Annotated in this window: 406 protein-coding genes, 8 tRNA genes and 9 pseudogenes (2 of these 423 only partly in view); 193 read left to right on the forward strand and 230 right to left on the reverse strand. The window is 67.4% G+C overall.

Features of this window, described 5'->3' with window-relative positions; translation table 11 throughout:
- The 5 genes from NSQ78_RS12025 to NSQ78_RS12045 all read right to left on the reverse strand — a co-directional run.
- Positions 1-566 carry the 5' end (the start) of a tryptophan halogenase family protein gene (locus tag NSQ78_RS12025; RefSeq protein WP_064238579.1) on the reverse strand. Its footprint begins 964 nt before the window's first position, so 566 of the gene's 1,530 nt are visible here — the first part of the coding sequence; its start codon is at positions 564-566; its stop codon lies off the left edge, out of view.
- Positions 567-580: 14 nt separating this feature from the next.
- The gene (locus tag NSQ78_RS12030; protein ID WP_064238580.1) at positions 581-1,603 is read right to left on the reverse strand and encodes a cupin-like domain-containing protein; all 1,023 of its coding nucleotides are present in this window, start codon (positions 1,601-1,603) and stop codon (positions 581-583) included.
- Positions 1,604-1,606: 3 nt separating this feature from the next.
- A complete protein-coding gene (locus NSQ78_RS12035; protein WP_064238581.1) occupies positions 1,607-2,365 on the reverse strand; it encodes a SapC family protein in 759 nt (252 codons plus the stop codon).
- A gap of 130 nt (positions 2,366-2,495) precedes the next feature.
- A complete protein-coding gene (locus NSQ78_RS12040; RefSeq protein WP_064238582.1) occupies positions 2,496-5,624 on the reverse strand; it encodes a TonB-dependent receptor in 3,129 nt (1,042 codons plus the stop codon).
- A gap of 361 nt (positions 5,625-5,985) precedes the next feature.
- On the reverse strand, positions 5,986-6,846 hold the full coding sequence (locus NSQ78_RS12045; RefSeq protein ID WP_064238583.1) for a LytTR family DNA-binding domain-containing protein: 861 nt from the start codon (positions 6,844-6,846) through the stop codon (positions 5,986-5,988).
- A gap of 170 nt (positions 6,847-7,016) precedes the next feature.
- On the opposite strand from NSQ78_RS12045, the gene NSQ78_RS12050 reads away from it, so the two are divergent.
- The gene (locus NSQ78_RS12050; protein WP_064238584.1) at positions 7,017-8,216 is read left to right on the forward strand and encodes an acyltransferase family protein; all 1,200 of its coding nucleotides are present in this window, start codon (positions 7,017-7,019) and stop codon (positions 8,214-8,216) included.
- A 21-nt stretch (positions 8,217-8,237) separates the two neighbouring features.
- Here the strand turns inward: NSQ78_RS12050 and NSQ78_RS12055 are convergent, their stop codons facing one another.
- Entirely contained in the window at positions 8,238-8,450 is a 213-nt protein-coding gene (locus NSQ78_RS12055) for a hypothetical protein (protein ID WP_049467263.1), read from the reverse strand.
- A 329-nt stretch (positions 8,451-8,779) separates the two neighbouring features.
- On the opposite strand from NSQ78_RS12055, the gene NSQ78_RS12060 reads away from it, so the two are divergent.
- Entirely contained in the window at positions 8,780-10,027 is a 1,248-nt protein-coding gene (locus tag NSQ78_RS12060) for an arsenic transporter (RefSeq protein ID WP_064238585.1), read from the forward strand.
- Positions 10,028-10,051: 24 nt separating this feature from the next.
- Here the strand turns inward: NSQ78_RS12060 and NSQ78_RS12065 are convergent, their stop codons facing one another.
- The 5 genes from NSQ78_RS12065 to NSQ78_RS12085 form a co-directional block, all read right to left on the reverse strand.
- Positions 10,052-11,485: a porin gene (locus NSQ78_RS12065; RefSeq protein ID WP_064238586.1), complete on the reverse strand. Its 1,434-nt coding sequence runs from the start codon at positions 11,483-11,485 to the stop codon at positions 10,052-10,054.
- 132 nt (positions 11,486-11,617) lie between these two features.
- On the reverse strand, positions 11,618-12,394 hold the full coding sequence (locus tag NSQ78_RS12070; protein ID WP_005409726.1) for an ABC transporter permease: 777 nt from the start codon (positions 12,392-12,394) through the stop codon (positions 11,618-11,620).
- Positions 12,378-13,211, reverse strand: coding sequence for an ABC transporter ATP-binding protein (locus tag NSQ78_RS12075; protein WP_064238587.1), 834 nt, complete (start codon positions 13,209-13,211; stop codon positions 12,378-12,380). The genes NSQ78_RS12070 and NSQ78_RS12075 overlap by 17 nt, the downstream gene beginning before the upstream one ends.
- A gap of 14 nt (positions 13,212-13,225) precedes the next feature.
- Positions 13,226-14,284, reverse strand: coding sequence for an ABC transporter substrate-binding protein (locus NSQ78_RS12080; RefSeq protein ID WP_064239651.1), 1,059 nt, complete (start codon positions 14,282-14,284; stop codon positions 13,226-13,228).
- Positions 14,285-14,359: 75 nt separating this feature from the next.
- Positions 14,360-15,481, reverse strand: coding sequence for a 4-oxalomesaconate tautomerase (locus NSQ78_RS12085; protein WP_064238588.1), 1,122 nt, complete (start codon positions 15,479-15,481; stop codon positions 14,360-14,362).
- Between the two features lie 109 nt (positions 15,482-15,590).
- On the opposite strand from NSQ78_RS12085, the gene NSQ78_RS12090 reads away from it, so the two are divergent.
- On the forward strand, positions 15,591-16,493 hold the full coding sequence (locus NSQ78_RS12090; RefSeq protein ID WP_339206219.1) for a LysR substrate-binding domain-containing protein: 903 nt from the start codon (positions 15,591-15,593) through the stop codon (positions 16,491-16,493).
- Positions 16,494-16,784: 291 nt separating this feature from the next.
- Here NSQ78_RS12090 and NSQ78_RS12095 read toward each other — a convergent pair whose 3' ends face one another.
- On the reverse strand, positions 16,785-17,255 hold the full coding sequence (locus tag NSQ78_RS12095; RefSeq protein WP_064238589.1) for a hypothetical protein: 471 nt from the start codon (positions 17,253-17,255) through the stop codon (positions 16,785-16,787).
- A 166-nt stretch (positions 17,256-17,421) separates the two neighbouring features.
- A complete protein-coding gene (locus NSQ78_RS12100; RefSeq protein ID WP_064238590.1) occupies positions 17,422-17,949 on the reverse strand; it encodes a DUF6622 family protein in 528 nt (175 codons plus the stop codon).
- A 219-nt stretch (positions 17,950-18,168) separates the two neighbouring features.
- Here NSQ78_RS12100 and NSQ78_RS12105 point away from each other — a divergent pair, with 219 nt between their 5' ends.
- Complete coding sequence (locus NSQ78_RS12105; RefSeq protein ID WP_064238591.1) at positions 18,169-18,447, forward strand: hypothetical protein; 279 nt, start codon at positions 18,169-18,171, stop codon at positions 18,445-18,447.
- Between the two features lie 6 nt (positions 18,448-18,453).
- Here the strand turns inward: NSQ78_RS12105 and NSQ78_RS12110 are convergent, their stop codons facing one another.
- Positions 18,454-19,323: a methylenetetrahydrofolate reductase gene (locus tag NSQ78_RS12110; protein ID WP_064238592.1), complete on the reverse strand. Its 870-nt coding sequence runs from the start codon at positions 19,321-19,323 to the stop codon at positions 18,454-18,456.
- A complete protein-coding gene (locus NSQ78_RS12115) occupies positions 19,323-20,237 on the reverse strand; it encodes a LysR family transcriptional regulator (RefSeq protein ID WP_049467244.1) in 915 nt (304 codons plus the stop codon). The genes NSQ78_RS12110 and NSQ78_RS12115 overlap by 1 nt, the downstream gene beginning before the upstream one ends.
- A gap of 75 nt (positions 20,238-20,312) precedes the next feature.
- On the opposite strand from NSQ78_RS12115, the gene msuE reads away from it, so the two are divergent.
- From msuE to NSQ78_RS12130, 3 genes are read left to right on the forward strand one after another with little or no spacing between them, the layout of a single operon-like run.
- Complete coding sequence (msuE, locus tag NSQ78_RS12120) at positions 20,313-20,906, forward strand: FMN reductase (protein WP_049467242.1); 594 nt, start codon at positions 20,313-20,315, stop codon at positions 20,904-20,906.
- Positions 20,907-20,962: 56 nt separating this feature from the next.
- Positions 20,963-21,940, forward strand: coding sequence for a DUF1852 domain-containing protein (locus NSQ78_RS12125; protein WP_049467240.1), 978 nt, complete (start codon positions 20,963-20,965; stop codon positions 21,938-21,940).
- A gap of 42 nt (positions 21,941-21,982) precedes the next feature.
- Positions 21,983-23,011 carry a methionine synthase gene (locus NSQ78_RS12130; RefSeq protein WP_064238594.1) on the forward strand — a complete coding sequence of 343 codons (1,029 nt, stop codon included), beginning with the start codon at positions 21,983-21,985 and terminating at the stop codon, positions 23,009-23,011.
- On the opposite strand, the gene NSQ78_RS12135 is transcribed toward NSQ78_RS12130, so the two are convergent.
- The 3 genes from NSQ78_RS12135 to NSQ78_RS12145 form a co-directional block, all read right to left on the reverse strand.
- Positions 22,968-23,513, reverse strand: coding sequence for a hypothetical protein (locus NSQ78_RS12135; RefSeq protein WP_188238329.1), 546 nt, complete (start codon positions 23,511-23,513; stop codon positions 22,968-22,970). The genes NSQ78_RS12130 and NSQ78_RS12135 overlap by 44 nt on opposite strands.
- Positions 23,514-23,730: 217 nt before the next feature.
- Positions 23,731-24,474, reverse strand: coding sequence for a FadR/GntR family transcriptional regulator (locus NSQ78_RS12140; RefSeq protein ID WP_057494826.1), 744 nt, complete (start codon positions 24,472-24,474; stop codon positions 23,731-23,733).
- A 102-nt stretch (positions 24,475-24,576) separates the two neighbouring features.
- On the reverse strand, positions 24,577-27,468 hold the full coding sequence (locus tag NSQ78_RS12145) for a TonB-dependent receptor (protein WP_064238595.1): 2,892 nt from the start codon (positions 27,466-27,468) through the stop codon (positions 24,577-24,579).
- A 62-nt stretch (positions 27,469-27,530) separates the two neighbouring features.
- On the opposite strand from NSQ78_RS12145, the gene NSQ78_RS12150 reads away from it, so the two are divergent.
- Genes NSQ78_RS12150 through NSQ78_RS12180 form a run of 7 tightly spaced genes read left to right on the forward strand, consistent with a single transcriptional unit; the run spans position 27,531 to position 35,698 of the window.
- Positions 27,531-27,818 (forward strand): hypothetical protein, encoded by a 288-nt coding sequence (locus NSQ78_RS12150; RefSeq protein ID WP_162272188.1) that lies wholly within the window; start codon positions 27,531-27,533, stop codon positions 27,816-27,818.
- Positions 27,811-29,136 (forward strand): polysaccharide lyase 6 family protein, encoded by a 1,326-nt coding sequence (locus NSQ78_RS12155; protein ID WP_223224783.1) that lies wholly within the window; start codon positions 27,811-27,813, stop codon positions 29,134-29,136. Before NSQ78_RS12150 ends, NSQ78_RS12155 begins: the two co-directional genes overlap by 8 nt.
- Positions 29,133-31,361 carry an oligoalginate lyase gene (locus tag NSQ78_RS12160; RefSeq protein WP_064238597.1) on the forward strand — a complete coding sequence of 743 codons (2,229 nt, stop codon included), beginning with the start codon at positions 29,133-29,135 and terminating at the stop codon, positions 31,359-31,361. Before NSQ78_RS12155 ends, NSQ78_RS12160 begins: the two co-directional genes overlap by 4 nt.
- Positions 31,358-32,662, forward strand: coding sequence for an MFS transporter (locus tag NSQ78_RS12165; RefSeq protein WP_064238598.1), 1,305 nt, complete (start codon positions 31,358-31,360; stop codon positions 32,660-32,662). Before NSQ78_RS12160 ends, NSQ78_RS12165 begins: the two co-directional genes overlap by 4 nt.
- 46 nt (positions 32,663-32,708) lie before the next feature.
- A complete protein-coding gene (locus NSQ78_RS12170) occupies positions 32,709-33,461 on the forward strand; it encodes a glucose 1-dehydrogenase (RefSeq protein ID WP_064238599.1) in 753 nt (250 codons plus the stop codon).
- 19 nt (positions 33,462-33,480) lie between these two features.
- Complete coding sequence (locus NSQ78_RS12175) at positions 33,481-34,668, forward strand: GDSL-type esterase/lipase family protein (RefSeq protein WP_064238600.1); 1,188 nt, start codon at positions 33,481-33,483, stop codon at positions 34,666-34,668.
- A 10-nt stretch (positions 34,669-34,678) separates the two neighbouring features.
- On the forward strand, positions 34,679-35,698 hold the full coding sequence (locus NSQ78_RS12180; protein WP_064238601.1) for a sugar kinase: 1,020 nt from the start codon (positions 34,679-34,681) through the stop codon (positions 35,696-35,698).
- A gap of 17 nt (positions 35,699-35,715) precedes the next feature.
- On the opposite strand, the gene NSQ78_RS12185 is transcribed toward NSQ78_RS12180, so the two are convergent.
- Both NSQ78_RS12185 and NSQ78_RS12190 read right to left on the reverse strand, forming a co-directional pair.
- The gene (locus NSQ78_RS12185; RefSeq protein WP_064238602.1) at positions 35,716-36,609 is read right to left on the reverse strand and encodes a retropepsin-like aspartic protease; all 894 of its coding nucleotides are present in this window, start codon (positions 36,607-36,609) and stop codon (positions 35,716-35,718) included.
- A gap of 278 nt (positions 36,610-36,887) precedes the next feature.
- Entirely contained in the window at positions 36,888-38,462 is a 1,575-nt protein-coding gene (locus NSQ78_RS12190) for an alpha/beta fold hydrolase (RefSeq protein WP_064238603.1), read from the reverse strand.
- Between the two features lie 799 nt (positions 38,463-39,261).
- Between NSQ78_RS12190 and NSQ78_RS12195 the strand changes: the two genes are divergently transcribed.
- Entirely contained in the window at positions 39,262-40,002 is a 741-nt protein-coding gene (locus NSQ78_RS12195; protein WP_064238604.1) for a DNA/RNA non-specific endonuclease, read from the forward strand.
- An 18-nt stretch (positions 40,003-40,020) separates the two neighbouring features.
- Here the strand turns inward: NSQ78_RS12195 and NSQ78_RS12200 are convergent, their stop codons facing one another.
- Positions 40,021-40,926, reverse strand: coding sequence for a hypothetical protein (locus tag NSQ78_RS12200; RefSeq protein WP_064238605.1), 906 nt, complete (start codon positions 40,924-40,926; stop codon positions 40,021-40,023).
- A 130-nt stretch (positions 40,927-41,056) separates the two neighbouring features.
- On the opposite strand from NSQ78_RS12200, the gene NSQ78_RS12205 reads away from it, so the two are divergent.
- Positions 41,057-41,752, forward strand: a complete 696-nt coding sequence (locus tag NSQ78_RS12205; RefSeq protein ID WP_049467213.1) for an HAD family phosphatase — start codon at positions 41,057-41,059, stop codon at positions 41,750-41,752.
- Positions 41,753-41,759: 7 nt separating this feature from the next.
- Here the strand turns inward: NSQ78_RS12205 and NSQ78_RS12210 are convergent, their stop codons facing one another.
- From NSQ78_RS12210 to NSQ78_RS12225, 4 genes are read right to left on the reverse strand one after another with little or no spacing between them, the layout of a single operon-like run.
- A complete protein-coding gene (locus NSQ78_RS12210) occupies positions 41,760-41,990 on the reverse strand; it encodes a hypothetical protein (protein ID WP_064238606.1) in 231 nt (76 codons plus the stop codon).
- Positions 41,987-42,412 (reverse strand): VOC family protein, encoded by a 426-nt coding sequence (locus tag NSQ78_RS12215; RefSeq protein WP_049467210.1) that lies wholly within the window; start codon positions 42,410-42,412, stop codon positions 41,987-41,989. Before NSQ78_RS12215 ends, NSQ78_RS12210 begins: the two co-directional genes overlap by 4 nt.
- Positions 42,413-42,422: 10 nt before the next feature.
- On the reverse strand, positions 42,423-42,884 hold the full coding sequence (locus tag NSQ78_RS12220) for an AraC family transcriptional regulator (protein WP_064238607.1): 462 nt from the start codon (positions 42,882-42,884) through the stop codon (positions 42,423-42,425).
- A complete protein-coding gene (locus NSQ78_RS12225; protein ID WP_064238608.1) occupies positions 42,881-43,807 on the reverse strand; it encodes a LysR substrate-binding domain-containing protein in 927 nt (308 codons plus the stop codon). Before NSQ78_RS12225 ends, NSQ78_RS12220 begins: the two co-directional genes overlap by 4 nt.
- A 91-nt stretch (positions 43,808-43,898) precedes the next feature.
- Between NSQ78_RS12225 and NSQ78_RS12230 the strand changes: the two genes are divergently transcribed.
- The 4 genes from NSQ78_RS12230 to NSQ78_RS12245 all read left to right on the forward strand — a co-directional run bounded on the left by NSQ78_RS12230 (position 43,899) and on the right by NSQ78_RS12245 (position 46,723).
- Positions 43,899-44,939 (forward strand): hypothetical protein, encoded by a 1,041-nt coding sequence (locus NSQ78_RS12230; protein ID WP_064238609.1) that lies wholly within the window; start codon positions 43,899-43,901, stop codon positions 44,937-44,939.
- On the forward strand, positions 44,936-45,817 hold the full coding sequence (locus tag NSQ78_RS12235; RefSeq protein ID WP_064238610.1) for a PD40 domain-containing protein: 882 nt from the start codon (positions 44,936-44,938) through the stop codon (positions 45,815-45,817). The genes NSQ78_RS12230 and NSQ78_RS12235 overlap by 4 nt, the downstream gene beginning before the upstream one ends.
- A 62-nt stretch (positions 45,818-45,879) precedes the next feature.
- Positions 45,880-46,422, forward strand: a complete 543-nt coding sequence (locus NSQ78_RS12240) for a hypothetical protein (RefSeq protein ID WP_064238611.1) — start codon at positions 45,880-45,882, stop codon at positions 46,420-46,422.
- On the forward strand, positions 46,415-46,723 hold the full coding sequence (locus NSQ78_RS12245) for a hypothetical protein (RefSeq protein WP_049467198.1): 309 nt from the start codon (positions 46,415-46,417) through the stop codon (positions 46,721-46,723). The genes NSQ78_RS12240 and NSQ78_RS12245 overlap by 8 nt, the downstream gene beginning before the upstream one ends.
- On the opposite strand, the gene NSQ78_RS12250 is transcribed toward NSQ78_RS12245, so the two are convergent.
- Positions 46,724-48,076 carry a sigma-54 dependent transcriptional regulator gene (locus tag NSQ78_RS12250; RefSeq protein ID WP_064238612.1) on the reverse strand — a complete coding sequence of 451 codons (1,353 nt, stop codon included), beginning with the start codon at positions 48,074-48,076 and terminating at the stop codon, positions 46,724-46,726. It abuts the gene before it with no gap.
- Positions 48,077-48,472: 396 nt separating this feature from the next.
- Between NSQ78_RS12250 and NSQ78_RS12255 the strand changes: the two genes are divergently transcribed.
- From NSQ78_RS12255 to NSQ78_RS12325, 15 genes are all read left to right on the forward strand, one after another.
- The gene (locus NSQ78_RS12255) at positions 48,473-49,003 is read left to right on the forward strand and encodes a hypothetical protein (RefSeq protein ID WP_049467194.1); all 531 of its coding nucleotides are present in this window, start codon (positions 48,473-48,475) and stop codon (positions 49,001-49,003) included.
- Entirely contained in the window at positions 49,000-49,617 is a 618-nt protein-coding gene (locus tag NSQ78_RS12260; RefSeq protein ID WP_064238613.1) for a hypothetical protein, read from the forward strand. Before NSQ78_RS12255 ends, NSQ78_RS12260 begins: the two co-directional genes overlap by 4 nt.
- A gap of 43 nt (positions 49,618-49,660) precedes the next feature.
- Positions 49,661-50,977, forward strand: coding sequence for a hypothetical protein (locus tag NSQ78_RS12265; protein ID WP_064238614.1), 1,317 nt, complete (start codon positions 49,661-49,663; stop codon positions 50,975-50,977).
- A 99-nt stretch (positions 50,978-51,076) separates the two neighbouring features.
- Positions 51,077-51,781 (forward strand): C39 family peptidase, encoded by a 705-nt coding sequence (locus tag NSQ78_RS12270; RefSeq protein ID WP_339206241.1) that lies wholly within the window; start codon positions 51,077-51,079, stop codon positions 51,779-51,781.
- A gap of 13 nt (positions 51,782-51,794) precedes the next feature.
- Positions 51,795-52,544 carry a hypothetical protein gene (locus NSQ78_RS12275; RefSeq protein ID WP_064238616.1) on the forward strand — a complete coding sequence of 250 codons (750 nt, stop codon included), beginning with the start codon at positions 51,795-51,797 and terminating at the stop codon, positions 52,542-52,544.
- 46 nt (positions 52,545-52,590) lie between these two features.
- The gene (locus tag NSQ78_RS12280; RefSeq protein WP_064238617.1) at positions 52,591-53,874 is read left to right on the forward strand and encodes a transporter; all 1,284 of its coding nucleotides are present in this window, start codon (positions 52,591-52,593) and stop codon (positions 53,872-53,874) included.
- A 51-nt stretch (positions 53,875-53,925) separates the two neighbouring features.
- Positions 53,926-54,810, forward strand: coding sequence for an NAD(P)-dependent oxidoreductase (locus NSQ78_RS12285; protein ID WP_080473136.1), 885 nt, complete (start codon positions 53,926-53,928; stop codon positions 54,808-54,810).
- Positions 54,811-54,911: 101 nt separating this feature from the next.
- Positions 54,912-56,051: an SPFH domain-containing protein gene (locus tag NSQ78_RS12290; RefSeq protein ID WP_049467182.1), complete on the forward strand. Its 1,140-nt coding sequence runs from the start codon at positions 54,912-54,914 to the stop codon at positions 56,049-56,051.
- Between the two features lie 20 nt (positions 56,052-56,071).
- Positions 56,072-57,421 carry a hypothetical protein gene (locus tag NSQ78_RS12295; RefSeq protein ID WP_064238618.1) on the forward strand — a complete coding sequence of 450 codons (1,350 nt, stop codon included), beginning with the start codon at positions 56,072-56,074 and terminating at the stop codon, positions 57,419-57,421.
- Positions 57,418-57,675 carry a hypothetical protein gene (locus tag NSQ78_RS12300; RefSeq protein ID WP_057494852.1) on the forward strand — a complete coding sequence of 86 codons (258 nt, stop codon included), beginning with the start codon at positions 57,418-57,420 and terminating at the stop codon, positions 57,673-57,675. The genes NSQ78_RS12295 and NSQ78_RS12300 overlap by 4 nt, the downstream gene beginning before the upstream one ends.
- Before the next feature lie 190 nt (positions 57,676-57,865).
- On the forward strand, positions 57,866-58,450 hold the full coding sequence (locus NSQ78_RS12305) for an AprI/Inh family metalloprotease inhibitor (RefSeq protein ID WP_064238619.1): 585 nt from the start codon (positions 57,866-57,868) through the stop codon (positions 58,448-58,450).
- Between the two features lie 69 nt (positions 58,451-58,519).
- The gene (locus NSQ78_RS12310; RefSeq protein ID WP_049467175.1) at positions 58,520-59,479 is read left to right on the forward strand and encodes a cation diffusion facilitator family transporter; all 960 of its coding nucleotides are present in this window, start codon (positions 58,520-58,522) and stop codon (positions 59,477-59,479) included.
- A 72-nt stretch (positions 59,480-59,551) separates the two neighbouring features.
- Complete coding sequence (locus tag NSQ78_RS12315; RefSeq protein WP_053463091.1) at positions 59,552-60,190, forward strand: DNA-3-methyladenine glycosylase; 639 nt, start codon at positions 59,552-59,554, stop codon at positions 60,188-60,190.
- On the forward strand, positions 60,187-60,381 hold the full coding sequence (locus NSQ78_RS12320) for a hypothetical protein (protein WP_049467172.1): 195 nt from the start codon (positions 60,187-60,189) through the stop codon (positions 60,379-60,381). The genes NSQ78_RS12315 and NSQ78_RS12320 overlap by 4 nt, the downstream gene beginning before the upstream one ends.
- Positions 60,382-60,501: 120 nt before the next feature.
- Positions 60,502-62,220, forward strand: a complete 1,719-nt coding sequence (locus tag NSQ78_RS12325) for a PAS domain S-box protein (RefSeq protein ID WP_064238620.1) — start codon at positions 60,502-60,504, stop codon at positions 62,218-62,220.
- Here the strand turns inward: NSQ78_RS12325 and xth are convergent, their stop codons facing one another.
- A complete protein-coding gene (gene xth / locus NSQ78_RS12330) occupies positions 62,221-63,012 on the reverse strand; it encodes an exodeoxyribonuclease III (protein ID WP_064238621.1) in 792 nt (263 codons plus the stop codon). It abuts the gene before it with no gap.
- A gap of 159 nt (positions 63,013-63,171) precedes the next feature.
- Between xth and NSQ78_RS12335 the strand changes: the two genes are divergently transcribed.
- Positions 63,172-64,758 carry an alpha-amylase family glycosyl hydrolase gene (locus NSQ78_RS12335; protein WP_064238622.1) on the forward strand — a complete coding sequence of 529 codons (1,587 nt, stop codon included), beginning with the start codon at positions 63,172-63,174 and terminating at the stop codon, positions 64,756-64,758.
- Here the strand turns inward: NSQ78_RS12335 and NSQ78_RS12340 are convergent.
- A complete protein-coding gene (locus NSQ78_RS12340) occupies positions 64,728-65,714 on the reverse strand; it encodes a TIGR03885 family FMN-dependent LLM class oxidoreductase (RefSeq protein ID WP_057494859.1) in 987 nt (328 codons plus the stop codon). The two genes, NSQ78_RS12335 and NSQ78_RS12340, sit on opposite strands and share 31 nt — an antisense overlap.
- A 59-nt stretch (positions 65,715-65,773) precedes the next feature.
- On the opposite strand from NSQ78_RS12340, the gene NSQ78_RS12345 reads away from it, so the two are divergent.
- From NSQ78_RS12345 to NSQ78_RS12355, 3 genes are all read left to right on the forward strand, one after another.
- Positions 65,774-66,157 (forward strand): sensory rhodopsin transducer, encoded by a 384-nt coding sequence (locus NSQ78_RS12345; protein WP_057494860.1) that lies wholly within the window; start codon positions 65,774-65,776, stop codon positions 66,155-66,157.
- A 100-nt stretch (positions 66,158-66,257) separates the two neighbouring features.
- Complete coding sequence (locus NSQ78_RS12350; protein WP_064238623.1) at positions 66,258-67,124, forward strand: glucose 1-dehydrogenase; 867 nt, start codon at positions 66,258-66,260, stop codon at positions 67,122-67,124.
- A gap of 6 nt (positions 67,125-67,130) precedes the next feature.
- Complete coding sequence (locus tag NSQ78_RS12355; protein WP_064238624.1) at positions 67,131-67,724, forward strand: mechanosensitive ion channel domain-containing protein; 594 nt, start codon at positions 67,131-67,133, stop codon at positions 67,722-67,724.
- 121 nt (positions 67,725-67,845) lie between these two features.
- Here NSQ78_RS12355 and NSQ78_RS12360 read toward each other — a convergent pair whose 3' ends face one another.
- Together NSQ78_RS12360 and NSQ78_RS12365 are read right to left on the reverse strand one after the other, a co-directional pair.
- Positions 67,846-69,789: a MacB family efflux pump subunit gene (locus tag NSQ78_RS12360; protein WP_064238625.1), complete on the reverse strand. Its 1,944-nt coding sequence runs from the start codon at positions 69,787-69,789 to the stop codon at positions 67,846-67,848.
- A gap of 2 nt (positions 69,790-69,791) precedes the next feature.
- On the reverse strand, positions 69,792-70,973 hold the full coding sequence (locus NSQ78_RS12365) for an efflux RND transporter periplasmic adaptor subunit (RefSeq protein ID WP_064238626.1): 1,182 nt from the start codon (positions 70,971-70,973) through the stop codon (positions 69,792-69,794).
- 266 nt (positions 70,974-71,239) lie between these two features.
- Between NSQ78_RS12365 and NSQ78_RS12370 the strand changes: the two genes are divergently transcribed.
- From NSQ78_RS12370 to NSQ78_RS12380, 3 genes are read left to right on the forward strand one after another with little or no spacing between them, the layout of a single operon-like run.
- The gene (locus NSQ78_RS12370) at positions 71,240-71,776 is read left to right on the forward strand and encodes a hypothetical protein (protein ID WP_223224781.1); all 537 of its coding nucleotides are present in this window, start codon (positions 71,240-71,242) and stop codon (positions 71,774-71,776) included.
- A 53-nt stretch (positions 71,777-71,829) separates the two neighbouring features.
- Entirely contained in the window at positions 71,830-72,546 is a 717-nt protein-coding gene (locus NSQ78_RS12375) for a response regulator (protein ID WP_223224780.1), read from the forward strand.
- A 3-nt stretch (positions 72,547-72,549) separates the two neighbouring features.
- The gene (locus NSQ78_RS12380; RefSeq protein WP_064239654.1) at positions 72,550-73,626 is read left to right on the forward strand and encodes an ATP-binding protein; all 1,077 of its coding nucleotides are present in this window, start codon (positions 72,550-72,552) and stop codon (positions 73,624-73,626) included.
- Positions 73,627-73,642: 16 nt separating this feature from the next.
- Here NSQ78_RS12380 and NSQ78_RS12385 read toward each other — a convergent pair whose 3' ends face one another.
- The 3 genes from NSQ78_RS12385 to NSQ78_RS12395 form a co-directional block, all read right to left on the reverse strand.
- Positions 73,643-74,731 carry a crosslink repair DNA glycosylase YcaQ family protein gene (locus NSQ78_RS12385; protein WP_064238628.1) on the reverse strand — a complete coding sequence of 363 codons (1,089 nt, stop codon included), beginning with the start codon at positions 74,729-74,731 and terminating at the stop codon, positions 73,643-73,645.
- A gap of 111 nt (positions 74,732-74,842) precedes the next feature.
- On the reverse strand, positions 74,843-75,199 hold the full coding sequence (locus NSQ78_RS12390; protein ID WP_339206259.1) for a hypothetical protein: 357 nt from the start codon (positions 75,197-75,199) through the stop codon (positions 74,843-74,845).
- A 463-nt stretch (positions 75,200-75,662) separates the two neighbouring features.
- Complete coding sequence (locus NSQ78_RS12395; protein WP_064238630.1) at positions 75,663-76,328, reverse strand: TraX family protein; 666 nt, start codon at positions 76,326-76,328, stop codon at positions 75,663-75,665.
- Positions 76,329-76,442: 114 nt separating this feature from the next.
- Between NSQ78_RS12395 and pip the strand changes: the two genes are divergently transcribed.
- Positions 76,443-77,402 (forward strand): prolyl aminopeptidase, encoded by a 960-nt coding sequence (pip, locus tag NSQ78_RS12400; RefSeq protein WP_064238631.1) that lies wholly within the window; start codon positions 76,443-76,445, stop codon positions 77,400-77,402.
- A gap of 9 nt (positions 77,403-77,411) precedes the next feature.
- On the opposite strand, the gene NSQ78_RS12405 is transcribed toward pip, so the two are convergent.
- From NSQ78_RS12405 to NSQ78_RS12420, 4 genes are read right to left on the reverse strand one after another with little or no spacing between them, the layout of a single operon-like run.
- Positions 77,412-78,773: a heavy metal sensor histidine kinase gene (locus NSQ78_RS12405; protein ID WP_064238632.1), complete on the reverse strand. Its 1,362-nt coding sequence runs from the start codon at positions 78,771-78,773 to the stop codon at positions 77,412-77,414.
- Positions 78,770-79,459: a heavy metal response regulator transcription factor gene (locus NSQ78_RS12410; RefSeq protein ID WP_005413570.1), complete on the reverse strand. Its 690-nt coding sequence runs from the start codon at positions 79,457-79,459 to the stop codon at positions 78,770-78,772. The genes NSQ78_RS12405 and NSQ78_RS12410 overlap by 4 nt, the downstream gene beginning before the upstream one ends.
- Complete coding sequence (locus tag NSQ78_RS12415; RefSeq protein ID WP_064238633.1) at positions 79,456-82,569, reverse strand: multidrug efflux RND transporter permease subunit; 3,114 nt, start codon at positions 82,567-82,569, stop codon at positions 79,456-79,458. The genes NSQ78_RS12410 and NSQ78_RS12415 overlap by 4 nt, the downstream gene beginning before the upstream one ends.
- Positions 82,566-83,735 (reverse strand): efflux RND transporter periplasmic adaptor subunit, encoded by a 1,170-nt coding sequence (locus NSQ78_RS12420; RefSeq protein ID WP_064238634.1) that lies wholly within the window; start codon positions 83,733-83,735, stop codon positions 82,566-82,568. Before NSQ78_RS12420 ends, NSQ78_RS12415 begins: the two co-directional genes overlap by 4 nt.
- A 261-nt stretch (positions 83,736-83,996) precedes the next feature.
- Between NSQ78_RS12420 and NSQ78_RS12425 the strand changes: the two genes are divergently transcribed.
- From NSQ78_RS12425 to NSQ78_RS12450, 6 genes are all read left to right on the forward strand, one after another.
- Positions 83,997-84,296: a hypothetical protein gene (locus NSQ78_RS12425; RefSeq protein ID WP_046430842.1), complete on the forward strand. Its 300-nt coding sequence runs from the start codon at positions 83,997-83,999 to the stop codon at positions 84,294-84,296.
- 293 nt (positions 84,297-84,589) lie between these two features.
- On the forward strand, positions 84,590-84,889 hold the full coding sequence (locus NSQ78_RS12430; RefSeq protein ID WP_049467132.1) for a hypothetical protein: 300 nt from the start codon (positions 84,590-84,592) through the stop codon (positions 84,887-84,889).
- 63 nt (positions 84,890-84,952) lie between these two features.
- A complete protein-coding gene (gene mgtA, locus NSQ78_RS12435) occupies positions 84,953-87,712 on the forward strand; it encodes a magnesium-translocating P-type ATPase (RefSeq protein ID WP_064238635.1) in 2,760 nt (919 codons plus the stop codon).
- 31 nt (positions 87,713-87,743) lie between these two features.
- Positions 87,744-88,484 carry an MgtC/SapB family protein gene (locus NSQ78_RS12440; RefSeq protein ID WP_064238636.1) on the forward strand — a complete coding sequence of 247 codons (741 nt, stop codon included), beginning with the start codon at positions 87,744-87,746 and terminating at the stop codon, positions 88,482-88,484.
- 432 nt (positions 88,485-88,916) lie between these two features.
- The gene (locus NSQ78_RS12445; protein ID WP_064238637.1) at positions 88,917-89,972 is read left to right on the forward strand and encodes an ATP-binding protein; all 1,056 of its coding nucleotides are present in this window, start codon (positions 88,917-88,919) and stop codon (positions 89,970-89,972) included.
- On the forward strand, positions 89,965-90,606 hold the full coding sequence (locus tag NSQ78_RS12450; protein WP_053506352.1) for a response regulator transcription factor: 642 nt from the start codon (positions 89,965-89,967) through the stop codon (positions 90,604-90,606). The genes NSQ78_RS12445 and NSQ78_RS12450 overlap by 8 nt, the downstream gene beginning before the upstream one ends.
- 12 nt (positions 90,607-90,618) lie before the next feature.
- Here the strand turns inward: NSQ78_RS12450 and NSQ78_RS12455 are convergent, their stop codons facing one another.
- A complete protein-coding gene (locus tag NSQ78_RS12455) occupies positions 90,619-91,011 on the reverse strand; it encodes a DUF3224 domain-containing protein (RefSeq protein WP_064238638.1) in 393 nt (130 codons plus the stop codon).
- A gap of 31 nt (positions 91,012-91,042) precedes the next feature.
- Positions 91,043-91,531: an EamA family transporter gene (locus tag NSQ78_RS12460; RefSeq protein WP_194434252.1), complete on the reverse strand. Its 489-nt coding sequence runs from the start codon at positions 91,529-91,531 to the stop codon at positions 91,043-91,045.
- A 245-nt stretch (positions 91,532-91,776) separates the two neighbouring features.
- Between NSQ78_RS12460 and NSQ78_RS12465 the strand changes: the two genes are divergently transcribed.
- Genes NSQ78_RS12465 through NSQ78_RS12475 form a run of 3 tightly spaced genes read left to right on the forward strand, consistent with a single transcriptional unit; the run spans position 91,777 to position 95,912 of the window.
- Entirely contained in the window at positions 91,777-92,973 is a 1,197-nt protein-coding gene (locus tag NSQ78_RS12465) for a hypothetical protein (protein WP_064238640.1), read from the forward strand.
- 13 nt (positions 92,974-92,986) lie between these two features.
- On the forward strand, positions 92,987-94,474 hold the full coding sequence (locus tag NSQ78_RS12470) for a DUF6384 family protein (protein ID WP_064238641.1): 1,488 nt from the start codon (positions 92,987-92,989) through the stop codon (positions 94,472-94,474).
- A 16-nt stretch (positions 94,475-94,490) separates the two neighbouring features.
- The gene (locus NSQ78_RS12475) at positions 94,491-95,912 is read left to right on the forward strand and encodes a hypothetical protein (protein WP_064238642.1); all 1,422 of its coding nucleotides are present in this window, start codon (positions 94,491-94,493) and stop codon (positions 95,910-95,912) included.
- Here the strand turns inward: NSQ78_RS12475 and NSQ78_RS12480 are convergent.
- A complete protein-coding gene (locus NSQ78_RS12480) occupies positions 95,909-97,087 on the reverse strand; it encodes a low temperature requirement protein A (RefSeq protein WP_064238643.1) in 1,179 nt (392 codons plus the stop codon). The two genes, NSQ78_RS12475 and NSQ78_RS12480, sit on opposite strands and share 4 nt — an antisense overlap.
- Positions 97,088-97,096: 9 nt before the next feature.
- On the reverse strand, positions 97,097-97,363 hold the full coding sequence (locus tag NSQ78_RS12485) for a hypothetical protein (protein ID WP_057493392.1): 267 nt from the start codon (positions 97,361-97,363) through the stop codon (positions 97,097-97,099).
- A 202-nt stretch (positions 97,364-97,565) separates the two neighbouring features.
- Here NSQ78_RS12485 and blaL1 point away from each other — a divergent pair, with 202 nt between their 5' ends.
- Positions 97,566-98,435 carry a L1 family subclass B3 metallo-beta-lactamase gene (gene blaL1 / locus NSQ78_RS12490; protein WP_064238644.1) on the forward strand — a complete coding sequence of 290 codons (870 nt, stop codon included), beginning with the start codon at positions 97,566-97,568 and terminating at the stop codon, positions 98,433-98,435.
- Positions 98,436-98,526: 91 nt separating this feature from the next.
- On the opposite strand, the gene NSQ78_RS12495 is transcribed toward blaL1, so the two are convergent.
- Both NSQ78_RS12495 and NSQ78_RS12500 read right to left on the reverse strand, forming a co-directional pair.
- Positions 98,527-99,063 (reverse strand): DUF411 domain-containing protein, encoded by a 537-nt coding sequence (locus NSQ78_RS12495; RefSeq protein WP_080473137.1) that lies wholly within the window; start codon positions 99,061-99,063, stop codon positions 98,527-98,529.
- Between the two features lie 482 nt (positions 99,064-99,545).
- Positions 99,546-101,831, reverse strand: coding sequence for an FdhF/YdeP family oxidoreductase (locus NSQ78_RS12500; RefSeq protein ID WP_064238646.1), 2,286 nt, complete (start codon positions 101,829-101,831; stop codon positions 99,546-99,548).
- Positions 101,832-102,075: 244 nt separating this feature from the next.
- Between NSQ78_RS12500 and fdhD the strand changes: the two genes are divergently transcribed.
- Positions 102,076-102,924 carry a formate dehydrogenase accessory sulfurtransferase FdhD gene (gene fdhD / locus NSQ78_RS12505; protein ID WP_064238647.1) on the forward strand — a complete coding sequence of 283 codons (849 nt, stop codon included), beginning with the start codon at positions 102,076-102,078 and terminating at the stop codon, positions 102,922-102,924.
- 36 nt (positions 102,925-102,960) lie between these two features.
- Here fdhD and NSQ78_RS12510 read toward each other — a convergent pair whose 3' ends face one another.
- The gene (locus NSQ78_RS12510) at positions 102,961-103,497 is read right to left on the reverse strand and encodes a peroxidase-related enzyme (RefSeq protein WP_057493388.1); all 537 of its coding nucleotides are present in this window, start codon (positions 103,495-103,497) and stop codon (positions 102,961-102,963) included.
- Between the two features lie 106 nt (positions 103,498-103,603).
- Between NSQ78_RS12510 and NSQ78_RS12515 the strand changes: the two genes are divergently transcribed.
- Positions 103,604-104,485, forward strand: a complete 882-nt coding sequence (locus NSQ78_RS12515; RefSeq protein ID WP_064238648.1) for an AraC family transcriptional regulator — start codon at positions 103,604-103,606, stop codon at positions 104,483-104,485.
- 373 nt (positions 104,486-104,858) lie between these two features.
- On the opposite strand, the gene NSQ78_RS12520 is transcribed toward NSQ78_RS12515, so the two are convergent.
- The 8 genes from NSQ78_RS12520 to NSQ78_RS12555 form a co-directional block, all read right to left on the reverse strand.
- The gene (locus NSQ78_RS12520) at positions 104,859-105,416 is read right to left on the reverse strand and encodes a TetR family transcriptional regulator (protein ID WP_064238649.1); all 558 of its coding nucleotides are present in this window, start codon (positions 105,414-105,416) and stop codon (positions 104,859-104,861) included.
- Between the two features lie 4 nt (positions 105,417-105,420).
- Positions 105,421-106,953: an MFS transporter gene (locus NSQ78_RS12525; protein ID WP_064238650.1), complete on the reverse strand. Its 1,533-nt coding sequence runs from the start codon at positions 106,951-106,953 to the stop codon at positions 105,421-105,423.
- A 182-nt stretch (positions 106,954-107,135) separates the two neighbouring features.
- Positions 107,136-107,882: a hypothetical protein gene (locus NSQ78_RS12530; RefSeq protein WP_064238651.1), complete on the reverse strand. Its 747-nt coding sequence runs from the start codon at positions 107,880-107,882 to the stop codon at positions 107,136-107,138.
- A complete protein-coding gene (locus tag NSQ78_RS12535; RefSeq protein WP_064238652.1) occupies positions 107,882-108,496 on the reverse strand; it encodes a DUF3299 domain-containing protein in 615 nt (204 codons plus the stop codon). The genes NSQ78_RS12530 and NSQ78_RS12535 overlap by 1 nt, the downstream gene beginning before the upstream one ends.
- A complete protein-coding gene (locus NSQ78_RS12540) occupies positions 108,486-109,037 on the reverse strand; it encodes a DUF3299 domain-containing protein (RefSeq protein WP_057493382.1) in 552 nt (183 codons plus the stop codon). The genes NSQ78_RS12535 and NSQ78_RS12540 overlap by 11 nt, the downstream gene beginning before the upstream one ends.
- 2 nt (positions 109,038-109,039) lie before the next feature.
- Complete coding sequence (locus tag NSQ78_RS12545) at positions 109,040-110,293, reverse strand: ABC transporter permease (RefSeq protein ID WP_064238653.1); 1,254 nt, start codon at positions 110,291-110,293, stop codon at positions 109,040-109,042.
- Positions 110,286-110,981: an ATP-binding cassette domain-containing protein gene (locus tag NSQ78_RS12550; RefSeq protein ID WP_064238654.1), complete on the reverse strand. Its 696-nt coding sequence runs from the start codon at positions 110,979-110,981 to the stop codon at positions 110,286-110,288. The genes NSQ78_RS12545 and NSQ78_RS12550 overlap by 8 nt, the downstream gene beginning before the upstream one ends.
- Positions 110,978-111,511: a DUF2796 domain-containing protein gene (locus tag NSQ78_RS12555; protein ID WP_064238655.1), complete on the reverse strand. Its 534-nt coding sequence runs from the start codon at positions 111,509-111,511 to the stop codon at positions 110,978-110,980. The genes NSQ78_RS12550 and NSQ78_RS12555 overlap by 4 nt, the downstream gene beginning before the upstream one ends.
- A gap of 32 nt (positions 111,512-111,543) precedes the next feature.
- Here NSQ78_RS12555 and NSQ78_RS12560 point away from each other — a divergent pair, with 32 nt between their 5' ends.
- Positions 111,544-112,017 (forward strand): MerC domain-containing protein, encoded by a 474-nt coding sequence (locus NSQ78_RS12560; protein ID WP_064238656.1) that lies wholly within the window; start codon positions 111,544-111,546, stop codon positions 112,015-112,017.
- A gap of 354 nt (positions 112,018-112,371) precedes the next feature.
- Here NSQ78_RS12560 and NSQ78_RS12565 read toward each other — a convergent pair whose 3' ends face one another.
- Positions 112,372-113,274, reverse strand: coding sequence for a LysR substrate-binding domain-containing protein (locus NSQ78_RS12565; protein ID WP_339206284.1), 903 nt, complete (start codon positions 113,272-113,274; stop codon positions 112,372-112,374).
- Between the two features lie 118 nt (positions 113,275-113,392).
- Between NSQ78_RS12565 and dkgB the strand changes: the two genes are divergently transcribed.
- The 8 genes from dkgB (at position 113,393) to NSQ78_RS12605 (ending at position 119,941) form a co-directional block, all read left to right on the forward strand.
- Positions 113,393-114,196: a 2,5-didehydrogluconate reductase DkgB gene (gene dkgB, locus NSQ78_RS12570; protein ID WP_339206287.1), complete on the forward strand. Its 804-nt coding sequence runs from the start codon at positions 113,393-113,395 to the stop codon at positions 114,194-114,196.
- 11 nt (positions 114,197-114,207) lie between these two features.
- Positions 114,208-115,155 carry a TIGR03571 family LLM class oxidoreductase gene (locus tag NSQ78_RS12575; protein WP_064238659.1) on the forward strand — a complete coding sequence of 316 codons (948 nt, stop codon included), beginning with the start codon at positions 114,208-114,210 and terminating at the stop codon, positions 115,153-115,155.
- A 19-nt stretch (positions 115,156-115,174) separates the two neighbouring features.
- Positions 115,175-116,113, forward strand: a complete 939-nt coding sequence (locus NSQ78_RS12580) for a cyclase family protein (RefSeq protein ID WP_143025127.1) — start codon at positions 115,175-115,177, stop codon at positions 116,111-116,113.
- Positions 116,110-116,433 carry a hypothetical protein gene (locus NSQ78_RS12585; protein ID WP_057493375.1) on the forward strand — a complete coding sequence of 108 codons (324 nt, stop codon included), beginning with the start codon at positions 116,110-116,112 and terminating at the stop codon, positions 116,431-116,433. Before NSQ78_RS12580 ends, NSQ78_RS12585 begins: the two co-directional genes overlap by 4 nt.
- A 127-nt stretch (positions 116,434-116,560) precedes the next feature.
- Positions 116,561-116,938 carry a copper homeostasis periplasmic binding protein CopC gene (gene copC, locus NSQ78_RS12590; RefSeq protein ID WP_064238660.1) on the forward strand — a complete coding sequence of 126 codons (378 nt, stop codon included), beginning with the start codon at positions 116,561-116,563 and terminating at the stop codon, positions 116,936-116,938.
- A 10-nt stretch (positions 116,939-116,948) separates the two neighbouring features.
- Entirely contained in the window at positions 116,949-117,833 is an 885-nt protein-coding gene (gene copD / locus NSQ78_RS12595) for a copper homeostasis membrane protein CopD (protein WP_064238661.1), read from the forward strand.
- A gap of 45 nt (positions 117,834-117,878) precedes the next feature.
- Complete coding sequence (locus tag NSQ78_RS12600; protein WP_149901803.1) at positions 117,879-118,577, forward strand: heavy metal response regulator transcription factor; 699 nt, start codon at positions 117,879-117,881, stop codon at positions 118,575-118,577.
- On the forward strand, positions 118,574-119,941 hold the full coding sequence (locus NSQ78_RS12605) for a heavy metal sensor histidine kinase (RefSeq protein ID WP_064238663.1): 1,368 nt from the start codon (positions 118,574-118,576) through the stop codon (positions 119,939-119,941). The genes NSQ78_RS12600 and NSQ78_RS12605 overlap by 4 nt, the downstream gene beginning before the upstream one ends.
- Before the next feature lie 58 nt (positions 119,942-119,999).
- Here NSQ78_RS12605 and NSQ78_RS12610 read toward each other — a convergent pair whose 3' ends face one another.
- Positions 120,000-120,929 (reverse strand): LysR family transcriptional regulator, encoded by a 930-nt coding sequence (locus tag NSQ78_RS12610; RefSeq protein ID WP_339206295.1) that lies wholly within the window; start codon positions 120,927-120,929, stop codon positions 120,000-120,002.
- A 106-nt stretch (positions 120,930-121,035) separates the two neighbouring features.
- On the opposite strand from NSQ78_RS12610, the gene NSQ78_RS12615 reads away from it, so the two are divergent.
- Positions 121,036-121,779 (forward strand): SDR family oxidoreductase, encoded by a 744-nt coding sequence (locus NSQ78_RS12615; protein ID WP_064239655.1) that lies wholly within the window; start codon positions 121,036-121,038, stop codon positions 121,777-121,779.
- Between the two features lie 121 nt (positions 121,780-121,900).
- On the opposite strand, the gene NSQ78_RS12620 is transcribed toward NSQ78_RS12615, so the two are convergent.
- The 3 genes from NSQ78_RS12620 to NSQ78_RS12630 are packed head-to-tail and all read right to left on the reverse strand — an operon-like array spanning position 121,901 to position 127,391.
- On the reverse strand, positions 121,901-124,978 hold the full coding sequence (locus tag NSQ78_RS12620) for a CusA/CzcA family heavy metal efflux RND transporter (protein WP_064238665.1): 3,078 nt from the start codon (positions 124,976-124,978) through the stop codon (positions 121,901-121,903).
- Complete coding sequence (locus NSQ78_RS12625; RefSeq protein ID WP_064238666.1) at positions 124,975-126,147, reverse strand: efflux RND transporter periplasmic adaptor subunit; 1,173 nt, start codon at positions 126,145-126,147, stop codon at positions 124,975-124,977. Before NSQ78_RS12625 ends, NSQ78_RS12620 begins: the two co-directional genes overlap by 4 nt.
- Positions 126,144-127,391 carry a TolC family protein gene (locus tag NSQ78_RS12630; protein WP_064238667.1) on the reverse strand — a complete coding sequence of 416 codons (1,248 nt, stop codon included), beginning with the start codon at positions 127,389-127,391 and terminating at the stop codon, positions 126,144-126,146. The genes NSQ78_RS12625 and NSQ78_RS12630 overlap by 4 nt, the downstream gene beginning before the upstream one ends.
- A 62-nt stretch (positions 127,392-127,453) precedes the next feature.
- Here NSQ78_RS12630 and NSQ78_RS12635 point away from each other — a divergent pair, with 62 nt between their 5' ends.
- Positions 127,454-128,128: a response regulator gene (locus NSQ78_RS12635; RefSeq protein WP_032962610.1), complete on the forward strand. Its 675-nt coding sequence runs from the start codon at positions 127,454-127,456 to the stop codon at positions 128,126-128,128.
- Entirely contained in the window at positions 128,121-129,500 is a 1,380-nt protein-coding gene (locus NSQ78_RS12640) for a sensor histidine kinase (RefSeq protein ID WP_064238668.1), read from the forward strand. The genes NSQ78_RS12635 and NSQ78_RS12640 overlap by 8 nt, the downstream gene beginning before the upstream one ends.
- A 75-nt stretch (positions 129,501-129,575) precedes the next feature.
- Here the strand turns inward: NSQ78_RS12640 and NSQ78_RS12645 are convergent, their stop codons facing one another.
- Positions 129,576-131,927, reverse strand: a complete 2,352-nt coding sequence (locus tag NSQ78_RS12645; protein ID WP_064238669.1) for a GH92 family glycosyl hydrolase — start codon at positions 131,925-131,927, stop codon at positions 129,576-129,578.
- Positions 131,928-132,387: 460 nt separating this feature from the next.
- Between NSQ78_RS12645 and NSQ78_RS12650 the strand changes: the two genes are divergently transcribed.
- The gene (locus NSQ78_RS12650) at positions 132,388-132,633 is read left to right on the forward strand and encodes a hypothetical protein (RefSeq protein ID WP_005416739.1); all 246 of its coding nucleotides are present in this window, start codon (positions 132,388-132,390) and stop codon (positions 132,631-132,633) included.
- A gap of 59 nt (positions 132,634-132,692) precedes the next feature.
- On the opposite strand, the gene NSQ78_RS12655 is transcribed toward NSQ78_RS12650, so the two are convergent.
- Positions 132,693-133,016 carry a thioredoxin family protein gene (locus NSQ78_RS12655; RefSeq protein WP_064238670.1) on the reverse strand — a complete coding sequence of 108 codons (324 nt, stop codon included), beginning with the start codon at positions 133,014-133,016 and terminating at the stop codon, positions 132,693-132,695.
- A 5-nt stretch (positions 133,017-133,021) separates the two neighbouring features.
- Positions 133,022-133,438 (reverse strand): host attachment family protein, encoded by a 417-nt coding sequence (locus NSQ78_RS12660; RefSeq protein WP_064238671.1) that lies wholly within the window; start codon positions 133,436-133,438, stop codon positions 133,022-133,024.
- Positions 133,439-133,618: 180 nt separating this feature from the next.
- On the opposite strand from NSQ78_RS12660, the gene NSQ78_RS12665 reads away from it, so the two are divergent.
- Positions 133,619-133,747 carry a hypothetical protein gene (locus tag NSQ78_RS12665; protein ID WP_259344776.1) on the forward strand — a complete coding sequence of 43 codons (129 nt, stop codon included), beginning with the start codon at positions 133,619-133,621 and terminating at the stop codon, positions 133,745-133,747.
- Between the two features lie 261 nt (positions 133,748-134,008).
- Entirely contained in the window at positions 134,009-135,496 is a 1,488-nt protein-coding gene (gene proP / locus NSQ78_RS12670; protein WP_049467055.1) for a glycine betaine/L-proline transporter ProP, read from the forward strand.
- Positions 135,497-135,592: 96 nt separating this feature from the next.
- Here the strand turns inward: proP and NSQ78_RS12675 are convergent, their stop codons facing one another.
- The 8 genes and pseudogenes from NSQ78_RS12675 to glgA form a co-directional block, all read right to left on the reverse strand.
- Positions 135,593-136,222, reverse strand: coding sequence for a hypothetical protein (locus NSQ78_RS12675; protein WP_064238673.1), 630 nt, complete (start codon positions 136,220-136,222; stop codon positions 135,593-135,595).
- 3 nt (positions 136,223-136,225) lie between these two features.
- Positions 136,226-136,567, reverse strand: coding sequence for a type II toxin-antitoxin system prevent-host-death family antitoxin (locus tag NSQ78_RS12680; RefSeq protein ID WP_064238674.1), 342 nt, complete (start codon positions 136,565-136,567; stop codon positions 136,226-136,228).
- Between the two features lie 70 nt (positions 136,568-136,637).
- Positions 136,638-137,369: pseudogene (locus tag NSQ78_RS12685) on the reverse strand (sensor histidine kinase); the annotation flags it as partial.
- A complete protein-coding gene (locus NSQ78_RS12690) occupies positions 137,333-138,100 on the reverse strand; it encodes an alpha-amylase family glycosyl hydrolase (protein WP_064238675.1) in 768 nt (255 codons plus the stop codon). The pseudogene NSQ78_RS12685 and the gene NSQ78_RS12690, both read right to left, overlap by 37 nt.
- Entirely contained in the window at positions 138,097-139,941 is a 1,845-nt protein-coding gene (locus NSQ78_RS12695; protein WP_064238676.1) for a 4-alpha-glucanotransferase, read from the reverse strand. The genes NSQ78_RS12690 and NSQ78_RS12695 overlap by 4 nt, the downstream gene beginning before the upstream one ends.
- Positions 139,938-141,656, reverse strand: a complete 1,719-nt coding sequence (gene treZ / locus NSQ78_RS12700; protein ID WP_064238677.1) for a malto-oligosyltrehalose trehalohydrolase — start codon at positions 141,654-141,656, stop codon at positions 139,938-139,940. The genes NSQ78_RS12695 and treZ overlap by 4 nt, the downstream gene beginning before the upstream one ends.
- Positions 141,653-143,887, reverse strand: coding sequence for a 1,4-alpha-glucan branching enzyme (locus NSQ78_RS12705; protein WP_064238678.1), 2,235 nt, complete (start codon positions 143,885-143,887; stop codon positions 141,653-141,655). The genes treZ and NSQ78_RS12705 overlap by 4 nt, the downstream gene beginning before the upstream one ends.
- Positions 143,884-145,410, reverse strand: a pseudogene (gene glgA, locus NSQ78_RS12710) (glycogen synthase GlgA). Before glgA ends, NSQ78_RS12705 begins: the two are co-directional and overlap by 4 nt.
- 439 nt (positions 145,411-145,849) lie before the next feature.
- Between glgA and NSQ78_RS12715 the strand changes: the two are divergent.
- A complete protein-coding gene (locus NSQ78_RS12715; protein WP_049469642.1) occupies positions 145,850-146,278 on the forward strand; it encodes a PAS domain-containing protein in 429 nt (142 codons plus the stop codon).
- Positions 146,275-147,804 carry a sulfite reductase flavoprotein subunit alpha gene (locus tag NSQ78_RS12720; RefSeq protein WP_064238679.1) on the forward strand — a complete coding sequence of 510 codons (1,530 nt, stop codon included), beginning with the start codon at positions 146,275-146,277 and terminating at the stop codon, positions 147,802-147,804. The genes NSQ78_RS12715 and NSQ78_RS12720 overlap by 4 nt, the downstream gene beginning before the upstream one ends.
- Before the next feature lie 432 nt (positions 147,805-148,236).
- On the opposite strand, the gene NSQ78_RS12725 is transcribed toward NSQ78_RS12720, so the two are convergent.
- The 11 genes from NSQ78_RS12725 to moaA all read right to left on the reverse strand — a co-directional run bounded on the left by NSQ78_RS12725 (position 148,237) and on the right by moaA (position 156,203).
- Entirely contained in the window at positions 148,237-148,905 is a 669-nt protein-coding gene (locus NSQ78_RS12725; protein WP_064238680.1) for an ATP-binding cassette domain-containing protein, read from the reverse strand.
- On the reverse strand, positions 148,895-149,578 hold the full coding sequence (gene modB, locus NSQ78_RS12730; RefSeq protein ID WP_057493289.1) for a molybdate ABC transporter permease subunit: 684 nt from the start codon (positions 149,576-149,578) through the stop codon (positions 148,895-148,897). Before modB ends, NSQ78_RS12725 begins: the two co-directional genes overlap by 11 nt.
- Before the next feature lie 3 nt (positions 149,579-149,581).
- A complete protein-coding gene (modA, locus tag NSQ78_RS12735; RefSeq protein ID WP_053463027.1) occupies positions 149,582-150,325 on the reverse strand; it encodes a molybdate ABC transporter substrate-binding protein in 744 nt (247 codons plus the stop codon).
- 19 nt (positions 150,326-150,344) lie between these two features.
- Positions 150,345-151,121 (reverse strand): helix-turn-helix domain-containing protein, encoded by a 777-nt coding sequence (locus NSQ78_RS12740; RefSeq protein WP_064238681.1) that lies wholly within the window; start codon positions 151,119-151,121, stop codon positions 150,345-150,347.
- A gap of 68 nt (positions 151,122-151,189) precedes the next feature.
- On the reverse strand, positions 151,190-151,555 hold the full coding sequence (locus NSQ78_RS12745; protein WP_064238682.1) for a hypothetical protein: 366 nt from the start codon (positions 151,553-151,555) through the stop codon (positions 151,190-151,192).
- Positions 151,552-152,094 (reverse strand): molybdenum cofactor guanylyltransferase, encoded by a 543-nt coding sequence (locus NSQ78_RS12750; RefSeq protein ID WP_064238683.1) that lies wholly within the window; start codon positions 152,092-152,094, stop codon positions 151,552-151,554. Before NSQ78_RS12750 ends, NSQ78_RS12745 begins: the two co-directional genes overlap by 4 nt.
- 107 nt (positions 152,095-152,201) lie before the next feature.
- A complete protein-coding gene (locus tag NSQ78_RS12755) occupies positions 152,202-152,702 on the reverse strand; it encodes a molybdenum cofactor biosynthesis protein MoaE (RefSeq protein WP_064238684.1) in 501 nt (166 codons plus the stop codon).
- Positions 152,703-152,705: 3 nt separating this feature from the next.
- Complete coding sequence (locus NSQ78_RS12760; protein ID WP_005413671.1) at positions 152,706-152,966, reverse strand: MoaD/ThiS family protein; 261 nt, start codon at positions 152,964-152,966, stop codon at positions 152,706-152,708.
- Positions 152,966-154,219: a gephyrin-like molybdotransferase Glp gene (gene glp, locus NSQ78_RS12765; protein WP_339206323.1), complete on the reverse strand. Its 1,254-nt coding sequence runs from the start codon at positions 154,217-154,219 to the stop codon at positions 152,966-152,968. The genes NSQ78_RS12760 and glp overlap by 1 nt, the downstream gene beginning before the upstream one ends.
- Positions 154,219-155,214, reverse strand: coding sequence for a bifunctional molybdenum cofactor biosynthesis protein MoaC/MoaB (gene moaCB, locus NSQ78_RS12770; RefSeq protein ID WP_064238686.1), 996 nt, complete (start codon positions 155,212-155,214; stop codon positions 154,219-154,221). Before moaCB ends, glp begins: the two co-directional genes overlap by 1 nt.
- An 8-nt stretch (positions 155,215-155,222) precedes the next feature.
- A complete protein-coding gene (gene moaA, locus NSQ78_RS12775) occupies positions 155,223-156,203 on the reverse strand; it encodes a GTP 3',8-cyclase MoaA (RefSeq protein ID WP_064238687.1) in 981 nt (326 codons plus the stop codon).
- A gap of 566 nt (positions 156,204-156,769) precedes the next feature.
- Between moaA and NSQ78_RS12780 the strand changes: the two genes are divergently transcribed.
- The gene (locus tag NSQ78_RS12780; protein WP_064238688.1) at positions 156,770-157,144 is read left to right on the forward strand and encodes a hypothetical protein; all 375 of its coding nucleotides are present in this window, start codon (positions 156,770-156,772) and stop codon (positions 157,142-157,144) included.
- Between the two features lie 49 nt (positions 157,145-157,193).
- On the opposite strand, the gene NSQ78_RS12785 is transcribed toward NSQ78_RS12780, so the two are convergent.
- Positions 157,194-157,679, reverse strand: coding sequence for a hypothetical protein (locus NSQ78_RS12785; RefSeq protein WP_223224778.1), 486 nt, complete (start codon positions 157,677-157,679; stop codon positions 157,194-157,196).
- A gap of 40 nt (positions 157,680-157,719) precedes the next feature.
- On the opposite strand from NSQ78_RS12785, the gene NSQ78_RS12790 reads away from it, so the two are divergent.
- A complete protein-coding gene (locus NSQ78_RS12790) occupies positions 157,720-158,118 on the forward strand; it encodes a hypothetical protein (RefSeq protein ID WP_064238689.1) in 399 nt (132 codons plus the stop codon).
- A gap of 44 nt (positions 158,119-158,162) precedes the next feature.
- On the opposite strand, the gene NSQ78_RS12795 is transcribed toward NSQ78_RS12790, so the two are convergent.
- The 3 genes from NSQ78_RS12795 to NSQ78_RS12805 form a co-directional block, all read right to left on the reverse strand.
- Positions 158,163-158,498, reverse strand: coding sequence for a hypothetical protein (locus tag NSQ78_RS12795; RefSeq protein WP_049469606.1), 336 nt, complete (start codon positions 158,496-158,498; stop codon positions 158,163-158,165).
- A gap of 10 nt (positions 158,499-158,508) precedes the next feature.
- Positions 158,509-158,898, reverse strand: coding sequence for a hypothetical protein (locus NSQ78_RS12800; protein WP_064238690.1), 390 nt, complete (start codon positions 158,896-158,898; stop codon positions 158,509-158,511).
- A 923-nt stretch (positions 158,899-159,821) separates the two neighbouring features.
- Positions 159,822-164,627 carry an RHS repeat-associated core domain-containing protein gene (locus NSQ78_RS12805; RefSeq protein ID WP_223224777.1) on the reverse strand — a complete coding sequence of 1,602 codons (4,806 nt, stop codon included), beginning with the start codon at positions 164,625-164,627 and terminating at the stop codon, positions 159,822-159,824.
- A gap of 353 nt (positions 164,628-164,980) precedes the next feature.
- Between NSQ78_RS12805 and NSQ78_RS12810 the strand changes: the two genes are divergently transcribed.
- On the forward strand, positions 164,981-165,802 hold the full coding sequence (locus NSQ78_RS12810) for an alpha/beta hydrolase (protein ID WP_064238691.1): 822 nt from the start codon (positions 164,981-164,983) through the stop codon (positions 165,800-165,802).
- Between the two features lie 34 nt (positions 165,803-165,836).
- On the opposite strand, the gene NSQ78_RS12815 is transcribed toward NSQ78_RS12810, so the two are convergent.
- A complete protein-coding gene (locus NSQ78_RS12815) occupies positions 165,837-166,631 on the reverse strand; it encodes a helix-turn-helix transcriptional regulator (RefSeq protein ID WP_064238692.1) in 795 nt (264 codons plus the stop codon).
- Positions 166,632-166,797: 166 nt separating this feature from the next.
- Here NSQ78_RS12815 and NSQ78_RS12820 point away from each other — a divergent pair, with 166 nt between their 5' ends.
- From NSQ78_RS12820 to NSQ78_RS12865, 10 genes are all read left to right on the forward strand, one after another.
- Positions 166,798-168,672 (forward strand): FUSC family protein, encoded by a 1,875-nt coding sequence (locus tag NSQ78_RS12820; protein WP_080473140.1) that lies wholly within the window; start codon positions 166,798-166,800, stop codon positions 168,670-168,672.
- Between the two features lie 4 nt (positions 168,673-168,676).
- Entirely contained in the window at positions 168,677-168,886 is a 210-nt protein-coding gene (locus NSQ78_RS12825) for a DUF1656 domain-containing protein (protein WP_049469594.1), read from the forward strand.
- Position 168,887: 1 nt separating this feature from the next.
- Positions 168,888-169,772: a biotin/lipoyl-binding protein gene (locus tag NSQ78_RS12830; protein WP_064238693.1), complete on the forward strand. Its 885-nt coding sequence runs from the start codon at positions 168,888-168,890 to the stop codon at positions 169,770-169,772.
- On the forward strand, positions 169,769-171,205 hold the full coding sequence (locus NSQ78_RS12835; protein WP_064238694.1) for an efflux transporter outer membrane subunit: 1,437 nt from the start codon (positions 169,769-169,771) through the stop codon (positions 171,203-171,205). Before NSQ78_RS12830 ends, NSQ78_RS12835 begins: the two co-directional genes overlap by 4 nt.
- Before the next feature lie 133 nt (positions 171,206-171,338).
- Positions 171,339-171,686, forward strand: coding sequence for an RcnB family protein (locus NSQ78_RS12840; protein WP_019659905.1), 348 nt, complete (start codon positions 171,339-171,341; stop codon positions 171,684-171,686).
- A gap of 68 nt (positions 171,687-171,754) precedes the next feature.
- Complete coding sequence (locus tag NSQ78_RS12845; protein WP_064238695.1) at positions 171,755-172,288, forward strand: nuclear transport factor 2 family protein; 534 nt, start codon at positions 171,755-171,757, stop codon at positions 172,286-172,288.
- 104 nt (positions 172,289-172,392) lie between these two features.
- Positions 172,393-173,067 (forward strand): response regulator transcription factor, encoded by a 675-nt coding sequence (locus NSQ78_RS12850; protein ID WP_064238696.1) that lies wholly within the window; start codon positions 172,393-172,395, stop codon positions 173,065-173,067.
- Complete coding sequence (locus NSQ78_RS12855) at positions 173,064-174,305, forward strand: HAMP domain-containing sensor histidine kinase (protein ID WP_064238697.1); 1,242 nt, start codon at positions 173,064-173,066, stop codon at positions 174,303-174,305. The genes NSQ78_RS12850 and NSQ78_RS12855 overlap by 4 nt, the downstream gene beginning before the upstream one ends.
- Positions 174,306-174,363: 58 nt before the next feature.
- The gene (locus NSQ78_RS12860) at positions 174,364-174,750 is read left to right on the forward strand and encodes a diacylglycerol kinase (protein WP_049469570.1); all 387 of its coding nucleotides are present in this window, start codon (positions 174,364-174,366) and stop codon (positions 174,748-174,750) included.
- A 73-nt stretch (positions 174,751-174,823) separates the two neighbouring features.
- Positions 174,824-176,632 (forward strand): phosphoethanolamine--lipid A transferase, encoded by a 1,809-nt coding sequence (locus tag NSQ78_RS12865; protein WP_064238698.1) that lies wholly within the window; start codon positions 174,824-174,826, stop codon positions 176,630-176,632.
- Here the strand turns inward: NSQ78_RS12865 and NSQ78_RS12870 are convergent.
- Positions 176,536-177,459: a M14 family metallocarboxypeptidase gene (locus tag NSQ78_RS12870; protein WP_064238699.1), complete on the reverse strand. Its 924-nt coding sequence runs from the start codon at positions 177,457-177,459 to the stop codon at positions 176,536-176,538. The genes NSQ78_RS12865 and NSQ78_RS12870 overlap by 97 nt on opposite strands.
- Before the next feature lie 145 nt (positions 177,460-177,604).
- Between NSQ78_RS12870 and NSQ78_RS12875 the strand changes: the two genes are divergently transcribed.
- From NSQ78_RS12875 to NSQ78_RS12890, 4 genes are read left to right on the forward strand one after another with little or no spacing between them, the layout of a single operon-like run.
- Positions 177,605-178,258 carry a DUF3348 family protein gene (locus NSQ78_RS12875; protein ID WP_049469560.1) on the forward strand — a complete coding sequence of 218 codons (654 nt, stop codon included), beginning with the start codon at positions 177,605-177,607 and terminating at the stop codon, positions 178,256-178,258.
- A 10-nt stretch (positions 178,259-178,268) separates the two neighbouring features.
- Positions 178,269-180,533, forward strand: a complete 2,265-nt coding sequence (locus NSQ78_RS12880; RefSeq protein WP_064238700.1) for a DUF802 domain-containing protein — start codon at positions 178,269-178,271, stop codon at positions 180,531-180,533.
- Positions 180,530-181,168 (forward strand): OmpA family protein, encoded by a 639-nt coding sequence (locus NSQ78_RS12885; protein ID WP_049469557.1) that lies wholly within the window; start codon positions 180,530-180,532, stop codon positions 181,166-181,168. Before NSQ78_RS12880 ends, NSQ78_RS12885 begins: the two co-directional genes overlap by 4 nt.
- Positions 181,158-181,526, forward strand: a complete 369-nt coding sequence (locus NSQ78_RS12890; RefSeq protein WP_049469554.1) for a DUF2894 domain-containing protein — start codon at positions 181,158-181,160, stop codon at positions 181,524-181,526. The genes NSQ78_RS12885 and NSQ78_RS12890 overlap by 11 nt, the downstream gene beginning before the upstream one ends.
- A gap of 161 nt (positions 181,527-181,687) precedes the next feature.
- Here NSQ78_RS12890 and NSQ78_RS12895 read toward each other — a convergent pair.
- From NSQ78_RS12895 to NSQ78_RS12940, 10 genes and pseudogenes are all read right to left on the reverse strand, one after another.
- A pseudogene (locus NSQ78_RS12895) lies at positions 181,688-182,134 on the reverse strand (transposase).
- Positions 182,135-182,282: 148 nt separating this feature from the next.
- Positions 182,283-183,041: a 2,3-dihydro-2,3-dihydroxybenzoate dehydrogenase gene (locus NSQ78_RS12900; RefSeq protein ID WP_064238701.1), complete on the reverse strand. Its 759-nt coding sequence runs from the start codon at positions 183,039-183,041 to the stop codon at positions 182,283-182,285.
- A complete protein-coding gene (locus NSQ78_RS12905) occupies positions 183,032-186,922 on the reverse strand; it encodes an enterobactin synthase subunit F (RefSeq protein WP_149901799.1) in 3,891 nt (1,296 codons plus the stop codon). Before NSQ78_RS12905 ends, NSQ78_RS12900 begins: the two co-directional genes overlap by 10 nt.
- Positions 186,919-187,176, reverse strand: a complete 258-nt coding sequence (locus NSQ78_RS12910; RefSeq protein ID WP_064238703.1) for a phosphopantetheine-binding protein — start codon at positions 187,174-187,176, stop codon at positions 186,919-186,921. Before NSQ78_RS12910 ends, NSQ78_RS12905 begins: the two co-directional genes overlap by 4 nt.
- Positions 187,176-187,808, reverse strand: a complete 633-nt coding sequence (locus NSQ78_RS12915) for an isochorismatase family protein (protein WP_064238704.1) — start codon at positions 187,806-187,808, stop codon at positions 187,176-187,178. Before NSQ78_RS12915 ends, NSQ78_RS12910 begins: the two co-directional genes overlap by 1 nt.
- Positions 187,808-189,460 carry an AMP-binding protein gene (locus tag NSQ78_RS12920; RefSeq protein ID WP_064238705.1) on the reverse strand — a complete coding sequence of 551 codons (1,653 nt, stop codon included), beginning with the start codon at positions 189,458-189,460 and terminating at the stop codon, positions 187,808-187,810. Before NSQ78_RS12920 ends, NSQ78_RS12915 begins: the two co-directional genes overlap by 1 nt.
- Positions 189,457-190,650: an isochorismate synthase gene (locus tag NSQ78_RS12925; RefSeq protein ID WP_308306472.1), complete on the reverse strand. Its 1,194-nt coding sequence runs from the start codon at positions 190,648-190,650 to the stop codon at positions 189,457-189,459. The genes NSQ78_RS12920 and NSQ78_RS12925 overlap by 4 nt, the downstream gene beginning before the upstream one ends.
- Entirely contained in the window at positions 190,647-191,843 is a 1,197-nt protein-coding gene (locus tag NSQ78_RS12930) for an MFS transporter (RefSeq protein ID WP_064238707.1), read from the reverse strand. Before NSQ78_RS12930 ends, NSQ78_RS12925 begins: the two co-directional genes overlap by 4 nt.
- 151 nt (positions 191,844-191,994) lie before the next feature.
- Positions 191,995-192,324 (reverse strand): DUF3817 domain-containing protein, encoded by a 330-nt coding sequence (locus NSQ78_RS12935; protein WP_064238708.1) that lies wholly within the window; start codon positions 192,322-192,324, stop codon positions 191,995-191,997.
- 107 nt (positions 192,325-192,431) lie between these two features.
- Positions 192,432-193,367 carry a TIGR03571 family LLM class oxidoreductase gene (locus NSQ78_RS12940; protein WP_064238709.1) on the reverse strand — a complete coding sequence of 312 codons (936 nt, stop codon included), beginning with the start codon at positions 193,365-193,367 and terminating at the stop codon, positions 192,432-192,434.
- Between the two features lie 66 nt (positions 193,368-193,433).
- On the opposite strand from NSQ78_RS12940, the gene NSQ78_RS12945 reads away from it, so the two are divergent.
- The 5 genes from NSQ78_RS12945 (at position 193,434) to NSQ78_RS12965 (ending at position 197,224) form a co-directional block, all read left to right on the forward strand.
- A complete protein-coding gene (locus NSQ78_RS12945) occupies positions 193,434-193,883 on the forward strand; it encodes a GNAT family N-acetyltransferase (protein ID WP_149901798.1) in 450 nt (149 codons plus the stop codon).
- Positions 193,884-193,980: 97 nt separating this feature from the next.
- Complete coding sequence (locus NSQ78_RS12950; protein ID WP_064239658.1) at positions 193,981-195,507, forward strand: thioredoxin family protein; 1,527 nt, start codon at positions 193,981-193,983, stop codon at positions 195,505-195,507.
- 180 nt (positions 195,508-195,687) lie between these two features.
- Positions 195,688-196,317 carry a superoxide dismutase gene (locus NSQ78_RS12955; RefSeq protein WP_064238711.1) on the forward strand — a complete coding sequence of 210 codons (630 nt, stop codon included), beginning with the start codon at positions 195,688-195,690 and terminating at the stop codon, positions 196,315-196,317.
- Positions 196,314-196,889 (forward strand): flavin reductase family protein, encoded by a 576-nt coding sequence (locus tag NSQ78_RS12960; RefSeq protein WP_064238712.1) that lies wholly within the window; start codon positions 196,314-196,316, stop codon positions 196,887-196,889. The genes NSQ78_RS12955 and NSQ78_RS12960 overlap by 4 nt, the downstream gene beginning before the upstream one ends.
- Complete coding sequence (locus NSQ78_RS12965) at positions 196,889-197,224, forward strand: hypothetical protein (protein WP_064238713.1); 336 nt, start codon at positions 196,889-196,891, stop codon at positions 197,222-197,224. Before NSQ78_RS12960 ends, NSQ78_RS12965 begins: the two co-directional genes overlap by 1 nt.
- A 5-nt stretch (positions 197,225-197,229) precedes the next feature.
- Here the strand turns inward: NSQ78_RS12965 and NSQ78_RS12970 are convergent, their stop codons facing one another.
- Both NSQ78_RS12970 and NSQ78_RS12975 read right to left on the reverse strand, forming a co-directional pair.
- Entirely contained in the window at positions 197,230-198,384 is a 1,155-nt protein-coding gene (locus NSQ78_RS12970; RefSeq protein WP_049465397.1) for an acyl-CoA desaturase, read from the reverse strand.
- A gap of 11 nt (positions 198,385-198,395) precedes the next feature.
- Positions 198,396-199,466 (reverse strand): ferredoxin reductase, encoded by a 1,071-nt coding sequence (locus NSQ78_RS12975; RefSeq protein WP_064238714.1) that lies wholly within the window; start codon positions 199,464-199,466, stop codon positions 198,396-198,398.
- A gap of 92 nt (positions 199,467-199,558) precedes the next feature.
- Between NSQ78_RS12975 and fabR the strand changes: the two genes are divergently transcribed.
- Positions 199,559-200,215 carry an HTH-type transcriptional repressor FabR gene (fabR, locus tag NSQ78_RS12980; RefSeq protein WP_049465393.1) on the forward strand — a complete coding sequence of 219 codons (657 nt, stop codon included), beginning with the start codon at positions 199,559-199,561 and terminating at the stop codon, positions 200,213-200,215.
- 115 nt (positions 200,216-200,330) lie between these two features.
- Here the strand turns inward: fabR and mntR are convergent, their stop codons facing one another.
- Complete coding sequence (gene mntR / locus NSQ78_RS12985) at positions 200,331-200,795, reverse strand: manganese-binding transcriptional regulator MntR (RefSeq protein ID WP_049465391.1); 465 nt, start codon at positions 200,793-200,795, stop codon at positions 200,331-200,333.
- A gap of 116 nt (positions 200,796-200,911) precedes the next feature.
- Between mntR and NSQ78_RS12990 the strand changes: the two genes are divergently transcribed.
- Entirely contained in the window at positions 200,912-202,243 is a 1,332-nt protein-coding gene (locus tag NSQ78_RS12990) for an Nramp family divalent metal transporter (RefSeq protein WP_064238715.1), read from the forward strand.
- Positions 202,244-202,347: 104 nt separating this feature from the next.
- Here the strand turns inward: NSQ78_RS12990 and NSQ78_RS12995 are convergent, their stop codons facing one another.
- From NSQ78_RS12995 to NSQ78_RS13010, 4 genes are all read right to left on the reverse strand, one after another.
- The gene (locus NSQ78_RS12995; protein WP_049465388.1) at positions 202,348-202,674 is read right to left on the reverse strand and encodes a thioredoxin family protein; all 327 of its coding nucleotides are present in this window, start codon (positions 202,672-202,674) and stop codon (positions 202,348-202,350) included.
- Positions 202,646-203,113 (reverse strand): flavodoxin, encoded by a 468-nt coding sequence (locus NSQ78_RS13000; RefSeq protein ID WP_064238716.1) that lies wholly within the window; start codon positions 203,111-203,113, stop codon positions 202,646-202,648. Before NSQ78_RS13000 ends, NSQ78_RS12995 begins: the two co-directional genes overlap by 29 nt.
- Before the next feature lie 25 nt (positions 203,114-203,138).
- Complete coding sequence (locus NSQ78_RS13005) at positions 203,139-204,179, reverse strand: ribonucleotide-diphosphate reductase subunit beta (RefSeq protein WP_049465385.1); 1,041 nt, start codon at positions 204,177-204,179, stop codon at positions 203,139-203,141.
- Between the two features lie 109 nt (positions 204,180-204,288).
- Complete coding sequence (locus NSQ78_RS13010; RefSeq protein WP_223224796.1) at positions 204,289-206,601, reverse strand: ribonucleoside-diphosphate reductase subunit alpha; 2,313 nt, start codon at positions 206,599-206,601, stop codon at positions 204,289-204,291.
- 482 nt (positions 206,602-207,083) lie between these two features.
- Here NSQ78_RS13010 and NSQ78_RS13015 point away from each other — a divergent pair, with 482 nt between their 5' ends.
- Both NSQ78_RS13015 and NSQ78_RS13020 read left to right on the forward strand, forming a co-directional pair.
- Positions 207,084-208,061 (forward strand): zinc-binding dehydrogenase, encoded by a 978-nt coding sequence (locus NSQ78_RS13015; RefSeq protein WP_064238718.1) that lies wholly within the window; start codon positions 207,084-207,086, stop codon positions 208,059-208,061.
- Positions 208,062-208,262: 201 nt separating this feature from the next.
- The gene (locus NSQ78_RS13020) at positions 208,263-210,890 is read left to right on the forward strand and encodes a TonB-dependent receptor (RefSeq protein ID WP_064238719.1); all 2,628 of its coding nucleotides are present in this window, start codon (positions 208,263-208,265) and stop codon (positions 210,888-210,890) included.
- Positions 210,891-210,966: 76 nt separating this feature from the next.
- Here the strand turns inward: NSQ78_RS13020 and betT are convergent, their stop codons facing one another.
- The 4 genes from betT to NSQ78_RS13040 form a co-directional block, all read right to left on the reverse strand.
- On the reverse strand, positions 210,967-212,946 hold the full coding sequence (gene betT / locus NSQ78_RS13025; RefSeq protein WP_064238720.1) for a choline BCCT transporter BetT: 1,980 nt from the start codon (positions 212,944-212,946) through the stop codon (positions 210,967-210,969).
- Between the two features lie 193 nt (positions 212,947-213,139).
- A complete protein-coding gene (locus NSQ78_RS13030) occupies positions 213,140-213,520 on the reverse strand; it encodes a VOC family protein (protein WP_064238721.1) in 381 nt (126 codons plus the stop codon).
- Positions 213,521-213,629: 109 nt separating this feature from the next.
- Positions 213,630-213,953 carry a multidrug efflux SMR transporter gene (locus NSQ78_RS13035; protein ID WP_053462985.1) on the reverse strand — a complete coding sequence of 108 codons (324 nt, stop codon included), beginning with the start codon at positions 213,951-213,953 and terminating at the stop codon, positions 213,630-213,632.
- Positions 213,953-214,306, reverse strand: coding sequence for an SMR family transporter (locus NSQ78_RS13040; RefSeq protein WP_064238722.1), 354 nt, complete (start codon positions 214,304-214,306; stop codon positions 213,953-213,955). The genes NSQ78_RS13035 and NSQ78_RS13040 overlap by 1 nt, the downstream gene beginning before the upstream one ends.
- A gap of 159 nt (positions 214,307-214,465) precedes the next feature.
- Between NSQ78_RS13040 and NSQ78_RS13045 the strand changes: the two genes are divergently transcribed.
- A complete protein-coding gene (locus tag NSQ78_RS13045; protein WP_064238723.1) occupies positions 214,466-215,317 on the forward strand; it encodes a LysR family transcriptional regulator in 852 nt (283 codons plus the stop codon).
- A gap of 436 nt (positions 215,318-215,753) precedes the next feature.
- Here the strand turns inward: NSQ78_RS13045 and NSQ78_RS13050 are convergent.
- Positions 215,754-216,674: pseudogene (locus tag NSQ78_RS13050) on the reverse strand (M14 family metallocarboxypeptidase).
- 131 nt (positions 216,675-216,805) lie between these two features.
- On the opposite strand from NSQ78_RS13050, the gene NSQ78_RS13055 reads away from it, so the two are divergent.
- From NSQ78_RS13055 to NSQ78_RS13065, 3 genes are all read left to right on the forward strand, one after another.
- Positions 216,806-218,887 (forward strand): TonB-dependent siderophore receptor, encoded by a 2,082-nt coding sequence (locus NSQ78_RS13055; protein ID WP_064238724.1) that lies wholly within the window; start codon positions 216,806-216,808, stop codon positions 218,885-218,887.
- A gap of 62 nt (positions 218,888-218,949) precedes the next feature.
- Complete coding sequence (locus tag NSQ78_RS13060; protein ID WP_053463223.1) at positions 218,950-220,722, forward strand: chloride channel protein; 1,773 nt, start codon at positions 218,950-218,952, stop codon at positions 220,720-220,722.
- 115 nt (positions 220,723-220,837) lie between these two features.
- On the forward strand, positions 220,838-221,554 hold the full coding sequence (locus NSQ78_RS13065; protein WP_049464505.1) for an MgtC/SapB family protein: 717 nt from the start codon (positions 220,838-220,840) through the stop codon (positions 221,552-221,554).
- Position 221,555: 1 nt separating this feature from the next.
- On the opposite strand, the gene NSQ78_RS13070 is transcribed toward NSQ78_RS13065, so the two are convergent.
- Positions 221,556-221,960, reverse strand: coding sequence for a MerR family transcriptional regulator (locus NSQ78_RS13070; protein ID WP_064238725.1), 405 nt, complete (start codon positions 221,958-221,960; stop codon positions 221,556-221,558).
- A gap of 63 nt (positions 221,961-222,023) precedes the next feature.
- Between NSQ78_RS13070 and NSQ78_RS13075 the strand changes: the two genes are divergently transcribed.
- A complete protein-coding gene (locus NSQ78_RS13075; protein WP_064238726.1) occupies positions 222,024-222,851 on the forward strand; it encodes a class I SAM-dependent methyltransferase in 828 nt (275 codons plus the stop codon).
- Positions 222,852-222,937: 86 nt separating this feature from the next.
- Here the strand turns inward: NSQ78_RS13075 and NSQ78_RS13080 are convergent, their stop codons facing one another.
- From NSQ78_RS13080 to NSQ78_RS13095, 4 genes and pseudogenes are all read right to left on the reverse strand, one after another.
- Complete coding sequence (locus NSQ78_RS13080; RefSeq protein WP_014037513.1) at positions 222,938-223,228, reverse strand: hypothetical protein; 291 nt, start codon at positions 223,226-223,228, stop codon at positions 222,938-222,940.
- A 121-nt stretch (positions 223,229-223,349) separates the two neighbouring features.
- Positions 223,350-224,192 carry an OmpA family protein gene (locus NSQ78_RS13085; RefSeq protein ID WP_064238727.1) on the reverse strand — a complete coding sequence of 281 codons (843 nt, stop codon included), beginning with the start codon at positions 224,190-224,192 and terminating at the stop codon, positions 223,350-223,352.
- A 61-nt stretch (positions 224,193-224,253) separates the two neighbouring features.
- The gene (locus NSQ78_RS13090; protein ID WP_064238728.1) at positions 224,254-229,770 is read right to left on the reverse strand and encodes an ESPR-type extended signal peptide-containing protein; all 5,517 of its coding nucleotides are present in this window, start codon (positions 229,768-229,770) and stop codon (positions 224,254-224,256) included.
- A 235-nt stretch (positions 229,771-230,005) separates the two neighbouring features.
- Positions 230,006-230,987 (reverse strand): annotated as a pseudogene (locus tag NSQ78_RS13095) (helix-turn-helix domain-containing protein).
- A 681-nt stretch (positions 230,988-231,668) separates the two neighbouring features.
- Here NSQ78_RS13095 and NSQ78_RS13100 point away from each other — a divergent pair.
- The 13 genes from NSQ78_RS13100 (at position 231,669) to NSQ78_RS13160 (ending at position 244,222) form a co-directional block, all read left to right on the forward strand.
- Positions 231,669-231,857 (forward strand): Flp family type IVb pilin, encoded by a 189-nt coding sequence (locus tag NSQ78_RS13100; protein WP_049467634.1) that lies wholly within the window; start codon positions 231,669-231,671, stop codon positions 231,855-231,857.
- A gap of 89 nt (positions 231,858-231,946) precedes the next feature.
- Positions 231,947-232,492 (forward strand): prepilin peptidase, encoded by a 546-nt coding sequence (locus NSQ78_RS13105; RefSeq protein WP_064238729.1) that lies wholly within the window; start codon positions 231,947-231,949, stop codon positions 232,490-232,492.
- Positions 232,489-232,965, forward strand: a complete 477-nt coding sequence (locus NSQ78_RS13110; RefSeq protein ID WP_049467638.1) for a TadE/TadG family type IV pilus assembly protein — start codon at positions 232,489-232,491, stop codon at positions 232,963-232,965. Before NSQ78_RS13105 ends, NSQ78_RS13110 begins: the two co-directional genes overlap by 4 nt.
- A 25-nt stretch (positions 232,966-232,990) precedes the next feature.
- The gene (cpaB, locus tag NSQ78_RS13115; RefSeq protein WP_308306443.1) at positions 232,991-233,992 is read left to right on the forward strand and encodes a Flp pilus assembly protein CpaB; all 1,002 of its coding nucleotides are present in this window, start codon (positions 232,991-232,993) and stop codon (positions 233,990-233,992) included.
- A gap of 18 nt (positions 233,993-234,010) precedes the next feature.
- Positions 234,011-235,369, forward strand: a complete 1,359-nt coding sequence (locus NSQ78_RS13120) for a type II and III secretion system protein family protein (RefSeq protein WP_053506728.1) — start codon at positions 234,011-234,013, stop codon at positions 235,367-235,369.
- Positions 235,370-235,397: 28 nt separating this feature from the next.
- Positions 235,398-236,654, forward strand: coding sequence for a fimbrial protein (locus NSQ78_RS13125; protein WP_064238731.1), 1,257 nt, complete (start codon positions 235,398-235,400; stop codon positions 236,652-236,654).
- Complete coding sequence (locus NSQ78_RS13130) at positions 236,639-237,988, forward strand: CpaF family protein (RefSeq protein ID WP_339206368.1); 1,350 nt, start codon at positions 236,639-236,641, stop codon at positions 237,986-237,988. Before NSQ78_RS13125 ends, NSQ78_RS13130 begins: the two co-directional genes overlap by 16 nt.
- Positions 237,989-237,990: 2 nt before the next feature.
- Positions 237,991-238,947 carry a type II secretion system F family protein gene (locus NSQ78_RS13135; protein WP_064238732.1) on the forward strand — a complete coding sequence of 319 codons (957 nt, stop codon included), beginning with the start codon at positions 237,991-237,993 and terminating at the stop codon, positions 238,945-238,947.
- Positions 238,948-238,975: 28 nt separating this feature from the next.
- Positions 238,976-239,911: a type II secretion system F family protein gene (locus tag NSQ78_RS13140; RefSeq protein ID WP_057493760.1), complete on the forward strand. Its 936-nt coding sequence runs from the start codon at positions 238,976-238,978 to the stop codon at positions 239,909-239,911.
- Positions 239,911-240,798 carry a Flp pilus assembly protein TadD gene (locus NSQ78_RS13145; protein WP_064238733.1) on the forward strand — a complete coding sequence of 296 codons (888 nt, stop codon included), beginning with the start codon at positions 239,911-239,913 and terminating at the stop codon, positions 240,796-240,798. Before NSQ78_RS13140 ends, NSQ78_RS13145 begins: the two co-directional genes overlap by 1 nt.
- Positions 240,795-241,250: a DUF3613 domain-containing protein gene (locus NSQ78_RS13150; protein ID WP_149901796.1), complete on the forward strand. Its 456-nt coding sequence runs from the start codon at positions 240,795-240,797 to the stop codon at positions 241,248-241,250. Before NSQ78_RS13145 ends, NSQ78_RS13150 begins: the two co-directional genes overlap by 4 nt.
- An 8-nt stretch (positions 241,251-241,258) precedes the next feature.
- Positions 241,259-243,412 carry a TadG family pilus assembly protein gene (locus tag NSQ78_RS13155; protein WP_057493757.1) on the forward strand — a complete coding sequence of 718 codons (2,154 nt, stop codon included), beginning with the start codon at positions 241,259-241,261 and terminating at the stop codon, positions 243,410-243,412.
- A 105-nt stretch (positions 243,413-243,517) separates the two neighbouring features.
- A complete protein-coding gene (locus tag NSQ78_RS13160; RefSeq protein WP_049470692.1) occupies positions 243,518-244,222 on the forward strand; it encodes a DUF2968 domain-containing protein in 705 nt (234 codons plus the stop codon).
- Between the two features lie 76 nt (positions 244,223-244,298).
- On the opposite strand, the gene NSQ78_RS13165 is transcribed toward NSQ78_RS13160, so the two are convergent.
- Positions 244,299-244,685, reverse strand: coding sequence for a hypothetical protein (locus NSQ78_RS13165; protein ID WP_064238735.1), 387 nt, complete (start codon positions 244,683-244,685; stop codon positions 244,299-244,301).
- Between the two features lie 185 nt (positions 244,686-244,870).
- Between NSQ78_RS13165 and NSQ78_RS13170 the strand changes: the two genes are divergently transcribed.
- Complete coding sequence (locus tag NSQ78_RS13170; RefSeq protein WP_057493755.1) at positions 244,871-245,695, forward strand: alpha/beta hydrolase; 825 nt, start codon at positions 244,871-244,873, stop codon at positions 245,693-245,695.
- Positions 245,696-245,832: 137 nt separating this feature from the next.
- A pseudogene (locus NSQ78_RS13175) lies at positions 245,833-246,015 on the forward strand (alpha/beta hydrolase); the annotation flags it as partial.
- 118 nt (positions 246,016-246,133) lie between these two features.
- On the opposite strand, the gene NSQ78_RS13180 reads toward NSQ78_RS13175, so the two are convergent.
- The 7 genes from NSQ78_RS13180 to NSQ78_RS13210 form a co-directional block, all read right to left on the reverse strand.
- Positions 246,134-247,777 (reverse strand): MFS transporter, encoded by a 1,644-nt coding sequence (locus NSQ78_RS13180; RefSeq protein ID WP_057493752.1) that lies wholly within the window; start codon positions 247,775-247,777, stop codon positions 246,134-246,136.
- Positions 247,771-249,054, reverse strand: coding sequence for an alginate export family protein (locus NSQ78_RS13185; RefSeq protein ID WP_064238736.1), 1,284 nt, complete (start codon positions 249,052-249,054; stop codon positions 247,771-247,773). The genes NSQ78_RS13180 and NSQ78_RS13185 overlap by 7 nt, the downstream gene beginning before the upstream one ends.
- Positions 249,033-250,880, reverse strand: coding sequence for an amidohydrolase (locus tag NSQ78_RS13190; RefSeq protein ID WP_188238353.1), 1,848 nt, complete (start codon positions 250,878-250,880; stop codon positions 249,033-249,035). The genes NSQ78_RS13185 and NSQ78_RS13190 overlap by 22 nt, the downstream gene beginning before the upstream one ends.
- A gap of 119 nt (positions 250,881-250,999) precedes the next feature.
- A complete protein-coding gene (locus tag NSQ78_RS13195; RefSeq protein ID WP_064238738.1) occupies positions 251,000-251,425 on the reverse strand; it encodes a DoxX family membrane protein in 426 nt (141 codons plus the stop codon).
- 2 nt (positions 251,426-251,427) lie between these two features.
- The gene (locus NSQ78_RS13200) at positions 251,428-252,084 is read right to left on the reverse strand and encodes a hydrolase (RefSeq protein ID WP_014647472.1); all 657 of its coding nucleotides are present in this window, start codon (positions 252,082-252,084) and stop codon (positions 251,428-251,430) included.
- Positions 252,081-252,497, reverse strand: a complete 417-nt coding sequence (locus NSQ78_RS13205) for an AraC family transcriptional regulator (protein ID WP_049465175.1) — start codon at positions 252,495-252,497, stop codon at positions 252,081-252,083. Before NSQ78_RS13205 ends, NSQ78_RS13200 begins: the two co-directional genes overlap by 4 nt.
- Before the next feature lie 77 nt (positions 252,498-252,574).
- A complete protein-coding gene (locus NSQ78_RS13210; RefSeq protein WP_049465174.1) occupies positions 252,575-252,904 on the reverse strand; it encodes a hypothetical protein in 330 nt (109 codons plus the stop codon).
- Positions 252,905-253,000: 96 nt separating this feature from the next.
- Here NSQ78_RS13210 and NSQ78_RS13215 point away from each other — a divergent pair, with 96 nt between their 5' ends.
- Together NSQ78_RS13215 and NSQ78_RS13220 are read left to right on the forward strand one after the other, a co-directional pair.
- A complete protein-coding gene (locus NSQ78_RS13215; RefSeq protein ID WP_149901793.1) occupies positions 253,001-256,030 on the forward strand; it encodes a sensor histidine kinase in 3,030 nt (1,009 codons plus the stop codon).
- Entirely contained in the window at positions 256,023-256,676 is a 654-nt protein-coding gene (locus NSQ78_RS13220; protein ID WP_049469363.1) for a response regulator transcription factor, read from the forward strand. The genes NSQ78_RS13215 and NSQ78_RS13220 overlap by 8 nt, the downstream gene beginning before the upstream one ends.
- Positions 256,677-256,954: 278 nt before the next feature.
- Here NSQ78_RS13220 and NSQ78_RS13225 read toward each other — a convergent pair whose 3' ends face one another.
- Complete coding sequence (locus tag NSQ78_RS13225; protein ID WP_064238740.1) at positions 256,955-258,148, reverse strand: MFS transporter; 1,194 nt, start codon at positions 258,146-258,148, stop codon at positions 256,955-256,957.
- Positions 258,149-258,241: 93 nt separating this feature from the next.
- Here NSQ78_RS13225 and NSQ78_RS13230 point away from each other — a divergent pair, with 93 nt between their 5' ends.
- A complete protein-coding gene (locus NSQ78_RS13230) occupies positions 258,242-259,171 on the forward strand; it encodes a LysR family transcriptional regulator (protein ID WP_064238741.1) in 930 nt (309 codons plus the stop codon).
- A gap of 242 nt (positions 259,172-259,413) precedes the next feature.
- On the forward strand, positions 259,414-260,328 hold the full coding sequence (locus tag NSQ78_RS13235; protein ID WP_064238742.1) for an IS110 family transposase: 915 nt from the start codon (positions 259,414-259,416) through the stop codon (positions 260,326-260,328).
- A 108-nt stretch (positions 260,329-260,436) separates the two neighbouring features.
- Here NSQ78_RS13235 and NSQ78_RS13240 read toward each other — a convergent pair whose 3' ends face one another.
- Positions 260,437-261,894 (reverse strand): amidohydrolase family protein, encoded by a 1,458-nt coding sequence (locus NSQ78_RS13240; protein ID WP_064239659.1) that lies wholly within the window; start codon positions 261,892-261,894, stop codon positions 260,437-260,439.
- Positions 261,895-261,945: 51 nt separating this feature from the next.
- On the reverse strand, positions 261,946-262,647 hold the full coding sequence (locus NSQ78_RS13245; RefSeq protein ID WP_064238743.1) for an ankyrin repeat domain-containing protein: 702 nt from the start codon (positions 262,645-262,647) through the stop codon (positions 261,946-261,948).
- Positions 262,648-262,767: 120 nt separating this feature from the next.
- On the opposite strand from NSQ78_RS13245, the gene NSQ78_RS13250 reads away from it, so the two are divergent.
- Positions 262,768-263,649: a LysR substrate-binding domain-containing protein gene (locus NSQ78_RS13250; RefSeq protein ID WP_064238744.1), complete on the forward strand. Its 882-nt coding sequence runs from the start codon at positions 262,768-262,770 to the stop codon at positions 263,647-263,649.
- Between the two features lie 115 nt (positions 263,650-263,764).
- Here the strand turns inward: NSQ78_RS13250 and NSQ78_RS13255 are convergent, their stop codons facing one another.
- Entirely contained in the window at positions 263,765-264,925 is a 1,161-nt protein-coding gene (locus tag NSQ78_RS13255; protein WP_064238745.1) for an amidohydrolase family protein, read from the reverse strand.
- A gap of 184 nt (positions 264,926-265,109) precedes the next feature.
- Here NSQ78_RS13255 and NSQ78_RS13260 point away from each other — a divergent pair, with 184 nt between their 5' ends.
- Positions 265,110-265,754: a hypothetical protein gene (locus NSQ78_RS13260; protein ID WP_053505899.1), complete on the forward strand. Its 645-nt coding sequence runs from the start codon at positions 265,110-265,112 to the stop codon at positions 265,752-265,754.
- A gap of 80 nt (positions 265,755-265,834) precedes the next feature.
- Here the strand turns inward: NSQ78_RS13260 and NSQ78_RS13265 are convergent, their stop codons facing one another.
- On the reverse strand, positions 265,835-268,561 hold the full coding sequence (locus NSQ78_RS13265; protein ID WP_064238746.1) for a TonB-dependent receptor: 2,727 nt from the start codon (positions 268,559-268,561) through the stop codon (positions 265,835-265,837).
- 213 nt (positions 268,562-268,774) lie between these two features.
- Here NSQ78_RS13265 and NSQ78_RS13270 point away from each other — a divergent pair, with 213 nt between their 5' ends.
- The gene (locus tag NSQ78_RS13270; protein WP_057493741.1) at positions 268,775-269,362 is read left to right on the forward strand and encodes a GNAT family protein; all 588 of its coding nucleotides are present in this window, start codon (positions 268,775-268,777) and stop codon (positions 269,360-269,362) included.
- Positions 269,363-269,370: 8 nt separating this feature from the next.
- Here the strand turns inward: NSQ78_RS13270 and NSQ78_RS13275 are convergent, their stop codons facing one another.
- Together NSQ78_RS13275 and NSQ78_RS13280 are read right to left on the reverse strand one after the other, a co-directional pair.
- Positions 269,371-270,150, reverse strand: coding sequence for a CDP-diacylglycerol diphosphatase (locus NSQ78_RS13275; RefSeq protein WP_064238747.1), 780 nt, complete (start codon positions 270,148-270,150; stop codon positions 269,371-269,373).
- 68 nt (positions 270,151-270,218) lie between these two features.
- Positions 270,219-270,875 (reverse strand): hypothetical protein, encoded by a 657-nt coding sequence (locus tag NSQ78_RS13280; RefSeq protein ID WP_064238748.1) that lies wholly within the window; start codon positions 270,873-270,875, stop codon positions 270,219-270,221.
- Between the two features lie 168 nt (positions 270,876-271,043).
- Here NSQ78_RS13280 and NSQ78_RS13285 point away from each other — a divergent pair, with 168 nt between their 5' ends.
- Complete coding sequence (locus NSQ78_RS13285; RefSeq protein WP_014037553.1) at positions 271,044-271,340, forward strand: hypothetical protein; 297 nt, start codon at positions 271,044-271,046, stop codon at positions 271,338-271,340.
- A 249-nt stretch (positions 271,341-271,589) separates the two neighbouring features.
- On the opposite strand, the gene dld is transcribed toward NSQ78_RS13285, so the two are convergent.
- The 6 genes from dld to NSQ78_RS13315 all read right to left on the reverse strand — a co-directional run bounded on the left by dld (position 271,590) and on the right by NSQ78_RS13315 (position 278,471).
- Positions 271,590-273,290, reverse strand: coding sequence for a D-lactate dehydrogenase (dld, locus tag NSQ78_RS13290; protein ID WP_064238749.1), 1,701 nt, complete (start codon positions 273,288-273,290; stop codon positions 271,590-271,592).
- A complete protein-coding gene (gene lldD, locus NSQ78_RS13295) occupies positions 273,287-274,426 on the reverse strand; it encodes an FMN-dependent L-lactate dehydrogenase LldD (protein WP_049465145.1) in 1,140 nt (379 codons plus the stop codon). Before lldD ends, dld begins: the two co-directional genes overlap by 4 nt.
- A 4-nt stretch (positions 274,427-274,430) precedes the next feature.
- The gene (lldR, locus tag NSQ78_RS13300) at positions 274,431-275,195 is read right to left on the reverse strand and encodes a transcriptional regulator LldR (RefSeq protein WP_064239660.1); all 765 of its coding nucleotides are present in this window, start codon (positions 275,193-275,195) and stop codon (positions 274,431-274,433) included.
- A gap of 53 nt (positions 275,196-275,248) precedes the next feature.
- Positions 275,249-276,907, reverse strand: a complete 1,659-nt coding sequence (gene lldP, locus NSQ78_RS13305) for an L-lactate permease (protein WP_064238750.1) — start codon at positions 276,905-276,907, stop codon at positions 275,249-275,251.
- A gap of 223 nt (positions 276,908-277,130) precedes the next feature.
- Positions 277,131-277,583: an MgtC/SapB family protein gene (locus NSQ78_RS13310; RefSeq protein WP_049445899.1), complete on the reverse strand. Its 453-nt coding sequence runs from the start codon at positions 277,581-277,583 to the stop codon at positions 277,131-277,133.
- Between the two features lie 129 nt (positions 277,584-277,712).
- Complete coding sequence (locus NSQ78_RS13315) at positions 277,713-278,471, reverse strand: SDR family NAD(P)-dependent oxidoreductase (protein WP_064238751.1); 759 nt, start codon at positions 278,469-278,471, stop codon at positions 277,713-277,715.
- Between the two features lie 172 nt (positions 278,472-278,643).
- On the opposite strand from NSQ78_RS13315, the gene NSQ78_RS13320 reads away from it, so the two are divergent.
- Complete coding sequence (locus NSQ78_RS13320; RefSeq protein WP_064238752.1) at positions 278,644-279,738, forward strand: alkene reductase; 1,095 nt, start codon at positions 278,644-278,646, stop codon at positions 279,736-279,738.
- Positions 279,739-279,918: 180 nt separating this feature from the next.
- Entirely contained in the window at positions 279,919-280,872 is a 954-nt protein-coding gene (locus tag NSQ78_RS13325; RefSeq protein WP_049465136.1) for an AraC family transcriptional regulator, read from the forward strand.
- A gap of 121 nt (positions 280,873-280,993) precedes the next feature.
- Here the strand turns inward: NSQ78_RS13325 and NSQ78_RS13330 are convergent, their stop codons facing one another.
- From NSQ78_RS13330 to NSQ78_RS13340, 3 genes are all read right to left on the reverse strand, one after another.
- Complete coding sequence (locus NSQ78_RS13330; RefSeq protein ID WP_064238753.1) at positions 280,994-282,904, reverse strand: CocE/NonD family hydrolase; 1,911 nt, start codon at positions 282,902-282,904, stop codon at positions 280,994-280,996.
- Positions 282,905-283,126: 222 nt separating this feature from the next.
- Positions 283,127-283,513: a DUF4440 domain-containing protein gene (locus NSQ78_RS13335; protein ID WP_049465133.1), complete on the reverse strand. Its 387-nt coding sequence runs from the start codon at positions 283,511-283,513 to the stop codon at positions 283,127-283,129.
- Positions 283,513-284,871, reverse strand: coding sequence for an MFS transporter (locus NSQ78_RS13340; RefSeq protein ID WP_064238754.1), 1,359 nt, complete (start codon positions 284,869-284,871; stop codon positions 283,513-283,515). The genes NSQ78_RS13335 and NSQ78_RS13340 overlap by 1 nt, the downstream gene beginning before the upstream one ends.
- Before the next feature lie 105 nt (positions 284,872-284,976).
- Between NSQ78_RS13340 and NSQ78_RS13345 the strand changes: the two genes are divergently transcribed.
- Positions 284,977-285,873, forward strand: coding sequence for a LysR family transcriptional regulator (locus NSQ78_RS13345; RefSeq protein ID WP_053462938.1), 897 nt, complete (start codon positions 284,977-284,979; stop codon positions 285,871-285,873).
- A 99-nt stretch (positions 285,874-285,972) separates the two neighbouring features.
- Here NSQ78_RS13345 and NSQ78_RS13350 read toward each other — a convergent pair whose 3' ends face one another.
- The gene (locus NSQ78_RS13350; protein WP_080473144.1) at positions 285,973-288,768 is read right to left on the reverse strand and encodes a glycoside hydrolase family 3 C-terminal domain-containing protein; all 2,796 of its coding nucleotides are present in this window, start codon (positions 288,766-288,768) and stop codon (positions 285,973-285,975) included.
- A gap of 337 nt (positions 288,769-289,105) precedes the next feature.
- On the opposite strand from NSQ78_RS13350, the gene NSQ78_RS13355 reads away from it, so the two are divergent.
- From NSQ78_RS13355 to NSQ78_RS13375, 5 genes and pseudogenes are all read left to right on the forward strand, one after another.
- Positions 289,106-289,540 carry a glyoxalase/bleomycin resistance/dioxygenase family protein gene (locus tag NSQ78_RS13355; protein WP_053462937.1) on the forward strand — a complete coding sequence of 145 codons (435 nt, stop codon included), beginning with the start codon at positions 289,106-289,108 and terminating at the stop codon, positions 289,538-289,540.
- Between the two features lie 225 nt (positions 289,541-289,765).
- Positions 289,766-290,382, forward strand: a pseudogene (gene imuA / locus NSQ78_RS13360) (translesion DNA synthesis-associated protein ImuA).
- 9 nt (positions 290,383-290,391) lie between these two features.
- Positions 290,392-291,801, forward strand: a complete 1,410-nt coding sequence (locus NSQ78_RS13365) for a DNA polymerase Y family protein (protein ID WP_064238755.1) — start codon at positions 290,392-290,394, stop codon at positions 291,799-291,801.
- A gap of 6 nt (positions 291,802-291,807) precedes the next feature.
- A complete protein-coding gene (locus NSQ78_RS13370; RefSeq protein ID WP_064238756.1) occupies positions 291,808-294,918 on the forward strand; it encodes an error-prone DNA polymerase in 3,111 nt (1,036 codons plus the stop codon).
- Between the two features lie 191 nt (positions 294,919-295,109).
- Positions 295,110-295,616, forward strand: coding sequence for a hypothetical protein (locus NSQ78_RS13375; RefSeq protein WP_064238757.1), 507 nt, complete (start codon positions 295,110-295,112; stop codon positions 295,614-295,616).
- Positions 295,617-295,646: 30 nt separating this feature from the next.
- Here NSQ78_RS13375 and ptsJ read toward each other — a convergent pair whose 3' ends face one another.
- Positions 295,647-296,933: a transcriptional regulator PtsJ gene (ptsJ, locus tag NSQ78_RS13380; RefSeq protein WP_064238758.1), complete on the reverse strand. Its 1,287-nt coding sequence runs from the start codon at positions 296,931-296,933 to the stop codon at positions 295,647-295,649.
- Between the two features lie 76 nt (positions 296,934-297,009).
- Here ptsJ and NSQ78_RS13385 point away from each other — a divergent pair, with 76 nt between their 5' ends.
- The 8 genes from NSQ78_RS13385 to NSQ78_RS13420 all read left to right on the forward strand — a co-directional run bounded on the left by NSQ78_RS13385 (position 297,010) and on the right by NSQ78_RS13420 (position 304,325).
- The gene (locus tag NSQ78_RS13385) at positions 297,010-297,783 is read left to right on the forward strand and encodes a YggS family pyridoxal phosphate-dependent enzyme (protein ID WP_064238759.1); all 774 of its coding nucleotides are present in this window, start codon (positions 297,010-297,012) and stop codon (positions 297,781-297,783) included.
- The gene (locus tag NSQ78_RS13390) at positions 297,780-298,481 is read left to right on the forward strand and encodes a glutamine amidotransferase (RefSeq protein WP_049469326.1); all 702 of its coding nucleotides are present in this window, start codon (positions 297,780-297,782) and stop codon (positions 298,479-298,481) included. Before NSQ78_RS13385 ends, NSQ78_RS13390 begins: the two co-directional genes overlap by 4 nt.
- Positions 298,478-298,702 carry a hypothetical protein gene (locus NSQ78_RS13395; RefSeq protein WP_049469329.1) on the forward strand — a complete coding sequence of 75 codons (225 nt, stop codon included), beginning with the start codon at positions 298,478-298,480 and terminating at the stop codon, positions 298,700-298,702. Before NSQ78_RS13390 ends, NSQ78_RS13395 begins: the two co-directional genes overlap by 4 nt.
- A gap of 161 nt (positions 298,703-298,863) precedes the next feature.
- The gene (locus NSQ78_RS13400) at positions 298,864-299,373 is read left to right on the forward strand and encodes an RNA polymerase sigma factor (RefSeq protein ID WP_057494642.1); all 510 of its coding nucleotides are present in this window, start codon (positions 298,864-298,866) and stop codon (positions 299,371-299,373) included.
- On the forward strand, positions 299,370-300,296 hold the full coding sequence (locus NSQ78_RS13405; RefSeq protein WP_064238760.1) for a FecR domain-containing protein: 927 nt from the start codon (positions 299,370-299,372) through the stop codon (positions 300,294-300,296). The genes NSQ78_RS13400 and NSQ78_RS13405 overlap by 4 nt, the downstream gene beginning before the upstream one ends.
- A gap of 64 nt (positions 300,297-300,360) precedes the next feature.
- Complete coding sequence (locus tag NSQ78_RS13410; protein WP_064238761.1) at positions 300,361-302,832, forward strand: TonB-dependent receptor; 2,472 nt, start codon at positions 300,361-300,363, stop codon at positions 302,830-302,832.
- A gap of 40 nt (positions 302,833-302,872) precedes the next feature.
- On the forward strand, positions 302,873-303,619 hold the full coding sequence (locus NSQ78_RS13415) for a ChaN family lipoprotein (protein ID WP_308304681.1): 747 nt from the start codon (positions 302,873-302,875) through the stop codon (positions 303,617-303,619).
- Positions 303,612-304,325, forward strand: coding sequence for an energy transducer TonB (locus NSQ78_RS13420; protein WP_064238762.1), 714 nt, complete (start codon positions 303,612-303,614; stop codon positions 304,323-304,325). Before NSQ78_RS13415 ends, NSQ78_RS13420 begins: the two co-directional genes overlap by 8 nt.
- 177 nt (positions 304,326-304,502) lie before the next feature.
- Here NSQ78_RS13420 and NSQ78_RS13425 read toward each other — a convergent pair whose 3' ends face one another.
- The 7 genes from NSQ78_RS13425 to NSQ78_RS13455 form a co-directional block, all read right to left on the reverse strand.
- On the reverse strand, positions 304,503-305,405 hold the full coding sequence (locus tag NSQ78_RS13425) for a cation diffusion facilitator family transporter (protein ID WP_064238763.1): 903 nt from the start codon (positions 305,403-305,405) through the stop codon (positions 304,503-304,505).
- Positions 305,406-305,433: 28 nt separating this feature from the next.
- Positions 305,434-307,722 (reverse strand): Orn/Lys/Arg decarboxylase N-terminal domain-containing protein, encoded by a 2,289-nt coding sequence (locus NSQ78_RS13430; RefSeq protein WP_339206417.1) that lies wholly within the window; start codon positions 307,720-307,722, stop codon positions 305,434-305,436.
- Between the two features lie 20 nt (positions 307,723-307,742).
- Complete coding sequence (adiC, locus tag NSQ78_RS13435; protein ID WP_014647526.1) at positions 307,743-309,095, reverse strand: arginine/agmatine antiporter; 1,353 nt, start codon at positions 309,093-309,095, stop codon at positions 307,743-307,745.
- 76 nt (positions 309,096-309,171) lie between these two features.
- A complete protein-coding gene (locus NSQ78_RS13440; RefSeq protein ID WP_064238765.1) occupies positions 309,172-310,605 on the reverse strand; it encodes a DcaP family trimeric outer membrane transporter in 1,434 nt (477 codons plus the stop codon).
- 509 nt (positions 310,606-311,114) lie between these two features.
- Complete coding sequence (gene dsbG, locus NSQ78_RS13445; protein ID WP_339206424.1) at positions 311,115-311,957, reverse strand: thiol:disulfide interchange protein DsbG; 843 nt, start codon at positions 311,955-311,957, stop codon at positions 311,115-311,117.
- A 30-nt stretch (positions 311,958-311,987) separates the two neighbouring features.
- Positions 311,988-312,791, reverse strand: a complete 804-nt coding sequence (locus NSQ78_RS13450; protein ID WP_064238766.1) for a TlpA disulfide reductase family protein — start codon at positions 312,789-312,791, stop codon at positions 311,988-311,990.
- Between the two features lie 81 nt (positions 312,792-312,872).
- Positions 312,873-313,940, reverse strand: coding sequence for a helix-turn-helix domain-containing protein (locus NSQ78_RS13455; RefSeq protein WP_049469351.1), 1,068 nt, complete (start codon positions 313,938-313,940; stop codon positions 312,873-312,875).
- Positions 313,941-314,127: 187 nt separating this feature from the next.
- Here NSQ78_RS13455 and NSQ78_RS13460 point away from each other — a divergent pair, with 187 nt between their 5' ends.
- The 7 genes from NSQ78_RS13460 (at position 314,128) to NSQ78_RS13490 (ending at position 315,465) form a co-directional block, all read left to right on the forward strand.
- Positions 314,128-314,526 carry a heavy metal-responsive transcriptional regulator gene (locus NSQ78_RS13460; RefSeq protein ID WP_064238767.1) on the forward strand — a complete coding sequence of 133 codons (399 nt, stop codon included), beginning with the start codon at positions 314,128-314,130 and terminating at the stop codon, positions 314,524-314,526.
- A gap of 103 nt (positions 314,527-314,629) precedes the next feature.
- Positions 314,630-314,705: transfer RNA gene (locus NSQ78_RS13465), tRNA-Ala, on the forward strand.
- Positions 314,706-314,759: 54 nt separating this feature from the next.
- Positions 314,760-314,835: transfer RNA gene (locus NSQ78_RS13470), tRNA-Glu, on the forward strand.
- Between the two features lie 184 nt (positions 314,836-315,019).
- Positions 315,020-315,095 (forward strand) — tRNA-Ala (locus NSQ78_RS13475).
- Between the two features lie 49 nt (positions 315,096-315,144).
- Positions 315,145-315,220 (forward strand) — tRNA-Glu (locus NSQ78_RS13480).
- A 46-nt stretch (positions 315,221-315,266) separates the two neighbouring features.
- A tRNA-Ala gene (locus tag NSQ78_RS13485) sits at positions 315,267-315,342 on the forward strand.
- A gap of 47 nt (positions 315,343-315,389) precedes the next feature.
- Positions 315,390-315,465 (forward strand) — tRNA-Glu (locus NSQ78_RS13490).
- Between the two features lie 101 nt (positions 315,466-315,566).
- Here the strand turns inward: NSQ78_RS13490 and NSQ78_RS13495 are convergent.
- Entirely contained in the window at positions 315,567-315,983 is a 417-nt protein-coding gene (locus tag NSQ78_RS13495; RefSeq protein ID WP_053462922.1) for a GNAT family N-acetyltransferase, read from the reverse strand.
- A gap of 76 nt (positions 315,984-316,059) precedes the next feature.
- Between NSQ78_RS13495 and NSQ78_RS13500 the strand changes: the two genes are divergently transcribed.
- Complete coding sequence (locus NSQ78_RS13500) at positions 316,060-317,016, forward strand: SOS response-associated peptidase family protein (protein WP_053462921.1); 957 nt, start codon at positions 316,060-316,062, stop codon at positions 317,014-317,016.
- 31 nt (positions 317,017-317,047) lie between these two features.
- On the opposite strand, the gene NSQ78_RS13505 is transcribed toward NSQ78_RS13500, so the two are convergent.
- Complete coding sequence (locus NSQ78_RS13505) at positions 317,048-317,428, reverse strand: response regulator (protein WP_049471469.1); 381 nt, start codon at positions 317,426-317,428, stop codon at positions 317,048-317,050.
- Positions 317,429-317,558: 130 nt separating this feature from the next.
- Here NSQ78_RS13505 and NSQ78_RS13510 point away from each other — a divergent pair.
- Positions 317,559-317,644 (forward strand) — tRNA-Leu (locus NSQ78_RS13510).
- A gap of 367 nt (positions 317,645-318,011) precedes the next feature.
- A complete protein-coding gene (locus NSQ78_RS13515) occupies positions 318,012-319,454 on the forward strand; it encodes a GGDEF domain-containing protein (protein WP_064238768.1) in 1,443 nt (480 codons plus the stop codon).
- On the opposite strand, the gene NSQ78_RS13520 is transcribed toward NSQ78_RS13515, so the two are convergent.
- Positions 319,451-321,274 carry a methyl-accepting chemotaxis protein gene (locus NSQ78_RS13520; RefSeq protein WP_064238769.1) on the reverse strand — a complete coding sequence of 608 codons (1,824 nt, stop codon included), beginning with the start codon at positions 321,272-321,274 and terminating at the stop codon, positions 319,451-319,453. The two genes, NSQ78_RS13515 and NSQ78_RS13520, sit on opposite strands and share 4 nt — an antisense overlap.
- Before the next feature lie 468 nt (positions 321,275-321,742).
- On the opposite strand from NSQ78_RS13520, the gene NSQ78_RS13525 reads away from it, so the two are divergent.
- Entirely contained in the window at positions 321,743-322,843 is a 1,101-nt protein-coding gene (locus tag NSQ78_RS13525; protein ID WP_064238770.1) for a DUF5694 domain-containing protein, read from the forward strand.
- Positions 322,844-322,929: 86 nt separating this feature from the next.
- Here the strand turns inward: NSQ78_RS13525 and NSQ78_RS13530 are convergent, their stop codons facing one another.
- From NSQ78_RS13530 to NSQ78_RS13600, 15 genes are all read right to left on the reverse strand, one after another.
- A complete protein-coding gene (locus tag NSQ78_RS13530; RefSeq protein WP_064238771.1) occupies positions 322,930-323,232 on the reverse strand; it encodes a hypothetical protein in 303 nt (100 codons plus the stop codon).
- Positions 323,233-323,294: 62 nt separating this feature from the next.
- Entirely contained in the window at positions 323,295-325,484 is a 2,190-nt protein-coding gene (locus tag NSQ78_RS13535; RefSeq protein WP_057494629.1) for a PAS domain S-box protein, read from the reverse strand.
- 208 nt (positions 325,485-325,692) lie between these two features.
- Positions 325,693-328,080, reverse strand: coding sequence for a Tex family protein (locus tag NSQ78_RS13540; protein WP_064238772.1), 2,388 nt, complete (start codon positions 328,078-328,080; stop codon positions 325,693-325,695).
- Between the two features lie 207 nt (positions 328,081-328,287).
- Entirely contained in the window at positions 328,288-328,503 is a 216-nt protein-coding gene (locus tag NSQ78_RS13545) for a hypothetical protein (RefSeq protein WP_064238773.1), read from the reverse strand.
- A gap of 718 nt (positions 328,504-329,221) precedes the next feature.
- The gene (locus NSQ78_RS13550) at positions 329,222-329,674 is read right to left on the reverse strand and encodes a hypothetical protein (RefSeq protein WP_064238774.1); all 453 of its coding nucleotides are present in this window, start codon (positions 329,672-329,674) and stop codon (positions 329,222-329,224) included.
- Positions 329,671-329,874 (reverse strand): PspC domain-containing protein, encoded by a 204-nt coding sequence (locus NSQ78_RS13555; RefSeq protein WP_057494651.1) that lies wholly within the window; start codon positions 329,872-329,874, stop codon positions 329,671-329,673. The genes NSQ78_RS13550 and NSQ78_RS13555 overlap by 4 nt, the downstream gene beginning before the upstream one ends.
- Positions 329,875-329,938: 64 nt before the next feature.
- Positions 329,939-330,310 carry a YfeK family protein gene (locus NSQ78_RS13560; protein WP_049466585.1) on the reverse strand — a complete coding sequence of 124 codons (372 nt, stop codon included), beginning with the start codon at positions 330,308-330,310 and terminating at the stop codon, positions 329,939-329,941.
- Between the two features lie 54 nt (positions 330,311-330,364).
- Complete coding sequence (gene phaC, locus NSQ78_RS13565; protein WP_053462691.1) at positions 330,365-331,432, reverse strand: class III poly(R)-hydroxyalkanoic acid synthase subunit PhaC; 1,068 nt, start codon at positions 331,430-331,432, stop codon at positions 330,365-330,367.
- Positions 331,429-332,493, reverse strand: coding sequence for a class III poly(R)-hydroxyalkanoic acid synthase subunit PhaE (gene phaE / locus NSQ78_RS13570; protein ID WP_064238775.1), 1,065 nt, complete (start codon positions 332,491-332,493; stop codon positions 331,429-331,431). Before phaE ends, phaC begins: the two co-directional genes overlap by 4 nt.
- Positions 332,494-332,515: 22 nt before the next feature.
- Entirely contained in the window at positions 332,516-333,130 is a 615-nt protein-coding gene (locus tag NSQ78_RS13575; RefSeq protein ID WP_049466577.1) for a phosphatidylcholine/phosphatidylserine synthase, read from the reverse strand.
- Positions 333,131-333,578: 448 nt separating this feature from the next.
- Complete coding sequence (locus tag NSQ78_RS13580; protein WP_064238776.1) at positions 333,579-334,940, reverse strand: MATE family efflux transporter; 1,362 nt, start codon at positions 334,938-334,940, stop codon at positions 333,579-333,581.
- Positions 334,941-335,057: 117 nt separating this feature from the next.
- The gene (locus NSQ78_RS13585; RefSeq protein ID WP_064238777.1) at positions 335,058-335,672 is read right to left on the reverse strand and encodes a DUF2239 family protein; all 615 of its coding nucleotides are present in this window, start codon (positions 335,670-335,672) and stop codon (positions 335,058-335,060) included.
- A gap of 125 nt (positions 335,673-335,797) precedes the next feature.
- The gene (locus NSQ78_RS13590) at positions 335,798-336,286 is read right to left on the reverse strand and encodes an 8-oxo-dGTP diphosphatase (RefSeq protein ID WP_049466582.1); all 489 of its coding nucleotides are present in this window, start codon (positions 336,284-336,286) and stop codon (positions 335,798-335,800) included.
- Between the two features lie 42 nt (positions 336,287-336,328).
- A complete protein-coding gene (locus tag NSQ78_RS13595) occupies positions 336,329-336,838 on the reverse strand; it encodes a DUF1249 domain-containing protein (RefSeq protein ID WP_033833151.1) in 510 nt (169 codons plus the stop codon).
- Positions 336,839-337,067: 229 nt separating this feature from the next.
- Positions 337,068-337,889, reverse strand: coding sequence for a pyruvate, water dikinase regulatory protein (locus NSQ78_RS13600; RefSeq protein ID WP_049464808.1), 822 nt, complete (start codon positions 337,887-337,889; stop codon positions 337,068-337,070).
- Between the two features lie 144 nt (positions 337,890-338,033).
- Here NSQ78_RS13600 and ppsA point away from each other — a divergent pair, with 144 nt between their 5' ends.
- Both ppsA and NSQ78_RS13610 read left to right on the forward strand, forming a co-directional pair.
- On the forward strand, positions 338,034-340,412 hold the full coding sequence (gene ppsA / locus NSQ78_RS13605) for a phosphoenolpyruvate synthase (protein ID WP_049464810.1): 2,379 nt from the start codon (positions 338,034-338,036) through the stop codon (positions 340,410-340,412).
- Between the two features lie 145 nt (positions 340,413-340,557).
- Positions 340,558-341,451, forward strand: a complete 894-nt coding sequence (locus tag NSQ78_RS13610) for a mechanosensitive ion channel domain-containing protein (protein ID WP_057494657.1) — start codon at positions 340,558-340,560, stop codon at positions 341,449-341,451.
- Between the two features lie 157 nt (positions 341,452-341,608).
- On the opposite strand, the gene NSQ78_RS13615 is transcribed toward NSQ78_RS13610, so the two are convergent.
- The 5 genes from NSQ78_RS13615 to NSQ78_RS13635 all read right to left on the reverse strand — a co-directional run bounded on the left by NSQ78_RS13615 (position 341,609) and on the right by NSQ78_RS13635 (position 345,534).
- Entirely contained in the window at positions 341,609-342,724 is a 1,116-nt protein-coding gene (locus NSQ78_RS13615; protein ID WP_064239663.1) for an alkene reductase, read from the reverse strand.
- 206 nt (positions 342,725-342,930) lie between these two features.
- Positions 342,931-343,803, reverse strand: coding sequence for an EcsC family protein (locus NSQ78_RS13620; protein WP_064238778.1), 873 nt, complete (start codon positions 343,801-343,803; stop codon positions 342,931-342,933).
- A gap of 124 nt (positions 343,804-343,927) precedes the next feature.
- Positions 343,928-344,500 (reverse strand): oligoribonuclease, encoded by a 573-nt coding sequence (gene orn, locus NSQ78_RS13625; protein ID WP_053462697.1) that lies wholly within the window; start codon positions 344,498-344,500, stop codon positions 343,928-343,930.
- 74 nt (positions 344,501-344,574) lie between these two features.
- Positions 344,575-345,099 carry a tRNA adenosine(34) deaminase TadA gene (gene tadA, locus NSQ78_RS13630; RefSeq protein ID WP_064238779.1) on the reverse strand — a complete coding sequence of 175 codons (525 nt, stop codon included), beginning with the start codon at positions 345,097-345,099 and terminating at the stop codon, positions 344,575-344,577.
- A 75-nt stretch (positions 345,100-345,174) separates the two neighbouring features.
- On the reverse strand, positions 345,175-345,534 hold the full coding sequence (locus NSQ78_RS13635) for a helix-turn-helix domain-containing protein (protein ID WP_057494659.1): 360 nt from the start codon (positions 345,532-345,534) through the stop codon (positions 345,175-345,177).
- Positions 345,535-345,612: 78 nt separating this feature from the next.
- Between NSQ78_RS13635 and NSQ78_RS13640 the strand changes: the two are divergent.
- Together NSQ78_RS13640 and NSQ78_RS13645 are read left to right on the forward strand one after the other, a co-directional pair.
- Positions 345,613-346,379, forward strand: a pseudogene (locus NSQ78_RS13640) (NAD(P)H-dependent oxidoreductase).
- 68 nt (positions 346,380-346,447) lie between these two features.
- Positions 346,448-346,885 carry an acetyltransferase gene (locus tag NSQ78_RS13645; protein ID WP_064238780.1) on the forward strand — a complete coding sequence of 146 codons (438 nt, stop codon included), beginning with the start codon at positions 346,448-346,450 and terminating at the stop codon, positions 346,883-346,885.
- 21 nt (positions 346,886-346,906) lie between these two features.
- Here the strand turns inward: NSQ78_RS13645 and NSQ78_RS13650 are convergent, their stop codons facing one another.
- Complete coding sequence (locus tag NSQ78_RS13650) at positions 346,907-347,425, reverse strand: N-acetyltransferase (RefSeq protein WP_064238781.1); 519 nt, start codon at positions 347,423-347,425, stop codon at positions 346,907-346,909.
- 239 nt (positions 347,426-347,664) lie between these two features.
- Between NSQ78_RS13650 and NSQ78_RS13655 the strand changes: the two genes are divergently transcribed.
- The 3 genes from NSQ78_RS13655 to NSQ78_RS13665 are packed head-to-tail and all read left to right on the forward strand — an operon-like array spanning position 347,665 to position 350,358.
- Positions 347,665-348,336 carry a hypothetical protein gene (locus NSQ78_RS13655; protein WP_150826835.1) on the forward strand — a complete coding sequence of 224 codons (672 nt, stop codon included), beginning with the start codon at positions 347,665-347,667 and terminating at the stop codon, positions 348,334-348,336.
- 43 nt (positions 348,337-348,379) lie between these two features.
- The gene (locus NSQ78_RS13660) at positions 348,380-349,033 is read left to right on the forward strand and encodes a hypothetical protein (RefSeq protein ID WP_064238782.1); all 654 of its coding nucleotides are present in this window, start codon (positions 348,380-348,382) and stop codon (positions 349,031-349,033) included.
- On the forward strand, positions 349,030-350,358 hold the full coding sequence (locus NSQ78_RS13665) for an XVIPCD domain-containing protein (protein ID WP_149902009.1): 1,329 nt from the start codon (positions 349,030-349,032) through the stop codon (positions 350,356-350,358). Before NSQ78_RS13660 ends, NSQ78_RS13665 begins: the two co-directional genes overlap by 4 nt.
- 52 nt (positions 350,359-350,410) lie before the next feature.
- On the opposite strand, the gene NSQ78_RS13670 is transcribed toward NSQ78_RS13665, so the two are convergent.
- From NSQ78_RS13670 to NSQ78_RS13750, 17 genes and pseudogenes are all read right to left on the reverse strand, one after another.
- Complete coding sequence (locus NSQ78_RS13670; protein ID WP_210240792.1) at positions 350,411-351,256, reverse strand: hypothetical protein; 846 nt, start codon at positions 351,254-351,256, stop codon at positions 350,411-350,413.
- 519 nt (positions 351,257-351,775) lie between these two features.
- Positions 351,776-352,783, reverse strand: a complete 1,008-nt coding sequence (locus NSQ78_RS13675) for an XVIPCD domain-containing protein (protein ID WP_064238785.1) — start codon at positions 352,781-352,783, stop codon at positions 351,776-351,778.
- A 57-nt stretch (positions 352,784-352,840) separates the two neighbouring features.
- The gene (locus NSQ78_RS13680) at positions 352,841-353,377 is read right to left on the reverse strand and encodes a hypothetical protein (protein ID WP_049408130.1); all 537 of its coding nucleotides are present in this window, start codon (positions 353,375-353,377) and stop codon (positions 352,841-352,843) included.
- A gap of 965 nt (positions 353,378-354,342) precedes the next feature.
- Positions 354,343-354,882 (reverse strand): DUF4189 domain-containing protein, encoded by a 540-nt coding sequence (locus tag NSQ78_RS13685; RefSeq protein WP_080376632.1) that lies wholly within the window; start codon positions 354,880-354,882, stop codon positions 354,343-354,345.
- Positions 354,883-354,906: 24 nt separating this feature from the next.
- Positions 354,907-356,067: a type IV secretion system protein gene (locus NSQ78_RS13690; protein ID WP_064238786.1), complete on the reverse strand. Its 1,161-nt coding sequence runs from the start codon at positions 356,065-356,067 to the stop codon at positions 354,907-354,909.
- A gap of 79 nt (positions 356,068-356,146) precedes the next feature.
- Entirely contained in the window at positions 356,147-356,944 is a 798-nt protein-coding gene (locus NSQ78_RS13695) for a hypothetical protein (RefSeq protein WP_223224833.1), read from the reverse strand.
- A 45-nt stretch (positions 356,945-356,989) separates the two neighbouring features.
- Positions 356,990-359,431, reverse strand: a complete 2,442-nt coding sequence (locus NSQ78_RS13700; protein ID WP_149902010.1) for a VirB4 family type IV secretion/conjugal transfer ATPase — start codon at positions 359,429-359,431, stop codon at positions 356,990-356,992.
- An 81-nt stretch (positions 359,432-359,512) separates the two neighbouring features.
- Positions 359,513-359,821 carry a VirB3 family type IV secretion system protein gene (locus NSQ78_RS13705; RefSeq protein WP_080473146.1) on the reverse strand — a complete coding sequence of 103 codons (309 nt, stop codon included), beginning with the start codon at positions 359,819-359,821 and terminating at the stop codon, positions 359,513-359,515.
- Positions 359,814-360,224: a TrbC/VirB2 family protein gene (locus tag NSQ78_RS13710; protein WP_019660290.1), complete on the reverse strand. Its 411-nt coding sequence runs from the start codon at positions 360,222-360,224 to the stop codon at positions 359,814-359,816. The genes NSQ78_RS13705 and NSQ78_RS13710 overlap by 8 nt, the downstream gene beginning before the upstream one ends.
- A gap of 517 nt (positions 360,225-360,741) precedes the next feature.
- A pseudogene (locus NSQ78_RS13715) lies at positions 360,742-361,269 on the reverse strand (lytic transglycosylase domain-containing protein); the annotation flags it as partial.
- A 15-nt stretch (positions 361,270-361,284) separates the two neighbouring features.
- A complete protein-coding gene (gene virB11, locus NSQ78_RS13720) occupies positions 361,285-362,328 on the reverse strand; it encodes a P-type DNA transfer ATPase VirB11 (RefSeq protein WP_049471359.1) in 1,044 nt (347 codons plus the stop codon).
- Between the two features lie 14 nt (positions 362,329-362,342).
- Positions 362,343-363,614: a TrbI/VirB10 family protein gene (locus NSQ78_RS13725; RefSeq protein WP_339206463.1), complete on the reverse strand. Its 1,272-nt coding sequence runs from the start codon at positions 363,612-363,614 to the stop codon at positions 362,343-362,345.
- Complete coding sequence (locus NSQ78_RS13730; protein ID WP_014037652.1) at positions 363,611-364,390, reverse strand: TrbG/VirB9 family P-type conjugative transfer protein; 780 nt, start codon at positions 364,388-364,390, stop codon at positions 363,611-363,613. The genes NSQ78_RS13725 and NSQ78_RS13730 overlap by 4 nt, the downstream gene beginning before the upstream one ends.
- Positions 364,387-365,442 (reverse strand): type IV secretion system protein, encoded by a 1,056-nt coding sequence (locus tag NSQ78_RS13735; RefSeq protein ID WP_064238791.1) that lies wholly within the window; start codon positions 365,440-365,442, stop codon positions 364,387-364,389. The genes NSQ78_RS13730 and NSQ78_RS13735 overlap by 4 nt, the downstream gene beginning before the upstream one ends.
- Before the next feature lie 89 nt (positions 365,443-365,531).
- On the reverse strand, positions 365,532-365,978 hold the full coding sequence (locus NSQ78_RS13740) for a hypothetical protein (protein ID WP_012480646.1): 447 nt from the start codon (positions 365,976-365,978) through the stop codon (positions 365,532-365,534).
- Between the two features lie 423 nt (positions 365,979-366,401).
- Complete coding sequence (locus tag NSQ78_RS13745; RefSeq protein WP_053462705.1) at positions 366,402-368,081, reverse strand: type IV secretory system conjugative DNA transfer family protein; 1,680 nt, start codon at positions 368,079-368,081, stop codon at positions 366,402-366,404.
- A 34-nt stretch (positions 368,082-368,115) separates the two neighbouring features.
- Positions 368,116-368,373, reverse strand: coding sequence for a hypothetical protein (locus NSQ78_RS13750; RefSeq protein ID WP_005417248.1), 258 nt, complete (start codon positions 368,371-368,373; stop codon positions 368,116-368,118).
- 129 nt (positions 368,374-368,502) lie between these two features.
- Between NSQ78_RS13750 and NSQ78_RS13755 the strand changes: the two genes are divergently transcribed.
- On the forward strand, positions 368,503-368,922 hold the full coding sequence (locus NSQ78_RS13755) for an HD domain-containing protein (RefSeq protein ID WP_064238792.1): 420 nt from the start codon (positions 368,503-368,505) through the stop codon (positions 368,920-368,922).
- Between the two features lie 126 nt (positions 368,923-369,048).
- Positions 369,049-370,260, forward strand: a complete 1,212-nt coding sequence (locus NSQ78_RS13760; RefSeq protein WP_053462707.1) for an MFS transporter — start codon at positions 369,049-369,051, stop codon at positions 370,258-370,260.
- 16 nt (positions 370,261-370,276) lie between these two features.
- Here NSQ78_RS13760 and NSQ78_RS13765 read toward each other — a convergent pair whose 3' ends face one another.
- On the reverse strand, positions 370,277-370,756 hold the full coding sequence (locus tag NSQ78_RS13765) for a MerR family transcriptional regulator (protein WP_064238793.1): 480 nt from the start codon (positions 370,754-370,756) through the stop codon (positions 370,277-370,279).
- 89 nt (positions 370,757-370,845) lie between these two features.
- On the opposite strand from NSQ78_RS13765, the gene NSQ78_RS13770 reads away from it, so the two are divergent.
- From NSQ78_RS13770 to NSQ78_RS13800, 7 genes are all read left to right on the forward strand, one after another.
- Positions 370,846-372,084 carry an NADH:flavin oxidoreductase/NADH oxidase family protein gene (locus NSQ78_RS13770; RefSeq protein WP_053506468.1) on the forward strand — a complete coding sequence of 413 codons (1,239 nt, stop codon included), beginning with the start codon at positions 370,846-370,848 and terminating at the stop codon, positions 372,082-372,084.
- Between the two features lie 90 nt (positions 372,085-372,174).
- Entirely contained in the window at positions 372,175-372,648 is a 474-nt protein-coding gene (locus NSQ78_RS13775) for a hypothetical protein (protein ID WP_223224834.1), read from the forward strand.
- A gap of 103 nt (positions 372,649-372,751) precedes the next feature.
- Positions 372,752-373,021 carry a hypothetical protein gene (locus NSQ78_RS13780; RefSeq protein ID WP_064238795.1) on the forward strand — a complete coding sequence of 90 codons (270 nt, stop codon included), beginning with the start codon at positions 372,752-372,754 and terminating at the stop codon, positions 373,019-373,021.
- Positions 373,022-373,145: 124 nt separating this feature from the next.
- Positions 373,146-373,391 carry a hypothetical protein gene (locus tag NSQ78_RS13785; RefSeq protein ID WP_064238796.1) on the forward strand — a complete coding sequence of 82 codons (246 nt, stop codon included), beginning with the start codon at positions 373,146-373,148 and terminating at the stop codon, positions 373,389-373,391.
- Positions 373,392-373,519: 128 nt separating this feature from the next.
- On the forward strand, positions 373,520-373,768 hold the full coding sequence (locus NSQ78_RS13790) for a hypothetical protein (protein ID WP_064238797.1): 249 nt from the start codon (positions 373,520-373,522) through the stop codon (positions 373,766-373,768).
- A 16-nt stretch (positions 373,769-373,784) separates the two neighbouring features.
- Positions 373,785-373,961: a hypothetical protein gene (locus NSQ78_RS13795; protein WP_223224835.1), complete on the forward strand. Its 177-nt coding sequence runs from the start codon at positions 373,785-373,787 to the stop codon at positions 373,959-373,961.
- Between the two features lie 215 nt (positions 373,962-374,176).
- The gene (locus tag NSQ78_RS13800; protein WP_049471415.1) at positions 374,177-375,880 is read left to right on the forward strand and encodes a PAS domain-containing sensor histidine kinase; all 1,704 of its coding nucleotides are present in this window, start codon (positions 374,177-374,179) and stop codon (positions 375,878-375,880) included.
- Here the strand turns inward: NSQ78_RS13800 and NSQ78_RS13805 are convergent.
- Positions 375,877-377,412: an FAD-dependent monooxygenase gene (locus NSQ78_RS13805; RefSeq protein WP_064238799.1), complete on the reverse strand. Its 1,536-nt coding sequence runs from the start codon at positions 377,410-377,412 to the stop codon at positions 375,877-375,879. The two genes, NSQ78_RS13800 and NSQ78_RS13805, sit on opposite strands and share 4 nt — an antisense overlap.
- A gap of 81 nt (positions 377,413-377,493) precedes the next feature.
- Here NSQ78_RS13805 and NSQ78_RS13810 point away from each other — a divergent pair, with 81 nt between their 5' ends.
- Positions 377,494-378,138: a TetR/AcrR family transcriptional regulator gene (locus NSQ78_RS13810; RefSeq protein WP_064238800.1), complete on the forward strand. Its 645-nt coding sequence runs from the start codon at positions 377,494-377,496 to the stop codon at positions 378,136-378,138.
- 73 nt (positions 378,139-378,211) lie between these two features.
- Positions 378,212-380,353: a TonB-dependent receptor gene (locus NSQ78_RS13815; RefSeq protein ID WP_064238801.1), complete on the forward strand. Its 2,142-nt coding sequence runs from the start codon at positions 378,212-378,214 to the stop codon at positions 380,351-380,353.
- 49 nt (positions 380,354-380,402) lie between these two features.
- Here NSQ78_RS13815 and NSQ78_RS13820 read toward each other — a convergent pair whose 3' ends face one another.
- The 4 genes from NSQ78_RS13820 to NSQ78_RS13835 form a co-directional block, all read right to left on the reverse strand.
- Positions 380,403-381,725: an XVIPCD domain-containing protein gene (locus tag NSQ78_RS13820; protein WP_064238802.1), complete on the reverse strand. Its 1,323-nt coding sequence runs from the start codon at positions 381,723-381,725 to the stop codon at positions 380,403-380,405.
- Positions 381,726-381,744: 19 nt separating this feature from the next.
- Positions 381,745-382,611 (reverse strand): hypothetical protein, encoded by an 867-nt coding sequence (locus NSQ78_RS13825; RefSeq protein ID WP_064238803.1) that lies wholly within the window; start codon positions 382,609-382,611, stop codon positions 381,745-381,747.
- Between the two features lie 76 nt (positions 382,612-382,687).
- Positions 382,688-383,095, reverse strand: a complete 408-nt coding sequence (locus NSQ78_RS13830; RefSeq protein WP_049471386.1) for a hypothetical protein — start codon at positions 383,093-383,095, stop codon at positions 382,688-382,690.
- 487 nt (positions 383,096-383,582) lie between these two features.
- Positions 383,583-383,930: a helix-turn-helix domain-containing protein gene (locus NSQ78_RS13835; RefSeq protein ID WP_049471387.1), complete on the reverse strand. Its 348-nt coding sequence runs from the start codon at positions 383,928-383,930 to the stop codon at positions 383,583-383,585.
- Between the two features lie 101 nt (positions 383,931-384,031).
- Here NSQ78_RS13835 and NSQ78_RS13840 point away from each other — a divergent pair, with 101 nt between their 5' ends.
- Together NSQ78_RS13840 and NSQ78_RS13845 are read left to right on the forward strand one after the other, a co-directional pair.
- Entirely contained in the window at positions 384,032-385,021 is a 990-nt protein-coding gene (locus tag NSQ78_RS13840; RefSeq protein WP_064238804.1) for an MDR family oxidoreductase, read from the forward strand.
- 150 nt (positions 385,022-385,171) lie between these two features.
- Positions 385,172-387,925 (forward strand): UvrD-helicase domain-containing protein, encoded by a 2,754-nt coding sequence (locus tag NSQ78_RS13845; protein ID WP_064238805.1) that lies wholly within the window; start codon positions 385,172-385,174, stop codon positions 387,923-387,925.
- A 150-nt stretch (positions 387,926-388,075) separates the two neighbouring features.
- On the opposite strand, the gene NSQ78_RS13850 is transcribed toward NSQ78_RS13845, so the two are convergent.
- Positions 388,076-389,275 (reverse strand): hypothetical protein, encoded by a 1,200-nt coding sequence (locus tag NSQ78_RS13850; protein ID WP_064238806.1) that lies wholly within the window; start codon positions 389,273-389,275, stop codon positions 388,076-388,078.
- A gap of 407 nt (positions 389,276-389,682) precedes the next feature.
- A tRNA-Ser gene (locus NSQ78_RS13855) sits at positions 389,683-389,772 on the reverse strand.
- Positions 389,773-389,896: 124 nt separating this feature from the next.
- Between NSQ78_RS13855 and NSQ78_RS13860 the strand changes: the two genes are divergently transcribed.
- A complete protein-coding gene (locus NSQ78_RS13860) occupies positions 389,897-390,970 on the forward strand; it encodes a DUF4241 domain-containing protein (protein WP_064238807.1) in 1,074 nt (357 codons plus the stop codon).
- Between the two features lie 53 nt (positions 390,971-391,023).
- On the opposite strand, the gene NSQ78_RS13865 is transcribed toward NSQ78_RS13860, so the two are convergent.
- Positions 391,024-392,016, reverse strand: coding sequence for a LysR family transcriptional regulator (locus tag NSQ78_RS13865; RefSeq protein ID WP_005410175.1), 993 nt, complete (start codon positions 392,014-392,016; stop codon positions 391,024-391,026).
- Between the two features lie 127 nt (positions 392,017-392,143).
- Here NSQ78_RS13865 and NSQ78_RS13870 point away from each other — a divergent pair, with 127 nt between their 5' ends.
- On the forward strand, positions 392,144-392,731 hold the full coding sequence (locus NSQ78_RS13870; RefSeq protein ID WP_049471397.1) for an NAD(P)H-dependent oxidoreductase: 588 nt from the start codon (positions 392,144-392,146) through the stop codon (positions 392,729-392,731).
- Between the two features lie 222 nt (positions 392,732-392,953).
- Positions 392,954-393,304 carry a ligand-binding protein SH3 gene (locus tag NSQ78_RS13875; protein ID WP_064238808.1) on the forward strand — a complete coding sequence of 117 codons (351 nt, stop codon included), beginning with the start codon at positions 392,954-392,956 and terminating at the stop codon, positions 393,302-393,304.
- 141 nt (positions 393,305-393,445) lie between these two features.
- Here the strand turns inward: NSQ78_RS13875 and serS are convergent, their stop codons facing one another.
- The gene (serS, locus tag NSQ78_RS13880) at positions 393,446-394,726 is read right to left on the reverse strand and encodes a serine--tRNA ligase (RefSeq protein ID WP_049471400.1); all 1,281 of its coding nucleotides are present in this window, start codon (positions 394,724-394,726) and stop codon (positions 393,446-393,448) included.
- Between the two features lie 113 nt (positions 394,727-394,839).
- Between serS and NSQ78_RS13885 the strand changes: the two genes are divergently transcribed.
- Together NSQ78_RS13885 and NSQ78_RS13890 are read left to right on the forward strand one after the other, a co-directional pair.
- Positions 394,840-395,478 carry an energy transducer TonB gene (locus NSQ78_RS13885; protein WP_064238809.1) on the forward strand — a complete coding sequence of 213 codons (639 nt, stop codon included), beginning with the start codon at positions 394,840-394,842 and terminating at the stop codon, positions 395,476-395,478.
- Between the two features lie 119 nt (positions 395,479-395,597).
- Complete coding sequence (locus NSQ78_RS13890; RefSeq protein ID WP_064238810.1) at positions 395,598-396,170, forward strand: energy transducer TonB; 573 nt, start codon at positions 395,598-395,600, stop codon at positions 396,168-396,170.
- Positions 396,171-396,344: 174 nt separating this feature from the next.
- Here the strand turns inward: NSQ78_RS13890 and aroA are convergent, their stop codons facing one another.
- The 4 genes from aroA to NSQ78_RS13910 form a co-directional block, all read right to left on the reverse strand.
- On the reverse strand, positions 396,345-397,652 hold the full coding sequence (gene aroA / locus NSQ78_RS13895; RefSeq protein WP_064238811.1) for a 3-phosphoshikimate 1-carboxyvinyltransferase: 1,308 nt from the start codon (positions 397,650-397,652) through the stop codon (positions 396,345-396,347).
- Positions 397,653-397,728: 76 nt separating this feature from the next.
- Positions 397,729-398,928 carry a prephenate dehydratase gene (pheA, locus tag NSQ78_RS13900; protein WP_049471406.1) on the reverse strand — a complete coding sequence of 400 codons (1,200 nt, stop codon included), beginning with the start codon at positions 398,926-398,928 and terminating at the stop codon, positions 397,729-397,731.
- A gap of 51 nt (positions 398,929-398,979) precedes the next feature.
- Positions 398,980-400,065: a 3-phosphoserine/phosphohydroxythreonine transaminase gene (gene serC / locus NSQ78_RS13905; protein WP_064238812.1), complete on the reverse strand. Its 1,086-nt coding sequence runs from the start codon at positions 400,063-400,065 to the stop codon at positions 398,980-398,982.
- A 253-nt stretch (positions 400,066-400,318) separates the two neighbouring features.
- A complete protein-coding gene (locus tag NSQ78_RS13910) occupies positions 400,319-401,125 on the reverse strand; it encodes an FHA domain-containing protein (protein WP_057493181.1) in 807 nt (268 codons plus the stop codon).
- A gap of 126 nt (positions 401,126-401,251) precedes the next feature.
- On the opposite strand from NSQ78_RS13910, the gene NSQ78_RS13915 reads away from it, so the two are divergent.
- The 3 genes from NSQ78_RS13915 (at position 401,252) to NSQ78_RS13925 (ending at position 403,367) form a co-directional block, all read left to right on the forward strand.
- On the forward strand, positions 401,252-401,527 hold the full coding sequence (locus tag NSQ78_RS13915; protein WP_005417302.1) for a polyhydroxyalkanoic acid system family protein: 276 nt from the start codon (positions 401,252-401,254) through the stop codon (positions 401,525-401,527).
- A gap of 80 nt (positions 401,528-401,607) precedes the next feature.
- The gene (locus NSQ78_RS13920) at positions 401,608-402,099 is read left to right on the forward strand and encodes a phasin family protein (protein WP_064238813.1); all 492 of its coding nucleotides are present in this window, start codon (positions 401,608-401,610) and stop codon (positions 402,097-402,099) included.
- Between the two features lie 236 nt (positions 402,100-402,335).
- Positions 402,336-403,367, forward strand: coding sequence for a restriction endonuclease (locus NSQ78_RS13925; RefSeq protein WP_064238814.1), 1,032 nt, complete (start codon positions 402,336-402,338; stop codon positions 403,365-403,367).
- A gap of 101 nt (positions 403,368-403,468) precedes the next feature.
- Here NSQ78_RS13925 and hutC read toward each other — a convergent pair whose 3' ends face one another.
- Positions 403,469-404,197, reverse strand: coding sequence for a histidine utilization repressor (gene hutC, locus NSQ78_RS13930; protein ID WP_049468988.1), 729 nt, complete (start codon positions 404,195-404,197; stop codon positions 403,469-403,471).
- Between the two features lie 28 nt (positions 404,198-404,225).
- A complete protein-coding gene (locus tag NSQ78_RS13935) occupies positions 404,226-405,596 on the reverse strand; it encodes a formimidoylglutamate deiminase (protein WP_064238815.1) in 1,371 nt (456 codons plus the stop codon).
- A gap of 67 nt (positions 405,597-405,663) precedes the next feature.
- On the opposite strand from NSQ78_RS13935, the gene hutI reads away from it, so the two are divergent.
- The 6 genes from hutI to NSQ78_RS13965 all read left to right on the forward strand — a co-directional run bounded on the left by hutI (position 405,664) and on the right by NSQ78_RS13965 (position 414,842).
- Entirely contained in the window at positions 405,664-406,887 is a 1,224-nt protein-coding gene (gene hutI, locus NSQ78_RS13940) for an imidazolonepropionase (RefSeq protein WP_064239665.1), read from the forward strand.
- The gene (hutH, locus tag NSQ78_RS13945) at positions 406,884-408,425 is read left to right on the forward strand and encodes a histidine ammonia-lyase (RefSeq protein ID WP_064238816.1); all 1,542 of its coding nucleotides are present in this window, start codon (positions 406,884-406,886) and stop codon (positions 408,423-408,425) included. The genes hutI and hutH overlap by 4 nt, the downstream gene beginning before the upstream one ends.
- The gene (gene hutG / locus NSQ78_RS13950; protein WP_064238817.1) at positions 408,422-409,276 is read left to right on the forward strand and encodes an N-formylglutamate deformylase; all 855 of its coding nucleotides are present in this window, start codon (positions 408,422-408,424) and stop codon (positions 409,274-409,276) included. The genes hutH and hutG overlap by 4 nt, the downstream gene beginning before the upstream one ends.
- Positions 409,273-410,940: a urocanate hydratase gene (gene hutU, locus NSQ78_RS13955; RefSeq protein ID WP_064238818.1), complete on the forward strand. Its 1,668-nt coding sequence runs from the start codon at positions 409,273-409,275 to the stop codon at positions 410,938-410,940. The genes hutG and hutU overlap by 4 nt, the downstream gene beginning before the upstream one ends.
- A 163-nt stretch (positions 410,941-411,103) precedes the next feature.
- Positions 411,104-412,540 (forward strand): serine hydrolase domain-containing protein, encoded by a 1,437-nt coding sequence (locus NSQ78_RS13960; protein ID WP_064238819.1) that lies wholly within the window; start codon positions 411,104-411,106, stop codon positions 412,538-412,540.
- Positions 412,541-412,733: 193 nt separating this feature from the next.
- Positions 412,734-414,842: a TonB-dependent receptor gene (locus NSQ78_RS13965; RefSeq protein WP_064238820.1), complete on the forward strand. Its 2,109-nt coding sequence runs from the start codon at positions 412,734-412,736 to the stop codon at positions 414,840-414,842.
- 48 nt (positions 414,843-414,890) lie between these two features.
- On the opposite strand, the gene NSQ78_RS13970 is transcribed toward NSQ78_RS13965, so the two are convergent.
- Positions 414,891-415,409 (reverse strand): hypothetical protein, encoded by a 519-nt coding sequence (locus NSQ78_RS13970; protein ID WP_064238821.1) that lies wholly within the window; start codon positions 415,407-415,409, stop codon positions 414,891-414,893.
- A gap of 425 nt (positions 415,410-415,834) precedes the next feature.
- Complete coding sequence (locus NSQ78_RS13975) at positions 415,835-416,410, reverse strand: TetR/AcrR family transcriptional regulator (protein ID WP_064238822.1); 576 nt, start codon at positions 416,408-416,410, stop codon at positions 415,835-415,837.
- A 69-nt stretch (positions 416,411-416,479) separates the two neighbouring features.
- Between NSQ78_RS13975 and NSQ78_RS13980 the strand changes: the two genes are divergently transcribed.
- Positions 416,480-417,025, forward strand: coding sequence for a thioesterase family protein (locus NSQ78_RS13980; protein ID WP_012511531.1), 546 nt, complete (start codon positions 416,480-416,482; stop codon positions 417,023-417,025).
- Positions 417,026-417,028: 3 nt separating this feature from the next.
- On the opposite strand, the gene NSQ78_RS13985 is transcribed toward NSQ78_RS13980, so the two are convergent.
- The 3 genes from NSQ78_RS13985 to NSQ78_RS13995 all read right to left on the reverse strand — a co-directional run bounded on the left by NSQ78_RS13985 (position 417,029) and on the right by NSQ78_RS13995 (position 419,649).
- A complete protein-coding gene (locus tag NSQ78_RS13985; RefSeq protein ID WP_223224837.1) occupies positions 417,029-417,751 on the reverse strand; it encodes a hypothetical protein in 723 nt (240 codons plus the stop codon).
- 96 nt (positions 417,752-417,847) lie between these two features.
- A complete protein-coding gene (locus tag NSQ78_RS13990) occupies positions 417,848-418,636 on the reverse strand; it encodes an SGNH/GDSL hydrolase family protein (RefSeq protein WP_064238824.1) in 789 nt (262 codons plus the stop codon).
- A gap of 47 nt (positions 418,637-418,683) precedes the next feature.
- Positions 418,684-419,649 (reverse strand): DUF2268 domain-containing putative Zn-dependent protease, encoded by a 966-nt coding sequence (locus tag NSQ78_RS13995; RefSeq protein ID WP_308306350.1) that lies wholly within the window; start codon positions 419,647-419,649, stop codon positions 418,684-418,686.
- A gap of 138 nt (positions 419,650-419,787) precedes the next feature.
- Between NSQ78_RS13995 and NSQ78_RS14000 the strand changes: the two genes are divergently transcribed.
- The gene (locus tag NSQ78_RS14000) at positions 419,788-420,771 is read left to right on the forward strand and encodes a hypothetical protein (protein ID WP_064239666.1); all 984 of its coding nucleotides are present in this window, start codon (positions 419,788-419,790) and stop codon (positions 420,769-420,771) included.
- 15 nt (positions 420,772-420,786) lie between these two features.
- Here NSQ78_RS14000 and NSQ78_RS14005 read toward each other — a convergent pair whose 3' ends face one another.
- From NSQ78_RS14005 to NSQ78_RS14060, 12 genes are all read right to left on the reverse strand, one after another.
- A complete protein-coding gene (locus tag NSQ78_RS14005; protein ID WP_064238826.1) occupies positions 420,787-421,107 on the reverse strand; it encodes a hypothetical protein in 321 nt (106 codons plus the stop codon).
- 126 nt (positions 421,108-421,233) lie between these two features.
- Positions 421,234-422,481 carry an FtsX-like permease family protein gene (locus tag NSQ78_RS14010; RefSeq protein WP_064238827.1) on the reverse strand — a complete coding sequence of 416 codons (1,248 nt, stop codon included), beginning with the start codon at positions 422,479-422,481 and terminating at the stop codon, positions 421,234-421,236.
- A complete protein-coding gene (locus NSQ78_RS14015) occupies positions 422,478-423,734 on the reverse strand; it encodes an ABC transporter permease (protein WP_339206496.1) in 1,257 nt (418 codons plus the stop codon). The genes NSQ78_RS14010 and NSQ78_RS14015 overlap by 4 nt, the downstream gene beginning before the upstream one ends.
- A 73-nt stretch (positions 423,735-423,807) precedes the next feature.
- The gene (locus NSQ78_RS14020; protein ID WP_162272196.1) at positions 423,808-424,584 is read right to left on the reverse strand and encodes a class I SAM-dependent methyltransferase; all 777 of its coding nucleotides are present in this window, start codon (positions 424,582-424,584) and stop codon (positions 423,808-423,810) included.
- Complete coding sequence (locus NSQ78_RS14025) at positions 424,568-425,440, reverse strand: hypothetical protein (RefSeq protein ID WP_064238829.1); 873 nt, start codon at positions 425,438-425,440, stop codon at positions 424,568-424,570. Before NSQ78_RS14025 ends, NSQ78_RS14020 begins: the two co-directional genes overlap by 17 nt.
- A complete protein-coding gene (locus NSQ78_RS14030; protein ID WP_064238830.1) occupies positions 425,437-426,681 on the reverse strand; it encodes a hypothetical protein in 1,245 nt (414 codons plus the stop codon). Before NSQ78_RS14030 ends, NSQ78_RS14025 begins: the two co-directional genes overlap by 4 nt.
- A 65-nt stretch (positions 426,682-426,746) precedes the next feature.
- Positions 426,747-427,049, reverse strand: a complete 303-nt coding sequence (locus tag NSQ78_RS14035; RefSeq protein WP_064238831.1) for a hypothetical protein — start codon at positions 427,047-427,049, stop codon at positions 426,747-426,749.
- A 22-nt stretch (positions 427,050-427,071) separates the two neighbouring features.
- A complete protein-coding gene (locus tag NSQ78_RS14040) occupies positions 427,072-427,362 on the reverse strand; it encodes a hypothetical protein (RefSeq protein ID WP_061480052.1) in 291 nt (96 codons plus the stop codon).
- Positions 427,363-427,567: 205 nt separating this feature from the next.
- Positions 427,568-427,912 carry a helix-turn-helix transcriptional regulator gene (locus tag NSQ78_RS14045; protein ID WP_064238832.1) on the reverse strand — a complete coding sequence of 115 codons (345 nt, stop codon included), beginning with the start codon at positions 427,910-427,912 and terminating at the stop codon, positions 427,568-427,570.
- Positions 427,913-428,044: 132 nt separating this feature from the next.
- On the reverse strand, positions 428,045-429,820 hold the full coding sequence (locus NSQ78_RS14050; RefSeq protein ID WP_223224839.1) for a M3 family metallopeptidase: 1,776 nt from the start codon (positions 429,818-429,820) through the stop codon (positions 428,045-428,047).
- Between the two features lie 221 nt (positions 429,821-430,041).
- On the reverse strand, positions 430,042-432,504 hold the full coding sequence (locus NSQ78_RS14055; protein ID WP_064239668.1) for a prolyl oligopeptidase family serine peptidase: 2,463 nt from the start codon (positions 432,502-432,504) through the stop codon (positions 430,042-430,044).
- 162 nt (positions 432,505-432,666) lie between these two features.
- Complete coding sequence (locus NSQ78_RS14060; RefSeq protein WP_049465874.1) at positions 432,667-432,996, reverse strand: hypothetical protein; 330 nt, start codon at positions 432,994-432,996, stop codon at positions 432,667-432,669.
- A gap of 238 nt (positions 432,997-433,234) precedes the next feature.
- On the opposite strand from NSQ78_RS14060, the gene NSQ78_RS14065 reads away from it, so the two are divergent.
- Both NSQ78_RS14065 and NSQ78_RS14070 read left to right on the forward strand, forming a co-directional pair.
- A complete protein-coding gene (locus NSQ78_RS14065; RefSeq protein WP_053460795.1) occupies positions 433,235-434,011 on the forward strand; it encodes a HipA family kinase in 777 nt (258 codons plus the stop codon).
- Positions 433,989-434,390: a DUF3037 domain-containing protein gene (locus NSQ78_RS14070; protein WP_064238834.1), complete on the forward strand. Its 402-nt coding sequence runs from the start codon at positions 433,989-433,991 to the stop codon at positions 434,388-434,390. Before NSQ78_RS14065 ends, NSQ78_RS14070 begins: the two co-directional genes overlap by 23 nt.
- A 125-nt stretch (positions 434,391-434,515) precedes the next feature.
- Here NSQ78_RS14070 and NSQ78_RS14075 read toward each other — a convergent pair whose 3' ends face one another.
- Together NSQ78_RS14075 and NSQ78_RS14080 are read right to left on the reverse strand one after the other, a co-directional pair.
- Positions 434,516-435,946 (reverse strand): serine hydrolase domain-containing protein, encoded by a 1,431-nt coding sequence (locus NSQ78_RS14075; RefSeq protein ID WP_064238835.1) that lies wholly within the window; start codon positions 435,944-435,946, stop codon positions 434,516-434,518.
- A gap of 131 nt (positions 435,947-436,077) precedes the next feature.
- Positions 436,078-436,983: a LysR family transcriptional regulator gene (locus NSQ78_RS14080; RefSeq protein ID WP_053460798.1), complete on the reverse strand. Its 906-nt coding sequence runs from the start codon at positions 436,981-436,983 to the stop codon at positions 436,078-436,080.
- Positions 436,984-437,101: 118 nt separating this feature from the next.
- On the opposite strand from NSQ78_RS14080, the gene NSQ78_RS14085 reads away from it, so the two are divergent.
- Entirely contained in the window at positions 437,102-438,091 is a 990-nt protein-coding gene (locus NSQ78_RS14085) for a zinc-dependent alcohol dehydrogenase family protein (protein WP_064238837.1), read from the forward strand.
- 51 nt (positions 438,092-438,142) lie between these two features.
- On the opposite strand, the gene NSQ78_RS14090 is transcribed toward NSQ78_RS14085, so the two are convergent.
- The 9 genes from NSQ78_RS14090 to ligA form a co-directional block, all read right to left on the reverse strand.
- Positions 438,143-439,774 carry a peptidoglycan-binding protein gene (locus tag NSQ78_RS14090; protein ID WP_064238838.1) on the reverse strand — a complete coding sequence of 544 codons (1,632 nt, stop codon included), beginning with the start codon at positions 439,772-439,774 and terminating at the stop codon, positions 438,143-438,145.
- Positions 439,775-439,821: 47 nt separating this feature from the next.
- The gene (locus NSQ78_RS14095; RefSeq protein ID WP_064238839.1) at positions 439,822-440,910 is read right to left on the reverse strand and encodes a lysozyme inhibitor LprI family protein; all 1,089 of its coding nucleotides are present in this window, start codon (positions 440,908-440,910) and stop codon (positions 439,822-439,824) included.
- Between the two features lie 125 nt (positions 440,911-441,035).
- A complete protein-coding gene (locus tag NSQ78_RS14100) occupies positions 441,036-443,564 on the reverse strand; it encodes a membrane-bound PQQ-dependent dehydrogenase, glucose/quinate/shikimate family (protein WP_064238840.1) in 2,529 nt (842 codons plus the stop codon).
- Positions 443,565-443,695: 131 nt separating this feature from the next.
- The gene (gyrA, locus tag NSQ78_RS14105) at positions 443,696-446,410 is read right to left on the reverse strand and encodes a DNA gyrase subunit A (protein ID WP_049465861.1); all 2,715 of its coding nucleotides are present in this window, start codon (positions 446,408-446,410) and stop codon (positions 443,696-443,698) included.
- A 215-nt stretch (positions 446,411-446,625) separates the two neighbouring features.
- Positions 446,626-447,690 (reverse strand): S-methyl-5-thioribose-1-phosphate isomerase, encoded by a 1,065-nt coding sequence (mtnA, locus tag NSQ78_RS14110; protein WP_064238841.1) that lies wholly within the window; start codon positions 447,688-447,690, stop codon positions 446,626-446,628.
- A gap of 47 nt (positions 447,691-447,737) precedes the next feature.
- Positions 447,738-448,469 carry a DUF3011 domain-containing protein gene (locus NSQ78_RS14115; RefSeq protein WP_049465856.1) on the reverse strand — a complete coding sequence of 244 codons (732 nt, stop codon included), beginning with the start codon at positions 448,467-448,469 and terminating at the stop codon, positions 447,738-447,740.
- 138 nt (positions 448,470-448,607) lie between these two features.
- A complete protein-coding gene (epmA, locus tag NSQ78_RS14120; RefSeq protein ID WP_064238842.1) occupies positions 448,608-449,564 on the reverse strand; it encodes an EF-P lysine aminoacylase EpmA in 957 nt (318 codons plus the stop codon).
- Positions 449,561-450,046: a GNAT family N-acetyltransferase gene (locus tag NSQ78_RS14125; RefSeq protein WP_040007425.1), complete on the reverse strand. Its 486-nt coding sequence runs from the start codon at positions 450,044-450,046 to the stop codon at positions 449,561-449,563. The genes epmA and NSQ78_RS14125 overlap by 4 nt, the downstream gene beginning before the upstream one ends.
- 50 nt (positions 450,047-450,096) lie before the next feature.
- On the reverse strand, positions 450,097-452,568 hold the full coding sequence (gene ligA, locus NSQ78_RS14130; protein ID WP_188348108.1) for an NAD-dependent DNA ligase LigA: 2,472 nt from the start codon (positions 452,566-452,568) through the stop codon (positions 450,097-450,099).
- A 132-nt stretch (positions 452,569-452,700) separates the two neighbouring features.
- On the opposite strand from ligA, the gene NSQ78_RS14135 reads away from it, so the two are divergent.
- A protein-coding gene (locus NSQ78_RS14135) for a pyridoxal phosphate-dependent aminotransferase (RefSeq protein ID WP_049465848.1) crosses the window boundary here: on the forward strand, positions 452,701-452,735 show its 5' portion. Its footprint extends 1,090 nt past the window's final position; the window shows 35 of its 1,125 coding nt (coding positions 1-35); it begins with the start codon at positions 452,701-452,703; its stop codon lies beyond the right edge, outside the window.

Consider the following 452,735-nt stretch of genomic DNA (forward strand, 5'->3'; position numbering starts at 1 on the left):
CGGACCTGGGCGATCCTGCCTTCGATCCGGCGCAGGCCGTGGCCCTCGGCCCTGCGGCGCAGGAACCGCGCATACAGCCCGGCATCGAAGTGGTAGGCGTAGCTGGCCTGCGGCTGGGTCTGCAACGAGAAACGGTCGCCCCGCGAGGCAATGCTCTCCAGGCAGAAGTCGCCCAGGTCCGAGGGCATGCCGCGGCGCAGGCTGTCCAGCCAGAAGTGATGGAACGGTGCCGCCCAGGTGCCGTGGCCGATGGTGCCGAACGGGTGGAAGAAGCGGTCGCCCGGCAGGCGCCAGTTCTCGAATGAAATCGACAGCTTGAAGGTGCCGGCCACCGCGCGCAGGAAGTCCTGCTCGTCGATCTGCAGGAAGCGGTGGAAGGTGCGGATGGGCGGCACGGTGGACTCGCCGACGCCGACGGTGCCGATCTGCTCGGACTCGACCAGGGTGATCTCCAGCTGGTCACGGAACTGGTGCGCCAGCGCACAGCCGGCCAGCCATCCCGCGGTGCCGCCGCCGGCAATGACCACCTTGCGGATGCGTCCTGCGGGGGTGCTCTCGGTATCCACTACGGCGCTCCTTCTCAACGGTTGAGCCTGCCCAGCAGCATCGCGCGCATGCGGCGCGCGCGCGGCTCGTCGAACGGTGCCAGATCCCCGCGCGCGGCGTCAGGCAGGTGCTGCCCGGCGCGCGCGCCGGGGCCGAATACGTAGTACTGGAAGAGCCCTTGCCAGGCCTGCTTTTCGCGCGCCGGCAGGTCGCGCACGGCCCACATCGCGTGGTGCAGCGCCGACAGTGGAGATCCCAGCCAGGCCGGCGAACGGCGCCACCAGTAGTTCACCAGCACGTTGAACGGCGCAAGGCTGCGCACATGGTGCCACCACATGCCCGGAATGAAGATCGCATCGCCGGGCCCAAGCACGGCGCTGCGCGCGTTCGCCAGCGCTTCCCGGAAACGCGGGTACCGCTCGAAGTCGGGGCGCTCGAAGTCCACCACGCTCACCACCTGGCCACCGGGCGTGGGGTCGAGCGGGCCCGGATACAGATTGTCGATCTGCTCGGGCGGGAACACGGTGAACTCGCGCTGCCCCACTGCACAGCAGGCGAGATTGTCGGGTGTGTCGAAGTGGCACGAGGCCGTCACCCGGTTGCCGATCCAGATGCTGGCCGTGGCATCGATGCCCTGCTTCGCCAGACCGGCGTCGTTGGCCTGCGCGAATGCCGGCCGCAGTGCCCGCTCGATCGGCAGCGAGGCCACGTAATAGGTCGGCGGCCGCGGGGACTGCAGCGTGGTGGCGATCTCCTCCAGCACCTGCGCCAGCGCGCCGCGCCGCACGTCGAAGTTCAGCCGGGTGTAGTCCGCGCTGTAGAACGGGCGGCCATCGATCTCGGCGCCGCCGAACGAATACTGGATGGGCCCGCCCGCGTCGACGCTGCGCAGGTAGGCCATCGCGTCCTGCGCCGAGCGCACGCCCGCCTGCACCAGTGGCCAACCGCTGGCGATGCCCCGCAGCACGACCGGTTCACCCGCCTCCGCCAGGGCAGCCAGCGGCAGCTCGGCAGGATCGACGCCTTCCAGAACCGGCAACGGCAGGTTCGCGCGCACCGGTCAGTTCCTGGCCGGTTGCGCCGCGCCGTCCTGGACGCGGAGGCGGCGCTGCTTCTCGGCAATCAGGCGGCGCATGTTGTGCAACGACGCAAGCATCAGGTACGCGCCTTCCAGGTAGCCGGCGCGGTTCAGTTCAGAAAGGCGTGCGCTGTCCAGCGTCGCCAGGCGCTCCCGGTCGATGCCATGCAGTCCGCTCACGCTCACCCGGTGATGCGGCGCGACCTGCACGTCGAGCGTGACCGGCTGGATCAGGCCGCTGTCGTCGAGCATCGCGAACATTGTGGCCGCGTACGCGCTGCCCTCGTGGATGCCGCGCAGTACCCCCGCGATGTGGTCCAGGTAAGGCGTGTTTCCACCCTGCGGCAGGAACACCGGCTCACCGCCGCCGGAGGTGACACGCGGATGGTCCAGGTCGACGTGCATCACCGCGTCCTGGGTGAGCAGGCCGTCCACGTAGTGCTCCTGGAAGCCGATCAGGAACGGCCCTTTTGCGGCCGCGCCGGGCAGGTAGGAGGCATTCCAGCGTCCGTCCTGCAGGTACAGGTTCTCGTGCTGCTCGAAACCCAGCAGGGCGACGGACTGCCACGCCCCGGTCCCGGTCTCCCGGCGCAGGAAGATCGGATACTCGCGCTGCAGTTCGGCAAACTCGCTGGGATAGGCGGGCACCATGCCCACCGCATCGCCGAACTGTGGCCCGAATCCGGTAGCGACCGTCAGGTCCCGATGCGCGATGTTGTTGAGCATTTCATAGCGGGCCATCAGGGTATCCAGTCCAGTGCGGGGTGGCTGGCCGGCAGAGTAGCGCAGGCGCGACAGGTGCGGCGACACCGTCCCGGCGCGGCACCGCTGGCGGGCAGCAGTGCCGTGCCGGACGCATCGGCAACCAGGCTCAGAACTTGTAGCGTACGCCCAGCATGTAGCGCGGGCTCTGGTCGGCCAGCTTGACGATCATCTGCGAGGTGCGCGAGCGCCACCGCACATCCTCGCCGGTCAGGTTGATCGCCTCCAGGCTGAAGGACCAGTGGTCATCCAGCGCATAGTTGACGCTGAGATCCCATTGCTCGTACGGCTCCACATAGTATGGATTGCGGCTGGAACCCTGGTTGGCCAGGATCAGGTACTGGTCGCGCCAGTTCCATGCCAGGCGCACCGACCACCCGTACTTCTCGTACATCAGCATCGCGTTGGCAGTGTCGCTCAGGCCGGTGAGCGAGAACTGGTCGATACCCGGATCGCCGCCATTGTTGTAGCCGACATCACCTTTGACCACGGTGTAGTTGGCCAGCACGCCGAAGCCGGTGTCACCGAAGAAGTACTGGCCGCCCAGCTCCCAGCCGTGCAGCTTGGACTTGTTCTGGTTGATCGGCCGATTGACGTTGAACTGGTAGAGCGGATCGTTGGCCTGCCCATGCAGGTCGTAAGCTGCCTCGGTGGCCAGCACCTGCGCATCGGTGCCGTTGTAGGCACCCAGGCCGGCGGGATTGTTGCGCAGCAACGCCAGTGCGGTGAACAGCGAGGTGTCGTTGGCCGAGCAGGCAGCGGCATTGGCCGGCCCGACCTGGGCGACGCAGGCGCCGCTGGTCAGGAAGTCCAGCGCCGCCCGCGCATCCGGCCCGGAGGTCGGATCGGTGAGGCCGTACAGGCTTTCCTGGACGACGGTGTTGCCGATGAAGTTGCTGACCGACTTGTTCCAATAGGTCAATGACACATAGCTGGCGTCGGCGAAGTACCACTCCAGCCCCAGGTCGAGGTTGTCCGATTCCAGCGGCTTCAGGCTCGGGTTCTGCGAGTTGCCCGAGGCGCGCGACGACGGATCGATCAGCACCGAACCGAACGGCTGCTGCGCCCCCGGCCCTGCATACAGGTTGCCGTAAGGCGCGCGGGCGATGCTCTTGCCGAACGAAACGCGGCCCTTCAGTTCCTCGGTGAGGTCGATGCTGAAATCGAGGTTGGGCAGGATGTAGCTGTAGCGCGCCTTCTCGGTAAAGGGCTGCTGCTCATCGGACAGCACGATGCGGAAATCGTTGTTGGCCTGCCACTCGATGGACTCGGGGACGGCAATGACCGAGGTCGACACCACATCGGTGGTTTCATAGCGCACGCCCAGGCGGGTGTTGGTGCGCATGCCACCCAGTTCCCCGTCCAGCTCCACCTGGAAGTACGCCGCCTTGGTCTTCTCTTCCACGAAGTTGTCGGCCGCGCGTTGCGGGTTCACGCCCAGGCCGACGCCGTACTCGCGCGATGCCCATTGCGCCAGCTCCCCGGCGTTGCCGCGCCAGGCCGGCCAGCTGTTTGCACTGTAGTCGTCGAACAGCCCGACGATGCTGACCGGCTGCAGCAGGTCCATCAGGCCGCCGGCGGTATCCCGGTCCACGTTGGCCACGCCCCAGTCGCCCAGGGTCGAATAGGCCTCGGCCGCCTGGATGCGGTGGGTGGTGGACTTGTTGGCATCCACGCCGAACTGGAAGCGCCCGTGATCGAAGTTCCATTCGCCGTCGACACGCGCCTGCTTGATCTCGCTGATCTGCGTCTGCGCGTTGACGCGCAGCACCTGGGTACCGATCTCGCCTTCCTGGAAGCCCGGGTTGACCACGCCATTGGTGCCGGCGATCGCATCGGCAGTACTGGGGTACCAGACCTGGGTGCCGACCGGCAGGCCATTGTTGAAGTTCAGCTCCTGCACCCAGGAGCCACCGCAATGCGGGCCACGGGTGCAGTTGTTGGTGCCGGCAATGCTCATGAAGATGGAGCCGCCGCCGGTCAGCGGGTCATTGGGGCGGCTTTCATTCTTCGAATTGTGCGCATCGAAGCTGAGCTTGAAGCGGTCGCTGACATTCCAGACCGCGTTGAAGCCCAGCGAGCCCAGCTTGTACTCCTGCATGCTGCGCTGCTGTTCCAGCCCGAAGTCCTTGGTGCCGGCGATCTCGCGGATGTAGACCGGGGTGGCGACCGCGCCGGAGGTGTCGAACTGGACATTGGTGTAGTTGCTGTTCTGCAGCCACATGCCCTGCTCGCCACGATTCTCGGTGATCTCGTTGGTCGAGTAGGTGTAGTCCATGGTCAGGGTCAGGCTGTCTGTCGGTGCGAACTGCAGCACCGCCTGGCCATTGACGCGTTCGCGCTCGAACTCGGAGAACGCATAACGCAGGTCGTTGGGACGTGCGTAGAGCTGGCCGATGGCCGGCGCATTCACCACGGCCGGGTTGCCAGGCATCGACCCCGTCCAAGGCTGCACGTTCCAGTAGTTCTCCGTGGCCTGCACCGAACCGCCCTTGCGCTTCTGCTGGCTGGCACTGAGGCTGACGCCGAAGGTCTTTTCGGGGTTGCTGTAACTGAAGATGCCCGACAGCTCCGGGGTCAGGTCATTGTCGAACGGCTGGCTGCGGTCGGACACCAGCTTCGCGCCGGCGTTGGCAACGATGCCAGCGTGATCGAGCGGACGGGCGGTCAGGATGTTGATCGTCGCGCCGATGCCGCCGCTGGGCACCTGTGCCTGGCTGGTCTTGTACACCTCGATGCCATTGATCGCTTCGGCGGCCAGCTGCGCGAAATTGAAGGCGCGGGTACCGCCGTCCACACCGCCGATGGCCACCTGCCCGGACGCACCGAAGGCATCGGCCCCCGGCATCTGCCGGCCATTGAGCGTGACCATGTTGAACTGGGGACCAAAGCCACGCGCGGTGACCTGTGCGCCCTCGCCATCACGGCGCTCGATCGAGATGCCGGTGATGCGCTGCAGCGACTCTGCAAGATTGGTGTCGGGGAACTTGCCGATGTCTTCGGCACTGATCGCGTCGACCACGCCGGCCGAGTCGCGCTTGATGTCCATGGCCTGGCTCAGGCTGTTGCGTATGCCCGTGACCTGCACGGCATCGAGCTGGGTGGGCTGCGACGGGCTCTGCGGCGGCTGGCCGGTTGCCGGTGCAGCGTCCTGCGCAAAGGCGGGGTTGATGACCAGGGCGCCGCCCACGAAGGTGAACATCGCCCTGGACCGGAGCTTCGCCAACGTGCGGCTCATGAACCGATCCTCGGGCCTTGGGTGCCACGGAAACTGCAAGTGCTCATGAAAGTCCCCTCTGACATACGATCGAATGGATGTACCGCCCCCTCCCAGGGGCACGCACGGGCGTGGCCCGCATTCCAAACCGAACAGCGCGGGTGCTGGAGCACGCCGCGACTTACACTTGCTTTTCAAGCCTGCCAGGACAAACACGCGGCAAAGAAGGCAGCCCCAGGACCTTGGATCCCCGTCCTACTGGTAGCGCTACCATCGCGTTGCAGCGGAGAGTAATCACCCAGGTTCACCGTTGTCACCATGCAGCGCAGCAAATCGACCGCGCACCGATGCAATCGATGCCAACGGTCCCGCGCCCTACCCGCTAGCCTGCCGCCAGCGCCTGCCGGAGCACGGGCAGCTGCCGCCTGCTGCACGGCACCCGTGCGCCATCGGCCATGTGCAGCACCGCGTCGCCGCCATCGGCAGGCTCGATCGAGCGCAGCTGGTGGCGGTTGACGAGCCAGCTGCGGTGGCAGCGCAGGAACACCGATGGATCCAACCGCAGCGCAAGCGCCGCCAACGTGGTACGCAACGGATAGTCATGCCCGCGCACGTGCAGGTTCACGTAATTGCCGGACGCCTGCGCATATTCCACATCGTCGGTGGCCACCAGGAATTCCTTGCCCAGCTTGCGCACCAGGAAATGCCGTGGCCGCTCAACCGGCTCCACCGGCGCCGTGTCTTCCGGCGCCGCGAGCAGATGCGCCTCACCCTGTTGGCGGCGTCCGAACCAGCTCATCAAGTGTTCGAGCAGCACGATGCTGAAGAACACGCGCACGTCCTTGAGGTACTCATAGCCCAGGCGCGAGACCCAGCCGGCACCGTCCACGTAGCTGGCACCAAGACCCAGGTAGACCAGCTTGCGCAGCGCCATCATGGCCAGTACGTGCAGTAGCGACCAGCCGATGCTGGCCAGCAGATAGAGCGGAAGGCGGCGCCGCCAGGTCTCTGCATGCAGGGGCCAGCGCCTGCACCCCCACCAGATCGCCGGCAGCGTGAGCAGGATCACGCCGACGCTGCTGAGCTCCCAGGTCAGCGGCTCCCAGAACGCCAGGGCGTCGCCGCGCCGCTGCGCGTCCATCACTTCCACGGCGCTGTTGGCCAGGGCCATGAACAGCAGCAGCGCCGCCCACACGGCCAGGCGGAACGTGAGCCGCCAGGGCGGGGTCGAAGCTACAGGCATGCGGTTTCCCTACCACGCGCGCAACGCGCGACGAAGGGGCCATTCTAGGGATGCCGCTGGTCCCTGATCGCCTGCCGTTGGTCACTACCGGGCCGCAGGCAGGCCCTTCCCACCCCATGGGACCATGTCGCGGCGGCACGCTGGCTGCCCCTGTCCGCTGCTGCCCTGCCATGAACCGACGCCACGACATCGACGCGCTCCGCGTCTTCGCCTTCGCACTGCTCATCCTGTATCACACCGGCATGGCGTACGTGGGTGACTGGGGCTTCCATCTGAAAGGCAGCTTCACCACCGACGCGCTGCAGTGGCCGATGCGGCTGCTGAACGGCTGGCGCATGTCGTTGCTGTTCCTGATCTCCGGCGTCGCCATCGCGCTGGTGCGGCCGCGCCTGCAACGGGGGCGGTTCATCCTCATCCGCAGTTGGCGCTTGTTGCTGCCGCTGCTGTTCGGCATGTTTGTGGTGGTGCCGATCCAACCCTACTGCGAGGGTGTCAGCCGGGGCATGGTCGCGCCAGGCTTCTGGGACTTCCTGCTGCGCTACTGGCAGGTGCGGCCGTGGCCGGACGGTAGCTTCGCGGGGGACCGCTTCGGCATCACCTGGAACCACCTGTGGTACCTGGCCTATCTGTGGGCCTATACGGTGGTGCTGGTGGCAGCCCTGCCGCTGCTGGATTCGGCGCCGCTGCGGCGGCTGAGTGCCGGGCTGGCCGGCGCACCCGCCGCTGTGCTGATCGGCACGCCCGCGCTGGTGCTGCTGCTCTGGCTGGCCTGGCTGGCGCCCGACCACCCGCCCACCAACACCTTCGTGGAGGACCTCTACCAGCACGCCAAGTACGGCACCGTGTTCCTGGCCGGCTATCTGCTGGGCCGCGAACCACGCTTCTGGCAACGCGTGCAGGCCCTTCGCCGGGTGTCGCTGTGCATCGCTGCGGGTGCGGCGGCCTGGTACCTGCTGCTGGAAGCGCTGGGGCACTGGCTGCCCGTCGATTCGGTGCTGCGGCGCTGGCCGCCGCGGTTCTGGGGCCTGCAGTCGCAGTACTGCGAAGTGCTGTACGCATGGGCCATGCTGCTGGCCGTGCTGGGCTGGGGCAAGCACTACCTGGACAGGCCGTTCCGCTGGTTGCCGTACTGCACCGAAGCCGTCTACCCGTGGTATGTGCTGCACCAGAGCCTGCTGATCGCACTGCTGTTCTGGCTCAAGCCGCTGCAGCTGGGGCCGTGGCTGGAGCCAACGCTGCTGCTCGCAGGCACCATCGCCGGTTGCCTGCTGCTGCATGAGGCGGTCATCCGCCGCTCCCCTTGGTTACGGCCCCTGTTCGGACTGAAGCGCGGGGCAGCACGTACCACCGCGCACGCGCGTGGCGATTGACGGCATCGCAGCGCGCAGGTGCTACCACTCCGGCCCCAGCAGCTTGTTGACTTCGGCCTCGAGCTTCTGCGCGGCTTCGTCCTGCGACGCAACCTTGATGCACAGGCCGGACTGCGCCGGCCCCGGCGTCACCTGGTAGCGGTTGATGATGCCGCCGCCGTCGCCGTCCAGTTCCACCCGCGCCACCACCGTGCGCCCGTTGGCATGGAAGGTCCAGTCCTGATAGTCAAACATCGTCGAAAAACGGCCTGCCTGGGAATGGCCCCACTCTAGGCAGGCCGGAGGTGAAGAACGCTCCAAGAAGACGTTCAGCGCGCGTGGGCACGCTGCGCTTCGCCCCGCGTCTGCCACGTCCTGCAGGCCCCCGGATGCCCGCGCGCCCGTCGCGGACCGTCGCTGTCACGGAACGTGCCGGGCAGCGGCGTTCGCTGCACCGGTCCGCACGGTATGATGCCGCGATCCCGGAACCTGCGATGACCGCAGCGGCCGTCCATCCGCTGATCGCGCGCGCCAGGCCCCCTCGCGCCGGGGTCGCTGCAGGCACCGCTGAAGCCCCCACCCCCATGCTCGCCTCCCATTCCTCCCTCGTCATCTGGGCAGCGGTCGCCGTTGCCACCGTCGGCCTGCTGTTCCGCCCCTTCCGCATCCCCGAGTACGTGTGGGCGCTGGCTGCTGCCGCGCTGTTGCCGTTGCTGGGCGCGGTATCGCTGGACACCGTCTGGGGCGCCGTCGCCGAAGGTCGCGACGTCTACCTGTTCCTGGTCGGCATGATGGTGCTGGCCGAACTGGCGCGCCGCGAAGGGCTGTTCGATTGGTTGGCGCTGTATGCGGTGCGGCATGCCGGCGGATCGGGGCGGCGCCTGTTCGACCTGGTGTTCCTGGTCGGCACGCTGGTGACGGTGTTCCTGTCCAACGATGCAACGGCCGTGGTGCTGACGCCGGCCGTCTACGCCGCCTGCAAGGCCGCCCGCGCCAATCCCCTGCCCTACCTGTTCGTCTGTGCGTTCATCGCCAATGCGGCCAGCTTCGTGCTGCCCATCTCCAACCCGGCCAACCTGGTGGTGTACGGCCAGCACATGCCGCCGCTGCTGCAGTGGCTGGCGCAGTTCGGATTGCCCTCCGCGGCGGCGATCGGTGCCACCTACCTGGTGCTGCGCTGGGTGCACCGGCGCGAGATCGCGCAGCCACTGGTCGCCGCACCGGAGCATCGCCCGCTGACGGCAGGCGGGCGGCTGAGCGCACTGGGCGTGCTGTTCACCGGCAGCGTGCTGCTGGTGACCTCCGCACTGAACGGACCGCTGGGCCTGGCGACCTTCTGTGCCGGTGCGCTGAGCGTGGCGATCGTGGTGATCCGCCAGCGCCATAGCCCGCTGCCGCTGCTGCGGCATGTCTCCTGGGGCGTGCTGCCGCTGGTGGCCGGTCTGTTCGTGCTGGTGGAAGCGGTCGCGCAGACCGGTGTCATCCAGAGTGCGGCCGGCGCGCTGCAGGCGATGGCCAAAGCGTCGCCCCACCAGGCCAGCTGGCTGGCAGGCGGTGCGGCGGCTCTGCTCAGCAACGTGGCCAACAATCTGCCGGTCGGCCTGGCCGCCGGTTCGCTGGGCCAGATGGCAGACCTGCCGGCGCAGACCCGTGCTGCACTGCTGGTCGGCGTGGACCTGGGCCCGAACCTGTCGGTGACCGGCTCGCTGGCCACGATGCTGTGGCTGGTGGCGCTGCGTCGCGAGGGCGAGCATGTCAGCGCGCTCGACTTCCTGCGCGTCGGCGCGCTGGTGATGCCGCCTGCCCTGATCGGGGCACTGTTGCTGCTGTGACCCGAAGGCAGGCGGCACCCGGCGCTAGAAGGCCAGCTGCAGGCGGGTGTTGAACGTCGTGCCCTCGTCCTTGCCCGCTGCACTGCCGTTGCGGTGGCGGGTCTGCCAGCGGACCGCCTCGAACATCACCCGGCTGAAGTCGTTGAGGTACCAGTTCGCGCCCAGTGTCCACGCGTGGCCGGTACCGCCACTGGGCAGCTCGGCATAGTCCACGTCCTCGTAGCGGCCCTTCAGCTCCCACGCGCCGCTGCCGCCGCGCGTCACCGGATCGGCAACCTTCACCTTTCCCCAGGTACCCGTCTTGCCCGCGTAGGACGGTTGGGCGCCCGCCACGAACCAGCCGGCCGAGATCGCCCACGCGTCGTGATCGCGGTCATAGCGACCGCTGGCATCGCTGCCCCGCAGGCTGCGCGTACCCCATTCACCGGTCGCCCATGCCGGGCCGAAGAAGCCGGCCAGTTCCGCACCGTAGGCGGTGCTGCGCTCGGCCCCCAGCAGTGTGCCCGGCGTGATCCTGACCAGATCATTGAAATGACCGGCGATGGCCGAACTGCGCACCACGCTGCTGGCGCCGGCGGGAATCTTCTCGTGGAAGGCCCATGCACCCAGATGCAGGGTGGCGCCCGCGGTGTCCAGCGGGTTCCAGTGGACGCGCGTGGCCCAGGTCTGGCTGTCGTTGTCGGTGCCGGCGTTGTTGAGATCGTTGCCGGCCACCGACAGGCTGGCATGCCAGCCCTTTCCATACACCCGCTCGGTGAGCCCGACACCAAACAGGCCGCGCTGTGGCAGCAGCAGCGTGCCGACCACGTTGCGTTCCTGGAACGGCGTGTTGGAGGTGCTGCTCGAACCGTCGATACCGCGATCATTCAAGCGGTTGCCGATCGTGAGGTCGGCCGGCACGCCGAACAGCGTGTGGTCCAGCGTGGCATAGACCGACTTCCACGCCACCGCGTTGTCGGCGAAGTCGCCCTCCACGACCCAGCCCAGGGTGCCGTAGCGCCCCTCGGCCCCCAGGCGCACCGAACGGATCTCGGTACCCGAAACGTTGCGGTCGGCGACCGCCGAACCGTCGGTGCTGGAGGCATCGACGAACAGGCGTCCACGGGGACGGAACACCGTCGTGCCGTCGGCGCTGCTGAACTCCGGTGCGCCCTTGCCCCAGGAGACCTTCGGCAGCCTGGACTGGCTGGATTCCAACGCGGCTACCCGCGTCTCCAGCGCAGGCGCGGGCGGCGTGGACGGTGCGGTCGCACTGCCCTGCCCGCCTTCGACAGCGCGAAGGCGGGCTTCCAGTTGCTGGATCTGCAGCGCCTGCTGCTGCACCAGGCGTGACAGCTCGGCCTGGCTCAACGGCGCGGGCAGCGAGGACGTGGACTGTGCGTCGGCCTGGCCACTGGCCAACAGCAGGCCGAGCGCGACCGACAGCGCTGCCAGCGGCAGCACGGTAGGAGGGTTCATGGGCTCTCTCCGGCCAGCCGGCCCCCTGGCCTGGCGCTGGCCTGTTGCGGTGGTGCGGGGGAAGATCGGGGAAGGAAGCACGCGCCGCCGGATCGGTCCGGCGGCGCGGCAGGCGGGCTCAGCCCGTCCGGGTCAGCTGGTGGCCTGTGCCTGCGCGTTGGGACGCCAGGTGATCAGTTTGTTCTCGACCACGTCCAGCAGCGCGTCGATGACCAGCACGAAGGCAGCCAGGATGATGATGCCGGCGAACACACCCACAGCGTTGAAGTTGCCTTCTGCCTGCGCGATCAGGTAGCCCAGGCCCGCCGAGGCGCCGAGGTACTCACCGATGATCGCGCCGACCACGGCAAAGCCGACCGAGGTACGCAGCGACGAGAGGATCCAGCTCGCGGCCGCCGGGAAATACACGTGGCGCAGCAGGTCGCTGCGGCTCGCCCCCAGGATGCGGGCATTGGCGAGCACCACCGGGTTCACCTCGCGCACGCCCTGCATGGCGTTGAAGAACGTGGTGAAGAACACCAGCGTGACCGCCAGCGCCACCTTCGACCACAGGCCCAGGCCCAGCCACAGCACGAAGATCGGCGCCAGCACCACGCGCGGAATCGCGTTGAAGCCCTTGATGAAGGGATCGAGGATGCGCGCCGAGCGCCGGCTCAGGCCCAGCCACACGCCGCCCGCCACGCCCAGGCCGGTGCCGATGATGTAGCCCAGCGCGGTTTCGGTCAGCGTGATGTACACGTGCTGGTAGAACGAGGTATCGGACAGCCAGGTCCAGGCCTGCTGCACGATCGCCGTCGGCGACGGGAAGAAGAACGGATCGATCACGCCCAGCGCGATACCGCCCTCCCAGCCCCCGAACACGGCGACCACCAGGGCCAGCTGGATGAACTTGTCAGTCTTGGCGTGCATAGCTCTTCTCCACTTCGCCGCGCAGGCAGGCCCAGATGTCGCGGTACAGGTCGGTGAAACGGTCATCCAGCTTGATTTCGGCCACGTTCCGCGGCCGTTCCAGATCCACGTCGAAACTGCGCACCACACGGCTGGCCGGGCCGGAGGACAGCACCACGACGCGGTCGCCCAGGGCGATTGCTTCTTCCAGATCGTGGGTGATCAGGATCACCGAGCGCCGGTCCTCCTGCCACAGGCGCAGCAGCTCGTTCTGCATCAGGTGCCGGGTGTGGATGTCCAGCGCCGAGAACGGTTCATCCATCAGTATCACCTTCGGTTCGACGATCAACGCCTGCGCCATCTGCACGCGCTTGCGCTGGCCACCGGACAGCTGGTGCGGGTAGCGATGCTCGAAGCCGGCCAGGCCGACCTTGGCCAGCCACGCGTTGGCCTTGGCCTTGCGTTCGGCCTCGGGCACGCCGCGGAAGCGCAGGCCGAGTTCAACGTTCTGGTACGCCGTCTTCCACGGCAACAGTGCGTCCTGCTGGAACAGGTAGCCGACCGACTCCTGCACGCCGCTGACGGCACGGCCATCGATGCTGACCTGGCCCGACGACGGCTTCAGCAGGCCCGCCACGGAATTGAGGATGGTGCTCTTGCCGCAGCCGGTGGGTCCGACGATGGCGAGGAATTCGCCGTCACCCACCTGGATGTCGACATCGCGAACGGCGGTGAAATCGCCGAAGGACATGGTCACCTTGTTGATGGCGACCATGGTCTGTGCAGGCTCCAGCTGCGGCGCGCCATTGAGCTGGCGCACGGTGGCATTGAGGGCCATGGGGTTACCTCCGCTTACGGTTGGGCAGCCGGCGCCGCAGCGTTGGCACGCTCGACGAAGGCATTGGTGTAGGTCCTGGACAGATCGATGTTGGCCTTGGCCACATCCGTGTTGAACTCGCGCAGCACCTTCAACGGCGTTTCCAGGTCGGCCGGCGTGAAGTGACCGTCGCGGGTGAAGATCGCGCGGGCGTTCTCCACCGCGCGCGCATAGGTGGCGCGGTCGCCAGAGACGTAGCTGTCCGGCAGCGCCGCCACGATGTCTTCGGCACTGTTGTCGGCGATGAACTTCAAGGCCATCTGCTCGGCGCGGGCGATCTTCTCGGCCGCTTCGGGACGCGTGTCCAGGAAGCTCTGGTTGGCATACATCACCGAGGTCGGGTACAGGCCGCCATAGACCTGGCGGGCGCCGTCGTCGCTGCGCGCGTCGAGCAGGATCCTGCCGACCTTGCGTTCGGTGATCAGGGTGGCGGCCGGATCGTAGTTGACCAGCAGGTCGATCTTGCCCTGCTCGAGCGCGGCCACCGCTGCGGCGCCCGAGCCGACGCCGATCAACGAGATGCTGTCAGCCGGAATATCGTGCTGGGCGAGGAAGTGACGGACGAAGAAATCCGACGATGAGCCCGGTGCGGTGATCCCGACCTTCTGGCCCTTGATGGTCTCCGGGCGGGCCGGATCGAAGGTGGCATCCTCGCGGCCGGCCATCACCAGGCCGGAGTTGCGCGAGAGCAGCACGAAGGCCACCACGTCCTTGCCCTTGGCCTGCATCTGGATGGTGTGGTCGTAGAAGCCGACGGCCACGTCGGTGGAATTGGCCACCAGCGCCTGCAATACCTTGGAGCCGCCCTGCGCGAAGTTCTCGGTCTTCACCTGCAGGCCGACGTCCTTGAAATAGCCCTTGGCGTCGGCAATGAAGAACGGCAGGTTGTTGAGATTGTAGGAGCCGACGCTGATGCGTACCGGTGCATTGTCACCACCGTCGGCGGACGCGCCTTCGGTGCGCCCGCTGTTGCTGCATCCGGCCGCGGCCAGGCCGGCCGCGCACAGCGCGGCCATCAGGAACTGCTTGTACATCATCCCTCCCAGGAGTGAAGCATCTACGTTGTGGTGGCGGGCAGGCACGCCTGTGCCGACCCGGCCGGTTTCAGATCATGCCGCTGACGTCCATTGGCGGTCTTGGGTGGTACTGGCCCGGGCGGGCGCGGGCGAGGTTGCATATACCCGGCCGTCGAACAGGCGGCGCGCGGTGCGGACCACGCTGGCAATCACCGGCGCATCGCCCGAACTGCGACTGAGGCCCACCTCCAGGGCCCCGCTCGGATGTTCGAGGGTAATGCGGCCGGGAACGGACAGGCATCCGACCAAAGTGTGGGCCAGCGTGCCCGGCGTGACGGCGGCGGTGGCCAGGCCGACGGCGCCGGTGATCGCCAGTGCGGTATGGCATTGGTGCGGCATGAAGTAGCGCACCTGCAGATCGCCGCCGTGTTGCGGCGCCGACAGCAGCACCGGCTTGGGGATGACCTTGTTGCCGGCGTCGGCGATGCCCATGCGGGCGCCCGCCTCGATGCGCAGCGCTTCCAGCCGGCGCATGAACACGGCGTCCGCGTTCAGTTCGGCGGGCGAGGCATCACCACGCACGCCCAGGTCTTCGGCACGCACCAGCATCATCGGCATGGCACAGTCCACCAGGCTGACCGGCACGCCATTGATGGTTTCCTGCGCGAGGCCACTGGGCAGCAGCTTGCCGGTGCGGGCACCTGCGGCATCAAGGAAGGAGAGCCTGACCGGCGCTGCCGAGCCCGGCGCGCCGGCAATGCGCGTATCACCGCGGTAGACCACATGGCCGCCCGGCGTTTCCACCGTGGCGATGATCAGCTTGCCGGTGTTGACGTTGTGGATGCGCACTTCAGTCTGCGGATCCTGCGCCTGCACCAGCCCACGCTCGATGGCATACGGGCCCACGGCCGCCAGCATGTTGCCGCAGTTGGGCGAGGTATCCACCACCTGCTGCTCCACCCGTACCTGGGCGAACAGGTAATCCACGTCGGCGTCCGCCCGGCTCGAGCGGTCGATGATCGCCACCTTGCTGGTCAGCGCGTTGCCACCGCCGATGCCGTCGATCTGCAACGGATGGCCCGAGCCCATCACTTCCAGCAGCAGGCGATCGCGTTCGGCGGTGTCGGCCGGCAGGTCGCTGGCCAGGAAGAACGGGCCCTTGGAGGTGCCGCCGCGCATGAGCACGCAGGGAATGCTGAGCAGATCGTTGGTCATACGTGTGCTAGATTGATGCGTATAGGGGATGAATGACCCCTCTGTGATTCGATACTGGCATGACCTCAATTGATCTGTGAATTGCTGATTTTTGGATGATTGATACCCAATGAGCATCAATTGCGAAATCCTGGACCTGCGCGCATTCCTGCTGGTGTCGGAGACACGCAGCTTCCACCGCGCCGCTGAAATCCTGCACGTCTCCCAGCCGGCGCTCAGCCGGCGGATACAGAAGCTGGAGCAGGCCGTGGGTTCGCCGCTGCTGGAGCGCACCACGCGCAGCGTCAATACCACCGCTGTCGGCGAGAACCTGCTGCCGCTGGTACGCCGCATGCTGGAGGAATTCGATGGCTCACTGTTCTCGCTGCGCGGCCGCGAAGACACCCGCGGCGCCACCGTCACCATCGCGTGCCTGCCGACCGCGGCGTTCTACTTCCTGCCCAGCGTGATGGCGCGTTTCCACGAAGCGCACCCGAACGTGCGCTTCCGCATTCTGGATATCCCGGCCACGGAGGGTCTGCAGGCCGTGGAACGTGGCGAAGTCGAGTTCGGGATCAACTTCATGGGCGCCAATGACCCGAATCTCGATTTCGACGTACTGGCGGAGGACCCCTTCGTGCTCGCCTGCCGGCGTGACCATCCGCTGGCCCGAAAGCGAAAGGTGGAGTGGGCCGACCTGGCCGAGCACCAGCTGATCACCGTGCATCGCACGAGCGGCAACCGCACGCTGCTGGACGGTGCACTGGCGCGCGAGAACCTCAAGTTGAGCTGGCACTACGAAGTGACGCACCTGTCCACGTCACTGGGCATGGTCGAGGCCGGCATCGGCGTGTCGGTGCTGCCGAAGATGGCCACGCCGGACGGGGATCATCCCACCCTGGTGACACGCGCGATCGGCAACCCGGTGGTGTCGCGCACGATCGGCATCGTCCGCCGACGCGGCGCCCTGCTCTCGCCCACGGCGGAGCGATTCCTTCAGATGCTGATGAGCCAGTGGCGTGGGAACGTCTAAGGCGCTGGACGTCTGACTGGGCTGCTGCGCAGGCTGGGCTTCCGCGATGCACCCTGCCTGGTCACCGAAGCGTCGGACAGCGATCTGTCCGACGTGCTGTTGCCCGCGGCGGTCAAACAGGACGCGGATTGCTGGCGCCGCGCTGTTGCTGCAGAGCCACCGCCAGTGGCGACCAATCGGTGGCATCGACGTCGGGCACGCCCACCTGGTCGATCAGGCGGCGTGCATAAGGTGCGACGGATTCGAAGTCAGGAGATCAATACGTTTGACGCACTTCAATCGCCCCTGGATTCAATGGCACTGCTGCGCGACATCGATGCCGTCTCGATGCTTCATGATGAGCGCCTCCAGTCCCGAGGGCTCTCCAGAAATCGGGCCGGGCTTGCCGGGCTGACCCTCCGGGATCAGTCTCGATGTCATCTGATCTTGAAGCTTGGCAATGCCTCGCGCACGTCGGTCTGCGTATCCAAAGATATCGAGGGTGAGCAGGTCATGCCCGTTCTCGACCAGGAGCAATGGAACCTTTCTGCACCGCAGTTCGAACACGCTCGACTGCGGGGGGCCGGCTTCGATGGCAATGCCATTCGATGCGTTCGCCCGAGCGAAGGCGATCGCATCGTCGCGAAGCATCTTGAATGCTTCTGGTGGAAGTGAGCGGAATGTTCTGAGCTCAGATTCGAGAGAGGTCGGATACGTTATCCAAACGATTCCTGCCGCAACCACCAAGCCCAGGAACATGAGGGAAGAGGTCAGCATCTTCATTTTGGAGCCTTCATTTGACCTGTCTGAACCTTGGCGGTACCCACTACGCTGACGTGCCAAGCTGCGAAGTACAACCCGCCCACCGCATGGTTCAACGTGACGACTGCGCAGGCCCCACACAACCCTGCATGGGGAGGCCGGCCAGCGGCCGGCACTACCAGGTCAATCAGCCTGCGGTTTCCAGTCCCTTGCCCGCCGCATCCACCCGCAGCGAGGCCAGGTACCGGGCGTACTTGCCGATGAAGATGCCAGTGAACCCGCCCGTCAGCAGCAGGTAGGCGGCACTGAAGCCGGCATGGGCGGTCAGCGACGGCGACACCGCAAATGCGACTTCGAAGCCGTACTTCACCAGGAAGGTGACCAGCAGCAGCGGCAGCAGGCTGAAGTCGGCGCTGCGCCAGAGCTTGCCGGTGCTGCGGTCCAGGGTCAGCTTCAATCGATTCAGCAGCAGCCAGGCAAGCGCCGCGCCCGTGGCGATGCCGGCCAGCCACTCGCTCCAGGCGATCAGCGACGCGCCGAAGCGATGGCTGATCGACCACCCACCCCAGACGGCAAACAGGGTGGGTACGACCGCCAGCTTCTGCAGCGAGGTCTCGGCCGGCTTCATGGCGGCGATGCCACGGGTGATCAGGAAGGCCAGGAGCAGCCAGACCCAGATCGGCGTCTGCGAGGCGAGGTGCTGGAGCATGTTCATGAGCGGTCCCCTTGGTGAGTGGTGGCTGAGTGGTGGCGAGGTGCCCTCGCCTTGGCGCTCACTATTCGCGTCCGCCCGGGTTGCAGCCAGTGACAGCTGTCAGCCATCGCGGGTTACGCCGTGGCGCCGCGCCCACCCTGCCTCACCCGGCCGGGCACATGCCGTTAACGGCCCGGCCCTATGCTGGGGCACTCATTGGAGACCTGCCAGGTACGAACCATGACGAAGCTGCACACCCTGATGCTGACCGGCGCCCTGCTTGCGCTGAGCCCACTGGCCTCGGCCGAGACCGTGAATCTGACCAACAGCGCCGAGGGTGCCAACCGCGATGCCGGTATCACTGCGGTCAAGAAGAAGCTGCAGGACGCATGTACCGAGCGCAAGGGCACGCCCGATGCTGCCTCGTTCGAGGTGGTCTTCGAGAAGACCAGCCCAAACCCGAACGTACCCAAGCCGTACTACGTGGACGGCAAGATGAAGTGCGACCTGCCAGGCTGAGGCGATTCAACCACCTTTGCTTGAAGTGCGCCGCCGGTACTGCACCATCCACTCCAGCGACGGCGCAATACCGCCAAACGGGAAGAAGTGCGGGCTGACCTGGCCATGGGCGCTGGTCAGCCCCCTCACCAGGCGATCGACGAACACCTCGGGCCCTGCGGTTCCAATCAGCCGGCCGATCGAGATGCCATACCTGGCCAACATCGATGCGCTGGCGCCTACGCCGCACATCGTGGCGTAGCGCAGCAATCGGGGGATGCTGGCCGGACCCGGCACGCCGACCAGCACCGGAACGCTGATGCCACGGGCGCGCAGTCCATCCAGCCAGGCCAGCACGGTATCGGCATCGAAGGCGAACTGGGTGACGACCAAAGGCGCCATGCCACGTGCTTCGATGGCCTGGCATTTACGCTCAAGCGCCTGCCAGCGTTCGTCACTGCTCATGACCGGATGCCCTTCCGGGTGCCCGCCGATACCAACGACCTTGATGCCGGATTGCTCCAGAACACCGGTCTGGATGATCGAAGCACTGTCGGCAAACGGTCCGGCGGGCGTGGCCAGGTCGCCCGCGATCAGCAGGCAACGCGCGACTCCGGCTTCGCCAACAGCACGTTCCAGGAAGCGTGCAAGCGCTGCGGCCGACCCGATGCGGCGGGCCGAGAGATGCGGCATCGGCTCGAAGCCGAGCGCGCGCACCGTGCGCGCGGCGGCCAGGCGGGCGTCGTCATCCTCGCTGGCCAGGTACGGAATGGAGATAACCGTACCGCGCGGGATCCGATCCGCCTCGGCGCGCAGCGCCGGCATGGCTTTCGCGCTCACTTCCAGCGAAAAGGCATTGATGAAGGCGTCCGCCCGCAGTGACAGGCCCGCCGGCATCAGCGCGCTCCGCCCACATTGCCGGCAAGCGGCGAGCTGTTGCGCGCCAGTTCGATGAAGGCCTGCAGGTAGTCGATGCCGGTATCGGCCTCGCGCGCGCCCAGGTAGATCTGCTTGGGAATGCCTTTGGCGCCCAGGCGGACGGGTACCACGTCCATGCGCGCGGCGTACTCCTCCACCAGCCAGCGCGGCATGGCAGCCACGCCGCGGCCGCTGGCCACCATCTGCATCATGATGTCGGTGGTTTCAATGGCCTTGTGGCGCCGGGGCGTGATGCCGGCCGGCAGCAGGAACTGGTTGTAGATGTCCAGGCGCTCGAACGGCACCGGATAGCTGATCAGTACTTCCTGGCCGAGCTGGCGTGGCTTTACGTAGTCCACCTTGGCCAGGGCATGGTTCCCGGCCACTACCAGTACCTGTTCGTAGTCGAACACCGGGATGAACTTCAGGCCCGGCTTCAGCAGCGGATCGGGGGTAACCAGCAGATCGATCTCGTAGCCGAACAATGCGCCGATGCCGCCGAACTGGAACTTCTGCTTGACGTCCACATCCACGTCCGGCCACGCCGCCAGGTAGGGCGAGACGATCTTCAGCAGCCACTGGTAGCACGGGTGGCATTCCATGCCGATGCGCAGCGCGCCGCGCTCGCCCTGGGCGAACTGGCGCAGGCGCTCCTCGGCCAGGTCCAGCTGCGGCAGCACCCGGTTGGCGACCGCCAGCAGGTACTGCCCGGCCTGGGTCAGCCGCAGGCTGCGACCCTCACGCAGCCAGACCTCGGTCCCCAGCTGCTGCTCCAGCTTCTTCATGCTGTGGCTGAGCGCCGACTGGGTCAGGTTCAGCACGCCGGCCGCGGCAGTCAGCGAGCCCTGCTGCTCGACCTGCTGCACGATGCTGAGGTGGATGCGCTCCAGCATGACGATGAATCTCATTCATGGATTAGTGAAGTAATACCATTTTACGTCATGGAACGGCATGACTAGCATCGGGTCATGCCTTCACCCCACCGCCCCCTCCGTATCGTCGCCGTTTCCGGCGGACTGCAGCGCCCCTCGCGCGCGACCACCCTCTGCGAACACCTGCTGGACCTGATCGTCGAGCAGGTGCCGGGCAGTCCGCAGCTGGTCGAACTGGGCCAGCTGGCCCCGCAGCTGGCCGGCGCGCTGTGGCGTTCGCAGCTGCCCGAGACCGTGGAGCGGCAACTGCTGGCCGTTGAACAGGCCGACGTGCTGGTCGTGGCCACGCCGGTCTACCGCGGTTCGTACACCGGTCTGTTCAAGCACTTCTTCGACTTCATCGACCAGGACGCGCTGGTCGACACCCCCATCCTGCTGGCCGCCACCGGCGGCAGCGAGCGCCATGCGCTGGTGATCGACCATCAGCTGCGGCCGCTTTTCAGTTTCTTCCAGGCCCGCACTCTGCCGCTGGGCATCTACGCCACCGACCGCGACTTCGCCGAAGGACGCGTGCACAACGAAGCACTGATCCAGCGCGCGCGACTGGCGGTACAGCGGGCCATGCCGTTGTTGGCGCTCTCGCACCGCGCCGCGCCGCCCGTCCCCCGCGCGGCCACCGAAGCCCTTTGAATGCCAGATGCGCCCCTCCGCATCTGGATGCCACCCGCAGACCCGGAACGCCGCCCATGACGACCGACACCTTCACCTTCAGCATCACGCGCATCCCGTTCAACGAGGACTACCAGCCGGCCGAGGGCACGCGCATCACCACCAACTTCGCCAACCTGGCCCGCGGTGCCTCCCGGCGGGAAAACCTGCGCAACACGATCCGCATGATCAACAACCGCTTCAACGACCTGGCGCACTGGGACAACCCGAACGCGGACCGTTACGCGGTCGAGCTGGACATCATCTCGGTGGAGATGCACATCGACGGCGCTGACGGCAGCGATCCGTTCCCGTTGATCGAGGTACTGCAGCCCACCCTCGTCGACACGCAGACAGGCGTGCGTACCGAAGGCATCGTCGGCAACAATTTCTCGTCCTACGTGCGTGACTATGATTTCAGCGTGGTGCTGCCGGCCAGCAACGAGGGCAAGGCCACCTTCGGGCTTCCGGAAGGCTTTGGCGACCTGCACGGCAAGCTGTTCAAGCACTTCCTGGGATCGGACGCCTACCGCGCCAACTTCAGCAAGGGCCCGGTCATCTGCATCAGCGTCTCCAGCAGCAGGACCTACCACCGCACCGAGAACCACCACCCCATCCTGGGCGTGGAGTACCGGCAGGGCGAGTTCTCTGCCACCGACCACTACTTCGACAAGATGGGCCTGCAGGTGCGTTACTTCATGCCGCCGGGCAGCGTCGCGCCGCTGGCGTTCTACTTCCAAGGTGATCTGCTGGGCGATTACTCGAACCTGGAACTGATCGGCACCATCAGCACCATGGAAGCGTTCCAGAAGATCTACCGCCCGGAGATCTACAACGCCAATTCCGTGGCCGGCAAGGTCTACCAGCCCAGCCTGAAGCACCAGGATTACTCATCCACCCGCATTGTCTACGACCGCGAAGAGCGCAGCCAGCTGGCGGTCAAGCAGGGCCGGTTCACCGAGGAACACTTCATCAAGCCCTACCGCGCCGTGCTTGAGCAGTGGGCTGCCCGCTGATCCATCGATTTCCCATTCGCATCCCAGGACAACCCGATACCGATGAAGAAACTGCTCCCCACCTCCACCGCCGGCAGCCTGCCCAAACCCTCCTGGCTGGCCGAGCCGGAGAAGCTCTGGTCGCCCTGGAAGCTGCAGGACGAGGGCCTGGCTGAAGGCAAGCAGGATGCCCTGCGCCTGTCCCTGCAGGAACAGCGACACGCGGGCATCGACATCGTCAGCGACGGTGAGCAGACCCGGCAGCACTTCGTCACCACCTTCATCGAGCATCTGCATGGCGTCGACTTCGAAAAGCGCGAAACCGTGCGCATCCGCAACCGCTACGATGCCAGCGTGCCCACCGTGGTCGGCGCCGTGAGTCGGCCCAGGCCGGTATTCGTCGAGGATGCGAAATTCCTGCGTCGGCAGACCACGCAGCCGATCAAGTGGGCGCTGCCCGGCCCGATGACGATGATCGACACGCTGTACGACGCCCACTACAGGAGCCGCGAGAAGCTGGCCTGGGAGTTCGCGAAGATCCTCAACGAGGAAGCGAAGGAACTGGAGGCCGCTGGCGTGGACATCATCCAGTTCGATGAGCCGGCCTTCAATGTGTTCTTCGACGAAGTGAACGACTGGGGCGTGGCCGCGCTGGAGCGCGCAGTCGAGGGGCTGAAGTGCGAGACAGCCGTGCACATCTGCTACGGCTACGGCATCAAGGCCAACACCGACTGGAAGCAGACGCTGGGATCGGAATGGCGCCAGTACGAGGAATCGTTCCCGAAACTGCAGACCTCCAGCCTCGACATCATTTCGCTGGAATGCCACAACTCGCACGTGCCGATCGACCTGATCGAGCTGGTGCGCGGCAAGAAGGTGATGGTCGGCGCCATCGACGTGGCTTCCAGCACGGTCGAGACGGCCGACGAGGTGGCCAGCACCCTGCGCAAGGCACTGCAGTTCGTCGACGCCGACAAGCTGTACCCCAGCACCAACTGCGGCATGGCGCCGCTGGCACGCGACGTGGCCAGGGGCAAGCTGCGTGCGCTCAGCGAAGGGGCGAGGATCGTGCGCGAGGAGCTATCGGCATAGCTCGCGCGGGAGCAGCGGGCGCCGTGCCGGCACTGCATCCGTTCTGGCCGCGCGCCTGCACGTCGGGCCTGGCCAGCGCCGCAGGCCGCCGCGGCGCCAGCGCCTGCTTGATCCGTGCCATCTCCCCTGCCCCGGCCTCGGCCAGGCGCCGCGCCTGCTGGCGCTGCTCGCGCGTAAGCGCAGGTTGCAGTGCAGCGCCTGCGCCGGGCGCTACGTCCACCAGGCGGGCGACCGCGTCGCGCAGCCGCAACTGCGGCCAAAGCCGAACCGCGCACCAGCGCTCTGCGTAGCGCCTGGCCTGCCGCACGTTGGCGGCCTGGACGACCTTGGGCTGCGACGCACCGCGCGCATCCAGGCGCACCCGGAAGCCGGACACCGCGTGCGGGACGATGCAGGCCACGGAGCGGCCGTTCCACCACAGCTCGCAGCGTTCACCGCGTTGCACCCAGCCGGAGGGCGCGGTGACTGCTGGCAGATCGTGATGATCGAAGGAGGGCTGCATGGCCGGAAGGATACGAGCGGCCGTCGCAGGGAATGAGATTGCGAACGGGTCCGGATCTGCGACCGTGAAGCGTTCGACAGAGAAACAGCAGCCCCGTGCGGCCGCACGCCACGTTGGCGGGGGCAGGAATCATTACCGTGACACGTCACGGCCGATCACCGCTTCGAGCCACTCGGCTCGGTTCGCGCGACCGCTCGATCGAGCGCCGCTTCGTCGATCAGATCCGCGTCGTGGCCATGAACCGCTCGCGGTCCTGCTGCGTGCGGCGGCGGATCTCTTCCAGCGCCTGGCTTTCGGTGGCCTGCAGCATGGCTTCGAACAGGCGCTGGAAGTGATGCCGCATCGCATTGCGTGCGGCCACCGGATCACGCGCGCGCAGCGCATCGAAGATCGCCATGTGCTCGTCGGCACGGCTGGCACCATCATCATGGCAGACCCGTGCATAGACCTCGGTCACCCGTGGCAGTTCACTGCGCATGCGCCAGATCTGCTGCACGAAGTACTCCACGACCGGGTTGCCGGAAAGCCGCGCGATGGTCAGGTGGAAGCGGCGGTCATACTCGCCGGCCTCTTCATCGCTCAGGTCGCGCCGGCACAACGCTTCGGCCAGCACCTGCAGCTCGGCGATGCCGTCGTCATCCAGATTGCTGGCGGCCAGCGCCGCCGCTTCGGCTTCGAACACCGCGCGGGCCGCGGTGAGGTCGAAGGCGCTGACATCCGGCAGGCCGCCCGGCACCTGCGCCGGTCGCGGCTTGACATGCACGCCCGACCCGATGCGGATCGCAATCCAGCCCTGGGCCTCCAGTGCGATTTCAGCCTCGCGGATGGTGACCCGGCTGACCCCGAAGCGCTCGGCCAGCTCACGCTCGCCCGGCAGCCGCGATCCCGGCGGGAACTCGCCGTCCTCGATCAACTTGCGCAACTTGCTGGCGATGGTCTGGTAAAGACGGTTGGCGGACATGCGGCTGACCCTTGGCGATTCCGTCCCGGCCCCTGCCCTGCCACCGTGGCCGGCAACGGTCCGGTTGGAGCGACGGCGCGACCACTGGCCGCGCCGACCTGTTCAGAACGTGTATCGTACACCGAAATACGCACGCCGCCCGTAGCTCACCACTTCGCGGAAGTTCCCATAAAGCGGCTGGTAGGCCACGCGTGGTTCATTGGTCAGGTTCATCAGTTCCAGTGAAAGCGACAGCTGCTTGTTCACCCGATAGCGCAGGCGCAGATCGACACTGGTGTTGTCATCGTAATAGCGGTTCTGCTGCGCGGCGTTGCCGGTGAAATCCTGGTAATAGCGCGAGCGGTACTTGCCGATGGCCTGGACGTTGAAGCGTCCGACATCCCAGTAGATCGAGCCGGACAGCACGTGCCGCGAGAAGCCGCTCAGGCCCGCCGGTGGCACGATGGCCGGAATGATCGTGCCGTCGCTGGCCAACTGCTCACCCAGGCGCGAATCCTGGGTCTGGTAATCGGCATCGGCATAGTTGTAGCTGATCTTGAAGCCCAGCCCATCGAACGGCTTCGGCAGGTAGGACAGGCGGTGAGTGGCCGTCAGCTCGAAGCCGGTCAGCGTACTGTCCTCGTCGGTGGTAACCTGCTGGCGCACCGGCACGGTCACACTGCGGCCATCGATCGTATAGGTCTCTGGCACCAGCGCGGTGGCGGTGCCGCCGTTGAACTGCTTCCAGTACACCGCCCCGGCCAGCATCGTATCGGGATTGGGGTACCACTCAAGAGAGAGGTCGCCATTCCAGGACATCAGCGGCTGCGCGGCGGGATTGCCGCTGGCGCTGATGTCATCCAGCGCGTCAGCCAGGTTGCCGTAGGTGGCATCACTGCTGACGTTGATGGTGCGCCCGGCCCCCAGCGCGGCGATGTCCGGCCGGGACATGGCGCGGTACGCACCCACCCGGAGCAGCAGGTCCGGGCGCAATTCGAAGGCCGCGTTGAGGCTGGGCAGCAGCTTGTCGTTGCCTGCCTTGAACACCTGCGTGCTGTAGGCGCCGGTCGGCTGCAGGCGGATCGTCCCGTCACCGTTGTCCTCGACCCGCAGACCGGTACGCACACCTTCGGAGCGCACATCGGTCCTGACCCAGCGCAGGCCAGCATTGCCGGTTACCGGCAGGCCGAACAGGGTGCTGCTGAACTCCCCCATCAGGTATATCGCGCGGGTCTTCTCGGTGACATCAACGTTGTTCGGGTCCTGGAAGCCCGGGTCGAGCCCGCTGTCCAGGCTGCCGCGGAACGATTGGTACAGGCAGTCGGGATCAAAGTAGGCCCACGAGGAAATCGTGTTGCCGCTGGCCGCATCCATGAAATCGTCCTGCGGGAAGGGCGCGCGGCAGGCCCGGCCTGCCGCGATGATCTTCGCCTTGTCGGCCGCCACGCGCGGGTCGTAGTCGGTCACCAGGGTGTTGTCGCGCAGCCGGTAATCGGCTTGGCTGGCGCGCACGCCGCCCTTGATGCGGGTGAAGACGCCGGCCTCCGGCATGAAGCTGGCATCGAAGCGTCCGGCGTTGATCCTGTGGTCGTTCTCCGTCGCGCTGGAGGTCACGCGCGCCGCGCCGGTGTAGGCATCCCAGTTGCCGGGGTCGAAACTCGGTGCCAAGGCAACACTGGGCACTTCACCCCGCCAGTCCCAGTCATAGTCCACATAGCCGGTAGCTCCACTGCTGATGCCCGGCACCACGGCATTGTTGACGTCGCGCTGGTTGGCGCGCAGGCGGCTCATGCGTTCGCTGTCGAGGCGATGGGTGTGCGAATAGGAAAGATCGGTGGACAGCTCCCAGGCCGGGCTGGGGCGCAGGATCAGGTTCACGCCGCCACCGGTGTATTCCTCGCCGCGCCAGTAGCGGTTGGAAGTCGAGTCGATCGAGGTGCTGCCATGCAGGTGACGCACGATGCCATCCTCGTCCACCTCCCGCCGGGTGATGCCACGCCGTGCATTGGACAGGCTCAGGTCGCTGCGGTTCTCGTACCAGTTGCGCTCGGTATGTTCGAAGTCGAGGTTCAACTCGACCGTGTCATTGGGCCGCCACTGCAGTGCAGCGAATTCGCTCTGCCGATCGTTGCGCTCCTGCTTCATGCGGTAGATGCGGCTGCTTGGCACCAGGTAGTACGGTGCGCCGTTGGCAATGGCCTGCGCGGAGACTTCATTGCAGTTGGCATTGGCCACGTTCTGCGTGCCATCACAGGCATACCAGGTCGAGCCGCTGGTGATGCTCTCTTCCGGGTCGGTGCCATCCAGTCGCTGGACGCCCAACGAGACGCCCAGCTTCTGCCCGTTGCCGAACTCGAACTGGTCGATATAACTGGCGGTGCCGCGGTAGCCGATGCCATCCCTGTCGCGGTATTTGTGGTCGTACTCGGCCCAGCTGCCGCGCAGGTCCAGTTGCGCCGCCCGCTTGCCGTACTCCAGTGGCCGCACCGTCTCCAGGCCGATGGTGCCGGCCACGCCCCCCTCGATGATGTCAGCGCGCTGGGTCTTGTAGATCGCCACGGTATTGATCAGCTCAGCCGGGAACATGTTGAAGTTCACCGAGCGGTCACCGCTGCCATTGGTGATCTCGCGGCCGTTGAAATGGGTGCTGCTGAGGAATGCGCCAAGGCCGCGGATCGAGATCTCCGAAGCGCCGGTCTTGTCGCGGGTGGACGCGGCGCCGGTCAACGTTTCGATGGCGTCGGCCAGCGACGGGGCCGGCAGGTCACCGATGTCGTCGGCTGAAAGCACGTCGGCGATGACGGTGTCGTCGCGCTTCTTGTTGATCGAACTCTGCATCGACTCACGGATGCCGGTGACCTGCACCTGGTCGAGTGTGGTGGGGTCCTGCCCCGCCGTATCCCTGCTGGACTGGGCCAGGGCGGCAGGCGTACCCGCCAGCACGGCGAGCAGGGCCACGATCAGGGGCGTGGGGGACAACGAGATGCTGGGCACTGCTCCGGCGGGTTGCCGCATGGTTCCTCCTCCCAAAGGATCGCCTGCACGGCAGGCGTGGGACGCAGCTTCGGCATGCGGACATGAAAATGTCAACCAACTGGTCTGTTCTTTTTCGAATGCCTTTGTTTCATACCAATCAACGGCAATTTAATGTGCTAACGCAGCATGACTTTGCGCATCCACTGGCTTACAAAGGTCCCGCAACTGGTCCGCACCCCATCCCTGAAACGACGGCGCGGCCGTCTCTGGAAGGACACCATGCGCAGTACACGCCTTTCGCGCCACCCGACCTCTATTTGCCTGACCACAGCCCTGGCATTTTGCCTGACCACTTTGCCGGCAACCGCCGCAAGCTGGCTCGTGCATGACGCTGCGGAGTTCGACACGGCCGCCGCGTCGTTACAGCCGGGTGACGAAATCGTGCTGGCCGATGGCACCTGGACCGACACCCGGCTGCTGCTGAAGGGCCAGGGAACCGCCGCCGCGCCGATCGTGCTGCGGGCGCAGACCCCGGGCAAGGTGATCCTCAGCGGGCAGTCGGACCTGCGCCTGGCCGGCAGCTACCTGCAGGTGTCCAACCTGGTGTTCCGCAACGGCTACACACCGGGCGACGCGGTGGTGGCGTTCCGCGAATCCAGCAAGGCGGTGGCCAGCCACAGCCAGGTGAGCGGCCTGGTCATCGACAACTACACCAACCCGGACCCCGGCGACCAGGACTACTGGGTATCGCTGTATGGCAGCCACAACCGGCTGGACCATAGCCAGCTGCGCGGCAAGACCAACGCGGGGCCCACCGTGGTGGTAGTGCGCGATGCCACGCAGGGCCTGGACAACCAGCACCGCATCGACCACAACTGGTTCGGCCCACGCCCTGCGCTGGGCGTCAACGGCGGTGAAACCCTCCGCATCGGCACCAGTGACACCTCGCTGAGCGCATCCAACAGCACGGTGGAGAACAACTGGTTTGAAGGCTGCGACGGCGAAACCGAGATCATCAGCAGCAAATCCGGGGGCAACACCTATCGCGGCAACGTGTTCTACCGCTCTGCCGGCGCACTCACACTGCGCCATGGCAACGGCAACCGGGTGATCGACAACGTCTTCCTCGGCGATGACAAGGCCGGCACCGGGGGCGTGCGCATCATCAACGGCGACCAGATCGTCAGCAACAACTATTTCGAACGCCTGGCCGGATCCAGCAACCGCTCCGCGCTGGCCGTCATGGATGGACAGGCCGATCCCCCACTGTCCGGTTACGCACCGGTAGTGAATGCCACGATCAGCCGCAATACCTTCGTGGATGTGGCCAAGATCAGCTTCGGCGTGGGCCATGATGAAGCCAAGGGCATCGTGGTGGCCGCCAGCAACAGCCGCTTCAGCGCCAACCTGATCGTCAATCGCACCAGCAGGAATCCGCCCAGCACGGCCAGCTCGCTGGCCGGCATCACCTTCAGTGGCAACGTGCAGTCACCGGCGGCCAGCAGCGTGTTTCCCGCCGGGGTGGAAGGCCGCAGCGTCAGCCTGCTGCAGGCTGGCAGCGGGTTGTGGGTTGCCACGCCTGCGCTGCCCCAGGTGGGCGCCGATCCTGCCTTGGCGATGACCGCGCGCGAGGCGACCGGCGTGGACTGGTATCCCAAGGTGGGCGAGGTTGCCCTGTCACGCGTCAGCACCGGAGTTGATCGATGAGGTTGCAGCCGCTGTTCGTTGCCCTGGCCCTGGCGGCCCCCTTCGCCCTGCTGCCGGCCACGCCGCTGCTGGCAGCGCCCGCTGCCGCTGCGCGGCAGGCCGACACCGCGCCGGTGCTGGTCACTGCCGCGCAATGGCAGCAGATGGCCAGCGAAGGCAGTCGTTACCCGTGGTTCGCCAAGGAGCAGGCGCGCACCGAGGCAACACTGAACAAGATGATGAAGGCCGGCATCGACGTGCCGGTACCGAAGGACAAGGGCGGCGGACGCACCCATGAACAGCACAAGCGCAATTATCAGGCCCTGCTCGCGGCCGGCACGTTGTATCGGCTGACCGGTGACAGGGCCTACGTCGACTACGCGCGCGACATGCTGCTGCAGTATGCCCGGCTCTACCCGACGCTGGGCCCGCATCCCGAAGGCCGTGGGCAGATCCCCGGACGCGTCTTCTGGCAGGTGCTGAACGATTCGGTGTGGCTGGTCAACGCCATCCAGGGCTACGACGCGATCCGTGATGCGCTGTCCGCCGATGACCGCGACACCATCGAATCAAAGGTGTTCCGGCCGATGGCCGGGTTCCTCGCCAGCGAGCCGAAGAACTACGACCAGATCCATAACCACGCCACGTGGGCGGTGGCGGCTACCGGCATGACCGGCTATGTACTGCGCGATCCTGAGCTGGTGGAGAAATCCCTGCGCGGGAGCCAGAAGGATGACCGGTTCGGCTTCCTTCGCCAGATCGACCTGCTGTTCTCACCCGACGGATACTACGAGGAAGGTCCGTACTACCAGCGCTATGCACTGGCGCCGTTCCTGCTGTTCGCCAACGCCATCGAACGCAACGAGCCGCAACGGAAGATCTTCGCGCGCCGTGATGGCGTACTGCTGAAGGCTGTCGATGCGCTGGTGCAGTCCAGCTATGGCGGCCTGTTCTTCCCGATCAACGATGCCATCCTGGACAAGGGCATCGACACCGAAGAGCTGGTGGCCGGCATCGGCATCGCCTATGCACGCACCGGGGACGACCGACTGCTGTCGGTAGCCCAGCAGCAGAAGCGCCTGCTGTTGTCGCCCGAGGGCCTGCAGGTGGCGCAGGCACTGGCCGCGAACAGGGCCAGGCCCTTCGATTACCACCCGATGCTGCTGCGCGATGGTCCCGACGGCGACCGTGGCGGCTTGGCGATCCTGCGCATGAACGGCGAACGCGGCCAGGCGCTGGTGCAGAAGGACACCCTGCAGGGGATGGGACATGGCCACTTCGACAAGCTCAACTGGCTGTTCTACGACAACGGCAATCCGGTGGTGACCGACTACGGCGCCGCCCGCTTCCTCAACGTGGAAGCCAAGCGTGGCGGCATCTACCTGGCCGAGAACCGCAGCTGGGCCAAGCAGACGGTGGCCCACAACACCCTGGTGGTGGACGAGCAGAGCCACTTCCAGGGCGACTGGAAGCGCGGCGAGGCGCATGCCCCGCAGGTGCGCTTCTTCCAGGCCGATGCCGATACCCAGGTCGCCTCGGCGAGCATGCGTGACGCCTACCCCGGCGTGGCGTTCACCCGCACCCAGGCGCTGCTGCGCCACCCCGACCTGGGCCTGCCGGTGGTGCTGGACCTGCTGCAGGTCCACGGCGAAAAGGCCGCACGCTACGACCTGCCGCTACACTTCAACGGCCACATCGTCACCACCGGCTTCGAGGCCGCGCACTTCCCCGCCCAGCGCCCGGTGCTGGGCAAGGACAACGGCTACCAGCACCTGTGGCTGGACGCACGCAGCGCGCCCGGCAGCGAACCGCGTTCGCTGGCGTGGCTGCTGGATGGGCGCTTCTACACCTACCGCTTCGGCAGCAGCGCGCCGGCACAGGCGCTGCTGGTGGAGAGCGGCGCGAACGATCCGGAGTTCAACCTGCGCCGTGAGCCGGCTCTGCTGCAGCGCGTGGAAGGCCAGAAGGACGTCACCTTCTTCAGCGTGCTGGAACCCCATGGCGAGTACAACGGCACCGCCGAATACGTGCACGGTGCGGACAGCCGCATCAAGGCGATCGTGCGCGGCCGCGGCAGCGACGCCGAAGTGATCGAACTGCGCCTGGCCAGCGGTGCACGCATCGCCCTCGGCGTGGCCGACGACAGCAGCGCCTGGGGCGAGCACAGCGTGACCATCGACGGCCACACCTATCGATGGAGCGGCAGCCACGCGCGCATGGACCGCAGCAAGGGGGACGGCGAATGAACGGCCCTGCGGCGGTGGCCAACCTGCGCAAGGTGCCGGTACGTTCAGCAGTACGCTGGCTGATCGTGGGCCTGATCGCCGTGGCTACGGTCATCAACTACATCGACCGCAATGCCCTGGCCGTGATGTGGCCGGAAATCGCCAGGGAAGTGGGCGCGACCAAGGACGACTATGCCCTGCTGGTAACGGTGTTCATGCTGTTCTACGCCACCGGGCAGTTCCTGTTCGGTCGCCTGTTCGACATGATCGGCACACGCCTGGGCTTCGCCCTGTCGATCAGCGTGTGGTCGATCTCCATCGCCCTGCACGCGATCACCCATTCGATGCTGTCCTTCAGCCTGGTGCGGGCGATGCTCGGCATCAGCGAAGCGGGTGCGTGGCCGGGCGCGGTGAAGGCCAACGCCGAATGGTTCCCGGCGCGCGAGCGTGCGTTGGCGCAGGGCGTGTTCAATGCCGGCGCGTCGATCGGCGCGATCGTCTCCGCACCGGCCATCGCCGGCCTGTACCTGTGGCTGGGCTGGCGTGGCACCTTCGTGCTGGTCGGCGCGATCGGCTTCCTGTGGCTGTTGCCGTGGCTGTTGGTCTACCGCGCCGGGCCGGACAAGCATCCGTGGGTGAGCGATGCCGAGCGCCGGCTGATCCTGGAAGACCAGGCCGGGCGGCAGGCGCAGGCAACGCCCAAGGCCAGCGTGCGCGCGCTGCTGGCCCATCGGCAGAGCTGGGGCATGCTGGCCTGCCGCTTCCTGCTGGACCCCATCTGGTGGTTGTTCGTGTCCTGGCTGCCGATCTATCTCGCTGAAACCTTCGGTTTCGACATCAAGCAGATCGGCCTGTTCGCCTGGGTGCCATTCGTAGGCGCGATGTTGGGCAGCCTCGGGGGTGGCTGGCTGTCCGGGCGCCTGATCCGCGCCGGGTGCAGCGTGGACCGCGCGCGCAAGCTGGCGATCACCTTGGGCTGCGTGATCATGGCCCCCGCCCTGCTGGGCGCGGTGCTGGCCAACCAGCCGCTGCTTGCGGTGCTGGCGATCGCCGCAGTGCTGTTTGGATTCCAGGTGGCCATCGGCAACATCCAGACCCTGCCGGGTGACCTGTTCGACGGCCGGTCGGTGGGCACCCTCGCTGGCCTGGGCGGCCTGGCCGCAGTGGCCGGCACCCTCATCACCACCTGGCTGGTGCCGGTGCTGACCCGTCATTCCTACGCCCCGATCTTCATCCTCGTCGCCGCACTGGTGCCACTGTCGCTGGCCGCGCTGTGGTGGTGGACCGGGCCGATCCACAAGCTCGACCGCCGCGTCGGCTGAGCCCGCGTCTCCCTTTCATTCCCCCGCAAACCAAGGAGTTTTCCGCATGTCGTTCCAGGACAAGGTGGCCATTGTCACCGGTGGTGGCCGCGATATCGGCCGCGCCGTCTCGCTCAAACTGGCCGCTGCCGGTGCACGCGTCTGCATCAACTACGCCAATGATGAAGCCAGTGCCCAGGAAACACTGGCACAGATCCGCGCGGCAGGTGGCCAGGCCATGGTGCACCGCGCCGATGTCACCGATGCCACAGCCGTGGCCGGCCTGGTCGCAGCGGCACAGGCCGCCTTCGGCACGCGCATCGACCTGCTGGTGAACGTGGCCGGCGGCATGGTGCAGCGTCGTCCGCTGGCCGAGATCGATCCAGCGTTCTTCCACGCCGTGATGGACCTGAACCTCACCTCCACCTACCTGACCACGCACGCAGTGGTGCCGCACATGGGCGAAGGCGCAGCGATCGTCAACTTCGCCTCCCAGGCCGGCCGCGATGGCGGCGGCCCAGGCGCGTCGATCTACGCGACGGCCAAGGCCGCAGTGATGACCTTTACCCGCGCCATGGCCAAGGAACTGGGACCGAAGGGCATCCGGGTCAATGCCCTGTGCTGCGGCATGATCGCCACCCGCTTCCACGACGAATTCACCAAGCCGGAGGTGCGCAGCGCCGTCGCCGGTGCCACCCCGCTGCGCCGCCAGGGCATGCCGGAAGAAGCGGCTGACGCGGCGGTGTTCCTGGCTTCGGATGCGGCGGCGTTCATCACCGGTGCGAACCTGGACGTCAACGGCGGCACCTACTTCTCCTGACCTGAGCGGACACCTGCCCATGCAGCGCTGGACACTTCTGTTTTCATTGACGCTCTGCTCCGCCATGACGGCGCCCGCTGTGTGGGCCGCACCCGTGTGGGTCACTGCCTGGACGGCAGCGCCCGCGCCCGACCGCAAGGACGGAACGTCCGATGCGCCGGTACAGTTCGCCGCACAGACCGTGCGCCAGGACATGCGCATTGGCAGCCGTGGCGATGCGCTGCGGCTGCGCATCAGCAACGAGCTCGGCACGGCGCCCTTGCGGGTCGAGGACCTTCGCGTGGGAGTGAAGAACGGCAAGGCCGCACCGCTGCCGGTAACGGTTGATGGCCGCGCGGTCATCGAGGTGCCGGTCGGAGCCGCGCTGCTGAGCGACCCGGTGCGGATGCCGGTGGCGGCGCTGCAGGAGATCAGCGTGAGTGCCTATTTCCCGCAGCCCACCCGCCCCGCCGTGCGCCGCACCGAGCTGCGGGTCGCAGAGGGCAGGCAGACAGGCGTCGCCGACAGCGTACGGCTGAGCTACCAGCAGAACGTGTTCTCGGCCGTCATGGTGCAACGCGCCGAACGCCCGCAGGTGATCGTGGCGCTCGGCGACTCGATCACGGAAGGCGCCACTGCGCGACGCGGCACCTTCAACCAGTGGCCGGAACGGTTGGCGCAGCGCCTGCAGCAGGCATGTCCTGATCGCTTTGTCGTGCTCAATCAGGGCATCAGCGGCAACAAGCTGCTCGACCCTGGCCGCAGCCACAGCGCGCTGTCCCGCCTGGATCGCGATGTGATTGCAGTGGCCGACGCCGATCAGGTGATCCTGCTGGAAGGCATCAATGACATCCGCCACGGTGGCGGCACCCAGCCAGTACCCGGACGCAACGCGGCGGACATGATGCAGGGCTATCAGCAGGTTGCGACGCGACTGCATGCGCACGGCATCCGCGCCTGGCTGGGCACCCTGACCCCGTTCGGCGGTTCCGAGCGCTACGAGCCCGTCTCGGCGGCGACCCGCATCACGATCAACCAGTGGGCACGCGCCGGCAACAGCGGCTTCGATGGCATCGTCGATTTCGATGCCGCCCTGCGTGACCCGAAGGCCGCGGAATCATTGCCCAGCGACATCACCCGCGACCATCTGCATCCCAACGACGAAGGCTACCGGCGCATGGCCGATGCCATCGATCTGCGCATGCTGGGCTGCACCACCCCCGAGTGAGAGAGAACCGATGAGCCGCGTCGTTTGTTTCGGTGAGTTGCTGCTGCGCCTGGGCGCGCCCGGTCGTGAACTGCTGCTGCAGGCGCCGCAGCTGCAGGTGCATGTGGGGGGCGCCGAGGCCAACGTCGCGGTCTCGCTGGCCCACCTTGGCCACGAGGTGCAGATGGTCAGCACGGTACCCGCCAACGCGCTGGGCCGGCATGCCGTGGCCGAGCTGCGGCGGCATGGCGTGGGCGTGGCCGGCGTGCGTGAAGTGGAGGATCAACGCATGGGCCTGTACTTCCTGGCAACCGGCGCGGTACAGCGGGCCAGTGAGGTGGTGTACGACCGGGCCGGGTCCGCATTCGCAAACAGCAGCGCCAAGGATCATCCGTGGCCTGCTCTGCTGTCTGGCGCGCACCTGTTGCATGTCTCGGGCGTGAGCCCGGCGCTGGGCGCCAACGTGGCCGAGTCGGTGCTGGGTGCCGTGCATGCGGCTCGCGCGGCCGGTGTCCGGGTATCGTTCGACGGCAATTACCGTCCCTCGCTGTGGCGACGCTGGGACGGCGACGCCGCGGCGATCCTGCGCGAGCTCTTCGCCGGGGCGGACATCGTCTTTGCCGATCACCGGGATATTGAACGGGTGTTGGGGCTGCACTTTGCGCAGGACGATGCGGTCGCCCGAACCGTAGCGGCTGCGGCCGCCGCGTTTGCCGCCTTCCCGCACCTGCAGTGGCTGGCCTGCACCCAGCGCGACGTGGTGAGTGCCGACCATCACCGCCTGGGCGCGCTTCTGTTGGGACGCGACGGGACGCGGGCGCAGGCACCACCGCGCCCCCTGCCTGGCATCGTCGACCGGATCGGCGGCGGCGACGCGTTCGCTGCCGGCATCCTGCACGGATTGCTGTCCGGATTCGACGCGGAAAGCACGGTGGCGTTCGGACTGGCGTCAGGCGCCTTGAAGCACTCCATCCCCGGCGACTTCAATCCGGTCGCTGAGGCGCAGGTGCTGGCGCTGCTGGACAATGCAGGCGCAGATGTCCGGCGCTGAACGCACAACGCGCTCGCTCATTCCGCCCGATGGGTGGCCGAGCGCCGATTCGGCCGCAGATAGATGGCACCGGAACGGGTGTCCAGCATGATGTTGAACTGCTGCAGGGTTTCGCTGCCGAGCGTCCCATCGCCACTGGAACCTTCGTCGTCGATCGTGATCGACGCCTTCGCCCCGTTCAGCGCCAGGGCCGAAATGGCGACCACGGGTACCCTGACATCCACCGCACGGATCTTCCGCCCGGCGCTGCCGCTGAACTGTGATGTTCCCAACCGCTCCGGAAATGCCTGCTGCAGATGATGGCGGGCGCCGAATGCGTACGTCAGGTCGATGCTGCCATTGCTGCCAGTGTCCAGCGCAAGCCAAGGAGCAAAGACATCGCTGCCATTGCCGAGCGTGACCTGGACGGCCGGGGTATTGTCGATCCAGCGCACGTGGGCCTGGGTATACCCGGTGAGATCGGGGAGCGCGTCGTGCACGCGCAGCAGGCTGCGGTCGTAGTCGATCTCCAGCACCTTGCCCTGGAAGAACGTCCAGCCCAGGACCGCATCGAAGGGCCGACCCTGGTAGTCGACCACTACGGCCCCCATTGGCCTCCGCACCGGACCGACCTGGACGACGTTGTGCGTGCTGTAGTCGAGGAACGTGACCCCGTCGGAGCCGGTGTTCTCGCTCCGGTCGTCAATGACCAGTCTCGCATCCTGCTGGATGCGCCGGGCCACCGCCACAGCCGAGGCGCCGGTATCGACGAGAAAGCGCAGCGGTCGCGAGCCGTTGATCGTGCCCTCCACATAGATCCGGTGATCCTTGCCCTGCTCGAAGGGAATGTCGGTGACCACAGCACCCGCCGCGGGAGCCACCAGCAGGATCAGCATCGTGCATTGGAACGCAGTACGTGGCAGCAGGCGCATCGAAGGGGTCCTTCCTCCAGTGGAGCCGCAGCGGATGCCGTGCTCATGGCGGGTTGGATGCCGCTGCCGGCAGAAAGGTTTAATGCACCCGCACAGCGGCACCCGCAGTCCAACAGGACCTGATCACTGTCCGGAGAGCCACGCCTCCAGCGCTGCCGTGTCTCTCATGCCGCCTTCATAGCGGCAATCCGGAACATCACTCCCTGCCCGGAAGCAACACCAGTGGCGCAGCTTTCCAGCCCAAAGGAACGCGCCCGCCCCTGCGGGCGCGCCCTGCTTCAATGCAGGGGTACCTTCAGCACCGACGGCGCGTTGGCCGGGGAACTGAAAGTCAGCGTACCGCCCAGCTGGCTGATGCCCGCATAGCGCAGGTCCACGGTATCCACCACCAGGGTCAGGCGGCTGCCGGCCGGAATGTTCCAGCTGCTGGCTTCCAATCGCAGGTCGATGGTCCTGGGCTGGCCCGGCGTTGCACCCCGCAGGGTGTACGGCTTGTGGCTGATCAGCTGGCCATTGCCCAGCACGTCCTCGGCATAGAGATAGGCATACAGCGTGGTGTCGGCGCGGCTTGGCGTGACCGTCATCCGTACTTCCGGCGCACCATCCAGACGGCGTGCACTCCAGTACACCGGCCCCTGCCAGACACCGGCGGCGTTGCGGCCGACGAAGGGCACATAGGCGCCTGGCGGCAGGTTGATCATCTGCAGCGCGCCCGATGCCATCACCACGCCGGAATTGGCGGCCGTCAGCAGGCCGCTGCCGATGCGGTAGTTCCAGCCGGTGCCGCCCCCGTCTGCCGCCAATCCGCCGGTGGGCTGCAACAGCCCGCTCGGCGCGGTCAGCCCGTAGCTGACGGCGCCCGTCTGCGTCGCCTGCCAGTCCGGATAGTGGCTCCAGCTGCCCTTCTGCGACTTCAGCTGCACCGGCGCCTGGCGCTCGATGCCATTGGCTTCACCCTTCAGGTAGTGATCGAACCAGTCGCCCACGGCCGCATACACCTCGTTGGGAATGCCGAACGCGCCAAGGGCCTCGTTCAGCGCGTGGTCGCCATGGCGCAGCTGCAGCTGCTTGGGTCCTTTCAGGCCGTTGAAAAAGTCCACCAGCTGGCCTGGCGGAAACAGGCTGTCGTTGAAGGCGTTGGCCAGGAACACCGCAGGCCGGTGGGCGTTGATCTCATCCAGGCTGGCTGCGGGACTGCGCTGCGCCGCCACCGGCAGCAATGACTCCACCGCCCCCTGATAGTTGCCGACCAGCACATTGCGGTTGATGGTGGCCAGTTCCGCCCCGGGGCGACCAGTGGCCAGCCCCGCGGCCACCAACAGGGCGATGCCCTGCGCGCTGGGAGTGTCGTTGCTGTACAGCGACGCCTGCAGGTCAGCCCAGCCGCTCAGCGCCGCAACCGCCTTGATGCGCGGGTCGCGCGCTGCGGCCAGCAGGCTGGTACCGGCGCCGTAGGAGATGCCCGAGACACCGATTTTTGCCGGATCGGCCCGGGTGTTGGCCAGCGCCCAGTCGATCAGGGCGCTGACATCCTCCACCGTGGCGGGCCCGGCGATGTCGATGCTGCCGCCCGACTCCCAGAAGCCGCGCGAGCTGTAGCTGATGACCACATAGCCGCGCTGCGCCAGCGACTGCGCCACCCCCACGTACTCCACGCTGGGGACCGCCCAGCTGCTGGGCATCACCAGCAGCGGATAGCGCCCAACGCCGCCATCCTGGGGTTCGATGACGAAGGCCCCGAGGGGCGTGCCATCCCAGCCCGGGAGGGTGCGATGGGTGGTCTTGACCGTGGCCGCATGGGCCGTGGGCGCCAGCCCGGTCAGCAGGATCAACAGCAGCAATAACTTGCGCATCGTCGTCTCTCCCCGTCGGTGGTGGTGCAACGGATCGGACCGTACCAGTGCGCATGGTGGCTGGCACCTTGCGACGCAGCATGGCGCCTTGGGACCCGGCATCCCAAAGGGGACGATACGAAATCAGATTCAGGCGCGCTGGATCACCCATACCAGAAGGCCCGCCAGCGGCATCAACACAACCATGCCGACGGCGCCCAAGCACCCGGATTCCCTACGGCGCGATGTGGCGACCTGCGGGCGTGATCGCAACCAGCCTGCATGACAGGTGCTGCAGTAGAACCGCTGCTTCCCGTCCCGCCAGGCGCCGATGGTACGTGCGTCGTGCAGTGCCGCGCTGCCGCATCGCCCACACTTGAAACTGCGATGTGGCGGACGCTTCTGTCGACGCAGCGCAGCCACGATTGCCATTCCGATGAGGGCGGCAACAGCGGCCCCCGCAAAGATCTCATTGCTCATTGTTCCCCACGCTCGATGCCACGGCTTTCCCCAGTGCCTCGCATGGTATCGAGTCGCGTACACGCTGTGCTACGACGCCTAGCACGCGCGCATGTCAGCCACCGGCCGCGTGATCTGACACCTCTCCAGTGCTTGCGGGCGGTCACAGCTTCGTCTTTTCGTCGTTGACCGAAAGACGACAGCTTGTGACGCTTACGACACCGCAGGGCTGATGGCCCAACAGCGCGGTCAGGTCCCACCGCAATCCGAAGCACCCGTCTCCGCAGCATCTCTGCATGACCTTGCCACGGCCAGGTCGTGACGGGTGGCTGCGTCCTGAATCTTCTGCTGGAGAACCGCAATGCGCCTTGCAAGCTTCTTCCTCGCGTTCGTCCTCAGCGCCGTCGCCGGCGCTGCCCAGGCCCAGGTGGTCACCCTCAACAAGGGTGGCTTCGTGCTCACCTATGACTGCAGCATCCACAGCGCCACCCGCTACGAGTACACGCTCACGGCCGATACCGGCTCCGCCGCACGGCCGTCCAGCTTCTACAAGGACCCGGACCTGCCGGCCGGCTGCCTGGGCCAGACCAGCACCGCGTCCTATGCCAGCATCAAGTCCGGTTATGACCGTGGCCACCTGGTCACGTCCAACCACATGGACTACGACGCGACCTACATCCGCCGCGCCAACTACATGACCAACATCGTGCCGCAGGTGTCCAGCTTCAACCAGGGCATCTGGGTGAAGGCCGAGAACGTGGCCGAGTGCTACCGCGACATCGCGCCGGTGGACGTCTACGGTGGCGTGGTGTACGGCGATGCTGCCAACGACTATTTCCTGACCAGCCACGGCATCCCGACGCCGGAGTTCTTCTGGAAAACGATCATCACCCGCGACCCGAACACCGGCACCGCCAAGGCGATCAGCTGGATCATCCCCAACGAGGCCAACCTGGGCAGCCTGGACAACTACCTGGTGACGATCGCCGATCTGGAGGAACTGCTGGGCGCCAGCTACGTGGCGATCAACGCACCGGCCTCGCTGAAGAACATGCTGCCGGCCACCACCTGGCCGCAGCCGGCCGGGTGTGACCTGGGCTGATCGGCGGGTAGAGGAACGTCACGATGCCTGTACGCGCAGCCATCGTGACGCCAGCACTCTGGCGAACAGGAACTGCAATACGGCGCCGATGAGCACGACCAAGGCAAGCCCGCGCCCGATCGCCGGTATCCCAGCGGACAGCATTCGCAGCAGGTACGCCACGCCGGCCAGGCTGATCAGCAGGGAGGTAGCAAGCAGGACCAGCGACACCACCATCGTGCGCAGCATCGATGCGGGTCGCGGTGACAGCTCGCTGGCCCAAAGGCCGGCAAACGTGGCCAGTGCGCAGCACACCAGCAGGATCAGGCTGGCAATCTGCAACCGCGCGGGCCCATCGAAAACCGGCATGATGAACTCGCCAGGCGAGATTGCCGCAGGCAAGTGCAACGCCAGGATGGGAAGCAGGCAGCTACCGGCCACCAGCGTCACCGCGCCGGCGATGCTGGCACTGATAAGGTGATGGTGCACGCCCTCGGCACGGATGCGCCGCTGCATCAGCAGCGCCGGCACCAAGGCCAGCAGCGTGAGGACCAGTGCATGCGCAAGCGGAGCCAGACTGATGGCTGCGACGCTGTAGACTGGAAACGGCAACTGCGCCATCGGAATGCGCATGGCGCGATCCAGCACGACGAGCAACCCGAAAAAGGCGATCGAAGCGATCACCGGGCGGCGGATCCGCAGCGCGCCGCGGCGCCCGAACAGCAGCATCGACACCAGTACCGCCGCCCCGGCAAACAGACTCAGGCGGAAACCGAGCTCAGCCACCGCGTTGCCGATTTCACGTGAGGCCTCCGGCGGCCCCAGGCGATACCCGAATGCGATCAAGCGGAGGGCTACGGGCAGGTCCAGGCAGAGCACGTAGAGCTTGGCGGCGATCGCGAACTGGATGGGGTAAGCACCGAAGAATGATCGCAATCGGTTCAAGTCGTATTCCCGTACAGCACTGGGCGGGGTGTCCCCGGCAGTCTAGCGTTCCTGTGGCCAGCGTGCCCTGCCCGCCCTGCTGTGGGAAAATGACGCGTACGTCGCCCTTTTGGCTGTTCCGGAGTAGTAGATGTCCCGTTTCCCCTTCGATGCCGTGCTGTTCGACTGTGACGGCGTACTGGTCGATTCCGAGCCACTGGTGGCCCGGGTCCTTTCGGAAATGCTGACCGCTCGCGGCTGGGCGCTGACCCCGGCGCAGGCGGGTGAAGTCTTCCTCGGCCAGTCCGTGGCCCATCTGGCCGGGCTGATCGCAGAGCGCACCGGCAAGCCGTTCACCGAGGAATGGCTGGAGGAGTTCCGCCAGCAGCGCAACCGGGCGCTGGAACGGGATCTGGAGCCGATCCAGGGGGCGCCCGAGGCCGTGCGAGCAATTGCTGCGGCTACCGGTGGCCGGATTGCCTGCGCCTCCGGCGCCGACCTGTTCAAGGTCAAACTGCAGCTGGGCAAGGTCGGCATGCTGGATGCCTTCGGCAACAACGTGTTCAGCGGCCAGGACATGCCGCGGACCAAGCCGCACCCGGACGTGTACCTGGCCGCGGCCGCCGCGCTGGGTGTGGACCCGGCGCGCTGTGCGGTCATCGAGGACACCGTTACCGGCGCCACTGCCGGCGTTGCCGCTGGCGCCACCGTGTTCGGCTTCAGCGAAGGCGGCCCGCACCACAGTACGCCCGAGGCCCTGCGCGCTGCGGGCGCGAAAGTGATCTTCCAGCGCATGGAGCAGCTGCCGGCATTGCTTGCGGCCTACGCCGCCGACGTCGCCGCCTGAGGCGGCCTCAGCCCGCAGTGCCCAGTGCGGCGCTGCGGCGTTTCCCGGCGTAATGCAGCGCGAACAGGTACAGGCCAGTGAACAGCTGCAGGAACAACGGCGGCAGCGGCGAATAGGTGATCCACGCTGCAGGCTCGCCGTGCCCCAGCCCACGCACGGCGAAGTTGGCGATCACCGCCAGGGTGAAGACGATCGAGGTCCAGCGATGCACGGGCCGCGCCCAGCGACCCCGGCTCATGGACGGCGCCTCGCTTCGGAGCGGGCTTCGATCATCTTCCAGCCGTTGCCGGACGGGTCGCGGAACCCCGCATCGATGGCGCCGTAGCGTTCGACCGGTTCCTGGGTGAACTCGACGCCCTTTGCCTGCCATTCCGCGTAGCGCGCGCGGCAGTCCTCCACTGCGAGTACCAGCGGCGGCATCGCCCCCTTGGCGACCAGCTGCTGCAGCGCCTGTGCAGTGGCCGCGTCGTGGGCAGGTGGACCGGGCACGAACAGCCCCAGCTGGAATCCATCCTGGCCGGGGCTGCGCACCGTCAGCCAACGGTAGCTGCCATTGCGCACGTCGGTATGCACTTCGAAGCCGAGCGTGCCGACGTAGAACGCGAGCGCCTCATCCTGGTCGCGTACATACAGGCCGACCGTGTTCACCGTGTTTGTCATGGGACCTCCCTCAGGTGGGGTCCACGTTAGCAACCGCTTGGCGACGGCGCTTCTCCAAAACTGCGGTCTTGAGGTCCGGGCGCTGCGCGGCGCGTGCATGGCATTCCGGCACGCTGGCGGACCTCGCCTGGCCTGCGCGCTCGCGCTCGCGCACATTGCCCGGGCTGTCACCGGTGATGTCGCGGAAGATGCGGCCAAAGGTACCCAGGCTGCTCCAGCCGGTCTGCGCGGCGATCTCGGTGACCGGAAGATCGGTGTCACGCAACATCGCCACGGCCCGTTCGATGCGGCGGCTGAGCAGGTAACGATGCGGTGGCAGGCCGAAGGCCTGCTTGAACGAGCGCGCGAAATGCGCGGCAGATACGGCGCTGACCTCGGCCAGGCGGGCCACTGGCCAGTCCTCGTGACTGGCGTGGTCGATCCGGTCCTTGGCGCGCAGCAGGCGCCGCAGCAGTTCGGGGCTCTGGTTCATGGCAGGCTGGCGCGGGCCAGTTGATGGCGTGCTGCATGCCGCGCTTCGCCGGCCTGCTCGACCAGCCAGTCACGGAATGCAGTGACCTTGGCGCTGCCGCTCCGTGCAGTGGGCGCCACGAACCAGAAGCTGCGCCCGTCGCCGGCCACACCCGGATGTGCCTGCACCAGCCGGCCGCTGTCGAGCTCGGCCTGGAACAGGATCGGCGAGCCGATGGCGATGCCCTGACCCGCTATGGCGGCGCCGATATCGAGATGCTCCACCGCAAAAGGACTGACGAAGCTCTCCTCCGCCGGCGGCGGAACTGCGCCCTGTGCGGAGAACCACAGGGCCCACCAGTCGCGCCGGCCGAGCAGCGGAACGTCCAGCGCCCGGCGACCGAGCCCGGCCGCCGCCGGCAGCAGCGCCGGTGCGCACAGCGGGGTGAAAATGCTGGGGAACAGGGGTGTGGCCTGCAGCCCGGGCCACGCACCCTGCCCGTTGCGGATGGCGGCATCGAAACGCCCGGCGGCCAGGTCCTGCGGTTCTGCCGACAGGTCCAGTTCCAGCACAATGCTCCGATGGCGCGCGCGGAAACTGCCCAGGCGCGGCGTCAACCAGCTGGTGCCCAGCGTCGGCAGCACGGACAGGCGCAGTCGTGCTGCATCCATGTCAGCGGCACGCATGAAACTGGCGCGCAGCGCGTCGAAGGCCCGGGTGGCCTCCACTGCGACGCTCGCACCGGCGGCGGTCAATTCCACATGCTGTGCATGGCGCAGGAACAGGCAGGTGCCGGTCTGCGCCTCCAGCCGGCGCACGTGATAGCTCACCGATGCTGCGCTGGTATCGAGCTCTTCGGCGGCGCGGGCGAAACTGCCCAGCCGCGCCGCCGCCTCGAAGGCGCGGATGGCGACAAGCGATGGCAGCTGGCGTTGGGTCACCATAAGTGTGGCTTAGCCTGAGCCCCGATATCCGCGTGGTCAATCCCCCTCGCACCCGCAACGATCGAAGCACCTTCGGTAACGGATCACGCAGATGGATCGACGGCAGTTCCTGGCCACCGTGGCCGCAGCGACAACGTCCAGCGCGCTGCCCTCCGGGTGGGCCCTGGCCAGCCCCACCGCTGACTGGAAATGGTTGCAGGGCAACTGGCAGGTCCGGCACCAACGCCTCAAGGAGCGCCTGGTGGGCGATACCCGCTGGGAGGCTTTCACCGGCGCCAGCGCGGTCTGGCTCACCCTGGGCGGGCTCGGCACCATCGATGACAACGTCATGGCGCTACCCTCCGGTCCCTACAGGGGCCTGGGCGTGCGCGCGTTTGATCCAGTGTCGTCCACGTGGTCGATCTGGTGGATCGATGGCCGCAACCCTGCCCATATCGAAGCGCCCGTGCGGGGCGCCTTCGACGGCGATGGCGGCAGCTTCCGCGGACGCGACCACTTCAAGGGGCGCCCCATCGACGTCTGGTTCCGCTGGCATGACATCCATGGCGAAGTGCCGTGGTGGGAACAGGCCTTCTCCGCTGATGGGGGCGCGCACTGGGAAGTGAACTGGCGCAACTGGTTCCACCGCACCGCTGCGGTGCCGTCGGCACTTCCGGTGCTGCCGGATGCGCCGGCCGATTTTGATTTCCTGGCGGGCCACTGGAACGTGCGCCATCGCCGCCTGCGTGCACGGCTGGCAGGCAGCGACGCCTGGGAGACGTTCGGCGGCACCCTGTACAACTGGCCGGTGCTGGGGGGATTCGGCAACGTGGGTGACAACCTGATGGACGTGCCTGGGGCGCCCCTGCGCGGCATGGGCATCCGCGCCTGGGACGCAACCGGGCAGCACTGGCTGAGCTGGTGGCTGGATGGCCGGGAGCCGACCCGGATCGGCGCGCCACTGCGTGGTGGCTTCGAGGCCGGTGTCGGGCGCTTCTTCGGCGAAGACCTGCACGACGGTCGCGCGATCCAGACGCGGGTGCTCTGGTCACGCATCACCCCGCGTTCGGCGCGCTGGGAACAGGCGGCCTCGGCTGATGGTGGACGCAGTTGGGAAACCAACTGGGTCAGCGACTTCGAGCGACGCGCATGAAGGCGCTGCTGGCCGTGATGCTGCTGGTTGCTGCGTCGCCTGCCGCGTCTCAATCAAGGCCGCTGCAGATCGTCGGCCCCGCCGAACGCTTTGCCCCGGGTGTTGCATCCACGCAGTACGACGAGATTCGACTGACCTTGAGCCCGGACGGAAAAACCGCACTGTGGTTCAGCCGCAACCGGCCCGGCGGTCCGGGCGGGTATGACATCTGGGTCTCCCACCACGATGGGCAGCGCTGGCAGCCGGCGACGCCGGTCTCGTTCAACACGCCGGGCCGTGACTTCGATCCCGCCTTTTCCGCCGATGGCCGCGTGGTGTATTTCTGTTCGGATCGCGCAGGCGGCCAGGGCGGCGACGATCTGTATCGGGTCAGCAGGGGCAGCGACGGTCGATTCGGGGAGCCAGTCAATCTTGGCCCCGCAGTGAACAGCGCGGCCGATGAGTTCGCGCCGATGCTCTCGCCAGACGGTCGTACGCTGTTGTTCTCCAGCGATCGTGCGGACGGTGCCGGCGGCCATGACCTCTACAGCGCGGCGATGATCGGCGGCGTCGCGCAGCCGGCACGGCCGCTGGCGGGAGACCTCAATACCGCAGCGCAGGAGTTCGATGCCACCTTCCTGGGCGACGGGCGAACGGTGGTGTTTGCCCGCGCGCTGGACTTCGGCAGTGCACCGGTGCGCCAGTTCATTGCCTACGACCATGGCGGCCGGTACGACGCGGGCCACGCTTTGCCCTCGCCGTTGAACGAGCCCGGCGGCGACAGCTACGGCGCGATGCTGGATGGCTCGCGCCGCGACACGCTGACCTATTCGGCGCGGCGCGCCGGCGGCGAGGGACTGGACCTGTACCGCGTCCGCTACCGGATGGTGCCGCCCTGAAGGCAGGTGGTGTCGATTTCCCACGCGCCCGTTCGTCGAGAGGTTGAGTACCCCAGGAGAAGATGCAGATGCCCTCCCAACAGTCCCTTGCGTGCACGTGCGGCCAGGTCCGCCTGACCACCACCGGCCGTCCCATCGCCACCGTAGAATGCTGCTGCGACAGCTGCCGCAGGGCCGGCGCCCGGATGCAGGCGGTGCCCGGCGCACCGCAGGTGCTGGGGCCTCAGGGCCAGACGCATTTCGTAATGCAGCGCAAGGATCGCGTCCGCATCGACGCCGGGCATTCCCGGCTGCAGGCGTGGCGGTTGTCCAGCACGGCCGGCAGCCGCCGCGTCGTGGCGGGCTGCTGCAATACGCCCCTCTTCCTGGAGTTCAGCGGTGGCCATTGGCTGAGCCTGTATGGCCTGTTGTGGCCGGACGCGCTACGCCCCGCCGTGGAGATGCGGACGATGGTCAACGATCTTCCCGACGCGTCTGTCCTTCCCGACGATGTGCCCAACCTGAAGACCCACTCGCTGCGGTTCTATGCCCGACTGTTGAAGGCGTGGATCGCCATGGGCTTCCGCAGCCCACGCATCGAGATCGCGGGAGACAGCCATGTCTGAGCCCGAGCGGATCGAGATCGAGAGCATCACCACGCCCGGGCACATCCAGCGCGTGGATCGGGCCAAGTACACGGCCATGCGCGCGGCCCTGCTGCGCGCCTTGCCCAGGCAACCTCCCGGGATGACGGTGGCGCAGGCGAAGCAGGCGCTGCTGCCGCACCTGCCCGCTTCGCTGTTTCCGCAAGGGGCCACGGCGGGCTGGTGGCTGAAGGCCGTGCAGCTGGACCTGGAGGCCAAGGGGGTGATCGAGCGTCTTCCAGGCAGGCCACTGCGCCTGTTCAAGCACGTGCCGGCCGGCTGATCAGCGCTGCGCCGGCAGCTCCAGCCGATGCTTGCGGCACAGGCGATACACGGTCACCCGCGAGATCTGCATCTGCCGCGCGCATTCGGAGACGTTGTAGCCGGTCTGGCGCAGGGTCTGCAGCAGCACATCGCGTTCGGCCTGGCCGCGGGCATCGTGCAGCATCGCCCCCGGCGCATGCACCGGTCCCCCCAGTTCGAGGTCACGCTCGCTGATCAGCTCGCCTTCGGCCATGATCGCCGCGCGCTGCACCCGGTTCAGCAGTTCGCGCACGTTGCCGGGCCATTCGAAACGCCGCATCGCCTGCAGCGCAGCGGGTGCAAAGCCACGTGCACGCACGCTGTGGCGCAGCCGGAAGCAGCGCAGGAAATGTTCAGCCAGCAGCTGCACATCGGCGCCGCGCTCGCGCAGCGGCGGCATCAGCAGGCGCAGCACGTTCAGACGGTAGTAGAGGTCGCTGCGGAACCGCCCTTGCGCCACCGCGTGTTCCAGTTCGACGTGGGTGGCAGCAAGCACGCGCACGTCCGCGCGCAGCGGCTGGCTGCTGCCGACGCGCTCGAAGGTGCCTTCCTGCAGCACGCGCAGCAGGCTGGTCTGCGCTTCGGCTGGCAGGTCGCCCACCTCGTCAAGGAACACGGTGCCGCCGGATGCGGCTTCGAATACGCCGATCTGGCGCTTGTCGGCACCGGTGAACGAGCCGCGCTCGTGGCCGAACAGCTCCGATTGCACCAGGCTGGCCGGAATGGCACCGCAGTTGACCGCGATGAACGGCCTGCCGGCACGCCCCGACAGCGCATGCAGCGCGTGTGCGGCCAGTTCCTTGCCGGTGCCGGTTTCGCCGGTGACCAGCACCGGCAGTTCCACCGGCGCGAACTTGTGCAGCACGGTGCGCACCGCGTGCAGCGCAGGACTCTCGCCGATCAGTGTGCGCGGCCCTTGCCCGTTGCACACTTCGTCGGCGGATGGATCATCGGCGTCGAACTGCTGGCGCATCGCAGCCACCAGGTCCTGCAGGCCGAACGGCAGGGTGAACCGCGAGATGCAACGCTGCAGCAAGGGCAGCCACGCCGCAGGCGTAGGCCCCGCACCGGGCGGCAGCACCGCAAGCCACGGCAGATGCGCGTGGTGTTCGATCCATGGCGCCAGCAACTGCAGTGCGGGCGCATCCAGATGGCGAAGATCCAGCACGGCGAGCAGTCGATCACGCCCGCGCAGCCCGATCGCCATCGCCGGGTCGGGATGGATGCGGCGCACGTACCAGCCTGCGGCCGCCAGCGCACTGCGCTCGTCCGCCAGCGGCTCGCCGAACCAGAGCACGCAACGTGACGTAGAAGCCTCCGGGACCGCTGCCATGCTTCCCCCAGCATCCGGACACCGTCGGCGGACTGTCAGGCAATCACCGGCGTGCCGCCCCCCGCCGGGACCTCTACGGCCACCGCGGCGGCCCTTGTTGGGCGGATCCTAGCGCCTCCCTAAACGGTGGCGCAATGAGCAGTGCGTCAAGAAATTCCCGGCTGAAGCGGCGCCGTTTCACACTGCGGCGCGACCTGTAACACCCCTGCGACAGTCGTCCGCCGCCCAAGCCCTGCGGTGGCTGGGGCTCCGAAATCCCAACAATCCCGCGTCGTGCCTGTAACACGGCGGCAGCAGCAGCGTGCAGCGCAGCACGGCCAGGGCATTGGCAGCCGGACACTTCGAGGTTGGCACGGTTGATGCGTTGTTCCGCCGCACCCATCGCGGGAGGTCGGCATGAACGGCACCACCCTGTTTCGCGGCCCCGCCACAGCACTGGCACTGGCCCTGCTGTCGATCGGCGCCGGCGCCTCCGCGTCCGGTGCCCGCCAGGGCGTGAAGGCGCAAGCCGGCGAGATCGTGCTGTTGCGGGACGTATCGGCGCGGCCAGCCTATCGCATGGCACCGCCGGGCATGGCGCTGATCGCCGATCCCAAGCCGCAGCGCGAAATCGCCATGGCCTTGGGCACCGCTGGTGCGGCGAGCGGGATGGATGAACTGAGCGAACAAGAGTATGCCGGCATCGGTGCAGGCCAGTCGGCGTCCGTCGCCGCACCCGGTGGCACCACCGTCGAACGGATCACCCAGCAGGCCCTGGGCGGCACGCTCGGCCGCAGTGGCGACGGCAACGTCGGCGGCAGTCTCGGGGGCGCCCTGGGTGGCCCGCTCGGCGCGGTCGGCAGCAGCACCCGCGGTGTCGCCGATACTGTGCGCGGCGCCCTCGCCCAGTTCCCGTTGCAGGGCCCGGCCCCGGCAGGTGGCAAGTGAAGCGGGTGCGCTGGCTGCTGCTGATCCTGTCCGCCACGCCGTTGATGGCGCAGGCCGATGACTACAGCGGCATGCTCGCCTACCTGGACGTTGCCCGCATCGACGGCCATGCACTGGCCGGTGCGAGCGGCGCCATTGCGGTGAACCAGGCGGCCGGCGACCTCAACCTGCAGGCCAACCTGCGCGGCATCGCCACTGGCGAACATGCCGACGTATCGATCAGCAACCGACAACTGCGCGGTGGCAACCGCGAGCTGGGTGCACCGCTGCACGCCACCGCCATCATTGACGGCACGGCACTGGCCGGTGCCAGCGGCATCGCATCCATCAACCAGGCCAGTGGCATCGCCAACACGACGCTCAACGTCGTCAGTGCGACGCTGGCGCGACAGGGCATACGCGAAACCGACGATACGGCCCTGGCTGCCGAAGGTTACGCGTTCGCAGGGGAGCGGGAGGGTGCCGGTCACGGCACCGCGACCGGCACCCGCAGCGCCGGTGTCACCAGCACCGCGCTGCGGGGATTCGACGGTGTCCTGCAACTCAACCAGATCGCGGGCAACGGCAACGACACGGCCAATGTACTGGGCCTGGTCGTGCAGGACCGTCCGTGACGACCACCCAACCGATGCACCACCCGATGAGAGAGAGGGCACCATGAAAGCGACCGTCAAACGGACCATGCTCGCCACGGCGATTGCCACTGCCTCGACCGCCGCTGCGGCCAATGGCTGGGACAACCAGAACGCCAACGCGAACATCAACCACACCCACACCGTCAGCGAAACCCGCAACGACACCCACAACCACACCGACAACGACGTGCGCAACCGCACCGTCAACGTCAATGTGCAGAAGCACAGCAACATCCAGGCCGACGAGCGCAAGGAGAAGAACAACCACGGCGTCGACGTGAACCTGGAGAAGGACCTGCGGCTGGGTACCGACATCAGTTTCTCCGGCGACCCGAACATCACCGGCGACATCGACCTCGATTCTGCAGCCATTGCGGTGATCGACAACCGCCAGTCGATCAGCAACAACGCCACCAGCAACAGCCTGGTGACCAACCGTGCATCGATCGGTGACAGCGTCGGTGCCGGTGCCTCCGGCAACCTGGGCTTCAACGTGGTCTCCGGCGACAACAATGCCCAGGACAACGCGGCCTCGCTGTCTGCTGCCGATGCGTCCTTCAGCTTCGGCATGGCCGACGCCGAGGTGTTCGTCAACCAGGCTGGATTCGGCAACGCCACCATGAACTCCGGCGTCACCAACGCCGCCGGCCTCAGTGGCAATGCCTTCGGCGGCGCGTCCGGCAACATCGGCGTCAACATCGCTTCGGGCAACAACAACGAGCAGAAGAACGCGCTCGCGGCCTCGGTCGCGACCACGGCAATGGCGCAGTCGAGCATCAGTTCCAACCAGGTGTCCACCGGCAACACGGTCAGCAACGCCGGCTTCGTGCAGTCCTATACCGATACCGTGCAGGTCGGCCTGCATGGCGGCGTCAGCGGCCTGACCTGGGGCTATGGCGCCGGCACCTATCGCGGCACCGGCAACGCCTACCAGATGGCCAACTACTACCTGGATACATGGAACGGCGCCCTGCCGCATCCCGGTGGCAACAGTACCGGCCACATCGACCTGGACAACGAGATCCAGAACGCCACGATGAACCCCAACCGGCCGGGGGTGGGCGGCCTGGGCTTCGATACGCGTGAAAGCGGCACCAGCCAGTTCGTCGAACTGGGCGTGGCCGATCTGTACGCCAGCCTGAGCGGCACGGTCAGCACCACGCGCTGGGTGAACGTGGATGCCACCAACACGTCGGCCTTGTCCGGCAGCGCCTTCTCGGGTGCCTCCGGCAACATCGGCGTGAACGTGGCGGCGGGCACCGGCAATCTGCAGGCCAACAGCCTGGCCCTGGCAGTCGCCCAGCCCGGCACCGGCGGCGGTGGCGGCAGCGGCGAGTAAGCGCACCACCCCGGCCGTCCGCCAACGACCGGGTCCCCGGGAGCCCCTGTTCCTCCTCCCCCTTGGGACAGGGGCTCCCCCCTGCTGCCGGAGAACGCGATGATCGGCCACCGTCTCTCGCTGTGCCTGCTGGCCTGCGTGCTGTTGCTGGGCGGTGCGCCTGCACGGGCGGGCGACGTCGGCTTCGCCGGCGTGCTGCCCAACGGCGCGCTGCTGCAGCAGAAGGTCGAAAGCATGCAGGAACGGCGCTACCGCAACGTGGTGCGGCAGCATACCGATTACAGCTGCGGGGCCGCTGCACTGGCGACGATCCTGCGCCATGCCTACCACCTGCAGACCGACGAAGCGACGGTGATCGAGGGAATGATGGGGGTGTCCGATCCGGCGCTGGTGGCCGAGCGCGGCTTTTCCCTGCTCGACATCAAGCGCTATGTGGAATCGCTGGGCATGCGTGGGCGTGGCTACCGCATCGATGAAGCGCGCCTGGGCACACTTCGCGTTCCCGGCCTTGTGCTGATGGACGTGCGCGGCTTCCGCCACTTCGTGGTGCTCAAGCAGGTGCGCGAGGGCATGGTCGAAGTGGCCGATCCGATCCTGGGCAACCGCAGCCTGGCATTGCCCGAATTCCTGGCCGCCTGGCCATCACGTGCGGTTTTCGTGGTGATCGGCAGTGATTTCGATCGCAACACGGTCCTGCTGCAACCCAGCGAACGGCCCAGTGCCCGCGCGCTCTATGCGCGACAGGGGCCCATCACCGATGCCGAACTGGTCGACTTCGGCTTCAGCCACGCCGACCTGTTCTGAAGGAGGCTTCGCCATGTTCCGCCACCGCCTGTTGAAGGTCCTGCTGCTGGCATGCCCCGCCCTGCATCTGCAGCCGGCAGAGGCTACGCCCGGGCACGGCCTGAAGGAGATTCCGGATCCCGAACTGAGCCTGATGCGTGGCCGCTACACCGTGGGCGGCAATACCGTGGCGTGGTTCGGGGTGACGATGGTCTCGCAGTGGCAGGCCGGCAACGGAAGCGTGCTGCAGGGTGCGTTGACCCTGGGCATGGACTTCCGCGGCGGCGGCAGCCCGACGCTGAGCTTCCAGCCGAGCGTGCACGTGACGGCTGCGGACGCGCCACTGCCGGAAACGCAGGGTCGTCACATCGACAGCAGCGGCCTGGCCAATGCCAGCGGCCTGGTGCAGAGCGTGCAGGTGGCCGGGGATGGCAACGTCGCCCGCAATGCGACCACGCTGGTGGTACGCAATGGCGCGGTGCCGGCCCCGCTGGGTGACGGCCTGCATTCGATCAGTGCGCAGGCTGCCGGCATGTCGGCCGCCGCGGTGCTGGACGGCAACCAGGCTCGCCTGCAGCTGCAGGTGGATGGCCAAGGCCTGGTCCAGCAATGGATACGCAATGGCAGCGTCGGCCAGGGCATCGCCCTGGCCGCAGACGGCCAGATCGCCAGCAACCAGCTGCGGCTGGAGCTGGTACGGGACACCGTGGGCGGCAACCTGCCGTTGAGCCAGAACGTGGCCCAGGCAATCGCGCTGAACCGCGGCATGGGGCCGGGCCGGTAACAGCGGCACGGCGTTGGGGGAGCGTTCCACAACGCAGGACACGAACATGCACACCTTGATGAGGATCACCCCGTTGGCGCTGGCGGCGCTGGCGGGCACCGCCTTCGCCACACCACCGGCGGATGATGGCGCTGACGTGCAGGCCCTGGCCAACCAGCTGGAGCAGCTCAAATCCAGCTACGCGCAGGAAGTACGACGGCTGCGCGAACTGGACATGCAGGTGCAGGCGATGCAGGCGCGATTGAGCGGGAAGGTCGGACCGATGGCCCCGCCTGCAGCCGGCGAGCAAGGCCCGACCGCGCAGGCTTCGCCGGGCACCGAGGGCTATGCCAGCAGCGCCGCCGAGGCACAGCAGGCAAGGCAGGAATCGCGGCGCAGCGTGGATGATGTGAAGCAACAGCAGTCGGCGCTGTTCTCGCGCCGCTTCACGGTCGAGAACAGCCTCACCTACGCCCGCTACGACCGCAAGCAGCTCACCCTCAATGGCTTCCTGGCGCTGGACGCGATCTTCCTCGGCAACATCGCCATCGAAAACGTTGAATCCGATTCGCTCACCTACAACCTGGCCGCCCGCTGGGGCGTCAGCCCGAACCTGACGCTCAACCTGGATGTGCCGTACCTGGCGAGGCGAACGGTCTACCAGAAGGGTGGCGCCGGGGGGGCGGCAGCCGCCATCGCGCAGGAGCAGACCAACGGCAACGGCCTCGGCGACATTGGCCTGAGCGCGAACTACCGCCTGTTCGGCGAACGCGGCTGGCGCCCGGAGACCGTGCTCACCGCCGGAGTGACCGCGCCCACCGGGCGCGCACCCTACGGCCTGGACTGGAAGGTGATCGAGCGCGACGACGATGACTACATCCGCTTCGCCGTGCCCAAGGAACAGCCCACCGGCAATGGCGTGTGGCAGGCCAATGTGGGCCTGTCGATGGTCAAGACCGCCGACCCGGCCATCCTGTTCGCCAACCTCGGCTATGTGCATTCGTTCCCGCGTGGCTTCAGTGACATCGACAGCAATCCCGATACGCTCAACCCGGGTGACGTGAAACTGGGCGGCTCGGTCTACTTCGGTGCGGGCGTCGCCTTTGCATTCAACGAGCGCACCAGCCTCAGCCTGTCCTTCAGTGACCGCATCAGCGCCCATGCCTCCACCCGTTTCCAGGGTGGAAAGTGGATGAAGGTGATCGGCAGCGACGCCAATGCGGCGTCACTGAACCTGGGCGTGACCTATGCGCTCAACGCGCACACCACGCTGGTCACACTGCTGGGCATCGGGCTGACCCCGGATGCCCCCGACTTCACCTTGGCATTCAAGATTCCGTACATGCTGTAGCGGCGAGGCGCCGTGGCATGATGGCGTCCCTGCCGCCAGTGGACGCCCATCATGCCCATCGGATTCATCGGCCTTGGCGTCATGGGCATGCCCATGGCAGCGCACCTGGCGCGCGCCGGCCACATGCTCTGGGGCTGGTCCCGCTCCGACCGCAACCATGCCACCGCCCGCGCCGCCGGCATCCGCGTCCCAGCGGCCGCCGGGGACGTGTTCGATGCATGCGCAACGATCGTCCTGATGCTTGCCAACGACCCGGCCATCGACGCGGTCCTGTCACGAAACGGCCCTGCGTTCGCTGCCCGCGTCGAAGGCCGCCTGGTGATCAACATGGGGACCAGCTCGGCGGAGTATTCCCAGGCACTGGGCGAACAGATCCGCGCGGCCGGCGGGCGCTACGTGGAGGCGCCGGTCTCCGGTTCACGGCTTCAGGCCGAGTCCGCGCAGCTGGTCATCATGCTGGCCGGCGATGCGGCTGACGTTGCAGAAGCATCGCAGCTGCTTGCGCCGCTGGGCCGGCAGTGCGTGGCGTGCGGCCAGGTACCCGCGGCGTTGCGCATGAAACTGGCGGTGAACCTGTATCTGATCACGCTGGTCACCGCGCTGGGCGAGGCCGTGCGCTTTGCCGAGGTCCACGGCATTGCCCTGGAGCGCTTTGCCGAAGTGCTCAACGCCGGGCCGATGGCCAGCGACGTATCGCGGATCAAGCTGGACAAGATGCTCAGGGAAGACTTCGCCGTGCAGGCCTCGATCACCGACGTGCTGAAGAACAGCGGGCTGGTGGCTGCGGCGGCGCGCGAGGCAGGCATGCAGGCCCCCCTGATCGACGCCAGCGATGCGCTGTTCGCCCGGGCACAGCAGATGGGCCTGGGAGGCCAGGACATGGCGGCGGTCCTGCAGGCGATCCGGGGCACCCCGCCGGCTGCCGGCGGCGCCTGATCCGGATTCATCTTCCGGCACCACAGCGGTCGCTGGCCGCTGCTATATTCAGTCCAGTTCGGCAGGCATGGTGCCTGCCCTTGAATCACAGGGAGTTGGACATGGGTCTGGTACAGGCGGTGAAGGGTGCGGTCGGCGGCGTCCTGGCCGACCAGTGGAAGGACTTCTACACCGTGCCGACGGGCCTGCCTTCCACGGCGGCCCTGTTCGCGGCGGTCCCGCGCGGCACCAACGCCGGCCGCGGCTCCAACACCAGCGGCTCGTCCAACATCATCAGCAACGGCTCGAAGATCATCGTGCCAGAGGGCTACGGCCTGCTGCTGTTCCAGGACGGCGCCATCACCGCGTTCGTCGCCGAACCGGGTGGCTACGAGTGGCGTTCGGACGACCTGAACTCGCAGTCGATCTTCGCCGGCGACGGCCTGGTCAGTACCTTCATCAAGCAGAGCTGGGAACGCTTCAAGTTCGGCGGCCAGCCGGGCTCGCAGCAGGCTGCCTATTTCGTTTCGCTGAAGGAGCTGCCGGACAACCGCTTCGGTACCCAGTCGGAAATCTACTGGGACGACGGCTTCCTCAACACGCAGGTCGGCGCGGTCACGCGCGGCTCGTACACGCTGAAGATCGTCGACCCGATCCTGTTCGTGAAGAACTTCGTGCCGGCCAGCTACCTGCAGCCCGGCCAGGTGTTCGACTTCACCGATCTGGACAACGCCGCCGCCAGCCAGCTGTTCAATGAAGTGGTCGGTTCGCTGGCCCCGGCCTTCAGCCTGTATACCAACGATCCGGGCAAGGGCAACCGCATTACCCGGTTGCAGCAGGATTCGATCGGCTTCGCGCAGAGCCTGTCGGCTGCGGTCGAGCAGGCCTATCAGTGGCAGAGCGATCGTGGCCTGGCCATCGTCAAGACCGCCATCGTTTCGATCGAGTACGACGCCAACACCCGCGAACTGCTGAAGACCGTGCAGCGTGCCGATGCCCTGTCCGGTTCGCGCGGCAATTCCAACCTGCAGGCCAGCGTCGCCCAGGGCATCCAGTCGGCCGGCGAGAACGGCGGTGCCGCAGGCCTGGTCGGCGTCGGCATGGCCTCGGGGATGTTCGGTGTCGGCGGCATGCAGCAGCCGGTCGCCCCGGCCGCGGACGACCCGGTGGCCAAGCTGAAGAAGGCCAAGGAAATGCTGGACCTGGGGTTGATCACCCAGGGCGACTATGACGCCCTGAAAGCCAAGGCACTGGGCCTGTAACGGCAGGACGCACGACCCACATGTCCGATCCCCGAAACGGCCCACCGCCGCTGCCCGGATCCGCGCCCGCGACGCCGCCCCTGCCGGCGGCGTCGTTGGATGGGCCCGGTTCGCCGCAGGACGTCCCTCCCCTGCCCGGCAGCTTCCCGCTGGACACCTCGAAACTGCCGCAGGCCATCCGCGATGAAGTGGAAGCGCCTGACCCGGTGGCCATCGACACCTCGGCCAGCGAACTGAAGGACGGCCTCAACCGCTGCCCGAAGTGCGGCGCCAGCGACATCCGTCCCAAGCCCGGCACTGACATCCTCGTCTGCCTGTACTGCCGTCACCAATGGCATGGCGCGCGGGTCGAGGAAGAATTCGGCCTGGGCGAGGCCATCGACCAGCTGCGCGGCACGGTCATCGCCTCCGGTGCGCGTGACATCGATGCCGACACCTCGGCACTGATGACGTTCAAATGCACCGGCTGCGGCGCCGAGGTCACGGTCAATACCGAGAGCACGATGACGGCGCGTTGCCACTGGTGCCGCCATGTGTTCGGCGTCAACGAACAGATCAGCAATGGCGCGGTGCCCGATGCGGTGCTGCCGTTCCATATCAGGAAGGACGATGCGGTCGCGCGCATCCGCCAGTTCGTCGACAAGCGCCGCATGTTCGCACTGAAGGCGTTCAAGGACCAGTTCACCCCGGAAAACGTGGTGGGCGTGTTCCTGCCCTACATGATCGTCGACAGCAATGTCAGCGCGGCCGTGGCCGGCAAGGGCGAGATCAAGACGCGCGAGTACACGGTGGGCAGCGAGAAGAACAAGCGCACCCTGTACGATGCCGATGTCTACCAGGTCGAGCGCCAGGTGGATTTCACCGTCGATGACCTGCCGCTGGAATCCTCGGCCGAGCGCGGGAATCTTGATACCCGCGCCAACACCAACAACATCATCAACACCATCCTGCCGTTCGACACCAAGAACGCGGTGAAGTGGAACGCCTCGTACCTGGCCGGCTTCACCTCTGAAAAACGCAACCTGGATGTGGAAAAGCTGCGGCCGCGGCTGGAAGACCAGCTGCTGTCGATCGCCCGTGCGCAGGTGGAAGGGTCGGTGAGGCGCTACAACCGTGGCGTGCGCTGGGAACAGGAACAGCTGGACGTGCACGGCACCCGCTGGGTCTCGATGTACCTGCCGGTGTGGCTGTACTCCTACCACCAGCCTGGAAAGAACGGCGGCATGCTGCACTACATTGCGGTGAACGGCCGTACCGGCGAAACCATGGGCAGCGTGCCCGTGCAGCAATGGAAGATGCTGCTGGCGGCACTGGCCACCGGCACTATCATTGAAGCCCTCGCAATTGCCTTCCTGGTGGCAACCACATGAGCGACGACAGTGGCCTCTGGCTGTTGGCGGCAGGTCCGGCCAGCGCAACCGCGCTGTACTGGGCGCTGTACCGCTATTACCGCAACACCGATAAATCGCATTCCTTCGAGCACGAGACCGCCATCGAGGCCAAGCCGGTCACCGGCTCGGACCAGCAGGTGGGCCGGGTCACCGGCACCGAGGAGAAGCGCATCCGCGGCGACAATGTGTACGAGTACCGGAAACGGGTCGCTCGGGTGAAACCCGAAGGATAGAGCCAGGCCAAGCCTGGCTGCGGGGCGTGCCGGCCGCTGGCCGGCATTCCTTCGGTTTCTGGGCGCCAAGCGGGAGCCGGCCAGCGGCCGGCACTACCTTTCAGTAGACAGCACCTTGGGCGCGTCCTCACGCCGTCTCCCACCCCACCGGTTCGATACTCGCGCGATCCACCCTGCCGAGGATCCTGCGATGGCCGCCGTTCCTGCCCGTGCCTGCCTGTCCGTCCTGTGCTTCCTGGCCCTGCCCGCCCTTGCCCAGGACGCGTCGTTCGGCTTCGGTGAACAGACCTCCCGTACCGAGCAGACCACGCAATCCAGCAGTACCCAGACCCAGAGCAGTGGTGCGATGGCCACGCAGACCACCACCAGCGGCAGCTCGCAGTCCGAGACGCGCAGTGAAAGCAAGGGGCTGGACGTGGACTTCGGCTTCCACGACAACAACGATGACTGGGACCACGACCGCCAGCGCGGCGGCCGCGGCGTGCGCGAAGGCGATTTGTTCGGCAGCTGGACGCTGGGCCAGGAGAACGGCAGCACGTGCACCATCGAACTGAAGAGCATCGAGTGGTTCGGTGGCTACAGCGCCTACGTACCCGCCGGCTGCCCGGACGGCTTCTTCTCGGCCAACCGCTGGGTGCTGTCGGGCAACCAGCTGCTGCTCACCGATACCAGCAACACGGTATTCGGGCGCTTCCGCACGTCGGGCGGCGGGCGCTGGTCGGGGTTCCGTGAATCCGACGGTGCGCGGTTGTATCTCAACCCCAAGGGGCGCTGAGCGTAGCGTGCACGCAGCGGGCACGCGCCGACCGCGAAGATCAGGCGTCCGCCCCGCCCGCTCGCCGAAATGTCCGCTCCCACTGGTTCCCGCCTTGTCATCTACGCCGCGCTCGCGGGCAACCTCGCCATTGCGATCGCCAAGTTCATCGCCGCCGGCATCTCCGGCAGCTCGGCCATGCTCAGCGAGGGCGTGCATTCGCTGGTCGACACCCTGAATGAACTTCTGCTGCTGTACGGCCTGCGCCGCGCCGGCAAGGCGCCGGACCCGGTGCACCCATTCGGCTACGGCCGCGAGCTTTACTTCTGGAGCTTCATCGTTGCCCTGCTGGTGTTCGCGGCCGGCGCGGGCGTCTCGGCCTACGAAGGCATCCAGCACATCCGCCATCCCGAGCCGGCACGCAACCATGCCCTGAGCTACAGCGTGCTGGGCATTTCCATCCTGTTCGAGGGTGCGTCCTGGTGGGTGGCGCTGCGCGAGTTCCGCCGGACCAAGGGCAAACTCGGCTATTTCGAAGCGTTCCGCCGCAGCAAGGATCCCTCCACCTTCACCGTGTTGCTGGAAGACAGCGCCGCCCTGCTCGGCCTCGGCTTTGCGCTGGCCGGGCTGCTGGCCGCCCAGCTGCTCGAAATGCCGGTGCTCGATGGTGTTGCCTCGTTGTGCATCGCCGGCGTGCTGGCTGCGACTGCCTTCCTTCTCGCCCGCGAGACCAAGGGCCTGCTGGTGGGAGAGCCCGCCCATCCGGCGGTGGCCGAGCGGATCATGGCCGTGGCCGAAACCGATCCGGACCTGCGTCGCGCCAATGGCGTGACCACCATGCAGATGGGCCCGGAACAGGTAGTGGCCATGCTCAGCGCCGAGTTCGAGGATGACCGGCAGACCCCACAGATCGAAGCCTGCATTACCCGGATCGAAACGGCGGTGAAGCGCGAGTATCCGGAACTGGTGGCACTGTTCATCAAGCCGCAGACGCCCGAGGTCTATGCCGCCCGGCGCGCCGCCCTGGCGCCCGCTTCCGCACCACGATGACACGCTGTCTGCGCGCGTTTCACCTGCGCGGTGCCACAGTGGCACGGTCCTTCACCTGAACCTGCCGCTGCCGTGCCGGACTGGTTGCCCGCCTCCCTGCAGATCCTTCCGCGCAGCTTCTACCAGCGCCCGCCGACCGAGGTCGCCCCTGAGCTGCTCAACAAGCTGCTGGTCCGCGACGACGGTCGCACCGGCCGCATCGTCGAGGTGGAAGCCTACGCCGGCCGTGATGATCCGGCGGCGCACTCCTATCGCGGACAGACGCCGCGCACGGCCAGCATGTTCGGCGAGGCCGGCCACCTCTATGTGTATTTCACTTACGGCATGCATTGGGGCAGCAACGTGGTCTGTGGAGAGGTCGGTGAAGGCGTGGCGGTGCTGCTGCGGGCCGTCGAGCCGCTGGCGGGCCTTGAGCGCATGCACGAGCTGCGCCCCGCCGCGCGCCGGGATCACGATCTGGCCAGTGGGCCGGGCAAGCTGTCGCAGGCCTTCGGGCTGGACCGCGGTTTCGACGGCGCCGACCTGGTGACCGGCAGCCACGGCATTGTCATTGCCAGCGATGGCGTGCCGCCTCCGGCGGATCCGGTGGTGGGGCCTCGCATCGGCATCACACGCGCAGTCGATTTCCCTTGGCGCTGGCACATCCGTGATCACCGTCACGTATCGATTCGACCGCGCTCCCCTGCATCGTCTGTGAAGAGACGCCGATGACCCCTCTCGACAAACCATTGCGGCGCGAACTGCAGATCGACGGCCAGCCCTACACGCTCACTGTGGATCCGGAAGGACTGAAGCTCGTCGAAAAAGGCCGGCGCAAAGGCATCGCATTGCGCTGGCAGGACCTGGTGTCCGGAGACGCCGCGCTGGCCACGGCACTGCAGGCCTCGCTCAGCGAGCGCTGAGCCGGCGCTGCCGCCTCACATCGGCATCACCCAGCCATGGCGATACATAACGCCGTGCGCACTAGCGTAGCCCCAGACAGCCGCCGCAACCGCCCTCGCCACCCAGCCCTGAAAAGCGCCATGGACGAAGCCGAACGACTGCTCGAAATCGACCGCCTCAACCTGCTCGACACGCCGCCGGAACCGGTGTTCGATGCCATTGTCGCCGCCGCGCGCGCCGCCACCGGCATGACCATGGGCCTGATCACGGTCGTGGCCGAGGACCGACAATGGTTCAAGGCCAACATCGGGTTGGAAGGCGTCAGCGAGACGGCCCGGGAGATCTCGTTCTGCACCCATGCGATCCGCCAGGACGGGCTGTTCGAGATTCCCGACGCGCGCCAGGACCCCCGCTTCTCCACCAATCCCCTGGTGACCGGTGGCCCTCGCATCCGCCACTACGCCGGTATCCCGCTGGGCTCGGGGCAGGGCGCGCGCATCGGCACGCTGTGCCTGCTCGATGCCATGCCCGGCGTGCTGTCGCCGTCGCAGCGCGAGCTGATGGTGCACCTGGCGCGGGTCACCACGCAGGTGCTCGCGCAGCGCAGCACGCTGATGGCCCAGGTCGGCCAGGCCAAGGCGCTGCATCGCGAGCTCAAGCGCAGCGAGGATTTCCTGGAGCGCACCAACCGCGCCGCGCGGGTGGGCGGCTGGGAAATGGACCTGGTCAGCAACGAGGTGCGCTGGACCCGCGAGACCAAGCAGATCCACGGCGTGCGGGCCAACTACCAGCCCACGCTTGATACCGCCCTGTCGTTCTATCGCGAAGACAGCCGCGCCATCATCCGCACTGCGGTGCAGCGCTGCATCGATGAAGGGACCTCCTGGGAAGTGCAGCTGCCGATGACCACTGCCGACGGTCGCGCGATCTGGACCCGGGTGGTCGGCGGGCGGCAGCAGGTCGATGGACACCCGCGGCTGGTCGGGGCCATCCAGGACATCACCGAAGAGCGCGCCGCACTGGACGCGCTGGAGGCCAGCGAGACACGCTACCGCCGGCTGTTCCACTACAGCCTGGGCCTGATCTGCACCCACACGCTGGAAGGCGTGCTGACCTCGGTCAATCCGGCCGCCGTGCAGTCGCTGGGGTTCGAAGAGAGCCAGATGATCGGGCGCAGCCTGTGTGACCTGATGCCGCCGGAAAAGCGCGAGGGCTTCAAGGCCTACCTCAAGCGGATACAGGCCAACCACACCGACGCCGGCGTGATCGAACTGATCGCCGCCGATGGAACCCGCCATTACTGGGCGTACCACAACGTGCTCGATACCGAGGCCGATCCGCCCTATGTGCTTGGACACGCGCAGGACGTCACTGCCCTGCGGATGCAGGAACAACAGCTGCGCGAGATGTCCTTCAAGGATCCACTCACCCAATGCTACAACCGCCGCTTCCTGCACCGCCTGGATGAACTGGTCGACGAGCGCTGGGCCTGCGTGATGTTCGATCTGGATCATTTCAAGCGCATCAACGACACCCAGGGCCATCGCCGTGGCGATGCCGTGCTGGTCGAGTTCGCGGCCTTCCTGCGCTCCGCCCTCGGCAAGGATGAAACCGTGGTGCGGCTGGGCGGCGACGAGTTCATGGTGGTGCTGGTCGCACCCGCGCACGGCCGTCTGAGCGAGCTTGAACACTGGTACCGGGACCATGCAGCGCTGTCACCCACCGCGTTCTCGATGGGCGCGGCGATCAATACGCCCGGCGAGCCAGTGGCCGACACCATCCAGAAGGCCGACAGCCGCCTGTACCGTACCCGCGAGCGGGTGCGCCGCGAGCGGCGCGAAGACCCCGCCGCGCGCTGATCAGGCGCGCACCGTCACCCAGGCCGGCGCATGATCGCTGGCCTTTTCCTGCAGGCGTACCCAGCGGTCGACGCCGGCATCCTTCAGTCGCTCCGTCAGCACGGGATTCAACAGCAGATGATCGATGCGCAGCCCACGGTCGCGCTCGGCATGCTGGCGGAAGTAGTCCCAGAATGTGTAGATCGTGGCGTCGCCGTGCACCTGCCTCAGCGCATCGGTCCAGCCCTGCGCGAGCAGCCGCTGGAAGGCCTCGCGAACCTCGGGCTGGAACAGGGCATCGCGGCGCCAGGCCTTGGGGTCGTAGACGTCGGCATCAGTGGGAATCACATTGAAGTCACCCAGCAGCAGTGCCGGGTGCGGCAGATCAACCAGGCTGCGCGCATGCCGGATGAGGCGCTCCATCCAGCGCAGCTTGTAGTCGAACTTCGGCCCGGGCTGCGGGTTGCCGTTGGGCAGGTAGAGGGCGCCCACGATGACGCCGTGCACGGCCGCTTCCAGGTAGCGGCTCTGCGTATCCCTGGGTTCGCCCGGCAAGCGCCGGCGGCTCTCAACCGGGGTGGTCCCCCGTGCCAGCAGCGCCACGCCGTTCCAGCACGCCTCGCCCTGCCACAGCGCACCGTAGCCGGCCTCTTCCAATGCTGCAGCGGGAAACGCGGCGTCGGTCGCCTTCAGTTCCTGCAGGGCAACCACGTCCGGCGATTCCCTGTGCAGCCAATCCAGCAACTGCGGCAGGCGCGTGCCGATGCCGTTGACGTTGAACGTGGCAATGCGGAGCGTCTTGCGGCGGGCCATGCACGAGGCCTCTCTGCGCTGCGGATGAGCCTTCACTGTGCGCGCCGGCGCATGCACGGTCCGTGGATGCCGCGTCACGGCAGGGTTCCGTTCGTTTCACGAGCCGCTGCCACGCCCGGCAGCAGGCTGTTCGCCCGTGAACGGTGCTGGAGAAGCCTCATGGCGGTGCGTCCGCTGCGCGCCATCTACCAGATCGACCCCTACCTGTTCCGCGACAGCAATGGTCGCGGCTGGGGCACGCTGGATGGCATCACCGAAAAGCTGGACCATCTGCAATGGCTCGGCATCAGCCATGTGTGGCTGCTGCCGTTCTACTGCAACGCCGGCCATGACGGTGGCTACGATGTCACCGACCACTATCGCATCGATCCACGCCTCGGCGATGAGTCCGCGTTCCAGCGCCTGGTCGATGCCGCCGATGCGCGTGGCATCGGCATCATCGTGGAACTGGTGATGCAGCACACTGCCAGCGCGCACCCCTGGTTCGTCGCCGCGCAGCAGGGCGACCCGGCCTGGCGCGCCTGGTATCTCTGGAGCGACCACGTACCGGACGACGGCCTGCAGCCGATGTTCCCGCCCATCGAGGCCTCGGCCTGGACGTGGGATGCCGAGGCCGGCGCGTTCAACCGGCACATGTTCTACCGGCACGAGCCGGACCTGGAGCTGGCCCACGCACCGGTTCGCGACGAACTGCTGCGGGTGATGGGATTCTGGCTGCAGCGCGGCGTAGCCGGCTTTCGCGTGGACGCCGTCCCGTATATGGTCGAGCGCGCCCGCCACGCGGACCCGCACGACGACGGACTGTGGCTGCTGGAGGCGATGCGTGCCACGGCAGACGCGCAGCAGCCGGGCCTGCCGCTGATCGGCGAAGCGGACGTCACCGCATCCCACTACGGTGACTTCCTGTGCGAGGGGCGGCGCCTCTCGCACCTGCTCGACTTCCACCTCAACAATCACTTCTTCCTGGCACTGGCGCGCGGTGACGCGAGCGAAGTGGCGCGGGTCATGGCCGAATACGGCCCACAGGCGCCGCCGGACACCCGCATCGCCTGGCTGCGCAACAATGATGAGCTGGACCTGGAGCAGCTGGAGCCGGACGAACGCGAAGCGGTGATGCAGCGCTTCGCACCCGAACCTGGCATGCGCATCTATGGCCGCGGCATCCGCCGCCGGCTTGCACCGATGCTGGAGGGCGATGTCGCATGGCAGGCCATGGCCTGGGCGGCGCTGCTGTCGCTGGGCCAGGTGCCGGTGATCCGCTATGGCGAGGAGATCGGCCTGGGTGACTGCCTGGAGCTGCCCGAACGCAATGCCGTGCGCATGCCCATGCACTGGCATGGCCGCCCAGGGGCGGGGTTCACCGATCGACCGCGGCATGCGTGGCGCGCGCCACCGGCAGACGGCCCCTACGGCTACCGGACGGTGAATGTCGAGGTGCAACGTAGAACGCCCGGCTCGCTGCTGCTGCGCGTGCGCGAGCTGCTGCTGCAGCGCAATGCCCATCCCGTGCTGCAGCAGGGGCCACATGCGCTCGACCCACCGTCACCTGCGTTGCTGATGCTCTGCTACGGCGACGCGCCCCGGCAGGCGTTGGCACTGATCAACTTCGGCGACGAACCGGTGGAGGTGGATCTGCCCCTGCGCGGCCCGCTGCGCACGCTGGTGGCCCATGGCGCCAGGCTGCGCGATCACCGCTGCATCCTGCAGGGACACGGCTACACCTGGCTGGCCGCAGACGGGGCCTGAGTGCGCAGCGCGGGCAGCACGTGTTCGGCAAAGTCATCGATGAAGCGTTCCTGCTCACGGTTCACGTTGTGCAGGTAGATGCGATCGAACCCCAATGATTGCAGTTCCTGCAGCCAGGCCTTGTGCCGGGCCAGGTCTGCCGATACATGCACGCGCCCGCGTAGCTCCTCGGCGCTGATCGATCGGGCGTGTGCTTCGAACTGTTCGGGCTGGTCCAGCCCTTCGGCCAGTTCCGGTGGGAGCACGTTGGCGCTCCACTGCTCCATCGCGCCGTCCAGCGCCGCTTGTTCGGCGCGGGCGTAGGAGAGCTTGGCCTGCAGGTACATCGGCTTGCCCCTGCCACCGCCGTCCTCAAACGCCGCCACGACACGCCTCAACTGCGCCAGTGGCTGGCTGATGGTGATCAGGCCATCGGCCCAGCCGCCCATCCAGCGTGCGGTTTCCTCAGTGACGGCCGCCCCCAGCAGCGGCAGCGGCAGTGCTGGCCGGCTGTACAGCCGCGCCTTTCGGACCTGGAAGCCCCCCGTGTGGTCGACCTGCTCGCCGCCCCACAACCGCCGCATCACCTCGGCCGCATCGCGCAGTGCCTTCTGCCGCTCCCGCTTGGCTGGCCACGCCTGTCCGGTAATGCGTTCGTTCAGCGCCTCGCCGGTGCCGAGTGCCAGCCAGATCCGCCCCGGCGCCAGCTGCTCCAGGGTGGCCGCGGCCTGCGCCACCAATGCCGGGTGCTGGCGCAGCATCGGGCACGTCACCATGCCCAGGGTCAACGCGCTCTGCACTGCCAGTGCGCCCGCCCATACCCAGCTATGGCCGGACTGCCCTTGCGCGGCCGTCCAGGGGTGGAAGTGGTCCGAGCACATCAGGGCCTCGAATCCCGCCTGTTCGGCGCGCAGCGCCAGGCCCAACAGAGTGGCGGGCGGGAACTGCTCATGCGATGCGTGGTAGCCGATGGTCATCACGGATTCCCTGCGGGCACTGGACACGATGGCAACACGCCCCCAGCTAAAACGGCGTCATGGAAACGAACGCTTCCTGCATCGGGCATCGACGCTGGGCTATCGCCGAGGGCTACATTCCCGCCTGGAGCAACGGCCCGTCACCGGAGATGCAGAGCCACGAAACCTGCTGCGTACTCAATGCCGGCAATGAGGACGCGCATGTCACGCTGACCCTCTACTTCGAGGACCGCGATCCTGTCGGCCCCTACCGGATCACCGTACCGGCGCGACGCACCTGCCATCTGCGCTTCAATGACCTGGAGGACCCGGCGCCGGTGCCGCGCGGCATGGGCTTCGCCACCCTCGTCGAATCCGACCAGCCGATCATCGTGCAGCACACGCGGCTGGATTCGCGGCAGCCGGCCAACAGCATCATGACCACGATCGCCCATCCGTTGTGAAGCCGCACGCGAGCGCGTCCACACAGTCACGACACTGTACCCTCCGGTCGTTTACCCGTTCGGCGCGACACTGGGGTCAATCAACGATCGGAGAGTGACGATGGCCCTGCCCGACTACCCACGCCCGCCCTTCCCCGCCCAGCAGCAATCCTTCCCCGGCAAGACCGCGCAGATGCAGCCGCGGCCGGACCACGGCGAGGACAGCTATCGCGGCCATGGCCAGCTGCAGGGCAAGAAGGCACTGATCACCGGCGGTGACAGCGGCATCGGCGCAGCGGTGGCCATCGCTTTCGCGCGCGAGGGCGCCGATGTCGCCATCGCGTTCCTCGATGGCGAGCAGGACGACGCCCGCCATGTACAGCAGCAGATCGAACAGGCCGGGCGCAAGGCCGTGCTCGTGCCCTGTGACATCAGCGACCCGGCGCAGGCGCGCTCGCTGGTGGATCGTGTGGCCAGCGAGCTGGACGGTCTCGACATCCTCGTCAACAACGCGGCCTACCAGCGCTACTACGAGCATTTCGACGACATCACCCTGGATGACTGGAAGCGGACGTTCGATACCAATGTCCATGCCGTGTTCAATCTGACGCGGTTGTGCGTGCCGCACCTGCGCGGTGGCGGCGCGATCATCAACACCGCATCGGTCAATTCCAAGCGACCGACCCCGAACATCCTTCCCTACTCTGCGACCAAGGGCGCCGTCGCCAACCTGACGCTGGGGCTGGCGGGCCTGCTGGCCGAGTATCAGATCCGCGTCAATGCCGTGCTGCCCGGCCCGATCTGGACGCCGTTCATTCCGGCAGGCATGGCCGCCGAAGAGGTCGAGCAGTTCGGCTCGCAAACGCCGTTCGGCCGCCCCGGGCAACCCGCCGAACTGGCCTCGGCCTACGTGATGCTGGCTTCGGACAGCGCCAGTTACACCTCCGGTGCATTGCTGACCATCTCCGGCGGCGCGGCAACGCTGTGACCGCTCATGGCCGAACTGCCTGCCTGGATCGCGGATTGGCTGCTGGTGGTGGTACCGGTGGCCGAGGTGCTGGTCATTCTCGGGGTGGCCTGGTTGATGGTGCGTGCCCTGGCGTGGTTGCTTGTGCAGGCCCGGCAGCGCGGCCGGCTGGCGCCTGAACTGCACGTAGGCCTGCGCCGCGGCGGTGCGCTGCTGCTGTACCTGGCGGCCACGCTGCTGATACTGGAGCGCCTGGGCGTGTCGCGCTCGGTGCTGTGGACCGCGCTGACCGGCTTCATGGCAGTCGGTGCGGTGGCATTCTTCGCCGCATGGAGCGTGCTGTCCAACCTGTTCTGTTCGTTCCTGATCGTCGCCACGCGCCCGTTCCGCATCAACGACACCATCGAGGTACTGGAGAGCGTGGACAAGCCGGGCCTGTGTGGCCAGGTGGTGGACATCAACCTGATCTACACCACGCTGAGTGATCGTGGCGACGGCGCGCGCGGTTGCCTGCTGCGCGTGCCGAACTCGTTGTTCTTCCAGCGCATTACCCGCCACTGGGGTGACAGCGGCTATTCGCAGCTGCCGGGCAGCCTGCCGATAAAGGGCAAGGTGCGCTGAGCAGCGGCAGCGCCGAGCCCATGCCCGGCTTGCTGCGCGCAGCGCAGGGGGCATCGCGGCCGAACGGAGTGCTGCCGAGCGCGGGCTCGGCTCTACATCTACAGGTGCCCCGCGGGCGACCCTACTCCGCCGCCAATGCCTGGATAGGGTCCAGCTGTGCCGCACTGCGTGCCGGGAAATAGCCGAAGCCCAACCCGATCGCAGACGAACACACCAACGCGGCCAGCACCGGCCCCGGCGTGAACAGGAACGGCACGCCCAGCGCCAGCAGGCTCGACAACGCGCCGACGCCAAAGGCCAACAGCACGCCCAGCGCCCCGCCGAACAGGCAGATCAACACCGCTTCGATCAGGAACTGGCGCAGGATGTCGCCCTGCCGCGCCCCTACCGCCAGCCGCACGCCAATCTCGCGCACGCGCTCCTTCACCGACACCAGCATGATGTTCATCACGCCCACCCCGCCGACCACCAGCGCCACCGCCGCGATGGCCGAGACCAACGCGGCCAGGGTCTGGCTCGACTTCATCACCGCCTTGCGGATCTGGTCCGCGTTGTAGATGAAGAAATCACGACGCCCGTGCAGCCGCTGCAGTTCGGCACCCAACGATGCCTCCGCTGCTCGGGTTGGCACGTCATCGCGCACCCGCACGGTGATGCTCTCCAGGCGCGGGCTGCCCAGCAGCCGCGAAGCCGCCGAGGTGTACGGCACGTAGACCGTCGGCGTTGCGCCACCGGCGAACGCACTGGTCCCCACCACGCCGATCACTTCCACCGGCATCCCGCCCAGCAGCACCGTGCTGCCCACCGGGCTGCCACTGGACAACGCCTTGGCCGCCTTCTGGTCGAGCACGCCGACAGCACGATGCGCGTGGACCTCGTCATCCGTGAAGAACCGGCCGGCCTTCAGCCGCAGCCCGCGCACGCGCGGTAGGTCAGCGCCCACGCCAAGCACCTGCGTGTTGGCACGCCGGCTGCCCTGCAACGCGGCCACCGAACCGCTCAGGTTGGGGCTTACGCTGTCTACGTAGCCCAATGCGGCCAGGTGATCGGCGTCGGCCACCACCAGTGTTTCAATCTCCGCCGATCGCGGGTCGCCAAAATCAGTGCCCGGGAAGATCTCCAGCGTGCTGGCGCCCAGCTCGTTGATCTGTGACTCGACCTGTGCCTGCGCGCCTTTGCCCAGTGCCACCACCGTCACCACGGCAGCCACGCCGATGATGATGCCCAGCATGGTCAACAAGGTACGCAGCCGGTGGGCCAACATCGAACGCACTGCCATGCGCGTCGCCTCCCGCATGGCATCGACGCGGGCGCGCCGTTCGGCGGCCACGGCGGGCGCGCGCTCCGATGCGTCTGCATGCGGTCGCACCGGCTGGCCTCGCGCCTGTCGATCTGCCACCACGCGTCCATCGGCGATCTCGATCACACGCGACGCATGGGCGGCAATCGCCGCGTCATGCGTCACCAGGATCACGGTATGGCCCTGGCCGTGCAGGCGCTTCAGTTCGGCCATCACCTGCTGGCCGCTGGCATGGTCCAACGCGCCGGTGGGTTCGTCAGCCAGCACGATCGCGCCGCCGTTCATCAGCGAGCGTGCGATGGAAACGCGCTGCTGCTGGCCACCGGACAATTGGCTGGGCCGGTTCGTGGTCCGCTCGCCCAGGCCGAGTGTTTCCAGCAGCAGGCGAGCCCGCGTGGTGCGCGCGTCCGCGTCCACTCCGGCATAGACGGCGGGCAACGCTACGTTCTCGGTGGCACTGAGGTTCTCCATCAGGTTGTAGCGCTGGAAGATGAAGCCGAAGTGCTCGCGGCGCAGGCGTGCCAGCTGGTCGGGCGACATCTGCTCGGTCGCTGCCCCATCCACGCGGTAGCTGCCTTCAGTCGGCCGGTCCAGGCAGCCCAGGATGTTCATCAGGGTGGACTTGCCTGAGCCCGAGGGGCCGATGATGGCGATGAACTCGCCGGCGTCGATGCGCAGCGAGACCTCCTTCAGCACCACCACTTCACCGGCGGCCGAGCGATAGGCGCGCGATACGCCCTGTAGTTCCAGCAGTGCGTCGGCCATGCTCACATCCCCAGCAGGCTGGCCGGCTCGGCGTCGCCGCCGCTGGATGCCTGGCCAACCACCACGTTCTCGCCGGCTTCCAGGCCGGACAGGATCTGCACGGCGGTGGCGGTGCGCAGGCCGGTGGTCACTGCGCGCTCGCGGGCACGGCCCTTCGCATCAACCACCCGCACGGTCGCGCGGGTACCGGCCCCGTCACCGGCCTCGGTCAATGCGCTCCGCGGCACCTGCAGCGCATTGGCCACGCGTGCCAGCTGGATCGTCACCTTCACCGTCATCGAGGGCTTCAGCATCAGGCCCGGATTGGCCACGTCGAACAGTCCCGCGTAGTACACCGCTTTGGGCGTCTGCGCCGATCCGCCGCTGTTGCCGCTGGCTGCGTCGGCAATCGACGACGGCGCAGGCTCAAGCTGTTGCAGATGGGATTCGTAGCGGCGCCCGCTCGGACCCAGCGTCGAGAACCACAGCCGCTGGCCGGGTGCGATCAGCTCCACGTCGGCCTCGGCGATCTCGGCGCGTACGGTCACGATGTCCATCTGTGCCAGCATCACGAGGGTCGGCGTGGTCTGCATCGAGTTCAGCGTCTGCCCCGCCTTGGTGACGATGGCCACGATGTAGCCCGCGGACGGCGAGACGATACGGGTGTAGCCCAGGTTGATGCGGGCGGTTTCGACCTGGGTCACCGCCTGGTCGATCTGCGCCTGCAATGCAGCGACATCCGAACGTGCCGCGTCGCGCGCCACGCGCGCCGCTTCAAAGCTCTCCTGCGAGACCAGGCGCGATGCCACCAGCTGCGACTGCCGATCATACGTGCGAAGCGCCTGGGTGTAGCGCGCCTGGCTGGCCGCGTGCTGCGCACGCAGCGCATTGGCGGCCGCCTCGGCGCTGCGCAGGGCAATCCGCTGCGGTTGTGAATCCACCTCGGCAATCAGGTCGCCGGCCTGCACGTGCTGGCCCAGCACCACGTGCAGGCGCTTGACCTGCCCCGAGACCTGCGCGCCCACGGCCACCAGCTCCTTTGGATTGACCCGGCCGACCGCCTGCACGGTCCGCTCCAGATCGGCAACCGTGGCCGGTGCGGTGATCAAGGCGGCATCATCGCCATCGGCAAACGCCCACCAGCTGCCCGCGCCGGCAAGAACGGCCAGCGTTGCGGCAATGATCCAGGTCCTGCGGTTGTTCATGAAAACATCCGGGGTGCGTGCAGCCGCCGGGTGCGGCTGCCAGGTCCGCAGTCTGGGAGCCCCAGGTGGATGTTTCTTGGAGCCACCGTGGAGATTGGATGGAGACGCGGCAACTGTTCATGCACCGCGTCGGCGGCTGAATCCGCGGCGCGGCTCCACGCAATCTCGACACAATCTCGATCAAGTCTCCATCAACGGGCGCTAGCCTCGGCGGCCTCGCCGACTGCCTGCCTGCCGTGACCCGTCCCTATCCCGAGCTGCCCCCGATGGATGTTCGCCGCGCTTACTTGGCCTGGTGTGCGCCCTCGCCCTGGTCGCTGGCGCTGGTGATGGCATCAACCATGGCGTGGCTGCTGGCCAGCCAGGAGCCGATGCCGCCGCTGCTGGCCGGCTTCGGCGCCGCCGCACTGGCGTGGTTCCGCAGCGACGGCCCCGGCCACGCCACCCGCGCGGGGACAGCCGTCTCGCTGCTGCTGATCGGGTTGGCGCTGACGTCGGCCACGGCCTTCGGCGCCCACGCCGCGCTGTACCTGCTGCTGGCGGCCACAGCGCTGCTGCTGCTGGCCCTGCTGGCCCTGCGGCTGCGCGCCATCACCGCCATGGCGGCACGCCTGCAGGCACGGGTGGATGCCACCCCGACGGACTGCCGCTGGACCCACCTGCCGGCTGCGCTCTCCACGCTGATCGTGCAGCAGCTGCGCGGCGCGGGGCCGGTGGAGCCGTCCCTGCATCGCACGCTGGTGCTGGCCACGCTGGCCTGGGCAGCCGACGCGGAAGCGCAGGCCATGGAGCGCCGACGATGACGCTGCCGTTGATGCCGCATGTCCCCGCAACGCCCGTAGACGCGTACCCGCCGATGAAACATGAACTCCGCAGCCGACCGGCGCCCCTGGTCCTGATTGCCGAAGACGAGGGTGAAATCGCCGACATCCTCGGCGCCTACCTGGCACGCTCCGGGCTGCGCAGTGCCCGCGCTGCTGACGGCGAAGCGGCCCTGGCCAGCCATCGCCAGCTGCGTCCGGACCTGGTGCTGCTGGACGTGCAGATGCCCAGGATGGACGGCTGGCAGGTGCTGAGCGAGCTGCGCCGGCGCGGCAATACGCCGGTGATCATGCTCACCGCGCTCGACCAGGACGTGGACAAGCTGACCGGCCTGCGCGTCGGCGCCGACGACTATGTGGCCAAGCCATTCAACCCGGCCGAAATCGTGGCGCGCATCCACGCCGTGCTGCGCCGCAGTGCGCAGCGCACCGAGCACGCGGCCGATGGGCTGATCCGGCAGGGGCCGTTCGAGATCGACCTGCGCAGCCACGAGGTGACGGTGTGCGCCGGCGAGCAGGTCCACGTGTTGAATTTCACCCTCACCGAGTTCCGCCTGCTCGCGCACCTGGCGCGTGCGCCGCGCCAGGTGCACACGCGCGTGGATCTGCTGCACAGCTGCCTGCCCGAGGGTGATGCACAGGAACGCACCGTCGACAGCCATGTCAGCAAGCTGCGGCGCAAGCTGGAGGATGTCGGAGTGATCGGCGTTCCCGCCACCATCCGTGGCGTCGGCTACCGCTTCCTGGACTGAATGATGAGTGCGAAAGGCAAGAGCATCGGCCGCCAGATCAGCCTGTCGATCACCGTGGCCTCGCTGTGTTCGACCGTACTGTCGATCAGCGGTTTCTACCTGTTCTACTACCTGCTGGAGGTGTTCTATCCGCGCTGGTACGACGAGCCGAAGACGCTCATGCCTTCCGGCCTGGAGTGGCTGTGGATCTGCCTGACCGCCACCGTGGTGGTCGCGCTGGCCACGCTGATCGCCTCGCGCCTGACCCGGCGCATCATCACCCCGTTGAATTCGGTGGCCGCCAGCCTGCGTCGCGTGGCCAGCGGTGACCTGGAAGCGCGCGCACGCGGCGGCGACACCTCGATGGCCGAGGCCGCCACGCTGGTCGACGACTTCAACTCCATGGCCGAGCGGCTCAGCCGGATGTCCGAGAACCGCGTGTTCTGGAACGCGGCGATCGCACACGAACTGCGCACGCCGATGACCATCCTGCGTGGCCGCCTGCAGGGCATCGCCGAAGGCGTGTTCGAGCCGGGGCCCGAGCAGTTCAACAGCATGCTCACCCAGCTGGAAGGCCTGACCCGCATCATCGAGGACCTGCGCGTGGTCAGCCTGGCCGAGAGCGGTCATCTGGATCTGCGCCTGCAGCGCAGCGATGTCCGCGTGCAGGTGGCGGCAGTGGTGGACGCGATGTCCGAGGCGCTGACCGCAAGTGGTTTCTCGGTGACATTGGACGCACGACCCTCACTGGCCGACTGCGATCCGGCGCGCATCCGCCAGGCGGTGCTGGCGCTGCTGGAGAATGCGCGGCGCCACGCCATTCCCTGTCCGTTGCAGGTCCGCGTGTCGCTGGCGGAGGGCCATTGCACGGTGACAGTTGAGGATGGTGGCCCCGGTGTGCCGGACGATCTTCGCGACAGCATCTTCGAAGCCTTCCAGCGCACCGATGTGTCCCGTTCGCGGCAAAGCGGTGGCTCCGGGCTGGGCCTGGCGGTGGTGCGCGCGATTGCCGTGGCCCATCACGGTACGGCACGCTGCCGGGCCACCGAACGTGGTGGCAGCGCGTTCGAGATCCGCTGGCCAGTGCACGTACGTCGTTAAGGGCCATCGCTGGGTGCTACAGGAACTCCGCCATGCGCTGCAGCTCGTCGTCCAGCGCGCCACGAAAGACCTTGTCGCGGGCCAGCGACTTGCCGGCATAGCCCACGCTCGACACCAGCTCGCCTTCGCGCATGCTCAGGTTGGCCCAGCCCACCACCTGGTCGTGCCACAACACCGGCAGTGCGTAGTAGCCGTACTGGCGTTTCGGCGCAGGCGTGTACGCCTCGAACTTGTAGACCCAATCCCACAGCAGCTCGAAACGGCGGCGGTCCCACACCACCGGGTCGAACGGCGCCAGCAGGCGCACCTGTTCTTCCGGCGCGTGGCGGCGCGAGCGCGGATTTTCGTCCGCCGGCCAGTACCAGGTGGTGCCCTCCACCGTGCAGCTGGCCAACTGCTGTTTGGCCAGTGCCAGTGCCTTGCGGGTCTGCTCGGCCAGGTGCGGAGCGCCATAGCCCAGCAGGCGCACCAGATAGGTCAGGCTGGCCGACGGCAGCGGTGCGTACTTGCGCACCACCAGATCGATCAGGGCGGCAGCACGTTCGATCTGCGCCTGTTCGCTGGCGTCGGCCTGCGGGTGCTCAGCCACCGCATAGATGCGCGTTCCACTGTCACGCCGCTGCACCCGCAACAGGCCGCGGTAGTGCATGCCCTCCAGCAGGTGCGTGCTGGCGTTGCTGGTGCCACCCCAATAGTTGGTCACCCGCCCATGCGGGAACGCCTGGTCGACCTCGCGCGGATGCACGCTGCCGCGCTCGCGCACGAAGGCCAGTACATCTGCTGCGCGACGTTCGGTATCGGCGTCCCATACCCGCTTGGCCACGCGCGGATGCATCAAGCCCAGGTGTTCGCGCGGCAGGAAGCCATAGTTCACCAGGCAATCCTCTTCCACCGGCAGACGCGTGTAGCGCCGCTCAAGATCGCCCGCGCGGTAGTCCTTCACCCGGTGGCGCAGGGTCAGGTCCTGCGCGCGTGCCGGCGCCCGAATCGGGTCAGCCTGCACGAAGCCCAGCCGCCGGATCGCGGTCAGCAGCGTGGTCGGCTTGAACAGCGTGCGCGCCACCGCGTAGCGGCGCAGATCATCGAGAGTGGGCGTGGCAGGCATGGCCGCATTGTATTCTCGGCCATGCGGGATCCGTCCAGTAGCGCCAGGCCATGCCTGGCGGGTGCCTGGAGGGTCCGCCGACGCCATCCACGCACGGCGTGGTTCAACGTTTCATTCCGGATGCAGGCGGTAGATGGCGTGGCTGGTCAACGCCAACGCGGCCAGCTTCAGACCTTCCATCACGCGATCGCCGACGTACTGTTCCGGGCCACCGTTCTGACGGGCGCGTTCGGCCGCCAGCAGGATTTCCTGCACGATACGCAGCCCGGCCAGTGCACCGTCGGCATCGGCCAAGGCCAGGCAGCGGCCTGGGAGCTGATGGCGCTCGGGCCAGGGCTGTCCGTCGGCGGCCGCGCCCAACCCGATGCGATGCAGCAGGGCCATCAGGCTGTTGGGATCAGACGCGTTGTCGTGCCCCTCGTCGGCATTGGCCGGGGCGCGCTGATGGGGCAACTCCGATGCGTTCATGGCAGGTCTCCGTGCAAGGCATACGGGACCACCGCCCTTAACAATCAAGGCGGCGGACGGTACGTGGCTGGAAATCCCGTGAGTCAGTGCTATACCCGGGCGGTGGGCTTGCGCCCACCTCCACGCACCGCCCGCCATGGAACGCGAACGGAATGCCAGCCGACGCCGCACAAGGCGACGCCGGCTGGCAAGCGTAAACAGCACTTACTCAACGAGGTTTCCAGGCCCCGGCCACCCGTTTTCGGTGGCAACCCATCATGTGCACAACGGCGTGGCACGCGCCAACAACCCACGTGCCAAGACAGCGACGTTTACGCAGCGACGCCATTGTCGCATATCGACAATCGAGCCGAAGATTCAACAACTTGCGCCATGCCGATGGCGGCATGCTTCACCCATACCTGCGACGCGCATTCCTTGACCGCATCCGGCTTTCGAGGCTGGCGACATGCCAGTTCCGACATTACGCAAGCAGATGTGCAATCAACGCCAGCACCGCCAGATGTCCCACGTAGTACCCGTAGAACACCCAGCGCCAGCGCGGCAGTTGCCACGGCACCCGCGCGGCCAGCAGCACCACCGGAACGGCCAGCAATGCCCAGCCGTTGTGGTTGGCCCAGCACACCGCCGCAAGCCCAACCAGCAGCGGCCACCACGCCCGATGCCGGAACGCGATCCAGGCCAGCAGCACGGCGCCCACGCCGGCCCACTGGTAGTCCACGACCATCGGCAGCACACCGGCAGCCAGCAACAGCAGCACCGGCCGATTGTTCGCAAGCGCATGCACGGCCACCGCAGCCAGGGCAAAGGTCAGCAGGATGTTGAGCGGCAGCCAGGAACCGAACGCGAGTGCGTGCAATGGCTGCGCGATCAGCCCCCATAGCGCGAGCCGGCGTATCGACTTGCGCAGGTCGGCCCCGGGCTGGGCCAGGTTGCAGGCCATCACCAGCGCGAACAGCGGGAAGGCAATACGCCCCAGTTCGCTGACCACCGGCACGTAGCCACCGAAGACCACCTTGGCCACGTGGTCGCCGGTCATGGTCAGCAGCGCGATCCACTTCAGCAGCTCGCGTGCGCCACTGCCGAGGGTGAGGTTGAACGTGGTCGTCCCGGTCGTGGTCGCTTGCATCGCGGAAGCTTATGCGCATCGGCCAGCCCATTTCCAGCGCCGCGCAGGAGTCCGTCGCTGCAGCCAGCAGGTGGCGGCGCTATGCTGGCCGCCCCTGCTTGTGAGACACCCGCCATGCGCACCCTGTACCCGGCCATCGAGCCCTACCGCGAATTCACCCTGCCGGTGAGCGATCTGCACACGCTGCATATCGAAGAGTGCGGCACGCCGGAGGGCATTCCGGTGGTGTACCTGCACGGCGGGCCGGGTGCTGGCATCTCGCCGACCCATCGCCGCTTCTTCGATCCGGCGCGCTACCGCATCGTGTTGATCGACCAGCGCGGCAGCGGCCGTTCCACGCCGTTCGGCGAGCTGCGCGACAACACCACGCAGGACCTGGTCGGTGACATCGAGAAGGTGCGTGAGCACCTGGGCATCGAGCGCTGGCTGGTCTACGGCGGCTCCTGGGGTTCGACGCTGTCGCTGGCCTATGCGCAGGCACATCCCGGGCGCGCCACCGGCTTGATCGTGCGTGGCGTGTTCCTCGGCCGCGAAATGGAGAACCGCTGGTTCGCCGAGGCCGATGGGGGTGCGCGCTGGATCTTCCCGGAGCGCTGGGACCGCTATGAGGCCTACATCCCAGAAGCCGAGCGTGGTGACATGATCGCAGCCTACTGGTCGCGGCTGGACAGCGCGGACGAGACGACCCGCATCGAAGCCGCGCAGGCCTGGCTGGGCTGGGAAGACAACGCCGCCACCCTGCAGCACGACGTGGATACGCAATCCACCGATGATCCGCTGGATACGCTGGCCAAGGCCCGTATTGAAGCGCACTACTTCCGCAACGGGATCTTCCTGGAACCCGACCAGCTGCTGCGCGATATCGATCGCATCCGCCACCTGCCCGGCGTGATCGTGCAGGGGCGCTACGACATCATCTGCCCGCCGCGCAGCGCGTGGGACCTGGCCAAGGCCTGGCCGGAAGCGCGGCTGGAGATGGTGACCTCCGGCCACAGCGCCAACGAGCCGGCCACGGTCGATGCGCTGGTGCGGGCCACGGATGCGTTTGCCGACCGGTTCGGCAACGGCACCTGACCCGCAGCGTCAACACGCCACCGTGAACCCCACCGTGGTCAGCCCGTTGCGGCTGGCCACGAACACATCGCCACCATGCAGCACGGCGATGGCCTTGACGATCGACAGGCCCAGGCCGTGGTGGCGTTCGCCCCGGTACTCGCGGGCCTGGTCAACCCGGTAGAAACGCTCGAACAACAGCGGCAGGTGCTCGGCGGCGATGCCATCGCCTTCGTTCAACACCGCAATGCGCGCGCCCTTGCCTTCGGCCTGCAGCTGTACCCGCACCGCGGTACCGGGCCGCGCATGCTGCACGGCGTTGTGCAGCAGGTTGGTCAGGGCACGCCGGAACAGCGATGGATCGATGCTGGCGGTCGCATCACCTTCGATGCGGAGGGTCAGCCCGGCTTCCTCGAACAGGAATTCAAGGAAGTCCCCGGCGGCGGCCACTTCGTCGGCCAGCGCCACCGGCCGGGTCTCCATCGCGATGTCGCCCTGCCCGGCCCGCGACAGGAACAGCATGTCGTTGACGATGGCGCGCAGCCGCTCCAGCTCTTCCAGGTTGGACTGCATCACGTCCTGCAGCTGCGCGTTGTCGCGCGGCCGTGACAGGGCCACCTGGGTCTGCCCCATCAGGTTGGCCAGCGGCGTGCGCAGCTCATGCGCCACGTCTGCGTTGAACGCATCCAGCCGCGTGTAGGCGGCCTCGAGGCGATCCAGTGCACCGTTGAAGGCATGCGTCAGGTGCCCCAGCTCTGCCGGCAGCGCCTGTGTGCCGAGCCGCTGTGACAACCGCTGCGGGCTGAGCGAGCGCGCCTCGTCCGAAAGCGCGCGCAACGGGGCCAGTCCCAGGCGCGCGATCCAGTAGCCGAGGCCGGCCACCAGCAGCACGCCCAGCCCGCCGGCAACCCACAGCGCCACGGCGAAGCGCTGCAAGGCATGCGTGTACGGTTCGGAGTCGATACCGATCCACAGGTCCACCGCCGGCCGCACGCCCTTGCCGGGCACGCGCTCATACAGCGTACGCAGCGGATGCTGGCCCTCGCGCTGCAACGTGCCCATGCCGCTGTCGTGGCCATTGGGTGGCTGCACCTGTGGGCGCTCACCACCGATGCGGAAGGTCGGGTCGTCACTCCAGGCCCAGACCAGCGTGTCGCGGTCGCCGGAAATCAGGTTGCCGACCTTGTCGCGCACCTTGCTCCAGCGTTCGCGGGTATCGCACATCGCCACACTGCCGCTGACCGCGTGCAGCTTGGTCTGCAGCTCGGCGTGCTGGTAACGCACCACCTGCCGTTCCAGCACGCCATACACGCCGATGCCCAGCAGGGCGAATACCAGCAGCGCGGCCAGCGCGAACATCGCCGACAGGCGCTGGGCGATCGACCACCTCATCGACCATCACCCTCGTCATCGCGCACTTCCAGCACGTAGCCCATGCCGCGCACCGTATGCAGCAGCTTGCTGGGGTACGGGCCGTCAAGCTTGCTGCGCAGGCGCTTGATCGCCACTTCCACCACGTTGGTGTTGCTGTCGAAATTGATGTCCCAGACCTGCGCGGCGATCACCGTCTTGGACAGGATCTGCCCGCGCCGCTGCGCAAGCAGGGCCAGCAGCGCGAATTCCTTGCCGGTCAGGTCCAGTCGCGCACCGTCACGATAGGCGCGGCGCGCCAGCAGGTTGACCTGCAGGTCGCCCACCTGAAGTTCGGTCGGCTCCTGCTGGCGGCCGCGCCGGACCAGCGCCTGCAGGCGCGCCAGCAGTTCGATGAACGAGAACGGCTTGACCAGGTAGTCGTCGGCACCCTGCCCCAGCCCGTGCACGCGGTCATCCACGCGGTCGCGCGCGGTCAGCATGATCACCGGGGTCTGCTTGCTGCGGCGCAGTTCGCGCAGCACGTTGAAGCCGTCCATGCCGGGCAGCATCACGTCCAGCACGATCACGTCGTAGTCGAACTCGCGGGCAAGGTGCAGGCCGGTCACGCCGTCGGCGGCCAGGTCGACCGCCCAGCCCTGCTCGCCCAGGCCGGTGCGCAGGTAGTGGGCGGTCTTGCTCTCATCCTCGACGATCAGCAGTTTCATCCGGGCTCCGTCAGCGCGGCACCGGCGGCCGCCCTGCGTTCGCGTCGGCGCTGCAGGAACAGCCGGTCCAGGGCCAGGTAGATCACCGGGGTACTGTACAGGGTCAGCAACTGGCTGATCAGCAGGCCACCCACCACCGCCACACCCAGCGGCTGGCGCAGCTCCGAGCCGGTGCCGAAGCCGATCATCAGCGGAATGGCACCCAGCAGCGCCGCCAACGTCGTCATCATGATCGGGCGGAAGCGGGTCAGGCAGGCCTCGTGGATGGCCTGCAGCGGGGTCAACCCGCGGTTGCGCTGGGCATCCAGCGCGAAGTCGACCATCAGGATGCCGTTCTTCTTGACGATGCCGATCAGCAGCACGATGCCGATCAGCGCCATGATCGAGAAATCCAGCCCCCACAGCCACAGCATCAGCACGGCACCGATACCGGCCGACGGCAGCGTGGACAGGATGGTGAGCGGGTGCACGAAGCTCTCGTACAGCACGCCGAGGATGATGTAGACGGCCAGCAGCGCGGCCAGAATGAGCAACGGCTGGCTGGCCAGCGATTCCTGGAACGCCTGTGCGGTGCCCTGGAAGCGCCCGTTGATGCTGTCGGGCATGCCGATCTGCGCCTGTGCCTGCTCGACCAGGGTAACCGCCTCACCCAGCGAGACGCCCGGCGCCAGGTTGAACGACAGGTTCACCGCCGGCAGCATGCCGTTGTGGCTGATCGACAGCGGCCCGTTGCCCGGCGGCTGCACCTGGGCCACCGCCGACAGCGGCACCATCTGCCCGGTCAGCGGCGAACGCAGGTGGAAGTAGGACAGCGCATCGACCTGGCCAAGCAGGCCGGGCGCGATCTCCAGAATCACCCGGTACTGGTTGGTCTCGGTCTGGAACTCGTTGATCTGGCGCTGGCCGAACGCATCGTAGAGCACTTGGTCGATATCGTTGGCGGTCAAGCCGAAGCGCGCCGCAGCGGTGCGATCGATCTGCAACCGGGTAACGCTGGCGCCGACCTGCTGATCGTTGGACACGTCACGCAGCTGCGGCAGACCGCGCAGGTGTTCGGTCAGCTGCTCGGCCCAGCGTGACAGCTCGCGGCTATCCTGGCCGCGCAGTGCGTACTGGTACTGCGTGCGCGCCGGCCCCGCGCCCAGGTTGATGTCCTGCGCGGCCCGCATGTACACGGTGATGCCCGGCACGCTGGCCATCTTCGCGCGCAGCCGGTCGATGAAGCCATGCACGTCCACGTCGCGGTCGCCGCGGTCCTTCAGGATGAACCAGAAGCGGCCATTGGAGAGGGTCTGGCTGCCACCGGTGGCACCCACCGCATGGTTGTAGGCCTGCAACGCAGGATCCTCGGCGGCGATCTTCGCCAGCTGCTGGTGCTTGGCCGCCATCTCCTCGAAGCCGATGTCCTGTGCCGCTTCGGTGGTGGCGAACACGAAGGCGGTGTCCTGCAGCGGGAAGAAGCCCTTCGGGATCATCACGTACGAGGCCACCGCTACCGCCACCGTCGCGCCGAAGCCGAGCAGGACCAGCCGCTGGTGGCCCAACGCCCACTGCAGGCTGCGGTCGTAGCCGGCCAACAGGCGCCCGGCCAGCGTGTCCTGGCCGTCGCGATGGGCCGGCATGCGCTTCATCAGGTGCGCAGCCATCATCGGCGCCAGCGTCAGCGAGGCCACGATGGAGATCAGGATCGCGACCGTGATGGTCATCGCGAACTCCGCGAACAGGCGCCCGACCACGCCGCCCATGAACAGCAGCGGGATGAACGCCGCGATCAGCGACAGGCTGATCGACACCACGGTGAAGCCGATCTCCTCGGCACCCTTCAGTGCCGCTTCCACGGGCCCCAAACCGGCCTCGCGATGGCGGTGGATGTTCTCCACCACCACGATGGCGTCGTCCACCACGAAGCCGACCGCTACCACCAGTGCGACCAGGGTGAGGTTGTTGAGGCTGAAGCCGGCCACATACATTGCGGCGAACGTGGCGACCAGCGCTACGACCAGCACCGCACCGACGATGAGCGTGGCCGAGAGCTGGCGCAGGAACAGCCCCATCACCAGCACCACCAGGACGATGGTCAGCACCAGGGTGACCTCCACCTCGTGCAGCGACGCGCGGATGGTGCGCGTGCGGTCGTTGAGCACTTCCACATCGACGCTGGCCGGCAGGTTGGCGCGCAGCTCCGGCAAGGCGGCCAGCACCGCATCGGTGGTGCGAACGATATTCGCGCCCGGCTGCCGGCTGATGATCAGGCCCACGCCCGGCTGCCCGTTCGGCCACGCCTGCACATAGGCGTTCTCGGCACCGTCGACCACTTGCGCGACATCGCCCAGCGTGACCGGCGAACCCTGCCGGTAGGCGACCACCAGCTGGCGGTAGTCCTGGGCATCGAACAGCTGGTCGTTGGCCTCGAAGGTGGACGTGCGCTGTTCGCCCATCAGCGCGCCCTTGGCCTGGTTGAGGCTGGCGTTCTGGGCCACGCCGCGCAGGTCGGACAGGGTCATGCCCATCGATGCCAGCCGCTCCGGCTGGGCCTGGATGCGGATGGCCGGGCGCTGCTGGCCGACGATATTGACCTCGGACACGCCACTGATCTGGCTGATCGAACGCGCCAAGCGGCTCTCGGCCAGGTCGCTCAGCTCGGTCATCGACATCTGTGCCGAGACCACGCTGAGCACCAGGATCGGGCTGTCGGCCGGGTTGACCTTGCGCCAGGTCGGCAGGTTCGGCAGGTCGCCGGGCAGGCGCCCGGCCGCCGCATTGATTGCCGCCTGTACTTCCTGTGCGGCGGTATCGATGTTCTTTTCCAGATCGAACTGCAGCGTGATCGAGGTGCTGCCGAGCGCGCTGGTGGAGGTCATCTCGATGATGCCGGGCACGCCGGTCAGCTGCGTTTCCAGTGGCGTAGCCACCGCCGACGCCATGGTCTCGGCGCTGGCGCCGGGCAGGCTGGCATTGACGCGGATGGTCGGGAATTCCGCTTCAGGCAGAGGTGCCACCGGCAACCGTGGCAACGCGGCCACGCCGAGCAGTATCACCGCCAGCGTCAGCAGCGTGGTGGCCACCGGATGCCGGACGAACCAGCTGGACAGCGAAACGCGGGTGCTCATGGTGCGGCCCCGGCCCTGGCAACCGGTGCGCCGGCTTCAGTGACGACCACACCCGGGCGCAGGCGCGACTGGCCATCGCGAACGATCACATCACCCACCCGCAGCTCGCCCTGTATGGCCACCTGCCCGTTCTCGGCTTCACCAACGGTGACCGGTAGCACCTCGACGCTCCCATCCCCCACTACGCGGTAGACGAAGCTGCCCTCGACACCGCGCTGGATTGCCGCAGCGTCCACCACCAGTGCGTCCGTGGTCTGGCCGATGCGTATCCGCACGCTGACCAGCTGCCCGGGCCACAGCCGGTCGTCGGCATTGGCGAAGCGGGCACGCAACCGCACCGTGCCGGAGGTCTCGTCGATCTGATTGTCGATCACCTGCAGGGTGCCTTCGGCGAGGCGCTGGCCACCATCGCGGTCCAGCGCCTGCACCGCCACGTCGCCGGCAGCCAGTGCCTGCCGCAGCTGCGGCAACGCGTCCTGCGGCAGCGCGAACACCACCGAGATCGGATCTGTCTGCTGCACCGTCACCAGTCCCTGCGTATCGGTGGCACGCACCAGGTTGCCGGGGTCCACCTGGCGCAGGCCGATGCGGCCATCCATCGGCGCCAGGATACGGGTGTACGACAGCTGCACCTGTGCGGCATCCACCGCCGACTGATTGCCACGCCCGGTGGCCTGCAGCTGCTGTACCGTGGCCGCCTGCTGCTCCAGCATCTGCCGCGAAACCAGCTGGTCGGTAGACAGGTGCTGCAGCCGCGCCAGGTCCGAGCGCGCGGCATCCAGCGTGGCACGGTCGCGAACCACCGCAGCCTGTGCGCCACCCAGGTCGGCACGGATCGCGCGATCATCGATACGGGCCAGCAACTGGCCCTTGCGCACCTTCTGGCCTTCCTCGAACAGCACCTCGGTCAGAACGCCATCGACCTGCGGCCGCAGCACGGCGCTCTGCAACGACTGCACCGTGCCTACGCCGCTGCGCCAATGCGCCACGTCGCGCTGCTCGACACGGCCGGTCACCACCGGTACCGGCGGCGGCGCATTGGCCGGTTGCGCGTCGCTGCGCGGCACACCCTGGAACAGCATCACCAGCGACAACACCACCAGCAGCAACACGCCCAGGACAAGGTGGCGGCGACGCATTCGTGCGGACAGGAAGGGAATTCGCATGACAGGGATCCATACCGGTGCCGGCGCGGGGGCTGCGCGGGCCTGATGCCATCCTCCCGGCTGGCCTCCGGCGCCTTGCTGTCGCCTGCCTGACAATTTCGTCAGGTGCGGCCGGTGCACGCATGGGGCGTGCGGGTGAACGGTGGCCCACCGCCATCTGGCGACCCGCTCGGTTCTTCGCAGCTCGCTTACAGATCCGGGCCGAATATCCGGCCGTGGCCATCCACACCCGTGGCCGCGTCCCCACTTCTGGAGCCTGTCATGACCGGCATTCGCTACGTTCCTGCTGTCCTCGTCATCACCATCGGCCTGCTGTTGGGCGCCTGTTCCAAGACCCAGGAGGCAAGCAAGGCCACCGCCGCCGAGGACGTCACCGAAGTGAAGCTGATACCGCCGTATGAGTCGCTGGACAAGGACAAGGACGGCATTGTCACCCTGGCGGAAGTCGATGCAGTGGCTCCGGACTGGGCCGAACGCTTGCACGCCTGCGATACCGACCGTGACAAGACGTTGACCCGTGGCGAGTACGACGTGTGCAAGCAGACCAGCGGCGCACATTGACCCACCACTGGATCCTTGATCGGCACCGCATGTGCCCGGCTATACCAAGGTATAGCCGGGCTAACCCACGGGCCTCTAGGCCTGCCCCATTCAGGGGCGGACAATAGCGCCACTGGCCAGGGCAACCCTGGCTGGCACCCTCCCCTCATGGAGACGCAGATGGACCCCGACCCTGCCGGGCGTGCCGCGCCCCGGATGACCGCTTGTTGCCTGTTCCTGGCGCCTGCCCGCCGGTCCCTGCCTGCCTGAGTGACGGGGGACCGCCAGGCGCCGCCTGCCTGGAGATCGCCCCCATGTCCTACAAGATCCTCTACATCACCCTGCGCCGCCTGATCGGTGAGCGCGATGTCGCCGGCCTGCGCAGCCAACTGCTGCAGCACGGCCCGGTCATGTTCGCCCGGTCGCTGTCGCTGGGTTCACCCCGCGTGGTGGCCGACGCGCTGTCGCTGCTGCCGATCAGCGAGCGCATCAATGTGCTTCGCCACCTGCCCTATCCCCTGCGCGATGCAATGAAACCGCTATGCATCGGCGGCAGCCAGCGCCTGCACATGCAGCCGTGGTCGCCGGCGGTGCTGGCGATGCGCCACGCCTGATCTGCCTCACCCATTCCGTTCGTGTTCCGGCTGCGGCCGGCTCTGACATTCAAGGAGCGTCCCATGAGCCTGCTCAACGCCTGGTTCAACGCCTTCCTGCGCAGCCGCCGCGCAGGCAACCTGTTCCGCCGCCGTGCGATGCCCGAGGCCGGGTTCGGCCCGGGCAGCGCCGAGGCGGCGCCGTTCGCGCTCACCACCGGCCTGGTCACCCTTGCCCAGCAGGAGGAAGCCGAACTGCTGGCCACGCTGGGCTCGCATGCCGATGGCCTCAGCCCGCATGAAGCCGAGGAGCGGCTGGCCACGCTCGGCCCCAACGAGGTGGATCACGAAAAGCCGCTGCCGTGGTGGCGCCACCTGTGGCAGTGCTACCGCAATCCGTTCAACCTGCTGCTGACCGTGCTGGCGGCGGTGTCCTGGCTGACCGAGGACATCAAGGCCACCGTGGTGATCGGCGCGATGGTGCTGCTGTCCACGCTGATCCGCTTCGTCCAGGAGGGTCGTTCGAACCGGGCCGCCGAGCGGCTGAAGGCCCTGGTCGGCAACACCGCACGCGTGCTGCGCCGCAATCCCGGCACCGAGGCTGCGGATGTGGCCGACCAGTATTTCGGCGCGCACCTGCACAGCCGTCGCCCGGCACGCCTGCTGGACCTGCCGATCCGCGAGCTGGTGCCCGGCGACCACATCGTGCTGTCGGCCGGCGACATGATTCCGGCCGATTGCCGCGTGCTGACCGCCAAGGACCTGTTCGTCGCGCAGGCCGCGATGACCGGCGAATCGCTGCCGGTGGAAAAGTTCGCGCACCCCGGCGATGGCCTGGCTGGCCTGCTGGAACAGCACAACCTGCTGTTCATGGGCACCAACGTGGTGTCAGGCACCGCCACCGCCGTGGTGCTGGCCACCGGCAACCGCACCTACTTCGGCACGCTGGCCCAGCGCAGCACCGCCACCGACCGTGCGCCGACCGCGTTCCAGGCCGGCGTCAACAGTGTCAGCTGGCTGCTGATCCGCTTCGCGCTGGTGATGGTGCCGTTCGTGCTGCTGATCAACGGCTGGACCAAGGGCGACTGGACCGAGGCGTTCCTGTTCGCGCTGTCAGTGGCGGTGGGCCTGACGCCGGAAATGCTGCCGATGATCGTCACCTCCACCCTGGCCAAGGGCGCGGTGCTGCTGTCGCGGCGCAAGGTGATCGTCAAGCGCCTGGATGCGATCCAGAACTTCGGCGCCATGGAAGTGCTGTGCACCGACAAGACCGGCACGCTCACCCAGGACAGGATCGCGCTGGAGCGCCACACCGATGTGTTCGGCCACGATTCGGAAGACGTGCTGAAGTTCGCCTATCTCAACAGCCACTTCCAGACCGGCCTGATCAACCTGCTGGACCGTGCGGTGCTGGAGCACGTGGAGCTGCAGAGCTCGCTGCGGCTGTCGCAGGACTACCACAAGGTGGACGAGATCCCGTTCGACTTCGAGCGCCGCCGCATGTCGGTGGTGGTATCCGAACGCGAGGACCACCATGAGCTGATCTGCAAGGGCGCGGTGGAAGAGATGCTGGCGGTATGCAGCACCGTGCGCGAGAACGGCCAGGACATGCCACTGGACGAGCGTCGCCTGGCGCGGGTGCGGCAGACCACCGAGGAGCTGAACGAACAGGGCCTGCGCGTGGTGGCGGTGGCGATGAAGGAGACCGCAGCCCACCAGACGGTGTACACGCAGGCTGACGAGTGTGGACTGACCCTGGTCGGCTACGTGGCGTTCCTGGACCCGCCGAAGGAATCGGCCGCACAGGCGCTGCAGGCGCTGGCCGCGCATGGCGTGGAAGTGAAGGTATTCACCGGCGACAACGAGCTGGTGACCGCCCGTGTCTGCGCTCAGGTGGGACTGGACGCGGACACCATCCTGACCGGCCCGCAGATCGAGCGCATGGACGACGGCGCGCTGTCGCGGGCGCTGCACCACCATCGCGTGTTTGCCCGGCTGACGCCGCTGCACAAGGAGCGGCTGGTGCGCGAGCTGCGCGCGCAGGGCAAGGTGGTCGGCTTCCTCGGCGACGGCATCAACGATGCGCCGGCGCTGCGCGCAGCCGATATCGGCATCAGCGTGGACAGCGCGGTGGACATCGCCAAGGAGGCGGCCGACATCATCCTGCTGGAGAAGAACCTGATGGTGCTGGAGGAAGGCGTCATCCAGGGCCGGCGCACGTTCAACAACATGCTGAAGTACATCCGCATGACCGCCAGCTCCAACTTCGGCAACGTGTTCTCGGTGCTGGTGGCCTCGGCCTTCCTGCCGTTCCTGCCCATGCTGCCGCTGCAGCTGCTGGTGCAGAACCTGCTGTACGACATCTCGCAGATCGCCATCCCGTTCGACAACGTTGACGAGGAACTGGTGCGCAGGCCGCTGAAGTGGAACCCGGCGGACATCGGCCGCTTCATGGTGTTCTTCGGGCCGATCAGCTCGCTCTTCGACCTGACCTGCTTCGCACTGATGTGGTACGTGTTCGACGCACGCACGCCGGCCGACCAGGGCCTGTTCCAGTCCGGCTGGTTCGTGGTCGGCCTGCTGACCCAGACCCTGATCGTGCACATGATCCGCACGCCCAAGGTGCCGTTCCTGCAGAGCATTGCCGCGCCGCCCCTGCTGCTGATGACCGGCCTGATCATGGCCATCGGCGTGTTCCTGCCGATGAGCCCGCTGGCCGGCTACTTCAAGCTGCAGGCGCTGCCCGCCGGCTATTGGCCGTTCCTGGTCGCGATCCTGGTCGGCTATGCGGTGCTGACCACTGCGCTGAAGAAGTTCTACATCCGTCGTTACGGCTGGCAGTAGGCGCCCGCCGGCCTCGTCCAGGGAGAAATGGATGCTCGACATCAACCCGAACCTGCCGGCGTTCAACGCCGGCGCAACCCTCAGCTCGCTGATCAGCCTGTCGGTGGCGTTCGTGCTGGGCACGGCCATCGGCCTGGAGCGGCAGCTGCGCCAGCGCACCGCCGGCCTGCGTACCAATACACTGGTGGCAGTGGGTGCAGCGGTGTTCGTCGACCTGGCGGTGCGCTTCCATGACCTGTACGGCGGCCCGCCGTCGCCACTGCATGTGGTCGCCTATGTGATCTCCGGCGTTGGCTTCCTAGGTGCCGGCGCAATCATGAAGGAGGGCGCGCAGGTGTCCGGCCTGAACACCGCGGCCACGCTGTGGGGATCGGCGGCAGTGGGCGCGTGTGCCGGCATCAAGCTGCTGCCCGAAGCGGTGCTGGCCGCAGTGTTCGTGCTGGCTGCCAACACCCTGCTGCGGCCGGTGGTGAACCGCATCCAGCGGCAGCCGCTGCCGGAAGCGTTCAGCGAGGCCACGTATGCGATCAACGTGGTCTGCCAGCGCGAGCAGCAGGCCGAGGTGCTGGACCGGCTGTTGCTGCTGCTGGAGCAGGCGCAGTACCCGGTGCGCGCGGTGGACCAGCGCCCATTCGGCGACCGTGACGTGGAAATCGAAGCCGTGTTGTACGCGACCGCGGTCGATGCCGGAGAGCTGGATGCGGTTCTTGCCACGCTGGCAACCACGCCCGGCGTGCTGCAGGGGTTCTGGAACGCCAGCCTGGAAGAGTAGTGCCGGCCGCTGGCCGGCAACCTCATGATCCCGGACGCACCGTGCATCGCCTCGGCACGCCCACCGCTGCGGTAGTGCCGGCCGCTGGCCGGCAACCTCACGATCCCGGACGCACCGTGCATCGCCTCGGCACGCCCACCGCAGCGGTAGTGCCGGCCGCTGGCCGGCAACCCCATGATCCCGGACGCACCGTGCATCGCCTCGGCGCGCCCACCGCTGCGGTAGTGCCGGCCGCTGGCCGGCAACCTCACGATCCCGGACGCACAGTGCATCGCCTCGGCGCGCCCACCGCTGCGGTAGTGCCGGCCGCTGGCTGGCAACCTCATGAGCTCCGGCAACACCGTGCAGTTGTACCAGCGGCCGGCACTACCGGTCGGCATCTACCGAGGGCGGCTTTGCTATCCTTTCACCCCACGCCAGGGAGCCGTCCCGATGCCATCGCTGTCGCCCCGCCGCCCGCTGGTGCTGCTGGCCCTGATCGTCGTGATGGCCGCGATCTTCCTGATCGACACCGTCACCGATTACGCGGTTGCCGCCGCCTGCTTCTACGCGGCGGTCATCCTCGCGGCGTCGCGCGTGCTGGCCGCCCGCGGCCTGATCACGCTGGCCATCGCCTGCATCGCGCTGACCGGACTGAGTTTCTTCCTGACCCGCTTCGGCACCTACCGCATCGGCCTGGTCAACTCGGTGATCGGCATGCTGGTGATCGGCATCACCACCTACCTCGCGCTGAACATGGAAGCGGCCAAGGCCGCCGTGCAGGAGGCGCAGGGCCGCCTGTTGCGGGTGGCGCGCGCGTCCACCGTGGGCGAACTGACCACCTCCATCGCGCATGAAGTGAACCAGCCGCTGGCGGCCATCGCCAGCAGCGCCGAGGCCTGCCAGCGCTGGCTCGCGCAGGACCCACCGAACGTGGACAAGGCGCGGCAGACCGTGGCCCGCATCCTCGCCGACGCGCATCGCGCCGGTGACGTGATCGCCCGCATCCGCGGCCTGACCCAGGGCGCGGCACCGGAACGACGCGCCTTCGACCTGAACCAGGCCGTGGAGGAAATGCTGGCGCTGTCGCGCAGCGAACTGGACCGGCATGGCGTGCCTGTAGCCCTGCTGCTGGACCCCGACCTGCCACCGGTGCATGCCGACCGCGTGCAGGTGCAGCAGGTGGTCGGCAACCTCATCCTCAATGCGGTGGACGCGATGGAGGCGGTGCCTGCCGCCGATCGCCGCCTGTCCCTGCTGACCCGGCGTGATGGCCAACGGGTCAGCCTCAGCGTGCGCGATCGTGGCGTCGGCCTGCCCGCCGAGCATCCCGAGCGCGTCTTCGACGCGTTCTGGACCACCAAGTCACACGGGTTGGGGCTGGGCCTCAGCCTGAGCCGCTCGATGATCGAGGCCAACGACGGCCAGATCCGTGCCGAACGCCCGGCAGGCGGCGGTGCCTGCTTCGTCTTCGACCTGCCGGTCGCCACGGATGTCCACCATGCGTAAGCCCACGGCCCCGGCCATCGATCCAGCACCCATCGTCTATGTGGTCGACGACGATCCCTCTGTACGCGCGGCGCTGGAAGACCTGCTGGCCTCGATGGGCCTGCAGGTGCGGGCGTTCGCGTCCACCCAGGCCTTCCTCGAACACGACCTGGAAGACGCGCCGGCGTGCCTCGTGCTGGATGTGCGGATGCCCGGGCAGAGCGGCCTCGAATTCCATCGCACGATGGGCAGCCATGGCCTGCAGTTGCCCGTGGTGTTCATCACCGGCCACGGCGACATCGCGATGGGTGTCAACGCGATCAAGGACGGCGCCATCGAGTTCCTGACCAAGCCCTTCCGTGACCAGGAACTGCTCGATGCCATCCACAAGGGCATCGAGATCGACCGCCAGCGCCGCCGCGAAGGCGACGTGCTGGGCGCGCTGCAGCAGCGCTGGGATTCACTGAACGCTGGCGAGCGCGAGGTGGTCGATGGCGTGGTGCGCGGCCGGCTCAACAAGCAGATCGCCGGTGACCTCGGGGTCAGCGAGATCACGGTGAAGGTCCGCCGTGCGCAGGTGATGCGCAAGATGGGCGCACGCACCCTGGTCGACCTGGTGCGCATGTACGACCGCCTGCAGGCCGGTTCCGGCTGAGCGCCGCCCCACCTACTGCGGATCGGGCAGCGAATACAGCAGCCGGTACGCGTGGCGGCCCTCGCTGATGGTGATCTCCAGCGTGCCGGCCAGGCCCAGCAGGCCATCACTGCCGGAATCGGGCACGACCACCACCCTCAGCTCCGGCGTGCCGCGGGTCATCAGCCCGGTGTGCTGCAGGGTGAAGCCGCCCTGGCGCCCGGCCAGCGTGGCCGTCACCCGTTCCATTGCCACATAGCCGGCCGAGCCCTGCACCGGCGTGCGGACGGCCAGCATCTGGCCGACGCTGCTGCCCTGCAGGTCGCCGGTGAAGGTCTTGTCGATCGACATCACCGCGATCGGGCCGTCGTTGCCACCGACCGGTCGCAGATCCACTTCAAACGTACCGTGTGCTTCACCCTGCATCCCGCGCTCCTGTCTGATCAGTCGGATTCCGCTACTTCTTCGTCGCCAGCACGATCACCCCGGCCACCACCAGCCCGATGCCGCTCCACTCCCGCAGGCTGGGCCGCTCGCCCAGCAACAGGTAGGCCAGCACGATCACCAGCACCACGCTGAACTTGTCCACCACCGCTACCTTGGCCAGCTCGCCGCTCTGCAGCGCGCGGAAGTAGAACAGCCACGAGGCGCCGGTGGCCAGCGCCGACAGCACCAGGAACAGCTGGGTGCGCCCGGGCAGCAGCAGCGGGTTGGACCATTTGCCGGTGAGCACCACCAGCGGCAGGATCACCGCCGCCACCACCATGGTGCGGATGGCCATCGCCAGGTCCGAGTCGACGCCCTTGACGCCAACCTTGGCAAACAGCGCGGTCAGCGCTGCGAACACGGCGGACAGTCCAGCCCAGAGCAACCATTGCGGTAGGTTCTGCACGAAGCCCTCGCTTGCCTGCTCGGCGGGTGTGCCAACGCTACTCCACCCTGCCATCGGTGGGGCTTCACCCGCCCATCACCGCCGCTACAATGGGCCAGGAATCGCCATGGGGCGATCTGCAGGGATTGCACCGTGCTTGAACAGGACACCCTCCTCGCCCAGAGCGGGCCCGCTGCCCGCGAGCGGGCCGGCCGGCCGTGCAGCGCGCGGCTTGCGCTCAACTTCCCCTTCGATTCGCAGCACCCTGCCCGTTCCGCGCGGCAGTTTTCCCATCGTTTGCCCTGAACGGAGCCGTCGAAATGCCCGAGAACACTCTCCTTGCCACGCCGGCTGCTTCGGCACCGATCAAGTACCTCGACCGCGCCATGGCCACGCTGCGGAGCCTCGGCTTGGCCGCTCCCCAGGACAACAACGCACCGGCCATCGCGCTGGTCTCGCAGTTGTCGAGCCTCGACCAGGGCCGGGTGGTGGCCATTGCCCGCGTGCTGCAGCAGTCCGGTCATTTCAACGCCGTGATGCGTGACGAAATCAGCTCGGCCAAGGTGTCCGACCGCTACACCGAGATCATCCGCGCCTTCGACAGCATCCGCGATGATGCCAGCGCCATGGTCGAACAGGTGCGCGACGGCAGGATCGACATGGGCGAGCGCCTGCAGAACCTGTGGATGAAGGTGACCCGCGGCGACATCCCGAGCCGGTTCGAGAAGATCCGCCGCACCTTCCTGGAGGTCAGCCGCGATTCGGCCGAACAGCTGCAGCGCGAATCGCGCGTGCTGGAGATGTACGGCGACTTCCGCCTGTCGATCAAGGATGCGGAAATCCAGGCGCATGAACTGTTGAAGCTGCAGGAGCAGGCGCTGGCCGATGCGCGCGAAGCGTTGAAGCAGGCGCAGCAGCGCGTGGAGTCGGCCGACCCGGGCGCCGATGCTGCCGACACCGGCCGCCTGGTCATGGCCCGCGATGAGGCCCTGCGCACCCAGCAGGCCGAAGAGTCGCGCTACCAGCTGGCCAAGGACCTGGCCGAGAACCTGCAGGTGAACTACGCCACGTCCGAGGCGATCATGCTGCGCGTGCACCAGTCGCACGAGGTCAAGCGCCGCGTCAACGAGCGCTCGGTGGTGTTCTTCTCCACCAATGAAACCAGCTTCACCGCCTTGAACCTGGCCTTCACTACGCAGATGGGCCTGCACGAGTCCACCCAGGCGCTCAACGCGATGACCGAGGGCACCTCCAAGGGCCTGGAAGCGGTGGCCAACATCGGCGACGACGTCCTGCACGAGGGCCTGAAGGCCGGCTATGGCGCCACCATCGGCGTCGATTCGGTGCGCAAGCTGGTCGATGCAGTGGTGCGCTTCCAGGAAACCTCGCTGCAGGAGATCGAGCAGCTGCGCAACCAGGCCACCCGCGATTCGGCCGAGATCGCCGAGTATGTCGAGCAGGGCAAGCAGCGTTTCGCTGCCCTGCTGCAGGCGCCGCCGAGCCCGGAGCCGCGCTGAAGTGAGTGCGACGATGGCCCCTGCGGAGCTGCAGGATGCACTGCTGACCATGGATGTGGTCGACCAGCTGCGTTACCGCAATGCCGAAATGAAGGCGCTGGCCGACAGCGGCCATGACAAGGCGGCCTTGAAGCGGCGCCTGCTTGAGCTGTACCGCTCGCAGGGGATCGAGGTCTCCGACGAGATCCTCGAGGCCGGCATCCAGGCCCAGCGTGAGCAGCGCTATCTCTACACTGCGCCGCGTGGCTGGAAGGCGTGGCTGGCGCGGCGCTGGATCGACCGCGCGCGCCTGCTGAAGTGGGCACTGGCCGTGGCCCTGGCGCTGCTGGTGCTGGTGGCGCTGCTGGTGATGGCACGCAGCTTCGGCGCGTTCGTGCATGACATCAACGTGCAGAACAACGTGCAGGCGCTGAACGACAAGGTCGCCGCACAGCAACAGGAGGCTGTTGCAGCGCGCACCCTGCTGGCCGCGCAGGAACAGGCCCTGCAAGGCCTGCTGCCACGTGCCAGCGCCAGCGGCGACCGCCTGCAGCCGCTGACCGAAAGTGCGCAGGCCGCGCTGGCCGAAGCACAGCGTCACTTCGCCGGCCTCCCGGCCGCAATGGCGGCACTGCCGACCCTTGTGCGCAAGGACAAGCTCACCCGGCTCAGCAGCGGTGGCAGCGCCACCGGCGAGCGCGCGGCCGCGCAGGTGGAGCAGCAGCGGCTGGCTGCGGCGCAACGGCTCGCCAACGCCCGGGACACCCTGCCCGCGCTGACCGAGCGGGTGAACATCCTCGTCCAGGCCGTGGAGGCCAGCGAGCTGCTGGACACCACCAACACCGCCGCAAAGGCAGCACGCCTCACGCCGGATGCAGAGCAGGTGCGCGCACGCGCCTACACCGGCGGTGATGTCGCGCTGCGCGCAGGCGACATGGCCGCGGCCGGCCAGGCGGTGTCGACCCTGAAGGACCTCATCAGCAGCGCCGACACGCTGGCCGCGCTCAACGATCGGCTGGCCCGGCTCAAGGCCGACGGCCTGGCCACCGGCGTCGCCGGCGAAGACCGCAAGCGCTTCGAGCGAGCGCTGGACCAGGCCGCGCGCCTGATCCGGGTCGAGACGCTGGCCGAGGCCGGTCCGGCCCTGGACGAGGTCAGCCAGCTGGTGGGGCTGCTGTCACAGACCCTGGTCTACCGCATCGTCAACCGTGACGACGAACGTACCGGTGTCTGGCGCTACAACGAAAAGGCCAACGGTGGCCGCAACTACTATCTGGTGGCCGAAGCGCTGGACGAAGCCGGCAACGCTGCCGAACTGCCGATCCGCAACGAGGAAACCGGCAAGGAGGAACGGGTCTCGGTGTTCGCCGTGCGCGTTCCCCAGGCTACCTATAACCGGGTCGCCGCCGACAAGCAGGACAACGGCATCATCGAGGACGACCTGATCGGCAGCAAGCCACGCGGCAGCCTGTCGCCGCGTTTCCGCATGCCCACGACCGGCGGCTACATCACCGAATGGTGATGGACAAGGAACCGACATGAGAGATTTGAACGACGCGATCGCCGAAGTCGCGGCCGATATCCGCCAGGTCCAGGCATCGCTGGCCGAGCGTGGCGATGCGTGCCGGAAACTGATCAAGGAACAGGAGGCGCTGCACGGCCAGGTCCGCGAGGACTTCAATGCCCTGGCCCGGCTGCACGCCCAGGCGGCCATTGATTCGTCGCCGGCGATGGCCAGGGACCTGCTGCAGCAGTCCAGCGCCGACCTGCAGCGCCGTGACCGCAAAGCAGCGATGCTGGCCGACGAACTACAGGCGCTGCTGGACATCGAACAGTCGTTGCAGCAGCGCTCGCAGGCGGCCGTGGCCGCACGCGACGCCGCCGGGGGGCAGTTGCAGGCACTGCAGGACCAGGTGGATGCTGCGCTGGAAGCGGACCCCGCCTACCGGGCCCTGCAGGACGAACTGCAGCTGGCACAGGCGCGGGCCGAGACCGTCGAGCGCATGGCCGCCTCTGCACAGGCGGAGCATGATGCCAAGGCCGGCGCCTATCAGGCCGACCCGGTCTTCATGTACCTGCACCAGCGCGGCTTCGGCAGCACGGCCTACCGCAGCTGGCCACTGGTGCGCACAGTCGATGGCTGGCTGGCCGAGCTGTGCGGCTTCGAGCGCGCCCGCCGCGAGTACGCCACGCTGGTCGAACTCCCGCCGTACCTGCAGGCGCATGCCGGACAGGCCCGCGACGCGAGCGAAACTGCCCGCCAGCCAGTGCAGCAGGCCCGTGACGCCGCGCTTGCCCAGGCCGGGGGCGAGCCGCTGAGGCAGCAGCTGCAGACCGCACAGGGCGCCGTTGCACAGGCACTGCTGAACGAGCAGTTGCATCGGCAGGCCGTGGACGCCAAGCAGGCACAGATCGATGGCTTCCGCAGCTGGACCGACGCGGAGGGCAGTGCCCTGCTCACCGCGCTGGCACGCACGCTGTCGGCCACCGGCATGAACGAACTGTACCGGCGCGTCGCCGCCACGGCGTCCGGCGAAGACGATGCGGTGCTTGAGCGCATCCAAGGCACTCGCCAGCGCTTGGGCGAGATCGATGGCCTGGTGGCAGAGCACACCCGCGAAATGGCCGTACTGAAGAAGCGCCTGGACAACCTGCAGGCGACGCGCAGGAGCTACCAGGCGGCAGCAGACGCCGAACGCCAGGCCTACCAGGCCCCGACCTACCGCAGGGCCACCGCTACCGCAGTTTCGGCGTCCTTCTTCAGTACGACCCGCAGCGGCAGCAGCAGCAGCGCTTCCTCGGGCGGCCTGTTCAACTGGGCATCGAGCAGCTCCAGCAGTTTCGATTCCAGCTCCAGTTCGAGTTCCCGCTCCAGCGCCCGTTCCGACAGTGGCGATGGCTTCAGCAGTGGCGGTGGCATCAGCGGTGACGGGGATTTCAGGACCGGCGGCGGCTTCTAGCCCGGCCGTTGCCGGGCGCGCCCGGCCAGGCGCGTGTCCAGCAGGCCCACACCCAGCAGCACCAGGCTGGTCAGCCAGCCGGCGGCGAGCAGGTGCGTCCAGGGCAGTGCCAGTCCCAGCGCCAGCAGCACCAGCGCACCCAGCAGGTGCGAGCGCGGCGCGCGGCCGTAGACCACGCGCTTGTAGAGGGCACTGCCCAGCAGGTAGAGCAGCGGACCGGCCACCATCATGGCGGCGTACCTCCAGGTCGTGCCTGCCCCAGGGTGGTCCATGACCAGGTCGTTGCCCACCGCGGTGGCGATGATGCCGGCGATCAGCAGCGCGTGTACGTAGTGGAAGTTGGCCCCCATCCGGCCGGGGTCGTCGGACCGGGTGATCGCGGCGGTGGCATCGCGACTGGAGATGCCGAAGTACAGCCACCACATCGCCAGTGTTCCGGCGAAGGTCGCCAGCACCGCCGACACCACCTCCAGACTCCAGTGTTCGACCTCGCTGAGCACCCCGCCGGTGGCCAGCAACGTCTCGCCCAGGGCGACGATGACGAACAGCTGGCAGCGTTCGGCCAGGTGGCCGCCCTCGATGGTCCATTCACGGGTGTGCGATCGCCCCAGGCCCGGGAACGCGAAGCCGAACATCGGCGAGATGTATTCGCAGGCCACCGCCAGCGCCCACAGTGCCAGCCGCAGATTGCCCTCGGCGGCCGCGCCAGCCAGCCAGAAACACGCCGACACGCTGACCCAGGCCAGCATGCGACGGAAGTTGGCTGCCAATGGGTGCCCGCGGCCTACCTCCAGCAGTACGAAGCTGGTGCGTCCCACCTGCATCGTGGCGTATGCCCCGGCGAACACCCAGGCGCGATCGGCGAACGCCTCGGGAATGGAGGAGGACATCAGCAACGCCAGCAGCATGGTGGCAAACAGCAGGCCACGGATGCGCGGCGCCTCCGGATCGAACCAGTTGCTGACCCAGCACGCATACTGCCACCCCAGCCACACCGCGAACCACAGCACCAGCGTCTGCAGCACGCCGGCCAGGTCCAGGTGGTGCAGCAGATGGTGGCTGAGCTGGGTGACCGCGAACACGTAGACCAGATCGAAGAACAGTTCTTCATAGGTGACGCGGGCATGGTGGCCGTCGCGGTGGCGCAGCGCAGGCAGTCGCAGTTGAGAACTCATGGCGGTCCTTCAGCGCGCCAGGCGCCAGTACAGGAGGGCGGCCAGCAACGCCGGCACGGTGAAGACCAGCAACAGGATCGGCAGCTCTTCTCGCAGGGCATAGCCTGCCTTGCTGACGCCCACCCACAGGTTGGCCACCGTGACCAGCAGCCACGTGGCGATGAACGCCAGCAGCGCGGTCGGCAGCTGCGATGTGCCGACGCTCCACAGCCTGCCAAACAGCGCGAATACGCCCAGCAACAGTACGCCGCCCAGCATCACCATAAGCACATGCATGGTCCACCTCCTCGAGCCTGTGGGCAGGCTAGCTGCGGCCGATTCTGCGCTCCAGCCCGTAGAGATGGATTCACAATCCAGGGCGGGCGAACAATGCTGCGCAGGCCGCGGCGGACCTTATCGCAGCCATGAATTATTCGCGAAACGGCCGGCGCGACGCGCATGCTAGCTTCAACGGCCTCTCCCCAGACACTTTTCCGCCATGCGCCTCTGCCTGACTCCCCTCGCCCTGGCTGCCACGCTCGTCTTTGATGTCGCCGCCGCCGACGCACCGCTGCCGCAGCTCCGGGCCTACACCGTCGACGCTTCGTGGCTGCAGCCGATGGCACCGCTGCAGATTGCCGACCACACCTGGCAGATCGGCACCGAGGACCTGACCGCACTGCTGGTGCAGACCACCGAGGGCGCAGTGCTATTGGATGGCGGCATGCCGCAGATGGCCGGTCACCTGCTGGACAACATGAAGGCACGCGGGGTGGCACCACAGGATCTACGGCTGATCCTGCTCAGCCATGCGCATGCCGACCATGCCGGGCCGGTGGCGGAACTGAAGCGCCGCACCGGTGCCACGGTGGTCGCGAACGCCGAAACGGCCGTGCTGCTTGCGCGCGGCGGCAGCAACGACCTGCACTTCGGTGATGACATCACCTACCCGCCGGCCAGTGCCGACCGCATCATCATGGATGGTGAAAGGGTGACGGTAGGCGGCATGGCATTCACCGCGCACTTCATGCCTGGGCACACCCCCGGCAGCACCGCCTGGACCTGGACCGATAGCCGCGATGGCAAGCCCGTGCGCATCGCCTACGCCGACAGCCTGAGTGCGCCGGGCTACCAGCTGCAGCACAACGCACGCTATCCCCGACTGGTCGAGGACTACCGGCGCAGCTTCACGACGGTGCGCGGCCTGCCCTGCGACCTGCTGCTGACCCCGCATCCGGGCGCCAGCCGCTGGAACTATGCCGCCGGTGCCGAGGCCGGGGCCAACGTCCTGACCTGCAAGGCCTACGCGGATGCGGCCGAGAAGGCGTTCGACGCGCAGTTGGCCAAGGAAGCGGCCGGGGCCCGCTGATGCTGCAGATCCTGTAGCGCCGAGCCTACGCTCGGCTCCACACAAGACGCGTCGAAAGGTGCCGGTCAGGACGACCGGCACCCGCCGTCCATCAGCCGCCCTGCCCGTGCTGGGCAAACGGCTCGGTTGTGCCATCGGTGCGCACCAGTTCGACCGTGTACGGCTGGACGTAGCCATCGGGCATTTCCATACCCGGCGAGCCGGCCGGCATGCCGGGCAGCACCAGCCCGCGCGCCGCCGGTCGTTCGGCCAGCAGGCGCTTGATGTCCTCGGCCGGGATGTGGCCCTCCACCACGTAGCCGCCGATCTCGGCGGTATGACAGGAGGCCTTGCCCACCGGCACGCCCAGGCGGACCTTGACCGGGTTCATGTCGTCGGTGTCTCGGACATCCACCTGGAAGCCGGCCGACTTCAGGTGGTCGACCCAGATGCCGCAGCAACCGCAGCTGGCGGTCTTGTGCACGATGGCCAGCGGCAAGGCCGGATCGACCTTGTCCAGGCTGGCCGGACTCGGAGTCGGTGCCTCGCTGGCGACCGCTGCCGCGGAGGATTCTTCGGCGGCACGCGCGCAGGCGGTCGTGGCCAACACAGTGCCCAGCAGCAGGCCGAGGGAGAGCGTACGGTTCATTGAGTGATTCCTTTGCAGAGGCGGGCAACGCGGCCCGCCGCCCACGCATCGAAGGCGCAGGCAGAGTCGAGAAAAAGTCGAACAGTCATGGCAGGCGCGTGAGGCCTGCAGGAATTCACGCGATGGGGGGACGCAACGGATCCGGCGTCAATGGCGACGCGCGTTGCGGGCTACTGGCCGGAACAGGCGCCTCGCGCCAGGGCGAGGCGGGCGTTCCGTTCAACGCTGCCAGCATGCCTAAACACGCTGCCGGGCATTCGCACTCGCTGCTCTGGCAGGCCAGCGGGGCCGCATCATCGCAGCAGCCGACGGCTGCCATCGCGGCCGAGTGCGGTGCGGCGCAGTGATCCTGGTTGGCGGGACCGTTGTACGAAGATGCAGCGAGGGCCAGCCCCGGCGCATTCAGCGCCAGGGCCACAAGCAGCATCCATCGCAGCAGCAGGCCAGGCAGGTTCACCCGCCGATGATAGCCGATGCGCGCATCAACCGATCGCCGCCGCCATCGGCCGCATCCGCACCGGGATCGACTTGGCCGCTGGCGTGCCGCTGATCCGGTCGTAGTAGTCCAGCGGCAGCAATGGATTCAGTTCGGGGTAGTAGCCGGCCAGCGCGCCGCGCGGCATCGGATAGTCCAGCACGGTCAGGCCCTCGATGCGCCGCTGCACGCCATCGCTGCTGATCGTCTCCAGGCTGACCCGCGCTTCCTTCTCCAGCCCGCGCGCCAGCCGGTCCTCGATGTTCATGAACAACACCATGCGATCGTTGTACACACCGCGATAGCGATCGTTGTAGCTGTAGATGGTGGTGTTGTACTGGTCGTGCGAGCGCACCGTGGCCAACCGCAGCATCTCCGGGTCGTGCACCGGATCGTCCACGTCCAGCCCGGGCATCACCAGGATGTTGGCCTTGCCATTGGGCGTGGGCCACACCCGGCGGCGCGGCGGGATGTCCAGATGGAAGCCCTGCGGCTGCTGGATGCGCTCGTTGAAGCCGGTGTAGATCTCCGGATACACCGCGGCAATCAGCTCGCGGATGGGCGCGTAGTCGTGCATGCAGCCGGCCCAGTCAACCCTGCTGCCGGGCAGCGTGGCCAGTGCCATGCGGCAGACGATCTCGACCTCGGGCAAGACATCGGCACTGACCGGCTCCAGTACCCCGCGCGACGCGGTGACATTCGACATCGCGTCTTCGATGGTGACGAACTGCTCGCCGGCCGGCGTAACGATGCGCTCCGAACGCGCCACCACCGGCAGGATCAGCGCGTCGCGGCCATGGACCAGGTGCCCGCGGTTGAGCTTGGTGGCAATGCCCACGGTGAGCTCCAGGCCGCGCATCGCCTCATACGCACGCGGCGTATCGGGCACGGCATGAATGAAGTTGCCTCCCAGGCCGATGAACACTTTGGCGCTGCCGTCCAGCATCGCCTCGATGGATTCGACCACATGGTGGCCATGCTCGCGCGGCGGGTCGAAGCCGAACACCTGCTGCACGCGGTCCAGATAGGCCGGCTTCGGCTTCTCGTCGATGCCGACGGTGCGGTCGCCCTGCACATTGGAATGGCCACGGATCGGCCCGATGCCGGCGCCGGGCTTGCCGAAGTTGCCGCGCAGCATCAGCAGGTTGGCCACCTGCTGCAGCAGGCGCGAGCCGTACTGGTGCTGGGTCAGGCCCATGCCGTAGCAGATCACGGTGGCGTTGGAGCGGATGTAGATCTCCGCGCAACGGTGGATCTGCGCCTGCGATATACCGGACACCTGCACGATCTGGTCCCAGTCCTGCGCCAGCACGTCTTCGCGCAGCGCCTCCAGGCCCACCGTGTGTTCGGCCAGGAACGCGTGGTCGAGCACGCGCTCGCCCTGCGCCTCGCGCTCGAACATCACCTTCATCATGCCCTTGATCAGGGCCAGGTCGCCGCCGATGCGGATGTGCACGAACTCGCTGGTGATCGCGGTCGAACCGAACGTGGCCATCTGCACCACGTCCTGCGGTTCGGCGAAGCGGATCAGCGCACGCTCGGGCATCGGGTTGACCGCTACGATCGGGATGCCGCGTTTGCGCGCTTCGATCAGGTTGCTCATCATCCGCGGTGAATTGGTGCCGGTATTCTGGCCGATCACGAAGATCGCCTCGGCGTGCTCGAAGTCCTGCAGCACGATGGTGCCCTTGCCCACCCCGATGGCCGGCGGCAGGCCACGGCTGGTCGGCTCGTGGCACATGTTCGAGCAGTCCGGGAAATTATTGGTGCCGAACTCGCGCACGAAGATCGAATACAGGAACGCCGCTTCGTTGGACGTGCGCCCGGAGGTGTAGAACTCGGCCTGGTGCGGGCTGTCCAGCGCCTGCAGGTGGCGGCCGATCAATGCGAACGCATCGTCCCAGCTGCACGGCACGTAGTGGTCGGTGGCTGCGTCGTAGCGCATCGGCTCGGTCAACCGGCCCTGCATCTCCAGCCAGTAGTCGGTCTGTGCCATCAGCTCGGTGACGGTGTACCGGGCGAACAGTTCGCGGCCGGCGCGGAACTGGGTGGCTTCCCAGGCCAGCGCCTTGGCGCCGTTCTCGCAGAACTCCAGCTTCTTGCGCTCGTCGGCATCGGGGAACGCGCAGCTCGGGCACTTGAAGCCGCCGGGCTGGTTCATCGCCAGCAGCGCCTTCGAGCCCTTGCCGATCACGCTCTGCTGCAGCAGCACCTTGGCCGTGGCACCGGCGGCACCCCAGCCTCCGGCCGGCTGGTCGTAGGGCTTGTAACGCGGCGGCTTCTGCTCGGACATGATCGGGGACCTGACGGGAGGAACGCAGCAACGAACGGCACAACGCGGTCCGGCGGTGCATCCAGTGGCACGACCAGCTGCACAGTCAAGCACGCCCGGTCACGCTTCGCCAGAGGGTGCCGGCGGATTCGGTACACCCTGGCATGGCAACAGTTACAGCCGCGTCTGCGCGCAGCCACTGCGCTATCCTCGGAACCGCAGGCGGTGGCCCGCCTCGCGTTTCTCCCTCGTCCGGACGCGCTGCATGCCTGATTCGATCCCACCGCACATCCCGCCCGCCGGCACCGCCCAACGCCCCTTGCAGCGCTGGCGCGGCGGCACGCAACAGCAGCAGGTCGACGTCGTGGCCGAGGAAGTGCCGGTGGCGCTGCGCTACAACGATGCCGCCTTTGCCGTGATGATGGCCACACCGTGCGACCTGGAGGACTTTGCGCTCGGTTTTTCGCTCAGTGAAGGCCTGATCCATACGCCCTCGCAGCTGCTGTCGATCGATATCCGTCCCCAGCTGGAAGGCATCGAGCTGCAGATGACCGTGGCCGAGGATGCACCCGGCGCAGGCCTCGCCCCCGACAAGGGGCGCCTGCTGCCCGGCCGAGGCGGCTGTGGCCTGTGTGGCACGCGCCACCTGGAGGAGGTGCTGCGCCCCCTGCCGCAGATCCGCGAGCGCCGCAGCTATGCCGCCGCCGCCCTGCAGCGGGCGTTGGCCACCCTGGCGCAGCACCAGCCGATGAATGCGGCAAGCGGCTCGATCCACGCCGCGGCCTGGGCCGATGCCAGTGGGCGGATCGGCTGGGTACGCGAGGACGTCGGCCGCCACAATGCACTGGACAAGCTGATCGGCGCCCTGCACCACAACGAACACGCCATCGACGGCGGCCTGCTGGTGATTTCCAGCCGGGCCAGCTACGAAATGGTCAGCAAGGCGGTGCGCGCCGGCGCCAGCGTGCTGGCTGCGGTATCGGCACCCACCGCGCTGGCGATCGACCTGGCCCGCAGCGCCGGGCTGTGCCTGATCGGGTTCGCGCGGGAGAGCGGATTCAATGTGTACACCCATCCCGATCGGCTGCGGGCGGACGGGCTCCGGGACACCTGAGTGCGACCGGGCGCATGCCGCCCGGCCGCATACCGCTCAGCGCAGCGCCACCTTCGGGAAGTCCACCGGCACGTCGAACGCCACATTGACGTAATTGGTGAACAGGTTGAGCGCCACATGCGCGAGGATCTCGACGATCTGCTCATCGTCGAAGCCGGCCACCCGCAGCGCCTGAACATCGCCGTCGGCAATCTGCGCACGCTGCTCGACCACCTTCAGCGCGAATCCCAGTGCAGCGGCGGTCGCCGGGTCGCTGGACTGTCCGGTCTGCGCGGCGGCCATCTGCTCACTGCTGGCGCCAGCCTTGCGGCCCAGTGCGGTGTGCGCGGCCAGGCAGTACGCGCAGGCATTGCGGTTGGCGACGGCCACGGCAATCTGCTCGCCCAGCAGCGGCGACAGGCGACCACCGCCCAGCGCGCCGAACGAACCCCACATGCTGTGCAGGGCGGCCGGCGAATTGGCCACGGCGCGGAACATGGCCGGGGTGGCGCCGAAGGCGGCGTGGACCTGGCCCAGCAGGGCCTGGCGGTCGGCGGTGGTGGTGGCGGCATCGATCAGGGGGACACGGGACATGGTGGATCTCCTTGGAAACGCGCCCGGAATTGGACGACCCGCTCATCCTAGGTAGACTCGCTGGACGCATCCTGCGCTATTCGCCACTCCTGTTGTCCATTCGTCCATGACTGCGCCCACTGACGTCGCCACGCCCGATCGCCTTTCCACCCTGCTGGAACGCTTCCGCGTGCAGGCCGCGCTGTTCCACAGCGGCCCACTGTGCGGGCGCCATGTGTTCGAGCCGCAGCCCGGTCGTGCGTTCCTGCACATCCTGCGCCAGGGCGTAATGGAGGTTCGCCATCGCGAGGGCGATACGACGCTGCCTCGGCTGAAGATCGACGCGCCCAGCCTGCTGCTGTATCCGCAGCCGCTGCATCATGTGTTCTTCAATGCACCGCTGGATGGCCCGGATTTCACCTGCGCCACGCTGGACTTCGACGGCGGCGCGCGCAATCCGATCGTGCAGTCGCTGCCACCGGTGATGGTGGTGCCACTGGCGGCGATCGGCGAACTGGACGACACCCTGCGCCTGCTGTTCGCCGAGGCCGATCGCCGGCGCTGCGGCTCCCGGCTGCTGACCAACCGCCTGTTCGAGGTGGCGCTGATCCAGGTCCTGCGCTGGGTGGTCGATCATCCGGAGGCGGCGGGCGTCACCCACGGACTGATGCGCGGGCTGTCCGATGCACGGCTGGCACGCACGCTGGTGGCGATGCACCAGGCGCCGCAGGAGGAGTGGACGCTACCGCGCATGGCGTCGACCGCCGGCCTGTCGCGCAGCGCGTTCGCGGCGGTATTCAAGGAGGTGATGCAGGCGACGCCGGCCAGCTACCTGCTGGACTGGCGGCTCAGCCTGGCCTGTACGCAGCTGCGCGCAGGTGTGGCGGTCAAGCAGGTGGCGATCGACGTGGGGTTTGCCGATACCGCGTCGCTGTCGAAGGCGTTCCGCAAGCGGTTGGGGGCCTCGCCGCGGGCGTGGTTGACCGCGAGCGCCGCGCAGGCCGGGTAAATGGATGAGGGGTAGAGTCGACCGCTGGTCGACTATCGCGCGACGCGCGGGATTTTCGTTGTCTGGCCGAAGGGCAGTCGACTAACAGTCGACTCTACCGAAGCGGGGTTTTCGTGGCCTGACCGAAGGGCATCCGACCAGCGGTCGGCTCTACCAAGGGCGATCGAAGCGGCATTTTCCTGGCCTGACCGAAGGGCAGTCGACCAACAGTCGACTCTACCGAAGCGGGGTTTTCGTGGCCTGACCGAAGGGCAGCCGACCAGCGGTCGGCTCTACCACGGGTGATCGAAGCGGCAATTTCCTGGCCTGACCGGAGGGCAGCCGACCCGCGGCCGGCTCTACCACGGGCGATGTCTGCGCGCCGGCTGGCCGCTCAACTGGGCGACCCGTCAGGCTTCGCCAGCAGCCCGGCGATGCGCTCGGCGACTTGCGCGCGTACGCCTTCATCCAGCTGGCCTTCGTACATCGCCTCGTAGATCCACAGGCCATCGGCAGCCAGCCGCGCCACGAAATTGTCGAGCGTTGTCGCGTCGTCGCTGCTGGCTTCGGGTGCGGACGGCGCCCAGCGTCGCACTACCGGCCCCCACGGGCGCTCCCCGGCATCGGGGTCGCCCGATTCCAGCATGAACATCAGTTCGGCACGGGTGGCGCTCTGCGCCGACACGCGCACGAAGGTCTGGTAGCGCTCCAGCGCCGTTGCCTCATCTGCACGCTTGCCCAGCAACGCTTCCATCGATGCTTCCCAGGCCTGCACCAGGTGTTCGTCGATGCCGCGGAGCAGCGCCTCGCGCGACGGAAAGTGGTACAGCAGGCCGCCGCGGGTCAATTTGGCCTCGGTCGCCACCGACTCGAAGGTCACCGCTCGCACGCCGTCACGATTGATCACGTTGACGGCGGCGTCGAGGATGCGCTCCCGCTTGCTGGTTCTCATGGCGTCATTTTACGCGATCGGCGGCGCCCTCGCGGCTGCCGGCCCGGCCACGCAGCAGGCCCGCGATGATCGTCGCACCCAGCGCCAGCGCCGCGGTGATCACCAGCAGCACGATCTGGTAGCCACGGTCATACGCGGCTGTGGCCAGCGCGAACCACTCGCCCTGCCCGCCTTCGCGCGCCGCGTGCAACGCCTGGGTGAAGCCTTCACGCGCCAGCGCCGGCATGTCAGCCGAGACCGGCAGGAACACGCCGTACATCGCCGCGCTCAGGCTGCCCAGCATCGCCACCGCCAGCAGGCCACCGAACTCGTAGGACACCTCTTCCACCGACGAGGCCATGCCCGCCCGGTGCGCAGGCACATTGTTGAGGATGGCCGTGGACGCCACCGAGATGGCCGCGCCCATGCCGAAGCCGGTGATCGCCATGCCGGCGATCACCCAACCGAGGCCGTGCGGGAAGCCGAACGCCACCACGCCGACGCCCAGCGCGCCCGCAGCCAGTCCGCCGCAGATCAATGGGCGCAGGCCGACCCGATGCAGGATGCTGCCGCCCAGCAGCGCGCTGGGCAGGCTGCCCAGCGCTGCCACCGACACCAGCAGGCCCGCCTGCAGCGGCGTGAAGCCCGCCACCAGCTGGAAGCGCTGGGTGGTGACCAGCTGCAGGCCGGCCATCGCAAACAGGGTGAACACTGCCGACAGCGTGCCGGCCAGGAACGCCGGATTGCGGAAGATCGCGACGTCCAGCAGCGGGTACCGCAGCTGCTGCTGGCGGCGCGCGAACGCCGCACCAGTGATGACGGCCAGCAGCAGCGCGCCTGCACCCAGCGCATACGACGGCGGCGTAGCAATCAGCGACTTGATTGCCAGGACCAGGCCGGACAGTGCAGCCAATGCCAGAACTGAAGACACCAGGTCCCATGGCCGCGAGCTGTCGCGCTGTCCTTCCGGCGCCAGCAGCAGCGTGGCCACCAGCGCCATCACCACCACCGGCACGTTGATCAGGAACACCGAGCCCCACCAGAAGTGCTGCAGCAGCCAGCCGCCAATGATCGGGCCGAGCGCCGCACCGGCGATGGCCACCGAACCCCAGATGGCGATGGCGATGTTGCGTTCGCGCGCTTCGTGGAAGCTCAGGCCGATCAGCGCCAACGTGGCCGGCATCATCGCGGCCGCGCCGACCGCCAGCAACGCGCGTGCGGCAATCAGCTGCGCTGCGGTGTCGGCGAACGCTGCTGCCAGCGAGGCGACGCCGAACACCACCAGGCCGATCAGGAACATGCGGCGGTGACCGATGCGGTCGCCCAGCGTGCCCGCGCCCAGCAGCAGGCCGGCCATCACCAGCGGATAGGCGTTGATGATCCACAGCGCCTGGCCGGCACTGGCCGAGAGTTCCTCGGTCAGGGTGGGCAGTGCGGTGTAGAGCACGGAGTTGTCGAGGGTGACCAGCAGCAGGCCGGCGGCGACGGTGAACAGCAGTGCCCAGCGGCGGGCACGCGACAGGGCCGGAGCATCGGCCAAGGGCTGGGACAAAGCCATGGGAGAACCTGGTGGGGGTTGAGTACGGCCATAACTATACCGGACATCCTGTACAGTTATGATCTTCAAAGCCCACCGATTCAGCTTTTGTAGAGGCGGGCTTGCCCGACTGCGCCGCCAGCCAGGCATGGCCTGGCTCTACTGAAGCGGGCCAGGGGTGGCCTGGCTCTACTGATGAACGTTTACCGGCAGTCCTCCGGCAGCGCGGCAATGGCCGACACCACCGCGCTCTGCATGCCCTGCCCCACGGCGGCGTCCAGTTCGCCGCCGATGCCCCCATGCTGGCGCCGCAGCTCGTCCTCGCACAGGCCGCGCACCCGCGCACGGGCATTCGCGCGCAGGCTGCTGCACCGCCAGTCGGTGCCCCCCAGCGGCAGCACCGAATACACCACGCTGTTGCAGGCATTGCCGGCGCGCTGCTGCAATGGCAGTCCACCGAAATCCCGCGGCTCGCTGCTGCGCTGCGGGTCGAAGTAGCTGTCCGGGAACGTGCGCGCGTACTGTTCGATGTCCACCGCCATGCTGCGCCCACCGGCCAGCGGCATCTGCAGCGGCTGGCCGCACTGGGTCGCGTCGGCGCGGTGCTGGATGTACTGGTAGATCGGCCGGTCCAGCGATGGCTCCTGCTGGGTCACCGCGCTCACCGACGCCAGCACCGGCAGCGATGCACGATTGGCCATGCGCGCCAGCAGCCCCGCCTGCGCGGGCTGGCAGCGGTCGCGCACGGTTGCAGCGAGCAGGAACAGCACGTCGTTGCGGAACGCGTGATCGTCGCGCAGGCGGTGTTCGATGCGCTGGCTGGCGTCGGTGGCCGGTGCCGGAAACGCGACCGCCGGCGGCGCGGTGGGTGCGCGCTGCCGCTGCCACCGCACCAGCAGCACCACCGCGACCAGCAGCACCCCGGCAGCCATGAGCCATCGCCGGCGCATCAGTTGCGGATCGCCGTCAGCGTGGCCGCCGCAGCATCGTAGGACGCGCTGGCGATGTCCGCGTCGAAACGCTTCACCTTCAGGCGGCCAGCGAGCCGGTACGGATCCCACAGATCACCCAGCGCGATCGGCGTGGCCAGGGTCACGTGGATGATCTGGTTCGGCGGCGGTGGCGGCACGTGGATGCAAGCCCCATAGAACGGCACGAACAGCAGTTCATCGACCAGCCCGGCATCGTTGGTGCCGAGCGGTACTACGTAGCCATCCAGATCCACCGCGCGACCGTCGACAGCATCGACCACGCGCGAAGAGCCGAACTGCCTGGCGCGATCCGGGCTGGAATGGTCGATCTCCTGCCCCGGCGGCGTGCCGGAGCCGGTGTCGTCGATCAGCCCGCCCACGCCATCCATGCCACCGCGCGACAGGCCGATCTGCGGCGGCGGGCGCTGATAGGTGACCTCGTCGGGCCGCAACGCATCCCAACGGTCGATGGGGGTTTCGGCCGTGGAGGGCGCGGGTTTGTCCAGCGGCGTGACCACCACGGCATCGGCGCCCGGTGACGTGCAGCCTGCCAACCAGACGCATCCAAGCAGCAACACAGCGCTACGGTTCATAGGGCCTCAGCTGGGCATCGCGCATGGTGTAAGCAGAACCGGCCAGATCATCATCCAGCCGTTCGGCACGCAGGGTGCCGGCCAGGAAGAATGGCGAGTACATGTCCGGCATCTCGATCGGCTGCGGCAGCACCACGTGCACGATCTGGTTCGGCGGCGGCGGTGGCACGTGGATGCAGGCGCCGTAATACGGCACGAACAGGAATTCGGTCAGCCGCCCGTCCTGCGCGTTGGCCAGCGGTACCACGTAGCCCGGCAGGCGTACCGGTCGCTGCAGCACAGCAGCCACGGTACGGAACGTCCCGAACTGCGGCATGCGCCGGTTGCCGCTGTGCTCGACCTCCGGGCCCTCGCCCCGCTCCAGCGCGGCCAGTTCGTCCTTGGGCATCATCTGCAACCAGTCCAGCTCCTGCTCTGCCGCGTCCGCAGCGTCAGCGCGGTCGACAACCGGCGAAGGTGGCAAGGCCTGCACACCGGAATCCACCGGCCGCTCGCAGGCGGCCAGCGCCAGCACCATCGGCAATGGCCGCATCCAGCGCATGCTCAGCCTCCCGGTGACAGGCCATCGGCCAGCGTGCGCCGGTAGGCCAGCAATGCCGGCACCAGCCCGGCGACCGCACTGATCGCCAGCACGCCTGCCACCCAGGCCAGCTCGCGGCCGTCCGGCCAGACATGGGTGATCGACAGGCCAAAGTTGGCCAATACCCAGCCGCGCCCTGCAAGGCTGGCGACCACCAGCAGTGACAGGGCCAGCACACAGGCCAGCGCACTGGTCGCCACCGCTTCCACCACCAGCAGGCCGGCGATGTAGCCCGGCCGCGCCCCGGTGGCACGCAGGATCGCCATCTCGCGCCGCCGCTCCTGCAGGGTCGAGACCAGCAGCGCCACCAGCGAGACCATGCCCAGCAGCACCACCATCGCGCTGATCAGCTGCAGTGCACGCTCGGCGGTGCCCAGCGATTGCCACAGCTGCTGCAGGGTCACGCCGGGCAGGATCGCCAGCATCGCCTCGTCCGGATACTCGTTGATCCTGCGCTGGACCGAGAATGTGGCGATGCGCGAATTCAGGCCGAGCATGAAGGCGGTGATGCTGGTCGGGGTCAGGTCCAGGTGGCGCGCCTGCTCGGCGCTGACGCGCTGGCTGCGCAGCTGCACGCCCGATCGCCAGTCGACATGGATCGCCTCAATGGCTGGCAGCGAGACCAGCAGCGACGAATCGACCGGCGTGCCGGTGCGCTGCAGGATGCCGGCAACACGGAACGGCTTGTCGGCATGCGTGGCCAGGGTGACCGCACCGGTGCCGTGCGCCAGCACGATCGCATCGCCCAGGCCGACCTTCTGTGCCTGCGCCACCTCGGCACCGATCACCACGTCATACAGATCATCGAACCGCCTTCCGTTTGCGAACGCCAGCGCATGCCCTGCGCCGTAGCGATAGTGCTCGAAGTAGCCACCGCTGGTACCGACCACGCGGTAACCGCGCCACGAATCGCCCAGCGACAACGGCACTGACCACTTCACCTGCGGCAGCACGGACAGCTCCTGGTAGGACTGCCAGGACACGTTGTTGGTCGGGTCGCCGATATGGAACACCGAGTACAGCAGCAGGTTCACCGGCCCCGAACGCGCACCGACAATCAGATCGGTGCCCGACACCGTGCTGGCGAAACCTTCGTGCGCCTGCGTGCGTACGCGTTCGACACCCAGCAACAGGACCATGCTGAGGGTGATGACCAGCACGGTCAGGCCCACGCTCAACGCACGGCTGCGCAGGCTGGCCCAGGCAAGCTCAAGCATGGCCGGCACCCGCCTGGTTGATCTCCGACAAGGCAATCGTGCGGTCGAACAACGGCTGCAGGCTGTCGTCATGGCTGACCACCAGCACCGTGGTGCCGGCCGCCTGGCACTGCGCAGACATCAGCTGCAGGAAGGCGGTCGCCGCCTCCCGGTCGAGCGCCGAGGTCGGCTCATCGGCCAGCAGCAATGCCGGGCGACCGATCAGCGCGCGTGCCGCTGCCACGCGTTGCTGCTGGCCGACACTCAGCGTACCCGCGCGCCGCTGCATCAGCGCCGGGTCCATCTGCAGGGCCTGCAGCAGTCGCGCGATCTCGGCATTCAACGGCCCGCTGATGCGCGCGCTGCGCAGGCGGGAGAAACGCAGGCCCAGCGCAATGTTGTCGCGCACGCTGAGGAACGGCAGCAGGTTGAACTGCTGGAAGATCACGCCCAGGTGGTCAGCGCGGAATCGATCCCGCGCCGCGCCGCGCATGGCCTGCAGTGCGTGGCCTGCCACCTCGACACGGCCTTCTCCAGGCAGCAGCACACCGGCCAGCAGGCCCAGCAGGGTGCTTTTGCCGCCACCGCTGATTCCCCGCAGCAACACGCTGCTGCCCTGCTCGATCCACAGCCGCGGTACATCCAGCACCCGCCGCGCGCCGTAGCCGAACTGCACGCCCTCCAGCGCGATCACCGGTCGCATGCTCACGGTGCCAGCACCACGCGCAGGTTGTCCGGGGTCAGCACGCTGCGGCTCTGGCCGTGGGCAGTGGCGCTGTTGACGATCACTTCATGCAGGCCCGGGAACAGCACGGGCAGGCGCACCACGATGGCGCGCAACTCGGCGGGCTTTGCACAGTGGTACTGCAGCGTTGCGTTGAACCCCGCGTGCCGGTGCTGTCCTGGCGGCGGCGCGACGGCGGTCGCGTCGAAGCCCTCGGCCCTGGCATCGTTGGCGGCAAGGCGACAGCCTGCGGCGGTCGGCAGGGTCACCCAGCCGCCACGCTGCAGCAGCGCGGTCGCTCGCGCCAGCGCGGCCTGCTCTGCCGCATTGGCCGGCGGGCGCTCGAAATCAAGGATGCCGATGCCGGGGGCCTGCAGGCTGACGTCCAGGGATTGCTGGTCAAGCGCAAGATCGACCGTGGCCTGGCCGTGCACGTGCGCCCCCAGCTGGCGGACGTCATGGGCCTGCGCGGCGCTGGCGGCCAGCAGCAGGGAAAGAACAGCAAGACGCTTCATGGGGAAGGCTCCAATTGTTACTATGTAACATTATGGACCACATCCCCACGACGCCCGCAAGGGCCTTGGCCCAGTCGCCAACTTCGGCACGCTGGCACCCCCGCTTCGATCTTGCCGGCGCCTGGCTGTCGCTGGCCTGCGCCGCCCACTGCATCGCCCTGCCGCTGCTGCTGGCCTTCGTGCCGGCCGCAATGATGGCGCTGCGCTCGTTCCAGCACCCCGGCCACGGGGCGATGACGTTGCTGCTGGTGATGTCGCGCTGGGAATGGCTGTTCGCGCTGCTGGCCTCGTCGCTGGCCCTGGCCAGTACGACCGCCGGGGTGCGCCGGCATGGACGCTGGCAGCCCCTGTGGTGGGCGTGCATCGGCGCCCTCCTGCTGCTGTCGGCCACGCTGTCCCTGCCGCTGAGGGAATCGCTGCTCTGGCACGGCGTAGCGACGGCCATGGGCGGTGCGCTGCTGGCATGCGCGCACATCGCGAACCGGCGCACGCTGCACAAGCGATAACGCCGGCCAGCGGCCGCACCCAACAGCCGATACGCAGTCGGTAGTGCCGGCCGCCGCTGGTACAGCTTCGAGGTCCCGCCAGCCTTACCAGCGGCCTCTACCCTCCGTGCATGGGCTACCCAACAGGTGATACGCAGTCGGTAGTGCCTGCCGCTGGTACAGCTGCGAGGTTCCGCCAGCTTACCAGCGGCCGACTCTACCCCTCCGTGCATGGGCCGCCCAACAGCTGATACGCGTGGGTAGTGCCGGCCGCTGGTAACAACCCCGGGGTCCCGCCAGTACCAGCGGCCGGCTCTACCAATCCATGCATGGGCCACGCAACAGGTGTTACACAGCGGCCGGCTCTACCGTCCCTTATTCGTCGAACGGGCGCTGCCCCAGCGTCTGCGTCACGTGGTCGACGAAACAGGTGATGCGTGCGGCCAGCGCGGTGTTGCGGTAGTACACCGCATTGATCGGCTGCCGCACGTCCTGCGTCTGTTTGCCGAGCAGCTGCACCAGTAGGCCCTCGCGCCGGTCCTGGCGGGTCAGGAAGTCCGAGAGGCAGGCAATGCCAAGCCCGGCCACCGCCATCTGCCGCAGCGTCTCGCCACTGGATGAAGCGATCGCCGGCTCGATCACGAAAGGCCCGCCATCGGCATCGTGCAGCGGCCACTCGTTCAATGAACTGGGCTGGGTAAAACCCAGCAGATCGTGCTTGCGCAGCTGCTCCACGCGTGTCGGCGTGCCATGCCGTCGCAGGTACTCGGGACTGGCGACGACGCGGATGCGGCTGTGGCCGATCGGCCGCGCATGCAGGGTGGAATCGCGCAGCACGCCGATGCGGAACGCCACGTCGGTGCGCTTTTCGATCAGGTCGGTGATGCCCTCGTTGGAGTTCAGCTCCAGCTCCACCTGCTGGTAGCGCTCGCGGAAGCCCTCCAGCAGCGGCACGATCACGTGCAGCATGAACGGCGTGGCCGCGTCCACGCGCAGGCGCCCGACCGGCTGCAGCCGCCGCGCCGCCATCTGTTCCTCGGCCTCGTCCACCGTGGCCAGGATCGTGCGCGCGTACTCCAGGAACGCCGCGCCCTCTTCAGTCAGTTCCAGCCGCCGCGTGGTCCGCCGCAGCAGGGTGGTCTGCAGCTTGTCTTCCAGCCGCGCCAGGGTGCGGCTGGTGGCCGAGATGGTCAGCTCCAGCGCCTCGGCCGCCGCCGTGATCGAGCCGCCATCGACCACCGCCACGAAGACCTTCAGCTCATCCAGGGTGGTTTTCATTATTTACCTCGCTGCAAAAGCATTTCCCGTATACACGGCTTAATCAACAAATGTAAAGCGCCCACACTTCGCCCTGTCACGAGCCCGCCGGCTCTCAACCAAGTCCCTGGAGTCCATCATGAGCGTTCCTTCCTTTGGCGTCGGCACTTTCCGCCTGACCGGCCAGACCGTCATCGACTCGGTGCGCAACGCCCTCGACGTCGGCTACCGTGCCATCGACACGGCGCAGATCTACGGCAACGAAGCCGAGGTCGGCCAGGCCATCGCCGAATCCGGCGTTCCGCGCGACCCGCTGTTCCTGACCACCAAGATCTGGGTCGACAACTACGCCGCCGACAAGCTGATCCCGAGCCTGCGCGACAGCCTGGCCAAGCTGCGCACCGACTACGTCGACCTGCTGCTGATCCACTGGCCGGCGCCGGGCAATGGCGTTGAACTGCGCGAGTACATGACCGCGCTGGCCGAAGCCAAGCGCCTGGGCCTGACCCGCCAGATCGGTGTGTCCAACTTCAACATTGCGCTGACCCGGCAGGCCATCGAGGTGGTCGGCGCCGGCGAGATCGCCACCAACCAGATCGAACTGAGCCCCTACCTGCAGAACCCTGCTCTGACCGCCTTCCTCCAGGACCAGGGCATCACCATCACTTCCTACATGACCCTGGCCTACGGCAAGGTGCTGAAGGATCCGGTGCTGGCCGCCATCGCCGACAAGCACCAGGCCACCGTGGCCCAGGTCGCGCTGGCGTGGGCGCTGCAACTGGGTTACTCGGTCATCCCGTCCTCGACCAAGCGCGAGAACCTGGCCAGCAACCTGCTCGCCCAGGACCTGCGCCTGGATGCCGACGACATGGCCGCGATCGCCGCGCTTGAGCGCAACGGCCGCGAAGTCGATCCGCCGGGCCTGGCCCCGGCCTGGGACTGAGGAGCCTCGCCATGGGCAGTGCGTTGGCGCGGCTGCAGGCCGGTGGTTTCAGCATCGGCATCGAAGCACCGCTGGACAATGACTGGACGCCACTGGGCGAGCAGGCACGACGCGCCGCGCGACGCCGGCCCGGCGAACCGGACCTGCAGCGCCATGCGGAACTGGCACGGTTGGCCGACCGCCTCGGCTTCCGTGCGCTGTGGGTACGCGACGTGCCGGTGTACGACCCGGCCTTCGGCGATGCGGCACAGGTGTTCGAGGTATTCAGTTACCTCGGCTACCTGGCCGGCATCACCAATGACATCCTGCTGGGCACCGGTGCGGTGGTGCTGCCGATCCGTGAGCCGTTGCTGACCCTGAAGTCGGCGCGCAGCGTGCAACGGCTGAGTGGTGACCGCCTGCTGCTGGGCGTGGCCAGTGGCGACCGCCCGGTGGAGTACCCGCTGTTTGGCCGCGACTTCGACACGCGTGGCAGCCGCTTCCGCGAGCAGATCGCACTGCTGCGCGAAGGCGCCGCCGCGAACCTGCCGCAGGGCCTGGATGTGTTGCCCGCGGATGGCCCGGCCCTGCCGTTGTTCGTGGCCGGCCTGGCCCAGCAGCAACCGGCGTGGATCGGTCAGCACATGGACGGTTGCCTGGCCTACCCGGGCACGCCGCAGGACCATGCGCAACGCGTGGCGGCCTGGCGCGCCGTGGCCGGCAACAAGCCCTATGCCAGCTTCATCCACCTGGACCTGCTCGCCGATGCTGATGCTCCGCTCCAGCGCTGGCGCTTTGGGCTGCGCGGCGGCCGCAACGCCCTGCTGTCCGAACTGAATGCCCTGCAGGCCGCCGGTGTCGACCACATCGGCCTGCAGTTCCGCCGCAACGAACGGCCGTTGGCCGAGACCTTCCACGAAATCGCCGAGTACGTGCTGCCGCACTTCCCGGCCCATGCCGGCGCCGCCGCGGCGGCCTGACCGTTACCGGAGCTTTGCCATGAAGATGAAGACCCTGGCCGCGCTTGCGCTGGCCACCCTGCCGCTGTCTTTCCAGGCCACCGCCGAGGACTGGTATCCCTCTGCCTATGGTGCCAACGATGAGATCGGCGCGGCCAACCTGCTGACCGCGGACGTGGTCAAGCGCGCGGTCTCGCTGGTCAGGACCGGCAAGACCTATCCGCTGGCGGTGCCGGTGGACAAGAACCTGCCCGCGTTCCGCCACCGCAGCTTCCGCCTGTACAACGTGCAGGTCGGCCAGCAGGCCGGCAGGTCGCTGGGCCCCAACAGGTTCACCTTCAACGATGAACTGGTGAATGCCTGGACCGGCGTCGGCACCCAGCTCAATGGCATCGGCCATATCGGCATCGACAACGTCTACTACAACGGCAACAAGGCCGCCGACTTCGTCACCGTCGACGGCGTGCGCAAGCTCGGCGTCGAGAAGGTGCCGCCGATGGTCACCCGCGGCGTCGTGCTGGACATGACCGCGTACTACGGCAAGGCAATCGTGCCCGGCGGCACCGAGTTCACCGTGGCCGACATCCAGGCCGTGCTGAAGAAGCAGGGACTGAGCCTGCGCAAGGGCGACGTGGTGCTGTTCAACACCGGCTGGCTGGAACTGATCGGAAAGGACGACAAACAGTTCCTGGAAGTGGAACCGGGTATCGGCATGGAGGCCGCGAAGTGGCTGGCCGACCAGGGCATCGTCGCCTTCGGTGGCGACACCTGGGCCTCGGAGGTCTACCCGAACCCGCACGGTGCCGAGGAGTTCCCGATCAACCAGTACATGCTGGCCAAGCGCGGCATCTACAACCTGGAGCTGATCGACAGCCGTGCGCTGGTGCGAGACAAGGCCTGGGAATTCCTGTTCGTGCTCGGCCAGCCGCTGTACGTCGGCTCGACCCAGGTCAACATCAACCCGGTGGCGATCCGATGAGCGCCGCCTCCGCCCTGCCGTTGTTCGCCGGCCGTCGCTTCCGCGTCCGCTATGACGGCCTGGCCGCCGACAACGTCTACAGCGCCGATGGCCGCCACGTGCAGTACGCCATCGTCTCCGGCGCCTATGCCGGTGCGCAGGGCGAAGCCGCCTGCGAGTGGCAGCAGATCAGCGAAGGGGTCTATGCCATTTCGTGGCAGGAAGCCGATGGCGCAACGGTCGTGCATGTCGATGACTTCGTCGGCGGTCGTTCGCTGGCCTGGTTCACCGCCACCGATGGCAGTTTCCATCGCATGCAAGGGCCGCTGCACGCGCTGTGATGCCGGCCAGCGGCCGGCACTACCTTGTTGGTGAGCCGAACATTACAGATCGGTAATGTAAGGGTCAGGGCAGCGAAAGGCGCTGCCCTCCACCCTGTGGGCCACGTCTTCCACAGGTGTCCCACGCATGGCCCGCTCCCTGCTCCGCTCCACCGTCCTTGTTGTCCTGCTGACCGGCCTCGCGGTTGCGCCGCTGGCGCTGGCCCATCCCAGCCTGGTGCGCTCGACGCCGGCCGCCGACGCGACCGTGGCCCCGGCCAGCCAGATCGAGCTGCAGTTCAGCGAGAAGGTGATGCCGCGTGCCACCCGCATCGAACTGAGCATGGACCATGGCCGCATGAAGATGGCCACGCCCACGACCACGCAGGAGCTCTCAGAAGACGGCCATACCCTCCGTGCGCGCTTCGCCAGGCCCTTGCCGGCCGGCAGCTACGCACTGCAATGGCGCGCGGTCGGCCAGGACAGCCACCCGATCACCGGCACGTACCGTTTCACCGTGAAGTAAGGCTGCCGACGTGGCCGAGCTCTCGCCGTATGCGCTGCGGCTGGCGCTGTACCTGGTGCTGATGCTGCTGTTCGGGCGGCTGCTGTTCGTCCGTCCGGGGCTGCCGCGCGGCGTCTCGCTGGCGCTCGCCCTGATCGCGTTGGCCGTGGTGGTCACCGATGCCATCACCCGCTTGTCCGGTGTCCTCGGCATCGCGCCGGCCGACATCGACCCTGCAACGGCGCACTGGTTCCTCACCGGTACGCCGGTAGGCAGAGCCGGCCTGCTGCGTACCGTGGCGGTGCTGACGATGCTGCCCCTGCTGGCATTCGCCACGCCGCTGCAGGGCCCGCGCCGCGTGGCGCTGCTCGCGTTGTCCGGAATGGCCCTCGCCAGCCTGTCCTGGAACGGCCACGCCGCTGCGGGCGATGGGTTCGGTGGCACGCTGCGGCTGCTGGCCGGCACCGTGCACCTGCTGGCCGCCGGTGCCTGGGTCGGCGCGATCACCGCCATTCTGCAACGGGCGCTGCGTCCACAAGGCCTGCACCTGCGCGAACGCACCCATGCGCTGTGGCAGGCCGCCCACAGCTTCGCGCTGCCCGGCACGGTCATCGTCGCCACTCTGGCGATGACCGGCACCTATACCTATGTCGATCTCGGTGGTTCCGTGCAGACCCTGACCGGTACCGCACATGGGCGCTGGCTGCTGTTCAAGCTGGCCCTGGTGGGCGGCATGCTGGGGTTGGCGGCGCTGCACCGCTGGCGGCTGGTGCCGGCCTTGGCCACCTCCCTCCGCGACGGCTGGCAACCGCGGCCACTGCGCTCCCTGCGCCACAGCCTGGCCTGCGAGTCGGCCTTGGCGCTGCTGGTGCTGGCGTGCGTGGCGGTGCTGGGTACGCTGGACCCGCTGGCGTGAGGTGGTGCACCCCGCCCACGTGCAAGCTGCGATGATGGGCGCATCATGAAACTGCTGATCGTCGAAGACGAACCCAAGACCGGCAACTACCTGCGCCAGGGCCTGATCGAGGCCGGCTACGTGGTCGATCTCGCCTGCAACGGCATCGACGGGCTGCACCTGGCCGGCAGTGGCGAGTACCAGCTGGTCATTCTCGATGTAATGCTGCCCGGCCTGGACGGATGGAACGTGCTGTCGCAGCTGCGCGCCGCCGGATGGCAGGTGCCGGTGCTGTTCCTGAGTGCGCGCAGCAGCATCGCCGACCGCGTGCAGGGCCTGGAACTGGGCGCCGACGACTACCTGGCCAAGCCGTTCGCCTTCGCCGAGCTGCTGGCGCGGGTTCGCACCCTGCTGCGTCGCGGCCAGGCACAGCCGCAGGCCGAGCGCATCGTCATCGCCGACCTGGTGGTGGACACCCTGCGCCGCCGGGTCGAACGCGGCGGCCAGCGCATCGCCCTCAGCCAGAAGGAATACACCCTGCTGGAGCTGCTGGCGCGTCGCCAGGGCGAAGTGCTGCCGCGCTCACTGATCGCCTCGCAGGTGTGGGACATGAACTTCGACAGCGACACCAATGTGATCGACGTGGCGATCCGCCGCCTGCGCGCGAAGATCGACGATGACTTCGACGCCAAGCTGATCGTCACCGTGCGCGGCATGGGCTATGTGCTGGAGGCGCCGGACTACGGTGCAGTACACAGCAGATGAACCTGCGTCGTTCCATCGCGGTACGGCTGACGCTGCTGTTCGCCACCGTCGCCACGCTGGTGCTGGCCGCATTGGGCGTGGCGATCTATGTCAGCGCCCGCCACGACCTGGTGGCCCAGGATTTCATCGAGCTGGAAAACAAGCTCGCGTTGATCCGCGACCTTGCTGACAATGGGCCTGCCGCCACACGCGGACCGCGGTTGGCAGAGGCGCTCGGCCATCATCCCGATATCGCGTTCCACATCGTCGACGGCCCCGGCACCGTGCTGTTCTCCACGGCACCGGCACTGCTGCGCGAGCATGCCCGCAGCCAGCCCATCGACAGCACGCCACGGCGGCACGACTGGATCCTCGCCGATGGCCGCTGCATGCATGCCCTGCACCTGCGCCAGGCCCTGGCCGACGGCAGCCAGCTGGTGACCCTGCTGGCCATCGATGACGACCGCCATGCCGATTTCCTGCAGCGCTTCCGCCATCTGCTGGCGATCGCCATCATCGGCGCCGCCGTGGCCAGCAGTCTGCTCGGCGGTTTTGTGGTGCGGCGTACGCTGCGGCCGCTGCGCACATTGGCCGATGAGGCCCGGCAGATCACCGCTGGTCGGCTGCAGCGCCGCCTGAGCGCGCACAGTGCACCGGCCGAACTGGAACAGCTTGCGCAGACCCTCAACGGCATGCTGGCACGCCTGCAGCAGGACTTCGCGCGGCTGACCGAGTTCTCCGGTGACCTGGCCCACGAGCTGCGCACGCCCATCACCAATATGCTCACCCAGGTGCAGGTGGTGCTGGCGCACCCGCGCAGCAACGAGGCCTACCGTGAGACGCTGGCGTCGTGTGCCGAGGAACTGCAGCAGCTGGCGCAGACCGTGGGCGACCTGCTGTACCTGGCACAGGCCGAGGCGCCCGGCGCGCTGCCGTCGCGCGAGCCGGTGGCGCTTCACGCGGTGGTGGATTCGCTGCTGGAGTTCTACGAGCCGCTGGCCGAGGACCGGCAGTTGATCCTGCGCCGCGAAGGTGTGGCGAGCGTGGAAGGCAACCGCTTGATGCTGCACCGTGCGATTGCCAACCTGCTGTCCAACGCCTTGAAGCACGCCGCTGCCGGCAGCGAGGTGCGGGTGCGGCTGGCCGAGGCCGATGGCGTGTGCAGGGCCAGCGTGCACAACGTCGGCACCCCGATTTCCGCCGAAGCGCTGCCGCGCCTGTTCGATCGTTTCTACCGCGGCGAGCGTGGCCGCCACGAAGGTGCGGGGCTGGGCCTGGCGATCACCCGCGCGATTGCACAGGCGCATGGCGGCAGCGTGCGTGTTGCCTCGGATGAGACCGGCACCGTATTCGAGCTGGTGTTGCCGAACGCTGCCGCCCGGTAGTGCCGCTGGGCCTACACCCGGTGCATCAAGCGCATTGCAGTTGTACCAGCGGCCTACACTACCCTACACAGCCAGTGTTGTAGGCCGCTGGTACAACCCTGCTCTGCTCGAACACCCCGGCCACCCAGTCGATGAAGACCCGCAAGCGCGGCGACGGCGTGCGGTTGCGCGGGTAGACCAGGCTCAACGGGCTTGGCGTCGGCGGCGCCTCCGGCAACAGCTCGACCAGCTGCCCGCGCGCGATGTACGGGTCCATCCGGTAGCGCGGCGCCTGGATGATGCCCAGGCCCGCCAGCGCGGCGCCGAGGAACGCATCCGCACCGGAGACACGCACCCGTGCAGGCAGCGGCACGTAGTGCACCTGCCCGGCCTGCTGGAACTCCAGGGGAATCAGCTGGCCGGTGGCGCTGGAGCGATAGCCGACCATTTCATGGCCGTCCCGCAGGGACGCGATGCTGCCGGGCACACCCTTGTCCTGCAGGTAACCTGGCGCGGCCACCGTGACCTCCCGCAGCATCGTCAACCGGCGCGCCGCCAGATCGCTGTCGGCCAGCGTCCCCACCCGCAGCGCCGCATCCACGCCTTCGCGCAGCAGGTCGACATAGCGGTCGCCTTCGCTGACCTCCAGTTCGATCTCCGGGTAGCGCTGCAGGAATTCCGGCAGATGCGGGAACAGCAGGTGCCGGCCCAACGTGCCATGCACTTCGATACGCAACGGGCCGCGTGGCGGCGCATCCCGGAACGCCGCCTCGGCATCGTCCATGTCGGCGATCAGGCGCAGGCATCGCCCGTAGAAGGCTTCGCCTTCCAGCGTCGGCACCACCAGCCGCGTGGTCCGGTGCAGCAGGCGCACGCCCAGCCGCTGTTCCAGCGCCTTGATCGCGTCGGTCACCGTGGCGCGCGGCAGCCCGAGGTCCTCGGAGGCGCGGGTGAAGCTGCGGCGCTCGACGATACGGACGAAGGCGCGCATGGCCGTGAAGCGGTCCATTGTTCGGCTATCCGGATGATGTTGGCGGATTATGCAGGATTATCCGAACGCGCAATGGCGCGAAGATGGTCCTGCGTCGCTCCGGCGCGTCCCCGTGGAAGCCACCATGACCTTCTCCCCCGCCCGCTCTGTCGCCCTGGTCACCGGCGGATCGCGTGGCATCGGTGCCGCCATCTCGCGTCGGCTCGCCGCCGATGGCCACGCGGTCGCGATCAACTATGCGGGTCGCCGCGACGACGCCGAGGCCTTGGCGGCAGAACTGAACGCCGCCGGCGCGCAGGCCGTCGCGCTGCAGGCCGATGTGTCCGATCCGCAGGCGGTGCGGCAGCTGTTCGATGCCATTGAAGCCCGCTTCGGCGGCATCGACGTGGTGGTCAACAGCGCGGGGGTGCTGCAGCTGGCCCCACTGGCCGACTGCGACGACGCCCTGTTCGATCGGGTGATCGGCATCAACCTCAAGGGCGCCTTCAACGTGCTGCGCGAAAGCGCGCGACGGGTGCGCGACGGTGGTCGGCTGATCACCCTGTCCACCAGCGTGGTTGGCATCAGGCTGGAGAACTACAGCGTGTATGCGGCCAGCAAGGCGGCGGTGGAGACGATGGGCGCGATCCTGAGCAAGGAGCTGCGCGGGCGCAACATCACCGTGAACGCAGTGGCGCCGGGCCCGACCGCCACCGATCTGTTCCTGGACGGCAAGTCGCCGGAGCTGATCGAGCGGCTGGCGAAGATGAACCCCCTGGAGCGGCTGGGTACGCCGGACGACATCGCCGGTGCGGTGGGGTTCCTGGCGGGTGCCGATGGCGGATGGATCAACGGCCAGGTGCTGCGCGCCAACGGCGGGATGGTGTAGATCGCGCGAGCGGCATCCACGCCTGGCGTGGATCTACCTGGGAACACGTGGCGGTTGATCGAATCCACGCAGGACGCGAAGCCCCTGTAGAGCCGAGCGTGGGCTCGGCTCTACAGCAGGGTCAGGCGATACGTGCCTCGCGGCGGCGATGCACCCAGTAGTACAACGTGGGCAGCACCAGCAGGGTCAGCAGCATCGCCGACAGCAGGCCACCGATCACCACCACCGCCAGCGGCTTCTGGGTTTCGGCACCGATCGCGTGCGAGGTCGCCATCGGCAGCAGGCCGAACATCGCCAGCAGCGCGGTCATCAGCACCGTGCGCAGGCGCTGCAGCGAACCCTGCACCACTGATTGCAGCAGGTCCATGCCCTGCTCGCGCAGCTGGGCGAAGCGACTGAGCATCACCACGCCGTTCAGCACTGCTTGCCCGAACAATGCAATGAAGCCGATCGCCGCCGACACTGACAGCGGGATGCCGGTCAGCCACAGGGCCAGGATGCCGCCGATCATCGCCAGTGGCACGTTGGCCAGGATCAGCGCGGCGCTGCTGATGTCCTTGAAGGCATCGAACAGCAGCACGAAGATGATCAGCACCGACAACGGAATCACCCAGCCCAGCCGCTTCATCGCCCGCTGCTGGTTCTCGAACTCGCCCGACCACTCCAGCTGGTAGCCCTCCGGCAACTGTACGCTGGCCTCCACGCGCTTGCGCATGTCAGCCACCACGCTGCCCATGTCACGCCCGGCAATGAAGATGCTCACCGCCTTCACCCGCTGCGCGTTCTCGCGCGAGATGTTGATCGCGCCGCTGGCCATGCGGAAGTCGGCCACGTCGGACAGCGTCACCGTGTGGCCATCGCCGATGCCGACCGGCACCGTGCGCAACCGCTGCAGGTCGCGGTCGGCGTCGTCCAGGCGCAGCGTGATCGGGAACCTGCGGTCACCTTCCCACAGTTCGCCGACCTGGCGCCCGCCCAGTGCGGTCTCGATCACCTCGTCGATGTCGCGCACGTTCAGGCCGTAGCGCGCGGCGCGGTCGCGATCGATCTCGATCTGCAGTTGCGGCAATGAGCCGTCGCGGTCGATGAAGGCGCTCTCCACGCCCTCCACGCTACGCACCTGGCCGAGGATCGCCTGCGCCTGCTGGTTCAGCACGTCCAGGTCGGAACCGCTGACCTTGATCACCACCTGGCCCTTGATCTGCGAGATGCTCTCCAGGATGTTGTCGCGCACCGGCTGCGAGATCGAGAACTCAGGGCCCGGAATGCGCTGCTCCAGCGTACGCTGCAGATCACTGACCAGCTGCCGCTTGTCCACGCCCTTCGGCCACTCCTTTTCCGGCTTCAAGGCCACCAGCGCCTCGATCTGGTTGGCGCCCTTGGCATCGGAACCGTCTTCCGGGCGCCCCAGCTTGGCCACCACCGTCGATACCTGCGGGAAGGTGCCGACCAGCTCACGGATGCGCCGCGACTGCTGCTGCGCCTCGGCCAGGCTGGTGCTTGGGTCGAGCGTGGCGGTCAGCCAGATCGACCCTTCGTCCAGCTCGGGCAGGAACTCCGAACCCAGCCGCGTGCCCAGTGCCAGCGTGCCGACCAGCAGCGCAACCGCGGTCAGGACCACTGCACGCGGGCGGGCCAGTGCGCGCTCCAGGACCGGCCGGTACCAGCCGGTCAGGCGGTCCATCAGCGGATTGCCGTCGCGCATGCGGTCGCGCCGCAGCCACCAGTAGCAGAACAGCGGCACCACGGTCAGCGCCAGGATCAACGCACCGATCAATGCCGAGGTCACCGAGTACGCCATCGGCGCGAACATGCGGCCTTCCTGGCGCTGCAGGGTGAAGATCGGGATATGCGCGGCGATGATGATCAGCATCGAGAAGAACGTCGGCCGGCCCACTTCCGACGCTGCCGAGAGAATGGTCGAGAACCGTGTCTTCCGGTCGGCCGTGGGTGGCAGCTTCGACAATCGCGAGACGATGTGCTCGGTCACGATCACCGCACCGTCGATGATGATGCCGAAGTCCATCGCACCCAGGGACAGCAGGTTGGCCGGCACGCCCCACAGATGCAGGCCGAGGAAGGTCGACAGCAGCGCCAGCGGCATCATCGCCGCCACGATCAGCGCGGCACGGGCGTTGTACAGGAACAGCCACAGCACCAGGAACACCAGCACCCCGCCTTCCAGCAGGTTGCTGAAGACGGTTTTCAGCGTGGTCGAGACCAGCCACGAGCGGTCATAGAACGGCTCGATGCTGACCCCGGCCGGCAGCTGGTTCGCCTCGATCTCGGCGATGCGCGCATGCAGCGCGTCGAGCACGTCGGAGGGATTCTCGCCCTTGCGCATCAGCACCATGCCGAACACCGCATCGTCGTTGTCGTCCTGGCCGACCAGGCCCTGCCGGGGCAGGCCGGTGTCGGCGACGCTGGCCAGGTCGCGCACCAGGATCGGCGTGCCCCCGCGCTGCGCCACCACCACGTTGCCGATGTCGGCCGGCGAACGCATCAGGCCCACGCCGCGGATCAGGAACTGCTGCTGGCCGCGTTCCACGTAGCCGCCGCCGGCGTTCGAGCTGCCCTTCTCCAGCGCCTCGGCGAATTCACCCAGGCTGATGCCGCGGTCACGCAGCTTGTCCAGGTCCGGCTTGACCTGGAAGGTCCGCGCGAAGCCGCCGAAGCTGATCACATCGGCCACGCCCGGCACGGTGCGCAGGCTGCGCTCCATCGTCCATTCCTGCACGGTGCGCAGCTGGGTCGGCGTCATGTGCGGGCCTTTCAGCACGTACCGGTAGATCTCACCCACCGCCGAACTCATCGCCTCCAGTTCCGGCGTCACCCCTTCCGGCAGCTCCACCCCCTGCAGGCGCTCCAGCACCTGCTGGCGCGCGAAGTAGTCATCGGCCTTGTCGTCGAAGGTCAGGATGATCATCGACAGGCCGAACTGCGTATGCGAGAACACCCGCACCGAATGCGGGAGGCCGGACAGCGCCACTTCCAGCGGCATCGTCACCTCGCGTTCCACCTCTTCGGCGGCGCGGCCCGGATGCAGCGATACCACCGTCACCTGGGTGTCGGACACATCCGGAAAGGCTTCCACCGGCAGCACGCGGAACGCGGCGATACCCGCGCCGATGAACAGCAGCAGTGCCAGCATCACCATCAATGGCTGGCGCAGGCAGTACGCAATCAGGCGATCGATCATGGCGCAGCGTGCCTCGTGCCGGTGCTGGCAGCGGCCGGCGCGCTGTCCACCAGCTGCTGCAGCAGCAGCCCGCCTTCAACCACCACCCTGGCGCCCTGGGCCAGGCCCTCGCGCACCCACAGGCGGCCATCGCCCAGTTCCTCGGCATGCACGGCGTGGCGCGCGAAGCGGCCCTTGGCCTCCTCCACGAACACCACCTGCTTGCCGTCGATCAGCAGCACCGCAGCATCGGGCAGCGAGACACCGCCCTCGGCCGGCACTGCCACCTGCGCACGCACGTACTGGCCCGCCTTGAAACCGCGTGCACGGTTGTCCAGCTCGGCGCGCGCCTGCACCACGCGGCGCTCGCTGTCGACGAAGTCATCCACGTGCTGCAGGGTCGCCTGCAACGGTTGGCCATCGGCGCCGGGCACGCTCACCTGCATGCCCGCCTTCAGGCGTCCGGCCAGGCGCTCGGGAACATCCAGCAGCAGCCACAGGCGGTCCGGATCGCCGATCACCGCCAGCGGCTGCTCGCTGTCGGGGCTGACCGCCATGCCCGGGCTCATCCGCCGCTCCACCAGCACGCCATCGATCGGCGTGCGCAGCGGCAGGCGCTGGTCCACGTGCTGGCCATTGCCATACGCCTTGGCGAAGGCGGTCGCGCGCGCGTGATCGGCCTGGCTGGCGGCGAAGTTGGCCTCGGCTTCGTCCAGTTCACGGCCGGACGCCACACCCGCTGCGTGCAGCTCGCTGGTGCGGTCCAGTTCCCTGCGGGCCTGCTGCAGCTGCGCGCGACCACGCACACCATCAGCCTGGGCCTGGCCGAATTCGGGCGAGGTGATCCAGGCGATCACCTGGCCTGCCTTCACCATCTGCCCCGGCTGCGCCTCGATGCGCGCGACCTGCCCTGCCAGTGGGGTGCGCAGCGCACTGGAGCGGGTCTCGTCCCAGACCACCCGGCCCGGCAGCTGCAGGTTGGCGCTGGCGACGGCGGTCACCGCCTCGCTGCGCAGTACATCCAGCTGGCGGCTGCTGGCGGGAAACTGGATCTGGCCGGCGCTGACCTGTGGCGCGTCCTCGGTGTACGACGCCGGTTCGCGGCCGCAGCCGCCCAGCAGGGCCAGCGCCAGCAAGGCGGGCAGCACGGCATGTCGCGCCTGCGGGCGGCAAGCGGCGGTGAACTTCATCGAGACTCTCCTTCTGCAACGGATGTGGCCGCTTCCCAGCGCGCCAGGGCAATGGCATGGTCGGCACGCGCCTCGATCAACGCGGCTTCGAACTCGCGCCAGCTGCGGCGCGCGTCAAGCAGATCGGTCAGGCTGGCGGCGCCGCGGCGGTAAGCCAGTTCGATGCCCTGCACCGCCTTGCGTGCGGCATCGGACTGCAGCCCTTCGTAGTCGCTGCGACGCTGCGCGGCCGACCGCGCGCTGGCCTGCAGCTGGTCCAGTTCGGCGCGCGCCTCGCGCTGCAGTACCTGCAGTTCCAGCGCCGCACTGTCACGCTCGGCTTCGGCGCGCTGGATCGCGCCGCGTGCACGTGACGGGCCGCCGAGCGGAATCGTCAGCGATACGCCCCAGGTGACACCACTGATGTCGGTCGGCTCGCGTTCGGCCTCCACCCCCAGCTGGATGTCGCGGTGGCGCTCGCTGCGCGCCAGGGCCACGCCAGCGTCGGCGGCGACCAGGCGTGAGCGTGCCGCGCGCAGGTCGGCGCGCTGCTGCGGGTCGAACGCGCGTGTATCGGCGATGTTGCCTGGATCGGGCCATGGATCATCGGCGCTGAGGTCATGGCTGTCGTCACGGCCAAGCAGCAGGGCCAATGCGTGCCGCGCGTCGCGCAGGTCCAGCGCGGCCTCGCGCGCCGCATCGGCCACGGCGAGGTCGTCCACCGCCAGTCGCGCACGATCCACCGGTGCCATCGCCCCGGTGGCGACCTGCTTGTCAGCGGCGGCCAGCTGCTCGGTCGAGTTCTGCCGGTTGGCCTCGGCGATCCGCACCCGCTCCTGTGCGCCCTTCAGTCCGAAATAGGCTTCATGCAGCGCCACCTGCTGGCGGCGTCGCGTGTCGAGCATCTCCAGCCCGGCCACCTGCAGCAACGCGTCAGCCTGGCGGATGCGCAGCGCACGCTTGCCGCCGCGTTCCCAGGTGAAACCCAGGCCCAGCGTGCTGTCCATCCGCTTGTCCTGCCAGCGCCCCGGGCCGATGCCGTGCGTCGGGCTGATCTTGCTGCTGCCGATGGACAGCTCGGCCGCTGGCCGCAACGCGGCGGTCTGCGCATCGCCCTGCGCCCCACGCAGTTCCAATGCCATCGCGCGCAGGTCCGGGTTGTGCGCTTCCATGGCGCGCTGCGCATCCGCCAGCGACAACGCTGAAGCCACGGGTGCGCACAGGAGAGCGGCCAGCGCGGCCGCAAGACGAGGGGAGAAATTCATGCGCGTCACGGTAAGGTGACGCACTTGCGCCAAACTTGCCCCAACCTTGCACGAAGCTTGCAATGCGAATCCTGCTGATCGAAGACGACGCCGCTCTGGCCGATGGACTGATCCGCGCCCTGCAGGGCGCCGGCCATCTGTGCGACCACCTTTCGCGCGGCCTGCACGCGCCGGCTGCACTGGCCAGCGCGCCGTATGACGTGATGGTGCTCGACCTTTCATTGCCCGATGTCGACGGCCTCGACCTGCTCTCGCGCCTGCGCAATGACGGCGTCACCCTGCCGGTGCTGATCCTGACCGCGCGCGACGGTGTGGAGGACCGCATCCTCGGCCTCGACCGGGGTGGTGACGATTACCTGGCCAAGCCATTTGCACTCGGTGAGCTGGAGGCGCGCCTGCGTGCGCTGTCACGCCGCCGCAGCGACGCACCGGCACAGAAGCGGCTGGGCCGGTTGTGCTTCGACAGCATCCGCAATGAAGTGCAGGTGGAAGGCCAGCGCATCGAACTGACCGCGCGCGAGCTGTCGCTGGTCGAGGCATTGATGCAGCATCCCGGCCGCACCGTCACCAAGCAGCGCCTGTTCGACGCGCTGTACAGCTGGGACCACGAGGCCAACCTGTCGGTGATCGAAGTGCATGTCAGCCGCCTGCGCCGCAAGCTGGAGCAGGCACGCGCCGGCGTCGGCATCCGCATGTTGCGTGGCCTGGGGTATCGGCTGGAGGCCGGGGGTGACTGAGCGCGTGCACAGCCTGCGGGGCCTGCTGCTGCGTCGCCTGTGGCTGCCCTTGCTGGTGTTGCTGCTGTGCAGCGCGGTCGGTTCATTCGCGCTGGCCCGCTTCTACGCCGGCCAGGTCTATGACCGCTGGCTGCTGGACTCGGCGATGTCGTTGTCCGAGCTGGTGAAGGTGCAGGACGGGCGTGCCTCGATCGAGATCACGCCTGCGGTGTCGCGCATGTTCACCTGGGATACCGCTGACGAAGTGCATGGCGAAGTGGTCGACGCCGCGGGCGGGCGCCTGTATGGCGACCTGCCCGAAGCGCTGCCCCGCCCCGCGATCGCTGCCGGCGGCGACGATGCCGTCTACTACGACGCGCGCCTGCGTGGGCAGCCGGTGCGCATGGTCGAAGTCGTGGTCAGCGCCGGGCCGGGCCACGATATCCGCCTGCGCGTGGCCGAGACGCTGCGCAAGCGCCATCGCCTGGAGCGCAAGCTGCTGCTGACCAGCATCCCGTTCCAGGCCGCGATCCTGGCGCTGGCTGCGTGGCTGGCCTGGTCCGGTACCGGCGCGGCTGCACGCCACGCCAACCAGGTGGCGCGGCGGTTGGCCAGCCCACGCCCCGACCCGCTGGCGCCACTGGAGCCGGCGCAGGAGGCGCCGCGCGAACTGTGGCCGGCGGTGGAGGCCTACAACGCCCTGCTGCAGCGACTGGACGCCATGCAGGCCGCGCAACGGCGCTTCGTCAGCAACGCCGCGCACCAGCTGCGCACGCCGCTGGCGGCGATGCAGGTGGAGCTGGAGAGTTCATTGCGGCAACAGGATCCGCAGGCCCAGCAGCTGGCGCTGTCCGGCACGCTGGCCGGGCTGGCGCGGCTGCAGCACCTGGTCAACCAACTGCTGATGCTCAGCCGTTCGGAGGATCCCCATGGCAGCGTACTGCCGCTGCAGCCGCTGGACCTGGCCGCGCTGGCGCGGGGCGTGGTCGAGCGCTACGCCGACCGTGCGTTGGCGGCCGACGTGGACCTGGGTTACGACGGACCCGACGACGGTGTGCAGGTGCAAGGTGATCCGCAGCTGCTGCGCGAGGCGCTGGGCAACCTGCTGGACAACGCGCTGCGCTACGGCGCGGCGCCCGGTGTGATCACCCTCGGCGTTCGGCAGGAGACCGACGGCGTGCAGGTGTGGGTGGACGACGACGGCGCCGGTATCGCCGAGGACGAGCGCGCGCGCGTCACGGAACGCTTCTACCGGGCCAGCAGCGAGGGCGACGGCTGTGGGCTGGGGCTGGCGATCGTGGCCGAGATCGCGCAGCGGCATGGCGCGATGTTGAAGATCGAAACGGCGCCGCTCGGTGGCGCGCGGGTGGGGGTGCGGTTCCGTTCGCGTTGACGTCCTGCGTGCCAACCAAGGTTGGCACCTACCAGGTGCGGGGCAATGACCGCGGCAATGCGGCGCCGCTCCGCGTCATCGGCTCATGGAATACGGCGCCTGCGCGCCCTCTCCCGGCCAGTCCTTGTTCGGCTCGGCCTGCATGCGGAAGTGCAGCTCGCCACCGGCGAGGATCTCATCATGACGCAGGAAGGTGCGCTGCAGCGGCTTGCCGTTGAGGCTCACGCTGCCAACGTACGTGTGCTTGTCATCCAGGCCCTCGGCCACGATGGTGAACGTCTTGCCGTTCGGCAGACGCATCGCGGTCCTGGGCAGGAACGGACGGCCCAGGATGTACTCGCCCGAGCCCGGCGCCACCGGGTAGAAGCCCAGCGCGGTGAACACGTACCAGGCCGACATCTGGCCGACGTCATCGTTGCCGGCCAGGCCATCGGGACGGTCGGCATACTGGGTGTCCATGATCTGCTTCAACCGCGCCTGGGTGCGCCACGGTTGGCCCGCATACGAATACAGGTAGGCCACGTGGTGGCTCGGCTCGTTGCCGTGCGCATACCAGCCGATCAGGCCGGTGATGTCTTCCATGTGCTCGAAGATCGATGGATCCACCTTGGCGTTGAACACCTCGTCCAGGCGCGCGAGCAGTTTGTCGCTTCCCCCGTGCGCCGCCGCCAGCCCGGCGACGTCCTGCGGCACGTACCACGAGTACTGCCAGGCGTTGCCCTCGGTGTAGTCGGTGCCGTAGCCGCTGGCGCTGGGGTCGAACGGCGTACGGAAGCTGCCATCGCGCTTGCGCGCGCGCATGAAGCCGGTGTCCTTGTCGAACGCGTTGCGCCAGTTACCCGCGCGTTTGTCGAAGGTGGCCGCGATATCGGCCTTGCCCATCGCCTGCGCCATGCGTGCGATGGTCCAGTCATCAAAGGCGTACTCCAGCGTCTTGCTGGCCGCTTCGCCTTCCTCGTCGATCGGCACATAGCCCAGCTCACGGTACTGCGCGATGCCGTCGTACGGGCCGTAATTGGCGGTCTCGACCATTGCCTTCAGCGCCTTGTCGGCGTCGAAGCCACGAATGCCCTTCACGTAGGCATCGGCGATCACCGGCACGGCGTGGTAGCCGATCATGCACCAGTCTTCCAGGCCATGGAACGACCACACCGGGAGCATGCCGTAGGGACTGTGCTCATGATGCGCCAGCATCGAATTGACGAAGTCGCTGTTGCGCTTCTCCGGCTGCACCAGCGTCAGCAGCGGGTGCAGCGCGCGGTACGTGTCCCACAGCGAGAACGTCGAATAGTGCGTGAAACCGTCGGCCTTGTGCACCGCGTTGTCCGAACCGCGGTACTGGCCATCGGCGTCCATGAACAGCGTCGGCCCCAGCATCGTGTGGTACAGCGCGGTATAGGCACTGCGCCGCGCATGCTCGGGGGCATCGATATCGAGTACCGACAGCGCCTGCGTCCAGTCCTGCTTCGCCTGCGCACGCACCCGGTCGAAATCGAAGTCTGCCACTTCTGCGTCGAGGTTGGCGATGGCACCGGCCTCACTGACCGGCGAGATGGCTACCTTCACCACCAGCGGCGCGTCCAGCTTGCCGAAGTTGAAGGTGCCGACCAGCTGCCGGCCTTCGATCTGGGCGCGCTGGGCCGGGTCCTTCTCGCCCGGCGGCGGGAAGCCCTTGTAGACGATGTCCTGCTCGGTGTTGTGCAGCTCATGCCCGGCCAGCGACCGCGAGAAACGCATCGCGAAATACAGCTGGCGGCCCGTTGCCCAGCCACGGGTTTCGCGGAAGCCGGTCACGGTGCCATCGGCGCGCACCCGCACCCGCGACCACAGCACCTTGCCCGGGTAGTCGTACATGCTGGTACGCATGTCCAGCAGCACCTTGGCGTCGGTGCCCTTGGGGAAGGCATAGCGATGCACGCCCACGCGGGTACTGGTGGTCAGCTCGGCGCGCACCTTGTAGTCGTCCAGGGTGACCGCGTAGTAGCCCGGCTCGGCCTTCTCGTCAGCGTGGCGGAACCGTGAGGCGTAACCGCTGCGCGGCTTCTCCGGATCACCCCGCTCCAGCCCGGGGTTGCCGGTGAACGGCATCAGCAGGATGTCGCCCAGGTCCGAATGACCGGTGCCGGAAAAATGCGTGTGCGAGAAACCGACGATGCTGCTGTCGTCATAGCGATAGCCCGCTGCCCACCCATAGGCCTTTTCGCGCGGCTGGATGCGCGTGTCCGGGCTGAGCTGGACCATGCCGAACGGCACCGTCGCCCCCGGGTAGGTATGGCCTTCTCCGCCGGTGCCGATGAACGGGTCGACCGAGGCGTATGCCTTGTCGGCGACGGTTCTGGCTGGGGCCGCACCGGCCAAGCCGGAAGCGAACATCGCCGTGGCGGCGACAGCGATCAGGAGACGACGGTCCAGCGTGGGCATCGGCATTTGGATCGATTCAGGTGGTGGTCCGATCCTAGCATCGGCCCGGCCCTGTCGCATGCTGCAGTGCGGCCGCCGGAACCGGCACGATGATTTGCACGTAATTGCATGGCCGGACGACGATCCGCCTCATAGCCTTCCGGTCTCCCGCTTCCCGATCGGTGCCAATACGGCAATGGATGTCCACACATGCACTTCTGAAAGACCGCGCCTTCGGAGCGGGAGAAAGCGAGACGAACCATCAATTGGTACGCAGCGCCTCGATCTGCCCAGGATGGCGCCGCAGCGGACATACCGCTGCCGGGATTGGAACCCCCGAAAAGAAGGACAGAGATAGCTCGTCGTACCTGCGGCGGGCGCTGCGTGTGGCCGTCAGGCCCTCCGGTTTTCTCTGTTCCTTCCGGGAGTTCCAAGCACGCATCGCCCGCCACCCTTGCGGTGGCCCTCGCACCCAAGGAGTTTCCGCATGAAACACACGCGTCCGCTCAGCCCGGCCATGGAGTCGCTGTTCCAGCGCATCGAACATGCCCTCAACAGTGCCGAAGGCATGGCCATCCTCATCGGCGAGCAGTACGGCCCCGAGCCGAAACCTCCCGCGCCGATGGGCTACAACGCCAAAGAGATCGCCAATGCGATGGTCATGCTGAGCCAGCATGGCCGGTCGTTGCTGCAGAAGCTGCGTGCGGAAGCGGAAAAGGTGACCTATCACTAGGCCGTCCTGCAGCCGAGCCTGCTCGGCGCCGTGCGCACCGCACGCAGCGATTGCTGCCTTCAATCGGGCAATGCGCCCTGCAAGGTGGCGAGGTCGGCGCTGTCGACCGGCCTCACCACGCGCGCCACTTCCTGGCCGTCATGCAGCAGCACCACGGTGGGCCACAGTTTTACCGTGAACGCACGCCCCAGCGGCTTTCCCTTGCCATCCTCGATCTTCCAATGCACCAGATCGTGGGCATCCACAAACGCCTGGAGTGCGGGCTGCGCGGCTTGGCAATGACCACACCAGGGTGCACCGAACTCCAGCAGCTGCCAGCCCGCCTGAGCTTCCACGGCCGCGCCGGCGGGCTCCGCCGCCGGGTAGTCACGCATGAACGGCATGCCGGTTACGCCGCCAACGCTTTCTGGATATCCGCCAACGGAGCATTGGTCAGGTCCTTGGCAATATCGCCCAGCAGGCGGGCCTGGACCTCCTTGTGCAGCAGCGGGCGGATGCGGCCCAGCGTGGTCGGGTCTGCCACCAGCACCAGGTGTGCATAGCGGTTGTTGAGCGCATCTTCGTTCAACTGCTCGGCCACCTGCTTGGCGAACGTCGCCTCGTTGAGCTGCGAAATGGACATGTCTTTCGGCACCGCGCCGGCCGGGCCCTGACCAGAGACGCCCTGCTCGCTAATGTCCTGCAGGCGCAGCTCACCTTCCTGCTTCAACGCCAGCTCATGTTCGCTGCCGACGTTGGTGAACACGCGGGCCGAACCACCATCGGCGACGATGATCAGCGTGCCTTCGGGAATGCGACGGGTCATGCGATGCTCCTTCTTGATGGCGTTCAGCGCTACCGTAGACAGCGTGGCGTGAGCGCTGCGGCCAGAGTTCGTTCAACGCATGTCATTGCACGCTGCGCGGATGAACAGGCGCCATGGAACACAGCGTACAGATCAGTCCGCTTCGCTGCATGCTCACGCCGATGCCGTTATGATGAACGGATGATCGACACGACCCACTACGTGACGGGCGCACCTGTTACGTGGGAAGCACTGCCGACCGGCGCTTCGCTTGCCACGATCGCTCCCGCCCTGCCGTTCCACCGCCTCGCGCTGGATCCTGGCGGATGACGCCCGCAGGCCCTCGGCCTGCACGCCCCACGCTGCTGTGACCGCCGGCCGCTGACTGCGCGACCGCTGTGATCCCGTTGCTGCGTTTCCGCCGTTGCGGCGGTGCGTTGCCGTGCGCGTGGCGTCGTGCCTGCACACATTCCCCGGCCCCCCACGCCACTCACCGATGCCCCTGCGCCACCTGCGCCTGCATCGCCGTTTCCGATTTCCGGGACCTACCTCACCGCTCATTTCCCCTCTTCTGCCCACAAGGGAGCCCCCATGCAGGACACCCCCGATGCACATGCCCATTTCGGCTGGTTCAAGCGCCGCCGCCACCTGAAGGTCGATGAGATCACCGTCGTAGACAAGCCCATGCTCAAGCGCGCCGTCGGCGCGGCCGCACTCGGCAATGCCATGGAGTGGTTCGACTTCGGTGTCTACGGCTACCTGGCCGTCACCATCGGCCAGGTGTTCTTCCCGTCCAGCAATCCCACCGCGCAGGTGATCGCCGCGTTCGCCACCTTCACCGTGGCGTTCCTGGTGCGGCCGCTGGGCGGCCTGGTGTTCGGCCCGCTGGGTGATCGTTACGGCCGCCAGAAAGTGCTCGCTTTCACCATGATCCTGATGGCGCTGGGCACCTTTTCGATCGGCCTGATTCCCGCCTACGAGCGCATCGGCATCTGGGCGCCGGTGCTGTTGCTGCTGGCGCGCGTGGTGCAGGGCTTCTCCACCGGCGGCGAGTACGGCGGCGCGGCCACCTTCATCGCCGAGTATTCCACCGACCGCAACCGCGGCCTGATGGGCAGCTGGCTGGAGTTCGGCACGCTGGGCGGCTACATCGCTGGCGCCGGTACCGTCACCGCGCTGCACATGCTGCTGAGCAGCGGGCAGATGCTGGACTGGGGCTGGCGCATTCCGTTCCTGGTGGCCGGCCCGCTGGGCCTGCTCGGCCTGTACATGCGCATGAAGTTGGAGGAAACACCGGCGTTCCGCGCCTTCGCCGAGGAAGCCGAGAAGCGTGAGCACGAGCGGCCGGGGCTGGGCGCGCTGTTCCAGGTGCATGGCCGCCAGCTGCTGGTGTGCATGGGCCTGGTGCTGGTGTTCAACGTCACCGATTACATGCTGCTGACCTACATGCCCAGCTACCTCAGCGTCACGATGGGCTATGCCGAGAGCAAGGGCCTGCTGCTGATCATCATCGTGATGCTGGTGATGATGCCGCTGAACATCGTCGGCGGCCTGTTCAGTGACCGGCTGGGCCGGCGCCCGATGATCATCGGTGCGTGCATCGCGCTGCTGGTGCTGGCCATTCCGTGCCTGCTGCTGGTCGGCAGCGGCAGCGACGGGCTGATCTTCCTCGGCCTGATGCTGCTGGGGCTGGCGCTGGTGTGCTTCACCAGCTCGATGCCGTCCACGCTGCCGGCGCTGTTCTACACCCCGGTGCGCTACAGCGCGCTGTCGATCGCCTTCAATGTGTCGGTGTCGCTGTTCGGTGGCACCACGCCACTGGTGACCGCGTGGCTGGTGGAACGCACCGGCGACCCGCTGGTGCCGGCCTATTACCTGATGGGCGCGGCGGTGATCGGGCTGGTGACGATGCTGTTCGTGAAGGAAACCGCCGGCCTGCCGCTACGCGGTTCACCGCCGGCGGTCGGCAGCGAACGCGAAGCGGCTGCGCTGTTGAAGAGCGATGTGCCGGTGACGGTGGACCCGACCTTGCCGCCGCTGCCGGAGGCTTCAGAGGCCGAGCAGGTGAAGCCGGCCTGAGGCTCGGCGGGACCCGCGCTGTACAGCCGAGCCCGCGCTCGGCTGCCTTTAGGGGGATCCGCCGGGCATGGGCCCGGCGCGACGCCCCGTGCGACATCAATCACCCCGGGTGTTCAACGCCATCGCGCGCATCACGATGGGCTTGGCCCAGCCGGGCGTGTGCAGCAGGTCGGCTACCGCAATCGGGTACTGCAGTTCACCTGCGGCCATGGCCAGTACCGGCAGCGGCACCACGCAGCCGTCGGCATCGGCCGGCGCGCTGTTGTCGTAGACATGCAGCTCGGCCAGGTGCGGCAGCAGCTCCAGCAGGTTCGCGCGCGCCGAATCGAAGCGCGCGTGGATCTTCTCCACGGGAATGTCATGGCCACCGGCGGCGACCCGCGCGGCAACGCGGGCGATATGCAGCTCGACGTTGGCCAGGCCACAGAACCAGATGGCTACCTGGTGGTGGTCGCACGCCTCGCGCAGCAGGCGCGGGATGGTGTTGCCCCCCAGCGTGGTCTCGAAGGCGAAGTCGGTGCCATCGGCCATGGCCTGGCGCAGGCGGCGGGTGCCTTCCTGCCAGGCCTCGGCGTTCGCCTCCGGCAGCGGCCAGCCGGCATTGACGAGGCGGCGGGTGAAGGAATCCGGGTTGAACCAGCCCAGCCCTTCGGCGTTCAGCCAGGTACCCAGCAACGAACTTTTACCGGCGCCATTGACGCCGGCCAGCGCCAGGATGCGTCCCATCGATCAGAGCGGACGGCCGAGGTTGACCTTGCCGCCGCGCCGGATCGGCTGTCCCAGCACCTTGGCCAGCCCCGCCCCCTGCTGCAGGCCGGCCAGGGTCTGGTCGAACTCGCTGCGCAGGCGCTGCAGTTCTTCGTTGCGCTCGCCGGCATCACCGCCGGCGGCCTTGGCCAGCAGTTCCTGGTAGGTGCGGATGTCCACGATCACCGCTTCCGGGTGATTGTGGTTGGTGATGACCAGCGCCTGCTTCTCGCGCACGGTGCGCATCAGGCTCGGCCAGCCCCGGGTCTTCACCGACGAGGCCGGGGCCTTCTCAAGGCCAGGCAGATCCAGTGGCAGGGTCATGGCATCGCTCCAGGCGGGGTGGACGATCCCCACTATACCCAAATTGGCCAAATTGGGGATAAATCCCCTTTCAGCCCGATGATCCCGCTTCCGGGGCATCGGTCTGCAGCAGGCTGTCGCGCTCGCGCAGCGGGAAGCGGATCCAGGCATCGAGCCCCTGCGGGCCAAAGCGCAGTTCGCCGCTGCCGGCCAGCTCGTACGGCACGCGCTGCTCGATCAGCGCCCGGCCCAGGCCGCGCTGGCGTGGCATTTCCCAGCCCTCCACGTCGGCATGGCGCTCGCACCAGTGCAGGCCCAGCCACGGTTCGGCGTCCTGCACCTGCAGATGCCAGGACACCTCGATCCGCCCCGCCTCGCGCGCGGCCGCGCCATAGCGCAGCGCGTTGCTCGCCAGCTCATGGATGGCCAACGACAGGACCTCGGCCGCTTTCGGTGGCAGCAGCACGTCTTCACCGTGCAGCTCGCACAGGCCCGTGCCCGGCATCTGCGCCGACACTTCCTCTTCGATCATCCCGCGCAGGCAGACCCCGGCATTGCCGCCGCGGGTCAGCAGGCTCTGGGTGCGCGCCAGCGACATCAACCGCCCGCACAGCCGCTCGGCGTACTCGTCCACGCTGGCCACGGTGCTGCGCGTCCGCCAGGCAAGGGCATGGATGGTGGACATGATGTTGCGGACCCGGTGCTGCAGCTCCGCCAGCAGCACCGCCTGGCGCTCGGTGGCGCGCTTGAGGTCGTCGATATCCACCGCAATGGCGAACACCCCGGTCACCTCGCCGTCTGCATCGCGCAGCGGCGCAGCGGCAGCGCATGCACTGCGTCGAACACATCCTCGCGCTCCACCCGCAGCGCGGCCAGTTCGTTGATATCGAAAAAGCGCCGGTAGTTCACCTGATCGCCGGCCGTGCGCCACCAGGCCAGCCGGTAGTGCTGCCGCTGCAGCAGCGTGTGCAACCGTTCAACGCTGCGATTGCAGCGTTCGGCCCACGCCGGCCACTGCGCGGGCTCCAGCGGATGGCTGCGCGGCGACAACGGCAATGCCAGCCCATGGTGGCGCAGCACGGGCCGCGCGTTGTCCACCACCACGCGCACCACGCCGTCGCGCACGGCGTCGTGCAACGGCCGGTCCAGTACAGGCAGCCAGAGCCGGCCCTCGCAGCCCGGCGCCTCCCAGTCGATATCAAACCATGCTGCGTGCGGGCTTCGAGGCCCGTGCATCAGCACATCGCTCCACCACGGGCTGTGCGGGGACGCCGCCAGATGGTTGGGAACGATGTCCAGGATCAGGCCCATGCCATGCGCGCGCGTCACTTCCGCCAGCTGCCGGAAGCCCGCTTCACCGCCCAGTTCCGGATTGATGCGAGCCGGGTCGATGCCATCGTAGCCATGCGTCGACCCGGGCACCGCCGCAGCGATCGGTGACAGGTAAAGGTGGCTGACGCTCAGCGCGGCATAGTACGGCACCTGCGCGGCAGCCGCCCCGAGGTCGAAGCCTGCGTGCAGCTGCAGGCGCGCGGTGGCACGCAGCCCCGTCATTGCCCGGTCCTGCGGCGCGTGGCACTCAGCCGCGCCACGCGCGCATCGACAGCGTCAACATCCCACGTCGGCGGCAGGCGGCGGCGCCAGTTGGGATGGCCGTCGACGGTGCCTGGCAGGTTCACCTGTGCGCGACCGCCCAGCGCGTCTTCCAGCGGCAGCAACGCCAGCCGGGACGCCGAGTGGGCGACCAGTGACAGCGCCCTGGCGTCCAGCGGCGCGCCCTCGCCGCCGGCCACCGCAGAAAGTGCCTGCGCGTCGCTGGCGCGCGCGCGCAGTGCCGCTGGCAGATCCGCCAGCTCACCCAGGCGTGCACGCCAGCGCAGGTCACGCCCGCGCAGCCAGCCCGCCAGCGGCGGCAGATCATGGGTGGAGGGCATCGCCACTGCATCGCGGCGCCACTGCGGCGCCGGCAGGAAGCGCGCGCCGTTGCGGGCAAACGGCAGGACCTCGATGCCCAGAATACCCCGGGCTGCCAGCCGCTGGCGCATGCCCGGCGGAACCACGCCCAGGTCTTCGCCGATCAGCACGCAGCGATGCCGCCAGGACTCCAGCACCAGCAGGTTGATCAGATCATCGAACGGATAGCGCAGGTACACCCCCTGCCCGGCGCCCGCGCCACGGGGCAGCACCCACAGCCGCAGCAGGCCCAGGATGTGATCGATGCGCAGGCCGCCGCGGTCGGCCATCACGGCGCGCAGCACGCGGAGGTAGGGTGCGAAGCCCTCCCGCTGCAACGCCATCGGTGACCAGCTGGTGATGCCCCAGGCCTGGCCGAGCGGATTGAACGCATCGGGCGGCGCACCCAGCTCAAGTCCCTGCAGCAGATCAGCCTCGCCGGTGCGTGCCTCCACGCCCTGCGGCGCGCAGCCCACGGCCAGGTCGGCAATCAATCCGATCGAGGCGCCCTGGTCGCGCAGCGTGGCGTGCACCTGCGCCCAGCCCTGCCGTGCCACCCACTGCGCAAACGCATGGTCGTCCGCGCTGCCGGTGAACCGGTCGGCGGCATGCTGGCAATAGTCCCGCAGCGGATCGCCCTGCATGGCACGCCAGGTTTCGATCTGCGCGTGCTGCGCCGGTGCCTGCGCTGCAATCCAGTGGCGAACCTGCCGTATCCAGCGCCACTTCACTGCCGCCGAGTGCGGCCAGTCGATGCGACGTGCGGCAGTTCCCGCCTCCACCGCCGCCGCCAGCGCCTCGTCCCCGCCCAGCACGCTATGGGCAGCCTCGGGCAGCACCTGCGGCAGGGAGACCTGCAGCGGGTCGAGCCAGCGCCGGTCGCTGGGCGAATAGGGGCTGTAGCCCGGGCCCGGTGGCAAGCCGGCGTGCAGCGGGCTCAACGCCAGTGCGTCGCCGCCATGCCGGTGCAGCAGCTCGCTCCACCGTGCACAGCCGGCACTGTCACCGATGCCGGCATCGCCAAGGGCGCGCAGGCTGTACACCTGCGCCGACAGGCCCCAGCCGCGCAGCGTGCCCCGCGGCCACCAGGCGCGCTGTGGCGCCACCGCAACCGCCTGTTCCCGGTCGCCCCGGCGCCACTGCCAGTAACCCGGCTGGTCCGGCACGCGCCAGCGGCCCTGCGCATCGGCACGGGCGGGCAGCGCTGTTCCCTGTTCATCCACCCAGCATGCCGCGCCGGCTGCCTCCGGCATCGCCAGCAGCTGTCCGCAGCAGGCCGTGCGCAGGCCAGCGTACTCGGGCACCGCCTCGCACTGCAGCCCCTCCAGCACGGCGCGCAGCACGTCCGGCGCGACCTCGCGCGCGGCACCGGCCACGTCGGTCCAGCGGACCAGCAGGCCCGCACGGCGGGCCGTTTCGCGCACCGCTGCATCCGTGCTCATGCGGCGATCCAGCAGGCCAGCACGCCGCCGCCTGCCGGCAGCATCCCGGCCGCGTCCGGACCCACGACGCAGTCGCCGGCCGGCACCGCATGCGCCACCGGCACAGGGCCCACGTTGATCGCGATCCACCATTGGCCCGAGGGCAACTGCCAGCCTGCCTGCACCGCGCCTTGGCCCAGCACGCGCGCGCCCAGCGACCGCGCCTGCGGCAGGCCCGGCTGCAGATAGCGCCTGCGCAGGCCGAGGAACTCACCCGTGCAGCGCAGCCAGTGCTGCGACCAGGGATCATCGCCGGGCGGCGGCGTGTACGACGCCTGCAGGGTCGCCGCATCGTTCGGGTCCGGAATACGCGCGCGCGCGGCGGCGTCGGCAAAGGCGCTGAAACCGGAGAACTCACGGCGACGCCCTTCACGCACCGCCTCGTCCAGCGGCGGCGCGTAGTCGGTGAAGAACAGGAAGGGCGATTGCACCTGCCACGGTTCGCCCATGAACAGCAGCGGGATCATCGGCGTCAGCAGGGTCAGTGCCAGCGCCGCGCGTAGCGGCGCAGGATCGGTCAGCATCGACAGGCGCTCGCCGAAAGCGCGGTTTCCCACCTGGTCATGGTTCTGCGCGAATACCACAAAACGCGCGGGCGACAGGTCGGCGCTGGGTTCGCCGCGGGGATCGCCGCGCAGGTCCGGTTCGCCCTGCCAGGCGAATCCCTCGGCCAGGCAGCGGGCCAGCAGTGCTTCGGCGCGACCGGCATAGGCCGCGTAATAGCCCTCCTGCTCGCCGGTCAGCATCACGTGCAGCGCATTGTGGAAGTCATCGTTCCACTGTCCCTGGTAGGCGCCGCGCAGCCACCGCGCCTGGTTGCGTTCGTTCTCCAGCACCAGGTGCGCGTGCGGGGCCACCGCACGTACCTCGTCGGCCAGCTGCTGCAGGAAACGGTCATCGTCAATGGCGTGCACCGCATCCAGGCGCAGTCCGTCGACGCCATAGTCGCGCAGCCACATCAGCGCATTGTCGATGAAGAACCGCCGCACCCAGGGCTGGCGGAAGTCGATGGCCTTGCCCCACGGCGTGCTGCGATCGTCACGGAAGAACCCGCGCGCGTAATCGCGCAGGTGGTTGCCCTGCGGTCCGAAGTGGTTGTAGACCACATCCAGCAGCACCGACAGCCCTGCATCGTGCGCGGTCTCGATGAAGGTCCTCAGCGCTGCCGGCCCGCCGTAGGCATGGGCCGGCGCATACGGAAACACGCCGTCGTAGCCCCAGTTGCGCTGCCCGGGAAACTGCGCGACCGGCATCAGTTCGATGGCGGTAACGCCCAGCGCCGCCAGCAGCGGCAGCTGCGCAGCCAGCGCAGCGAAGCCGCCGCCCGCTTCGATATGCACTTCATAGATCACCAGGTCCTGCCAGGCATGCCCGTGCCAGGCAGGCCGCGCTGCCTCCGTATCCAGCACCACCGCGCTGTCGCCGTCGAGGCCGTCCGGCTGCCAGCGAGAGGCCGGGTCAGGCACCTCCTGGCCGGAAGGCAGCCGGAACCGGTACCGGTCGCCGTGCGATGCCGGCGTTCGCAGCCAGTGGCAGCCGTCCGGGTCGCGTTGCATCGGTCGCTGCGTGCCGTGCAGGCACAGCGCCATCGCGACTGCGTCCGGTGCCCATACGCGGAACTCCACCCGGTCACCGGCCACAGGCCATGCGCCCAGGCGCGGCGCGACTGTCGTCATGCATCAACCTGCAGGTACAGCGTGGACAGCGGCGGCAGCGTGAGCCGCAGCGACTGGGCGTGGCCATGCATCGGCCGCGGCTCGGTATGCACTGCTCCAAGGTTGCCGCTATTGCCGCCGCCGTAGTACGCGCTGTCGGTGTTGAGCCGTTCGCTCCAACGCCCCGGTTGCGGCACGCCGACCCGGTAGCCCTCGCGCCGCACCGGGGTGAAGTTGCTCACCACCAGCAGGGTGCGGCCGCTGCCGGCAGGATCCCGGCGGATGAACGCGTAAACGCTGTTGCGGTTGTCGTCGGCCACGCTCCAGTCGAAACCCCGCTCGTCGCGCTCGTCGCGATGCAACGCAGGTTCGGCGCGGAGCACGTTATTGAGGTCGCCCACCAGGCGCGACAGGCCCTGGCCCTCGTTGCTGGCCGCCTGTGCCCAGTCCAGCGCCGCATCGTGCGACCATTCGTGGCCCTGGCCGAACTCACCGCCCATGAACAGCAGTTTGCTGCCCGGGTGCGCCCACATGAAGCCGTAGTACGCGCGCAGCTGGGCCAGCCGCTGCGCCGGCTCGCCGGCCATCTTGGCCAGCAGCGCCCCCTTGCCGTGCACCACCTCGTCGTGGGACAGCGGCAGCACGAACCGTTCGGAGAAGGCGTAGACCAGGCCGAAGCTGATCTCGCTGTGGTGATGCGGGCGATGGACCGGGTCGCGCCCCATATACTGCAGGGTGTCGTGCATCCAGCCCATGTTCCATTTGTGGGTGAAGCCAAGCCCCCCCTCCTCCACCGGCGCGGACACCCCCGGCCATGCAGTGGATTCCTCGGCGATCACCAGCACGTCCGGAAAGCGCTCGCGCAGCGTCTGGTTCATCCGCCGCAGGAACGCGACCGCCTGCAGGTTCTCGCGTCCGCCCTGCTCATTGGGTATCCACTCCCCCTCGGCACGGCTGTAGTCCCGGTACAGCATCGACGCCACTGCGTCCACGCGCAGACCGTCGATATGGAAGCGCTCCACCCACTCCAGCGCACTGCCGATCAGGTAGGCAGCCACTTCGTTGCGGCCATAGTTGTAGATCAGCGTGTCCCAGTCGGCGTGCACCCCTTCGCGCGGGTCGGCGTGCTCGTACAGCGCGGTCCCATCGAACCCGGCCAGGCCATGGGCATCGTTGGGGAAGTGCGCGCTCACCCAGTCCACGATCACCCCGATGCCGGCCTGATGGCAGCGGTCCACGAAGCGCGCGAAGGCCTGCGGCGTGCCGTGGCGTGCCGTCGGCGCGTAGATCCCCAGCGGCTGATAGCCCCAGGAACCGCCGAAAGGATGCTCGCTGACCGGCAACAGTTCGATATGGGTGAAGCCCAGCCCGGCCACGTACGGAATCAACCGGTCGGCCAGGGCATCCCAGTCCAGCGGCGCACCGTCGTCGCTGCGCTGCCAGGAGCCCGCATGCACTTCGTAGATCGACAGCGGTGCGCGGGTTCCGGCCTGGCGGCGGGCCGCCAACCATGCCTCATCGTGCCACTGCATCGGCACAGCCGAAAGCACCCGCGATGCGGTCGCCGGTGGCAGCTCGGCCCAGCGCGCCATCGGATCGAACTTGTCGGGCATCACCCGGCCGTCGGCGCCGACGATGCGGAATTTGTAGCGGGCACCGGCCTGCACGCCCGGCAGGAACAGCTCCCACACGCCGGCGGTGTGACGCAGCCGCATCGGATGGCGTCGGCCGTCCCACCCGTTGAAATCGCCAACCACGGCGACCCGCCGGGCATTGGGCGCCCACACCGCGAAGCGCACGCCCGCAATGCCCTGCACCTGCGTCGGCACCGCACCCAGCTGCCGCGCCGCATCGGCAACACCGGCATGGAACCGCTGCAGCAGGGCTTCGTCCAACAGTGGACCGAACGCATAGGCATCGTGCACCTGCTCCACGCCCTGTTCGAAATGCAGGGCAAGCAGCGGTATCGCCGCGTCGCCGGCCGCGCCCTCGAACAGGCCGGGCAACGGGCCGGGGGACAGGTCCCAGCGCCGCCCGTCGTCTGCAATCACCTCGACGCGCTGCGCGTGCGGCACCAGCACGCGCAGCTGGCGTCCGCCTTCTGGCTGGCGATGCGGGCCCAGCCAGGCGAATGCATCGGCCGGGCGTGCATGGACGAGGTCCTCCAGCGCCGGCGCGATGCGCTGCTCCAATCCCGTCTCCGCGATGGTTTCATCCTCCAGGGCGGCCAGATGCAGGCTGTCGTGGCTCATGCGGCCACCTGGCAGGTCTGCTGGTACAACGCCAGGTAGGCGCGCCCTGCCGCATCCCAGCCACCTGGCCGCAGCATGGCCGCGCGGCGCATGGCCTGCAGCAGCCCCGGCAGGCGGAAGGTGCGCATCGCCCGCTCCACGCAGCGCCGCAGGCCATCGGCATTGGCGCCATGGAACAGGAAACCGGTCACGCCGTCCTCCACGGTATCCACCAGCCCGCCGGTCGCGTGTGCGATGGGCAGGCAGCCGAAGCGCTGCGCGTACATCTGGCTCAACCCGCAGGGTTCGAAGCGTGAAGGCATCAGCAGGAAATCGGCGCCGGCAAACATCTGGCGGGCCAGCGCTTCCTCGAACCCGATGAAAGCGCCCACCCGCCCCGGGTAGCGCCGGGCCAGCGCCTGCACCTGCGCTTCCACCTGCGGCTCGCCACCGCCGATGATGACCAGCTGGCCGCCGGCCGCCACGATCTGTGGCGCCACGTCGCAGGTGATGTCCAGGCCCTTCTGGTGCACCAGCCGCGAGACCACCGCGAACAGCGGCCCGGTCGACGGCGCCAGCCCGAACGCCTTGCGCACCGCATGGGCGTTGGTGGCGCGCCCGGTCCACTCGCCAATGCCGAAGTGGGCCTTGAGATGGATGTCGCGGCGCGGGTCCCAGCTGGCGTCGATGCCGTTGACGATGCCACTCAGGTGCCCGCCTGCTGCGCGACGCGCCAACAGGTCATGCAGCCCGCAGCCGTCATCCGGGGCGGTGATCTGCTGCGCGTAGCGCAGGCTGACCGTGTTCAGCCGCGTGGCATTGGTGATGCCGCCCTGCAGGAACGACATCTGCCCGTGGAAGTGCAGTTCATCCAGGTGTTCGGCCGGCACGCCCAGTACCGGCGCAAGCGCGTAGGGGAACAGCCCCTGGTAAGCCAGGTTGTGGATCGTCAGCAGGGTCGGCACGGCCGTCCGGTCCCAACGCACGTAGGCGGCCGCCATGGCCACCGGCCAGTCATTCAGGTGCAGCAGCTGCGGCGACCAGTCCAGCCCGGCACGCCCGGCCGCAATCTCCGCGGCCGCATGCGAAAGCGTGGCGAATCGAACCGCGTTGTCCTTCCACTCCTGCCCCTGCCCGTCCACGTAGGGCGAGCCCTCACGCTCGTACAGCTCGGGCGACAGCAGGACGTAGATCGGAAGGCCGTCGGCCTGCACCGCCATGCCGATCGTGCACGCCGGCAGGCCGGCCCGCGCGCTGACCTGCCCCACCCGCTGCAGCTGTGGCAGGCGCTGCAGTACCTCCGGCTAGCCGGGCAGCAGCACGCGCGAATCACAGGCACCGCGCACCGCACGCGGCAGGGCCGCAGCGACGTCGCCCAGGCCACCGGCCTTGACGAAGTCCGCCATCTCGGTGGCAACGAACAACACGCGCTGCACCAGTTCCGGCAGCTCCAACGGTTGCGAGTGGCCGCGGCGGGTGCCGATCGGCACGGGCGTGACGGGAGAGATCGCAACGGGTGAAGCGGACTGGGCGGCGCGGGCCATGGGGATGATCTCGGATGCTTCAGGCAGACAGACGCCAGCGGCGCCCGGACGGGCGCTGAGGCTGGGAAGGAAGTCGACGCAGGACGTGGGGGACGCCAGCGAGAGGCTCAACAGGACAATAGCCCTCCATGCGATCAACCAACCGTGAAGCCATGGCGATTTCTTTGTGACAAGGCGTCATGAGCTCAGTACACATGACGCGCGCCCGCCCGCCGCCCGCGCCTCTCCTGTAGCGCCGGGCGCACGTTCGGCTGCGGGCGGTCCTGTTGCCGCTCGAGCCGAAATGGGCTCGGCTTTGCAGGGATTCTCCCTGCGACACCCGGTCGCAGCCCATCGCGCCACGCGCTTGACCAATGTCAAACCACCGGCCGCCGCGCGGGCGTATCTCTATGCAGGACCCGAACACGCCGGCACTGCCGGCCCCTACAAGGATCCTGCAATGAGCTACTCCCCCGACAACGCCCAGCTCCTGAATGCGCTGCAGAACGTCATGGTGATCTCCACCACCGACCTGCAGGGCAACATCACCTACGCCAATGACCTGTTCTGCACCCTCACCGGCTTTGCCCGCGAGGAACTGATCGGCCAGCCGCACAGCATCGTGCGCCATCCAGACGTACCCAAGGCCGTCTACAAGGACATGTGGGACACCATCAAGGCCGGCGGCACCTGGACCGGCATCGTGCCCAACCTGGGCAAGGGCGGCGTGCTCTATGTGGTCGATACCACCGTGCAGCCGCTGTTCGACGCCGAGGGCAACATCACCGCCTACATCAGCATCCGCCGCGTGGTGAACGACCTGATGCAGAACTACGACCTGGTCGAGTTCAGCAAGGAAAAGTTCGACGACTTCTACGAGGCCGCGTGAACGCCCTGCCGACAAGCACGCCCTTCAGCCGCCTGCTGGTGGGTTACGCGTCCGAGTCGGGCAATGCCCGCGCCCTGGCCCAGCGCCTGGGCGCAGGCCTGCAGCCGCACGCGCCGCAGGTACTCCCGTTCAACGACATCGACGTGGCCAGTCTCGGCCACGGCGACGTGCTGCTGGCGATTTCCAGCTCGTTCGGCGATGGCGAGCCGCCGGCCAATGGCGAGCGGTTCTTCGAAACCCTGCGCCGGACCCCGACCTTGAGCGGCCTGCGCTATGCGGTGTTCGGCCTCGGTGACACCGGCTACCCGAGCTTCTGCGGCTTCACCAAGGCGCTGGATGCCGCGCTGAGCGAGCGCCAGGCGCAGCCGCTGTTGCGCCGCGTGGATGCCGACCTCGGCTACGAGCCGTTTTTCCAGCAATGGCAGCCGGTGCTCGGCCAGGTGCTGGATGGCGACCTCAGCGCTGGCCAGGACCTGCACCTGCAGGTCACCGCCTATGGTGAAGACAACGCCTTTGCCGCGCGCATCCTCGAGCGCCGCCGCTTGAACAGCAGCGACGCGGCCGCGTGGCACCTGCAGCTGGACATCGCCGGCAGTGGCATGGCCTATCGCGCGGGCGACACCCTGCACGTGGTGCCGGAGAACGACCCAACCCTGCTGCAGGCATTGGCCCGCTGGTACGGCGATACCACGGCCGTGGCCGCCCTGCGCGACCGCGAGCTGCGCCTGCTGAGCAAGAGCGTGCTGCGCGAGCTGGCCCGGCTCGGTGGCAGCGAAGCGCTGAAGGGCCTGCTGAAGGTCAGCCAGAAGCGCGAGCTGGACGCCTACCTGCACGGCCTGGACCTGCTGGACGTGCTGCAGGACCACGCCACCCCGGACAGCGTGCCACTGCCCCGGCTGCGTGAACTGCTGTCACCGCGGCTGCCGCGTGCCTATTCAATCGCCTCGCACCCGTGCGACGACCAGCTGAGCCTGTGCGTGCGCGAAGTGCGCTACCCCCTGCGCGGCCGCGAGCGCTTCGGCACTGCCACCGGCAGCCTGCTGCACGGCGGCGGCCTCGCCCGTGTGTACTGCCGTTCCAACCCCGGCTTCCACCTGCCCGATACCGGCGAGGCACCGCTGCTGCTGGTCGGTACCGGCACCGGCATCGCACCCTTGATGGGCCTGCTGCAGGAGCTGCAGGCCAGTGCCTGCGAGCGCGAAGTGCACCTGATGTTCGGCGAGAAGCATCGCCAGCACGACTACCTGTACCGCGACCAGCTGCAGGACTGGCACACGCGCGGCGTGCTGGCCGGCCTGCACACCGCGTTCTCGCGCGATGGCGCCGACAAGGTCTATGTGCAGCATGTACTGCAGCAGCGTGCCAGCGAGGTGCGTGATGTGCTGGCCCGCGGCGGGCATGTTTACCTGTGCGGCAACAAGCGCCACCTGGAAGGCGCGGTACGCGAGGCCATCGATGCCGTCGCCGGTGCAGGCCAATGGGACGCGCTGCGGGGCGAAGGCCGCACGCACTGCGAGTTGTATTGATCCATGCCACTGGACTGCACGGACCTTGAACCGGTAGAGCTTACCGCTGGTAAGCTGCCCAGCATGCCTTGGTTGTAGCCAGCGGTACAGCGGCCACTACCAGAATATGTAGCCAATCATCGCCTCTGCATCATGGTAGAGCGTAGCCGCTGGCCGACTGCTCCGGATGCCATGGTCGTAAACCAGCGGCTACACTACCAGAATATGTAGCCAATCATCGCCTGTGCATCATGGTAGAGTAAGCCGCTGGTAAGCGCTCCGGATGCCATGGTCGCTACCAGCGGCCGCACTACCAGAATATGTAGCCAATCATCGCCTGTGCATCACGGTAGAGTAAGCCGCTGGTAAGCTGCTCCGCATGCCACGGTTGCCGGCCAGCGGCCGGCACTACCATCAGATGTGACCCACCATCGCCGGTGCGTCCATCACGGGTCAACCGCCGACGATGCGGCCGTCCACCATGCGCGCCACCTGCTGGCCGAACATCGCCACGTCCTGCGGATCGTGGCTGATCAACAGCAGCGGAATACCGGTCTTGTCCAGCACCGTCTCCAGTTCCTGGCGCAGGTGCTGGCGCAGGTCGTGGTCCAGCGCGGAGAACGGCTCGTCCAGCAGCAGCGCCCGTGGCTGCGTCACCAAAGCCCGCGCCAAGGCCGTGCGCTGGCGCTGCCCGCCGGATATCTGTGATGGCAGCAGATCCCCCACCGTGTCGATGCGGAATGCGTGCAGCCACTGCTCCACAGCGTCGAAGCGCTGGCCCACGCGCGGATTCAACCAGCCCTTCTCCAGCCCGAACGCCACGTTCTGGCGCACGCTCAGGTGCGGGAACAGCGCATAGTCCTGGAACACATACCCCAGCCGACGGTGCTGCGGCGGCACGTCCACGCCAGTGGCCGCATCGAACACGGCCTGGCCTTGCAGGCGCACATGCCCCTGCCCTGGCCGCAGCAACCCGGCCACCGCCTTCAGGGTCAGGCTCTTGCCCGCGCCCGACGGCCCGGCCAGCACCACCTGCCGTTGCGTGCACTGCAGCGCGACGTCCAGGACGAATGCCTGGCCTGCAGCCTGCAGGCGGCGCTGCACGCGCAGGTCAAGCCACATCGCGCAGCTCCCGGCGACGCCCGCCCACCAGCCGCGCGGCCAGCAACAGGATCACGATGCACACCACCGAGGTCAGGATCACCAGCGCATTGGCCTTGCCATCCTGCCCGGCCTGCACCGCCTCGTAGATGGCGATCGACAGCGTCTGCGTCCGGCCGGGAATGCTGCCGGCCACCATCAGCGTCGCGCCGAATTCGCCCATCGCGCGTGCGAAGGCCAGCAGCAGGCCGGCAAGAATGCCGCGCCACGCCAGCGGCAGCGTGACACGGAAGAACACCGCGGCTTCGGACACGCCAAGCGTGCGCGCGGCCTGCTCCAGCTGCCCGTCCACATTCTCGAACGCGGCGCGGGCCGGCTTGAACACCAACGGAAACGAGGCCACCGCCGCCGCGATCACTGCGGCCTGCCAGGTGAACACCAGATTGATGCCGAACCACGATTGCAGCCACGCGCCGATCGGGCCGTTGCGGCCGATCAGCACCAGCAGGTAGTACCCCAGTACCGTCGGCGGCAGCACCATCGGCAAGGTCAGCACCGAATCCAGCAGTTCACGGCCAGGAAAACGCCGACGCGCCAACAGCGCACCCAGCGCCACGCCCAGCACCAGATTGATCGCGGTGGCCCAGCCGGCCACCTTCAGCGACAACCCCAGCGCGGTCCAGTCCAGATCCATGCCTCAGGGGGTGCCGAACCCGTGCCTGGCCAGGATCGCCTGGCCCTGCGGCGAACGCACGAAGGCAGCGAAGCGCCTGGCCTCTGCCGGCTGCGTACTGGCGCTGGTCACCGCCAGCGGATAGGCGATGCGCCCGGACACCGGCACCACGAACGCGCGGCGCACTCGGTCGGGCATCGCCTGCGCGTCGGTGGCATAGACGAAGCCCGCATCCACTTCACCGCGCGCCACGTAATCCAGCGACTGGCGCACGTTCTGGGTGGTGATGGCCTTGCCCCGCACTGACGGCCACAGCCCTGCCGCGTCCAGCGCGCCCTTGGCATAGCGGCCCACCGGCACGCTGTCCGGGTTGCCCAGCGCGATGCGCTGCACGCCGGCGCCGGCCAGATCCTTCAGTGTGCGCGGCGGCGCCTTGGCCTGCGGAGGCACCACCACCCACAGCGCATTCACCGCGAACACCGCGCGGGTGCCGGCCGCCAGCAGGTTCTGCTGCTGGGCCTGGTCCATCGTGGTCTCGTCGGCCGACGCAAACACATCCACCGGTGCACCGCGGCTGATCTGCTGCAGCAACACGCCAGAGGCGGCGAAGTTGAAATCGACTTTGGTCCCCGGGTGCGTCTTCTCATAGACCGCGCCGAGTTCGCGGAAGCTCTCGGTCAGGCTCGAAGCCGCCGACACCGTCAGATCGGCCGCCCAGGCCGGCACAGAGGCCAGCAACCCCAGCCACAACACTCCCGCTCGCTTCATGCTCAGTCCCCCTGCCTGATCAGTCCAGTCCGGATTCCCGCACCGCGGCCAGCGCCGCCAGCCGATCCGGGTCCAGCAACAGCATCTCACGTTGGTTCACCGCAATCACACCCTCGTCGCTCAAGCGGCGCAGCACCCGGCTCACCGTCTCCGGCGCCATCCGCAGGTAGTTGGCGATCTCGGTGCGGGCCATGCTCAGGTTGAAACGGGTGGCCGAGAATCCGCGCCGGGCGTAGCGCTGTGAAAGATCCAGCAGGAACGCCGCCATGCGCTCCTCGGTGCGATGGTTGGCCGCCAGCGTGGCGACCTTGCCGATCTCGGCGCTGAGCAGGCTGAACAGCCGCGCCTGAAGCCCCGGCATGCGCGTGGCCAGCAGGCTCAATCGCGGAAACGAGATCCGGCACAGGTAGACGGTGTCCAGCGCCACGGCATTGCACGGGAAGCGCGCTCCGTGGATGGCATTGAGCCCGATCACCTCGCCCGGCAGGCTGAAACCCAGCACCTGCTCGTTGCCCTGGCTGTCATCGACGAACGTCTTGACCATGCCCGCGCGGACCGCCGCGATCGAATCGAACGGATCGCCGGCACGGAACAGGTAGTCACCGGCCTGGAACGGACCCACGTGATCGACCAGCACATGCAGTTCACCCAACGCGGCCTTGTCGTAGCCCTGCGACATGCAGGCATCGGAAAAGGCGCAGGTACTGCAGAAGTGCAGCGCGTCTCCGTCATCGGCGGCTGCCGGGTTCGGCGTGACTGGCCGGGAAAATGCAGCAGAGGGCGGCGTATGGGGCATTGCAGCAACGCAAGAACGAAGGCCCTCATCATACGACAGCGGGCCGCCCCGCCCTGCGCAACCTGCGCCTACTCTGGCGCGGGTTCGGAACGCCGCTGCGGGCCACGCTGCCGCATGCTGTCGCGCACGTCCACGTCGAACTGCAGCTGCAGCATGCTGTCGTCATCCAACGCAATACCGAAGCCCAGGCCATCGCGGCAGGGCAGCCTCTCCGCTAGTGCTTGAACCGCTTCGCGTGGCAGCACCAACCGGCAGAATGTCCCGCCATCGAGCAGCACCGCCTGATCGCCGGCATGCAGCGACAGCGCTGCGCCCCAGCCACCGCTGCCACCAAAGCGGGTCAGGTTCTCGACCGACTCACCTGCCAGCAATCGTGCCAGTTCTTCCTCATCCACGCGCAGGCGCATCGATTGCTGTTGCAGCTGGACCTTCATGCTGTGATGGACTCCCACTCTGATGGCGTATTGCAGTTGAGCAGCAACGCCCGATCCTCGGGTGCCAATGGCAGCCGGGTCACGCCCAGGCGTTGCTGCAGGGCGCGCAGTGAACGACGCGCCGTCGGATCCTCAATCAGCTCCTGCAGCACGCGGCGGCAATGATCATCGATCTGCAACCGCATCGGCAACGGTTCACCGTCGAATACCGTGCAGGCACGCCCTTGATCGGCCTGCAGCCGTTGCAACAGCGCGGGCGTCACTCGCGGCATATCGACCGGCACCACCCAGGCGGGGCCATCGGGCATCTGCATCGCCACACTGTAGAGGCCGCCCAGCGGGCCGCAGCGTGCGACCCGGTCCGGAATTCCGCCAAACGCCGGGTAGTCACCGCTCACCCACGCCCGCCCGGCGCCCGCCTGCAGCAACAGCCCCCGCATGTGTTCCAGCACTGTGCGGCCGTGCCAGGGCAGCAGCGCCTTGTCGCGGCCCATCCGGCTGGACAGACCGCCGGCCAGCACGATGCCGTTGATGCTCATTGCAGTAAAGCCACGCCATGCGTGGCTGCGCCGGCCGGATTCATCGGGAGAGCTTCATCCACGCATGGCGTGGATCTACTGGACCCGACGCCCCCCGAAGGGCGCGGTCAATGCCCGTGGTCATGTGTGTGGTCGTGGGAGTGCGAAGCTTCGCTGTCCGCATGGCACAGGCTGCAACCTTCGCTCCACTGGCTGTCGCCGTCTTCGTAATGCTCCTGCTTCCAGATCGGGCACTGGTGCTTGACCCCCTCGATCAACTGCCGGCAGGCGCGGAACGCCTCGTCACGGTGCGGGCTGCCGGCGGCCACCACCACCGCCACATCGCCGATGCCGAGCCGGCCCTTGGCATGGGCCACATACAGCTTCAGCTTCGGCCCGAACGTGGCTTCGACCTCGGCGGCCAGGCGCTTGAATTCGTTCAGCACCAGCGGTTCAAACAGATCGTAGGTGATCCCGGTCACCCGCCGGCCCACATTGACGTCGCGCACCTTGCCGATGAACACATCGATGCCGCCGAAGCCCGGATCGGAAACCGCCGCGATGCCCTCGGCCGGATCGATTGCCGCCTGCGCGCGGTCCATCACCTTCGCGATGATCGTCTCGTTCATCGCTCAGCCCCCGCTCACCGGCGGCAGGATCGCCACCCGGCCATCGTCGGGCAGCGCCTCGTGGTCGCGCAGCACGCGTTGCTGGTCGGCGAATGCCGAATAGTCCAGCAGGCCGGCACGGAAACCCGGCCAACGCAGCGGCAGCAGCTCGCGCAGCGCCTGGCGCAGATCGGCCACGGTGCCACCGGCCACCTCCACCGCGATCTCACGGCTGGCATCCAGATCGGAAAACGCACCGAACAACTGCAGATTCACCTGTCTCATCATGGCTCCTGGCTCGCCAGCTGCACCGGGTCCTGATGACCCCAGCCCTGCACGCGCACCGGCGTGCCGGCAGCGGCCACGCCGCCCTCGCCTTCCAGCACCACCCAGGCGTTGGCCTGCAGCATGGACATCAAACGGAACGACTCCTGCCCAGCCAGCACGCGCGCACTCAGGTGGCCCTGCGCGTCCACTTCCACCCGCGCCCGCGCATGGAAGCGCAGGCCCGGCGGCGTGCGCACATCGGCCTGCAGCGGCAACGTCAGCACCCGCTCGGGTGCCAGCCCCAGCAGGCGGCGCAGCACCGGCTCGACAAAGAAGCGCTGGCCCACGGCAGCGGAGACCGGGTTGCCCGGCAGGCCAAAATACAGCGCCCCATTGGGCAGTACCGCGAACAGCAACGGCTTGCCGGGGCGGATCGCCACCTTGTGGAACACGATGCGCGCACCCCGGCCGCGCAGCGCGTCGGGAATGAAATCGTAGCGGCCGGCCGACACCGCGCCGGTGCTGATCAACAGCTGCGCACCCGCGTCCAGCGCTGCATCGAGCACCGCATTGAACGCGGCCACGTCATCGCCCACCGTGCCCTGCCAGACCACCTCGGCACCGGCGGCCTGCAGGCGACTGACCAGGTACGGCCGGTTGCTGTCACGGATCTGCCCGGATTCCAGCGTCTGCGCCGCCTCGGTCACCAGTTCCTTGCCGGTGGCAATCACCGCCGCCTTTGGCCGTGCCACCACCTCCACATCGCCCACGCCGATCGCATGCAGCAGGGTGCGCGCATTGATGTCCAGCACCTGCCCGGCCTGCAGCACGCGCTCGCCGTCGCTAACGTCTTCGCCACGCAGGCGCACGTTCTGGCCTGGCTTCACCGTGCCCTTCAGGGCAATGCGGGTCGGGCGTCCTTCTTCGCTGGCGAGGATCTCCACATTCTCGACCGGCACCACCGTATCCAGCCCGACCGGCATGCGCGCACCGGTCATGATTTCCCAGGCACCCTCGCCGCCTTCGGCGCCGGCATCGCCTGCTGCCTGCCAGCCCTGCACAGCGAACTCGGTACCGGCCTCGAACGTCGCGCCGTTGGCGCGCAGCGCGAAGCCGTCCATCGCCGAATTGTCGAACGGCGGCAGCGACTGTGCGCTGTGGATGTCACGGGCCAGCGTGCGGCCCGCGGCCTCGTGCAGCGGCAGGCGTTCGGCCGGCAGCGGCGTGGCCGCGTCCAGCAGGTGCTGCAAGGCCTCGCTGTAGGCAATCATCAGTGGCCATCCCCCTCGACCATTGCCAGGGCGTGGCCCAGCACCGGCGCCAGGATGTCCAGGCACTGCGCCGCCGCCTTCGGGCTGCCCGGCAATGCAAACACCAGCATGTTGCCCAGCTGCACCACCTCGGCGCGGCTCAGCCAGGCCATCGGCGTGTGCTGTGCACTCAGTGCCCGCACCATCTGCGCCAGGCCATGCACCGGCCGCGCGTTCAACGAACGCAGCGCCTCCGGAGTCAGGTCGCGCGGGCCCAGCCCGGTACCGCCGGTACACAGGCACAGGCGCACGCCCTCGGCGGCCAAGGCCTGCAGGCGGCCCGCCAACGGCTCGATGCCATCGGGCAGCACTTCGGCGGCCAACACCTCGCCCCCCAGCTTCTTCAGCCCGGCCACCAGGGTCGGGCCGGATACATCCTCATAGGTGCCTTCGCTGGCGCGATCACTCAGCGTGATCACCGCGCAGGCGGCGCCCTCCAGGCCCTTCGGCGCACGCGGCTTGAAACGCGCGCGCTCCGCATCGTCCATGCCATCCGGGTGCAGCCAGACGCCGCGCTTGCCGCCTTCCTTGAACAGCAGGCGGATGCCCTCGATGCGCAGGGCCGGCTCCACCGGCTTGCTCAGGTCGTACAGGGTCAGCAGCGCCGCGTTGACGCCGGCCAGTGCCTCCATCTCCACGCCGGTGCGCGCCTCGCTGGCGCACTCGCACCACACGCGGATCGCGTGCCGTTCCGGTACCGGCGCGCAGAACACCTGCACCAGTTCCAGCGGCAGCGGGTGGCACAGCGGCATCAGCATCGAGGCCATCTTCGCGCCCTGCAGGCCGGCAATCTCGGCCATCACCAGCGCATCGCCCTTGGGCAGGCGGCGCTCGACAATCAGCGGATAGGCCACTGGACCGGCATGCAGCTCGCCCACCGCCACCGCACGGCGGCGGCTGATCCGCTTGTTGCGCACATCGGCCATGTGGAACGCCGCGTTCAATTCCCCACTCATCGTGTTGCTCATCCTCCGATGGAGGCCAGGTGCGGGGTCAGCCCGGTCTGGCCCTGGTGCAGTCCATGCCCGGCCGCTTTCAGGCCAAGCTGGGTGGTGATGCGTGCCAGCAGCGCGTCGTGGTCATCGTCGCGCTGCAGCAGCGGGCGCAGCGGCACGCCGAACTCGCCGAACAGGCACAGCCGCAGGTCGCCCCTGGCGGTCACCCGCAGGCGGTTGCAGCCCTTGCAGAAGTCACGCGAATACGGGGCGATGATGCCGATGCTGCCGCGATGGTCGGGGTGGCCGAACTCGCGCGCCGGGCCAGCATCGGCCGCGCGCGGTCGCTCGTGCCAGCCCGCGGCGAGCAACTGCTCGATCACCCGATCGGCGCGCAGGTGGTGGCGCTGGAAATAGGCTTCGTTGTCGCCGGTGCGCATCAGCTCGATGAAGCGCACGCTGAAGGGGCGGTCACGCAGGTAGTCCATCCACTGCGGCAGCTCGTCGTCGTTCAGGCCACGCAGCAGCACCGCGTTGAGCTTGATCGCCGGCAGGCCCAACGCCTGCGCCAGGGCCAGGCCCTGCTGGATCTCCGGCAGGCGGTCGTGCCCGGTGATGGTGTGGAAACGCTCGCGTTGCAGGCTGTCCATGCTGACGTTCAGCGCGGTCAGGCCGGCCCGGTGCCAGCCCGGCAGGCGCCTCGGCAGCAGCGTGCCATTGGTGGTGATGGCCACCTTGCGGATGCCCGGCACCGCCGCCACGGTGGCGATGATCTCGTCCAGATCCTTGCGCAGGCTGGGCTCGCCACCGGTCAGGCGGATCTTGCTCATGCCCAGCGCGGCAAAGGCCCGCACCAGGCGCGCGATTTCATCCACCTGCAGGAAGCGCGGGTGGCCATCGGCCTGGTAACCGTCGGGCAGGCAGTAGCTGCACCGGAAGTTGCAGGCTTCGGTGAGCGACAAGCGCAGGTACGGAAAGCTGCGTCCGAAGCTGTCGGTGAGTTGGCTCATGGCTGTTCCGCCTCCTGGTACCACCCTGCAGCCCTGCCCCTGAACGGGTTGTCGACCCCAGCCCGCAGAGTGCGCTGGGGCGTTGAAAGCGTCAACCCGGGAGCCACGCAGCCTGAATTGGCACCGCCTGTCGTGATAGGCCCTCCGCGCCCGTCCCGTTCGCCGTGACAACCTCGATCCCTGTCGCAGATTGCACGCTGCGGGCGGATCACTACGCCAGCCAGCACTGGCGGGGCTTAACAGCGTAGGACAATGTCAAAAGCGTCTCCAATCGAGTGATGTTTGCAACTCTTCTGATTGGCATTGCACAGCGCCAGGGGCTCAGATGGCGTGCCGCCGGAAAAGGGTGGCCGGGCTTCGAACACCCGAGTTGATGTTGATGTATGCGCTTGTCAGCCGGCGCCACCTTAGCGTGGCGCCGGCTGGCAATCCGTCTGCCGGCTATGGCGGGCGGTGCGTGGGGGCCTTCGGGCCCGCCGGACTGACATCAACCCGGTGTTCGAACCACGTACCGTCCGCCACTTTTATGGGTGGCGGCTACCGATTGCCCTGCACGGAGCCTTGCCATGAACGAATCGGACCTCCCGCATCTGCACGCCTACCGCGGTACCGCCGGCGACGACGGTTCGCCACAGCCTGCGCCTGCTGTGGACAGGAACACCTTCATTGCGAATCTCCACCGCATCGGCTCCGGTGCGGCGGCCGACGGACAACCCTGGCCGGAGCGTCACCAGCTGCCCGGCCGCTGCCTCGCCCTGGCCGACGCCGATTGCGCGTTGACCGGGTTGCGGGTAGTGCTGGAAATGCTACTGGCGGCGGAACGCACCCGGCAGAACGGCGACCCCGGGCAGTACGTGGGCGACCGGGTGATGGAAGGGTTGGTCATGGCCTGCCAGTCGTTGTGCGCGCAGGCGGTGGGGCGGTTGCAGATTGATCCGTAATGGCAGCGGACGATCAGGCTGCCCCCTCCATCATCCGACATAGGCTCTTTCATCGCGCGACCGATTGTGGCCTGCCCGCCCGACATGCCAGCGGCGCAGCGCCCTTGTCCGGTGGAATCGCGAGTACATTCCAGCGCTCGGCCAAGGTGCGTTCGACACGGACAGAAAATGACTGGGCCTCGGCAGGCTTCCTCCCTTCAGAGAAGCCAATAGCTATCTCGAAGCGATCCAATCCGAGGTTCCCCGCCTCCATTCCGGAGCCATCTTCCCGCTTGACTCCGACGTAGACGACAGGACGCTTCACGTCGACCTTTGACTTGGCGAGCTGCCGATCCAATTCCGCGCTGCCATCGAAGAACTGCATTCCTTCGTCCTTGGCGATAGCGCGGAGGGTCTGTTTGAACAGATCCAGGCCCTCTTGGTCGTGCACGCAGAACTGGATCATCTTGAAGGGCCGTTTTCCGATGGCGCAAGCGCCATCGGATAATCCAAATCCCACTCCAATCAGAAGTACCACTGTCAGGAGCTTTGCCATCATCGTGGCCCAATGATGCAAAGCCGGCCGTCCTGCCGGCATGATTGTCATTTTTGATGACAACAATTCGCCCCACGGCGGGTGGGATGTCAAGGTCGACGGAGATTTGGCAATCACGCGGGACTACTACCCCTGGCTCAATGAATCATTCCTGGGAGAATATGCAAGATTCATCAGTCTATTCACGGGCAGTTATATCTTTATTGCCTACAAATCAACCAATGCCCGCAACGCATACTTCGAACCCATTCTTCATTCGACGCTTTTAACTCAATCAATTCAATCAATGGTAAAGCACCCAGAGAGTCGAACCACTTTTCACTACCCGGATGGAAGCAGCTCGCTCGAACATGACGTCGAACCTAGCTTCCAGAACCTGCAAGCAATCCGGATGGAAACCGAAGTGCAGCGCCAGGCCCTGTCCGATTCCGAAGGGTGAATCCCGGCGCTACGCCCTTCAGCGTGGACTGATTCCAGGAGGCGTCATTGCTCGCTGAAAGCGCTCCTCAGATCGACGCCGATGATCGGCGAGAAGTCCACCTTGCACAGCTCCAGCTCGAAGAGCTGATCGTGATTGTCCAGGCACAGGGTGACTCTCACCGGCACGCCGTCGGCATCGGCAAGCATCGCCGTGGCAATGTCGCTTCCGAAGACCTGGGTCGTGCTGGACAGGAACACCACGCCCCCGAATCCGACGACCTCCACGTCCTCCACCTGGGCGAGCGCCAGATCCTTCAACAACCGTTCGGACAGCTCGGTCGTCTCCGGCAGCAGCCTGTGGATGAGGGAGACCTCGTCGGGGGTGAGGAATCTGGGCACGGAATGTCCTTCAGAGCACCGCGTCCGCCATCGGCAGATGCTCGATCCGCCATGACTTGGCGTAGATGAGAATGACGCTTCCGGTCGAGCTGGTCTCGATACGGAAACTCTTCAGACCGGACAGCGGATAGCCGACCGCCTTCCAACGATCAAGAAGATCAGCGAGTCCCGGCTCGTCATCGTTGACCTTGGCGAACTCTATTCCCTCCTCCCCCAGTACACCGAAGTTCATGAGCGCCGAGCACCCGTAGGCTTCCGAGAAGCAAACGATTTCCTGCCGGCCGTCCGGCCAGCGCACCTGGACCTTTACCTCATCGCATACGCCTGGATTGCTTCTATCGATGTTGATAGCCAGCAACGTGGCGTCACACCATTCGAGCGCGTTGAAATCCTCATTCATCTACGCGAACCTCTCAGACGTATACAGCTGAACGACCGAAACGTGACACCGCCGCCATTTGCTATGGCGGGTATACGTGCTCCTGCGGGCCTTGTGGAACGGCCAGGATCTCGGTACGACGGTCGGCATCAGAGAATCGCTCGTTCCGGCAGACTGTCGGCCTAAGTAGTCATCAAATCCCGACACGGAAACAGCCAGCACTCGGCAGAGCAGCATGGTGGGATAGAGAGTCCTCTGACTGGCGACGAAGGCGTACCTCACGTGGATTCTTTGGCAAAGAACGCCGCCGCCCAGCTTTTTAGGATTTCACTCTCCATCCGTAGCAAGGAAAGACAGAATCGGTAGCAACGGGCGCGGCCTCGCGGAATCCGCCACGTCCATGCGCCACCGTCTCGACGCGCATGGCCATCCCGCTACGGATTCCTGAACCCGCCACAAACAGCCCAAGCCTCGCCCCCGGCAGTCGGAATCAAGGGGTGAAAGGCTCAGACCTGTAGTCACATCCATTGATGTCGCGAAACACTACTGAGTATTCCTTATGTTCATCTGCCTGCCCGGGAACGAAGAGACCGTTTGCATCAAACAATACTACCTGCGGCTTGCCGCGACTGACACGCAGACTCCGGGTGGGGCCAGCAACCTCCTCAAGGATCGGGTTGAAAATCTTCCAACTTGGGCTTCCCTTCTGTCTCTGCTCGGTGACCGCGCTCCGGGCAGCGACATGACCGTCAGGACCGTCGAGCGCAATCCGGATTGCGGGACCAGACATATGTGTCACCTCGAATCTGCCAACCCTGGATTCGGCAACTGAAGCCGATTCGACATACCTTATCTGGGCCTCACTGCAGACCTTGTGACCATCAAGTGTGGAACATGCCGCACTACTCAGTGCGATCGCTAGGAAAAGCGCGACGTTCTTCAATTCACCGCCCCCTGATTATCAATCGATGCTTGCCACTATCATCCCACTGTTGCCTTGACCTGATCACCGCAGGAAGAATGCTCTCCGACAAATGGCTCTGCATTGCGGCAGCACTTTGCACCTCACATTCCTGCGCGCTCTGATACCGGTTTGCGCCAATACTAGCTTCGAATCGCTCTGCGGCCGCTCTTGCATTTTCGGCCCAGCCCTGCAGGTCTCCGACATGATCCATTTCGTCACGAATCGTCGAACGCCTGATGGCAGGGGAATCATATCGGTCGCGCATCAGCACAGTGGGGGTGAGGCCAACGGCATATTCTTCAAGATAGTGGCCCGCAGCATCGCAATTGCACTTAGGGCTGATAGTCCATTCCATGGTCGTCCGAGCAAGCGTATTGGCCCTGAATTCAGATGTCGGTGCGCCCGGGTACGTCGCAGTCATGTCGCCATTTCGAGTTCCCCTCTTCCATGCAACCGGATTCAACTCCCAATCCAGCAACCCAAATGGATCCATCGAAGCGACCGGCCTCGCACTCGCATAGAGATACAACAAAATGCCACCATTCAATCCCAACGGATCGGCCTGAGAATACCGTCCAACCTCAGGGTCATACTCTCGCTGCGAGTTGTAGAAGAAGCCGCTCGCATCGGTCGCCTGCTGCCCTGGGAAACGGAGAGCCAATAGAAAGGGCAGGCCATCACCATCCGGATCCGCACTCGGAATCTGGTTGCCGAACACCTCGCTCTTGTTGCTCCACTCCCAGATCGCGACATCACGCACTGGATCGATCACCACGCGCGGCGTACCCAGATGATCCGGCTGGACGTAGGCCAGCTCTGGCACACCTGTGCTTGGCACATTGATCAGTGCCACCGGGTAGTTGTCCAGCCAGATGGCCTGCTGCTGCGCCTCGCCCGTGGCCGCGTAGTTGCCCAGCCATTGCCCAGCCTCGCCGTACAGCGTGATCTGCGCTGCGCCAGCGGCGGGGGTGCGCAGTACGCGCTCGCCACGATGGTTGTAGCCGTAGCTTTCCAACACCGCATTGCCCTGCTTCACCGCGTTCATGCGGTTGGCATCGTTGTAGGTGAAGGTCTTGCTGCCGATGCGGGTGGTGTTGCCCACAGCGTCATGGTTGCGCGCTTCGCCATCCACTGCGGTCAGCCGGTGGCTGGTTGCGGGATAGGTGTAGCTGGCGGTGCCTGCCGAGGTGGTCAGCGCGGTGCGATTGCCGGTGGCGTCGTAGGCATAGGTTTCGATCGGGGTGCCGGTCGTGCCGTCCTGGGTCTGGGTCAGGCGACCCAGCGCGTCATAGGCATACTTGGCCAGCACCGTTGAGCCTGTGCCGTTCTTCAGCTCGGTGATCGAACCGACGGGATCGTAGCCATAGCCCAGCGACAGGCCACCGGCGGCCGGGTCATGCACGGCCTGCGGGCGGTAATCCAGATCCAGCGGACGCTGCAGCTGGCGGCCGTTGCCGTAGGTCCAGCCGGTCGCCGGGCCGAAGGCCGCATAGGTCACGTTGTTCACCACGATCTGGCGCGCCTGGCCGGGGCGGGTCAGACCGATCTGGCTGATGCGCCCTTGGGTATCGCGCACGTAGTCGGCCACGCTTCCGTCGGGGTAGGTCAACGCGCTCAGGCGACCCGACTTGCTGTAGGCATAGCGCAGTGTGCTGGCGACACCATTGACGGTCTGCACCTTGCGGGTGACCTGGCCAAAGCGGTCATGGCAGTACTGGGTGCTGCCATTGGCGTGCAGCACCTGCCCCAGGCGTCCCTTGGCAAAGCGCTCGTCGGCGGCACAGGCCGCTGGCGCCACGTCGTAGCTGTAGCCCACGTCCAGATTGGGATCCGGATAGGCGACGCCGGTTAGGCGGTTGAGCGCATCGTAGTGATAGGTGGCGGTGACGCCGCGTGCATCGGTGGCCGTCTTGCGGTTGCCGGCGGCGTCCACGGTGAAGCTGCTGGCGCCACTGTCCGGGCTGACCTGCCCGGTCAGGTCACCGAACCCGTTGTAGGCATAGGTCGTATGCAGGCCTTTCGGGTCGGTGACCTGGGTGACCTGGTCCAGCGCGTTGTACTGGCTGCGGATCTCCGCCGCCACGCCCCCGACATCCTGCAGGGTCTGCGCCAGTCGGTTGAGCGGATCGTACTGCTGGCTGGTCACGCGCTGCAGGGCGTCGGTCACGGTCTGCGGGTTGCCGTTCGCATCGTACGCAAAGCCGATGGCGTGATTGCTCGCGTCCTTCAGTGCGGTCAGCTGGCCGAGCGTGTTGAACGTCCGTGCCAGGGTGCGACGCAGGGCACCGCCAGTATCCAGAGTGTCTTCCTTGAGGCGGTTGCCGGCGTTGTCCAGCGTGTAGTGGATGGTGTTGCCGGCGTTGTCGGCGATATCCGTCAGCCGCTGGGCGGCGTCATAGACATAGGTAACGCTGCTGCCGTCAGGCTCGGTGACCTGTTGCACCTGGCCGGTCGGCCAGTAGCTGATCTGGGTGACCCGATTCTCGGCTGTGGCGGCACCGCGCACGGTGACCGAGGTCGGCCAGCCGCGGGCATGGTAGGTGTAGTCGGTCACAGCCCCGTTGGCATCCTTGACCGACAAGGGCCTACCGAACGCGTCGTAGGCCAGAGTCTCGACCGTCTGGCCCAGCGCATTGGTCACGCTGCGCAGGTCGCCCTTGCGATAGCTGCAGGCACCGCTGGTCGCGCATCCCGCATCATCCGCCGGATAGTAGGCGTAGGTAACGGCATCAACCACATCCGTGCGCGGACCATCCACGCTCTTCAGCAGCCCTTCCACAGGGCAGCTCCCTGCCGCAGCCACGTCCGCAGCTTCGCAATACGTGTAGCTGGTGATTCGCGTCTGACCGGACGCGATGTCGGTCACCGTGTTGGTTGTCGGCTGGCGCCGGCCATTGAAGGACGTTCGGGTTTCACGATTGCCGATCCGGGTGGTCAGTACCGCATTGGTTTCAACGTCGCGCGCCGTGGTCACCACACGCTGCTCGGGCAAGCCGACCGCTTCGGTCACGGTATGGATGCTGACGGCACGGCCGCTCACCGCATCGGTACCCTGCGCATAGGTGTGCTTGGTCTGGATGCCGCGACGATCAGTGTAGGTATCCAGGCGCCGGCGGAAGTCGACACTCTGGTCGTAGTAGGTCCGGCTGACGGTTCCCTGCGAATCGGTCAGGCCGGTCACCTTGCGCGACGGAGCGCTATCGCCGCCGGGCGTCAGGGTGTAGTCGGTCTGCCGCCCCAGCGCGTCGGTCACCACCGCACCACCATTGGGGCTGTAGGCCAGTGTCACGCCATCGGCACCGCCGGCATGCTGACTGGAAATCACACGGCCGATGGAATCGTAGGTGAAGGTGCTGTAGCGGCGACCGTCCTCGGCGGTGATACCCGTCAGGTGCTGGGGAAAAGCCTGGTTCTCGTAGTGATACGTGCGCACACCGCCACCCGCATAGGTCACCGTGGCGACCTGGTTCTGCGGTGTGTAGGTGTAGGTGGCGAGCGAAATGCCTTCGACCAGCACCGAACTGATCAGCGCCTCATAGTCGTTGGACTGGTAGACGAACTCCAGTGTGCGGCCACTGCTGTGGGTAACGGCCGCAAGGCGGTCGTTGTCGTCGTAGATGTAGGTCAGCGACGTGCCATCCGGGAAGCGCTTGGCGGTCAGACGTCCGTCCGCGCCGAAGGTCGAGATGGAGCCCGCCGAGTACAGTGTCCAGTTGCCGTTCTGGACCAGACGGTCACCACTGTCGTCGTCCGCCTCATAGGCTTGGCCGATCTTCTTGAATGCACGCTGGAAACCAGTACTTTCAATGATGCCCACGCTGTCGACGCCATCCAGTGCCAGATGGGCGCCCAGCGAATGGGTCCAGCCATAACCGAAGCCACCGGATGAGGTCGAGATGCCGGAGTGATAGAAGCGCGTCAGCGCGATCCAGCCCAGATCGAAGTCCGGCGCGATCTCGTACTTCTCGCCCGTTTTAACATCACATGGGTTGCCGACATTACCGTCGCAGGTACCGCCGTTGGAGGCCGGGTCCTTGTCGGGAATCGGACTCATGTTCACCGCTGTATCGTTGCGGGACATGGGGCAGCTACCGTTGCCGCCGTCCTTATCGCACTTCTGCGACTTCGATGTGATGGTCGCAACGAATTCTTCGCTGACGCAGGCGTTGTGCTTGTTGGACCACTGTGTGAGGGGAATCGGGCAGTTCAAGCGCCGGGTACGCGCGACCGCCACCGTTCCGGTGTACGGCGTGCAGGGTGATTCAGCCGTGTTGTTGCCAGCCATGGAAGTCAGATCGTAGTAGCGCGACTCGATGACACCTTCCTGATCGGGCGAAGCTGCAAACCAGTCGCCAGAAGGAGTGACCGCCGCCCCGGGGCACACGGGATTGCTGGCTTGTTGGTCCGCAAGAAGATCGGCCACCATCGCCTCTTCCGTCGGGAATATGTCACGCCCGATGTAGGACCAGTCCGGGTCGGAGGGCTGCGACTTCCCCATCCAGTAGGTGATCGACGTATTGCCGTTCAAGTCCACAACTTTCGACTTGATCTTGTCGACAGACTGCCAGCCGAACTGGAACTCCGGCGGGAATGGACTGGGTGCGGGCAGGCTCTTGATCGCCTGCACCGCCTGCTGCTGGGTCTTGTACTGCGTCGAATTGCCGCCGGGCTGTGAAATGCGCCAGGTGATCTTGCTTTCCTGCGCCTGTGCCACTGCGGGGGCGAAGCAGCCAACGGCAACGATCGCCAGCACGGCACACGAAATGGTCTTCAGTGGTTCCAACATCCCTGTTCTCCTTCCTGGACGAACACAGCGCCGGCGGGAACGAGAACGCGGAGCTGTGCCCCGCGTCATGCTTCGGATCGTCCCTGGTCCGGAATGCGGCAGTGCCACATGCCGCCTTTATCGTTGAGGACGCTTGCACATTCAAGTGTGGAGTCGCGTAACCGATCACAGATTCAAGCATCCAACGCCATTCAGCGGTCTACGCTCCGTCCCCATGACTTCCTGCACAGGGAGTCGGTGCTATACCTCACTACATTACCAGCACGCCATGTCGCGAGGTCGGCAGGCTGTGGCACTCCGCTGCAGACCTGACCCATCGCAAGGGCTGGCACGCACGGCCTAGGGGAATGGCAATGAAGAGCAGCCTAGTGACACTGTGGGTGCTGGCCGCGATGATGGCCGCTGCGGGCACCGCCCACGCAGGGGAAATCCAGGTGGATCGCGGCGCCTACGCGCTGCAGGCCGAAGAGACCGGGGCCGGCCCGATCACCGTGGTCTTTGAATCCGGTTTCGGGCAGGGCGCGGGCGCCTGGAAGGAGGTGGTTGCCGGTCTGGGGCGCGACTACCACAGCATCACCTACGCCCGTGCAGGACTCGGTAAGTCCGGCAGCGACGGTCACCCCAAGCGCATCGATGGGCATTTGGCCGACCTCACAGCCGTGATCGATACGCTCGCTCCCGGTCGCCGCGTGGTGCTGGTGGGTCATTCCTATGGCGGCCTACTGGCCACGGAGTTCGCACGCCGCCATCCGGAGCGCCTGCAGGGCCTGGTGCTGGTGGACCCGGCCACGATGGGTCAGCGCCATGCGTTCAAGCAGGCCGACAGTGCCCGCGTGCAGGCAGATGATGCCCGGCTGCGCGCGATGCTGCCGCCGGCCATGGCCGCCGACTACGCCGTGCTGACCGAACAACTGGATGCACCCGGTGCGGAAACCCCGCGCACGATGCCGGACGTGCCGGTGGCGCTGCTGACTGCAACACGGCTGGCTGCCGAGCCGCTGTTCTTCGAGGAAACCGCAGGGGGCAAGGCGCTCTGGAAGGCACAGCACGCCCTGCTCTTCTCGGGGTTCACGCGCGGCACGCATCGCTACCTGGCGACCGGGCACACCCTCCAGCGCGAGGATCCTGCTGCGGTGGTGGCCGCGATTCAATCCGTTTCCGGCACCTTGAAGTAGCCGTTCCAGGCAACCGCCTTCCGGGTTGTCCCGGCTACTGCCCCCGCAGGCGCACCGCAAAATAGCGCGTCGGGGAAAGGCCAAGCGCCTTCTTGAACATCGTGATGAAGGCCGTCACCGACTCATAGCCCAGCGTCTCGGAAACGCGTTGCACGGGTGCACCACCGGCGAGTTCACGAATGGCGATGAGCAGATGCAGCTGCTGCCGCCAGCGCCCGAAGGACAAGCCCGTTTCCCGTTCGATGAGCCGGGTCAACGTGCGCTCGCCGAGGGCCAGGCGCACGGCCCACTGGCCGATGGTGCTGCGGTCTGCCGGATCCGCCGACAACGCCGCCGCCAACGCCCGCACCTTCGGGTGATGGCTGACCGGCAGCGACAGATGCTCGGCCGGCATCTGTACCAGCTCGTCCAGCAACACCCGCGCCAGCCGGTCGGTGTGGCTGCCATGCGGGTAGTCCAGCGGCGCGTCGGCCAAGTGCAGGATCATCTCGCGCAGCATCGGCGAGATCGCCAGCGTCACGCACTGCGCCGGCAGGTCGACGACGCCGGGCTCGACGAACAGGTAGCACAGGCGCGCGTTGGCGGTGGCGCGATTGCTGTGCGGCATGCCGCCCGGGATCCAGACGCCACACTGGGGCGGCACGATCCACAACGCATTGGCCACTTCGCAGGTCACCGCCCCATGCAGCGCAAGAATCAACTGGCCCTTGCGGTGCTCATGCACCGGAATTTCCGCGTCGTGCTCGGCCACCTGCAGGCGGCTGGCAACCGCCGGGCGATCGGTCTCGTCCGGGTCCAGGTCAAAGCCGGGGAGCGAAATGCGAGCCATTCTCACATTGACCGGTTTTAGCGATTGATTGTCATTGTAGCGAAATTCGCCAGTGCGGCCGATCACTAGCATGAGCCGCATGCACCTCCCCACACCTTTCCTTCCCCACCTGTTCCAGGCATTCGCCCGATTGAAAAGCCCTGCCCTCAGGACCGACCAGGAGGCGGTGCTGTTCTCGCTCAAATGCCTGCTCGCCGCGTCGCTGGGGCTGTATGTCTCCCTGCGGATCGGCCTGAATCGCCCATTCTGGGTGATCGGGACGGTCTATCTGGTGTCGCAGCCCCTTTCCGGGGCAACACTGAGCCGCGGCCTGTTCCGCCTGCTCGGTACCGTGGGCGGGGCCGTCGCCACCGTCGTGCTGGTGCCACGCTTCGCCAATGAACCCCTGGTGCTGAGCGCCGCGCTTGCGACCTGGATGGCGCTGTGCCTGTACCTGGCGATGCTCGACCGCACGCCACGTGCGTACGCGTTCCTGCTGGCCGGCTATACCACCAGCCTGATCGGGTTTCCTGCGGTGATGGTGCCGGCAGACGTGTTCACCATTGCCATCACGCGGGTGCAGGAAATCTCCATCGGCATCATCGCCGCCACGCTGGTACATGCGTTGGTGCTGCCGCGCCGGGTCTCGATGCGCGTGCACGCGCGGGTTGCTGCCGTGCTGGATGATGCCGAACGATGGACACGCGACATGCGCGCCGGTGCATCGGACACGGTGCTGGCGACGGACCGCTCGAAAGTGGCCGCCGACCTGCTCGAGCTGCATGTGCTGTCGATCCACCTGCCCTTCGACAGCGCCCACGGCGTGGCCCAGGTGCAGATCCTGCGTGCCCTGCATGACCGGATGCTGGATGTACTGATGCTCTCCAGCGCGGTGGAAGATTCCCTCGCACGGCTGCGCTCATCACAGGCCAGCGCGATGGATTCGCCTGGCTGGCGCGAGCTGATGCAGACCGGCCTCGCCGCGCAACAGGCCGAGCTCGACCTCGCCCACGCCGACTGCCGCGTGCTGCAGGCACAACTATGCGCTGCCCGCCCCGACTGGCGCCGGCATGTACCTGCCCGCCTTGCCCGACATGCGCAGGGTGCGGTACTTCACCGGGATCATCGGCTTGCCCTGCGCAGCGCGCTGGGCGCGTTCGTCGGCATCCTGCTGAGCTGCGTGCTGTGGATCGTTACCGGCTGGTCGGAGGGCGCCACGGCGGTGTCCATCATCGGCACGGCGTGCGTGCTGTTCGGCACGATCGAAGCGCCTGCGCCGCATGTCATGCGCTATCTGGTGGGGTCGTCGATCGGCGTTGCCGTCGGCCTGCTCTACGGTCTGCTGATCTTCCCCGCGTTGTCCGATATCACCGGCCTGATTGCCGCGCTCGCGCCGGTGCTGCTGCTGTGCGGATCGTTCCTGGGCCGACCACCCTTCATCATGGCCGCCTTGGGCGTGGTGCTGACGTTTCCGCTCATCGCCGGCCTGGGTGCGACCAATACGGTCAAAGTCGTCGGCGCACTCAACAACAGCGTTGCGTTGTTCATCGGTACGACGGTGGCATTGTGCAGCATGCAGTTGTTCCAGACCGCCGATGCGGGCCGCAACCGCGCTCGGCTGGAGCGTTCGATCCGTCGGGACATCGCACGACACGCCGCCGGACAAGGCGGCGTGGCCCGGGCCTGGCTCAGCCGCATGCTGGATCGAATCGGGCAGCTCGCTCCCCGGTTGCGGGGCGGTTCCAGTGCCGCAGACGACCTGCGGGCATTGTTTGCGGACGTGCGCGCGGTACGTGCATCCAACCAACTCCGCGCACTGGACAAGTGCCAGGACAACCCGCAGGTCCGGGCGCTTCATGCGGCACTGGTCGAACGCATCGCTGCACATTTCAGGGTACGCGCCCACTCGGCACGCAGTGTCGACATCCATCTTCTGGAACTGCTGGACCGCATGCACGAGGCCGCGACGGCCCGCAGCGGGGCTGATCGGGATCACCTGTTGCATCTGCTCTGCAGCCTGCGCCGCGACCTGCTGGTACCCGCGCTCACCCATCGGCACTGACCTCATGCTTTCTGATCTTTCCATTGATGGGGTGCTCATTCCAGCACTGCTCGCCGTGGCGGTGGCCGCGCTGGTGCTGTCGGTGCTGACCTCACGTCTGCTCGCCAGCCTGGGCCTGTACCGGTGGTTCGCCGCGCGGCCTCTGGTGGGCCTGTCCCTGTTCGTGATCCTGGCGGAGCTGATGATCCGGCTCGCGCCCCTGCTCGAGAAATGAAATGAAACACCTGCTTGCTGTCATCGGGCGCTGGAGCGCCACACTGGGCGTGTGCGCACTTGCTGCCGTCGCCGCGCTTTCCCTCTGGAGTCGTTACGAAATGCGCCCGTGGACGCGGGACGGGCGGGTGCGCGCCGATGTGGTGCGCGTTGCATCAGACCTGGGGGGGCTGGTGACCCAGGTGCGGGTGCACGACAACCAGCGGGTCAGCGCCGGACAACTGCTGCTGGTGCTGGATCAACCGCGCTTCGCTGCAGCACTTGAGAAGGCCGACGCAGCGGTCAGCAGCGCACGCGCCACGCTGGCGCTGGCCCGCCGTGAATCGACGCGGGACAACGCACTGGGCAACCTGGTCGCCTCGGAAACACGCGAACGCAATGCGGCCAAGGTCGACACCGAGCTGGCCGCCCTGGCGCAGGCACGGGCCGAACAGCGCGTTGCCCAGCTCAACGTGCAACGCACCGAGGTGCGCGCGAGCACCGACGGCATCGTCACCAACCTGGACCTGCATGCGGGCGATTACCTGCAACCGGGCGCGCAGGCGCTGGCGCTGATCGACACCGGCAGCCTGCGTATCGAGGGCTACTTCGAGGAAACCAAGCTGGGCTGCATCACCGAGGGCGATGCCGCGGTGGCGCGGCTGATGGGCGACAGCCGCGATGTCCGCGGACACGTGGAGACCATCGCCGCCGGCATCGCCGACGATCAGCGCTCAAGCACGCACAACCTGCTGCCTGCCGTGGCACCGACCTACACCTGGGTCAGGCTGGCCCAGCGCATCCCGGTACGCATCCGTATCGACGATGCGCCGGCGGATACCCGCCTGACCGTGGGTCGCACCGCGAGTGTCACCATCACGCCCTCGGTACAGGGAGCCTGCAAGTGAGCGTGCGAACAGTGCGTGGTGGGCTGCTTGCCCTGCTGCTGCCGATGACGGCCTGCGTCTCCGGCCCCGACTATCACCTGCCTGCGAATGCCGTCGCGGCCTCTCCCCAGGCGGCGCGGCCGTTCATCTCGGGCCAGGACGCATCGTTCAGCCGCGACGTGCCTCCGGATCGGTGGTGGCAGCTGTATGGCGACCCGCAGCTTGACGCCTATGTAGGCGAAGCACTGGTAGCCAATACCGATCTGCGCGCCGCCGATGCCAACCTCCGGCGCGCCAGCGCCACCGTGCTGGAGTACCGCGCGCGCGGGGCCGTGCAAGCCGACATGGATGCATCGGGCACGCTCACCCATGCCGGTGGCTACACCCAGGCGTCGGCCGCGCCGCAGTCGTATGTGCTGGGCCTTCACCTCTCCTATCCACTGGACCTTGCAGGTGGCATCCGCCGCGGTATCGAAGCCGCCAACGCGGACGCGGAGGCCGTCGCTGCGGCACGGGACCAGGTCCGCGTGGTCGTCGCTGCGGCCGTCACCCGGGCCTATCTCCAGGTGTGCACCCGCAATCACACGCTCACTGCAACCCGACAGGTGCTGGCGATACAGCACGCCACGCTGGAGGCAACCCGTCGCCTGGCTGCAGGCGGGCGTGGAACGGACTTCGATGTCAGCCGTGCCGGCGCCGCGGTCAACCGCAGCGCGGCGGCGGTACCGCACCTGCTGGCGGAGCGCCAGGCCGCACTGTTCGAGCTGGCCGCACTGATGGGCAGGGTTCCGGCAGACTATCCCAGGGGGGCGGAAGCCTGCCCCCAGCCCCCTGAGCTGGAGCAGGCGCTGCCGGTCGGTGACGGCTGGCAGCTGCTCCAGCGGCGCCCCGACATACGTGCCGCCGAGCGCAGCCTTGCGGCGGCCACGGCGATGATCGGCGTAGAGACCGCAGACCTTTATCCGCGGGTCACCTTCGGCGGGTCTCTCGGTACAGCGGGCACGCGGCGTCAGCTGCTTTCGGCCGACGGTTTCGGGGTGAGCGTCGGGCCACTGCTCTCATGGCACTGGCCCAACCGCCGCGTGGCCAAGGCCCGCATCGCGGCGGCCGGCGCCAATGCAGAGGCCACTCTTGCTTCTTTCGACGGCGTGGTGCTGCAGGCCCTGCGCCAGACCGAGACCGCGCTTTCTGCCTGCACGCAGGAGCTTGAACGCGAGCGCAGCCTGGCGCAGGCGCGTGGGGATGCAGAGCGGGCCGCCGGGCAGGCACAGCAACTGTACCGTTACGGCAGGATCGATTTCCTCGATGTGCTTTCGGCCCAGGCCGCGCTGGCAGATGCGGAGTCCGCACTGGCCGCCTCGCGCGCGCAGCGGGTCGACCGTCAGATGGATGTGTTCCTGTCACTGGGGGGCGGTTGGGCTGCAGGTGCCGTCGCCGTTGGTGCGGCCCGCTGAGATCGTCTTCGCAGCCGCAGCCGCTCCCCGATCTGTTCATGAAAGCCCTGTCCACACCCGTATTCATTCACACGGCCTGCCCTATATTCGCGCTCACAGCGCCGCATATCGCGGCCATGACGGAGGCATCCCGATGACATCCATACGTCTTCTTGCCATTGCCGTGGGCTCGGCCGCAGCACTCGCCGTAGCGCCCGCCTTCGCCGATCCGCCGCACCATGCCCGCGGCAACGGCCCGCCGCCGCACGCAGGCGGCCCGCACCACCGCGATGCGCCGCCGCCGGGTTGGCAGAAGAAGGCCTGGCGTCGTGGCGAGCGCCTGCCGTGGGCCGAAGTGGACCGCCGCTACTGGGTAGACGATTACGCGCGCTATCACCTGCGGGAGCCGGGCCGCGACCGGCGCTGGGTGCGCCAGTCCGACAACGAGTACCTGTTGGTGGAGATCGCCACCGGCTTGATCGTCGACGCCCTGCATCGTTGAATACGGAGCGCGCCGGGGCCCTGTTGTTGTGGCCACGGCGCGCTCCCTCCACACTGCGGCCGACATGAATGATCCGAACCAGCGGATTCCAGAGCGCGTTTCTCATTGTTGGCCTCGTCGCAGGCCTGCCCGCCCAGGCAAGCCAGCGCCCATCACCGGCTGATGTAGCGGCGATCAAACAGGTGGTCGAATCCTTCCGCACCTCGCTGATCAACAAGGACAAGCCGACCTACATGAGCCTGTTCTTCTCTGATAAACCGGAAGACATCGGCTGGCAGTACGTTTCCGAGGATGTGCGCCTGCAGGACATCCGCAGGGCCAAGCCCGATGCGATCAAGGCACGGCAGATTCCGGCCAACAACTTCATCGCACTGATCGACGGGGCGGTGGCCTCGCCGAAGCCGAAAGAAGAGACATTCTCCAACACGAAGATCGAGACGGATGGCGATGTGGCCTCGGTGTCGTTCGACTACAGCTTCCACGACGATGGGGTGAAGACTAACTGGGGCAAGGAAATGTGGCAGCTGATCCGCACCGAACAAGGCTGGAAGATCTTTTCGGTGGTCTATTCGATCCGCGATTCACGCAGCCCGGCCGAGTGAACGCCGCTGGATGGCGCCGAGCGCCGATTGCGATCCATTCAGCCAGCGCATTGGCAATCAGCCAGTGATCGGGCAGAGTTCGGCCACGCGCAAGGACGCATGCCATGACCCGCCTGCTGATCATCGAAGACAACCCCGAGCTGGTTGCCAACCTGTATGCCTTCTTTGAACCGCTGGGCTACGTGCTGGACGACGCCCGCGACGGCGCCAGCGGACTGCGCCGGGCCACGCAGCACGACTACGACGCCATCCTGCTGGACCTGATGCTGCCGCGCCTGGACGGCATGACGCTGTGCCATAAGCTGCGCCAGGAGTTCCAGAACCCGGTGCCGATCCTGATGCTGACCGCGCGCGACCCGGTGGATGACCGGGTGCAGGGCCTCGCCCTGGGCGCGGATGACTACCTGGTCAAGCCGTGCTCGCTGAAGGAACTGGACGCGCGGATCAAGGCCCTGGTACGACGCGCGCAGGGCCGCCAGGTCGACAGCGTGCTGGCGTGGAAGGACCTGCAGGTGGACACGCGCTCACCACAGGCCTGGCGGCAAGGCCGTTGCATCGCGCTGACGCCCACGTCGCACAAGCTGCTGATGTGCCTGATGCGTGCGGCGCCCGCGGTGGTCCGCAAGCAGGAGATGGAGTATCTGGTCTGGGGCGACGAACCACCGGACAGCGGCGCGCTGCGAACCCACATCCATGAGCTGCGCCTGCTGGTGGACCGCAGCTTCGACACCGCGCTGATCACCACGGTACACAGCGTCGGCTGGCGCATGCAGGCGTGAGCCCTGCGTCCCTCTACCGCCGCCTGAGCCTGCGCACTCGCATCACGATCTCGTTCGTGCTGTTGATGGCCGGTGCCATGGGGTTCATCGTGCTGGCCGAGCAGGTCGACTACGACCAGGTCCGGGCCGCCGTCGTTGCGCGGACCCAGCACAGCGAAGTGCAGCGGCTGCAGGCCGCGCTGGCCCGGGGCCAACGCCCCGCCCTGCCAGCGGGGACCCGGTTGTACGATGCCGATGACGTGCCCGCTGTGCTGCGCCAGTACGGCCCGGGCCATCACGGCGAAGAGGCGCCCAACGAGTGGCACCTGAGCGTCTTCGACAGCGGCGGCCAGCGCTACTACCTGCTGCAGGACGCAGCGCACTATGCCTATCTGGAACATCTGATCAATGCCTTCGCCGCGCTGGTCATTTCGATCTGCGTGCTCGGTGCCTTCCTGATCGGCCGCAAGGTCGCGACCCACGTCATCGCGCCCATCACCAGATTGGCCGATGCGGTGCAGGACGGCCACAAGCCCTTTCCCTACCAGGACGCACGCGATGAGATCGGCGTGCTCGCGCGCGCCTTTGCCCGCCATAGTGACGAGCTCGAACGGTTCCTGCAGCGCGAACAGTGCTTCAGCGGCGACGCCAGCCACGAGCTGCGCACGCCCTTGGCCATCATCGGTGGTGCTGCCGAGACGCTGGCCTGCCAGTTGCCGCCCGACAGCCACGTGGTTCCCAGCGCCGAGCGCATCCTGCGCACCACCCAGGAGATGCAGCGCCAGCTGTCCTGCCTGCTGCTGCTCTCGCGCGCCCCCGGCACCGTGCCACACAATGAAGTGGCCCTGCGCCCGTTGATCGAAGCCTGCATGGAGCGCTGCCAGCCTTGGCTTTCTGGCAAGCCCGTGATCGTTGCGTTTGATGCCCGGCATGACGCCGTGCTGGTCACCAACGCGGATCTGGCGCACAGCATCCTGTGGAATCTGCTGCGCAACGCCTGCCAGTACACCGAAAACGGCGAAGTGCGGATCACCCTCCACGGCAACGCGCTCATCGTCGCTGACACCGGGCCCGGCCTGCCCTCCAGCATCGATCCACGGCAGTTCCAGCGCTTCGTGCCCAGTGGCGTGCACAGTGGCGAAGGGCTGGGGCTGTCGATCGTGCAGCGGATCGTCGAGCATCTGGGCTGGACGATGACCGTGGAATCCACCGGGCAGGGGTGCCGGTTCACCCTGCGCTGGCCCTGCCCCCGCATCTGACGGATTCCTGACATCCGGCTGCACATGCTCGGGGTTGCTCCCCCGCTCTGGATACGGCATGCAGCACCCCAAGGACAGCGGCAAGTACCCGCACGGCAAGACCGGACTGAGCCGCGTCTTCCACACCCTCATCCATTCGCGCGATGGCTTCATCGCCACCTTTCGCGGCGAGGCGGCATTCCGCCAGTTGTTGCTGCTGCACGCACTGCTGATGGCGGCCGCGTTCGTGCTGGACATCAGCACGGTCGAGCGGGCGCTGGTGCTGGCGGTCTGTTTCATCAGCCTTCTGGTGGAACTGCTGAATTCCGCGATTGAGGCCGTGGTTGATCGCATCTCGCTGGAGCAGCATCCGCTGTCCAAGAACGCCAAGGACATGGGCAGCGCCGCGCAGACCACCGCGTTGTTGATGGTCGGTGCGGTGTGGGGCGTGATCCTGCTTGGCTAGCCCGGCAATCCTGACAACTTCCTGATAAAGCCGTTTCGATACTGCGCGCACTCCTGTTCCGCGGAACCTGCTCGTGCGTCAATGCCTCCGTTTCCCACGGCCCCATCCGATCGTTCTGGTCTGGGCCGCCGCACTGTTCTTCGCCACGATTGGAAACATCGCCCTCTGGAAGACGCTATGGGGGCTGATCGACCTCAACAGCCTGCGCAGCGTGCTGTTCCTGGCCAGCCTGCCGCCGCTGCTGTTCTGCCTGTTCAACCTGCTGCTGACGCCGTTGCTGGCACTCCCCTTCGTGCACAAGCCGCTGCTGGTGGTGCTGGTCGTCGTCAGCGCCGCGTGCAGCTACTTCATGCTGCACTACAACGTGCTGATCGACCGCAGCATGGTGCAGAACGTGTTCGAAACCAATCAGGCCGAACTGAACGCCTATCTCTCGCTGCCGCTGCTGCTCACGCTGCTGGCGCTGGGCGTGCTGCCGGCCACCGCGCTGGTCCTGCTGCGCACCACGCGCCGAGCGGCCTCGCTGCGTTCCCTGCTGGTGTGGCCGGCCAATGTCCTGGCGTCGTTGGTGGTGCTGCTGGTGATCGGCTTTGCGTTCTACAAGGACTATTCCTCACTGCTGCGCAACAACCGCTACATCCGTGACCAGGTGCTGCCGTTGAACGTGCTGCGCCATACCCACGGCTACCTGAAAAGCCTCTACAGCACCCGCGAGCAACCGCTGCGCTGGATCGCCACGGACGCACGGCGCACCGCGGGACCACGGCCCAGGCTGGTGGTCATGGTGGTCGGTGAAACCGCACGGTCACAGAACTTCCAGCTGAACGGCTACCCGCGCGCGACCAACCCGCGGCTGTCGCGCAGCGACGGCGTCATCAGCTTCAATGATGTCTCCTCGTGTGGCACCGCAACGGCCATCTCGGTGCCGTGCATGTTCTCGCAGATGACCCGCCAGCAATACGACGACGTCCGCGCGGCGACCGAGGAGAACGTGCTCGACATCCTGCAGCGTACCGGCGTCGGCGTGCTCTGGCGCAACAACAACAATGGCGGCTGCAAGGGCGTGTGCGAGCGCGTACCGACCGAGGACATGCCTGCACTCAAGGTGGCCGGCCAGTGCGTCAACACCGACGGCACCTGCTACGACGACGTGCTGCTGCATCAGCTAGGCGCACGCATCGACGGCATCCACGGCGATGCCCTGGTCGTGCTGCATCAACTCGGCAGCCATGGGCCGACCTACTTTGAACGGTATCCCGCAGCGTCGCGGGCCTTCAGCCCGACCTGCGACAGCAACCAGATCCAGCACTGCAGCAACGAGGCACTGGTCAACACGTATGACAACACCCTGGTGCATACCGACCGGGTGCTGGCGGAGACCATCGACCTGCTGCGGGGCTATTCGGACCACCGCGACGTTGCGCTGATCTATGTCTCCGACCATGGTGAGTCACTCGGCGAACGCGGCATGTACCTGCATGGCACGCCTTACTTCATCGCCCCGCGCGAACAGACCCAGGTGCCGATGGTGATGTGGTTCTCAACGGAATTCAGCCGCAACGCGGGCCTGGACATGGGCTGCCTGCGCGGGAATGCGCTGCACCGCGCGTACAGCCATGACAACGTGTTCCATTCCCTGCTGGGCCTGTTCGGTGTCAGCAGCGCCGTATACCAGCGCGAACGCGATGTGTTCGCCGGCTGCCGGGCGACGACCGACGCGCCACTTGCCACTGCGCCGGCAGAGCGGCACCGGCTGATGCCGGTCACCGCCCGGAACGTGGCGCGTTACTGTGCGGCCAGGGCGAAATCCAGGCCGGCGCACACCGCCGCCACCTGGGCGTCGTTGCATTCCTGCGGGTTGGTGCGCGGGCTGTCCGGGTAGACCTCGGTGGTGGTGGCAAAGCGCGCATCGGTGAAGCCGGCGCAGGCACCGATCGAACGCGACTCACCCCAGACCACGCCCGGCGACTGCAACGGCAGGCCGACCAGGTTGCCCTCGGCGTCGGCCGGAGCGATATGGGTGATGGGCGCGACCGCGGCGATCAGGGCCTTCTGGAACTCGGCCTGCGGATCCTCGCTGTTGCCGATCACGTAGAAGCCGTCCGGAATGGTGTCACGCTCGAACGGCTTGCCGTCGCGGGCGCAGCGGGCCGGATCGAACTCGTGCAGGTCGCTGTCGGTGGTCTCGTGCAGGTCCAGGTGCACCAGCAGGTTCGGCTTGCGCTCGGCCACCCAGCGCATCAGCGCCGCCGCTTCCTCGATCTGGCCGCCATCACGGAAGCTGCGGTTGGGATCGATCGCATCCGGGTTCCAGCGCTGGATTCGCTCGTAGCCCCAAGGGCTGACGCACGGCGCCACGATCAGGTTCAGCCGGCCCAGATAGCGCTCGGCCTGCTGTTCCAGGAACTGCAGGGCACCGTGCACGCCGCTGGTCTCATAGCCGTGCACGCCGCCGGTGATCAGCGCGGTCGGCAGCGCCGGGTTCCAGTCATGGTTGACCACCGCGAACAGCGGGTAGTGGTCCGGCGCATAGTCCAGCTGGCCGTACTGGATCACGTCGAAGACGCTGTCGTCCAGCCGCTCAAGGGCCGCCACCACATCCTCCTGGTAGCTGCGCTGGCGCTGCTGGCGCGCCCGCCACTGTGCGCGTTCCGCGTCGCCCCAGGGCTGTCCGGGGGTGCCGATCGGGTAGAACTGCGCAACAGTCATGGGGTACTCCAGGGGTCGAACGGGATGGGTGCAGCCGGACATTCTAAGCCCTGTCGCGCCTGCGGGTGCCCTGCCCCGGCCGCGCCTTCATCCAGCCGGGTTCATCTGGTTGTAAAATCAACGGTTTTTGGCCCCTCACCCCTTGATGGCGAACGCAGCGCAGCCGGTCCTGGGTGGACCGGAGTTCCTCCGCCTGCTCGCCCGTCTCAGCGACGGCGCGATGCCGGCCACCAGTCCCGCCCTGACCGATCGCCTCGGCCAGTGGGTGGACTGGAGCCGTGCCGTGGCCCTGTCCGGGGCGCTGGGCGGACGCCTGCCCGAGCCGGGCGAGGCCAGCGAAGCGGTCGACGATGTGCTGGCCGACTGCGCCCACGCCCACGCCAGCCTGCGGGCCTCGATCAGCGAGGATGCCGAGGCCGAGCGCCTGCTGGACCTGGCCGAAGCCGCCGCTGCACCCAACTTTGCCTCGCTGCGCCAGCGCTACCGGGTGCTGCAGCAGGCCATCCAGACCGCCACCGGGCGCCTGCGCGGCCGCCTGCGCGACCAGCTCGTGCAGGTTTCGCCGGAGCTGGCGCGGCTGGCCGAGGTCGATGCGGTGATGGAACAGACCCTCACCCCGCGCGAGCACAGCCTGCTGGCCACGGCGCCGGCCGTGCTCGGCGCCCGTTTTGACCGCGTTCACGGCCAGCCCGGCTGGCGCGCGGCCTTCCGCCATGACATGCGCACGCTGCTGCTTGCCGAGCTGCAGCTGCGCTTCCACCCGATCGAAGGGCTGCAAGCCGCCCTGCGCTCCCACTGACCGGAACACCATGTCCAGAACTGCTTTCCATGTCGTTGTTTTCCTTGTCGGCCTGCTGGCCGTGTGCTGGATCGGCATCGGCTACGTTTCGGTGCATCCGCTGGGTGCAGCGGTGGCGGCGATCATCGCGGCCTGCTACATCGCCGGCGGCGTGGAGCTGTACCGCTACCGCCAGGCCAGCAACGGCCTGCGCAGCGCACTGAGCGACCTGTCCAGCGCGAAGGAGAGCCTTGCCGCCTGGCTGGAACGCGTGCCGCTGGGCCTGCGCAACGCCGTGCGCCTGCGCGTGGAGGGCGAGCGCACTGCTCTGCCCGCACCCGTGCTGACCCCCTACCTGGTCGGCCTGCTGGTGCTGCTGGGCATGCTCGGCACCCTGCTGGGCATGATGGACACGCTACGTGGCACCGGCCTGGCCCTGCAGAGCGCCACCGACATGGCCGCCATCCGCGGCTCGCTGGCCTCGCCGGTGCAGGGCCTGGCGGTGGCATTCGGTACCTCGATCGCGGGCGTGGCCAGCTCGGCCATGCTCGGCCTGTTGGCCGCCCTGCTGCGCCGCGACCGCCTGCAGGCCGTGCAGCAGCTGGACCGCGCCATTGCTGGCGACCTGCACCCGTATTCGCAGGCCTGGCAGCGCGCCGAATCGCTGCGCCTGCTGCAGGCACAGTCCGCGGCGCTGCCGGCGCTGGTCGACCGCCTGCAGGCGATGACCAGCACCTTTGAACAGCACAGCGCGGCCGCCAATGAGCGTCTGCTGGCCGGCCAGGCAGAATTCCTGGCCCAGAGCCAGGCCCTGCAGGAACGCCTGGCCCTGTCGCTGCAGCAGTCGCTGCGCGAGGGTGCTGAAGCCAGTGCCGCTGCCATCGGTGGCGCACTGCAGCCGATGGCCGAAACCACGCTGGCCGGCCTGGCCGAGCACGGCGAAGCACTGCACGCCCGTGTCGAGCGGGCCGTGCAGCAGCAGCTGGCCGGCTTGAGCGAGGGTTTCGAGCGCAGCCGCGTCGCAACCGAGTCCAGCTGGGCCAAGGTCCTGGGCGAGCAGACACAGGCACAGCAGTCGCTGGTCAGCGAACTGCGCCAGCACCTGCAATCCTTCAACGATAGCCAGGGCACGCACGCCGAAGCGCTGGTGGCGCGCATCGGCGAGCGCCTGCAGGCCGATGCACAGGGCAATGCAGAGGCCTTGCGCGCCGCCGCCGAGCAGCAGCGGGCCCTGAACGCCGCGCTGGTCGAGCGCCAGCAGCAGGCGCTGCTCGCAGCCGGCCAGCAGCTGGACGAGCACGCGCAGGCGTTGCTGCAGGCACTGGCCCAGCACCACAGCGCCAGCCAGTCCCTGCTGCAGGACCACGAGCAGCAGCGCTCGCAGGAGTGGCAGGCCGCGCAGGCCGCCGTCGCCACCGCGCACGCCGAGCTGCAGGCCAGCCTGGACAGCCGCGAGCAGCAGCGCCAGGCGCGCTGGGATGCGGTCAGTGCCGAACTGCAGCAGGCCCACGCCACCCTGCAGGCGCAACTGCAGGCCGGCGACGAACAGCGCCTGCAGCGCTGGAGCGATACCTTGCAGCAAGTTTCCACCGAGCTGGCCGCACGCCTGCAGGCCAACGGCGAACGCCTGGCCGCGCAGCAGCTGCAGGTCTGCGACACGCTGGCCGCCACCGCACAGCAGATCGGCGAGAACGGTCGCGCGCAGGCCAGTGCCACGCTGGCCGAGGTGTCTACCCTCCTGCAGACCGCCGCGGCCGCGCCGAAGGCTGCCGCCGATGTCATCAACGAGCTGCGCAGCACGCTGTCCGAGAGCCTGGTGCGCGACAACGCAATGCTGGAAGAACGCGGCCGCCTGCTGGCCACCGTGCAGACGCTGCTCGATGCGGTCAACCATGCTTCGCACGAACAGCGCACCGCCGTGGACGCGCTGGTCGGTGGCTCGGCCGAGTTGCTGGAACGCGTCGGCAACCGCTTCACCGACCATATCGCTGCCGAGACCGGCAAGCTGGACGGCATCGCTGCCGCGCTCAACGGCAGCGCTGCCGAAGTGGGCCAGCTGGCCGGCACCTTCGGCGAAGCCGTCGCGCAGTTCGGCGCCGCCGCCACCGCGTTGTCCGGCCGCCTGGAAGAGATCGGTGGCGCCCTGGATGCCTCGCTGGCCCGCAGCGATGAACAGCTGGCCTACTACGTGGCGCAGGCGCGCGAAGTGGTCGACCTCAGCCTGCTGTCGCAGAAACAGGTGATGGAAGAACTGCAGCAGCTGGCCGCGCGCCGCGGCAAGGCCGGCAGCGCATGAGCGACGAGCTGGAGGTCGACGGCGGTTCGCACGCCCCGATCTGGGCCGCCTTCGGCGACCTGATGTCGGTACTGCTGGGCGCGTTCGTGCTGATCCTGGTCGGCGTGGTCGCGGTGCAGCTGGAGCTGTCGCAGCGGCTGGACCAGGAAGTGAAACAGCGCCAGGCCGAAGCCAAGCGCCTGCAGACGCTGGAACAGGCGCTGGCTGGACCGCTGGCCGCCGGCCGCGTGACGCTGGTGGATGGCCGCATCGGCATCAGCGGCAGCGTACTGTTCGCGCTGAACTCCGACCAGCTGCAACCCGAAGGCCAGGAGCTGCTGCGCAGCCTGGCCGCGCCGCTGGCCGCCTACCTGGGCAGCCGCGAGGAAATCCTGATGGTCAGCGGCTTCACCGATGACGCGCCGGTGCGCGAAGGCAATCGTCGTTTCGCCGACAACTGGGAGCTGTCCGCGCAGCGATCGCTGACCGTGACGCGTACGCTCATCGCCGATGGCGTGCCGGCCGACGCCGTGTTCGCCGCCGCATTCGGCAGCGAGCAGCCGGTCAGTTCCAATGCCAATGAGGAAGGCCGAGCGCGCAACCGTCGCGTCGAGATCGCGCCGATTCCCAAGCCCAAGGTCGCGGATGCCAAGTAAGCCGCCAGCACTGGAGGGCCTGCGCGCACTGGTGCGTGATCTCGATGCGGGGTCGCGCTCGCTGCCGCATTACCCGCAGGTGCCGATGCTGCAGCAGGTGCAGCGCGAGTGGTCGGAGCTGCGCAGCGAACTGCAGGTGCGCCGCTCGCTGCGCACCGAAGCCCCCGCCGACGGCGGCCCGCTGAACTCGGCGGTGCTGGTGCAGCGCATGCTGGACACGATGCAGGCCACCAGCCCCGGCTACCTGCGCCACTTCATCGACTACGTGGACACGTTGTCCTGGCTGCAGGCACTGCAGGATGGCGCCGCCAGCGGCGGTGATACCGCAAAGCCGAAACGGACACGCAAGCCGCGCTGAACATTGATTGGTAGTGCCGCTGGTGGCTTACAGCCACGCATCTCTGCGCGGGTCATGTGGTTGTTACCGGCCGGCACTACCATCGCGGGTGCTCTGTGCGCCGGAACGCGATCTGCGCGGCGCTTCGGTTCTGCTGTGGTAGTGCCGGCCGCTGGCCGGCATCACATCCAGGCCGACCACGCATACGGATACTCGCCAATCTGCCCGGCAATACCGGCGCGCACCGGATTCCCCAGAATGTACAGCGCCTGCCGCGCCAGCGACTCTTCGGTCCTAACTGCATGATCGAAGTAGCCGGGCTACCACACCGTACTTCGATGGCCCGCCAGGCGATTCAGGGCAAGTGCACTCGACGATTTCATCCGGCGCGCGACGTCTGGAAGGTGAGCTGCACGCAGCTCGAACATCCAGTGGACGTGATCCGGCATGACGACCCATGTGTGTGACCGTACGAGCCCGCGCCGTTCGATGTAATGGAACTGGTCGATCACACATGCTGCTGCAGCTTCGCTTTCAAAGAGCCGGCGGCGCTGGTGGGTCGTGGTTGTCAGGACATAGGCCTGGCCGATGATCGAGTGACGGCCCAGGCGGAGGCGATGGCTGCTCATGCGCCATGGTGGGTTGATCATTGGGCGTTGGCTGTCAGGCCAAGCCTCGATGGGGGTTGGGAGATGTCTGAAGTTGAATGAGGTTGCCGGCCAGCGGCCGGCACTACCGGGGCTGTGGTTGCCGGCCAGCGGCCGGCACTAACGGACCTCAGCCGCGCAGGGTGGCGCCGCCGTCCACGTACAGATCGCTCATCGCCACATGCCCGGCCTGGTCGGAGAGCAGGAACATCACCGAATGGGCGATATCCTCCGGGGTGGCGAGTTTGCGCAGTGGGATGCCGGCCTTGTAGATCTCCGGGCTGCCGGCGATCACCCGCTCGGCACCGTGCTCGTCCTGCCACATGCCGGTCTGCATCGGGGTCAACGTCGAGCCCGGGGCGACGATGTTGCAGCGGATGCCCAGCGGCGCCAGTTCCAGCCCGAGGCAGCGGGTGAACATGGTGGCGGCGGCCTTGGATGCCGCATAGGTGGCCATGCCGTGCCGCGGCACGCCGGCTGCATTCGAGCTGACGGTAACGATCGCGCCCCGCCGGCGCGGCGACATCACCCGCGCCAAGGCACGCCCTACGTGGAACACGCCATCGGCGTTGACCGCGAACACCCGGCGCCAGTCGGCGTCGCCGGTCTCGGCGACGCGGCCCACGTGCAGCACGCCGGCCACGCTGGCGGCCAGCATGATCGGCCCGATGCTGGACTCGACCTGATCCACCAAGGCGTCCACTGCGGCGCTGTTGGCTACATCAAGTGCGAGCGACGTCACCCGGCTATCGGCCACGCGCGGCGCCTCGCGATCAGTCGCCACCACGATGCAACCGGCCTCGACCAACAGCCGTACCAGTGCCTCGCCGATGCCTCCGGCGGCACCGGTCACCAGTGCCACGCGACCTTCAAAACCGGTCAATTGCATGTTGCGGTCTCCTGTTGCTCGTCCCAGTGGCGCAACCGCGTCGACAACCACGGTGCCAGCTGCGCCACCGCGTCGCGGCCGGTCAGCTCGGCATGCAGGAACGGCAGTTCCAGCGCCTGCACCTTGCGTGCGTGCGTCCGCCACAGCGCCGACTGCAGCTGTGGCCGCGCCTGGTGATCCCGGCCCGCGCGGACGTGCACCAGGGTGCCGTCGAACGGTTGGTGGATGTGTTCGCGGATCAGCCGATTGGTACCGGTCACCGCGCGCACCACGCCGTCGAGCACCACATCCGGCAGGCTGCCCAGTGCACTACCGCCGCGACGCAGGAACGCGAGAATGCGTTCACGGCTGTCCAGTTCCGGATGCGCATCCGGATCGTGGCCGGCGATCGCGAGCAGTGCCCGCAGTGCGGCGATGGCATCCGGTTCCGGCTCGGCCCGCCAGCACTCGCTGGGATAGGCATCCAGCAGCACCAGTTCGCCGACGTCGCGGCCGATCTCATGCAGGCGCACCGCCATCGCCTGGGCGAGGATGCCGCCCACCGACCAGCCCAGTAGATGCACCGGCCCCTTCGGCTGCAGTGCGACCACGCGCTGTACGTAGTCGTTGGCCATCGCCTCGATGCTGCTCGGCAGTGGCAGCCGCGCGTCCAGTGCCGGCGACTGCAGGCCATACACCGGGCGGGCGGGTTGCAGTGCCCGGGCCAGGCTGCGGTAGTTCCAGGCGATGCCACCGGCCGGGTGCAGCACGAACAGCGGCGTGGGTCCGGCAGCGTCGGTCGCGGCCAGCGCGATCACCGGCCCCAGTGCGTGATCGGCCAGCGCGGGCGGCTCGGCAATGCGAACCGCCAACGCGGCCACGGTGGGCTGCGCGAACAAGGCGCCCAGGCCCAGATCGCAGCGCCAGCGCTGCTCGATGGCCAGCAGCAGGTGCACCGCCGACAGCGAGTCACCGCCGAGACTGAAGAAATCCGCATCCACCGCCACCGGCGCTTCACGCCCCAGTGCCTGGGCAAACAGCAACGCCAGTTCCTGTTCCAACGGTGTGCGTGGTGCCAGTCCAGCGACTTCATGCTGCGGGGGCTTCGGCAATGCGTTGCGGTCGAGCTTGCCGTTGGCGGTCACCGGCCAGTGTTCCACGCCCACAAACGCCGAGGGCACCATGTAATCCGGCACGCGCGTGGCCAAGTGGCTGCGCAGCACTACCGCGTCGGCAAGCGCCACGGGCACATAGGCCACCAGGCGAGCATCGCCGGGCGCATCCTGGCGCAGCAGCACTTCCACGCGCTCCATGCCCGGCAGTTCGCGCAGTGCCGCCTCGATCTCGCCCAGCTCGATGCGCAGGCCACGCAGCTTCACCTGGTGGTCGCTGCGGCCCAGGTACTCGACCGCGCCATCGTGGCGCCAGCGCGCGAGGTCGCCGGTGCGGTAGATGCGCTCGCCCGCCAGGAAAGGATCTTCAAGGAAGCGCTCGGCGGTCAGATCGTCGCGACCAAGATAGCCGCGTGCCAACTGCACGCCGCCCAGGTAAAGGTCACCGGCCACACCGACCGGCACCGGCTGCATCCGGGCATCCAGCACGTACAGGCGGGTGTTCCAGACCGGGAACCCGATCGGCACCGGCCGCGAGCGATCCTGCGCCGACGCCGGCCAGTAGCTGACATCCACTGCGGCCTCGGTCGGGCCATACAGGTTGTGCAGTTCAGCGTGCACGCGCGCATGGAGGCGGTCGCGCAACGCAGCGTCCAGCGCCTCGCCACTGGTGAATACCCGGCGCAGCGCCAGGCCTTCAGAGGCGGGTGCCGCGAGGAAAGCGTCGAGCATCGACGGCACGAAATGCGCCGTGGTGATGCCATGGCCACGGATCAAGCATGCCAGTTCAGTGGGATCGCGGTGCGCGTCCGGCCCAGCGACCACCAGGGTGGCCCCGCACAGCAGCGGCAGGAAGAACTCCCAGACCGAGACATCGAAGGTCGCCGGGGTCTTCTGCAGCACGCGGTCATCGGCGCCGATGCCGTAGTGCTCGCGCATCCACAGCAGGCGGTTGACGATCGCGCGGTGTTCGACGACCACGCCCTTGGGCTCGCCGGTCGAACCGGAGGTGTAGATCACATAGGCCGCATCGCTGGGCGCCGGATCGGCCCACGGCGCGGCGAAGCTCAGCGCGGTCCACTGCTCCGGCGCCAGCACTGGCACGCCGGCCACGCGCGTCGCTACGTCCGCCGCAGCCAGTACACACACCGGCTGTGCCGACGCAAGAATACGCCCCAGCCGCTCGTCGGGATGGGCAAGGTCCAGCGGAAGATAGGCCGCGCCTGCACGCAGCACCGCGACCAGCGCGATCACCAGCTCCAGCGAGCGCGGCAATGCCACCGCCACCACGCTGTCCGGGCCGACATCCATTGCCCGCAGCTGTGCCGCCAGCGCGAAACTGCGCGCTTCCAGCGTCGCGTAATCCAGCGTCGTATCGCCGAACACCAGCGCCGGCGCGTGCGGGTCGCGGTCCATGCCCTGTTGCAGCAGCTCGACCAGGGTGGTCTCCGGCAGCGCGTGCGCAGTGGCATTGAAACCCTGCAGCAGCTGCAGCGCCTCCGCGGGCGTCGCCAGGGGCACGGCGGCGATATCGTCAGCCTGCAATGCCGCCGACACGAAATGCAGCAGCCGCGCCGCGTGCGCCTCGACCTCCTCACGGCTGTACAGCGCGGGATTGGCCTCGATCTCCAGATCGAGAAGGTGCTGGCCATCGCCACGGAACCCAAGTGTCAGATCATCCACCGGCCCGGTGCACAGCACCTCCAGCGTCGCCTGCACGCCGGTCAGCGCCAGCGGCTTGTAGAACGGCTGCACATTCACCAACGGACCGTGCAGGCGCTGCTGCGCGCCGACCAGGCCCAGGTCCCGGCGCAGCTGCTCACCGCGGTAACGGCCGTGCTTGCGACCCTGGCTGAGCTGCCGGCCCAGGCCGAGGGTGAAGGCCTCGACGCTGCCCTCGCCGGCCGCTACGCGCAGCGGCAACACGTTCATCACCATCGCCGGCACCCGCGCCGACGCGTTGCCGAGCCGCCCCATGTAGGGCACGCCCAGTACCACTTCATCGGCAGCGCTCATCCGCCGCAGGTACTCGGCCGCCAGCGCGGCCAGCACATCCGGCCAGGGCTGCAGCCAACGTGCCGACGCCTGCAGCAACGGCTCACGGAAGGCCGCATCGAGCGGCTGCACCCAGCGCAGCGCGTCGTCACTGGCCGCGAGCGTGCCGGCCAGGCCTACGCCTGCCGGTGCGCCCTGCATGTGCGCACGCCACCACTGTCCGGCCTGCGCGCGGCGCGGGTCGGCGCGATACGCGGCATCATCGGCCAGCACGCCCGCCAGCCCCGGCAGTGACTCACCGGTACGACCGGCATACAGCGCGCACACCCGATCAGTAAACAGCGCCATGCCGTAACCATCGGCCGCCAGATGATGCACGCGCAGGTACCAGACCCAGCGCAGGCCCCCCAGATCGAACAGTACCTGCTGGCTGATCCGGTCCCGGGTGGGATCGACCGGGCTCAGCCGGTCGGCGTGCATCAGGTTGCGTGCCGCAGCGGCGGGATCCGCCTCGGTGGACACATCGCGCACCGAAAGCAACGGCACGTGTGCCGGATCATGCCACTGCAGCGGCTGGCCATCGGCGCCCTCGGCAAAGCGCAGCGCGAAGGCCTGGGCCTCGACGGCAGCCTGGTCTGCCGCTGCAACGAATGCGGCCACGTCGAGCGGGCCGTCGATCCACACCGCGTGCGCGGTATTGAACGACGGATTGCCCGGCGCCAGCCGCTGTGCGAACCACAGTCCGGCCTGGGCCTCGGTCAGCGCCACCGGCGTGGCCAGCGCGACGGCGTTCATGCGTGCTGCGCGGCCTGCAGGTGCTGCACCACGCCCCACCACTGGCGCAGCGTGGTGTGCTCGGCCAACTGCCAGAATTCCAGCGGCAGGCCGGTGTTGCCCCAGGCCAGAACCAGGCCGAGCATGCGCATCGAGTCGAGGTCCAGGTCGATCAGGTTGTCGTCGTCACCGATCTCGGCCGGCGTGCACTCCAGCACGCGCGCGACGTCGGCGCGCATCCGCTCCAGATCCAGCACCTCACCGGTGGCCGTCATCACAGCACCTCCAGCAGCTGATCGGTGGTCATCGGCACACCGCAGGTGCGCGCGATCCAGTGCAGCGCCTGATCGTGGTCGGCGCGCGAGAAGTCCGCCACCGCATCGGCGGCGATGAAGGCCTCGATGTCACGCTGGAAGGCCTCGACCACGGTCGCGGTACAGCCGATATGGGCGTACACGCCGGTCACCAGCAGCTGGTCACGCCCACGTACCCGCATCAGCGTCTCCAGGTTGCTGCGCTGGAAGGCGCTATAGCGATGCTTGACCAGCACATGCTCGCCCGGCTGCGGCGCCAGCGCCTCGATGATCGGCTCATGGTCGGCGCTGCGACGCATGCCCGGTCCCCACAGGTCGGCCTGCAGGCCACGGTCACGCCGGTCCTGGTCGCCATGCTGGGCGGTGTAGAACACCGGAATGCCCTGCGCGCGGCAGTGCGCCAGCAGGCGCACGATGTTGTCCACCGCCGGCCGCAAGGGCGTGCTGCCGGCGTCGAATGCCGCCAGGAAGAAGCGTTGCATGTCGTGCACCAGCAAAGCCACACGATCGCGCTGCGGGCGCCACGGGCCACGCGCCTGCGGTAGTTCGGCGGCGGTCGGCAAGGGATAGTCGGTGATACGGGGCAGCGCCATCAGCGCGTTCCTCCTGTCTGTTGCAGATGACGCGCACGCAGTTGCGCGCGCAGTTCGCGGCGGCTGATCTTGCCGACCGCCGTGGTATTGAAACTGTCGACGAACACGATCTGGTCGGGCACCTTGAACGCAGCCAGACCGCGCCCGCGCATCCACGCCTTCAGCGCCGGCGCCTTGAATGGCTCGCCCTGCGGAATCACGAAGGCACAGCTGCGCTCGCCCAGGTACTCATCGGGAATGGAGACCACGGCGGCGTCGAACACGCCGGGGTGGGCCAACAGGTGGTCTTCGATCTCTTCGGCGGAGATCTTCTCGCCCGCGCGGTTGATGTGGTCACCGGCGCGGCCCTGCACCACCAGGTAGCCCCCGGGCAGCTCCTGCACGCGGTCGCCGGTGCGATAGAAGCCGTCGTCGGTGAACGAGCGGGCATTGGCCACCGCATCGTTGTGGTAGCCACGGATCGTGTACGGGCCACGGGTGAGCAGATGCCCCACCTCGCCTTCGGCCACCGGCTGGTCATGGTCATCGACCACGCGCACTTCGTCATCCGGGCTGATCGGCCGGCCCTGGCAGGCCACGATCAATTCTTCCGGATCATCCAGCCGCGTGTAGTTGACCAGGCCTTCGGCCATGCCGAACACCTGCTGCAGCGTGCAGCCAAGGCCTTCGATCACCCGGCGTGCGGCTTCCGGGACCAGTTTGGCCCCGCCTACCTGCAGTACCTGCAGGCTGGACAGGTCATGCCTGCTGCTGGCGGCGGCCTGTGCCCACAGCAGCGCCAGGGGCGGCACCAGCCCACAGCAGGTCACCTTCTCGCGGGCGATCAACGGGAAGGCCGCATCCGGACCGGGGCCGGGACTGAGCACCACGCGGGCGCCGGCATACAGCGCGCCGAAGAAGCCGGGCGAGCTCATCGGGAAATTGTGCGCGGCCGGCAGCGCGACCAGATAGACGCTGTCGCGGTTGATGCCGCAGAGGTCATTGCTGGCACGGAACGAGTAGATGTAGTCGTCGTGGGTACGCGGAATCAGCTTGGACAGCCCGGTACTACCACCGGAAATCTGCAGGAACGCCACCGACTGCGGGTCCGGATCGGGCGGCAGCTGGCTGCGGTCACCCTGCAGCGCCTCCAGCGCGAAGAACTCCGCCGCATCGCCGTCGATCACCACATGGCGCACTGCCGGGACCTCGGCCTGTAGTGCCCGCGCCAGCCCGCGATGATCGAAGCCATCGTGCAGTGCCGTGGTGATGTAGGCACTGGCTTCGGCCTTGTTGGCGAAGTGCGCCAGCTCGGTGATGCGGTGCGCCGGCAGCGCGTACACCGGCACCAGGCCGGCCCGGAACAGGCCGCAGACCGTGGTGATGAAGCCTGCGGTGTTGCCCAGCTGCACCAGCACCCGTTCGCCAGGCTGCAGGCCGAGGGCCAGCAGGCCGGCACCGATGCGCCCGGCCTCGTGCCATAGCTGCGCGTAGCTCAGGCGAACATCACCGGCGACCACTGCGATGTCGTCGGCATAGCGTTCTGCACGTTCGCGCAGGAACGCCGGGAACGTCTCGCCACGCCAGTGACCGGCTTCGCGATAACGCGCCACCAGCGCGTCGGGCCACACCTGCTGCAGTGGCAGGCGGGAAAAGTCAGCGGAGGTACTCATGCGGCAGGCTCGTTGGTGGACGCGAATGCATGGACACCCAGCGCGTTCAACAGGGCAGCGAACTTCGCTGCGGTTTCGGCCACCTCGGCCTCGGGTTGCGACTCGGCGACGATGCCGGCGCCGGCAAACAGGCGCAGCTGCGTGCCCTGCAGGCGCGCGCAGCGGATCGCCACGTACCAGTCGCCGTCACCCTGCGCGTCCAACCAGCCCACGGCGCCGGCATAGAAGCCGCGCGGTACCGGTTCCAGTTCGCCGATGCGCTGCAGTGCCGCCAACCGCGGCGTACCGCAGACGGCCGGCGTGGGATGCAGCTGCGCCAGCAGCGCGGCCGCCGATGCCTGCGGATCCTTCAGGGTGGCATGGATGCGGGTACCCAGATGCCACATGCTGGCGGTGGCATGCAGCGCTGGGCGCGGCTGCGCATCGATGTGGCTGCAGTACGGCGCCAGGCCGTCGACGATGGCCTCGACCACATGGCGGTGCTCGTCGTGGTCCTTGGTCGAGGCCAGCAACGCCTGCGCGGCCCGCTCGTCCTCGGCGGCATCGATGCTGCGCCGCGCGGAGCCCGCCAGCGGGTGCGACAACAGCTCGGCGCCACGCTTGCGCAGCAGCAGTTCCGGCGTCGCGCCCACCAGCCAGGCGGGCGCCTGCCCCGGCGCCACCGGCAACGGCACCGCGTAGGTCGCCACCGAAGGATCCGCGCCCAGGCGTGCCAGCAGCACCTCGGGGGAAAGTGACTGCCGCGTGCGTGCCAGCAGGCTGCGCGCCAGCACCACCTTCTGCAGGTCCAGTCCGGGCGCGCGCAGTACCTGCACCGCAGCCGCCACCGACGCCGCGTATGCCTCGGGCGCGGGCTCGGCCTGCAGGGCACCCTCCAGCGCCGGCGCGGCCTGCGGCGGCAACGGCAGGGCTGGCAGCAGGCGCTCGGGCTGGTACAGCGCGTCGTCGGCACGCGGTTCGAATGGCACCGCACCGACCAGCAGGCCCGGGCCGCCACGCTGATGCGCGAAGAAGGCCGAAACGCGCTCTCCGAGCGTCGCCAGTGCACCGGCCGGCAGCGTGGCGCGGCAACCGCGTGCGTGCACGTGCTGGCCGGCGTGCTGCAGCAGGAACAGCGACGCGTCGTCGGTGCCTTCCTGCGGCGCGGGCGCAGCCTCCGGCCACGTGCCCTGGATCAGGGAATCGTTCATGGGGTCTCCTTCATCCGATGCACTGCAGCCAGCGCGCACAGCAACAGCAGCAACGCGCCGACCAGCAGATATGGCAGGCTGGGCCCGCCGCGATACAACAGCGTGCCGAGCATCGGCCCGGCCACCATGCCCAGCCCCTGCGCGGCAGCGACCGTGCCTGCCGCAGCGCCCTGCTCATGCGCTTCCACCGCGTCGGCGGCCAGCGCCTGGAACGAGGGGAACACGAAGCCCATGCCGAACGCGGCCAGCGCATAGGCCGCCGGCAACTGCCAGCCCTGCTGCACGCCCGCCACCGAAGCAAAGCCCATGCCGGAAATCAGCGCGCCGAGGACGATCCAGCGGCGTGGATGGACCTCCAGCTTCATCACCAGCGCCTGCGCCAGGATCAGGCCGACGCCGACGGCGGTAAGTGCAATGCCTGCCATGCGTGCACCAGCGGCGGCATCCAGGCCCAGCCGATCAATCGCGAAGAAGCCGACCGTGACCTGCGCGATGGTGACCGAGACCATGGCGATGAACGCCGCCAGCTGCGGCAGGCGCAGGCGCGGGTCGAGGCGGCTCATCGGCGCGCGGCGCTGCAGGGAAGCACCTACCACCGGCGGCGTCGCTGGCAGCCGCCAGGCCAGCAATGCCAGTGCCAGCAACGGCAGCAACGCGGCCACGTACAGCGCCAGCGAAAGGTTGGTATAGGCAAGCCAGCCGGCAGTGGCCGGGCCGAGCACCATGCCCAGCGCATTGGCGCTGCCCAGGCGGGCGAGGAATTTCGCACGTTGGCCGGTCGGTGCCTTGTCGGCAATCAGTGCCGCTGCGGTAGGCGGCACCGCCGCGTAGAACAGGCCGATCAGGCCTCGCGCACCGACCAGCACCAGCACCGATACCAGTACCGGCGGCACCGCCTGCAGGGCAACATCGATGAACACCGCCAGCGCGATGTAGACCACGGTGTAGGCGCTCATCGCCAGTGTCAGCACGCGCTTGCGGCCGATGCGGTCGCTGAGCTGGCCCCAGGGGCGCGCGGCCAGCATCCACAACACGCCCGCGGCGGTGACCGACAGTCCGGCATGCCACTCGGACAGGCCGAGCATGCGGACCACCGGGCCAATCACGGCGACAAAGGACATCATCGCCATGGTGCCGATCAGGGCGGCCAACACCAGCGCCGGCAAGCCGGGAACGACGGGACGTGCGTGCATGGAACACCAGCCGTAACAGGAAGGGATCGCCGGGCGCACCTGCGCCCCGCCCGGCGCCGGCCCTGCTCAGGACCGGACGCCGTCCTCAAATGATAACGGCTCGTATTTGCATTTGATACCCATTCTCTTGAACGGGCACGCAACAGCGACTTCAGCGCACGGCACGCAGGCCCAGCAGGCCACGGCGCTTGAACCACCACTCCAGCGGCAGCGTCACCAGCGGCGGGATGGCCGCCAGCAGCGCCAGGGCACTGGCCCACCACGGCCAGCGCAGGCGCACCGCCGCGAACAGCGTCACCGCCACATAGACCAGGAAGGCCACGCCGTGCAGCGGGCCGAACAGCTTCACCAGCGCCATGTTGGCGATCGGGCCGTATTTCATCCACATGCCGATGAGCAGGCCGGCCCAGGTCACGGCCTCGATGAAGGCGACCGCCGCGAACAGGCGTCCGGTAGGGTGTAGGGGGGAACGTGGGGTCACACGGGGCTCCGGCAGCGGGGCATCAAATGCAAATGATACGCAGATGCGAACCGCATATGGAGTCGAGCCGTGCTCGACTGCTGGAGCGTGTCCAGCAAGGTGGACACCTACCGAAGCGTGTATGGCAGAACGTGCTCACCGATCTCGCGCAGCACTGCATCCATCGGCCGCCCGTTGTCGACCAGGTTGAACATCACATGCGCCACGCCCTGCGCATGCACGCGCAACAGATAGTCACGCAGGCCATCGCGGCCGACCTTCAGGCCCAGCGGCAGCGACTCGGCGGGCGCCTGCGGATCGGCCTGCAGATCCAGCAGCATCGACTGCACGAACGGCTTGCCTGGCCCACCGCGCTGCATCAGCGCCTGCTGCCACAGACCGATGCGCCCTTCCTGCGCGGCTTCCTCGCGATGATAGGTGGCCCAGCCCTCGGCCTCACGCGCGATCCACTGCAGGCTCTGCCGCGCCGTGCCCACCACCAGCATCGGAATGCGCGTGGCCGGCGCCGGCAGCACGTCGAAGCCACCCGTGGCCTGCAGTACGGCGGTCCGCTCATCGGCCTCCGGTGACAGCGCCGCGCGCAACAAGGTCCAACGATCACGGAACGTCGCCGCCCTGCCCTCCAGGTCCTCACCGAAGGCGGCGAACTCTTCCGGGCGGTCGCCCGAACCCAGGCCCAGCACGAACCGCCCGTCACTGATCCGGTCCAGACTCAGTGCCGACTTCGCCACCTGCAACGGCTGGCGCAACGGCAGCACGATGGCGGCGGTACCGACCACGATGCGCCCGGTCGCGGCGGCCAGCATGCCCAGCCACAGGAAGGGATCGTCCAGCGCACTTGCTGTCGCGTCTGGTCCCTGAGGCACCATCAACGGCACATCGCGCGCCCACAACGCGGCAAAACCAAGATCGTCGGCCAGCCGCGCAATGCGCCGCGCCGCGCCCGGATCGGCCAGCCCGTGCGCCGCAACGGGCGTCATCAGGCCCAGGCTCAATCCCTGTTGCGGAAACAACGAAGCGTAGGCGGCATTGAATTCACTCATGCGACCAGCTTAGCGTGCAGGCACCGGGCGACGATGACACGCCACGCACCACAGGAAGAACGCTGCATGCCGAGGATCCGCCCCGCCCACATTGATGACCTGCCCGCGATCAGCGCGGTATGCCTGGCCGCATTCACTGCGGCGGTCGCGCCCTCGCTCAGCGCGGCCGGCATCGCCACCTTCGGCAGTGTCGCCGCCGCCGACGCGTTCGCTGCACGCCTGCAGGGCGACAACCACATCCTGATGGCCGAGCAGGACGACCGCATCGTCGGCGTGGTCGAGCTGAAGGAAGGCCGCCACCTGGCGATGCTGTTCGTCGATCCCGGCTGCCAGGGCCAGGGCATCGGCCATGCCCTGTTCGAAGCCGTGCTGCCGCACCTGCGCACCCCGGTGCTGACCGTGCGCGCCTCGCTCAACGCAGTGCCTACCTACCTGCGCTATGGCTTCGAGCTGGACGGTGATGTCGGCGAGTTCAACGGGTTGGTGTACCAGCAGATGGTGCGGGCAGCCGCCTGAGGGCAGCGGGTGTCATGCCCCGCTGCACGGCCGATATAAGCAAACTGAATCAGCACACTCCCCGGCCATTCCTACAATGGCCTGTCCCCCCTTCGAGATGCCGCCGATGCGCGTCGCGCTTTCCGTGTTGCTGCTGGCTTCGGCGCTGAGCGCCTGCACCCCGGCCCCGGTGTCCACCGCCAGCTCCGCCGAGGCGCCCGCGCCCGCGCCGGCGTCCGCCATCGCCTGGCGCCAGGGCGATGTGGACGATGCCTTCGCCGAAGCCGCCGACAGCGGCAAGCCGGTGCTGCTGTACTGGGGCGCGGTCTGGTGCCCACCGTGCAACCAGCTCAAGGCCGGCCTGTTCAAGGACCCGGCCTTCATCGCGCTGACCGGCAAATTCGTGCCGGTTTACCTGGATGGCGATGAGGAAGGTGCGCAGGCCTGGGGCGAACGCTTCGGGGTGCGCGGCTATCCGACCCTGATCGTGCTGGACCCACAGCGCAATGAACTGACCCGCGTGGCCGGCGGCAACGACGCGGCCGAACTGACCCGTGCGCTGACCGTCGCGGCCGGGCGCCGCAGCGCCATCGCCGCCACCCTGGCAACGGCACTGGCCACGCCGGACAAGCTGGCCGCCGAAGACTGGCAGGTGCTGGGCGACTACGGCTGGGAAGTCGACGCCAACCGCCTGGCCGGCGAGCGCAAGAGCCAGGACGTGCTGCGCCAGCTGTCCAAGGCCGCACCCGACGCGGCGCTGCAACGCCGCTTCGCCCTGCTGGCCCTGGCCACCGCCGACACGCCCGCCAGCTCGCCCACCGAGGTGCGTGAGCTGCTGCAGGCCCTGCTGGCGCAACCTGCCGAAGTCCGTCGTAACCGCGAACTGCTGGGCTACGCGGGCGCGACGCTGGTCAAGCAGGCCAGCGCCGGCCCGGCCACCAGCAACACGCTGGGGCAGCAGCTGCTGGTCGCGCTGGAGCGCGCTGATGCCGAACGCGGCGACCGCGCCGACGACGCATTGTCGCGCGCACTGACGGAAGTATCGCTGGCCCGCCAGCAGCAGCCGAAGGGCGCACTGCCCGCGGCGCTGGTTGAGCGGGTCAAGCAGCGGGTGGCCGCTGCCGATGCGGCCGCCACCGATGCGCACGCACGCCAGGCGACGATCAGCAGCGCGGCGTACGCATTGCGCCAGGTCGGCGACGACGCGGGCGCCGAGGCGCTGTTGCTGGCCGAGCTGAAGCGCAGCGAGCAGCCGTACTACTACATGCCCGAACTGGCCGAGCTGGCCGAACAGCGCGGCGATACCGCCGGTGCGCTGGAGTGGTTGAAGCGCGCCTACGACGGTGCACAGGGCCCGGCCACCCGCGTGCAGTGGGGCGTGCTGTACGTGGAAGGGTTGCTGAAGCTGGCACCGGACGACGCACTGCGCATCGAGCAGGCCACCGCCTCGCTGATCGCCGAACTGGAGGCGCAGCCATCGGGCTATCACCAGCGCACCCGCCAGCGCTTCGAGCGCCTGGCCGGGCAGTTGAAGGCCTGGAGCGGCAAGCACCAGGGCACGGAGACGCTGGCACGGTTGCAGCAGCGGATGCAGCAGGCATGCGGCGATCAGGCCGACAGTGGGTGCAGGGATTGGCTGAGTTGAGGTACTGAAAGGTAGTGCCGGCCGCTGGCCGGCAATCGGGGCGAGTCGGGTTGCCGGCCAGCGGCCGGCACTACCACGCCTCGATGTCCATCGCTTCTGCTCTTGACCTCAACCATTGTTGAGGTGCGATAACGATCTCCGCGCGGCCAGCCCCTGGCCTTTCCCATGGAGATTGTTTCGATGTCGTACTCGCTTCCCCCGCTCCCCTACGCCTACGACGCCCTTGAGCCGCATTTCGATGCGCGCACGATGGAGATCCACCACGGCAAGCACCACCAGACCTACGTCAACAACCTCAATGCCGCCATCGAGCAGGCCGGCATCGCCGAGCAGCCGGTCGACGTGCTGATCGCGAACCTCGACGCCGTGCCCGAGCCGCAGCGTGGCGCGGTCCGCAACAACGGCGGTGGCCACGCCAACCACAGCCTGTTCTGGACGGTCCTCAGCACCCACGGTGGTGCACCCGATGAGGAACTGGCCGCGGCCATCGACCGTGATCTTGGTGGCTTCGCTGCCTTCAAGGACGCCTTCAGCAAGGCCGCGCAGACCCGCTTCGGCAGCGGCTGGGCCTGGCTGACCAGCGATCGCGATGGCCGCCTGCAGGTCGAAAGCAGCGCCAACCAGGACAGCCCGCTGATGGGTGCAGCCGTCGGCATGTCCGGCAACACCCCGATCCTCGCACTGGACGTCTGGGAACACGCCTATTACCTGCACTACCAGAACCGTCGCCCGGACTACATCGGCGCGTTCTTCAACATCATCAACTGGGCCGAGGCCGGCCGGCGCTACCGCCAGGCCAGGGCCTCATGAGCGGCGAGACATTGCCGTACGCCGGGCCGTGGGCGGGGGTGTTCCCCGCCCCGGCCCCGGTGCCGTCGGTCGAGATGCCGCCGCGCGCCCTGCGGCGGCTGCTCGGTCACTTTCCGACCGGCGTGGCCATCGTCTGCACGCGCGATGCGCAGGGCAAACCCATCGGCCTGACCATCAATTCGTTCGTACCGGTCTCGCTGCAACCGCCCCTGGTGCTGTGGAACCTGGCGTTGCATGCACAGAGCCTGTCCACCTTCCAGCGTGCCCGCCGCTTTGCGATCAGCGTGCTGGCGGCCGACCAGGAAGCGCTGGCCCGGCGCTTTGCCGATCCGCAGGTCCGCAATCGCTTCGACGGCCTGGCATTGCTGGATGACGACGACGACGCCCCACCCCGCATCGCCGGTGCGGTGGCGCATCTGACCTGTACCCGCCACGCACAGTGGCCGGTGGGCGATCACCTGCTGCTGGCCGGCCGCATCATTGACGTGCACGAGAACGGCGGTGCTCCACTGCTGTTCCATCGTGGCCGCTTCCAGCCGGGACCGACCGAACTGATGGTGGAGGTCCGCTGATGGACATCGAAGCATTGGAATGCATGCTCGCCGCCGGCAAGGACGGCGCGCTGCTGCGCTTCGGCCTGGGCAAGGGCTGGCTGGATGCCGGCAACCCGGTGCGCGCGGCCACCCATCTGGGTCGCTGCGTGGTGCTTGATTCGCAGTACTCGGCGGCGTGGAAGCTGCTCGGCAAGGCGTGGCTGGCCAGTGGCCAGCCGCAGGCGGCGCGCGAAGCGTGGCAACGGGGGCTGAGCGTGGCCGGCAGCAAGGGCGACCAGCAGGCACGCAGGGAAATGCAGGTGTTCCTGCGACGCCTGGACCGCGAGCAGGCGGACCTGGCGAACGCGGGCTGAGCCGATCAGCCCGCGTTGGCCGATGCCGGTGCCGGTGCCGACATGATGTCGGCCATCGGCAGGCGGCGCGGCTTGCTCGGGAACGCGTGGCGCAGGATGCGCCAGACCACCTGGCCGAACTGGCGCGGCAGCGAGCCGTTGTTGTAGTGCTGGCCGTAGCGGCGGCAGATGTCCTTCACTTCCTTGGCGATGGCCGCGTAGCGGTTGGCTGGCAGGTCCGGGTAGAAGTGGTGCTCGATCTGGTGGCTGAGGTTGCCCGACAGCACGTTGATCAGGAAGCCGCCGCTGATGTTGGACGAACCACGCAGCTGGCGCAGATACCAGTGCCCGCGCGACTCATTGCGCAGGCATTCCTTCGGGAAGGTCTCCGATTCGGCGGTGAAGTGGCCGCAGAAGATGATCACGTAGGTCCAGATGTTGCGCAGGCCGTTGGCCACCAGGTTGCCCAGCATCACGGTGAGGAAGAACGGGCCGGCCAGCAGCGGGAAGAACACGTAGTCCTTCAGCACCTGGCGCAGCATCTTGCGCGCCACCGGTCGCGTCTGCAGCCACATCGCACGGGCGCTCATGCGGCCCTTGAACCAGCGGCCCAGGCGCAGGTCCTGCGCGGCCACGCCCCACTGGAACAGCAGTGCGAAGATCGGCGCGATGATCGGCTGCAGCAGGTAGAACGGCTTCCAGCGCTGCTCCGGGAAGATGCGCAGCAGGCCATAACCGATGTCATCGTCCATGCCACGCACGTTGGTGTAGGTGTGGTGGCGGAAATTGTGGGTCTTGCGCCAGTTGTCGGCGGTGGCCACGATGTCCCACTCATAGGTATTGCCGTTGAGCTTGGGGTCGCCGGTCCAGTCGAACTGGCCGTGCATCACGTTATGGCCCAGCTCCATGTTCTCCAGGATCTTCGACAGCGCCAGCAGCAGCGTGCCGGTGATCGCGGCCGGCCACAGCAGCGGCATCCAGAACAGCGGCGAGAACGCCGCCAGGAACAGCAGGCCACGGCCACCCACGCCGAACCAGCGCACGGCGGCGGCCACGCGGCGGATGTAGCGGGTATCGGAGGCGCCGAGGCTGCCGATCACACGGTCGCGGATCGCGTCGAGTTCCTCGCCGAAGGCATGCATCTCGGCAGTACTCAGGGCACGGTCGGTAGCGCGGGTCATGGCAGGCGTCCTCAGAGATCCAGGGTCAGGTCGGTGGTCGGTGCGCTCACGCAGATCCGCACCGGCTGTGCCGATTCGGACTGCAGGTCGCCGGTGCGCAGGTGGCGGGTGGCGCCACTGACGCGGTCACAACTGCAGGTATTGCAGATGCCCATGCGGCAGCCATGCCTGGGCTTGATGCCATGGGCTTCCAGGCTTTCCAGCAGCGAACGGCCACGCGGCACACTCAGCTGGCGGCCGCTGCGCGCCAGCGTCAGCGACACCTCGCCCTCGCTGCTGGCGTCACGCAGCGGCGCTGGCGGGGTAAAGGCCTCGGCCTGGAAACCGGCCACCTGGTGCGCCAGGCGTTGGCGCGCGGCGGCGACGAAGCCGTCCGGACCGCACGCCAGCACATGGCGCTGCGCCAGCGGCGTGTCATCGCCGGCCACCTGCAGGTCGTGGCGATCAATGCGCGCGGCAGGTACATCGCCTTCGCGGGTGGTCAGCAGGTGCACGCGCAGGTTCGGCTGGCGCGCGGCCAGTGCCTGCAGCTCATCACGGAACTGCAGGTGGGCGGCACGGCGCTCCCAATAGAACAGGTCCACGGGCGCGGCCAGCGGGCGCTGGCAGGCCTCGCGCAGCAGGCTGCGCATCGGCGTGATGCCACTGCCGGCAGCCAGCAGCAGCACCGGCGCCGCCGTCGGCAACTGGAATTCACCGAACGCAGCCTCCAGCCGGAACAGCTCGCCCGGTTGCGCATGCTTGACCAGATGCTGGCTGACCCGACCGCCATCGACGGCCTTGACGGTGATCGCCAGCTCGCGCGGCCCCAGGACGGTGGGACTGTAGCTGCGCTGCCACTGGCGCCCGTCAAGCTCCACGCCCAGGGTGACGTGCTGGCCGGCGCGCATGCCGGCCCAGTGCCGGTTGGTGCGCAGGACCAGCGTCGCCGCGCCCTCACCGGCCGGCTCGCGCCGCACCAGGCGGGCCACTGGCTCGCGCAGGGTCCACAGGGGATTGAGCTGGCCCGCCCAGAAATCGAACAGCGACGGCGAGACCCAGCGGTATGGAGAGAACAGGGACGGACGGACGACAGCGCTCATGGGCGAACTATACGGGCGCACATACACCTGTGTATACACGTGTATATTGAACCGGATTGGGTATGATTCAGCCTCGCCCCACCGGAACCCCCATGGCCGCCGCCACCGCCTTGTCGACGCATGAAGATGCCAACAGCCCGGCCCGCCGTACGGTGAGCCGCGAAGACCTGCTGGCCGCCGCCCTGAAACTGATCGGCCCGCACCGCAGCCTGTCCACGCTCAGCCTGCGCGAAGTGGCACGTGAGGCCGGCATCGCGCCGAACAGCTTCTACCGGCAGTTCCGCGACATGGACGAACTGGCCGTGGCGCTGATCGACGCCGCTGGCCGCTCGCTGCGCACCATCATCGGCGAGGCCCGCCAGCGCGCCACCTCCACCGCCACCAGCGTGGTGCGGGTCTCGGTGGAGACGTTCATGGAGCAGCTGCGCGCCGACGACAAGCTGCTGCACGTGCTGCTGCGCGAAGGCGCGGTCGGCTCGGACGACTTCAAGCACGCGGTCGAACGCGAGCTGCACTATTTCGAGGAAGAACTGCAGCACGATCTGGTGCGCCTTGCCGCGCTGGACGGTGCCGTGCTGCATGCCCCCGAACTGGTGGCCAAGGCCATCACCCGGCTGGTGTTTGCGATGGGGGCCACCGCCATGGACCTGCCGCCGGAGAAGGACCCGGAGCTGATCGAACAGATCTCCACGATGATCCGCATGATCATCGTCGGCGCCCGCACCCCCGCCGCATTCCGCCGCGGCTGACAATCGGCCGCCGGGGCCGGATCCCTTTCCACAGGAAAGAGCCCTGAGCCCGACCTCCCTGCCCACACCGCACTTCCAACCGCCGGCCGTGCGTGGCGCGGCGTCAGGGGTCTGCTCAGCCGCCCTCGGCCTTGCGTACGAACGCCTCGAACAACGCCAGCGTCTGCTCGCTCACGTGATGCTCGATGCCCTCGGCATCGCGGCGTGCGGTATCGGCGTCCACGCCCAGCGCCAGCAGGAAACGCTCCACGGTCTGGTGGCGCTGGCGGCTGGCATGGGCCAGCGCCTCGCCTTCCGGGGTCAGGAACACGCCACGGTACGGCCGCTGCACCACCCAGCCGTCGCGGGCCAGCCGCCGCAGCATCTTCGCCACAGTGGGCTGGGCCACCCCCAGGCGGGTGGCGATGTCGACCTGGCGGGCCTCGCCGCCGTCGGCCAGCAGGTCCGAAATCAGCTCGACATAGTCCTCCACCAGCTCCATCCGGTGCGCCTCGCGTACTTGCCGGAAGCTCTCGACCTGGCGCTCGGCCTCGATCAAGGGGGTGCTCTTCAGCGATGTCGAATCATCGGTCTTGCCCACGCGTGCGCCTGTCCTTCCGGTGTGATCCAGGGTTGAAGCTGAATTCTGGACCAGTCACACCTTAAAGACGATTGTTTCACATTGCTAATGACTATAGCCGGAGCTATATTAAGCTCATGGATACCCTGGCGCCCCGCGACCCTTCGGCCACCATCCCGGCCAGCCTGGGTGCGCTCAACGCCTCGGTCGCAGTGCCCGACAAGGGCCACTGGTGGTTCCGCCTGCTGGCCTTCCTTGGCCCGGGCTACATGATCTCGGTCGGCTACATGGACCCGGGCAACTGGGCCACCGACCTCGCCGGCGGTTCGCGCTTCGGCTACCTGCTGCTGTCGGTCATCCTGATCTCCAACCTGATGGCGGTGATCCTGCAGGCGCTGTCGGCGCGGCTCGGCATCGCCACCGGCATGGACCTGGCGCAGGCCTGCCGCGCCCGCTACCCCAAGCCGGTGAACCTGGCGCTGTGGGCGCTGTGCGAGGCGGCGATCATCGCCTGCGACCTGGCCGAGGTGATCGGCACCGCGATCGCGTTGAAGCTGCTGTTCGATCTGCCACTGCTGTGGGGCGCGGTGATCACTGCGCTCGATACGCTGCTGGTGCTGCTGCTGATGAACCGCGGCTTCCGTGCGCTGGAAGCGTTCGTGATCGCGCTGCTGATGGTGATCTTCGCCTGCTTCGTGGTGCAGATCGCGATGGCCGCGCCACCGGTGATGGCGGTACTGGGCGGCTTCATTCCGCGCGCGCAGGTGGTGACCGATCCGCACGCGCTGTACATCGCCATCGGCATCATCGGTGCCACGGTGATGCCGCACAACCTGTACCTGCATTCGTCCATCGTGCAGACCCGCGCCTACCCGCGTACGGATGAAGGTCGCCGCAGCGCGCTGCGCTGGGCGGTGACCGACAGCACGATTGCGCTGACCCTGGCGTTGTTCATCAACGCCAGCATCCTGATCCTGGCCGCGGCCGTGTTCCATGCCAATGGCCGTTTCGACGTGGAAGACATCGAGCAGGCGCACCAGCTGCTGGCACCGATGCTGGGCGTGGGCGCCGCGGCGACCTTGTTCGCGGTGGCGCTGCTGGCGTCGGGCCTGAATTCGACAGTCACCGCGACGCTGGCCGGCCAGATCGTGATGGAAGGCTTCCTGCACCTGCGAATGCCGCCGTGGCTGCGTCGGCTGATCACGCGCGCACTGGCGATCATCCCGGTGGTGGTGGTGATCGTGCTGTTCGGCGACCAGGGCGCGGTGAAGCTGCTGGTGCTGAGCCAGGTGGTGCTGTCGATGCAGCTGCCCTTCGCGATCATCCCGCTGGTACGGCTCGTGACCGACAAGGTGACGATGGGGGCGCTGGTGGCGCCACGCTGGCTGGGTGCGGTCGCCTGGGTGATCGCGCTGGTGATCGTGGCGTTGAACGTGAAGCTGCTGGTGGATACCTTCAACGGCGGGTGAAGCCAATTGCCGGGGTCAGTCCTGCCCCAGTATGGATGCCTTTACACGGTGTGGGGGTCAGAGCCCTTGCCTCTGGCAAGGGATCCGCCCCCGCCCGGTCCGCGCTACAGATGCAACGCGATCGCGGCCTCGATCTGCTGCGGCGACTGGAACCCGGCCAGGCGCGTGCGTTCGTCGCCATCACGGAACAGCGACAGCGTCGGCGTCTGCCGCAGCCCCAACTCCCTGAAAAACGCCTCGCCCAGCACTTCCAGCTGTACGCGCAGCAGGGTCGTGCCCTGCCCCGCTGTGCTGTTGGCCACCCGGTGCAACGACATTTCCAGCATCCGGCAGCCCGGGCACTGGTCCTTGTGGAAGTCCACGAGCACCCGCGGGTGCTCGGCCAGCAACTGCTGGAACTGCTCAGGCGTGGTGGCGTCGATGATCTGCATCGTTGTTGCTCCGGTAATGGTCCAGGACCGCATCGGTCCAGGCATCGATGGCTGCGGCATGGCGCGCGCCATGCGGCATCTGTTCGATCTCCAGCGGCGGGTAGTCGCTGCGGAAATAGCGGATCAGGCGATGCACGGCGCCGCAGTAGTACTCCTGCCCCCACTGGGTTTCGCCGGTACCGAACACCGCCAGCTGCCGAGGTCGTTCGCCACGCTCGGCAATGCCAGCCACCCACGCCTTCATCTCCGCCGGCGTGCGGCCGGCGTTGTCGGTCCAGCAGCCGAGCAGCACCAGATCGGCCTCGTCGGCAGCCAGTGGCGGTGCCTGCCGCAGGTCGTCGGCCTCGTGCCAGTGCACTGCATGCCCGGCGGCGCGGCAGCGCTCGGCAATCTGCCGGCCCAGCTCGCGGGTGTTGCCGCTCAACGAGGCGACCACCATCAGGATGCTGAGTGCCGCGCCGGACTCAGAGGTCGTCGAAGCCGTTGTCGACGTTGGTCTTCTTGTAACTTGCATTGCGCATCTCGAAGAAGTCGGTCTTGGTCTCGGTGAAGTTGTCGGCGTAGGCCTTGATCCACGGCATCACGTTGTCGGTGGTCTCGCTGTACAGCCGTTCGATGCCGAGCATGCCAGCCATCTTGTTGGCGCGGTACTTCACGTAGCGCGTCATTTCCTCCACGTCGATGCCGTCGATGCCGTCCAGTACTTCCGACGACCACTGGGTTTCCAGTTCGATGGCGTGTTCGAACGCCTGGTGCACATAGTCGGTCAGCTCGTGGGTCTGCAGCGCCGGGTTCTCGCCGATGATGGCGCGGATCAGCTCGCTGATGAACTTGGTATGGGCCAGCTCGTCGCGGTTGATGAAGCTGATGATCTTGCCGGTGCCGGTCATGCGGTTCTGCCGCACCAGGTTGTAGAAGTAGGCGAAGCCGGAATAGAAGTTGATGCCTTCCAGGATCGAGGACTGGATCAACGACCTGAGCAGCGTCTCGGCAGTCTTCTCGCGCATGAAATCGTCATACGCCCCCATGATCGGCGCGTTGCGCTTGATGATGGTCGGGTGGGTACGGGCGATCTCGAAAATGCGGTTCTGGTTCGGCAGGTCGGTGATCGAGGCCAGCACGTAGCTGTAGCTCTCGTTGTGGATCACTTCCTGCTGGCCGATGATCGCGGCGTTGGCATGCGCGGCCGGATCGGTGATGTACTCGGCCACGTTGTAGATGAAGCGCGTCTGCGGTGAATCGAGCGTGGCCAGCAGGCCGATGATCGCGTCGTAGGCATTCTTCTCGCGGCCGGACAGCTCGCCGTACTGGCGCGCGTCGGCCTTCATGTCGACTTCGTCGGGGATCCAGAAGTTGGTCGACAGCTCCTTGTAGGCCCGATAGAACGACGGGTACGGGATGTCATTCCAGTTCAGGATGCCGCTGGTGCGGCCGTTGATGATGCCGGTGCTGCGGTTGGGATGGCGCGGTTCGAGGATCTTGATGCGGTCGAGGGGGGTTGCCATGGGTTTCTGCCTTCGTTCTCTTTCCATCGTGTTGCCGGCCAGCGGCCGGCACTACCATGAGTTACGGGTTTGCCGGCCGGCGGCCGGCACTACCGTGGGTTTCCGGCGGTCAGCTGGCGCACCACTCGCATTCGCTGATGTCGATGTCGTTGGAGCGCACGTAATAGGTGGTTTTCAGGCCTTGGCGCCAGGCGCTGAGGTGCAGCTCCAGCAGCGTGCTGGCGCGGATCGTGCTGGGCACGTACAGGTTGAAGCTGATCGACTGGTCGACATGGCGTTGGCGGCGCGCGTTCTGGCGCACGCTGGCGAACTGGTCGACCTTGTAGGCGCCCTTCTCGTAGTACGGCCAGGTCTCCAACGACAGCCCCGGCGCCGCCACCGGCCGCCGGAAGTCCTTCTTCTCCTCGTAGTAGAACGCGCTGTAGATCGGGTCGATCGAGGCGGTGGAACCGGCGATCTGCGCGGTGCTCATGTTCGGCGCCACCGCCAGGAGCCAGCCGTTGCGCAGGCCGTGCGTGGCCACCTGGTGGGCCAGGCTGTCCCACGCGGCGCCGCTGTAGTCGCGGTCGCGGAAGTAGCGGCCGTTGTGCCAGTCGCTGCCGGCGAACATCGGGTAGCTGCCCTTCTCCTTCGCCAGTTGCGCACTGGCCTGGATGGTCAGGAAGTTGATGCGCTCATACAGGCGGTCGGCCAGTTGTTCGGCCTCCGGTGAATCCCACTGGATCGCCTGCTGCGCCAGCAGGTGGTGCCAACCGAAGGTGCCCAGTCCGATCGCGCGGTACTTGCGGTTGGTGATCGTGGCCTGGGGCACCGGCAGCGCATTGAGGTCGATCACGTTGTCGAGCATGCGTACCTGGATCGGGATCAGGCGCTCCAGCACATCGGTGGCCAGCAGGTCATCCGGCGCACGGATCGCGCGGCCGAGGTTGATCGAGGACAGGTTGCAGACCACGAAGTCGCCGGCACGCCGGGTCGTGACGATCTGGTCGCCGCTGACAATCTCCTGGATCATCCGCGTCGGGCTCATGTTCTGCAGGATCTCGGTGCACAGGTTGCTGGAATAGATCATGCCCGCGTGCTTGTTCGGGTTGCGGCGGTTGACCTCGTCGCGGTAGAACAGGAACGGGTTGCCGGTCTCCAGCTGGCTGAGCATGATCCGCTTGAACAGATCGATGGCCTTCACCGTGCGGCGGCTGATGCGCTCATCGGCCACCAGCTCGGCGTAGCGGTCGCGGAAGCTGCCCGAACCGCGCTTTTCGTCATAGACGTCCTGCAGGTACCAACCCTTGGCCTGCTTCACTTCGTGCGGGTCGAACAGGTACCAGTCGGCACGGCGCTCGACCGCCTCCATGAACAGGTCGGGCACGCACACCGAGGTGAACACATCGTGCGCGCGCAGGCGTTGGTCACCGTTGTTCAGTCGCAGGTCCAGGAACGCTTCGATGTCGCGGTGCCAGATGTCCAGGTACACCGCCACCGCGCCCTTGCGCTGGCCGAGCTGATCAACCGACACCGCGGTGTTGTTGAGCTGCTTGATCCACGGCACCACGCCGCCGGAGGAGTTGGGCACGCCGCGGATCGGTGCGCCGCTGCTGCGCACGTAGCCCAGGTAGGCACCCACGCCGCCGCCGTGCTTGGACACGCGGGCGATATCGGTGTTGGAGTCATAGATGCCCTGCAGGCTGTCGTCCACCGTATCGATGAAGCAGCTGGACAGCTGGCCGCCCACCTTGCCGGCGTTGGCCAGGGTCGGCGTGGCCACCGTCATGTACAGGTTGGACAATGCCCAGTACGCCTCGCCGACCAGCTGCATGCGCCGCTCGCGCGGCTTCTCTTCCTGCATGAGATACAGCGCGATGGTCAGCCAGCGCTCCTGCGGCAGTTCGTAGACTTCGCGGCTGCGGTCGCTGGCCAGGTAGCGCGTGGCCAACAGGTACAGGCCGTTGTAGGCGAACAGGCGGTCGCGCTCCGGGTCGATCATCTCGCCGGCCTGCTGCAGCTCTTCCTTCGAATAGCAGCGCAGGATGTCGTTGCTGTAGATGCCGCGGTCAGCCAGGCTTTCCTGCAGGCCCACGTAGGAGCCGTACTTCAGGCTGACATCGTAGAAGCGATTGCGGCTGGCACGCTTGTACAGGCGGCGCAGGTAGATGCGCGCGGCGAACTGCTCCCACTCCGGCGCGACCAGGTCCACCCGCGATTCAGCCTCACGGATCAACAGATCGACCAGATCATCGGCAGTGATGCTCGGCTTGCGCTCGACCATCGCCTGCACCACGCGGCGGTAGTCGCTCACATCCAGCTGCGGGAACTCGGCATGCACGGCATCGATGCTGCGCTGCAGGCGCGCGGCGTCGAACGGCAGGCGGCGATTGCCGGCCTCCTTGGTGATCCAGGTCGGCACGCGCTCGCCGCCAGCGCGCATGGCGTCGCCGGCGCCGGCCAGATCGGCCGCGCGGTAGGTGTTGTCGGTCATGGTCCTGCGTCTCCAGGCTCGCACGCACTGCGGCGTCGATGCCGTGGCAGCCCTGCACGCGATACCGGCGCTCGGGGCGATCGGGGTGGGATGCCAAAGCGCGGGAACACCAGGTCGTCGGCAAGTGCCTGCGCCTGCGGCCGGTATCCGGGCCGTGGGGGCGACCTGTGTCCGCGCGATGGCGGCCGCGTCGACACGGCAAGCCTTCAGGGGCGGGCCGCGGGACGTTTGCTGCATGTCCGGCGGCGGCGGCTGACCGGGAGTGACGGCCACAACATAGTGGGGATACTTCCAACCGTCAACACAAGATGCGGTAATCACGACATGCCGCGACGATCCGTCGCAGGATGCCGTGTTGCACCCGCAGCACCTTGTCGACGCGGCGCACGTCCCCAGTTCGGTACAACATCACTTTCTCCGGAACCTCGCTCATGCGCGCTGCCCAGTACCCCTCGTTCGGCGATCCGGCCGACGTCCTTGCCATCGCCGATGCCGCCCTGCCCGAGCCCGGCCCCGGCGAGGTGCGCATCCGCACTGTGCTGGCCTCGATCCACAACCATGACCTGCTGACCGTGCGCGGGCTGTACGGCTACAAGCCGACGCTGCCGGCGATTGGCGGCAGCGAAGCACTGGGCGTGGTCGACGCACTGGGGGACGGCGTCGACGGCCTGCAGATCGGCCAACGCGTCGCCGCCGCATCGGTGCACGGCACCTGGGCCGAGGCGTTCGTCGCACCGGCCCGCATGGTGATCCCGATGCCGGAAGCGATCCCGGACGAAACCGCTGCACAGCTGATCGCCATGCCGCTGAGCGCATTGATGCTGCTGGAATTCCTGCACGTCGAGCCGGGCCAGTGGATCGTGCAGAACACTGCCAACGGCGCGGTGGGCAAGTCGCTGGCGATGCTGGCGCGGGCGCGTGGCGTGCACGTGGCCAACCTGGTGCGCAATGCCGATGCGGTCGCGCAGCTGCAGGCACTGGGCATCGACCATGTGTTCGACACCTCGGTGGACGGCTGGAAGGATCGTGTGCGTGCAGCGACCGGCGAAGCGCAGGCGGCGGCCGCGGTGGATTCCATCGGTGGCGACGCCAGCGGTGACCTGGTCGACCTGCTCGGCCACCACGGCACGCTGGTCTCGTTCGGTGTGATGAGCGGCGAACCGATGCGCATCCCGGCCGGCGGCCTGATCTACAAGGAGGCCACGGTGAAGGGTTTCTGGGGCAGCAAGGTCAGCCAGGCGATGGCGGTGCAAGACAAGCGCCGGCTGGTGGGTGAGCTGCTCAAGCGTGCAGCCAGCGGCGAACTGACCTTGCCGGTGGAGAAGATCTTCGCGCTGGACGACATCGCCCAGGCGGCGAAGGCCGGCGCCGGTTCGGGCCGCAACGGCAAGGTGCTGCTGCGGCCTTGAGGATCGGACAACCGGGGTCAGATCCCTTTTCGTCGCAAAGGGATCTGACCCGCGCGAGCGGGTGCGCGCCAGAGCTCCGCGTCCCTCGCACCGTTCGTTAAGAACCTGTGATGTATAACTGAATGCGCTTTCGTCATTGGAAGGCGTACTTGCCTGCATGCGGTACTGACGGCTCCTCCCCCGTTCGGCGTTGTCGCTTCCATGTACCGCACCACCCTGAACCTGCTTGCCGGCGCGATCGCGCTGGGCCTCACCGCCGGCGCTGCCGGCGCCGCTGAAACCGCCGACTCCGGCAAGGACAGCACCACCCTGGGCACCGTGCTGGTGACCGGCTCCAACATCAAGCGCAGCGACACCGCCGGGCCGAATCCGGTGCAGATCGTCAGCCGCGAACAGATCGAGCAGACCGGTCGCTCCACCCTCACCGACGTGCTGCGCAACCTGTCGGCCAATGCCGGCAACAGCTTCGACGAGCAGTACACCGGCAGCTTCGCCGCCGGCTCGGCTTCGATCGGCCTGCGTGGCCTGTCGCCGAAGAACACGCTGGTGCTGGTCAACGGCTATCGCGTGTCCAACTTCGGCTTCGCGCTCAACACGCAGGACACCTTCGTCGACCTCAACGCGCTGCCGATCAGTGCGGTTGAACGCATCGAAGTGCTGAAGGATGGTGCCTCGGCGGTGTACGGTTCCGATGCCATTGCCGGCGTCATCAACATCATCCTGCGCAGGAACTTCCAGGGCGTGGAAGTCGGCGGTGGTTTCGGTACCGCCACCCAGGGCGGCCTGGACGAACGCAAGGCCAATCTGCTGGCCGGCTTCGGTGATCTTGAACAGCAGGGTTGGAACGTGTTGTTCGGGCTGGACCTGCTCAAGCGTGATCGGCTTGATGCAGACCAGCGCGCCTATACCCGCAGCGGCGATTTCCGCGACAGGCCCGGTGGCCGCCTGGCCGGCTGGTCCACCGCCGGTGGCAACTGGCTGTCCAACCCGCGCGCACCGCAGCCGTTCGCCAGCTGCCCGGACGGCAGCCAGTTGCGCCCCTACAGCGATTTCGGCAGCACCCTGCCCGGCCAGGCCTGCGCATTCAACGCGCAGCCGTTCAAGACCCTGCAGCCCGGCGCCGAGCGCCTGCAGGCGTCGTTGAGCGCGACCTACCGCTTCAACGACAGCGTCGAAGCCTTCGCCGATGTGCTGTACAGCCACAACAAGGCCGACCAGATCTTCAGCGCGCCGCTGACCGTGGGCCCGGGCCTGCGCGCGTACAACCCGGCTACCGGCACGCTGATCGACGTGCCGGCGGTGCTGCCGGTCGGCCACCCGAACAACCCCGGCAGCACGCCGCTGCCGTTCGAGTACACCTTCTTCGATCTGGGCCCGCGCCTGAAGGACAACACGCAGGTGTTCTACCGCGCCCTGGCCGGCGTGCGCGGCAGTGGCGAACGCTGGGACTGGGAAGTGGCAGCGCTGACCTCGCAGAGCGCGCAGCGCGAGTACGTCGACAATTTCGTCAACCGCTACGCGTTCGAACAGATCCTGCGCGATGGCAGCTACAACTTCCTCAACCCGTCCAGCACGCCGGGTGCGCTGGATGCGCTGCGCCTGCAGACCAAGCGCCCGGGCTGGTACAGGCTGCACTCCTTGAACGTGAAGGCCTCGACCTCGCTGTGGGAACTGCCGGCCGGTGCGGTCGGCTTCGCCTGGGGCGCCGAGTTCCGCAAGGAGTCGCTGGACGCGCGTACCAGTGCACAGGTGTTGTCGGGCACCGAACTGCGCCCGGCGATCAACGTGGTCAACGGCGAACGCCAGGTCAGCGCCGCCTATGCCGAACTGAGCGTGCCGCTGCACCGCACGCTGGAACTGCAGGTGGCCGGCCGCGGCGACCACTACGACGATTTCGGCAACGCGTTCTCGCCGAAGGTGGCGCTGCGCTGGCAGCCGCTGGACAGCCTGCTGCTGCGCGGCTCGTTCTCGCGCGGCTTCCGCGCACCGTCGCTGCCGGAAATCGCACCGGGCCAGACCATCAGCTACGGCTCGGTGATCGACCCGCTGGACCCGCTGCAGCCCGGCGGCAGCCGTGGCGTGACCAACATCCGCACCGGCAACCCGGACCTGAAGGCCGAGCGCTCGCGCAACTTCAACGTGGGCGCGGTGTGGTCGCCGGACGGCGATACCAGCATCGGCCTGGACTGGTACCGCATCGAGCAGGATAACCTGGTCAAGCCGGACAGCGCGCAGTTCATCGTCGACAATCCGGCGCTGTTCCCCGGCCGCGTGCAGCGTGATGCACAGGGGCGCATCCAGTTCATCACCAACCAGTACGCCAACCAGGGCGAGCTGACCACCTCCGGACTGGACCTGGAGGCCAACCGCAGCTTCCGCACCGAGGGCTGGGGCACCTTCACCGTCGCCGGCAGCTGGACCCACCTGCTCAGTTTCAAGCAGCCGCTGGTGGCCGGCCAGGCGCCCTATGACGGGGCCGGCAACAACCGCCACGGCGCGCTGCCACGCACCCGCGGCACCACGTCGCTGAACTGGGCGGTGGGCGACTGGAGCAGCACGCTGAGCCTGCAGTACGTGAGCGGCTACGACCAGCGCGTGGCGACGGCCACCAGCAATCCGGGCCTGCGCGACCGCGTCAAGCCGTACCACCAGCTGGACCTGCACGTGGCGTATGAAGGCATCGCCAACACCACGCTGTCGCTGTCGGTGCTGAACCTGACCGACAAGGACCCGCCGTTCGACCCGGCCGGTGGCTCCAACGGTTTCGACATCAGCCAGTACAACCTGCGCGGGCAGTTCGTTTCGCTGGGGGCGCGCTACCGGTTCTGATGCACCAACGGGGCGGCGGTGATGCGCCGCCCCGTCCGCGTTGCCGGCCAGCGGCCGGCACTACCATCAACGTGCATCACCGGCTCAGGTGCAGGAACTGCAGGTGCCGTTCGTACTGGCTGATGATGTCGTTGATGATCTGCTTGCGGCTGTAGCCGACCAGGTCATAGTCCTGGCTGCCTTCGAACAGGTGCACTTCAGCGCGGTAGTAGCGCTGGTTGCGTAGCTGCTGGGCGGCGAACGACGGGGTCAGGTAGCCGCTCAGGATCACCCGGTACAGGAAGTCCTGCTGCTCGCCGTGGTTCACCGTCAGCTCCATGTCGCCGGCCTCGAAGCGGGTGGCCACGTCCCAGCCCTGCCCGCGCAGCTGTTCGGCCACCGCCTCCATCGCCGGCTTCACCGTGTCGTCCATGAAGCGGTAGACCTGGTCGCGCACCGGGAAGTGCATGGCCTGGCTCAGGCGCTGGCGCCAGCCCTGGTGGTGGCGGTCGTCGCCGATCAGCGGCGAGGGCCGGTACTGCAGCGCGCGCTTGCGGTGCGATTCGTCACTGAAGGCGCGGGTCAGGCCCCACATCATCAGCAGCAGCACTGCCGAGAACGGCAGCGACGCCAGCACCACCGCGGATTTGAGCGCATCGATGCTGCCGGCCAGCAGCAGCCCGGCGGTCAGCACGGCGATCACCGTGCCCCAGAACACGCGCAGCCAACGCGGGCCATCGTCCTCCGGTGCGCCGCCGTGCGAGGACAGCGTGGACAACACCACCGCCCCCGAGTCGGCCGAGGTCACGAAGAAGATGAAGCTGACCAGCACCGTCACCGCGATCACCGTGCGGCTCCACGGGTAGCTGTCCAGCAGTGCATACAGCACCGTCGGCGGATCATCCACCGCCAGCTGTGCCAGCTGCTGCTGGCCGTGGTGCAGGACCTGGTCCAGCGCGCTGTTGCCGAAGACCGACAGCCAGGCCAGGGTGAAGCCCAGCGGGATGAGCAGCACGCCGAACACGAATTCGCGGATGGTGCGGCCACGCGAGATGCGCGCGATGAACAGGCCCACGAACGGCGCCCAGCCGATCCACCAGGCCCAGTAGAACACTGTCCAGCCGCCCAGCCATTCCGGCCGGCCACCGTAGGCGTACACGTCGAAGCTCTTGCCGACCACGCTGCCCAGATAGTCGCCCAGGTTCTGCATCAGCGTACTCAGCAGGTACTGGGTAGGCCCGGCGCACAGCATGAACAGCACCAGCGCGATCGCCAGCAGCATGTTGATGTTGGCCATCCAGCGCACGCCCTTCTCCACGCCTGATACCGCCACGGCCACCGCCGCGCCCATCATGCTGACCACCAGGATGATCTGCACCAGGTTGGAGTGCGGGATGTTGAACAGGTGTGACAGGCCCGCATTGAGGTGCAGCACGCCGAAGCCCATGTCGGCGCCGATGCCGAACACGGTGGCGACGATGCCCAGCGCGTCCACGGTGTAGCCGATCGGGCCGTTGATGCGCTTGCCGATCAGCGGATAGAGCGCTGAGCGCAGTGCCAGCGGCAGGTTGTGGCGGTAGGCGAAGTAGGCCATCGCCATTGCCGCGAGCGCGAACACGCCCCAGCCGTGCAGGCCCCAGTGCAGGAACAGCAGCTGCATGGCCTGGCGCGCGCCGGCCTCGCCCGCCGCCGGGTCGCCCTGCGGTGGCTGCAGGTAATGGGTCAGCGGTTCGGATACGCAGAAGAAGAACAGGGTGATGCTGATGCCAGCGGCGAACAGCATGCCGGCCCACGAGAGGTAGCTGAACTCCGGCTCGTCATGGTCGGCGCCGAGCTTGATGCCACCGTACTTGGACAGCGCCACGCCGACCACGAACACCAGGTACAGGGTCATCGCGAGCAGGTAGTACCAGCCGACATTCAGGGCGGCCCAGTCCTGGGCCTGCAGCAGCAGGCGGCCCGCACCGAGCGGATACAGGCTGACAAACAGCGCGAACGCCACGACAACGATCGCCGCGAAGGCGAACACAGGCCGAAGGGTGCGCACCGGGGATTGTTGCGGCTCCAGTACATCCATGGGGCGGCGTTCTCCGGTAGATCAAAGGGTTAGCCGACCAATTCTGGCTGAACCGCAGTGGACGGCGCATGAAGTCGCGGGCTGCCTGCATCAGCCAGCCCCGCATTTCCGTGCTATCACGCGCGCGCCGGCACGCTTGTTTCGGGTTTGAACGCACGCGCCGGAACAGACCCGGACCGCGCGCGCCATCCCATCACGACAGGGCGTGCACTGCACACAGCTTGTTGCCATCCGGATCGCGCAGGTAGGCCAGGAACAGCTGGCGACCGGCCATGGTGCGGACGCCGGCCGGGTCTTCAATGGCGGTGCCGCCGTGGGCCATGCCCGCATCCTGCCAACCACGCACGGCCTCGGCACTGCCAAGGCTGAAGCCGATGGTGCCACCGTTGGCACGACACGCCGGTTGCCCGTCGATCGGCGCGGTCACGCCGAACATCCGCCCATCCTTGAAGTACAGCAGCCGGCCCTTCTCGTCGAACACGCCCGGGCGTGCCCCCATCGCGGCGAACAGGGCGTCGTAGAAGCGGCGCGCGGCATCCATGTCGTTCGTTCCGACGGTGATGTGGCTGAACATGCGGGCACTCCATGTGGAAAACCGCAGTGTCGATGAGCGCAGGTGACTTCGCAAATCGCGCACCGGTGCCGCCATGCTCGCGAGCCGCCACGCGCGAAAAGACCCGGTGCTACTTGGCGGTGCTGAGCAGCAGCACCGCCGCAGTGACCAGGGCGATGCCAACCCAGCCGATCGGGCGCAGGCGGTTGCCGAACAACAGGCGGCCGCAGCTGGCCGTACCGATCACGCCGATCGCGCCCCACAGCGCATACGCAGTGGCCAGGTCCATGTAGCGCACGGCCTGGCCGAGCAGGGCGAAGGCGATCCAGACCAGGACGATCGCAGCGACGCCCCAGCGCCAGCGGCGGAAGCCCTCCGACTTGGCCACCATCATGTTGGCGGCGACGTCGATCAGCGCCGAACAGATCACGAAAAACAGGGCCAGGGTATTCATCAGTGCGCCTCCCCAAGGGTGACGCAGACGATGCCGACCACCGCCAGCACCAGGCCGGCCAGCTGCTGCAGCGACAGGCTCTCGCCGAAGACGGTGAGGCCGACCACGGTCAGCAGGGTCAGGCCGAGGCCTTCCCACACCGCGTAGGCCACGCCCACCGCGATGCGGCGCACCGACTGCGCCAGGAAGAAATAGGACAGCGCCAGCGCGCCGGCCATGATCAGATAACCGGCCCAGCCGCCATCGCGGGCGGCGTGGGCCATGAACGAGGTGCCGACCACCTCGGCAACGATCGCCACGGTCAGGCAGGCCCAGGCGACCAGTGCGCCACGGGCAGAAACGGTACGGGACATGTGAAACTCCTTGCGGGGCGGCATCGCGCACCGCCTTCGGTAGATCCACGCCGTGCGTGGATGATCTCGAGCGCGGTGCAGACACCGCTGATGGAGATCAGTATCATCGTCTTTTACGGTGGTATCAAAATAGATTCCATCGACTGGAGCGATGGATCAATGCCCTACTCCCCAGAATCCCTGCAGGCCTTCGTGGAAGCCGCCGCGCTGGGCTCGTTCTCGGCTGCGGCGCGACGGCTGCGCAAGACCCAGTCCACGGTCAGCACCGCCATCGCCCACCTGGAGGCCGACCTGGGCGTGAGCCTGTTCGACCGCAGCGGGCGCTACCCGCAGCTGACCGAAGCCGGCCGCCAGGTGCTGGGTCATGCGCAGGAAATCCTGGCTGCCGATGCGCGCCTGCAGCAGCTGAGCGTGCGCCTGGCCGCACCGGTCGAGTCGCGCCTGACCGTGGTGTTTTCCGATGTCTACCAGCTCGATCCAGAGCAGCGGATCCTGCAGCGCTTCGCCGAGGCGTTCCCGGAGATCGAACTGGAATGGCTGGATGCCGAGGGGGAGGACGTGCTGGAACTGGTCGGCAGTAGTCGCGCCGGGCTGGGCCTGCTGCCCAGGCAGGAGCGCTATCCCGATGGACTGGTGGCACGACCGCTGGCCCACCACAGCGAACTGTCGGTGTACGTGGCGCGCGACCATCCGCTGGCCAGCGCCGGGCGTCGCGCCGCCGCACAGCTGGCGCGGCATCGGCAGGTGCGCCTGAGCGCGGAAGTCGATCCTTCCCGCGTGGTCACCGGCCTGGCCTGGACCGCCACCGACTACCTGATGGTGATGGAGATGGCCGAGGACGGCATCGGCTGGGCCGAACTGCCGCGGGCGCTGGTGCAGCGCTATGACCGCGGGCGCCTGGTGGAACTGGTGCTGCCCGGCTGGCCGCGGCGCATCCACAGCGACCTGCTGTGGCGCCGCGACACGCCGCCGGGACCGGCTGCCCTATGGTGGGCCGACGCATTGGGGTGAGGTAGTGTAGGCCGCTGGTACAATCCGGTCTCGCGTGGTTGTACCAGCGGCCGGCACTACCGGTCAACGATGGGCGAGCGCATCTTCCAGCGCCGCGGCAGGCCGCCGGAACCGGCCGCCCCAGGGCGGGCCGACGAATTGGGGTGAGGTAGTGTAGCCGCTGGTGGCAATCCGGTCTCGCGTGGTTGTACCAGCGGCCGGCCAACGGTCAACGGTGGGCGAGCGCCTCTTCCACCGCCGCGCACACCGCCGGGACCGGCCGCCCGAGGGTGGGCCGACGCACTGGGGTGAGGTAGTGCCGGCCGCTGGCCGGCAATTCCGGCCAAAGATGGGTGATCGCGTGACCCACCGCCGCGCACACCGCGGGGACCGGCCGCCCCAGGGCGGGCCGACGCATTGGGGTGAGGTAGTGCCGGCCGCTGGCCGGCAATCCCGGTCAGCGATGGGCGAGCGCGTAATCCAGCGCCGCGCACACCGCCGCCACCTGTGCGTCGTTGCACTACTGCGGGGTCGCGCGTGGGCTGTCCGGGTAGACCTCGGTGGTGGTGGTGAACTTCGCACCGGTGATGCCCGCGCACAGTCCGAGCTTCACCAGCGGATACTCGATCACGCCGTGGGCGATCACCGGCGAACCGATGATCTCGCCTTTGTCATCGGCCGGGGCGATATGGGTGACCTTCTCCACGGCGGCGATGACCGCCTGCTGGAAGGCCGGCTGCGGGTTCTCGCTGTCATCCACCAGGTAGAAGCCATCGGGGATCAGGCCCGGCTCGAACGGCTTCCCGTCACGGGCGGCCAGCGCCGGGCGGAACTCGCTCTCGTCGCTGTCGGTGGTCTCGTGCAGGTCGATGTGCAGCACGAACTGGCCCTCGTACGGCGCGATCAGGTCGATGACCGCAGTTGATTCGCGCGCCGGGCCATCGTTACGGAAGTTGCGGTTCGGGTCGATCGCATCGAAGTTCCAGCGGTTGATGCGCTCAAAGCCCCACGGATTCACGCACGGCGCCACCAGCAGGTTGGCCTTGCCGGCATAGTCGGCAGCGTGCTTTTCGAGGAACTCCAGCGCGCCCATCACGCCACTGGTCTCATAGCCGTGCACGCCACCGGTGACCAGGGCGGCCGGCAGCGCCGGGTTCCAGTCGCGGCTGAGCAGGGCGAACAACGTATAGGTCTCGCCAGCGTAGTCGAGCTGGCCGTAGGCCACCTTGTCGAAGCGCGAGGCCAGCACCTCGATGCGCGGCAGCACCTCCTCGTCATAGCGACGCAGGCGCTGCTGGCGGCCCCGCCACGCCTCCCGTTCCGCTGCGCCCCACGGCTGGCCAGGGGTTCCGACGGGGTAGAAGGCGGCTTGGGACATGGCAGATCTCGGCGGTCAGGAAAGCAGTCGCGCACTTTACCACCGGGGCATCGGCATGACCCGGCAGCGCATTCCCTTGCACAACGGAATCGGCAATAATTCTCATTTACGACCTTGCGCAACCCGAACCAATGCCCTTCCACGCCCTGCAACCGGCCCGCCTGCCGCTGGCCGCCGCCCTCGCCCTGTGCCTGCTTCCGGCCACCCGCGCCTTCGCCCAGGACGGCGCCACCACGCTGGACAGCATCCAGGTCTCCGGCAGCTGGCTGGGCACCGGCCTGCACGACAGCGTCAAGCGCTTCGCTGGCGCACGCACGGTGGTCGACCGCCAGCGCATCGAGGCCAGCGGCGCGGCCAGCATCGGCGACGCCATGCGACGCATCCCCGGCGTGCAGGTCACCGACAACTCCGGCACGGCCGGCAGTTCGGTGTCGCTGAACATCGGCGTGCGCGGCCTGACCGGGCGCTACTCGCCGCGCTCGACCGTGCTGCTGGATGGCGTACCGCTGGCGGTGGCGCCCTATGGCCAACCACAGCTGTCGTTCGCACCGACCAGCCTGTCCAACATCGACTCGATCGACGTGGTGCGTGGCGGCGGTGCCGTGCGCTACGGCCCGCAGAACGTGGGCGGCATCATCAACTTCAGCACCCGCGCCATTCCGACCGACGCGGGCCTGCACGGCGAAGCCGGCGCGCGCTACACCGCCCATGACCATGGCGGCGGTGACAGCACCCAGTACAACGTCTTCCTCGGCGGCACCGGTGACAACGGCCTGGGTGCGGCCCTGCTGTACTCCGGCCAGGATGGGCGTGGCTGGCGCCAGGGCAGCGATGACCGCTTCAACGATCTCGCACTGAAGTTCGCTTACGCGATCGACGAACAGCAGGAGCTGCGCGCCAAGCTCTCCTACTACGACGTGCGTTCACTGACCCCGGGCGGCCTGACCCGTGCGCAGTACGAGGCCGACCCGTTCCAGAACACCCGCCCCACCGATTTCTGGAAGGGCCACCGCACCGGCATCGACCTGGGCTACACCAACACGCTGTCGGCCAACAGCGAGTTCGAGGTGCTGGCCTATTACAACGAAAGCAGCCGCGCCAGCTCGCTGATCAACGCCGCCAACACCCAGCTGACCGTGCAGCCGCGTGACTACCGCGTGCTCGGCATCGAGCCGCGCTACACCCAGCGCCTGCACTGGGGTGCCAGCGTGCACGACATCACCGCCGGCTACCGCTTCCTGCGCGAACGTGGCAACGACCGCAGCTACACCGTCACCCGCCGCACCGGCGTGGCCAGTGCCACCACCCGCTTCGACAACGCCACCGATGCCCATGCGTTCTACATCGACGACCGCATCGCGATCGGCCCGTGGCGGATCACCCCGGGCGTGCGCATGGAATGGATCGACATGGACCGTCGCCAGGCCGGCGGCGGCGCCACCTTCAGCAGCCGCAACGACAAGGCCCTGCCCTCGCTCAGCATCGCCTACCTGCTGACCCCGCAGCTGACCTTGTTCGGCAACTACACCACCTCGTTCGGGCCGGTGCAGAACATCCAGCTCAACTCGCAGACCGCCCGCAATCCGCTGAACCCGGAAGTGGCAAAGACCGCCGAGCTGGGTGCGCGCTGGCAGGACGGCGCACTGCGCGCGGAGGTGACCGTGTTCAAGATGCGCTTCGACAACCAGATCCTGCAGGTGCCGGGCATCACCCCACCGACCTTCCAGAACATCGGCGCCACCGACCACAAGGGCGTGGAGAGCGCGCTGGAGTACCACTTCGCCGAGGACAGTGCGCTGGCCGGGCTGGAGCTGTACGCCAACTACACCTGGACCCAGGCGATCCAGCAGTCCGGTGACAACCGTGGCCTGGACGTGCCGTTCTACGCGCGCGACACCGACAGCGTCGGCGCCCGCTACGCGCTGGCCGGATGGACCTTCAATGTCTCCAGCACCCACCAGAGCGGCCAGTTCTCCGATGCGGCCAACACCTGGGACGAAAGCGCCGATGCGCGCGTGGGCCGTGTGCCGGGCGTGCGCCTGTGGAACGCGCAGGTGACCTGGCAGGTGCCGGGCCTGGGTGACAGCGAGATCGCACTGGGCGTGAACAACCTGGCCGACACGCGCTGGTACACCCGCAACGTCGATGGCAACGCCGGCCGCATGGTGGCTGCGCCGCGCACCTTCTACGTGCAGGGCCGCTACCGCTTCTGACGCGGTAACCGCCCGATGCAGTGACGGTGGCGATCACGGTGGCGGCGTATGATGCCGCCACCATGTCGCTGCCTGTTTCGCCATCGCGCCTGCACCTGGCCTTCCAGGGCCTGCGGCTGCGGCTGCGCGGCAGCGACCTGTGGTTCATCGCGCTGGCCCTGGTGGTCGGACTGATCGCCGGCTACCTGACCCTGCTGCAGTCCGGCATTGCGCGCTGGCTGCAGGGCACCCTGTACGGGCTGGACGACGGCATGCGCCTGAGCTCCCTGCCCGCGCTGACCTGGACCGCGCTGCTGGTGCTGCCACTGGGTGGCCTGCTGGTCGGCCTGGTCAGCCTGGCGGCGGCACGGCTCAAGCGCCCGCTGCTCGACGCGGTGGAAGCCAATGCCCTGCACGGCGGCCGCATGTCGATGCGCGACAACCTGATCGTGCTGACCCAGACCCTGCTCTCCAACGGCTGTGGCGCATCGGTCGGGCTGGAGGCGTCGTATACGCAGATGGGCGCCGGCAGCGGCTCGCAGCTGGGCCGGGTGATGCGCCTGCGCCGCAACGACGTGCGCATCCTGGTCGGCGCCGGTGCCGCCGGTGCGATCGCCGCCGCCTTCGGTGCCCCCCTGGCCGGTGCGTTCTACGCCTTCGAGATCGTCATCGGCGCCTACACCCCGGCCGCACTGGCGCCGGTGGCGGTTGCCGCACTGGCCGGTGCGTTCGTGGCCGACCAGGCGGGCATCGAGGCCTACCTGCTGCCAGCCGCCTCGACCATCGACGTGCGTGCAGCGGACTACGCCATCTACGGCCTGCTCGGCTGCTGCTGCGCGATGGTCGGCATCCTGGTGATGCGCCTGATCGCCTCGATCGAAGGCACGGTCAAGCGCAGCCCGCTGCCGCTGTGGGGACGGCCGGTGGTCGGCGGCCTGCTGCTGATCCCGCTGGCCCTGGCCAGCCCGCAGGTGCTGTCGTCCGGCCATGGCGCGCTGCACCTGGACCTGACCACGCAGCTGCCGCTGATCTGGATCGGCGGGCTGCTGGCCCTGAAATGCCTGGCCTCGGGCATCTCGCTGGGCTTCGGCTTCCGTGGCGGCCTGTTCTTCGCCTCGCTGTTCATGGGCACCCTGGTCGGCGCGCTGTTCGCCGGCCTGCTGGCGCTGGCCACCGGCGTGCCGGTGATCGACGCCACCTCCGCCGCGCTCGCCGGCATGGCCGCGCTGGCGGCGGCCGTGGTCGGTGCGCCGATGACCATGGCCATGCTGGTACTGGAAGGCACCCACGACTTCCTGCTGACCAGCGTGGTGATGAGCGCGGTGCTGGTGTCCAGCACACTGGTCCGGCAGTGGTTCGGCTATTCGTTCTCGACCTGGCGCATGCACCTGCGCGGGGAGACCATCAAGAGCGCCCGCGACGTGGGGTGGGTGCAGAACCTCAGCGCCGGCCGGCTGATGCGCAAGGGCGTGGCCACCGCTCCGGCCGATCTCGATGCCGCCGCGTTCCGCCAGCGCTTCCCGCTTGGCTCAGGCAGCCGCGTGGTCCTGATCGACAGCGAGGGCCACTACGCTGGCATCGTGCAGATCCCGCGCGTCTACGGCGATGGCGTGAAGCCGGAAACCGCGATCGGCGAGCTGGCCGAGAACCGGGAGGTGTCGCTGTCGCCGGCTGCGGACGTCGTGAGCGTGATGCAGCGCTTCGACCAGACCCAGGCCGACGAACTGGCCGTGGTCGCCGCCGACGGCCAGGTACTGGGTGTCGTCTCCGAAGCCTTCGTGCGCAAGCGCTACGCCGAGGAGCTGGACAAGCGCCAGCGCGAACTGATGGGCGAGCGCGTCGAGGACACCGACTGACCCGCAAAAAGGGGACGGAGGGGATTAAGTCGTTTCCGGCACCTTGGCGATCGACATCCCGGATATCCACGCATGGCGTGGAGCTACTGTCACTTCGACGCGATAGACTCCGGCCATGCGCTTCATCGAGACCTTCCAGGCGGGCCCCTTCGCCGACACCGTCGTCAGCCTGCTGGCCGCCTTCGTGCTGGGTACCCTGATCGGTGCCGAGCGCCAATACCGGCAGCGCACGGCTGGCCTGCGCACCAATGTGCTGGTCGCGGTCGGCGCCGCCGCCTTCGTCGACCTCGGCATGCGCATCGCCGGCAGTGCCGAGGCGGTACGGGTGATCTCCTACGTGGTTTCCGGCGTTGGCTTCCTGGGTGCCGGCGTGATCATGAAGGAAGGCATGAACGTGCGCGGCCTGAACACGGCCGCCACCCTGTGGTGCTCGGCGGCCGTTGGCAGCTGCACCGGCGCGGACATGCTGGCCGAGGGCGTGCTGCTGACCGTGCTGATCATCGCCGGCAACACCCTGCTTCGGCCCCTGGTCAATGCGATCAACCGCATCCCGATCAACGAGGCGGCGACCGAGGCCACCTACGAGGTGCGCCTGAGCGTGGACGCCGAAGCGGTGCCGCGGGTGCGCGAGCGCCTGGTCGACGCGCTGGAGGCGGCGCAGTATCCGGTGGGCGACGTACAGCTGGTCGAGCATGCCGACGCGCCCACCGACGTGATCGCAGTGCTGGTCAGTACGGCGGTCAGCGCCGACGAGCTGGACCTGGTCCTGGCGCGGATGGAGCACGTGCCGGGCGTGCTGCATGCCACCTGGGAAGTCAGTACCCGCGATTGATTCAACCGCCCATCCGCTGCTGCGCGCGCAACAGTTTCCGGAACGAACCGCACTTGCGGGCATCCTCCGCCTGCGGGCAGGCCGCCGCGCGCTGCAGGTGCCGGCGCACCCGCTGCAACCGGATGATCTGCCGCTGCAGCACCTCGGCCTGTGCCAGCAGTGCCTCGCGGTCGAGTGAGATGCATCCCTGCGGCGACGGCAGTGATGCACCGATCTGCTGCAACGACAGCCCGGCCGCCTGGCCCAGGCCGATCAGCGCGAGCCGTTCCAGCACCTGCGCGTCGTACTGCCGGCGCAGGCCGCGGCGGCCCAGCGCCTGCAACAGCCCCAGCTGTTCGTAGTAGCGCAGGGTCGAGGCCGGCACGCCGCTGCGCTTGACCACCTCGCCGATATCCAGTTCACGCATGGGCTTGACCTCAAGTCACCTTCAAGCGTCAACCTAGGGCCAATTTCCCGGCGAGGCAAGGCCATGGCCAGTACATCCCCTGTTGATCAGAACACCCTGTGGAACGGTCCCGGCGGCCAGATATGGGTCGAACAGCAGGCCATCCTCGATGGCCTGTTCCAGCCGATGGCCAACCTGCTGGCCGCCGAACTGCCGCAGGCCGTCACGCAACTGCTGGACATCGGCTGCGGCACCGGCGCCAGCCTTCTGGCCGCAGCGGCAGCGCGCCCGGTGGCGCACTGCACGGGGCTGGACATTTCCGCGCCGATGCTGGCGCTGGCCCGCCGACGCGCCGAGGCCGCCGGACGGGCGGCAGACTTCATCCTTGCCGATGCACAGCGGCATCCGCTGCCTTCCGCGCACTTCGACTGGATCCAGTCGCGGCTGGGGGTGATGTTCTTCGACAATACCGAGGCAGCCTTCGCCAACCTGCGCCGCGCGGCACGACCCCGCGCCGGCCTGCACTTCATTGCCTGGCGCAGTGCCGAGGAGAACCCCTTCATGACCACCGCCGAGCGCGCCATCGGCGATGCGCTGGATCTGCCGCCCCGCGTGCCCGGCGCGCCGGGACAGTTCGCCTTCGCCGATGGCGAACGCGTGCAGCGCCTGCTGCAGGCGGCCGGCTGGAACGATGTGGAGGTGACCGCCGTGGACCTGCCCTGCTCGCTCGCCCGCGACGACCTGCCCACCTATGTCGGCCAACTGGGCCCGTTGGGCATGGCATTGCGGACGTTGCCGGACGAACGCGCCCAACCGCTGCTGGCCAGGGCCTTGGCGGCATTCGCACCGTTCATCGAGGGCGACCGCGTGCGCGTGGACGCCGCATGCTGGCAGGTGCGCGCCCGCGCCTGATACAGGAAAAGGGGACGGAGGGGATTAAGTCGTTTCCGGCACAGCTGGGGCAAGAACGACTTAATCCCCTCCGTCCCCTTTTTCTTCTAGAGTGCCTCGCCGGCGTCGGCCAGGCGCGATTCGATCAGCGCGTACCACTGCTGCAGCACGTCGATCAGCATGTCCAGCTCGGCATCGGTGCGCTGGGCCCGGCCGCTGCGCAGGCACGCCTGCGCTTCCTGCAGCTGGGCCAGGAAACCGGCCACCGTATCGGCCTGCAGGATCAGGCCTGGCAGTCGCCGCCCGGGGATGCGCACCACGGCGTGGTTGCCGAGCTGCCCGTACACGCTGAGAGTGGCTTCCGTCTTCATGGAGAGGGGCAGGAATTGGGCATTCATCACGTGCACCGTTTGCAGACCTGAGCCGCCGGCAGGCGTGGACGACGGGGGAGACGTTGCCACGCCTGCCGGCAGTCAGGGGGGACTCGGGATGCCGGGGCATTGCCCCGGCGCAGGAAATTCAACGCGGCTGCGCCATGCCGGCGATCTGCACGCGCCGGTTCGGTGCCAGGCACGCAATCAGCTCACGCCGGTTGCGCTGCGCGCACTGCACGATCGGCTCGGCGGCACCACGTCCTTCGGCACTGATGCTGGTGTCCGGCACGCCCCCCTGCACCAGCGCGGCGCGCACCGCCTCGGCACGCCGCTGCGACAGCGCCTGGTTGTAGTTGGCGCTGCCGATGCGGTCGGTGTAGCCGGTCACCCGGATCGACTGCACCTGTGCGGCCTCGCGTACCTGCGCCAGGATGCCCTGCACCGCGCGCTGCCCTTCGGCACTGAGCACTGCGCTGTCGAAGCCGAACAGCGCGTCGGCCGACAGCCGCAGCGGTTGTTCCGGCAGTGGCGCCGGCGCCAGTGCCGGTGGTGCCGGTGGCCGCGGCGGCTCGAGTACGGCCGCGCATGATTCCGGCTTCCAGTAGCCCGCCTGCGCAGTGCCCTTGCTGTCGAAGCGGACCTGGAACTGGCAGGTGAAGTACTCCGCGCCCTGTGCGGTGCGGAAATTGAACAGGTAATTCCACTCGCGTACGCCCCACATGCCTTCGTTGAAATGCGGCGTACCCAGCAGTGTGTACAGCTGCCGCTTGCTCATGCCCGGTGCGAACCGGCGCAGGTCGGCAACGTCGGGATAGATGCCTTCCTTCAGCGAGGCCTTGGAGACCTCCGGGAAGTGCACGGTGGTGGCGTCGGCCGGACCCTCGGCGGCCGGCGCATGGCTGCGGCACGCGGCCAGCAGGCCCATTCCCAAGGCCAGGCCCAGCGTTGCGGCGAACCGGCCGGCGCGGGCGATACGATGCGGTTTCATGTCATTCCCCCTGTAGACGTTTCCGCGATGCCGGGCCGCGCGTGCGGCCCGGCCGCGGGGATCACCACTGGATGCCGGCACCGACGGCCACGCCGGCCTCGCCTCGGCTGTTGGTCGAACCGCTGAACTTGTAGATCCAGCGACCGCCTTCGGAGACACCGGAGATGCCCACCGCCACGCCCGATTCGCCGTTGTAGCTGCCGGCCGCGATCGAGGCCATGCTGCGGCCCGCTTCACTGGGCTGCGGCAGGGCGGCGGTGGCCATCGCCGAAGCGATACCGGCCGAGGCGCGGTTGTCGGTCTTGCGCAGGTCGCGCTCGAAGCCGCCCATGCGCTCATCGGTATAGGCCTTGGACCAGTCCAGGGTCTGCGCCATGCCCGACTTCAGCTGGTCCACGTTGACCGCGTCGGTACCGGCGGTACCGGCAGCGACGTTGCGTACCGTGGTCGGCCCGCTGCTGGTGCTGCCAAGGGTGACGCTGTTGTAGTTGGTGGCGCCATTGACCGTGGTGTCGTAGCGGATCGTGCCCTGCTGCGAGGCCTGCAGCTGGCGCACGTTGACCGCGTCGGTGGCCTGCGAACCGTCGGCCACGTTGACCACCTGGCGTTCGGCACCGCTGGCACCCACCGAGACCGTGTTGGCACGGTTGGCCACCGAGCCCGCACCCAGCGCCACCGAGTTGTCGGCCTGCGCCTGTGAACCATTGCCAAGCGCGGTCGCGTTGGCCCCGGCCGCGCTGGAGCCTGCACCACCGGCGGCCGAGTTGGCACCGCTGGCGGAGGGGTCGGCCAGGTTGTTGGTGTTGTTGGCACGGAAGCTGCCGGCGACGTTGGTGATGTTCTGGATCTTCTGGTCGGTGTAGGCCTTGGACTGGTCGATGGCGTAGTTCACGCCGTTCTTCAGCTGGCCGACGTTGGTCGCATCATGGTCATCGGAACCGTCGGCGACATGCGTGATCTTGCGTTCGCTGCCACTGCTGCCGATCGACACCTCGCCAGCGGAACTGCTGGCGCCGGTCTGCCCGTAGGCCCCGGTATAGCCACTCTGCGCACCGACGCTGGCCACCGAACCTGCACCCAGCGCCACGCTGTTGCCGGCGCTGCTGCTGGCCCCGTTGCCGACCGCCACGCTGTTGGCGCCGGCTGCACTGGCCTGCGGGCCCACGGCCACCGCTTCGGCACCGGCCGCGCTTGCCGCCGCCGCGGTCGAGTTCACCGCCAGGTAGGCACTGCCACCGCCGCCGTTGCTGATGCGCTGGTTGAGGATCCTCAGCGAACCGTCCACGGCAGTGAAGGCCGCGGTGACGTTGTTGTAATCGCCACTGGTGAAGGTTCCATCGGTGGCGATGCTGGAGATGCTGAACGTCGGCGCGGTCCACACATTGGTGCTGCCGTTGTAGGCGGTGCTGCCACCAAAGTAGTTGGCGAGGGTGCTGTTCGTGTTGAACAGCTGGTCGCCGGTGATGGCATCAGTGCTGCCGGCCAGGATGCTGCCGGCGGCCACGTTGGTGATCTTCACCGCGCCGCTGCCGGTACCCGTCAGCGTCACGCTGTTGAGCACGTTGCCAGCGCCATCGACGTCGTACTTCACGGCCAGCTTGTCGATCTCGCCGGTCTGGTCGGCAACGTTGGCCAGCGAGTTGCTGACCGCATCGAAGGCAGTGCCGACATCGTTGTAGCTGCCCCGGGTGATGGTGCCGTTGGCGGCCACGTTGTTGATCGAGTAGGTCGGTGCGGTCAGCACGCCGTTGGCATCGACTGTGGCGCCACCCCCCAGGTGGGTGGCCACCGCCTGGTTGGCGGCGAACAGCTGGGCCCCGTTGATGGCCTCACTGCTGGTGGCGCTGACCTGGCCCGGGCCGAGGTTGCGCAGCGTGGTGGCGGTGCCAGTCTGGCCCAGCGTGGCGCTGGCATAGTTGACGCTGCCATCGGCGTTGAGGTCGTAGCGCAGCGCGCCCTGCTCCGATGCCTGCAACTGTCCTACGTTGACCGCATCGGTGGCCGCGGTACCGGCCGCCACGTTGACGACCTGACGCTCTGCGCCAGCAGCACCGATGGAAACCGTGTTGGCACGATCTGCAAGGCTTCCCGCACCCACCGCGATGCTGTTGGCCGCCGTCGCCCGCGCATTGGTGCCGACCGCAATCGAATCGGCGCCGCTGGCCACAGCCTCGGTACCGGTCGAGTTCACCCGCAGGTACTTGGTACCGCCGTTGCGGATATCGGTGATCTGCGTGTTGAGGTTGACCAGTGAACCATCCACCGCCGCGAACGCATCGGTGGCGTTGGTGTACAGGCCCTGGGCGATGGCGCCGGTGGCGGAGATCGTGCTGATCTCGAACAGCGGTGCGGTGAAGATGCCACTGGCCGGGTCAAAGGCTGCACGACCACCGAAGAAGCTGGCGATGGCGCTGTTGGTTGCCGCCAGCTGGCCACCGTTGACGGCCTCGAGGCTGCCCGCGGTGACCGCACCGGCGGCGAGGTTGCCGATGGTGGTGGTGCCCGTGCCTGCACCGAGGGTGACGCGGCGATAGTTCGGATTGCCGCCGGCGTCCAGATCGTAGGTCACTGCCGCATCCGCCACGCCATTGATCAGGCTGATGGCCCCCTTCAACTGCGCGACGTTGACCGCGTCGGTGTTGCCGCTGCCCGCAGCCACGTTGGTGATCTGGCGCTCGCCCCCGCCGGCGGTGCCCACCGACACTTCACCGGCCGACACCTGCGGCGCCGTGAGGCCGTAGGCACTGTAGCTGGCCTGCGCACCACGCAGTGCGGCCGAGCGGTAGCCCAGCGCGACCGAATTGGCCTGGTTGGAGGTGGACTCGGCACCCAGCAGGGTCTGCCCGTTGGCGGTGCCGACGGCACTGTCGCCGACGATCACCGAATGGCCCATGCGCGCGGCATAGTCGGCCGTCGGCACGCCCGTCGGGTTGCTGGGATCGTTCACGCCATCACCGGGGAAGGCGACGTTGGCATCGACCTTCGGCAGCTCATGCCGTGCGTTGGCACCGATCACCACTTCCTTGGAGCCGTTGGCGAAGGCGCCGTCACCCATCAGCACCTGGTAGTCCTGCGCGGCGTTGACGGCCCAGCAGGAGATGTCGGCCAGCGCGATGTCCAGGCACTTGGCCGCCCACGCCGGCGAATCGGTCGGCAGAAGGAGGCCGAGCAGGCCACCGGGATTGCCGTTGTTGATGTTGTAGATGTAGCTGTCGGAGGTCACGCCACCGATCAGGGTCAGGTGCGAGCTGCCGCCCGTGGCCGCGCCACCCAGGCCATTGAGGGTGCTGCCGACCGGCGACAGGTTGACCACCGGCAGACCCAGCACGTTGACCGCCGAATAGGTCTGCATGACGTTGGCGTTGCTCAGCTTGAGATTTCCGTTGCTGACGTAGCCATCGCCGCCGAACAGGCTGGTGGTGGTCGGCCCGATGAGCTGGCCGACATTGCCGACCAGGCCACCGGTGCCGATGATCAGGCCGGCATTCGGGTCGGCCGGCGCCGGCGCCTTCGGACTGGTCGGCGGGATCGCCGACGGCTGGGTCAGGCCGAGACTGCCGAGCGTGCCACCCACCAGGCCACCCACGGCGCTGCCCAGGTTGCCGACAGTGCCATTGAGATTGCCGTTGAGCAGGTTGCCCACCGCGCTGCCGACGTTGCCCAGCGTGCTACCCAGCACGCCGCCCAGGCCAGTGCCGGGGCTGCCCGTGGTGCCGTTGAGAATGCCGCCGACTGCACCACCGACGGTGCCGACCGTGTTGTTGAGCGTGCCGCCCACTGCACTGCCGACCGTCCCGACGGTGCCGTTGAGTGCGCCACCTACTGCGCTGCCGACCGTGCCGACGGTGCCGTTGAGTGCGCCACCCACTGCGCTTCCTACCGAGCCAACCGCGCCATTGAGGGCACCGCCCACTGCTCCACCGACCGCGCCGACCGTGTTGTTGAGCGTGCCGCCCACCGCGCCGCCGACAGAGCCGACGGTACCGTTCAGTGCGCCACCCACGGTGCTCCCGACAGAGCCAACCGTGCCATTGAGGGCACCGCCCACTGCGCCACCGACCGCGCCGACCGTGTTGTTGAGCGTGCCACCCACTGCACTGCCGACCGTGCCGACGGTGCCGTTCAGTGCGCCACCCACTGCGCCACCGACAGCACCGACGGTGTTGTTGAGCGTGCCGCCCACTGCACTGCTAACCGTGCCGACGGCGCCGTTGAGTGCACCGCCAACTACGCCACCGGCAGCACCGACCGTGTTGTTGAGCGCGCCACCCACTGCACTGCCGACCGTGCCGACGGCGCCGTTGAGTGCACCACCCACTGCGCTTCCTACCGTGCCAACTGTGCCATTGAGGGCACCGCCCACCGCTCCGCCGACAGAGCCGACGGTGCCGTTCAGTGCGCCACCCACGGTGCTCCCGACAGAGCCAACCGTGCCGCTGAGTGCACCGCCCACTGCGCCACCGACAGCACCGACCGTGTTGTTGAGCGTGCCACCCACTGCACTGCCGACCTGGCCGACCGTGCCGCTCAGCGCGCCACCCACCGTGCTCCCGACCGCAGCGGCAGCGCCCTGCAGCGTGCCGCCCACGGCGCCCACGGCGCCGCCCACCAGATTGCCAACCCCGAGCGCGCTGTGCTGCGCGGCTACGGCCGTCTGCCCAGCCAGCTTCAGGTTGCGGTCGGCGACGACTTCCTGGCCGTCCGGCGCCTGCACGCGAACCTCACCGGCGGCGCCGGTGTCGAACGCGGCGCTGATGGCACGATCGTGGGTTTCACCCGGCAACTCTTCCTTGGCCGGCAAGCGGACGGCCGCCGTCGCTCTGGCCTGGCCTTGCCCGTCGATGTGATGGCCGGCTACCGCCAGGCGCGCGTCGGTCCGGCTGTCGATCGTGGCGTCCAGCCCGGGCAGCGACCCAGCGGTTGCGCCCCGCAGGCCGGCCGAGGCGTGCGTACCCGCATCAAGCGAAGCGATCTGACGGCCGGCGACGCCGACCTTGGCCTTGGCGCGCGCCCCAGCAGCGACAACCCCGGTTGACTGCGCGCCCGGCGCAACGTGCGCGGCCAGCGACGCATCCACCTGTGCCGCGTTGGCCGCGGCGTTGCCCAGGCCCACATTGGCGCGGACATCGGCCGCCAGCGCCGGCACGGCAATCTGCTTCGGTGCGGTGTTCGCTGCCAGCTTCACCTGCACCGTGGCCGGCAGCACGTCGCGCACCAGCGGCAGCGACGTGGTGTTCAGCTGCAGGCCCACGCGGGCGTCCGCGCTGAGTGCCGGGCTGCTCTGCGCCTGTCGTGCGGCAGCGGCCAGGGCGACTTCCGCGTCGACCTTGACCGGCATCGGCTGCGCATACTTGGCAGCCAGCGCCTGCAGGTCACGCAGCGATTGATTGGTCTCCGATGCCCCTGCGTGGCCGCTGGCCAGCACGCACAACAGTGCCAGAGCCAGCGCGGTGGGCATCAGCAGGGATGTGCGCGGATCGCGTGCGGCACTGCCACCGCTGTCGCCGGTGGCCAGTTCCGAGGCCACCACCAGAGCATTGAGCTGGCGGTTCCATACACGCCGGTAGATGCGGTTCATGAGCATTTCCCCCGTAGACGAACAACTGGAATGTCAGTGGACTTGCCGCGAGGCAGGTGACTGACATTTCAGCGGTTGCAACGGAGCTGGCGCACTTCAATCCGGCACGGCAATCGCGCATTCCGGCAAATCCACGGCCGGAATCGGCAGCCGGTTATGCAGAAGCGGCAACATGATCGGCAAGCGGATGCGCAATTCCGGCACGAATGCCGGGTAAACCCTTGCAGGGCTTGGCTCAGGCCGGCTGGCCGATCTGCGCGGGGGCGCGCATCAGGGTGTCGCGCGGCAGCTCGCCGAATACCTTGCGGTAATTGTCAGCGAAGCGCGACAGGGTCCCACAGGCCGCAGCTGAGCGCGATGGCCTTCACCGAGCGACGGCTGGAATCGGCCATCGACAGGCTGCGGCACGCCGCGCACAGGCGCAGCATGGAGAGATAACGATTGGGCGAAGTGCCGAACAGATCCTCGAACGCGTAGCGCAGGCCGCGTTCGCTGACACCGGCGGCATCGCATATTTCATTCATGTAGATGTTGCGGCGCAGGTTGAGCCGCATGAAGTTTTCTGCCCGCTGCGCGATCAGATAATGCGTGCGCCGCGCGCGGCTGCACCCCGGGCGATCCGCCGCACCTGCGCCGAGCAGGGCCTGCACATGCTCGTGCAGAAGATGCTCGGTTTCTTCCGGCTGCAGGCCGGCGCCCTGCCCCAGTTGCAGGTGCAGCTGCTGGTAATGGCGCGCCAGCGGCGTGGCTTCGCTGCCCAGGGTGAACAGTGACAGGGCCTGGCCGGCCGGTGGCGTGCTGCGCAGGCTCAGCTCGGTCAGCTTGCGCTGCACCCGCGCCACCGGCACCAGCATCAGGGTCATGTGCGTGCCCGGGCTCAGGGTGAACTCACTGATGCCCTCCGGCATGATCGTCAACGCCATGCCCGCCGTCAGCGGTACGCCGTGGCACCAGCTCTGCGTTTCATCCGTGGCGTGCAGGTAACCGAGCATCGCCCAGTCCGGTGGCAGCATGAAGCGGCCACGGCAATGGAAACCGCAGCTGATGCTGCAGAACAGGGCTTCCTCGTGCACGCGCGAAGCAAACGCCGCACGTGGCCCGTTGCCATCCAGCAGCAGCAGTTCGACATCACAGACACGAAGCACCCCGCCCAGCGTCGCCAGGTCTATCGACCGCAGGCCGCTGTCGTCGCTGTCTCCTACCCCACCATCGACCATGACAGTGTTGTCCCCCCGTTGATCCGCCATCCGCTGCGGCCCCCACTGCCTGACAGGGCGCACAACGATCCAGAATCCATTTCCGTTGCCACGCCAGCCGCGCCGGGGTCGATGCGATCGTACAAATCAATGCAAGAGCTTGAATGCGAGTATGCCCGATAATCCGCAGCGGTAAAGCCATGGACCGGCATGAAGAAAGTAGATACACAGGTGAAGAAAATGTCGGAATCGCTGGCATGGTTTTCGCATGCGGAATCACATTATCTACACGACGATGAATCGTTTTGCCTGGGAATGGATTTGCGTCACAGAAACAATCTGAAAGTTTCAGGGCAGCGGGGTTTCTGCCGAATTTGCATATAGGTTCCTGTTGCAGCCAACTTCCATTCAGGCAAAGTCGATACCACGGTGATCCGGCCATCTGATCCGGCCGCACCCAGGGGACAGCATGACCAAGCACGCATCATCGGATGCCTCGACCAACGGCCCTGCGCCGTGCGGTCGCGACCGCGCGGCCCGTGTCCCGCCGGGAAACGATCACCCTGCTTGAGCACGGCGGGCCCGTCCCGCCGTGCCTCCCCCGCCAGGACGTGCGGGGGCCACGGACGATCCCGGCGGAGCCGGGCCACCGCCCAACGCAGGTGTACTGCATCCGCAGACAGGTAGAGGGAGACATTGGTCATGAACGCATCGGTCCGCAAATTCCTGAAGGAAGAAGACGGTGTCACCGCGCTCGAGTACGGGCTGCTGGCTGCCGTCATCGCTGGCGTCCTGATCGCGGTCGGCAACGACCAGATCAAGGGGTTCTTCGAAACGCTGTTCAAGAACCTCTCCGCACTGGCCACCAAGGCGTCCGGCTCGACGACCTAGGCGGCGACCGCGGGCCGCCTTGAGGCCCGCGGCCACGGGGGGCAGGGAACCAGGTGAAGACCGTCCAGTGACGGACGACGGAGTGTGCGATGACACTGCTGGGATTGTTGGCCATCGGCGTGTGCCTGCGGATCGCGATCAGTGATCTGTACGCCCGCAGGGTGCCCAATACCTGGCTGGTGGCTGCGGGCGTCATCGCTGCGCTCGCGATCATCGCCGGCCAGTTCAGCGCACCTCGCCTGCCCTGGCTGCCCCACGTCGCTGGCGCGGTGCTCGGCCTGCTGGCCCTGCTGCCGTTCTACGCCCTGCGCTGGATGGGCGCCGGCGACGTGAAGTTCTTCGCAGTGCTGGGGCTGATGCTGGGCTGGCAGGCGCTGCTGCCGGTCTGGCTGGTGGCCAGCCTCGCCGCCGGAGTGCACGCGGCGGTGGTGCTGGCGGGCCGCCGCTTGGGCGTGCTGTTGCCCGGGCACCTGCAGATGCAGGTCAGCCGCACCAGCACGCAATGGCAATCCCATCCGGCGCTGCGCGACATGCAGGCCGCCCGCCAGGGGCGACGCGGCATTCCCTATGCGGCGTATCTGGCACTGGCGGCCATCGGCTGGGTGCTGGTCCGCATCTACGGAGGTGCACCATGAACGTCCACGGCCCTCGCCTGCAACGTGGCGCCGCCAGCATCGAGTTCGCCCTGATGCTGATGCTGGGCCTGCTGCCATTGCTGCTTTTCACGTTTTCCGGCGTGATGATCATGGCGGCGCAGCAGACCCTGGCCACCGCCTCGGCCGAAGGTGCGCGTGCCTCGCTGCGCTACGGCACAGCCGGCGAACGTCGCACCGCCGCCTGCGTCGCCGCGCGCACATCGATGCAGTGGCTGCTGCAGTTTTCCAAGCAGAACGTCGACTGCAGCGCAGGCGGCAGCAATGCCATCGTGGTGTCGGCGCAGGCACCGTGCGCCGGCCTGGCCACGGCACAGTGCATGACCGTCACGGTCAGCTACGACTACGCCAGCCATCCCTTCCTGCCCGGCACCGCCACGCTGTACCGGTGGGTGATGCAGGCCCCCATCCGCAGCGTCGCGGTCGCCCAGCTCGATCTCGGCAGCGGCAATTGATGCTCGGTATTTTGGAGACGATTCCATGCTCAAGTTGACCCGCATCGCTGCCATTGCCCTGATAGGCCTGGCCGTGCTGCTGGCGCTGGTCGCCTTCATGATCGGACGCAAGCCGGCCGCACCCACCACAGTCGCGCCGGTGGCCCACAGCGAGGCGCAGGCAATCACTGTCGTGGAAGCCGTGGCACGCCTGCCCGCGGGCGAGCCGATCAGCGCCAACGGCCTGCGCCTGGCCCAGCGCACCACGCCGGTCGCCGGCGCCGCCACCAGCATCGCCGCCGTGGTCGGCAAAGTGCCGGTGCAGGACATCGCCGAAGGCAGCCCGATCAGCAGCAGCGCGTTGGCACAGGGTTTCTCGCTGCAACTGCGGCCGGGCGAGCGCGCATTGGCCGTGCCCGTGGACGAACTGGTCGGTGCCGGCAACCGCATCCTTCCTGGCGACTTCGTCGACGTCTTCCTCAACCTGCGCAACGCCCAGCCCAGCGTCAACGGCCCCGGCGAAGCCGGACAGACGCGCCTGCTGCTGTCGCGCCTGCGCGTGCTGAGCTACGGCCAGCAGGACATTGCGCCGGTCGCCACGGAGGTCTCCACCGGCAGCGACGTCGACACCCGCAACGATCCACGCGCAGCCGACATCACCGGAAGCGGCAGCAGCCACGCCAACAACACTGAGCCGGCGCAGCCCGCGCGCAGTGCGGTGCTGGCCGTGCCCGTGGCCGATGCCAATCGCCTGCTGCTGGGCGCGCAGCAAGGCAAGCTGTTCCTGGCACTGCGCAATCCCGCCGACACCGGCCAGCCCGACCTGGCGCTGTTTCCGCAGTCGCGCGGCGTGATCGATCCCCTGCGCGGGCTGGATGCGGAACAGCAGCTGGCGCTTCAGCGCCCGGAAAACCATGCCTTCGCCGGCATCGACAGCGATGCGCTGGCCGGCCGTGGCACGGCGCCGGCGCCACGCCGCAGCGCGCCGCGCGCGTCCGGCATCGAGATCATCCGCGGCGACAGCTCCGCGCCTCGCGGCTCCCTCTGACCTGCATCGAGTGCATCCATGACCGAACGCCGCTGCCGTCCACGCATCTCCCCCCGCCAGCGCTGGCTGGCCCTGCTGCTGGTGCTGCTGGCACCGGCAACGAGCGTGGCCGCCGACGATCTGGTGCTGCAGGCGCGCGAGCAGCGGCCGTGGACCCTGCCGGCCGACCTGGAACGCGTGGCCATCGCCGACCCCGGCGTGGCCGACCTCGTGATGCTGCGCGGCCAGCGCCAGGCGCTGCTGGTCGGCAAGACCCCCGGCACCACCACCCTGTTGCTGTGGCACCGCAGGCAGGCCGAGCCACAGCGGTTGACGGTAAGGGTGGAGAGCGCCGTGCAGGGCGCCGCGCGTACCGGCGGCAACGACCTGGTGTTCACCCAGCAGGACCAGCAGGGCCTGCTGCAGGGAAGCACCGACAGCGTGCTCTCGCACATGCAGGCGCAGCGCACCGCAGCGATGGCGCTGGGCAAGGATGGGGTCCTTGCCGATACATCCACCATCAGCAGCGGTGGCGTGGTCCAGGTCGAGGTCAAGGTGGTCGAGTTCAACAAGACCGCGATGAAGCAGATCGGCATCAACTTCCAGAACCGCAACGGCGGCTTCGCCTATGGCTTCGCACGGCCCGGCACCGGCCTGCCCGGCAATACCGGCCTGCTGCCCGGCATGAAGGAAGGCAACAGCAGCAACGAAGCGGCGTCGCCCATTTCCTCGGCGTTCCGGCTGGTGTTCGGCTCGACCAAGGGGCTGTGGAATGCCGATGTCGAACTGCTGCAGAGCAATGGCATGGCGCGCGTGCTGGCCGAGCCGACGCTGGTGGCACTGTCCGGCCAAAGCGCCAGTTTCCTGGCCGGTGGCGAACTGCCGATCCTCGAACCGCAGGGACTGGGCACCACCACCATCACCTACAAGCCTTTCGGCATCGGCCTGACCGTGACCCCGACCGTGCTGGCCGCGAACCGGATCGCGCTGAAGGTGGCACCGGAGGCCAGCGATCTGGACTACAGCAACGCGATCGTGCTCAACAACGTGCAGATCCCTTCGATCACCACCCGCCGCGCCGACACCACGGTCGAGCTGGGCGATGGCGAGAGCTTCGTCATCGGCGGCCTGGTCAGCTCCAACATCGTCTCCAACGTCAACAAGATTCCACTGCTGGGCGACCTGCCGATCATTGGTTCGTTCTTCCGCAACTTCGACTACAAGCGCCAGGACAAGGAACTGGTGATCATCGTCACCCCGCGCCTGGTGCAGCCGCTGGCACGCAACACCGAACTGCCGCTGCCCGGCGAGCGCGAAGCCAAGCCGCATCTTCCCGAATGGGGTTCCTGGCTGCTGGGGCCGGTCAGCCAGGACCCCGTGCCAGGCTTCTCGCGCTGACCTCCATGACGCCTGCGGAACCACGCCCATGCCCTACGCCACCGCCCAGCCGCTGCATCCGCAAGGACCGCCGATGAACCTGGTCCTGTACGGCATCGACCGCGAACTGCTGCCCCGGCTGGCCGCCAAGCTGCCGCCGACCACCACCCTGCACTGGCAGGACAGCAGTGCGCCGACCTCGGCGCAGGACCTGCAACGCGGCCCGCAGAGCCTGGTGCTGCTGGACTTCCGGCCCGAGCACGCGGCCGCCTCGAGCGTGCTGGCACAGCAGCTGCAGCAGACCCAACCGGACCTGGCGCTGGTCGCGGTCGGCGCCACCAGCGCCGGCCAGGTCGAAGGCGTGGTGATTGCCCTGCGCGCCGGCCTGCGCGATGTGCTGGACCTGGACAGCGACAACGCCGGCATCGAGGCCGCCCTGCGCCGTGCGCTGTCACCACGCCCGGCCGCGGTTGCGCAGAACGCGCACAAGGCGCGCCTGATCGTGCTGCTGGGCGTGCGCGCCGGCGTCGGCACCAGTACCCTGGCCGCGCATCTTTCGGTGTTGGCGCAGCATACGCGGGCCCTGGCCCAGGGCGATGCAGTGCAGCAGGACGGCCTGCTGATGGAACTGGCACAGCCGTCCGGTGACCTTGCGCTGTACCTCAATCTCGACAGCCGCTTCCACTATGAGGATGCGCTCCGCAACGCCAGCCGCATCGACGCCACCCTCGCCCGCACCGCGATGGCGCGCCATGACTCCGGGCTGGTGCTGCTGGACCGTGCCGGCGGCAGTGACGCCGTGCCGCCGTCCGACCCTGGCGCGCTGCTGCAGCGCCTGCGCGGGGTGTTCGCCAGCGTGCTGTGTGATGCCGGCGGCTGCCCGCTGCGGCAGCTGCCGCCGCTGTTGCTGGACCAGGCAGACGAGATCTGGCTGGTCACCGATGCGTCGATCGCCACGCTGGTCTCGCTGGACCAAGCGCTGAAGCACCTGGCCGGCCAGCGCGAGCGCGAGAAGCGCCTGCAGCTGGTGATCAACCGCCACGACGACAGCAGCGGCATGAGCCCGGAGCAGATCGCACGCCGCTTCGAAGTGCCGTTGCTGGCGACACTGCCTGAACGACCGCGTGTGCGCCTGGCTGCCAGCCAGGGCCACCTGCTGCTGCAGGATGCGCCGCGCGATCCCTACCTGCGTGCCCTCGCCCCGCTCGTGCCACGGCTGGATCCGGCTGCCTGCCCGGTCCAGCCGCATGGCCTGCGGGAAAGACTCTCCCTTGCCCTGGGTGGATCGCAATGGAAGACAAGGTAACTCCTTTCCCGCATGCCGTTGCCCGCCCGGTGCTGCCCGAGAGTCCGCCGGGCCACCTGCCGTTCGCGCAGACCGAGCAGTACCAGAAAGTGCTGTCGGCCGCGCACGAGCATCTGCTCAACAGCATCGAGGACGAGCGCATCGACATCGATTCCTGGGCCCCCGACACCATCGCCCGCTGGGTGCAGGTGCAGACCGTGGGCTTCATCCAGGAATGGCGCATCCCGATCAACGAGGAAGAAATGCAGGTGGTCGCCGAGGGGCTGGTCAAGGAGCTGACCGGTTTCGGCCCGCTGGACGACCTGCTGCATGATCCCTCCATCGAGGACATCCTGATCAACGGCTTCAAGGATGTGCACGTTTCACAGGGGGGGCAGCTCAAGCGCGCCACCCAGCGCTTCACCGATGACACCCACCTGCTGCGCATCCTGCGCCGCATCCTTGCCCCGCTGGGCCGCCGGCTGGATGATTCCAACCCGATGGTCGACGCGCGCCTGCCCAACGGCGGCCGCCTCAACGCGATCATCTCGCCGCTGGCGGTGGATGGCCCGATGGTGTCCATCCGCAAGTTCCGCAAGGACCCGTTCACCCCCGACGAACTGCTCGCCAAGGGCACCTTCGACGCGCCGATGCAGGCCCTGCTGAAGGCGATGGTGCTGGGCCGCTGCAACATCCTGGTCTCCGGCGGCACCAGTTCGGGCAAGACCTCGCTGCTCAATGCCCTGGCCAGCTACGTACCACCCAGCGAGCGCGTCATCACCGTGGAGGACACGGCCGAGCTTTCGCTGAACCACCCGCACGTGGTGCGCCTGGAAAGCCGCATCGGCGGCGCCGAGGGCCAGGGCGCGGACAGCATCCGCGATCTGGTGCGCAACAGCCTGCGCATGCGCCCTGACCGCATCGTGGTCGGCGAAGTGCGTGGCGCCGAAGTGCTGGAAATGCTGCAGGCGATGAACACCGGCCATGACGGATCGATGGCCACCATCCACGCCAACACGCCGCGCGACTGCCTGTACCGCATCGAGATGCTGGCCGGCTTTGCCGGCTTCCAGGGCAGCGAGGACAGCCTGCGCCGGCAGATTGCCAGCGCCATCGATTTCATCGTGCAGATCTCGCGGCTGGGCAGCGGGCGCCGGGTACTGGTCTCGATCACCGAGATCACCGGGGTCAGCGACAACCTGATCACCACCCAGGAAATGTTCCGCCACGAAGTGCAGATCGACGCCGCCGGCCGCGAGACCGACCGCTGGATCGGCCTGGGCTTCCATCCGCATTCGCACAAGCTGGAGCCGTTCCGCCAGCAACTGCGTGAATCGCTCTACGGGGACTTCTGAGAATGGGCACCGGCCTGCTGCTGGGCGTGTTGAGCATCATCTCGGTGCTGCTGGCGCTGGCGGTCTGGCTGTGGGGCGCTGCCAGCAGCCGCGAGCAGCGCCAGGCCTCGCTGCGGCATGCCGAACAGCAGCTGGCGCGCGGCAGCGCGACCGGCGCGGTCCCGGCCGGCCCTTCCGTTGCCGCGGCCAACGACCCGGCCCGTCCGGCCAGCAGCGGCAACCGGGTGCTGCCCTGGGACGGCGTGCTGCAGCGCGCTGGGCTGCAGCCGGGCTGGAAGCTGCCCCTGACGCTGCTGGTGCCGGGACTGGCGCTTGCGATCATTGCGGCGATGCGCCTGGGCACGGCCTGGATGTTCCCGCTGACCCTGCTGCTGTACCTGCTGGGCTGCTGGTTGTGGGTGATGCGCCGGATCACCAGACTGCGCGCGCAGCTGCTGCACCAGATGCCGGACTTCCTCGACAACCTGGTCCGCCTGACCGCGCTGGGCAACAGCCTGCAGGCGGCGTTCCAGGTGTCCTCGATGCAGACCAGCGCGCCGCTGCGCAGCCTGCTGGACACCACGGTGCGCTACGCACGCAGCGGCATGGACCTGGACCGTGCATTGAGCCTGGCCGCACAGCCCTATCGCATGGACGTGCTGAAAGTGCTGGCGGTGGTGATCGGAGTGAGTGTGCGCATCGGCGGCCGGGCCGACCAGATCCTGCAGCGCATGGGTGATTTCATGCGCGACCTGGAACAGGCCCAGCAGGAACTGGCAGCCACCACCTCGGAAACGCGCATGTCGGCCTGGGTGCTGGGCCTGCTGCCACCGGCCAGTGCCGTGCTGATGGCGATCTCCAGCCCCGCATTCTTCCAGCCGGTGCTGCACGACCCGCTGGGGCACCGGATCCTGCTGATCGCGCTCGGACTGGAGCTGCTCGGGGCGTTCCTGCTGTATCGCCTGGCCAAATCGCTATGACCGCCCGCAGCCACCCCGGAGGTGCCCGATGAGTGCCAGCGCCTGGTTTGCCCTGTCGCTGCTGGTGCTGGCGGCCGGTGTAGGCCTGCTCGGCATTGCCGGCTGGGTGCGCAGCCATCGCGAGCATCGCACCTCGGCCACATTGAAGACCGCCCTGCAGCCGCGCGACGACGCGCGCGACACCGAAGCCACGCGCCGCGACTCGCTGGGCTGGATCGAGCGCTTCGGCCGCTCGCTCAGTGGCGGCCGCCTGGAGGCGGCGCTGCTGGCCAACGAGGACAAGCTGCTGCTGGACCTGGCCGGCTGGAACACGCGCCGTGGCACCGCCATCTATCTCGGCCTGCGCCTGCTGCTTGCGCTGCTGGTGCTGGCCCTGGCACTGGCGTTCAGCAGCGCGCACGGACTGGCCCGGGTAATGGTGGTGATCGGGGCGCTGGCGGCCGGGCTGCTGCTGCCCAAGTTCGTGCTGTCGTCGTGGGTCAAGCGCCGCCGCCGCGCAGTCGAGAACGAGCTGCCCCTGCTGATCGACCTGCTGCGCCTGCTGCAGGGCGTGGGCTTCAGCATGGACCAGAGCCTGCAGACGCTGGGCGACAAGCTGCGCGATGCGCTGCCGGTGCTGGGCGGCGAACTGCAGGAGGCCAATGTGGCCTATACCCACGGCCGTACCCGCGCACAGTCACTGCGGCGGTTGAGCGAGGTCTACGCCGATGACGATCTGGCCAGCCTGATGCAGCTGATCCTGCAGGTGCATGCGCATGGCGGCGCGGTGCAGGAACCGCTGCGCCAGTTCAGCCTCCGCCTGCGCGAACAGCGCCGCAACGCGTTGAAGGAGAAGGTCGGCAAGCTGTCGGTGAAGATGACCGTGGTGATGATGCTGACCCTGTTGCCGGCGTTGATGCTGGTGCTTGCCGGTCCAGCGCTGGTCGCGCTGGCCACCACCCTGTCCAAGATGGGATCGCCCTGATGCCTGCCCTGCGCACCACCGCCCTGTTGCTTGCCATCGCCCTCGCCGCCCTGGCCAGCGGCTGCGCCTCGACCACCCCGAAGTACGTGCGGGCGCCCAGCCTTGCGCCACCGGAGCCGGACCCGCAGGACAGCCGCAATGCGTATCTGGAACTGATCGAGCGCATGCAGCAGCAGGGCGCCTGGTACGCCTCGCTGGCCCATGTGGAGGCATTCCGCCAACGCTACGGCGATCGCCCGGCCCTGCGCCTGCTGCAGGCCGACGCGCTGCGCGAGACCGGCCAGTCCGACGCCGCAGCCGCGCTGTACCGCGAGCTGTCCAGCGGACCGCAGGCAGCCGCCGCCGCGCATGGGCTGGGCCTGATCGCCGCACGCCGCGATGACGACGGCGGCGCCGAACGGGACTTGGCGCGCGCGACCGAGTTGCAGCCCTTGAACACCGACTACCTGGGTGACCTGGGCTATGCACGGCTGCGTGCCGGCCAGTTCGACCAGGCCCGCGAGCCGCTGGCCAAGGCGCTGGAACTCTCGCCCGGTAACGCCAAGGCCACTGCCAACCTCGCGCTCTGGGCGGTACTGCGTGGCGACGCCGCCACCGCAGAGCGCTTGTCGGTGCAGGCCAACCTCACCGAAGAAACGCGGCGTAGCATCCAGCAGCAGGCCCAGCAGATCCGCACACGCCTGCAGCAGCGCCAGGCCGCTGCCAGCGTCAACGCCCACGGGGCGGCGCGCACTGCCAGCGAAGGCAGCGGACGCGCGCCCGCCAGCACGCGGCTGGCGGCAGAACCGCAACGCGACCCACCTGACCCGCGCAATCCGCAGCGGCTGCCAGCGTCGATGCTGGAACGCTTCAGCACCACCGACCACCCGACCGGAAGCACCCCATGACCGCGATGCGCCCGTTCCGACGCCTGTTGCCTGTGCTGTCCTGCGTGCTTGTTGCCGGTGCCGTGCAGGCACAGCAGCCGCCCTTGACCGGACAGACGCTCGGTGGCCCATCGCCGTCGGCAGCGGCCACCGCGCCGATGCAGGCCGAGCCGCTGCCCACCGTGGAGCTGCCCGCGCCGGCCGGCAGGAGGGTGGCGCCACCGGCAACCGTCGCAACCGACGTCGCCCCCCTGCCGCCGGCGCCGCGCACGCGCCTGCAGAGCGGCGAGGCCACCCGCAACCTGTTCCGCCTGCAGGCATCCGGGCAGCACGCTGGCCAGCGCCTGCCGATCCTGGGTGACCAGGCCACGTTGAGCTATGCGCGGTACCTGAAGAGTTTTGAGCACGAGATCCCGGACTTCTTTGAGACCGATGTTGCCCGGTCCAAGGACGCCGCTTCCTCCGGACGCTGAGGTCGGTCATGAGACGCGCACGCCAGTTCAGCTTCAGCCGCCCGCGCGGCGGCATGTCGGTCACGATGATGCTGGTCATGCTGGCGCTGCTGGCCATGCTGGGCCTGGTCGAGATCGGCTACCTGTTCTGGGCCAAGCGTGATGCGCAGAAGGTGGCCGACCTAGCGGCGCTGGCCGGCGCACAGCGGCTGGAGCTGTGCACCGCGGACAACAGCGACAACAGCGCGGCCCGGCAGAACGCACTGGCCCAGAACAGGTTCGCCGGCACCCTGCAGATCCGCTGCGGCAACTGGAGCGCCAGCCGGAGCACCGGCAACCGCTTCGTTGCCAGCGTCGATGCCAGCAACCCGCGCAATGCGGTCCAGGTGATCGCCGAGCGCAGCGTGCTGCCGTTCTTCGGCCAGAATGCCAGCCTGCCCACCGTAAGCGTGCAGGCGGTGGCTCGCCGCGCCGAGCCCACGGCGGTGTTCGCGGTCGGTTCGCAGCTGCTGCGCACCAATGGCGATTCGGTGCTGCTGTCCACCCTGCGCCTGGTCGGCCTGGACGTCACCAATGCCACCGTGCTGTCCTATGACGGCCTGGCGCAGGCCAACGTCACCCCTTCGGGCCTGTTGAAGGCCCTCAACATCCCGGTGAGCGCCAACCTCAGCGTGGCTGACTTCAACCGCCTGCTGTCGGTCAACAAGGTTTCGCTGGCGCAGCTGGTCGATGCCACCGCCACGGTGGTCGGCCGCGACTCCACGGTGGGCGCGCAGCTGCGCGCCCTGTCCGACCTGGTCGCCACCCAGCTGGACATCAACAAGCTCAACATCGTGCTTGGCAGCCAGTCCGGCGGCGGTGGCCTGTTCGCCGAGGTCGTCTCGCCTGACGGCACCGTCGGCAGCGCACTGGAATCACAGATCAACGTGCTCAACCTGATCAACACCGCGATCTCCATCGCCAACGACGGCAACGGCGTGGCAGTCAAGGGACTGGACCTGCTGGGCATCAAGATCCAGGCCGGCGTGGTCGAACCGCCGTCGATCGCCATCGGCGGCGTCGGCAGCCGTGCCTACAACGCGCAGGTCCGGCTGCTGGCGGACGTGGACAGCAACAACCTGTTCGCGCTGGGGCCGCTGCTGAATCTGCTCGGCACCCGCCTGCATCTGCCGCTGCACGTCGATATCGCCAACGGCATGGGCACGCTGACCGGCATCCAGTGCGGCGCAAGTCCCCCCAGGGCGACGATCCAGGTGGACGCGTCGGTACTGCGCGCCTGCGTCGGCAATGTCGACCCTGCGCAGCGCTTTTCCAAGGCCAATGTCTGCGACGCCACCCTGCAGAACGAACAGTTGCTGAAGCTGCTGGGCCAGCCATTGATCAACGACAGGATCACCCTGCCCGCCCTGACCAGTTCGCAGAACCTGACCCTGGCCGCTGGCGAAACCGGATCCACCCGGATCAATCCGCTCGCGGTCGGTGACGCGGTCTCCGGCCTGGTCAATGAACTGCTGCGCGTGCTGTCGGGCATGCTCAGCTCGCCCAAGCAGGGCATGAGCGCCAATGACACCGCCAAGGCGCTGGCCGACCGCTACCTGCAAGCGGCGTTCCCGCCCAACACCCGCTACGACGTCGACAAACTGATTCCCCTGCTGCGCGATGGCGATCCCAGCAAGCAGCTGGCGCCGCTCAACAGCTGGACCGTGCCGGGGGGACTGCCGTATGCGTGCGGGCTGCTGAACCTGACCACCTGCCACAAGGACGGCCCGGTCTGGGATGCGCTGAAGGTGACGGTGACCGGCCAGGGCCTCGGCGTCCTCGACGGGCTGCTGGGCTCGCTGGTCGGCGGCCTGCTGATCAACCGCTGCGACAGCCTGCTCGGCAACCTGATCGACTACAACGGCTGCGTGCGCAACAACCTGGCGTCGTACATCCAGACCGCACCGGCCGGCTTCCTCGATGGCGCCGGCGGCAGTGGCGTCGCCAACCCCGACGGCAGTGTCAGTTGCAGCGGGCTGCTGTGCACGCTGCTGAAGCCGATCCTGGCCGCACTGCGGCCGGTGCTCAACAGCGTCGGCACCCTGCTGACCAACCTGCTGGCCAGCGTGCTTGGCCTGGAACTGGGCCGGACCGACGTCAACGTGCAGTCGATCCAGTGCAGCGCCGCACAGCTGGTCTACTGAAATCGAGCCGTGACGGGCGCCCTTGGCGGCGCCCGCGCCCATGCTAGACTCCCGGCGGGGAACCACCTTCAACTCAACCCACACTCATCCGTGGATGGTCTAGACATGCGAGAAACTTCAGGGGGCGCGGTCTTCGCCCGGTCCGCGCGCAGCGCGGCAGTGCTGGCCGTGGCGATGATGCTGGTGGCACCGGCGGCGATGGCGGCCCGTGGCGACCGTGAGGCGGCCGCCGAACCGGCGCGCAGCGCGCCGGTGGTGCGCAACACCGTGGACGAGCTCAAGCAGTTGATGGATTCGCGCCAGCTGACCGAGCTGCGCACCACCTACAACGGCAACTACGGCGCCAGCCTGCTGTTCAATGCCAACACCCTGACCTACTACGTCGCCCTGTTCCAGGAGAAGAACTTCTGGCGCGTGATCAAGACCGACGCGGTGGACAACGCCGAGCGTGTCTATCGCACCTTCGCGCAGCAGTCCGAACAGCTGGCCCAGGTCTACATCGACACCACCCGCCTTGAAGCGGGCAAGCGCTACACCGAGCGCCTGGTGGCGTACAACGAGGAACGCCTGCGCACCCTGCAGCAGGAAATGGAACAGCAGCAGGCGCAGTCGGCACAGGTCAGTGCCGCCCTGCAGCAGGCCCAGCAGCAGGCGGTCAGCCTCAGCACCGACGTGCAGAGCACCAACAGCCAGCTGGACGCCCTGCAGCGCCGCATCCAGATCCTGCAGGCCGAACAGGGCAACCCGGAGCTGAGCCTGCCCAAGCCGGACAGCCTGCCCGCACCGGCCGCGGCCAGCGACGGTCGCTGAGACCTGCGCTCACGGCATTGCACACGACGGCGCCCCAGGGCGCCGTTGTTGTTTCCGGCATGTTCGCGCCGCCGCCTCATCGGCAGGCGTCATGCACCGCGTCGTCCCATTGCCGGCGCTGCACGAAGTCGGTGCGTCGGCGCTTGAGCAGCGCCTGCTCGCGGTGGCGCCGCGCGCGCTGGCAGGCCACCGCGTCCGAACTGATCGTGATCAACGCGCCCCGGGCCCGTGTCGCACGCCGCGGCCGGGCGGACGCCTTCGGTGCCGGAACCACGGGAGCCGCAGCGCCGCGGGACAGTGACTGCTCTGCCGGCACGTCCCAGCGCCACGCCGCACGCCCCTGGCAGGGCGTCTGCTGGTAGACCGGATGCGGTCCGTCCACGCATTTGTAGACAAGGGTCTGGGCCGGTGCCGCCATGGGCAGCAGCAGGCACAGCATCAGCGACCATCGCATGGCAGGCATCCTGCGTTCCTGTGACGGGTTGCGCTCATCCTCGGCACGTGGCACCGGTCCCGCCAGAGCGATACGCGTCACATCCGCTGCAATCCGCCACAGCGGTGCAAGTCCCTCGCCCGCGTCTGCGCTGTACTGCCGGAGGCACCGGCAGCCCGCCGATGCCTTCCCTCCCTTCCGCCAAGGAACCTTCAATGAGCAACTTCGTCACCGTCGCCGACGGCGCCCGCATCTTCTACAAGGATTGGGGTACCGGCCAGCCGATCGTGTTCGCCCACGGCTGGCCGCTGTCTGCCGATGCCTGGGACCCGCAGATGCTGTTCATGGGCCAGAACGGCTTCCGCGTGATCGCCCACGACCGTCGCAGCCACGGTCGCTCCAGCCAGACCTGGGATGGCAACAACATGGACACCTACGCCGACGACCTGGCGGCGGTGATCGAGGCGCTGGACCTGAAGGACGCGATCCTGGTCGGCCATTCCACCGGTGGCGGTGAAGTGGCCCATTACATCGGCCGCCACGGCAGCAAGCGCGTGGCCAAGGTGGTCCTGGTCGGCGCGGTGCCGCCGCTGATGCTGAAGACCGATGCCAACCCGGCCGGCACGCCGCTGGACGTCTTCGACGGCATCCGCAAGGGCACCGGCGGCGACCGCTCGCAGTTCTTCAAGGACCTGACCACCCCGTTCTTCGGCGCCAACCGTGATGGCAACAACGTCACCCAGGGCATGCGTGATGCGTTCTGGCTGCAGGGCATGCTCGGTGGCGTCAAGGGCCAGTACGACTGCGTGCACGAATTCTCGGAAGTCGATTACACCGAAGACCTGAAGAAAATCGACGTGCCGGCACTGGTGGTGCACGGCGATGACGACCAGATCGTGCCGTTCGACGCCTCGGCCAAGCTGTCCTCGCAGATCATCAGGGATGCCGAGCTGAAGGTGTATGCCGGTGCCCCGCACGGCCTGACCATCACCCACGCCGAGCAGTTCAACGCTGACCTGTTGGCGTTCGCACGCAAGTGATGTCCCGCGACGGCGCCCCAGGGCGCCGCCGCTCCTTGGGTAGTGCCGCTGGCGCTGGTACAACCCGATCATCCGTCGTAATCACGCACAGTAGGCCAGCGGTAGGCTCTACCCGTGGCGGGTCAGATGATCGACGTCTGCCGGCGCTGGTCGTGCATGGCGATGACGACCAGATCGTGCCGTTCGACGCCTCGGCCAAGCTGTCCTCGCAGATCATCAGGGATGCCGAGCTGAAGGTGTATGCCGGTGCCCCGCACGGCCTGACCATCACCCACGCCGAGCAGTTCAACGCTGACCTGTTGGCGTTCGCACGCAAGTGATGTCCCGCGACGGCGCCCCAGGGCGCCGCCGCTCCTTCGGTAGTGTACCGCTGGTACAACCCGATCATCCGTCGTAATCACGCACAGCCGGCCAGCGGCCGGCTCTACCCGTGGCGGGTCAGATGTCGGTGTGGTGATGCGGTACGGTGGCCGGCAACGGATCGTGCCCACCCACGAAGTGACGCACCACTGGCGCACGCTCACCGCGATGCAGTGCCCGCAGGGCTTCCTGGATCGCCCTGTCATCGGCGGTGATGCGCTCATGCTGGCGCAGGTGCTCCAGCCACGATGGGGTCACGAAATACTCCAGGTGAATCCCCGGGGTTGCCACGTCCTCGACCACGCCCCAGACCACCGCGCCATCGCGGCGACGGATCGTGCCCAGCGCGCGCATCTGCGCCTGGAATGCCGCACGATCGGCATCGTCGATGCGGTACTCGAGGGTCACCAGCACCGGGCCCCGATCATTTGATACCGGCACCGACAGTTCCGGCGCCGGCCAGTGTCCGGCAGGGCGCAGATTCAGGTCCTCGGTGCCTGCAATGCGCACCCGCCACACCAGCAGTCCTCCGATCACCGCGCCGGCGGCCGCCACCAGCAATGCCAGCTCCGGCGAAGTGCGTTGCGCCAGCGCGCCCCAGCTCAGGCCGCCGGCGGCCATGCCGGCGGAAAACACCATGATGTACAGCGCCAGTGCGCGTGCACGCACCCACGCCGGTACCGCCGTCTGCGCGGCGATCTGCAGCGACGACAGCACGGTGATCCAGGCAAACCCGTTCACCAGCATCACCAGCGGCAGCACGTACCAGCTGCGGGTCAGCGCCAGCCCGACCAGGCTCAGCGCCAGCGACAACGTCGCCAGCAGCACCAGCAGGTCGCGATCCAGCTGCGCGCGCAGCTTCGGCAGCAGCAGCGCACCGCCCACCGCACCGATCCCGATGCAGCCCAGCAGCATGCCGTACTGCCCCGCCCCGCCGTGCATCTGCCCGCGCACCACCACCGGCAGCAGGGCGTTCATCGCTGCAGCGAAGAAGAAGAAGCCGACCGACTTGATCAGCACCGCCTGCAACCGCCCGGCGCGGCTGGCGTAGCGCAGGCCCGCCTTCAGGCCCGCGCCAAAGCCTTCCGGCGGCAGGCTGGACTGCTTCGGGTCGCGTTTCCAGCCCCACACCACGAACAGCATCGCGGCGAAGGTGATCGCATTGAAGCCGAACGCCCAGACCGCTCCCAGCTGGGCGACGATCACGCCGCCGACGGCCGGGCCGATCGAGCGCGCGATGTTGATGCCGATCGAGTTCAGCGCCACTGCCGAGGCCAGCATCGGCTGCGGGACCAGCTCGGACACGATCGCGGCCTGCGCCGGCATCGCCATGGCTGCACCGCAGCCCATGCAGAACGTCAGCAGCACCAGCAGCTGCGGTGTCAGCAGGTCCATCGCGGTCAACGCTGCCATGGCCGCGGCGACCATCAGCATCCAGCCCTGTGTCGCCAGCAGGTATCTGCGGCGGTCAACGATGTCGGCCAGCGTGCCGGCGGCCAGTGCCAGCAGCACGATCGGCACCGTGGTGGCCGACTGCACCAGCGCCACCATCAACGGCGAGCCGGTACGCTCGGCCATCACCCAGGCGGCGGCCACGTCATTGACCCAGGTCCCGATGTTGCTGGCCAGGATTGCCAGCCAGATCGATCGGAACATCTGGATCTTCAGGGGGGACCAGGCGCCTTCGGCCGGTACGGGTTGCGACGCGTTTGCGTTCACCATTGCCATGCTCCAACGATCGAGGCGAACAACGTGTCCTGGCCACCGGCCTGCTTCAGCGCAGGACCGGCGTCGACCCAGGCCAGCTGCAGCTGCCATTGCCAGTGTTCGCTGGCCTGCCAGCGGGTTTCGGATTTGTACTGCGTGCCGATGCGGCGCGCGCCACCGGCACTGCCCGGCAACGCCAGCAGCGGCGCCGGCGTGGTGTAGACCGCATCGGCCCGGCGATGCTTCCACGCCATCTGTACGCCCAGCTCCGTCGTCACCGCGTCGCGCAGGCGCAGGGTCAGGGTCGGCTGCACGTCCATCAGATTGGCGGGGGCCAGCAGGCTGGCCTCGCTGAAGTAGGCCGATTTCGGGAACAGTGCATTGAAGGTGCCCACGCGACCATCGCGAAGGTTGCCGTCGCCACTGGCGATATCCGCCTTCAGCCCCAGCCGTGGTTGCAGCGGCCGCTCGGTCCAGCGCCAGCCGGTGTCGGTGGCCAGCGTCCAGGCGCGGACATCCAGCGTGCCGGCGACCGTCTGCAGTTCACCGCCCTGCGCCACCAGCTCGGTGTTCCAGTCCAGCGCACCGGCCTGGCCGAACCAACGCGCACCGAGGGTCTGCCGCCGCTCGGTACCGGAGCCCGCCGCAAAGCGCGCGCCTTCACGACGGTAGTCCAGCAGGTACAGATCCCATTGCCCTGGGCCACGACCCCGCGCGGTGGTCGCATACGCGCCCCACAGGTGGGCACCGCGTTCGCCGCGGTCATCGAAGGCGCCGGGTCGGTTCTCCAGCGGTCGCAGCGCCATCAGGTCCAGCGTGCCGAGGCGGCCTTTCCAGCCTGCACGGGCACCATCGAATGCCAGCCGGATGTTCGGCCCATCGCGCACCGACAACAGCCGCGAACTGCCATAGCCGGCTTCCTGCCGGCCGAGTTGCAGGTGGAACCCACCGCGCTGCCAGCGCCAGTAGGCCTGCTGCACGTCCAAGGCGCCACGGTCGGTACGGCCCGGGCCGCCTGCCTTGCCATTCTCGGCATGCACGCCCAGCTGCAGCCGTGCCTGCCAGTTGTCCTCGGCATACGTGGCCGACGCCAGTGCACGCAGCAGGCCGTAGCCGTCTTCACTGCCGCCGATACCGAATCGGGCCGGGTCGTAGTACATCCCCCTGAGGCGCAGCGAGGCGTCCCATTGCAGTTGGCCGTCGCCCACGTCGGTGCAGCGGGGGGCGTCACAGGCCAGCGCCATCCATGGCATGGCCAGCAGCGCCAGGCTCAGAACGCGAAGCACGAGCATCCCATCGCACCCCAGAAGGCGCTCAGGTCGTCGGTGGGCGCCGCATGCTGCGCGGCATGGCCGTGAGCACCATGCGTACTGCAGGCCACACCGTGATGGTGGCGATGCGCGGCGGCCAACCCGTTGGCGGCGCCGCCAACGTGGTAGCCACCGAAGCGGTTGACCGGCGACCAGTCCGGCATCGCCGGCGGCAGCTGCGGCGCCAGGCCGGCGTAATCGCCGTCGGCGTGCACGATGCGGCCGCCGACCACGGTCAGCAGGCTGGTGATGTCGGCGATCTGCGCGTCATCAACGCGGAAGAAGTCGGCCGAAAGCAGAATGAAATCAGCCAGCTGGCCAGCTTTCAGCGTGCCCTTCACCGCTTCGTCGCCGGAGAACCAGGCACTGCCCTGCGTCCACAGGCGCAACGCCTGCTCGCGTTCGAGCAGGTTCTCCTCGCCATACAGGGCCAGGCCGCCCACGGTGCGCCCGGTCACCAGCCAGGACAACGCCACCCACGGGTTGTAGCTGGCCACGCGGGTGGCATCGGTACCGGCACCGACCGGCACGCCTTCGGCCAGCATGCGCCTGACCGGCGGCGTGTGCCGCGCAGCCTGCACACCGTAGCGCTCCACGAAAGCTTCGCCCTGGTAGGCCATGCGGTGCTGCACGGCGATACCGCCGCCCAGCGCACGGATGCGTTCGATGTTGCGCGGGGTGATGGTCTCTGCGTGGTCGATGAACCAGTGCAGGCCATCGAACGGCACCTCGCGGTTGACCTGTTCGTACACATCGAGGATGCGGGTGATGCTCTCGTCGTAGGTGGCGTGGATACGGAACGGCCAGCGTTTCTCGACCAGCAGCTTCACCACGTCATGCAGTTCGGGCTCAAGCTCCGGCGGCAGTTCCGGGCGCGGCTCGTTGAACAGCTCGAAGTCGGCCGCCGAGAACACCAGCATCTCGCCGGCACCATTGTGGCGCAGCAGGTCGTCGCCCTGGCGCGGCTGCAGGATTTCACTCCAGCCACGGAAGTCATCCACTTCCTTGCCCTTGTTCTGGGTGAACAGGTTGTAGGCGATGCGCACTGTCAGCTGGTCATCGCGGTGCAGCTGCTCGATGACCTGGTAATCCTCGGGGTAGTTCTGGAAGCCGCCGCCAGCGTCGATCACCGAGGTGACGCCCAGCCGGTTCAGTTCGCGCATGAAGTGGCGCGTCGAATTGGCCTGGTACTCGATCGGCAGGCGTGGCCCCTTGGCCAGCGTCGCATACAGGATCAGCGCATTCGGCTTGGCCAGCAGCAGCCCGGTCGGATTGCCCAGCGAATCGCGCACGATCTGCCCGCCCGGCGGATCCGGCGTGTCCTTGCTGTAGCCGCACGCACGCAGCGCGGCGCGGTTGAGCAGCGCGCGGTCGTACAGGTGCAGCAGGAACACCGGCGTATCCGGCGCGATGTCGTTGAGCTCCTGCAGCGTCGGCAGGCGCTTCTCGTTGAACTGTGCGGCGGTGAAGCCACCGACCACGCGCACCCACTGCGGTGCAGGGGTGCGGTCGACCTGGGCCTTCAACATGTCCAGGGCGTCGCCCAGCGAACGCAGGCCGTCCCAGCGCAGTTCAAGGTTGTAGTTCAGGCCACCACGGATCAGGTGGGTATGGCTGTCGTTGAGGCCAGGCAGCAGGCGCCTGCCCTGCGCGTCGATCAGCGTCGCTTCATTGCCCCAGCCGCGCATGATCTCCGCGTCGCTGCCGACGGCGACGATGCGGCCCTCCTGCACGGCCAGTGCCTGGGCATGCGGCTGCTGCGGGTCGAGGGTGGTGATGCGGGCATTGCGGATGACCAGGGTGCTCATGCGACGCTCCTTGGAAGTGGAATCGAGTGCGGCAGCGGCGCGACCGGCCAGGCCGAGCGCAACCGCGGCGCCGCTGGCCAGCATCACGGTGCGGCGGCCGTGGTCGAGGGGATCGTGACTCATGCGAAAGCTCCCGGAAGTCGTAGGCCATCCAGCGCCCAGGCCCCCGGCCCGGCCAGCGCGAGGGCCAGCAGCACCGTGGTCCACATCAGCGGGTACTCACTGCCGCCGCGCATCCAGAACCAGCCCTTGGGCAGGGCCAACAGGACGGTGAAGCCGATGAAGGCAGCGGCGGCAAGCGCGGCGATGCGGGTCTGCCAGCCGAGCAGCACGGCCAGCCCGGACAGTACCTGTAGCAGGGACAACAGCAGCGGCAACGGCGCCACTGCCGGCAGCCCGAAACCGCGCAGCTCTGCAGCAAAGCCATGCAGCCCGGGTCCACCGAACCAGCCGAACAGCTTGCCCAGCGCGTGCGGCATCAGGAAGCCGCCTGCCGCCACGCGCAGCATCAGCAGGGCCAGATCGAGGCCATGGCCAGCCAGCATGCTCAGTGCCCGCCTTCCTGCGCGCCGAACATGCGCTTGGCGTACTGGATGCCGATGCCATAGCCGCCGGCGTGGTCGCGGGCGATGCCGGTGGTCAGGTCGTAGGTTTCACCCCGTGCCCAGTCGCGCTGCAGTTCGAGCAGGTACTGCACGCTGGTCATCGGCACCGCGCCGGCCTGCACCATGCGGGTGATCGCACGCTCGTGCGCTTCTTCGCTGACGTCGCCGCAGGCATCGGTGATCACATGGACCTCGAAGCCCTGCGCCAGCGCCGACAGCGCCGGCCCAACGATGCAGACGCTGGTCCACAGGCCGGCAAGAACCAGCCGGCGCTTGCCGATGCGGTTGATCTCATCGATCACCGGCTGGTCTTCCCAGGTGTTCATCGAAGTCCGGTCGAACACCGGCTGGCCCGGGAAGATCTGCGGCAGCTCCGGGAACATCGGGCCGGAGAATGACGTCTCGGCCACCGTGGTCAACACGACCGGCACGTTGAACCCCTTGGCCCCCTTGCTGATCAGCGACACGTTGTTGCGCAGCGCGGAGATGTCGATGGTGTGGGTGGCGAACGCCATCTGCGACTGGAAGTCGATCAGCACCAGGGCGTGGTCGGTCGGCGACAGCAGGGCCGGGGCGGGCGTGGCGGTGGCAAGGCTCATGGATGGACTCCGTGGGAAACACGATCATGGGGAAGCAACAGGGCGGCGTCGCCGGCCCGATACTGGCCGGGGCTGCACCCGGTCTCCGCGCGGAAGCTGCGGACGAAATGGCTCTGGTCGAAGAAGCCCAGCTGCTGGGCCAGGCACGCCATCGGCAGCTGCGCACCCGGCAGCAACTGGCAGGCGCGCTGGATGCGGCGGCGGCGCACATAGCGCAACGGGCTGGCGCCGGTGCCGCTACGGAACAGGCGCACCAGATGGAAGCGGCTGACGCAGGCGGCGGCCGCCAGCTCGGTGACGCGCAGCGGCTGCGACAGGTGCTCATCGACATAGCGCAGGGCTCGCTGCAGTGCGGCGGCCTGCTGCGGGGCAAGCGGGATGGCGGACGGATCGGGCGGACTGACGGTGGCCATGCGGGGCGCCGCGAGGGGGTGGCCCATGGTGCGCGGCCGGCGTGCGATGCCCTACCCCCGTCGGTCGAGGCCGGCGCCTACCCGAATGGGGGAGGCCGACGGCCGAGCAGGCGGCGCCCGAACCAACGCGCGTCCAGCGAATAGGCGCCCGGCCCGACCATCAACAGCGCCGGCGGCAACACCACCAGCGGCCAAGGCGCCTGCTGCGCGAACATGCCCGCGACCGCCATCATCGCCGCCAGGGGGGTCAACACCCCCAGCGCGAGCATGGCCGCCGCCAGCAGGCACAGCAGCCACCAGCCGGCGTGCACGCCGGGCGTGCACAACGCCGAAGCCAGGCACAGCCGCAGCCACAGCAGGCCAATGCCCGGACCGCGGTCGGGGAACATCACGAACAGGCGCTGCATGGATGCGCTCCGGGAGTCATGCCGGCGTGATAGCCGACGGCGACGCCCGTTGCCTACCCCGTTCGGGTCACCCCGGGCTGCCCCACACCTGCCAGAATGCGCGCCATGCGTGGCCGCCCCTTCCCGTTCCTGCGTCGCCTGCCGGCGCTGCTGACGTGCCTGCTGCTGTTGACCGCCCTGCCCGCCCTTGCCGTGCAGCGCCCGCCGGTGAGCGGTGGCCTGCCCGATTACGAACACACGGCCTGGCGGGTCGGCCAAGGCGCGCCCGGCGACATCTGGGACATCACCCAGGACCGGGACGGCCTGTTGTGGCTGGCCACCGGCTCGGGCCTGTACCGCTTCGATGGCCGCCGTTTCGAACGGCAGCCGGCCCCGGCCGGCAGCCACTTCCCGTCCACCAACATGGTCACCCTGGCCCATGGCCACGACGGCGCCCTGTGGATCGGCTACTTCCAGGCCGGCATCAGCCGCTTCGCGCAGGGTCAGCTGCACAGCTATGGCCGCCAGCAAGGCGTGCCGGTCGGCGTGGTGCCGCACTTCAGCCAGGATCGCGAGGGCCAGCTGTGGGCGGCGATCAATGGCGGGCTGCGCCGGTTCGATGGACAACGCTGGCAGCCCATGCCGGCCAGCGCCGGGCTGCCCGAGCGCCGTGTGCAGTGGGTGCTGCACGACAGCCGGGGAACGTTCTGGGTAGTGGCCGACCTGAGGATCTGGATGCGTGCCGCCGGCCAGGCCACGTTCAAGGACACCGGCATCGCCGTCTCGCAGATGGCGACGCTGGCCGAAAGCCCGCAGGGCGAAGTGTGGCTGGCTGACCGCGTGCGCGGCACGTCGCCGCTGGCCAATGCGCAGGGCCTGCTACCGGACACCGAGCGTGAAGCGCGGCGGCTGCCGGCGCTGGTCGCCGCGCGCCTGCAATTCACCGCCGACGGTGCGTTGTGGGCCACGATGAGCCCACACGGCGGCGTCGCCCGCGTCACCTTCGCCGGCACCCAGGCCGTGCGCATGGAGCGCTTCGATTCGCCGCACGGGCTGACCGCCACCTCGGCGGTGCCGATCATCGTCGATCGCGAAGGCAATCTCTGGGTCGGCACCAATCTCGGCCTCAACCGCTTCCGCGCGCGCAGCGTGCACACCCTGGTGGTCGGCCCGAGCGATCCCTATCGCTCGCTGGTACGGGCCAGTGATGGTCGCGTGTATGGCTACGGCGAAGACCTCAGGCCCTATGACCTGCAACGCCACCTGCTGGATGGCAGCGCGCCGCAGCTGCAGGCCGCCGCGCGCCAGGCGCCCACGCCGATCTGGCAGTTCGACTGGGTCAACCTTGCGCGCACGGTGGCCGGCCACACGACGTTGATTCCGCTGCCGGCCCCGTTCACCGGGCAGCCCCTGCACGCCCTGCTGTTCCCCGACGACACCCAGGCCTGGGTCTGCACGGGGGAGCGTGGCGTCCTGCAGTACCTGCACGGCCAATGGCGGCAGGAAGGCCGTCTGCCCGAACAGGCCTGCTCATCGCTGGCGCTCGATGCCCGTGGCCAGCTGCTGCTCGGCTATGCCGATGGCCGTCTGCGCCGGATGGGAGCCACCCGCATCGACACCCTCGACGCCCGCCAGGGCCTGTCCGTCGGGCCGGTCACTGCGATACTGCAGCATCAGGAGCTGCTGCTGGTGGCCGGCGAGGCCGGCCTGGCCGCACGTCTGGGCGAGGGCCGTTTCGTTCCGGTGCGCACCGACATGGCCGGTGTGCTGGAAGGCATCACCGGCATGGTTGCAGATCCGAACGGGCACCTCTGGCTCAACGGCAGCCGCGGCCTGGTCAGGCTGGAAAGCGGCCCGTTGCGTGCGGCCCTTCGCAGCGGCCAGCCGGTCACGCCGCGCCTGTTCGATGCGATCGATGGCATGCCCGGCATCGCCCTGCAGAGCGGGCCGATCGCCACTGCCGTCCTGGCCGATGACGGCCTGCTGTGGCTGGCCACCAACCAGGGCCTGGCCTGGCTCGACACGACCCGTTCCCACGTCAATGCGATGGCGCCCAGCGTCCGCATCGGCGAAGTGCTCTATGGCAGCATGCATGCGCCATTGCGCGACGGCCTGCGCCTTCCAGCCGGCACCAGCCAGTTGCAGATCGACTACGTGGCGCTGTCGCTGGCGCGCCCGGAACGCAACCGCTACCGCTACCGACTGTCCGGCGTCGATGACGGCTGGCAGGATGCCGGCAGCAGCACCCGCGCGTACTACACCAATCTGGCCCCGGGCAAATACCGGTTCGAGGTCGAAGCGGCCAACGAAGACGGCATCTGGAGCTCCGCACCGGCCAGCCGCAGCTTCCGCATCGCACCCACCTTCGTGCAGACGGTGTGGTTCAAGCTGCTGTGCGCCGCCGCGATACTTGCGCTGCTGGTGATGGCGGTGCGCATCCGCAGCGGGCAGCTGGCCGCACTGTTCCGCGCGCGCCTGCAGGAACGCAATGGCGAACGCGAACGCATCGCACGCGACCTGCATGACACCCTGTTGCAGGGCAGCCAGGGCCTGATCCTGCGCCTGCATGCGATCAGCCAGTCAGCGCAGACGCCCGAGCCGGTGCGCAGCCAGCTGGAATCGGCGATGCAGCTGGCCGAACGCAACCTGGCCGAGGGCCGCGAGCGGGTCAATGCCCTGCGCGAGGGCCCCTTCGCCGGCCGCGACCTTGCCTCGGCGCTGGCCGATGTGCACGCCGAGTACGCCGGGCACGGCACCAACCCACTGCGCTTGACCGTCGAAGGCACGGCGCCATCGCTGCAGGCCGACGCGGCCGAAGAGGTGTTCCTGATCGGCCGGGAGGCCATCCGCAATGCACTGCGCCACGCCAGTGCCAGCGCCATCGAAGTAGAGCTGTCCTACGGCGCGCGGTGCTTCCTGCTGCACGTGCGCGATGATGGCGTGGGCATCGCCGACGAAAATGCAGGCCATGGCCATTGGGGCCTGCAGGGCATGCGTGAGCGCGCGCAGCGCCTCGGCGCGGAGCTGCAGCTGTGGACCCGCCCCGGGCTGGGCACTGAAGTCGCGCTGGCGGTTCCCGCCCGGCGCCTGTATCACCGCCGCCCCTCACGCTGGCGGTGGCCCTGGAGAAGAACATCCCATGAGTGAGTCCCCTGCCCCGATCGGCGTGCTGGTGGTCGACGACCACCCGCTGCTGCGTGACGGACTGGCCGCGCTGCTGGGCGCCCAGCCCGACCTGCGCCTGCTGGGCGAAGCAGCCGACGGCGAGGAAGCCATCGCCTGCTACCAGCAACTACGGCCGGACGTAGTGCTGATGGACCTGCAGATGCCACGCCTGGATGGCGTCGAGGCCATCGTGCGGATCCGCGCGATGGACCCGCGCGCGCGCATCATCGTGCTGACCACCTACCGTGGTGACGTACGCGCGGTACGGGCACTGCAGGCCGGCGCCAGCGCCTACCTGCTGAAGGACATGCTGCGCCACGAACTGGTCGATACCATCCGCATGGTCGCCGGTGGCCGCCGCGCGCCGATTCCGCCGGCGGTGGCGGCCAGCATTGCCGCGCACGTGGTGGAAGACCGGTTGTCGCCGCGCGAGACCGAGGTGCTGCGGCATGTGGCCGGTGGCCTGTCGAACAAGCGCATCGGCGAGCGCATGCAGATTTCCGAGCAGACGGTGAAGGCACACATGAAGAGCCTGATGGACAAGCTAGGTGTGGGTGATCGCACCCATGCGGTCACCCAGGCACTGCGGCGCGGCATCATCAGCCTGGACGACAGCGGGCACGATTAGCGAGTGTTCGGCAGGGCCTGCAGCCCTGCACCCGCGGTAGTGCCGGCCGCTGGCCGGCAACCTCAACAGCAAAATCAAAAGCGGGCTCTCCGTGGGATGGCGGGTGGTAGGTGTCGACCTTGGTCGACACGGTAGATCCACGCCATGCGTGGATGAATCTCTGGCAGATATCGAAATACATCTGGGGTCAGATCCGTTTTCCTCCGGAAAACGGATCTGACCCCGAGAGCGGTTCCAACAGACCGCAGGTGCAGGGCTGCAGGCCCTGCCAATCACCCCTACTTCAAACGCAGCAGCAGGCTGCTGCCCGCACACACCACCGCCAACCAGGCCACGCCGTGCCATCCCCATTGCGCCAGCGCCAGGCTGCCCAGCGCGCCACCGGCCGCCATGCCGATGAACATGCCCGTGAACAGGAGCGCATTGAGGCGACTGCGCGCCGGTGGCACCAGGCCGTAGACCAGCGTCTGGTGCGCCACCAGCGCCGACTGGAAACCGAAGTCGAACAGCAATGCACTCACCACCAGCAGCGGCAGCAGCGCAGCGACCGGCAGCCAGGCTTCGGCCAGCAGCAGGCCGAAGCCCAGCAGTGCCACTGCGATCGCCAGCCGCGCCACCGCATGGCTGCCCAACCGATCGGCGAAGCGGCCGGCGAACGGCGCGGCCAGGGCACCGGCCGCACCGGCGATACCAAACGCACCGGCCGCAGCACTGCCCAGGCCCAGGCGTGCGTGCAGCATCAACGCCAGCGTCGACCAGAACGCGCTGAAGCCCACGGCCAGCAGCGACTGGCTGGCCACGGCGCGGCGCAGTTGTGGCTGCTCGCGCCACAACGCCAGCAACGAACCCAGCAGCGCCGGATAGCGCAAGGTGCTGGTCGGTGCAAAGCGCGGCAGCGCGCGCGCCATCACCGCGCCCATCGCGGCCACTGATACCGCAGCCAGTACGAACTGCGTGCGCCAACCCCATGCTTCAGCCACCACGCCACTGACCACGCGCGACAACAGGATGCCGAGCAGCAGGCCAGTCATCACCCGGCCGACGATCTGGCCCCGCTGCGCGTCCGGTGCCAGCACCGCCGCGGCGGGCACGATGTCCTGCGCCAGCGTGGCCATCAGCCCGACCAGCAAGCTGGCCATCAGCAGCCCCGGCAGGTGCCCGGCCATCGCTGCGGCGCCCAGTGCCAGCGCCAGCAGCGCGGACTTCAACAGGATCAGGTTGCGGCGGTCGAAGCGGTCGCCCAGCGGTGCCAGCAGCAGGATGCCCAGCGCATAGCCGAGCTGGGTCAAGGTCGGCACCAGGCCGGCGGCGCGTTCACCTGCGCCGAGGTCCTGGGCGATCAGGCCCAGCATCGGCTGGCTGTAGTACAGCGAGGCGACCGAGAAGCCGGCGCCCGCCGCCATCGCCAGCACCAACGGCATGGACGGTGCGGTCGCGGGTGCGGCGGCGACGGACAGCGAGGGGGTAGACATGGGGAAGTCCGGTGGAGGAGGTGGGCGTATCCTGCCTGTATTCGCTTGGCGTCTGTAGTAGGCTCCTGCACATACACTTCATACGTGCCACGCATGAATGACCTTGCCACCGGGGCCGATCGCCTGGATCTGCTGCGCACCTTCCTGCGCATCGTCGATGCCGGCAGCCTGTCTGCCGCAGCCGTGCAGCTGGGCACCACCCAGCCGACGGTCAGCCGGCGCCTGCAGGCGCTGGAGCGTCAGCTCGGCCTGCGCCTGCTGCAGCGCTCCACCCACGGCCTGCAGCTGACCGAGGACGGGCTGCGCTGCCAGCGTCATGCGCAACGCGTGGTCGACGAATGGGAGTCGCTGCAGGCCGAGCTGCAGGGCGCACCGGAAACGCTGCGTGGACGCCTGCGGGTGATGGTGCCGCACGCCTTCGGCCAGGCCCAGCTGCTGCCGACCATGCTGGCCTTCCTCGCCCAGCATCCGCAGCTGAGCCTGGAGTGGATCCTGGAAGATCGCCGCCCCGACTTCGTCGCCGAAGGCATCGACTGCGCGGTGCGGGTCGGCCCGGTGGACGAGCCGCGCATGGTCGCGCTGCCGCTGGCCGAAGTGCCGCGCATCGTCGTGGCAGCGCCCTCGCTGGTGCAGGCCGCGGTGGTGCGCACGCCGGAACAGGCGCAGTCACTGCCGTGGATCTCGCTGGTCACCTATTACCGCGAGCGCCTGCTGCTGCATGACGCGCAGGGGCGCGCGCACACGCTGTCGATCAGCCCACGCCTGCTGACCGACAACCTGTTCGTGGTGCAGCAAGCCGCGCGCGCGGGGTTGGGCGTGGCGGTGGTCTCGGCCTGGCTGGTCGCAGAGGACCTGGCACAAGGGCGCCTGGTGCAGCTGCTGCCGGACTGGCAGGCACCGGCGCTCCCGGTGCACGTGGTGTTTCCTGCCGCGCGCCAGCAGCCGCCCCGGCTGCGCGCCTTCATCGACGCGATGAAGGCCGCGCTGCCGCAGCTGCACGGAATGCGGCCGGCACCGCGCTAGCGCCCGCTCACATCATCCACGCATGGCGTGGATCTTATCTCTTGCCGATCTGGCACCTTGGGTGCCGAGAGCCCGGCGTGGGCGACCGTGTGGATCCAGGTCTTGCGACCGAGAAGTAGCTTGGGTCCCCACGCCGGATTCTCCCTGAACCGCCCGAACAGTTGGTTGAGTTGGCGCTCGAACTGATAAGACTGGGCAAGCGGGGAGAGCTCTCGACCCTGTCAGCCTAGCGGAGTTCTGCCATGTTTGGGATCGGGATTGATGTGAGCAAAGCCACGCTGGATGTGGCCGTCCATGGAGAGCAGTTTCGCCAATTCAGCAACGACAAGCGTGGCTTTTTACGCTTAATTCGGTGGCTGAAGACGTGGCCGATCAAGCAGGTTGTTCTTGAGGCAAGCGGGGGTTACGAGCGTGCTGCTCTGGATGCACTGCACGCCGCCGGCCTGCCGATGGTGCGAATCAATCCGGCGCGTGCACGGCGATTTGCCCAAGGCACGGGCCGTGCCGCCAAGACCGATCGGCTCGATGCGACAGTGCTGGCGCAGATGGCCCATTTGTTACCGCTGACCCGCTACGTACCGCCTGCCCCTTGGCAGCAGCGTCTGGCTGAATTTGCGCAATGCCGCAGGCATCTGGTGCAGATGCGCGTCAGTGAGATGCAGCGCTTGCGGCGATTGGTCGATCCGGATCTGATTGCGATGAAGCAACGCTATATAGCTCAGCTATCTGACGACCTGAAGCAACTGGACAAAGCTATTGCCGAGCAGCTTGAGGGACAGCCTGGCTGGAAGAACATCGGCGCGCTCAAAGGCGTCGGCCCCATCCTGATCAGCACACTGGCCTGCGAGTTGCCCGAACTGGGCAGCTTGGGAAGCAAAGCCATAGCGTCGCTGGTGGGGTTGGCCCCGATGAACCGGGAAAGTGGCACCTGGCAGGGCCAACGGCGGATCAGTGGTGGGCGCGCGGTGGTACGCGAAGCCCTTTACATGGCGGCCCTGACGGCCATCCGGTACGAGCCAAGACTGCGCGCGTTTTACGCTGGCCTGAAGGCCAAGGGCAAAGCGAGCAAGGTGGCGCTCGTGGCGGTCATGCGCAAAATGCTGGTGATCCTAAACGCCCGTAAGCGGGACGCCGAGGTGGCCCTCGGCTGCCCCTGACAAGACAGTTGCTACTGACCATACGGATAGATCCACTCCATGCGTGGATTCCGTTCGAGGCCACAGGGTCAGAGCGCTTCCCGGCGGGAGGGGATCGGACCCTGTCGATCATTGCGCCTTGGCAGCCTCGGCATTCCACGCCGCGACCTTGGCCCTGGTGTCGGCCAGCATCTTGTCCAGCGCGGCACGGTCATACACGTTGCCACGCAGCACCACGCTGTCGATCTTTTCGGTGGCGGCGATGTCCTGCAGCGGGTTGGCGGTCAGCAGCACCAGATCGGCGGCCTTGCCCTGCGCGACACCACCGTAGCGGTCCATCTGGCCGAACCAGGCCGGGCCGGAACGGGTGGCGGCCGACAGCGCCTGCGGCGCGCTCAGGCCCTCCTTCACGAACAACTGCAACTCCTGGTGCAGGGCGATGCCCGGGAAATTGAACGAATTGAGGAAGCCCGCATCAGTGCCGGCGATGATCGTGACCCCCGCTTCCTGCAGCATCGGCAGCACGGCAGCCACCTGATGATACTGCGCGTGGCGCGCCTCGATCTGTGCCGGCGTGGCCTTTGCCGCACGGTCCACGCGCCATTGGTAGGTCGCGCGCAGGCCGGGGCCGATGTAGGCCAGGTACGGGTCGTTGGCATGGTCATCCTGGTCGAGGAAATCGAGGATGCGGCCGCCGTTGAGGGTCGGGGTCACGAACACGCCACGCTTGGCGAAATCACGGTAGGCATGCATCGCCGTGTCACGGTCGAAGCTTGCATCGAGGCGGCGGTTGGCTTCGGCGCGGTCGATGCGGCCTGCGCCGAAGTCGGCGGCGATCTGCGCTTCGTCCTTGCTGCCGGCCTTGAATGCGTAGTCCAGATGCTCGATCGAGACCAGGCCGGCATCGACCGCCTGCTCCACGGTCAGCGCCATGGGAATGTGGCCCGAGGCCTTGAAGCCGGCCTTGCGCGCGGCACCGGCCGCGTACAGGAACAGCTCCGGCGTCAGCGTGCTGTCGGTGATCTTCACGAAATCGACCTTGTCATGCTGCAGGCGGGTGATCGCCTGGTCGACGTCGGCTTGGCTGCCGACTTCGATCGTCCCCTTCCACACCGGCTTGATGCCTTCGATCTTCGCACCCGAGCTGAGCAGGCGCGGGCCGAACAGCGTGCCCTTGGCAATTTCACCGCGCCACTGCAGCACCTGCCCGGGCAGGTCGCCGGAACAGTCACGCACGGTGGTGATGCCGTGCGCGATGTACAGCGGCAGCAGCGCCTTGTTCTCTTCGATCAGCGCCGGGCCACCGCCGAAGTGCACGTGCATGTCCCACAGGCCCGGGATCAGGTACTTGCCCTTGGCATCGATCTGGCGGGCTGCGCTCCACTGGCCGCGCAGCTGGGCGTCCGGGCCGACCGCAACGATGTCCTCGCCACGGATCACCACGCTCTGCCCGGCCCGGGTGCTGGCATGTTCCACGTCGACCACGGTGGCGTTGCGGATCAGCAGGTCGGCGCGCTCGGCAGCAGACGCCGACAGCGGCGCCACCGCAAGGAGGATGGCAAGGGACAACGGACGGGAACGGAACATGGACAGCATCCTGGTGGGCACGCCCAGCGTGCGGGTGGAAGGGGTTTGCATTCAGCGCGTCGCGCCGTGCTGGCGCAACAGGGTTTCAATGCCGGCATAGCCGCGCTGGCGCGCGTGTGCCAGCGGCGTCACGCCATCACCGTCAGCCAGCTCGGGATCGGCACCGGCATCGAGCAGCAGCTGCACGATCTGCACGTGGCGCGCGCCGCCATCGCCAAGCAGGATCGCTTCCAGCAGCGCGGTCCAGTGCAGGCGGTTGACATGATCCACCGCGACGCCGGCGCGCAGCAGCGTGCGCACGGTGGCCACGTGGCCACGCTCGGCGGCGGGAATCAGCGCGGTGCCGCCATAGCGGTTGGTGCTGTGCAGATCGGCGCCGTGCGCCAGCGTCATCGCCAGGATCTCGTCCAGCCCACGCGCACCGGCATACAGGTAGGCGCTGTCCTGCAACGCATCCTTGGCGTTGACGTCGGCGCCGGCTTCGATCAGCGCGCGCGCGGCCTCCACGTTGTTGCCGTGCGTGGCCAGCAGCAGCGCCGTGCGGCCCTGGCCATCGCGCGCCTCCAGCGTGGCGCCCTCCTCGATCGCCTGTCGCACCGCATCGTCGTCGCCGCGACTGGCGGCATCACGCAGGCGGCCATCGACGTCGGCTTTGGACGTTGCGGTGCAGGCGGGCGTGGCCAGGGCCAGCAGGCACAACAGCAGCACGCGCGCGAAGGGCGCAGGCCTGGCAGCAGAACAATGGAAGCGCATGACGTGTCTCCTCGTGTCCGTCGCACGGAATGCCGGGCGGCGGTGGCAGCAGCCGGGCATTGCCGGGCCGTGGCCTGCATGGTAGAAGTCGGCCGGGGTATCCAGAAGTGAAATGTTCAAATGGCTGACAGTGCCAAATCGAATAGAACGCTGTTCGAACTGGACCTGCTGCGGGCGCTGGTGATGGTGGCCGACTGCGGCAGCTTCACTACGGCAGCCACGCGCCTGCATTCGACCCAGTCCACGGTCAGCCAGAAGGTGCGCCGGCTGGAAGCGTTGGCGGGGCATCGCCTGCTTGAACGCGGCCACCGCGATGTCCATCCCACCGATGCCGGCCACACCCTGCTCGGCTACGCCCGGCGCATGCTCGACCTGAACGAGGAAATGGCGCAGGCACTGGCCGGCGCCACGGTGGAGACCGCGGTGCGCATCGGCGTTCCCGAGGACTTCGTCAATGCGCAGACCACGCGCATGCTGGCCGCCTTCAGCCGTCGCCACCCGCAGGTGAAGCTGGAGATCAGCAGCGGCCTCAGCCGCGACCTGGCACAGGGTTTCGACCACGGCGAGCTGGACCTGGTGCTGGTCAAGCAGCGCCGCAACAGCCGCCAGGCGGTGCACTGCCGCCGCGAGCCGATGCACTGGATCGACAGCCTGCGCAGCAGCTGCCTGCAGCAGGATCCGCTGCCGCTGGTCACCTTCCCGCCGCGCGGGCTGTACCGCGACGAGATGATCCACGCCGTGGAAGCACTGGGCCTGCGCTGGCGCATCGCGTTCACCAGCTCGTCGCTGAGTGGCATCCAGGGCGCGGTGGCCGATGGCATCGGCATCAGCCTGTTGCCGCGTCGGGCGGTCGCCCGCGATCACCGCATCATCGATGGCGATCGCGCGCTGCCGGTGATCGACAATTACGAGATCGGCCTGTTGCACCGCGCGGACGCTGATGACGCCGTGCGTGCGCTGGCCAGCGAGCTGTGGCGGCAGGTACAGCGCGAACCGGAGTGACCACAGTGGATCCACGCCATGCGTGGATGCATCCCGCTCGACGTCGTCCCTTGCGGCGGCAAGCGGGAAAGCCGGCGAGCATGGCCGGCACTGCAGCGGTTGGCACGGCGCGGCGCTACAGCCAGCGGCCGTCGACCACCACCCGGCGCTCCACCGGTACCGCGGCCACCGCAGCCGGGCCGTGGTCCGCACGTACGGCGACGAAGGTCGCCGGCAGGCCTTCGGCGATGCCATGCTGCGGCAGGCCGATCACCTGCGCGGCATGCGTGGTGACCATGTCCAGCGCCAGCATCAGGTCGGCATCGGTGTAGAAGCCCGAGCGGTAGCCCAGCAACATCGCACGCTGCAGCAGGTCGCCGTTGCCGTAGGGCCACCAGCAGTCACGGATGTTGTCATTGCCCGCGAACACGCGCACGCCGGCATCGTGCAGTGCACGCAGTGGCGGGAACGGATGATCGCCCGGCGCGTTGCTCATGATGGCGACACCGGCGGTGGCCAGCGCCTCACCCACCTGCAGTGCGCGCGCCAGCGGCACATCGCCCAGCGAATAGGCATGGCTGACCGCCACGCGCCCCTGCAGGCCGGCAGCACGCGTGCGCGCGGCAATGCGCAGCAGCTGCGCCAGTCCGGTTTCAGCGGGCTCGTGCAGATGGATGTCCAGCCGCACGCCATGGCGCTCGGCCAGCCCGAACAGCAGCGCCAGCTGGCCTTCGGCATCACCGTCGAGCGTGGTCGGGTCGATGCCGCCGAGCACTTCCACGCCCGCGGAAAGCGCCTGCTCCAGTACGGCGGCGGTACCCGGGCAGGACATTACCCCGGCCTGCGGGAACGCCACCAGCTGGACGCGCATGATGTCGGCACAGCGCCGCGCCGCTTCGCGGACCGCCTCGAGATGGCGCAGGCCGGTGCTGCCATCCACATCCACGTGGCAGCGCATCGCCACGGTGCCGAAGCGGCTGCATTGGCGGATCAATGCCTCGGCGCGGTCCACCATCGGCGCGGCGCCGGCCATCGCGGCCTTCTCCACCGCCAGCCGCTCACGCAGGCTGTTCACCGGCTGGTGCGGATGCCAGCGGTCCCCGACGAAGCTCTTGTCCAGATGGATGTGGCCGTCGACCAGCCCGGGCAGCAGCGCAAAACCGTGCAGGTCGATGTGTTCGGCCCCTTCGGCCGGCACTGCATCGCTGCCGAGGCCGCGGATGCGCCCGTCCTGGATATGGAACTGCAGCGGCGCACCGTCGCGGTCGACACCGCCATGGACGAACTGGAGGGTCATCGGGAACTCCGGGAAAGCCAAGTCAGGGCGCCATCCTGCGCGCAGCGACCGCCATCGGCCAACGAAATATCTGGATGCCACATATTCACCAATCCGATGAACGCGGTGGCGACGGCGCGCGACGGCCACGCCGTACAGACGCCTGAACGGGTAACATAGGCGCCTGTTTCCGCTGTGATGCCGCATGGGCCCGTCCGACCGCCACGACCGTCTCCGCCGCTGGCAGGCCGCGTCACTGCTTGCGGCTGCACCGATCGCCAGCCTGTCCGCCACCGATGCCGCCGCCAGCGCGCCGCTGCAGGCGCCGCCCGGCCAGCAACGCATCGCGCCGGCGGCGCTGGTCGAGCGGCTGCACCAGCGGGTACTGTCCGGGCAGAGTGCCACCGCCACCCTGGAACACTGGTGCGCCGAGCATGGCCTGGCCGAGCAGGCCCGGGTACGCGCGGTGCGCGTGCATGGCCAGGACAAGCCTGCACCCGCCGACGTGCTGCAGGCGCTGGGCGCCACGCGACCGGGCACCCCACTGCGCTACCGCCGCGTGCAGCTGGTCTGTGGCAGCCGTGTGCTCTCCGAGGCCGACAACTGGTACCTGCCGGAGCATCTCAGCCCTGCCATGAACCAGGTGCTGGACAGTACCGACGAACCCTTCGGCCGTGTGGTCGGCCCGCTCGGCTTCCAGCGCCAGACCCTGGCCGACCAGACCTTCTGGCCGCCGCGCGGCGAAGGCGACCACGGCGTGATCCTGGAGGTGCGCGCCCTGCTGCGCGACCGCCAGCAGCAGCCCTTCAGCTACGTCATCGAATCGTACCTGCAGCAGGCGCTGCCCTAGGCCACCGGCGCGCGCCATCACAGCGGATATCGACACAGCAGAAGGCCCGGCATTGCCGGGCCTTCTGTTTGCCAGCCGGATCAGCGGAACCGGTAGTCCAGCTGCAGCCAGTACTGGCGCCCGTACGGGTCGTAGTTGCCGACCGGGTAGAACGGCCAGCCGCCTCCGTTCTTGTCCGCCGGCGGGCGGCTGTCACGCAGGTTGTTGACGATCACGCCCACCGACAGGTTCTCACCGAGCTGGCGGAACACGCTGGCGTTGTAGGTCATGTACGGCGCGATGCGGCCACTGCCATCGGTCTTCGGCAGCGAGCCGAAGCGGTTGCCATACAGGGTGGTGGTCCAGTCTCCCTGGTTCCAGGTGATGCTGCCATTGGCCTTGCTGCGCCACTGGTAGTCATCCAGCGAATTGCGGATGTCGCGCTCCGGATCATCGGCGAACTGCCGGTACGTGTGTTCCAGCACCACGGTATAGGCCAGGCGCGTGGTGAAGCGGCCATAGCGGCCGGCGTCGAAGCGCCAGTTGCCCTTCAGGTCCAGGCCACGCACCGATTCGGAGGCCGCGTTGATCGGGTTGATCAGCACACGGGTGACCTGGTCCGGCTGCACCGTGGCATTGGACGGGTTGCGGATCACCCGCGACAGCGCGTCCTGGCACAGCGGCGAACCGATATCGCGCGCTTCGCCACCCAGCGTGCGGCCCAGGCGGCAATCGGCCTCGTCACGCAGGATGCGGCTGGTATCAAGGCTGGTCACCTCGTTGTCGATGCGGATGTCGTAGTAGTCGGCACTGAAGTCCAGCCCGGCCAACGGCGACCAGACCACGCCGAACCCATAGGACTTGGCCGTTTCCGGCTGCAGCTGCGCATTGGCGCGGTTGCTGTAGTCGATCGACAGGCCGTTGTAGTCGCAGTTGTCGTACGACTGGCCTGCGGTGCGGCAGCGCCAGTAATCGGTCATGCCCGGGTTGTAGCCCCGGGTCTCGGTGGCGAACACGTAGTTCATGTCCGGCGCACGGAAACTGGTCGCCGCAGAGCTGCGGATCAACAGGCTCTCGATCGGGCGGAACTCGACGCCGAAGCTCCAGGTTGCCTTGCCGATGTGCTCGCCGCCCGCACGGTACTGGTCATAACGACCGGCCAGCGTGGTGGTCAGCGATTGCAGCAGCGGCAACTGCAGCTCCACGCCGGCCGCATAACGGTCACGGTCACCGCCGGCACCGATACCGGCGCTGGTGTTCCAGAACTCGCCGGTGCCCAGCCGCGGGTCCGGGCGGTTGCGGTAGCCCTGGCTGCCGGCCTCGACCACCGCTGCAAGCGCGGCATCACCGCCCGGCAGCGCGAACAGGCGGCCGTTGACGCTGGCGCTGAAGGTCTGCAACCACGCCGCGTTGCGGCTTTCCTGGTAGCCGGACAGGCGGCCGTACTCCTCCGGCGTCAGCGGCTGGAACAGGCGCGACGGGTCCGGTGCATAGACCTCCACGCCATTGCGCACGCCCAGCTGCGGGCCGAGCAGGTATTCGTTGATGCCGGCCAGCAGTACCGGGCGGCGGGTGCGGTTCTCATAGCGCGAACGGCTGTAGACCGCTTCGTAGTCCCAGCCGCTGTCGCCAAGCTGGCCACGCGCACCAATATTGAACGACCACGAATTCTCCAGGAATCGGTTGGCATTGCGCGGCAGGCCACCGATTTCTTCCGGCGCGAACCGGCGGTACCAGCTCTCCAGGGTGCCGGTGTTCTGGTTGTAGAAGTAGTTGCGCGAGGAGGTCCAGGCCGGTGCGCGGGTGTTGTTGCTGATGCGTGCGCTGCCTACCGCCAGATCGGCGAACAGGTCGGTGGTCTCGTTGAGGTGGAAGGTCGCCAGGCCATAGCCGTTGAGGTTGCGCTTCTCGGTCTGCACCGTCCAGTAGCTGGCCGCGGCCTCGTTGCTGCCGCAGTACCAGCCCAGGCGCGGGTTGCTGGCGCGGAACACGCTGCCACCGTAGATGCCGGACGCAGCATCGCAGCCGTTGAGGCCTGGATCGATGTTGCGGCCGGTGGCGGCGTTGCGACGGTAGGCGATCGCCGTTGCCTGCGGCGCCTTGCCGGCTGGATCATCATCCAGCGAATCCATGAAGTCGCGCTGGCGCGCGTGGATCGCCTTGCGCACGTCGAATTCGAAGCCGAACAGCGCATCCCATCGCTCACCGGAACTGCCGCCCACCACCTGCACGCGCTGGTTGTCACCGCCGCCCTGCTGGGTGCCGCCGGCGCGCACGTTGACGTCCACGCCTTCAAAACGGTCCTTGAGGATGATGTTGACCACACCGGCAATGGCGTCGGAGCCGTACACCGCCGACGCACCGGCAGCCAGCACTTCGATGCGCTCGATCAGCGCACTGGGGATGTTGGCCAGGTTGACCACGTTCACCGAGCCTTCGTAGGCCAGCGGGTAGTCGGCCTGGCGACGGCCGTTGACCAGCACCAGCGTGCGGTTGGGCCCCAGGCCACGCAGATTGATCGTGTTGGCGGCCGGGGTGAACGTATTGCCGAAGTCCTCGCCCTGCACGTTGCCGGTATTCTCGGTCAGCGCACTGAGGGCGTCGAAGGCATTGCGGTAGCCCTGCGCGTCGATCTGCTCGCGGCTGATCACCGTCACCGGCGAGGGCCCCTCGACACTGGCACGTGGAATGCGCGAGCCGGTGACCTTCACTTCCTGCAATGTGGTGGGTGCGCTTTCCTGCGCGAAGGCCGGCAGCGAGGCCAGCATCAGGGACGACAGCGCGAGCACCAGCGGACGCGGGCGCAACGCCTTGGGGGAGGCGGACATGGGCTTCCTGGGGGAGTGGGTGGTGGACGGGGAGCCGTGCCTGTGCGGCGCATAACGATCCCGTAACGAAAGTGTCCTGAATGGACGGTTTCAACGGAAATGACCAGCCCTGATGGGCTTATGCCTGAACCGAATCAGAGCGGTTCGCGGCAGTACCGCGTTTTTGCAAGGATTTGCATGGCATGGCAGGGGCGATGCTTCCATGGTGGGCGAATGACCCACAGCGCCCCTTTCCTCCCTCTTGACCCGCTAAGGCCCGTGCTGCGCCGCCATCTGCTGCACCTGCAGGCCGCGCCTGTCACCCTGCGTTCGTTCCAGCGCACCGACCTGCCGCGCTGGCGCGTCTTCGATGACCGCCGCCAGCGCGTGCAGCGACATGCGCCCGGCGTCGACGAAGAAGCACGCTTCCTTGCCAGCGTCTATCGTTCGCGCCTTCAGCAGGACAACGATCTGCTGGTGCTCGGCGTATTCGATGACGCCGAGGGCGCCCTGCTCGACCAGCTGCATGTACGCCTGCACTCCCTGCACTCGCGCTGCGCCGAGCTGCACTCGCTGCAGCACGGCCAGGCCCATCCGCAGGCCGCGTTGCGGGCGCTGTGCCCCTTTCTGTTCGACGACGTCGGCCTGCACCGCCTCTTCGTGCTGCTGCCACCGGGCTGCACCTCCCCGTTCGCCCAGGCGCTGCAGGCCCAGGGTTTCAGCTGCGAAGGCATCCTGCGCGACCACCACCTGGATGCGGCCGGATGGCATGACCGCCAGCTGCTGGCGCTCACCGCAACCACATGGCGCAACGGCCGGTAGCGAACCGGCTAACGCACCCGCTCCAGTGCCGCTCCGGCACCGGTCAACAGCGTGCAGGCATGGTCCTGCAGCTCTTCGCCACTGGCGTCGTTGCCGTTGGCCGCGTCCACCCGGGTCGCCAGCAGGATGAAGCCAGGGTCCCCCTGCACGTCGTCGCGGCCGGCCACCACCAGGCTCCACTGGCCGACATCGCCCACCCCGCTCAGGCCATAGGCCAGCAGGTTGAGCGGATTGGCGGTCAACTCCGCGCCGGGCAGCAGGTAGGCCTGGTACTGATGCCCGCGCAGCGGTACCGGCAACGGGGACCAGTGCGGGCCCAGGGTGCCGGCGTGCGCGTCCAGCGCCTGCAGCACGTCCGCGCGCAGGCAGTCGACATGGATGTGCAGCTGGTGCTGCGAGCGGCCATGCGGTGAATTCAGCGCCAGGCTGGCCACGCTGCGCGGCAACGGCCGGCCCAGGGCGCGTTCGGTATGCGCGCGGGCCTGCCAGGCCGCGGCAAAATAGTTGGGCGCTCCACGCCGGTACAGGCCGTGGCTTTCGATGCCGGTGACCTTGTCCAGCGGCATCAGCAGGAACTGGTAGTCACCATGCGCGTCCTTGACCAGCACGTCGCGCCGGTCCGGCGCCGTCTCCACCCGCAGGCAGCTGCCCCGCGGGCCTTCCGCCGCCCGGCAGTCGCGCTCGATCAGGCGCCACAGCGCGTCGGAATGCGCAGGCGGTGGGGGCGGCGCACTGGCACAGGCGGACAGCACCAGCAGGGAGGGCAGCAACAAGGGGCGCAGGGACACGGCAGCAGCTCACGGAACAGGCACGGCGGACAGCGCCGTGCTGCATTCTAGCCAGTGCCGTACTGCAGTCAGTAGGTGCCGAACGGCACTTCAACCACGATCGGGGCAGCGCCCTCGCCGGCCTGCAGGGTGTAGCGGTCCAGCGCGCCATCGTCATCGGCATGCGGCTGCCGCTGGAAGTGCAGCAGATAGCGGGTGTCGCCCAGCCGTATGGCATTGCCGTCGGGCTCCAGCGCGGCGCCCTCGGGAATCAGCAGGCCGCCCAGGTCACTGTAGGCGCCCGGCACATCGGCGAAGCCATAGTCGGCCAGTTCGTCCACCCGCTGCATCGCATAGACGTGCGGCAGATAGGGGCGTGCCGGGCTGCGGCCATTGCTCAGGTCGGTCACCCAGGCCTGCGGCAGGTGGTACTCCTCGCGCAGCGCGGCCACGCCCAGCGACGGGCTGGCTACCTGCAGGCAGCACACCGTGCGCTTGCCTTCACGGTCGACAATGGCGAACCGATCGCCGCGGGTGGCGGCCTGCGGCAGCATCGCAAAGGCCAGATCGCGCTGGGCCGGCACGTGGCCGGCTTCGGTCTGCAGGTTGCGCCAGGCACCGAACACCGGCGTTTCCGCAGCAGCGGCCGGCGTCGGTTGAGCCGCCGACGCGGCGAACGTCAGGCCCCATGCCGACAACGCCAGTAAAATTGCCCTGCATTTGTCACGGAAACTGCCTGCCGACATACCTCTCCAGCACCCGCACCGGAATGGCCCGGCCTGCCCGCTGGCGTGCTGCCAGTCATTCCGCTCACTATGCAGTGATCACGCTGTGCCGGCAATGACCGGGACGCTGACGCCTTTCGCACGCTGGGTGCTATCGTTCCGCCCATCTTCCCTGCGCAGGAGCGCTGCATGTCCGCCTTCCGTCTGTCCCTGTTGCTGCCCGCGTCGGCCCTGCTGCTGTCGGCCTGCGTCAGCACCCCCGGTCCGCAGGTCAAGGGTACCGGCCACTGCGACGCCAGCCAGCTGGGCTGGGCAATCGGCCAGCCTGCCAATGAACCCAACATCCGCCGCCTGTCCAGCGAAAGCGGTGCCGGCCTGGTCAACCCGATCGGCCCCAACACCATCACCACCAAGGACATCCGCCACGATCGCCTGCGCGTGTACGTGGACAAGGACAACATCATCACCGCCACCCGCTGCGAGTAGGCCCTGTAGAGCCGAGCCCATGCTCGGCTGCGCTTCCGTGACAGCCGAGCGCAGGCTCGGCGCTACAGCTCATGGCTCGGTATACCCCGCAGTCCGGCAGCGCCTGGTCGGGGTGGAATGCCCCGCTGCTGAAGCGGAACAGGCTGGGATTGCGATGGTAACCGCTGCCCGCCATCACCTGTGTGGAGTCGAGCCATGCTCGACTGCTGTCTGTCCGGACGAGCAGCCGAGCATGGGCTCGGCTCTACATCATCCGCAGTCGCAGCCACCCCAGCCCTTCGCTTTCGAGGTCTGGCCGATACCGGGGTTGAACGTGTTGCTCGGGTCCAGCTGCCGGTAGAACCCCGACAGCGCCGGCTTGGCCGGGTACAGGTGGCCTACATTGTGTTCGGCCGGATATTCGGCGCCACGCTGGTCCAGCAGCGCCCACATCGCATGCTCGATCGCCATCGGGTCCTCGCCCTTGCGCGCGATGTAGTCCTGGTGGAACACGTGGCACAGGAAGTGGCCGTAGTAGAGCTTGTGCAGCAGGCGGCCGTCGAGATCGGCCGGCAACTGCTCGAACCAGTCGGCGTCATCGCGGCGCAGCGCGATGTCCAGCGCCACGATGTCCTGCACCTGCGCGCGATGCACTTCGCGGTAGCGTACCGCCGCACCGGCCACGGCGAAGCGGTGCAGGAAAGCCTTGCGCCCCTCCTCCGCCGTGCAGTGGAAATAGCCTCCCTCGTGCGCGGCGAAGAAGTCGCGCAACCACGCTTCGGTCTGTGCTGCGTCCTGCGCAGAGACCTTCAGCAACAAGTGGTGCTCATAGCGCTGGCGGAACTCACCCATGCGCGTGGGCAGGTGCGAGGGCAGCAGGCCGGTCAGCCCCTGCATCACCCGGTCGGTGACCCCGCGCAGGCCCAACCGTTCGAACCAGCCATCGACCCGGCTCTTCAGTGCGAACGCGGCCGGCACGCGCGCAGTGCCCAGGCGGTCGATCAGCAGGAAGCTGTCCTTGCCGTAGCGCTCGCCGATGTCATACGCATCGCGGTGGATGTACTCACCGGCAATCGGCAGCCGCTCGAAGCCGGTCAGCAGCTGGCGCCGGATCGCCGTGAGGCTGTCGGTGCGGTTGCTACCGATGTAGAAGACCTCGGCGGCCTCCTTTTCGAAGGTATCCAGGCGCACTGCGAACACCGCCAGCTTGCCGGCGGACCCGGCGGCCTCGAAGTGGCGGCGGGGATCCGCATTGAAACGCGCCGGGGTATCGGCATCAATCCGGCGCACGTCCTCGGCGTAGTGGGGATCGGAGGCGGCGCGGCCATCGCCGTCGCCCACGTCGGCAGCCGAGTAGTCACCGGCCTGCAGGCGCTGCAGGATCTGCTCGGGCGTCTCACCCAGCGCGATGCCCAGATGGTTGACCAGTTGCAGCTGGCCCTGCGCATCGACCTGCGCATACAGCGCCAGCTCCGTGTAGGCCGGGCCACGTCGCACCAGCGCGCCACCGGAGTTGTTGCAGATGCCACCCAACACCGAGGCGCCGATGCAGGACGAGCCGATCACCGAATGCGGTTCGCGGCCCAGCGGCGCCAGGGTCTGCTCCAGGCGGTCGAGTGTCGCACCGGGCAGGCACAGCACCTGGCGGCCTTCGTTCAACAGCTGGATGCCGGTCAGGCGCAGCGTGCTGACCAGCACGATCGGCCGGCCATAGTCATCGCCGTCCGGGGTCGAGCCACCGGTCAGGCCGGTGTTGGCTGCCTGCAGGATGATCGCCGCGCCGCCCTGCACCGCCGCCTGCAGCACACGCCACAGTTCCAGCAGCGTGCCCGGGCGCACCACCGCCAGTACCGGGCCGTCGCCGAAGCGGTAGCCACGGCGGAAGCGGCGAGTGGCCCTCTCACCGGTCAGCACATGGCGGCTACCGACCGCGTCGCGCAACTGCGCCAGCACGGCATCGTGGCCACTCATGGCAGGCTGACCAGCAGATCGCGGCCGATGTCGGCGATGCGGCGCGCGCCGGTCAGTGTCATCGCCACGCGCATCTCCTTGGCGATCAGGTCCAGCAGGTTGGCCACGCCGGCCTCGCCCTGGGCGGCCAGTGCATAGACGAAGGCACGACCCAGCAGCACGGTATCGGCCCCCAGCGCCAGCATGCGCACCACGTCCAGGCCGGTGCGGATGCCCGAATCGGCAAGGATCTTCAGGTCGCCCTGCACCGCATCGGCAATGGCCGGCAATGCACGTGCGGTGGACAGCACCCCATCCAGCTGGCGGCCACCGTGGTTGGACACCACGATGCCATCGGCACCGAACCTGACCGCATCGCGCGCATCATCCGGGTCGAGGATGCCCTTGATCACCATCGGGCCGTTCCAGAACTCGCGGATCCACTCCAGGTCCTTCCACGAAATGGACGGGTCGAAGTTGCTGCCCAGCCAGCCGATGTAGTCCTCCAGCCCGGTCGGGTTGCCACGGTAGGTGGAGATGTTGCCCAGATCATGCGGGCGGCCGAACAGGCCGACGTCCCACGCCCAGTGCGGATGGGTGATGGCCTGGCCGATGCGGCGCAGCGAGGCGTTCGGGCCGCTCATGCCCGAATGGGCATCGCGGTAGCGCGCGCCCGGCACCGGCATGTCCACGGTGAACACCAGCGTGGTCACGCCCGCAGCCTTTGCCCGCTCCAGCGCATTGCGCATGAAGCCGCGATCGCGCAGCACGTACAGCTGGAACCACATCGGCCGCTGGATCGCCGGTGCCACCTCCTCGATCGGGCACACCGACACCGTGGACAGGGTGAACGGGATGCCGCGGCTGTCGGCCGCGCGCGCCGCCTGCACTTCGCCGCGCCGGGCGTACATGCCGGTCAGGCCGACCGGCGCCAGCGCCACCGGCATCGCCAGTTTCTCGCCGAACAGCTCGGTTTCCAGGCTCAGGTCGGACATGTTGCGCAGGATGCGCTGGCGCAGCGCGATGTCGGACAGGTCGGAAACGTTGCGCTTCAGCGTGTGCTCGGCATACGCGCCGCCATCGATGTAGTGGAACAGGAACGGCGGCAGCCGGCGTTCGGCCGCAGCACGGTAATCGGTGGAGGCGGAGATGATCATGGGGTCAACCGTGTGGGGAAGGCAGGCGCGAGGCCCGCGCACGCCGGGCTTCGTTGTCATCGAGGGTGCGCAGCGTGGTGTGCACGAACTCGAGGTGGGCATGCGCGGCGGCGCGCGCGCGTTCGGGATCGCCGGCCAGCACCGCGTCCATCATTTCGCGGTGCTGGTCGGACAATGGCGAGAAGGTCCGTGCCGAGGTATAGAGCTTCTCGCGGCTCTGCGAGATGTTGGTCTGCAGCAGCTCGAACAGCCCGCGCATCACCTGCAGCAGCACCAGGTTGTGCGACGCCTCGGCGATGGACAGGTGGAAGGCCGCGTCTGCCTCCGCTTCGCCGGCGGGGTCGTCCTTGCCGTGCGCGTCCATCATGGTCTGGAAGGCCTGCGCGATGCGCGCACGGTCCTCGTCGGTCGCCCGCAGCGCCGCATGCCAGGCGGTGGCACCTTCCAGCGCGTGGCGGATCTCCAGCACGTCGAAGCGGTATTCCGGATCGCCCTGGAACAGCGGCAGGTAGGGCGCCAGTGGTTCATCCAGCGCCTGCCGCGCGCGCGCCGCCGGTTCGGCCACGTAGGTGCCGCCACCGACCCGTGCGGTCAACAGGCCCTGGCTGGCCAGCTGCGCGATGGCCTCGCGCAGCGCGGTGCGCGAGACCCCCAGCTGCACCGCCAGGGTGCGCTCGGCCGGCAACCGGTCGCCCGGCCGCAGCCCCTGCTCCTGCACCAGGCCGCGCAGCTGCGCGGCCACCCTGTCCGAAATACGTTGCGTGCTCATGGCGCCATTGTGGCCCGAAGCGTGCAGCAGGGGGTCAGAGCGCACGGCATGGCTCAGGGAATCATCCAGGTCAGCCAGTAGGCCTGGGCCAGGGTGATCAGGCCGACCATCGTGGTGAAGACCAGGCTGTGCCTGACGGTGAAGCGGAACAGGTCCGACTCCTTGCCGGCCAGGCCGACCGCCGCACAGGCGATGGCGATCGACTGCGGCGAGATCATCTTGCCGGTGACCCCGCCGGTGGTATTGGCCGCCACCAGCAGCACGTCGGACACGCCGATCTGCTGCGCGGTGGTGGCCTGCAGTGCCGAGAACAGCGCATTGGACGAGGTGTCCGAACCGGTCAGGAACACGCCCAGCCAGCCCAGGAACGGCGAGAAGAACGGGAAGGCGTCGCCGGTGTGCGCCAATGCCAGTGCCAGCGTCGCCGACAGGCCCGAATAGTTGGCGATGAAGGCGAAGGCCAGCACCATGCCGATGGAGTAGATCGGCATGCGCAGCTCACGTACGGTTTCACCGAAGGTCTTCAGCGCCGATCGGGCCGGCATGCGCAGCGCGATGATCGCGATCACCGCCGCAAGGAGGATCGAGGTCCCGGTGGCCGAGAACCAGTCGAATTTATAGACCGCCTCATAGCTGAGCGGCGCGTCCACGATCGGCGGCATCTTCTGCACCCTCTGGTCCAGGCCCGGCACCGGGAGCTTCAGCACCCAGCTTTCCAGCGGGCCGCCCGCCGCGAACAGCGACTTGAACGGCTTGATGCTCCACAACGTGACCATCGCGGTGAGGATCAGGAACGGCGACCACGCCTTGGCGATCTGGCCGACGCTGTAGCGCGGTGCCTCCAGTGCCTGTGCAGCCGCCTCGGCGCTGGTTTCGGTATCGAAGCGGAAGATCCGTACCGGCTTCCAGCGGCGCAGGAACAGGGTCAGGCACACCAGTGACGCCAGCGACGCGGTGATGTCCGGCAGCTCCGGGCCGATGAAGTTCGAGGTCAGGTACTGCGCGAGGGCGAACGAGCCGCCGGCCACCAGCACCGCCGGCCAGGTTTCCTTGATGCCACGCCAGCCATCCATGATCGCCATGATCCAGAACAGCACGATGACGGTCAGGAACGGCAGCTGGCGGCCGGCCATCTGGCCGATCTCGAATGCGTCCAGGCCGGTCACCTGCCCGGCCACGATGATCGGGATGCCCATCGCGCCGAACGCCACCGGCGCGGTGTTGACGATCAGGCACAGGCCAGCGGCGTACAGCGGCTTGAAACCCAGCCCGACCAGCAATGCTGCGGTGATCGCCACCGGCGCACCGAAACCGGCCGCCCCTTCCAGGAAGGCACCGAACGCGAAGCCGACCATCAGCATCTGCAAGCGCTGGTCTTCGGTCACCGACAGGATCGAAGCGCGGATGATGTCGAACTGCCCGGTCTTGACCGAGACCTTGTAGAGGAACACCGCGCCGATGATGATCCAGGCGATCGGCCACAGGCCGTAGACGAAGCCGAAGCCGGCCGCACCCAGCGCCTGGGGCAACGGCATGCGGTAGAACAGCAGGGCCACGCCAAGCGCGATGGCCACGGTGATCGTGCCGGCCAGCCAGCCCTTCATGCGCAGCACGGCCAGGGCAACGAAGAAGAACGCGATCGGCAGCAGCGCGATCAGGCTGGACAACCACAGGTTGCCGGCGGGGTCGTACAGGTGTTGCCAGGGCTGCATGAAGACTCTCGACTGGAGGCGGAATGTACCCACCGCAGGCGGTGGATGGCCGTGGCTGGCGATTATTGGTACTACCAATAACGAATCCGATCAGACCACGTGCGACGGATTTAACCGCCACTCCGATGAAGAGCCTATTAGACCATAGGGTTACACATTATAGTGGTACTACCATTAGCGAGACCCTGGAGGTGCCGGCCGCTGGCTGGCAACTCGAGATTCCTTATGAAATCCGCTTCTCCAACCGCCGCATCACCGCCAGCACCAGCACGCACAGCACGCTCACGCCGATGGCGATCACGTACTTGCTGATCCCCACCGCAATCCCGATGGCCGCGGCCATGATCAGCGAGCTGGCCGTCGTCAGACCGCTGACCTGGTCCTCGCGTGAGCCACGCAGGATGGTGCCGGCGGCCACGAAACCAACACAGGCCACCACCGCCTCGATCAGACGCACCGGATCAACCTGCAGCAGGTCGCGATAGCGCTCCTGCTGGAAATGCTCGGCCACCGAATCACCGAGGCCGACGATCAACGCGGCGGCCCCCGCGATCAGCATGTGCGTGCGCAGGCCAGCGGCGTGCTTGCCCATCTCGCGCTCGACGCCAAGCACGCCGCCGAACAGCATCGCGGTCGCGACGCGCAGCAGGATCGAGACATCCTGGGTAAGTTCCATGGGTCAGGCTCCGGGTGTTTTTCCCGGAGCCTTGCTCGGCGGTCGTAGGGCGGGAGTGAAGACGATGGCACGCCCTCTTCACCGCACGTCCTCATCCACGCCCTGCGTGGATCTGCTGACCGCACGCGCTCATTGCGCCAGGTAGCCGCCATCGATGGCGTAGTACGTGCCGGTCGCGAACGACGCATCGTCGCTGGCCAGCCAGGCCACCAGCGCCGCCACTTCCTCCGCCGTGCCCAGCCGCTTCAATGCGTGGCGACCCTCCAGGGTGGCGCGCACCTTCGGGTCCATCTTCTCCAGCAGCGGCGTGCTGATGAACCCCGGGCCCACCGCGTTGACACGGATGCCGTCTGCGGCATGTTCCCAGGCAGCGGTCTGGGTCAGCCCGACCACGCCGTGCTTGGCGGCCACATAGGCAGTGGAGCCGGCATAGCCCACCTGGCCCAGGATCGAAGCCATGTTGATGATGCTGCCGCCGCTGCCGGCCGCACGCATGGCCTGGATCTGCGCACGCTGGCACAGGAAGACACTGGTCAGGTTCACGTCGATCACGCGCTGCCAGCCATCGACCGGATAGTCGCCACTGCTGGCTGCAGGCCCGCTGATGCCGGCGTTGTTGACCGCGATATGCACCCCGCCGAGCTCCTTCACCGTGCGCTGCACTGCGGCCTCCACCGCCGCATCATCGCTGACGTCCAGCGCCACACCGATCGCCTGTCCGCCGTGCACCTGCAACTGCGCGACAGTGGCATCCACCGCATCCTGCTTGAGATCCCAGACCGAGATCCGGGCACCGGACGCCGCCAGTGTCTGCGCCACCGCAAGGCCGATGCCGGAGACGCCGCCGGTCACGATCGCGGTCTTGCCGGTGAGCTGGTAATCGATCATCTGTGTTCTCCACGTGTTGTCAATCGAAGCGGAATGCACCCGCCTGGCCAGCACGCTACGCCCCGACGTGTTACGACCGTGGCATATACAGGGCCTGCAACGATCCTTCCCATCGCTGCAACGCGTTCGCGCCTATGCTCAGGTCACGCATCTCCTCCCCATGGAATTCCCGATGACGACCCCTGCCGCCGATCTGCTGTTCACGCCCACCCGCCTCGGTGATATCGCCGTAGCCAACCGCATCGCGATGGCGCCCCTGACGCGCAACCGTGCCCTGCCCGACCGCGTGCCCTCACCGCTGGCGGTCACCTACTACCGGCAGCGTGCCAGCGCCGGCCTGATCATCGCCGAGGCCACGCAGATCAGCCCGCTCGGCCAGGGCTATCTGGACACCCCGGGCATCTACAGCCGTGACCAGGTCGCCGCTTGGAAAACGGTCACCGATGCAGTGCACGCCGAGGGCGGACGCATCGTGCTGCAGCTCTGGCACGTGGGCCGCATTTCCCACACCAGCCTGCTGCCGGAAGGCGAAGTGCCGGTGGCGCCCAGCGCGATCCGTGCCCAGGGCAAGACCTTCACCGCCAACGGTTTCGAAGATGTATCCGAGCCCCGCGCGCTGGGCATCGAAGAGATCCCGGCGCTCATCGAGGACTTCCGGACTGCCGCCCGCAATGCGATCGACGCCGGTTTCGATGGCGTGGAAGTGCATGCGGCCAATGGCTACCTGATCGACCAGTTCCTGCGCGACGGCAGCAACCATCGTGACGATGCCTACGGCGGCAGCATCGAGAACCGCACGCGCCTGCTGTTCGAAGTGGTCAGTGCAGTAGCCGATGCCATCGGCCCGGGCCGTACCGGCGTGCGCCTGTCGCCGGTCACGCCGGTCAACGACGCGCACGACAGCGACCCGCAGCCGCTGTTCAATCGTGCGGTGGAACGCCTGGATGCGATTGACGGGCTGGCCTTCATCCATGTCATCGAAGGCGCCACCGGAGGCGACCGTGACAATATCGCGTTCGACTATGCGGGCCTGCGCGCTCGCTTCTGCGGCCGGTGGATCGCCAACAACGGCTACGATGCCGCACGCGCCGGCCAGGCCGTAGCCAGCGGCTACGCCGACATGGTCGCCTTCGGCCGACCCTTCATCGCCAATCCGGATCTGGTCGCGCGCCTGCGTACCGGTGCGCCGTTGGCCGAGCTGGATGCGGACACGCTGTACGGCGGCGGCGAACACGGCTATACCGATTACCCACCGTTGGACCGCTGAGTTCAATGCGGTGCCTGCCCGGTTCCGGGCAGGCACCGGAGCCGGCAGTTTGGCCGTTTGGATCCCTGTTTTTGGCCACCCCGCCCCTCATCGAGGCGGCAGCAGCAGCGAAAATAACGCGATGTCACGCGAAGGGCGAGCGTGCACCGACGCCCCGTTTTCCTTGCCGAGCGCCGAGCGATGTCCCGATATTTCACCTTTGCCGATTACCGCCGTTTCGGCCAGCGCCATGGCTTCGATTACCGCGCTGATCCGGAACACCTGCGCGAGGACCAGTGGGCCGGTCGCGGCGAGGTCAACGAACAGTTCATGCGCGGTGGCATGAGCCTGATCGCCTCTGACGTGCATAACCGGTTCCCCTATGTGGCTACCGCGCAGCAGCGTCCCGGGCTTGCCATCCGCGTGATGCTGCAGGGGCAGGTCGACGTGCGTATCCCGCGACGCGGTGCATTTACCCTGCGTGCCGGTACCGCGATGACCGCCCAGCATCGCGACCAGATCGAGATGACCGGCGCGCACCCCGGCCAGACGCGCATGCGCGGGGTCAGCGTGATCGTGCCGGCGGGAGTCGATGCGGAAGTTTTCCGGATGCCACTGCTGGAAAAGGCGCTCGACACGCACCTGGAATGCCGCCACTGGGCCATTCCACACGCGATGTTGCCGGTGCTGGGCCAGTTGTTCGACCGCCCGTGGCAGGACGGCATCGATGCCTTGTGGCGCGAGGGCGTGGCACTGCAGCTGCTGGCGCTCGGCCTGCAGGCGGAGGACCTGCAGGCCGACCCGGTGCGCACGCTGCGCGCCGGCCAGCGCGAGCGCCTGGAACGCGTGCGCAGCTACCTGCATGACGACCCCAGCCATGCCCACAGCCTGGTCGAGCTGGCCCGGCTGGCCTGCATGAGCCCCAGCTCACTGCGCCGCCATTTTGCCCAGCAGTATGGAAGCTCGGTGTTCGATTATCTGCACGAGCAGCGCATGCGCCACGCCGAACAGGGCCTGCGCGAAAACGGATGGACCGTCGAACAGGCCGCCGCCGCCAGCGGCTACCGCCACCCCAGCAACTTCGCCGCCGCGTTCCGCAAGCGCTTCGGCCTGGTGCCCAGCCGATGGCGCACCGGTCCCTCGAAGGTGGGGTGAGAGCCTGTCGCCGGCAGGTGCCGACCTGGGTCGACACGCTCCGGCACCGTCGTGGATGCCGGCCAGCGGCCGGCACTACCACCAACTCCGGGCATGGCGAACCCGGAGGACCTCAGCAAGCTCAATACACCGGCAGATCGATGTAGCTGGCCTGCGCCGCGCTGTGCCACACCCGCTGCGTGGCCTTCTGGTAATCGCCTGGCTTGGCCAGGTAGAGGTTGGGCACGTAGGTCTGCGGATTGCGGTCATACAGCGGGAACAGGCTGGACTGCACCTGCACCATCACCCGGTGCCCCTTCTGGAAGGTGTGGTTGGCGTTGGGCAGATCGAAGCGGTACGGCAGCACCTGGTTCGCCGCCAGCGGCTTGGGTTCGCTGAAGCTCTCGCGGTAGCGGCCACGGAAGATCGCCAGCGACACGGGCAGCTCGTAGCCCCCCATCTCCGGCGTCGACGCTTCCTGGTCCGGGTACACATCGATCAGCTTCACCACCCAGTCGCTGTCGGTGCCACTGGTCGAGGCCTGCAGGTGAACCACCGGTGCGCCGCCGATGCGCAGCGGCGCCGTCAGCGGTTCGGTGATGAAGGTCAACACGTCCGGGCGACCATCGACAAAGCGCTGGTCCTTGACCAGCCAGGTGGTCCACATGTCGCGGTCGCCGAAGCGGATCGGGCGCGGCACGAACGGCACCGGCTTGGCCGGGTCGGACACGTACTCCTCGAAGTCGCCCTCGCCCGCCGCTGGCGCCTGGAACGCCAGCTTGCCGCCGGCACGCAGATAGAGCGGCTTGCTGCTGGCGGCACAGCCCTTGTCGCAGCTGCGCGGCCACCCTTTCAGGCGGTCCCAGTGGTTTTCGCCGGTGTTGTAGATCAGCACCGGCGGCGTGTCGGCCTTCGGTGCACCGTCCACCAGGTACTGGTCGAAGAAAGGCTTGAGCACATCGCGACGGAACTGCAGCGCGGTATCGCCATCGAACTTCAGCGCGCCCAGTTCGCTGCCGCTGTAGTTCACCTGGCTGTGCCGCCACGGGCCCATCACCAGGTAATTGCGGTTGTTGCCGCTGTCGCGCCCTTCCATCGCCTGGTAGGCGTGGTTGGCGCCCCACATGTCCTCCTGGTCCCACAGGCCCTGCAGCCACAGGGTCGGTACCTTCAGCGGCGTCTTCGCCATCACCGCGTCCAGCGCCTGGCCCTGCCAGAAGCCGTCATAGGCCGGATGCTCAACCAGCTTCTTCCACCAGGTCAGCTGGTCCACGCCGGTGAAACGCGCGTAGTCGCCGGCCGAACCGAGGCGCAGGAAAGTGCTGTAGTCGTCGTAGCCCAGGCTGGGCAGCGGCGTGCCCTTGCCGCGCTTCTCGGTCTGCATTGCGAAATAGTTGAAATTGACCTGCCGGAACGCACCGTAGTTGAGCCAGTCGTCACCCATCCAGCCATCGACCATCGGGCTCTGCGGTGCGGCTACCTTCAGTGCCGGGTGCGGGTCGGTCAGCGCCATCACCACGGTGAAGCCCTCGTACGACGAGCCGAGCATGCCGACCTTGCCATTGCTCTCCGGCACGTTCTTCACCAGCCAGTCGATGGTGTCCCAGGCGTCGGTGGCGTGGTCCACCTTGGTGTTGTTCAACGGCCCGCGCAGCGGCCGGGTCATCACGTAATCGCCTTCGGAGCCGTACTTGCCGCGGATGTCCTGGAACACGCGGATGTAACCGCCGTCGACGAACACCTCGTCGCCCTGCGGCAGCAGGTCGCGCATGCGCGGCGAATCGCTGCGGCTGGCGCGGCCGGCGGCATCGTAGGGGGTGCGGGTCAGCAGGATCGGCGCATTGTGGGCGCCCTTGGGCACCACGATCACCGTATACAGCTTGGTGCCATCACGCATCGGCACCATCACCACGCGCTTGTCGTAGTCACGACCGACATCGGGGGCAACGAAGGGCTTTCCGCTGATGTCCGGGGTCATCGGCGGGGTATCGGCGGCCAGCACAGTGCTGGACAGGCAAAGGGCAATGGCTACAGCGACGGCACGCACACGCATGGACAACCCCTCCCGGCAGGAAAGCTCCAAGCCTACTCCTGCCCTGCGCCGTGAAGTGTGTGCAGGCTTTGCATTCTGCGGTGGATGCAGGCAGGACTGATGGCACATGTGTCTGCGGTGCCGCTGCGCTCGCCGCATGACCGGTAGTGCTACCCGCTGGTAAACAACCGCGCAACGCGCCCCGGGACGCATGAAGTTGTACCAGCGGCCGACACTACCCGGTCAGGCCACCACCACCTCGTGCAGCGCCAGCCAGCGCCAGCGACCCTCTTCCTGCCTCAGCACCGCCAGCGATTCGCGCCACGCGGGCTGGCCGTCATCGATCGAATGCCCTTCGCGATAGCGCAGCACCGCCAGCGGCAACGGCGCATCCACCGCCTGCACGGCGTCGATGGAAATCCGCAGCCCGGGGCGCGCGCCGTGACCACTGGCGAACAACGCCTGCACGGCCTGCCGATCCAATCGGCGCCCGGCGATGCCGGCCATGCTGAAGTCCGCGCAGAAATGCGCCATCAGATCACCCAGCGCGTCGGTGCCGACGTCGGCACGGAACCAGGCCTGCAGCTTGTCATGCAGGTGGTGGATTTCATGTTCTGCGGTGGTTTCCATCAGGTGTTCTCCGGTTGCGAAAAGGTGATCCTCTGCGACCTGCGCAGCAATGCCATCGGCAGCAGGGTCAGCAGGGCGGCCAGCCCCAACGCCACGCGGGTGGCGTGGGCCGGCAGCCATTGCATGGCCAGTGCCAGCAGCAGCGCGATGGCCGCGGTGCCCAGGCAGAAGCTGAGCTGGCGATTGAGATTCCAGAGAGCGCTGGCATCACCCAGCGCCTCGCCCTCCACGCCCTGGAAGGCCAGCGTCTGCGCGGTACTGCTGCACAGGCTGCCGCCAGCGCCCATCAGCGCGAACAACAGCGCGGCCGATGCGAAGGCGGGCGGCGGCAGCAGCGCCATCAACAGCAGCCCACTGGCCTGCAGCAGCATGCCCACGCGCAGTACCGTGGCCGGGCCGAGGCGGGCCAGCAGCCGTTTGCTGGCCGTGATCGCCACGGCCGAGGCCAGCGCCCACGGCAGCATCAGCGCGCCGATGCGTGCGGCGCTGTAACCGGCCTGGTGCAGCTGCAGGGTACTGACCAGCTGGCTGCCGATGAACACGCCGGGCACGGCCAGATACACCAGCATCGCCAGGCGCAGCCCGCGATGGGACAGCAGTGACCAGCGCAGCAGCGGTTGTGCCTGCCGGCGTGCATGCTGCAGGTGGGCCGCCGCCAGCAGCAGTGCGACCAGCAGCAACACGGCACCTGCGCCGCGATGTCCGGACTCCCCCAGCCAGGTCAGCGCCAGCAGCTGCGCGCCCAGCGCCAGCATCGCGGTGGACAGCGCACAGGCCTGCAGGCGCGGTGCACTGCGCATGCCGTCGGCCGGCATCCACGCCAGCACCAGCCCGATCGCCACCACCGCCAACGGCAGGCTGGCCCAGAGCACGCCGCGCCAGGACAGCCACTGCACCAGCAACCCGCCCAGCGCGGGCGCCAATGCCGGCACCAGCAGCGCCACCAGCAGGATGCGCCGGGTCAGCGCGCCACGCTGGCCGGGCGTGCAGTGCCGGTACGCTGCCGCCTGCGCCACGGGAATCAGCAGGCCACCGGCCAATCCCTGCAGCAGGCGCCAGCCGAGCAGCCAGCCGATCCCTGGCGCTGCGCCAGCCAGCGCAGCGGCAACCGCGAACAACAGCAACGCCACCAGCAGCAAGCGACGCTCGCCGCAGCGCGCAGCCAGCCAGGGCGCCAGCGGAATCACCACGCTCAGGCCCAGCATATAGGCGGTGCCGACCCAGGCCAGGGTGCTGACCTCGGCGTGCAGTTCCGCTGCCAATGCCGGATAGGCCACCGTGGCGATGAACATGTTGGCCAGATCCAGGGCGAACACCAGCAGGAAGATCGCCTCGTGGCGCAGGCGGGGGGACGGCATCGGCGGCGCTCCAGCGGGGAAGCGACCAGCATGCCGTGTGGGTCTTGTTGGAAAAACACGACGGCAGCTGCAACACTGTCAAAACCATTTTGACAGTGAGCCGCAATGGTCAGCCTCGACCGCTTCGATATCTTCCGCGCTGTGGTCGAGGCCGGCAGCCTGACCGCTGCGGCCGATCGCCTCGGCCTCAGCCGCGCGGTGGTCAGCTTCAACCTGAAGCGGCTGGAACAGGAGTTGGGCGTGACCCTGCTGCTGCGCAGTACCCGCCACCTGGCCCTGACCGAGGCCGGCGAGCAGTTCCTGCAGCACTGCGTGCAGGCGCTGGATGCCGCGCAAGCAGCGATCGATGCCGCACGCCGCGACCAGCACCAGCTGCAGGGTGTGCTGCGCCTGACCACCACGCCGGAGTACGCCCAGCTGCGCTTGATTCCTGCGTTGGAGGCGTTCCGTGCGCGGCATCCGGCCCTGCAGTTGCATCTGTCGACCTCACCGGCGCCGGCGGACCTCATTCCCGAGCGTTTCGACCTGGCGATCCGTCTTGGCCGCCTGCCGGATTCAGGGCTGCACGCCAGCGAACTGGAGCGCCATCCACTGTGTGCGGTGGCGGCTCCGTCCCTGCTGGCACGCCTGCCCTCGGCCGATGCGGCCGATGACCCCGTGCAGCTGGGTACCCTGCCCCGCCTGGGCTACCCACGCCTGGCCGACGTGCCGGTGGTTGCCCCCGATGGCAGCGACGCGCTGTTCGCCACTCATCCAGGCAATGCCGTGGTGCGCGTGGATGGCGCCAGCAGCCTGCGCGCCTTCGCCGTGGCCGGCGCCGGGGTCACCGTGCTGCCACGTTGGCTGATCGAGGACGACCTGGCCCAGGACCGCCTGCGCCCGGTGCTGCGCCAGCACCGCTTCCCGCAGCAGAGCGTGTATGCGGTCTACCCGCACAGCACGCAGCCCTCACCGAAGGTGCGGCAGCTGATCGATTTCCTGCGCGGGTGGTTCGCCATATGAAAAGGGGACGGAGGGGATTAAGTCGTTTATGCATAAACGACTTAATCCCCTCCGTCCCCTTTTTCAGGCACGGCCCTGTGCGGGCCGTGCCTTCATGCATCAGCGCAGCACCTGCTCCACCAACTGCACGTCCACCGTCTGCAGCGGTTCGGCGGCGTTGCGCGACAGCTGTACCTGGTAGGTGCCACCGTCGATCTTCCACTGGCGCGCCTGTGCATCGTAGTGGGCCAGCGTCTTCGGCTCGGCTTCGATGCGGATGCGGCGCTGTTCGCCCGGCTGCAGGGTCACCTTGTCGTAGCCGATCAGGCGGATCGGCGTGGTGCTGCCGGCCGGCAGCTTCAGGTACAGCTGGGCCACGTCGGCACCGGCGCGCTTGCCGGTGTTGCGGATGTCGACGCTGGCGACCAGGCGCGAACCTTCCACGCTCACCTTCAGGTTGTCATAGGCGAACGAGGTGTAGGACAGGCCATGGCCAAAGGCGAAGGTCGGGGTCAGGCCCTTCGCCGCCATCCACTTGTAGCCGACGTTGGCACCTTCGATATCGAAATCGAACACATCACCGAACGGCTTGGCCGGCTTGAAGCCCAGGCCATCGATATGCGGGCGCGGCAGCTGCGACTCGTCCGTCACCCAGGTCACCGGCAGGCGACCCGACGGATTGACCTGGCCGGTCAGCAGCGCGGCGATGCCTTCGCCACCGCGGATGCCCGGGTACCAGGCCTGCAGCATCGCCGGCACCTGCGCCAGCCACGGCGTGCGCACCGGGCCGTTGGTTTCCAGCACCAGCACCGTCTTCGGGTTGGCCTTGGCCACCGCCGAGATCAGTGCGTCCTGGTTGTCCGGCAGCTGCATGTCCGGCAGGTCCACCGATTCGGCCGCCCACTGGGTCGCGAACACGATGGCCACGTCGGCCTGCGCGGCGGCCTTGGCCGCGGCCGCGGCATCGGTCCCGTCCACATATTCAACGGTCGCGTCCGGGCGCGCCGCACGCAGCGATTCCAGCGGCGAGGACGGATGGAAGATCACCGGGCCCGGCCAGGTGGTCGGCATCACGCCCGGCACCGCGTTGGTGCCCTTGGCAGTCACGCCCACCATCGACGAACCACCACCACCGATCACGCCCTTGTCGGCATGGCCGCCGATGATGACGATGCGCTTCACGCTGTCGGCCAGCGGCAACACGTTGCCCTCATTGCGCAGCAGCACGCTGCCCTCTTCCACCGTGCGCTGCGCAACGGCGAAGCCGGCCTCGGCATCCACCTTCTGGTGCTGCGGCGGGTTGTCGAAGTTGCCATGCAGGAACATCGTGCGCAGGATGCGCGCCACCATGTCGTTCAGGCGCGCCTGCGGCACCACGCCGCCATGCACGGCCAGGCGCAGCGGCTCATCGAAGAACACCGCCGCGTCGAACACTTCACCGGCCGACTGCTGGTCCAGGCCGGCCAGCGCTGCCTTCGAGCCACTGTGCACGCCGCCCCAGTCGGACATCACGAAACCGGGGAACTTCCATTCCTGCTTCAGCACCTGGTTCATCAGGTAGCCGTTCTCGCAGCCGTAGGTGCCGTTGATCTTGTTGTACGAGCACATCGCCACGCCAGGGCGGCCGGCGTCCAGCGCGATCTCGAACGCCAGCAGGTCCGACTCGTGCATGGCCTGTTCGCCGATGCGCACGTCGTGGAAGTTGCGCCGGGTCTCCATGTCGTTCAGCGCGAAGTGCTTCATCGAGGAGATCACGTGCTGGCTCTGCACGCCCTGGATCAGCGCGCCGACCATCGAGCCGGCCAGCAGCGGATCCTCACCGGCATATTCGAAGTTGCGGCCGTTGCGCGGGTCGCGCTGCAGGTTGACGCTGCCCGACAGCAGGATGTTGAAACGCTGCTGCCACGCCTCGCGGCCCATGGTCGCGCCACCGGCGAAGGCAACTTCGCGGTTCCAGCTCGATGCGGTGGACGGGCCCGATGGCATTGCCGTGGCGAAGTCGCCCGGGCGGATGCCCCCCGGATTGGTCACGCCGACACCGGCATCGGCCGACTGCTGCGACGGAATGCCCAACCGCGGGACGCCCGGCACGAAGCCGGCCGAACCGACCGCACCTTCCGGCAGCGGGCCACCGTCCTTGCCCAGCCCGAAGTAGCTGTGCAGCATCTGGAACTTCTCATCCTCGGTCATCGCCTTCAGCAGCAGCGCAGCGCGCGCATCGGCGTTGAGGGTGGTGTCCATCCATGGCTTTTCACCGTGCTTGTCGGCGGCATAGGCCAGGGTCAGCAGGGTGGCGCGCAGGGTGCTGCCTGCCACCTTGAACGGTGCGCTGCTGGCGGCCTGGAAACCGTCGCTGAAATAGCTGGCATCGGCCTCCAGCGCGACACGCGCCGGATCGAAACCTGCGGCCTTGGCCGATTCACCGGCCACCGCGCCGAGCAGCACCGCCGGGGCGCCCAGCCGCGAACGCGTGACCAGCGCCGGCAGCTGCGCCGCACCTGCGCCAGCATCGGTGTAGACCGCCACGGTGTGGCGGCCATCGTCCAGGCGCAGGTAGTTCAGGCCCGGCTGGTCGGGGCCGGACTCGGCGGCGATCGGCAGCCGGGTCAGCACGGCCTGGCCGCGCTGGGTCTGGCCATCGTCCTTGCCGGCGGCGATGAAGCGGTATTCATAGCCCAGGCCATCGGCCAGCACCTGCAGCGGATCGACCTGGCCGATGCCGCGCTGTACCTGGCGCACGCTCACCGCGTCCACCTGCAGGGTCTTCAACTGCGCGGCCAGGGCCGGCATCGCCGTCGCATCCGGTGCCTGTTCCAGGGTCAGTACGGTAAACGCCGCAGGGTCGGCCCAGGCCGGGGCGGCCAGTGCGGCAGACAGGGCCAGAGACAGTGCGAGCGGCTTTGTAAACGTTTTCATCGGCAGGCGTAATTCCGTTGCCAAGGCAATCGGTCCAGGGAAAGTGCCGCCGAAGGGTGCAGCGTTCATGCCGCGCAGGGGTTGCCAGGCAACGCCCCACAGGCCGGAGGACGGGCCGGTCTGCGCGCGGGACCCTCCTCCCGGCGTGACAACCTGCCTGCCCGGGCCGCGCAGGGCGACCCAATCCTGTGAAGATTGTGCGAGGGCGTTCACACCTGTCAACAGGACCTAAGTCACAGGGGCAACCTGGCCCGCAGTTATCAGGCCATCACTGGCGGTCATCAGCGGGCCGCGCAGGGCTGCCGATAATGCAGGTCCCTGGCCACGAATCGAGCCCATGAACGTACATCGCGACTTCGACCATCTCTGGCGCGACCGCTGTGACACCTCCAGCCAGCGCGCACCGCGCGTGCTGATCCGGGTGTTCGTGGCTCCGGGCGAGCTGGAGCGCAGCGTGGCGTTCTACGAGCAGTTGCAGGGCGTGGTGGCCGATGCGGGCTTCCCGTTCCCGGAAGCCGGGCTGCGCCTGGCCATGGTCGGCGCCTTCCTGCTGATCGAAGGCAGCCAGGCGGCGCTGGCCCCGTTCACCTCGACCACGGGGACACTGTTGGTCGATGACGTTCGGCCCTATCACGACAAGCTGGTCGCCGCCGGCGCCGAGATCATCTTCCCGTTGCAGGTGGTCCCGACCGGGGCGGCGTTCAACGCCGTGCATCCCGATGGCACCGTGGTCGAATACGTGCATCACCGGCCGGACCCGCAGGGGCGCTGAGGGGGCGCCACAGCACAGCAGACCCCACCATGCGTGGATGCTTTACCCCTTCAGCAACCTGAAACCCGCCCCTCCGATTTCATTAGTAATTCTACTCACAGGGCGAGTAGCATGTCCGGTCTCAGCCCCTGATACCGGCCCGTCGATACTCGCGCCATGCCCGCCGTTTCCGCCCGCTCCCGTCGCTCCCAGCCTGCCCGGCGCCCTTCCCTGGAGGATCGGCTGATGGGCGCCGTCGTCGCCCTCGACCGGCTGCTGGACGGCCGCCAGTTGTGGCGCGGCCCGGCCCGCCAGGGGCCGGCCAGCGACCACCTGGCCAGCGGCCACCCGGCGCTGGACGCACGCCTGCCCGGCGGCGGCTGGTAGAAGCGAGCGGGCTGTGCGAGGTGCTGCAGGCGGCGCCGGGCGTTGGCGAACTGGCACTGGTCTGGCCGGCGCTGGCCAGGCTGAGCCAGCGCGACCGCCCGATCGTGCTGGTCGCGCCCCCCCATCGCCCGCATGCCCCGGCCTGGGCTGCGGCCGGGCTGGACCTGGCCCAGCTGCAGGTCATCCACGCTGCGCCGAAGCAGGCGCTGTGGGCGGCCGAACAATGCCTGCGCTCTGCCGCCTGCGCGGCGGTGCTGTGCTGGCCACACCAGGCCGACGACCGTGCCCTGCGCCGGCTGCAGGTGGCCGCCGACAGCGGCCAGTGCCTGGGCTTCGTGTTCCGCGAGGCACAGGCGGCGCGCAATCCCTCCCCGGCCAGCCTGCGCCTGCAGCTCGACCACGGCCAGGTACGGGTGCTGAAGTGCCGTGGCGGCCTGCCACCCGCGCAGCCGTTGCCACTGGCCATCGCCCACTGAGGCCGCGCCATGCACTGGGCCTGCGTGTTGTTGCCGCAGCTGGCGCTGGACAGCGTGCTGCGCCTGCAGCCGGACCCGCAGCGGCCACTGGTGCTGCTGCAGGGCCCAGCGCAGCGCCGCGTGCTGCGTGCGGTCAGCCCGGCCGCGCGCGCAGCAGGGCTGCGCCCGGGCATGCTGCTGTCGGCCGCGCAGGTGCTGGTGCAGGACATGCACCTGCACGATTACGATCCCAACGCCGAACAGCACACCCGCCAGCTGCTGGCCAGCTGGGCCTACGCCTACAGTTCGCAGGTCAGCCTCGATTTCCCGCACGCGCTGGTCATGGAGATCGGTGCCAGCCGCGCCCTGTTCGGTGACTGGTTGACGATCCAGCAGCGGCTGCGCGGCGAACTGCACGAACTTGGTTTCCGCCACCGGCTGGTGGCGGCGCCTACTCCGCATGCCGCGCGCGTGCTGGCCAACGTCCACGATGGCCTCGGCATCGATGCGCAGCAGCTGCCGGCGGCACTGGCGCAGCTGCCCTTGCCGCGCTGCGGCCTGCCCAGCGAAGCGGTCACCGTGCTTGGCCGTTCCGGCCTGCGCACGCTGGGCGCGGCACTTGAACTGCCGCGCGACAGCCTGGCCCGGCGCTTCGCACCGGACGTGCTGCAGCAGCTGGATGCATTGCGTGGGCGACCCACCGCGCCCCTGCGCTACTACCAGCCACCGGACCGTTTCGATGCACGCATCGAATTCGAGTACGAAATCGAATCCAGCCAGGCCCTGTTGTTCCCGCTGCGCCGCCTGCTGCTGGACCTGGCCGCGTTCCTGTGTTCGCGCGATGGCGGCGTGCAGCGCTTCGACCTGCAGTTCGAGCACGACCTGCTGCCGGCCAGCGTGCTGACCATCGGCCTGCTGGCGCCCGAGCGCGATCCCGCGCTGCTGTTCGAGATCGCACGCAACCGCATGGAGGCTTTCGCCCTGCCGGCCGGCAGCCGCGCACTGCGCCTGCAGGCCGAGCAGTTGCCGCCATTCGTACCGGCCGCGCGCGACCTGTTCGATACCCGGCCGGCGCAGGCGATGCCCTGGAACCAGCTGCGCGAGCGCCTGCGTGCGCGGCTGGGCGATGACGCCGTGCAGCCGCTGGCGGTGCAGGCCGACCATCGCCCCGAACGCGCCAGTGGCACCCAGCCCGCGGCCAAGCCTCCGTCGTACTGGCCGCTGCGCCCCGGCTGGTTGCTGGACACCCCACAACCGTTGCGTGACCCGCGCCTGCGCATCGTCGCCGGGCCGGAGCGGATCGAATCGGGCTGGTGGGACCAGGCCGACGCACGCCGCGACTACTACGTGGTGGAAACCGCACACGGCCAGCGCGGCTGGGCCTTCCGTGAGCGCAACGATCCGCATGCGCCGTGGATGCTGCACGGCTGGTTCGGCTGAGCCGCCATGCACAGCGAACTGCCCGGCTACGCCGAACTGCACTGCCTTTCGGCCTTCAGTTTCCAGCGCGGTGCTTCGATCGCCGAAGAGCTGTTCGCGCGTGCCGCCGGCCAGGGCTATCGCGCGCTGGCGATCACCGATGAATGCTCGCTGGCCGGCATCGTGCGCGCCTGGCAGGCAGCGAAGACGCATGGCGTGGCGCTGATCGTCGGTGCCGAATTCCAGGTCGAGGACGGGCCGAAGCTGGCCCTGCTGTGCACCGACCAGGCCGCCTATGCCGGGCTCTGCCAGTTGATCACCACCTGCCGGCGGCGCGCAGCCAAGGGCGAGTACCGCTGCCTGCGCGAGGACCTGCTCGGGCTGCCCGACGGCCTGCTGTGCCTGTGGCTGGACCGGCAACCCGCCGCCACCGACCTGGAACTGCTGCGCGCCGGCTTCAATGATCGGCTGTGGTTGGCGGTGGAGCTGCACCACGAACACGACGACGCACGCCGCCTGCAGCAGCTGCAGGCCTTCGGCGAACGCCACCACCTGCCGCTGGTCGCCAGTGGCGACGTGCACATGCACGTGCGCCGCCGCCGCGCCCTGCAGGACACGCTGACCGCGATCCGCCACCGCTGCAGCGTGGCCGAGGCTGGCTGGCGCCTGTTCCCCAACGGCGAGCGCCACCTGCGCCCGCGCACCGCGCTGGCCCAGCTGTATCCGCCCGAACTGCTGGCCGAGACCCTGCGCATCGCCGAGCGCTGCCACTTCACCCTGGAACAGCTGCAGTACACCTACCCGCGCGAGCTGGTGCCCGAGGGCCACGATCCGGACAGCTGGCTGCGCGTGCTGGTCGAGCGTGGCATCGGGTGGCGCTGGAAAGACGGCATCAAACCGAAACAACGCGAGCAGATCGAACACGAACTGGCGTTGATCAAGCAGAAGAACTACGCCTCCTACTTCCTCACCGTGCAGGACATCGTGCGCTTCGCGCGCAGCCAGGACATCCTCTGCCAGGGCCGCGGCTCGGCGGCCAACTCGGCGGTGTGCTTCGTGCTGGGCGTGACCGAGATCGACCCGGCGCGCAGCAACCTGCTGTTCGAGCGCTTCATCTCCGCCGAGCGCGACGAGCCACCGGATATCGACATCGATTTCGAGCACGAGCGGCGCGAGGAAGTGCTGCAGTACGTGTTCAAGCGCTATGGCCGCGAGCGCGCCGCACTGACCGCGGTGGCCATCAGCTACCGTGGCCGCAGCGCGATCCGCGACGTCGCCCGTGCACTTGGCCTGCCGATGGACCAGGTCAACGAACTGGGCGCGGCGATGGACCACTGGGGCGGCAACATCCCGCTGCCGGAAACCCTGCGCGAGCGTGGCTTCGATCCGGACACGCCGTTGATGCGGCGCCTGCTGGCGTTGACCGCCGAGCTGATCGATTTTCCACGCCACCTGTCGCAGCACCCAGGTGGTTTCGTGATCTCCGAGCATCCGCTGTCGACCCTGGTGCCGGTGGAAAACGCGGCGATGGCCGACCGCACCGTCATCCAGTGGGACAAGGATGACCTGGATGCCACCGGCCTGATGAAGGTCGACTGCCTGGCCCTTGGCATGCTCACCGCCATCCGCAAGTGCCTGGCGATGCTGAAACAGCATGGCCTGCATGAAGGACGCATGGATGCGATCCCGCCCAAGGATGCAAAGACCTTCGACATGATCTGCGCCGCCGATACCATCGGCGTGTTCCAGATCGAATCGCGCGCGCAGATGGCGATGCTGCCGCGCATGCAGCCGCGCACGTTCTATGACCTGGTGATCGAAGTCGCGATCGTGCGCCCCGGCCCGATCCAGGGTGACATGGTCCATCCTTACCTGGAGCGGCGGCGGATCCTGCGCGAACAGGGACCGGGCGCATTGAACGACCCGGACAACCCGCTCTACCCGCCGCAGCTGGAACGCGTGTTCGCACGCACGCTGGGCGTGCCATTGTTCCAGGAACAGGTGATGCAGCTGGCGGTCGAAGCAGCCGGTTACACGCCTGGCCAGGCCGATGCCCTGCGCCGCTCGATGGCGGCCTGGAAACGCCGTGGCGGGCTGGAACCGCATCGCGAGAAGCTGCTGGCCGGCATGTTGGAGAACGGCTTCAGCCTGGAATACGGTGAGCACCTGTTCGAGCAGATCAAGGGCTTCGGCGATTACGGCTTCCCGGAAAGCCACGCCGCCAGCTTCGCCCTGCTGACCTATAACAGCTGCTGGCTGAAATGCCACCACCCGGCCGCGTTCACCGCCAGCCTGATCAACAGCCAGCCACTGGGTTTCTACAGTCCCGACCAGCTGCTGCAGGATGCGCGCCGGCATGGCATCAGCGTGCTGCCGGTGGACGTGCGCTACAGCGACTGGGACTGCACGCTGGATTTCAGCAGGGGCACGGCCGCGATCCGGCTCGGCCTGCGCCTGGTCGACGGCTGCAATGAAGCGGCTGTACAGGCCATCATGCGCGAACGTGCGCGGCGCCCGTTCGAGGATGTCGGCGACCTGTGCCAGCGCACCGCACTGGATCGCCGCCAGCAGGGCCTGCTGGCCGATGCCGGTGCGCTGCGTGGGCTCAGTGGCCATCGCCATCGTGCGCGGTGGGACATCTCCGGCGTGGAAAACCGCCTGCCGCTGTTCGACCAGGCCCGCGCCACTGCTGAAGCGCGCGTGCCGCTGCCGCTGCCCAGCGCCTGGGACGACATGCAGGCCGATTACCGCAGCACCGGCACCACCCTCGGCCGCCATCCGATCTCGTTCCTGCGCGCGCAGCTGCGCAGCCGCGGCTGCCTGGATGCCGCGCAGCTGGCGGGCCACGGCCATGGCCGCCGCGTGCGCATCGCCGGCCTGGTCCGCATGCGCCAGCGCCCGCAGACCGCCAGTGGCGTTACCTTCCTCACCCTTGAAGACGAGACCGGCATGGTCAATGCCGTGGTCTGGCGGCACCTGGCCGATCGCCAGCACCGGGTACTGGTCGATACCCAGCTGATGCAGATCGACGGCCGCCTGGAACGCGTCGATGGCGTGCAGCATGTCATCGTGCAGCGCATGCATTGCCTGGATGAACTGCTGCAGGGGCTGCGCAGCCACAGCCGCGACTTCCATTGACGCCGGGAATCACCGCGTAACGGCCACTGGGTGATGTCGAGCAGGTAGAGGTAGAGTCGACTGTCAGTCGACTTGCGCGCGCCAGCGCGGGAATCTCCGTGATCTGATCGAACAGCAGTCGACTGACAGTCGACTCTACCCATCGCCTTTTGCATCCGCTATCGTCGGCACATCCAAGGAAGGACCACCCGATGCCCCGTGCGCTGCTGCTGACCACACTGGTGGTCTCCACCCTCGCCCTGCTTGTTTCCGGCTGGACCGCCTGGAACCTGCATCGCAGCCAATCGCCACAGCGCATCCTCGAAGCACGCGGGCTGATCATCCACGACGGCACGGGCCAACCCCGGGTGATCCTCGGCGCGCCGGTGCCCGACCCGGTCAGCCACGGCCGGACCCAGGGGCCGCGCGCCACGGCCCTGTCCGGCCTGATCCTGCTCGGCCCGGACGGCTCCGAGCGCGGCGGCTATGGCACCAGCGATCGCGGCGGCGAAGCCGTGCTGACCCTGGACGATGCCAACGGCACCACCGAGGTATTCAAGGTGGTGGCCAACCCGGACCGGGGTGCCAGCCTGATGGTCAAGCACCAGAACAACACCGGCGCCATGCTCACCTCCTGGCAGGGCACGCCGGAGCTGATGTTCATCGATGACAGCGGCCAGTCCTACTACGTGCGCCCCAGCGCCAACGCCGCGCCCTGATCTGCTTCTGGCGTCGAGCCATGCTCGACGCTACACACCGCACACTGCCGCCAGATCATCGGCCAGCTGCCGCAGCTGCGCCGCGCCCAGCGCCGCGCAGGTGATGCGCAGGCCATGCCCCGGCGCAGCCACCGCGAACACTTCACCCGGGCGCACATGCCATCCGCGCGCGGCCAGCGCCAGTACCTGCGGATGGCTGTCGGCCGGCAATGGCAGCCACAGGTTCAATCCCTCCATCGGCAGCGGCGTCGGCATGCCCCGCGCGCGCAGCAGTTCCTGCAGTGACTGCAGGCGCTGCTGGTAACGCGCTCCGGCGGCGGCGATCTTCGCCCGCTGCGCCGCCGAGGCCAGCACCGTGATGGCCGCATCCTGCAACAGATGACTGACCCAGCCGGTGCCTGGCGCCAACCGCAACCGCAACCGCGTCGCGGTCTCTTCATCACAGGCCAGCCAGGCCAGCCGCAGGTCGGGGCCGAGCGGCTTGGACAGCGAACGCAGCAGCGCCCAGCGCCTGCCGTCCGGCGGCAGCACCGAGTGGTAGGCCTGCTGCGAGAGCAGCGCGTAATGATCGTCGATCAGCACCGCCACCTGCGGGTAGGCCGCCAGCAACTGGCGCAGTGCCCGTGCCCGCTTCGCATCCAGGCACGCCCCGGTCGGGTTGTGCGCACGCGGCGTCAGCAGCACCGCACGTGCGCCGGCCTGCAATGCCTGCCGCAGCGATTCGACCTGCATGCCATGGGCATCCACCGCCACCGGCAACGGCGCGTGGCCCGAAGTGTTGAGCACGTTGAGGCTGCCGAGGAAGCATGGATCCTCCACCGCGATGCGATCTCCCGGCAGCAGCCACGCCGCCAGCAGGCGTTCAATGCCATCGACCGCGCCATGGGTCAGCTCCAGCGCATACCCCTCGGGGCAGTCTGCATCCAGCGAGGCGCGTGCCAACGCCTGCAACCTCGGGTCGACCGTGCCCACGCCGTACAGCCGTGGCGCCGTCGACGCCAGCCGCAGGTTCGGCAGCAGGCGCGGATCCGGATTGCCACCGGCCAGGTCCTGCAGCGCCAGCCCCGGCGTGCTGCCTTCGCGCGGCATCGCCGGCGGCAGTCCGCGCACCACGGTGCCACGGCGGCCCGCCGTGCTGGCCAGGCCCGCCGCATCCAATCGCTTGTACGCAGCAGCCACGGTGTTGCGGTTCACCCCCAACTGTTCGGCCAGCTCGCGCACCGGCGGCAGCACACTGCCGGCCGGCAGGCCGCCCTTGCCGATGCCATCGCGGATGCTGTCGAAGATCGACTCGGCGCTATGCCCGGTGATTTTCATTTTGTCCTATGCCAAACTATCTCTTGTCCTGTGCCAGTGTATCCGACCCTGGCCATCCTGCATTGGAGGTGCCCGCATGCCCCTTGCCGCTGCCGACTGGCCCGTCGCCCAGTCCGTTGAACAGATCGCCGCCAACCTGGTCACGGTGCGCCAGCGCATTGCCAGCGCCTGCGCCCGCGTTGGCCGCGACCCGGCCAGCGTGCGCCTGCTGCCGGTCAGCAAGACCGTCGATGAGGCACGCATCCGCATGGCGGTGGCCGTCGGTTGCCACATGCTGGGCGAGAACAAGGTGCAGGAAGCACAGCGCAAGGCCGAGGCGATGGCCGACCTGGACGTGCACTGGTCGGTGATCGGCCACCTGCAGACCAACAAGGCGCGCTACGTGGCGCGCTTCGCCAGCGAGTTCCAGGCGCTCGACAGCCTGCGCGTGGCCGAGGCCCTGCAGCAGCGCCTGCAGCTGGAAGACCGTACGCTGGATGTATTCGTGCAGGTCAACACCTCGGCTGAACCCAGCAAGTACGGACTGGAGCCCGACGCGGTCGAGGCCTTCGTGCACCAACTGCCCGCGTTCGATCGCCTGCGCGTACGCGGCCTGATGACGCTGGCCATCTTCACCCCGGAGGTCGAGCGCGTGCGTGCCTGCTTCGTGCGCCTGCGCCAGCTGCGCGACCAGCTGCAGGGCACTGCGCCTGCCGGCATCGACCTGTCTCAGCTGTCGATGGGCATGTCCGGCGACTTCGAAGTCGCCATCGAGGAAGGTGCCACCGTGGTCCGTGTCGGCCAGGCCATCTTTGGCGCGCGCGCCACCCCGGACAGTTTCTATTGGCCCAGCAATGGAGCCCCGGCATGAAGCATGCGGTCGTCCTGCAACACGTTGCCTTTGAAGACCTCGGTACCTTGCAGCCTCTGCTTCTGGCGCAGGGCTGGCAGCTGCAGGTGCTGCAGGCCGGTATCGACACGCTCGACGCGGCCGAGGCCGCCGACCTGCTGGTGGTGCTGGGGGGACCGATCAGCGTCAACGACGTTGATCTCTATCCCTTTCTCAACGACAGCATCGCGCTGTTGCAACGCCGGCTGCAGCAGCAGCGACCCACGCTGGGCATCTGCCTCGGCGCGCAGCTGATGGCACGTGCGCTCGGTGCCGACGTCACCGCCACGGGCGGCAAGGAGATCGGCTTTGCGCCGCTGCTGCTCACCGATGACGGCCAGCGCTCGCCGCTGCAGGCCCTGCAGGGTATCCCGGTGCTGCATTGGCATGGCGAGGCGTTCGAACTCCCGGCCGGTGCACGTCGCCTGGCCAGCACGCCGGCCTGCCGCCACCAGGCGTTCGCCATCGGCAACCATGCGCTGGCACTGCAATGCCATCCCGAGCTGGACGCACGCCAGTTCGAACGCTGGCTGATCGGCCACACCCTGGAACTGGCCCAGGCCGGCATCAGTCCCAACGACCTGCGTGCGCAGTCGCGTCGCTATGGTGCGCCACTGGCGGCGGCCGCCACCGCGATGTTCGACCATTGGCTGCAGGACCTGCCGGAGCAACCGCGATGAACTACCGATTGCAGATCCACCGCGATGGCGCCTACTGGGGCCACTTCGACTGCGCCGGCCCCGATGCCCTGCAACGCATGGACGCCATCGCCGCGCAGCTGCCTGCCGGCCAGGGCTTCCAGCTGAAACGGCAGAAAGGTGTCGGCGAAGAACGCATCCTGTCCAGCAATGCCGACGGCCTGCGCGTGCTGGCGGCGCAGGTTCAGTACCGCGACCTCTGACGATCCGATGGGGCACCGGCCACTGGCCGGCACCTCTCTGCACCGCAAGCGGATGCGGGCGAAATACCACCTCTTGATGCAAATGATTCTCTTTTGCTGTAAGGTGCAGCCGCTGCCCTTGCCGCCGCGGGCTGTTCCCTTTCCCAGTTGTCGCCCGCCCCGTGTCCACGCCTGTCGAACCGACGGATGTCGCGCAGCTGTGCGCGGCCCATTACCGGCCGCTGCACGCCCATGTCCGCCGTAAACTCCCGCAACGCTGCGACGCCGATGACGTCGTGCAGGAAACCTGGCTGCGCGTTGTCAGCGTCGCCGCCAGTGGCCTGCTGGGCAACGGCCGCGCCTACCTGTACCGCGTCGCCCACAATCTGATCGCCGATCATTACCGCCAGCGCAAGCGCCGGCGCGAAGAAGCGATGGATGAGGCGCAACTGCACGCGATCGCCGACCCTGCGCCATTGCCGGTACAGCGCCTGCTCAATACCGAACAGCTGCGCCACCTCGACGCAGTCATTGCCGCCCTTCCCCCTCGTTCACGCCAGGTGTTCCTGCTGGCACGGGTGGAGCAGATGGCACTGGCCGAGATCGGCCGCCAGCTGGGTATCAGCCGGCAGACCGCGCATGGCCATCTGCTGCGTGCGCTGGTCGCACTGCAGCAGGTCCCCGGCGCATGAGCCAGGAGGCGATCGCGCGCGAGGCCGCGCGTTGGTGGCTGGACGGGCATGAAGGCGGCCGCGACGAGCGTGCGTTCAATCAGTGGTACCACGCCGACGTGCGCCACGCCGCGCAGTACCAGCACCTGCAGGCGCTCTGGCAGGCCGGTGATGCGACGCCCAGCCTGCAGCGGCACCAGCACAGGCGGCAGCGCCGGCGCCTGCGCGAGGCCGGCACCGCGGTGCTGCTGCTCTGTGCACTGGGCCTGTATACCCGCCAGGCCGCACCGCCGGCCGCGCAGGTGATGCGCACGGCCGCGGGCGAGGTCCGCGAAGAAGTGCTGCCCGACGGTTCACATGTGCTGCTCTCGCCCGGCAGTGAAGTGCGTATGCGCATCGATGCGCAGCGGCGCCAGCTGCAGCTGCAGCACGGCCAGGCGTGGTTCAAGGTGGCCGCCGATGCGCAGCACCCGTTCCAGGTGCACACGACGCACGGCACGGTCACGGCGCTCGGCACGGCCTTCGACCTTGCCGTGCACGACAATGACAGCGTGGTCACCGTCACCGAGCATCGCGTCCGCGTGGACAGCGGCATCCACAGCGAGCAGGCCACCGAAGGGCAGCAGCTGCGCTTCGATGGCCGGGCTCCCATCCGGACCCTGGCGGCCCGCTCCAGTGCCCTGGACTGGCGCGAACGCCGCCTGCACTGGGTCTCCACGCCCTTGGCCGAGGTCACCGAGGACCTGGATCGCTGGCATGGTGGCCACACTTGGATCCTCGGCGCACACCTGCGCCAGCAGCCGGTCACCCTGCTCGGCAGCGCCGACGGTGCAGCGCGCAGCCGCGACCAGCTGGCCACGCAGCTGCAGGTGCGCGTGCTCCGCCTGGGCGCGGGCGTGCAGGTATGGCTGCCGCCACGCAAGGGACATCGCGATGCACCCTGACATCGGCCCCGCCACTGCGTCTCCCCAGGATGACGACGCGCTGCGTCAGCCCCTGGAGCCCCCGATGCCGTTTCACCGCCCCCTTGTCCTCGCCCTGTCACTGGCCTGCGCCAGTCCGCTTCCGTTGTTGCCTGCCAGCGCCTGCGCGCAGGCGGCCACGCGCCACTTCGATCTTCCTGCACAACCGCTGGCCAGCGCGCTGGATGCCTACAGCCGGCTGACCGGTGTCGATCTGGTGATCGGCGCGGCATTGCCGGGCGGCCAGATGGCGCCGGCGCTGCGCGGACGGTTCGACGATACGCAGGCCCTGTCGCGCCTGCTGGCCGGCAGCGGCCTGCGCCCGCGCTTCATCAACGCACGCCGCGCCACCCTGGAACCGGCGCCGGCCCCCCCCGCCGATGGCAGCCGTCGAACCGGCCCGCTCCGCGTTCAGGGTGATGCCGCGCAGGGTCATTCTCCCGGTGCAGGGGCCAGCCAGTATGTGCCGGCCACCCGCGATGGCTTTGCGCCAGCGGTCGGCAGCGAGCGCGTGGCGATGGCCGACCGCCAGGACGGCAACAGCCTGCTGCGCTCGATGCCCGGCACCCACAGCTTCCACTCGCGCAGCCAGCCCGGCCTGCAGGTCAACATCCGCGGCATGACCGGTGCGGGGCGGGTCAACACCATGATCGATGGCGTCACCCAGACCTTCCGCAACAATGCGGGCCACGGCTCGGGCGGGCCGTTCGCCTATGTCGATCCGTTCCTGCTGGCCGGCGTGGACGTGCAGCGCGGCGCAGTCGCCGGTGGTGATGGCGCCGGCACGCTGGCCGGCAGTGCCAATTTCCGCACGCTCGACATCGACGATCTGCTGGGCGAAGGTCGTGACTGGGGCCTGCGCGCGGGCTACCGCCATGGCAACAACGGCTACGGCAATGGCCGTACCTTTGCCGGTGCCTGGCGCCACAGCGAGGATGGCGGCGACCGCCAGTTCGGCCTGCTGGCCGCTGCCAGCAGCAGCCGCAGCAGCGAATACGCCACCGCGCGCGGGCAGAAGAACACCGCCGACCCGGGCAGCCAGCAGCCCGGCAGCTGGCTGCTCAAGGCCCGCCTGCAGCCGAGCGACCAGCACCGGCTCGACCTGAGCCACATGCGTTACGAAAACGACTTCTACCACAACTACCCGTGGCAGATTTCCGCACGCAACCAGCGCGCCCGCTACCACTACACGCCCTATTCGCCTTGGATCGACCTGCGCGCGACCTTCGCCGGCAACAAGACCCGGCTGTTCTATCCCCCCGTGGAGGATTCCAGCTACATCGGTCGCCGCACCCACAGCAGCCTGAGCAGCTGGACCCTGGACAACACCAGTCGCTTCGATGTCGGCGCACTGCAGGCGCGCTGGAACACCGGCATCAAGCACCAGTCGGATATCTATGTGGCCGACACCCCCACCCTGCGCGGGGCCAACCCCGAGGGCCGCAGCCAGCTGGACAGTGTGTTCAGCACGCTGGAGCTGCAGTACGAGGTCTACGCGCTGACCGCAGGCCTGCGCCAGGATCGCTATGGCATCCGTGGTCATGTTCCCTTGTGCTCGGATGTGCCCGGCCAGTGCGCCGAGATCAACGGCGGCGGCATCGATGTGCGCCGCACCCAGCGCGCACTCAGCCCCAGCCTGGCGGCAGCGTGGCAGGCCACCGACTGGCTGCAACTGTTCGCTGAAGTCTCGCGCACTTCCCGCCCGCCGCGGGTGCAGGAGATGTTCTTCGAGAAGATTCCTCTGGAAGGCATGAGCGATGCCGATGGCGTCGGCGCCAACCCGTTCCTGCGCCGTGAGCGCTCGCGCAACCTGCAGTTCGGCGCCAACCTCAGCGCCTCCTCGCTGCTGACCGACGGTGACCTGGCGCAGCTGCGCGTCACCCGCTTCGACAACCGCATCCGTGACTACATCAAGCCGCAGTACCTGCTGATCGTGCACCCGCCGGAGGTGGAGCCATTCGTGGTGCCGATCGACAGCGATCCGCAGCTCGCTGCCTGGACCGATGCGCTGGACGTGGACGACTTCAGCACCACCACGCGCTGGATGAACCACCCGGGCGTGGTGCGCATGCGCGGTATCGAGCTGGAAGCGCACTACGCCAGCGCGCACTACCACGCCACGCTGAGCTGGACCCGTTCGCACACCCGCGCGCCCGCCATCGAATTCGTCAACCTGGAAGACATCACCGCCCTGCCCGACCGCTACTGGACGCTGGACGTGGGCGGCCGCTGGTGGCAGCAGCGCGTGCAGGCCGGCCTGCGCGCCGAATACTCCGGGCCCACCGAGGAAGGCCATGACTTCTTCCAGACCCGCAAGACCGGCGGCACCGGCGTGCTGCTCGACTTCTACGCCAGCTTCAAGCCCCAGCCCAACACCACGCTGTGGCTGAACATCGAAAACCTGCAGAACAAGTCCTATGACAACAATGCCTCGATCGACAGCATCTTCAGCCCGATCCTGGACCGCGGCAACGGTCGCGGCCGCACCGTCTCGATGGGCCTCAACGTGGCGTTCTAGCCGCCGCTGGCTGCCGCTGTGCCTGCTCGCGCTTGCCGCACTGGTGCGCGCGCAGCCACTGCCCGGCACGGTGATCGATCTGGCCAGTGGCCAGCGCCTGGACGAAGCCGCGTTCGTGAAGCGCGCAGCGAATGCACCGCGACTGCTGCTGGGCGAACGCCACGACCAGGCCGCTGACCACGCTGCCCAGCGCTGGCTGCTGCAGGCGCTGCAACAGCAGCGTCCACACGGCGCGCTGGTGCTGGAGATGATCGCCAGCGAGCGCCAGCCGCGCCTGGACCGCGTGCAACGCTGGCTGGCCAAGGGCAATCGTGCCGACGGCACGCGCCTGCAGGAACTTCTGGACTGGGATGCACGCTGGCCGTGGGCTGCCTATGGCGGGCTGGTACAGGACGCCACCGCGGCCGGCATCCCCCTGTTCGGCGGCAACCTGTCGCGTGCCGAGGTCAATGCGTTGCTCGCCTCCAACGCCTCGGTGCGGTTCCCGATGCCCACCGCCCGGCAACGCCTGTCGGTCGTGGTGCTGGCCCAGCACGCAGGCGCAGCACCGATGCTGGAAGGAATGCTGGCCGTGCAACAGGCCCGCGACATCCGCATGGCACAGGTAATGGCCGCAGCCCCTGCACCCGCGCTGCTGGTGGCCGGCCGCTGGCATGTACTGCGCGGTACCGGCGTGCCGGGCTACCTGCCACCGGACGCACCGGCACTGGTGATCGCGCTTGCGTCACCCGGTGAAACCGTCGATGCGGCCGACGCCGACCTGCTGTGGGTGCTGGGCGATGAGTGAACGGCGCCAACACTGGCAGGCGATTGCCATCAGCATCGGCCTGCACCTGTTGCCCTTGCTGCTGTTGATGCACTGGGTGGCAACGCCGCCGCTGCCGCCGCCAGCTGAGCAGGACGTGCGCATCAGCCTGCGCCTGCTGGCACCGGCTACGCCGCCCCAGCCGGTGGAAGAGCGCCAGGCCGACACCCCCAGCCAGGCGCAGCAGGCGCGCGCGTCGCGGCCAACCAGGTCGCCCCCGCCACCGAAGCCCACCACCGCGCGCGAGGGAGAGTTGACCGCCAGCGCACGCGGCGGTTCCGGCGAGCACGCCCTGCCCCCCGCCCCGGCGGCGACCGTGACCGATACACCTCCCGTGCCGGCATCGATCACGGCCGCGCCGCCCACTCCGGACGCACCACCGGCGGACGTCCAGGCCGGCGCCGCCAGCGACCAGTGGGACGCCCGCCTGATGGCGCGGCTGGAGCGCTACCGCTACTACCCTGCCGCCGCACGCGCGCGCCGCCAGCAGGGAACGGCCTGGGTCAGGGCCAGCATCGGCCGCACCGGCCGCCTGCTGTCATTGCGGCTGGAGCAGTCCAGTGGCCAGCCGGAGCTCGACGCGGCCGCGCTGCAGACGTTCCGCCGCGCCCAGCCGCTGCCGCCCATTCCCGATGAACTGAAGGCACCGCAGGAACGGGTGGTGCCGGTGGAGTACTACCTGCGCTAGGCGTCGCGGAACGGCGCGGCCGTCTGCGACCTCAACCGCGGTTGGCGTCACGTAGATGCGCCACATCACAGCGGCCCGCCGCGCGCACCGATCCCGGCAGGGCCTAGAGCCGAGCCCGTGCTCGGCTGCTGCACACGGAAAGCAGCCGCGCAGGGACCCGGCCCCGCAGAAGCAGGTTCAGGTCCACGCCGGGTCCGCGGTGAAATCGATGGTCAGCCAGAACGTACCGCCACGCGCGTCCAGCCGCACCGCGATCTCATCGCGCATCGCATCGACCTCGCCCACCGCGCCCAATGGCGTCGCCGGGTCCGCCAATACGTGGATCTCGACAAAGCGCATCCGCCCTATCTTCGCCACATGGCTGGTGAAGCCGGCATAGCCCCGCTCGGCGACGAACGCCTGCATCACCTGCTGCACGCGCCGGTCCAGGTCATCCGGCGCCACCTGCAGTACCTCGCGCATGGCCTTCCACGCGCTGCGCGCAGGGACCGGCAGCACCGCCAGGCTGATCAACGCCAGTACCATCGAGTCCAGGTACGGCACCCAGTGGTGCCAGTCGCCCCCATGCAAGGCCAGCGCAAGCACGAAGGCCAGCACGACCGCCAGGCTCATCAGGCCGCCCAGCAGCCAGCCGCGCACATCCAACCACAACAGCGCCGAGCGCAGCCGACGCGCGCGCTGCGCGACGAATGCCGCCATCGCCAGGTTGCTGGCACTCAACAGTGCCGCCCACCACAGCGCGGGCCCGAACTTCACTTCGTGCCCGCCGGTGGTCAAGCCGATCACCGCGTTGGCCAGCGCATACACGCAGGCCAGCGACAGGATCACCCCACCCAGTGCCTCGACCATCGGCTCCAGGTGCCAGTAGCCGTACTGGAAGCGCGGGCTTTGTTCCCGCGCCACCAGCCGCAGTACCGACAGCGACACCAGGGTCAGGGCAACATCGACCAGGCTGTAGACGCCATCGAACAGGATGGCCTGCGAGCCCACCAGCAGGCCACCACTGAAGCCGATCGCGCTCACCGCGATGGTGACCCCGATCGAGAACTTCAGGATGCGTTGCTCGCGCGCGGTATCCATCGCTCTCCGAAGGGCCGACCGTCGCGGGTCAGGCCTTCAGCACCTCCACCCTGTACGAGGCCACATCGCCGTCATGCTCGATGATGAGCCCGTGCACGTCCGACTCGAAGCCCGGGAAGCGCGCGTTCTGCTCACGGGCGATGCGCAGCGACTGGATGATCGGCTCGTCGCTGTCGCCGAAGCGCTCGCCCGGCATGATGGTCGGAATGCCCGGCGGGTACGGCACCAGCATCGTCGCCGCGATGCGGCCACTGAGCTGCTCGATGTCGACCCGCTCGATCTCGCCCTTCACCAGGTGGTTGTAGGCATCGGCCGGGGTCATCACCGGGGTCGGCAGGTCCACGTACATCTCACGCATGACCTTGGCCACGGCGAATTCCTGGTTGAACGCATGGAGCGCGTCACACAGATCGCGCAGGCCCCAGCCGGCGTAGGCAACCGGATAATCAGCCGCCAGCGTCGGCAGCGCCTGGCTCAGCGGTGCATTGCGGTCATAGAGTTCCTTGAATGCCATCAGCTCCGTCACCAGGGTGCTCCACTTGCCCTTGGTGATGCCCATCGAGAAGAGGAACAGCACCGAGTACAGGTTGGTCTTTTCCACGGTGATGCCGCGGCCCCACAGGAACTTGCTCAGCACCGCCGCCGGAATACCCAGCTTGCCCATGCTGCCGTCCATTCCCAGGCCCGGGGTCAGCAGGGTCACCTTGATCGGATCGATCAGCACATAGTCGTCGACCAGGTTCTGGAAACCGTGCCAGTGCGCGTCCGGCTGCAGGTACCACTCCTCGCGCTTGGCCACCAGCGGCGCCGGCGTGTCGCCCTTGTCCAGGCTGCGCTCGACCTGGGTCGGCTGCCACACGCTGAACCACCAGTCGTCGCGGCCCAGGTCGTCGCGGACGTGCAGCATCGCGCGGCGGAAGGCGATCGCCTCGTCATGCATCTCCTGCACCAGCGAACGGCCGGCATCGCCTTCCATCATCTTCGATGCCACGTCACAGGCGGCGATCACCCCGTAGTGCGGGCTGGTCGAGGTGTGCATCATGAACGACTCTTTGAAGCGTTCGGCATCCAGGTTGCGCTGGGCGGAATTGCGCACGTGGATCATCGACGCCTGCGAGAACGCCGCCAGCAGCTTGTGGGTCGAATGCGTGGTGAAGATGATGGCATCCTGCTCACGCGGCTTGCCCTTGGCCATGCCGTAGTGGTTCTCGTAGAACGGGTGGAACGCAGCGTAGGCGTACCACGCTTCGTCGAAGTGCAGGAAATCGACCGCGCTGCCGATCTCGTCAGCGATCTTCTCGGCGTTGTAGCACAGGCCGTCGTAGGTCGAATTGGTCACCACCGCGATGCGCGGCTTGGAGCCGGCCTGATAGGCCTTGCTGGCCAGCGGATTGGCGGCGATGCGCTGCTGCAGCGATTCCGGCGTGAACTGGTCCAGGCTGATCGGCCCGATGATGCCGTGCGCATTGCGGCTGGGGGTGAAGTACACCGGTACTGCGCCGGTCATGATCAGCGCATGCAGCAGCGACTTGTGGCAGTTGCGATCGACGAACACCACATCGCCGCGCGCCACCGTGCCATGCCAGACGATCTTGTTGGCGGTGGAGGTGCCGTTGGTGACGAAGAAGGTGTGGTCGGCGCCGAAGTTGCGCGCCGCCTCTTCCTCGGCGTCCTTGATCGGGCCGGTATGATCCAGCAGCGAGCCGAGCTCGGGCACCGAGATCGACAGATCGCTGCGCAGGGTGTTTTCCCCGTAGAACTGATGGAATGCACGGCCGACCGGTGACTTGGTGAACGCCACGCCACCTGCGTGGCCCGGCGTGTGCCAGGAGTAGTTCGACTCGGCTGCATGGTGGATCAGCGCCTTGAAGAACGGCGGCAGCAGGTTCTTCATGTAGTCTTCGGCCGCGCGCATCACCTGCCGCGAGATGAAGCTCTTGGTGTCTTCGAACAGGAAGATGAAACCGTGGATGTACTTGAGCAGCTTGCTCGGCACCTTCTCGATGGTGCGGCGCTCGCCGTACAGGAACACCGGCAGATTGGCACGGCGCGCGCTCTGCTCGCGCAGAAAGGCAGTCAGGCGCTGGAACTCGCCATCCACCTCTTCGCTGCCATCGATCGAGATCAGCACCGCCGAGGCCGCCACGTAGGTACGAGCACCGGCCCGGGCGTCATCCAGGTTCAGCCCGCACAGCACGCGCTGGTCGTTGCTGCGCAGCTCCTCCACCAGCGCACGGATCAGGATGCCACCGATGCGCGGCGAGTCGTAGTCGTTGTCGATGACAATGACCGGGTAGTCCAGGGACTTGAAGTACACGTTGATTCTCCTTGTCGAACTCAGGAATGCCGGGCGCCGGCGCTGATGGCCGAGGCCTCGCGGGCGCGCTGCCGCTGCTGGCGGCGCTCCTCGCTGAAGAAGGGATAGAACACGGTGATGAACAGCACGAACAGGAAGGCGTACTGCACGATGGTTCCCGACGAGCCGTAGATCGCCCACAGGCAGTACACCACGGTCAGGCTGGTCAGGGTCCAGAACGCACCGGTGTGGACCAGGGTGTGCGAACGCTCGACCACGAAGTAGCACGCCACGCACGAGTAGATGTAGGGCAGCAGGGTCAGCACCACGGCCGCCGACGTGATCACGTCGAACTGGGCCGACGCGGTTTCCGAGGTGGAGGTCACCAGCACCGCCAGGGTCATCAGCACTGCCACGATCAGCACGCCCTTGACCGGCACGTCGTCCTTGTTGGTCTTGCTGAAGATGCTCGGGAACAGGCCGTCATCCGACGCTGCCTTGGCACTCTGCGCGGTCAGCAGGATCCAGCCACCCAGCGAGCCGGCGGCGCCGATGAAGGCGCACAGGCTGACCAGCGCGCCGCCCCAGCCACCGACCGCCTTGGCCGCCGCCAGCGCGAACGGTGCGTCGGACACCTGCAGTTCCGCGTTCGGCACCATGCCCATGATCACCGACGAACTGGCGATGTAGGCAATGGCAGCCAGGAACACGCCGGCCAGCGTCGCGCGGGCGACGTTCTTCTCCGGATTTTCGACCACACCGGCCGTCACCGATGCAGACTCGACGCCGATGAAGGCCCACAGGGTCAGTGCCGCGGCGCTCGAGATCGCACCGAAGTTCGACTCGCCAGACACGTTGTAGGCGCCCTTGAAGATGTCGGCATCGAAGAAGAACCAGCCGAAAATGGCGATGCCCAGGATCGGCACCAACGCAAAGCTGGTGGTGACCGTCTGCACGCGGCTGACGAAGGCCGGGCCGATCACGTTGGCAAAGCTCAGCGCCCAGACCAGCACCAGCACCGCAACGCAGCGCACCAGCGGCTCGGACAGGATCGGGAAGAAATAGCTGAAATAGCCCACCGCCGCGATCGGAATGGCGACGTTGCCGATCCAGTTGGCGAACCAGTAGATGGTATTGGTCTGGAAGCCCATGTACGGCCCGAACCAGTCGCGCGCATAGGCGTAAGGGCCGCCCGCCTTGGGCGCAAGCTTGCCCAGCTTGGCGAACACGAAGGCCAGCAGCAGCGCGCCGGCGGTGGTGATCAACCAGCCCCAGATCGAGGCGGTACCGATCTTGGCGAGGCTGGACGGCAACAGGAACACGCCTGAGCCCATCATGTTGCCGGCGACGAGGAAGGTGGCTCCGACCACCCCGATTTTCTTTGCTTCTGCCATGACGATCTCCGGTACTGGCATGAGCCCGGCAGCACCGGGCGTGGGGACGGTTACGCTGGCGTACGACCGCTGGCGTCTATTTGATGAAGTTGTATTGCAGGCTGCCCTGCACCCGGACCGTGTCGCCGCGTGCGCCGCCCTGCTGTTCCAGCCGGCCGTACAGCAGCTCCATGCCCATCGTCCAGGACGGCGCCGGGCTCCAGATCAGGTTGAACACGCCGTAGCGGCTCTGCCGGAATGCATCAGCGGCGAGTGCGGCGTTGCGCTCCAGGGTCAGCTGGCCAAAGATCAGGTTGGAGCGCCACAGCTCGGACCAGTAATGGGTGTAGCCGACGAAGCCACCGTGCAGGTCGAGCGCGTCGAGCCGGCCGTCGGCGCCGACCACCGCATCCAGTCCCGAGCCGGTCAGGTCGGCGGTATAGCGGCTGAGGCCGCGCCCGCCCAGCGCACCGAACAGCAGCAGGTCGCGTTCGCCCACCGATGCCGAGCCGCTCAACTGCAGGCCACCGGCCGTGCGCCGGTCGCGCTCGCCCTCTCCGTCATAGGCCAGGCTGCGCGCCACCGCACCGAACTGCAGGTGGCCCCAGTCGCGCTCCATGCGCGCGGTTACCGTCACGTCGGGCAACCGGTTCACTGCCACCCGTGAATCACTGGCACCGGCAAGTTCGGTTTGCGGGTCTTCGGCTGCCACAGTCAGGGTGTTGCCCTTGCCCATCGTGAAACTGTGGTGGATGCCCGCCACCAGCAGGTAGCCGGCGCCGCCGGGGCCGGCGAAGTCCAGCGTATCGGGCAGGCTGTCCGGGTCCATGAAGCTGGAATAGCCATAGCCGGCGTAGGTGTTGCCCAGCTGGCCATAGGCATGGCGCAGGCGGAACTGGTATCCCTCGCTGCTGCCGAAGAAGTCGTTTTCCAGGTAGAAGCGCAGGTTGCCGTGCGTGGTCGGGCGCCGCGCCTCGAAGCTGAAGCGGGTCTGCTTGGCGTGGATGTTGAAGTTGGACACATCGCGATGGCTGCCGCCGACCGGCATCGACGAAGGAATGAACTGATCCTCGTCACCGGCGGCGCGCGAATCGGCAATCGCATCGAGCTTGGCGTAGCCGCCGATGCGGATCACCGTGTCAGTGCCAGGAATGGCGAAGAAGCCTTTCAGCTCGGGGTCGGTCGGACCGGCTGCACTGTCGGGGCGCGACGCCGCCGTTGAGGGATCGGCTACCGATTCGCGCTGCGGCAGCACCGGTTGCGCCACCCCCGGCACCTGGGTCGGGTGCAGCATGCTGGCGCTGCCGCCCGCCGTTGCTGCCGGGGTCGGGGCCTGCGCCACGGCGGCAGGCGCTGAGCCCTCGCGCTGCTCAAGCCGCTCCAGGCGCTGCTGCATGCCTTCCAGTGCCTGGCGCATGGCCGCAATTTCCTGGCGCAGCGCCTGCGCATCCTCACGGGCGTCCTGCTGCGCATGGGCGGGCGTGATCGCCAACGCGGTCAGGCAGGCCAGACTCAGTACCGCAAAACGCATTGCATCCTCCCTGGACAAACACGGGCAATGCGCTGACGGGGCACAGGCACACAGCACCCTGACCACGCGTTGCCGTTGCTGGAAATGCGGATACTGCGTCCACGACATCGATCAGCCTGCCTGTCGCAGGCAACAGGACGATGACACTGCCCTGCCCGCATCGATGCCGAGTCCATCAAGGCCGCGCTGCCAGAGAGGTGGCGACCGCAGCGGTCTGGGTAACAAGCAGGGAGTGAGAACGTCGTGAATGGCTCTGCCGCCGATCCCGGATAAGGGCGTGAGAGGCGCGGCATCCCTCGCGCGTAGACGCTGTATTGCATGCGTCACAGGCTAATCCGACTGTCGTTTTTGGCCTTGATTGGAATCAAGGCGCGATGCTTGATGTCAGTCACGATTCAGACGTGACGACGAACAGGTAGTGCGCAGCGGCAGCGCGCATGCGCCAGGAAAACAACAGGCCCGCATGCTGCCATACGGGCCTGTGCGTTACATCACGCTTTGCGCACGGGTCAGCGCGGACCCAGTACCGTCTGCAGGTCAGTGCCCTGGGGCAGGCCGGCGCGACGCTGCACCTGACCCTGCGCGTCCTGGAACAGGATGCCCGGCGTGCCCTGGAAGCCCATTTCGATCATCAGCACCTGGTTGGCATCGAGCTTGCCCGCGATCTCGCGGCTGATGCTCGGCAGCGCCTTGATACCGCCGCGGTCGAACTGGTGCTCGTTCTCCAGCAGCGCTGCACTCGGGTCACGCGCCGACAGGATGGCAGCAGCCTTGGCCGGACTGTCCTCACGGATCACGCCGACCATGATGTGGCGCAGCTGCACCTTGCCAGCATCGACCCACGGCCGTGCCGCTTCCCAGAACTTGTGGCAGTACGGACAGTTCGCATCACTGAAGGTATAGACCACGCGCGGTGCATCGGCCTTGCCGTCGCGCACCCAGGCACTGGCGTCCAGCTTGGCCCACATCTTGGCCGACATCGGCGCGGCGACCAGCTTCTCCACCGCCTCGGCCGCCACGTCGTTGCCCTCGGCATCGAACAGGCTGCCTACCAGCACATGCTTGCCGTCGGCAGTCACGTACGCGGCGGCGGGCTGCTGTCCACCCAACACTCCGGCGAAGCCACGCAGGCCAGCCGGCGCATCGAACTCGGCGACAACCTCAAAACCGTGCTTCTCGATGCCTTTCAGCACTGCGGGCCGGTCCCCCTTGGCCGCGGCGGCCGGAGCACTCGTTGCCGGTGTCGCCGCTGCCTTGCCGGGCGGGGTCTGGGCCTGGCTGCAGGCGGCCAATGCCAGCATGACCGGCAGCAACAGCACCGCTGGAGCGATGCGCAGGGAAGTCGACAACATGGGAACTCCGTAATGAGATGCCCGCGCAGGCTACCGCAGCCGGCGCAGTTTGTGTTCAAGGCCCGCCGCGGTCAGTTCGCCAAGGTGCAGTTCACGCAGGCGTCCCTCGGCGTCGAAGAACAGCGTCGAGGGATAGGCCTGTACACCCAGTACCGTTGATGCGGAGGCGCTATCGTCCAGCAGCACGCTGTCCAGCCGCAGCCGTTCGGTGGCAAGGAAACCCTGTACCTCGTCCAGGCTTTCCCCCTGGTTGAGGAACACGAACTGCACGTCGGTGTGGGTCTGCTGTGCCGAGGCCAGCACCGGCATCTCGCGCCGGCACGGGCCACACCAGCTGGCCCAGAGATTGAGCACCACCGGCTTGCCGCGGAACTGCTGCAGGTCGACCGTACGTCCCTGCAGATCAGCCACCTGCACGGCCGGCAGCGGCATCTGCCGTTCCTGCCACGCTGACAGCAGGTGGCTGCCCGTCGCCCACAGCACCCCACCCGCCAGCGCGCCCGCCAACACCGGGACCCACAACGGGCGCCAGGGCTTCAGACGCCAGGCTCCCCATGCCAGCGCGGCAACCAGAACGACCGGGAGGTGATACCCACCATCGGCGATCTGCAGGATGCTCCAGGGGGCCTGACGATAGAGCGCGAAGTTCAGGGCCACGAAGCTGATACGTCCGCACAGCAGGCCGACCAGCAACATGTCCAGGACCATGCTTGCGGCAGATGGCACTGCCATGCCGTTCTTCCGTCGCGGCCACAGGTGTGCCACGGCCATGGCCAGCAGCGCGCATATCAGGATCAACACCACCGGCATCGGCACCGGCCCAACACTCGACATCAGACCACCTGTCCAATCCGCCACTGCCTGCATGGTCGAAGCGTCGCGCCCGGGTTGCAAGTGCGACGCCCGCAGCGGGCTTCAGGCAACACTGCGTGGCATCTGCATGGCGGACGCCGGTTGCAGTCCGCGCAGGCTGCCGGCCACCGATGACAGCAGCGGCCGTTCACGCCGCTTGTTGCTGACCAGCCGGCGATAGTTGGCCGGCGTCATGCCAACAATGCGCAGGAACAGGCGGCGGAATGCGCTCTGGTCGGCATAGCCCACGCCCCACGCCACTTCATCGATACCCGCGCCCTGCTGCAGCAGCGTCTGCGCCTTGGCGATGCGCAGACGCTGGCAATACTCGATCGGACGCAGGCCCGTTGCCTTCAGGAAGCGTCGTTGCAGCGTCCGCGGTTCCAGTCCGGACACCTCGCAGATCGCGCCGAGCGTCGCCCCCCGCGCGGCAGTGGTATGCAGCCAGCGCTGCGCCTTCAATACGTCACGATCCCCGTGGGCGAAGTTGGCGCTGAAGCGCTCAAGATCCTGCTGGATGGGCGCGGGCACGATAATCCCCAGCTGCTGCGCGACCGCGCTCGCCACGCCCTGGCCATGCAGCCGGTACAGCAGGCGCAGGCCGAGGAAGCGCCAGGCCTGCGGACCGGCCACTGTCAGCAGGTCGCCGTCGTCAACGAGCGCACGCTCGCTGGGCACCCAGCTTGCCGACTGCCCCTGCAGGCCCGGATGCTGGCCAAGGTCCGGACCACTGACCGTGCGCCCGGCCAGCAGGCCCGCGCGTGCAAGCATGCTGACCCCATCGCTGGCCGCCGCCAGCAGACTGCCACCGTCGTAGTGCGCGCGCAGCCAGTCCAGCAGGACCTCATCGGCACGCAGGCAGACCCCTTGGCTGATCTGGCCGGGGACGGCGATCACGGCGGGAATGTCCGCCTCGAGCATCTCCGCTCCGGCAATCCGGTGCACGCCGGTCTGGCTGGCGGGCACGATCCAGCGGGTCACCAGGACACGCTTGAACGGTCGGCGCTGCTGCTGCGCAAGCCGGTTGGCAACATGTGCCATTTCAGTCAACACGGACGCGGCCGACGGGTCGCCTCCGGGATACTCGACCACCGCGACCTCGACGAATCCTTCGTTTCTGAATCCTTCCACAGACCATCTCCTCGGTTCGTTGCAGGCCATCCAGCGGCCGGTTCAGGCGCAGGGTAGGAACTGCCGCAACGGCGGGGCTATGAAGAAAGTTGCAAAGTGCGCTGAATGCGCCGCCAGCGTCGGCAGCGTTGACCCTGGACCAGACTCAAGGCTTCAGAATGACCGGCAGCATCCGCAGGAATCCGCCATGAACATTGGTCAACTGGCACGCCAGGCCGGCGTGCCGATCGATACGGTGCGCTACTACGAGCGCCAGCAGTTGCTGCCCACGGCGGCCCGCTCGGCCGGGGGCTACCGCATCTTCACCGAGCAGGACCTGCGCAGGCTGCGCTTCATCCGCCGCGCCAAGACGCTGGGATTCACCCTGGAAGAAATCGCCGACCTGCTGGCGCTCAGCGACGGCCACCCGCACGACATGGGCGGCGTGCGCAACACGGCACAGGCCCGGCTGCAGGACATCGCGCACCGCATGGCCGAACTGCAGCGCATGCACACTGCGCTCTCGCAGCTGGTCGCCGCCTGCCCCGGCCATGGCACGCTGGATGAATGCCCGATCCTGGCGGCGCTGAGCGACGACACCCCGTGAGCGCAGACGGCCATCCACCACCACGTCCCGCGCGTGAAGAAAAGTGCAACAAATGCTTGCCAACCCCCTGGGGCAAGGCTATTATTTCGCTCCTCAGCGACGTGGGGCCATAGCTCAGCTGGGAGAGCGCCTGCATGGCATGCAGGAGGTCAGCGGTTCGATCCCGCTTGGCTCCACCAATCTTTCGGCATTAGGCCGTCGAAAGGTCGCTAAAGAACATTGATGAGAATTGCGTCCCCATCGTCTAGAGGCCTAGGACATCACCCTTTCACGGTGGCGACCGGGGTTCGAATCCCCGTGGGGACGCCACTCATCACGAACAACGAGGACCCGGCCGATAACCGGGTCTTTTTTGTTCACCGCCTACCGGCATTCAGGTTGTGGCGTTGCGGTTCCCCTGCCCTCGTGGCCGTGGTTGAGCCGGAACGAAAAAAGTTCAAAAAAAACTTCCACAAACGTGAACACGCAGGTATGATAGGTGGCTCGGTAACACGGGGCCATAGCTCAGCTGGGAGAGCGCCTGCATGGCATGCAGGAGGTCAGCGGTTCGATCCCGCTTGGCTCCACCACTTTCGACATTAGGCCGTCGAAGGTTCTACAACATGAAGTTTTTCGTGCGTCCCCATCGTCTAGAGGCCTAGGACATCACCCTTTCACGGTGGCGACCGGGGTTCGAATCCCCGTGGGGACGCCAGTTTCAAAACGGACTCTGCTCCCGGCAGATCATCCGGAGTTTCACTGGGGCCATAGCTCAGCTGGGAGAGCGCCTGCATGGCATGCAGGAGGTCAGCGGTTCGATCCCGCTTGGCTCCACCACTTCGACATTAGGCCGTCGAAGCATCTACAACTTGAAGTTTTCGTGCGTCCCCATCGTCTAGAGGCCTAGGACATCACCCTTTCACGGTGGCGACCGGGGTTCGAATCCCCGTGGGGACGCCAATTCTTGAAAACCCCGACCCTGGTCGGGGTTTTTCTTTGCCTGTGATTCCTGGGAAGGCCCTATCCACGCCATGCGTGGATGGCTTCACCCCGCTCATGGCTCAGAACCGCCGGTACATCCCGATCGACGCCGGTGCCGTCGGCGCAAACCCGAACTGTGCATACAACCGATGTGCCTCGCCGTCGGCCAGCAGGCTGACATACGCCGATGGCGGCAGGTTGGCCTGCATCCAGCCATCCAGGCGCCGCATCACCTCCTTGCCCAGTCCCTGCCCCTGCAACCGCGGCAGCACCGCGATGTCGCAGACCTGCAGATGGCAGCCGCCATCTCCCACGATGCGCCCCATCGCCACCAGCTCGGACCCTTGGTACGCGCACACGCCGAACAGCGTGTTCGGCAGCGCGCGCGTTGCCGCTTCCCGGCTCTTGGCACTGAGGCCTGCAAGCACACGCAACCGGCAGTAGTCCTCGACCGTGGGCACCGCTTCGCGGAACAGGCAGGTGACGGAATCGTTCATGCGGTATCTCCTGTGGGTCGGGCTATCCTGCCGCATCCACGTCGCAACCGCTGCGACCCTCGCCCGCAGAGTCCCCATGTGCTATTCCGCCCTGATCCGCGCCGACTACGCCAAGCTGGTGCGCGAGTTCGGCGCCATCCTGTCGCTGGAAGAGTTCGCCGAACTGTATGCGCACGATCCGGGCAAGAAACGGCCCAAGACCCCGAAGGCGATGGATGACGGGTTCGCCGGGGCACGTACCGAACAGGGCCGCGACATCGTGGCGAAGATCCAGCAATGGCACGCGCAGGAGCAACAGGCACTGGAGGCCGAACTGGCCCGCCAGCGCGAGCGGCGCGACATCGCCCATGCTGCCCTGGCCACCCGTCCCACCCAGAAGGCGCGCAACGACCTGCGCGTGGCCGGCAACCGCATCGAGCGCGCGCAGGCCCGGCTGGAAGACCTCCACCGGGTACAGCTGCTGCCGCGCGACAACCGCATTTTCCCCGGCACCTACGCGCCGGTGATGGTCAGCGAGCACGGCCAGCGCGTGATCCGCCCGATGCGCTACCAATGCCGGCTCCCGGACAAGCCGGCGCGCAACGACGTGCTATACCCCGGCACCTACAACGCGAGGCGTGACAGCCTGGAAGGCTACTGGCGCGGTGCGTTCGGACTGCGCCACGGGGTGGTCGTGGTGCAGGCGTTCTACGAGCACGTGCCGCGCCACGCGATGGCTGGCCGCAGCCTGGAGGCCGGCGAGAAGGAACAGGACGTGGTGCTCGAATTCCGTCCCGATCCGCCCCGCGACCTGCTGCTGGCCTGCCTCTGGGCGGAGTGGGAGGGGCCGGAAGGCCACCTGCTGTCATTCGCTACGATCACCGACGCTCCTCCCAGCGATGTCGCCGCTGCCGGGCATGACCGTGGCGTGGTACCGATCCGCAGGGAACACCTGGACGCCTGGCTCAATCCCGACCCGGAAGACCTCGCGCGCCAGTACCGCATCCTGGATGACCGCGAGGAGATCCGCTACGTGTACGAGGAAGCGGGTTGAGTGCCACGCCCTGGCGGTCAGCAGTGGGGGCTCAGGCCTTGACGCTGGTGCGGCCCACTGCACGCGCCAGTGCACGTGACAGATCGGCCGACAGGTACGGCTTGACCAGCAGCAGGCCGGCCAACATCGGCGCTGGCAGCTGTTCGGCCAGCATCCCGGTGGCCAGCACGAAGGGAATGCCACGCGCCGAAAGCGCCGCGGCGACAGGCTCGCTGGTTTCGTTGCGGGCCAGCCGGTAGTCCAGCAGGGCCACGTCCGGGGCACTCTGTTCCAGCAGCCGCAGGGCTTCGGACACACTCGCTGCGAGCCCGACCACGGTCGCACCGGCATGCACCAGCTGCATCTGCAGGAGGGCCGCGCTCATCTCGTCGTTCTCGACCACCAGCACCCTCAGGTCCTGCAACACTGTCATCGGCTACCGCTCCTGGTGGCAATTGCACAGGGAGTATAGCCACCAAGGGGCCGATACCGACAGGAACCGGCCTGATAGGCCATCCCCCTAGGCATCTCCCGCCCACCTCGGTTACACTCGCACGCTGCCTGCCGGTGTGGCGGAATGGTATACGCAGCTGACTCAAAATCAGCCGGGGGTGACCCCATGAAGGTTCGAGTCCTTTCACCGGCACCACTGCATCAAAGGCCAGGTCCCCGACCTGGCCTTTTGCATGTTGCGGGCCGGAACGCCCGGCACCGACGAGGATGCCAACGCCAGCCCCACCCACGCTCGCCGCGGCCCTGCCCGCGCGGCTGCGCGCCCTGCCCCTGGAATCGACCTGCCGCATCGCCGCGGTGAACCCGTCCATGACCTCGATCAGCCTTGGCAGGGCCGGGTGCCGGGCACGCAGGCAGCCCACGCGGACAGCGTTGCGCCCCCCGATGCCACACAACTGCGACCTTCGACAAGGTTGTAGATAGACGTAGCGCACACTTTTCTTGCCAGCCTCACGTACTTCTGCCTATCGTGATCCCAGCTGGATCTGGGGGCGGGGGAATGCATGACGTTGCGTGCGGCACTGTTTTTCATGGTCGCGCATGCGCTCGTCATTGCCCTGATCGGCCCGCAGGACCCGGTGGGCTCGTACCTGATGCTGATCACCGCGCCGCTGCTGGCCGCGCTGGCCTGCGTGCGGCGGGCTCGGGGCAGCCGCCGGGCAGCGTGCAAATGGCGGACGCTGGGCGCTGCCGTCAGCCTGTTCGCGCTCGCCCTGCTGGCCCTGCTGTATCGCAACGTGGCCGGCCTCACCCCTGCGCAGATGACCGCTTCGTCGCTGATCCTGTACGTGTTCTACCGGATTCCACTGACCTACGTCGCTGCCAGCCCGGGTGGCGGCAACCGCTGGATCCGTGCGGTGGACCTGTTGATCATCACGCTGCTGTGGTTGCTGTACTTCGTGCATGCACGCGCGATGGCGCCGTTGAACAGCGCGTTGTGGACACACTGCCTGCAGACGATGAGCAGCGTGCAGAACAGCCTGGTGTTCTGCTTCGCGCTGATCCGCTTCCTGGCCGAGGATGACGCCGATCGTCGCGATTTCTTCCGCGCGCTGTCGATCTACGCGCTGGGCTACTTCCTGCTGGCGCTCTACATCACCACCTGGCAGCCGCAGGTGCCCGACGGCGGCTGGGGGGACCTGCTGATCAGCGCACTGTTCGTATCGCTGGCGGTGATGGCTGGCAGCACACGACGCCGACCGGCGCCTGGCGTACCCCGCAACCTGCGGCGCATTGTCGACGCCGCCGGGCCGCTGATGCTGCCGTTGCTGTTGATGATGGTGGCGCTGCTGGTTGCACGCCTGCAGCCGACGCTGGCCACCGTGGGTTTCATCGGCGCGATGCTCGGCTATGCCCTGCGCAGCGTGCTGACCCAGGTCCAGATCCAGCGCGAGCGCGACGAACTGGCGTTGCTGGCCCGCCGCGATCCGCTGACTGGACTGGGCAACCGCCGCAGCTTCGATGAATCGCTCGGCAGCGCACATGGCCGTGCGCGCCGCCATGGCATGGGACTGGCGGTGCTGATGATCGACATCGACCACTTCAAGCGGCTCAACGATACGTACGGCCACCCGGTGGGCGACCGCCGCCTGCAGGCGGTCGCGGCCATCCTCGACGCCTGCCTGCAACGCGGTGATGACCTGTTGGCCCGCTACGGCGGCGAGGAGTTCATCGCGGCGCTGCCCACGCACGGCCTGGACCACGCCATTGGCCTGGCCGAGCGCCTGCGCACCGCCGTGGAAGCCGCTGCCCTGCCCGCCGCCGAGGCCCGGGTCACCATCAGCATCGGCGTGGCCTGGCAGGCCGCGCATGACCAGGGTGACCCGCGCAGCCTGGTCGAGCGCGCAGACCAGGCCCTGTACCGGGCCAAGCATGCCGGCCGCAACTGCGTGCACGCCGCCCCGGCCGTCGAGGCCGGGGAACAACAGGTCGACCGCCGCGCCTAGACCGCGCGCAGCACCGCCGCATGCGGCTGGCCGGCAACGCCATGGACGCGGAAGCTGGCCACGGTCTGCAGCAGCTGTGCCGACTGCTCTTCCATGCTGCGCGCCGCCGCCGAGGCTTCCTCGACCAGCGCGGCGTTCTGCTGGGTGCCCTGGTCGATCAGATCGACGGCCTGGTTCATCTGCTGGATGTCGTCGCTCTGCTGCTGCGCGGCCGTGCTGATCTCGGACATCAGCTCGCTGACCCGGCGCACGTTGGTGACGATCTCGTCCATGGTGCGTCCAGCGCTTTCGACCTGAGCGGTACCGGCGCCGACGTTGGCCACCGACGCATCGATCAGCTGCTTGATCTCCTTGGCCGCGCTGGCCGAGCGCTGCGACAGTTCGCGAATCTCGGTGGCGACCACGGCGAAGCCACGGCCGTGTTCCCCTGCCCGCGCTGCTTCCACCGCCGCGTTCAACGCAAGGATGTTGGTCTGGAAGGCGATACCGTCGATCACGCCGATGATGTCGACGATGCGCCGCGAGGACGCGTTGATCACCGCCATGGTCTCGACCACCTCGTGCACGACGCTGCCGCCTCGCGCGGCGACATCGGCGGCGCCACCGGCCAGCTGGCTGGCCTGGCGCGCGTTGGTCGCAGTGCGCTGGACGGTCTCGGCCAGGCCCTTCATCGACACTGCGGTCTCCTCCAGTGACGCGGCCTGCTGCTCGGTGCGCTGTGACAGGTCGCCGTTGCCCTGCGCGATCTCGGTGGCGCCGACGGCAATGGTGTCGGCGGCGAATTTGATCTGGCCGATGATCGCGCCCATCGCCTCGACCAGCGCATTCACGCCCTCGCACAACTCGGCGATCGGGCCGTTCTTGTCGGCGGTGGCCACGCGCCGGGTCAGGTCGCCCTGCTTGGCAGCCGCCACCACCTCGCGGGTCTGCGCCACGGCGCGCTGCATGGCCTGGTTCTCATGCACCTGCGCGGTGATGTCGGTGGCGTACTTGACCACCTTGAACGGCTTTCCGTTGAGGTCCAGGATCGGGTTGTAGGACGCCTGGATCCAGACCTCGCGCCCGCCATTGCCGAGCCGCCGGTATTGGCCGGCATCGTATTCGCCACGGCCGAGCTTTTCCCAGAACTGGCGATACTCGGCACTGTCGCGATGGTCGGGCTCGATGAACAGCGCGTGGTGCTGCCCGCGCACCTCGTCCAGGCGGTAACCGGTGGCGGCCAGGAAGTTGTCGTTGGCCGACAGGATGTGCCCATCCATGCTGAATTCAATCACTGCCTGCGACTTGTCGATCGCCGCCAGCTGCCCGGCCGAGTCGGCCGCCTGCAGCTTCTGCGCCGTGATGTCGGTGGCGAACTTGACCACCTTGTACGGGCGCCCCTGCCGGTCCAGCACCGGGTTGTACGAGGCCTGGATCCAGATCTCGCGCTGGCCCTTGCCGAAACGCCGGTACTGGCCCGCGTCATATTCGCCGCGGCCCAGCCGCGCCCAGAAGTCGCGGTACTCGGCGCTGCGCGCGTGCTCCGGGTCGACGAACAGGGAATGATGCCTGCCCTGGATCTCCTCCAGCCGGTAGCCCATCGCCTGCAGGAAGTTGTCGTTGGCCTGCAGGATGGTGCCATCGAGGGCGAACTCGATGACCGCCTGGACCCGGTGCAGCGCCGCGACCTGCGCCTCGAGTTCGGAACGGGCATCGGCCGCCGCATCGACGCCGGCGCGGGGATGGGGGGCCAGCGCGCCCAGCAGGGCACGCCACGGCGACCAGCGGGTATGCAGCTCGGCCGGCGCCTGCGCGCCTGCCGTGAAGCCTGGAATGAGCATTGTCTGATCCTCGGTGTCCGGTAAGCGGTTGCGACCCGACGGGCGGGATGCCCGGCGGCAACTTCAGTTGCTTGGGACTACAGGTGCCTGCAGGCACCCCGCGAGCGGCTGGCAAGCACGCCTGCTGCGGGCGCGGCCTGCATCCGGGGGCGGCGGAACACACAGCGCGGGCCACCCGTCAGGGGCAGCCTGGGGTCCTGCAGCGGGCGACGGGAGCGGGATCCAGAGGGAGTATCGGCGACGTGATCGTTGGCTTTAGCCGGATTACGCGACGTCCGTCGCAACTTCAGATGCAACGGCAGGGATGCGATAGACAATCGCGATCTTCATCACATTCCGCTCACGCACGCGGAAAGCGGGGATGCCGTTCAAGCAAGGAAGGTTTACATGACCAACGGGAGATTCCCGGCCCACGGGGAATGGCCAGCATGCAGCGGACTGCAGGACGTCACCTGACACGGAGATCGCATGTTCCCACGCTTGGCCAGCCTCCTGATCCTGGGCCTGTGCAGCGCCGGCGCGCTTGCCGCCGACGGCACCTATCGCCCGTCCTTCCAGCCGGACCTGCTGAAAGGACCACCGCCCGGCCCCCCGAACCAGGTGATGGTGCTGGGCAGCCCGCATCTCTCCGGCCTGCCGAAGACCTTCACGCGGGAGCATCTCGAGCCGCTGCTGGAGCCGCTGCTGGCGCGCCTTCAGGCATGGCAACCGACGGCCGTCGCGGTGGAGAACCTGTCCGGCATGCAATGCGACTTCATGCGACGCAACCCCGCGCGCTACGCTGACAGTGTCGAGACCTACTGCATCGACCCGGCACCGGCCCACGCCGCGACCGGCCTGGACGTTCCCAGCGCCAATGCCGAGATGGAGCGCCTGCTCGCGGATTGGCCGAAAGCCCCGACACCGGCCCAGCGCCGCCGCCTCGCGGCCGTGTTCCTCGCCGCAGGCGAGAACGGTTCGGCCGTGGTGCAATGGCTGCGCCTGCCCAGCGATGAACGTCGCGCCGCAGACAGCCTGACGCCGGAGCTGGTGCAGTTCCTCGACAGGCGCTTGGCCAGGCGCGACGAGGCCGGCATGATCGCCGGCGTCCTCGCGGCACGCCTGGGCCTGGAACGGCTGTGGTCGGTGGATGACCACACCGCCGACACGCCTGTCCCGAAGGACCGGGAGAAGGCCTATGGCGCGGCGCTCCAGGCGGCCTGGGACAACCCGGCGACCACGGCGCGGTTCGTCGCCGACGAAGCGCTGCACGCCCACCTGTCCAAGCCCGACGGCCTGCTTGCGCTCTACCGCAACTACAACGCTGCGGACACGGCGATGACCGTCTACCACAGCGACTTCGGCGCGGCCCTGGGCGAGCCGTCACCCGAGGCCTTCGGGCGCAATTACCTGGGCTATTGGGAAACACGCAACCTGCGCATGGTCGCCAACATGCGCGACGTGCTCGGCCAGCATCCGGGCACCCGCATGCTCACCATTGTCGGTGCCTCGCACAAGGGCTACTACGAGGCCTACCTCAACCAGATGCATGATGTGCAGCTGGTCAGTACGGACGCCGTATTGCGCTGACGGCCGGGGTGCCGGCGCATGGCCGGGCCGCGCCGCCCCGGACATCCACTGCGCCAGCGGGCATCTCCAGCGGCCGCTGCCGCAGATCACTGCCTTCCAGCGCGCGCCATGCCGGCGCGTGCTGATGGATGCCGCGCTGGCATCGTGCCGGAGGCGATACGCCCACGATCACAGCGGCCATGCCGCCACAGCAACAGGCAGGCCGCAAACGTGCAGGCCAGACTGAGCAGCAGCAGCGCGAACGCTCCCCGCTGCAACACGGGCAACAACGCCTGTGCGTGCTGGTCGCCGTGCAGCTGTTCGGTACGCAGGCAAGCGGCCAGCGCCAGGCACCAGCCAATCAGGGCCGGGATGAACATGCGTACCGCAGCCGGGTTCCAGGCATTCATGGGGTCACCTGCGTGAGTGGAGATGCGCGCAGTATTCGCGCGCGTCCTCTCACAGGCTGAGATCAGTCCTCGGCGGCGTCGGGATCGTCACCCGGACGCTCGGACAACTCGCCCTGCACCTGCACGTTGTTGCGCCCCATCGCCTTGGCCCGGTAGCACTGGGCATCGGCCGCGGCGACCGCCTGGTCCACGCTCATCCCGCCCGCCAGGGGCGCAATGCCGATGCTGGCTCCGACCCGCAACCGGTGCTGGTCCCAGGGAATGGACAGCGCGGCCAGGGTCTGCAGCAGCTCGCCGCCGATGCGCGCCGCACGCCGCGGCGTGCAACCGGACAGGATGACCGCGAATTCGTCACCGCCCAACCGCGCCACCACGTCCGAATCGCGCACGCCGTGGCGCAGCACGCTGGCCACCGCCCACAGCACGGCATCACCGGCCAGGTGGCCCCAGGTGTCATTGACCGGCTTGAAGCGATCGAGATCGATGTACATCAACGAGGCCGCCTGGCCGGTGCGCTCGACGCGGGTGATCGCCTGCTGCAGGTGCACCTCGAAGCCGCGGCGGTTGCTCAGTTCGGTCAGCGGGTCGATCTCGGCCAGGTGGCGCGCTTCGCGCTGGCGCGCGCGCTGCTGGGTGTCGTCGCGCAGCACCCACACCGCGCCGCGCACGTGGCCTTCGTCATCGCGCAGCCAGGCACGGGTCAGGTCCACCGGCACCGTGGCCGTCCCCAGCCGCAGCAGCAGGTCGGCGTGCAGGTCCACCGCATTGCTCTCCGGGTCCAGCAGCACCGACACGTCCAGCACCGAGCCGGGTGCGTACTCGGTGGTCAGCGCCAGCACGTCCTGCACCTTGTGCCCGGCCAGCGACAATGCGCCATCACCGGCCAGGGTGCGCACCGCAGCCGCATTGGCGTAATCGATGCGCCCGTCCAGGCTGACGCTGATCACCAGGTCGGCCACTGCGTCCAGGGTGATGCGGCTGCGCTGTTCACTTTCGAACAGGCGCTGCTCGCTGCTGCGCTGGGCGGTGATGTCCTGGATCTGCGACACGAAATGCAGCGGCTCGCCGTGCTCGTTGCGCACCAGCGACACCGACAGACGCGCCCAGATGATGCGGCCGTCGCGGTCGAGATAGCGCTTTTCCAGATGGTAGTGACTGCGCCGTCCCGCCAGCAGGTCCTGCACCAGGGCCAGATCGGTCTGCAGATCATCGGGATGGGTCAGGCGCTGGAAATCGACCTGCAGCAGTTCCTCGCGCGGATAGCCCAGGATCCTGCACAGCGCGTCGTTGACGTCCAGCCAGCGCCCCTCCAGCGAGACCAGCGCCATGCCCAGCGCGGCAGAGGTGAACGCGCCGGCGAACTTCTCCGCCGACAATCGTGCCTCCGCGCGCGCCTGCAGGATCTCGGTGATGTCGATGGCCATGCCGACATAGCCGATCCGCGCGCCCCCGGCACCGTCCATGCGGCTGATCGACAGGCGCACCTGGCGGGGCTGGCCATCCTTGCGCAGCAACGTCCACTGCCGCGAATAGGTCTGTCCATCGGCACGCGCACTGAGTGCTTCGAACACATCGGGACGGTTGCCGCCGGCATCGACCAGCGGTTGCATCCAGGCCGCCAGCTCGCCCGGATCGTGGAAAGCATCGAGCCGGCGCTGGCCGACCACGTCCACCGCGCTGTAGCCCAGCAGCCGCTCCGCCCCCGTGTTGAACAGAGTGATGGTGCCATCGGTATCGGTGGCGATCACCGCCACCTCATCGGACGCATCGACCACCGCCTGCAGGCGTTGCCGGGTCTCGGCCGCGTCCTGCCGCGCCTGCTGCAGCTCGGTCACGTCGGCGTGGGCACCGGCCATCCACAACGGCCTGCCCTGCCCGTCCCACTCGAACACCCGGCCACGGTCCTGGATCCAGATCCACTGGCCGTTCTTGTGGCGCATGCGCAGCAGGCAGGCGTAGTTGTCGCTGCGCCCTTCGAAATGGTCGTCCAGCGCCGCATCCGACAGCGCGATGTCATCGGGATGGACCAGTTTCAGGAAGGTCTTCTGGCAGATCGGTTCCAGCTCTTCCAGGCGGTAGCCGACGATCTCGGCCCAGCGCGCGTTGACCCGCATCTCGCCGGTCTGCACGTTCCACTCCCAGGTTCCCGCAGCGGTACCGTCGATGATCATCGCCAGGCGGCGACGCTCTTCCGCCAGCTCATGCAGGCGGCGCTCCAGCAGTCCATTGCCGTGGGTGCCCTGGCCCGCCATCAATCCGGTCCCCTGCCGGCACAGGCAGGCGCCGACCGCAGCAGGGTGCTGCGGCCGCCGGTACAGGCGACGGGTGGTGCTGGCGTCATGGCCCTCCCCAGCGACAGCGGGGTGGCCGAACGCCCCCCCTCAGGCGCAAGTGTGCGCAATCACGGGGAAAACCGACAAGTCCCCCGCCACGAGCCAAGCGTGACGGGGGGCACGATCCTCAACTGCGCTTGGCGCGGGCGAAGGCCTCGGCCAGGGCGTTGTTGGCCGGCGGAGCAGACTGGGCGGGACGACCGCCCGCCCCCTGGCCCCGGTTCGGACCGCGGTTCTGGCCGCCTGCGTCGCGGCGTGGCCCCGGCGCCTGGCCGCGTTCATCACGCTGGCCCGGACGGCTGGTGGCCTGGCCGGGGGTGTCGTCCAGGCGACGGGTCAGGGCAATGCGCTTGCGCGCCACGTCGACCTCCAGCACCTTCACTTTGACGATGTCACCGGCCTTGACCACATCGCGCGGGTCCTTCACGAACGTATCGGAGAGCGCCGAAATGTGGATCAGGCCGTCCTGGTGGACGCCGATATCGACGAAGGCACCGAAAGCGGCCACGTTGCTGACCACGCCTTCCAGCACCATGCCTTCGCGCAGGTCCTTGATGTCCTCGACCCCCTCGGCGAAACGCGCCGCCTTGAACTCCGGGCGCGGGTCGCGGCCCGGCTTCTCCAGTTCCCTGAGGATGTCACGCACGGTCGGCACGCCGAAGGTGGCATCGGTGAACTGCTCGGCCTTCAGGCCGCGCAGGAAGCTGCCATCACCGATCAGCGCCTTGATCGGGCGCGCGGTGCTGGCCACGATGCGCTCGACCACCGGGTAGGCTTCTGGATGCACCGCCGAGGCGTCCAGCGGTTCATCCCCGTCGGCAATGCGCAGGAAGCCGGCGCACTGTTCAAAGGTCTTCTCGCCCAGGCGCGCGACCTTCAGCAGCTCCTTGCGACGCTTGAACGGCCCGTTCTCGTCACGATGGCGCACGATGTTCTCGGCCACCGTGGCCGACAGCCCGGACACCCGCGACAACAGTGCAGCCGAGGCGGTATTCACGTACACGCCCACGGCATTCACGCAGTCCTCGACCCGTGCATCCAGCGCCCGCGCCAAACGGTACTGGTCCACATCGTGCTGGTACTGGCCGACACCGATCGCCTTGGGATCGATCTTCACCAGTTCGGCCAGCGGGTCCTGCAGGCGGCGCGCGATCGATACCGCGCCCCGCAGCGACACGTCCAGCCCCGGGAACTCCCTGGCCGCGAACTCGGACGCCGAGTACACCGACGCCCCGGCCTCGCTGACCACCACCTTCTGCAGCTTCGGGTTGGCGCAGGCCTTGATCGCTTCACCGGCCAGCTTGTCGGTTTCGCGGCTGGCGGTACCGTTGCCGATCGCGATCAGTTCAACGTTGTGCTTCACGCACAGCTGCTTGATCGTCTGCAGTGACTGCTCCCACTGCCGGCGCGGTTCATGCGGATAGATGGTGTCGGTGGCGACCAGCTTGCCGGTGGCATCGACCACGGCGATCTTGCAGCCGGTGCGGATGCCCGGGTCCAGGCCGAGCACGGTCTTTGGACCGGCCGGCGCGGCCAGCAGCAGATCCTTCAGGTTGTCGCCGAACACCGCAATGGCCTCGGCCTCGGCCTTCTCGCGGGCCTGGTTGAACAGGTCCAGCAGCAGATGGGTGTGCAGCTTGGCGCGCCAGGTCAGGCGACAGGCATCCAGCAGCCAGCGGTCGGCCGCGCGCCCCTGGTCGGCGATGCCGGCCTTGCGTGCCACCCGACCCTCGGCGTACTGGTGGCCGGCCTCGGCATCGCTGCCCGGGTCCAGTTCCAGGAACAGGATCTCTTCGCGGCGCGCGCGGAACAGTGCCAGCAAGCGGTGCGAGGGAATCCTGGCCAGCGACTCGGCATGATCGAAATAGTCGCGGTACTTGGCGCCTTCGGTCTCCTTGCCCTCGGCCACGCGGGCGCGGATCACCCCGGTCTCGCCCAGCCAGGTGCGCAGTTCACCGACCAGCGCGGCATCCTCGCCCCAGCGCTCCATCAGGATCGCACGCGCGCCTTCCAGCGCGGCCTTGGTGTCGGCCACACCCTTGTCGGTATCGACGAAGGTGGCCGCGAACGTCTGCGGGTCCTGCGTCGGGTCGGCCAGCAGGCCATCGGCCAGCGGCTCCAGCCCTGCCTCGCGGGCGATCTGTGCACGGGTGCGGCGCTTGGGCTTGTACGGCAGGTACAGATCTTCCAGCCGGCTCTTGGTATCGGCCGCCAGGATGTCGTTGCGCAGTTCATCGCTGAGCTTGCCCTGTTCGCCGATGCTGGCCAGCACGGCCGCGCGGCGGTCCTCCAGGTCGCGCAGGTAGGTCAGGCGCACCTCCAGGTTGCGCAGCTGGGTGTCGTCCAGGCCGCCGGTCACTTCCTTGCGGTAGCGCGCGATGAACGGAACGCTGGCGCCCTCGTCGAGCAGGCCGACGGCGGCGCGCACCTGGGCGGACTGGGCACCGATCTCGTCGGCGATGGTCTGGGCGATCTGCTGGGCGAGCGCGCTCTGGGCGTTCTTGGCGTCGTGCATTGCTTCAGGTCTGAACCGCGTTACGGGAAGACCCCATTCTGGCAATCCACGACGGAGCCGGACAAGGCATTCACAGGGCGCGAGGTTCAGCGGCGTCGCCGGAGTGGACGCCGGCATCCTGGCAAGGAGCGGGCTCGGACTGGCCCGGGGCTGGGATGCCGGCGCGGGCGCGCGATGGTGGGCGCGCCCTGCCGCGTGTTGCGAAGGTCAGCGGTAGTGGCGGGCGGCACGCTGCATGACGATGTCGTCACGCATGCCTTCCAGGGCCATCAGGCGGACCTTGCCGACACCCTGCAGTTCCATGAACCGCTCCGTGTAGAACTCCGGCCCCAGCGTGGTGTCGGCGCGGGATTTGCTGAAGCCGTAGGGCACCACGCCCTTCTCGCCATCCTTGCTACCACCGACATAAAGAACGATTGCCATGTGATGTATTCCTCCAAATTGCTACTGCCTACTGCACTTGACGAGCGATGCTGCGAGCTCATCAAGGAGGAGCTTACCGCGTCGAACCTGACTGGAACGTCACGAAGGCTAATGACGATCGGTTGCATGCAGATGACTGCGGGATCGCAGCAGAATGCTTACGGATCTTTAACTTCCGGCTAACGAATCCAAGAGTGTTCCCGCCAACGGCGCAGCCCTTCGTGGGTGGTTTGGTTGGTCGCGGAAAGCCGGTTTGCTGTGGGCTGGCCGGGAGGGTGGGTAGGCCGGGGACGCCGTGAACCCATCCATGGGGGCTTGGCCGCGGCATCCATGCCGCGGACACCCCGCCTACCCACCCTCCCGGCCGCTGACAGATTCCTGGTGGCTGCCTCCACCCACGGAGAAGAAAAAAGATCAAAAGCAAAAGCAGCCTGGTAACTGCTTTGTTGCTACCTGTAGAGAGGGCCATGCTCGGCTGCGAGCAAGCGCAGCGCGCGACCCGCTTCTGCTGTTCTATTTCTTCTCCGTGGCTGGACGCGCACCGAAACTGTCAGGGGCCGGGCGGGATGGGTTCGCGGGACCGTTGGCGCCATGGATGGCGCCATCGAGCCCCCATGGACGGGTTTACGGCGTGTCCCGCGAACCCATCCTGCCCGGCCCAATCGCATGAAACGCATTCCGCGACCACGCCACGAGGGGCTGCGCCGTTGGCTGGAAACTACGGCCACCAGCCGTGCCCGAACCGGGCGAAATGATCGGCCGCGCGTTCGAACGGATTGCGCGCACTCACCCCGCCGCACAACAGGTACACCGGCAGGTACAACGGCCCCAGCACCATGTACTGGTACACGTGCGCACGTTCGTGATCATCCAGCCGGATCAGCGGTTCCACGCCCCACCCCGCCTGATGCGCATAGGTGCGGCAGGAAATGCCCAGGTCATGCCCGGTGTGCAGGATCACGTTGCCCAGGGTGATCGCCCCGCCGGGACCCCAAGGCCAGCGGTCGAACACCAGCGCGCAGTCACGCGCGCTCCAGCGCAGCATCGCGCCACCGAGCATGCCGGCCAGCCCTCCGATCAGGCCCAGCAGGGTATTGGGCGATGTCCACGCCGCGCCCAGCACCTGCAGCGCGCGCAGCCAAGTCGGCCAGGGCGTTGCTCCAGTCTTCAATCGGCCTCGTTGGGAATCAGGAGCCACAGGATCAGGTAGACCAGGATGCCAGGGAAGGCGGCGGAGGCCAGCGAAACCAGGACGTAGATCACCCGCAGCAGGGTCGCATTCCAGCCGAAGCGATGGGCAATGCCGCCCATCACGCCGGCAATCATGCGGTCGTTCAATGAACGTGACAGCGTGCGCGGCGTGGTGCTCATGGCGGTTCTCCTGGGCTACGGGGAAAGCAGTCGGGCATGGCTCGACTCTACACCGCCCCCCTGTCTACGGCGTGCGGTGGCGCAGCGCCTGCAGGCGCGCACCGAACCAGGCGGCAGCGGTCTGTTCAGGCTGCCCCGGGCACTGGATGCGATAGGCCTTGCCGCTCATGCTGCTCTGGCTGGCGGCGCGCTCGATGAACTGCTCGGCGCTGTCCACCATGTCCTTCTTCAGCAGATAGTCGTACTTGCGCTGCAGGTGCGCGCGCGCATCGCTGCCGTCGTACCAGCGGCCATTGCGCTGGAACCGGCACTGCGAGCCGTCCAGGCTGGAGATCAACTGGGCGATCTCCCGCCGCGCGTCTGCACCGGGTGCCGCCTGGGCGACCGGGGTGGCCAGCAGCAGCGCAGCCAGCAGCATTGAAATCCTGTGCGACATCATCATTCTCCCTGCCGTCGAGCATGGCTCGACGCTGCAAAAACGAAGCAGGCGCTACGCGTCGCGTGCCTTCAGCCACCCATCGATCGTAGCGGGGACTTCACGCTGCGCGCGACCGGACACGTAGATACCGATATGCCCGCCGCGGAAACTGGACTCGGTGTAGTCCTCAGTGCCCAAACGTCCACGCATCGCGCGCGAAGCGTCCGGCGGCACGAGGTGATCCTGCTCGGCGTAGATGTTCAGGACCGGCAGCGTCACCTGCGACAGATCCACCGCTTCCTCGCCGATCCGCACCGTGCCCTTCATCAGGCCATTGGCCTGGTAGAACTGCTTGATGAAATCGCGGAACGCCTCGCCCGCCAGGTCCGGCGAATCGAAGATCCACTTCTCCATGCGCAGGAAGTCCTCCAGCGCCGCCTTGTCATCGAGGATGTCGAGCAGGCCGACGTACTTCTGCACGTTCAGGCGGAACGGCTTGAGCATCAGGTAGCTGGCGTTCATCAGGTCGGCCGGGATGTTGCCCAGCGTGTCGACCAGCAGGTCCACGTCCACCTGCCGCGCCCAGTGCGAGAGCATGTTGTCGGCGGTCTGGAAATCGACCGGGGTGACCATGGTGATCAGCTTGCCCAGCTTCTGCTGGCGCAACGCTGCGTAGCAGAGTGCGAACACGCCGCCCTGGCAGATGCCGAGCAGGTCGACCGGGCCACCACTGCGCGCACGCAGCGCGTCGACCGCGCCGTCGATGTAGCGCAGCAGGTAGTCCTCCAGGGTCTGGAAGCGTTCGGAACGATCCGGGTAGCCCCAGTCCAGCACGTACACGTCCTGGCCCAGCGCCAGCAGCTTCTGCACCAGCGAACGGTCGGCCTGCAGGTCGACCATGTACGGCCGGTTGACCAGCGCGTAGACGATCAGCAGCGGCGTGCGCCGGGTCGGCGCCTGTTCGCCGACAAAGCGGTACAGCACCACCTTGCCGTCGCGCCAGACTTCCTCGCGCGCGGTCGCGCCATAGTCCACGTCTTCCACCTGCGGCAGCAGCTTCAGCCCTTCCATCAGCTTGCGCTGCATGGCCAGGGTTTCCTGCAGCAGGTCATCGGCATTGAAGCCCAGGGGTCCTTTCATCGGTCACGCGCCCGTGCGGAAGTGCGAGGCGCGGCCTTCCTTGCAGACGTCTTTTCTGCAGCCGCCTTCTTCACCGGTGCCGCCTTCTTCGCGGCCTTGCGTGCGACCGGCTTCACCTTCGCTGGCGCCGGCTGTGCCACGGGATCCACCTCGGCGGTCCCGGCCAGCACCGCCACCTGCGCCTGCAGGCGACGCAGGCAGCGCTCCAGCTCGGCGATGCGGCGGTGGGCGGCGTCCATCTCGCTGCGGGTCGGCAGGCCGATGCGCTCGCTCATCTGTTCCACCTCGCGCTGCAGCCCAGCGCGCAGGCGCATCTGCGCGTTGCCCAGCGAGGCGTACACCTGCTGGAACGGTTCGGACATGGCGACCTTGGCGTAGGCCTCCTCGGCCGCATCGATCCACAGGTCGAACATCGCACGCGCACTGGTCAGCTGGCTGCCCGGCTGTTCGTGCTCGGCCAAGCGCTGCTCGAACAGCGCGAAGGCCTCGTCCAGCGCCTGCCTGATCTGATCGACGTAGGCCCGCGAATGCTGCTGGTATTCCTCCTGCGCCCGCAGCAGGGCCTGCCAGCGTGCCTGGTGCTCGCGCCCGGGGCCGAACGCCGGGCTCTGCAGCCACGGACCGGCCTGCAGCTGGAACTGCTGCAGCCACGCGGCGAATTCGGGCACCGCGGCACCGGCATGGGTGCTGCCACGGGCACCCTGCAGCATCCACTGCAGCATGCCGTCGCCCTGCGCCTGCACCGCCTCGCGCCAGGCTTGGGCCACTTCAGCGCTGCTGGCGTCGCGGCCTGCGAAACGTGCGGCGACGTCCTGCATGGTGCCGTACCAGTTGCCCGCCTGTTCGCGGAAGCGCCGCACGGCATCGTCCGGCGCGCCCTGCGCCTGCTCGGGCAACAGCTGGCCCCACCAGTCGAACAACCGCTGCCAACTGCCGGGATCGTCACCGGCAGGTGCGCCGGGCGTGCTCGCATGGCGCAGGGCATCGCCCCAGGCGCCGAAGTACTGCCGGGCCAGGGTTTCGAAATCGCTGCTGCCGGCGTCGTGGGCCGAGCTGGTCATCGCAGGCCTCCGCTGGGCTGGCTCATGGCTTGGGGATGCGCAGGGTCTTGCTGATCATCAGCGACCCGGACAGCGCGAACAACAGCACCATCGGATGCAGCTGCCAAGGGCCGATCTGCCACTGGCCGAACCAGATGTGGTCGCCGATGGCATCGGTGCCGGCAGCGATGGCCAGCACGATCACCAGCACCAGGCTGGTTGGGATCGGGGTGCCCTCGAAGTACGTGACCTTGCCCTCGTCGCCGCTCAACGCCTCGGCGGTGACGTTGTAGCGCGCCAGGCGGCTGACGCCGCAGCAGACGAAGTAGCTCAGCACCAGCCAGTCCCAGCCGCCCTGCATGCCGCAGGCATAGGCCAGCGCCGCCGGCGCCACGCCGAAGGAGATCACGTCGGACAGGGAATCCAGCTCGCGCCCCAGGGTCGAGCTGGACTTGCGCCAGCGCGCGATGCGGCCGTCGAGGGCGTCGAAGATGAAGGCCAACGGGATCAGCGCCATGCCGAACAGCAGGTAGCCACGCTCGCCGTCCTGCAGGAAGCGCATGGCGGCAAACACCGCACCGGTGCCGCAGAAGGCATTGGCCAGGGTGAACCAGTCGGCCAGCTGGAATTCGCGCAGCATCGAGAAGTGACGTTTCATGGGGTCTCACGGAGCATCAAGGCCCACAGGTTACCGCGAGCGCCGCCGCTGGCGACAGCGCTGACGGGGCCCACCCTTCACCGCCCCCTCACCCGCCCTCACCGGCGGTGAATTTTTCGCCACCCATCTTGACAGCCTAGGGGGGTGGCGCCTGTTGCGGCTTATCCACAAAGTTGCCCACGCGTAATCCACACCCCTTGTGGACAACCGGATCTCACCGACTGCGACCGTGGACATTTCCTCATCACCCCACTGCGGGGTTTCCCTACTTCCCAAGCCGCGAGGTCGGCGCTATGGTCACCGGCGGACCCGCCGCCACGTCCGATTCCTGGTGACCGGCGGTGATGATGCCGGGTGCTTGCACCCGCCGCTGGCGCAGCGGCCCTGAAGCGGTAGAGCCGGCCGCTGGCCGGCTGCCCCTGCCCTTCCGGAATGCCGGCCGCCGGCACTACCCAGCGTGCACCCGCCGCCACCGGGCGAAACACATCACCTGCATCACCAGCATCGCCGCCAATCCCAGCGGCCACGCCCACCACAGGCCCGCCAGGCCGTGCCGCGCCTGCAGCCACATCGCCAGCGGCAGCTCCACCAGCACGACCGCCATCATGCCCAGCAACGCTGGCCGCCATACCGTGCCGCTGCCGCGCATCACTCCCACCAGCACCGCGCTGACTCCCATCGCCAGCACGCCCCACACCACAGTGCGCAGCTGCAACGCAGCCAGCTCGCGCACTTCGGTCGCCGCCAGGATCAGCCCGGTCAGCCCGGGCGCCAGCACCACAACCAGCACCACCACCATGCCCAGCGTCGCCAGTCCAAGCAGCACCCCGGTGTGGGCGATGGCCGGCAGCCGTGCCGTCCGCCCAGCACCCACCGCATGCGCCGCGAGAATGGTGGCGGTGATCCCCAGCGACATCGCCGGCAGCTGCACCCAGCTCATCAGCTGGTTGACCGCACCGTAGGCGGCCGTAGCGGTGTAGCCGTAGCGGTTGATCCAGGCCAGCAACACGATTTCGGCGATGGCCAGGCTGAGCATCTGCAGCGAAGACGGCAGGCCGATGCGCAGCATCGAACGGATGAGTACGCCATCGAAACGAATCGCACGCAGCAGCTCACGGCCCGGTGCCAGCGGATGCCCTATCCGGCGCCAGCGCCACAGCAGCCAGCCCAGGGCCAGCAGGGAGGCCAGCGCCGCCGATACGGCCGCACTGGCTGCGCCCTGCCGTGGCAGACCGGCCCATCCCAGAATCAGCAGCGGCGTGCACAGCAGGTCGATCAGGGTGGCCAACAGCAGCGCCTGCAGGGGCGTCTTCGCATCGCCCACCGCGCGACTCACGGCGGTGGCCAGCCACAGCAGGAAGAACGCAGGTGCAGCCAGCAACAGCACGCGCGCGTAGACGATGGACTCGCCGAGGATCGGTGCCGGGGTGCCCAGCGCGGTCAGCAGGTGTGGCGCAACACCGCCGCCCACAGCCATCACCAGCACCGACAGCAGCAGGATCAGCGCCACCGCGCTGCCGGCCACCGCCCGCGCCTGTTGCGGCCGGTGCGCGCCCCAGGCCTGGCCGATCAGCACCATCGCGCCGGTCGCCAGGCCCATCACCAGGGCCAGCAGCAGGAAGAAGACCGGGAAGAATGCTGCCGCGGCGGCCACCGCCTGCGTCCCGAGCAGATGACCGAGGTAGATGTTGTCCAGCGTGCCTGCGGCCAGCTGCAGCGCGTTGGTCAGCAGCATCGGCAGCAGCAGGGCCAGGTAGGTGCGCCACAGAGGCGGCGCGGGCGGGGGCGTGGGATGTACAGGGGCGTTCATGGGGTTCTCTGGGCAAGGCGCTGCCCTGCCCGGCGTTTCCGCCAGCAAAGCAAGCACAGGGGAGCGGGCCGTGGCCCGCGATCAGGTGGCGCCGCCGCGCGACGACGGCGCGATGGTTCAGCCGTCGGCGCTGTCGAACGCCAGGCGCAGGGCGTGGTCGCGCACATCCCTGGGCCAGGAATGCAGCACCGCTTCCAGGCCCGCGCGGTCATGCGCGAACAGCATGCGGATGGCCTCCTCGAAGCCCGGCAGGTCACCGGCGATGGTCTGCAGGAACTGATAGGCGCGCTCGGCATCGCGACGCCGGCGGTCCTTGTCCGCACCGGCGCGGCTGGCCGCCTCCACCAGTTTTCGCAGTGCCACCGAGGCACCACCCGGCTGCTCTGCCAGCCATGCCCAGTGGCGCGGCAGCAACGTCACTTCGCGCGCTACCACGCCCAGCTTCGGGCGGCCACGGCCACGCGGGGCCGCGGGTGCGTCTTCGGCAATGACCTCGGCATCCGTCTCCACGGCGGGAAACGCTGCACTTACCCGCGACAGCAGTTCTGCATCACTGCCGCGCGTATCGAAATCACGGGTATGGCCGGTGGCGTTGTCGAACACCAGCAACGGCCCGGCCGCGTTGCTGGCGCGCAGTTGCTTGAGGGCAAGCGCAGCCACTTCCGGGGTGCCGGAAGCGACCAGGCGATGGCCGTCGAAACAACTGAAAGGAGGAAGACGGGACGCAGGCATGGCAAGGGCATCAGAGGCGATGCACAAATATTGCCCGGGTAATTTGCGGACGTCAATATTGCCCGGGTATTAATTGGCCGGAAGAGCGTGCCAACCTCGGGTGGGCACCTCCCCGATTCGCCGGATCACAGCCGGCTGTAGGACCAACTGACCATGCGGCCGTCCTTGTACGGCATCACGCCATGGAACGGGCGCGGGTCGGTGTCGAACACCAGCGGCAGGAAGTTGCGGTCGCCCTCCCACATCGGCAGCGTGTCCAGCTTGTCCAGGTCCACCCATTCCAGCGTGCCTTCATGGTTGCCGCCGTGCGGGGTGCCTTCGAAGGTGTCGATGACGAACACGAAGCCCAGCCAGTCTTCACCGTGCTTGCCGAAACCCGGCCAGCTGAGGGTGCCGCGCAGGCGCATGCCGGTGCAGTCGATGCCGGCTTCCTCGGCGATCTCGCGACGCATGCTGGCGGCCACGTCCTCGTCCGCTTCGATCTTGCCGCCCAGCCCGTTGTACTTGCCCAGATGGTGGTCACCCGGACGGGTGTTGCGGTGGATCATCAGCACCTGGCGACGATCAGGCGACAACACGTAGCCCAGGGTGGCGACGATCGGGGTGTACGGCATGGGGCGGCATCCAGCGGCAGGTCAGCCCTGGATTATGGCCGATCAGCGCACCAGCGACAGGCGGCGCTCGGCAGGCGCACCGGCGCCATCGGGGTCACGGCGCAGCGTGGCGACGCCATGGCCGCGCTCGGCCAGGTATTCCAGCCACTTGCCGAGGAAGGTGTTCATCCGCATGCGATGGCTGATCAACTCCGCCGGTGGCGGATACAGGCCCATGGTGTCCTGCCAGCGGCGGCCGACGTAGCAATGGGTGGTCTCGGCCTGGCGCGCATCACGGTACAGGCGGACGTAGGCTGACGGGTCCGGCTCACCGGTGACCGGGTCGGCCAGGTCGTAGGTCAGGCGCAGTTCCACCGTGTAGCGGTGGCATTCGATCACGTCCAGGCGCACATCCAGACCGTCACCGATCGAGGAGATGTAGCTGCCCGCGACCAGTCCCGCCGGCTCGAACAGGCGTACCAGATGACGGTAGTTTTCCGCGTACAGGCCCATGAGCCAGCTCAGCCGGCTCAGGCGGGGAATGCGTTCGGTACGGGGCAAGGCTCGGGCCATGGGTCGATCCTACACGTTGGTGCTTCAACGTGGGGGCGCCTCAAGCCACAGCCAACCCGTCGGTCGCTTTCATCGCGGTAGTGCCGGCCGCTGGCCGGCAGCCCCGCAGCGCGGGAGTCGCTGCCACCTCGGTAGTGCCGGCCGCTGGCCGGCAGCCTCGCAGCGCGAGAGTCGCTGCCACCGTGGTAGTGCCGGCCGCTGGCCGGCAGCCCCGCAGCGCGGGGAACGATCAATACAGCTCGCGCTGCAGCCCCAGCGTGGCCAGCACCTTGCTGGAAATCTCCTCGATCGAGGTATGGGTGGTGCTCAGGGTCGGGATCCGCTCCATCTGGAACATGGTCTCGGCCGCAGCCACCTCGCGCTTGCAGGTCTCCAGGTTGGCGTAGCGCGAGTTCGGACGGCGCTCCTGGCGGATCTGCTGCAGCCGGTCCGGGTCGATGGTCAGGCCGAACAGCTTGCGCCGGTAGTTGCGCAGGCGTGGCGGCAGGCGGTCGCTTTCCAGGTCCTCGTCGGTCAGCGGGTAGTTGGCTGCGCGCACCCCGTAGTGCAGGGCCAGGTAGATGCAGGTCGGCGTCTTGCCGGCGCGCGACACCGCCACCAGGATCACGTCTGCATCGTCGTAGTTCACCGCAATGCCATCGTCATGGGTCAGGGCGAAGTTCATTGCGTTGATGCGGCGATGGTAGGTATCGAAATCGACCATGCCATGGGCCTGGCCGACCCGGGCCAGGCGCGGGCTGGCCAGTTCGCGCTCCAGCGGCTCGATGAACGGCGCGAACACATCCAGCATCAGGGCACCGCTGTCAGCCAGGATCAGGCTCAGGCTCTGGTCCACGCAGGAGTTCACCACGATCGGCCGGACCTGGTAGCGCTCCCCCGCCGCCTGGATCCGGGCACAGGCTTCACGCGCTTTTTCAGGGTCGTCGACAAACGACATCCGGTCGGTAATGAAGCTGAACCCGGAGAACTGGGTCAGCAGGCTATGCCCAATGGTTTCAGCGGTGATACCGGTTCCATCGGAAACGTAGAACACCGGACGGATGGTCGACATGCGCGCTTTTACCCCCTACGAAGCTTAAAAAGGCCGCCAGCACAAGCTTGTGCCGACGGTGCTCTGCCCGGCATCATATCGGCTTCTTCCTACGGACGCGGCCACTCAGCCCGCCTCGGGCGATGGCCAAACGGAGCATCGCGCTTGAACGAGAACATCCTGTGGTTGCACGAACTGCGTCTGGCCGATCTGGCCCGCGTAGGCGGCAAGAATTCGTCCCTGGGCGAGATGATCGGCAACCTGGCCGGTCTGGGCGTTTCGGTGCCGGGCGGTTATGCCACCACCGCTGAAGCCTTCAAGGACTTCATCGCGCACAACGACCTGTCCAAGCGCATCTTCGACAAGCTGGCCACGCTGGACGTCGAGGACGTCACTGCGCTGACCGCCGCCGGCAAGGAAATCCGCAGCTGGGTGATCGATGCACCGCTGCAGCCGCAGCTGGACCAGGACATCCGCACCGCCTACGCCAAGCTGAGCGCCGACAACGGCGGCGGCGACGTGGCCGTGGCCGTGCGTTCGTCGGCCACCGCCGAGGATCTGCCGGATGCCTCCTTCGCCGGCCAGCAGGAAACCTTCCTCAACGTCACCGGTGCCGACGACGTCGTGCACAAGGTCAAGGAAGTGTTCGCCTCGCTGTACAACGACCGTGCCATCGCCTACCGCGTGCACCACGGCTTCAAGCATGAGGACGTGTTCCTGTCCGCCGGCGTGCAGCTGATGGTGCGCTCGGGGGTCGGCTCCTCCGGCGTGCTGTTCACCCTGGATACCGAGTCCGGCTTCCGCGACGTGGTGTTCGTCACCTCCTCGTTCGGCCTGGGCGAAATGGTCGTGCAGGGCGCGGTCAACCCGGACGAATACTACGTCTACAAGCCCACCCTGCAGGCCGGCAAGCCGGCGATCCTGCGCCGCTCGCTCGGCAGCAAGGCGATCCGCATGGTGTATTCGGATGTTCCGGGTGAGCGCGTCAGGATCGAAGATACCCCGGCCGAACTGCGCAACACCTTCTCGATCAGCGACGAGGATGTGCAGGAACTGGCCAAGCAGGCGCTGGTGATCGAAAAGCACTACGGCCGCCCGATGGACATCGAGTGGGCCAAGGACGGTGTCAGCGGCAAGCTGTTCATCGTGCAGGCGCGCCCGGAAACGGTGAAGTCGCGCAGCCACGCCACCCAGATCGAGCGCTTCGCGCTGACCGAAAAGGGCGGCAACGTGCTGGCCGAAGGCCGCGCCGTCGGTGCCAAGATCGGTTCGGGCGTGGCCCGCGTGGTGAAGACGCTGGACGACATGAACCGCGTGCAGCCGGGCGACGTACTGATCGCCGACATGACCGATCCCGACTGGGAACCGGTGATGAAGCGCGCTTCGGCCATCGTCACCAACCGTGGTGGCCGCACCTGCCACGCCGCGATCATCGCGCGCGAGCTGGGCGTGCCGGCCGTGGTCGGCTCGGGCAACGCCACCAAGGTCATTGAAGATGGCCAGCTGGTCACCGTCAGCTGCGCTGAAGGCGATACCGGCTTCATCTACGAAGGCAAGCTGGGCTTCGAGCGCACCACCACCGATCTGGGCAACATGCCGCCGGCACCGCTGAAGATCATGATGAACGTGGCCAACCCGGAACGTGCCTTCGACTTCGGCCAGCTGCCGAACGCCGGCATCGGCCTGGCCCGCCTGGAAATGATCATCGCCAGCCACATCGGCATCCACCCGAACGCGCTGCTGGAATACGACCGCCAGGACGCGGCAACGAAGAAGAAGATCGACGAGAAGATCGCCGGCTACGGTGATCCGGTCAGCTTCTACGTGGACCGCCTGGCCGAAGGCATCGCCACCCTCACCGCGTCGGTTGCACCGAACCCAGTGATCGTGCGCCTGTCGGACTTCAAGTCCAACGAGTACGCCAACCTGATCGGCGGCAGCAACTACGAGCCGCACGAAGAGAACCCGATGATCGGCTTCCGCGGCGCCAGCCGTTACGTCGATCCGAGCTTCTCGGCCGCCTTCGCGCTGGAGTGCAAGGCCGTGCTGCGCGTGCGCAACGAAATGGGCCTGGACAACCTGTGGGTCATGATTCCGTTCGTGCGCACCCTGGAAGAAGGCCGCAAGGTCGTCGAGGTGCTGGAGCAGAACGGCCTGAAGCAGGGCGAGAACGGCCTGAAGATCATCATGATGTGCGAAGTGCCGTCCAACGCACTGCTCGCCGATGAGTTCCTGGAGATCTTCGACGGCTTCTCGATCGGCTCCAACGACCTGACCCAGCTGAGCCTGGGCCTGGACCGCGACTCGTCGATCGTCGCGCACCTGTTCGACGAACGGAACCCGGCAGTGAAGAAGCTGCTGTCGATGGCGATCAAGGCTGCACGCGCCAAGGGCAAGTACGTCGGCATCTGCGGCCAGGGCCCGTCCGATCACCCGGATCTGGCCGAATGGCTGATGCAGGAAGGCATCGAGTCGGTGTCGCTGAACCCGGACACCGTGGTCGACACCTGGCTGCGCCTGGCCAAGCTGAAGGCCAACGGCTGATGCCACGAGGGGCTGACGTCGCTTTCATCGACGTCCGCCCATACTGCTGCTGCACGCAAGCCCCGCCTTTGCGGGGCTTGCTGTTTCTGGCGTCCACGCACGCCCAGCCCCACGCAGACATCGCTACGCAGCAAAGGACTTTCGCATGATCGCCGCCGCACCTCCCGCCCCCGCCGCAACGCCCTGGTTCCACTCGCTCAACTGGGAGCGCCTGCTGGAAACCTACGGTGTGCCGTTGCTGGCCGCCATCGTGGTACTGCTGGTGGGCCTGTGGGTGGCACGTCGCCTGTCCAATGCCATGCCGCGCGCCACCGCGCGCATGGGCGTGGACCCGATGCTGGGCAGCTTCCTGCGCAATGTGGTCTACGCAGCGTCGCTGGTGATCGTGGTGGTGCTCGCCATCGGCACGCTGGGCGTGCAGATCACTCCGCTGCTCGCCGTGCTCGGCACCGCTGGCCTGGCGGTCGGTCTTGCATTGAAGGATTCGCTGTCCAACATCGCCTCGGGCGTGATGCTGGTGACGCTGCGACCGTTCCGCGTGGGCGATGTGGTGACCGTGGCAGGGCAGACCGGCACGGTGCGCGAAGTGCGCATCTTCCAGACCGTGCTTACCGGTGCCGACAACCAGCACACCACCATTCCGAACACGCTGATCACCGCCGCACCGATCATCAACCTCACCGCCGAACCGACGCGCCGCGTCGAGCTGGTGATCGGCATCGGCTATGAGGACAACATCCAGCTGGCACGCGATACCGCGCTGGCGTTGATGAAGGCCGACCCGCGCGTGCTGCAGACCCCCGCACCGGACGTGGTGGTCTACGAGCTGGGCGCGCACGCCATCAACCTCGGCATCCGCTGCTACGTGAAGTCGGCCGACTGGTTTGGTACCAAGGTCACGCTGCTGGAGCAGCTGAAGCTGGGCTATGACAAGGCCGGCATCAACATCCCCTACCCGCAGCAGGACATGCATCTGTACCTGCACGGCAAGGATGGCGGCGTGGTTGAGGCCGACGCGCTGGTGCGCGACAAGCCGTGATCCGGCAGTGGAATGCCGGCCAGCGGCCGGCACTACCCCCTCGCCGCCTGACTGGAATGCCGGCCAGCGGCCGGCACTACCCCCTCGCCGCCTGACTGAAATGCCGGCCAGCGGCCGGCACCACCCCCTCGCCGCCTGACTGAAATGCCGGCCAGGATCAGGCCGCGACGCTCTCTTCCAGCGTCGGGTAATCGGTGAAGCCGACCGCGCCACCGCCAAAGAACGTCGCGCGATCCGGCGGATTCAGCGCCGCACCGGCACGCAGTCGCTCCGGCAGGTCCGGGTTGGCGATGAACGGCCGGCCGAAGCCGATCAGGTCAGCCCAGCCTTCCGCCAGTGCCTGCTCGGCACGCTCGGCGGTGTACTTGCCGGCGTAGATCAGCGTGCCTGGGTAGACCATGCGCAGCGCCTGCTTGAACGCCACCGGCATCAACGGTGCATCGTCCCAATCCGCTTCGGCAATGTGCAGGTAACCCACGCCCAGCTCACCCAGCAGATGCGCGGCCGCCAGATAGGTCGCCTGCGGCGTATCGTCCACCGCGCCCTGCAGCGTGGTCAGCGGCGCCAAGCGCACGCCGACGCGGTCACCGCCGGCCACCGCGACCACCGCCTGCACGACCTCGCGCAGGAACCGCAGGCGGTTCTGCAACGCGCCGCCATAGCCGTCGGTGCGCTGGTTGGCCTGCGAGTCGATGAACTGGTTGATCAGGTAGCCATTGGCACCGTGCAACTCCACGCCATCGAAGCCTGCGTCCAGCGCATTGCGCGCGGCCTGCGCGAAATCGACGACGACGCCCGGAATCTCATCTTCGCGCAGCTCACGCGGCATCGAATGCTGGATCATTTCGCCCACCCCGGCTTCGGGACCTGCCCCGGTCGGGTCGACGAATACCTTCACGCCATCAGCCAACAACGCCGACGACGACACCGGCGCGGCGCCGCCCGGCTGCAGCGCCACGTGCGAGACCCGGCCGACATGCCACAGCTGGGCGTAGATGCGACCACCGGCGGCGTGCACGGCGTCAGTCACCTGGCGCCAGCCCTGCGCCTGTTCCGGGCTGTGGATGCCCGGAGTCCAGGCGTAGCCCTGGCCCTGCGCGCTGATCTGGGTACCCTCGCTGACAATGAGGCCGGCGCCGGCACGCTGCGCGTAGTACGTGGCCATTTCGGCAGTGGGCACGTTGCCGGCCGACGAGCGCGAGCGGGTCATCGGCGGCATCACGATGCGGTTGGGCAACGTCAGCGCGCCCAGGCGGTGGGGAGTGAACAGCATGGCGGCAATCTCTTGCAGGGGACTGCCGGCAAGGATGGGGATGGCGGCGGCCACGCAACAGGCACGCACTGGCAAAACAGTTGTTCCCTCAAGGCAAGGATGGCCGGCCGGGGGTCAGAGCCCCTTCCTGCGGAACGGGATCCAACCCCGCGCGCAACCGGGGTCGAATCCCTTTGCAGCGCAAAGGGCTCCGACCCCGAAGCCGGTTACAGCGTGGGTTCGATCAGCACGCCACCATGCGCCACGCGGTCATAGCAGGTGCGTACCACGTCCTCGCCGTACTTGCGCTCCAGCCGGCGCACGATGAAGTGGCCGCGCGCCATGTCCTGGTAGTAGTCAGTGAACATGGTGTTCAGTGTTGCGCCGGCAGCGGCACCGACGATCGGCACCGCCTGCGCGGCGAACTTCTCGGTAACAACCACGCCAAAGCGCGCCGCCACCTTCTCCACCAGCTTCGCCAGCAGCTTGCCGGCTTCCTTCGGCGCCACGCCCAGGGTCAGGTCGCGGCCGGTCACCACCCGCCCGGCCAGCTCGGCCGAGAGATGGCGCATCACATCGGTCGTGAAGCCGCGGGCCAGGTAATAGCCCGTCTCGCTGGCGTCATCACGCGGCGAGTTGCCGCCCAGCGCGAATACCTCAAGGCACGCCTGGCGGGTGCTGAACTCGGACAGGTCAAAGCCCTCGCTGCGGGCCACTTCGGCCACCGCCCGCATCATGATCGTGGTCGATACCGGCAGTTCGATGAAAAGTGCCGCGAAGCCAAAGGCGCCTCCGACCGCGCCTGACGTCGCGGCCGCCACCTTGTGCCAGCGCGTGGATGCGCCCTTGCCAGGGGTGTTGTCCATGCTCCACAGGGCCGCCTGTGCGGACTTGGACAGCGCCGCCTGCACCGCGCCGTGGATGCGACCGGAGACCGCGTTAGGCAGCGCCTTCACCGCGAACTCCAGTGGCGTGCCGACCAGGTTCGCCATGCGCGCGGTCAGGGTCGGCGCTTCCAGCAGCGCCACCGCCCGCTGCAGGTCGGACCAGTCGCGGGCGTCGTGGGCAATGTCGCGGGGAAGCAGGATCGGCTCGTTCATGGCGCCGATCTTAGCGCCCGGTAGTTGAACGGTTCGTCGTGGGTCACACCAGAAGGGGCGGATCCGGTGCCTTGCCGGCCAGCGGCCGGCAACTACCCCTTGGCGTGTCACCCGGTGGCGTCGTTCAGGCAGCAGGCAACCCCGACAGCGCGCCCATGAACTGGCGGTAGTGGCGCAGTTCGGCGATCGAGTCGTGCACGTCGCTCAGCGCGGTGTGGTTGCTGTTCTTGCCGACGCCGGCAGCCACGCTCGGCGCCCAGCGCTTGGCCAGTTCCTTCACCGTGGACACGTCCAGGTTGCGGTAGTGGAAGTACTTCTCCAGCCTCGGCATTTGGCGGTGCAGGAAGCGGCGATCCTGGCAGATCGAGTTGCCGCACATCGGCGAAAGGCCTGCCGGGATCCACTGCGCCAGGAAGTTCACCGTCTGCGCTTCGGCCTGGCCCAGCGTGGTGGTGCTGTCCAGCACGCGCTGCCACAGGCCGGAACGGCGGTGCTGGTTGCGGTTCCACTCGTCCATCGCTTCCAGCGTTTCCAGCGGGTGGTGGATGGCGAATTCCGGACCCTCGGCCAGCACGTTGAGCTGCGCGTCGGTGACCACGGTGGCGATCTCGATGATCGAATCGTTGTCGGTATCCAACCCGGTCATTTCCAGGTCGATCCAGATCAGCCGCTCGTTGGCCGCGCCGTTGTCCGCCATGTGTCGCCTCGTTGCTGGGCAGGCGCACGGCCTACCGGTGAAGGAAAGGGGCACCCATCATACCCTGTCACCCCTCAGCCCTCGCCGGCGTGGTCTTCCAGCAACAGCGGCGGCTTGCCGCGCTTGGCGCGAAAATAATTAGTCAGGCGCGTGCTCGCCTCCTTGGCCAGCACGCCGCCGTGGATCTCCACCCGGTGGTTGTGGCGCGCATCACCCAGCAGGTCGAAGACGCTGCCGCAGGCACCGGTCTTGGGGTCGCTGGCGCCGTAGACCAGGCGGGCAACGCGTGCATGCACGATCGCCATCGCGCACATCGCGCAGGGTTCCAGGGTCACGTACAGAGTGCTGCCCAGCAGCCGATGGTTGGCCAGCCGCGTGCCACCGGCCCGCATCGCCACGATCTCGGCATGCGCGCTGGGATCGTGCGAGGCGATGTTGAGGTTCCAGCCCTCGCCCAGCAGCTGGCCATCGGCGCCCACCAGTACCGCACCGACCGGAATCTCATCGAACTCGCGTTGCGCGCGCTCGGCCAGGGCCAGCGCGTGGCGCATCCAGCGTTCATCGGCGTCGTGCACCGGTACACCCAGGGCATCGGTCATGGCGGTTCTCGCGTGTCTGCAGGGCCAGGATGGCCGCCGGGGCCGCATTGTACGCCCGCGGCCGTGCAGGCGCCGCTAGCGTGCGTCGAAGCGCTCGCGGGCGGCGTCCAGTGCCGGGAAGTTGTGCTCGGCCCAACGGTCCAGAGCGGACAGCGTGTCAACCAGGCCACGCGCGACTTCGGTCAGCCGGTACTCCACATGCAGTGGCTTTTTGCCCAGCTCACACCGCTCGACCAGGCCATTGCGCTCCAGCTGCCGCAGGGTCTGGGTCAACACCTTCTGCGAGATGCCTTCGATCTTCCGCAGCAGCGCGCCATTGCGCAGCGGCCCCTGCGACAGCGCCGGCAACAGCAGCATCACCCACTTGCCGGAGATCAGCGCCAGCGCATCGCGTGCCGAACAATCGGCGGCATAGACATCGCCCGGACAGGCCATGGTTACCTCAAGGTGCATAATTGCCGGGGCACTCCGGCATCGCGAGGATGGTCGCACACTCCACCAACACCTCGCCCCATGCGCGCCCTGATCCTGCTTGCCCATCCCGAACCCCGCTCGTTCAACGCCTACCTGGCCGCGCAGGCCGCCGAACAGCTGCGCCATGACGCCCTGCAGGTGGACGTGGTCGACCTGTATGCGGAAGGCTTCGATCCGCTGGAAGCGGCCCATCATCATGCAAGGCGCCTGCAGCCCGACCGCTTCGATGCCCAGCGCGAACAGCGTCATGGCGCCGAACAGGGCCGGCTACCCGCCGATGTGCAGCGCCATCTGCAGTTGCTGCGCGCTGCCGATCGGGTGATCCTGCAGTTCCCGCTGTGGTGGTTTTCGGCACCGGCAATCCTCAAGGGCTGGCTGGACCGCGTACTGGTCTACGGGCCGATGTACAACAGCCGCCTGCGCCACGAACACGGCGCGATGCGCGGCAAGCGTGCCCTGCTCAGCGTCACCACCGGCGCTTCGGCGCGGGCCTGCGCGGTGGATGGCCGGAGGGTGATACCCGCCTGTTGCTGTGGCCGTTGATGTACAGCCTGCGCTACGTCGGCTTCGATGTGATGGAACCGCATGTGGTGCACGGCGTGCGTTCCGGGCTGGCACCGGAGAGCGCGCAGGCACACGACGAGGCACTGGCTGCAGCAACGCACTACTACCGCGAACGCCTGGCGCACTGGACGCACTGGCCCACCGTGTCCTTCAACGACAGCGCGGATTTCGAGGACGGCGTGGTGCTGCGCGCGGAGGCCACCACCTACAGCCCCTTCATCCGCCATCGCAACGCCGGATGAATCCAGGTCTGCACGCTGGATCGGGACGCGCGATACTACGTGCCCATTGAAAGCACCTTGGTGAACCCATGACCACCCTTCGCGCCTCGCGCGCCGACGACGGCGCCGCCCTCGTCGACCTCTGGCGCCGCGCCGTCGACGCCACCCACGACTTCCTCAGCGCAGAAGACCGCCAGGCCATCGACGCCGAAGTCGCCGGTTTCCTGCCGCTGGCGCCGATGACCGTGGCCGTCGACGCTCAGGACCGCCCCCTTGGCTTCATGCTGATCGATGGCACGCACGTGGAAGCGCTGTTCATCGATCCTGACGTGCGCGGTACCGGTATCGGCCGGCGACTGCTGCAGCATGCGCTGGCCCTGCATCCGCAGCTCAGTACCGACGTCAACGAACAGAACGCGCAGGCCGTCGGCTTCTACCAGCGCATGGGTTTCGTCGAAACCGGACGTTCACCGCTGGATTCGCAGGGCCGCCCGTATCCGCTGATCCATCTCCGGTACGAGGGCTGAGATCAGCCCCGGCGGCGGGGGTCAATCCACGGGCGGGGCGTTTGCCTCGAATGCCGCTGAGTAGCGCACTTCGCCCTGCGCGATCGGCGGCACCAGGGAGAGGGCCTGGAAGTACGTTGCTGGAACACCCCGCAGTACCAGTCCCGGTTCGGCATGGAACCCGAACCGCCCGTAGTAGGACGGCTCCCCCAGCACGACGCAGCCCTGCGCGCCCTGCCCACGCAATGCGTCGAGCGCCGCGTGCATCAGCGCTGCGCCAATGCCCTGCCCCTGGCATCCGGGCAGCACCGAGATGGGCCCCACGCCAAACCAGCCGGTGCTGCCATCGCTGATCGTCACCGGCGACAGGGCGATGTGCCCGACGACCTGCCCGTCCTTCTCGGCGACCAGCGAAAGACTCAGCTCTCCACGCGAACGCAGCGCATCGACAATGAACTGCTCGGTGTGGCTGCTGTGCGGCGCATCACGGAAGGCCGCCTCAGTGAGTGCGTGGATACCTGCACGGTCTTTATTGGACTCAGGCCGAATCGTGTAATGCATGGCGCCCGTCTCCGTGATGGAAATGTGAATTATTGATTTGAATCACACATCTGCAGAAGAGCCTGAGTCGCACGCAGCGCCAGCGGAAACACCGGATCGCCCACGGCACAAGCGATACGCCCGAGGTAGCACCCGCCGGCGCGTCAAAAACATGGCGCGCCGGGTGGCAATGGCTTGCCGGCACGCTCCATAATCGGAAAACCTGTCACCCAGGAAGGATATATGGACATGGACGCGCCATGCAGGACCGGGCCATGGATGTAGCACAGCGCGAACACAGGGGACGGCCGTTGTTGGCGTTGATCGCGCTATTGCCGCTGGCCGCGTGCTCACCTTATGCCGATGCCGAGCGCGACGTTGCTGCGGGTGGACGCGGCCTGGCCAAGCTCAACCCGGCGCCGAAGCAGGCCTACGAACTGGTGCTGACAGTGAAGGATGCACCGGGCCCATTCGCGGTTGTTGAGGGCGTGGCCCAGTATGACGTCAGCAACTACGAAGACTGCGGGAGGGTCATATGGTCCACCGGTACGGCCAGCCGCATCACCAGCCAGGAACCGGTGGAACTGCGCAGGACGGGCGAGAACGAATACCGCGGTACGTTCTACCTCGACCGCATGCAGGACCAGGACTATTACGATCGCGGTACGTGCCACTGGACGCTGACCGGCGTTGGCGCGATGTTGCGTGCCACGACCGGCGAAGCTGATACGCGATTCCTGACGTTCATCGACAGGAAGCGCATGGACGCGGGATCGCCGTTGACTCTCTACTATCCGAAGACTGCTTATCCCCGCGCCGAGCTCGCTGCCAACTTCCCTGCCAGCGGCAAAGAAGATCCGTCGGCCTACAAGGAGGAACTGCGCGACGCGCTGTTCTCGACCACAACCACTGTGCGGACGCTCGCGCCATGAGCTGCCAGTGCCACATTTCCCCCTACACACCAGGAGGCCGACATTGCGCCACAAGATGATTCCGTGCCTTGCTCTGCTTCTGTTGACCGCCTGCCATCCGGAGACCGCCATGAACCAGGAACGTGCCGCTGCTGAAGCCGATGTCGCCCAGGGTGGGCGCGGCCTCGCCAAGCTCAACCCCAGCCCGCGCAAGGCCTATGAGCTGGTACTGCGCCTGAAGGACGCCCCCGGCGATTTTGCGGTGGTCGAAGGCGTCGCACAGTACGACGTCACCAACGAAGACCAGTGCGGCCACATCGAGCCGGCCACCGGCACGGCCGCACGCATCACCAGCCAGGAGCCGGTGGAGCTGCGCAAGGTCGCCGATGGCGAGTACCGGGGCACGCTGTATGTGGACCGCATGCTGGATGAAGACTACTACGGCCGCGGCGTGTGCCACTGGGAGTTCACTGGTGCTGGGGCGATGTTGAAGGCGACGGGCGCTGAAGAAGAGACCCGCTTCCTAACCTTCGTTGACGCCAAGCCACTGACCGAAGGTGACGCGCATACGCTCTACTATCCGGATCTGGTCTATCCGAAGGCAGATCGCGTTCCCAATTTTCCCGCCAGTGGCGAGCCCGATCGCAGCAATTACGCCCCTGATCTTCAGGACAAGCTGTTTACGATCACCCTCTCCGCAAGTGAGGTGGCGCCGTGACCATCACCTCCCAGGATTACGCTGCGTTATCTGATGACGCCTACAAGGATCGGGCCGTCGGCCGACGTGAACCCGGCCAAGAAGAGAAAGTCACCTTAAACGGCCATGAGTACAAGATTCTTGAGCATGTCAATAATCGTCTCAACGGCTATCAAGGGACCGTCTATCAGCGCGTAGACAGCAAAGAGATCGTCATTGCGCATCGTGGCACCGAGCAGATAGCTCGCGACGCGATTCTGACCGATGGCGGCATGGTGGTTGCGCGCACCAATGTGCAGGCGCCGGACGCGATCGCGTTGACACAGAGAACACTCGAAACTGCCGCATTGCAGGGACGCTTGAATGGCGGACATGCCCCCCAGGTCACCGTCACCGGTCACTCCCTCGGCGGCGCGCTGGCCCAGATCACCTCGCACCATTTCAACGTCAAGGGCGAAACCTTCAACGCCTATGGCGCGGTCAGCCTCAGCTACCGCATCCCGGAAGGCGGCAACACCATGATCAACCATGTCATGGCCTCCGATCCGGTCAGCGCGGCGTCGCCGCACTTCGGCCAGGTGCGCATCTACGCCCGGCAGAATGAAATCAGCACGCTTGCCGCGAACGGCTTCAGCAATCACTCGTTGCGCGCCCTGATTCCTGATCGGCCGATCATCGCCGCAGGCAGCTCGTTCGGTGCGCACAAGCTGGGCAACTTCCTCGGTGACGGCTCGGTGCTGCAACACCCGGAAACGCAGAAGCTGGCAAAAGACAACGCCAGGATGATCGAGGAGTACCGCGACGACGTTGAATCACTGCGCCGTGGTGTTACCCGCGCGGCGCGGGGCATTCCGGGCGGCGCCGTCGATCTGTACGACCACATCCGCGGCCCGCTGCAGCCCGGTGAGCCGGCACGTCGTGAAGCCGAGAAGAACGGCCATCACACCAGCATGCTGCGCATGGACGATCCCAACCATGTGGGCAACCCACTGTTCAACGACGCGATCCGTGGCGTGCACGCGCAGGACGTCCGCGTCGGCCGGGTACCGGACGTAATGAGCACGCAGCTGGCCGGCAGCCTGGCCGCCGAAATGCACGCAGCGGGCGGCAAGCGCATCGACGAAGTGGTCATGAATGCCGATGCCTCGCGCAGCTTCGCCGTGCAGGGCCAAGGTGGCGACCCCGCCCACCTTCGCGTGTCGGTGGATACGGCAGTGGCGATGAACACCCCACTGGAACAGAGCAGCCAGCGCATCGACCAGCAGGCCGCAGGCCAGCGGCTTGCGCTGGAGCGCGACCAACAGCTGGAACAGCAGCAGCATCAGACCCGCAGCCTGCAGGCCTGATGGCGGCGCGGGAGCCACTCACCCCGGCTCCCGCACCCTTCGGCACGCCGGCTCAGGGACTGGAGGCCGCAATTGGCACGGCTCCTCCGGCAGTCACGAACGGATCCGGGCCGGAATCCGGGAATGCACCGCAGGCACGATCGCCGGGTGCCACCGGATCACAGGGCCACTGCGCGCGTGCGACCTTCTCGCGCAGCTCGAAGCGATCGCCGGTCCAGACCACGAACGCGATGTGCTCGCGGTTCCAGTCGCTGTAGGCGCGCGGACCGCCCTTCTGCGCCGTTTCCGGGTACTGCACGAACCAACGCAAGGCCGGGCCGTACTGCAACTTGCTGTGGTCCAGATTGAGCCGGCCCTCACGCGACAGCTGTCGCGCACGGTCGGCGTCCGTCACCGGCGGCATGGCCGGCAACGCATCGGCAGTCACATCCCGCGGCGCCGCGTCCCCGCGGACCTGGTACACGCGCTGTGCCACATAGGCCTCGCGGCAATCACCCGCTGGCACGCGGACCGGCTCCGCGCCGTACTCACCGCGGTTGGCGACCTGGTCGCTGCAGGTGAACGGCGCCGACACCAGATAGAACGTGCTGTCGGCATCGCGTCCTTCCAGCGAGCGCACCCAGATATCACCCGTCCGCGCGATGAAATCCGGGCGTTGGCCGTAGCCCGGCACCGCCTTGAACCAGGCCTTCTGCCGCACCTCGCGCTCGCGCCAGGCGCGCGGCAAGTGGATGTCCTGCTCGGGCAGCGCGACCAGCAGCGCGGCCAGATGCGCCGGCATCGTGCCCTGGCAGGCGCCGATCAGCAGGTCGCCCTGGGTCGCCAGCCGCCCGGCCAGATCCACCGGGCAACGGGCACCGAGCCCCCGCTCGGTCGCCTGCTCGGGCGGCAACGGCACGATGGCCAATGCGGGCGGAGCGGGTGCTACCGCCGGAACGGTTGGCTCGACGGCGGCAGGTGGTGCAGCCACAGGCGCCGCCGCTGCGGGCGCAACGGGCGCAGGCGCCGGGTCCGAAGCCGGCGCCGGCTGCGTGTCCACCACGGGTGTCGCAGGGGGTATCACGGCAGCCGGTACTTCGGAAGCCGGCGCCACGACAACGGCGTCGGCCGCCGCGGGCGCTGTAACGGGCGCCGCCCCTGCAGGCGCGTCAACAGTTGCCTCTGCAGCGGGGTGCGTCTCCACGACGAGCGCCGCTGCCTCCTGAGCCTGTGCCGACGCTGCGGCAAGTCCAAGTGACAGCAGCCAGAGCGGCGGCAGGCGGCGCACGGATGCATTGCAGCGGGCCGCGGCGTGCCGGGCATTCGGGGGAACGATTCGCATGTGGTGTCCTTACGGGTGGGTTTCCATGTCGGCGCCACAGGGCGCCACGCGTCGTACGTAAAGCGCCAGCGGGCACCCTGCCCGCCGGCATCGGTGTTACAGGGATCGAAAACGCTGCTCCTGCTCGCGGGCGAGCGCGGCCGCCGGGTCCTGCTGGGCGACATTGGCAGCCAACTGCTGGCTGCTCTGCGTCAGCGGCTGCTGCGCCGCTTGTTCGCGATCAACCGATGCGCGCAGCATGGCCGGATCGCCCAGCGCGCCCTGCACGGCAAACAACGTGCGGCCGTCGTTGCCAGCCAGTAGATGATCGATGCGCGACATCCCCGCCTTCTGCGCGCTCAGCGCCAGTGCGCCGGCAGCATTGTCCAGTTCCTGCACGCTGCGCAGACCGCTTTGCGGCCCCATCTGCTGCAGGTGCTGGCGCGCTCCCGAGAACAGCGTGTATCCCGGCTCGCCCGGTTGCGACATGTCGCGTCCCGTTGCCTGCTGGGCAGGCGCCCCCACTTCGCCGCGCTCCAGGCGCGCCATCACATCGGGGGTCAGCTTCTGTTGCCACACGTCAAAACGCTGCTGGCGGGCTTCGATGCCGTTGAGCGCGCCATTCAGGGCACGCGTGGCTTCGCGCACATCCTCGCGTGCCGCCTCCGGCACCCGCGTCTGCCACTGCCACACGGCAATGCGACCTGCGTGCTCGGGCTGCGCGGCCAGTTCCGGGTGATTCACCAGGTCCAGTTCCAGCGCCTTGCCGGCACGCTCATAGTTCTCCTTGCCGACCAGCGGCAGATAGCCGCGGCCGTGATACTTCAGCGCGTCGCCAGGCGCGTCGTTGCCCATGCGCCCGCCGTACATCAGCTCAGCCAGGTTTTCCGGGCGGCCACGCAGCGCGTCCTGACGGGCGCTCTCCAGCGCAGCGTTGCCATTGCGCCACGCCGCTTCCACCGGGATCTGCGAGATACCCCGGGTGAAATTGAAACTCTCGTTGAGACGGCTCAAGCCCCGGGATTCATGCCCGGCCTGCGCCATGAAGTTGGCCAGTTCCCGGGACGAAGTCATGCCGGCCTCCGTGGCCTGCCGCAACAGCAACGACTCCCTATCCTGCGACACGGTGAAACTCCTGCTCGATCATCGTTGGATACTCCCGCCTCCTCACAGGCATGGCACTCAGGGCAAGCTCACGTCGGCGACGACGGAAGGGTCGAAATCCTCGAATCGCACCCGGCCAAGCTCGGCCGCGGAGAAATCGCGCGTGTGGGTCGCTTCGGTTTCGGTGTCCACCACCTTGCGCTGCACGCCATGCACCCAGCACGCCTGCTCGGCAGGTGCATACCGGAAGGTGTAGACGCTGCTCCAGCGTTCGCGGCTGCCGCCGTTGGTGATCACGCTGAACGCGCCGTCTTCAATCGTCACGTAGGCGAATGGGTCACCGGCAATGCCACCGCGCGTTGAGCACGGCACCAGCTTGTCGTTGCGTGCCGCCAGCTGCCAGCGGCCCGTGGCATCGCCCAGCAGCAACAGCAGGACCCGGTTCGGTCCGTGCTCGCCGGGCAACAAGCCCTCCGGAGGAGGTTGGTCGATCACCAGGAGCTGGTCCTGGAAACCATTGCCGGTCAGATCGCCGCGTACAGCTTCCAGCAGGTTCGCGCCGGACGGAACGAACGCCAGGGCATTGTCCATGTGCGTGCCACTCCCCTTCTCCATCCCCTGCAACTCCTTCAATCCCGTCTTGCCAGTTCCCGAGCGGAGGCCGGAAACGGGGCGATGCCCCGCACGTGCCCGGCGGCCGCCATGGCGGATGATAGCCCCGAGCCCACGGCAACCGCGATGGTGGCAAGCGTCACCCGCACTGCGGGGGGACACAGTCCTCATGGACGGAAAAGCTCCTGCGTTCGATGGCACCGGCGCGTCGGGATTTTGACGCGCACGCAGCTTACTTCGAGGAGGCAGCGCTCGTCGAAGGGGGCTTGGGATGAAAAGCGCACTTGATCACAGAAAAAGCGCGGCTAACGTGAATGGTGGCTTATCCGACAATCAGACACGTGGTGGGATGGCACCGCATGTATGGCTCGCACTCCCACATACGGTCTAGTCCGGCCGGGGCGATGTTGCACGGAAAGCCTACGCCGCTTAAGTCGATGGGTGCGGGGCCCGGCACAAGCAATGCTTCCTCGCGTCGTGGCCGGCAATCGCGCTCAGCGTAACTGCTGGGCGCATGCGGCCCCCTGTGTGGCGTAGTCGCGGACGTAGCCGTCCGTCGTCAGCACCGTGATATCGCATCGATTGTTCACGTCACTGACGACGTGCCCATAAGCATTCAATCCCTGCACACGCTCGCCTCGATGCAGGTACAACGTGCGCGAACCATCGGTCCCATTCTCCACACGATCCGGTGGGCCCCACGTCCGCACGAATTCCTGCTCTGTCTTGCTGACATTGGGGGAGCAGTCGGAATACGCGTCGTTAAGATCGGGCCTATGCCGCCCTGCCAGATCGCCGATTGGTCATGTTGCCGATGGACGCGGCCATAAGCGGGAATTCGCTCATCGGCTCATTCGTAAAGACGGCAGCAATGATTGTAGGAAATTGAGTTGGCAAGCGAAGCATGAGAGCAGGTAAACCTAAACTCTTCCAGCCATTCCAACCTGCGGAGCCTCATTGACTACCACTCAGAACGACTCGAATTCCGGTTCACTGCATGCCGAGTAGATCACCTTGCAACCTTCACTGCCGCGCTTAGTGCAAAGCCCCATCGCCAATGAAGTCGCGGCGGAGACAGATTCAGCGCGTCCAAACGTGGAACCGCCGAATGCGCTAGTTCGGGGAGAGACCAGGGCGACGCACTGATTCTTGTAAGTCTGAGTAACCTTGCAATCCGATGCTCCGTGTTGACTACAATTGGCCAAGGCCTCATTTGAGGCGTCAGCCTTTCTCACTTTTCCGACTGACACACCGACGTCACCATTGGAAGCCATGGCAATCGCGCCCCATGTCTTATTCCAACGTCCTGTTTGGACAGGACCCGTCTGACCCGCTCCCGCATCCCCTCCCGGGATCGGCGCACATCCACCAACACCCTGACCTCCGATTGGATACTGGCCTGGCGGGCAACGTCCTTCAGCACCAGCAACGGGCGCGAAGCCAAAAAATAGCAGGCAAGTTGCAGCGCCGAAGATAAGCGCACATCTGCGGCCAAATATCGAGACCATATCGTTAGACCCTCAAACTTCCCGTCAGCCGTTGTTCTTTGCAAGACCAAGACGCCCTGAGTCCACCGCCGCCGAACCCGGAGATGAACTACCGCCAGTCACTCGCGAACCAACAACCTGCTCGGTAGTGGCACTATGCGTCCCGCCCTTCTCTGGAGCCGGAGGCGTGTAGTAGCTACCCGGCGGCTGCCCACTCGGCCCCGGCGCCTGTGCCACCGGGCTGCCACCTATCTGCGAATATGCCATGAAGCTGCCCAAGGTGCCCTGGAAGAACATGGCCGCCATTGGGGGCGCAGTCAGAATCAAGGTCGTCAGGATCAATCCCATGCCGCCCTGCTGCATCGCCTGACTGGTCATACCGTCACTGGACGCGCCCATGAGCGGGAACTTGTTCACAAGCGCCGTCATCCAGAACGAAGCCGACACGCGGATCACCATGTCCAGCGCGATCGAGACCATCGCCGCCAGCACCGCCATGGAGAACATGGTTCCAATGCCGTAGAACAGCCATCGTTGGAACAGCTGCTTGGTCTGATCGAACAGAAGGCAAAGAATGAACAGTGGTCCCAAGCCGATGAACAGGGCCATGGCGACCTCATACAGCAGCAACATTGAACCTGCCGTCACCGCAGGGCCACCCGTGCCCAGGCCGATGAACCACATCGCGCGGGTCTTGTCAGCCTGCAGCTCGGGATCATTGAGAATCTTGATGCCATCGATGCTGGACAGCGCCACCTGCATCCAGGCAAGGCTCTTGTCGATCTGCGCCTCGGGCTTCTCGTCCTTGCCGGTCACAACGTGCGTGATCAGGCCCTTCACGTCTTCCGTCAGGAATTCATGGAGGTCGCGACCGAACATGCCCATGCTCGTCGCCACCGCCACGATCAGGGCGGCGCGCGCCATGTTGGTCACCAGGATCATCATCGAATCCCGACTGCGGCCGGTGACGATCCGATAACCCTGTACCAGCACCCACAGGGTCATCAGGGTCAGCGCGATGCCGCCGACCCACGTCATCATGTTCTCCATCAAATGGAAGCCGAACTTGCCAATCCTGTCGCGCAGGTAGTCAAGAATCAGCTTGAAGAACACGAAGTCGCCGATCGACTGGATACGCACAGCGTGCTCCATCAGATCCTGGAACCCGCCCGAAAAATCAAAGTTGGCAATCGACCTGATCGTCATTCCTGCAATCCCTTGGTAATACTGCTTTTGCACCGGTGGCGACGCCCATGCACTTGCTCCGCCCACCCCACCGCCTGCCTTAATCGATGGACAGTGCCGTCTTCAGCGCGACGGTCTTCACCAGATCGCTCGCAAGGGTCTTGGTGGGATCACCCTTGAGCGCCGCCTGTGCCACGATCTTCTGGTTGGCTTCCATTACTTCAATGTAGGCATCGTAAGAACGCATGCGTCCTTCCCAGCTTTGCGCTGCCACTTCCAGGTTGTTGGCCATGCGGGTCGCTTCGCTGTCCGAACCCTGGACGTTGCCCTGATCATTGCTGAGGATGCGCAGATCGAAAATTTCCTTCAGGCCCGACTCCATCTGGGGAATGGACTGCGCGAGGAACATGACCGAATCGTTGTACTTGCGATTCTGCATCATGCGGATGTTCACGCAGATCTGGGTCTGCTGCTCCTTCATGTCACCGGTCGGATTGAACACAAGACTCTTGAAAAGATCGCCGGGCGAGAAACTGCTCTTGCTGCCACAGGTTTCCGCCACCAGATAGTCCGCAGGCACGGGTACCAATGGCTGTCCCTCCGGCAGGCCAATCTTCCGCATCTGTGCCTGCACCTTTACCAGTGCCTGAGCGTACTGGTCCAGCGTCCTTTTCCAGCGCTCTGCCTGCTCGGCATACTCGGCGGCGTCGGCCGCGTAACTGGTGATCGAGTTCTTGTACTCATAGATGGCCTGCAGCAGGTTCGAGTAATCGAACACCGGCCAGCCTGCGTTCGCCGTCGTGGTTGCCAACGACATAACGGCGCCCAATGCCAACGCGCTCAGTCGAGTGCTGCGCGGCATACCGGCCTTCTTCCTGTTCTTGCTCAGACTGTTCATCATCGTCTCCATAGTCGTTCGTTCAAGAGCGTCGGGACACCCGACTCATGCCACGGCTTCAGTACTCGCCGTCTTTCCCGAACCCTTTCGATTCTTGTAGAAATCTTCCAACCACTGTTCCGGCGTGAGCTCGTCCACGGTGATCCGGTTGCGAACTGCAGCCGTCTGCAACACCCGATGCATGATGTCGATGTTGTCGGTCGAGGCCGAGATCACCGACAGGATGTCGTCCATCCCACGCAGGTTGAGCTGGCATACGCTGGACGCATGGCCCTGCTTGACCAGGAAGCAGCGCGAGCGCTCGTCCAGGGCGGTAACCACCCTGAACTCGGCCTCGGTCAGCTTCAGGCCATCCATGTAGTCGCTCTTGCTGGCATTCGGGTTCGGCAGCAGGATCAGCGTGGCGGTCTGTTCGATCAGCGCGGCGGAGATATCACTCTTCAGCGCGTCCTCCGGGCTCTGCGTTGCGAAGATGCCGAGACCATTCTGCTTACGGATGGTCTTCTGCTTGTTCTTCGCGAATTCCTTCAGGCCACCCTCGCCGTCCAGGATCTTCCAGAACTCGTCCATCACGTAGATCAGCGGACGACCATCGATCAACGACTCCAGGCGGTGCAGCAGGTAATTGATGACCGGCACGCGCACTTCGGGATTGTCGATGATGTCGGTGTAGTCGAAGCCGATGATGTTGGCCTTGCTCAGATCAACGGTGTCGACCGGATTGTCGAAGACCCAGCCCAGCGAGTTGCCCGAGGTCCAGCGGCGCATGCGCGCATAGAGCCCATCGTCGCCCATGTTGGGCAGGCTCTTCTGGAAGTTGGTCATGCTGCGCAGGTGCATCGGCGTATCGAGCATGCTTTCCACTGCGCGGTAGATGTCCTCTTCCTCGCGCGCACTGTACTCACGCTTGCCGGCCAGTACCTTGATCAGGTCGGCCAGGAACTGCACGTTGGATTCATTGTTCTCGCACTGGAACGGGTTGAACCCGGTCGGCGCGCCGTTCTCCAGGGCCAGATAGTTACCACCGCAGGCGCGGACGAAAATCTCAGCACCACGGTCCTTGTCGAAGAAGAAGATGGTCGGTGACGGCTCGTACTTCTGAACCTGGCTGAGCAGGAAGTTGATCAGCGCAGTCTTACCGGTACCGGACTTGCCGATCACCATGGTATTGGCGATCGCCTTCTCGCCCAGCGAATTCTCCGACGGATGGGTCGCGTGGAAATTGAAGTAGTACGGCTGGCCGTTGGTGGTCTGCAGCGTGGTGACGCAGTCGCCCCACGGGTTGTTGTGCTGCTTGCCGGTCGCGAAGTTGTGCAGCGGCGACAGGCCCAGGAAGTTCAGCGAGCTGACATTGGCCAGGCGGGTGCGGTAGCGCCAGTTGGCCGGCAGCTGCGAATAGAAGGACGAGGTGACCGCCAAGTCTTCCTTGGTCGACACGAAACCTGCATTGGACAGCTCGGCGCGCGTCGTGGCCACGTTCTGTGACAGCTTGGCCTGGCTGTCGCCGTAGACTGCCATGATGAAGTGGTACTCGCCCAGCACGAAATTGCCCGACGACAGCTGGTCCATCGCCTGGTCCAGCTCGACAATCTGGCTGACTGCCTTGTCACCGGAGGAGATCATCATGCCCTTGGTGCGGTCGAGCACCTTGAGCGCGTCCTGACGCCCCATCGGGCTGAACGAATGGGTGATGACGTACTCGTAGTCCAGGTACTTCAGGCCGTTGAGGATGCCCGGGTAAGTCCCCTCGGCATACTCCTTGATGTTCAGGATGGCGCCGAAGTGGTTGGCACCATTGGGGGTATTGATGACGAAGTCACCGGTCTTGGACGAGAACATGTGCCGGCTGACCGGCAGGTAGTCCTTGATGGGTGCCGACAGCACCGGGACCGGCTCGTCAATGCGATTGATCAGGTAGCCGAACAGCTCCAGCGTTTCAGAGAACACCACGCCGTTCTTGGCCTCGTACATTCCGAGGCGGTACGGCGCGTAGTCGCGGATGACGGCCTCGACGTTGCCGGCCAGCTCCATCAACTTTTCTACTGCCTGCTCCTGCTCGGCGCGCAGCTTGTCCACGTTCGCCGACTTCTCGACGAAGCGCTTACCCGCCACCACGGGGCGGTAGATCATGGTCAGGTACAGCTCGTTCTGCATGATGCGCTGTGAGGACAACATGCCCATGTACTGATCGGACACATCCTGGTTGAAGCGCTGCTTGTAGTTGCTCTTGCCCTTCAGGGTGCGGCGACGACGGATGTCATGCACCCAGAACGCCACGTTCACGAAATCGGGTGCGCGCAGCGTCTGCAGCAGGCGGTTAAACGTGTTGTGGCGATGCTCCAGCTCCCACTCCTCGCGGCCGACGAACGGCAGCCCTTCCAGATGCCAGGTCAGCAGGTAGTCGCCGCCCGTGGTCTTGACCACGTTCGGGGAGACATGCGACGACAACGGGATGAACTCACTGATGGAGGTGTCAGGGCTGAACATACGACTGCTTCCAAAGAGGTAGTGCCAAGGAGTTACAAAAGACCCGGCGGGCGCGGACGCCCGCCAGGCCGGATCCGGACCTCAATCCATTCGGGCCGGTTTGCCGCGGTAATGGTTGGGGTTGAACACCCACATACCATCGTGTTCCTGCACGTTGCGGACTTTCAGCTTGAACAGCAGACGCAGGCCCAACAGGCGGAAGATCATTTCGTCACGCTTGGCCATCTGCCGCATGATGAAGACCGCCACCGGAATGGTGAGCAGGAACCAGAAGTTCGTGTACATGCTGAGCAGCAGCAACCCGCCTGCCACCATGAAGAATGGCAGGTAGGGCACGCCCAGGAACATTGCTGGGCGCGTGCAGCCGCGGAACACGACGTTCTTATGCACTGTAGTACTGGATCGCGTTGTTGATCAGGTAGTAGGTGCTGCTGCCGCCACCGCACTTGCCGTCGCTGCCGTCACCCAGCAGCATGCGCGCGATCTGGCCCGCAGCGCCGATCAGCACGCCGCCGATCAGGATCGGTGCAACGTCGGCGATGCGCTTGTGCGCGAAGGCGATCTGATAACCGGCGAAGATCACCGCGATGGTGACCACGGCGATCGAGGCGATGTTCAGCAGGCCGTTGATGTTGTTGAAGAAGCCGCACACCTTCTTGTCGGTGCCGCCGAAGTCGACGGCACCGTTGGCGAAGACCTGCGGGGCGAACATGGCGCCGACGAAGATCGTGGCCATCAGCAGGGTCTTCAGCGTGCGCTGGGCCTGGACGAGGTCGAGATTGGATCGCTTCATGGATTGATTTCCTTGTTGATGGACTAACACAACTGAATCGGCCAGCCGGGGGACTGGCCGCACCACGACTTCGTCAGAACACGAAGGCCGCATCCCCTGCGGGAATCTGCTGCACCGGTGCGGCCTGCACCGGCGCGTTGTACGAATTGTCGGCACCCGCCACGGGCTGGTTGCGCTCGCTCCAGGGCCGCAGCATCACGGGCCCGTCATTGCCGGCGCCGGCAGCGCCCGGCAACTGCTGCGGCATGGCCATCGCCTGCGCAGCCCCCTGCTGAGGCAGCTGCTGCGGCATACCACCGGCCTGTTGCTGGTGATAGGCGGGCCCTTGGCTGGGCTGCGCCTGGGGCTGCATCATCCTGTCCACTGAACCCAGCACCACCTTGGACAGCGCCTGGTCGGCGAGATTCAACAGACTGCCCCGCGCCATCGCACCGGTGGACGGGTACACGACATAGGCGCGTGCGGGATCTTCCGACGGCACGTACACCGGACCATTGGACTGTGCAACGATGCGCGCCTGCGCCGGCGAAGCGAGCTGCGGATGATGCTCGACCTTCACTGTACGGCGCTCACCGCGACTGACCACGTCGATCGGTGCGACACCATTACTGGCGACCTGCTGGCCGCGGCGGATCGAGTCGTAGATCTTCTGCACGTAGCCGTGACGGAAGCCGGTCTCGAAATTGCCCGAGTAGTAACAGCTGAACGACTTGCCCCAGTCACCACCGGAGCGCTTGTAGCAGTCGGCGAGGATGCGCGAACCGGCCTGCAGGTTCGGGCACTGCTGGAAGGCTTTCTCGTAGGAATCCAGCCCGTATTTGCCCAGGTTGTAGCGATTGACCTGGGCCAGCCCGATCGAGAAGTTGTAGCCCTTCTCTTCCAGCATCCGTACCGTCGCAAGCGCTTCGTCCAGCGCCTTGGGCTGGCGCACCAATGCACCGCCCACCACACCGATGGCGTAGGGATTGCGCGATGACTCGACGTTGATGACGTGCTGCATCACCTCCATCGATACGGCCATCTCCGGGCACGCCATCATTTCCAGTCCTGGCAGCATCCTTCAGCCCTCCTGCCCCTGGGCACGCCCAGGATTGAAGTCGATGCCGGTGATGTAGCGCGAACCGGCATGCGCCTTGATATGCACGACGATGTCGATGGTCATCATCAACAGCCGCTTGATCACGTTGAACTCCAGGCCCGAACCCTCGGCCGAAGCCTTCACCATCAGCGCCAGCTGGTCCCAGGTCTGTTCCGGACTGCCGGCGTGGCAGCTGGTGATCGACCCTGGGTGGCCGGACGCGCAGTTGCGAATGAAGTAGAACGCCTCGTCACCGCGCAGCTCGGCGAGGATGATGCGTTCGGGCTTCATTCGCAGGCAGGCTTCCATGCAGCTCTTGGCGCTGACATTGCTGGTGCTTTGTCCACCCTTGGAATACAGCAGGTGCACGACATTGGGTTGGGTCAGAAACAGTTCGCGCGCGTCCTCGATCGTGACCAGGCGCTCGTTGTCCGGGATATGATTGACCAACGCTTTCATGAAGGTGGTCTTGCCGCTACCGGTCGCACCGGATACCACGATGTTCTTGCGGTACATCACCGCACGCCGGAAGAACTCGGCGTATTCGCGCGAATGGCGCAGCTCCAGCAGCTCACGATCCTGCTCGCTGATGCTGCCATCGCTTTCCAGGATCTGGTTGAAGAAACCATCTTCGTGATACTGGCTGAGCGACTTGGTGTGCTTGGACGGCAAACGGATCGTGATCGACACTTTCCCCGCGTCACAGGCCGGCGGAATCACGAACTGCGCACGCTGGCCGGTGGGGAACGTGAGCGACACCACCGGATCGGCATCGGTGATGCGCTGGCCGGTGTTGCTCTCGTTCACCACTGCCGTGCAGAACTGCCGGGCCCGCTCGAACGTCAGGCTCGGCACGTCCACCCGCTGCCACCCCGCCCGGGTTTCCAGGTACAGCTCGCCGGGACGGTTGATGCAGATTTCCGTCACTTCCGGAGAAGTCATGTACTCGGCGATGCCCAGCACTTCGTACTGATAGCGCAGGAAATCGCTGGAGACGAGGGCGAGGGGTGACACTTCGGCGTCCATGATCGTTCGTTGGGTTACCGGCGGGGATTCAGCACATTGGTGAAGTCAACGTCCTTTGCAACGTAGACGTTCACGATCGTGCCCTGGTTGATGGTGACGGTCGGCGGACGACGGGTGCTGCTGAGTGCCTCGTTGGCCAAGCGCTCCATCGTGCGGGCGGTGGCGCTTTCATAGGGCGACTGCACCGTCATGCCATTGTTGGCGATGGTGGTGGTCTCCGGGCCGTGCTCTGCGGCAGCGTACTTGAATGCATCGGAAATCAGGCTGATCATCAGCGCCGAGGCGATACGGCTGCCCCAGTGTGCGCTGTATTGGCCCGGATGACCGGCGCCACCCAGCTGATCCACGCCCGGGCTGGACATCGCAACGTCGATGCCATTCGGAGTGGTGATGCGATCCCAGATCACTTCCACACGCTTGCCAGTAGGTCCACCGCCATAGGCACCGTAGATCTTGGAGCCCTTCGGAAGCAGCAGGCTGCGGCCATTGATCGAGTACACCGGCTCGGTCAGCAGGCACGAGGTGTAGCCGGCGAGGTCGGTGATGATGCGGGTTTCCAGCACGCAGCGCAGGTAGGTGCCGCGCACCAGCAGGGCATCAGGGCTACGGATGTAGCTGGCGCTAGAGACATCTTCGACGTCCGGGCCGCGGCGAACCTTTGCGGGTGCGGTGTTGCCGTTCTGCGCCTGCAGCGTGGCGATCATGGCCTGCTCGTAGGATGAAGGAGCCCCCCCAGCCTGGCCCTGCCCTTCACTCATGCCGCCCACGCCGCCACCAGAGCCGGCAATGCGGCGATCGAGCAGCGACGGGCCACGCTCGATTTCACGTTCCTGACGCGAGCCCAGCATCCCCGGCGAAATGGCGTTGCTTTCCTGCGGCGGCAGCGGCGGCAGCATCGGAATCGGGTCAACGGGCTGCATCGCCTGGGACGGAACCGGATCCGTCTGCACAGCGTCCGGCAGCGTCGGCGTGGACACACGCGCGACTTCCGGCACCTTCTGTGCAGCGTCCTTGTCATCCTGGCCCTTGCGGAACAACAGGAAGCCCATGGCCACCAACAGCAGCACGATGCCACCGAGGAACAGCAGCGCCTTTCGGTTCAGCCGCTGCTCTTCGGCCGAGCGCAGCTGCGGCGCGGCCGCGTCCAGATCCGGCGCCGGCTCGGCCTGCGCCGTGCCGAAGTAGGGATTCGACGGCGCGTCCGCGGCACCCTGTGCGCCGTACGGGCTCTGGCTCTCGTCGCGTCCGTTGTTCGGGTCGTTTCCGGGAGTGTTCTGCTGGCTCATTTCTTCACGTTCCTTCGCAGGCCGACGACGAAGTCGCCGTGGCGGATGACCAGGTACGGGTGCGTCCCGTGCACGATCAGCGTATTGCCTTCAACCGTGGTGTTGACCACAAAGTCTTCACCGTATTCCGTTTCGCGACCAAACACGGCCGGGAAGATGCCGGTCTTGTACTCCGGCGAGTTCGGCAGTTTCAGGTAGGTGAAACGGCCATCGTCATAGGCGTTGACCGGGATCAGCCACCCCATCTTCTTCGCCTTGCTGGTCGAATAGGAGTAGTTGAAGTTGTACTGGCGGTCCTTGGCCAGTTCCGAGCTCAACAGCGGTTTGGCCTCTTCCTCCACCGCTTCCTGGGCGACACCGAACACGGTGTCGTTGGGATAGACGAAGGCGATCTTGTACTGCACGCCTGCGCGACGGGCCTGCTCCAGCTGGCGCCAGTCGGTGGCCACCACCTTCAGTTCGAAGATGTAGGAATGGGTCTCGGTGCGCACCATCATGTTGGTGTCGACGTCGACGTTCTTCGGCTTGAGGTAGAACACATTCTCGCGACGGGTCAGTTCCCAGCCGCTGCTGAAGCCGGTGCTGTAGTCGAGGATCTTCTCGTTCGGGCTCAACTCGATCTGGGTGGTCAGGCCCAGGCCGGTGCGAACCGGATAGATACGGTCCTTCTCGTACTCGTAGTGGTCAACCGCCTGCGCCATCGCCGCTGCTGAGAACAGCAACGACAACATCGACAGCAGCGCCAGCGCGCTTCCCCTGATATTTCGACTACTCATCGGTTGCTTGCTCCATCAGCAGTTCCGGTGGAATTGTTCTGCGCCGGCCTCATGGCCGGCTGTCCGGGCATGGCCTGCCCCGGCATTACTTGCCCCTGCACCGGCTGACCCGGCATCGGTTGGCCCTGTACAGGCTGTCCCGGCATTGCCTGGCCCGGTACCTGGCCGTTGGCTGGCACCGCGACCGGCTGGCCGGTGGCCGGGTCGATCATGGTGGCCGCGGCCGGATTGTTGGGATCGTAGACACCCTGTGCCTGCTGAGCCGCCTGTGCGGCCTGCTGCGCCTGCGCCTGCATGGCGCCGTCATCCGGCACCGGCACGCCACGCGAATAGTCGTTGTCGACGCGGTACTCGGTGACCTGGAAGGCCAGCGGATTGAGGATGCGATCCTGTTCGGACAAAGCCAGGTTCTGGTTGTACTCGAAGCGCATCGTCACCAGCTGGTTGTCCAGGTAGGTAGAGACGCCGGTGCGCTTGTCCAGCAGGCTGCGCTGGATGCGCACCGAAGCGCCGCGGAAGCTGCCGTTCGGCTCGGCCCCCAGTGGCGTGATACTGAGGATCTTGACCCGGATGGCGCGCTCGCGACCGTACATCACGAACGGGTTCTGCGGATTGTTGCCGGCATAGCGGACGCGCATGGACTGCGCCACCGGATCGGTGGACATCACGAACACCAGTTCCCAGTCACGCAGGCCCATCACCGCCGAGTCATACGATTCGCGCGCGAGCACGTACTGGGCGACGTTGCTGCGATTGATCGCTTCGTTGGTGGTGATCGTCTCGCCCTGGAAGGTGCCACTCAACCGCGCGACGGTCGCCGTACCCGTGTAGGCATCGGCCATCACCAGGAACGGCACCTTCTCCTTCAGCGGCAGCATGTAGTAGTAGCCGCCCGCCAGTGCGAGCGACATCAGCAACGAGCCTGTGGCGACCCACCATGCGCGCCGCTCGCTGCGGCGTGCCATGTCGGCCACGGTGATCTCGTAGCTGACCGCCTTGGCGACCGACTGCTCGACCTTGGGACTATTGCCGGGATCCTTCTTGCGGAACATGGATTCTTCCGTACTGCTGAAACATCAATGGGCGTGGCACCCCTGCGACAGGCGCGGGGAGCGGCACGTTCGATGATTTCGAGGTGGACTCAGGTGCCGCTGTTGGAATCAGCGCCCTGTGCCGACGCGGTCGGCGTCGAGCCAGCGCTCTGCACAACGATCTGGTTGCCAACGATGGAGACGGAGATGCCCTGCGCTGCGTAGGCCGCCGTCAGATCGATCACGGCCTGCTGAGCGTTGGTGGTGTCGATGTTGGAGACCGCGCCGTACAGGGTGAAGTCCGAGCTCAGGCGGTAATCCAGCGTGCGTCCGGAATCCTTGGCCCAGCGCTCGAGCATGGCTTTGAGCGTGCCATCCATCGGCGAGGCCTGGTAGACGTAACTGGAGTACAGCGGGATCTCGGTGGTTGCCGCAGCAAAGCGGTTCACCGGCTTCCAGCGGCCTCCGAAATCGGGAGCGGACTTGGTGGCGCAACCGGCCACCATCAACGCCGCCACTGCGGCGATGGACATTTTCGCGATAAACGCCTGATTCATACGGGCTTCACTTTGACGTACGAAAAAGCAGTCCCGAGCATTGGTCCCCTGGTCGTCCGGCGCTGCGTCGCGCACGCCGGAATCGGAGCGACGCACTGACTGGCAGCACACCTGCTCCGGCTCCCCTGCAGCCAACGGCTGCCAACCAAGTCGCGGGGCCGCCAGACACTGCCGACGACACACCCGCATACCTCACCAACGTCGAAACCATCCTTGTTTCATGGCACAAACTCCTGGCCACCCTCTCTACAACATCTGCCATCCATCACACATTTCTGAACGACATGCACAGGGTCGCACAACCACGCGTCAATTCCATGTCAGACAAGTCTGAAAATCCATGAACAAATGCCAAATTCTTGACCGAAATCACGAATTCACCTTCATAACTGCGAATCAAGTTCACAAATTAAGCGTCGTGAATTAGACGTTCAGCATTGGAACATCCACCTTTGGTAGCAACCGGGCGGTGAAGTAGCGATCCTTGTAGTAGCGGATCTTGTCGCATTTCACCGGATGCGGAATCCCTTCGTACAGGAACACTTCCATGTCCGGCCCCATCGCCTTCAGCTCCTGCGGCAGCATCAGCGCGCGCCGCTCCTCGGTGAAGTTGTGGGTCTTCTCGCGGGCATGGGTAACGTTCTTCTTGCGCACCGTGGTGTAGCCCAGCATGTCCGAGTAGTCGTTGGCATCCTGCTGTTCACGCGGCGCGTACAGGATCTGCAGGGCGTGGTTGGTGATGATCGTGCGCGAGACCTCCCGGCCATAGGTGGCATCGAGCTGGGACATGCTCTGGATGATCGGCAACAGGCGGATGTTGTAGCCGGCCATGTAGGACACCGCCGAGGCGATGATCTCGACCTTGCCGATCGAGGTGAACTCGTCCATCAACAGCAGGCACTGGTACTTCAGGTCCGGGTTGGACTTGGGCAGCTCCTTGGTGTTGAGGTTGATCAGCTGGCTGAAGAACAGGTTGATGATCAGCCGGCTCTCGGCCAGCTTGTTCGGCTGGATGCCGATGTAGATGGTCATCTTCTTCTTGCGGACGTCGGTCAGCAGGAAGTCATTGCTGCTGGTGGCCTTGTCCAGCACCGGGTTGATCCAGGGATTGAGCGGCTCCTTGAAGGTGCCCAGGATCGAGGCGAAGGTCTCATCGGCCTGCGACAGCATGTTTGCGAATGCCGACCGTGCGTTGGCACTGAGGAACGGCCGCTCCGACAGGGTCTTGAGGTACTTCTTCAGGTCGGTGCCATCACCCGAGGACAACCGGTATACCGCGCCGAGCGTGGGCGTGCCGGCGCCGCCCGGGAAACCGCTGCTGCGTTCGTCGTCCCAGTTCTCGAACAGGTACAGGGTGAAGGCCATGAACGCGTTGCGTGCCTGGCTGACCCAGAACTTCTGGTCCTCGGCCCCGTCCGGATACAGCATCGCGGCGATGCTCATCAGGTCCGACACCCGGAAGGCCGGATCGTCGGAGACGTAGCTGAGCGGGTTCCAGCGGTGCGTGCGCCGGTCCTCGGCAAAGGGATTGAACAGGTAGATCTCCTGGCCCTGGCTGGCGCGCCAGCCGCTGGTCAGGTCGAAGTTCTCCTGCTTGATGTCCAGCACCACCAGCGATTCGCCGTATTCCAGCAGGTTCGGGATGACCACGCCTACGCCCTTGCCCGAGCGGGTCGGCGCGGCCAGGATCACGAACTGCTGTCCGTCCAGGCGCACCAGCTTGCCGCCATGGCTGCCGACCACGATGCTCTGGCCGGTCTTCTTGAACATGCCGTGCTTGGCCAGGTCGGCGCCGGTGGCGAAGCGCGCGTCGCCGTGCAGCGAGCGCTTGTCCTTCTTCAGCAGCAGCACCAGGCCGGCCACCAGCAGCACCAGCAGCGGCAGGCCGAAGCCCACGTAGCCGGCCCATTTGATCTTGCCCACGAAAGGCGCGACCTGCGGTTGGCCGATGGCGTGGACGTACTGGTAGTAGGTGTTCCAGGTGAACAGCTGGGTGTCCAGCCCGAGGAACAGCAAGGTCAAGTAGCCGGAAAACACGAAACCAAGCAGCAGGGTCGCCAGCGTGATGATGGCGATGAGCAGATACTTCTTACTGGGCAACACCCGAATCCTCCATGATGCGCACGCGGCGCGACGGCTAGCGGTGGCGCCAGCGCGACGCCTTCTTCCGCAGGTGGTTCTCGTTTTCCAGCCCGGGCTCCTCGCCCTCTTCACGCACCAGTTGCAGCAAGCGTTGGCGCGCTTCGGCCAGTGATATCAGGTCGGTCAGACGATCCCCATCGTCGGCGACGACCGCATGGCCGACCACATCGCCCGGAGCGTACACCGGCTCGTAGGACACCGCTACCAGCTGATAGCGGCCACGGGTTTCCAGCACGTGCCTGAATTCCTGCATCGCATTCCTCCTTGTCGGGGCAGCACTGTCCCCCCTGCCCCACCATCATGCCCGTCGCAGTGTCATCGGCGTATGCACAAGCGCTGCGGTTTTGCGCGAAACTGTCCGCGGATATCCAAGGAGACTGCAATGGACTGGGTAGCACTTGCACGCACGCTGGCCACCGATGCCCACGCGGACCAGGTCGACAAAGCCGGCCAGCCTTACATCGGCCACGTGGCGCGGGTGGCAGCCGCGGTGCGCGGCGACGATGACGCCGAAGTGGTGGCCTGGCTGCATGACGTGGCCGAAGACTGCCCGGCGTTTGCCGCGCGGATCGAGGTCTTTCCCGCCCCGCTGCGGGAGGCGGTGCACCTGCTCAACCGCGACGCGGCCCCCGACGCGGACAGCTACTACGCGCGCATTGCCGCCCACCCGCTGGCACTGAAGGTGAAGCAGGCCGATCTGGAGGACAACGCCGATCCGCAGCGGCTGGCGATGCTCGACGCGGCGACGGCCGCGCGCCTGCACGGAAAGTACGCGCACGCCCGGGCAGCGCTGGGCATCTGAGCGGGCCGGGCGGCGACGCGGTGGGCCGGCGTGTCACCGATCAAACGCTGATTTACCCTGAGTGTGGCTGCCCTTGTTGCGGTGCAGCAGTACAATGGAGGGCTCCCCGCCCCATCGCGCCCCCGCATGAGCCCCACCTCTTCCCTGGCTGCGCGGCTGACGCCCCGTCAGCGCACTCTGATCATCCTTGCCCTTTCACTGGGTGGCTTCGCCATCGGCACCAGCGAGTTCGCCAGCATGGGCCTGATGCTGGAGATCAGCCGCGGCCTGTCGATCTCCGAGACCCAGGTCGGCCACCTGATCAGCGCCTATGCCATCGGCGTGGTGGTCGGCGCGCCGATCCTCGCCTTCGTCGGTGCCAGCTTCCCGCGCCGCAAGCTGCTGCTGGCGTTGATGGGGTTCTACGCAGTGGGCAACCTCGCCAGCGCGCTGGCACCGAACTACGGCACCATGCTGGCGGCACGCTTCGTTGCCGGGCTGCCGCACGGTGCGTATTTCGGCGTGGCGATGCTGGTGGCCGCCGCGATCAGCCCCGCTGGCCAGCGTGGCCAAGCCATGTCCCGGGTTCTGCTGGGCCTGTCGATCGCGATCCTGGTCGGCAACCCGCTGACCACCTGGCTGGGCCAGCAGCTGAGCTGGCGCACCGCCTTTGCCCTGGTCAGCGTGCTGGCCATCGCCACCGTGGCGATGATCGCCCGCTTCCTGCTGCCGGATCCGGACGAAGTGCGCACCTCGCCGATGCGCGAGCTGCGCGCCTTCAACACGTCCCAGGTGTGGCTGGCGCTGGCGATCGGCGCGGTCGGCTTTGCCGGCATGTTCTGTGTGTTCACCTACCTGGCCCCCACCCTGGTGCAGGTCACCGGTGTGGCCGAATCGTGGATGCCGCTGGCGGTGGGCGTGTTCGGCATCGGCGCGATCATCGGCAACATCGCCGGTGGCTGGCTGGTGGACAGGTTCCACTTCAAGGCCGCCGCCGTGGTGCTGGTATGGTCGATCGTGATGCTGCTGCTGTATCCGCTGGCCGCACAATCGGTGTGGACCATCGGCCCGATGATCATCACCGTCGGCACCATGGGCGCGCTGGCGGCGGTACTGCAGACCCGTCTGATGGACGTGGCCGGTGAAGCGCAGACGCTGGCGGCGGCCTCCAACCATGCTGCGTTCAATACTGCCAATGCGCTTGGCCCGTGGCTGGGCGGCATGGCGATCAGCGCCGGCTTCAGCCCGGCCAGTACCGGCTATGTGGGTGCGGCCACTGCCATCGGCGGCCTGCTGCTCTGGTGCGTGGCGGTGATGCTGGACAAGAAGCGCAGGACCGCCGTCGCCGGCAGCCACTGAACATTGCGCCGGATCGTCAGTCGCTGCCTCTGCGGTGACGGCGATCCGGTCGCAGCAACGCCGTATCGCCGGCCGCCAAGGTCGGCCTCGCCAGTTCCCCACGCTTTACGCGCTCGAGCACCCGCCGCGAATTGGCCGCGCAGTCAATGCTGTCCGGCCGCGCCTGGATGTCCTGGATCAGCGCCAGCAGGTGCGCCCGGCTGTGCGCCAACCGTACCTGCAGCGCCTCGATATCGGCCACCTTCTGCTGCAGACTCGAGATCAGCGCATCGTGCTGCCACTGGCCCAGGTGCGGCGGCAGCAGGGCACGGATCTCTTCCAGGCTGAAGCCGGCGCGCTGCGCGCCGGTGATCAGCTCCAGCAGCAGCACCGCCTGCTCCGGGTAGTCGCGGTAGCCGTTGGCCTGTCGCGGCACCACCAGCAGCCCAGCTTCTTCATAGAAGCGGATGCGCGAGGCCGCCAGACCCGTGCGGCGGGCCAGCTCACCAATCTTCATCTGTATGAATCCTCGGCACCCAGGCCTGTTGACCTTCAATCAAGCTTGAAGGTTAGCGTAGCGTCATTCCCCTGTCCTGGAGCTGTCCGATGTCGCTGTTCTCCCCACTGGTGTTGCCCTCCGGTGCCGTCGTCCGCAACCGCATCGCCAAGGCGGCGATGGAGGAAAACATGGCCGACGCCGATCACGCGCCCTCTGCGGCGCTGTTGCAGCTCTACCAGCGCTGGGCCGATGGCGGCGCCGGACTGATCATCACCGGCAACGTAATGGTCGATGGCCGCGCCATGACCGGCCCCGGCGGCGTGGTGCTGGAAGATGATCGCCATCTTGATCGCTTCATCGCCTGGGCGGACACGGCGCGCTCGCGGGGCGCGCAGATGTGGATGCAGATCAATCATCCCGGGCGGCAGATGCCGGCTGCACTCGGCCAACCCGCACTCGCCCCGTCCGCCGTCCCATTGCAGATGGGTGCGCTGTCCAAGCAGTTCGCCCCGCCCAAGGCGATGACCGAGGACGACATCGCGTCGGTGATCGCACGCTTCATCCGCAGTGCCGAGCTGGCCGAGCGCGCGGGATTCACTGGCGTGCAGATCCATGCCGCGCATGGCTACCTGCTCAGCCAGTTCCTGTCGCCACTGTCCAACCGCCGCGACGACCGCTGGGGCGGCAGCCTGCACAATCGTGCGCGGCTGTTGCTGGAGATCGTGCAGGGCGTGCGCGCTGCCGTGTCACCCGCCTTCGCCGTGGCGGTGAAGCTCAACTCCGCCGATTTCCAGCGCGGCGGCTTCTCTCCCGATGATGCGCGCGCCGTGGTGGAAATGCTGGCGCCGCTCGGCGTAGACCTGGTCGAACTATCCGGCGGCAGCTACGAAGCACCCGCCATGACCGGCGCTGCGCGCGACCAGCGCAGCCTGGCCCGCGAAGCCTACTTCCTCGAATTCGCGCGCGAGATCGCCACGGTGGCGACCCTGCCGCTGATGGTCACCGGCGGCATCCGCCGATACTCCGTGGCCGAACAGGTGCTGGGCAGTGGCGTGGCCATGGTCGGCATCGCCACCGCACTGGCGATCGAGCCGGATCTGCCGCAGCACTGGCAGCAGGGCCGCGATCCGGCGCCCACACTGCGCACCATCGACTGGCGCAGCAAGCCGTTGGCCGCCAGCGCACACATGGCTGCGGTGAAGTACCAGCTGGGGCGGCTGAGCAAGCGTCGGCCCACCGCACCCGGCGTCTCGCCCGTCTGGGCGCTGCTGCTGGCACAAGCGGCCGCCAAATGCCGGACCCGCCGCTACCGTCGCTGGGTCGCTGACCGGGCCGGCGCCTGTTGAGTCGTGCAGGCTTCTCATCGCTGCAGTGATGCGCCACCATCCATGGATGGGCTGCGCCGCAGCCCATCGACGGACGCACAAGGACTGGATGTGGCTGGCCCGACCAGGAGCCGTGAAAAACTGCTTGACGACCTGCTCTCGCTGGGCCGCAACTGGGCGCTGGCGATCGCCATCGCCGGTGCGGGTGCCGCCGTCCACTACAGTGAATCGGTGTACGAGGCAGGCCTCTGGCGCGGCCTGCTGCCCACGCTCTGCTTCCTGGTCGCGGTCATCTGGATCGTGCTCAGCATCATCCGTTTCGACCTGACCCTCCAGCAGCATGTCGAGCGCCGGCGGTCGCGCTGGCTCAGCCGCCTGCTGTACGTGGTGCTGCTCGGTACCGGCATCACTGCCGTGTTCTTCGTGACCGAGCTGGCCGCCAGCAACCACATCGCGCGGATGTGCGATTCGGTGGCCAGCGAACCGGCCAGCCGCATCCACAGGTCAGCCGAATGCCAGCGCCTGTACCAGCACCGCGCGGCATACCGGCAGCGCCTGGAATCAGCCGGGGCTGAGTTCGACTGAACGCGCTCCACCGCGCTGTCGGCGCGCAATGAACACATTTTGTGGATGTGCATTTGGGCACAGTGCAGCCGACGCCGCGTTCCCGGCCTGCAACGGACCCGCAATGCACCACGCCCGCGCACCTGCCCGCCATGATGCCATCGCCCTGCAGGCCGGCATGCTGGGCAGCGTACTGGGCGTGGCGCTGTTCAAGGCCATCGCGCTGTCTGCATTGGCGACCGGCTCGATGATGGGCATCGGACTCTGGGTGGTGGCCTGCACGCTGCTGGCAGCGTGGGCGCTGGCGGCTTATCTGGCCTGCCTGGCGCTGAGCCGGCGGGTGTTCGTGCTGATGCTGGTGCTGTGCACGGTACTGATGATCTGCATTGCCTGACCCAGCAGGGGCCGGACTATCACGCATCTGTTACAAAATAACAAGTGTGATCGGTCCGATTGTGCGTGCCGGGTGTCACGGATTTGAATCCCATGGCCAGCCCGGCATCAACCTAGACCCCCCCATGAGCCCGCACCCCGTCCTTTACGCTTCCGTCATTGCCGCCGCTCTGGCAACGCTCAGCGCCTGTGCCACCTATGACGACAGCGCCATGCATCCGGCCTGCCAGGACTCGCCCCTGCTGAAGGACCTGCCCCGCGAGGTCGCCGCCCGCGAGAGCCGTTGCAACAAGGGCCTGGAGGTGTGGTCGAGCGAGCGCAAGGGCAGCGACAGGCCGCTGGACCTGAGCGGAAAGAAAAAGGAACCCTGAAGAAGAGGCACTGCCGGTTGCCGCGCCCGCGTTGTCGCGCCGTTCTTGATCAGGCCCATGCATCCGGCTGACTGCTCCATCACGGCAGACGCGCGAGGATCGGGTTTCCCCACCCTGTCGAGATTCAGATGCCGGACACCGCCCACCCTGTCATTCGCGCGTTCGAGGCCGTGTTCGATCTGTCAGGCAGCGTGCAGCGCATCACCGCGCTCACCGTCACCTGCCGGCACTGCTCGTCGACGAGTTCGGCCAACGAAGACAATCTGGTGCACCTGCCCGGCGGGGCACTGTTCCGTTGCGACGGGTGCGGCTGCCACCAACCGGTCAGCCACGCCCCGCTGTCGGATTGGCAACCGGCATCGTTGCTGGGCATCTGAGGGCCAGTGCATGGGCATGACGGCGCACCAGCGGGAAATCCTTGAAGCAATCGCCGCCGCGCAGCCGGTGCGCGGCGATGCGGCGACATGGGCGGTCAACGCGGGATTGGCGGTACAGGCGGAAGATGGAGATATCGATCTCAGCGACGCCGGCCGCGACGCCCTGGCCGCGCGGGCCGGACGCAAGGACTAGACGCGCCGATCAGGCCGCCTTCGCGCCCTCCGCGCGGCGCAGTCCGCGGGCGTAGTGAGCAGCGCGCGGCGCCGCGATAGCGGCAACCTGCTGGACACAGGCGCAACGCTGCCCCATCGACCGCAAAGTGGCGATGCCCTTCATGCCGGCGGTGTGCAGGGCGCCATGACACGCGCTCGGCTATGCTGCGCCACCTTCCTGCGCCATCGGCGGCCATGCATCCTTTTCCCCTGCCTGTCTCTGCACCCGATCAGCTCGCCTACCGACTGCTGCAGGACAGCGACTGGGCCCGCTCGGCCATTGCTGCCAGCGCCCCCGCCGAGCTTCGCACGTTGCTGGCGATGATCCTGGATTCGCCCGAACCCCTGTGGCTCGCCTGGGGCAAGGAAGACAAGGCCTTCTTCTTCAATGATGCCTACCTGCCGATGCTGGGGGAAAAGCTGCACGGCGCGATGGGCAATCGCCTGGAGGATGTCTGGGCCGACGTATGGCCGGACGTGGTGCAGGCGGTCAACGATGCCTTTGCCGGCACCAGCCGCAGCTTCAAGAACCTGCCCCTGATGATGGATCGCGACGGCACGCTGCGCGAAACGTTCTGGACGTTCTCCTATTCACCGCTGCGCGTCGGCTGCGGCAGTGTGGCGGGCATCCTGTGCGTGGTCAGCGAGCAGACCGAACGGGTGATCGAGCGCGACCTGCACAGCCGCCAGGTCGCGGCGATCACCGAGCAGGCGCGGGAGGCCCACCTGGAACTGGTCCGCGCCCGCGAGCAGCTGCGGCAATCGCAGAAGCTGGAAGCGATCGGCCAGCTCACCGGCGGGGTGGCCCACGACTTCAACAACCTGCTGCAGGTCATCACCGGTTCGGTGGACATGCTCCTGCATACGTGGCCGGCAGACGACTCCCGGCGCCGGTACATCCAGGCCATTGCAACAGCGTCGGACCGCGCCACCAAGCTGACCGCGCAGCTGCTGGCCTTCTCGCGTCGCCAGAGCCTGTCGCCGGAGGTCTTCGATCTCTGCGAGAGCGTGCACGCGCTCTCGGACATCATCACCACGGTTCTGGGCGCGCGCATCCAGGTGTCGTTGACGTTGCCCGGTACGCCGCTGCCGGTGCTGCTGGACCGCACCCAGCTGGACACCGCATTGATCAACATCGCGGTCAATGCCCGCGATGCGATCGAGGGACACGGCCGGGTGACCATCGAAGTGGAACAGGTCACCGCGGTGCCCTCGGTGCGCTTCGCCGCGCCGATGAAGGGTGACTTTGCTGCGATCAGCGTGACCGATACCGGAACGGGCATCGACCCTGACGTGGTCGACCGTATTTTCGAGCCCTTCTTCACCACCAAGAGCGTCGGCGCCGGGACCGGGCTCGGGCTCAGCCAGGTGTTCGGCTTCGTCAAGCAGTCAGAAGGCGAAGTGGACGTGCAGAGCCAGGCCGGCGCCGGGACCCGCTTCACGCTGTACCTGCCGTTGGCGCAGGCACGAAAAACGACGGAACGGCCGGCGGCGCAGCCGGGCCTCCAGCATGGTCATGGCGTCTGCGTGCTGGTGGTGGAAGACAACGTCGACGTGGCCGAATTTGCGGTCGGCGCCCTGCGCGAGCTCGAGTACAGCGTGGTCCTTGCGCGCAATGCGGACGAGGCCCTGGCCGAGCTGGAACGGGATGCCTCGCGCTTCCATGTGGTGTTCAGCGACGTCGTGATGCCGGGCATGAACGGCCTGGATCTGGCCCGTACCATCCGCGACCGCCTGCCAGAGCTCCCAGTGATCCTCACCAGCGGCTACAGCGAGTTGCTGGCGCGGGATCCTGGCCATGGCTTCACCCTGCTACGCAAGCCTTACTCATTGAAGCAGCTGGCCTCGGTGATGACCGAGGCCGCGCGCCGCGCGCCGGCTGTGGTGGCCTCGCCCTAGCCGGTCGCTCGCCGCGGCGGACCGAACCAGCGTTCCAGCGAGGACGCCAGCCCCGACGCATCGCCGCCGGCATCGCAGGCCCAGGCAACGATACCGTCGGGGCGGACCAGCACGGCGCCCAGTCCCAGCGTGTCGCGCGCCGTGGACATCACGCAGGTGACCGACCGCTGCCAGCGCTCACTGATCGGGCCGAGCGAATCGCCGGTATCGAGCCCCAGCAGCACGCCCTGCCCTGCACGCAGCAGCTCTCCCATGCGGCGGCCATCGGCCAGATGGACGTCAGGCACGCTTCGGCCAACCCACGGGTGCCCGCCGTCGAACACCGGTGGCTGCGCCATGCCCCACAACCGCTCGGCGAGATAGGTGGCACCGTCGCCGGTCGCGGCCAGGTCGGCGATGACCGTCGCCAGCGCGCGCGACCCGGGGCCTGGCCGCATCAACGCCACCTGCGCACGCGACCAGTCGAGCACCCGGGCGCCGATCGGATGGCGCTCAGCCTGATAGCTGTCCAACAGCCCCTCCGCCACGTCGCCTCGCAGCACGGCCGCCAGCTTCCACCCCAGGTTCATCGCATCGCCGATGCCAAGGTTCAGCCCCTGCCCGCCCAACGGCGAATGCATGTGCGCCGCATCACCGGCCAACAGCACGCGGCCGCTGCGATAGGCCGTGGCCTGGCGCGCGGCATCGGTCCATGTGGTGGCCAGATGCACCGCGGTGATCGTTGCCTGGCGACCGGACACCCGCCGTACCAGCGCCTGGGCGGCGTGCAGGTCCAATGGCAGGCGGTGGCCTGCGCCACCGTCGAAATCGGCCAGGGCCAGCATGCCCGGCGGGTTGAAATTGCACATGCCATGTTCGGTGAACTGACGCCCCGGGGTGAGCACCGACGGGTCCTCCAGTTCGACCTGCAGCGTGTGCCCGGTGAACTCCGGCGCCGTCCCTGCGAACACGAACCCCGATTGCTTGCGTACCGTGCTGCGGGCGCCGTCGCAACCGACCAGCCATCGCCCCCGCATCAGCCCGCGAGCGGTCTGCACCTCCATCTGTGCTTCGCGTGCGTGCACCGCCTGCACCGTGCAGCCCCGCTCGATCTGCACACCCAGTGACGCTGCGCGCTCGGCCAGCACCGCCTCCAGCGACTGCAGCTCCACCGCCATCTGGGTGGGTACCGGGGTCGGCAGGCGATCACGCCAGCGCCCGCTGTCCACGTCATCCAGGGCGAAAGGAATGCCGGCGAAGTGGCCTCCCAACGGCCGCGGTTGCGCCAGCCAATGGGCGGTGCCGGGCGGCGGTGCGCCCTTGTCCGGCTTCAGCACCTGGCGGGCCGCGACCGCGTCCAGTAGGCCGCGCCGATCCAGCGCTTCCAGCGTGGGCGCGTTCAAGCCGCGCAGGCCAAAGGGCAGGCGCTTCAGGGCTGAATCGGGCGACTCGGCCTGCTCCAGCAGCAGGACCGAACAGCCGGCCTGGGCCAGCTCGCAGGACAGGAACAGGCCGACCGGGCCGGCCCCGGCGATGACGACGTCGTACAACATGGGAATTCCCTGTGAGCGCCGGACCGGCGCTCTGGTGTCGCCAATGTTACACTCGGTGTACGTTTACACAAGTCAACCGCCATGACCCCGCCCCAAGGCCGTCGCGAGCAACGCAAGGCACAGACCCGACAGGCAATTTCCGATGTTGCCACCGAACTGATCATCCGGCGTGGCTTCGAGGCGGTGTCGATGTCCGAGATCGCCGAGGCCGCCGGAGTCTCGCGCAAGACGGTCTTCAACTATTTCGCCAGCAAGGAGGACCTGGTATTCGACCGCGACGAGGAGGCGCGCGCGTTGCTGCGCGAGGGCATGACGGCGCGCCGCGGCATGGCCCCGCTGGCCGCCTTCCAGGCGCTGGTGCGGGAGCTGCTCGACAGCGGCCATCCCCTGTTGCGGATCAATCCCGGTGCAGCGACCTTCTGGGCCACGGTGGCCGGCAGCCCGGCCTTGGTGGCACATGCACGACGGCTGCAGGCGCAGCTGGCCGACGACCTCGCGCAGTTGATGGCCAGCGCCGTCGGGCGGCCGGCGGATGACGCCGAGGCACGCCTGGGCGCAGCCATGCTGCTGGCGTCGATGGTGGCCGCCTATCAGAGTGGACTGGCCAGCCAGCAGAGGGGCGAGGATCCGCGCCAAGCGATGCTGCAGCTGATCGTGCGCAGTGGCACCGGCGTGCTGGTGGCCCTGGCCGGCACCCCCTATACCGACCCGGGCCTGCGTCCATAGCGCACTTGGGGGATAGGCCCCGAAGCGTTGCAAATGCTAATCTTTCTCATTTGCAGCCCGCCCCGACCCCCTCATGCCGCTTCCAACCCCGCTCAAGCACGCCCTCTGCCTGGCGCTGCCCCTTTCCCTGGCTACACCTGCACTGGCCTCCGAGGCCTCCGCTGATGCACCGAAGGATCTGGGCAAAGTGGAAGTTCGCGGCCGCGCACAGACCCTGTACCGCGCCGACGATGCCGCTGTCGGCACCCGCACCGATACTCCGCTGGAGCAGGTACCGCAGTCGATCCAGGTCGTGCCGCGTGAGCTGATCGACGACCAGGCTGCGCGCCAGGTCACCGACCTCTACCGCAGCATCAGCGGGATCAGCTTCTTCAGCTATGCCGGCGTCACCCTGCGCGGGTTCCGCCAGGAAAACGTGCTCTACGACGGCCTGCGCGGTGATCCCTATGCAGGCTTCTCGGTGCCGCAACTGTTCAACATCGAACGCGTGGAAGTGCTGAAGGGCCCGGCCGGTGCGCTGTACGGCGGTGGTGATGCGGGCGGTGTCATCAACTACGTGACGCGCAAGCCCAAGGCCACCGCCGAACGCCGCATCGAACTGCAGGCAGGCGACGAGGACTTCCGCGCCGGATCGATCGAAGGCACCGGCCCCTTGAATGCCAGCGGCAGCATCCGCTATCGCGCCGGCCTGTATGCCGACACCGAGCAGGGCGTGCGCTGGAACGCCGACAGCGAAAGCGTGATCGGCGATGCATCACTGGCCTTCGACGTTGGCCAGACCGGCGAGCTGGTGCTGCAGTTCACCGACATCACCCAGAACCTGGGCGGCAACCGGCTGCGCGGTGTGCCAGTGAACGATGCCGGCAGCTTCCTGACCGACCGGCGATGGAACCACAACGAGGCCAGTGATTTCCTCGACATGCGCGCCAGGGTCGCACTGGCGCAGTATCGCTTCGCACCGCTCGATACGCTGGACGTGGACATTGCTGCGCGCTGGTTCAGCAACAACGAGCACCAGATGTACCACGAACCGATGGGCCTGATCGATCGTGACCGCGACGGCGTAGCCGAATGGATGACGCGCCAGCTGCGCAACCAGATCCGCGACAACGAGGCCTTCACCGCCAGCGGCAATGCCGTCTGGCGGATCAACACCGGCCGTATCGAACACAAGGTGCTGTTCGGCGCCGACGTGTACCAGCTCGACGCCGACTTCACCGCGCAGACCGCCAACAGTGCCGACCTGGCACGCGGCGCCGGCCCGGTGCGCGGCATCGATCTGTTCAACCCGGTCTATGGCGCGAGCACCTGGCACGACTACAACCTGGCCGCCCTGCCATGGCGCAGCACCGCCACCCGCAGCAAGCGCTACGGCGGCTACCTGCAGGATGAGCTGGCCCTGGGCACGCGCTGGCACGTGCTGGCCGGACTGCGCTGGGATGGTTTCAAGGATGAAGACCGCATGGGTGGCAGCAGCGTGGATGGCAACGCGCTCAGCTGGCGCCTGGGCAGCACCTTTACCGCCCGGGACGGCGTGAACCTGTACGCCAACGTCGCCAGCGGCTTCGTGCCGCAGAGTGCCGCCAACCAGAACCCAGCGGCCGGCGGACCGTTCGACGCCGAGCGCAGCAGGCAGTGGGAAGTCGGGCTGAAGTCCCTGCTGGCAGACCGCGTCACCTTGAACATGGCGGCCTACCGCATCGACCGCAGCAACATCGTGCAGGCCACCGGTGAAGTACGGGACGGCGTGAACCAGCTGGCCGCGCTGGGCCTGGTACGCAGCACGGGCATGGAACTGGACCTGCTGGCCGACGTGACCGAGCGCTGGGTGGTGAATCTGACCTACGCCTACAACGACGCACGGGTGAAGGATGCCGGACCGAACGGCATCACCAATGCCTCCGGCGACCGCTTCGCGAATGCGCCACGCAACAAGCTCGGCCTGTGGACACGCTACGACCTGCCTTCGATCAACTCGGCCATCGGCTTCGGCGCCGACCATGTGGGCGAGCGTGTCAGCCTGGATGGGCAGACGGTGAAGGCATACACGGTGTTCGACATCAGCTGGAAGACCACGTGGAGGCAGTGGCAGTTCCAGGCCAACGTCAAGAACCTGTTCGACAAGGTGTACGCAGCCAGTGGCTTCATCGAACGCAACGGGCACTTCCCGGGCGAGCCGCGGCGGGTGTATGTGCAGGCGGCCTACCGCTTCTGAGAAGGCCTTCCAGCAGAGCCGGGCGCCCGCGCGGCTCTGCTGCGTAACCTCAGCCCATCCGCATCGCAGGGTTGTCACGCGCGTGGACGTCGTTGTCCTGCTGGCGCTGCATGGTCGCCTGCTGTCGCTCCAGGCTGGCGGCCTCGATCTGCCGCAGCGAGTGTTCGACCGGCGTCTGCACTGCCGTGTCCGTAGGCATGACCGCTCGCAGATGCGCGGGATCGCTCATCTCGCCCTGCACCACGAACACGTTGCGGCCGGCCGGATGTTCGGCGGTCTGCGTGCTCAGCAGCACATGGTCGGCACGTTCAAGCTGGTTGCGACGGGCCAATGCCATCACGCTCGCCACCAAGCGCTCGCTGTTCTCATCGTGGGTACGCCCGGCGCGGGCATCGATCGCGGCCACGCCTTCGCGCACCTGCTGCATCAGTGCGTAGTCGCGGTGGCCCGGACCAATGTCGGCCAGGCGGGTCGGTGCCTGCGAGGGATCCGGCACGTCGTCCACGGCTGCGGTCAGCGGGCTGCGGGTGATGGTCCGGTACGGGTCGTCCGGGTGGAACTGGGTGCGTTTTTCCTGGCGCTCCAGACGAACCTCGCGCGCGTCGTTGAGCTCGGCGATGCGGGCCGGATCGGTGATCTCACGCATCGACATGTGGCCACCACCCGCGCTGACACTGGCCCACTTCCTGTCCGCTTCGAAGTACATCGCGTAGTAGCTGCTGCCACCGATGACGTTCGGATCGACTGCTGAGCGCCCTTCCAGTGCCTGGATGGCTTCCAGCACGCTCAACCGGGTCAGGTACTGCCCGCCCTTCGCCCATCCCATCTGGCTGATGGCATCGACGCTGGTGTTGCCTACGCGCGGGCCTCCGGCGTAGTCGTTGTTGAGCATGTTGGTCCAGATCTGTTCCAGCTTCTCGGGGCCGCTCTTCTGCTCAGCCGCCTGCAGCAACACGCGCGGCGTCCAGCAGTTGGGATCGAGTTCATGCCGTTCAAATGCACGGTCGTGAGCCAGCATCACGTCCTTGCCGGGGAGATTCAGTGCAAATTCGGGACGCCCCTGCTCCATCCAGAACAGGCGTCGCTCCAGGTCCTGGCGCAAAAGCGTCTGCCCAAACATCTCCCATTGGCGCTCGCTCAGCTGCGCGTCGGGAAGGCCGGAGCCCTTGCCTTCCTGATTCCGGGCATATTCTTGTGCGTAGCTGTTCGCAACGCGTCCTGGCAAGCTGTCGTTGCGAACGACGCCCAGCGCAAGCGTGCCATAGCCATCCGCATCTGGCAGCTGCGACAGATAGTTCCAGTACAACTCGCGGTTTCCGGCCTTGGCATAGCTGGCCAGAATCTTGAGATTTTCTTGCGTCAATCCGCCCATCGCCTGCTCCTCAATGCACTCACTCCCGGACTCGGGAGCGCGCGAGAATATCCCGCACCGCATCTTCCATCCGCTTCCAGTCCGCCAGGAAGGCCCGCTTGTAGTTCAGCGAGATGGAAAGCTTGTTCTCCACATCCGAGAAATAGTGGAAGCACCCCGCAGCGGCTTGCCCTTGCTCACTGATGACCTGATCGCCCTGCAGGCGAACGCCATCCCCCCGAAACGCCGTGCTTTCGCATTTGATGAATGTGGTCAGACTGCCGTTTGGAGCGCGCGCGATGTACCAATCATCTTCATAGGCAGGATTACGCGTGGGCGGTTTTCCATAGCGTGCCTCGTATTCCTTCGAGAAAACCCCCATCCTCGTTTCATCGATGGCGTAAGGCGTCAGTCCCATGACGGCGGGCCGCGCAATACGCAGATCGAGCCGATCCCGAGGATCCCCTCGCTCTACCGATCCTTCCTCGGTGGATGCCTGGTTGGAGGACAATCGCTCTAATGATGTTTCGATTGGCGCACGATCGATGTAGTCGATCGCCACAGCAATCTCCTTCCGGAAATCATTCGTACGCGGATTGGCCCGCGCACCCGGCGGTGTCGGCGTCATGTCCGGCCACTCGATGACCAGCGTCACGCCCTCGCCCGGCCACGGTGCGATCTGGCTGTCCAGGTAGTTGGCCGGAATGCGGAAAGTGTTCGGCCCGAGCTTCACGTCTACGGGCGCATCGGTATAGGTGTGGCCGTTGATCGTGCGGCCGGTCTGTGGGGCGCCGGACATGGCGGGATTCCTTTCGTGTTCGGTGGACGGCGGCCGCGCACACGCGCCGGCACTCACCGCGACGGCAAGTGCAAGCGTCAGGCAACGGCCGTGGGACATCACGTGCATGGGCATTCCATTGCAGGGTTCCAGCGCCACTATAGGGAACCGGGCGTCAACGGAACAGGAACCGCATCGCAGCCCTTCATGGAACCAGGCAGCGCTCCACCTGCAGTGACAGCACCTGGCAGGCGTTGAACAGGCCCTCGACCACGGCTGCGGAGGGACAGCAGGCGGGATCGTCGCTCTCCCGCGCCACATGCGCAGCGTGCAGCACCGCAGTCAACGCCGTAATGCCCGAAATGCTGCGGGTCGCCAGGGCCATGTCGAAGGCGCGGCCAGGGCTCAAGTGCATTTCACTCCAGGCCTCGCCATCAGCGCGCAGGTTCCTGCCGTGGCCTGCCAGGTGTGCAAAGAAAGCCGATGGCGTGACGAACTCGGCGGACTCGCGGAGCGCGTCCTCCAGCGTTTCGGCCAACGCAGCGGGAAGATCGCGCACGGCGGCGCCCAGCAGCGCATGCAGGCGGGGATGGTCGGGAAGACGTTCGGGCATGACGGCAACCTCACGATGTGGCCACCTGCAGATGCAAGGTGGCGGACGGTGCGGGTTGGCGTGCCGGATACGAGATACGAAAGCCGGCGGATCGCTAGATCCCCACGCACCGTCCACCATGAACTGGCAGGCGGTGCATTGTCGGAGATGCAGGTTCGCTTGCAAGCCCGACGCCGCGTATCTCGTAAGTTCAGGACGCCAATCCCGGCCGCGGCGAATGCCGTGGCGCGGCCATGGTTACCGCCCTGAACCGACGGTGGAAAGCAGGAAAATCCTGATCGATCACGTTGCTACGTTGGTTGCGTCAGTGGATGTCGAGTTGTCCATTGACTGGCGTTCTTCGCCAAACGATGACTCCGGTCGACGCGCACTTGCCGGACGCCCTGGCCAGCCGTAAGCGACACGCGCGCTCCCGGTGCCAAAGACCCGCCGGTAGCGGTGAGCATTCGCGAAACCCACATGCGGCAAGCGCAACGCCGCGCAGCCTTCAGCTATCGCCTTGGGTGCTCTGATAGCCGCGGTAGGTCTCGCCCCACTCGCGCATCGCCAGCAGCACCGGCGCCAGCGTGCGGCCAAACTCGGACAGCTCGTATTCCACTTTCGGCGGCACTTCCGGGTACACGTGGCGGATCACCACGCCATCGGCTTCCAGTTCACGCAGCTGGCTGGTGAGCATGGACTGGGTGGCATTGGGCACCCGCCGCGTCAGTTCCATGAAACGCCGCTTCCCGGTCATCAGGTGAAAAAGAATGATCGGCTTCCACACGCCGCCGATCACCGACAGCGTGACTTCCACCGCGCAACCGCTCTTGCCGTCCCACCGTTTGCTACGCATGCATACTCCGGAAAACCATAGTACCTACGGAAAATCGTCGTTCTTGTTGCGATAGAAGCGCGAGCCTAGCATGGCCCCATCCCATGAATGTGAGGCCATCCATGACGTTCAAAGCACTGCTCACCCGCAAGACGAACAACCAGCTCTCGACCGAGCTGGTCGATTTCGACGAGGCCGACCTGATGGACGGCGACGTCCTGGTACAGGTCGAGTACTCCACGCTCAACTACAAGGATGCGCTTGCCCTCACCGGCAAGAGTCCGGTCATCCGGACGTTCCCGCTCATTCCCGGCATCGATCTGGCAGGCGTGGTGCTGGAATCCAGCAGGGCCGACTTCAAGCCAGGCGACCGCGTCGTGCTCAATGGCTGGGACCTGAGCATGGGCCACCACGGCGGCCTGGCCCAGCGCGCCCGGGTGCGCGGCGAATGGCTCAACCGGATTCCCGACAACCTGAGCACCCGCGATGCAATGGCCATCGGCACCGCTGGCTACACCGCGATGCTGTGCGTGCTGGCCCTGGAACATGCCGGGGTGACGCCTGCACAGGGCGATGTGCTGGTCACCGGTGCCAACGGTGGCGTCGGCTCGATCGCGGTGGCGATCCTGTCGAAGCTGGGTTACCGCGTGGTGGCCGCCACCGGGCGGCCGGAGCATGCCGAGTATCTGCACAACCTGGGTGCGGCCGAGATCATCGATCGTGCGCAGCTTTCGGAGCCGCGCGAGCGGCCGGTGAGTGCCGAGCGATGGGCCGGCGTGGTGGATGTGGCCGGCGGCCCAACGCTGGTCAATGCCATCGCCGAAACGAAGTACCGGGGTGCCGTGGCCGCCTGTGGCCTGGCCCAGAGCGATGCACTGCACGGCTCGGTGCTGCCCTTCATCCTGCGCAATGTGACCCTTGCGGGCGTGGATTCGGTGAATGCCCCACAAGAGGTTCGCCAGCGCGCCTGGGATCGGCTCGCAACCGACCTGGACCCGCAGAAGCTGGAAAGCACCGTGCAGCAGATCGGCCTCGCCGAGGTGCTGGATGTCTATGAGCAGATCATCCCCGGCAAGGTGCGCGGCCGCATTGTCGTGGATGTGAACGCCTGACGCCTGCCGCGCCGGCGGGGGTGCAATGCCATCGCTGGCGCGCGTGCGCGAGTGACCGGAGACCCAGCGCGCCATGCCAAGCCGCCTTATCATGGGGCGGCAAGGGCACTTTACGCCCGGTGACGTACGCAGGGCAGTATCTGGATGTCTATGGAATGGCGCCCCTCGGGCTGGGGCCAGCGTGTGACCCGCTCGCCGGACTGGCAGTTGCGGCTGGATGGCGAACAGCTCGCGCTTTTGATCGACGGCAGGCACTACCACCTGCATGTGGCGAACGAACACAGCGTGCGGGTCGTTCGCGGCGTGCTCTGGTCCCGGGTCGAACTGACGACCGAGCGCGGTGAAGCACTGTCCGTGGATGGGCTGCCCAACAGCCAGGGCTCCCGGCTTGCGGCTGCCGTGCAGCATGTGCTTTTCGCGCGCTCCAGGAGGGGGCGCAAGGCACTGTTTGAGCGCGTTCTGGCGCAGATCCAGGCGTGGCTGGCCGAGGCAGACACGCTTACCGACCGAGGCACCACCGGACGCCGCTGGATCACCCACGAACAGCAGCAGGCGTTGCTGGCCGACCGCCCCACCCTGCCCCTGCCGCCCGCCGAGCTGGAGCAGCTGTTCCTCGACGAGGAGGTGCACGACGACCTGCACGCGCCCGGCCACCGCATGGCGCTCGACGCGCTGCACGACTGGCAGCTGGATTGGCCCGCCCTGTGGGCGGACGCGAATGAGGCAATGGCGACCCGCGAACTGGGGCTGGCCAAGCCCTTCCTGGACCGGGTCGAGAGCAGGCCACTGACCGAGGAACAGGCCCGCGCCGTCATCTGCTTCGACAACCGGGTGCAGGTCGTGGCCGCAGCCGGCTCTGGCAAGACCTCTACGATGGTCGCCAAGGCCGCCTATGCCATCGATCGCGGCTTCGTGGAGCCCGAACGGATCGTGATGCTCGCTTTCAACAAGGACGCCGCGAACGAACTGGAGGAGCGCGCGCGACGATGCTTCGATCGGCTCGGCATGGGCGACATCGTGGTCGAGGCGCGGACCTTCCACGCCCTCGGTCTGGCCATCATCGCCAAAGCCACGGGACGCAAGCCTGATATCCCGGAATGGGCGATCGACGCGACGCTGGGCTTCAACAAGCTGGCTGAACTGGTGGACGACCTGAAGGACCGCTCGACCCACTTCCGCACCCAGTGGGACATGTTCCGCCTGGTGTTCGGACGCGATCTGCCGCCGTTGGGTGCCGACATGATGGCCGATGGCTACGACCGCGATGGTGCGCCCTACATGCGTACCCTGCAGGGCGAGCGGGTGAAGAGCCTGGAAGAGTGCGTCATCGCCGACTGGCTGTTCTACAACGGCGTGGCGTATGACTACGAGCGCCGCTACGAGTTCGATACCGCGACAGACACCCACCGCCAGTATCGTCCGGACTTCTACTACCCGGACGCCCGGCTGTATCACGAGCACTTCGCGCTGGATGCCGATGGCCAGCCGCCGCCGCACTTTGCCGATTACAGCGAAGGGATGCACTGGAAGCACCAGCAGCATATGGCGCGCGGCACTGCCCTGGTCGAGACGACCTCGTTTGGCCTGCGCAGTGGACATGCGCTGCAGGATCTTGCGGAGCGGCTGGGTGCGTCTGGTGTCGAACTCGACCCGAACCCGGACCGCGAGCTGCCTGACCAGGACGCCAAGCCGATGCCGGATGCAGACCTGATTGGCCTGATGCGCACCTTCATTGCGCATGCCAAGAGCAACTGCCTGACGCTGGATGACATGGCCGCACGCCTGCGGCAGATGCCTGAGGATCAGTTCAAGGAACGCTACCGGCGTTTCCTGGAGATCGCCGGTCCGGTTTTCCAGGCCTGGGACGATGCACTGGCTGACGAGCGCAGCCTCGATTTCGAAGACATGCTCAACATGGCCGCCGGGCTGCTGGAACAGGGCCACTATGAATCATCCTACGATCTGGTGATGGCCGACGAATTCCAGGATGCCTCGCGCGCCCGTGCGCGCCTCTGCCGTGCGCTGGTCAGCCAACCGGGCCGCCATCTGTTTGCGGTGGGCGATGACTGGCAGTCGATCAATCGCTTCGCTGGTGCCGACGTTTCGGTGATGACCGGATTCCGCGAGTGGATGGGGCATGGCCAGGTGCTGAAACTGGAGCAGACGTTCCGCTGCCCGCAGGCACTGTGCGATGTTTCCAGCCGCTTCATCAGCCGCAACCCTGCGCAGATCGGCAAGAAGGTCCGTTCTGCTGCGCCGGCAATGGGTCTGGTGCTGCAGGCGTTCCAGGTGAACCGGCGTGAGGAGGTGCAGGATGGCGTTCGCCAGTACCTTGCGACGCTGCACCAGCAACTGCTGTCAGGTGCAGTGCCGCAGGGCCGCAACGGGCGCGTGACTGTATTCGTTCTGGGGCGGTATCGCGCGGACCGCAGCGCGATGCCTTTGGATTGGAAGACCGCCTTCGGCAGCACGATGGACGTCGAGTTCCTGACTGTCCATCGATCGAAGGGGCGCGAGGCGGACTACGTGATCCTGCTGGGAATGATCAACCGCAGCTTCCCGAGCCTGCGTGCGGATGACCCGGTGCTTTCGCTGGCAATGCCGGACGGGGATACCTATCCACTGAGCGAAGAACGGCGATTGTTCTATGTCGCGCTGACGCGGGCGCGACGGTCGGTTGCGATGTTCACCCTGCAGGGCAGGCACTCGCCGTTCCTGGATGAGCTGGTGAAGGACGGAGCAGTGGAAGTGACCGCGATTTCAGGCGCGGCCATCCACGAAGAGCGCTGCCCGGTGTGCAAGGTGGGCGTGTTCGTGGACCGCAATGGGCCGCACGGGGCCTTCCGGTCGTGCTCGAGTTATCCGTTGTGCCATAACAAGCCGAAGGGTGGGCGGCGTGGGTGAGGCTGCAGGTTTCCTCGCCGCCCAGTAATTCACGCCCTGAGTGGATCGGGGCGTTGGTCAGCGTAAGGAGACCACGATGCGTTCAGTCGTTCTGGCAGTTGTGGTGTTTTGGAAGACGCCTCCAGAGGTCGTTCTCGAGCATCCGCGCTTCTAGCGTCCAGATCTGATGTAACGCTCGAAGTACGCTTGGAATTGGCGCGACTTAGCTGGGTCAAGCTCGTTGGCAATCGTGCCAGCGATCGCCTCGGCCTCAACCATGCGCGTGCTGCCGCCAAGCTCTCGAGCAGCTTCAAGAAGTGCTCTTTGCCTCACACTCAGATTACCGAAGGGGTCGAAATAGGAATCGACACGCTGGTTGTCACTTACGCCTGTCCAGCTGAAACGCGCATCTCCAGCAGCCGTTGCGATCGTTCTGTATCGCTCGACGGCTTGCTCTGAGGTTATGCGTTTACGGAGCAGATCCAGCCTGGTGCGATACAGATCAACCTCGGCGCTTGGCGTGCTCTGCGCCAGCGCTGCTACCGCTTCATCAACAAACGCATAGTTGATATTCCCGGTGCCGGCCTGAACGCCCAGTAGATTGAAGCTGGCGATTGCATACCGGTACGCATCGCGATTCGCCGCAGCCCGTTGGGCATCGCTCGGTCTACCGATGGCAGTGGGCTGTACCAGAAGAATGCTGTCGTCATCAGAAAGAACGGCTTCTATATCACGCTTGTGGAACTCGCCGACAACTACAACGATGGTGCCACCAGGCCGCGCCTTCGCAGCTGCGGCCACTCTCTTCGCCTGCAAGTAGGTTCGATAGAGGTATAAGCGACGTGGCAGGTCATCTTTTGCTCGCTTTGAGGGGGTCACAGCCCACTGGGTAACCTTGGCAAGGTTAACCTCGGTATCCGCGTGGAAAATATCTCTGTTCAGCTGTGCCGGGCGTGGGAATGACAGGAAGCCCTGAAAACCCTGATCAGGGCGCACCTGCGGAATTGCTTCCAGATCGGTGCCAAAGCCAAGCTTGGCGTCTTCTGACGGAGGCGCCCAGTCTATTGGGCACAGATCCACGCCCCTGGCGCGGGCGAAGGGCACGATCACATCCTGAACTTCATAGGTGAATTCGTAGTAGTCGTTCCGAGCAAAGGCCTCCGGAGACCGCTCGATACAGATCGCGTCGGGTTGCGCACGATCCAAGAAGGCCGCCAGCATTGCCGGACTGTCATTGGATGAAACCAATTGAGCTGCATGGTCGACGCCCAATATTATCACTCGTGACGGATCGGGCTTTTCAGTACCACTGCCAGCAATGGCTTGCAGTGGAAAACAAAGAAGAACAGTGCGCAGCACCCATGCATTCATTCAATAGATCCAATGGCGAAAGCGCTTTCACGCTACGAAACGCCAACAGGCAGTGCCCGTGCCATTGGTTGTAGTCAGTCGGATCGCCCAACTCGAACCACCGCATGCAGACCCAAGCGTCGCAAGCGCGGCCGACATTCCGGGAGACAGCCGGCAGCCCTCGTTCTTCGGCCAGGCGAACGGGTCATTCGAACGCGCCAGCCAGAGAAATTTCTTCGATCTACGAGCGATTGAAACGCGCGGCGCCCGCTTGTGCACCCAACACGGCAAGATCAGGGCCAGCCGCTTTCCGCGCTCCATTCGCATTGGTCGCGGGCACTGTGAATGCAATCCGAGCTGCAAGGCTGGATTCGGCAGCAGATTGCGCAGAAACGAAAAAGCTCCTATCCCCAGGAGCTTTTTGAAATTGGCGGAGAGAGTGGGATTCGAACCCACGGAAGGTTTAACCCTTCGCCGGTTTTCAAGACCGGTGCCTTAAACCGCTCGGCCATCTCTCCAATCGGGTCCCGGTCGCCCGGGCAGCGGCGTATTCTCGCACGTGAAGGGCGTTTGCCCAAGACCACCTTGCCCCTGCCCTTCGCATCCGGCACGGTGGGGGCCTTCACCGCACCCGGAGCCGCCATGGCCCATCTCGATCTGGCCAACCTGCGCACCTGCCTGCTGGACGATACCCAGCTGGCCGCTTTGGCCCTGCACCGCACCTTCGCCGGGCACCTGCCGGTCAGCAGCGGGCAGCTGGTGGTCTGCGATCCGCTGGTCCAGGCCGAGGCGCCTGCGCTGGCCGACTACACCGCCCCGCTGGGCCGGCACCCGGTCGAAATCATCGTGCACAGCGGCCGCCCGGCGTTGGCCGTGGTCTGGTTCAAGCCCCGCGAAGCTCTTGCCGCGACCGCCCTGCACTGGCAGATGGCGCGCTGGACCACGCAGGACCTGACCGGCCTGGATGAGGACAGCTTCATCGGCTACCCGGTCGACGCCGGCATCGGTTGTTTCATGGATACCGACACCCAGCAGGCGCTGCTGGCCCTGATCGAACAGGCCGATGGCGACGAAGAGAGTGAATGGTCGGATGCACTGATCGACCACGATGGCCTGGACGAAGGCGCCGAGTACCGCCCCTGGGGGGAGGACTCGCCGCACGGCCTGGTGGTGTTCACCAGCGGCTGGGGCGACGGCGTCTATCCCAGCTACTGGGCGCTGGATACGTCCGGCATTCCGGTCGCCCTGGTCACCGATTTCCTGTGCATCGAGGGTGGCGATGGGCGCGACGAGCGCGAGATTGCCGACCAGGCCTATCGCGACAACCTGCCAGCTGCAAAAGCCGAGGCGCTGGCACGACTGGTGGCCGCCGTCGAACGAGACGACACGGAGGCATTGCAGGACCTGCTGAAGGATGCGCCGCAGCGCGCCAACCAGATCGAACCGGGCTGCGGCGGCACCGCCCTGTACGAGGCGATCCGCCTGGACCGCCCGCAGGCATTGCGGGTGCTGCTACAGGGCGGCGCATTGCCGGCGATGCCCGAGCGCCTGCACATGAGCAAGGTGACCGGCTATCTGGACTACGCGCGGTTCCTGAAGAAGCCACGCAGCGCAGAGTTGATGGCGGTGCTGGAAGCGCCGGTCGTTGCGGCCGAACCGCCACCGGCCGCAGCGCGACGCCGCAGTTTCTGGGACCGGCTGTTCGGCCGGAACTGATCAGCTGGAAAACAGCAACGCCGGGCATGGCCCGGCGCTACCGTTCAGCTCTCTCAGCCGGCATCCACCGCCAGCGCACCCAGTGCACTGGCCTTGATCCGCTCCTTGGCCTTTTCACAGGCGCCACCGCAATCCAGGCGCGAGGCCTCCAGCTGCGGCGGCAGGTGCTCGGCCAGGAAGTCGATGAACACGCGCACCGCCGGCAGCAGGCCGCGGCGCGAGGCGAACACGGCGTGGCATACGCCCTGCGGCAGCGACCAGTCCGGCAGCACCACTTCCAGCTCGCCGTTGCGCACGGCGTCGGCGCACACGGTTTCCGGCAGCATGGTGATGCCGAAACCGTCCTTCACCATGCTCTGCAGCAGGGGGAAGTCGAAGCCGGCCACGCGCGGCTGCAGGTCGACCCGGCGCACTTCGCCTTCCGGGCCATGCAGCTCCCAGCGCTGGCGGGCTTCGTCTTCGCTGATGCTGAGGGTGACGTGCTGGGTCAGCTCTTCCGGGTCCTTGGGGCGGCCGGCGCGGTCCAGGTACTTCGGGCTGGCCACCAGAAGTTCCTGCACCTGGCCGAAGCTGCGCATCACCAGGCTGCCGTCATCGTCCAGGCGCGAACGCACGCGCAGGGCCACGTCGTAGCCTTCATTGATGATGTCCACGCGGCGGTTGCTGATGTTCAGCTGCAGCCGCACCTTCGGGTACTGCTCCAGGAACTTGGGCAGCAGCTTGGGCAGCTGCATCTGCGCCAGTGACACCGGCACGCTGGCGCGCACCACGCCGCGCGGTTCCGCACTGAGGCGGTCCACCACTTCGCGCGCGGCCTGGGCCTCGGCCAGCATCGTCTGCGCATGGCGGTGCACGCTGGTGCCGACGTCGGTGACCGCGAAACGGCGCGTGGAGCGCTGCAGCAGGCGCACGCCCAGGTCGGTTTCCAGCTGGCTGATGCGGCGGCTCAGTCGCGACTTGGGAATACCCAGCGCGCGCTCGGCAGCGGCGAACCCGCCGTGGTCGACCACCATCGCGAAGTAGTACAGATCATTCAGGTCATGCATGCCCGAGTTCCATATCTAGAACAATACGTGGCATTCAACCACCTTTATTCCGCCTTTGCAACAACCTATCGTTCTCTCCGTCGGCGGGGCACCCCCGCCCCTTCCTCCCAGAACATAGGTGACTGCCATGAAGCTTCTGCATCTCGACGCCAGCGTGCTTGGCGACAACTCCGTCTCGCGGCAGCTGTCGGCCGCCGTGGTCGCCCGTTTCACCGGCCAGATCGATGGCCTGCAGGTCGATTATCGCGATCTTGACGCCAATCCGGTACCGCACCTGCGCAGCAGCTCGCTGGCCAAGACCGACGCCGCCGAGGCGACCGATGCTGAACAGGTGATGCAGCAGTTCCTGGAGGCCGACATCGTGGTGATCGGCGCGCCGATGTACAACTTCAGCATCCCGTCCACGCTGAAGGCCTGGATCGACCGCGTGGCCGTGGCCGGCCGCACCTTCAAGTACACCGAGAACGGCCCGGTGGGCCTGGCCGGTGGCAAGCGGGTGATCATCGCCAGCAGTCGAGGCGGCATCTACACCGACTCGCCGGCCGACTTCCAGGAGCCGTTCCTGCGCCAGGTGTTCGCCTTCATGGGCATCAACGAGGTCGAGTTCGTGCGCGCCGAGGGCATCGCCTACTCGCCGCAGCACCGCGAGGACGCCATCGCCGGTGCACTGGCAGCACTGCCGTCGCACGAAGCGGCCGAAGCCGTCGCTGCGTAACGCGTTCCAACGTTCGGCGCCCCTCTCTCCTCGTCTGGGCGCTGAACGCGGGCCTGGATCCCCTCCCCCTCCTGGCCCACCCTGGCGGCCCCGCTTTGCGGGGCCGTTTTTTTGTGGCGTCCGGCCTGGGGTCTGCGCCATCCACGCATGGCGTGGATCTGCTGCACGCGTGCGTGGAATCCGTGCCATGCGCGGCGCTCACCAGAACGGTAGGCTGGGGCGATGGATTACATCGTGACGGCTGCGCACCGCAGCGAATTTCCGGAACCGATCACACTTAGCCGCGGCCAGGCACTGGTAGTGGGCGAACGCCATGAAGGCCCGGAGGGCTGGGACGACTGGTTCCTGTGCGAGGCCGAGGGGCAGCAACCCGGATTCGTGCCGGCGCCGGTGATCGGCCGCGATGCGCAGGGTGGCGCGTTTGCCACGCAGGATTACTGCGCGCGGGAGCTGGATGTGGATCCAGGGCAGGTGCTGCGCGGGATGCGCACGCTCAATGGCTGGGCATGGTGCGTGCCGGAGACCGGCGAACCGGGATGGGTGCCGCTGGAGAAGCTGCGCGCTGTGGAATGATCACGGTGGTTCATCCACGCATGGCGTGGATCTACTGTGGCATCGGCGAATTCATGCCGGGCGCGTGCAACATCCTCCAGTAGATCCACGCCATGCGTGGATGCGGTGCCACGCAAGCATGGCACCTACCCGGTCAGGGAATCAGGCGATGGTTTCCAGGCCACCCATGTACGGGCGCAGGGCTTCCGGCACGGTGATGCTGCCGTCGGCGTTCTGGTAGTTCTCCATCACTGCGATCATCGCGCGGCCGACGGCCACGCCCGAGCCGTTCAGCGTGTGCACCAGCTCCGGCTTGCCGGTGGCCGGGTTGCGCCAGCGCGCCTGCATGCGGCGGGCCTGGAAGTCACCACAGTTCGAGCACGAGGAAATCTCGCGGTAGGTTTCCTGCGACGGCAGCCAGACTTCCAGGTCGTAGGTCTTCACTGCCGAGAAGCCCATGTCACCGGTGCACAGCAGCACCTTGCGGTACGGCAGGCCCAGCTTTTCCAGCACCACTTCGGCGCACCGGGTCATGCGCTGGTGTTCGGCGTCGCTGTCTTCCGGGCGGCTGATCGAGACCAGCTCGACCTTCTCGAACTGGTGCTGGCGGATCATGCCGCGCACGTCGCGGCCACCGCTGCCAGCCTCGGCACGGAAGCACATCGAGTGGGCGGTCATGCGCAGCGGCAGGCGCTCGGCGTCCACGATCTCGTCGCGCACGATGTTGGTCAGCGGCACTTCCGAGGTCGGGATCAGGTACCGCGTGGAGTCGCCCACGGCGGTCTTGAACAGGTCGTCCTCGAATTTCGGCAGCTGGCTGGTGCCGCGCAGCGAATCGGCGTTGACCAGCAGCGGCACGTTGGTTTCCTCGTAGCCGTGCTCGCCGGTGTGCAGGTCGACCATGAACTGGGCCAGAGCGCGGTGCAGGCGCGCGATCGGGCCGCGCAGGACGGTGAAGCGCGAACCGGACAGCTTGGCCGCGGTCTCGCCGTCCAGCCAGCCGTTGCGGGCGCCCAGTTCGACGTGGTCGAGCACCTTGAAATCGAACTGGCGCGGGGTACCCCAGCGCGCCTGCTCGACGTTGTCGTTCTCGTCGGCACCGGCCGGCACGTCATCGGCCGGCAGGTTCGGAATGCCCATCGAGATCGCTTCGATCTTCTCGCGCAGCTCGTCCAGCGCCACTTCCGAGGCCTTCAACTCGTCGGCGAAGGCAGCGACCTCGGCCATGATCGCCGAGACGTCCTCGCCCTTGGCCTTGGCCTGGCCGATGGCCTTGGAGCGGCTGTTGCGCAGGCTCTGCAGTTCCTGGGTCCGCACCTGGATGCGCTTGCGATCCGCCTCCAGGGCCTCCAGGGCAGACACGTCGAGCTCGAAGCCGCGGCTGGTGCGCAGGCGTTCAGCGAGGTCGGCGGGCTGGTGGCGGAGCAGGGCTGGATCAAGCATGGCAGGTGTCGTGGTGGGTGTCAGGAACGGGATTATCGCCTGTTATACGGATTTCTGCCGCCCGGTTCATTCCCGCCGTGGCAGAATCGAGCCATTCCGTACTGGTCCGGTCCATGTCTGCACCCCGCTCGTCGTCCTCCAAGTCGTTCACTGTGCATATCCCGCGCAACGCCCTGAAGATCGCCGGCATCGCCTTCGGCGTGGGCGTGCTGCTGTTCGTACTGGTGTGGTTGACCGGTCGCGACAAGGAGTTCTTCCGCGCCGACCCGGCCGCGCAGACCCCGCAGGAGACCGCGCAGGTCCAGCCGCTGCCCGAACCGCTGGCGGCGGCTGCCGGTTCCAGCGACATGCCCGATGCCAAGCCGGCCCCGGTCGAGGAAGACGCCCCGAAGCTGGTCGAAACCGCCCCGCCGCCGCCGGCGCCCATCGCTGAACCGGCCCCGGCCGCGCCGACCCCTGCGCCAGCCACCACCGGCAACAGCCAGCCGATGCCGATTGCCGGCCAGTCGCCGCCGCCGACCTATCCGGCCGCCGCCCTGCGCGCGGGCGAGACGGGCAGCGTGGTGGTACGCGTGGACGTGGATGCCACCGGCTATCCGAACAATGCCACCGTGATCCAGCGCAGCGGCTCACGCGAGCTCGACCGCGCCGCGACCGATGCCGTGCGGCGCTGGCGCTTCACCCCGGCGCAGAGCAACGGCCAGCCCGTACCGGGCAGCATTGAAGTGCCGTTCGACTTCAAGACCCAGTAACTGAACGTTTCCCGGCAGGCAAACTGAACCCTGCCGGTGACGTTGACGCAACGCTGACACTTGTCGCCGCCGCCCCGCGCAACACTCTGCCCGTCGTCCATTGACGGAAGGAGTTTGCGATGACCGCCACCACCCACGAAGACCTTCACTCGCCGCAGCTGCAGCAGGAATCCGGCCCGCAGCACAGGACCACGTCGCCCTGGATGTGGATCGCGCTGATCGTGGCGATGTTTGCCGCCGCCCTGCTCTGGCTGCGTCACGCGAACCCGGAAGACGTAGCACCTGCACCGGTCGGCGAGCGCATGCTGCCCACGCCCGAACAGGCGCCGGTGGCCGACACGCAGGCGCCCGCCGCCCGCCAGGCCGCGCCGGCCAGCGACCCGCGCCAGCCCGCTCCTGCCGTGCGCAATCGCGAGGCACGTCCGCTGGCGGGCAACATCAAGCCGACCTACCCCGCCGCCGCACTGCGCAATGGCGTCCAGGGCAGCGTGATCGCCAGCCTGAATGTCGATACCCGCGGCCAGGTCACCCGTGCAGCGATCGTTTCGCGCACCGGCGAGCGCAGCCGTGACCTGGATCGCGCTGTGTTGAGCGCCGTGCAGAACTGGAAGTTCCAGCCGGCGATGCATGAGGGCCGTGCAGTGGCCAGTGTGGTGCGGGTCCCGGTGGATTTCCGTACCGAGCAGCGTTGATCGCGGACGAGGGGTTCGTGATGTTTAGACGGAGGCTTCGGCCTCCGTCCTTTTAGCTGGAGAGGCGTGCCAACCAAGGTTGGCACCTACCGGGCGATGTGAGCGTGCCAACCCAGGTTGGCACCTACCGGGCAATGCGATCCGCCGGGCATGGCCCGGCGGCCGCGATGCCGCTCAGGCCAGGTTGAACCCGGCGCTGCGGGCCAGGCCGTCGAAGTCCGGGAAGGAGGTGGCGACGTTGGCGATGTCGTTGATGCGCACTTCGCCCTCACTGATCTGTCCAGCAATGGCAAACGCCATGGCGATGCGATGATCACCGTGGCTTTCAATGGTGCCGCTGCCCAGGCGCACGCCGCCGTGCAGGGTGGCGCCGTCTTCGGTCTCGTCCACCTGCATGCCCAGCGCGCGCAGGCCAGTGGCCATCGCGGCAAGACGATCGGATTCCTTCACCCGCAGTTCGGCCGCGCCGCTGACCACGGTCTGGCCCTCGGCAGCGGCGGCGGCCACGAACAACGCCGGGAACTCGTCGATCATGTCGGGCACCAGTGCTTCGGGAATACGCGCGCCCTTCAGGGGGGCGTAGCGCACCACCAGATCGGCCACCGGCTCACCGCCCTGCTCGGCCAGATTCTCTTCGGAGATGTCCGCCCCCATCAGGCGCAGCGCGTGCAGCAGGCCGGTGCGACGCGGGTTCAGGCCGACCTGCTTCAGGCGCAGCTCGGAACCGGGAATGATGCTGGCGGCGACCAGGTAGAACGCGGCCGAGGAAAAATCGGCCGGCACCACGATGTCGGTGGCGCGCAGGCGCTGGCCGCCCCGCAGGCGGGCCTTGCCCGGCGAGAACTCGATGTCCACGCCGAACGCGGACAGCATGCGCTCGGTGTAGTCGCGGGTCGGGTGTGGTTCCACCACGCGGGTTTCGCCCTGCGCGTACAGGCCGGCCAGCAGCACGGCCGACTTGATCTGTGCGCTGGCCACCGGCGAGGCGAAGTCGATGCCGTGCAGCGTCTGGCCACCATGCACGTGCAGCGGCGGTGTGCCGTCGTCCTGGGTATCGATCCTTGCGCCCATCTGCGACAGCGGGCCAGTGACGCGACGCATCGGGCGGCCGGACAGCGACTCGTCGCCGATCAGCGTGCAGTCGAACGCCTGCCCGGCCAGCAGGCCAGCCAGCAGCCGCATGCCGGTGCCGGCATTGCCGCAATCCAGCGGTGCATCCGGCGCCTTCAGGCCGTCGATGCCGACGCCATGCACGATGCGCTGCGACGGGCTGGGGGTTTCGATGCGCACCCCCAGCTGGCTGAAGATGCGCGCCGTCGCGCGGGTGTCCTCGCCTTCCAGGAAGCCCTCGATATGCGAAGTGCCATCGGCCAGTGCGGCGAACATCACCGAGCGGTGCGAGACCGACTTGTCGCCGGGAATGGTCAGGCTGCCCTGCAGCGGCTGGCCCTTGCGGGCGATCCAGTGTTGCGCGTTGCTCATCGTTCGATCATTCCGTAAACGCCGGCAACGCCGGCGATGCATCAGGGAGCGGCGGCCAGGACCACCGCAGCAGCACTCAGGGCACGGCCACCGGATAGGAGCCCAGCACCTTGATCTGTGCCGAGTGCGCTTCCAGTTCGGCCAGTGCCGCCTGCATCGGCGCGTCATCGATATGGCCGGCCAGGTCGATGAAGAAGCCGTACTCCCACTTGCCGTGGTGCGACGGCCGTGACTCGATGCGGTTCATGCTGATGCCATGGCGGGCGAACGGGCTGAGCACGTCGAACAGCGCACCGGGCTTGTCATGGATGAACACCAGCACGGACGTACGGTCGTGGCCGGAGGTCGGGAAGATGTTGCGGCCCACCACCAGGAAGCGGGTGGTGTTGTCGGCATCGTTCTGGATCGGCTTGGTGACCACCTTCTTCAGGCCATACACGTGGCCGGCGCTCTCGCCGCCGATGGCAGCCGCGTCGTCGGCGTTGCGCGCGCGACGCGCACCCTCGGCGTTGCTCGACACCGGGATCTTTTCGGCCTTCGGCAGGTTGGCGCGCAGCCAGGCCGAGGTCTGCATGAACGACTGCGGATGTGCGTAGATGCGCTCGATGTCCTCGATGCGGCCGCTGCGCGACATCAGGAACTGCTGCACGCGCAGTTCCACTTCGCCACAGATCTTCAGGTTGGAGGTCAGGAACATGTCCAGGGTGATCTGGATGGTGCCCTGCCCGGAATTTTCCACCGGCACCACGCCGAAATCGGCGTTGCCCGCTTCCACTTCCTGGAACACCTCTTCGATGCTGGCCATCGGCAGGCCCAGCGCCGAGCGGCCGAAGTGCTTGAGCACGGCCTGCTGGCTGAAGGTGCCTTCCGGGCCGAGGTAGCCGATCTTCAGCGGCTCCTGCTGGGCCAGGCAGGCCGACATGATCTCGCGATAGACATGCACCAGCAGCTCGTCGCTGAGCGGGCCTTCATTGCGGTCCACCACCATGCGCAGCACCTGCGCTTCGCGCTCGGGGCGATAGTAGTCGACAGCGGCGGCGAGCTTGCCCTTGGCCTTGCCGACCTGGTGGGCGAAACGCGCGCGCTCGGCGATCAGGCTCTGGATGTCGCGGTCGATCTGGTCGATCTTCGAGCGCACATCGGCCAGCGCCAGCGGCGCCAGGGTCGGCGCCGGGTTCGAGGCGGCCTTGGCCTTGCCCTTCGCCTTGGTGGGCGCGCTGTCCTTGGCCGGTTCGGCCTTCTTCGGCGCCTTCTTGCTCGATTTGCTGCTTGCCATCGGAATTCCTTGTTGCGGGGCACGCACCCGACGGTGCGCGCCGTTCATTGCTCAACCGTGACGCTGCTGGAAATCGGCCATGAAAGCGACCAGCGCCTCGGCCCCGGCCAGCGGCATGGCGTTGTACAGCGAGGCACGGATGCCCCCGACCACCTTGTGCCCCTTCAGCGCCAGCAGGCCGGCGGCCTTGGCTTCGGCGACGAAACGGGCATCCAGTTCGGCATAGGGCAGGAAGAACGGGATGTTCATCCGCGAGCGTGCCGCATGCGCGACCTCGTTGCGGTAGAAGCCGCCAGAGCCGTCGATGGCGCCGTACACCAGTGCCGCCTTGGCGGCATTGCGCCTGGCGAATTCGGCCACGCCGCCTTCGGCCAGCATCCACTTGAACACCAGGCCGGCCAGGTACCAGTTCCAGGTCGGCGGGGTGTTGAGCATCGAATCGCGGGCGACGTGCGAGCGGTAATCGAAGATGTCCGCGCGCGGCTGGCCAGTGCGCTCGAGCAGATCGCGGCGGACGATCATCACTGCGATGCCGACCGGGCCCAGGTTCTTCTGCGCGCCGGCATAAATCACACCGTAGCGGCGTACATCCAGCGGCTCGCTGGCGATGGACGAGCTGAAGTCCGCCACCAGCGGCACATCGCCGGTATCCGGCGCATCACGGAACTCGACGCCGTGGATGGTCTCGTTGGCGGTGATGTGCACATAGGCGGCGTCGGGCGAGAGCTGCCAGTCGGCGCGGGGCGGCAGCATGCGGTAGCCGTCGGGCTCGCTGCTGGCGGCAATGTTGACGTCGACGTAGATGCCGGCCTGCTTGACCGCAGTCTTTCCCCAATGGCCACTGACCACGTAGTCGGCGCGCTGGCCGGGGCGGGCGAAGTTGAGCGGGATCAGCGCCTGCTGGGTGGTGGCACCACCGGACAGGAACAGCACCGCGTAGTCGTCGGGGATATCGAGCAGGCGGCGCAGGTCGGCCTCGGCCTCGGCGGCCACGGACATGAATTCCGCGCCGCGATGGCTCATTTCCACGATCGAGGCACCACTACCGTGCCAGTCCAGCATTTCCGCCTGCGCCTGGCGCAGGACCGATTCCGGCAAGGTTGCAGGGCCGGCACTGAAGTTGAACGCGCGCGTCATGTCACACCTGTGGGGCAAGACCCCTAGTATGCCGCAGTGCACCAGCCTTGCGGCCTTGTGTGGCAAGGGAAATTTGGTTTCATTGGAATCCATCGCCCGCCAGCATGACGCCGGTAGCCGCCGACCCTGGTCGGCGTACGCTGTCAGGCGTCATGGTCACCGGAGGAGCGTGCCGACCAAGGTCGGCACCCACCAAGAGCGGGGAAATGAACGCCGTCCCGGTGGCGCACAGGCCATGCCCGGTCGGTTCAGATCAGCGCGCGCCGAACCAGAGCAGCAGGCTGAGCAGTGCGGCCAGCAGCAGCGCACTGACCAGCAGCCACGGCCAGCGCCGGACCTTGCGTGGCGCAGCCGGCATCACTGGCGCCTGCTCGGCCTCGTGGCTGGCGTCGTCCTCGACCGGCTGCGACCGCCGCCGCGGGTCGTGCGGCACTTCCAGCACGAAACGGTGCTGGCCATCGAACACCACCTGGTCGCCGGCCTGCAGCCAGCAATGGCGCACGGCCACGCCATTGACGCGGGTGCCGTCGGCACTGCCGAGGTCGCGCAGCAGTACGCGCTCGCCGTGCACTTCCACCCGCGCATGCTGTTCGGCGAAAGCCGGATCGTCGATGGCGATGTCGGCGTCGTTGCCGCGGCCGATCAGGCGGGCCCGCGACAGGGTGAAACTGCGGCCATGGTGGAGTCCACCGACGCCGCGCAGCAGCCGCTGCTGCTCGTCGCTGCCGTCATCGTTGTTCGGCGCAGGCGCCTGCAGCAGGCTCTCGACCTCGCCCTGCAGGACCATCTCCACACCATCCACGTATACCGCATCGCCTGCACGCAACAGCGCCATCCGGCGCACCGGCCGACCGTTCACGTGGATGCCGCGGATACCGTTGCCGACCTGCAGCCAGAGGCCGCGATCGTCCATGCAGAACTGCGCCAGCAACAGCGCGCCGTGACCGGCATCGCCCAGCCGCACGCTGCCGTTGGCCTGGCGCACGATGCGCTGCACCCCGGGCCGCAGCGGCTGGTCGGGCTGTTGTTGTTGACTGAAGTGAACAAGCAGGTTCTGCACGCGGCGCAGCCTAGCAGGTTGGCCGCCAACGAAGAAGAACCTGCGATGAGTGCTTGGCGCGGACGCCCCCGATGCGCACAATGCTCGCCCCTCTCTGATCATCCCCGCCCAGCGCCAGGAGCCTGCATGTCCACCATCGATGTCCGCCACGCCCACGCCCTGCCCGACGCACAGGCGCGCGCCGCGATCGAACAGGTCGCCGCCAAGCTGTCCGAGCGCTTCGGCCTGAAGTCGTCCTGGACCGCCGATGTGCTGAACTTCTCCGGCAGCGGCGTGGACGGCGCGATCGAACTGCAGCCGGGCGCTGTGCGCGTGACCGCCAAGCTGGGCTTCCTGCTGTCGGCAATGAAGGGCATGGTCGAAGGCGAGATCCAGCGCGTGCTGAAGGAAAAGCTGGGCTGAATCCTGGCGGCGGCCATCACGGCCGTGCAACGCCACCGCGCGCTACTCTCGGGGCAGGCCCAACTCCCACGGGAAGTGCGATGAACCACTACGAGAACGACGACCGCCGCAACGACGACGCCTCTTTCGGTGACCAGGCCGAGCGCTTCTCGCGCAAGCTCAGCGACTCGGCGCAGCAGGTCTGGCTGGCCGGGCTGGGCGCCCTCGGCCGCGCCCAGGCCGAAGGCAGCCGCTTCTTTGATGGCCTGGTGAAGGAAGGCGAAGCCTGGGAAGCCCGCCGCCGTGAACGCAGCAGCGAACAGGACCCTGGCTGGCGCGACAACGTGGAATCGTCCCTGGATGAAGCCCGCGAAAAGGCCTCGGGCACCTGGAACAAGGTCGAGAAGGCCTTCGATGACCAGGTGCAGGGCGTGCTCAAGCGGCTGCATGTGCCCACGGCCGACGAAGTCACCGCGCTCGAAGCCCGCATCGATGCCCTGCACGCGCGCCTGGCCAGGCTGGAAAACCGGGCAGCGTCGGGTACCGACGCCCCTGCACCGGGCAGCCATCAGTCGCCGGACAGCATTCCCTGAGCGCAATTGTTGCAATGCAATAAATTTTGATTGACAATCGCGAGCAACCCGCCAATCGCTTCGGCTGCCGTTTGTTCCCTCCCCTCACGGCTTCAGGATTGGCGGGTTTTTCGTGCCCGCCGTATACAGTTCTGCGTGCTCCATCACGCTTCCTGTCAGGAACATCCTGACCCAGCCGGGCACTGCGGCCTTTACACTGTCGTTCTCCGCTTTCGCCCCTTCCGCCCTACTCCTGCATGCTCCCCTGGATCCTGGCCCTGTTGTCGGCCCTGCTTACCTGTTCCCTGGCCGTGGTCTATCTGTGGTGGATCAAGCGGCGGCAGAAGGAGATGCAACTTGGCCTGCAGGCCCTGGCGGGGATGCACTGGCGCGAATTTTCGGTACTCGTCAAGCGCATGCTGCGCGAGCAGCGTGGCCTGCGCGAGCTGGTCGATCCGGCCGAAGATGCCCGCGAGCCGAGCAGCGACTTCCTGCTCAGCGACGGTCCCAACCAGTGGCTGGTGTCATGCAAGCACGGCCTGGCCTACCGTATCGGCACTGCCGCAGTGAACGAACTGGGGGCGGCCGCGCGCCTGGCCGGTGCGAAAGGTGGCGTACTGCTCACGGAAGGCCGGATCGAGCGCGATGGCCGGGCAGCTGCCGAGAAGCAGGCGGTCGAGGTACTGGACGGCCCGCGCCTGTGGCCGCTGCTGCAGCCCTACCTGCCGGGTGACATAGAAATGCGTGTGCGCGCCACTGCCCGGCATGAAGCCCTGCGCCGCATCGCCATCGCCGGCCTGGGATCAGTCACGCTGGGGCTGCTGGTCGGCCTGGGCCTGCAGGGCCTGCGCGTGGACGACGCCGCACCCACGGCCGACGCATCGATGGTGTCAGCGCCAGTGCCAGCGCCGGCCCCTGCTCCGGCCGCTACCGCTGCACCTGCGCCCGTAGCATCCCCGAGCACGCCCGCCACCGCGACCTCGTCGCCGCAGGATGTGGCCCCGCCGGCGGCCGACCCACGCAGCAATCCCAACCCGGATGCGGCCACCCTGGATCGCTACCAGGCCGATCTGGCCCGCGCCCTGGCTGGCAAGCCCGGCATCGCCAGCGGCGTCTGGCTGACCCGGCAGACGCTGGCGATCAACCGCACCGGCGAACTGGACGCGGTGTGGCCGCTGGTCTGCGAGGAAGTGCTGCACTACCCCGCCCTGCGCAACGTGCGCATCCAGCTCAATGCCCGCCCCGGTGTGGACGAGCCGGTGCGCTGGCGGCAGTGCGCTACGTATTGATGGGGCAGCATCCACGCATGGCGTGGATCGACCGAAGGTTCTCACCCATCACGTAATCCCAACCGGGATTTGGTCGTTCCACGCCATGCGTGGATACGCCCCTACCGAGCCCCCGGCGCGAAGCGCGCGACCAGGTCCCAGGCGTCGCCGAGGAACATCTGGCGCACGCGGGTGATCGGCTGTTCGCCACGCCAGGTCAGGCGTTCGATCACCAGGCAGGCGGTACCGGGCTTCACGTCCAGCAGCCTGGCGGTAGCAGTGTCCGCACCCCAGGCGCTGATGCGGTGCTGGGCGCGGGTCCACGATACGTTCTGCAGCAGCCAGCTGCCCGGCGCGGTGGTAGTGAAATCGACCTCCAGCACCTCGGGCACCCCCACCGGGCTGATCAGCCGATGCTCCAGCGCCAGCGGGCGGCCGTCGGCCAGATGCAGGCAGCGCATCGCCAGCAGTTTCTCGCGGCCCGCCAGCTCTACCTCGCCGGCATTGCCGGGATCGGCCAGGCGCAGTTCCCGTTGCAGCAGGCGATAGGCGTACTGATGGCCGCGCGAACCGACCTCCATCGCAATGTCGGGAATCTCCAGCGCCACCTGTTCCAGGTGCGGCGGCTGACGCGCCACGAAGGAACCCGCACGACGACGGCGCTCGATCATGCCGCTCTCGGCCAGTGCGGTCAGCACCTTGTTCACCGTCATCCGTGAGCAACCGTACTGCTCCATCAGCTCGTGCTCGTACGGTATGCGGAAGCCCGGCGCCCACTCTCCGCTGAGGATGCGGCTTTCCAGATCGCTGCGGATGCGCTGGTTGAGCGTGGCGGACTTGCTGGCCTTCACGTGATGGGGTCTCGGCGTCGGGAGGCGATCAGCCCAGCACGCCACGCAGGGCGGCGGCGAAGGCGCTGGTGATCGCCTCGCGCTGCAGGTGGCGGCCTTCGGCCACGCATTGACGGCCATGGCGCCAGACTGATCGCAGCGCGCCATTACGTGCGGCGAACACCCAGCTGTCAAGCCATGCGTCATCCTGTCGCGCCTGCAGCGCCGGGTGCGCGGCATCCAGTTCGACCAGATCGGCGCTGGCGCCGACCTGCAGGCCAGCGGCCACGCCCAGCGCCTGTGCGCCACCGTGCAATGCACCTTCGAACAGGAAGCGGCCGCTGCTGCGGGTGGCATCCGGCGCCAGTACATTGCGCCCGCGCAGGGCCAGGCGCTGGCCGTACTCGAGCAGACGCAGTTCTTCAGCCGCATCGACCAGCACATTGGAATCGGAGCCGACACCGAAGCGCCCGCCCTCGCGTGCGAACGCCTGCATCGGGAACAGGCCGTCGCCCAGGTTGGCCTCGGTGATCGGGCAGAGACCGGCCACGGCCTGGCTGGCCACGATGGCCGCGCGCTCGTCATCGGTGATGTGGGTGGCATGCACCAGGCACCACCGTGCATCGACCGGCGCATGGTCGTACAGCCACTGCACCGGGCGCTGGCCGCTCCAGGCCAGGCAGGCCTCGACTTCACGCACCTGCTCGGCAATATGGATGTGCACCGGGCCGTCAGCCAGCGGCAGCAGCGCGCTCAGTTCCTCGCCGGTGACCGCGCGCAGGCTGTGCGGTGCGATGCCAAGCACCGCGTCGGGAAGCACGGCCAATGCCGGCTTCGCGGCGTCCAGCAGCCGTGCGAAGCCCTCCACGTCGTGAATCAGGCGACGCTGTGCGGGATTCGGTGCCGCGCCGCCGAAATCGGCATGCGCGTAGAACACCGGCAACAGGGTCAGGCCGATGCCGGTCTGCTCGGCTGCCGCCGCGATCCGTGCACTCATTTCGGCGCGGTTGGCATAGGCGTGGCCCTCGGCGTCGTGGTGCAGGTAATGGAATTCGCCGACGCGGGTGAAGCCACTTTCCAGCATTTCCATATAGGCCTGGGCGGCGATGGCCTGCACCGCGTCCGGGCGCAGATGGGCGAGGAAGCGGTACATCAGCTCGCGCCAGCTCCAGAAGCTGTCACCGTCACCGCCGCCGATCTCGGTCAGGCCGGCCATGCCACGCTGAAACGCGTGGCTGTGCAGGTTGGGCAGGCCCGGCACCAGGATGCCGACCCGGGTGTCGCCGTACTGGGCGCCCTGCCCCGCGCTGATCGCCGCGATGCGGCCATCCTGCACCTGCAGGCGGACATCACGGGCCCAGCCGTCGGCCAACAGGGCATGGGCGGCATGGAAGCAGTGCGTGGAACGCGAATCGGACATGGCTGGACAACCCGAAATGGACGCCTATATTGTATAGACATATAAGCACAGCCGCGTTGTGGATGCCATGCACGTCGATACCCTCTGGTCCAACGTCCACCTGATCACCCTCGAGGGGGAAGGGCTGGGTGTCATCCGCGATGGCGTGCTGGCCTGCGCCGACGGCCGCATCGTCCACGTCGGCCCGGCAGGTAGCGGTGGCCATCTGCAACCGACCACCCGCATCGACGGTGAAGGCCGCTGGATCTCGCCGGGCCTGATCGACTGCCACACCCACCTGGTCTACGCCGGCAACCGCGCCAACGAATTCGAGCAGCGCCTGCAGGGCGTCAGCTATGCCGAGATCGCCCGTGCCGGCGGCGGCATCGTCTCCACCGTGCGCGCCACCCGCGCTGCCACCCCGGAACAGCTGGCCGCCGAAAGCCGGCCGCGCCTGCTGGCGATGCGCGCCGAGGGCGTGACCACGATCGAAATCAAGTCCGGCTACGGCCTCACCCTGCCCGACGAGCGCAAGCAGCTGCAGGTGGCGCGTGCGCTGGGCGAGGAATGCCGGGTCAACGTGGTGACCACCTTCCTCGGCGCACACGCGGTTCCGCCACGCCGCGAGGCGCAGGAATACACCGACGAGGTCTGCAACGTGATGATCCCGGCCATCGCCGCCGAAGGCCTGGCCGAAGCGGTGGACGTGTTCTGCGAGAACATCGCCTTCTCGCCGGCGCAGGCGCGGCAGGTCTTCGAAGCAGCGCGCGCCAACGGGCTGGCGGTGAAGATCCACGCAGAGCAGCTGAGCAACCAGCACGGCGCCGAACTGGCGGCCAGCGTCGGCGCACTGTCGGCCGACCATATCGAACATCTGGACGATGCCGGCATCGCCGCGATGGCGGCGGCCGGCACTGTCGCCGTGCTGTTGCCCGGTGCCTTCTATTTCACCCGCGATACCACCCTGCCGCCGATCGCCGCGCTGCGTGCGGCCGGCGTGCCGCTGGCGCTGGCCACGGACAGCAACCCGGGCACCTCGCCGCTGACCAGCCCGCTGCTGGCGATGAACATGGGCGCCACCCTGTTCCGCCTGACCGTGGATGAGTGCATTGCCGGCTTCACCCGTGAAGCGGCGCGCGCACTGGGCCATGGCGAGCGCATCGGCCGCCTGGCCGTGGGCCTGGACTGCGACCTGGCGATCTGGGACATCGACGCGCCCGCCGACCTGGTCTATCGCATTGGATTCAACCCGCTGCACGCGCGCGTGGTGCGCGGCCAGCCCGACCTGCCTGCCTCCTGGAGCAACACATGAGCAACACCCTGGTTCTTCGCCCCGGCCATGTCACGCTTGCCCAGTGGCGGCAGGTCTATCGCGGTGCGCCGCTCGCGCTCGACCCGGCCGCGCTGCCGGTGGTGCGCGCCAGCGCGGCGGCCGTCGCCGCCATCGTTGCCAAGGGCGCGCCGGTGTATGGCATCAACACCGGCTTCGGCAAGCTGGCCAGCGTGCGCATCGAGCGCGAGGACCTGGCTACCCTGCAGCGGAACATCGTGCTCTCGCATGCCGCCGGCGTGGGCGAGCCGATGCCGGCCAGCGTGGTGCGCCTGATGATGGCGCTGAAGCTGGTCAGCCTGGCGCAGGGTGCGTCGGGCATCCGCGAGGAAACGCTGCTGCTGCTGGAAGCGATGCTGGTCAAGGGCGTGCTGCCGGTGGTACCCGCGCAGGGCTCGGTGGGTGCCTCGGGCGACCTGGCGCCGCTCTCGCACCTGGCCAGCGTGATGCTGGGCGTAGGTGAAGCCTTCATCGGTGACGAGCGCGTGCCGGCGGCCGATGCGCTGGCACGTGCCGGCCTGCAGCCGATCGAACTGGGCGCGAAGGAAGGCCTGGCGCTGCTCAACGGCACCCAGTTCTCCACCGCGTATGCGTTGGCCGGCCTGTTCGAGATCGAGACCGCGTTCCAGGCCGCGCTGATCACCGGCGCGCTGTCGGTGGAAGCAGCCAAGGGCTCCGACACGCCGTTCGACCCCCGCATCCACGCCATCCGCGGCCAGCGCGGGCAGATCGCTACCGCCGCGACGCTGCGCGCGCTGATGCAGGGCTCGGAGATCCGCGAATCGCACCGCGACAACGATGTGCGCGTGCAGGACCCGTACTGCCTGCGCTGCCAGCCGCAGGTGATGGGCGCGGCGCTGGACATCCTGCGCCAGGCCGCGACCACGCTGGAAATCGAAGCCAACGGCGTCTCCGACAATCCGCTGGTGTTCACCGATACCGGTGAAGCGCTGTCCGGCGGCAACTTCCATGCCGAGCCGGTGGCCTTCGCGGCCGACATGCTGGCGATGGCGGTGTGCGAGATCGGTTCGATCAGCGAGCGCCGCCTGGCGATGCTGGTCGACCCGGCGCTGTCCGGCCTGCCGGCGTTCCTGACCCCGCGCCCGGGCCTGAATTCCGGCTTCATGATTCCGCAGGTGACTGCCGCAGCGCTGGTCTCGGAAAACAAGCAGCGGGCCTACCCGGCCAGCGTTGATTCGATCCCGACATCGGCCAACCAGGAAGACCACGTCTCGATGGCCGCGCACGGTGCACGCCGCCTGATGCAGATGGCCGAGAACGCCGCCAACGTGATCGGCATCGAGCTGCTGGCCGCCGCACAGGGCTGCGACTTCCACGGCCCGCTGCGCTCCAGTGCCGCGCTGGAAGCCGTGCGCGCCATCCTGCGTGCACAGGTGCCGACGCTGGAGGAAGACCGCTACTTCCATCCGGACATGGTGACCGCTACGAACCTGGTGCGCAGTGGCGCACTGGCACAGGGCCTGGCCGAGCTCCTGCCGACCGTGGAACCGCAGGCATGAACGCCCATCCCGACTGGCTGACGGTGCACGAGGGCGATGCGCCGTTGATCGTCAGCTTCCCGCATACCGGCAGCGAGCTGCCGCACGACCTGATCGGCGACTACCACTCGCCGTGGCTGGCGCGCCGCGACGCCGACTGGTGGGTGCATGAGCTGTACGACTTCGTGCGTGGCATGGGCGCGACCACGGTGCGCTCGGCGATCTCGCGTTCGGTGATCGACCTCAACCGCGATCCCAGCGGCGTGTCGCTGTATCCGGGCCAGAACACCACCGGCCTGTGCCCGCTGACCACCTTCGACAACCAGCCGCTGTACCACGCCGGGCGCGAGCCGGACGAGGCCGAAATCGCGCGCCGCCGCGATACGTACTTCCTGCCCTACCACGACGCCCTGGCTGCGCAGATCGCGCGCCTGCGTGCGCGCCACGGCACCGTGGTGGTGTACGACGCGCACTCGATCCGCTCGCACATCCCGCACCTGTTCGACGGTGAGCTGCCGCAGTTCAACCTGGGCACCGCCGGCCCCTCGGGTGCGCCGGACACGTCCTGCGACAACACCTTGAGCGACGTGGTGGAGAACCTGCTGAAAATCAGCGGCATGAGCCAGGTGCGCAACGGCCGCTTCAAGGGCGGCTGGATCACCCGCCACTACAGCAACATCGCCGGCGGCGTGCACAGCCTGCAGATGGAGCTGGCCTGCCGTGGCTACATGCACGAACCGCTGCCGGACCAGGTGGACGAACACAGCTGGCCCACCCCGCTCGACCCCGACCACGCCGCACCGCTGCGCCACACCCTGGCGCAGGTGCTCAACGCCTGCCTTGAATTCGCTACGAACCGGAGCGCCGCATGACCCGCAACGACCCGTCCCGCACCCTCGCCGCGCCGACCGGCACCACGCTCAATGCCAAGAGCTGGCTGACCGAGGCACCGCTGCGCATGCTGATGAACAACCTGCACCCGGACGTGGCCGAGCGCCCGCAGGAGCTGGTGGTGTACGGCGGTATCGGCCGTGCAGCGCGCGACTGGGAGAGCTTCGATGCCATCGTCGAAACGCTCAAGCGCCTGGACGACGACCAGACCCTGCTGGTGCAGTCCGGCAAGCCGGTGGGCGTGTTCCGCACCCACGCCGATGCACCGCGCGTGCTGATCGCCAATTCCAACCTGGTGCCGCGCTGGGCCAACTGGGACCACTTCAACGAACTGGATAAGAAGGGCCTGGCCATGTACGGCCAGATGACCGCCGGCAGCTGGATCTACATTGGCGCGCAGGGCATCGTGCAGGGCACCTACGAGACCTTCGTGGAAATGGGGCGCCAGCACTTCGGTGGCGACCTGACGGGCAAGTGGCTGTTCACTGGCGGCCTCGGCGGCATGGGTGGCGCACAGCCGCTGGCCGCGGTGATGGCCGGCGCCTCCTGCCTGGCCGTCGAGTGCCGCAAGAGCAGCATCGACATGCGCCTGCGCACCGGTTATCTGGACACCTGGACCGACACTCTGGACGAAGCGCTGCGCCTGATCGACGAGTCGTGCAAGGCCGGCACGCCGAAATCGGTGGGCCTGCTCGGCAACGTCGCCGACGTGCTGGCGGAACTGCTCAAGCGCGGCGTGAAGCCGGACCTGCTGACCGACCAGACCTCCGCGCATGACCCGGTGAACGGCTACCTGCCGCAGGGCTGGACGGTCGAGCAGTGGGATGAGAAGCGTGTGAGTGCACCGAAGGAAGTGGAAAAGGCAGCGCGTGCTTCGATGGCCAACCACATCCGCGCCATGCTCGGCTTCCACGCGCTGGGCGTGCCGACCGTGGACTACGGCAACAACCTGCGGCAGATGGCGCTGGAGGAAGGCGTGGCCAATGCCTTCGACTTCCCCGGTTTCGTGCCGGCCTATATCCGCCCGTTGTTCTGCCGCGGCATCGGCCCGTTCCGCTGGGCGGCGCTGAGCGGCGACCCGGAAGACATCGCCAAGACCGATGCCAAGGTGAAGGAACTGATTCCGGACAACCCGCACCTGCACCGCTGGCTGGACATGGCGGCCGAGAAGATCAAGTTCCAGGGCCTGCCGGCGCGCATCTGCTGGGTCGGCCTGGGTGACCGCGACCGCCTGGGCCTGGCCTTCAACGAGATGGTGGCCAACGGCGAACTGAAGGCGCCGGTGGTGATCGGCCGTGACCACCTGGACAGCGGCAGCGTGGCGTCGCCGAACCGCGAAACCGAAGCGATGGCCGACGGTTCCGATGCGGTGTCCGACTGGCCGCTGCTGAACGCCCTGCTCAACACCGCCAGCGGCGCGACCTGGGTGTCGCTGCACCATGGCGGCGGCGTGGGCATGGGCTTCTCGCAGCACGCCGGCATGGTGATCGTCTGCGACGGCACCGAGGCGGCGGCCAAGCGGATTGGCCGCGTGCTGTGGAACGACCCGGCCACCGGCGTGATGCGCCATGCAGATGCGGGCTATGAAATCGCGATCAACTGCGCGAAGGAAAAGGGACTGGATCTGCCCGGAATCCTCGGCTGATCTCAGGGCGGCCGGCGCTACCGGGAACGTGTGGTAGTGCCGGCCGCTGGCCGGCACCGCACGCTGCGTTGCCCGTGCAGCCGAGCATGGGCGCGACTGCACATGCTTGACCCAGCCTCCGACGCTGACCAACATGCGCCATCACCGCTGATGGATCGCCGCGATGTACCGCACCTTTGTTGCTGCATTGCTCTGCGCCCTCTTCGTCGTTCCGATCGCTTCGGCGCGTGGCCTCACCCCTGACCTCTCCACTCAGCTCGACGCCCAGCTGCAGGCCAACCGCGAACGCTACGGCATCGCCGGCCAAGCGGTACTGGTCGCACACAACGGCCAGGTGCTGTACCAGGGCGCCAGCGGTGAACGTGATCCCGCCACCCATGCGCCCGCCACCATCGATTCCATCTTCGCCGCGCAGTCGATGGCCAAGCTGCTGACCAGCACGCTGGTGATGCAATTGGTCGATCAGGGCAAACTGAATCTGGATGCACCCGCCAGCCGCTATGTGCCGGACCTGCCAACCGCATGGCGGGCGATCCGTGTGCGCGATTTCCTCAACCACAGCTCCGGTATCGCCGAGTACTACGAGCGGGTGGACAACCGCTGGGTGAGCAGGGGCTACACCGGTGTGGCGCCGGATCTTGCCACTGCGTTGAAGGTAGCCGCCGCGGCACCGTTGCAGTTCGCCACCGGCAGCCGCGTGCAGTACACCCAGGCCAACTACCTGGTGCTGACCGCCTTGCTGGAGGCGCATTACCGCAGGCCCTACCCGGCCATCGCACGCGAACGCATCCTGCAACCCCTGAAGATGACCAGCACGTCATGGGGCATCGCCAACGTGCCAGCCCAGCGCGCGGCAGTGCCGTACATCGGCAAGGATGGCGCGCTGCAACCGGCCAATGAAGATCCCTGGCCCAACTACGGCTGGGGCCATGCCGATCTGCAGACCACCGTGGGCGACATGAACCGTTTCCTGCAGGCGCTGGCGACCGGCAGGCTGCTGCGCACGGCGACCCTGGAAAAACTCTGGCAGCCGCAGAAACTGAGCGGTGGCGGCAACAATTTTTTCTCCACTGGCTGGGACACCACCCGCAGCGACGGCTACACCCAGGTCGGCCACGATGGGGGCACCCGCGTCAGGGCGCGGCTGGCCTACAAGGACACGCTGGCCAGCGGTTATTGGGTGTTCGTGTACCTGACCAACGGCAGTGCCCGCAACGTATGGTACAGCACGCTGGTGGAGAGCACGATGGCTGTGGCTGCGCCGAAGACGTTTCCGCATGCGGTGCTGTCCGAACGTTTGATCGCTTACGCGCTGGATGATGACGCAGCCGCTGCGCAGGCGATGCGCGCCTGGTTGCGCGACGACAGCGGGGTGACGGGCGACGGGTTGGAACGTGCGATCAACGCCGGTGGTTATGCCATCCGCGAGAGTCTGGGGGCCGGCAGGGCGCTGAAGGTGTTCACGCTCAACACCGAGCTGTATCCGGATTCGGCCAACGCGTGGGACAGCCTGGCCGAATGCCATGCGGCATTGGGTCAGAAGGAAACCGCCGAGCGGCTGTATGCGAAGTCGAAGACGCTTGCGAAGCCTTCGCGATAGCCCGTTCTGTAGAGCCGCGCCCATGCTCGGCTGCTCTTCGTCGCGATGGCAGACAACCCGCGCTACGCGCGATAGCCGAGCGTGGGCTCGGCTCTACATGAACACGGCGGGCGGTCATACGCCGTCGGTGGGTGACGTGGCGCCGCCGACCCGTTAACTTGCGCGCCACTTTCGTGGTTTACAGCACTCCCGCATGTCGCTCTCGCCGTACCGCCCCACCCCGTCGCCGCTGTTCCTGGCCGTCTGCCTCGGCCTCGCTTCCACCGCCGCGGCCGCGCCGCAGGCCACCACGCTGGATGCCGTGCAGGTCACCGCTGCCGATGCCAGCGCGCAGGCGCGCGAGGCGTTGAAGCGGGTGCCCGGCGCCAGCAACGTCATCGACATGGCCAAGGCCGACAGCCGACTGTCCACCAGTGCGGATGTGCTGGCCTATCAACCGGGCATCAGCGCGCAGTCGCCGGGCAACGAGGGCACCAAGATCTCGATCCGTGGCTCGGGCATCAACCGGGGTCCGGGCGCGCATGCCTCGGGCATTGCGGTGTCGATCGATGGCCTACCACTGACCGGCCCGGGCGGCACGCCCTACGAGCTGCTGGAACCGCTGTGGCTGTCGCGCGTGGAAGTCCTGCGCGGCGCCAACGGTTTCGAGCGTGGCGCGCTCGCGCTGGGCGGTGCCATCGACTACGTCAGCCGCAGCGGTCGCGATTCGGCGGGCGTGCAGCTGCATTACGAAGCCGGTAGCCGTGGCTACCAGAAGCGCGGCGTCAGCTGGGGCGGCGTGAGCGGCGATGTTGATTACTTCGTGGCCTACACCGATACCGAGTTCGATGGTTATCAGCGTCATGCGCGTGGTGATGGGAAGGGTGCGATGGCGAACCTCGGCTGGCAGATCACGCCCGACCTGCAGACGCGCTTCTTCGTGCGCTACCGCGAAACCAATCACGAAACGCCTGGTCGCTTGACCCGCGATCAGATCCGCAACGATCCACATGCCGCGAATGCCGCCAACCTGGCCATTGATGCGCGCCGCCCGCAGCCGGGCAGCACCTGGGTGGGCAATGTCACCACGCTGCAGCTCGATGAGGACTCCTCGCTGCAGGCCGGGCTGGTCTACCACACGTACCCGATGGACTTGAACGAGAGCCTGTACCGGCAGCAGCTGGACTACGCCAACCTCAACGCCACGCTGGACTACCGCCATCGCCACCAGCTGTTCGGCCTGGACAGCGAAACCACGGTCGGCCTGCGCGTCACCCATGACCTGGATGCCGATGTGCGCGAGTCGCTGCGCTTTGCCAGCAACGGCTATGCCGCCGGCACGCGCACGCGTGACTTCCGCCACCATGGCACCGACAGCACGCTGCACGTCGGTAACACCCTCGCCTTCAACGACCGCCTGCGCATGCAGACCGCGCTGGCACTGATCAACACCCGCCGCGATGTTCAGGTGACCTGGCCAAGCAGCGGCGGCCGCCTGCGCGACCACGACTGGGACTACGCACCGCGACTGGGCTTCACCTGGCAACACAGCGCCCAGACCCAGTGGTTCGGCAACCTGAGCCGCTCGGTGGAGGCGCCGCACCCGTGGTCGATGATCTGGGGCTCGAACCAGTACTTCGGGCCAGGCAATGGCCCGTCTACCGGCCGCCAGCGCGCGCCGGTGCCGATGCAGAACCAGACCGCCACCACGCTGGAAATGGGTGCGCGCGGTGATGCGGCGCTGGGTCGCTGGGAACTGACCGGCTACTACGCTCACGTGAACCACGAACTGCTGAGCGTCGAACTGCAACCGGTGCCGAACCTGTTCATCGCCGAGAACAATGCCAGCCCCACGGTTCACCGCGGCATTGAAGCCGGATTGGACAGCACGCTGTGGCAGGCAGCATCGGGCCGTCTGTCGCTGCGCCAGGCCTACACCTTCAGCGACTTCCGCTACCGCCACGATGCACGCTTCGGCAGCAACCGCCTGCCCGGCCTGCCCCGCCACGCGTATCAGGCCGAGCTGCGCTTCGATCACGCCTCGGGCCTGTACGCGGCGCTCAATACCGAATACGCCTCGCGCATTGCCGTGGACTACGCCAACAGTTACTGGGCTGACAGCCATGTGATCTTCGGCAGCCGCATCGGCTTCGACGCACCCGGTGGCCGCTGGCAGGCCTGGGCGGAGATGCGCAACCTCGGCAATCGCCACTATGCCGCCACGGTCACGCCGGGCTATGACGATGCCGGCAGGGATGTGGCCCGTTCGACACCCGGCGAAGGCCGTGGCGTCTATGCAGGTGTGCGCTGGCGATTTGACTGATTCCCGCAGGCGGCGCCGGGTGTAATCCGGCGCCGTCGCTCCCCGGGGTCAGCCGATTCGCCAGACCGGCAGGCGCTCGCTGCGCTTCCAGATGGCAGGCGCAACGCCGATCAATACCAGTGCCGCCAACCACTTCGGTGAGGTATTGAGCACGGTCGAGGTGAGCGAGCCATCGACGGGGGCGGCCACTTCCTGCCACGGGTTGTAGCCCAGGTAGAGGATGCTGCCGGCCCACCACAGCAACGCTCCGCTGATACCGAGCAGCAGCAGGGCCAGGGTGCGACAGGTCCAGCGCTGCGAGGTGGTACCCCATTCCCGCGACGCCGCGACCAGCAGGCCCACCACCAGCAGCGACACCAGGGCCACCAGGCCGATATCGACCTTGTGCCCGATACGATCGTAGGTGCAGGCGCGGCATCGCGCCTCTTCCGCGGCAGTGGCGGCTTCGGCGCCGTCGGCCTGCCCGGCTGCGGGCTGTGCCAGTGCAGCAAACGGCAACAACACCGCGAGCAACGTCACCATGATCCAACGAAACAACGTCCTGTTCCTGCGTGCAGCGACATCCATGCGCTTGTCCTTGTCAGGGTTGGTTGAAACCGGGCCACGTTCCGGGGCCCCTGCGCCGATCATAGCGCAGGGCCGGGGAGGAACGAAAACCGCGAAGAGGGCCATGGGCGTTTTCCGAACCGGCCAGAGCCACGATCAGCGCCATCTGCAGGCGTGGCCACCTGCGCCGCTGCAGGTGCCGGCGCGCACGCACGGCTTCGCTGCCGCGGTTCATCGGCAATGCCAGTGGGCTGGGTGAAAAGCGGCGCCAGCGCTTCATGCAGCCGCCAGGGGGCGGGAGGCATGGCGGCCAGGAACGTCGGGAACCTGATACTGCATGCGGACATCCTTGCCGGGCACGCGTAGGTGGTGATAGGCGGCGTCTGGCGCGATGGTGATGATCTTCCGATGACCTGCTGCGCGTCTCCCGCACGCGGATAGCCGGATCAAGGACGCGCGGCCGCCTTCAGCAGCTGCGCGGCCACCTGGTCGAACGGGCCGACGTCCTGCACTGCACGGCACATCGCCACCGCCCCCTCCACGCTGGCGATCACCAGGCTGGCCAGCTCACCCGCCGCTGCCGGGGCATGGCCTTCGGCGACGAACGCCGAGGCGAGGTGGCCGTGCCAGCGCGCGAACACCTCGGCGGCCGCGGCACGCGGTTGGCTGGCCGTGGACTCCACCGGCTCTTCCACGGCAGCGGCCAGCACCGGGCAGCCGGCGCGGAATTCTGAGCGCAGCAGACGCTCGCGCCACATCGCCAGGAATTGCTGCAGGCCCTGCGCCGCCCCACCCTCCAGCAACGCCACCAGCAGCGCCTCGACCTTGTCGCCGGCCATGTGGGTGGCGCGCGCCAGCAGCTCCTGCTTGCCGCCGGGAAAGTGGTGGTAGGTGGAGCCCAGCGGCGCGTCGGCCAGCTTGGTCACTTCACGGATGCTGGTGGCATTGAGACCCACCCGTGCCAGCATCTGTGCCGCAGCATCCATCACGCGTTGGGGCGCATCAGAGGGTCGCGGGCTCACGGCGGGCTCCTTGCTAAGACAGTCGTCATAGACTAGCGTACCGGCCGTTCTATAACAGTCGTCATAGCCATGAATCTCTGGTTCCGCCTACTCCATCTGCTGCTGTGCAGCCTGTTCCGGCCGAAGCTGGAGGCTCCGTTCGGAGTCTCGCGGCTGCAGTTCCGGGTACTGCCCAACGATCTGGACAGCAACCTGCACATGACCAACGGCCGCTACTGGAACATCTTCGACCTGGGCCGGCTGGACCTGATCCTGCGCATGGGCCTGGGCCGGGTGGCGCTGCGCGAGAAGTGGGCACCGATCGTCGGTGCCGGCACCATCCAGTTCCGCCGCGAGCTCAAACCGTTCCAGCGCTTCACTCTGGAAACCCGCCTGGTGGGCTGGGTCGGCTCGCGCGGCATCATGGAGCAGCGCGTGCTGATCGGCGCCGAGCAGAAGATCGCCACCCGTGCACTGCTGGTCACCGGCATCTACGACCGTCGCGCTCGCCAGTTCCTGGGCATGCCGAAGATGATGGAAGCGATCGGCGTGGTCGCGCCGCCGTCGCCGCCGCTCAGTGCGGCCGCCGAGGCACTGCTGGCCGCCGATGCGGCGTTGAAGCAGGACGACGCCTGAGCCTCAGGGAGCCGCCACTGGCATCGTGCGCTGTCCGCGCGATACCACCTGGGTGCGCCCTCCCACGTGCAGCACGTATTCGAAGGACTGCCGCATGCGGCTGTACGCGCCACCCTCCGGTACGCCGTAGTTGGCGCCCACGCTGAGGGTATGCCGGCCCGGCGGCAACGGCTTGAGCATCACCCAGTAGCCGTCAGCGGCGGCCAGCCGTGAGTGTTCGTCATCGGCATCCATGCGGAAGCAGCCTTCGCTGCGGACCCGATGCCTGCGCATGTCGCCCAATGGCTGGCCATCCAGCAGCACCACCGCGCTGATCAGGTAATCGTTGTTGACCGCCGCCCCGGCCTGCAGCTCCTTGCAGGACACACCCTCATCCATCTGGTAGTGCGCCATGTTGATGATCGGCAGCAACAGGTACTTGCCCGCCGGCACCACGCATTCGCGGTGTGGACGGAAACGGCCATTGGTGCCGGGCAGGTTCCAGACCGGTCCTTCCTGGCCCAGGTCACACACACGGCCATCCGGGTCGAGGTAAGGCGCGCCACCCTGGCCGTCGGCCCACCGCCACCAGCGGGCAGTCCATTCGGCCAATGAAACACCGGCCACGGGTTCACGCGTCAGCGGCGAAGGCGCCGCCGTGTCTGCACTGAACGCCGGCACGGCGGCCAGCAGCAAGGCCATCGTTGCGCCGCTGCGGCGCAGCCACCCCTGGAATTCCTTCCGCATCACCCACCCCATCGTCCCTGGCGACCACGCTGCGTGGCCGGCTTCGGCACCACTGTACCTTGGCGGGCTGGATCCTGTGCAGTGCGGGTGCGGTGCCTACTCCAGCGCCATTGCGCGCCTGATTGCCGCCTCCGCCAGCGGCGCCATCACTGCATAGCCCTTCGCAGTGGGATGCACGCCATCCGCGGCCAGCGGCGGATCGAGGCCACCGGCCACGTTGGCCATCGGCGCGTAGTAGTCCAGATAGACCAGATGCTGTGCATCGGCATAGCGCTTCAACGCGGAGTTCAATGCACGCACCTTGGGCGCAGGCGTGATCCCCGGCATCCAAGGGTACTCGCTGACCGGCAGCACCGACGCCAGCACCACGCGAATGCCGTGCGCGCGTGCCAGGTCCACCATCGCGTGCAGGTTGTCTTCGATCATCGCCTGCGTGGCCGGACCAGTGTTGCCGGCAATGTCGTTGGTACCGGCCAGGATCACCACCACCTGCGGCTTCAGGGCCAGCACGTCCTGTGGGAAACGCACCAGCATCTGCGCCGTGGTCTGCCCGCTGATGCCGCGGTTGAGCCATCCCTTGCCGGGGAAGAACGCGGCGCTGCCTTCCCTGCCCCAGCCTTCGGTGATCGAGTCACCGAAGAACACTACACGCGGTTGCCCCGGCACAGCGGGGGGCACGCGTGCGTTGGCGTCGCGATACCGCTGCAGCTGCGGCCAATCAGCCAGGCGCTGCTGCATGAAACGAATCTCGTCAGGTTGCAGCTGCACTACCGGCTTGAGCAGCAACGGATTGACCGCGCTCGCTTCAGCGGCCACGGCCGGACCGGTCAGGCCGACCCCCAGGGCAAGGGCGAACGTTCTGGCAAGCACGACAGGATTACGCATGCAGACTCTCCCTATTCACGCTGATAGTCTAGCGCTTCGACCTGCGATCAACGGGCCGCTGAACGTGCCGCCACGCCGGTCACCTTGGCCGGCATCCACATGCCGGGCGTCCAGCCGCTGGCGGCCAGGATCGCCTTTGGATTGTCCTGCTGGATCAGCGCACGCACCGCATCGCGCTTGTCCTTGGCCTGCAGGTAATAGGCCTTGGCAATGCGGTAGCCCACCCAATAGCCCAGGTCATAGGGCTCCTGCGAACCCGGCTTGTAGTTGTACAGCCACGGCGACAGATCGGTGCTGTCCACATCCAGCGCAAAGGCGCTTTCAACATGGACCTCGCGGCCGCGCGTCCACGCGGCATGGCGACTGTTGCCGACGTTGCCGGAAATCAGCTCGGCGATGAACTCGGCGATGCCTTCGCCCAGCGACACCCGCAGCACCGTCGCGCGCGGGTCGCCCGGCTCGAAGTCGGTGAGGCCGGTCTGCTGGATATGGACGTACTCGTGCGCGATCACGTGCACGAACCGATCCTGCACATCGGGATTCATGAAATCCGCCGCGCACAGCGCTTCCAGGCCGATGATCACCCCGCTCTTCGAGGTCAACCCGACCGGCCGGCCACGGCCGACCGCGATGGTCACGGGCGGAAACGCGGCCTGCGGATAGATGGCCTGCAGGTTGCCAAACACCTGCACCAGGCGCTGCTTCACCGCTGGCAGCTCCGCCAGGCAACTGCGGCCGTGCGCATACACCTCGGGCTGGCTGGCCATGGCTTCGGCAATACGCTCGGGCGTCACCCGCCGCGCCTTTGCCAGTTCATCCAGGCCCGTACTGCCGTCGGCCGGGTAGCCGGCCAGCTGGGCGACACTGGGCCTGCCGCTAGTGCTGTCGTAGAGCGCGTAGAAGCGGCTGGCATCGGTGGTGAGGATCTGCGGCCCCGACGGGGTATCCGCCTGTGCCATGCCGACCGTCCCGGCACAGGCCAGGGCAAGCAGGCAACGCAGGAAACTGGACATCGCTCCGTCCTTGGTGGAGTGCATGCGAAGCGCGCAATCTACCACTCCGCCCGCGCCTCCGCAGCGGGCACATGCAGGCCCTGCGGGGCTGTGCCAGACTGACTCTGGCACCTGCCATGGATGATGGAGCACCGCACGATGATGATCGTTCCCGCGTACTGGGCCGAAGCCCGCCTGCAGGCCCGTTTCCGTGGCCGGCCGGTGGTCGTGCGCCGCTTCGGCTGGTCCGACGAGGGCCCTGCAGAGGCGCAGGCGCATGCCGACCGCCGCGCCAACGAGGCACTCAACGCGATCCTCGCTGGCCAGGCGCTGCCGCGGCGCGAAATCCGCAGCAACTACGGCGTGGAGGGCGTACCGATCCGCGAGCAGATCGTGCAGCGCGATGGCGATGTCATCATCACCCGCAACAGCTACGGCGCACTGTGCCTCAACAGCCCCGACGTGCTGTTCGCCGATATCGATCATGCGCAGCCACCGGCCGGTTGCGTGATACCGGCGATCGTCGCTGCGGTCGTGCTGCTTGCCGGTGCGGTCATCGGCACCCTGCTCTGGCACTGGCTGGTGGGCTTGGTCCTGGGCGTGGCGGCAGTGCTGCTGGTCAACGCGGCAGTGCTGATGCGGCGGAAGCAACGCCTGGCCGCCGCCGGCGGCGTTGAAGGACTTGCGTTGAAGCGCGTGGAGGCCTTCAGCGCACAGCACCCCGATTGGCACCTGCGTGCCTACCGCACGCCGGCCGGGCTGCGCGTGCTGGCGATGCATGCCACGTTCTCACCCGAAGACGAGCAGCTCCAGTCATTCTTCAAGGCACTGGGCACCGACACCCTGTACGCGCGCATGTGCCGGCTGCAGCATTGCTTCCGTGCGCGACTGACACCGAAGCCGTGGCGCGTCGGCCTGCGTTATCGCATCCGGCCGCCAGTGGCCGCGTGGTCAGCCGAACAGGCCAACAACCCGGACCGGTTGGCCTGGATTGCCGACTATGAAAGGAAGAGTGCCGGCTTTGCCGCGTGCACCTACCTGCGCAGCTTCGGCGACACTGCCCGCGTGCATGCCAAGGCCGAGCATGTGCGTGACCTGCATGATCGGCTGTCACGCGCGCAGGACCGGTTACCGCTTGCCTGAGCGCAACGGGCGCGCTCAGTCCGCGCCCTGCACGAACGGCTGCCCGGCCAGGGTGGTGCCCAGCCGCACCGCGACCTCTTGACCGTCCTTTCTGAAGGTCGTCGCACACTGCTTTCCGCCCTTCTGGCATCCGACTTCCGGAAAGCCTTCGAGCGACTCAGGCGCGTCCTGAACCGGACCCGCCTGCCACCCTGCCGCATCCATCAGGCGCTTGGCCTTGGCGTAGGGCATGCCGGCGACGATGCCCAGTTGCGCCAGTTCGGAGGGGAGCGACTGAGAATGCAGGCTCGGCGTCATCACCAGCGCCAACACCGCGGCAACACGTTTGGACTTCATTGGTGAAACCCATGGCAGACAACGAAGGCCTGCAGCGTATCGCAGCTTCCGCACGCCATGGCACCCGCATCACATACGGTTACGCAATCGCAACGGCCAATGACACGAGGTCACTCTTCGGATCAGTCAGGTGCTGTTGAGAACCGCCACGGGGGCCTCGCGCGCCGCCCGCCGCGCCGGTACCCAGACAGCCAGCTGCCCCAGGACGAATACCAGCCCGACCCCCAGCACCAGGAACCCGGGATCGATGCGAGGTACCTCGTAGTAGCGCGAAACCCAGACATTCAACGCCAATGCCAGCACACTGCCAGCGAGCGCGCCGACGAAGGTCAGTATCAGGTTCTCGATCATGAAGAAGCTGATCACATCGCGCCTGCGGGCACCCAACGCACGTCGTATGCCGATCTGCGGATAGCGCTTGCGGACCCAAAAGCTGGCCAGCCCATACACGCCGGTGCCGGTCACGATCAACAGCGAGATGCCGGCGCACAGGAAGATGATCGCCATGGTCTGGTCACGCCGGAAGTATTCCGCACGCAGTTCGCTGAAGCGCTGGACCCGGGGCAGCATCCGGTTTGCTTCACGCGCGGCCAGCGCAGTGCTGGCCGAGTCGAGGACCGCAGAAAGCGCGTCCGGCTCGCTGCGCACTGCATACATCACCCGGGTGCCATCGGGAATCAGTGGCAGCAGCAGGCTCATGTCGTTGTCTCCATCGGTCCGCAGCACCGGCCTGGACAGGGTGTCGACGACCCCGACGATGCGCAATGGATGGATACCGTCCGTATACAGGTCGCGGCCCACCGCGTTGGCCGAGCCAAACAGATGACGTGCCAGCGCTGCCGAGACGATGGCTTCACTGGCCTTGTAGAGACCGGCGTAGTCCTGCGCTGCCTCGGTCTGCACGAATGATGCGGCGGAGAAATCACGGCCGGCGACAAGATGCGTGCCCAGTGCCTGCACTGCGCCGGCAGACATCCCATACACTGCGGGCTCCGCTTCGACGATGCCTGCCGTGTCCTGGCCCTGCACCGGCACGTTGGTGAAACCGACGGTCCAGTTGTGCTGGCTCAACGGCAGCGACTCCGCCGCCACCACAGCCTGGACCCCGGCCACGTTACGCAGCACCTGCATGTCTGCCTTGACCGCGGCAGCGGCATTGGCAGCGGCGCTGCCGACGAACTCGGTTTCGATGATGCCAAGCCCCTGCTCCCGCAGCCCGGTGTGGTAGGCGAGTGTTTCCACGCGCTGCGCAAGCAGGAAGGCGATATTGGTGACGCAGGCGGTGGCGATGATCACCTGCAGCAACAGGATGCCGGCCACCAGCCCGTTCTTCTTCATCGCACGGGCAATCAGCGGAATCTGTGAAACGCTCATTCGGCGGCCTTGATCTGCATGGCGACACGGGTGGATGCCGCACGCAGCGCGGGCAGGACGGCGGCGAACAGGCTTGCGATGCAGGCTAACACCGGCGTTGCGATCACCATGGTCGGGTCGATGACTGCGAGGCTGGCATAGTCTTCCGGCTGCATCCGCACCAGTAACAGGCCACCCTGTGCGACCAGTAGACCCACGCCTCCTCCCAGCAACCCGATCATCAGCGCTTCGGTGCACAGCTGCAGGATGATGTCCATGCGGCGGGCCCCTAACGCACGGCGGACTGCGATCTCATGCGTCCGGCGGACGAAACGGGCGAAGATCAGTGCCCCCATGTTGACCAGGCAGACGGCCAGGAATGCCAAGCACAACGCCAGCTGCAACCGCACTTCATCCGGGATGATCCGGCGCTCGACCAGATAACTGCGCAGGCCGTCCAGGTGCGGGGGCGTCTGCCGATCGAAGCGCCCGCGCGCATGCTGGTCCTGCACGTAGTTCTGCAGGAAGTGCAGGTACGCCTGCTGGCCGGCCGGGTCCGGGATCTCGGCCCAGAGTTGGACCCACGCCGTACTGGCGTCGAGCATGCGGTTCGTCGGCGTGTTGCCCGACCAGCCGTACATGCTGTTGGCAACCCGAAGCTGGAGTTCCACCGCGGTCTGCAGCGGAATGAACACATCGTCGCGCCCCTTGAAGGGTTCCTGCTGCAGGTCGGTGTGGAAGCGCGGCCGGGGCACCCAGTCAGCGATCACGCCAACCACCCTGAAGGGCTGCCCATCCAGCTGCAGGGTCCGTCCAACCAGGGAGCTTCCATGGCCGAGCCGCTGCGCCAGCGTGCGGCTGACCACCACGACCCGGGAACGCTGCAGGTCATCGTCCGCAGACCACCAGCGTCCCTGCAGCACCTCCATGTCGAACATCGCCGCTGCGTCCGCATTGGTGTACTGGCCATCAACGAAGAATGCCGTCGGTGCGCCCGGTTGCGGATCCACCAGCAGCCGGCATGCGGCCAGTACCGTCTGCCGCTGCGCAGGTGCATTGCGCAGCAATTCGCTGGCATCGGGCCAGGTCATGGCCACCCGCGGGTCCAGCCCTCCCTTGATCTGGTACCCGGCCGGCAGCGGGTCCAGGAAGGGGTGGAACAGTCGCCCGCTGCGTTCCGGCAGCGGGTCCCAGGACATTGCCCGAACAACGGTGAGCATGGTGACGCTGGCGCCGATGCCCAGCCCCAACGCCAGCACCAGTGCCAGCGTCATGCCTTTGGTTTCCAGCAAGCGGGTTCGTGCAAGCCCTAGGTAGTACGTCATCATCATCATCATGCTCGACAGCTCAATGGAAGAACTTGGCGACGGTGGGAACGACATCCACCGGTTCGATGCTCAACCACGCCGTGCTGTTCTGCGCGCGTGCCCGGCCCTCGATGAGATGCATCAGGCGGAACCGCGAGCGCTGCACCCGTTCGATCGCAGCGCTTGCCTCCTGCGGCGCCCAGCAGCGCGCCAGACCCACCGGAATCTTATTGCAGTTCAGGTCGTCGACGATCCGCTCCAGCGTCAGGTAGCTCAGGCGCTGGGTCGAAGCGCTGTCGATGAACACCGACGCAGTGGCGGACAGGTGAGGCAGGAAATGACCCAGAAGGGCCTGGATGCTGTCAGGGGAATGGTTGAAGTCCGAGAACAGCATGTCGATGCCGCCGTCTAGAGCCGGGGCGGTGGCGATGGTGGCGAAGTCGATGTCCTCGACATGCACCTGCGCGAAGTCCGCGACACCCGCCCAGGCCAACAGCGCACACATAAACGAAGGATAGTCCTGCCCCGGTTCGATGAGCGTGCGCAAGGGCCCTTCCAGCTCGGCCAGGAAGCGCCGCGCGGGATCGCTGGCATAGTGCGATCCATTGTCGTAGCTGTGCAGGACACCGGTCTCGTTCTCCTTCAGTGCGGCGGCGATCCAGGCCGTAGATACGCCGAAGCCCGTACCGAGTTCCACCACTCTTTGTGGCCGGGCACGCTTGACCAGGCTGTACAGCAGCACGCAGAGATCCTCGCTGCCGTACAGCCAACCCATGCGCTCGCGGATCTCGGAAAGACGCTCAATGCACGTGTGCATGTCGGGCATCATCGCTCCTCGCACTGGAATCATCCGCCGCCAGCCACCTGCCCAGCATCTCCACCATGGCCGGCTCATCCGCAACGGAAAGAAGATAGGGCGAGAATGCATGGAACCGCAGCTGTCCGCCCTCTACGAAGAGCAGCAACTCCCCCGTCTCAGAGCGGAAGGCGCGACGCGCGGCCTGGTTGATGACATGCACGCGCTGGAGATCGATCGGCACCGCCTCGCCCCTGGGGAAGAAGATGCCATGCGCCGACTCACCGCAGAAATAGGACACCAGCGGGACACCCTGCGGCCGCGAAACGAAGAACTGGTGTCGCCGTTTCTCTTCCGGCAGCAGGTTGCGCTCCTGCTTCCAATCGAACAGTGACCACACCGACTTCTGCAGAGGATCGACCAGGCCGCGCAGATCCGGCGCCTCATACCCGATCGAATAGACGAAGTCGGGCGTCTGGATGTCGGCAAGTATCCGCTTGAGCTCGAACCACTGTACGTTCAGCGGCATCAGTGTGCGCGAGACGCCACGCACGCCAGTGTCGTGGCAGACGCTGGCCGCCGATTCGAGCAATGACTGCAGGCGGATGTGCAGCCAACGTGCATCGATTCCACTGTCCCTCAGGAATCCATCCATGTGGGTGTTGGCCAATGAGAACACGCGATTGACCACCCGTGCGCCGATGAACTGCTCGCGCATCGCCGCGCTGGGCTCGAAATCCAGAACCGCTGGCCAGCCTCCAGCGCGAACCATCGGCAGCAGCTCGTCGAGGTGCAGCAGCTCTGCCCCCGACTGCGCCGCCCGGCGCGCGACTGGATCAGCATGATCGGTGTACAACACGATGGTCCGGGCCTTCATTGCTGCCTCCCATAGTCATATTCACGCTTCATGTCCGCCTGCATGTCATCCATCATTCTTCCGATGTCGGCATTGAGCGGCTGGGTACTCATCAGCCGGCTGCTGAGATCCTGCTCGATGAGGAATCCAGCAGCGCATACCGCGAGGCGACGATGGACATGCGCACGGGCTGCAGCGTCGATGTTGTCAGCCACCGTAAGGTGGCTCTTCAGCAACCGATGACAGACGTAGTAGACGAAAACGGCGTGGATGTAGGACGAGTTGGGAATCGGATTGCCCGACCACGGCGACACGACCCGGTGCTGATAGTCGTTGGCAACGAAGAAGCCATTGGCTAGCTCCCACGCGGCAAGGAAGTTGTGGGTGCTCTCATGCATGATGCTTTCCATGCAGGCTTCCACGCTCAGCTCGGGGTGATGGATATTGAGTAGGCGCAGGGAACCAGGCTGGCGCGGCACATGTTCCGATCCGAAACGGCGCGCAACATCGGGCGTCGATTCCTCGGATTTTCGAACCACGATGCGGCGGACGAAGTTGCGGATCACCAGGCCATACAGTGGCTCCGCACGATCAATGCCTGCCAGCGCGCGCGCCAGCTTGTCGAGCACGACCGCCTGCTCCGCCTCATCCAGCGCAAGGCAGGGTTGACTGAGCACGCCGGAACGGGGCTCATGGTGCCTGGCGACCTTGCTGTGCAGATCGACGGCAACGCAATCACCCAGCATTGGCGGTGTTTCCAGCGTCCAGCGCCCCTGCACATCCTTGCGGGCGAGCTGATCGCCCACCGGGCTGTCGACCACCCAATCGCGGCTCTCAAGCAGGTAGCGCGAAGTGGAGCCAGAGGCCAGGTCCAGCAGCGCCTTTTCTCTCTGCACGAGATCATGGATGGCACACAGATTGCGTGCGCTCTCAGCATCCCATGCCATTGCATCGGGGCCGGCTTCCGGCCGCTGCTTGCGAGCGGCGTCAAGCGCCATGTAGCTCTCGCAGAACTCGGAACTGAGCAGTACGCGCGCCTGGCGGTCGGCCGGCAGCGCTTCATAGATGGCATGGATGGAGCGAGCGATGACGCCATGCTCCGCGTTCCCCAGTGCTTCCTGCAGGCGCGTCCGCATGCGTCGCAGGCGGGCCCACATGATGCCTTCCATCACGGCATCCATCCGGGCACCTGTGCGGGTGATCTCCATCAGGCACGCCGGGCGTGCCACATCGGCTTCCAGCGGTTTCAACTGCGCATTCATCGTTGCTCTCCCTGCATCCCGCATCAAAGAGCTGCGGGGGACACCGTCCCCCGCAGGCCGACAGGTCAGACGTTGAAGCGCGTGGCTTCCACGTTCAACTCCGGCTCCTTGACGATATCGTGATGATGGTGCGAACCAATCGAATCGTCGTGGTGGCCGGTGGCCAGCGCTTCCAGGTTGTTGGCGCGCGCGTTGGCCTGGAACTCGGCCATGGCCAGGTCGTCCAGGCTCACGATTGCGGTGGCCTGGTCCAGTGCGCTGGATGCCACCGGAGCCTCGCTTGCCATCACGGCACCGGCTGAAGCGCTTCCGATCACCAGCAGCGTCAGCGCCGACAGCGCCTTGGGCATGTTGCGGTTGTCCTTCATGATGTTGCTCCCTTTGACTGGTTCAGACGTCGAATCGCGCGTTGGACAGGCCCTGGGCCTGTTCCTCGGGCACGGCGTCGTGATGATGATGGGAACCGATGGAATCGGAGTGGTGCCCGCCGGCGAGCGCGATGCCCTGCAGTTCTGCGAACTCGGACATACGCAGCGCATCCAGATCGGCGTTGATCGCGGTGGCTGACTGCAGGCCCTGCTCGGCCGGTGCCGGAAGTGCTGCTGCGCCTGCGGTGCCCGCAGCGCCGGCAATGATCAGAGTAAGCGAGGAAAGCGCGGTGGTTTTGATGCGATTGCTCATAACTAACCTTTCTCCAGAGTGATGGACTTTCAGGCAACTACGAGTCGCGCTCCGTCCGTCGTGCACGAACGTCGGACCGCGATCGATTAATGCCAGTGTCGGAGAAGGGGAGCAAACGCGCTGCTGTGCGCTGCACAGCAGCGGCGAAGGTGCAGGCCTGTCGCACCGCGCGACCGCCTGGCAGCACGACACTGCCGGTGCTGGATCAGAGATAGGTTTCGGCGTTTTCCATCAGCGCGACAACGCTCGCAAGGAACGATACCGGCAGGTGCTTGGAGAGCTCGAGCATCTTCTCCTCCAGTCTTGCCCTGGACCCGCGCACCACGGGTTCGGCGGGAGGGGTTTCCCCCTGGGCCAGCCAGGCAAAGTCCACACCCAGCGCCCCGCTCATCATGTGCAGGTGGTCGAGCGTGGGCGTAAATCCTTCCTCACGCTCCCAATGCGCGACAGTGGCACGGTTCACGCCGAGGCGGCGTGCCATTTCGGTCTGTGACAAACCACAGTTGGCACGGGCCAATCTGATTCGTGAAGAGATCGTGCTGACATCCATGGGGCGGCGAAACTCCCTGATCTACCCATGAAGTCCAAGGACGGGCAGGAACCCCGAGTGTCAAACATGATCCAGAGCGAGTCAACGCAGATGCGACGCATTCTGTGAACACTGCATCCGTCCGTCGCCTGTTCAGCGACCGCGCTGGCGCTCGATTTCCGCGTGCAGTCCCTGCAGCTGCGCCAAGTACCGCTGGAAAACGCCCAGATCCTCCTCGACCAGGCGTGACCAGTCGGGCTTCGCATTCAGCAACTGCTCGACCTGCTGCTGCGGCGGGCGATCAAACCCCTCGCCCAGGACTGCCAGGTAGCGCTCCCTGAATCCCTCCGGATCCTGCTGGTCTTGTGCGAAGAGCTGCACCGCAATCAGTCCGGCATACAGGTAATTGGCCAGGTAAAGCGGATCCTCATACATCAGCCGCTTGGATACCCAGGTGCTGCGCAGCTCGGGATACTGCTCCGATGCGCCCCCGTACCTGCCCAGTACCTTCATCGTCAGCGCATCAAGCGCGTCTGCGTTGCCAACCTCATCGGCGGCCACTTCCTGATAGATGGACTGTTCCAGATCGGCCTCTTCAGACGATACGAACAGCTGCAGGATGATGTCATCGAGCAACGACTTCAGGTAATACGCCTTGGCACGTGGATCACTGGCCTGCCGGTAGAGCTGATCGCGGAACTTCAGCTCGTTGTAGATGGCGAAGGCCTCGGTCAACCACTTGTTGCCGTTGCGCTGGAATGATGATGCGCCGCCGCGCTGCATCCACTGGCCATGCATGGCATGGCCGGCTTCGTGAGCGATCTGGACATCCCCCTCCAGATCGCCCTGGCGATGGCCGACGAACAGCAACGAAGGCACGCCGGGGGCGCTGATCGAAAACGCATCCATCGCGCGCCGCCCTGCCGATCCGCCCAGATCCATGCGTCCACCCGCAGGATCGAGCAGCCCGCGCAGCCCTGTCACGTAGTCCGGCCCCAGCACCTGCATCGATGCCGCCGCCGCATCACGCAACTGCGCCAGGTCAAGCGGCGGAGGGATATAGCCCGCGTCAGGCAGGTCCATGTCCCAGATCTGCGGAGAGGCCTGGCCCATGTGCTCAAGATGGGTCAACTGCATCTGCTGATAGTTCCGTCGCAGCGGCGCGTGGCGCGCTACCGCTGCCAGTGTCGCGTCGACGGCGGCCTGATCCAGGCCCATGTGCCGGTAGCTGCGGTCAGGCGCAGTTCCATCGCCCTGCAGTTTAGACGCTTGCTCGTTGAGGCGGGCCAGGCCCAGCAGCACCGTTGCCATTTCGCTGCGCCGCGACGCCATTCCCTGCCAGTAGGCACGCCATGCCGCTTCGCGCACTGAACGATCCGGCAGGCGGGAAAGGGCTCGCGCGTCGGTGCGACTGTCGAGCGTGCGGCCTTCATGCTCGAAGCGCGCAAAGGGCGCCGACTGCAGCAGCTGCCGATGCAGTCGCCCGAAGCTGTCCAGCGCCGGGTCGGCCAACGTGTCAACTGCATCCGCCAGCGCTGCATTGGCCGGCTGCACATCCTCCCGCAACGCCCGTTCACGCAGGTCGGCATGCGGCCCGATCCAGGCAGCGTGCGCGGGCGCATCACGCAATGCCTGCTTGGCAATGGCCGCGATGCGTCCACATGTGCTGGCGACTTCGCCCTGGGTGTTGGCCAGCCGGGCATCATCGGCATTGCGCGCTGCCTGAAGATGCAGGTAGCCATGGTGCCGGAGGCACTTGCCATACAGCTGCTCGGCCTGCTGGAACCGCACGTCTGGCGGCGCCTGAAGGGCCTTGAGGGCATGGGTCCTGCGCTCGAGGTTCTGCCATGCCGCACGTTCAACAGAGTCGCTGCCAAAGTAGCTGTGGTCATCTGCCCGCAGGGCCTGCGCTTCCATTCCGTGTGTCATCCCGGCCAACAGCGTCGCGATGACGAAAGTGATGACGCGCGTCCCATTGCGATGCATCGCTGTCTCCTGATCGGTTTCCTCTCCCAGCTTAACAGCCCGGGTGGACTCGGATGCCGCTTGGCACGTGGCTTCCCGATTCCCGATTGCGCTTCCGGATCGAGCCCGTCTGTCCACTCACATACCGATACAACAAGGCCGCCCGGAGGCGGCCTTGGCGTTCTTCACTTGGCGTTCTTCACGTAGGTATCGAACCAGTTCAGCATTTCCGCAACCAGCTGTTCGTTCGATTCCAGCGCGGTGTACCAGTGCGGCTCATTCGGCAGCATCACCAGACGGGTGGTACCGCCATTGCCACGGATCGCCTGGTACAGCTTGCGCGACTGGAACGGCTCGGTGCCCGGGTTGGCGTCGTCCTCGCCGTGGACCAGCAGCAGCGGTAGCTTGATCTTGTCGGCATAGAAGAACGGCGAGGCCTTCAGGTAGACATCCTGCGCCTGCCACACCGAGCGACGCTCGTTCTGGAAGCCGAACGGGGTAAAGGTCTTGTTGTACGAACCGCTGGTCGCCACGCCCGCCTTGAACAGCGTGGTGTGCGCGATCAGGTTGGCGGTCATCAGGCCGCCGTGGCTGTGGCCGGTCACGCCGATGCGGTTGCGGTCGACCACGCCCATGTCCACCGCCTTGTCGACCGCCGCCTTGGCATCGGCTTCCAGCTGCTCCAGGTAGGTGTCGTAGGCGTTCTTCGGATCACCCACGATCGGGAACGAGGCATTGTCGATGATCGCGTAGCCGGCCAGCAGCATCAGCCGGTACGACTGCAGACGGGTAAAGGTCTGCTGCGAACCGGACACCTGCCCCGCCTGCGCGGCGTTGGCGAAGTCGGCCGGATAGGCGTACAGGATGGCCGGCACGCGCTGGCCTTCCTTGTAGCCCGGCGGCGTGTACAACGTGAACGACAGGTCCACGCCGTCGGCGCGCTTGTAGGTCACCAGCTGCTTCTTGATCTGGCGCACTTCCGGGGTCGGGTCGATCAGTTTGGTCAGCGCGGTGGCGGTGGACGCGAACTGCGCCTCGCCGGCCTTCGCGTCGGCCACCGCCTCACCCTGCTGGCGGATGAAGGCATTCGGCGGATCGATCACCGACTGGTGCCAGGTCAGGTAGCGGCCCGGCGTGTTGCTGAAGCCGAGAAACTGCTCGTAGGCGTCGGCACTGCTGCGGAACAGGCGCTCGCTCTTCAGCGTGCCCAGGTCCAGACGGTCGAGGAACGGGCGGTCGCCCTGTGGCGACGCACCGCGGCCACTGAGGAACACATGGTTGCCCTCGCGGCGCACGACCTGCGCGCCATTCGGCAGGCGGGTGAACACCAGGTTGCCGGGGTTGGCGTACAGCTCGTCGCTGGACATGTCCCACAGCAGGCGGCCTTCCTGCTTCGGCTGGTCCACATCGACGATGCGGGTCTGCATCCAGTGGCGGTTCTCGTCGTTTTCGTACTGGAACGCCACGGCCGGATCGGCGGTCCACGCGTAGCCTTCGAAGCGCTGTGCGGTACGGGTGATCTCGACCGGCTTGCCGTTGAACGGCGCCTTCAGCATCAGCACGCGATCGCGATGCGGCACGTTGACCTTCCAGTCGCCCTTGTCCAGCGCTTCGGCATAGACCAGGGTGGCCGGATCAGTGGCACGCCAGTCGAAACCACGCGGACCTTCCGGCACCCCATGCACCGGCACGCGGTCGGCCAGCGGCAGGCTGGCAATCGGCGCGCTGCGGCCATTGCTGATATCCAGCACGGCCACGTCATTGGCAAAACGCTGGTAGGTCACCGCGTGCGAATACGGTGCCTTGATCGATTCGGTCAGCACGTGCACGCCATCGGGTGCGGCACTGACCTCGTTGAACAGTGCCGGCTGGCCGACCGGACGCACGCTGTTGGCGGTGGTATCGACCACGGCCAGCTGCGACGCAGCGTAGTAGGCGAACAGCTTTTCGTCGTGCACGCTGGTCAGCGTGTCGCGGGCTTCGTAGGTACTGCTTTCGCCGCTGCTGCCCAGCGACTCCTGCGCGTCCGGGCCGGTCGGCACGCCGCCATTGGAGGGCGCCGGGCCCTGGTTGGCCGGCACCAGCTTCACCAGCAGGTTGCGGGTGCCGCCCAGCCACTGCACGGTGGAACCGAAGATCGGGTTCAGCTGCACGTTCGGCACCTGCTTCACCTGCCCGGTCGCCGCATCGCCCACCCACAACTGCACGCTGGTATCGACCGCGTTCTGGAACGCGAACTGGCTGCCATCGGCCGACCACAGCGCACCGGTGGCGCAGCCCTGCGGCAGGTTGACCTTGGTCTCCTTGCCAGTGCCGATGTCGACCAGGGTGAAGTCGGCCACGCAGGCCGGAATGCCATAGCCGCCGGGGGTGTCATGGCGGCTGCGGTTCTTGGGCTCCAAGCGCACGCCCGCCAGCTTCAGGTACGGCTGGGCAACGCGGCTGATCGATGGGTAGGTCTGCGCGGTGGTCAGCAACAGGCGCTGGCCGCCCGGAGCCACGTTCGGCGTCGGCGGCGGTGGTGCCTTCAGCACCTTGAGCAGGTGCTCCGGCGGCTTCGCGTAGTCGGCAAGCGCCGGGCCAGCGGCCAGCAGGCCGACGGTGGCAACGGCAACGGCCGCCGCCAGAGAGGTTCGACGGATCAGCATCATTATCCCCTGGGTGTGAATGGGTACCCGGAATCGGGCATGAACCCGAATCTAGCACCGCAGGGGTTGTGGTGAATGGGCCGGAAGGGCTAGTGGCCGGATGGGGCAAAGCGCCACACCGGCAGGCGCCGGCCGCAGGCGCCTGCCAGGCATGGCCCGGCACTACTGCTGGGCATGCAGGTCCCAGGTGGCCAGGTAGTCCGGGTCGACCACGATCATGCCGCTGCTGCGCATGCAGTACTCGCCCGGTTCGGCGGGGAGGTAGTGGTCGAGCATCGGCGGCAGATAGCGCTCATGGCCGTCATTCTCGTCCGCCAGCACCACGCCTTCGTCGGCGCTGATGCGCAGCACGGTACCGGCGTACTGCTCCAGCCCCTGCACCTGGCCGTCACCGCCATAGCGGGTGACGCCCACCAGCACCACCTTGCCGATCATTTCCTCGACCTTGGCATCGTCCAAGGGCGGCAGCATGGGAGTGAATTCATCGCTCATCGGTGCACCTCCGTAGCCTGCTGGACATCGTGGATGAGGTTTCCGCTTCGCAGTGCGGGCATCGCTGGCGGCGGGGCAACTGCCCTGCCTGGACTACCCGCATGGGGAGCGCCAGCACGCCCTGAACCCGAGGGTTCGTGACACCGATGCTGCCACCACGGACGGAACGGACAGGTGAAGGCCGAGCCCGCTCGATCGGGCCGCCGGGTTGCCCCTGCACCCACGCTAGAATGCGGGCATGCGCACCGTACATGCCCTCCGCTATATCACCCCGCTACGCGAAGGCGGCTCCCTGCCCGCCGTGGTCGAGACCGACGACGACGGCATGGCCGTGCTGAAGTTCCGCGGCGCCGGCCAGGGCCCGAAAGCACTGATTGCCGAACTGATCGCCGGCGAAATGGCACGCACGCTGGGCCTGCCGATTCCGGAAATCCTGTTCGTCGAGCTGGACCGCGAGTTCGCTCGCACCGAGCCTGACCCGGAGATCCAGGAACTGATCCGTGCCAGCGAAGGCCTGAACCTGGGCCTGGACTACCTGCCGGGTGCGATCAACTACGATCCGGCGGCGATGCCGGTGGACGCCGACCTGGCCTCGCGCATCGTCTGGTTCGATGCGTTCACCAGCAACGTGGATCGCACCACGCGCAACCCCAACCTGATGGTATGGCACCGCAAGCTGTACCTGATCGACCACGGCGCGGCGATGTACTTCCACCACGACTGGGCCAATGCCGGTGACGCCTGCGAGAAGCCGTTCGTGTTGATCCGCGACCATGTGCTGCTGTCGTTCGCCAGCCGTATTGCCGAGGTGGATGCAGAACTGGCTGCGCGCCTGACCGATGCCGAAATCGAGCGCATCGTCGGCCTGGTGCCGGACAGCTGGCTGGTGGACGAACCAGCGTTCGACAGCCCGCAGGACTATCGCCAGGGCTACATCTCCTATCTCAGGCACCGATTGAAAGTGCGTGCAGTGTTCGTGCAGGAGGCCATCCGTGCCCACGCTGCACACGTATGACTATGCGGTCATCCGCGTGGTACCGCGGGTGGAACGCGAGGAGTTCATCAACGTCGGAGTGATCGTCTCCTGCCCCGTCGCGCGCCATCTGGAAGCGGCCATCGAGATCGATCCCGGGCGCCTGCGCGCCTTCGCCCCAACGTTGGACCAAGAGGCATTGCAGCCGTGGCTGGATGCGATCGTGGCGATCTGCCGCGGCGATGCCAGCGCTGGGCCGATCGCGCAGCTGCCGGCGCGCGCACGGTTCCACTTCCTCACCGCCAAGCGCAGCTCGGTCGTGCAGATGTCGAGCACGCATGTGGGGCGCACTGCGAACCCGGCGGGTGTGGTGGAACACCTGATGACGAAGATGGTGCGGGTCCCGGCACCATCCGAGTGACGTCGATCGGGTAGAGTCGACCGCTGGTCGACTGCCGTTCGCAGGAAGATCGAAGAGCCTGCGTTCCGCGAGATGGCCGACTGAGAGTCGACTCTACCAAGCCGCTTTCGAGCCATGCACCTTCGCTACAGTGGCAGCCGTCGAACGATGTAGTTGACCACATTGCCGATCGCATCCGGATCGACATTGGCCAGGCCGACGACCACATAGCCCTGCGCGGGCAGCACCACGATGGCGCTGTTCGATCCAGGCGCACCGCCTTCGTGGCCGTACTGATGTTCTCTACCCTCGCCCTGCACCACGAAACCAAAGCCATACCAGCCCTTGTGGTTCTGCGCCGTCGTAGCCTGCTGCAGCAATGCAGGTGAGACCAGCTTCCCGCTTTGCAGCGCCTCGGCAAACTTCATCATATCGGCCACCGTGCTGTACCCACCACCGGCCGACATGCCGCGCCAGGGCAGCGACTTCGTTTCACGGACCCATTGCCCATCGTGCTTCGTGTAGGCGATGGCACGCTTTGGAACGCTCGCTGTTTCCGGTTCGAAGCCGGTGCCGGTCATGCCCGCCGGGCGCAGGATGTGCTCCTCCACATAAGCGTAGTACGACTGCCCCGAAACCACCTCGATGATGCGTCCCAGTACGATGTAGCCATAGTTGGAATAGCTGTCCTGGCTGCCCGGCGTGAACTGCGGTGCATCCTTGGCGAAGCGCTGCACGTAGTCATCTAGCGTCTTCAGCGACGCGGAAGAATGTTCGAAGTCATCGCCGAAGAAATCGCCCAGGCCACTGGTGTGCGACAGCAGTTGACGCACGGTCACGGTGTTGGCGACGGCCTTGTTCGGATAGTCCGACAGGTACTTGCCGATCGTTTCATCGAGACTGAGCCTGCCGGTCTGCATCAGCTGCAGGATGGCTACGGCGGTAAACATCTTGTTGGAGGACGCGAGGCGGAATTGCGTATCCACGCCCACTGGAATTCCAGCGGCACGATCGGCATCACCACCGCGCCAGTCCAGAAGGACCCTGCCGTTCTGTGCGACCCGCAATGCCCCCGACAGCGCGTCCTGCGCCCGCAGCGCCTCCAGCCTCGTCGCGGCATCGGCCATCAGGGCAGGCACTGCAACCCGTGCCGGCTTGTACTTGTCCGGCGTTTCAGTTCCCTCGATCTGGAACTGCTTCAGGAGCGACGGATTGGCCGGGTCCATGACAGCCGTCACCCACATCGCTCGTTCGCTCAGCTCGCCCATCACCAGCAGCTTCGCTTGGCCGGGGGCGCTCTCGATTGCTTCCAGCACGCGCAGCGCGCCTGTGCTCCCGCGGAATTCGAGATAGTCCCCAGGACCGCTGCCATCCTTCTTCGCATACCTGTCGGCGAAGGCTTGCAATGCCTCGAGGCTGCCTGCATTGAAGGCCGCAAGCCAGTCATCGATGGCCTCCTGCGCACGTGGTTGTTGGCGCTCGGAAGACGCTGCGCCAACTGCCGGAAACGCCGATGTGGCAACCAGGACCAAACAGGCCAGCGCATTGCAGAGAAACAGGCTTCCAACAACCCTCATGGCAGTTCCTTTGCGGGTATCCCTGGGCGCATCCTAGACGATGGATCGGCCCGCCGCATCCTCGCTAGGGACTCTGCCGCAACACCTCGACGGTGACGCATGGGAACACGGGAATACTGATCGATGCCACGCTATCGCCTTGCCATCGTCTGCTCAGTGAATCGCGCCACGCAGAAGTCCAGGAAGCTGCGCAGCTTGGGCGTCAGCTGGCGGTCGCGCGGGTACACCAGGTTGATCCACGTTGATACCGGCACATGGTCTGGCAGCACTTCCACCAGTTCACCACGCACCAGCGCAGCGGCAAGCATTTCGTAGGGCTGCAGGATCAACCCCAGACCACCCACGGCCGCTGTCAGCAGCGGCTCGGCCTGGTTGACCATGAATCGGCTGGACACCGGGACGGTCAGCACGCTGCCATCGGCATCGCGGAAACTCCAGCGCGTGCGGATGATCGAATGCGCGAAGCCCAGGCACTCGTGCCGGCTCAGGTCATTGGGATGGGTGATGGCCGGGCGCGAAGCCAGATAGTCCGGCGAGGCACACAGGACCAGCGGATAGGGCCCAAGCCGCCGTGCCACCAGCCCGCTGTCGGCCAGATCACCGGTACGGAACACCAGGTCGTAGCCGTCCTCGACGATGTCCACCAGGCTGTTGGACAGGTTCAGATCAACCTGCACGTCCGGGTACTGCTGCATGTAGGCCACCACCGCCGGGCCCAGTGCGTGCACGCCGAAGGTGACCGGCGCGCTGATGCGCAGGCGCCCCATCGGCCGTCCACGCGCCACTTCTGCCAATTGCTCGGCGCCCTCCACTTCCTCCAGGATCACCCGTGCCCGCGCCAGATAGGCCTGGCCGAAGTCGGTCAGGCTCTGCTTGCGCGTGGTGCGGTTGAGCAGGCGCACGCCCAGGTGTTGTTCCAGCGACTGCACGTGTTTGCCGACCAGCTGCGGCGACAGGTCCAGCGCCTCGGCGGCAGCAGCGAAGGAACCGACCTCGGCCACTTTGACGAAGGTCCGCAGGGGAGCGATCAGGTCCATTGCAAACAATTGTTTTTTAATGAAACACCAGATTACCCCTTATTCTGGAGGCAGGCCACGCGCACAGTAGCGTCCACCTTTCTGCCGGCCCCAGCGCCGGCCTTGCCGAGGAGCCCCCATGAGCCAGGTTGTCCGCATCCATGAATATGGCAGCGCCGATGTGCTGCGCATTGACGACATCGATGTTCCCGCCCCCGCCGCCGACGAGGTCCAGATCCGGGTCAAGGCCATCGGCCTGAACCGTGCCGAGGTGATGTTCCGCAACGGCGCCTATCTGCAGGAGGCGCAGTTCCCCAGCCGGCTGGGCTATGAAGCGGCCGGTGTGGTCGAGGCGGCCGGCAGTGCGGTGAGCGGGTTCGCTGCTGGCGATGCGGTGAGCGTGGTGCCGCCGCTGGATATCGCCCGCTGGGGCACCTATGGCGAGCTGGCCAACGTGCCGGCACGACTGGTAGTCAGGCACCCGCAGGCGCTGGGCTTCGAAACGGCCGCCGCAGTGTGGATGCAGTACGTCACCGCCTGGGGCGCACTGCTGGAACAGGCGCAGCTGACCGCCGGGGATTTCGTCATCATCACCGCTGCCAGCAGCAGCGTCGGCCTGGCCGCGATCCAGATCGCCAATGCGGTAGGTGCCACGCCGATTGCGGTCACCCGTGGCCCGGGCAAGCGCCAGGCGTTGCTCGATGCCGGTGCCGCCCATGTCATCGCCACCCAGGAGCAGGATCTGGCAGCCGAGGTGGCGCGCATCACCGGCGATGCCGGCGCCCGCGTGGTGTTCGACCCGATCGGTGGCCCGCAGTTCGTGCCGCTGACCGAGGCGATGGCCCGTGGCGGCATCCTGCTGGAATACGGCGCGCTGAGCAGCGAACCCACCCCGTTCCCGTTGTTCAACGTGCTGGGCAAGTCGCTGACGCTGAAGGGCTACCTGTACTCGGAAATCGTCTCCGACGATGCCGCGCTGGCACGCGCCAAGGCGTTCATCGTCGATGGCCTGGACAAGGGCATGCTGGCGCCGAAGATCGCGAAGGTGTTCCCCTTCGCACAGATCCAGGACGCCCACCGCTACCTGGAATCGAACGAACAGATCGGCAAAGTGGTGGTGACCCTGTAAACACCCTTCCGGCAGCGACGGACCCACAGCGGGCACGTCGCTGCCGCAGGCTCAGGCCATTGAAGGCCCGCGGTTCTCATGCTGGCGGCTTTCGAGGGCGAGCTGGTGCTCGCGCTGCCGATTGTCACCGGCCAGATCATTCACCGATTCCTCCATCGAGCGCGCGGGTTGTGCCGTATCCACACTGGCGCGCTCACCGGGAATCAACCCGGCAACCCACAGGCGATCTCCGGCCATCATCACCCGGTCGACGCGCGCGGCATCATCGATGCCGTTGCGCTTGGACTCCAGCACTGCCTGCATGACGTGCTCGTCGCCGATGGTGCCAGGTACCCCCTGGCGGATGCGCTCGAACAGCGCTGCGTCCCTGGGCGACAGCGATTCCACGCCATTGGGCTGCGGTGCGGGCTCCGGCGCGGCCGGACCAGCGACCGGTGGATTCGCCGCTGCCTGCTGCCGCGCCCGCACCTGCTCCGGCTGGAACTCCGCCCGCGTATAGGGCGGACGCTGCGGCGGCCAGTTCTCCGCGCGGTCGAACTCGGTGGTCGGCGCATGCTCGCGAGCGACGGCGGCATCGTTCAACTGCCGGCGCGCGTCCGCGTCGATGACGCCGCCGGGGCGCAGCGGCAGGCCATAGTCCTGCTGGAAGTTGCGCATGGCCGCCTGCATGCCGGCATCAAACGTGCGCGCATCGCGCTCGGCACGCGGGTTCGGTTCGGTCAGGTACCCCAACGCTTCCAGCTGGCGGCGCATCTCGAACACCGGCTCGCCCTTCTCACCAGGGCCCAGGTTGCCGTCGGCCAGCGGCCCGGTCAGGTCGGTCACCGTCCGGCGCTTGAAGTCCGGATCGACCGCCAGCGTGTCGCTGCGCATGCGTTCCAGCAACGCATCATCGATGCGGCCATCGGCCGGATCGATGCCGCGCTCGGTCTGGAAGCGGCGCACGGCCTGCTCGGTGGAGGCGCCGAAATCACCGTCGGGCTTGATCGCGGCATTGGCGTTGTTGCGGATGTCCAGCCGCTGCAGGTACTGCTGTGCCTCCAGCACCTGCTGGTTGGCGTCGCCGCGGTGCAGGTCCATCGCCCCGGCGGGCGCCTGGAGGGTCGGCACCGGCATCTGGAAGTCTGGTTGCTGCACACGCTGGACCAGGCCGGCGACCTGCGATTCCCATTCAGTGGCCCGTGCGGCGATGGCGTCTGGATAGGGACTGCCGTTGTTCAGCTCACCGCCATTGACCGAGGCCCGCGCCTGCCGGTAGTCGGCATGGTTGGCGTTGACGTGGTCGGACAGCCGCGCACCGAACATGCCATCGCGCATCCCCACTACCAGCACCTTGGTGGCGATCTCCGCCTGCGCGGCCCGTTCTGGATGCTCGACCAGCTCGCGGCCCATTCCCAGCGCCTCGCCCAGCCGCTCGTAGTTGTTGACGTGGGTGAGGTGCGCAAAGCCCCGGCCGAAATACTCTTCGCCGCCGAAGTAGCGCAGATCCACCGCCTGCTTCCTGCCCCAGTCTTCCTCGGGCGCGGCGAAATCACGCGATTCGTGCTGCGCCGTGGCCAGCACGTAGGCAATCTGCCGATGGTCGGTAATGCCGTTGTCGATGCAGGTACGCACGATCATCTCGACCGACTGGTCCCGGGTCAGGCCGAAGCCTGACCCACCTTTTCCATAGCCTTCGCTCATCCTTCAGCTCTCCAGTTCCGGAACGCATCCGTTCGTCGGGGGAAGACCTACTTCAGCAGGTCCGATTCGGTCGGGGCTTCGCCCTTGCAGGTGTCATAGCGGCGCTGCAGCAGCGTGCGCGGCTCCGTTCCGCGCAGCTGAATGACCTTGTCCTCGCGCTCGCACGGGCTGACCTTCGCGCGCAGCACGAACCGCCCATTGTCGATATGGTCGATGTCGCGTCCACCGATGGCCGCTTCCAATGCCTTGGCACGCACATAGCGGTTGCGCTTGGCATCGAACAGATAGAACGCATGCACCGGAACGTTGTAGACACCGTTGTTGTCCTGCCAGACCTGCAGGTCCGGCACGCCATCGCCATCGAAATCCGAAACGGCCAGCAGCCCGGCGGTCGCACCCTGGGCACCGGTGCCGGCGCGGGTCAGGCGCGGCTGCACGTCCGTGACCGCCACGTTGCGCCCACCACGGGTCACGCCCATGCTCCGCACCTGGCAGGTCGTCACGTTGTCGGTGCCGCTGCAATCGGTCACCTGGAAGACCACCTGCAGTGCAGGCGTGATCCTGCCCTCGCCGGGCCGCAGGACGATCCTGCCCTGTGTGTCGGGCGCGACATCGGCGGTATGCACAGCGACCTGCGCCGGCGCCGGGGCTGCCTTGGCTTCCGCCACCAGCGCCGCCGCACCGCCGCCCTGCAGCTGGCGGGCACGCAGCAGGGTCATGTGCGTGCGGCATTGCTGTGAATCCAGCTGGGCAGCGGCCGTGCCGCCTTCCGGGCACCGACTGTCGCGCTGGCGCAGCCATTGCCGCTGCAGATCGCGCAGCACCTGCTGATCACTGGCGGTCAGTGTGGCGCGCGCCGCGCTGTAAGCGGCATTGAGTGCATCGTCGTGCACCTTGAATTCAGCGTCGGCACAACGACGACGGGCGTCCAGCGCGGTGCCTGCGGCCGCCATGCAGGGCGCATGGGCGGGGCTCAGATAGCGCGCATCGCCCGCGATCAGTTCGGCACCACTGGGCACCTTGCGTGCGGCGGGCTGCGGCGACGCCTGCGCGCTTGCCCACAGGCACGGGCCAAGCAGAAGCAGTCCTGCCAGCAACCGGGTGGCACGCCCCGGCAGGCGTTCGGAGTTCAGCATGCGTTTCCTTCCCTGGGGGGCGTTGGCCGGCCCCGTCCTGTTCCGATGATGGATGCTGCCCGGTCGCCAGCGCAACTTGAGCGACAGCGGTCACAGCCCCGCATGCGTGTTCAGGCCGGCGATCGCTAGTTCGGCAGGGCGAAGGCCATCACGTAATCGCCGTTCGGGGTTTCCATGAAGTGATGGCCGCCGGCCATGATCACCACGTACTGGCGCCCACCCTGCTCGTACACCATCGGCGTGGCCTGCCCGCCGGCAGGCAGCGTGGCGTGCCAGAGCTCCTTGCCCGTCTTCAGGTCGATGGCGCGCAGCAGGTCATCGGTAGCGGCGGCGATGAAGATCAGTCCGCTGGCGGTCACCACCGAGCCGCCATTGTTCGGCGTGCCGATCTCGATCGGCAGGCCGGAACGAATGCCGAACGGTCCATTGCCGCGTGCACTGCCGAACGGACGGTCCCACAGCAGCTTGCCGGTACGCAGATCGATGGCACGGATGCCGCCATAGGGCGGCTGCTTGCACGGCAGGCCGGTGAACGGCAGCCGCCAGCCAGCGTTGACCTGGATGCCGTACGGCGTGCCCACCTGCGGATCGCCGGCACCCTCGCCACCGCCCCTGTCGGCACGGATCTTCTCGCGCGGCAACCAGCCCAGCCGGTCGGCTTCAGCACGTGGCACCAGCCGGTTGTAGTTGGGCATGTCGTTGTAGTTGGCCACGATCACACCGCGACGCGTGTCGATGGACACGCTGCCCCAGTCCGAACCGCCGTTGTAGCCGGGGTATTCGATGGAATGGCGATCACTGCTCGGCGGCGTGTAGATGCCTTCGTAGTACGCCTTGCGGAACTGGATGCGGCAGACCACCTGGTCGATCGGAGTGATGCCCCACATGTCACGCTCGGTCAGGTTTTGCTCCCGACGCAGCGTGTGGTACAGCGAGAACAGCTGCGTGGGAGAACGCTGTCCGGGTTCGACGCCGCCCACCGGTACCTTGCGCTCTTCGGCGGCGGTCAGCAGCTGGCCGTTGCGGCGGTCGAGGATGTACAGGTCCCCCTGCTTGGTCGGCAGCAGGAGCGCCGGCACCTTGCCTGCCGCCGTCGGGTAATCGATCAGGCTGGCCTGCGAGCCCAGGTCGTAGTCCCACACGTCCTTGCGCACGGCCTGGAAATGCCAGACCGGCTTGCCGGTGGCCACATCGAGCGCCACCAGCGAGGTCGAATAGCGATTCTGGCTTTCGGTACGCGAGCCGCTCCAGTAGTCGCCTGCGGAATTGCCCAGCGGCAGATAGACCAGCCCCAGTGCTTCATCACCGGTGGCGGTGGTCCACATGTCCGGCGTGCCGCGCGTGTAGGTCTGCTCGCGCGGCGGCAGCCCGCTGCGCTCTGGCCGGTCCATGTCCCATGTCCAGCGCAGCTTGCCGGTGATCGCGTCGTAGGCCTGGATCACGCCCGAAGGTGCATCCCGGCGCTGTCCATCCAGCACCTGGTGGCCGGTGACGATCACGCCGCGCACGATGGCCGGCGGCGAGGTGATCGACACATAGCCAGGTGGCACCTCGCCCATGCCCAGGGTGATGTCGACCTGGCCGTTGTTGCCGAAATTCGCGCAGGGGCGGCCACTGTCGGCATCCACCGCGATGATGCGGCCATCCAGCGTGCCTTCGATGATGCGGGCCGAACAGGCCGGACGACTGCCCGGTGCGGCGCTGCGGCTGCCGCTGGGCGGCGGCTCGGGCAGGGCCAGATCGGCAGCGACGTCGGCCAGCACCGCATCGGCGAAGGTCGGTGTGGCGGGTTGCTCGTAATAGCTCACGCCGCGACAGGCGGCGGTGTACGGAATCGAAGCATCCCGCACCTTCGGGTCGAACCGCCACAGTTCCTCGCCGGTGGCGGCATCGAGCGCGATCAGGCGATTGCGCGCGGTGCACAGATAGAGGCGGTCACCGATCTTCAGCGGCGTGGTTTCCGCGCCCCAGCGCTTCTTCGGCAGGTCACCGGTGCGGAACTGCCAGGCCGGCTGCAGCGTAGCCACGTTGGCCGGAGTGATCTGCTGCAGCGGCGAATAACGGGTGGCCGCATTGCTGCGGCCCCACGCCGGCCAATCGCCCGCGGCAGGTTGGTCGGCCGGCTGCAGGCCGGTGGTATCGCGCGTGGGTTCCAGTCCGGCGCTGGCCGCGCCTTCGGGGAACGGCTGCTGCCCGTCCACTTCGCCGTGCGGCGCGAAGGCCAGGCCAAAGGCGCACACGAACACCAGCATCAGCACGCCGGCCACGCTGCGCGACAGGCGCCTGGAGACCGGTTCGCGCAGGGTCGGCGCCAGCAGTGCCAGCACGATGCCGAGCACCGTCACCAGGCCCAGCCGCGGCACCCAGCGCCAGTAGTCACTGCCCGATTCCCACCAGGTCCACAGCAGTGTTCCGATGAACACCAGCGCATACAGCAGCGCTCCGCTGCGACGGTTGCCAAACAGCAGGAGGCCACTGGCCAGGAGGCCGAGTCCGGCGATGGCGTAGTACGCCGAGCCGCCAAGGCTGAGCAGCCACGCGCCGAGCCCGCCGATGACCAGGCCGAGCAGGACCAGCAGCAGCGACAGCACGGTGACCAGGGGATGCCGGGAGGCACGGACGGGAGCGGGAGCGGACTGCGGCGTGGCGGACATCGTCGATCTCCGGGGGCAGCATGCGCCGTTATCCCACCGCCAACGTGAAGCGCGCGCGCACGGGCGGCATCCGGATACGACGACGCCGGCACTTGGCCGGCGTCGTCGGGTACCTCAGGCTCGCGGCAGGATCAGTCCTGCGCGGCGTCCTCGCTGCTGGCAGCGGCCGGGGCGCCGTCGGTCGTGGCCGGCGCCGCCACGGCCACCTCGTCCTCGTCCTCGTCGATCGAGGCGTCCATGCGCTCCACCGCCTGCAGCTTCTCGTCCTTGGACAGGCGGATCAGGGTGACGCCCTGGGTGTTGCGGCCGACGCGGCTGATTTCCGAACCACGCGTACGCACCAGGGTCCCGCCATCGGAGATCAGCAGGACTTCGTCGCTGGAGCCCATCAGCACCGCGGCGACCAGCTTGCCGTTGCGCTCGGTGGTCTGGATGCCGATCACACCCTGCGTGCCACGCCCCTTGCGCGGGTAATCCGGCAACGGGGTGCGCTTGCCATAGCCGTTCTCGGTGGCGGTGAGGATGTACTGCACGCTGCTGTCATCGGCGCCGTCGATCACCGCATCAGCGCTGGCCGCGGCGTCCTCGACACCATTGTCGTCCTCGTTCTCGTCCTCGATGCCACCGGCACTCTCGGCCACGATCAGGCTGACCACTTCCTCGCCCGGCGGCATCTTGATGCCGCGCACGCCGGTGGCGGTACGGCCCATCGAGCGGACCTTGTCCTCACCGAAGCGCACGGTCTTGCCGTTGGAGGCGAACAGCAGGATGTCGCGCTCGCCGTCGGTCAGGCCGACGCCAACCAGGGCATCGCCCTCGTCGAGGTTGATCGCGATCTTGCCGCGGGCCAGGCGGAAGGCGAACTCGCCCAGCGGGGTCTTCTTGACCGTGCCGTTCCGGGTGGCGAAGAACACGAACTGGCCATCGGCGTATTCGCGCACCGGCAGCACGGCCTGCACGCGTTCGCCCGGCTCCAGCGGGATCCAGTTGATGATCGGACGGCCGCGGGCGTTGGAACCGGCTTCGGGCAGCTGGTAGACCGGCAGCCAGAACACCTTGCCCGAACTGGTGAAGGTCAGCAGCGTGTCATGCGTGTTGACCAGCCACAGCTGTTCGATGAAGTCCTCTTCCTTGGTCGCCGCCGCGCTGCGGCCACGCCCGCCGCGGCGCTGTGCGCGGTAGGCACTGACCGGCTGGCGCTTGACGTAGCCGGCGTGCGACAGCGTGACCACCACGTCTTCCGGCGCGATCAGGTCGAGGATGTCCAGGTCCTCTTCGCTGTGGCGGATCTCGGTGCGGCGCTCGTCGCCGAACTCGGCCTTGACGTTGACCAGTTCCTCGCGGATCACCTGCAGCAGGCGGTCGGGATCTTCCAGGATGTGGATCAGCCCGGCGATCACTTCCAGCAGCTGCTTGTACTCGTCGGTCAGGCGGTCCTGCTCCAGCCCGGTCAGGCGGTGCAGGCGCATTTCCAGGATCTGGGTGGCCTGGATCTCGGTCAGCTGGTAGCCGCCCTCGATCAGGCCCACGCCCTTGGGCAGGTCTTCCGGACGCGAGGCTTCGGCACCGGCGGCACCCAGCATCGCACCGACCAGGCCGGGCTCCCACACGCGTGCCAGCATGCGCTCGCGCGCTTCGTTCGGGTTCGGCGAGGTCTTGATCAGTTCGATCATCTCGTCGATGTTGGCCAGCGCGACGGTCAGGCCTTCCAGCACGTGGGCACGGGCGCGCGCCTTGCGCAGCTCGAACACGGTGCGGCGGGTGACCACTTCGCGGCGGTGGCGGACGAACGCCTCCAGCATCTGCTTGAGGTTCATCAACTGCGGGCGGCCATCGACCAGCGCCACCATGTTGATGCCGAACACCGATTCCATCTGCGTCTGCTGGTACAGGTTGTTCAGCACAACCTCGGCAGATTCACCGCGCTTGATCTCGATGTAGATGCGCATGCCGTCCTTGTCGGACTCATCGCGCAGCTCGCTGATGCCTTCGATCTTCTTTTCCTTGACCAGCTCGGCGATCTTCTCGATCAGACGCGCCTTGTTCACCTGGTAAGGAATTTCAGTGACGATGATCGACTCGCGGCCGTTGTCGGCCACTTCGATGTCGGCCTTGGCACGGATACGCACGCGGCCACGGCCGGTGCGGTAGCCGGCGACGATGCCGGCGGTGCCGTTGATGATGCCGGCAGTCGGGAAATCCGGGCCCGGGATGTACTCCATCAGGCCATCGACATCGATGTCCGGGTTGTCGATCAACGCGATGCAGGCATTGATCGACTCGCTCAGGTTGTGCGGCGGGATGTTGGTCGCCATGCCCACCGCGATACCGGCCGAACCATTGACCAGCAGGTTCGGGAACCGGGTCGGCATGACCGTCGGCTCCAGTTCCTTTTCATCGTAGTTGGGCTGGAAATCGACGGTTTCCTTGTCGATGTCGGCCATCAGCTCATGCGCCAGGCGCGACATGCGCGCCTCGGTGTATCGCATCGCCGCAGCGGAGTCGCCGTCGATCGAACCAAAGTTACCCTGGCCGTCGACCAGCATGTAGCGCAGCGAGAACGGCTGTGCCAGGCGCACCAGCGTGTCGTACACCGACTGATCGCCATGCGGGTGGTACTTACCGATGACGTCACCGACGATACGCGCCGACTTGAAGTAGGGCTTGTTGCTGTGCGCGTTGAGTTCGTTCATCGCGTACAGCACGCGACGATGCACCGGCTTGAGGCCGTCGCGCGCATCCGGCAGCGCGCGCCCCACGATCACGCTCATCGCGTAATCGAGGTAGCTCTTGCGCATCTCGTCTTCCAGGTTGACCTGGATGATTTCCTTGGCGGTTTCTGCCATTCGGGTTCCGTTGTCTGGTAGCGGTCCAGTCCGGCGCAGCCCTCTGCGGGAGGGGGTCGCGCCGGAACCTCGATTCAACCTGTGGATACTACCACAACGGGCTGTTTTCCGCCTGCCTTTACGGGGATTTTACCGGCACAAATCAGGAACTTAGGGGGTTGCCGGCCAGCGGCCGGCACTACCGGGGCGGCGGTCGCGCCGCCCTCCCCTGCGCCTCAGCTGCCGAAGGCGGTGCGCATGTTCTCGGCGGTCGGGTTCAGGATCACCCCACGCTCGGTCACGATGGCGTCGATCAGCTCGCCCGGGGTGACGTCGAACACCGGGTTCCAGGCGGCAATGCCCTCGGCGACGGTGCGGGTGCCGCCCACGCCGTACAGCTCGCCCGGATCACGCTGCTCGATCTCGATCTGGCTGCCGTCCACGGTCTCCATGTCCACGGTCGAGGACGGAGCGACCACCATGAACTTGACCCCGTGGTGGCGGGCGGCGATGGCCAGCTGGTAGGTGCCGATCTTGTTGGCGGTGTCACCATTGGCGCAGATGCGGTCCGCGCCCACGATCACCCACTGCACGGCGCCGGTCTTCATCAGGTGCGAGGCGGCCGAATCGGCGATCAGGGTGGCGTCGATTCCATCCTGCTGCAGCTCCCACACCGTCAGGCGCGCGCCCTGCAGCCACGGCCGGGTCTCGCCGGCGAAGACGCGGGCGATGCGGTGCTGGGCCATGCCGGCACGGATCACGCCCAGCGCGGTGCCGAAGCCTGCGGTGGCCAGCGAGCCGGTGTTGCAATGGGTCAGCACGCCGCTGCCGGCCTCGATCAGGCCGGCGCCCAGCGCGCCCATGTGGCGGTTGGCGGCCAGGTCTTCCTCGGCGATGGCCTGCGCTTCGGCCTCCAGCAGTGCCTTCCAGTCGGCGCCGGCGGCGTGCAGGCAACGGCGCATGCGCGCCAGCGCCCACGCCAGGTTGACTGCGGTCGGGCGCGAGGCATTGAGCCGCTGCAACGCCGGTTCCAGCTGCTGCAGGGCGTGCGCACCGTCGGCGGTCTGCACCCCGCGGGCGGCCAGCACCACGCCCCAAGCGGCGGCGATGCCGATGGCCGGCGCGCCGCGCACGGTCAACGCATGGATGGCGCTGGCGACCTCGTCGCTGTCATGGCAGACCACATGCTCGACCACGAACGGCAGCTTGCGCTGGTCCAGCAGTTGCAGGGCATCGCCGGTCCACAGGATCGGGCGGATGTGGTCATAACGGGCGTAGTCGATGTCGGAGGCAGTGTTCATGGGCCCATTGTAGGGCCACGCCCGGCAGCGTTGGAGCCCGCCCGGGCTCAATTCACCGAGAATTCGGCGCGGCAGCCGCCGTCCACCCAGATGCCGTTGCGGCTCCAGCCCCAGGTACTGCCTTCCTCGCACGGCGTGCTCGACAGCTGCTCGGACACGACCGCGCCAACGGAGATGCTGGCGCCGCAGAAACGCCGCTTCTTCGATTTCGATTCGCAGGTCAGGCGACGCGGCATGTCGACGAAGCGGCCATCATCGTCGGCCACTTCGAAATCGCCCTGGCAACCGCGGCTGGTCCAGATCTCATTGCGCTTGTAGCCCCACCCCTGCCCCTCGCGGCATGGCAGCACCGACAGCTGGCGCAGCAGGCGCACGGGGGCGCCATCCAGGCGCACCGGGCAGCTCTGCGGACGGCCATTGGATTCGCAGCGCACCACGCGGCGCACCAGCCGCTTGCCGGCGCTGTCCGCAGGCGGGGCCGCGCCCGCTGCGCGCCGGGCGCGGAACTCGGCCCGGCAGCCCAGGGTGACCCAGACGCCACTGCGGTCAGTGCCCCACTCGCTGCCACGGATGCAGCTGTTGCTGGACAGCTGGCGCACCAGGTCGACGCCGTTGGCGACCTCGATATCGCAGTGCACCCAGCCCATGTCGCGCGATTCGCAGGTCACCACTTCGCCGTCGTAGCCCACCTGCTGGGCCGACGCCGGCGACGGCAGCCAGGCACCCCAGAGCGCAATGGAGTACACCGGTGCCGCAACAACCGCGAACCACTTGACCAAAGCCTTCCCCACCAGGAATGGATGAACTGCATGCCAGTGTCCGGCATTGGCCGTGATAAGAGCATCATCCTGCTTACCGACGCAAGCGCGCAGGAGCGTCGATCCGTTCAGCCTCCGGTGTTCAGAAAGGCGCGACGGTCACGCGTGGGCGAAGTCGAATGCCAGCACGTCGGCAATGCGCGGCGTGCGGTTCATCGCCATCAGCAGGCGATCAACACCCACCGCCACGCCGGCACAGGCGGGCATCGACGGCAACGCCGCCAGCAGCGCCTCATCCAGCGCCGGCTGCACCTGCCCGCGCGCATGGCGTCGCTGCTGGTCGCGCAGGAAACGGCTGCGCTGCTCGTCGGCATCGTTCAGTTCGTGATAGCCGTTGGCCAGCTCCACGGCGCCCAGGTACAGCTCGAAGCGTTCAGCCAGCGGCGGCGTGCCCTCGCGGATGCGTGCCAGTGCCGCCTGGCTGGCCGGCCAGTCATGCACCACGGTCATCACCGCGTCATCGAACTGCGGCTGGATGCGGTGGGTCATCAGCAGGTCCAGCCAGTCATCGCGGGTCAACCCGACCGGGTCGATATGCACGTCGCCGAGCGCGGCGCGCAACGCAGCCTCGTCGGCCTCGAACGGGTCCACGCCGACATGCTGCTGGAACAGCTCGCGGTAGCTCAGCACGCGCAGGGTTGCACGGTGCCCGACCAGGGCCAGCGCCTGGCCGACCAGCTCGGCGGTTTCCTGCACCAACCGGTGGTGGTCCCAGCCGACCCGATACCACTCCAGCATGGTGAATTCCGGATTATGGCGGCCACCCGCTTCGCCGTTGCGGAACACGCGGCCCAGTTCATAGCAGTCGCCAACGCCAGCGGCGAGCAGGCGCTTGAGCGGATACTCCGGGGACGTGCGCAACCAGCGACGGCGGCCACCGGCGTCGACGTGGCCGCTGAAGTCGGTATGGAAACTGTCGATGTTAGGCTCAGTGTTGCCCGCGACCGACAGGATCGGCGTTTCCACTTCCAGCACATCACGCTCGGCGAAGAAGCGGCGCACCAGCGCATTGAGCGCGGCACGCTGCCGCAGTGCACGCAGCAGGGCTTCGCTCACAGGATGCCCTCCGGGCGCGGATGGTCCAGTGGCAGGGTCAGCAGGTCACGGGTGTCGTCGATGTAGCCGCTGGCCAGGTACAGGCGGCGGGCCAGTTCGTTATGGTGGTTCACCTCCAGGCGCAGGCGGCTGACCCCACGCCCACGTGCCCGCTGCTCGCAGATCGCCAGCGCCTGCTTGCCACGTCCACGCCCACGTGCGCGATGGCTCAGGTACAGCTCGTCCAGCAGCATGAAATGCCCGCCCTGCTCCAGGCTGAAGCCCATCGCGATCACCGCATAGCCGACCACTTCAGCCGCCTCGTCCAGCCACAGCAGCACTTCACCGTTGCGCGGGTCGGCCAGCAACGCATCCACGCCGCGGCGCACGCGCGCGTCGTCGAAGTCGATCCGGTCTTCGGCGTAGAACTCGCGCATCAACGCGATCAGCCGTTCCTCGTCGGCACGGGTGGCCAGGCGGAAATCGAGCGGGGCGGTCTGCATGGGTACTCCTTTGTATTTCATGTCGGGTGCACGGGCGCCCGGCGGAATCGTCATTCGTGTTCGGCAAGGTAGGCCAGCAGGCGATCCTCATCCCAGACCGGCACGCCCAGTGCTTGCGCCTTGTCCAGCTTGGAGCCGGCCTCGGTGCCTGCAACCACGAAGCTGGTCTTCTTCGACACGCTGCCGGAGACCTTGGCGCCCAGTGCCTCCAGGCGCTCCTTGGCCACATCGCGGGTGAGCTGGGCCAGCGTGCCGGTCAGCACCACGGTCTGCCCATCCAGCGGACCCGCCACGATCTCCGCCAGCGCCGGCGCCTTGGCCAGGATCTCCTGCATCGCCTTCTCGGCGGCCAGCAGCATCGCACCGTGGCCCTCGGCGTCCAGCCAGGCGGCCAGGCCGCGCGCGGTGTCGTCCGGCAGGCCGGCGTTGACGAACTGGCCGTGCTCCGCATCGAGCACGGACTGCGCGCTGGGAAGCGCCGCTGCCAGCTTCTCCGCACGCAGGCGGGTGATGCCGGGGATCTCTGCCTCGACCAGCAGCTGCGCCAGATCCAGCCCCTCGCGCAGCCGGGCGCTGGGCGCATGAACGTCACTGATGCGCACCTGGCCGACCTGCAGCAGGTCGTCGATGGCCTGCTGGTTGCCCGGCTGCTCGAAGAAATGGCCGAGCGAACGGGCCACTTCGCCACCGATGTCCGGCACGCGCTTGAACAACGGCCACGGCAGGTGGCGGATCAGTTCCAGGTCACCGAACCACTGCGCCAGCGCCTTGGCCGTGCTCTCGCCGACGTGCTCGATGCCCAGTGCGAACAGCAGGCGCTCAAGCGTGGCGGCGCGGCTGGCGTCGATTGCAGCGATCAGGTTGTCGGCCCACTTGGTGGCGATCTTCCTGGTGTTCCATTCGAAGCTGGCCGGCTGCGCCAACGCCTGTGCGCGCCAGCCCGGATCGTTGCCGTCCAGCCTGAGCACCGCCGTGAGCACTGCACCACTGCCCTCGGCAGGCAGGTGCGGCTTCAGCGCGGCCGCGAGCGCGGATGGGTCTTCAGCATCCAGCACCAGCTTCAGGTGCAGCAGCTGGTCGCGATTGAGGCGGTACAGATCTGCCACGCTGGTGACGATGCCGGCGTCGACCAGGGTTTCGATGTACTTGTCACCGAGGCCATCGATGTCCATCGCGCGCCGCGACGCGAAATGGGCGATGGCTTCCTTGCGCTGCGCCGGGCAGGACAACTCACCGGAGCAGCGCCACGCCGCGGCACCCTCCTCGCGCACGATCTCCGAGCCGCACACCGGGCAGCGCGTCGGCATCTGCCAGGGCGTGGTGGCCTGCGGGCGGCGGTCGAGGATGACGCTGACCACTTCCGGGATCACATCGCCGGCGCGGCGCACGATCACGCTGTCGCCGACGCGCACATCCAGGCGCGCGATCTGGTCGGCGTTGTGCAGGGTGGCGTTGGATACGATCACGCCGGCGACCGCCACCGGGGCCAGCCGCGCGACCGGTGTGGCAGCGCCGGTGCGGCCGATCTGGATCTCGATCGCTTCGACGGTGGTGCTCTGCTCCTGCGCCGGGAACTTGTGCGCGATGGCCCAGCGTGGCGCACGCGAAACGAAGCCCATCGCCTGCTGGCCAGCGCGGTCATCGAGCTTGTAGACCACGCCGTCGATGTCGAACGGCAGGCCGTCACGCTGTTCGCCGATCATGCGGTAATAACCGAGCAGGCCGTCGGTGCCTTCCACTACCTGGCACAGCGCGCTGACCGGAAAACCCCAGGCGCCGAGCTGGGCCAGCGTGCCCGAATGGGTGTCCGGCAGTTCGCCGCCCTGTACTTCACCGGTGCCGTAGGCGAAGAAGCTCAGCCTGCGCTGCGCGCTGATCTTCGGGTCGAGCTGGCGCAGCGAACCGGCCGCCGCGTTGCGTGGATTGGCCAGCACCTTGCCGCCCTGCTGGCGCGCACGTTCGTTGTAGGCCTCGAAGTCGGCGCGGGCCATGTAGACCTCGCCACGCACCTCCAGCACGTCCGGCCAGTCCTTGCCGTGCAGGCGCTTGGGAATATCGCCGATCTCGCGCAGGTTGGCGGTCACGTCCTCGCCGGTCGTGCCATCGCCGCGGGTCGCCCCGAGCACGAAGTGCCCATCCTCGTAACGCAGGCTGATCGCCAGGCCATCCATCTTCGGCTCGGCCGAGAACCGCAGGCTGCGACGGCCCAGGCGCTCGTCGATGCGGCGCACGAAATCAGCCACCTCTTCGTCGCTGAAGGCATTGGAGAGCGACAGCATCGGCACCGCGTGGCGCACTTCGGGGAAGCGGCCGGAGGGGCGTGCACCGACCTGCTGGGTCGGGCTGTCGGCACGGGCCAGTTCCGGGTGTTCGCGCTCCAGCGCTTCCAGCTCGCGCACCATCCGGTCGTAGTCGATGTCGGGGATCTCCGGCGCGTCCAGCTCGTGGTAGGCGCGGTTGGCCTGGGCGATCTGCCGGCGGAGGACGTCGGCGCGTTCGGCGGGGCTGGGGCTCATCGGGATCCGGTGGTTCTGGGATGGCCGGGGATTCTACCGCGCCCGGCCGTCAGGCCCTGTAATGCCGCCGCTTCTGCAGCTTGCCGCCCCACCCCTGCCGGCGCTAGCGTGCGACGGTCGCCCCTCGGAATCCTGCCCGTGACCCTGCCTGCTTCCCGTCGACGCTTCCTGCA

It is taken from the genome of Stenotrophomonas sp. FSL W7-1447 (assembly GCF_037966425.1).
Classification (GTDB): Bacteria; Pseudomonadota; Gammaproteobacteria; order Xanthomonadales; family Xanthomonadaceae; genus Stenotrophomonas; species Stenotrophomonas pavanii.

What these genes read in the sequence shown, in the direction of transcription:
- NSQ78_RS12035 (WP_064238581.1), bottom strand. Translation starts at nt 2,365, where the DNA reads ATGGCCCGCTATGAAATGCTCAACAACATCGCGCATCGGGACCTGACG.
- NSQ78_RS12040 (WP_064238582.1), bottom strand. Translation starts at nt 5,624, where the DNA reads ATGAGCCGCACGTTGGCGAAGCTCCGGTCCAGGGCGATGTTCACCTTC.
- NSQ78_RS12045 (WP_064238583.1), bottom strand. Translation starts at nt 6,846, where the DNA reads ATGCCTGTAGCTTCGACCCCGCCCTGGCGGCTCACGTTCCGCCTGGCC.
- NSQ78_RS12050 (WP_064238584.1), top strand. Translation starts at nt 7,017, where the DNA reads ATGAACCGACGCCACGACATCGACGCGCTCCGCGTCTTCGCCTTCGCA.
- NSQ78_RS12055 (WP_049467263.1), bottom strand. Translation starts at nt 8,450, where the DNA reads ATGTTTGACTATCAGGACTGGACCTTCCATGCCAACGGGCGCACGGTG.
- NSQ78_RS12060 (WP_064238585.1), top strand. Translation starts at nt 8,780, where the DNA reads ATGCTCGCCTCCCATTCCTCCCTCGTCATCTGGGCAGCGGTCGCCGTT.
- NSQ78_RS12065 (WP_064238586.1), bottom strand. Translation starts at nt 11,485, where the DNA reads ATGAACCCTCCTACCGTGCTGCCGCTGGCAGCGCTGTCGGTCGCGCTC.
- NSQ78_RS12070 (WP_005409726.1), bottom strand. Translation starts at nt 12,394, where the DNA reads ATGCACGCCAAGACTGACAAGTTCATCCAGCTGGCCCTGGTGGTCGCC.
- NSQ78_RS12075 (WP_064238587.1), bottom strand. Translation starts at nt 13,211, where the DNA reads ATGGCCCTCAATGCCACCGTGCGCCAGCTCAATGGCGCGCCGCAGCTG.
- NSQ78_RS12080 (WP_064239651.1), bottom strand. Translation starts at nt 14,284, where the DNA reads ATGTACAAGCAGTTCCTGATGGCCGCGCTGTGCGCGGCCGGCCTGGCC.
- NSQ78_RS12085 (WP_064238588.1), bottom strand. Translation starts at nt 15,481, where the DNA reads ATGACCAACGATCTGCTCAGCATTCCCTGCGTGCTCATGCGCGGCGGC.
- NSQ78_RS12090 (WP_339206219.1), top strand. Translation starts at nt 15,591, where the DNA reads ATGAGCATCAATTGCGAAATCCTGGACCTGCGCGCATTCCTGCTGGTG.
- NSQ78_RS12095 (WP_064238589.1), bottom strand. Translation starts at nt 17,255, where the DNA reads ATGAAGATGCTGACCTCTTCCCTCATGTTCCTGGGCTTGGTGGTTGCG.
- NSQ78_RS12100 (WP_064238590.1), bottom strand. Translation starts at nt 17,949, where the DNA reads ATGAACATGCTCCAGCACCTCGCCTCGCAGACGCCGATCTGGGTCTGG.
- NSQ78_RS12105 (WP_064238591.1), top strand. Translation starts at nt 18,169, where the DNA reads ATGACGAAGCTGCACACCCTGATGCTGACCGGCGCCCTGCTTGCGCTG.
- NSQ78_RS12110 (WP_064238592.1), bottom strand. Translation starts at nt 19,323, where the DNA reads ATGCCGGCGGGCCTGTCACTGCGGGCGGACGCCTTCATCAATGCCTTT.
- NSQ78_RS12115 (WP_049467244.1), bottom strand. Translation starts at nt 20,237, where the DNA reads ATGCTGGAGCGCATCCACCTCAGCATCGTGCAGCAGGTCGAGCAGCAG.
- msuE (WP_049467242.1), top strand. Translation starts at nt 20,313, where the DNA reads ATGCCTTCACCCCACCGCCCCCTCCGTATCGTCGCCGTTTCCGGCGGA.
- NSQ78_RS12125 (WP_049467240.1), top strand. Translation starts at nt 20,963, where the DNA reads ATGACGACCGACACCTTCACCTTCAGCATCACGCGCATCCCGTTCAAC.
- NSQ78_RS12130 (WP_064238594.1), top strand. Translation starts at nt 21,983, where the DNA reads ATGAAGAAACTGCTCCCCACCTCCACCGCCGGCAGCCTGCCCAAACCC.
- NSQ78_RS12135 (WP_188238329.1), bottom strand. Translation starts at nt 23,513, where the DNA reads ATGCAGCCCTCCTTCGATCATCACGATCTGCCAGCAGTCACCGCGCCC.
- NSQ78_RS12140 (WP_057494826.1), bottom strand. Translation starts at nt 24,474, where the DNA reads ATGTCCGCCAACCGTCTTTACCAGACCATCGCCAGCAAGTTGCGCAAG.
- NSQ78_RS12145 (WP_064238595.1), bottom strand. Translation starts at nt 27,468, where the DNA reads ATGCGGCAACCCGCCGGAGCAGTGCCCAGCATCTCGTTGTCCCCCACG.
- NSQ78_RS12150 (WP_162272188.1), top strand. Translation starts at nt 27,531, where the DNA reads ATGAAAATGTCAACCAACTGGTCTGTTCTTTTTCGAATGCCTTTGTTT.
- NSQ78_RS12160 (WP_064238597.1), top strand. Translation starts at nt 29,133, where the DNA reads ATGAGGTTGCAGCCGCTGTTCGTTGCCCTGGCCCTGGCGGCCCCCTTC.
- NSQ78_RS12165 (WP_064238598.1), top strand. Translation starts at nt 31,358, where the DNA reads ATGAACGGCCCTGCGGCGGTGGCCAACCTGCGCAAGGTGCCGGTACGT.
- NSQ78_RS12170 (WP_064238599.1), top strand. Translation starts at nt 32,709, where the DNA reads ATGTCGTTCCAGGACAAGGTGGCCATTGTCACCGGTGGTGGCCGCGAT.
- NSQ78_RS12175 (WP_064238600.1), top strand. Translation starts at nt 33,481, where the DNA reads ATGCAGCGCTGGACACTTCTGTTTTCATTGACGCTCTGCTCCGCCATG.
- NSQ78_RS12180 (WP_064238601.1), top strand. Translation starts at nt 34,679, where the DNA reads ATGAGCCGCGTCGTTTGTTTCGGTGAGTTGCTGCTGCGCCTGGGCGCG.
- NSQ78_RS12185 (WP_064238602.1), bottom strand. Translation starts at nt 36,609, where the DNA reads ATGCGCCTGCTGCCACGTACTGCGTTCCAATGCACGATGCTGATCCTG.
- NSQ78_RS12190 (WP_064238603.1), bottom strand. Translation starts at nt 38,462, where the DNA reads ATGCGCAAGTTATTGCTGCTGTTGATCCTGCTGACCGGGCTGGCGCCC.
- NSQ78_RS12195 (WP_064238604.1), top strand. Translation starts at nt 39,262, where the DNA reads ATGCGCCTTGCAAGCTTCTTCCTCGCGTTCGTCCTCAGCGCCGTCGCC.
- NSQ78_RS12205 (WP_049467213.1), top strand. Translation starts at nt 41,057, where the DNA reads ATGTCCCGTTTCCCCTTCGATGCCGTGCTGTTCGACTGTGACGGCGTA.
- NSQ78_RS12210 (WP_064238606.1), bottom strand. Translation starts at nt 41,990, where the DNA reads ATGAGCCGGGGTCGCTGGGCGCGGCCCGTGCATCGCTGGACCTCGATC.
- NSQ78_RS12215 (WP_049467210.1), bottom strand. Translation starts at nt 42,412, where the DNA reads ATGACAAACACGGTGAACACGGTCGGCCTGTATGTACGCGACCAGGAT.
- NSQ78_RS12220 (WP_064238607.1), bottom strand. Translation starts at nt 42,884, where the DNA reads ATGAACCAGAGCCCCGAACTGCTGCGGCGCCTGCTGCGCGCCAAGGAC.
- NSQ78_RS12225 (WP_064238608.1), bottom strand. Translation starts at nt 43,807, where the DNA reads ATGGTGACCCAACGCCAGCTGCCATCGCTTGTCGCCATCCGCGCCTTC.
- NSQ78_RS12230 (WP_064238609.1), top strand. Translation starts at nt 43,899, where the DNA reads ATGGATCGACGGCAGTTCCTGGCCACCGTGGCCGCAGCGACAACGTCC.
- NSQ78_RS12235 (WP_064238610.1), top strand. Translation starts at nt 44,936, where the DNA reads ATGAAGGCGCTGCTGGCCGTGATGCTGCTGGTTGCTGCGTCGCCTGCC.
- NSQ78_RS12240 (WP_064238611.1), top strand. Translation starts at nt 45,880, where the DNA reads ATGCAGATGCCCTCCCAACAGTCCCTTGCGTGCACGTGCGGCCAGGTC.
- NSQ78_RS12245 (WP_049467198.1), top strand. Translation starts at nt 46,415, where the DNA reads ATGTCTGAGCCCGAGCGGATCGAGATCGAGAGCATCACCACGCCCGGG.
- NSQ78_RS12250 (WP_064238612.1), bottom strand. Translation starts at nt 48,076, where the DNA reads ATGGCAGCGGTCCCGGAGGCTTCTACGTCACGTTGCGTGCTCTGGTTC.
- NSQ78_RS12255 (WP_049467194.1), top strand. Translation starts at nt 48,473, where the DNA reads ATGAACGGCACCACCCTGTTTCGCGGCCCCGCCACAGCACTGGCACTG.
- NSQ78_RS12265 (WP_064238614.1), top strand. Translation starts at nt 49,661, where the DNA reads ATGAAAGCGACCGTCAAACGGACCATGCTCGCCACGGCGATTGCCACT.
- NSQ78_RS12270 (WP_339206241.1), top strand. Translation starts at nt 51,077, where the DNA reads ATGATCGGCCACCGTCTCTCGCTGTGCCTGCTGGCCTGCGTGCTGTTG.
- NSQ78_RS12275 (WP_064238616.1), top strand. Translation starts at nt 51,795, where the DNA reads ATGTTCCGCCACCGCCTGTTGAAGGTCCTGCTGCTGGCATGCCCCGCC.
- NSQ78_RS12280 (WP_064238617.1), top strand. Translation starts at nt 52,591, where the DNA reads ATGCACACCTTGATGAGGATCACCCCGTTGGCGCTGGCGGCGCTGGCG.
- NSQ78_RS12285 (WP_080473136.1), top strand. Translation starts at nt 53,926, where the DNA reads ATGCCCATCGGATTCATCGGCCTTGGCGTCATGGGCATGCCCATGGCA.
- NSQ78_RS12290 (WP_049467182.1), top strand. Translation starts at nt 54,912, where the DNA reads ATGGGTCTGGTACAGGCGGTGAAGGGTGCGGTCGGCGGCGTCCTGGCC.
- NSQ78_RS12295 (WP_064238618.1), top strand. Translation starts at nt 56,072, where the DNA reads ATGTCCGATCCCCGAAACGGCCCACCGCCGCTGCCCGGATCCGCGCCC.
- NSQ78_RS12300 (WP_057494852.1), top strand. Translation starts at nt 57,418, where the DNA reads ATGAGCGACGACAGTGGCCTCTGGCTGTTGGCGGCAGGTCCGGCCAGC.
- NSQ78_RS12305 (WP_064238619.1), top strand. Translation starts at nt 57,866, where the DNA reads ATGGCCGCCGTTCCTGCCCGTGCCTGCCTGTCCGTCCTGTGCTTCCTG.
- NSQ78_RS12310 (WP_049467175.1), top strand. Translation starts at nt 58,520, where the DNA reads ATGTCCGCTCCCACTGGTTCCCGCCTTGTCATCTACGCCGCGCTCGCG.
- NSQ78_RS12320 (WP_049467172.1), top strand. Translation starts at nt 60,187, where the DNA reads ATGACCCCTCTCGACAAACCATTGCGGCGCGAACTGCAGATCGACGGC.
- NSQ78_RS12325 (WP_064238620.1), top strand. Translation starts at nt 60,502, where the DNA reads ATGGACGAAGCCGAACGACTGCTCGAAATCGACCGCCTCAACCTGCTC.
- xth (WP_064238621.1), bottom strand. Translation starts at nt 63,012, where the DNA reads ATGGCCCGCCGCAAGACGCTCCGCATTGCCACGTTCAACGTCAACGGC.
- NSQ78_RS12335 (WP_064238622.1), top strand. Translation starts at nt 63,172, where the DNA reads ATGGCGGTGCGTCCGCTGCGCGCCATCTACCAGATCGACCCCTACCTG.
- NSQ78_RS12340 (WP_057494859.1), bottom strand. Translation starts at nt 65,714, where the DNA reads ATGACCATCGGCTACCACGCATCGCATGAGCAGTTCCCGCCCGCCACT.
- NSQ78_RS12345 (WP_057494860.1), top strand. Translation starts at nt 65,774, where the DNA reads ATGGAAACGAACGCTTCCTGCATCGGGCATCGACGCTGGGCTATCGCC.
- NSQ78_RS12350 (WP_064238623.1), top strand. Translation starts at nt 66,258, where the DNA reads ATGGCCCTGCCCGACTACCCACGCCCGCCCTTCCCCGCCCAGCAGCAA.
- NSQ78_RS12355 (WP_064238624.1), top strand. Translation starts at nt 67,131, where the DNA reads ATGGCCGAACTGCCTGCCTGGATCGCGGATTGGCTGCTGGTGGTGGTA.
- NSQ78_RS12360 (WP_064238625.1), bottom strand. Translation starts at nt 69,789, where the DNA reads ATGGCCGACGCACTGCTGGAACTACAGGGCGTATCGCGCGCCTATCGC.
- NSQ78_RS12365 (WP_064238626.1), bottom strand. Translation starts at nt 70,973, where the DNA reads ATGAACAACCGCAGGACCTGGATCATTGCCGCAACGCTGGCCGTTCTT.
- NSQ78_RS12370 (WP_223224781.1), top strand. Translation starts at nt 71,240, where the DNA reads ATGGATGTTCGCCGCGCTTACTTGGCCTGGTGTGCGCCCTCGCCCTGG.
- NSQ78_RS12375 (WP_223224780.1), top strand. Translation starts at nt 71,830, where the DNA reads ATGAAACATGAACTCCGCAGCCGACCGGCGCCCCTGGTCCTGATTGCC.
- NSQ78_RS12380 (WP_064239654.1), top strand. Translation starts at nt 72,550, where the DNA reads ATGAGTGCGAAAGGCAAGAGCATCGGCCGCCAGATCAGCCTGTCGATC.
- NSQ78_RS12385 (WP_064238628.1), bottom strand. Translation starts at nt 74,731, where the DNA reads ATGCCTGCCACGCCCACTCTCGATGATCTGCGCCGCTACGCGGTGGCG.
- NSQ78_RS12390 (WP_339206259.1), bottom strand. Translation starts at nt 75,199, where the DNA reads ATGAACGCATCGGAGTTGCCCCATCAGCGCGCCCCGGCCAATGCCGAC.
- NSQ78_RS12395 (WP_064238630.1), bottom strand. Translation starts at nt 76,328, where the DNA reads ATGCAAGCGACCACGACCGGGACGACCACGTTCAACCTCACCCTCGGC.
- pip (WP_064238631.1), top strand. Translation starts at nt 76,443, where the DNA reads ATGCGCACCCTGTACCCGGCCATCGAGCCCTACCGCGAATTCACCCTG.
- NSQ78_RS12405 (WP_064238632.1), bottom strand. Translation starts at nt 78,773, where the DNA reads ATGAGGTGGTCGATCGCCCAGCGCCTGTCGGCGATGTTCGCGCTGGCC.
- NSQ78_RS12410 (WP_005413570.1), bottom strand. Translation starts at nt 79,459, where the DNA reads ATGAAACTGCTGATCGTCGAGGATGAGAGCAAGACCGCCCACTACCTG.
- NSQ78_RS12415 (WP_064238633.1), bottom strand. Translation starts at nt 82,569, where the DNA reads ATGAGCACCCGCGTTTCGCTGTCCAGCTGGTTCGTCCGGCATCCGGTG.
- NSQ78_RS12420 (WP_064238634.1), bottom strand. Translation starts at nt 83,735, where the DNA reads ATGCGAATTCCCTTCCTGTCCGCACGAATGCGTCGCCGCCACCTTGTC.
- NSQ78_RS12425 (WP_046430842.1), top strand. Translation starts at nt 83,997, where the DNA reads ATGACCGGCATTCGCTACGTTCCTGCTGTCCTCGTCATCACCATCGGC.
- NSQ78_RS12430 (WP_049467132.1), top strand. Translation starts at nt 84,590, where the DNA reads ATGTCCTACAAGATCCTCTACATCACCCTGCGCCGCCTGATCGGTGAG.
- mgtA (WP_064238635.1), top strand. Translation starts at nt 84,953, where the DNA reads ATGAGCCTGCTCAACGCCTGGTTCAACGCCTTCCTGCGCAGCCGCCGC.
- NSQ78_RS12440 (WP_064238636.1), top strand. Translation starts at nt 87,744, where the DNA reads ATGCTCGACATCAACCCGAACCTGCCGGCGTTCAACGCCGGCGCAACC.
- NSQ78_RS12445 (WP_064238637.1), top strand. Translation starts at nt 88,917, where the DNA reads ATGCCATCGCTGTCGCCCCGCCGCCCGCTGGTGCTGCTGGCCCTGATC.
- NSQ78_RS12450 (WP_053506352.1), top strand. Translation starts at nt 89,965, where the DNA reads ATGCGTAAGCCCACGGCCCCGGCCATCGATCCAGCACCCATCGTCTAT.
- NSQ78_RS12455 (WP_064238638.1), bottom strand. Translation starts at nt 91,011, where the DNA reads ATGCAGGGTGAAGCACACGGTACGTTTGAAGTGGATCTGCGACCGGTC.
- NSQ78_RS12460 (WP_194434252.1), bottom strand. Translation starts at nt 91,531, where the DNA reads ATGGCAGGGTGGAGTAGCGTTGGCACACCCGCCGAGCAGGCAAGCGAG.
- NSQ78_RS12465 (WP_064238640.1), top strand. Translation starts at nt 91,777, where the DNA reads ATGCCCGAGAACACTCTCCTTGCCACGCCGGCTGCTTCGGCACCGATC.
- NSQ78_RS12470 (WP_064238641.1), top strand. Translation starts at nt 92,987, where the DNA reads ATGGCCCCTGCGGAGCTGCAGGATGCACTGCTGACCATGGATGTGGTC.
- NSQ78_RS12475 (WP_064238642.1), top strand. Translation starts at nt 94,491, where the DNA reads ATGAGAGATTTGAACGACGCGATCGCCGAAGTCGCGGCCGATATCCGC.
- NSQ78_RS12480 (WP_064238643.1), bottom strand. Translation starts at nt 97,087, where the DNA reads ATGAGTTCTCAACTGCGACTGCCTGCGCTGCGCCACCGCGACGGCCAC.
- NSQ78_RS12485 (WP_057493392.1), bottom strand. Translation starts at nt 97,363, where the DNA reads ATGCATGTGCTTATGGTGATGCTGGGCGGCGTACTGTTGCTGGGCGTA.
- blaL1 (WP_064238644.1), top strand. Translation starts at nt 97,566, where the DNA reads ATGCGCCTCTGCCTGACTCCCCTCGCCCTGGCTGCCACGCTCGTCTTT.
- NSQ78_RS12495 (WP_080473137.1), bottom strand. Translation starts at nt 99,063, where the DNA reads ATGAACCGTACGCTCTCCCTCGGCCTGCTGCTGGGCACTGTGTTGGCC.
- NSQ78_RS12500 (WP_064238646.1), bottom strand. Translation starts at nt 101,831, where the DNA reads ATGTCCGAGCAGAAGCCGCCGCGTTACAAGCCCTACGACCAGCCGGCC.
- fdhD (WP_064238647.1), top strand. Translation starts at nt 102,076, where the DNA reads ATGCCTGATTCGATCCCACCGCACATCCCGCCCGCCGGCACCGCCCAA.
- NSQ78_RS12510 (WP_057493388.1), bottom strand. Translation starts at nt 103,497, where the DNA reads ATGTCCCGTGTCCCCCTGATCGATGCCGCCACCACCACCGCCGACCGC.
- NSQ78_RS12515 (WP_064238648.1), top strand. Translation starts at nt 103,604, where the DNA reads ATGACTGCGCCCACTGACGTCGCCACGCCCGATCGCCTTTCCACCCTG.
- NSQ78_RS12520 (WP_064238649.1), bottom strand. Translation starts at nt 105,416, where the DNA reads ATGAGAACCAGCAAGCGGGAGCGCATCCTCGACGCCGCCGTCAACGTG.
- NSQ78_RS12525 (WP_064238650.1), bottom strand. Translation starts at nt 106,953, where the DNA reads ATGGCTTTGTCCCAGCCCTTGGCCGATGCTCCGGCCCTGTCGCGTGCC.
- NSQ78_RS12530 (WP_064238651.1), bottom strand. Translation starts at nt 107,882, where the DNA reads ATGCGCCGGCGATGGCTCATGGCTGCCGGGGTGCTGCTGGTCGCGGTG.
- NSQ78_RS12535 (WP_064238652.1), bottom strand. Translation starts at nt 108,496, where the DNA reads ATGAACCGTAGCGCTGTGTTGCTGCTTGGATGCGTCTGGTTGGCAGGC.
- NSQ78_RS12540 (WP_057493382.1), bottom strand. Translation starts at nt 109,037, where the DNA reads ATGCGCTGGATGCGGCCATTGCCGATGGTGCTGGCGCTGGCCGCCTGC.
- NSQ78_RS12545 (WP_064238653.1), bottom strand. Translation starts at nt 110,293, where the DNA reads ATGCTTGAGCTTGCCTGGGCCAGCCTGCGCAGCCGTGCGTTGAGCGTG.
- NSQ78_RS12555 (WP_064238655.1), bottom strand. Translation starts at nt 111,511, where the DNA reads ATGAAGCGTCTTGCTGTTCTTTCCCTGCTGCTGGCCGCCAGCGCCGCG.
- NSQ78_RS12560 (WP_064238656.1), top strand. Translation starts at nt 111,544, where the DNA reads ATGGACCACATCCCCACGACGCCCGCAAGGGCCTTGGCCCAGTCGCCA.
- NSQ78_RS12565 (WP_339206284.1), bottom strand. Translation starts at nt 113,274, where the DNA reads ATGAAAACCACCCTGGATGAGCTGAAGGTCTTCGTGGCGGTGGTCGAT.
- dkgB (WP_339206287.1), top strand. Translation starts at nt 113,393, where the DNA reads ATGAGCGTTCCTTCCTTTGGCGTCGGCACTTTCCGCCTGACCGGCCAG.
- NSQ78_RS12575 (WP_064238659.1), top strand. Translation starts at nt 114,208, where the DNA reads ATGGGCAGTGCGTTGGCGCGGCTGCAGGCCGGTGGTTTCAGCATCGGC.
- NSQ78_RS12580 (WP_143025127.1), top strand. Translation starts at nt 115,175, where the DNA reads ATGAAGATGAAGACCCTGGCCGCGCTTGCGCTGGCCACCCTGCCGCTG.
- NSQ78_RS12585 (WP_057493375.1), top strand. Translation starts at nt 116,110, where the DNA reads ATGAGCGCCGCCTCCGCCCTGCCGTTGTTCGCCGGCCGTCGCTTCCGC.
- copC (WP_064238660.1), top strand. Translation starts at nt 116,561, where the DNA reads ATGGCCCGCTCCCTGCTCCGCTCCACCGTCCTTGTTGTCCTGCTGACC.
- NSQ78_RS12600 (WP_149901803.1), top strand. Translation starts at nt 117,879, where the DNA reads ATGAAACTGCTGATCGTCGAAGACGAACCCAAGACCGGCAACTACCTG.
- NSQ78_RS12605 (WP_064238663.1), top strand. Translation starts at nt 118,574, where the DNA reads ATGAACCTGCGTCGTTCCATCGCGGTACGGCTGACGCTGCTGTTCGCC.
- NSQ78_RS12610 (WP_339206295.1), bottom strand. Translation starts at nt 120,929, where the DNA reads ATGGACCGCTTCACGGCCATGCGCGCCTTCGTCCGTATCGTCGAGCGC.
- NSQ78_RS12615 (WP_064239655.1), top strand. Translation starts at nt 121,036, where the DNA reads ATGACCTTCTCCCCCGCCCGCTCTGTCGCCCTGGTCACCGGCGGATCG.
- NSQ78_RS12620 (WP_064238665.1), bottom strand. Translation starts at nt 124,978, where the DNA reads ATGATCGATCGCCTGATTGCGTACTGCCTGCGCCAGCCATTGATGGTG.
- NSQ78_RS12625 (WP_064238666.1), bottom strand. Translation starts at nt 126,147, where the DNA reads ATGAAGTTCACCGCCGCTTGCCGCCCGCAGGCGCGACATGCCGTGCTG.
- NSQ78_RS12630 (WP_064238667.1), bottom strand. Translation starts at nt 127,391, where the DNA reads ATGAATTTCTCCCCTCGTCTTGCGGCCGCGCTGGCCGCTCTCCTGTGC.
- NSQ78_RS12635 (WP_032962610.1), top strand. Translation starts at nt 127,454, where the DNA reads ATGCGAATCCTGCTGATCGAAGACGACGCCGCTCTGGCCGATGGACTG.
- NSQ78_RS12645 (WP_064238669.1), bottom strand. Translation starts at nt 131,927, where the DNA reads ATGCCGATGCCCACGCTGGACCGTCGTCTCCTGATCGCTGTCGCCGCC.
- NSQ78_RS12650 (WP_005416739.1), top strand. Translation starts at nt 132,388, where the DNA reads ATGAAACACACGCGTCCGCTCAGCCCGGCCATGGAGTCGCTGTTCCAG.
- NSQ78_RS12655 (WP_064238670.1), bottom strand. Translation starts at nt 133,016, where the DNA reads ATGCCGTTCATGCGTGACTACCCGGCGGCGGAGCCCGCCGGCGCGGCC.
- NSQ78_RS12660 (WP_064238671.1), bottom strand. Translation starts at nt 133,438, where the DNA reads ATGACCCGTCGCATTCCCGAAGGCACGCTGATCATCGTCGCCGATGGT.
- NSQ78_RS12665 (WP_259344776.1), top strand. Translation starts at nt 133,619, where the DNA reads ATGATCGACACGACCCACTACGTGACGGGCGCACCTGTTACGTGGGAA.
- proP (WP_049467055.1), top strand. Translation starts at nt 134,009, where the DNA reads ATGCAGGACACCCCCGATGCACATGCCCATTTCGGCTGGTTCAAGCGC.
- NSQ78_RS12675 (WP_064238673.1), bottom strand. Translation starts at nt 136,222, where the DNA reads ATGGGACGCATCCTGGCGCTGGCCGGCGTCAATGGCGCCGGTAAAAGT.
- NSQ78_RS12680 (WP_064238674.1), bottom strand. Translation starts at nt 136,567, where the DNA reads ATGACCCTGCCACTGGATCTGCCTGGCCTTGAGAAGGCCCCGGCCTCG.
- NSQ78_RS12690 (WP_064238675.1), bottom strand. Translation starts at nt 138,100, where the DNA reads ATGACGGGGCTGCGTGCCACCGCGCGCCTGCAGCTGCACGCAGGCTTC.
- NSQ78_RS12695 (WP_064238676.1), bottom strand. Translation starts at nt 139,941, where the DNA reads ATGAGCACGGATGCAGCGGTGCGCGAAACGGCCCGCCGTGCGGGCCTG.
- treZ (WP_064238677.1), bottom strand. Translation starts at nt 141,656, where the DNA reads ATGACGACAGTCGCGCCGCGCCTGGGCGCATGGCCTGTGGCCGGTGAC.
- NSQ78_RS12705 (WP_064238678.1), bottom strand. Translation starts at nt 143,887, where the DNA reads ATGAGCCACGACAGCCTGCATCTGGCCGCCCTGGAGGATGAAACCATC.
- NSQ78_RS12715 (WP_049469642.1), top strand. Translation starts at nt 145,850, where the DNA reads ATGAGCTACTCCCCCGACAACGCCCAGCTCCTGAATGCGCTGCAGAAC.
- NSQ78_RS12725 (WP_064238680.1), bottom strand. Translation starts at nt 148,905, where the DNA reads ATGTGGCTTGACCTGCGCGTGCAGCGCCGCCTGCAGGCTGCAGGCCAG.
- modB (WP_057493289.1), bottom strand. Translation starts at nt 149,578, where the DNA reads ATGGATCTGGACTGGACCGCGCTGGGGTTGTCGCTGAAGGTGGCCGGC.
- modA (WP_053463027.1), bottom strand. Translation starts at nt 150,325, where the DNA reads ATGAAGCGAGCGGGAGTGTTGTGGCTGGGGTTGCTGGCCTCTGTGCCG.
- NSQ78_RS12740 (WP_064238681.1), bottom strand. Translation starts at nt 151,121, where the DNA reads ATGCCCCATACGCCGCCCTCTGCTGCATTTTCCCGGCCAGTCACGCCG.
- NSQ78_RS12745 (WP_064238682.1), bottom strand. Translation starts at nt 151,555, where the DNA reads ATGAAGGTCCAGCTGCAACAGCAATCGATGCGCCTGCGCGTGGATGAG.
- NSQ78_RS12750 (WP_064238683.1), bottom strand. Translation starts at nt 152,094, where the DNA reads ATGAGCATCAACGGCATCGTGCTGGCCGGCGGTCTGTCCAGCCGGATG.
- NSQ78_RS12755 (WP_064238684.1), bottom strand. Translation starts at nt 152,702, where the DNA reads ATGAACGAGACGATCATCGCGAAGGTGATGGACCGCGCGCAGGCGGCA.
- NSQ78_RS12760 (WP_005413671.1), bottom strand. Translation starts at nt 152,966, where the DNA reads ATGAGACAGGTGAATCTGCAGTTGTTCGGTGCGTTTTCCGATCTGGAT.
- glp (WP_339206323.1), bottom strand. Translation starts at nt 154,219, where the DNA reads ATGATTGCCTACAGCGAGGCCTTGCAGCACCTGCTGGACGCGGCCACG.
- moaCB (WP_064238686.1), bottom strand. Translation starts at nt 155,214, where the DNA reads ATGAGTGGGGAATTGAACGCGGCGTTCCACATGGCCGATGTGCGCAAC.
- moaA (WP_064238687.1), bottom strand. Translation starts at nt 156,203, where the DNA reads ATGAGCCAACTCACCGACAGCTTCGGACGCAGCTTTCCGTACCTGCGC.
- NSQ78_RS12780 (WP_064238688.1), top strand. Translation starts at nt 156,770, where the DNA reads ATGAACGAATCGGACCTCCCGCATCTGCACGCCTACCGCGGTACCGCC.
- NSQ78_RS12785 (WP_223224778.1), bottom strand. Translation starts at nt 157,679, where the DNA reads ATGGCAAAGCTCCTGACAGTGGTACTTCTGATTGGAGTGGGATTTGGA.
- NSQ78_RS12790 (WP_064238689.1), top strand. Translation starts at nt 157,720, where the DNA reads ATGATTGTCATTTTTGATGACAACAATTCGCCCCACGGCGGGTGGGAT.
- NSQ78_RS12800 (WP_064238690.1), bottom strand. Translation starts at nt 158,898, where the DNA reads ATGAATGAGGATTTCAACGCGCTCGAATGGTGTGACGCCACGTTGCTG.
- NSQ78_RS12805 (WP_223224777.1), bottom strand. Translation starts at nt 164,627, where the DNA reads ATGTTGGAACCACTGAAGACCATTTCGTGTGCCGTGCTGGCGATCGTT.
- NSQ78_RS12810 (WP_064238691.1), top strand. Translation starts at nt 164,981, where the DNA reads ATGAAGAGCAGCCTAGTGACACTGTGGGTGCTGGCCGCGATGATGGCC.
- NSQ78_RS12815 (WP_064238692.1), bottom strand. Translation starts at nt 166,631, where the DNA reads ATGGCTCGCATTTCGCTCCCCGGCTTTGACCTGGACCCGGACGAGACC.
- NSQ78_RS12825 (WP_049469594.1), top strand. Translation starts at nt 168,677, where the DNA reads ATGCTTTCTGATCTTTCCATTGATGGGGTGCTCATTCCAGCACTGCTC.
- NSQ78_RS12830 (WP_064238693.1), top strand. Translation starts at nt 168,888, where the DNA reads ATGAAACACCTGCTTGCTGTCATCGGGCGCTGGAGCGCCACACTGGGC.
- NSQ78_RS12840 (WP_019659905.1), top strand. Translation starts at nt 171,339, where the DNA reads ATGACATCCATACGTCTTCTTGCCATTGCCGTGGGCTCGGCCGCAGCA.
- NSQ78_RS12845 (WP_064238695.1), top strand. Translation starts at nt 171,755, where the DNA reads ATGATCCGAACCAGCGGATTCCAGAGCGCGTTTCTCATTGTTGGCCTC.
- NSQ78_RS12850 (WP_064238696.1), top strand. Translation starts at nt 172,393, where the DNA reads ATGACCCGCCTGCTGATCATCGAAGACAACCCCGAGCTGGTTGCCAAC.
- NSQ78_RS12860 (WP_049469570.1), top strand. Translation starts at nt 174,364, where the DNA reads ATGCAGCACCCCAAGGACAGCGGCAAGTACCCGCACGGCAAGACCGGA.
- NSQ78_RS12870 (WP_064238699.1), bottom strand. Translation starts at nt 177,459, where the DNA reads ATGACTGTTGCGCAGTTCTACCCGATCGGCACCCCCGGACAGCCCTGG.
- NSQ78_RS12875 (WP_049469560.1), top strand. Translation starts at nt 177,605, where the DNA reads ATGGCGAACGCAGCGCAGCCGGTCCTGGGTGGACCGGAGTTCCTCCGC.
- NSQ78_RS12880 (WP_064238700.1), top strand. Translation starts at nt 178,269, where the DNA reads ATGTCCAGAACTGCTTTCCATGTCGTTGTTTTCCTTGTCGGCCTGCTG.
- NSQ78_RS12885 (WP_049469557.1), top strand. Translation starts at nt 180,530, where the DNA reads ATGAGCGACGAGCTGGAGGTCGACGGCGGTTCGCACGCCCCGATCTGG.
- NSQ78_RS12890 (WP_049469554.1), top strand. Translation starts at nt 181,158, where the DNA reads ATGCCAAGTAAGCCGCCAGCACTGGAGGGCCTGCGCGCACTGGTGCGT.
- NSQ78_RS12900 (WP_064238701.1), bottom strand. Translation starts at nt 183,041, where the DNA reads ATGCAATTGACCGGTTTTGAAGGTCGCGTGGCACTGGTGACCGGTGCC.
- NSQ78_RS12905 (WP_149901799.1), bottom strand. Translation starts at nt 186,922, where the DNA reads ATGAACGCCGTCGCGCTGGCCACGCCGGTGGCGCTGACCGAGGCCCAG.
- NSQ78_RS12910 (WP_064238703.1), bottom strand. Translation starts at nt 187,176, where the DNA reads ATGACGGCCACCGGTGAGGTGCTGGATCTGGAGCGGATGCGCGCCGAC.
- NSQ78_RS12915 (WP_064238704.1), bottom strand. Translation starts at nt 187,808, where the DNA reads ATGGCGCTGCCCCGTATCACCGACTATCCCTTGCCGACCGCCGCCGAA.
- NSQ78_RS12920 (WP_064238705.1), bottom strand. Translation starts at nt 189,460, where the DNA reads ATGAGTACCTCCGCTGACTTTTCCCGCCTGCCACTGCAGCAGGTGTGG.
- NSQ78_RS12925 (WP_308306472.1), bottom strand. Translation starts at nt 190,650, where the DNA reads ATGAACGATTCCCTGATCCAGGGCACGTGGCCGGAGGCTGCGCCCGCG.
- NSQ78_RS12930 (WP_064238707.1), bottom strand. Translation starts at nt 191,843, where the DNA reads ATGCACGCACGTCCCGTCGTTCCCGGCTTGCCGGCGCTGGTGTTGGCC.
- NSQ78_RS12940 (WP_064238709.1), bottom strand. Translation starts at nt 193,367, where the DNA reads ATGAGTGAATTCAATGCCGCCTACGCTTCGTTGTTTCCGCAACAGGGA.
- NSQ78_RS12945 (WP_149901798.1), top strand. Translation starts at nt 193,434, where the DNA reads ATGCCGAGGATCCGCCCCGCCCACATTGATGACCTGCCCGCGATCAGC.
- NSQ78_RS12950 (WP_064239658.1), top strand. Translation starts at nt 193,981, where the DNA reads ATGCCGCCGATGCGCGTCGCGCTTTCCGTGTTGCTGCTGGCTTCGGCG.
- NSQ78_RS12955 (WP_064238711.1), top strand. Translation starts at nt 195,688, where the DNA reads ATGTCGTACTCGCTTCCCCCGCTCCCCTACGCCTACGACGCCCTTGAG.
- NSQ78_RS12960 (WP_064238712.1), top strand. Translation starts at nt 196,314, where the DNA reads ATGAGCGGCGAGACATTGCCGTACGCCGGGCCGTGGGCGGGGGTGTTC.
- NSQ78_RS12965 (WP_064238713.1), top strand. Translation starts at nt 196,889, where the DNA reads ATGGACATCGAAGCATTGGAATGCATGCTCGCCGCCGGCAAGGACGGC.
- NSQ78_RS12970 (WP_049465397.1), bottom strand. Translation starts at nt 198,384, where the DNA reads ATGACCCGCGCTACCGACCGTGCCCTGAGTACTGCCGAGATGCATGCC.
- NSQ78_RS12975 (WP_064238714.1), bottom strand. Translation starts at nt 199,466, where the DNA reads ATGAGCGCTGTCGTCCGTCCGTCCCTGTTCTCTCCATACCGCTGGGTC.
- fabR (WP_049465393.1), top strand. Translation starts at nt 199,559, where the DNA reads ATGGCCGCCGCCACCGCCTTGTCGACGCATGAAGATGCCAACAGCCCG.
- NSQ78_RS12990 (WP_064238715.1), top strand. Translation starts at nt 200,912, where the DNA reads ATGGATACCCTGGCGCCCCGCGACCCTTCGGCCACCATCCCGGCCAGC.
- NSQ78_RS12995 (WP_049465388.1), bottom strand. Translation starts at nt 202,674, where the DNA reads ATGCAGATCATCGACGCCACCACGCCTGAGCAGTTCCAGCAGTTGCTG.
- NSQ78_RS13000 (WP_064238716.1), bottom strand. Translation starts at nt 203,113, where the DNA reads ATGGTGGTCGCCTCGTTGAGCGGCAACACCCGCGAGCTGGGCCGGCAG.
- NSQ78_RS13005 (WP_049465385.1), bottom strand. Translation starts at nt 204,179, where the DNA reads ATGGCAACCCCCCTCGACCGCATCAAGATCCTCGAACCGCGCCATCCC.
- NSQ78_RS13010 (WP_223224796.1), bottom strand. Translation starts at nt 206,601, where the DNA reads ATGCGCGCTGGCGGCGAGCGCGTGCCGACCTGGATCACCAAGGAGGCC.
- NSQ78_RS13015 (WP_064238718.1), top strand. Translation starts at nt 207,084, where the DNA reads ATGCGCGCTGCCCAGTACCCCTCGTTCGGCGATCCGGCCGACGTCCTT.
- NSQ78_RS13020 (WP_064238719.1), top strand. Translation starts at nt 208,263, where the DNA reads ATGTACCGCACCACCCTGAACCTGCTTGCCGGCGCGATCGCGCTGGGC.
- betT (WP_064238720.1), bottom strand. Translation starts at nt 212,946, where the DNA reads ATGGATGTACTGGAGCCGCAACAATCCCCGGTGCGCACCCTTCGGCCT.
- NSQ78_RS13030 (WP_064238721.1), bottom strand. Translation starts at nt 213,520, where the DNA reads ATGTTCAGCCACATCACCGTCGGAACGAACGACATGGATGCCGCGCGC.
- NSQ78_RS13035 (WP_053462985.1), bottom strand. Translation starts at nt 213,953, where the DNA reads ATGAATACCCTGGCCCTGTTTTTCGTGATCTGTTCGGCGCTGATCGAC.
- NSQ78_RS13040 (WP_064238722.1), bottom strand. Translation starts at nt 214,306, where the DNA reads ATGTCCCGTACCGTTTCTGCCCGTGGCGCACTGGTCGCCTGGGCCTGC.
- NSQ78_RS13045 (WP_064238723.1), top strand. Translation starts at nt 214,466, where the DNA reads ATGCCCTACTCCCCAGAATCCCTGCAGGCCTTCGTGGAAGCCGCCGCG.
- NSQ78_RS13055 (WP_064238724.1), top strand. Translation starts at nt 216,806, where the DNA reads ATGCCCTTCCACGCCCTGCAACCGGCCCGCCTGCCGCTGGCCGCCGCC.
- NSQ78_RS13060 (WP_053463223.1), top strand. Translation starts at nt 218,950, where the DNA reads ATGTCGCTGCCTGTTTCGCCATCGCGCCTGCACCTGGCCTTCCAGGGC.
- NSQ78_RS13065 (WP_049464505.1), top strand. Translation starts at nt 220,838, where the DNA reads ATGCGCTTCATCGAGACCTTCCAGGCGGGCCCCTTCGCCGACACCGTC.
- NSQ78_RS13070 (WP_064238725.1), bottom strand. Translation starts at nt 221,960, where the DNA reads ATGCGTGAACTGGATATCGGCGAGGTGGTCAAGCGCAGCGGCGTGCCG.
- NSQ78_RS13075 (WP_064238726.1), top strand. Translation starts at nt 222,024, where the DNA reads ATGGCCAGTACATCCCCTGTTGATCAGAACACCCTGTGGAACGGTCCC.
- NSQ78_RS13080 (WP_014037513.1), bottom strand. Translation starts at nt 223,228, where the DNA reads ATGAATGCCCAATTCCTGCCCCTCTCCATGAAGACGGAAGCCACTCTC.
- NSQ78_RS13085 (WP_064238727.1), bottom strand. Translation starts at nt 224,192, where the DNA reads ATGAAACCGCATCGTATCGCCCGCGCCGGCCGGTTCGCCGCAACGCTG.
- NSQ78_RS13090 (WP_064238728.1), bottom strand. Translation starts at nt 229,770, where the DNA reads ATGAACCGCATCTACCGGCGTGTATGGAACCGCCAGCTCAATGCTCTG.
- NSQ78_RS13100 (WP_049467634.1), top strand. Translation starts at nt 231,669, where the DNA reads ATGAACGCATCGGTCCGCAAATTCCTGAAGGAAGAAGACGGTGTCACC.
- NSQ78_RS13105 (WP_064238729.1), top strand. Translation starts at nt 231,947, where the DNA reads ATGACACTGCTGGGATTGTTGGCCATCGGCGTGTGCCTGCGGATCGCG.
- NSQ78_RS13110 (WP_049467638.1), top strand. Translation starts at nt 232,489, where the DNA reads ATGAACGTCCACGGCCCTCGCCTGCAACGTGGCGCCGCCAGCATCGAG.
- cpaB (WP_308306443.1), top strand. Translation starts at nt 232,991, where the DNA reads ATGCTCAAGTTGACCCGCATCGCTGCCATTGCCCTGATAGGCCTGGCC.
- NSQ78_RS13120 (WP_053506728.1), top strand. Translation starts at nt 234,011, where the DNA reads ATGACCGAACGCCGCTGCCGTCCACGCATCTCCCCCCGCCAGCGCTGG.
- NSQ78_RS13125 (WP_064238731.1), top strand. Translation starts at nt 235,398, where the DNA reads ATGCCCTACGCCACCGCCCAGCCGCTGCATCCGCAAGGACCGCCGATG.
- NSQ78_RS13130 (WP_339206368.1), top strand. Translation starts at nt 236,639, where the DNA reads ATGGAAGACAAGGTAACTCCTTTCCCGCATGCCGTTGCCCGCCCGGTG.
- NSQ78_RS13135 (WP_064238732.1), top strand. Translation starts at nt 237,991, where the DNA reads ATGGGCACCGGCCTGCTGCTGGGCGTGTTGAGCATCATCTCGGTGCTG.
- NSQ78_RS13140 (WP_057493760.1), top strand. Translation starts at nt 238,976, where the DNA reads ATGAGTGCCAGCGCCTGGTTTGCCCTGTCGCTGCTGGTGCTGGCGGCC.
- NSQ78_RS13145 (WP_064238733.1), top strand. Translation starts at nt 239,911, where the DNA reads ATGCCTGCCCTGCGCACCACCGCCCTGTTGCTTGCCATCGCCCTCGCC.
- NSQ78_RS13150 (WP_149901796.1), top strand. Translation starts at nt 240,795, where the DNA reads ATGACCGCGATGCGCCCGTTCCGACGCCTGTTGCCTGTGCTGTCCTGC.
- NSQ78_RS13155 (WP_057493757.1), top strand. Translation starts at nt 241,259, where the DNA reads ATGAGACGCGCACGCCAGTTCAGCTTCAGCCGCCCGCGCGGCGGCATG.
- NSQ78_RS13160 (WP_049470692.1), top strand. Translation starts at nt 243,518, where the DNA reads ATGCGAGAAACTTCAGGGGGCGCGGTCTTCGCCCGGTCCGCGCGCAGC.
- NSQ78_RS13165 (WP_064238735.1), bottom strand. Translation starts at nt 244,685, where the DNA reads ATGCCTGCCATGCGATGGTCGCTGATGCTGTGCCTGCTGCTGCCCATG.
- NSQ78_RS13170 (WP_057493755.1), top strand. Translation starts at nt 244,871, where the DNA reads ATGAGCAACTTCGTCACCGTCGCCGACGGCGCCCGCATCTTCTACAAG.
- NSQ78_RS13180 (WP_057493752.1), bottom strand. Translation starts at nt 247,777, where the DNA reads ATGGTGAACGCAAACGCGTCGCAACCCGTACCGGCCGAAGGCGCCTGG.
- NSQ78_RS13185 (WP_064238736.1), bottom strand. Translation starts at nt 249,054, where the DNA reads ATGCTCGTGCTTCGCGTTCTGAGCCTGGCGCTGCTGGCCATGCCATGG.
- NSQ78_RS13190 (WP_188238353.1), bottom strand. Translation starts at nt 250,880, where the DNA reads ATGAGCACCCTGGTCATCCGCAATGCCCGCATCACCACCCTCGACCCG.
- NSQ78_RS13195 (WP_064238738.1), bottom strand. Translation starts at nt 251,425, where the DNA reads ATGCTGGCTGGCCATGGCCTCGATCTGGCCCTGCTGATGCTGCGCGTG.
- NSQ78_RS13200 (WP_014647472.1), bottom strand. Translation starts at nt 252,084, where the DNA reads ATGAGCCTTGCCACCGCCACGCCCGCCCCGGCCCTGCTGTCGCCGACC.
- NSQ78_RS13205 (WP_049465175.1), bottom strand. Translation starts at nt 252,497, where the DNA reads ATGGCCACCGTCAGTCCGCCCGATCCGTCCGCCATCCCGCTTGCCCCG.
- NSQ78_RS13210 (WP_049465174.1), bottom strand. Translation starts at nt 252,904, where the DNA reads ATGCAGCGCCTGTTCGTGATGTTCCCCGACCGCGGTCCGGGCATTGGC.
- NSQ78_RS13215 (WP_149901793.1), top strand. Translation starts at nt 253,001, where the DNA reads ATGCGCGCCATGCGTGGCCGCCCCTTCCCGTTCCTGCGTCGCCTGCCG.
- NSQ78_RS13220 (WP_049469363.1), top strand. Translation starts at nt 256,023, where the DNA reads ATGAGTGAGTCCCCTGCCCCGATCGGCGTGCTGGTGGTCGACGACCAC.
- NSQ78_RS13225 (WP_064238740.1), bottom strand. Translation starts at nt 258,148, where the DNA reads ATGTCTACCCCCTCGCTGTCCGTCGCCGCCGCACCCGCGACCGCACCG.
- NSQ78_RS13230 (WP_064238741.1), top strand. Translation starts at nt 258,242, where the DNA reads ATGAATGACCTTGCCACCGGGGCCGATCGCCTGGATCTGCTGCGCACC.
- NSQ78_RS13235 (WP_064238742.1), top strand. Translation starts at nt 259,414, where the DNA reads ATGTTTGGGATCGGGATTGATGTGAGCAAAGCCACGCTGGATGTGGCC.
- NSQ78_RS13240 (WP_064239659.1), bottom strand. Translation starts at nt 261,894, where the DNA reads ATGTTCCGTTCCCGTCCGTTGTCCCTTGCCATCCTCCTTGCGGTGGCG.
- NSQ78_RS13245 (WP_064238743.1), bottom strand. Translation starts at nt 262,647, where the DNA reads ATGCGCTTCCATTGTTCTGCTGCCAGGCCTGCGCCCTTCGCGCGCGTG.
- NSQ78_RS13250 (WP_064238744.1), top strand. Translation starts at nt 262,768, where the DNA reads ATGGCTGACAGTGCCAAATCGAATAGAACGCTGTTCGAACTGGACCTG.
- NSQ78_RS13255 (WP_064238745.1), bottom strand. Translation starts at nt 264,925, where the DNA reads ATGACCCTCCAGTTCGTCCATGGCGGTGTCGACCGCGACGGTGCGCCG.
- NSQ78_RS13260 (WP_053505899.1), top strand. Translation starts at nt 265,110, where the DNA reads ATGGGCCCGTCCGACCGCCACGACCGTCTCCGCCGCTGGCAGGCCGCG.
- NSQ78_RS13265 (WP_064238746.1), bottom strand. Translation starts at nt 268,561, where the DNA reads ATGTCCGCCTCCCCCAAGGCGTTGCGCCCGCGTCCGCTGGTGCTCGCG.
- NSQ78_RS13270 (WP_057493741.1), top strand. Translation starts at nt 268,775, where the DNA reads ATGACCCACAGCGCCCCTTTCCTCCCTCTTGACCCGCTAAGGCCCGTG.
- NSQ78_RS13280 (WP_064238748.1), bottom strand. Translation starts at nt 270,875, where the DNA reads ATGTCGGCAGGCAGTTTCCGTGACAAATGCAGGGCAATTTTACTGGCG.
- NSQ78_RS13285 (WP_014037553.1), top strand. Translation starts at nt 271,044, where the DNA reads ATGTCCGCCTTCCGTCTGTCCCTGTTGCTGCCCGCGTCGGCCCTGCTG.
- dld (WP_064238749.1), bottom strand. Translation starts at nt 273,290, where the DNA reads ATGAGTGGCCACGATGCCGTGCTGGCGCAGTTGCGCGACGCGGTCGGT.
- lldD (WP_049465145.1), bottom strand. Translation starts at nt 274,426, where the DNA reads ATGATCATCTCCGCCTCCACCGATTACCGTGCTGCGGCCGAACGCCGG.
- lldR (WP_064239660.1), bottom strand. Translation starts at nt 275,195, where the DNA reads ATGAGCACGCAACGTATTTCGGACAGGGTGGCCGCGCAGCTGCGCGGC.
- lldP (WP_064238750.1), bottom strand. Translation starts at nt 276,907, where the DNA reads ATGCAGCCCTGGCAACACCTGTACGACCCCGCCGGCAACCTGTGGTTG.
- NSQ78_RS13310 (WP_049445899.1), bottom strand. Translation starts at nt 277,583, where the DNA reads ATGGAACTTACCCAGGATGTCTCGATCCTGCTGCGCGTCGCGACCGCG.
- NSQ78_RS13315 (WP_064238751.1), bottom strand. Translation starts at nt 278,471, where the DNA reads ATGATCGATTACCAGCTCACCGGCAAGACCGCGATCGTGACCGGCGGC.
- NSQ78_RS13320 (WP_064238752.1), top strand. Translation starts at nt 278,644, where the DNA reads ATGACGACCCCTGCCGCCGATCTGCTGTTCACGCCCACCCGCCTCGGT.
- NSQ78_RS13325 (WP_049465136.1), top strand. Translation starts at nt 279,919, where the DNA reads ATGTCCCGATATTTCACCTTTGCCGATTACCGCCGTTTCGGCCAGCGC.
- NSQ78_RS13330 (WP_064238753.1), bottom strand. Translation starts at nt 282,904, where the DNA reads ATGCGTGTGCGTGCCGTCGCTGTAGCCATTGCCCTTTGCCTGTCCAGC.
- NSQ78_RS13335 (WP_049465133.1), bottom strand. Translation starts at nt 283,513, where the DNA reads ATGGAAACCACCGCAGAACATGAAATCCACCACCTGCATGACAAGCTG.
- NSQ78_RS13340 (WP_064238754.1), bottom strand. Translation starts at nt 284,871, where the DNA reads ATGCCGTCCCCCCGCCTGCGCCACGAGGCGATCTTCCTGCTGGTGTTC.
- NSQ78_RS13345 (WP_053462938.1), top strand. Translation starts at nt 284,977, where the DNA reads ATGGTCAGCCTCGACCGCTTCGATATCTTCCGCGCTGTGGTCGAGGCC.
- NSQ78_RS13350 (WP_080473144.1), bottom strand. Translation starts at nt 288,768, where the DNA reads ATGAAAACGTTTACAAAGCCGCTCGCACTGTCTCTGGCCCTGTCTGCC.
- NSQ78_RS13355 (WP_053462937.1), top strand. Translation starts at nt 289,106, where the DNA reads ATGAACGTACATCGCGACTTCGACCATCTCTGGCGCGACCGCTGTGAC.
- NSQ78_RS13365 (WP_064238755.1), top strand. Translation starts at nt 290,392, where the DNA reads ATGCACTGGGCCTGCGTGTTGTTGCCGCAGCTGGCGCTGGACAGCGTG.
- NSQ78_RS13370 (WP_064238756.1), top strand. Translation starts at nt 291,808, where the DNA reads ATGCACAGCGAACTGCCCGGCTACGCCGAACTGCACTGCCTTTCGGCC.
- NSQ78_RS13375 (WP_064238757.1), top strand. Translation starts at nt 295,110, where the DNA reads ATGCCCCGTGCGCTGCTGCTGACCACACTGGTGGTCTCCACCCTCGCC.
- ptsJ (WP_064238758.1), bottom strand. Translation starts at nt 296,933, where the DNA reads ATGAAAATCACCGGGCATAGCGCCGAGTCGATCTTCGACAGCATCCGC.
- NSQ78_RS13385 (WP_064238759.1), top strand. Translation starts at nt 297,010, where the DNA reads ATGCCCCTTGCCGCTGCCGACTGGCCCGTCGCCCAGTCCGTTGAACAG.
- NSQ78_RS13390 (WP_049469326.1), top strand. Translation starts at nt 297,780, where the DNA reads ATGAAGCATGCGGTCGTCCTGCAACACGTTGCCTTTGAAGACCTCGGT.
- NSQ78_RS13395 (WP_049469329.1), top strand. Translation starts at nt 298,478, where the DNA reads ATGAACTACCGATTGCAGATCCACCGCGATGGCGCCTACTGGGGCCAC.
- NSQ78_RS13405 (WP_064238760.1), top strand. Translation starts at nt 299,370, where the DNA reads ATGAGCCAGGAGGCGATCGCGCGCGAGGCCGCGCGTTGGTGGCTGGAC.
- NSQ78_RS13410 (WP_064238761.1), top strand. Translation starts at nt 300,361, where the DNA reads ATGCCGTTTCACCGCCCCCTTGTCCTCGCCCTGTCACTGGCCTGCGCC.
- NSQ78_RS13420 (WP_064238762.1), top strand. Translation starts at nt 303,612, where the DNA reads ATGAGTGAACGGCGCCAACACTGGCAGGCGATTGCCATCAGCATCGGC.
- NSQ78_RS13425 (WP_064238763.1), bottom strand. Translation starts at nt 305,405, where the DNA reads ATGGATACCGCGCGCGAGCAACGCATCCTGAAGTTCTCGATCGGGGTC.
- adiC (WP_014647526.1), bottom strand. Translation starts at nt 309,095, where the DNA reads ATGGCAGAAGCAAAGAAAATCGGGGTGGTCGGAGCCACCTTCCTCGTC.
- NSQ78_RS13440 (WP_064238765.1), bottom strand. Translation starts at nt 310,605, where the DNA reads ATGCGTTTTGCGGTACTGAGTCTGGCCTGCCTGACCGCGTTGGCGATC.
- dsbG (WP_339206424.1), bottom strand. Translation starts at nt 311,957, where the DNA reads ATGTTGTCGACTTCCCTGCGCATCGCTCCAGCGGTGCTGTTGCTGCCG.
- NSQ78_RS13450 (WP_064238766.1), bottom strand. Translation starts at nt 312,791, where the DNA reads ATGTCGAGTGTTGGGCCGGTGCCGATGCCGGTGGTGTTGATCCTGATA.
- NSQ78_RS13460 (WP_064238767.1), top strand. Translation starts at nt 314,128, where the DNA reads ATGAACATTGGTCAACTGGCACGCCAGGCCGGCGTGCCGATCGATACG.
- NSQ78_RS13495 (WP_053462922.1), bottom strand. Translation starts at nt 315,983, where the DNA reads ATGAACGATTCCGTCACCTGCCTGTTCCGCGAAGCGGTGCCCACGGTC.
- NSQ78_RS13500 (WP_053462921.1), top strand. Translation starts at nt 316,060, where the DNA reads ATGTGCTATTCCGCCCTGATCCGCGCCGACTACGCCAAGCTGGTGCGC.
- NSQ78_RS13505 (WP_049471469.1), bottom strand. Translation starts at nt 317,428, where the DNA reads ATGACAGTGTTGCAGGACCTGAGGGTGCTGGTGGTCGAGAACGACGAG.
- NSQ78_RS13515 (WP_064238768.1), top strand. Translation starts at nt 318,012, where the DNA reads ATGACGTTGCGTGCGGCACTGTTTTTCATGGTCGCGCATGCGCTCGTC.
- NSQ78_RS13520 (WP_064238769.1), bottom strand. Translation starts at nt 321,274, where the DNA reads ATGCTCATTCCAGGCTTCACGGCAGGCGCGCAGGCGCCGGCCGAGCTG.
- NSQ78_RS13525 (WP_064238770.1), top strand. Translation starts at nt 321,743, where the DNA reads ATGTTCCCACGCTTGGCCAGCCTCCTGATCCTGGGCCTGTGCAGCGCC.
- NSQ78_RS13530 (WP_064238771.1), bottom strand. Translation starts at nt 323,232, where the DNA reads ATGAATGCCTGGAACCCGGCTGCGGTACGCATGTTCATCCCGGCCCTG.
- NSQ78_RS13535 (WP_057494629.1), bottom strand. Translation starts at nt 325,484, where the DNA reads ATGGCGGGCCAGGGCACCCACGGCAATGGACTGCTGGAGCGCCGCCTG.
- NSQ78_RS13540 (WP_064238772.1), bottom strand. Translation starts at nt 328,080, where the DNA reads ATGCACGACGCCAAGAACGCCCAGAGCGCGCTCGCCCAGCAGATCGCC.
- NSQ78_RS13545 (WP_064238773.1), bottom strand. Translation starts at nt 328,503, where the DNA reads ATGGCAATCGTTCTTTATGTCGGTGGTAGCAAGGATGGCGAGAAGGGC.
- NSQ78_RS13555 (WP_057494651.1), bottom strand. Translation starts at nt 329,874, where the DNA reads ATGAGCACCACGCCGCGCACGCTGTCACGTTCATTGAACGACCGCATG.
- NSQ78_RS13560 (WP_049466585.1), bottom strand. Translation starts at nt 330,310, where the DNA reads ATGTCGCACAGGATTTCAATGCTGCTGGCTGCGCTGCTGCTGGCCACC.
- phaC (WP_053462691.1), bottom strand. Translation starts at nt 331,432, where the DNA reads ATGAAAGGACCCCTGGGCTTCAATGCCGATGACCTGCTGCAGGAAACC.
- phaE (WP_064238775.1), bottom strand. Translation starts at nt 332,493, where the DNA reads ATGACCAGCTCGGCCCACGACGCCGGCAGCAGCGATTTCGAAACCCTG.
- NSQ78_RS13575 (WP_049466577.1), bottom strand. Translation starts at nt 333,130, where the DNA reads ATGAAACGTCACTTCTCGATGCTGCGCGAATTCCAGCTGGCCGACTGG.
- NSQ78_RS13580 (WP_064238776.1), bottom strand. Translation starts at nt 334,940, where the DNA reads ATGAACGCCCCTGTACATCCCACGCCCCCGCCCGCGCCGCCTCTGTGG.
- NSQ78_RS13585 (WP_064238777.1), bottom strand. Translation starts at nt 335,672, where the DNA reads ATGCCTGCGTCCCGTCTTCCTCCTTTCAGTTGTTTCGACGGCCATCGC.
- NSQ78_RS13590 (WP_049466582.1), bottom strand. Translation starts at nt 336,286, where the DNA reads ATGCCGTACACCCCGATCGTCGCCACCCTGGGCTACGTGTTGTCGCCT.
- NSQ78_RS13595 (WP_033833151.1), bottom strand. Translation starts at nt 336,838, where the DNA reads ATGGCCCGAGCCTTGCCCCGTACCGAACGCATTCCCCGCCTGAGCCGG.
- NSQ78_RS13600 (WP_049464808.1), bottom strand. Translation starts at nt 337,889, where the DNA reads ATGTCGACCATCCGTCCGGTGTTCTACGTTTCCGATGGAACCGGTATC.
- NSQ78_RS13610 (WP_057494657.1), top strand. Translation starts at nt 340,558, where the DNA reads ATGATCGCCGCCGCACCTCCCGCCCCCGCCGCAACGCCCTGGTTCCAC.
- NSQ78_RS13615 (WP_064239663.1), bottom strand. Translation starts at nt 342,724, where the DNA reads ATGCTGTTCACTCCCCACCGCCTGGGCGCGCTGACGTTGCCCAACCGC.
- NSQ78_RS13620 (WP_064238778.1), bottom strand. Translation starts at nt 343,803, where the DNA reads ATGAACGAGCCGATCCTGCTTCCCCGCGACATTGCCCACGACGCCCGC.
- orn (WP_053462697.1), bottom strand. Translation starts at nt 344,500, where the DNA reads ATGGCGGACAACGGCGCGGCCAACGAGCGGCTGATCTGGATCGACCTG.
- tadA (WP_064238779.1), bottom strand. Translation starts at nt 345,099, where the DNA reads ATGACCGATGCCCTGGGTGTACCGGTGCACGACGCCGATGAACGCTGG.
- NSQ78_RS13635 (WP_057494659.1), bottom strand. Translation starts at nt 345,534, where the DNA reads ATGGCCTGTCCGGGCGATGTCTATGCCGCCGATTGTTCGGCACGCGAT.
- NSQ78_RS13645 (WP_064238780.1), top strand. Translation starts at nt 346,448, where the DNA reads ATGACCACCCTTCGCGCCTCGCGCGCCGACGACGGCGCCGCCCTCGTC.
- NSQ78_RS13650 (WP_064238781.1), bottom strand. Translation starts at nt 347,425, where the DNA reads ATGCATTACACGATTCGGCCTGAGTCCAATAAAGACCGTGCAGGTATC.
- NSQ78_RS13655 (WP_150826835.1), top strand. Translation starts at nt 347,665, where the DNA reads ATGCAGGACCGGGCCATGGATGTAGCACAGCGCGAACACAGGGGACGG.
- NSQ78_RS13680 (WP_049408130.1), bottom strand. Translation starts at nt 353,377, where the DNA reads ATGGAGAAGGGGAGTGGCACGCACATGGACAATGCCCTGGCGTTCGTT.
- NSQ78_RS13685 (WP_080376632.1), bottom strand. Translation starts at nt 354,882, where the DNA reads ATGGTCTCGATATTTGGCCGCAGATGTGCGCTTATCTTCGGCGCTGCA.
- NSQ78_RS13690 (WP_064238786.1), bottom strand. Translation starts at nt 356,067, where the DNA reads ATGACGATCAGGTCGATTGCCAACTTTGATTTTTCGGGCGGGTTCCAG.
- NSQ78_RS13695 (WP_223224833.1), bottom strand. Translation starts at nt 356,944, where the DNA reads ATGAACAGTCTGAGCAAGAACAGGAAGAAGGCCGGTATGCCGCGCAGC.
- NSQ78_RS13700 (WP_149902010.1), bottom strand. Translation starts at nt 359,431, where the DNA reads ATGTTCAGCCCTGACACCTCCATCAGTGAGTTCATCCCGTTGTCGTCG.
- NSQ78_RS13710 (WP_019660290.1), bottom strand. Translation starts at nt 360,224, where the DNA reads ATGAAGCGATCCAATCTCGACCTCGTCCAGGCCCAGCGCACGCTGAAG.
- virB11 (WP_049471359.1), bottom strand. Translation starts at nt 362,328, where the DNA reads ATGGACGCCGAAGTGTCACCCCTCGCCCTCGTCTCCAGCGATTTCCTG.
- NSQ78_RS13725 (WP_339206463.1), bottom strand. Translation starts at nt 363,614, where the DNA reads ATGAGCCAGCAGAACACTCCCGGAAACGACCCGAACAACGGACGCGAC.
- NSQ78_RS13730 (WP_014037652.1), bottom strand. Translation starts at nt 364,390, where the DNA reads ATGAGTAGTCGAAATATCAGGGGAAGCGCGCTGGCGCTGCTGTCGATG.
- NSQ78_RS13735 (WP_064238791.1), bottom strand. Translation starts at nt 365,442, where the DNA reads ATGTTCCGCAAGAAGGATCCCGGCAATAGTCCCAAGGTCGAGCAGTCG.
- NSQ78_RS13740 (WP_012480646.1), bottom strand. Translation starts at nt 365,978, where the DNA reads ATGAATCAGGCGTTTATCGCGAAAATGTCCATCGCCGCAGTGGCGGCG.
- NSQ78_RS13750 (WP_005417248.1), bottom strand. Translation starts at nt 368,373, where the DNA reads ATGCAGGAATTCAGGCACGTGCTGGAAACCCGTGGCCGCTATCAGCTG.
- NSQ78_RS13755 (WP_064238792.1), top strand. Translation starts at nt 368,503, where the DNA reads ATGGACTGGGTAGCACTTGCACGCACGCTGGCCACCGATGCCCACGCG.
- NSQ78_RS13760 (WP_053462707.1), top strand. Translation starts at nt 369,049, where the DNA reads ATGAGCCCCACCTCTTCCCTGGCTGCGCGGCTGACGCCCCGTCAGCGC.
- NSQ78_RS13765 (WP_064238793.1), bottom strand. Translation starts at nt 370,756, where the DNA reads ATGAAGATTGGTGAGCTGGCCCGCCGCACGGGTCTGGCGGCCTCGCGC.
- NSQ78_RS13770 (WP_053506468.1), top strand. Translation starts at nt 370,846, where the DNA reads ATGTCGCTGTTCTCCCCACTGGTGTTGCCCTCCGGTGCCGTCGTCCGC.
- NSQ78_RS13780 (WP_064238795.1), top strand. Translation starts at nt 372,752, where the DNA reads ATGCACCACGCCCGCGCACCTGCCCGCCATGATGCCATCGCCCTGCAG.
- NSQ78_RS13785 (WP_064238796.1), top strand. Translation starts at nt 373,146, where the DNA reads ATGAGCCCGCACCCCGTCCTTTACGCTTCCGTCATTGCCGCCGCTCTG.
- NSQ78_RS13790 (WP_064238797.1), top strand. Translation starts at nt 373,520, where the DNA reads ATGCCGGACACCGCCCACCCTGTCATTCGCGCGTTCGAGGCCGTGTTC.
- NSQ78_RS13795 (WP_223224835.1), top strand. Translation starts at nt 373,785, where the DNA reads ATGACGGCGCACCAGCGGGAAATCCTTGAAGCAATCGCCGCCGCGCAG.
- NSQ78_RS13800 (WP_049471415.1), top strand. Translation starts at nt 374,177, where the DNA reads ATGCATCCTTTTCCCCTGCCTGTCTCTGCACCCGATCAGCTCGCCTAC.
- NSQ78_RS13805 (WP_064238799.1), bottom strand. Translation starts at nt 377,412, where the DNA reads ATGTTGTACGACGTCGTCATCGCCGGGGCCGGCCCGGTCGGCCTGTTC.
- NSQ78_RS13810 (WP_064238800.1), top strand. Translation starts at nt 377,494, where the DNA reads ATGACCCCGCCCCAAGGCCGTCGCGAGCAACGCAAGGCACAGACCCGA.
- NSQ78_RS13815 (WP_064238801.1), top strand. Translation starts at nt 378,212, where the DNA reads ATGCCGCTTCCAACCCCGCTCAAGCACGCCCTCTGCCTGGCGCTGCCC.
- NSQ78_RS13820 (WP_064238802.1), bottom strand. Translation starts at nt 381,725, where the DNA reads ATGGGCGGATTGACGCAAGAAAATCTCAAGATTCTGGCCAGCTATGCC.
- NSQ78_RS13825 (WP_064238803.1), bottom strand. Translation starts at nt 382,611, where the DNA reads ATGCACGTGATGTCCCACGGCCGTTGCCTGACGCTTGCACTTGCCGTC.
- NSQ78_RS13830 (WP_049471386.1), bottom strand. Translation starts at nt 383,095, where the DNA reads ATGCCCGAACGTCTTCCCGACCATCCCCGCCTGCATGCGCTGCTGGGC.
- NSQ78_RS13835 (WP_049471387.1), bottom strand. Translation starts at nt 383,930, where the DNA reads ATGCGTAGCAAACGGTGGGACGGCAAGAGCGGTTGCGCGGTGGAAGTC.
- NSQ78_RS13840 (WP_064238804.1), top strand. Translation starts at nt 384,032, where the DNA reads ATGACGTTCAAAGCACTGCTCACCCGCAAGACGAACAACCAGCTCTCG.
- NSQ78_RS13845 (WP_064238805.1), top strand. Translation starts at nt 385,172, where the DNA reads ATGGAATGGCGCCCCTCGGGCTGGGGCCAGCGTGTGACCCGCTCGCCG.
- NSQ78_RS13850 (WP_064238806.1), bottom strand. Translation starts at nt 389,275, where the DNA reads ATGAATGCATGGGTGCTGCGCACTGTTCTTCTTTGTTTTCCACTGCAA.
- NSQ78_RS13860 (WP_064238807.1), top strand. Translation starts at nt 389,897, where the DNA reads ATGGCCCATCTCGATCTGGCCAACCTGCGCACCTGCCTGCTGGACGAT.
- NSQ78_RS13865 (WP_005410175.1), bottom strand. Translation starts at nt 392,016, where the DNA reads ATGCATGACCTGAATGATCTGTACTACTTCGCGATGGTGGTCGACCAC.
- NSQ78_RS13870 (WP_049471397.1), top strand. Translation starts at nt 392,144, where the DNA reads ATGAAGCTTCTGCATCTCGACGCCAGCGTGCTTGGCGACAACTCCGTC.
- NSQ78_RS13875 (WP_064238808.1), top strand. Translation starts at nt 392,954, where the DNA reads ATGGATTACATCGTGACGGCTGCGCACCGCAGCGAATTTCCGGAACCG.
- serS (WP_049471400.1), bottom strand. Translation starts at nt 394,726, where the DNA reads ATGCTTGATCCAGCCCTGCTCCGCCACCAGCCCGCCGACCTCGCTGAA.
- NSQ78_RS13885 (WP_064238809.1), top strand. Translation starts at nt 394,840, where the DNA reads ATGTCTGCACCCCGCTCGTCGTCCTCCAAGTCGTTCACTGTGCATATC.
- NSQ78_RS13890 (WP_064238810.1), top strand. Translation starts at nt 395,598, where the DNA reads ATGACCGCCACCACCCACGAAGACCTTCACTCGCCGCAGCTGCAGCAG.
- aroA (WP_064238811.1), bottom strand. Translation starts at nt 397,652, where the DNA reads ATGAGCAACGCGCAACACTGGATCGCCCGCAAGGGCCAGCCGCTGCAG.
- pheA (WP_049471406.1), bottom strand. Translation starts at nt 398,928, where the DNA reads ATGGCAAGCAGCAAATCGAGCAAGAAGGCGCCGAAGAAGGCCGAACCG.
- serC (WP_064238812.1), bottom strand. Translation starts at nt 400,065, where the DNA reads ATGACGCGCGCGTTCAACTTCAGTGCCGGCCCTGCAACCTTGCCGGAA.
- NSQ78_RS13915 (WP_005417302.1), top strand. Translation starts at nt 401,252, where the DNA reads ATGTCCACCATCGATGTCCGCCACGCCCACGCCCTGCCCGACGCACAG.
- NSQ78_RS13920 (WP_064238813.1), top strand. Translation starts at nt 401,608, where the DNA reads ATGAACCACTACGAGAACGACGACCGCCGCAACGACGACGCCTCTTTC.
- NSQ78_RS13925 (WP_064238814.1), top strand. Translation starts at nt 402,336, where the DNA reads ATGCTCCCCTGGATCCTGGCCCTGTTGTCGGCCCTGCTTACCTGTTCC.
- NSQ78_RS13935 (WP_064238815.1), bottom strand. Translation starts at nt 405,596, where the DNA reads ATGTCCGATTCGCGTTCCACGCACTGCTTCCATGCCGCCCATGCCCTG.
- hutI (WP_064239665.1), top strand. Translation starts at nt 405,664, where the DNA reads ATGCACGTCGATACCCTCTGGTCCAACGTCCACCTGATCACCCTCGAG.
- hutH (WP_064238816.1), top strand. Translation starts at nt 406,884, where the DNA reads ATGAGCAACACCCTGGTTCTTCGCCCCGGCCATGTCACGCTTGCCCAG.
- hutG (WP_064238817.1), top strand. Translation starts at nt 408,422, where the DNA reads ATGAACGCCCATCCCGACTGGCTGACGGTGCACGAGGGCGATGCGCCG.
- hutU (WP_064238818.1), top strand. Translation starts at nt 409,273, where the DNA reads ATGACCCGCAACGACCCGTCCCGCACCCTCGCCGCGCCGACCGGCACC.
- NSQ78_RS13960 (WP_064238819.1), top strand. Translation starts at nt 411,104, where the DNA reads ATGTACCGCACCTTTGTTGCTGCATTGCTCTGCGCCCTCTTCGTCGTT.
- NSQ78_RS13965 (WP_064238820.1), top strand. Translation starts at nt 412,734, where the DNA reads ATGTCGCTCTCGCCGTACCGCCCCACCCCGTCGCCGCTGTTCCTGGCC.
- NSQ78_RS13970 (WP_064238821.1), bottom strand. Translation starts at nt 415,409, where the DNA reads ATGGATGTCGCTGCACGCAGGAACAGGACGTTGTTTCGTTGGATCATG.
- NSQ78_RS13980 (WP_012511531.1), top strand. Translation starts at nt 416,480, where the DNA reads ATGAATCTCTGGTTCCGCCTACTCCATCTGCTGCTGTGCAGCCTGTTC.
- NSQ78_RS13985 (WP_223224837.1), bottom strand. Translation starts at nt 417,751, where the DNA reads ATGCGGAAGGAATTCCAGGGGTGGCTGCGCCGCAGCGGCGCAACGATG.
- NSQ78_RS13990 (WP_064238824.1), bottom strand. Translation starts at nt 418,636, where the DNA reads ATGCGTAATCCTGTCGTGCTTGCCAGAACGTTCGCCCTTGCCCTGGGG.
- NSQ78_RS13995 (WP_308306350.1), bottom strand. Translation starts at nt 419,649, where the DNA reads ATGTCCAGTTTCCTGCGTTGCCTGCTTGCCCTGGCCTGTGCCGGGACG.
- NSQ78_RS14000 (WP_064239666.1), top strand. Translation starts at nt 419,788, where the DNA reads ATGATGATCGTTCCCGCGTACTGGGCCGAAGCCCGCCTGCAGGCCCGT.
- NSQ78_RS14005 (WP_064238826.1), bottom strand. Translation starts at nt 421,107, where the DNA reads ATGAAGTCCAAACGTGTTGCCGCGGTGTTGGCGCTGGTGATGACGCCG.
- NSQ78_RS14010 (WP_064238827.1), bottom strand. Translation starts at nt 422,481, where the DNA reads ATGAGCGTTTCACAGATTCCGCTGATTGCCCGTGCGATGAAGAAGAAC.
- NSQ78_RS14015 (WP_339206496.1), bottom strand. Translation starts at nt 423,734, where the DNA reads ATGACGCTGGCACTGGTGCTGGCGTTGGGGCTGGGCATCGGCGCCAGC.
- NSQ78_RS14020 (WP_162272196.1), bottom strand. Translation starts at nt 424,584, where the DNA reads ATGCACACGTGCATTGAGCGTCTTTCCGAGATCCGCGAGCGCATGGGT.
- NSQ78_RS14025 (WP_064238829.1), bottom strand. Translation starts at nt 425,440, where the DNA reads ATGAAGGCCCGGACCATCGTGTTGTACACCGATCATGCTGATCCAGTC.
- NSQ78_RS14030 (WP_064238830.1), bottom strand. Translation starts at nt 426,681, where the DNA reads ATGAATGCGCAGTTGAAACCGCTGGAAGCCGATGTGGCACGCCCGGCG.
- NSQ78_RS14035 (WP_064238831.1), bottom strand. Translation starts at nt 427,049, where the DNA reads ATGAAGGACAACCGCAACATGCCCAAGGCGCTGTCGGCGCTGACGCTG.
- NSQ78_RS14040 (WP_061480052.1), bottom strand. Translation starts at nt 427,362, where the DNA reads ATGAGCAATCGCATCAAAACCACCGCGCTTTCCTCGCTTACTCTGATC.
- NSQ78_RS14045 (WP_064238832.1), bottom strand. Translation starts at nt 427,912, where the DNA reads ATGGATGTCAGCACGATCTCTTCACGAATCAGATTGGCCCGTGCCAAC.
- NSQ78_RS14050 (WP_223224839.1), bottom strand. Translation starts at nt 429,820, where the DNA reads ATGACACACGGAATGGAAGCGCAGGCCCTGCGGGCAGATGACCACAGC.
- NSQ78_RS14055 (WP_064239668.1), bottom strand. Translation starts at nt 432,504, where the DNA reads ATGCTGATCCGTCGAACCTCTCTGGCGGCGGCCGTTGCCGTTGCCACC.
- NSQ78_RS14060 (WP_049465874.1), bottom strand. Translation starts at nt 432,996, where the DNA reads ATGAGCGATGAATTCACTCCCATGCTGCCGCCCTTGGACGATGCCAAG.
- NSQ78_RS14065 (WP_053460795.1), top strand. Translation starts at nt 433,235, where the DNA reads ATGCGCACCGTACATGCCCTCCGCTATATCACCCCGCTACGCGAAGGC.
- NSQ78_RS14075 (WP_064238835.1), bottom strand. Translation starts at nt 435,946, where the DNA reads ATGAGGGTTGTTGGAAGCCTGTTTCTCTGCAATGCGCTGGCCTGTTTG.
- NSQ78_RS14080 (WP_053460798.1), bottom strand. Translation starts at nt 436,983, where the DNA reads ATGGACCTGATCGCTCCCCTGCGGACCTTCGTCAAAGTGGCCGAGGTC.
- NSQ78_RS14085 (WP_064238837.1), top strand. Translation starts at nt 437,102, where the DNA reads ATGAGCCAGGTTGTCCGCATCCATGAATATGGCAGCGCCGATGTGCTG.
- NSQ78_RS14090 (WP_064238838.1), bottom strand. Translation starts at nt 439,774, where the DNA reads ATGAGCGAAGGCTATGGAAAAGGTGGGTCAGGCTTCGGCCTGACCCGG.
- NSQ78_RS14095 (WP_064238839.1), bottom strand. Translation starts at nt 440,910, where the DNA reads ATGCTGAACTCCGAACGCCTGCCGGGGCGTGCCACCCGGTTGCTGGCA.
- NSQ78_RS14100 (WP_064238840.1), bottom strand. Translation starts at nt 443,564, where the DNA reads ATGTCCGCCACGCCGCAGTCCGCTCCCGCTCCCGTCCGTGCCTCCCGG.
- gyrA (WP_049465861.1), bottom strand. Translation starts at nt 446,410, where the DNA reads ATGGCAGAAACCGCCAAGGAAATCATCCAGGTCAACCTGGAAGACGAG.
- mtnA (WP_064238841.1), bottom strand. Translation starts at nt 447,690, where the DNA reads ATGAACACTGCCTCCGACATCGACTACGCCCGTTATGACCACATCCGC.
- NSQ78_RS14125 (WP_040007425.1), bottom strand. Translation starts at nt 450,046, where the DNA reads ATGCAGACCGCCCCGCTCGATTTCCGCCTGGCCACCCGTGCCGACGAG.